The 339,739-nt window shown below is 73.0% G+C and carries 260 protein-coding genes, 9 pseudogenes and 2 riboswitches; of the genes and pseudogenes, 164 read left to right on the top strand and 105 right to left on the bottom strand.

Annotated features, from left to right (window positions below):
• Positions 1-1,430: pseudogene (locus ACFVXG_RS02275) on the top strand (hypothetical protein); the annotation flags it as partial.
• A gap of 73 nt (positions 1,431-1,503) precedes the next feature.
• Here the strand turns inward: ACFVXG_RS02275 and ACFVXG_RS02270 are convergent.
• Positions 1,504-3,918: a ricin-type beta-trefoil lectin domain protein gene (locus tag ACFVXG_RS02270; protein ID WP_387923433.1), complete on the bottom strand. Its 2,415-nt coding sequence runs from the start codon at positions 3,916-3,918 to the stop codon at positions 1,504-1,506.
• Between the two features lie 585 nt (positions 3,919-4,503).
• On the opposite strand from ACFVXG_RS02270, the gene ACFVXG_RS02265 reads away from it, so the two are divergent.
• The 4 genes from ACFVXG_RS02265 to ACFVXG_RS02250 all read left to right on the top strand — a co-directional run bounded on the left by ACFVXG_RS02265 (position 4,504) and on the right by ACFVXG_RS02250 (position 9,508).
• On the top strand, positions 4,504-5,553 hold the full coding sequence (locus ACFVXG_RS02265) for a substrate-binding domain-containing protein (protein WP_387923431.1): 1,050 nt from the start codon (positions 4,504-4,506) through the stop codon (positions 5,551-5,553).
• 153 nt (positions 5,554-5,706) lie between these two features.
• A complete protein-coding gene (locus tag ACFVXG_RS02260) occupies positions 5,707-7,425 on the top strand; it encodes a sugar ABC transporter ATP-binding protein (RefSeq protein ID WP_387923429.1) in 1,719 nt (572 codons plus the stop codon).
• Positions 7,422-8,462, top strand: coding sequence for an ABC transporter permease (locus ACFVXG_RS02255; RefSeq protein WP_387923427.1), 1,041 nt, complete (start codon positions 7,422-7,424; stop codon positions 8,460-8,462). The genes ACFVXG_RS02260 and ACFVXG_RS02255 overlap by 4 nt, the downstream gene beginning before the upstream one ends.
• A 239-nt stretch (positions 8,463-8,701) precedes the next feature.
• A complete protein-coding gene (locus tag ACFVXG_RS02250; RefSeq protein WP_387923426.1) occupies positions 8,702-9,508 on the top strand; it encodes a DeoR/GlpR family DNA-binding transcription regulator in 807 nt (268 codons plus the stop codon).
• Between the two features lie 48 nt (positions 9,509-9,556).
• On the opposite strand, the gene galK is transcribed toward ACFVXG_RS02250, so the two are convergent.
• Entirely contained in the window at positions 9,557-10,699 is a 1,143-nt protein-coding gene (gene galK / locus ACFVXG_RS02245; RefSeq protein ID WP_387923424.1) for a galactokinase, read from the bottom strand.
• Positions 10,700-10,969: 270 nt separating this feature from the next.
• Between galK and galT the strand changes: the two genes are divergently transcribed.
• The gene (gene galT / locus ACFVXG_RS02240) at positions 10,970-12,073 is read left to right on the top strand and encodes a galactose-1-phosphate uridylyltransferase (RefSeq protein WP_387923422.1); all 1,104 of its coding nucleotides are present in this window, start codon (positions 10,970-10,972) and stop codon (positions 12,071-12,073) included.
• 89 nt (positions 12,074-12,162) lie between these two features.
• Here the strand turns inward: galT and ACFVXG_RS02235 are convergent, their stop codons facing one another.
• A complete protein-coding gene (locus tag ACFVXG_RS02235; RefSeq protein WP_387923421.1) occupies positions 12,163-13,689 on the bottom strand; it encodes an FMN-binding glutamate synthase family protein in 1,527 nt (508 codons plus the stop codon).
• A gap of 519 nt (positions 13,690-14,208) precedes the next feature.
• Here ACFVXG_RS02235 and ACFVXG_RS02230 point away from each other — a divergent pair.
• The 13 genes from ACFVXG_RS02230 to ACFVXG_RS02170 all read left to right on the top strand — a co-directional run bounded on the left by ACFVXG_RS02230 (position 14,209) and on the right by ACFVXG_RS02170 (position 50,488).
• Entirely contained in the window at positions 14,209-15,465 is a 1,257-nt protein-coding gene (locus tag ACFVXG_RS02230; protein WP_387923419.1) for an NAD(P)/FAD-dependent oxidoreductase, read from the top strand.
• A 70-nt stretch (positions 15,466-15,535) separates the two neighbouring features.
• Positions 15,536-16,738, top strand: coding sequence for an SRPBCC family protein (locus ACFVXG_RS02225; protein ID WP_387923418.1), 1,203 nt, complete (start codon positions 15,536-15,538; stop codon positions 16,736-16,738).
• Positions 16,735-25,761, top strand: coding sequence for an amino acid adenylation domain-containing protein (locus ACFVXG_RS02220; protein WP_387923417.1), 9,027 nt, complete (start codon positions 16,735-16,737; stop codon positions 25,759-25,761). The genes ACFVXG_RS02225 and ACFVXG_RS02220 overlap by 4 nt, the downstream gene beginning before the upstream one ends.
• Positions 25,758-34,496, top strand: a complete 8,739-nt coding sequence (locus tag ACFVXG_RS02215) for an SDR family NAD(P)-dependent oxidoreductase (RefSeq protein ID WP_387923416.1) — start codon at positions 25,758-25,760, stop codon at positions 34,494-34,496. Before ACFVXG_RS02220 ends, ACFVXG_RS02215 begins: the two co-directional genes overlap by 4 nt.
• Positions 34,497-34,534: 38 nt before the next feature.
• Entirely contained in the window at positions 34,535-40,546 is a 6,012-nt protein-coding gene (locus tag ACFVXG_RS02210) for a beta-ketoacyl synthase N-terminal-like domain-containing protein (RefSeq protein ID WP_387923414.1), read from the top strand.
• Positions 40,539-41,660, top strand: coding sequence for a DNA alkylation repair protein (locus tag ACFVXG_RS02205; RefSeq protein WP_387923412.1), 1,122 nt, complete (start codon positions 40,539-40,541; stop codon positions 41,658-41,660). The genes ACFVXG_RS02210 and ACFVXG_RS02205 overlap by 8 nt, the downstream gene beginning before the upstream one ends.
• Positions 41,657-45,391 (top strand): bifunctional SDR family oxidoreductase/pyridoxal phosphate-dependent aminotransferase family protein, encoded by a 3,735-nt coding sequence (locus ACFVXG_RS02200; protein ID WP_387923411.1) that lies wholly within the window; start codon positions 41,657-41,659, stop codon positions 45,389-45,391. The genes ACFVXG_RS02205 and ACFVXG_RS02200 overlap by 4 nt, the downstream gene beginning before the upstream one ends.
• Positions 45,392-45,436: 45 nt before the next feature.
• Positions 45,437-45,748, top strand: a complete 312-nt coding sequence (locus ACFVXG_RS02195) for a hypothetical protein (RefSeq protein ID WP_387923410.1) — start codon at positions 45,437-45,439, stop codon at positions 45,746-45,748.
• On the top strand, positions 45,745-46,896 hold the full coding sequence (locus ACFVXG_RS02190; protein ID WP_387923408.1) for a class II histone deacetylase: 1,152 nt from the start codon (positions 45,745-45,747) through the stop codon (positions 46,894-46,896). The genes ACFVXG_RS02195 and ACFVXG_RS02190 overlap by 4 nt, the downstream gene beginning before the upstream one ends.
• On the top strand, positions 46,889-47,848 hold the full coding sequence (locus ACFVXG_RS02185; protein ID WP_387923407.1) for a thioesterase II family protein: 960 nt from the start codon (positions 46,889-46,891) through the stop codon (positions 47,846-47,848). The genes ACFVXG_RS02190 and ACFVXG_RS02185 overlap by 8 nt, the downstream gene beginning before the upstream one ends.
• Positions 47,763-49,271: an MFS transporter gene (locus ACFVXG_RS02180; protein WP_387923864.1), complete on the top strand. Its 1,509-nt coding sequence runs from the start codon at positions 47,763-47,765 to the stop codon at positions 49,269-49,271. Before ACFVXG_RS02185 ends, ACFVXG_RS02180 begins: the two co-directional genes overlap by 86 nt.
• A gap of 192 nt (positions 49,272-49,463) precedes the next feature.
• The gene (locus tag ACFVXG_RS02175; protein WP_387923405.1) at positions 49,464-49,835 is read left to right on the top strand and encodes a glyoxalase; all 372 of its coding nucleotides are present in this window, start codon (positions 49,464-49,466) and stop codon (positions 49,833-49,835) included.
• On the top strand, positions 49,796-50,488 hold the full coding sequence (locus ACFVXG_RS02170; protein ID WP_387923403.1) for a hypothetical protein: 693 nt from the start codon (positions 49,796-49,798) through the stop codon (positions 50,486-50,488). The genes ACFVXG_RS02175 and ACFVXG_RS02170 overlap by 40 nt, the downstream gene beginning before the upstream one ends.
• Here ACFVXG_RS02170 and ACFVXG_RS02165 read toward each other — a convergent pair.
• The 7 genes and pseudogenes from ACFVXG_RS02165 to ACFVXG_RS02135 form a co-directional block, all read right to left on the bottom strand.
• Complete coding sequence (locus ACFVXG_RS02165) at positions 50,454-51,044, bottom strand: TetR/AcrR family transcriptional regulator (protein ID WP_387923401.1); 591 nt, start codon at positions 51,042-51,044, stop codon at positions 50,454-50,456. The genes ACFVXG_RS02170 and ACFVXG_RS02165 overlap by 35 nt on opposite strands.
• Positions 51,045-51,139: 95 nt before the next feature.
• Positions 51,140-52,531, bottom strand: a complete 1,392-nt coding sequence (locus ACFVXG_RS02160; protein WP_387923400.1) for an amidase — start codon at positions 52,529-52,531, stop codon at positions 51,140-51,142.
• 52 nt (positions 52,532-52,583) lie between these two features.
• Positions 52,584-52,787: pseudogene (locus ACFVXG_RS02155) on the bottom strand (hypothetical protein); the annotation flags it as partial.
• 84 nt (positions 52,788-52,871) lie between these two features.
• A complete protein-coding gene (locus tag ACFVXG_RS02150; protein ID WP_387923398.1) occupies positions 52,872-53,816 on the bottom strand; it encodes an MBL fold metallo-hydrolase in 945 nt (314 codons plus the stop codon).
• A gap of 118 nt (positions 53,817-53,934) precedes the next feature.
• A complete protein-coding gene (locus ACFVXG_RS02145; protein WP_387923396.1) occupies positions 53,935-54,513 on the bottom strand; it encodes a TetR/AcrR family transcriptional regulator in 579 nt (192 codons plus the stop codon).
• Between the two features lie 53 nt (positions 54,514-54,566).
• Positions 54,567-55,829, bottom strand: coding sequence for a hypothetical protein (locus ACFVXG_RS02140; protein WP_387923394.1), 1,263 nt, complete (start codon positions 55,827-55,829; stop codon positions 54,567-54,569).
• 127 nt (positions 55,830-55,956) lie between these two features.
• A complete protein-coding gene (locus ACFVXG_RS02135) occupies positions 55,957-56,946 on the bottom strand; it encodes a DUF5937 family protein (protein ID WP_387923392.1) in 990 nt (329 codons plus the stop codon).
• Positions 56,947-57,013: 67 nt separating this feature from the next.
• Between ACFVXG_RS02135 and ACFVXG_RS02130 the strand changes: the two genes are divergently transcribed.
• Complete coding sequence (locus tag ACFVXG_RS02130; RefSeq protein ID WP_387923390.1) at positions 57,014-58,240, top strand: MFS transporter; 1,227 nt, start codon at positions 57,014-57,016, stop codon at positions 58,238-58,240.
• Positions 58,241-58,378: 138 nt separating this feature from the next.
• Entirely contained in the window at positions 58,379-58,837 is a 459-nt protein-coding gene (locus ACFVXG_RS02125) for a nitroreductase family deazaflavin-dependent oxidoreductase (protein WP_387923388.1), read from the top strand.
• Positions 58,838-58,902: 65 nt separating this feature from the next.
• On the opposite strand, the gene ACFVXG_RS02120 is transcribed toward ACFVXG_RS02125, so the two are convergent.
• Complete coding sequence (locus tag ACFVXG_RS02120; protein ID WP_387923387.1) at positions 58,903-60,357, bottom strand: universal stress protein; 1,455 nt, start codon at positions 60,355-60,357, stop codon at positions 58,903-58,905.
• Positions 60,358-60,450: 93 nt separating this feature from the next.
• Between ACFVXG_RS02120 and ACFVXG_RS02115 the strand changes: the two genes are divergently transcribed.
• Positions 60,451-61,671: an MFS transporter gene (locus tag ACFVXG_RS02115; protein ID WP_387923385.1), complete on the top strand. Its 1,221-nt coding sequence runs from the start codon at positions 60,451-60,453 to the stop codon at positions 61,669-61,671.
• Positions 61,672-61,799: 128 nt separating this feature from the next.
• The gene (locus ACFVXG_RS02110) at positions 61,800-62,273 is read left to right on the top strand and encodes a carboxymuconolactone decarboxylase family protein (RefSeq protein ID WP_387923862.1); all 474 of its coding nucleotides are present in this window, start codon (positions 61,800-61,802) and stop codon (positions 62,271-62,273) included.
• A gap of 76 nt (positions 62,274-62,349) precedes the next feature.
• Here the strand turns inward: ACFVXG_RS02110 and ACFVXG_RS02105 are convergent, their stop codons facing one another.
• Positions 62,350-63,021 (bottom strand): TetR/AcrR family transcriptional regulator, encoded by a 672-nt coding sequence (locus tag ACFVXG_RS02105; protein WP_387923383.1) that lies wholly within the window; start codon positions 63,019-63,021, stop codon positions 62,350-62,352.
• Positions 63,022-63,122: 101 nt separating this feature from the next.
• Here ACFVXG_RS02105 and ACFVXG_RS02100 point away from each other — a divergent pair, with 101 nt between their 5' ends.
• Positions 63,123-64,595: an MFS transporter gene (locus ACFVXG_RS02100; protein ID WP_387923381.1), complete on the top strand. Its 1,473-nt coding sequence runs from the start codon at positions 63,123-63,125 to the stop codon at positions 64,593-64,595.
• Positions 64,592-64,999: a cupin domain-containing protein gene (locus ACFVXG_RS02095; protein WP_387923379.1), complete on the top strand. Its 408-nt coding sequence runs from the start codon at positions 64,592-64,594 to the stop codon at positions 64,997-64,999. Before ACFVXG_RS02100 ends, ACFVXG_RS02095 begins: the two co-directional genes overlap by 4 nt.
• Positions 65,000-65,098: 99 nt before the next feature.
• Here the strand turns inward: ACFVXG_RS02095 and ACFVXG_RS02090 are convergent, their stop codons facing one another.
• A complete protein-coding gene (locus tag ACFVXG_RS02090; RefSeq protein WP_387923377.1) occupies positions 65,099-66,376 on the bottom strand; it encodes an alpha/beta hydrolase family protein in 1,278 nt (425 codons plus the stop codon).
• A gap of 262 nt (positions 66,377-66,638) precedes the next feature.
• Positions 66,639-66,810: riboswitch (cobalamin riboswitch) on the top strand.
• 177 nt (positions 66,811-66,987) lie between these two features.
• On the opposite strand from ACFVXG_RS02090, the gene metE reads away from it, so the two are divergent.
• Positions 66,988-69,303: a 5-methyltetrahydropteroyltriglutamate--homocysteine S-methyltransferase gene (gene metE / locus ACFVXG_RS02085; protein WP_387923376.1), complete on the top strand. Its 2,316-nt coding sequence runs from the start codon at positions 66,988-66,990 to the stop codon at positions 69,301-69,303.
• 67 nt (positions 69,304-69,370) lie between these two features.
• On the opposite strand, the gene cobF is transcribed toward metE, so the two are convergent.
• On the bottom strand, positions 69,371-70,132 hold the full coding sequence (cobF, locus tag ACFVXG_RS02080) for a precorrin-6A synthase (deacetylating) (protein ID WP_387923374.1): 762 nt from the start codon (positions 70,130-70,132) through the stop codon (positions 69,371-69,373).
• A gap of 113 nt (positions 70,133-70,245) precedes the next feature.
• On the opposite strand from cobF, the gene ACFVXG_RS02075 reads away from it, so the two are divergent.
• From ACFVXG_RS02075 to ACFVXG_RS02040, 8 genes and pseudogenes are all read left to right on the top strand, one after another.
• Positions 70,246-70,386, top strand: coding sequence for a short-chain fatty acyl-CoA regulator family protein (locus ACFVXG_RS02075; RefSeq protein ID WP_387923860.1), 141 nt, complete (start codon positions 70,246-70,248; stop codon positions 70,384-70,386).
• A 187-nt stretch (positions 70,387-70,573) separates the two neighbouring features.
• Positions 70,574-71,017 carry a DUF2690 domain-containing protein gene (locus ACFVXG_RS02070; protein ID WP_387923372.1) on the top strand — a complete coding sequence of 148 codons (444 nt, stop codon included), beginning with the start codon at positions 70,574-70,576 and terminating at the stop codon, positions 71,015-71,017.
• Positions 71,018-71,369: 352 nt separating this feature from the next.
• A pseudogene (mmsB, locus tag ACFVXG_RS02065) lies at positions 71,370-72,164 on the top strand (3-hydroxyisobutyrate dehydrogenase); the annotation flags it as partial.
• Positions 72,150-72,647 (top strand): annotated as a pseudogene (locus tag ACFVXG_RS02060) (enoyl-CoA hydratase-related protein); the annotation flags it as partial. The pseudogenes mmsB and ACFVXG_RS02060, both read left to right, overlap by 15 nt.
• 63 nt (positions 72,648-72,710) lie before the next feature.
• Positions 72,711-73,427: a TetR/AcrR family transcriptional regulator gene (locus tag ACFVXG_RS02055; protein WP_387923370.1), complete on the top strand. Its 717-nt coding sequence runs from the start codon at positions 72,711-72,713 to the stop codon at positions 73,425-73,427.
• Between the two features lie 119 nt (positions 73,428-73,546).
• Entirely contained in the window at positions 73,547-74,686 is a 1,140-nt protein-coding gene (locus ACFVXG_RS02050; RefSeq protein WP_387923368.1) for an FAD-dependent oxidoreductase, read from the top strand.
• 74 nt (positions 74,687-74,760) lie between these two features.
• A complete protein-coding gene (locus tag ACFVXG_RS02045; protein WP_387923366.1) occupies positions 74,761-75,396 on the top strand; it encodes a TMEM175 family protein in 636 nt (211 codons plus the stop codon).
• Positions 75,397-75,458: 62 nt separating this feature from the next.
• Complete coding sequence (locus tag ACFVXG_RS02040; protein WP_387923364.1) at positions 75,459-75,818, top strand: nuclear transport factor 2 family protein; 360 nt, start codon at positions 75,459-75,461, stop codon at positions 75,816-75,818.
• Between the two features lie 17 nt (positions 75,819-75,835).
• Here ACFVXG_RS02040 and ACFVXG_RS02035 read toward each other — a convergent pair whose 3' ends face one another.
• Complete coding sequence (locus ACFVXG_RS02035; protein ID WP_387923363.1) at positions 75,836-76,060, bottom strand: hypothetical protein; 225 nt, start codon at positions 76,058-76,060, stop codon at positions 75,836-75,838.
• 348 nt (positions 76,061-76,408) lie between these two features.
• Here ACFVXG_RS02035 and ACFVXG_RS02030 point away from each other — a divergent pair, with 348 nt between their 5' ends.
• The 3 genes from ACFVXG_RS02030 (at position 76,409) to ACFVXG_RS02020 (ending at position 81,911) form a co-directional block, all read left to right on the top strand.
• Positions 76,409-77,977 (top strand): flavin-containing monooxygenase, encoded by a 1,569-nt coding sequence (locus ACFVXG_RS02030; RefSeq protein ID WP_387923361.1) that lies wholly within the window; start codon positions 76,409-76,411, stop codon positions 77,975-77,977.
• 223 nt (positions 77,978-78,200) lie between these two features.
• On the top strand, positions 78,201-79,856 hold the full coding sequence (locus ACFVXG_RS02025) for a serine hydrolase (protein ID WP_387923359.1): 1,656 nt from the start codon (positions 78,201-78,203) through the stop codon (positions 79,854-79,856).
• A 240-nt stretch (positions 79,857-80,096) separates the two neighbouring features.
• Positions 80,097-81,911, top strand: coding sequence for an alkaline phosphatase family protein (locus tag ACFVXG_RS02020; RefSeq protein WP_387923357.1), 1,815 nt, complete (start codon positions 80,097-80,099; stop codon positions 81,909-81,911).
• A gap of 78 nt (positions 81,912-81,989) precedes the next feature.
• Here the strand turns inward: ACFVXG_RS02020 and ACFVXG_RS02015 are convergent, their stop codons facing one another.
• The 4 genes from ACFVXG_RS02015 to ACFVXG_RS02000 form a co-directional block, all read right to left on the bottom strand.
• Complete coding sequence (locus ACFVXG_RS02015) at positions 81,990-82,790, bottom strand: hypothetical protein (protein WP_387923356.1); 801 nt, start codon at positions 82,788-82,790, stop codon at positions 81,990-81,992.
• The gene (locus ACFVXG_RS02010) at positions 82,774-84,003 is read right to left on the bottom strand and encodes a hypothetical protein (RefSeq protein WP_387923354.1); all 1,230 of its coding nucleotides are present in this window, start codon (positions 84,001-84,003) and stop codon (positions 82,774-82,776) included. Before ACFVXG_RS02010 ends, ACFVXG_RS02015 begins: the two co-directional genes overlap by 17 nt.
• Positions 84,004-84,092: 89 nt before the next feature.
• Positions 84,093-84,947, bottom strand: a complete 855-nt coding sequence (locus tag ACFVXG_RS02005) for an alpha/beta fold hydrolase (RefSeq protein WP_387923352.1) — start codon at positions 84,945-84,947, stop codon at positions 84,093-84,095.
• Between the two features lie 111 nt (positions 84,948-85,058).
• Entirely contained in the window at positions 85,059-85,637 is a 579-nt protein-coding gene (locus tag ACFVXG_RS02000; protein WP_387923350.1) for a TetR family transcriptional regulator, read from the bottom strand.
• A 100-nt stretch (positions 85,638-85,737) separates the two neighbouring features.
• Between ACFVXG_RS02000 and ACFVXG_RS01995 the strand changes: the two genes are divergently transcribed.
• The 3 genes and pseudogenes from ACFVXG_RS01995 to ACFVXG_RS01985 all read left to right on the top strand — a co-directional run bounded on the left by ACFVXG_RS01995 (position 85,738) and on the right by ACFVXG_RS01985 (position 88,445).
• Positions 85,738-86,976, top strand: a complete 1,239-nt coding sequence (locus tag ACFVXG_RS01995; RefSeq protein ID WP_387923349.1) for an MFS transporter — start codon at positions 85,738-85,740, stop codon at positions 86,974-86,976.
• A 99-nt stretch (positions 86,977-87,075) separates the two neighbouring features.
• Positions 87,076-87,450: a nuclear transport factor 2 family protein gene (locus ACFVXG_RS01990; RefSeq protein ID WP_387923347.1), complete on the top strand. Its 375-nt coding sequence runs from the start codon at positions 87,076-87,078 to the stop codon at positions 87,448-87,450.
• Positions 87,451-87,577: 127 nt separating this feature from the next.
• Positions 87,578-88,445: pseudogene (locus tag ACFVXG_RS01985) on the top strand (LLM class flavin-dependent oxidoreductase).
• Between the two features lie 53 nt (positions 88,446-88,498).
• Here the strand turns inward: ACFVXG_RS01985 and ACFVXG_RS01980 are convergent.
• The gene (locus tag ACFVXG_RS01980; protein ID WP_387923858.1) at positions 88,499-89,194 is read right to left on the bottom strand and encodes a 2-phosphosulfolactate phosphatase; all 696 of its coding nucleotides are present in this window, start codon (positions 89,192-89,194) and stop codon (positions 88,499-88,501) included.
• 81 nt (positions 89,195-89,275) lie between these two features.
• Between ACFVXG_RS01980 and ACFVXG_RS01975 the strand changes: the two genes are divergently transcribed.
• Complete coding sequence (locus ACFVXG_RS01975) at positions 89,276-89,938, top strand: class I SAM-dependent methyltransferase (protein WP_387923346.1); 663 nt, start codon at positions 89,276-89,278, stop codon at positions 89,936-89,938.
• Positions 89,939-89,986: 48 nt separating this feature from the next.
• On the opposite strand, the gene ACFVXG_RS01970 is transcribed toward ACFVXG_RS01975, so the two are convergent.
• Entirely contained in the window at positions 89,987-90,640 is a 654-nt protein-coding gene (locus ACFVXG_RS01970) for a DUF1963 domain-containing protein (protein WP_387923344.1), read from the bottom strand.
• A gap of 98 nt (positions 90,641-90,738) precedes the next feature.
• Here ACFVXG_RS01970 and ACFVXG_RS01965 point away from each other — a divergent pair, with 98 nt between their 5' ends.
• From ACFVXG_RS01965 to ACFVXG_RS01950, 4 genes are all read left to right on the top strand, one after another.
• On the top strand, positions 90,739-91,503 hold the full coding sequence (locus ACFVXG_RS01965; protein ID WP_387923342.1) for an SDR family oxidoreductase: 765 nt from the start codon (positions 90,739-90,741) through the stop codon (positions 91,501-91,503).
• A 325-nt stretch (positions 91,504-91,828) separates the two neighbouring features.
• Positions 91,829-96,346 (top strand): caspase family protein, encoded by a 4,518-nt coding sequence (locus tag ACFVXG_RS01960; RefSeq protein WP_387923341.1) that lies wholly within the window; start codon positions 91,829-91,831, stop codon positions 96,344-96,346.
• A gap of 229 nt (positions 96,347-96,575) precedes the next feature.
• Positions 96,576-96,917, top strand: a complete 342-nt coding sequence (locus tag ACFVXG_RS01955) for a hypothetical protein (RefSeq protein ID WP_387923339.1) — start codon at positions 96,576-96,578, stop codon at positions 96,915-96,917.
• A 9-nt stretch (positions 96,918-96,926) separates the two neighbouring features.
• Positions 96,927-101,375 carry a caspase family protein gene (locus ACFVXG_RS01950; RefSeq protein ID WP_387923337.1) on the top strand — a complete coding sequence of 1,483 codons (4,449 nt, stop codon included), beginning with the start codon at positions 96,927-96,929 and terminating at the stop codon, positions 101,373-101,375.
• A 437-nt stretch (positions 101,376-101,812) separates the two neighbouring features.
• On the opposite strand, the gene ACFVXG_RS01945 is transcribed toward ACFVXG_RS01950, so the two are convergent.
• Positions 101,813-102,922 (bottom strand): FAD-dependent oxidoreductase, encoded by a 1,110-nt coding sequence (locus tag ACFVXG_RS01945; protein ID WP_387923335.1) that lies wholly within the window; start codon positions 102,920-102,922, stop codon positions 101,813-101,815.
• Between the two features lie 124 nt (positions 102,923-103,046).
• Between ACFVXG_RS01945 and ACFVXG_RS01940 the strand changes: the two genes are divergently transcribed.
• Positions 103,047-103,640 (top strand): TetR/AcrR family transcriptional regulator, encoded by a 594-nt coding sequence (locus ACFVXG_RS01940; protein ID WP_387923333.1) that lies wholly within the window; start codon positions 103,047-103,049, stop codon positions 103,638-103,640.
• Positions 103,641-103,994: 354 nt separating this feature from the next.
• Here ACFVXG_RS01940 and ACFVXG_RS01935 read toward each other — a convergent pair whose 3' ends face one another.
• Positions 103,995-104,846: an IS5 family transposase gene (locus tag ACFVXG_RS01935; protein WP_387923332.1), complete on the bottom strand. Its 852-nt coding sequence runs from the start codon at positions 104,844-104,846 to the stop codon at positions 103,995-103,997.
• 213 nt (positions 104,847-105,059) lie between these two features.
• Positions 105,060-106,013 carry an NADP-dependent oxidoreductase gene (locus tag ACFVXG_RS01930; protein WP_344440947.1) on the bottom strand — a complete coding sequence of 318 codons (954 nt, stop codon included), beginning with the start codon at positions 106,011-106,013 and terminating at the stop codon, positions 105,060-105,062.
• 124 nt (positions 106,014-106,137) lie between these two features.
• On the opposite strand from ACFVXG_RS01930, the gene ACFVXG_RS01925 reads away from it, so the two are divergent.
• Positions 106,138-106,716 carry a TetR/AcrR family transcriptional regulator gene (locus ACFVXG_RS01925; protein ID WP_387923330.1) on the top strand — a complete coding sequence of 193 codons (579 nt, stop codon included), beginning with the start codon at positions 106,138-106,140 and terminating at the stop codon, positions 106,714-106,716.
• Here ACFVXG_RS01925 and ACFVXG_RS01920 read toward each other — a convergent pair.
• The 3 genes from ACFVXG_RS01920 to ACFVXG_RS01910 all read right to left on the bottom strand — a co-directional run bounded on the left by ACFVXG_RS01920 (position 106,665) and on the right by ACFVXG_RS01910 (position 108,494).
• A complete protein-coding gene (locus ACFVXG_RS01920) occupies positions 106,665-107,513 on the bottom strand; it encodes a hypothetical protein (protein WP_387923328.1) in 849 nt (282 codons plus the stop codon). The genes ACFVXG_RS01925 and ACFVXG_RS01920 overlap by 52 nt on opposite strands.
• Before the next feature lie 113 nt (positions 107,514-107,626).
• Entirely contained in the window at positions 107,627-107,857 is a 231-nt protein-coding gene (locus tag ACFVXG_RS01915) for a hypothetical protein (RefSeq protein ID WP_387923327.1), read from the bottom strand.
• 82 nt (positions 107,858-107,939) lie between these two features.
• Positions 107,940-108,494: a carboxymuconolactone decarboxylase family protein gene (locus ACFVXG_RS01910; RefSeq protein WP_387923325.1), complete on the bottom strand. Its 555-nt coding sequence runs from the start codon at positions 108,492-108,494 to the stop codon at positions 107,940-107,942.
• 88 nt (positions 108,495-108,582) lie between these two features.
• Here ACFVXG_RS01910 and ACFVXG_RS01905 point away from each other — a divergent pair, with 88 nt between their 5' ends.
• The 12 genes from ACFVXG_RS01905 (at position 108,583) to ACFVXG_RS01850 (ending at position 120,478) form a co-directional block, all read left to right on the top strand.
• Positions 108,583-108,939, top strand: a complete 357-nt coding sequence (locus ACFVXG_RS01905) for a winged helix-turn-helix transcriptional regulator (protein ID WP_387923323.1) — start codon at positions 108,583-108,585, stop codon at positions 108,937-108,939.
• Between the two features lie 77 nt (positions 108,940-109,016).
• Positions 109,017-109,910: an SAM-dependent methyltransferase gene (locus ACFVXG_RS01900; RefSeq protein ID WP_387923321.1), complete on the top strand. Its 894-nt coding sequence runs from the start codon at positions 109,017-109,019 to the stop codon at positions 109,908-109,910.
• A gap of 99 nt (positions 109,911-110,009) precedes the next feature.
• Complete coding sequence (locus tag ACFVXG_RS01895) at positions 110,010-110,675, top strand: NAD(P)H-binding protein (RefSeq protein WP_387923319.1); 666 nt, start codon at positions 110,010-110,012, stop codon at positions 110,673-110,675.
• Between the two features lie 243 nt (positions 110,676-110,918).
• Positions 110,919-111,776, top strand: coding sequence for a maleylpyruvate isomerase family mycothiol-dependent enzyme (locus ACFVXG_RS01890; protein ID WP_387923317.1), 858 nt, complete (start codon positions 110,919-110,921; stop codon positions 111,774-111,776).
• A 113-nt stretch (positions 111,777-111,889) separates the two neighbouring features.
• Positions 111,890-112,942: an RNA polymerase subunit sigma-70 gene (locus tag ACFVXG_RS01885; RefSeq protein ID WP_387923315.1), complete on the top strand. Its 1,053-nt coding sequence runs from the start codon at positions 111,890-111,892 to the stop codon at positions 112,940-112,942.
• Between the two features lie 10 nt (positions 112,943-112,952).
• The gene (locus ACFVXG_RS01880) at positions 112,953-113,303 is read left to right on the top strand and encodes a hypothetical protein (protein WP_387923313.1); all 351 of its coding nucleotides are present in this window, start codon (positions 112,953-112,955) and stop codon (positions 113,301-113,303) included.
• Between the two features lie 27 nt (positions 113,304-113,330).
• Entirely contained in the window at positions 113,331-114,803 is a 1,473-nt protein-coding gene (locus ACFVXG_RS01875) for an MFS transporter (protein WP_387923311.1), read from the top strand.
• A gap of 63 nt (positions 114,804-114,866) precedes the next feature.
• The gene (locus tag ACFVXG_RS01870; protein WP_387923309.1) at positions 114,867-115,613 is read left to right on the top strand and encodes an SDR family NAD(P)-dependent oxidoreductase; all 747 of its coding nucleotides are present in this window, start codon (positions 114,867-114,869) and stop codon (positions 115,611-115,613) included.
• A 213-nt stretch (positions 115,614-115,826) separates the two neighbouring features.
• Positions 115,827-116,444, top strand: coding sequence for a sigma-70 family RNA polymerase sigma factor (locus ACFVXG_RS01865; protein WP_387923856.1), 618 nt, complete (start codon positions 115,827-115,829; stop codon positions 116,442-116,444).
• Positions 116,441-117,397 (top strand): MerR family transcriptional regulator, encoded by a 957-nt coding sequence (locus ACFVXG_RS01860; protein WP_387923307.1) that lies wholly within the window; start codon positions 116,441-116,443, stop codon positions 117,395-117,397. The genes ACFVXG_RS01865 and ACFVXG_RS01860 overlap by 4 nt, the downstream gene beginning before the upstream one ends.
• A gap of 71 nt (positions 117,398-117,468) precedes the next feature.
• Complete coding sequence (locus ACFVXG_RS01855; RefSeq protein ID WP_387923305.1) at positions 117,469-118,962, top strand: SDR family oxidoreductase; 1,494 nt, start codon at positions 117,469-117,471, stop codon at positions 118,960-118,962.
• A gap of 196 nt (positions 118,963-119,158) precedes the next feature.
• Positions 119,159-120,478 carry a cryptochrome/photolyase family protein gene (locus tag ACFVXG_RS01850; RefSeq protein WP_387923854.1) on the top strand — a complete coding sequence of 440 codons (1,320 nt, stop codon included), beginning with the start codon at positions 119,159-119,161 and terminating at the stop codon, positions 120,476-120,478.
• 36 nt (positions 120,479-120,514) lie between these two features.
• Here the strand turns inward: ACFVXG_RS01850 and ACFVXG_RS01845 are convergent, their stop codons facing one another.
• The gene (locus ACFVXG_RS01845; protein ID WP_387923303.1) at positions 120,515-121,582 is read right to left on the bottom strand and encodes an Lrp/AsnC family transcriptional regulator; all 1,068 of its coding nucleotides are present in this window, start codon (positions 121,580-121,582) and stop codon (positions 120,515-120,517) included.
• Between the two features lie 122 nt (positions 121,583-121,704).
• Here ACFVXG_RS01845 and ACFVXG_RS01840 point away from each other — a divergent pair, with 122 nt between their 5' ends.
• The gene (locus tag ACFVXG_RS01840) at positions 121,705-122,439 is read left to right on the top strand and encodes an SDR family NAD(P)-dependent oxidoreductase (protein ID WP_387923301.1); all 735 of its coding nucleotides are present in this window, start codon (positions 121,705-121,707) and stop codon (positions 122,437-122,439) included.
• 22 nt (positions 122,440-122,461) lie between these two features.
• Here ACFVXG_RS01840 and ACFVXG_RS01835 read toward each other — a convergent pair whose 3' ends face one another.
• From ACFVXG_RS01835 to ACFVXG_RS01825, 3 genes are all read right to left on the bottom strand, one after another.
• Entirely contained in the window at positions 122,462-123,202 is a 741-nt protein-coding gene (locus tag ACFVXG_RS01835) for a universal stress protein (RefSeq protein WP_387923299.1), read from the bottom strand.
• A gap of 93 nt (positions 123,203-123,295) precedes the next feature.
• Entirely contained in the window at positions 123,296-125,245 is a 1,950-nt protein-coding gene (locus ACFVXG_RS01830) for a putative Ig domain-containing protein (RefSeq protein WP_387923852.1), read from the bottom strand.
• A 602-nt stretch (positions 125,246-125,847) separates the two neighbouring features.
• The gene (locus tag ACFVXG_RS01825; protein WP_387923298.1) at positions 125,848-126,666 is read right to left on the bottom strand and encodes a hypothetical protein; all 819 of its coding nucleotides are present in this window, start codon (positions 126,664-126,666) and stop codon (positions 125,848-125,850) included.
• A gap of 249 nt (positions 126,667-126,915) precedes the next feature.
• Here ACFVXG_RS01825 and ACFVXG_RS01820 point away from each other — a divergent pair, with 249 nt between their 5' ends.
• Both ACFVXG_RS01820 and ACFVXG_RS01815 read left to right on the top strand, forming a co-directional pair.
• Positions 126,916-127,428 carry a SigE family RNA polymerase sigma factor gene (locus ACFVXG_RS01820; RefSeq protein ID WP_387923296.1) on the top strand — a complete coding sequence of 171 codons (513 nt, stop codon included), beginning with the start codon at positions 126,916-126,918 and terminating at the stop codon, positions 127,426-127,428.
• Positions 127,421-128,257: a hypothetical protein gene (locus ACFVXG_RS01815; RefSeq protein ID WP_387923294.1), complete on the top strand. Its 837-nt coding sequence runs from the start codon at positions 127,421-127,423 to the stop codon at positions 128,255-128,257. The genes ACFVXG_RS01820 and ACFVXG_RS01815 overlap by 8 nt, the downstream gene beginning before the upstream one ends.
• A gap of 46 nt (positions 128,258-128,303) precedes the next feature.
• Here ACFVXG_RS01815 and ACFVXG_RS01810 read toward each other — a convergent pair whose 3' ends face one another.
• On the bottom strand, positions 128,304-130,286 hold the full coding sequence (locus tag ACFVXG_RS01810; RefSeq protein WP_387923292.1) for a DUF4157 domain-containing protein: 1,983 nt from the start codon (positions 130,284-130,286) through the stop codon (positions 128,304-128,306).
• Between the two features lie 132 nt (positions 130,287-130,418).
• Here ACFVXG_RS01810 and ACFVXG_RS01805 point away from each other — a divergent pair, with 132 nt between their 5' ends.
• Both ACFVXG_RS01805 and ACFVXG_RS01800 read left to right on the top strand, forming a co-directional pair.
• The gene (locus ACFVXG_RS01805; RefSeq protein WP_387923290.1) at positions 130,419-131,891 is read left to right on the top strand and encodes a PTS transporter subunit EIIC; all 1,473 of its coding nucleotides are present in this window, start codon (positions 130,419-130,421) and stop codon (positions 131,889-131,891) included.
• A gap of 236 nt (positions 131,892-132,127) precedes the next feature.
• Positions 132,128-132,871 (top strand): G1 family glutamic endopeptidase, encoded by a 744-nt coding sequence (locus ACFVXG_RS01800; protein WP_387923289.1) that lies wholly within the window; start codon positions 132,128-132,130, stop codon positions 132,869-132,871.
• 83 nt (positions 132,872-132,954) lie between these two features.
• On the opposite strand, the gene ACFVXG_RS01795 is transcribed toward ACFVXG_RS01800, so the two are convergent.
• Positions 132,955-134,943 (bottom strand): heavy metal translocating P-type ATPase, encoded by a 1,989-nt coding sequence (locus ACFVXG_RS01795; RefSeq protein WP_387923287.1) that lies wholly within the window; start codon positions 134,941-134,943, stop codon positions 132,955-132,957.
• 98 nt (positions 134,944-135,041) lie between these two features.
• Between ACFVXG_RS01795 and ACFVXG_RS01790 the strand changes: the two genes are divergently transcribed.
• Positions 135,042-135,407: an ArsR/SmtB family transcription factor gene (locus ACFVXG_RS01790; RefSeq protein WP_387923285.1), complete on the top strand. Its 366-nt coding sequence runs from the start codon at positions 135,042-135,044 to the stop codon at positions 135,405-135,407.
• Positions 135,408-135,431: 24 nt separating this feature from the next.
• Here ACFVXG_RS01790 and ACFVXG_RS01785 read toward each other — a convergent pair whose 3' ends face one another.
• Together ACFVXG_RS01785 and ACFVXG_RS01780 are read right to left on the bottom strand one after the other, a co-directional pair.
• Positions 135,432-136,400 (bottom strand): NAD-dependent epimerase/dehydratase family protein, encoded by a 969-nt coding sequence (locus ACFVXG_RS01785; RefSeq protein WP_387923283.1) that lies wholly within the window; start codon positions 136,398-136,400, stop codon positions 135,432-135,434.
• Positions 136,401-136,552: 152 nt separating this feature from the next.
• A complete protein-coding gene (locus ACFVXG_RS01780; protein WP_387923281.1) occupies positions 136,553-136,927 on the bottom strand; it encodes a hypothetical protein in 375 nt (124 codons plus the stop codon).
• Between the two features lie 141 nt (positions 136,928-137,068).
• Between ACFVXG_RS01780 and ACFVXG_RS01775 the strand changes: the two genes are divergently transcribed.
• The 3 genes and pseudogenes from ACFVXG_RS01775 to ACFVXG_RS01765 all read left to right on the top strand — a co-directional run bounded on the left by ACFVXG_RS01775 (position 137,069) and on the right by ACFVXG_RS01765 (position 139,066).
• Complete coding sequence (locus tag ACFVXG_RS01775; RefSeq protein ID WP_387923279.1) at positions 137,069-138,187, top strand: NADAR family protein; 1,119 nt, start codon at positions 137,069-137,071, stop codon at positions 138,185-138,187.
• A gap of 88 nt (positions 138,188-138,275) precedes the next feature.
• Positions 138,276-138,752 (top strand): annotated as a pseudogene (locus ACFVXG_RS01770) (cytochrome P450); the annotation flags it as partial.
• Between the two features lie 83 nt (positions 138,753-138,835).
• A complete protein-coding gene (locus tag ACFVXG_RS01765) occupies positions 138,836-139,066 on the top strand; it encodes a cytochrome P450 (RefSeq protein ID WP_387923850.1) in 231 nt (76 codons plus the stop codon).
• On the opposite strand, the gene ACFVXG_RS01760 is transcribed toward ACFVXG_RS01765, so the two are convergent.
• Positions 139,057-140,217, bottom strand: a complete 1,161-nt coding sequence (locus ACFVXG_RS01760) for an iron-containing alcohol dehydrogenase (protein WP_387923277.1) — start codon at positions 140,215-140,217, stop codon at positions 139,057-139,059. The genes ACFVXG_RS01765 and ACFVXG_RS01760 overlap by 10 nt on opposite strands.
• Positions 140,218-140,563: 346 nt before the next feature.
• Here ACFVXG_RS01760 and ACFVXG_RS01755 point away from each other — a divergent pair, with 346 nt between their 5' ends.
• From ACFVXG_RS01755 to ACFVXG_RS01730, 6 genes are all read left to right on the top strand, one after another.
• A complete protein-coding gene (locus tag ACFVXG_RS01755; RefSeq protein ID WP_387923275.1) occupies positions 140,564-141,535 on the top strand; it encodes a metal ABC transporter solute-binding protein, Zn/Mn family in 972 nt (323 codons plus the stop codon).
• Positions 141,532-142,527, top strand: a complete 996-nt coding sequence (locus ACFVXG_RS01750) for an ATP-binding cassette domain-containing protein (RefSeq protein ID WP_387923273.1) — start codon at positions 141,532-141,534, stop codon at positions 142,525-142,527. Before ACFVXG_RS01755 ends, ACFVXG_RS01750 begins: the two co-directional genes overlap by 4 nt.
• Positions 142,511-143,428: a metal ABC transporter permease gene (locus tag ACFVXG_RS01745; RefSeq protein ID WP_387923271.1), complete on the top strand. Its 918-nt coding sequence runs from the start codon at positions 142,511-142,513 to the stop codon at positions 143,426-143,428. Before ACFVXG_RS01750 ends, ACFVXG_RS01745 begins: the two co-directional genes overlap by 17 nt.
• Positions 143,425-144,285: a metal ABC transporter permease gene (locus ACFVXG_RS01740; RefSeq protein ID WP_387923270.1), complete on the top strand. Its 861-nt coding sequence runs from the start codon at positions 143,425-143,427 to the stop codon at positions 144,283-144,285. The genes ACFVXG_RS01745 and ACFVXG_RS01740 overlap by 4 nt, the downstream gene beginning before the upstream one ends.
• Before the next feature lie 12 nt (positions 144,286-144,297).
• Positions 144,298-144,786 (top strand): Fur family transcriptional regulator, encoded by a 489-nt coding sequence (locus ACFVXG_RS01735; protein ID WP_387923848.1) that lies wholly within the window; start codon positions 144,298-144,300, stop codon positions 144,784-144,786.
• A 256-nt stretch (positions 144,787-145,042) separates the two neighbouring features.
• Positions 145,043-146,107, top strand: coding sequence for an NAD(+)/NADH kinase (locus ACFVXG_RS01730; protein ID WP_387923268.1), 1,065 nt, complete (start codon positions 145,043-145,045; stop codon positions 146,105-146,107).
• 39 nt (positions 146,108-146,146) lie between these two features.
• Here ACFVXG_RS01730 and ACFVXG_RS01725 read toward each other — a convergent pair whose 3' ends face one another.
• The gene (locus ACFVXG_RS01725) at positions 146,147-146,734 is read right to left on the bottom strand and encodes a TetR/AcrR family transcriptional regulator (protein ID WP_387923266.1); all 588 of its coding nucleotides are present in this window, start codon (positions 146,732-146,734) and stop codon (positions 146,147-146,149) included.
• 109 nt (positions 146,735-146,843) lie between these two features.
• Between ACFVXG_RS01725 and ACFVXG_RS01720 the strand changes: the two genes are divergently transcribed.
• Positions 146,844-148,091 carry an NADH:flavin oxidoreductase/NADH oxidase family protein gene (locus ACFVXG_RS01720; protein ID WP_387923265.1) on the top strand — a complete coding sequence of 416 codons (1,248 nt, stop codon included), beginning with the start codon at positions 146,844-146,846 and terminating at the stop codon, positions 148,089-148,091.
• Between the two features lie 13 nt (positions 148,092-148,104).
• Here ACFVXG_RS01720 and ACFVXG_RS01715 read toward each other — a convergent pair whose 3' ends face one another.
• Entirely contained in the window at positions 148,105-148,563 is a 459-nt protein-coding gene (locus tag ACFVXG_RS01715; protein ID WP_387923263.1) for an ArsI/CadI family heavy metal resistance metalloenzyme, read from the bottom strand.
• An 89-nt stretch (positions 148,564-148,652) separates the two neighbouring features.
• Between ACFVXG_RS01715 and ACFVXG_RS01710 the strand changes: the two genes are divergently transcribed.
• From ACFVXG_RS01710 to ACFVXG_RS01695, 4 genes are all read left to right on the top strand, one after another.
• Positions 148,653-149,024, top strand: coding sequence for an ArsR/SmtB family transcription factor (locus ACFVXG_RS01710; RefSeq protein ID WP_387923261.1), 372 nt, complete (start codon positions 148,653-148,655; stop codon positions 149,022-149,024).
• Positions 149,021-149,767 carry an aquaporin gene (locus ACFVXG_RS01705; RefSeq protein WP_387923259.1) on the top strand — a complete coding sequence of 249 codons (747 nt, stop codon included), beginning with the start codon at positions 149,021-149,023 and terminating at the stop codon, positions 149,765-149,767. The genes ACFVXG_RS01710 and ACFVXG_RS01705 overlap by 4 nt, the downstream gene beginning before the upstream one ends.
• Before the next feature lie 35 nt (positions 149,768-149,802).
• A complete protein-coding gene (locus tag ACFVXG_RS01700; protein WP_387923258.1) occupies positions 149,803-150,222 on the top strand; it encodes an arsenate reductase ArsC in 420 nt (139 codons plus the stop codon).
• A gap of 150 nt (positions 150,223-150,372) precedes the next feature.
• Positions 150,373-151,146, top strand: a complete 774-nt coding sequence (locus ACFVXG_RS01695) for a hypothetical protein (protein WP_387923256.1) — start codon at positions 150,373-150,375, stop codon at positions 151,144-151,146.
• A gap of 25 nt (positions 151,147-151,171) precedes the next feature.
• On the opposite strand, the gene ACFVXG_RS01690 is transcribed toward ACFVXG_RS01695, so the two are convergent.
• From ACFVXG_RS01690 to ACFVXG_RS01680, 3 genes are all read right to left on the bottom strand, one after another.
• The gene (locus ACFVXG_RS01690; protein WP_387923255.1) at positions 151,172-152,641 is read right to left on the bottom strand and encodes a nucleobase:cation symporter-2 family protein; all 1,470 of its coding nucleotides are present in this window, start codon (positions 152,639-152,641) and stop codon (positions 151,172-151,174) included.
• 489 nt (positions 152,642-153,130) lie between these two features.
• Complete coding sequence (locus ACFVXG_RS01685) at positions 153,131-155,545, bottom strand: non-reducing end alpha-L-arabinofuranosidase family hydrolase (protein ID WP_387923253.1); 2,415 nt, start codon at positions 155,543-155,545, stop codon at positions 153,131-153,133.
• 146 nt (positions 155,546-155,691) lie between these two features.
• Positions 155,692-157,419 carry an IclR family transcriptional regulator C-terminal domain-containing protein gene (locus ACFVXG_RS01680; RefSeq protein WP_387923252.1) on the bottom strand — a complete coding sequence of 576 codons (1,728 nt, stop codon included), beginning with the start codon at positions 157,417-157,419 and terminating at the stop codon, positions 155,692-155,694.
• 165 nt (positions 157,420-157,584) lie between these two features.
• On the opposite strand from ACFVXG_RS01680, the gene ACFVXG_RS01675 reads away from it, so the two are divergent.
• From ACFVXG_RS01675 to ACFVXG_RS01635, 9 genes are all read left to right on the top strand, one after another.
• Entirely contained in the window at positions 157,585-158,337 is a 753-nt protein-coding gene (locus ACFVXG_RS01675) for a CoA transferase subunit A (protein WP_387923251.1), read from the top strand.
• On the top strand, positions 158,334-158,990 hold the full coding sequence (locus ACFVXG_RS01670) for a CoA transferase subunit B (protein WP_387923249.1): 657 nt from the start codon (positions 158,334-158,336) through the stop codon (positions 158,988-158,990). The genes ACFVXG_RS01675 and ACFVXG_RS01670 overlap by 4 nt, the downstream gene beginning before the upstream one ends.
• A 9-nt stretch (positions 158,991-158,999) precedes the next feature.
• Positions 159,000-159,752 (top strand): protocatechuate 3,4-dioxygenase subunit beta, encoded by a 753-nt coding sequence (gene pcaH, locus ACFVXG_RS01665; RefSeq protein WP_387923247.1) that lies wholly within the window; start codon positions 159,000-159,002, stop codon positions 159,750-159,752.
• Positions 159,752-160,336: a protocatechuate 3,4-dioxygenase subunit alpha gene (gene pcaG, locus ACFVXG_RS01660; RefSeq protein ID WP_387923245.1), complete on the top strand. Its 585-nt coding sequence runs from the start codon at positions 159,752-159,754 to the stop codon at positions 160,334-160,336. Before pcaH ends, pcaG begins: the two co-directional genes overlap by 1 nt.
• Positions 160,323-161,711 carry a 3-carboxy-cis,cis-muconate cycloisomerase gene (pcaB, locus tag ACFVXG_RS01655; RefSeq protein WP_387923243.1) on the top strand — a complete coding sequence of 463 codons (1,389 nt, stop codon included), beginning with the start codon at positions 160,323-160,325 and terminating at the stop codon, positions 161,709-161,711. The genes pcaG and pcaB overlap by 14 nt, the downstream gene beginning before the upstream one ends.
• The gene (gene pcaD / locus ACFVXG_RS01650) at positions 161,708-162,892 is read left to right on the top strand and encodes a 3-oxoadipate enol-lactonase (RefSeq protein WP_387923242.1); all 1,185 of its coding nucleotides are present in this window, start codon (positions 161,708-161,710) and stop codon (positions 162,890-162,892) included. Before pcaB ends, pcaD begins: the two co-directional genes overlap by 4 nt.
• Positions 162,892-164,091 carry a 4-hydroxybenzoate 3-monooxygenase gene (locus tag ACFVXG_RS01645; protein ID WP_387923240.1) on the top strand — a complete coding sequence of 400 codons (1,200 nt, stop codon included), beginning with the start codon at positions 162,892-162,894 and terminating at the stop codon, positions 164,089-164,091. Before pcaD ends, ACFVXG_RS01645 begins: the two co-directional genes overlap by 1 nt.
• Before the next feature lie 196 nt (positions 164,092-164,287).
• Positions 164,288-165,049 carry a hypothetical protein gene (locus tag ACFVXG_RS01640; protein ID WP_387923238.1) on the top strand — a complete coding sequence of 254 codons (762 nt, stop codon included), beginning with the start codon at positions 164,288-164,290 and terminating at the stop codon, positions 165,047-165,049.
• A 141-nt stretch (positions 165,050-165,190) separates the two neighbouring features.
• Entirely contained in the window at positions 165,191-165,445 is a 255-nt protein-coding gene (locus ACFVXG_RS01635; protein WP_387923236.1) for a hypothetical protein, read from the top strand.
• Positions 165,446-165,490: 45 nt separating this feature from the next.
• On the opposite strand, the gene ACFVXG_RS01630 is transcribed toward ACFVXG_RS01635, so the two are convergent.
• From ACFVXG_RS01630 to ACFVXG_RS01600, 7 genes are all read right to left on the bottom strand, one after another.
• On the bottom strand, positions 165,491-166,429 hold the full coding sequence (locus tag ACFVXG_RS01630; RefSeq protein WP_387923234.1) for a PDR/VanB family oxidoreductase: 939 nt from the start codon (positions 166,427-166,429) through the stop codon (positions 165,491-165,493).
• Complete coding sequence (locus ACFVXG_RS01625) at positions 166,422-167,453, bottom strand: Rieske 2Fe-2S domain-containing protein (protein ID WP_387923232.1); 1,032 nt, start codon at positions 167,451-167,453, stop codon at positions 166,422-166,424. Before ACFVXG_RS01625 ends, ACFVXG_RS01630 begins: the two co-directional genes overlap by 8 nt.
• An 81-nt stretch (positions 167,454-167,534) precedes the next feature.
• The gene (locus ACFVXG_RS01620) at positions 167,535-168,305 is read right to left on the bottom strand and encodes an IclR family transcriptional regulator (RefSeq protein WP_387923230.1); all 771 of its coding nucleotides are present in this window, start codon (positions 168,303-168,305) and stop codon (positions 167,535-167,537) included.
• 7 nt (positions 168,306-168,312) lie between these two features.
• Positions 168,313-168,768: a MaoC family dehydratase gene (locus ACFVXG_RS01615; RefSeq protein WP_387923229.1), complete on the bottom strand. Its 456-nt coding sequence runs from the start codon at positions 168,766-168,768 to the stop codon at positions 168,313-168,315.
• A gap of 32 nt (positions 168,769-168,800) precedes the next feature.
• Positions 168,801-170,291 (bottom strand): long-chain fatty acid--CoA ligase, encoded by a 1,491-nt coding sequence (locus ACFVXG_RS01610; RefSeq protein ID WP_387923227.1) that lies wholly within the window; start codon positions 170,289-170,291, stop codon positions 168,801-168,803.
• 22 nt (positions 170,292-170,313) lie between these two features.
• The gene (locus tag ACFVXG_RS01605) at positions 170,314-171,186 is read right to left on the bottom strand and encodes an amidohydrolase family protein (RefSeq protein ID WP_387923225.1); all 873 of its coding nucleotides are present in this window, start codon (positions 171,184-171,186) and stop codon (positions 170,314-170,316) included.
• 94 nt (positions 171,187-171,280) lie between these two features.
• The gene (locus tag ACFVXG_RS01600) at positions 171,281-172,183 is read right to left on the bottom strand and encodes an SDR family oxidoreductase (protein WP_387923223.1); all 903 of its coding nucleotides are present in this window, start codon (positions 172,181-172,183) and stop codon (positions 171,281-171,283) included.
• Between the two features lie 121 nt (positions 172,184-172,304).
• Here ACFVXG_RS01600 and ACFVXG_RS01595 point away from each other — a divergent pair, with 121 nt between their 5' ends.
• From ACFVXG_RS01595 to ACFVXG_RS01580, 4 genes are all read left to right on the top strand, one after another.
• Positions 172,305-173,123, top strand: a complete 819-nt coding sequence (locus tag ACFVXG_RS01595; RefSeq protein ID WP_387923221.1) for a PaaX family transcriptional regulator C-terminal domain-containing protein — start codon at positions 172,305-172,307, stop codon at positions 173,121-173,123.
• Between the two features lie 177 nt (positions 173,124-173,300).
• The gene (locus tag ACFVXG_RS01590; protein WP_387923219.1) at positions 173,301-174,650 is read left to right on the top strand and encodes an alpha/beta hydrolase; all 1,350 of its coding nucleotides are present in this window, start codon (positions 173,301-173,303) and stop codon (positions 174,648-174,650) included.
• Positions 174,651-174,809: 159 nt separating this feature from the next.
• Positions 174,810-176,264, top strand: coding sequence for an aldehyde dehydrogenase family protein (locus ACFVXG_RS01585; protein WP_387923217.1), 1,455 nt, complete (start codon positions 174,810-174,812; stop codon positions 176,262-176,264).
• Positions 176,265-176,369: 105 nt separating this feature from the next.
• Complete coding sequence (locus tag ACFVXG_RS01580) at positions 176,370-177,473, top strand: NAD(P)-dependent alcohol dehydrogenase (protein WP_387923215.1); 1,104 nt, start codon at positions 176,370-176,372, stop codon at positions 177,471-177,473.
• A 76-nt stretch (positions 177,474-177,549) separates the two neighbouring features.
• Here the strand turns inward: ACFVXG_RS01580 and ACFVXG_RS01575 are convergent, their stop codons facing one another.
• Positions 177,550-179,238 (bottom strand): glycoside hydrolase family 27 protein, encoded by a 1,689-nt coding sequence (locus ACFVXG_RS01575; RefSeq protein WP_387923213.1) that lies wholly within the window; start codon positions 179,236-179,238, stop codon positions 177,550-177,552.
• A gap of 579 nt (positions 179,239-179,817) precedes the next feature.
• Here ACFVXG_RS01575 and ACFVXG_RS01570 point away from each other — a divergent pair.
• The 8 genes from ACFVXG_RS01570 to ACFVXG_RS01535 all read left to right on the top strand — a co-directional run bounded on the left by ACFVXG_RS01570 (position 179,818) and on the right by ACFVXG_RS01535 (position 189,662).
• The gene (locus tag ACFVXG_RS01570; RefSeq protein WP_387923211.1) at positions 179,818-181,371 is read left to right on the top strand and encodes an HD domain-containing phosphohydrolase; all 1,554 of its coding nucleotides are present in this window, start codon (positions 179,818-179,820) and stop codon (positions 181,369-181,371) included.
• A 154-nt stretch (positions 181,372-181,525) separates the two neighbouring features.
• Positions 181,526-182,179 carry a class I SAM-dependent methyltransferase gene (locus ACFVXG_RS01565; protein ID WP_387923209.1) on the top strand — a complete coding sequence of 218 codons (654 nt, stop codon included), beginning with the start codon at positions 181,526-181,528 and terminating at the stop codon, positions 182,177-182,179.
• 76 nt (positions 182,180-182,255) lie between these two features.
• Positions 182,256-183,932 (top strand): DUF885 domain-containing protein, encoded by a 1,677-nt coding sequence (locus ACFVXG_RS01560; protein ID WP_387923207.1) that lies wholly within the window; start codon positions 182,256-182,258, stop codon positions 183,930-183,932.
• A gap of 123 nt (positions 183,933-184,055) precedes the next feature.
• The gene (locus ACFVXG_RS01555) at positions 184,056-185,606 is read left to right on the top strand and encodes a hypothetical protein (protein ID WP_387923205.1); all 1,551 of its coding nucleotides are present in this window, start codon (positions 184,056-184,058) and stop codon (positions 185,604-185,606) included.
• Between the two features lie 135 nt (positions 185,607-185,741).
• Positions 185,742-185,947: riboswitch (cobalamin riboswitch) on the top strand.
• A gap of 121 nt (positions 185,948-186,068) precedes the next feature.
• The gene (locus ACFVXG_RS01550; RefSeq protein ID WP_387923204.1) at positions 186,069-187,013 is read left to right on the top strand and encodes an ABC transporter substrate-binding protein; all 945 of its coding nucleotides are present in this window, start codon (positions 186,069-186,071) and stop codon (positions 187,011-187,013) included.
• Positions 187,010-188,107: a FecCD family ABC transporter permease gene (locus tag ACFVXG_RS01545; RefSeq protein WP_387923202.1), complete on the top strand. Its 1,098-nt coding sequence runs from the start codon at positions 187,010-187,012 to the stop codon at positions 188,105-188,107. Before ACFVXG_RS01550 ends, ACFVXG_RS01545 begins: the two co-directional genes overlap by 4 nt.
• Positions 188,104-188,922 carry an ABC transporter ATP-binding protein gene (locus ACFVXG_RS01540; protein ID WP_387923200.1) on the top strand — a complete coding sequence of 273 codons (819 nt, stop codon included), beginning with the start codon at positions 188,104-188,106 and terminating at the stop codon, positions 188,920-188,922. Before ACFVXG_RS01545 ends, ACFVXG_RS01540 begins: the two co-directional genes overlap by 4 nt.
• The gene (locus tag ACFVXG_RS01535; protein ID WP_387923198.1) at positions 188,919-189,662 is read left to right on the top strand and encodes a ferredoxin; all 744 of its coding nucleotides are present in this window, start codon (positions 188,919-188,921) and stop codon (positions 189,660-189,662) included. Before ACFVXG_RS01540 ends, ACFVXG_RS01535 begins: the two co-directional genes overlap by 4 nt.
• Positions 189,663-189,898: 236 nt before the next feature.
• Here ACFVXG_RS01535 and ACFVXG_RS01530 read toward each other — a convergent pair whose 3' ends face one another.
• The gene (locus tag ACFVXG_RS01530; RefSeq protein WP_387923196.1) at positions 189,899-193,402 is read right to left on the bottom strand and encodes a DUF4132 domain-containing protein; all 3,504 of its coding nucleotides are present in this window, start codon (positions 193,400-193,402) and stop codon (positions 189,899-189,901) included.
• 2 nt (positions 193,403-193,404) lie between these two features.
• Complete coding sequence (locus ACFVXG_RS01525; protein WP_387923194.1) at positions 193,405-193,785, bottom strand: hypothetical protein; 381 nt, start codon at positions 193,783-193,785, stop codon at positions 193,405-193,407.
• A 351-nt stretch (positions 193,786-194,136) separates the two neighbouring features.
• Between ACFVXG_RS01525 and ACFVXG_RS01520 the strand changes: the two genes are divergently transcribed.
• Entirely contained in the window at positions 194,137-194,382 is a 246-nt protein-coding gene (locus ACFVXG_RS01520) for a hypothetical protein (protein ID WP_387923192.1), read from the top strand.
• Positions 194,383-194,630: 248 nt separating this feature from the next.
• Here ACFVXG_RS01520 and ACFVXG_RS01515 read toward each other — a convergent pair whose 3' ends face one another.
• Positions 194,631-195,143 (bottom strand): GNAT family N-acetyltransferase, encoded by a 513-nt coding sequence (locus tag ACFVXG_RS01515; protein ID WP_387923190.1) that lies wholly within the window; start codon positions 195,141-195,143, stop codon positions 194,631-194,633.
• Entirely contained in the window at positions 195,140-196,390 is a 1,251-nt protein-coding gene (locus ACFVXG_RS01510; RefSeq protein WP_387923189.1) for an XRE family transcriptional regulator, read from the bottom strand. Before ACFVXG_RS01510 ends, ACFVXG_RS01515 begins: the two co-directional genes overlap by 4 nt.
• A gap of 193 nt (positions 196,391-196,583) precedes the next feature.
• Here ACFVXG_RS01510 and ACFVXG_RS01505 point away from each other — a divergent pair, with 193 nt between their 5' ends.
• The 11 genes from ACFVXG_RS01505 (at position 196,584) to ACFVXG_RS01455 (ending at position 209,580) form a co-directional block, all read left to right on the top strand.
• Positions 196,584-197,144, top strand: coding sequence for an ATP-binding protein (locus tag ACFVXG_RS01505; RefSeq protein ID WP_387923187.1), 561 nt, complete (start codon positions 196,584-196,586; stop codon positions 197,142-197,144).
• A 147-nt stretch (positions 197,145-197,291) separates the two neighbouring features.
• Positions 197,292-198,239, top strand: coding sequence for a hypothetical protein (locus tag ACFVXG_RS01500; RefSeq protein ID WP_387923185.1), 948 nt, complete (start codon positions 197,292-197,294; stop codon positions 198,237-198,239).
• 97 nt (positions 198,240-198,336) lie between these two features.
• Entirely contained in the window at positions 198,337-199,563 is a 1,227-nt protein-coding gene (gene fxlM / locus ACFVXG_RS01495; protein WP_387923183.1) for a methyltransferase, FxLD system, read from the top strand.
• A gap of 51 nt (positions 199,564-199,614) precedes the next feature.
• A complete protein-coding gene (locus ACFVXG_RS01490; protein ID WP_387923181.1) occupies positions 199,615-199,809 on the top strand; it encodes an FxLD family lanthipeptide in 195 nt (64 codons plus the stop codon).
• A 116-nt stretch (positions 199,810-199,925) separates the two neighbouring features.
• On the top strand, positions 199,926-202,931 hold the full coding sequence (locus tag ACFVXG_RS01485; RefSeq protein ID WP_387923179.1) for a lantibiotic dehydratase: 3,006 nt from the start codon (positions 199,926-199,928) through the stop codon (positions 202,929-202,931).
• Positions 202,928-204,049 carry a lanthionine synthetase C family protein gene (locus tag ACFVXG_RS01480; RefSeq protein WP_387923177.1) on the top strand — a complete coding sequence of 374 codons (1,122 nt, stop codon included), beginning with the start codon at positions 202,928-202,930 and terminating at the stop codon, positions 204,047-204,049. Before ACFVXG_RS01485 ends, ACFVXG_RS01480 begins: the two co-directional genes overlap by 4 nt.
• Before the next feature lie 17 nt (positions 204,050-204,066).
• Entirely contained in the window at positions 204,067-204,894 is an 828-nt protein-coding gene (locus tag ACFVXG_RS01475; protein WP_387923176.1) for a thiopeptide-type bacteriocin biosynthesis protein, read from the top strand.
• A gap of 2 nt (positions 204,895-204,896) precedes the next feature.
• Entirely contained in the window at positions 204,897-206,003 is a 1,107-nt protein-coding gene (locus tag ACFVXG_RS01470; protein WP_387923174.1) for a hypothetical protein, read from the top strand.
• 269 nt (positions 206,004-206,272) lie between these two features.
• Positions 206,273-207,382, top strand: a complete 1,110-nt coding sequence (locus tag ACFVXG_RS01465) for a hypothetical protein (protein ID WP_387923172.1) — start codon at positions 206,273-206,275, stop codon at positions 207,380-207,382.
• Positions 207,383-207,535: 153 nt separating this feature from the next.
• Positions 207,536-207,925, top strand: a complete 390-nt coding sequence (locus ACFVXG_RS01460; protein ID WP_387923170.1) for a hypothetical protein — start codon at positions 207,536-207,538, stop codon at positions 207,923-207,925.
• A complete protein-coding gene (locus tag ACFVXG_RS01455; protein ID WP_387923168.1) occupies positions 207,925-209,580 on the top strand; it encodes a hypothetical protein in 1,656 nt (551 codons plus the stop codon). The genes ACFVXG_RS01460 and ACFVXG_RS01455 overlap by 1 nt, the downstream gene beginning before the upstream one ends.
• Positions 209,581-209,588: 8 nt before the next feature.
• Here the strand turns inward: ACFVXG_RS01455 and ACFVXG_RS01450 are convergent, their stop codons facing one another.
• The 8 genes from ACFVXG_RS01450 to ACFVXG_RS01415 all read right to left on the bottom strand — a co-directional run bounded on the left by ACFVXG_RS01450 (position 209,589) and on the right by ACFVXG_RS01415 (position 217,885).
• A complete protein-coding gene (locus ACFVXG_RS01450; RefSeq protein WP_387923166.1) occupies positions 209,589-210,155 on the bottom strand; it encodes a DUF4913 domain-containing protein in 567 nt (188 codons plus the stop codon).
• A gap of 16 nt (positions 210,156-210,171) precedes the next feature.
• On the bottom strand, positions 210,172-211,908 hold the full coding sequence (locus ACFVXG_RS01445; protein WP_387923164.1) for a type IV secretory system conjugative DNA transfer family protein: 1,737 nt from the start codon (positions 211,906-211,908) through the stop codon (positions 210,172-210,174).
• On the bottom strand, positions 211,905-213,419 hold the full coding sequence (locus tag ACFVXG_RS01440) for an ATP-binding protein (RefSeq protein ID WP_387923162.1): 1,515 nt from the start codon (positions 213,417-213,419) through the stop codon (positions 211,905-211,907). Before ACFVXG_RS01440 ends, ACFVXG_RS01445 begins: the two co-directional genes overlap by 4 nt.
• Before the next feature lie 10 nt (positions 213,420-213,429).
• Complete coding sequence (locus tag ACFVXG_RS01435) at positions 213,430-214,878, bottom strand: SCO6880 family protein (RefSeq protein WP_387923160.1); 1,449 nt, start codon at positions 214,876-214,878, stop codon at positions 213,430-213,432.
• Positions 214,875-216,341: a hypothetical protein gene (locus ACFVXG_RS01430; protein WP_387923158.1), complete on the bottom strand. Its 1,467-nt coding sequence runs from the start codon at positions 216,339-216,341 to the stop codon at positions 214,875-214,877. The genes ACFVXG_RS01435 and ACFVXG_RS01430 overlap by 4 nt, the downstream gene beginning before the upstream one ends.
• Positions 216,338-216,949, bottom strand: coding sequence for a hypothetical protein (locus ACFVXG_RS01425; protein WP_387923156.1), 612 nt, complete (start codon positions 216,947-216,949; stop codon positions 216,338-216,340). Before ACFVXG_RS01425 ends, ACFVXG_RS01430 begins: the two co-directional genes overlap by 4 nt.
• Positions 216,950-217,132: 183 nt before the next feature.
• Positions 217,133-217,402 (bottom strand): hypothetical protein, encoded by a 270-nt coding sequence (locus ACFVXG_RS01420; protein ID WP_380407681.1) that lies wholly within the window; start codon positions 217,400-217,402, stop codon positions 217,133-217,135.
• A 3-nt stretch (positions 217,403-217,405) separates the two neighbouring features.
• Complete coding sequence (locus tag ACFVXG_RS01415) at positions 217,406-217,885, bottom strand: hypothetical protein (protein ID WP_387923154.1); 480 nt, start codon at positions 217,883-217,885, stop codon at positions 217,406-217,408.
• A gap of 161 nt (positions 217,886-218,046) precedes the next feature.
• Between ACFVXG_RS01415 and ACFVXG_RS01410 the strand changes: the two genes are divergently transcribed.
• Positions 218,047-219,066 (top strand): NlpC/P60 family protein, encoded by a 1,020-nt coding sequence (locus ACFVXG_RS01410; RefSeq protein ID WP_387923153.1) that lies wholly within the window; start codon positions 218,047-218,049, stop codon positions 219,064-219,066.
• A 48-nt stretch (positions 219,067-219,114) separates the two neighbouring features.
• Here ACFVXG_RS01410 and ACFVXG_RS01405 read toward each other — a convergent pair whose 3' ends face one another.
• From ACFVXG_RS01405 to ACFVXG_RS01395, 3 genes are read right to left on the bottom strand one after another with little or no spacing between them, the layout of a single operon-like run.
• Positions 219,115-220,248, bottom strand: coding sequence for a hypothetical protein (locus ACFVXG_RS01405; RefSeq protein ID WP_387923151.1), 1,134 nt, complete (start codon positions 220,246-220,248; stop codon positions 219,115-219,117).
• 16 nt (positions 220,249-220,264) lie between these two features.
• Positions 220,265-222,013 (bottom strand): relaxase/mobilization nuclease domain-containing protein, encoded by a 1,749-nt coding sequence (locus ACFVXG_RS01400; RefSeq protein ID WP_387923149.1) that lies wholly within the window; start codon positions 222,011-222,013, stop codon positions 220,265-220,267.
• Complete coding sequence (locus ACFVXG_RS01395; protein WP_387923147.1) at positions 222,010-222,390, bottom strand: hypothetical protein; 381 nt, start codon at positions 222,388-222,390, stop codon at positions 222,010-222,012. Before ACFVXG_RS01395 ends, ACFVXG_RS01400 begins: the two co-directional genes overlap by 4 nt.
• Before the next feature lie 210 nt (positions 222,391-222,600).
• On the opposite strand from ACFVXG_RS01395, the gene ACFVXG_RS01390 reads away from it, so the two are divergent.
• The gene (locus ACFVXG_RS01390) at positions 222,601-222,930 is read left to right on the top strand and encodes a hypothetical protein (RefSeq protein WP_387923145.1); all 330 of its coding nucleotides are present in this window, start codon (positions 222,601-222,603) and stop codon (positions 222,928-222,930) included.
• A 207-nt stretch (positions 222,931-223,137) separates the two neighbouring features.
• Here the strand turns inward: ACFVXG_RS01390 and ACFVXG_RS01385 are convergent, their stop codons facing one another.
• The gene (locus ACFVXG_RS01385) at positions 223,138-223,836 is read right to left on the bottom strand and encodes an SGNH/GDSL hydrolase family protein (protein ID WP_387923144.1); all 699 of its coding nucleotides are present in this window, start codon (positions 223,834-223,836) and stop codon (positions 223,138-223,140) included.
• Positions 223,837-224,477: 641 nt separating this feature from the next.
• Between ACFVXG_RS01385 and ACFVXG_RS01380 the strand changes: the two genes are divergently transcribed.
• Positions 224,478-225,851, top strand: a complete 1,374-nt coding sequence (locus tag ACFVXG_RS01380) for a hypothetical protein (protein ID WP_387923142.1) — start codon at positions 224,478-224,480, stop codon at positions 225,849-225,851.
• Positions 225,852-225,914: 63 nt separating this feature from the next.
• Here the strand turns inward: ACFVXG_RS01380 and ACFVXG_RS01375 are convergent, their stop codons facing one another.
• Both ACFVXG_RS01375 and ACFVXG_RS01370 read right to left on the bottom strand, forming a co-directional pair.
• Entirely contained in the window at positions 225,915-227,651 is a 1,737-nt protein-coding gene (locus tag ACFVXG_RS01375; RefSeq protein WP_387923140.1) for an amidase, read from the bottom strand.
• Between the two features lie 92 nt (positions 227,652-227,743).
• Positions 227,744-229,267 (bottom strand): APC family permease, encoded by a 1,524-nt coding sequence (locus ACFVXG_RS01370; protein ID WP_387923138.1) that lies wholly within the window; start codon positions 229,265-229,267, stop codon positions 227,744-227,746.
• A gap of 98 nt (positions 229,268-229,365) precedes the next feature.
• On the opposite strand from ACFVXG_RS01370, the gene ACFVXG_RS01365 reads away from it, so the two are divergent.
• Complete coding sequence (locus ACFVXG_RS01365) at positions 229,366-229,995, top strand: TetR/AcrR family transcriptional regulator (protein WP_387923136.1); 630 nt, start codon at positions 229,366-229,368, stop codon at positions 229,993-229,995.
• A 130-nt stretch (positions 229,996-230,125) separates the two neighbouring features.
• On the opposite strand, the gene ACFVXG_RS01360 is transcribed toward ACFVXG_RS01365, so the two are convergent.
• From ACFVXG_RS01360 to hemA, 9 genes are all read right to left on the bottom strand, one after another.
• Positions 230,126-230,908, bottom strand: a complete 783-nt coding sequence (locus ACFVXG_RS01360) for a S1 family peptidase (protein WP_387923134.1) — start codon at positions 230,906-230,908, stop codon at positions 230,126-230,128.
• 258 nt (positions 230,909-231,166) lie between these two features.
• Positions 231,167-232,408, bottom strand: a complete 1,242-nt coding sequence (locus tag ACFVXG_RS01355; RefSeq protein WP_387923132.1) for an MFS transporter — start codon at positions 232,406-232,408, stop codon at positions 231,167-231,169.
• A gap of 3 nt (positions 232,409-232,411) precedes the next feature.
• The gene (locus tag ACFVXG_RS01350; RefSeq protein ID WP_387923131.1) at positions 232,412-233,416 is read right to left on the bottom strand and encodes a zinc-binding dehydrogenase; all 1,005 of its coding nucleotides are present in this window, start codon (positions 233,414-233,416) and stop codon (positions 232,412-232,414) included.
• Positions 233,417-233,474: 58 nt separating this feature from the next.
• On the bottom strand, positions 233,475-234,827 hold the full coding sequence (locus ACFVXG_RS01345; protein ID WP_387923129.1) for a hypothetical protein: 1,353 nt from the start codon (positions 234,825-234,827) through the stop codon (positions 233,475-233,477).
• 26 nt (positions 234,828-234,853) lie between these two features.
• On the bottom strand, positions 234,854-236,776 hold the full coding sequence (locus tag ACFVXG_RS01340; RefSeq protein WP_387923127.1) for a phenylacetate--CoA ligase family protein: 1,923 nt from the start codon (positions 236,774-236,776) through the stop codon (positions 234,854-234,856).
• Positions 236,773-237,981, bottom strand: coding sequence for an acetyl-CoA carboxylase biotin carboxylase subunit family protein (locus tag ACFVXG_RS01335; protein ID WP_387923126.1), 1,209 nt, complete (start codon positions 237,979-237,981; stop codon positions 236,773-236,775). The genes ACFVXG_RS01340 and ACFVXG_RS01335 overlap by 4 nt, the downstream gene beginning before the upstream one ends.
• Before the next feature lie 11 nt (positions 237,982-237,992).
• Positions 237,993-238,952 carry a 3-oxoacyl-ACP synthase III family protein gene (locus ACFVXG_RS01330; RefSeq protein WP_387923124.1) on the bottom strand — a complete coding sequence of 320 codons (960 nt, stop codon included), beginning with the start codon at positions 238,950-238,952 and terminating at the stop codon, positions 237,993-237,995.
• On the bottom strand, positions 238,949-239,827 hold the full coding sequence (locus tag ACFVXG_RS01325; protein ID WP_387923122.1) for a TauD/TfdA dioxygenase family protein: 879 nt from the start codon (positions 239,825-239,827) through the stop codon (positions 238,949-238,951). The genes ACFVXG_RS01330 and ACFVXG_RS01325 overlap by 4 nt, the downstream gene beginning before the upstream one ends.
• Positions 239,824-241,116 carry a 5-aminolevulinate synthase gene (gene hemA, locus ACFVXG_RS01320; protein ID WP_387923121.1) on the bottom strand — a complete coding sequence of 431 codons (1,293 nt, stop codon included), beginning with the start codon at positions 241,114-241,116 and terminating at the stop codon, positions 239,824-239,826. Before hemA ends, ACFVXG_RS01325 begins: the two co-directional genes overlap by 4 nt.
• Positions 241,117-241,587: 471 nt before the next feature.
• Between hemA and ACFVXG_RS01315 the strand changes: the two genes are divergently transcribed.
• The 4 genes from ACFVXG_RS01315 (at position 241,588) to ACFVXG_RS01300 (ending at position 247,995) form a co-directional block, all read left to right on the top strand.
• Positions 241,588-244,587 carry a BTAD domain-containing putative transcriptional regulator gene (locus tag ACFVXG_RS01315; protein ID WP_387923119.1) on the top strand — a complete coding sequence of 1,000 codons (3,000 nt, stop codon included), beginning with the start codon at positions 241,588-241,590 and terminating at the stop codon, positions 244,585-244,587.
• Between the two features lie 150 nt (positions 244,588-244,737).
• A complete protein-coding gene (locus tag ACFVXG_RS01310; RefSeq protein ID WP_387923117.1) occupies positions 244,738-244,872 on the top strand; it encodes a hypothetical protein in 135 nt (44 codons plus the stop codon).
• A gap of 52 nt (positions 244,873-244,924) precedes the next feature.
• A complete protein-coding gene (locus ACFVXG_RS01305) occupies positions 244,925-246,856 on the top strand; it encodes an ABC transporter substrate-binding protein (protein WP_387923116.1) in 1,932 nt (643 codons plus the stop codon).
• A gap of 182 nt (positions 246,857-247,038) precedes the next feature.
• Positions 247,039-247,995, top strand: a complete 957-nt coding sequence (locus ACFVXG_RS01300) for an ACP S-malonyltransferase (protein ID WP_387923114.1) — start codon at positions 247,039-247,041, stop codon at positions 247,993-247,995.
• 328 nt (positions 247,996-248,323) lie between these two features.
• On the opposite strand, the gene ACFVXG_RS01295 is transcribed toward ACFVXG_RS01300, so the two are convergent.
• Complete coding sequence (locus ACFVXG_RS01295; RefSeq protein WP_387923112.1) at positions 248,324-249,019, bottom strand: TetR family transcriptional regulator; 696 nt, start codon at positions 249,017-249,019, stop codon at positions 248,324-248,326.
• A 107-nt stretch (positions 249,020-249,126) separates the two neighbouring features.
• Between ACFVXG_RS01295 and ACFVXG_RS01290 the strand changes: the two genes are divergently transcribed.
• Complete coding sequence (locus ACFVXG_RS01290) at positions 249,127-249,996, top strand: SDR family NAD(P)-dependent oxidoreductase (RefSeq protein ID WP_387923110.1); 870 nt, start codon at positions 249,127-249,129, stop codon at positions 249,994-249,996.
• Position 249,997: 1 nt separating this feature from the next.
• Here ACFVXG_RS01290 and ACFVXG_RS01285 read toward each other — a convergent pair whose 3' ends face one another.
• The gene (locus tag ACFVXG_RS01285; protein WP_387923108.1) at positions 249,998-250,453 is read right to left on the bottom strand and encodes a MarR family winged helix-turn-helix transcriptional regulator; all 456 of its coding nucleotides are present in this window, start codon (positions 250,451-250,453) and stop codon (positions 249,998-250,000) included.
• 174 nt (positions 250,454-250,627) lie between these two features.
• Between ACFVXG_RS01285 and ACFVXG_RS01280 the strand changes: the two genes are divergently transcribed.
• Positions 250,628-252,196, top strand: a complete 1,569-nt coding sequence (locus tag ACFVXG_RS01280) for an MFS transporter (RefSeq protein ID WP_387923106.1) — start codon at positions 250,628-250,630, stop codon at positions 252,194-252,196.
• A 72-nt stretch (positions 252,197-252,268) separates the two neighbouring features.
• On the top strand, positions 252,269-254,281 hold the full coding sequence (locus ACFVXG_RS01275) for an aldehyde dehydrogenase family protein (RefSeq protein WP_387923104.1): 2,013 nt from the start codon (positions 252,269-252,271) through the stop codon (positions 254,279-254,281).
• A 26-nt stretch (positions 254,282-254,307) separates the two neighbouring features.
• On the opposite strand, the gene ACFVXG_RS01270 is transcribed toward ACFVXG_RS01275, so the two are convergent.
• Positions 254,308-255,156 (bottom strand): AraC family transcriptional regulator, encoded by an 849-nt coding sequence (locus tag ACFVXG_RS01270; RefSeq protein WP_387923102.1) that lies wholly within the window; start codon positions 255,154-255,156, stop codon positions 254,308-254,310.
• A 55-nt stretch (positions 255,157-255,211) separates the two neighbouring features.
• On the opposite strand from ACFVXG_RS01270, the gene ACFVXG_RS01265 reads away from it, so the two are divergent.
• Positions 255,212-256,513 (top strand): CynX/NimT family MFS transporter, encoded by a 1,302-nt coding sequence (locus tag ACFVXG_RS01265; RefSeq protein WP_387923100.1) that lies wholly within the window; start codon positions 255,212-255,214, stop codon positions 256,511-256,513.
• A gap of 38 nt (positions 256,514-256,551) precedes the next feature.
• Here the strand turns inward: ACFVXG_RS01265 and ACFVXG_RS01260 are convergent, their stop codons facing one another.
• Positions 256,552-257,652, bottom strand: a complete 1,101-nt coding sequence (locus tag ACFVXG_RS01260) for an acyl-CoA dehydrogenase family protein (protein ID WP_387923098.1) — start codon at positions 257,650-257,652, stop codon at positions 256,552-256,554.
• A gap of 301 nt (positions 257,653-257,953) precedes the next feature.
• Between ACFVXG_RS01260 and ACFVXG_RS01255 the strand changes: the two genes are divergently transcribed.
• Both ACFVXG_RS01255 and ACFVXG_RS01250 read left to right on the top strand, forming a co-directional pair.
• A complete protein-coding gene (locus ACFVXG_RS01255) occupies positions 257,954-259,051 on the top strand; it encodes a pyridoxal-phosphate dependent enzyme (protein WP_387923096.1) in 1,098 nt (365 codons plus the stop codon).
• Positions 259,052-259,506: 455 nt separating this feature from the next.
• Positions 259,507-260,628 (top strand): TIM44-like domain-containing protein, encoded by a 1,122-nt coding sequence (locus ACFVXG_RS01250; RefSeq protein ID WP_387923094.1) that lies wholly within the window; start codon positions 259,507-259,509, stop codon positions 260,626-260,628.
• Positions 260,629-260,715: 87 nt separating this feature from the next.
• On the opposite strand, the gene ACFVXG_RS01245 is transcribed toward ACFVXG_RS01250, so the two are convergent.
• Positions 260,716-261,114, bottom strand: coding sequence for an LLM class flavin-dependent oxidoreductase (locus ACFVXG_RS01245; protein WP_387923092.1), 399 nt, complete (start codon positions 261,112-261,114; stop codon positions 260,716-260,718).
• A gap of 10 nt (positions 261,115-261,124) precedes the next feature.
• Here ACFVXG_RS01245 and ACFVXG_RS01240 point away from each other — a divergent pair, with 10 nt between their 5' ends.
• From ACFVXG_RS01240 to ACFVXG_RS01230, 3 genes are all read left to right on the top strand, one after another.
• Positions 261,125-261,736, top strand: a complete 612-nt coding sequence (locus ACFVXG_RS01240) for a GMC oxidoreductase (RefSeq protein ID WP_387923090.1) — start codon at positions 261,125-261,127, stop codon at positions 261,734-261,736.
• Between the two features lie 397 nt (positions 261,737-262,133).
• Positions 262,134-263,180, top strand: coding sequence for an LLM class flavin-dependent oxidoreductase (locus ACFVXG_RS01235; protein WP_387923088.1), 1,047 nt, complete (start codon positions 262,134-262,136; stop codon positions 263,178-263,180).
• Positions 263,181-263,808: 628 nt separating this feature from the next.
• Positions 263,809-264,279 carry a LuxR C-terminal-related transcriptional regulator gene (locus ACFVXG_RS01230; protein WP_387923086.1) on the top strand — a complete coding sequence of 157 codons (471 nt, stop codon included), beginning with the start codon at positions 263,809-263,811 and terminating at the stop codon, positions 264,277-264,279.
• A gap of 14 nt (positions 264,280-264,293) precedes the next feature.
• Here the strand turns inward: ACFVXG_RS01230 and ACFVXG_RS01225 are convergent, their stop codons facing one another.
• From ACFVXG_RS01225 to ACFVXG_RS01210, 4 genes are all read right to left on the bottom strand, one after another.
• Positions 264,294-265,100, bottom strand: coding sequence for an alpha/beta fold hydrolase (locus ACFVXG_RS01225; protein ID WP_387923084.1), 807 nt, complete (start codon positions 265,098-265,100; stop codon positions 264,294-264,296).
• Between the two features lie 164 nt (positions 265,101-265,264).
• Positions 265,265-266,332, bottom strand: a complete 1,068-nt coding sequence (gene hisC, locus ACFVXG_RS01220) for a histidinol-phosphate transaminase (protein WP_387923082.1) — start codon at positions 266,330-266,332, stop codon at positions 265,265-265,267.
• A 159-nt stretch (positions 266,333-266,491) separates the two neighbouring features.
• Positions 266,492-267,841, bottom strand: a complete 1,350-nt coding sequence (gene aroA, locus ACFVXG_RS01215) for a 3-phosphoshikimate 1-carboxyvinyltransferase (RefSeq protein ID WP_387923080.1) — start codon at positions 267,839-267,841, stop codon at positions 266,492-266,494.
• 146 nt (positions 267,842-267,987) lie between these two features.
• Positions 267,988-268,461, bottom strand: a complete 474-nt coding sequence (locus tag ACFVXG_RS01210; RefSeq protein ID WP_387923078.1) for a flavin reductase family protein — start codon at positions 268,459-268,461, stop codon at positions 267,988-267,990.
• A 597-nt stretch (positions 268,462-269,058) separates the two neighbouring features.
• Between ACFVXG_RS01210 and ACFVXG_RS01205 the strand changes: the two genes are divergently transcribed.
• The 6 genes from ACFVXG_RS01205 (at position 269,059) to ACFVXG_RS01180 (ending at position 275,490) form a co-directional block, all read left to right on the top strand.
• Positions 269,059-270,279: an acetyl-CoA carboxylase biotin carboxylase subunit family protein gene (locus ACFVXG_RS01205; protein WP_387923076.1), complete on the top strand. Its 1,221-nt coding sequence runs from the start codon at positions 269,059-269,061 to the stop codon at positions 270,277-270,279.
• A 74-nt stretch (positions 270,280-270,353) separates the two neighbouring features.
• Positions 270,354-271,451, top strand: a complete 1,098-nt coding sequence (locus tag ACFVXG_RS01200) for a DUF1611 domain-containing protein (RefSeq protein ID WP_387923074.1) — start codon at positions 270,354-270,356, stop codon at positions 271,449-271,451.
• Positions 271,452-271,483: 32 nt separating this feature from the next.
• On the top strand, positions 271,484-272,800 hold the full coding sequence (locus ACFVXG_RS01195) for an acetyl-CoA carboxylase biotin carboxylase subunit family protein (protein WP_387923072.1): 1,317 nt from the start codon (positions 271,484-271,486) through the stop codon (positions 272,798-272,800).
• A 61-nt stretch (positions 272,801-272,861) separates the two neighbouring features.
• A complete protein-coding gene (locus tag ACFVXG_RS01190) occupies positions 272,862-273,611 on the top strand; it encodes an iron-containing redox enzyme family protein (protein ID WP_387923070.1) in 750 nt (249 codons plus the stop codon).
• Positions 273,612-273,734: 123 nt separating this feature from the next.
• Positions 273,735-274,616: a phytanoyl-CoA dioxygenase family protein gene (locus ACFVXG_RS01185; protein ID WP_387923068.1), complete on the top strand. Its 882-nt coding sequence runs from the start codon at positions 273,735-273,737 to the stop codon at positions 274,614-274,616.
• 7 nt (positions 274,617-274,623) lie between these two features.
• Positions 274,624-275,490, top strand: a complete 867-nt coding sequence (locus ACFVXG_RS01180) for a PhzF family phenazine biosynthesis protein (protein WP_387923066.1) — start codon at positions 274,624-274,626, stop codon at positions 275,488-275,490.
• Positions 275,491-275,510: 20 nt separating this feature from the next.
• Here ACFVXG_RS01180 and ACFVXG_RS01175 read toward each other — a convergent pair whose 3' ends face one another.
• Positions 275,511-275,870, bottom strand: coding sequence for a winged helix-turn-helix transcriptional regulator (locus tag ACFVXG_RS01175; RefSeq protein ID WP_387923064.1), 360 nt, complete (start codon positions 275,868-275,870; stop codon positions 275,511-275,513).
• A 79-nt stretch (positions 275,871-275,949) separates the two neighbouring features.
• Here ACFVXG_RS01175 and ACFVXG_RS01170 point away from each other — a divergent pair, with 79 nt between their 5' ends.
• Positions 275,950-276,654 carry an SDR family NAD(P)-dependent oxidoreductase gene (locus ACFVXG_RS01170; protein WP_387923846.1) on the top strand — a complete coding sequence of 235 codons (705 nt, stop codon included), beginning with the start codon at positions 275,950-275,952 and terminating at the stop codon, positions 276,652-276,654.
• 45 nt (positions 276,655-276,699) lie between these two features.
• The gene (locus tag ACFVXG_RS01165) at positions 276,700-277,998 is read left to right on the top strand and encodes an MFS transporter (protein WP_387923062.1); all 1,299 of its coding nucleotides are present in this window, start codon (positions 276,700-276,702) and stop codon (positions 277,996-277,998) included.
• A 72-nt stretch (positions 277,999-278,070) separates the two neighbouring features.
• On the opposite strand, the gene ACFVXG_RS01160 is transcribed toward ACFVXG_RS01165, so the two are convergent.
• Positions 278,071-281,151, bottom strand: coding sequence for an amino acid adenylation domain-containing protein (locus tag ACFVXG_RS01160; protein ID WP_387923060.1), 3,081 nt, complete (start codon positions 281,149-281,151; stop codon positions 278,071-278,073).
• A 162-nt stretch (positions 281,152-281,313) separates the two neighbouring features.
• Between ACFVXG_RS01160 and ACFVXG_RS01155 the strand changes: the two genes are divergently transcribed.
• Positions 281,314-281,451, top strand: coding sequence for a hypothetical protein (locus tag ACFVXG_RS01155; RefSeq protein WP_387923058.1), 138 nt, complete (start codon positions 281,314-281,316; stop codon positions 281,449-281,451).
• 7 nt (positions 281,452-281,458) lie between these two features.
• On the opposite strand, the gene ACFVXG_RS01150 is transcribed toward ACFVXG_RS01155, so the two are convergent.
• The 8 genes from ACFVXG_RS01150 to ACFVXG_RS01115 all read right to left on the bottom strand — a co-directional run bounded on the left by ACFVXG_RS01150 (position 281,459) and on the right by ACFVXG_RS01115 (position 296,855).
• Positions 281,459-282,700 carry a winged helix-turn-helix domain-containing protein gene (locus ACFVXG_RS01150; protein ID WP_387923056.1) on the bottom strand — a complete coding sequence of 414 codons (1,242 nt, stop codon included), beginning with the start codon at positions 282,698-282,700 and terminating at the stop codon, positions 281,459-281,461.
• 55 nt (positions 282,701-282,755) lie between these two features.
• On the bottom strand, positions 282,756-284,105 hold the full coding sequence (locus ACFVXG_RS01145) for an acyltransferase domain-containing protein (RefSeq protein WP_387923054.1): 1,350 nt from the start codon (positions 284,103-284,105) through the stop codon (positions 282,756-282,758).
• Positions 284,102-285,286: a hypothetical protein gene (locus ACFVXG_RS01140; RefSeq protein WP_387923052.1), complete on the bottom strand. Its 1,185-nt coding sequence runs from the start codon at positions 285,284-285,286 to the stop codon at positions 284,102-284,104. Before ACFVXG_RS01140 ends, ACFVXG_RS01145 begins: the two co-directional genes overlap by 4 nt.
• Positions 285,283-286,536, bottom strand: coding sequence for an acyl-CoA dehydrogenase family protein (locus ACFVXG_RS01135; protein WP_387923050.1), 1,254 nt, complete (start codon positions 286,534-286,536; stop codon positions 285,283-285,285). Before ACFVXG_RS01135 ends, ACFVXG_RS01140 begins: the two co-directional genes overlap by 4 nt.
• Positions 286,521-286,790 (bottom strand): phosphopantetheine-binding protein, encoded by a 270-nt coding sequence (locus ACFVXG_RS01130; RefSeq protein ID WP_387923048.1) that lies wholly within the window; start codon positions 286,788-286,790, stop codon positions 286,521-286,523. The genes ACFVXG_RS01135 and ACFVXG_RS01130 overlap by 16 nt, the downstream gene beginning before the upstream one ends.
• Before the next feature lie 11 nt (positions 286,791-286,801).
• The gene (locus ACFVXG_RS01125; RefSeq protein WP_387923046.1) at positions 286,802-287,713 is read right to left on the bottom strand and encodes a 3-hydroxyacyl-CoA dehydrogenase family protein; all 912 of its coding nucleotides are present in this window, start codon (positions 287,711-287,713) and stop codon (positions 286,802-286,804) included.
• 27 nt (positions 287,714-287,740) lie between these two features.
• Complete coding sequence (asnB, locus tag ACFVXG_RS01120) at positions 287,741-289,633, bottom strand: asparagine synthase (glutamine-hydrolyzing) (protein ID WP_387923044.1); 1,893 nt, start codon at positions 289,631-289,633, stop codon at positions 287,741-287,743.
• 79 nt (positions 289,634-289,712) lie between these two features.
• Positions 289,713-296,855, bottom strand: a complete 7,143-nt coding sequence (locus ACFVXG_RS01115; protein ID WP_387923042.1) for an amino acid adenylation domain-containing protein — start codon at positions 296,853-296,855, stop codon at positions 289,713-289,715.
• A gap of 444 nt (positions 296,856-297,299) precedes the next feature.
• On the opposite strand from ACFVXG_RS01115, the gene vioD reads away from it, so the two are divergent.
• The 10 genes from vioD to ACFVXG_RS01065 all read left to right on the top strand — a co-directional run bounded on the left by vioD (position 297,300) and on the right by ACFVXG_RS01065 (position 317,632).
• Complete coding sequence (vioD, locus tag ACFVXG_RS01110; RefSeq protein ID WP_387923040.1) at positions 297,300-298,451, top strand: capreomycidine synthase; 1,152 nt, start codon at positions 297,300-297,302, stop codon at positions 298,449-298,451.
• Positions 298,452-298,571: 120 nt separating this feature from the next.
• The gene (locus ACFVXG_RS01105; protein WP_387923037.1) at positions 298,572-300,116 is read left to right on the top strand and encodes a PhpK family radical SAM P-methyltransferase; all 1,545 of its coding nucleotides are present in this window, start codon (positions 298,572-298,574) and stop codon (positions 300,114-300,116) included.
• Positions 300,113-304,921 (top strand): amino acid adenylation domain-containing protein, encoded by a 4,809-nt coding sequence (locus tag ACFVXG_RS01100; RefSeq protein ID WP_387923035.1) that lies wholly within the window; start codon positions 300,113-300,115, stop codon positions 304,919-304,921. Before ACFVXG_RS01105 ends, ACFVXG_RS01100 begins: the two co-directional genes overlap by 4 nt.
• On the top strand, positions 304,918-308,868 hold the full coding sequence (locus ACFVXG_RS01095) for an amino acid adenylation domain-containing protein (RefSeq protein WP_387923034.1): 3,951 nt from the start codon (positions 304,918-304,920) through the stop codon (positions 308,866-308,868). The genes ACFVXG_RS01100 and ACFVXG_RS01095 overlap by 4 nt, the downstream gene beginning before the upstream one ends.
• 56 nt (positions 308,869-308,924) lie before the next feature.
• Entirely contained in the window at positions 308,925-309,962 is a 1,038-nt protein-coding gene (gene gntD, locus ACFVXG_RS01090; RefSeq protein ID WP_387923033.1) for a guanitoxin biosynthesis L-enduracididine beta-hydroxylase GntD, read from the top strand.
• Between the two features lies 1 nt (position 309,963).
• Positions 309,964-311,313, top strand: coding sequence for an MFS transporter (locus ACFVXG_RS01085; RefSeq protein ID WP_387923032.1), 1,350 nt, complete (start codon positions 309,964-309,966; stop codon positions 311,311-311,313).
• 111 nt (positions 311,314-311,424) lie between these two features.
• Positions 311,425-313,809 carry a lantibiotic dehydratase gene (locus ACFVXG_RS01080; RefSeq protein ID WP_387923030.1) on the top strand — a complete coding sequence of 795 codons (2,385 nt, stop codon included), beginning with the start codon at positions 311,425-311,427 and terminating at the stop codon, positions 313,807-313,809.
• Positions 313,806-316,373: a penicillin acylase family protein gene (locus tag ACFVXG_RS01075; protein WP_387923028.1), complete on the top strand. Its 2,568-nt coding sequence runs from the start codon at positions 313,806-313,808 to the stop codon at positions 316,371-316,373. The genes ACFVXG_RS01080 and ACFVXG_RS01075 overlap by 4 nt, the downstream gene beginning before the upstream one ends.
• A complete protein-coding gene (locus ACFVXG_RS01070) occupies positions 316,370-316,885 on the top strand; it encodes a hypothetical protein (RefSeq protein WP_387923026.1) in 516 nt (171 codons plus the stop codon). The genes ACFVXG_RS01075 and ACFVXG_RS01070 overlap by 4 nt, the downstream gene beginning before the upstream one ends.
• 12 nt (positions 316,886-316,897) lie before the next feature.
• The gene (locus ACFVXG_RS01065; RefSeq protein WP_387923024.1) at positions 316,898-317,632 is read left to right on the top strand and encodes a maleylpyruvate isomerase family mycothiol-dependent enzyme; all 735 of its coding nucleotides are present in this window, start codon (positions 316,898-316,900) and stop codon (positions 317,630-317,632) included.
• 18 nt (positions 317,633-317,650) lie between these two features.
• Here ACFVXG_RS01065 and ACFVXG_RS01060 read toward each other — a convergent pair.
• Positions 317,651-317,824, bottom strand: a pseudogene (locus tag ACFVXG_RS01060) (TetR/AcrR family transcriptional regulator); the annotation flags it as partial.
• Between the two features lie 165 nt (positions 317,825-317,989).
• Here ACFVXG_RS01060 and ACFVXG_RS01055 point away from each other — a divergent pair.
• A complete protein-coding gene (locus ACFVXG_RS01055) occupies positions 317,990-318,544 on the top strand; it encodes a hypothetical protein (RefSeq protein ID WP_387923023.1) in 555 nt (184 codons plus the stop codon).
• A gap of 90 nt (positions 318,545-318,634) precedes the next feature.
• On the opposite strand, the gene ACFVXG_RS01050 is transcribed toward ACFVXG_RS01055, so the two are convergent.
• Positions 318,635-321,355, bottom strand: coding sequence for a beta-L-arabinofuranosidase domain-containing protein (locus ACFVXG_RS01050; protein ID WP_387923022.1), 2,721 nt, complete (start codon positions 321,353-321,355; stop codon positions 318,635-318,637).
• Positions 321,356-321,659: 304 nt separating this feature from the next.
• Here ACFVXG_RS01050 and ACFVXG_RS01045 point away from each other — a divergent pair, with 304 nt between their 5' ends.
• Positions 321,660-322,016, top strand: a complete 357-nt coding sequence (locus ACFVXG_RS01045; RefSeq protein WP_387923020.1) for an AbfB domain-containing protein — start codon at positions 321,660-321,662, stop codon at positions 322,014-322,016.
• A gap of 70 nt (positions 322,017-322,086) precedes the next feature.
• On the opposite strand, the gene ACFVXG_RS01040 is transcribed toward ACFVXG_RS01045, so the two are convergent.
• Entirely contained in the window at positions 322,087-322,428 is a 342-nt protein-coding gene (locus ACFVXG_RS01040; protein WP_387923018.1) for a hypothetical protein, read from the bottom strand.
• A 229-nt stretch (positions 322,429-322,657) separates the two neighbouring features.
• On the opposite strand from ACFVXG_RS01040, the gene ACFVXG_RS01035 reads away from it, so the two are divergent.
• The 4 genes from ACFVXG_RS01035 to ACFVXG_RS01020 all read left to right on the top strand — a co-directional run bounded on the left by ACFVXG_RS01035 (position 322,658) and on the right by ACFVXG_RS01020 (position 326,593).
• Positions 322,658-323,809 carry a tyrosine-type recombinase/integrase gene (locus tag ACFVXG_RS01035; protein WP_387923016.1) on the top strand — a complete coding sequence of 384 codons (1,152 nt, stop codon included), beginning with the start codon at positions 322,658-322,660 and terminating at the stop codon, positions 323,807-323,809.
• Positions 323,806-324,141, top strand: coding sequence for a helix-turn-helix domain-containing protein (locus tag ACFVXG_RS01030; protein ID WP_387923014.1), 336 nt, complete (start codon positions 323,806-323,808; stop codon positions 324,139-324,141). Before ACFVXG_RS01035 ends, ACFVXG_RS01030 begins: the two co-directional genes overlap by 4 nt.
• Positions 324,138-326,294: a hypothetical protein gene (locus tag ACFVXG_RS01025; RefSeq protein ID WP_387923012.1), complete on the top strand. Its 2,157-nt coding sequence runs from the start codon at positions 324,138-324,140 to the stop codon at positions 326,292-326,294. The genes ACFVXG_RS01030 and ACFVXG_RS01025 overlap by 4 nt, the downstream gene beginning before the upstream one ends.
• A 152-nt stretch (positions 326,295-326,446) precedes the next feature.
• Positions 326,447-326,593, top strand: coding sequence for a hypothetical protein (locus ACFVXG_RS01020; protein ID WP_387923010.1), 147 nt, complete (start codon positions 326,447-326,449; stop codon positions 326,591-326,593).
• An 888-nt stretch (positions 326,594-327,481) separates the two neighbouring features.
• On the opposite strand, the gene ACFVXG_RS01015 is transcribed toward ACFVXG_RS01020, so the two are convergent.
• Positions 327,482-328,087: a TetR/AcrR family transcriptional regulator gene (locus ACFVXG_RS01015; RefSeq protein ID WP_387923009.1), complete on the bottom strand. Its 606-nt coding sequence runs from the start codon at positions 328,085-328,087 to the stop codon at positions 327,482-327,484.
• Between the two features lie 168 nt (positions 328,088-328,255).
• Between ACFVXG_RS01015 and ACFVXG_RS01010 the strand changes: the two genes are divergently transcribed.
• Positions 328,256-329,176, top strand: coding sequence for an SDR family NAD(P)-dependent oxidoreductase (locus tag ACFVXG_RS01010; RefSeq protein ID WP_380528122.1), 921 nt, complete (start codon positions 328,256-328,258; stop codon positions 329,174-329,176).
• A 97-nt stretch (positions 329,177-329,273) separates the two neighbouring features.
• A pseudogene (locus ACFVXG_RS01005) lies at positions 329,274-329,588 on the top strand (IS5/IS1182 family transposase); the annotation flags it as partial.
• 611 nt (positions 329,589-330,199) lie between these two features.
• Here ACFVXG_RS01005 and ACFVXG_RS01000 read toward each other — a convergent pair.
• Positions 330,200-330,382: a hypothetical protein gene (locus ACFVXG_RS01000; RefSeq protein WP_380528125.1), complete on the bottom strand. Its 183-nt coding sequence runs from the start codon at positions 330,380-330,382 to the stop codon at positions 330,200-330,202.
• A gap of 198 nt (positions 330,383-330,580) precedes the next feature.
• Here ACFVXG_RS01000 and ACFVXG_RS00995 point away from each other — a divergent pair, with 198 nt between their 5' ends.
• From ACFVXG_RS00995 to ACFVXG_RS00965, 7 genes are all read left to right on the top strand, one after another.
• A complete protein-coding gene (locus ACFVXG_RS00995; protein ID WP_380589726.1) occupies positions 330,581-331,015 on the top strand; it encodes an Hsp20/alpha crystallin family protein in 435 nt (144 codons plus the stop codon).
• 129 nt (positions 331,016-331,144) lie between these two features.
• Entirely contained in the window at positions 331,145-331,438 is a 294-nt protein-coding gene (locus ACFVXG_RS00990; protein WP_380528131.1) for an STAS domain-containing protein, read from the top strand.
• Positions 331,439-331,482: 44 nt separating this feature from the next.
• Positions 331,483-331,887, top strand: a complete 405-nt coding sequence (locus ACFVXG_RS00985) for a DUF2267 domain-containing protein (protein ID WP_380589723.1) — start codon at positions 331,483-331,485, stop codon at positions 331,885-331,887.
• A 51-nt stretch (positions 331,888-331,938) separates the two neighbouring features.
• Positions 331,939-332,337, top strand: a complete 399-nt coding sequence (locus ACFVXG_RS00980; protein WP_380644510.1) for a DUF2267 domain-containing protein — start codon at positions 331,939-331,941, stop codon at positions 332,335-332,337.
• Between the two features lie 119 nt (positions 332,338-332,456).
• On the top strand, positions 332,457-332,660 hold the full coding sequence (locus ACFVXG_RS00975; RefSeq protein ID WP_380528140.1) for a CsbD family protein: 204 nt from the start codon (positions 332,457-332,459) through the stop codon (positions 332,658-332,660).
• Positions 332,661-332,680: 20 nt separating this feature from the next.
• Positions 332,681-332,851: a hypothetical protein gene (locus tag ACFVXG_RS00970; RefSeq protein ID WP_363576683.1), complete on the top strand. Its 171-nt coding sequence runs from the start codon at positions 332,681-332,683 to the stop codon at positions 332,849-332,851.
• Positions 332,852-333,095: 244 nt separating this feature from the next.
• Positions 333,096-333,740 (top strand): L-threonylcarbamoyladenylate synthase, encoded by a 645-nt coding sequence (locus tag ACFVXG_RS00965; RefSeq protein WP_387923006.1) that lies wholly within the window; start codon positions 333,096-333,098, stop codon positions 333,738-333,740.
• Positions 333,741-333,749: 9 nt separating this feature from the next.
• Here the strand turns inward: ACFVXG_RS00965 and ACFVXG_RS00960 are convergent.
• The 3 genes and pseudogenes from ACFVXG_RS00960 to ACFVXG_RS00950 all read right to left on the bottom strand — a co-directional run.
• Positions 333,750-334,071 (bottom strand): annotated as a pseudogene (locus tag ACFVXG_RS00960) (carbonic anhydrase); the annotation flags it as partial.
• Positions 334,072-334,261: 190 nt separating this feature from the next.
• Positions 334,262-335,245, bottom strand: coding sequence for an IS481 family transposase (locus ACFVXG_RS00955; RefSeq protein ID WP_387923004.1), 984 nt, complete (start codon positions 335,243-335,245; stop codon positions 334,262-334,264).
• Between the two features lie 199 nt (positions 335,246-335,444).
• A complete protein-coding gene (locus ACFVXG_RS00950; protein WP_387923002.1) occupies positions 335,445-336,350 on the bottom strand; it encodes an alpha/beta hydrolase family protein in 906 nt (301 codons plus the stop codon).
• A 159-nt stretch (positions 336,351-336,509) separates the two neighbouring features.
• On the opposite strand from ACFVXG_RS00950, the gene ACFVXG_RS00945 reads away from it, so the two are divergent.
• Positions 336,510-337,373, top strand: a complete 864-nt coding sequence (locus ACFVXG_RS00945) for a helix-turn-helix domain-containing protein (protein WP_387923000.1) — start codon at positions 336,510-336,512, stop codon at positions 337,371-337,373.
• Between the two features lie 341 nt (positions 337,374-337,714).
• Here the strand turns inward: ACFVXG_RS00945 and ACFVXG_RS00940 are convergent, their stop codons facing one another.
• Together ACFVXG_RS00940 and ACFVXG_RS00935 are read right to left on the bottom strand one after the other, a co-directional pair.
• Positions 337,715-338,062 (bottom strand): MerR family transcriptional regulator, encoded by a 348-nt coding sequence (locus tag ACFVXG_RS00940; protein ID WP_387716906.1) that lies wholly within the window; start codon positions 338,060-338,062, stop codon positions 337,715-337,717.
• A gap of 1,101 nt (positions 338,063-339,163) precedes the next feature.
• A partial coding sequence (locus tag ACFVXG_RS00935; RefSeq protein ID WP_387922998.1) for a hypothetical protein occupies positions 339,164-339,739 on the bottom strand: 576 nt, incomplete at its 5' end.

Genomic DNA, 339,739 nt, shown 5'->3' with positions numbered 1-339,739 from the left:
CCGTGACTCCGGTCAATACGGCCGTCGTGACGGGTGGGCCGGATCCGGGTACGCCGACGCATACGGCGGTCGCCTCGCCGAGTTCCTCGCCGTCGGCGCGGGCCCGGTTGAGCGTGGCCAAGGTCCTGGTGACCGACCCGGTCGTGGCCGGGGGGCCGATCGAGTGGCGGGTGACCGTGACCAACCACGGTCCCTCCGTGGCGCGTGGCGTCGTGGTGACGGACCAGGTGCCCGCGGGCGTGAGCGGTGCCTCGATGAGCGCGGAGGACGGTGGAGTCTGCCCGATCAGCGATGGCAGGGCGACTTGCCCAGCGGTGGGGATCCAGGTCGGTGAGACCCGGACCTGGACGCTGGTCGGCACGCTCGATGCCGGTGCGACCGTGACTCCGGTCAATACGGCCGTCGTGACGGGTGGGCCGGATCCGGGTACGCCGACGCATACGGCGGTCGCCTCGCCGAGTTCCTCGCCGTCGGCGCAGGCCCGGCTGAGCGTGGCCAAGGTGCTGCTGACCTCCCCGGTGGTCGCCGGGCAGCAGATCCGGTGGCGGGTGACCGTGACCAACGACGGGCCCTCGCTGGCACGCAATGTGGTCGTCACCGACCGGGTGCCCGCAGGGGTGAACGACGCGTCGATGACGGCTGACGCGGACGGGACGTCGTGCCCGGTCGCGGACGGGACGGCGACCTGTCCGGCCGTGGAGATCCCGGTCGGCGCCACGGTGGCCTGGACGCTGAGCGGCACGCTGGACCCGAACGCCACGGCCGTCCCGGTCAACACGGCGGTGGTGACGGGTGGTCCGGATCCGTCGGCGACGGCGCACACCGCGGTGGCGACGCCGACCGAGCCGATCACCGTGTTGCACGACCTGCTGCTCACCAAGCAGGCCAGCCCGGAGAACCCGAAGGTCGGTGACACCGTCACGTACACCGTGACGGCCACCAACCGGGCCAGCGGCACGTACCTCGGCGCCGTCGTCACCGACGACCTCTCCGGGGTGCTGGACGGGGCGGTGTACGGTTCCGACGCCCGTGCCAGCAGCGGGCGGACGGACTACGCCGCGCCGCGGCTGACGTGGACGCTGGACATCCGGCCCGGTGCGACGGAGACGCTCACGTACACCGTCACGGTGAAGGCGGACGCGGGCGGGCGGACGCTGGTCAACCGGCTGACCGCCGACGGCTCCAACTGCTCGGACGGCAAAGGCAACGGCAACGGCACCGGCAACTGCTCGACCAGCACCACCGTCCGGAACACGCCGAGCCCGAGCCCGAGCCCGACCCCGAGTCCGAGCCCGAGCCCGACGACCAAGCCCCCGCTGCCGCCCACGGGCAGTGGGAACCCGGTGCCGGCGCTGCTGGTCACGCTGGTGTTCCTGGTGCTCGGCAGCAGCCTGATCGCGGCCCGGCGCGACCGGCGCTCCCGCCGCTGACCCGCGGGCACCGTCGGGCGGCCGGTTCGGCCGGCCGCCCGACGGTGCGGGGTGTTGACGGTGGTGGTGTGACTTACGGGAGGGTCCAGCGCTGGTTGGCGCCGGCGTTGCAGTCCCAGATCTCCAGGCGGGTGCCGTTGGTGGTGGCGAGGCCCGGGTCGTCGAGGCAGCGGCCGGACTGGGTGCTCTTGAGGGTGCCGTCGGGCTGGGGTGTCCACTGCTGGTTGGGGCCGGCGTTGCAGTCCCACAGTTCGACCGGGGTGCCGTTGGCGGAGGCGCCGCCGGTGACGTCGAGGCACTTGCCGTCGTGGGTGAGGGTGCCGTTGGACCAGGTCCACACCTGGGCTGCGCCGCCGTTGCAGTCCCAGAGCTGGACGGCGGTGCCGTTGGCGGTGGAGTCGCCGTTGTCGTCGACGCACTTGCCGGTCAGGGCGGAGGTGATCGGGCCGGTGTGGGTGGTCGGGGTGCCGGGGGTGAGGGCGAAGTCGTCGAACTGGTCGGTCCGGTAGCCGGTCACGCCGAGGCCGGCCTGGCCGTTGGTGAAGGAGGCGTCGGTCGCGCTGCCCACGGTGGCGCCGTCGATGCCGGCGGTGAGGGTGGTGCCCTGCATCGACAGGGTGACGGTGTGCCAGCTGCCGGTGCCCGGCGCCGTGACGGTGCCGCTCGCCAGGGTGGTGAAGTTCCAGCTGGTGTCGCTCTTGTCGATGGACCAGGCGCCGGTGTCGCTGAAGCGCAGGTGGTAGGCGTTCAGGCCGTTGTTGTTGCGGCCCTGCTGGTTGACCCGGCCCAGGAGTTCGACGCTGCCCGACTGTTCGAAGAGGGTGTCGGCGCTGACGGTGTAGTTGGACCAGCTGCCGTCGCCCATGATCGTGTACGGGGCGTCGTAGGGCTCGTTGGTCCAGCGGATCGGCTCGGTCGGGGCCATCTGGCGCAGGCAGCTGCCGTTTCGGCCGCCGCCGCAGGGGACGGTCCGGAAGGCGCCGTTCATGTCGGTGAAGTACTTCGGCGAGGTGGTGGTGGCGGCCGTCTCGAAGTCGTCCGCGTAGGGCAGGCCCATCGGTGCGGTGGGCGGCGGGGTGGCGGTGCCCTTGCCTTGGCCGGTGGTGGTGGTCACGGTGTAGACGTGGCCGGGCTGGAGGGTGAGGGTGTACGCGCCGCCCTGCGGGGTGACGTCCTGGGCGTGGACGAACCAGTCGGCGGGGTTGCCGGAGCTCAGGTCGGTGGACCAGACGTGGACCTGCCCGGTGGACAGCCCGCCGGTGACGGTGAAGCTCGCGGTCTGGGCGGCGCCGGCGTCCATGGTCTCGATGACGGTGCTGTAGTCGCGGTTGTTCGGCGACTTGAGCGTGACGTAGCTGCCGTTGGTGCGGGCGCCGCCGAGGTAGCCGCTCGCGGAGTCGATGTAGTGCCAGCCGGGCTGGGTGAACTGGGCGGTGTGCGCGGTGACCCAGGTGGTCTTGCCGATCGAGTAGTGGCCGGACCACGGCTGGTTCGCGATCGACATGCCGTCGGTGGAGAAGTACAGGTTGGGGTAGAGCGCGGCGATGACCGGCCAGTTGATGAAGGAGGTCATCCGGCCGTCGAGGTAGTCGCGGTTGATCCCGCGCGCGACCGCGCCCGCTCCGTCGTTGGCGTCCTCGGAGCCGTTCTCGCTGGCCCAGAGCGGCTTGCCGAGCGCCTGGGCGGCGGGGGTGCTGGGGCAGCTGCTGAAGTTGCTCATGTACCCGCAGGGGTAGTGCACGCCGACGACGTCGACGGCGTTCTTGAACGCCGGGTCGGTGGCCATGGCGTCGGCCACGGCCCAGGTGTCGTCGGCGGCGACGACCTTGGTGGCGCCGTAACCGTGGGAGACCAGCGCGCTCTTGAGGTTCTCGTACCAGCCGGCGTTGAAGCTGCGTTCGTTCCAGCCGCCGAGGTAGGAGACGTTGAGGTGGTGCTGGGCCGCGCAGCCCATCCAGTCCATCAGGTAGTCGACGGTGTCCTGGGACCAGAAGCTGCCGCCGCTGCCGGTGTTGCCGATCCAGCCGGGGGCGCCCCAGGTCAGGCCGTAGAACGTGATCTTCGGGTTGCGGGCCATCGCCTGTTCGGCGAGCCACCACTCGTAGCCCTGGTTGCAGTCGACGGTGCCCTTGGTGTGCTCGATGCTGGGCTCGGCGCCGTCGGTGGAGTTGGTGTCGCCGCCGATCTCCAGTTTCAGCACCTGCAGGGAGGCGCCGTAGCCGGGCTTGAACAGGTAGTCCAGCAACTGGCTGCGCTGGGGCTCCGGATAGTCGACCAGCAGGCGGGAGTTGCCGCCGCCGCCGGAGATCGCGCCGACCCCGTCGAAGGTGAGGCCGGGCTTGGCGCCGTCGACGGTGACGGCGGTGTGGACGGCGGCGGTGGCGGCGCCGGCGGTGGACGGGGTGGTCAGGCCGCCGAGCGCGCCGAGCAGCAGGGCTGCGGCGCCGAGGGCGGTGCGGAGTTTCGTGGGCAGGTGTCTGCTGCGCATGGACGTCCTCAGGGGGGTGGGGGTGGGGGACGGGCCGGCTGACCGGGGCGCCGAGTGCCGTGTCGAATGCCGTGCGGAGTGCCGTGTCGGGTGCATGGCGGAACGTCGGAGAGGAGCGTAGACCCGGCTTCCAACACTAATCAACAGCATGGCTGAAGATTCAACGCAGTCGACCGCACGTCGCGACCCGGCGCACACGATCGACCGCGCGCCGGAGGCAAGGTTGCTGCGCCGCCGACCCCTTGACGCCGCCCCGTCATTGGCGGAAGCTGTTCCGGGTGCCTACCTACCGGCTGGTAGGTACGTCCGGGTCGCTTCGAAGGCCGCTGACCAGTGTGATTGTCGGGCTGCGGGCCCCTTTCGCGCGCGCGGGCGCGGAGTCGCCCGTCTGGTCGGGCCTCTTTGCGTCCGCGTGGGGCGGGTGGCATAACGAGACGGTGTCGATCCTGCCCCGGAGGTAAACGCGAGCTTGACTCAGGTGTGAACTGGGCGTTTCCTGTTGCCTCATCGCGTTTGATTGCGATGCTTTCTGATCGACTGTGTTGCTTATGGTCGATCGGTCCCACACCCTCAGGAGCCTCCACCATGCACCTCACCCTCCGTGGCCGCCTGGCCCCGCTCGCCGCGCTGAGCCTGGTCACCACCCTCGGTCTGACGGCCTGTTCCACCGGACAGACCTCCTCCTCCGGGGCCGACGCGCCGGTGGCCCCGGTGTCCGGGAAGGTCTCGATCACGTACCTGCAGAAGCAGGGCGACCAGCAGTACTTCGTGGACGAGGCGGCCGGGGCCAAGGCCAAGGCCGCCGAGCTGGGCGCCGACCTGAAGGTCGTGAACCTCGGCAGCGACGCCAACAAGACGGTCGGCGAGGTGCAGGCCGCGATCGCCCAGAAGAGCAACGGCCTGATCATCGTGGTGCCCGACCCGGCGGTCGGGCCGCAGGTGGTGCAGACGGCCCGGGACGCCAAGGCCGCGCTGCTCACCTCCGACGACCAGGTCTGCGCCAGCGGCCCCTCCCCGGCGCAGTGCGCCGCGGGCGACCTGGTGCCCCGGATCGGCTTCTCCGGCCAGCAGATGGGTCAGCAGGTCGGCCAGCGCGCCGCCGAGGAGTTCAAGAAGGCCGGCTGGAACGCCGCCGACACCCGGGTCATCTCCGCCTGGAAGCAGGACGTCACCGTCTGCGGCGACCGGGTCAAGGCCGCCAAGGAGGCCTTCGAGCAGGCCGTGCCCGGCGTGCAGACCATCGACGTCGCCACCGACAACACCCCGACCGGTGCGCAGGACAAGGTGGCCGCCACCATCACCGCCAACCAGGGCGTCAAGCACTGGGTGACCTGGGGCTGCAACGACGAGAACGTCCAGGGCGCCGTCACCGCCCTGCAGAACGCCGGGATCAGCCCGGACGACATCGACGGCGTCGGCCTGGGTGCCTACCTGGCCTGCAAGGACTGGTCCGCCGGCAAGCCCTCCGGGATGAAGGCCGCCCTGTTCATCAACGGCAAGGACGTCGGCGCCCTGTCGGTGCAGACCATGTACGACAAGCTCAAGAACGGCAAGGACTTCCCCAAGGAGGCCTTCGCCCCGACCAAGATGGTCGACGCCGCCAGCTGGCAGTCCGCGGGCGTGTCCTGCAGCTGACGCCGCGTTCGGCGTGATGTCGAGCAGGCGGTGCGGCGGGCGAGTGATGCACGCCGCCGCGCCGCCGCCGGTTCCGCCGCCGCCGACTCCGCTGCCGCCGGTTCCGCCGCCCGTCCGCACCTCCGCCCGTACCGCACTGCCAACGAGGCCCCGATGACCCCACCCGAACCCTCGCCCCTCCCGCCACCGGGCACCTCCGCCGGCCTGAGCGCCGAAGGGGTGTCCAAGCGCTTCGGCGCCGTCCAGGCGCTGACCGACGTCACGCTCTCCTTCCCGCCCGGCCAGGTCACCGCGCTGATGGGGGAGAACGGCGCCGGCAAGTCCACCCTGCTGCGCATCCTCACCGGCGACCACCGCCCCACCGAGGGGCGCGTCCTGCTGGACGGCCAACCCCTCGACCTGCACTCCCCGCAGGACGCCCGCCGCGCCGGGATCCGGATCATCCCGCAGGAACCCGAGATCATCCCGCACGTGCCGGTCGCCGAGAACGTCTACGCGGGCGCGCTGCCCCGCACCGGACTGCGCCGCCTGGACCGCGCCGAGCTGCGCCGCCGGATCACCGCGGACCTGGCCCGCCTGGGCTTCGACAAGGTCCTCGACCCCGACCTGCTCGGCTCCGAACTCACCGCCGCCCAGCGCCAGTTGGTCGAGATCATGCGGGCCCTGACCGGAGCCGTCACACCGCGCGCGATCGCCTTCGACGAGCCCACCTCCTCGCTCTCCGAGCACGAGGTCGAGGCCCTGTTCGCGCTGATCGGCCGGCTGCGCGACGAGGGCATCGCGGTCGTCTACGTCTCCCACCGGATGAAGGAGATCTTCCAACTCGCCGACCGCATCGCGGTGCTGCGCGACGGCCGGGTCGCCGGGGTGGTCGAGGCCGCCGCCACCGACGAGGGCGAGCTGGTCCGGCTGATGGTCGGCCGCGACCTGTCCTCGCTGTTCGTCCGCCAGCAGGCGGCCACCGACCGCGTCGTGCTGGACGTCGACGGCGTCACCACCGACGACGTGCGCGACGTCAGCCTCAAGGTCCGGGCCGGCGAGGTGGTCGCGCTGGCCGGACTGATCGGCGCCGGACGCTCCGAACTCGCCCTCGCCCTGGCCGGCGACGCCCCGATCCGCTCCGGCACGGTGGCCCTCAACGGCGAGGTGCTGCGGCTGCGCAACCCCCGCGACGCCATCGCCGCGGGCATCGGGCTGGCGCCCGAGGAGCGCAAGGCCCAGGCGCTGTTCCTGCAGCGCACGATCCGCGACAACACCTCGCTGGTCAGCCTGCGCCGACTCAGCCGGTGGCGGTTCGTCAAGCGCCGCCAGGAGAAGGCCCTCGCCCAGGAGTACGCCGACCGGCTGCGGGTCCGCGCCCCCTCCGTCGAGGCGGAGGTGCGCACCCTGTCCGGCGGCAACCAGCAGAAGGTCGTCCTGGCCCGCTGGCTCGCCCGCCGGCCCGAGCTGCTGATCCTCGACGAGCCCACCCGCGGCGTCGACATCGGCGCCAAGGCCGAGATCTACCAGATCATCGCCGACCTCGCCCGCGAGGGCACCGCCGTCCTGGTCATCTCCTCCGAACTGCCCGAGGTGCTCGGCCTCGCCGACCGGATCGTGGTGATGCAGAACGGCCGCACCACCGGCGAGCTCAGCCGTGAGGAGGCGACGGAGGAGGCCGTCCTCGCCCTCGCCATGGCCGACGACCTCGGCGCCGCCGACCGCCGTACCGAGGCCGAGGCCGATGCCCCCGCCGACCGCCGTGCCGAGGCCGAGGCCGATGCCCCCGCCGACCGCCGTGCCGAGGCCGAGGCCGATGCCCCTGCCGACCGCCGTGCCGAGGCCGACGCCCCCGCCGCCACCACCCCCGCCCAGACCGGAGAGACCCGATGACCACCGCCACGCCCCCGACCGCCCCGGTGCCGGACACCGGAGCCCTGCCCGTGCGGTCCGGCGGCCCGCGCGCCCTGCTCGCCGCGATCGGCGGTCAGAACCTCAGCCTGATCGGCGCCCTGGTCGCCGTCGTCGCCCTCTTCGGCACCCTCAACTCCAACTTCGTCGGCTGGGACAACATCCAGGTCATCGCCGAGGCCGCCACCATCTCCGGACTGCTGGCCGTCGTCCAGACCGTCGTGATCATCTGCGGCGGCCTCGACATCTCGGTCGGCTCCCAGGCGGGCCTGGCCTCCGTCACCAGCGCCATGGTCTTCACCTCCAGCGGCGCCAACCCCTACCTCGGCATCGGCGCCTCGCTCGCCATCGGCGCCGGCATCGGCCTGTTCAACGGCGTCGTCATCATCTACGGCCGGGTCAACCCGACCATCGCCACCCTCGCCGGACTGGCCGCCTACAAGGGCGTCGCCCAGCTCGTCTCGGACGGCCGCGCCCAGGGCTACGTGCTCAACGACCCGGTCTTCGTCTTCCTCAGCCGGGGCAAGATCGCCGGACTGCCCACCATGGTCTGGCTGCTGATCCTCACCGCCGTGGCCGTGCACGTCCTGCTGACGTACACCGACATCGGCCGCAACATCTACGCCATCGGCGGCAACGACACCGCGGCCCGGCTGGCCGGCATCAACCTCAACAAGTACCTGATCGCCGCCTACGCCCTCTCCGGCACGGTGGCCGCCCTCGCCGGGGTGCTGCTCACCGCGCGCACCGGCAGCGGCCAGCCCGTCTCCGGCAGCGAGGGCCTGGAGCTCCAGTCGATCACCGCGGCCGCGTTGGGCGGCTGCGCCCTCAAGGGCGGCAAGGGCAGCATCGGGGGCACGCTGCTGGCCGTCGCGCTGCTCGGCGCGCTGCAGAACGGCCTCACCGTGCAGGGCATCAACAGCTTCTGGCAGAACGTCGCCCAGGGCGCGCTGCTGGTCGCCGCGGTCGTGATCCAGCAGCGGCGCAACCGCGAGCGCGCGGTCGGCCTGCCCGCCTGACGGCCGTCCCCACGCCCTGCCCCCGAACTCCCGCGGAACCGGACGGACGATCCCGTCCGGCTCCGCGGGTCGGGTCGGGAGCGCACCCGACCCCCACGCGGGTGCGCTCCCGGCCGCCACCTCCTCACGTCGGCCGCCGGGGTGCGGGGATAATGGATCACGCGGGCTCCGGCCGCCGTCGCCGGTCGCCGACGGGGCCGCCCCCGGCCGTACCCGCTCGTTCGATCGAAAGGTCCTCCGTGGCTGACCAGACGTTGCTCGCCGCCCAGCGCCAGGCGCTGATCCTGGAGGCGATCCGCCGGACCGGCGCGATCCGGGTCGCCGAGCTGGTCGAGCAGTTCGGCGTGTCCGACATGACCATCCGCCGGGACCTCGACGCACTGGTGCGCCAGGGCGCGGTGGAGAAGGTCCACGGCGGTGCGGTGGCGACCGGGGCGGCCAGCACCTTCGAGCCCGGCTTCGACGCCAAGTCCGCGCTGGAGGAGGGCACCAAGGCCGCGCTCGCGGACGCCGCGGTGCAACTGGTGGAGCCGGGCAGCGTGGTGGCCCTCTCGGCCGGGACCACGACCTACGCGGTCGCCGCCCGGCTGCTGGAGGTCCCGGAGCTGACCGTGGTGACCAACTCGCTGCGGATCGCCGACCTGCTGTGGGCGGCGGGCAGCGACGGGAGGGAGAGCGCGCCGACCCTGCTGCTGACCGGCGGGTCGCCGACCCGCTCGGCGGCCCTGGTGGGGGCGCTGGCCGACCAGACCATCCGTTCGCTGCACGTGGACCTGCTGATCCTGGGCGTGCACGGGGTGAGCGAGCAGGCCGGCCTCACCACGCCCAACCTGGCCGAGGCGCAGACCAACCGGGCGCTGATCGCCTCCGCCCGGCGCACCGTCGTGGTCGCCGACCACACCAAGTGGGGCGTCGTCGGCCTGAGCAGCTTCGCGACCCTGGCGGAGGTCGACTGCTTCATCACCGACGACGCCCTGCCCGCGGCGGCCCGCGGGGTGCTGGCCGAGACGGTCGGCGACCTCCTCGTCGTCCCGACCGCCGGCTGACGCCGGTTCCGTCCGTGGGGGCCCACCGGGAGGTGAGCCCCCACGTGGTCAGCCCACCTTGCGGGCGCCCGCCGAGGGGACGGCGGTGAACGGGACCGGCGCGGCGTGGCCCGCGGTGCGGAAGGCCGCCGTCACCGCAGCCGAGACCTCCTCCACCCGGGGGGCCTCGACCAGGGCGATGACGGACCCGCCGAAGCCGCCGCCGGTCATCCGGGCGCCCAAGGCCCCGGCGGCGACGGCGGCTTCGACCGCGAGGTCCGTCTCGGCGCAGGAGACCCGGAAGTCGTCGCGCAGCGAGGCGTGTCCGGCCGTCAGGATCGGTCCCAGCGCCGCGAGGTCACCGCGGACCAGGTGCTCGACGGTCTCCAGCACGCGCCCGTTCTCCGTCACCACGTGCCGTACCAGCGGCCGGAGTTCGGCGGGCAGCCGGTCCAGGGCCGGGTCGAGGTCGGCGGTCGCGAGGTCGCGCAGCGCGGGCAGGCCGAGCAGCTCGGCGGCGCGCTCGCAGCCGGCCCGCAGGGTGGCGTAGGCGCCGTCGCCGAGGTCGTGCTTGACCCGGGTGTCGATCACCAGCAGTCGCAGGCCCGCCGCCGCCAGGTCGAACGGGACGTGCCGCTGCTCCAGCGTCCGGGTGTCCAGGAACAGCGCGGTGCCGTCCGTGCAGCAGGAGGAGGCCATCTGGTCCATCACGCCGCAGGGCACGCCGACGAAGGCGTTCTCGGCCCGCTGGGAGAGCACGGCGAGCTCCGGCGCGCTCAGGCCGAGCTCGTACAGGTCGTTCAGGGCGGCGGCCGTCGCGCACTCCAGGGCGGCGGAGGAGGAGAGGCCGGCCCCGCTGGGCACGTCGCTGTCGAAGAACAGGTCGGCCCCGCCGATCTCGTGCCCGGCCTCGGCGAGGGCCCAGAACACGCCGGCCGGGTAGCCGGCCCAGCTGGCGACCACGCCGGGCGCCAGGCCGTCGAGCGCGAGCTCGGTGATGGTGCCCCCGCCCTGGGCGCTGAACAGGCGCAGCCGGCCGTCCTCGCGGCGGCGGGCGCTCACCCGGGTGGTGTGCGGGAGGGCGATGGGCAGGACGAAGCCGTGGTTGTAGTCGGTGTGCTCACCGATCAGGTTCACCCGGCCGGGGGCGGCCCAGACGCCGCTCGGGCGTCCGCCGTGGACGGCCTCGAAGTCGGTGGCCTCGTCGATCATCTGCTGCTCCATGCCTGGTGCGCGGGTGGGTTCCCGCCGACGGGTGTTCGTCGACGGGTGTTCGTCGACGGGCGGGAGTGAATTCCGACATAATCAAACATGACCGTCCTCACGGTCAACATCTGCGATGTCCATGTTCATCCGGGCCGAGTCACGAGCCCGTGACGGCCGCTACCAGCGAAGATGCTTGTTGACAAGCGATCGTCTCTGTTTGAATCTGTTGAAGCTCGAAACTGCCGGGCCGACGCCCCACGCGTAAGGAGTACAGCGGTGCACAGAACCGCCACCAAGTTGGCCGACGGCCGCGAACTGGTCTACTTCGACCAGGGGCCGGGCGCGCCCCGGGAGGTCCCGGACGAGCGGCCGCTCGAACCGACCGCGAGCCTCTCCGAGGCCCGGCTCGACCCGGTGCTCGGCGAGTGGGTCACGGTGGCCGCCCACCGCCAGCAGCGCACCTACCACCCGCCGGCCGGCGAGTGCCCGCTGTGCCCCTCGCGCGACGGCCGGCTCAGCGAGATCCCGGCGCCGGACTACGAGGTCGCGGTGTTCGAGAACCGCTTCCCCTCGCTCGCCACCGGCTCCGCCGACCACGTCGCGGCCCGGGACGAGCCCCTGCACACCCTGCGGCCCGGCAACGGCCGCTGCGAGGTGGTCTGCTTCACCTCCGACCACGACGCCTCCTTCGCCGACCTCGACGAACCCCGGGCCCGCCTCGTGCTGGACGCCTGGACCGACCGCACGGCGGAGCTGTCCGCCCTGCCCGGCGTCCGGCAGGTGTACTGCTTCGAGAACCGCGGCGAGGAGATCGGGGTCACGCTCGCCCACCCGCACGGGCAGATCTACGCCTTCCCGTTCATCCCCTCCCGCACCTCCCGGATGATCGCCCGGGCCGAGGCGCACCGGGCCAGCACCGGCCGCAACCTCTTCGAGGACCTGCTCGCCGTCGAACGCAGCTCCCCCGAGCGGCTGGTGCTCCGCGGCGAGCACTGGACCGCCTTCGTCCCGTTCGCCGCCCGCTGGCCGTACGAGGTCCACCTCTACCCGAACCGCAGGGTCCCCGACCTGACCGCGCTCGACGAGGCCGAGCGTGCCGAGTTCCCCGGCCTCTACCTCGACCTGCTGCGCCGCTTCGACGCCCTGTTCCCCGCCGGGCCCGGCGAGGCGCCCAACCGCACCCCGTACATCGCGGCCTGGCACCAGGCGCCCGACCAGGGCGGCGCCGAACTCGCCCTCCACCTGGAGCTGTTCACCGTCCGGCGGGCGCCCGGCAAGCTCAAGTACCTGGCGGGCGTGGAGTCCGGTCTGGACGCCTTCGTCACCGACGTCAGCCCGGAGGCCGCCGCCGAGCGGCTGCGCGCCGCCGCGCCCGCCTGAACCGGGCCCCGGGGACGGCGACGGCCTCCCGCCCCGGTGGGGGTGGGAGGCCGTCGTGCGGGGGCGGGTGGTGTCCCGGTCCGGGTCGGTCAGGCGGTCGGCTTCGCGGTGACCAGGGCGGTGATCTCGGCGGCGAGGCGGGGGCCGAGCTCGCCCCAGCCGTCCTTGTAGCCGTAGACGCCGGCGAGGGTGCGGGCCTCGTAGTCGCCGTTCATGATCTCGATGTCGTCCGCGGTGATCAGGCCCGGGTGGGCCACGCCGACGGCCGAGGAGACCTTGAGCAGTTCCTTGCGCAGGGTGCGCAGGTAGACGGCGGCGCGGGTGGACTTGGAGGCCGGGTCCAGGCCGCGGGCCAGCCAGGGGTTCTGGGTGGCGATGCCGGTGGGGCACTTGTCGGTGTGGCACTTCTGCGCCTGGATGCAGCCGATGGACAGCATGGCCTCACGGGCCACGTTGATCATGTCGGCGCCGAGGGCGAAGGCGACCGCGGCGTTCTCGGGCAGGCCGAGCTTGCCGGAGCCGATGAAGGTGAGGTCGTCGGTCAGCCCGAGCTCGGCGAAGGTGCCGTAGACCCGGGAGAAGCCCATCCGGAACGGCAGCGACACCGAGTCGGCGAACATCCGGGGCGCGGCGCCGGTGCCGCCCTCGCCGCCGTCGACGGTCACGAAGTCGACGCCGCGGTCCCCGCGCTCCATCAGCGCGGCGAGCTCCTGCCAGAAGCCCATCTCGCCGACCGCGCTCTTGACCCCGACCGGCAGGCCGGTCTCGGCGGCGATCAGCTCGACGAAGTCCAGCATCGAGTCGACGTCGCTGAACGCGGAGTGCCGGGACGGCGAGGCGCAGTCCTGGCCGACCGGGATGCCGCGGATCGCGGCGATCTCCGGGGTGACCTTCGCGCCCGGCAGCATGCCGCCCAGCCCGGGCTTGGCGCCCTGGGAGAGCTTGATCTCTATCGCCTTGACCGGGGCGCCGGCGACGACGTCCTTGAGCTTGTCGAGGTTGAAGCTGCCGTCCTCGTTGCGGCAGCCGAAGTAGGCGGTGCCGAGCTGGAGGACGAGGTCGCCGCCCTGGCGGTGGTACGGGGAGAGGCCGCCCTCGCCGGTGTTGTGCATGGTGCCGGCCTCCGCCGCGCCCTTGTTGAGGGCGGTGATGGCGGCGCCGGAGAGCGAGCCGAAGCTCATTGCCGAGATGTTCACCACGCTCGCCGGGCGGAACGCCTTGGCGCGGCCGCGCGGGCCGCCGAGCACCTTGGCCGAGGGCAGCGGGGACTGCGGGTCGTGGAGGTCGGGCAGGGCGCCGGCGAAGGTGCGCTGCTTCACGTAGGCGTGGCCCTGGACGTGCTCGACGTCGACCTCGGTGCCGAAGCCGAAGTAGTTGTTCTGCTCCTTGGCCGAGGCGTAGATCCAGGTGCGCTGGTCGCGGCTGAACGGGCGCTCCTCCTCGTTGGAGGTCACGATGTACTGCCGCAGCTCGGGACCGATCGTCTCCAGCAGGTAGCGGGCGTGCCCGAGCACCGGGAAGTTCCGGAGCAGCGCGTGCTTCTTCTGGATGAGGTCGCGGGCAGCCAGAAGCGCCACCGCTGTCGCGGCGGCCGCGCCGATCTTCCGGGCTTGCATGGACGTTCCTCCTCGGTGCACGACTCCATCGCCGTCGGTGGAGTCGTCGTGTCGTGCAGGGCGTTGGGCGGCGGGCGCGCGGCCGGGAGGCAACGGCGTCCGTCGAGGGATCCGATGTGATCGTAGGAGGCCCGTTCGAACGGCCTGCGGCCAGGGGGCGGGTTCGCGGCCCGGTCCGGCGGCCCGGTGGACTTTCGGCCAGGGCGTGGCCGAATTCCTCCGCGAACTTCACGAGTTACTTCACCCCAGTGATTCCGGGCCCTTCCGGTGGTGATTCCCGGGGCAATGCGAGAAACGGTGGGTCTTGGGAATGTGGGCAAGATGTGTGCCCCGACTTGTCCGCATTTGGGCGGACAAGTAGCGGGTGGTGAGGCGCATAGACAGCCTAAGAATTGCCTTGCCTCTACCAAGTCTTGACCTTCCCTAGGGGATTACGTAGCCTCCTGATCAATACGGAGGGCCGGTCGCCTGGGTGTTCGAGCGAGCCTGTTGCCGCCGTGTGGGGACCAATTCGAATCCGTGGGGGATCTCGTGTACGACGTCATTGTTGTCGGTGCCCGCTGCGCCGGATCGCCGGTGGCCATGCTGCTGGCCCGGCAGGGGCACCGGGTGCTGGTGGTGGACCGGGCCTCGTTTCCCAGCGACTCCGTGTCGACCCACTACATCCACCAGGCGGGACTGCTGAAGCTCCGGGAATGGGGGCTGCTCGAGGAGATCGTCGGGGCCGGCACGCCGGCGCTGCGCAGGATGCACTACGCCTACCGCGGGATCGAGCTCAACGGCTTCGCCGAGCCGGTCGACGGGGTCGACGCCGTCCACTGCCCGCGCCGCACTGTGCTCGACGAGATCCTCGTCAACGCGGCCCGCCGGGCGGGCGCGGAGGTGCTGGAGGGCTTCACCCTGACCGACCTGGTCTTCGACGGCGGACGGGTGGTCGGCGTCCGCGGGCGCGAGGGCGACGGCCCGGAGCGGGAGTTCCGCTCGGCCGTGGTGGTCGGCGCCGACGGCTTCCACTCGACGGTGGCCAAGCGGACCGGCGCCGAGCTGTACAACGTCCGCCCGGCCGCCGGGTTCATCTACTACTCGTACTACACCGGGCTCGACGACTGGGGGCTGCACCACAAGACCGGCATGAACGAGCGCTGGTTCGGCACCTGGCCGACCAACGACGGCCTCCAGATGCTGGCGGTCATCTGCACCCGGCGCCAGCTCAAGGAGTTCCGCCAGGACGTCGAGGGCCGGTTCCAGGCCGTGTTCGACGACGTGTCCCCGGAGATGGGCCTCCAGCTGCGGGACCAGGGGCGGCGCGAGGAGGACTTCAAGCCGATGCGCTACCCGGACAACTACTACCGCCGCGCGTACGGCCCGGGCTGGGCCCTGGTCGGCGACGCCGGGTACCACAAGGACCCGTACACCGGGTGGGGCATCACCGACGCCTTCCTCCACGGCCAGCTGCTCGCCGACCGGATCCACCAGGGGCTGGCGGGCGAGCGGCCGATGGAGGAGGCGCTCGCCGAGTACAACAAGCTCCGGGACGAGGAGAGCGGCGACGTCTACGACTTCACCACCACGCTCGGCGAACTCACCGAACTGCCGCCGTTCTTCCGCGCCACGATGGCCGCGATGAGCGCCACCCAGGAGTGGACCGACCGGATGCTCGGACTGATCGGCGGCGTCGTCGAGGGGCACGAGATCTACGCGCCGGACGCCCTGGAGCGCCTCTACGACAGTGCGGGTGTGCCGCAGGAGCAGCGGATCTACGACCCCGCGGGCTGAGTCATCACCTGATGCATCGTCAATTCGGCACCGCCGCCGTCGTCTTCCAGCCCGCCGAGGGAGCCAGCAGATGAAGCACGCCGCCAGCATGTTCGAGCTCATCAGCGAACAGCCCGAGCAGAGACCCTACTTCGAGACCGGCGGGACCGGCCGGTCGCACGAGTTCTACACCGGCGAGGAGCAGCACCGGCGGGAGATGGAGCGGATCTACGGCCGCCGCTGGCTGCCGGTGGACCACGTCTCCCGGCTCAAGGAGAAGGGCGCGTTCAGCACCCTGAACATCGGCACCGGATCCGTCCTGCTGCTGCACGGCGACGACGGCATCCGGGCGTACCACAACTACTGCCGCCACCGCGGCTACAAGCTCGTCGAGGAGGCCGCCGGCAAGCGGCAGAGCCTCGTCTGCCTCTACCACTGCTGGGTGTACGACCGCAACGGCGCGCTCAAGAGCCTCAACGGCACCTACCTCGAGCACTTCTTCGCCAAGGAGGAGAACGGGCTGCTGCCGATCCGCACCGAGATCCGGCACGGCGTGGTCTTCATCGCCTTCTCCGACGACGCCCCGGACCTGGACGAATCCCTGGGCGAGTTCGGCGAGTTCGCCCGTGTCTACCACCTGGCCGAGCTGGAGTGCATGGAGGCCAAGGACTACCCGGTCGCCTCCAACTGGAAGCTCGTCGCGCACAACGTCAACGAGAGCCTGCACTTCCCGACCGCCCACAAGGACCTGCACCGCATCACCGACTTCGACGACGCGGGCACCTACGACCTCCGGGGCGACATCGTCGGCGCCTGGCAGTCGATCCGCGGCGGCTTCAACTCCGTCTCCATGACCGGCCGCAGCCGGCGCGCACCGATGCCGCTGGTGCCCGAGGCGGACCGGCAGCGGATCAACTGGATCACCATCCTGCCCAATCTGCTGTTCGGCTTCACCGCCGACTACGTGATGATGCAGTGGGTCTGGCCGGAGAGCCCCGGCACCTGCCTCGTCCGGCACTTCTGGCTCTTCCACCCCTCGGAGACCGCCAAGGAGGACTTCTCGCACGAGGCCGTCTTCGCTCTGTGGGACAAGGCCAACTACGAGGACTGGACGATGTGCGAGCGCACCCACCGGGGCCTGGCGAACCCGCGCTGGGCGCCCGGGCGGCTCTCCCTCGACGAGGAGGTGGTGTCCCAGATCGACGCCTGGATCGCGACACAGACAGCTGAGATGAACCCGACAAGCCATTCCGTCAGCTCCGATGACTCCCCGGTCGGCGAGGCGCGGGCATGACGAACTGCTACCTCATCGGCGGCACCCGGCTCCTGACCCAGTGCGCCGCCCGACTCCTCGACGCGGGCGTGCGCATCGAGGGCATCCTCAGCGACGACCCCGCCGCGGCCGCCTGGGCCGCCGAGCACCGGGTCCCGCTGCACGACCCGCGCGCCGACCTCACGGCGCTGCTCTCCGGGCAGCCCTTCGACTACCTCCTCAGCACGGTCAACTTCCGGATCCTGCCCGCCGAGGTGCTCGCGCTGCCCAGGATCGCCGCGATCAACTTCCACGACGGCCCGCTGCCCCGCTACGCCGGCAGCCACGCCCCGGCCTGGGCGCTGTACGAGGGCGCCACCCGCCACGCCGCCACCTGGCACCTCATGACGCAGGCCGTCGACGCCGGAAGCGTGCTGCTGGAGCGCTGGTTCCCGGTCCGCGAGCACTCCACCGCCCTGTCGCTGACCTACGAGACGGCCGAGACCGGCATCGAGCTGTTCGGCGACCTCGTCCCGCACCTCGCGGCCGGCACCCTGCCCGAGCCCGTCGACACCGGCGGCCGCGAACGCCGCTTCTACCGCCGCTCCGCCCGGATGGCTGCCGGCGGCGCCATCCACGCCGGCACCACGGCCGCCGAGGCCGTCCGCACCGGCAAGGCCCTCGACTACGGCTCCTTCCCCAACCCGCTCGCGCTGCCCGCGTACGTCACCGAGCAGGGCGCCGTGTTCACCCGGCAGATCCGCTCGATCCCCCGCAGCGAGCCCCGGACCGGCACGACCGCGCTCGCGGTGACCACCTCCGCGCTCACCCTGGCCGCACCCGACGCCGACCTCGTGCTCAGCGACTTCACCGCCGTCGACGGCAGCGCCCTCAGCGGGCAGGCCGCCGCCCAGTGCCTCGGCATCGTCGAGGGCGCCCCGGTGCCGCCCGCCCCGCCGGAGCTGCTCGCCGCCCTCGCCGACGCGCAGCAGCGGCTGCGCCCCCACGAGCCCTGGTGGCGCGCCCGGCTGCGGGACCTGCGCCCGGCCCGGCTGCCCGCCGGGGACTTCACCGCCGCCACGGCCCACTACGGCCGCTACGAACTGGCGTACACCCCCGCCTCGCCCGAGGACACAGTCGAGGTCGTCCGCGCCTTCCTGCGCGCCGTCGCCGAGCGCACGGACGACCCGGAAGCCCGGGCGGGCTTCGACTTCGCCTGGTCGCCGTCCGCCGCGCGGATCCTCGCCGAGCGCACCCACGGACTCGTCGCCGCCCGCCTCCCCGTCCGCTTCGAGCCCGATGACACCGGCGCGGCGCTGCGGCGCCGACTCGACCGGGCCGCCGCGAAGGGCGGCTACGCCGCCGACCTGGAGGCCCGGCTCGGCCTGGCCGGGCGCCCGCTGGGCGAACAGGATCCGACCTTCACCCGGGTGATGGTCCTGGAGCGGAGCGCGGGCGAGGAGGCCTCCGCCGAACCGCACACCGAGGTCGCGCTGCTGTGCGTGCAGGACGGCCCGCCCACGGTGTTCGTCCGGGAGACGGCCATGGACCGGGAGGAGGCGCTGGCGTTCACCGAACGGGTCGAGGACCTGGCGCTGGCCGCGCTGCTCCACGGCGAGGGCCCCGAGGGAACCGGGGAAGTACAGGCAGCTGCGGGCGAGGGCCCGACCGTTCTCGACCTGGTGGCCGCCGCCGTCGCCGAGCGGCCCCGCGCCGTCGCCGTGCGCTGCGGCGACCGCACCCTCGACTACGCCGGCCTCGACGCCTGGGCGGACGCGATCGCCGCCCGCCTGCACGACCACGGCATCGAACCCGGTTCGGTGGTCGGCATCCTGACCGAACGCGGCCCGCACCTGCTGCCCGCGCTGCTCGGCGTCCTGCGCGCCGGTGCCGCCTTCCTGCCACTGGACCCCGGCTACCCCGCCGACCGGCTGCGCCGCTACGCCGAGGTCGCCGGTTGCGACCTGGTCCTCACCGACGACCGCACCCACGCCCTCGGACAGTCGCTCGGCGCCGCGCTGCGGGTGCCGGAGCCGGACGGCGCCGCGCTGGCCGTGCCCGCCCCGGTCGGCGGCCGCGACCTCGCCTACGTACTGTTCACCAGCGGCTCCACCGGCGAGCCCAAGGGGGTGGAGGTCGAGCACGGCGCCCTCGCGAACTTCCTCACCGGCATCGGCGCCCGGCTTGCCGTCCCGGCCGACGCCCGGGTGCTCGCGCACACCACGGTGGCCTTCGACATCTCCCTGCTGGAGCTGCTCCTGCCGCTGACGCTCGGCGCCACCGTCGTCCTCGCCTCCCGCGACACCGCGCGCGACCCGCACCGACTGGCCGAGCTGACCGGCGAGGTGACCGTCGCCCAGGCGACCCCGAGCCTGTGGCGCCTGCTGCTGGAGACCGGCTGGACCCCGCCCGCCTCGCTCACCGTCCTGTCCGGCGGCGAGGCGCTGCCCGCGAGCGTCGCCGAGCCGCTGCACGCCTCCGCCCGAGAACTGTGGAACCTCTACGGCCCGACCGAGGCCACCATCTGGGCCTCCTGCCACCGGGTCACCTCCGCCGACGCGCTGCTGCCGCTCGGCGAACCGCTGCCGAACCTCCGACTGCACGTCCTGGACGGGCAGTTGGAGCCGTGCGCGGCCGGTGAGACCGGCGCCCTGTACATCTCCGGCGCCGGCCTCGCCCGCGGCTACGCCCACCGCCCGGACCTCACGGCGGACGCCTTCGTCGTCCACCCGGCCGGCGGCGTCCGGCTGTACCGCACCGGGGACGAGGTACGGCTGCACCCGGGCGGCGCGATCGAGTGGCTCGGCCGGGCCGACGCCCAGGTGAAGGTGCGGGGCAACCGCATCGAACCGGCCGAGATCGAGCGGGTGCTGGAGCGCTTCGACGGCATCACCGCGGCGGTGGTCGTCGCGGCCCGCTTCGAGGGGCGCGGCGAACCGCGCCTGACGGCCTACCTGGTCGGCGGGCGGACGGCGACCAAGTCCCGCCTGGACGCCTTCGTGCGCGCCGCGCTGCCGGAGTACATGGTGCCCGACGCCTACGTGCGCATCGACGCGCTGCCGCTCACCGACAACGGCAAGGTCGCGCGCGCCCGGCTGCCCGAGCCGAAGCGGGACAACATCGTCCGCGCCGCCGACGGGGTGGAGCCGACCCGCCCGGCGGCCCCGGACCGCACCGCCGAGATCGCCCGGGTCTTCGCCGCCGTACTCGGGCACACCGAGTTCACGGCGGACGGCAACTTCTTCGACCTCGGCGGGGACTCGGCCAGCGTCACGGTGGCCGCGGCGCGGCTGAGCGGGGCGCTGGGTGTACGGATCAGCGCGGCGGACGTCTTCGCGACCGGCACGCCGGCGAAGCTGGCCCGGCTGCTGGGGGCGGGGGAGGGGGCAGTGGCCGTACCCGCGGTTGTCCCTGTCCCTGAGCCTGTTCCCGTTCTCGAGGCCGCGGCTGAGCCTGTACGGCCGCAGCCCGCCGTTCGTCCGGCCGACGGCGCGCTGGCCGTGGTCGGGATGGCCTGCCGGTTCCCCGGCGCCGCCACCCCGGACGAGTTCTGGCGCAACCTGGTCGACGGCGTCTCGGGCGTCGGCCCGGCACCGGCCGGGCGGCGCGGCTGGGCCGAGCTGTGGACGGAGGCCGACGACACGCCGGCGGGCTGGCTCGACGGCGTCGAGTACTTCGACCCCGCGCGCTTCGGCCTCACCGACCGCGAGGCCCGGCGGATGGACCCGCTCCAGCGCCTGCTGCTCAGCGTCACGGCCGAGGCGCTGGAGAGCTGCGGCCACGACCACGCCTCGCTCGGCGCCTCCACCGGGGTCTTCGTCGGCACGATCGCCAGCGACTTCCCCGAACTGGTCGCGCGCAGCACCGGCCACGCCGATCCGCACGCGGCCACCGGCACCGCCATGTCGATGATCGCCAACCGGCTCTCGCACGTCTTCGACTGGTCGGGGCCGAGCGTCGTGGTGGACACCGCCTGCTCCTCCTCGCTGGTCGCCCTGCACCAGGCCGCCATGCACCTGCGCGCGGGGGACGTGGACGCCGCCGTCGTCGGCGCGGCAAACCTGGTGCTCACCCCCGACAAGTCCCGCTCCTACGCGCGCACCGGCATGCTGTCCCCGCAGGGCCGGTGCCGCACCTTCGACGAGGCGGCGGACGGCTACGTGCGGGGCGAGGGCTGCGGCGTCGTCGTCCTCAAGCGGCTCGCCGACGCCGAACGCGACGGGGACCCGGTGCTCGCGGTGATCCGCGGCACCGCCGTCAACCACACCGGCGGCAGCGCCGGGTTCCTCACCGCGCCCAGCAAGCCCGCGCAGGAGGCGGTGCTGCGCAAGGCCCTCGCCGCGGCCGGCCTCACCGCCGACGGCATCGGCTACATCGAGGCGCACGGCACCGGCACCCCGCTGGGCGACCTGATCGAGCTGGAGGCCCTGCACGCCGTCCTCGGCGAGGGCCGGGAGGCGGCGCGACCGCTCCCGGTGGGGTCGGTGAAGACCAACCTCGGCCACCTGGAGCCCGCCGCGGGCATCGCGGGCCTCATCAAGACCGTGCTCGCCCTCCAGGCCGCGACGATCCCGCCCTCGCTCAACTACCGCACCCCGAACCGGGCGTTCGACTTCGCGGGCTCCCCGCTGGCCGTCGCCGACCGGGCGCTGCCGTGGGACGGGCCGAAGGCGGCGGGCGTCAGCAGCTTCGGCTTCGGCGGCGTGAACGCCCACGTCGTGGTGGAGGCCGCGCCGGTCGCCGCCCCGGCGCGGGACGGCGGGCCCCGGCTGGTCGTGCTGTCGGCGGGCTCGGAGACGGCGCTGCGCACGCTCGCCGAGCGGACCGTCCTGATGCTGGAGTCCCCGCACTGCCCGCCGCTGGCCGCGCTGAGCGAGGCCGCCCTGCGCCGCCCGGCGCAGGCGCACCGGCTCGCCTGCGTGGTGGACGGCATCGAGCAGCTCGACGACAAGCTCCGGCTGTTCCTGGCCGGCGCGGGAACCTCGCGCTCGCTGCACACCGGCGTGGTCTCCGGCACGGCCAGAGCCGGTCGGGAGCCGCTCGCCCCCGGCGCGTCAAGAGTTCAACTCGACGACGCAGCACGGCAGTTCGTCGCCGGGGCGGACCTGGCCGGCGGCCCCGGCCGGGCCGGGGTGCGCTTCCCGACCGCGCCGCACGAGGAGCGCCACCTGTGGCCGGTGCCGGCGCCCGTGGCCGCGCCCACCCCCGCACCGGAGCCCGTCGGCCCGTCCGTCCGCACCTGGGACGGCCAGCCCGAGGCCGCCGAACACCTCGTGCTCGGGCGGCCGACCCTGCCCGGCGCCGCCTACCCCGGGCGGGTCGCCGAGTTGCTCGGCCGGGACCGCTTCACCCTGCGCGACCTGACCTTCCGGATGCCCGTCGAAGGCGCCGACACCCTCACGGCCGAGCAGGACGGGCTCGCCGTCCGGTTCCGCACCGGGGCCGGGGCGCTGGTCTGCGACGGCGAGGTGACCGCCGCCGAGGCGCCGTCACCCGCTGCCCCGCCCACCGCCCACGGACTCGCACCCGTGGACCTCGACGCGATGTACCGGGCCCACGAACGGGCCGGGCTGCACTACGGCCCCGGCTTCCGCACCGTCACCGCCCTGTCCACCGCCTCCGGGCAGGCCGTCGGCACGCTCCGCGCCGACGACCGGCCGTACGGCCCGCTGGACGCGAGGCTGCTCGACGGCGCCTTCCAGGTCGCGCTCGCCGCCTGCGGCGCGCAGGGCCTGTACGTGCCCTTCGCCGTCGATCGGCTCACCGTCCACGGCCCGCTGCCCGCCACCGCCCGGGTGCACGCCCGGCGCGACCGGGAGTCCGGCCCCGACGCCGGTCTGCTCACCGCGAGCCTGGTGGTCCTCGACGGTGACCGGCCCGTGCTGGAGGCCCGCGGGATCACCTGGAAGCGGATCTCGCCGACCCCGCCGGAGCGGGCGCCCGGGCCCGACCCGCGGCGCGAGGCCGCCCACGGCGCACCCGCGACCGCGGCCACCGGCGGCACCCGGCCCACGGCGCCGCCGCCGTCGCGCCGGGCCGGCGGTGCGCTCAGGGCCACGCTGGGGGAGTGGGTGGCGTCCGCCCTGGAGTTGGACGCCGACACCCTGGACGGTGACCGGCCGCTCCAGGAGCTGGGGCTCGACTCGGTGCTGGCGGTCTCGCTGGCGCAGGACATCCGCGCGCGGCTGGACGTCGACATCCCGGTCACGCTGCTGCTGGAGGTCGGCACGGTCGACCGGCTGGCCGCCGCGCTGCTGGAGGAGTACGGCGTCACGGACGGCCCGGCGCCCGAGCCGGTTGCCGTCCAGCCGGAGGCCGTCACAGAGGCCCCCGTCGCGGTGCGGGACGACCGTCAGGACGAGCAGCGCCACGACATCGCCGTCATCGGCGTCGACGGCGTCTTCCCGGGCGCCGGGGACACCGGCGAGCTGTGGCGGGTCCTGACCGACGGCCAGGACTGCCTGCGCGAAGTGCCCGCCTCCCGCTGGGACATCGACGCCTACTACGGCACCGAGGGCGCGCCCGGCACCGTGTACCTGCGGCGGGCCGGCTTCGTCGACGGGCTGACCGACTTCGACGCCGGGTTCTTCCGGCTCTCGCCCGCCGAGGCGCAGTGGATCGACCCGCAGCAGCGCCACCTGATCCAGTCGGCCTGGCGCGCCCTGGAGGACGCCGGAGCGGCCGGCCGGGAGCAGACCTCCACGGGCGTGTTCGTGGGGGCCAGCTACCAGCACTACCGGGACATGGTCGTCGGCGAGGTCGTCGAGACGGCCGCCGGGCTGGGCAACCACAACGCCATCCTGGCCAACCGCTTGAGCCACTTCCTCGACCTGCGCGGCCCGAGCATGACGATCGACACCTTGTGCTCCTCCTCGCTGGTCGCCCTGCACACCGCCGTGCGCTCGCTGCGCGAGGGCGAGTGCGAGCAGGCGATCGTCGCCGGGGTGCACCTGGGGATGTCGCCCCAGTACTTCCAACTCGGCTCCCGCCTGCGGTCGTTCTCGCCCTCGGACGCGATCCGGCCGTTCGACGCGGCCGCCGACGGCTTCGTGCCGGGCGAGGGCGTGGTGTCGGTGGTGCTGAAGCCGCTGACGGCGGCGCTGCGCGACGGCGACCGGATCCGGGGCGTCATCCGCGGCACCGCCGTCAACCACGGCGGCCGCACCAGCGGCCTGACCGTCCCGAGCAGCGGGGCGCAGGAGGAGGTGGTGCTGGCGGCGCTGCGGGACGCCGGGGTGTCCCCGGACACGATCGACCTGATGGAGGCCCACGGTACCGGAACCGGACTCGGCGACCCGATCGAGGTCGAGGGCCTGACCCGGGCCTGGCGCCGGTACACCGACCGGTCGCAGTTCTGCGCGCTCGGCTCGGTGAAGTCCAACATCGGCCACCTGGAGCCCGCCGCCGGACTGGCCGGGCTGGTGAAGGTCCTGCTCGCGATGGAGCACGGCACGATCCCGCCCTCGCTGCACCTCCGGCGCCCCAACGACCACGTCCGCTTCGAGGGTTCACCGTTCTACGTCGCCGACCGCGCCCTCGACTGGCCGCGCGACGGCCGGCGGCTGCGCCGGGCGGCGGTGAGCGCCTTCGGGATGGGCGGGGTCAACGCCCACGTCATCGTCGAGGAGCCGCCCGCCCTCCCGGCCCGCCCGCCACTGGCGCCCGGCAGCCAGGTACTTCGGGTGACGGCAGCCGACGAGAACGCCGTACGCGCCCTGGCCGCCGCCTACGCAGACCGCCTGACCCGCGCCACGGCCGAGGAACTCGGCGACATCGCCTACACCGCCAACACCGGCCGCGCCGCTCACCGTTGGCGCGTCGCCGTGCACGGCGCCACCGCCCGTGAACTGGCCGAGCGCCTCACCGCGGTCGCCGACGGCCGTACCCCCGCTGTCCGGCAGAGCGGCCGGCCCAGCACCGCCTTCCTGTTCACCGGCCAGGGCTCGCAGTACCCCGGCATGGCGAGCGGCCTGCTCGCCACCGAACCCGCCTTCCGCGAGGCGCTGCACGAGTGCGCCGAACTGCTGCGCCCGCACCTCGACGTCCCGCTGCTCGAGCTGCTCCACGGCGACGCCCGGCGCCTGCTGGACGAGACCCGCTACGCGCAGCCCGCCATCGTCAGCGTCGAGGTCGCCCTGGTCCGGCTGCTCGCCGGGATCGGCGTGCACCCCGACGCCGTCGCGGGGCACAGCCTCGGCGAACTCACCGCGGGCTGGGCCGCCGGGGTGCTCGACCTGCCCGACCTGCTGCGGCTGACCGCGCTGCGCGGCGCGCTCATGCAGGAGTGCGGCGGCGGGGGAGGGGCGATGGCCGTCGTCCACGCCGAGGCCGTCGAGCTGGCCGAGGAGCTGCGGGCGCACCCCCGGGTCGAGATCGCGGCCTACAACGCGCCGCGCGTGCACACGGTCAGCGGACCGGCCGAGGCCGTCGCGCGGTTCTGCGGGCAGACCCCGCACCGCACCCAGCGGCTCGCCGTCGGCCACGCCTTCCACTCCGCCGCGATGCAGCCGGCCGTCCGGCCGTTCGCCGAGGCCGTGGCCGCGACGCCGCTCAAGGCACCGGCCGTCCCCTTCGCCGCCACCCTCACCGGCGGGTGGCACACCGCCGAGACCGCCACCGACCCCGAGCAGTGGGCGGCGGCGATCCGCGAACCCGTGCGCTTCGCCCGGGCGCTCGCGGTGCTCGGCGAGGCCGCACCGGACGCGGTCTGGGAGCTCGGCCCGCACCCGCAGCTGCTGCCGGCGGCCCGTACCGTCCTCGCCGAACCGCACCCGGCCTGGATCGCCACCCTGCACCGCGACCGCGACGACCAGGCGCAGCTGCACGCCGCCCTGACCGCCCACCACAACCGCACCGGTGCCGACCTGGACTGGAGCGCCCTGCACGCCGGCCGGGATCGGCGCACCACCACCATCCCCGGCTACCCCTTCCACCGGCAGGAGCTGACCGCGCCCCCCGCCCGCCGCCTCGCGGCGAGCGCCGTCGGCCAACCGCCGTTCGACCGCCCGCTGTTCGACCACCCGCTGTTCGACCGCCGTGACGAGAACGGGAGCGAGGGCCAGTGACGACGCATCCAGCCGACACGCGCCAGCCGCAGGACACCCCCGGGACGCGCGCGACCTACGAGAAGACCTTCGCCGGACGCGAACCCCTCATCGCCCAGCACCGCGCCGACGGCCTCGGCCTGCTGCCGGCCGCCGTGCAGCTGGAGATGGCCCTCGCGGGCATCGCCGGACTGCGGCCGTTCGCCCCGACGGAGCTCACCGACGTGGCCTTCCTGCGCCCGCTCAGCCTCGCCGAGGACGCGGCCGCGGCCGTGCGGCTCGAGGTGGCGCACACCGGGGCCGACGGCGCCCGCTCGCGCTTCGAGCTGAGCACCGTCCTGGCGGGCGAGCGCAAGACCCTGTCCACCGGCACCGGGCGCCCGCTCGGCGCCGGCCGCCCCGGCCCGACGGCCTGGCAGGTCAGCGCGCCCCGGACGATCGACCCGGCCGAGCTGTACGAGGGCTGGGCGCGGGAGGGGCTCGCCTACGGGCCCGACTTCCGCACCGTCCGGGAGCTGGCCGTCGGGGACGGCACGGCCCGGGCCGTGCTGGCCACCACCGACGCCGAGCCGCTGCCCTGGCACGCCCACCCGCTGCTGGTGGACGGCGTGTTCCAGACTGCGGCCTGCGCGCTCCAGGACCTCGCCGACGGCCCGCGGCCCCTGCTGCCGATCGGCGTCGCCCGGATCGCCGTCCACACCGAGCTGTCCGGACGGACCGGCGGCGCGACCGTGCTGGTGCGCCGGACGGGCGAGGAGGGCGCCTACGCGACGGCGGACGCCCTGCTGGTGGGCCCCAGCGGGGAGGTCGCCGTCGAGTTCACCGGCCTGCGGATGCGCCGCCCGACCGGGCCCGCGGCGGCGGGCCCCGCCCACCCGCTGTCCCGGATCCGCTGGCGCGAGGCGCCCGGCCCGGGGCGCGAACCGGCGGCCGGCACCTGGGTACTGCTGCGCCACGCCGGGGCCGACGGCCCTGCGGAGCGCACCGCCCGTCGGCTGCGGGCGGAGGGCGCCCGCGTGGTGGAGGCCGTCCTCGGTGCGGAGCCCGTTGACGCCGTCCCCGACCGTGTTGTGTTGCCCGCCGCCGACGAGGAGTCCTTCCGCCGGCTGTGGGAGTCGGTGGGCGAGCCGCCGGCCGGGGTGGTGCACATGGCGGCCACCGGGCCCGCGCGCGAGCGGCGGGTCGAACTCGAGCAGGGCCTGCACGGCTGCCTGGCCGCGCTGAAGACCCTCGGCGAACTCCGCTGGAAGACCCGCTTCTTCGCGGTGACCGCCGCCGCCCAGCCGGTCGCCGACGACGACACCCCGGTGCCCGCCCGGGCCGCGCTGTGGGGTCTGGTGCGTACCGCCGCGATCGAGTACCCGGGGCTGCGCCCGCGCCTGATCGACCTCGACGAGGCCTCGGGCGAAGCGGTGGCCGGTGAGCTCGGCGACGGCCCCATGGAGGTCGCCTACCGGCGGGGCGTGCGCCACGAACCGGTGCGGGTGCGCACCCGCCCGGCCCGTCCGGGCGGGCGGCCGGTCCGGCCCGGCGGCCGCTACCTCGTCCTCGGCGGACACGGCGGCCTGGGCCGGGAGTTGGCCGCGCGTTTCGCGCGGGAGGGTGCGGGCCTGGTCGCCCTGGTCAGCCGCTCCGGCGGCGCCGGCAGCCCTAGCCCCGACCTCCCGGGCTGCACCGTCGTCTCGTACCCCGCCGACATCACCGCGCCGGGCGAACTCGCCGCCGTGGTGGGCCGGATCCGCGCGGAGCACGGCGAGCTGCACGGCGTCGTGCACGCCGCCGGGACGCTCAAGGACGGGCTGATCCGCTCCGCCACGCCCGCCGACCTCGCCGAGGTGCTGCGGCCCAAGGTGGACGGCGTCCACGAACTCGCCGCCGCCGTCGCCGGTACGGAGCTGGACTTCGCCGTGCTCTTCGCCTCGGTCTCCGGGACCTTCGGCAACCTCGGGCAGGCCGGGTACGCCGCCGCCAACGCCTACCTGGACGCCTTCGCCCACGCCCACGGCCGGCCCTGGCTGAGCGTCGACTGGGGCCTGTGGGGCGAGGTCGGCATGGGCACCGCCGTCGCCGACCAGCTGCGACGGCGCGGCGTGCGGCCGCTGGGCACGACCGAAGCCCTGGACGCCCTGATGGCGGTGCTGGGCGAGGACGTCCGGCAGGTCGTCATCGCGCACCCGGACGCTTCGGTGGTCCTGCCCGAGGACGATGCCCCGGGTGCCGAGCCGCTCGACGCGGTGCACGCGGGCGGCGCGGTGCACGCCGGTGGAGCGGGCCCCGAACGGGTCGAGCAGGCGCTGGAGGGCTTCCTGACGGAACGGCTCGGCCTGGACCGGCTCGACCGTGACGCGCCGCTGTCGGACTACGGGATGAGTTCCATCACGAGCGTCGAGCTGTCGGAGGAGCTGTCCCGCCGGTGGGGGATCCAGCTGCCCGCCACCCTGTTCCTGGAGTACGGCGGCTTCGCCGAGCTGGCGCAGGCGCTGAGCGAGCGGTACGGGGCGGCCGAGGCGTTGCCGGTACCGTCAACCAATCTGCCGGGTACGGCTGTTGAGCGGGAGGAGGCGCCCACTGCCCGCTCCGCTGCCCGCCCCGTCGCCCGCGCCGGGGACGTCGCCGTGGTCGCCGTCTCCGGCGACCTGCCCGGCGCCGCCGACCCGGACGGACTGTGGGCCCTGCTGCGGGCCGGCGGGCACGCCTTCACCGAGGTCCCGGCCGACCGCTGGGACATCGACGCCCACTTCGGCCCGCGCGGCCCGCAGCTGACCGGCACGTACTGCCGCAGCGGAGCCTTCCTCGCCGACATCGACCGCTTCGACCCGGCGTTCTTCGGCATCTCCGTCCGCGAGGCCGGGGACCTGGACGTCCAGCAGAAGCTGCTGCTGGAGCACGCCTGGGCGGTGCGCGACGAGAGCGGCCTCGCCGACCGCCGCGACATCGGCGTGTTCGTCGGCGCCACCTACACCCACCACCGCGACGCCCAGGGCCTGGAGAGCGTCGGCCCGTACAGCGCGCTCGGCTCGATGAACGCCCTGCTGGCCAACCGGATCTCCTACGCCCTGGACCTGCGGGGCCCGTCCCAGACCGTCGACACGCTCTGCTCCTCCGCCCTGGTCGCTGTCCAGCAGGCGGTCGCCGCCCTGCGTGCGGGCCACTGCGGCGCCGCGATCGTGGCGGCCTGCCACGTCGGGCTGACCCCGTGGTACTACCGCAGCCTCAGCCAGCTGGGTGCGTTGTCCGAAGGCCTGCCGCGCCCGTTCGACGCCCGGGCCGACGGCTTCGTCCCGGGCGAGGGCGCGGTGGCCGTCATGCTCAAGCCGCTGGCCGACGCGGAGCGGGACGGCGACCGCGTCCTGGGCGTCATCCGCGGTGCGGCCGTCAACCACGGCGGCCGCGGCAGCGCCCTGCCGGTGCCGCGCAGCGAGGCCCAGACGGCCGTGATCCGCGCGGCCCTGGACGACGCCGGACTGGCTCCGGCCGACATCACCCTGATCGAGGCGCACGGCACCGCCACCCAGCTGGGCGATCCGATCGAGACCGCCGCGCTGGCCGCCGTGTTCGGCGCCGACCCGGCCCGCCGCGCCCCCTGCCACCTCGGCTCCGTCAAGGCCAACATCGGCCACCTGGAGCCGGCCGCCGGCCTGGCCGGCCTGCTGAAGGTGCTGCTCTGCCTGCGGCACCGGGAGATCCCGCCGCTGGCCGGCTTCGACACTGCGAGTGCCCAACTCGACCTGGCCGACGGGACGTTCACCATCCCGACCGAGCCGGTGAGCTGGACCGTGGAGGGGCCGCGCCGGGCCGGGATCAGCGCCTTCGGCATGGGCGGCACCAACGCACACATCGTCGTGGAGGAGTACGCGCCGGAGCCCGCCGCGGCGGGCGGGGCGCCCGAGGCCCTCGGCGAGCACCTGCTCGTGCTGTCCGGGCACACCCCCGAAGCCCTGGCCCGGCGCGCGGCGGACGTGCTCCGGCTGCTGCGCCGGGACACCCCGCCCGACCTCGCGGCCCTCTGCCGCTCGGCCGCCGTGGGCCGCGACCACCGGCGCCACCGGATCGCCGTCCTCGGCTCCACCGCAGGGGAGTTGGCCGCCGGGTTGGCCCGCCACCTGCGCGACGGACAGGTTCAGGTGCTGCGCGGTGACATGCCGCCGGACGGCACCGGCACCGGCACGGTCGTCGAGGACGCCTTCTACGACCTGGTCGCACGGTTCACCTCCGTGGGCGCCGACCGCCTCAGGGCCCGGCTGCGCCTGCCCGAGCAGCGACTCGGCACCGCACTGGCCCGGCACCACGTCAGCGGCGGGACCGTCGACTGGCGGGCGGTCCACCAGGGCGTGCCCGCCCGGCGGATCGCCCTGCCGCCCTACCCCTTCCGGGCCCCCGCCGAGACCGCCCGCCGGCTGACCCGCGCCCACCGGGTCCTCGGCGAGCCCACCGTGCCCGGGGCGCTGCTGCTGGCCCTCGCCCTGCAACGGGCCGAACTCCTGCACCGGGCGGCCTTCCTCGGCCGAGGCACCGGGGAGGGCCCGCTCAGCAGCGACCTGGACGACCCGGCGCGCACCGGCGCCGCCACCTTCCGCCACGGCGGGCGCGCCATCGCCCGCATCGAGCTGCCCGGCCCGGACGCCACGCCCGCCCCCGCCCCCCGGGACGCGGACCTCGACGCCCTGCGCGCCCGCCTCGGCCGGACCCTCGAACCGGACGGCCTGTACGCCTGGTTCGCGGCGAAGGGCATGGATCTCTCCGCGCCGCTGCGCTCGCTCGGTGAGGTGCGCTACGGCCCGGACCGCGTGCTCGCCCGCGTCGACCTGCCGGACGGCGGGCCGCTGGAGCGCTCGGTGGTCGCACTGGACGCGGCCCTGCAGAGCATGGCCGTCCTCACCCTGGCCGATCCGTCCGCCGCCGCGGAGACGTACCTGCCGGAGTCCGTCCGGTGGGTCGAGCGGTGGGGGGATCCCGCCCGGACCGCCTATGTGCTGCTGGAGGCCGAGGAGACCGGGACGGAGCTGGTCCGCCGGGGGGACGTGACGCTGCTCGCCGCCGACGGCAGCGCCGTGGCCCGGCTCAGCGGCGTCGAGTACCGGACGGTGCGGGGGGCGGGTGCGGCCGGCGGGTCTGCTGAGCCGGTCCAGGTCGTCGAACCCGTACCGGGAAGGCGCGGCGCGGTCGTTGAGGCCGCCGTCTTGGGGATCGTCCGGGACGCCTTCCGCGACCCGGCGATCACTCCGACCACCCCGCTCTCCACGGTCGGGCTCGACTCCCTGCTGGCGACGGCCGTCGCGGCGGACCTGGAGGCGGCCTACGGGCTGCGGCTGAGCCCCGGCGAGGTGCTGGAGCACCCCGACTGCCGCTCCCTGGCGGCGTACGTGGCCGGGCAGGCCGCCGCGGCGGGCGTGGTCGCCGACGCTGCCGACCGTGCCGACGAACCGGCCGCCGAGCCGGGGCTCGAGTCGCGGGACGTCGCGGTCATCGGCTTCGCCCTCGCACTGCCCGGCGCCCGGGACGAGGCCGCGCTGTGGGCGCTGCTCGCCGAAGCGGGCACCGCCCTCGGTCCGGCGCCCGCCCACCGCTGGAACGGCTCCGCGACCGCGCGGGCGGGCGACATCGGCGGATTCCTCGACAACGTCGAGGAGTTCGACGCGCGGTTCTTCGACTTCTTCCCCAAGCAGGCCGAGGTCCTGGACCCGCAGGCCCGCTGGCTGCTGCGCACCACCTGGGAGGCGCTGGAGTCGGCCGGCCTGCCGCCGCGCGGCCTCGACCGCGACACCGGCGTGTTCGTGGGCGCCAGCTACCAGCACTACCGCGAGTACAACCTCGCGCCGGAGCTGGACGCCCACAGCGGCCTGGGCAACCACAACGCCTTCCTGGCCAACCGGTTGAGCCACTTCCTCGACCTGCGCGGCCCGAGCATGACGATCGACACCTTGTGCTCCTCCTCGCTGGTCGCCCTGCACACCGCCGTGCGCTCGCTGCGCGCGGGCGAGTGCGCCCAGGCGATCGTCGCCGGGGTGCGGGTCGGGCTGTCGCCGCTGCACTACACCGCGATGACCAGCCTGCGCGCGCTGTCGCCGACCGGCCGGGTGCGGGCGTTCGACGCGGACGCGGACGGGCTGGTGCCCGGCGAGGGTGTGGTGACCGTGGTGCTGAAGCCGCTGACGGCGGCGCTGCGCGACGGCGACCGGATCCGGGGCGTCATCCGTGGCACGGCCGTCAACCACGGCGGCCGCACCAGCGGCCTGACCGTGCCGAGCAGTTCCGGACAGGAGGACGTCGTGGCGGCGGCGCTGCGCGAGGCGGGGGTGTCGCCCGAGTCGATCGGCCTGGTCGAGGCCCACGGCACCGGCACCCGGCTCGGCGACCCGATCGAGGTCGACGGGCTCACCCGGGCCTGGCGCCGGCACACCGACCGCGCGCAGTTCTGCGCGCTCGGCTCCGTGAAGCCCAACATCGGGCACCTGGAGCCCGCCGCCGGACTGGCCGGGCTGGTCAAGGTCCTGCTCGCGATGGAGCGCGGCACGATCCCGCCCTCGCTGCCCGTCCGCCGTCCCAACGACCTGGTGCAGTTCGAGAGTTCACCGTTCTACGTCGCCGACCGCGCCTTCGGCTGGCCGCGCGGGGAGCAGGCCCGCCGGGCGGCGGTGAGCTCCTTCGGGATGGGCGGGGTCAACGCCCACGTCATCGTCGAGGAGTCGCCTGCTCTCCCGGCCCGCCCGCCGCTGCCGCCCAGCAGCCATGTGCTCCGGGTGACGGCCGCTGACACGGACACCGTGCGCACCCTGGCGGCCGCCTACGCCGAGCGCTTCGAGGCAGTCCGTGACGCGTGGGAGACCGCCGACCTGTGCCGCACGGCCAACACCGGCCGCTCGCCGCAGGAATGGCAGACGGCCGTCCGCGGCCGCGACGCCGTCGAACTCGCCACCGCCCTGCGCGCCGTGGCCGCCGGGCGGGTGCCCGTCGGTCGCGCCGAGCACGACGACACGGACTGGCCCGTGTACCCCGGGGCCCGCACCGCCGAGCTGCCGACCTACCCGTTCGCCCCGGACACCCACTGGCGGACCCGTCCGGGCGCCACCCGGCCCACCGGCGCCCGCGCCCTGCGCACCGCCTGGCACCCCGAGGGCTTGGCCGCCCCGGCGACGGCCCCCGGGACCGTCCGCCTGGTCGGCGCCGACCGGGCCCTCGGGGAGCAGATCGCGGCCGAACTCCGCACCCGGGGAGCCCACTTCGCCGCGCCCGGCCAGGCCGCCGACACCATCCTGGTGACCGACACCGCCTCCCAGGAAGGCGACGGGGACGACCTGGGCCCGTTCTGGAAGGAACTCGGCGACCTGATCAGGGAGTTGCCGCCGCACGGCCGCCTCCTGTACGCCGTCTGTCACGGCGCCGCCGTGCACCCGGCGGAGCGCGCAGCGCTGCGGCCCACGAGGGCCGCCAAGGCCGTGGCGGTGGCCGCCGCCTGCGCCGAGAGCCGCAGGTCCGGCGCGATCGTCCACCTGGACGCGGCCGATCCGGCCGAGGCCTGGGCCCGACAGCTCGGCACCGAGTACGCGGCCCTGCGGCCTGGGCCGGACGGAAGCGAGGACAGTACGGTTGCCGCCTACCGTGGTGGCGTCCGGTACGTGCCGCAGACCGTCGACGCGCCGGCCGGGCCGAACTGGCGACTCTCCGGGGACGGTTACCTCCTGGTCACCGGCGGGCTCGGCGCCGTCGGCCGGCGCCTGGTCGCCCGGCTGATCGAGCACGGCGCGCGCCGCGTCGGCATCGTCGGCCGCTCCCCGCTCGACCCCGAACTCTCTGCCCTGCTGGACGAGTTGGCGGGCCCGGCGGAGCTGGCGTACCTGCCGTGCGACACGGCCGACGCCTCGGCGCTCGCGGCCGTCGCCGACGAACTGGGCGCCCGCTGGGGCCGGTTGCGCGGCGTGGTGCACGGGGCCGGCGGCGTCAACCCGTTCGGTGCGATGCACCGTCGCCCCTGGGAGGACGCCGCCCGGGTCCTCGCCCCGAAAGTCGCTGGCTCGCTGAACGCCGTCCGGCTGGCCCAGCGGCACGGCGCCGACTTCGTCGTCCTGGTCTCCTCGATCGCCGGCGCCCAGGCCCCGGCCGGGCGCGGCCTGGTCGACTACGCCCTCGCCAACGCCTACCAACTCGCCCTGGCAGAAGGGGAGAACGGGGGCACGGGCACTGCCGTGACCGCCCACGCCTGGCCCGACTGGACGGGGGTCGGGATGGCTGCGGACGCCTCGTTCGCCGCCGCCCACGCCATCGACGCCGAGGAGGCGGAGACTGCGTTCCTCGACCACGTGCTGACCGGTGGCGCCGTGCTCTTCCCCGGGCGGGTTGCCGCCCCTGCCCCCGCCGCCCCCGAGCAGCCCGCGTCGCCCCGGATCCGTGCCGTCATCCCCGCACCGACTACTGACCGGGACCGGACGGCGGCCCGCGAAGCCGTCCGCGCGGCGTTCGTCCAGGTCCTCGGCGAGGACCCCGGCGAACGGGCCCTGCCCGGGCTCGGGCTCGACTCGCTGGCCATCGCCGAGCTGGCCACCGCCCTGGAGCGGCACACCGGTCGCACGGTCGACCCGTCCCTGCTGATGCGCACCCGCACGGCTGATGACCTCGCCACCGCGCTCGCCGTGACCGTCCCCGCCCAGCCGGGGCCCGACCGCCGGGCGCCCGCGCCGGAAGGTGACGGCCGAGCCACCGCGTTGCGGGCCCTGCTGCGCCCGCTGGTCGCCGCTGACCCGGGGCCGGTGGCGCCGTGACCACCTCCGCCGAACGACCCTCTGACGAAAGGACCAGGGTGGACCGTCAGGACCGCCGCATCGCCGTCATCGGCCTCGCGGTACGCCTCCCCGGCGCCGAGGACGCCGTCGATCTGGCGCACTTCCTGCACCAGGACACCGTCGAGGTCGGCGAGGTTCCGCCCGGCCGGTGGCGCCGCGAGCTCTACCTCGGGGACGGCCCCCACCAGGGTTCCCACCACCGTGGGGCGTTCCTGCTCGACCCGTACTCCTTCGACCACGCCGCCTTCGGCCTCACCGCCGAGGACGCGCTGCCGCTGGACCCGCAGCAGCGCACCATGCTGGAGGTCGGTGCCCGGGCCCTGGAGGACGCCGGCCAGCTCGGGGCCGGCCGGAGGCTGAACGCGGGCGTGTTCATCGGCGCGCGCATGAACTCCTACGGCTTCGACCACGGCCGCGGCCTGGCCGGGCCGCTGGACGCGGGTGTCCGCCCGTCGGCCCTGTGGGGGCGGTCGCAGAACTTCCTGGCGGCCTGGCTGTCCGACCGCCTCGACCTCGCGGGCCCGAGTCTGGTCGTCGACACCGCCTGCTCGTCCTCGCTGACGGCGCTCTGGCTCGCCTGCCAGAGCCTGGCCGCCGAGGCCTGCGACCTGGCCGTGGTCGGCGGCGTCGACCTGCTGATCGACCCGCTGACCTTCGTCCTGCTCTCCCGCACCGGGGCGCTGTCCCCGGACGGCCGCTGCCACACCTTCGACGGCCGGGCCAACGGCTACGTCCCGGGGGAGGGCGCCGTCGCGCTGGTCCTCAAGCCGATGGCGGCGGCGCTGGCCGACGGCGACCACGTGCTCGGCGCGATCAGCGCCAGCGCGGTCAACAACGACGGCGCCACCATGGGCGTCACCACGCCCAACCTGGACGCCCAGGTGGAGCTGCTGGACCGGGTCTACCGGACCGTCGACCCGGCCACCGTCCGGTACGTCGAGGCGCACGGCACGGGCACCGCCATCGGGGACCCGATCGAGACGCGAGCCCTGACGGAGGTCTTCGGCCGGCACGGCGTGCCGCGCAACTCGGTGGCCCTCGGCTCGCTCAAGCGCCGGATCGGCCACCTCCACTCGGCGTCGGGCCTCGCGGCGCTCGCCAAGGTCCTCGTGCTGCTGCGCGAGGGAGTCATCCCGGCGGCGGGCGTGCCGGCGCCCAACCCGCGCCTGGGCCTGGACACCGGCCCGTTCCACCTGCCCACCGTCGCTGCTCCCTGGCCCGAGGCGCCGGTGCGCCGGGCCGCGGTGAGCGGCTTCGGCTTCGGCGGCACCAACGCCCACGTGGTCGCCGAGGCCGTCCCCGATTCCGTCCCGGAGCCGTACCCCCCGGCTCCGGGGCGGGCCGTCCACGTCCTGCCGCTGTCGGCCGGCACCCCGTACGCGCTGCGCGAACTCGCCGCCCAGTGGCTGGGTTTCCTGCCCACCGTGGGCGAGGCCCTGGCCGATGTGTGCGCGACGGCGCGACTGGCCCGGCCCCATCGCGCGGTGCGCACCGCCGTGACGGGCGCCGACGCCGGTGAGCTGGCCGCCGCCCTGCGGGCGTGGCTGCTCGGCGGCACGCCGGAGCCCCGGGCGAGCGTCCGGCTGCGCCCGGCGGCGGCGTCGACCCCGCCCGGCTGGCTGGCGGCGCTGGACCGCACGGTGCCCGCCGTGCGGGAGGTGATCGACCTCTTCGAGACCGCGACCGGTACCGAACTGGCGTCCTTCTCCGGGGAGTTGCTCAGGATCAGCGAGGGCGTCGCGCTCGCGGTGGCGCTGCGCGGCCTCGGTGTGCCCGCCGAGGCGGTGGACCTGCCGCCGGGCTGGGAGGCCGTCCGCGCGTTCGCCTGGGGGAGCGTCCCCCTGGAGCAGGCGCTGGCCGAGGTCCTCCGGCAGGAGGCCGAGGCGGCGGCCGACCCCGACCCGGAGGCGGCGGACCTCTGCGCCCGGCTGGACCGGGCCGAGGGCGACCAGGAGGTGGCCGGGGCGCTCGCCGCGACCGTGGCCGAACTCTTCGCGGCGGGAAGGGAGTTCGACTGGACGGCGGTCCAGGGCGGACGCGCCTGGCGCAAGCGCCCGCTGCCCGCGGCCCAGCCCACCGGCCCGGCCCTGGACCTGCGCGAACCGCTGCGCTCGGCCGAACCCGGCACACCCACCGCGCTGGAGGCCGACGAAGGCCCCGCCGGCTACCGCTTCTCCCGGGTCTTCGGCCCCGGCGAGGCCCCGATCGCCCAACACGCCGTCTACCGGCGCACGATGCTGCCGGGCGTGGCCTGGTTCGACTTCCTGCGCGAGGGCGCGGCCCTGCGCGGCGAGGCCTTCCACGGGCTCGGCGACGTCCTCTTCCACCGCCCGCTGATCCCCAGCACCGCTCACCGGGTGGTGTGCCGGGTGGACGGCGAGGGCCGCTTCACCGTCCGGGACGGCGAGACCGACGAGCCCTTCGTCACCGGCCGCTACCTCGCGCGGCGGGCGCCGGAGCCCGTCGCCGTCCCGATCGCCGCACTGCTGGACACCTGCTCGGCCGAACTGCACGCCGGCTCCCAGCTGTACCGGTGGCTCCGGCGGATCGGCTACCACCACGGCCGCTACTACCGGAACATCTCCTGGGTGGCCGGCCTGCCCGACGGCGGCACGCTCGCCCGGGTCGAGGGCGGCCGGCAGCGGGAACTGAACCCTAGCGGGGTCGAGCTGTTCCCCGGGCTGCTCGACAGCGTGACGATCGCCGCGATCGCGCCCGGCAACCCGGTGTTCGGCGCCGCCGACGCCTCGGCCTTCATCCCGCTGTCGGTCGGGCGGTTGGAGGTCCACGGGCCGCTGGAGGAGGCGGCGTACGTCCGCACCGAGACCGCCTTCTGGAACGAGGAGGCCTGCCGCGTCACCCAGACGGTCACGGATGCGGCGGGGCGGCCGCTGCTGGTGCTGGCGGACATCTCCTCCAAGCGCGTCCCGACGGCGGCCTTCGACGAGCAGCCGGCGGCCGGGCCCGTACGAGCGGCCGAGCCCGTACCGGCGGCCGAGCCTGTACCGGAGCAGCCCAGGAAGGCGCCCACCGCCCGTACCGTCCGCAGCGCGGACCCGAGCGCGCGGATCCTCGCCTGGTTCCTGGAGTCGGCGGGGATCGCCGAGGCCGACGCCGACACGGAGTTCCTCTCCTCCGGGTCCGACTCCGTCGGCCTGGTGTCGCTGAGCGAGCGGATCTCCCGGGAGAACGGCCTCACGCTCTACCCGACGGTGTTCTTCGAGTACCCCACCCCGCGCCGCTTCGCCGCCTTCCTCGCCGAGGAGTTCCCGGAGCTGGTCGCGACGCTGCCCGCCGCGACCGGCTCCGCCCCGGCCACTGACACTCCCGACGCCCCGGCCCGTCCGGTCGACGCCGCGACGCCGCCCACCGAACCCCGCCGCTCCCGCCCCGCCCCCGCCCGCGCGGCCGCCCCCCGCCCGCGCGACATCGCCGTCGTCGGCGCGGCCGTCCGGCTGCCCACCGCCGCCGGCCTGGCCGAGTTCGCCGAGCTGCTGCGCGAGGGCCGCGACACCGTTCGCCCGCTGCCCGGGGACCGCCGCCACCCGGACGCCCCCGTCCCGCAGGCCTCGTTCCTCGACCGGGTGGACGAGTTCGACCCCGCCCCGTTCCGGATCTCGCCCCGGGAGGCGCCGCTGATCGACCCCCAGGCCCGGATCGTCTACGAGACGATCTGGGAGGCCCTGGAGGACGGCGGCCGCGCCGGTGCCCGGGCCGAGGGCGCCACCACCGGGCTCTGGATCGCGTACAGCCACGACCACTACCACGAGGAGCGGGTGCGGCACGGCGTCGCCGACGGGCGCGGGCTCGGCCTGGAGGCGATGATCGCCAACCGGCTGTCCTACCTGATGGACTGGCACGGCCCCAGCACCCTCGTCAACACCCTCTGCTCCTCCTCCCTGGTCGCTCTGCACACCGCCGTGCAGCACCTGCGCTCCGGGGACGTCGACACGGCGGTGATCGGCGCCGTGCACGCCGCCATCAGCCCCGAGTACTTCCGCTCCATGGGCGAGCTGATGGCCCTGTCGCCCCGCCATCGCTGCCGTTCCTTCGACGACGGCGCCGACGGCTTCGTGCCCGGTGAGGGCGCGGTCGCCGTGGTGCTGCGCCGGCACGCGGACGCCGAGCGGGACGGCGACCGGGTGCGCGGGCTGGTCCGGGGTACGGCGGTCAACCACGGCGGCCGCACCACCCGCTACTCCGCGCCCAGCCCGGCCGCCCAGCGCGACGTCGTGACGGCTGCTCTGCGGGACGCCGAGGTCTCCCCGGAGACCATCGACCTGGTCGAGGCGCACGGCACCGGCACCCGGCTGGGCGACCCGATCGAGGTGGACGGGCTGACCCGGGCCTGGCGCGAGCACACCGACCGCGCCCAGTACTGCGCGCTCGGTTCGCTGAAGTCCAACGTCGGCCACCTGGAGCCCGCCGCCGGCCTGGCCGGCCTGGTCAAGGTCCTGCTGGGCCTGGAGCACGAGCAGTTGTGGCCGACCCTGCACGTCACCCGGCCCAATGACCACATCCGCTTCGAGACCACCCCGTTCCACCTGGTCGACCGGCCCCTCCCCTGGCCGCGCGGGGAGCGACCGCGCCGGGCCGCCGTGAGCGCCTTCGGGATGGGCGGGGTCAACGCCCATGTGATCGTCGAGGAGGCGCCGGCCGCCCCCGCTTCCGCCCCGCTCGCCCAGGACAGCCACCTGCTGCGGATCGGTGCCGCGAGCGAGCCGGCGCTGCGCGCCCTGGCCGCCGCCTACGCCGGGCAGGTGGCCGCCCTCCCAGCTGCCGGGCTCGGCGACTTCGCCCGGACCGCGAACACCGCGCGGGCCGCGCACCGCCACCGCGCCGTCGTGCACGGCGGTACCCCCGCCGAGCTGGCCGCCCGGCTCGCCGACGTCGCCGACGGGAGCACCCCGGCGGCCCGGCACCCCGGCGGCGCGGCCCGCACCGCGTTCCTGTTCACCGGGCAGGGCTCGCAGTACCCCGGCATGGGCGAGGGCCTGTACGCCACCGAGCCGCGCTTCCGCGAGGCGCTGGACGAATGCGCCGAACTGCTCGCCCCGCACACCGGTGTCGCGCTGCTCGACCTGCTCCACGGCGACGCCCGTCACCTGCTGGACGAGACCCGCTACGCGCAGATCGGCATCGTGAGCGTGCAGGTCGCCCTGGTCCGCTGGCTGGCGGCGGCGGGCGTGCGGCCCGACGCGGTCGCCGGGCACAGCCTGGGCGAGCTGACGGCGGCCTGGGCCGCGGGCGTGCTCGCCCTGCCCGACCTGCTGCGGCTGACCGCGCTGCGCGGCCGGCTGATGCAGGACCAGCCCCGGGGTGGGGCGATGGCGGTCGTCCACACCGACGCCGACACCCTGACCGCCGCCCTCGCCCGGTACCCCGGCCTGGAGATCGCCGCCTACAACGGGCCGCGCCTGCACACCGTCAGCGGCCCGGCCGAGGCCGTCGAGCGGCTGCGGGCCGAGAGCGCCGAGCGGGTTCAGCCGCTGACGGTCAGCCACGCCTTCCACAGCGCGCTGATGGACGGCGCGGTGGCCCCCTTCGCGGCGGCGGTGGCCGGCGTCGAACTCGCCCCGCCCGTCCGGCCGTTCGTCTCCACCCTCACCGGCGCCTGGCACACCGCCGGGAGCGCGACCGACCCGCAGTACTGGGCCCGGGCCATCCGCCTCCCGGTCCGCTTCGCCGAGGCGGTGACCGCCCTGGGCGAGGACGGCCCGGACACGGTGTGGGAGATCGGCCCGCAGCCCCAGCTGCTCCCGCTCGCCCGGGCCGCGTACACCGGCGAGCACCCCGGGTGGATCGCCACCCTCCGGCGCGGCCGGGGCGACCAGGCGCAGCTGCACGCCGCCCTGGCGGCCCACCACGACCGCACCGGCGCCGAACCGCGCTGGAGCGCCCTGCACGAGCACAAGGGCCAGCGGATCACCACCATCCCGACCTACCCCTTCCGCCGGCAGCGGTACTGGATCACCGAGGCCGCAGGCAACCCCGACGAGCACACGAAGAGGCCCGAGCACCATGGCTAGCGAGTACGGACTCAAGCGACACTTCAACGGCGAGGCGGCCCGCCTGATCGGAGGCAGGATCCGCGCCGCCCACCCCGGCTTCGACGTCGACGGCTACGCGGCCGAAGTCGAACGGCGGGTTCCAGGAAAGGAGTTGAAGGACCGCGTGCTGGTGCTGGCCGAGGGCCTGCGCACCCGGCTGCCCGCCGACTACCCCGCCGCCCTGCCCCGGCTGCTGACCGTCCTCGGCGACGAACTCGCCGAGGGCGAGGGGATGTTCAACGCCAGCTGGTACCTGATGCCGGTGGCCAGGTTCGTCGAGGAGTACGGGCTCGGCCACCCCGAGCCCTCCCTCGACGCGATCGAGGAGATCACCCGGCGGCACACCGGCGAGTACGCCATCCGGCCCTACCTCGAACAGCACCACGCGCAGACCATGCGGCGGGTCACCGCGTGGGCGCTCAGCCCCAGCCACAACGTGCGGCGCCTCGCCAGCGAGGGCGTGCGCCCGCGGCTGCCCTGGGCCCGCACCCTGGGGGTCTTCGTCAAGGACCCGCGGCCCGTCCTGGAGGTCCTCGAACCGCTGCGCAGCGACCCCTCCGAGTACGTCCGCAAGTCCGTCGCGAACAACCTGAACGACATCTCCAAGGACAACCCGCAGCAGGCCCTCGACACCGCCCTGCGCTGGCTGGAACAGAGCCCCACCCCCGAGACCGCCTGGATCGTCAAGCACGGACTGCGGACCCTGGTGAAGAACGGCGACCAGCAGGCCCTGGCCGTCCTCGGGGCCACCGGCGGCGAGCACGTCCGGGTGCCCCGGCTGAGCGTCACACCGGGCGAGCTGACCGTCGGGGAGACCGTCCTCGTCGAGTTCGACGTCGAGAACACCGACACCCGTGCCCACAGCGTCACCGTCGACTACGTCGTCCACCACGTCCGCAAGAACGGGCGCAGCATCCCCAAGGTCTTCAAGCTCACCACGCTGGAACTCGCCCCCGGCGAACGGCGCAGCCTGCGCAAGCCCCACCCCGTCAAGGAGGTGCAGACCCGCAGCTACTACCCGGGCGAGCACCGGGTCGACATCCAGGTCAACGGCCTGGTGAAGGCCACCGGGCGATTCGGCCTGCGCACATGAGCGCGCCGACGCTCACCCTCGACGCGGCCGACCCGGTGGTGGCCGACCACCGGATCGGGGAGCACCCCGTGCTCGCCGCCGCCGTCCAGGCGGACGCGCTGCTGCGCGCCCTGGACGCCCGACGGCCGGGGCGCTCCTGGACGCTGGAGCAGCTCGCCTTCCGCGCGCCGCTGCGGGTCGACGGGCCGCGCGTCGACCTGGCGGTGGTGACGGGCGAGGACGGGCGGTGCGCCCTGCGCGGCGCGGGCACCGGCGCCGCGACGGCCCTGACCGTTCCGACCGCCCCGACCGCCCTGACCGTGTACAGCACCGCCCGTGCGCACGGCACGCCGCTGGCGCCGCCGCGCCACCTCGACACCATCGCCCTGCGGGCCGGCTGCCCGGACGCCGTCCCGCTCGCCGAACTGGACGCCTGGCGGCGCGCCAGCGGCATCGGGTACGGGCCCGCCTACCGGGTGGTCCGCTCCGCGCAGCGCGGGCCCGGGCGGATCGCGGCGGTGCTGCGCACGGCCGAGGACGACCCGGGCGCGGCGTCCTTCGTGCCGCCGCCGCTGCTCGACGGGGTGTTCCAGCTGCTCGGGCTGCTCGACGGGGGAGCGGCCGGGGCGTGCCTGCCCTGGTACGTCGGCCGGCTCACCGCCCGACGTCGGATCACCGGGACGGTGCTGGCGCTGGTCGAGCTCGAACCGGCGGCGCCTGGTGGTGTCGGTGGCGTGGTACGCGGGCGGGCGACCGTCTGCAACCAGCAGGGGGAAGTCCTGCTGGAACTGGAGCGGATCACCCTCAAGGCCGCTGGTGCCGCGTCCGGCCGGGAGCCCACGCCCGCCGTCGGATTGATCGAGGTACCCGGGTGGCGGCGGACCGAACCGGTCCCCGTGCCTCCGGCCGCCGACCGGGCGGTCCTGTTCATCGCTCCCCAGGACACCCCGCCGCCGTCCACCCCGCCCGTCGCCCGGCTGGCGCCCGAGGAGCTGACGCGGGAGCGGATCGACGCCGTCCTCGCCGAGCACCCCGTCCACGAGGTGGTGTACCTGGCACCCCGGGGGGTCGCGGGGGCGGACGGGGCGGCGCAGGCCCTCCAGGGCGTTTTCACCCTGGTGCGCCGCCTGGCCGCCCGGCCCCCGATGCCCGACCTGCTGATCGTCACCACGGGAGCCCACGACATCACCGGGGGCGAGCCCGTCGACCCCCTCATGACCGCACTCTGGGGGCTGGCCCGCACCCTGCGCGCCGAGCACCCGCGCACCGCCGTCCGCCTGGTCGACCTGGAACCGGGCGCGCCCGTGCCGCCACCCCGGTACGCCGAGCCGGACCTGGCCCGGCGCGCCGGCACCTGGTACGCGCCGGTGGTCGCCCCCGACCGCTCCGCCGCGGCCCGGCCCCCGCGGCTGCGCGGCGGACGCTTCCTCATCACCGGCGGCCTGGGAGCAATCGGTTTGCGCGTCGCCGAGTTCCTGGCCGAGGAGGGCTGCGCCCACCTCACCCTGGTGGGCCGCGGCGCCCCGGGGGTCGGCGAGGCCCGCCGGCGCCTCGACCGGCTCGCCGCCCGCTGCGAGCTGGAGACCGTGGCCGCCGACGTCCGCGAGCTGCCCGGGCGGCTGGCCGGCGCCGCGCGCTACGACGGCATCCTGCACGCCGCCGGAGTGCTGCGCGACGGCCTGGCCCGCGGTCTGACCCCGACGCAGATCGGGGAGGTGCTCGACCCCAAGATCGGCGGGGTGCACGCCCTCGCCGAGCTGGCGGCCCGGCACGACCCGCCCGGCTTCGTCGCGCTGTTCTCCTCCGTCGCGGCCGTACGCGCCAACCTCGGCCAGAGCGCCTACGCCGCCGCCAACGCCTACCTGGACGGCTACGCGGCCCGCCGCCGCGCGGCCGGCGAGCCCTGGTACAGCCTCGGCTGGGGCCTGTGGAACGTCGGCATGGGCGAGCACATCGCCCCCAGGGCCGCCGCCCACGGCGTCCCCGCCCTCACCCCGGACGACGGCGTCGCGCTGCTGCGCGCGGCCCTCTCCCGTCCTCCGGCGCACTACGTCCTGACCGCCACCGCCCGAGCGAAGGGGGCACCCATGACCACCACGACACCGGCGAGCACGCTGTGGCCGCCGCTCACCGCCGCCGTCCGCACGATCCTCCACGTCGACGACGTCGCCCGTGAGGACGACCTGCTGGAGCTGGGCCTCGACTCGATGATGGCGGTCGAGCTGGCCGCGGCGCTGTCCGGCTCCGGGCTCGACGTCGACCCGATGGTCTTCTTCGAGCACAGCGGCGTCGGCGCCCTGCTGGGGCACCTGGAGTCCTTGCCGCGCACGGGAGTTGCCGCACGGCAGGCTCCGGCGGCCGTTGCCGCTCCTGTTCCCGCGCCCGCTGCTGTTCCGGCCGACGCCTTCGTCCCAGACTGGGACCGCTACCGGGACCAGGCGCCGCGCCCCGAACCGACGCCCGTACCGGTACTCGAAACAGCGCCTGTACCGGCCCCCGCCCCGCAGCGCACCCGCACGCCCCGGCGCACCCTGCCCGGCCGGCTGTCCGGCGCGCCCGGCGGGACCTTCCTGGAGCGCCGGATCGACGCGCTCTCCACCGAGGACCGCCAACTCGTGGCCAGGGACGAGTACTTCTACGAGCCCGTGATCGAACGCGCCGAGGGCGCGCGGATCAGGTTCGACGGCCGCTGGTACCTCAACTTCGCCTCCTACAGCTACCTCGGACTGATCGGCCACGACTACATCGACCAGCAGGTCCTCGACGCGGTGGAGCGCCACGGCACCGGCGCCCACGGCGTGCGCCTGCTCGCCGGTACGCTCCACCTGCACCGCGAACTGGAGCTGGCCATCGCCGACTTCCTCGGTGCCGAGGACGCCGTCGTCTTCTCCAGCGGGTACATGGCCAACGTCGCCACCGTGGGCGCCCTGGTCGGCGCGGGCGACGTGGTGATCGGCGACGTCTACAACCACGCCAGCATCCTCGACGGCTACCGGCTCTCCGGTGCCGAGGTGATCACCTACGCCCACAACGACCTGGCCGACCTGGAACGCGCCTTGAAGAAGGTGGGCGACCGGGGCCGCCTGGTGGTCACCGACGCCGTGTTCAGCATGGACGGCGACGTCGCCGACCTGCCCGGCATCGCCGAGCTGTGCGCGCGCTACGACGCCCCGCTGATGGTCGACGAGGCGCACAGCCTCGGCGTCCTCGGCGACACCGGGCGCGGCATCACCGAGCACTTCGGCCTCGACCCGGCCCGGGTGGACGTCAAGATGGGCACCCTGTCCAAGACCGTGCCCAGTGCGGGCGGTTACGTCTCCGGCTCGCGCGACCTCATCTTCGCGCTGAAGAACAACGCGCGCGGCTGGATGTTCTCCGCCGCCGCGACCCCGGCCCAGGTCGCCGCCGCCAAGGCCGCGATCGAGGTGATGGCCGCCGCTCCCGAACTCACCCGGGAGCTGCGCGCCAGGACCACCCGCTACCGCGAGCAGCTGCGCGCCCTCGGCTTCGACACCCTGCACAGCGAGACCCCGGTGGTGCCGGTGATCTGCCGCAGCGCCGAACAGGCGGGCGCCATGGCCCGGTTGTGCCAGCGCGACGGGCTGTTCGTGCAGCCGATCGTCTACCCGGCGGTGCCGCGGACCCTGCCCCGGCTGCGCACGATCGTCAACCTCGCCCACTCCGAGGCCGACCTGGACACGGCCGTCGCCACGCTCGCGCGCGCCGGCCGGGCCTGCGGCCTCATCCCCTGACCCGCGCATCCGCTGACCCACACACCACATCCCGGAGGGGAGCCCATGACCGCCGCACCCGACACCGAGGCGTTCTTCTCGGCCGTCCTGAAGGCCATCGCCGTCACCCGCAACCACGCCACCGACCCGCAGGAGCACGCCCGGGGCGTGGTCGAGCCGGCCGCCCGCATCCGCGCCGCCGAGGAGCGGATCGGTGCCCGCCCGATCACCCCGGCCGAGGCCGCCGAGGTGCTGGAGCTGCTGGAGACCACCTTCCGCACCAAGCGCACCCCCGACGAGGAGCGCGAGCACTACCTGGCGTACATCGAGGGGGTCTCCGGCGTGGGCCGGGCCCCGCTGGGTGCGTCCGCCGCGTGAGCGTTCCCGAACTCGGCTGGTACAGCCACGAGTTGTGCTTCTGGCACGACCCCGGGCCCGGCGCCGGCTACCTGCCGGTGGGGCCCGGGATCGAGCCGCTGCGCCAGTTCGCCGTCGACCCGGACCTGCGCCGGGCGGAGGGCCTGGTCCGGGCGGCCGGAGTCCTGGAGCGGTACACCGCGGTGACCCCGACGCCCGCCTCCGACGAGGACCTGCTGCTGGTGCACACTCCGGAGCACCTCGAACGGGTCGAGGCCGCCTCGGCGGCCGGCGCGGGCGACGCCGGGGTGTACGCGCCCGTCAACTACCACAGCGCGCGCGCCGCCCGGCTCGCCGCGGGGGCCTGCGCCCAGGCCGTGACGGCCGTCCTGGACGGGCGGTTCGGCCGGGCCTACTGCCTGGTGCGCCCGCCCGGCCACCACGCGGAGCCCGACCGGGCGATGGCGCTGTGCCTCTACAACAACCTGGCGGTCGCGGCCCGTACCGCGCGGCGCCACGGCGCGCGCCGGGTGCTGGTCCTGGACTGGGACGTCCACCACGGCAACGGCCTCCAGCGGGTCTTCTACGAGGACCCGGACGTGCTGTACGTCTCCGTCCACCAGGACGGGCTGTTCCCGGCGGCTTCCGGCCTCGTCCTGGAGACCGGCGCGGGCGCGGGCGCCGGGACCACGCTCAACGTGCCGCTACCGGCGGGCTCCGGGCACGAGGCCTACCTCGCCGTCCTGGAGCAGCTGGTGGCTCCCGCCGCCCGGGCCTTCCGTCCCGATCTGATCCTGGTCGCGGCCGGCGTCGACGCGGGCGGGCACGACCCGATGGGCCGGATGCTGTGCACCAGCCGCACCTTCCACGCCATGACCTCGGCCGTCTGCCGACTGGCGGACGAACTGGCCGACGGGCGGCTCGTGTTGGCCCACGAGGGCGGCTACTCGGCCTGGTACCAGCCGACGTTGGTGCTGGCCACCGCCTGCGCGCTCGCCGGGCTGCCGGCCCCCGACGACCCGTTCCTGCACTCGCTGGAACACCTGCCGGGCCAGCGGCTGCAACCCCACCAGCGGCGGGTGGTGGACCACTTGCGCGCCCACCACCCGCTGCTCGCGGGCCGTTCGGACCCGGCCGGCCCGCAGACGGAGGGGGCAGGCGATGGGTGACTGGTGGACACGCCCGGGAGCACCGGCCAAGGGCCCCGGGCCGCGCCCGCGCCGACGGGTGGTGGCGCTGCCGCACGCCGGCGGCTGGCCGTCCGCCTTCCGCAGCTGGCGGGACGTGCTGCCCGCCGACGTCGAGCTCCTGGTCGCCCAACTCCCGGGCCGCGGACCGCGGATCGGCGAGGAGCCGTCGACCAGGATCGAGCCGCTGGTCGGGGCGCTGAGCCGGGAGCTCGCCGACCTGACCGGAGCGGATCCGCTGCCGTACGCGGTGGTCGGGCACAGCTTCGGCAGCGTCCTCGGGTACGAGCTCACCCGGGCCATGGAGCACAAGGGCCTGCCGCCCGAGCTGCTCGCCGTCTCGGCCCGCCAGCCCCCGTGCTTCACCGGCGGACCGCCGTCCGCGCACGAGCGCACCGATGCCCAACTCCTCGCCCACCTCCGGGAGATCGGCGGCATCGCACCCGGGCTGCTGGCCCGCCCCGACCTGCTCGGGCCGGCCCTGCGCGCCATCCGTGCGGACCTGGAGGCGATGGAGACCCATGAACGGCCGCCGGCCGGGACGGGCGTGCCGATCCTCGCCCTCGGCGCGGAGGACGACCCGGTCGTCCGCGCCGATCGCCTGCACCTGTGGTCGCTGGAGACCACGGCGGGCTTCCGCCGGCTGATGTTCACCGGCGGCCACTTCTACCTCTACGAGCCGGCCAACGCGGCGGCCGTCGCCCGGCACCTGGTCGCACCGCCGCCCCCGCTCGCCGCCTCGCAACCCTTCGACACCACGCAGTACCCGTACACCCCCGGACTCCCGGAAAGGAACCCCGTTGAGCACCACCGCCGACTCCCCCCAGCAGGCCGGTCCACGCCAGTGGCTGGGGCTGGCCGTCCTGGCGCTGCCCACGCTCCTGCTCTCCATCGACGTGAGCGTGCTGCACCTGGCCGTACCGCACATCAGTGAGGCCCTGGCCCCCTCGGCCTCCCAGATGCTGTGGATCATCGACATCTACGGCTTCCTGATCGCGGGCTTCCTGGTCACCATGGGCACCCTCGGCGACCGCATCGGCCGGCGCCGGCTGCTGCTGATCGGCGCCGCCGCCTTCGGGGTGGCCTCGGTGGCCGCCGCGTACACCAGTGACCCGGTCGCGCTGATCGCGGCCCGGGCGGCGCTCGGGGTGGCGGGCGCGACGCTGATGCCCTCCACGCTCGCGCTGATCACCACGATGTTCCCGGACCCCCGCCAGCGCGGGATGGCCATCGCGGTGTGGGTCACCATGTTCTCGGTCGGCATCGCGCTCGGCCCGGTGGTCGGCGGCGCCATGCTGGAGTACTTCTGGTGGGGCTCGGTCTTCCTGCTGGCCATCCCGATCATGGCGCTGCTGCTGGTCGCCGGCCCGGTGCTGCTGCCGGAGTACCGGGACGGGAACGCCGGCCGCCTCGACCTGGCGAGCGTGCTGCTGTCGCTCGGGGCGATCCTGCCGGTGGTCTACGGGCTCAAGGAGATCGCCAAGGGCGGCCCGGCCGTGGTGCCGGCGCTCGCCCTGGTCGTGGGCCTGGCCGTGGCCGGCGTCTTCGTCCGGCGCCAGCGCGCGCTGGCCGACCCGCTGCTGGACTTCCGGCTGTTCGCCGGCCCGACCTTCCGCACCGCGCTGGCCACCCTGCTGGTCAGCATGCTGGTGGCGGGCGGCACCTACCTGTACGTCACCCAGTACCTCCAGTTGGTCGGCGAGCTGTCGCCGATGACGGCGGGCCTCTACCTGCTGCCGGCGGCCTTCGCGCTGATCGTCACCTCGGTGGTGTCCCCGATCGCGGCGGCCGCGGTGCGGCCCGCGTACGTCGTCGCGGCCGGCCTGGCGGTGTCGGCCCTGGGCCACGTCATGCTGGCGACGGCCGACAGCACCTCCGGCATCTCCCAGGTGGTCACCGGCTTCGCCTTCGTCTACGCGGGCGGCGGCCCGCTGGTGGCCCTCGGCACGGACATCGTGGTCGGCTCGGCCCCGCCGGAGCAGGCCGGCTCGGCCTCGGCGATCTCGGAGACCAGCACCGAGCTGGGCATGGCGCTCGGTGTGGCGCTGCTCGGCAGTCTCGGTGCGGCCGTGTACCGGGCCGGGGTGGACGTGCCCGGCGCGGTGTCGGAGCAGGCGGCGGGCACGCTCGCCGGGGCGGTGGAGGCGGCGAAGGGCCTGCCCGCCGACGCGGCGGGGGCGTTCCTGGACTCCGCCCGGGCCGCGTTCACCGACGGCATGAACGTGATCGGCGGGATCGGGGCCGTGCTGGCGCTGGCCAGCGCGGTGCTGGTGGTGCTGGTGATCAAGGCGCCGCCGGCGGGCGCCGGGGCGGAGGAGGAGGCCGCCGCCGAGCCGGTGGCGGCCGCGGTGGAGTAGCGCCGGTCGGAGTCGGAGCCGCAGCGCCCGACGGCCGGTCCGGGACGGGACCGGCCGTCGGCGCGTGTCCGGGCGTGTCCGGGCGCGTCCGAGCGGGGCCGGGGTGGGCCGCCACCGAACGTGTTGACATACCGACGGTACGCAAATAGGTTCAGTTGACATACCGTTGGTACGTGAATGGGGATGCCGTCCATGCTGGCCAGCTTCCGTCCGGTGATCTGTACGTCCCGCCTCGGCGAGACCCGCGCGTTCTACGCCGGGCACTTCGGGCTCGAGGTGGTGCGCGAGGCGCCCTGGTATCTCGTCCTCGGCCGCCCCGCGCCCCGGCCCGTCGAACTCACCCTCGTGGACCCGTCCCACCCGGAGGCACCCGAGGAGTGGAAGCGGCCGGTGCGCGCGGTGCGGATCGTCCTGGAGGCGGACACCGGGGGCGGACGGACGGTCGTGGACCCCAACGGCGTCCGCGTCGACGTCGTACCGATAGTCGTACCGATAGCTGCGAGGGACCCAAGGGGAGAGGTGCCATGGCAGGAAGAATCGATCCCGACACGGCGGTCGCGGTGATGCGCGCGGCCGGACTGGAACCGCTGGAGCCCTACCCCGGGGCGAACGTGGCCTGGAACTCCCGCTGCACCGACGGCGCCCACCGCGTCGCGCCCACCTTCACCCTGGTGCGGACCGGCCGCGGCGCCGGCTGCCGCCAGTGCGGGCGCACCGCCGCCGGCCGGCGGCGCCGCGCGGCAGGCCGGGAGCGGGCCGAGGCGGACATGCGGGCCGCCGGGTACGAGCCGCTCGACCCCTACCCGGGGGCCAGGGTGCGGTGGCGCTGCCGGCACCTGCCCTGCGGCCGGACCGTCCACCCCCGGCTGTTCAAGATCCGTGCGGGCGGCGGCGGTTGCCTCGGCTGCGCGGGCCGGGCCCCGGTGGACCCGGCCGCCGCCGAGGCGGAGATGCGCGCGATCGGCATGGAGCCGCTGGAGCCCTTCCCCGGCCGGGTGCGCGACCAGTGGCGGTGCCGCTGCACCCGTTGCGGCCACATCGGCACCCCGATGCTCAATAACATCCGTCGCGGCCAAGGCGGTTGCTATCCCTGCGCGCACCGGGACCGGCATCCGGAGCGGCACCCCGATCGGCACTCGGAGCAGCTCACCGCGCGGCACCCGGAGCGGAACCACGAGCGGCTCACCGCGCGCGCAGCGCCTCCAGCAGCCGGGTGAGCGCCCGGACGGTCTCCGCCAGGTCGTCGGGCCCGCCCGAGTCCGCCAGCCACAGCGCCGCCTCGTTCATCGCGCCCGACAGCAGGTGGGTGAGCGGCGCGGCCGGCTGGGCGGGGATCGTCCCCTCATCGATCAGTACGGTGAGCACACTGGCCAGGTGCCGGCCGGAGGTGGCCTCGTTCATGGCCCGCCACTCGCTCCAGCCCAGCACGGCCGGCCCGTCGACCAGCAGGATGCGCTGGACCGAGGGGTCGGTGGAGGTGCTGAGGAAGGCCTCGCACCCGGCGACGAGCTGCTCCCACGGCTCCTCCCGGGCGTCCGCGGTCACGGCGATCCGCTCCGCCACCTCCTGCTGCACCTGCTCCAGCACCGAGCGGAACAACTCGGCCTTGCTGTCGAAGTGGTGGTACAGCGCGCCCTTGGTCACCCCGGCCGCCGCCACGATCTCCGCCAGCCCCACGGCGCCGTACCCCAGGGTCGAGAACAGCCGCCGGCTCTCGCGCAGCAGCGCCTCCCGGGTCTGCTCCCGCTGCCGGGCCCGCACTCCCTGCGCCACTGTGGCTCCTTGTCGTTGACGTACTGAAGGTATGCCAACACGGTACTGGCCCGACACCCCTGTCCGGGAGTGCACCGTGTGCGAGTGCACCGTGGTCAGGCCACCGCGGCGAGCTGCCGGGCCGGCCGGGTCCGCTCGTAGGCGTGGCCGACCCGCAGCAGCGTCGGCTCGCCGAGGGGACGGCCGAGCAGCTGCATCCCGATCGGCAGGCCGGCCGGGTCGTGACCGACCGGAACGGTCAGGGCGGGCACCCCGGTGATGTTGGCGGGGGCGGAGAGGCGCACGTAGGCGTCGGAGACGCCCTCGACCGTGCCGTCCGGCCAGCCGACCGTCGTCTCGTCCGCGCCGACCGCGGTCATCGGCACGCTCGGGGCGGCGATCACGTCGACCTGCTCCAGCAGCCGCTCCCACTCGGCCCGCATGAGCGTGCGGGCGCGCTGCGCCCGGAGGTGGTCCCCGGCGCTCATCAACTCGCCGGCCTCCAGCAGGATGCGGACGTCCTCCTGGTACAGCTCGGGGACGGTGCGCAGGCTGCGCTCGTGGTAAGCCGCGGCCTCCGGCACCATCAGGCCCCACTGGACGGCCTTGATGTAGCGGGTCATCGGGATGTCGACCTCGACGACCTGCGCGCCCAGGGCCTCCACCTGCCCGACGGCGTCCCGGACGGCGGTTTCCACGTGCGGGTCGACGTCGTCGAAGTAGTAGTTGCGCGGCAGGCCGACGCGCAGTCCCGTCAGGTCCGGGTCGGCGCCGGGCCGGTAGTCCGCGGCGGGGACGGACAGCGAGGCGGGGTCGCGCGGATCGTGTCCGGCCAGCGCGGTCAGGACCAGGGCCGCGTCCTCGACGGTGCGGGTGATCGGCCCGACGTGGTCCAGCGACCAGGACAGCGAGGTGACGCCGTGCCGGGGGACGAGACCGTAGGTCGGCTTGAGGCCGACCACCCCGTTGAGCGCGGCGGGCACCCGGATCGATCCGCCGGTGTCGGTGCCCAGGGCGAAGGTCGCCGCGCCCGCCGCGACGGCGACCGCCGAGCCGCCGCTGGAACCGCCGGCGACCCGGCCGCGGTCCCAGGCGTTGCGGGTCTGCGGAGTGGTCAGCCCGAAGGCGAACTCGTGGGTGTGGGTCTTGCCGACCAGGACCGCGCCCGCCGCCGTCAGACGCGCGGCGACGGTGCTGTCGGCCGTCGCGCGGTGGTCGGCGCGGACCCGGGAGCTGGCGGTGGTGGCCAGGCCGCCGACGTCGATCAGGTCCTTGAGCCCCATCGGGATGCCGTGCAGCGGTCCCCGGTAACGTCCGTGCGCCGCCTCGTGCGCGGCCTCCGCCGCCGCCCGTCGGGCCTGCTCCACGGTGACCGTGACGTAGGCGCCCAGGTGCGGTTCCACCTCCTCGATGCGGGCGAGGACGGAGTCGACCAGTTCGACGGGGGAGAGGCGCCGGGCCCGGATCGCGTCTGCGGCGGCGGTGAGGGACAGCTCATACGGCTGCATCGTGCGGCTCCTGTCCGGCGGGGTGGGCGGCGTGGTCGGTGGTGCGGTAGGCCGCGTGGTCGGTGGCCTGGTACGTGGGTCGGTAGGCGGCGGCGGGCGGGACGTCCGCGAAGTCCAGCTCGCGCAGGACCGCGACGACCCCGTGGATGTGGTCGGCGACGGCGGCGACCGCGGCGTGGCGTTCGGCGGGCAGCACGAGCCCGGCGCGGGCCGCCCAGCGGGCGGCTTCCGGCGGGGTGAGTTCGACGGTGGTCATGGACCTTCTCCTTCTGGGCGGAGGGCGGGGGGCAGCGGAGCGCCCGAGGCACTAAGGCCAAGGATTCGCGTCCGGCACCAGACGTCAGGCCCGGGCGCCCGTGATCCCGACGCCGGGCTCGGCGAGCAGCCGGTAGCGGCCGTGCTCCCGGCGGACGGTGCCGGCCGTGGGCCGCGGGAAGTGGGTGCCCAGCAGCAGGGTGTCGGTGTCCGCCAGGCCGTCCAGCAGCCGGGCGCGGGTGCGGATCGCCGCGGCGGAGTCGATGTCGACGCAGCTGTGCACATGGGGGTGGGACAGCTGCACGGGGTGGTGGATGCTGTCGCCGGTGATCAGCGCCCGCCGGTCGCGGCCGCGCAGTTCGACGGCGACCTGGCCCGGGGTGTGGCCCGGGGCGGGGACCAGGTGGACGCCCGGTGCCACCTCACGGCCCTGCTCGGGCACCGCCACGGCGTCGTACTGTCCGGCGTCGCGGACCGGGTCGACGGAGTCGCGGAACATCTGGGTGCGGGCCTCGTCGAGCTCGGTGGCGGCCCAGTGGTCCCATTCGGTGCGGCTGGTGAGGTAGCGGGCGTTGGGGAAGGTGGGGATCCAGTCCCCGCCCGCGCGGCGGGTGTTCCAGCCGACGTGGTCGGTGTGCAGGTGGGTGGTGATCACCAGGTCCACGGACTCGGGCGCGAAGCCCGCCGCCGTCAGCCGCTGCAGGAAGTCGGTGTCGAGGCCGTCCCAGGCCGGGTTGGCCCGGGTCTTGCCGTTGCCGATGCCGGTGTCCACGACGATGCGCAGCCCGCCGGCCTCCACCGCGAAGCTGTGGCTCGCCAGCCGCGGGACCTCGGCGTCGGCGAAGTGCGGGCGCAGCCACGCGGCCTCGTCCAGCACCTCCTTGGTGGCGGCCGGCAGCAGCCACGGCCCGGTCTGGCGGGGGAGTTCGATCTCGTCGATCCGGTGCACGAGGATGTCGCCGAGGCTCCAGCCGGTACTGGTGGCGGTACCGGTGATGGGGGCGGTCGGGCGGGTGGCTGCGCTGCTCATCGGTGGACCCCTTCGGTGGCGCCGGCGTCCGCGGAGGCGGTGCGCGAGCGCGTTAAGGCGAATGCTTTGCATTAAGTACTCTAGGTCGATGATCCACCGAAACGCAATCCCTTAGCTTTTAGCTCCCCGAAGCGGACCCGGCACGGCCGAGCGCCGCCGCCACCAAGCGGTCGGTGTACGCCTGGGACAGGTCCGAGGGGCGGAACAGGATCCGGTACATCAGCGGGGCGACCAGCACGTCCAGCAGCGTCTCCAGGTCCGGCACGGCCTCCCCGCGCCCGGCCGCGCGCACGCAGACGGCCCTCAACTGCTCGGCGGCGTAGTCGGAGCAGCGCGCCGCGTTGCCCTGATCGGGGTCGCCCAGCAGGGCGTCGCGGATGTACGTGCGACCCGCCGTCGAGTCCATCTCCTCCGCGAACTGCACGGTCCACGCCTCCAGGTCCGCCCGCAGGCCGCCGTGGTCGGCCGGCGGGGCGTCGGGGCGCAGCCGCTCGACGGCCACGTCGGACAGCAGCTCCCGCAGGTCCCCCCAGCGGCGGTAGACGGTGGACGGCGTGACCCCCGCACGGGCCGCGATCAGCGGCACGGTCAGCGCCTCCCGCCCCACCTCCGCCTCCAGGTCGCGGACCGCCTGGTGCACGGACTGCTGGACGCGGGCGCTGCGCCCGCCGGGGCGTGTGGTCGCTCGGGCATTCATGGGGGACAGCCTAATGCGAAGGATTCGCGTCTGCTGCGCGCGGCGCAGCGGGGTCAGGCCGTGTAGCGGGCCGTGCGGTACCCGCCCTCGGCGGTCCGGTCGACCTCGGCGGCGTCCCAGGTGTGCGGCGTCGCCAGCTTCCAGCGGGCGCGCAGCACGGCGTGCTCCGCGCGCGTCCTGGTCACGTACCACTCGCCCATCCGGCACCAGGCCAGCGGCTCGTCGGCCTCGGTGGCCACGGCCCGGACGAGCTGTTGCGCGTGCCGGGCGACCTCCGACTCCAGGTACTGGTTCATCCGGTAGGTGGCCTGGTCGCCGTGCTGGAACATGGCGTAGTCGGAGCCGGGCTGGGTGTGCAGCCGCCCGTGCTCCAGCGCCACCGTGCCGCTGCGCACCACCTGCTCCTGGGAGTTGGCGGCGATGCCCTGGTTGAGCCGGTTGAGCAGCTTGACCTTCTCCGGGGTGGCCTCCGGGATCTGGCCGCCGCCGCCCCCCTGGGCGGAGTACACCTCGTGCAGGTCGTAGTCCCCGGTGTAGAGGTACTGCCGCCAGTTCTGGTCGGCCTTCAGGGCCGTCATCGCGGGCCCGCCGCCCGGCTGTCCCATGTCGAGCGGCACGTACGGCTCGCCGTCGGCGCCCTGCTGCACGATCCCGGGGGCGAGCGTGGCGGGCGGGTTGTCGATCCGTACGCCGGCCAGGCCCTGGGCGTTCCAGTGGCCGACGAAGCCGCTCAGGTCGTTGGCGTCCAGCCAGGCCAGGATGGTCGCCGGGTCGCCCTGGACCTGCCCGGGCCCGGTGCCGTACTTCTTGCCGACCGAGGCGGGCTTGATCGACTTCTCCAGGATGGTGTGCGGCTTGGCCTTGGCGCCGTCGGCGATGCGCCGGATCGAGTACTCCCCGGTCTCCCGGACGGCGATGGTGTACTTGTGCTTCTTGCACACCGCCGAGATGGCGGCCCAGTGGTTCTCCCACACGACGGTCCGCAGGTCGGCCGCCCGTCGGCCCGGAGTGACGGCCTGCCCGTCGAACGCCCCGGCCGCGCAGACCTGCAGCACGTTGCTCTCGTCCAGCTGCCGCTGCACCACCGGCCGGGAGCCGTCCTGACCGCCCGCCACCCGCTGGATGGCCGCCCCCGCCTGACGCCGGTCCGCGATCATGCGCGTCGTCGCCGCGTTGCCGACCGTGCGCTGCAGGGCCGTGACGGCCTCCGGGGACATCGCCCCGGCATCCGGCCGCACCCCGCCGCCGGACCGGCGGGCCGGCCCCGCATCACGCTGGGAGTCCCCGGGCTTCTCCTGCTGTTTCCTCGCCTGCATGCTGAAACCTCCTCGGCCCCGTAGCCCCCCTTTATACAAGGGAGTTGGCCGAAGGCGAAGGGTGCTTCCGGACGCACCCCGACGCCTGCCTGCCGGGCCGGCCCCGACCCCGCGCGCACGACACGGATCAGTCACCGGCCGGGACGGACCGGAGGAGGAGCTCGGCCGCGTCGGTGCGCAGGTACAGGACCGTGCGGCCGGTGCGGTGGCGCGCGAGCAGGCCGGCGTCGCGCAGGGCGGCCAGGTGGTGGGAGACGTTCGGGGCGGACAGGCCGGTGCGCTCGACGAGTTCGGTGGTCGACGCGGGGGTGTCCAGCTCGGCCAGCAGCCGGGCGCGGGTGCGGCCGATCACCCGGGCCAGCCCTTCCGGGACCGCGCTGCCCGCCGTCTCCCAGAGCGTCGCCACCCCGCGCGGCGGGTACACCAGGCCCGGTTGCCACGGCGGGTTCTGCTGGGAGAACACGCCCGGCCAGGCGAACACCGTCGGCACCAGGACCAGACCCCGTTCGCCGTCCAGCCGGTGGTGGGCGTCGATCAGCCGGTGACCGATCCGCAGGGTGTCCCGCTCCCAGGTCACCAGCGGGTGCAGGTCGGCGAACAGCGCCGCCGGGCCGCCGGTGGACATCTGCCGGGCCCGGCGCAGGATCTCGCCCTCGGCGAGCCGCTCGATCCCGGCCCAGTGGGGGGCGATCGCGGCATCCCAGTACGCCCGGACCTCCGCCGCCAGCCGGACCAGACCGCTCTCCGGATCCCGCGTCAACTCCGCCACCAGTGGGGGCAGTTCGCCCTTGATCCGGGCGAGGTCGCGGCGCACCACCGCCGGATCGGTGGCGGCCAGCTCGGCCAGCGCCTGCTCGATCGTCGGGCTGGACGCCGTCGGCACCGGGGTCAGGAAATCCGGTACGTACACCGTCGGCAGCCGCACCAGCTGGGACAGCAACTCCCAGTCCACGCCCGCCAGTCGCCGGGCGGCCTGCCGCACCCAGGGCAGGTGGACCGCGTGCCGGCCCGGGTCCTTGAGCACCTCGACGCTCGTCACCACCTCCCCCAGGGGCGAGCGGGCGAACCGCGTCCGGGCGAGGTCCTGCGCGGAGAACTCCCAGGTGAGCACGGGCATCCTCCGTGAGGATTCGATCAGGATGGAATGTCTGGGCGGTGGTGATCATTCCAGGGAACCTCGGTGCATGACCACCACCGCGCTCCCACCGCTCCGCGACCGCCTCGGCCTGCCCGGCACCGCGGGCCGCTCCCGCCTGATCGGCGCCCACCTCGTCGACAGCCTCGGCACCGGACTGATCCTCGCCTTCGTCCTCGTCTACTTCACCCGCACCACCGACCTCCCGCTCGCCACCGTCGGCGCCGCCGTCTCCACCGCCCGGCTGCTCGCCCTGCCCACCGCCCTCGCCGTCGGCCCGCTGATCGACCGCCACGGCGCCCGCGTCGTGGCCTCCGGCGCCAACGCGCTCTCCGCGCTCGCCTACTGCGGCTTCCTGCTCACCCACCAGGCGTGGCAGATCGTCCTGGTCTGCCTGCTCGCCCAGATCGGCCACGTCGGCTACTGGACCGCCAGCACCGGCCTGGTGGTCCTCGCCTCCCACGAGGGCGAGCGCACGCGCTGGTTCGCCCTGGTGCAGACGCTCCGCAACGCCGGGATGGGCCTCGGCGGGGCGCTGGGAGCCGTCCTGATGGCCGGCGGCGGAACGGGGGCGTTGCGGCTGCTGGTGGTGCTCAACGCGGCCAGCTACCTGCTCGCCTCCGTCCTGCTGGCCGGCTGGCGGCCGCCCACCACAACAGCCGTCCAGGAAGCCGGAGTTGCCGAAACGGGCGGCTACCGCGCGGTCCTGGGGGACCGACGGTACCTGCTGCTGGTGGCGGTCAACCTCAGCTTCGTCTTCGCCTCGATGATCCTCAGCATGCTGCTGGCCGTCTACCTCACCACTGGCCTGCACCGCAGTGCCTCGGTGGCCGGCGCCCTCCTCGTCCTCAACGGCGTCCAGGTCGTCCTCACCCAGGGCGTCGTCGCCCGTCGACTGGAGGGCCGGCGCCCCACCCGGGTGGTCGCCGCCGGGGCGCTGCTCAACGCGTTCGCCTTCGGCCTGTTCGCGCTGCTCGCGGCCGCCCCCGGCTGGGCCGTCCTGCCGGGCCTGTTCCTCGCGATGCTCGTGTACAACCTCGCCGAGACCGTGGCGACCCCCTCCCGCGAGGTCCTCAGCGTCTCGCTCGCCGACCCGGCCCGGCGCGGCCGCTACCTGGCCGTCTACCAACTCTCCTGGAACGTCGGCCAGGCCGTCGCCCCGGGCCTGCTCACCCTGCTGCTCGAGCGCGGCGCCGCCTGGCCCTGGCTCCTCCTGCTCCTCCTCAGCCTCGCCGCGGTGCCCGGCCTGCTGCGGCTCGGCCGCCGGGGCTGCTGACAGCGCCCCGCTCCGGTCCGGAAAACCACCGGAACGGCCACCGCGCCGACACGGACGCGCGGGCGGCACCCGATAGGCTTCCTCGCCCGACCATCGGTCGGAGACCACACTTCATGACGTGACGATGGGGTGAAAGCCATGCCTCTTGAGGGCGAGTACGAGCCGAGTCCGGCACAGTGGGTGCGCGATCAGGTCGAGCTGTACGAGAGTTCGGGCGGCACGCAGGGGACGACGCTCTGGGACACCGGCCTGCCCGTCATCATCCTCACCACGCGCGGGGCGAAGAGCGGCAAGATCCGCAAGACCCCGTTGATGCGCGTGGAGCACGAGGGGCGGTACGCGGCCGTGGCCTCGAAGGGCGGCTTCCCGCAGCACCCGGTCTGGTACCACAACGTCACGTCCGACCCGCACGTGGAACTCCAGGACGGGCCCGTACGCCAGGACATGACGGCCCGTGAGGTCACCGGGGACGAGAAGGCCGAGTGGTGGGAGCGCGCGGTCGCCGCGTATCCGGCGTACGCCGAGTACCAGGAGAAGACCGACCGGGTGATCCCCGTCTTCGTCCTGGAGCCCGCGCGCGGGCCGGGCGCCTCCTGACGCACAAGGGGGCGGCGAGGGCGGCGCGTTCAGCCGTGCGTTGAGCGGCGCGTTCAGCCGTGCGTTCAGCCGTAGGGGACGACGGCGACCGGGCAGTGGACGTGGTGGATGGCGGCGTGGGCGACCGGGCCGAGGTGGTGGTGGCGCAGCGGCACATGGTGCAGGCGGCGGCCGATGACCAGCAGACGGGCGGTGGCGGCCGCGTCGACGAGTTCGACGGCGGCCTTGCCGCGGACCAGGTCGGCGGTCACCTCCACCTCGGGGTGGCGGGCGCGCAGCGGGGCCAGGGCCTCGGCGAGGCCGGTCCGCTCGACGCCGGCGACTTCGCCCTCCAGCCCGCCGATGGCGTCGAAGGCCATGTACTCGCTGCCGGCCGGCCGGGCCCAGACGTGGACGACCCGCAGCGGCGCCGAGCGCAGGGCGGCGGCGTGGAAGGCGTAGGCCAGGACCTGCTCGGTCGGGTGGGCCAGGTCGACGCCGACGGTGACGGCGCCCTCCGGCTCGTCGTGGTCGGCGCGGACCAGCACCACCGGGCAGGCGGCGCGGCGCAGCACCTCCTGGCTGACCGAGCCGACCAGGAAGCCGCGCAGGGTGCCCAGCCCGCGGGAGCCGAGCACCAGCACGGCGGCGCGGTGCGAGGCGGCCTCCAGGGCCTCGACCGGGTCGGCGGACACGGCGGCGGAGGAGACCGGGAGGCCGGGCGTCAGGGCGGTGAGTGCGGACTCGCGCTCGGCGAGGTGGGCCAGGGCGCGGTGGTAGGTCTGGTCGCTGCCGACCACGTCCCGCTTGGGCAGGGGCCAGGCCTCCAGGACTTCGAGCGGGAGGCCGCGGCGCTGCGCCTCGTGGGCGGCCCACCCGGTGGCGGTGAGGCTCTCGGGGGAGCCGTCGAAGCCGACGACGACGGGGCCGGTGGAGGGGCTGGTGGGCGCGGGTCCGGTCACGGGGTGCTCCTCGGGTTCCGCGGCGCGGGGAGGGCCGTACCCGGCCGTCGGGGCCGCCTCGGGTCTGCGACCCCCAGTATCGGCGGTGGCCGGGGGCAGCACCTCTCGGGGCTCTCGGGATTCCTCGGGGCCGGGGTCCGACGGCGGCGGCAGGAAGCCGTCGGCGAGGGGTTCGCCGGTGAGGGCGGCGTCGACCCGGGCGCGGATGTGGGCGAGGGTGGTCGGGCAGGCGAGCGGCTGGTCGCGGTGGCAGTTGAGCATGTGGGTCAGGACGGCCGCGGCGTGCTCCAGGCGGCGGGCGCGGGCCAGCATCCCGGCGCGCTGGGCCTCCAGCAGGGCCCTGCGCTCGGCGGCCTGCCCGCTGGCCAGGACGGCGGCGGTCCCGCTGACCGGGATCATTCCGTCCACGTGCCAGAGCTGGACCAGGGCGAGGCGCTCCAGCGCCCGGCGGTCGTAGTACCGGACCCGGCCGCGCCGGGTGGTGGGGGCGACCAGGCCGCACTCCTCGTAGTAGCGCAGGGCCGGTACGGAGAGGCCGAAGGCCGCCGAGACCTCGGTGATCGAGTGGAGTTCCGACATCGGTGGCCCCTCCCCGGGCTTGCGCTCAAGCGCACTTGAGCGAGAACGCTTAGGCAAGCCTAACTTCCCGCTATTCGAAGGGTGCGCCCGCCCATGACACCGACGACCGCCACCACGGTCCGCACGAACCCACCGACGCCGACGCCGACCCGCACCGCGCCCGCCTCCGGCGCGCTGCTGGTGCTCGGCTTCGTCCTGCTCAGCCTCAACAGCCGGGTCGCCTTCGGCCAGGTCGGCCCGCTCGCCCCGGTCGCGGGCTGGGGCGCGGGCACCGTCACCGTGCTCGCCCTGATACCCCCGCTCTGCATGGGCCTGTTCGCGCCGCTGGGCGCGCTCGCCCGGCGGCGGCTCGGCGAGGAGCGCGGGCTGTTCTGGGCGAGCGTGCTGCTGGTCGGCGGCGCGGTGGTGCGGACGGCGGGGATGCCCGGGCTGTACCTGGGCACGGCGTTGGTGGCCGCGGCGGTGGCGGTGGTCAACGTGCTGATCCCGGTGTTCGTCCGGGCCCGCTTCGCGCCCCGGCGGATCGGCACCATGATGGGCGTCTACGCGCTGTCGATGGGCGCCGGTTCGGCGGTGGTCGCCGCGCTGGTCGCGCCCGTCGCGGGCGCCTGGTCCTGGGAGGCGGCGATCGCGCTCGCCGTCGTCCCGGCGGTGCTCGCCGCGGTGGGCATGGCCCCGCAGCTGCGGGCCGACCGGCCCGCTCCGGCCGTCGGCGCCCCCGGGGTGCGGCGCCCGGTCGGCCGGACGGCGCTGGCCTGGAGCCTGACCGCCTACTTCGGCATCCAGACCCTGGTCTTCTACGCCACCCTGGCCTGGCTGCCCACCATCCTGGTCGGCGCGGGCGTGAGCCGGACCACCGCCGGCACCGACCAGGCGGTGATGATCCTCGGCCTCGCCGTCGGCGGCTTCCTCGCGCCCACCCTGGCCGCCGCCCGCCGCGACCAGCGCCCGCACATCCTCGGCGTGGTCGCGGTCTGTGGGCTCGGCTTGCTCGGCCTGCTGCTCGCCCCCGCCGCCGGGGCGCCGGCCTGGGCCGGGATCCTCGGCATCGGGATGGGCGGCGGGCAGGCCCTGGCCGGGGTGCTCTTCACCCGTCGGGGCACCGACCAGGACCACGTCGCGGCGCTGTCCACCATGGCCCAGACCGGCGGCTACCTGATCTCCGCCGTGGGCCCCGCGCTGGTCGCCGTCCTGCACGGCGGCACCGGCTCCTGGACCGTCCCGCTGCTCGCGCTGATCGGTCTGCTGCTGGTCGGCGCGGTGCTGAGCATGCGGGCCGGTCATGACGGCACGCGCGGCGCGGAACAGGGCTGAGGAATTCTCCGGGGCGCTGTCACACTCGGGCGCCGGGATCCGTCGGGTCAGTGAAAGCACGATCACTCGAGAGGAACACCACCGTGAGCACCGACCTCACCACCCGTACGATCACCGCCGAGATCCCGATGCGCCCCCGACTGGCCACCGACCCGACCGAACTCGTCCCCGAACTCGCCGACGTCTCGGCCGCGTTGTTCCGAGCCGTCGGGAACCGGTCGATCCCGCGCACCGTCATCAGCCTGGTCCAGCTGCGGGCCGGACAGATCGCCGGCAGCACCTATCTGACCGTCCTGCACACCGGGTTCCTGCGCAAGGCCGGTGAGTCGGAGGAGCGGATCACCTCGGTGGCCACCTGGCAGGACTCCCCGTACCTGACCGCCCCCGAGCGGGCGGCCCTCGCCCTGGCCGAGGCCGTCCTGCAGCCCAGCCCGCACGGCGAGCGGGTGTCGGACGAGCTGTACGCCGAGGTCGCCGCGCACTACGACGACAAGGCGCTGACCACCCTGATGCTCGCGATCGGCCAGGTCAACTTCTTCACGGCGATCGCCCTGATCGCCAAGCCCGTCCCCGGGAAGGCCTTCACCGACCCCTGGGCCTGAACGAGCCCTGGGGCCTGAGCGGCTCACCGAACCGACCGGCCCGCCGAGCGCTTCGCTCGGCGGGCCGGTTCCGCGTTCAGCCCGCTGCGAGGAGGCCGGAGACCAGGGCGCGCAGCCCGTCGCGGTAGGTGTCCTGGGCGGTGAGGGGCTCCCAGTGGGCGGCGACCTGGGCGAGCCGGGGGTGCACGGCCGGGTCGAGGCCGGCGAAGACCTGTTCGCGGTAGGTCGGGCGGTCGTCGTCGGTGCGGCGCCTGGCGGCGGTCGTGCGGACCACGATCTCCCCGGCGGTGTAGTACCAGATCGCGCGATAGCCCTGGGCGGCGCGTTCCGGGGTCAGGCCGCAGCCGACCAGTCCGTCGACGATCTGCTCGACGAACCACAGGGCGTGGGTGGAGAACAGGTCGTCGGCGGCCAGCACTTCGACGATCCAGGGGCAGGCGGCGAGCGCGTCGTGGATCGCCGCGGCCGCGGCGAGGACCCGTTCGCGCGGGTCGGCCGGCAGCTCGACGGGGTGGAGCGTGCGGGCGGCGTAGTCGTCCAGCAGCAGGACGAGCAACTCCTCCTTGTTGCGGACGTGGTGGTAGAGCGCCATCGGGGTGCTCCCGATGTCGGTGGCCAGGCGGCGCATGGTCAGTCGCTCGACGCCCTCCTCGGCCACGATCCGGCGGGCCGTCTCGACGACCTCCTCCCGGGAGATGCGGGGAGGCCGGCCGGTGGCCTTGCGGGGGGCGGGGGAGGGCTGCTGCATGCCTCCATCATGCCCCGCCGCGATGCCCCGCTGATCACCGGTGAGCTGCGCCGCTCTCCGGCGGCTCGACAGCGGTGAGCCTCCGGGGGTACTTTCCTTACATGTATAAAAACTCGCGAGGCCGACCCGGCCTGGTGCTCGCGGCGGTCACCGTCGCCCAATTCGTCTTCGCCCTCGACATGTCCGTGGTCAACGTCGCGCTGCCCGCGATCCGCGACGCCCTGGGCTTCGCCCCGCTCGACCTCTCCTGGGTCGTGCACGTCTACGCGCTCACCTTCGGCGGACTCCTGTTGCTCGGCGGCCGCGCCTGCGACCTGTACGGGCGGCGGCAGTTGCTCGTGCTCGGCCTCGCCGTCTTCGGACTCTGCTCGCTCGCGGGCGGGCTGGCGCAGCAGCCCTGGCAGCTGGTCGCCGCCCGAGCCGGGCAGGGCCTGGGCGCCGCGGCGGCCGCCCCGGCCGCGCTGGCCATGCTCACCACCGCCTTCCCCGAGGGCCCCCGGCGGGTCCGCGCCCTCGGGGTGTGGAGCGCCGCCAACGCAGCCGGGGGAGCGCTGGGGGTGCTGGCCGGCGGACTGCTGACCGAGTACGCCAGTTGGCGCTGGGTCATGCTGGTCAACCTGCCGATCGTGGCAACTGCCCTCGCACTGCTGCCCGGTGACGCGGCCGTAGGCGGGGTGGCGCAGCCCGTCCGGCAGGAACGGCGGGAACAGCGGGAGCGGCTCGACGTGCTCGGCGCCGTGCTGGCCACCGGGGGAGTCGGGCTGCTGGTGTTCGGCGTCGTCCGCACCGACGTCCAGGGCTGGGGCTCCCCTGCGACCCTGGGGACGCTCGCCGCCGCCGGTGCGCTCCTGGTCGCCTTCGTGCTCGCCGAACTCCGTTCGCCCGCACCGCTGTTGCGGCTCGGACTGGTGCGCAGCCGGTGGGTCGCCGGGGCCAACCTGCTGGTGTTCCTGGCCGCCGCCGGGCAGTTCGCGGCCTTCTACTTCGTCTCGCTCTACCTGCAGCAGGTCCTCGGTCTGGGCGCCGCCGCCACCGGTGCCGCGTTCCTGCCGTTCTCCGCCGGGCTGGTCGCGGGTTCCCTCCTCGCGACCCGGATCACGGCGAACCGCACCCCGCGGGTGGCCCTGGTGCCCGGGGCCGTGCTGGCCGCCGTCGGGCTGGGGTGGTTCGCGCTGATCAGCCCGGGCGGCGGCTTCCTCACCGACGTCCTCGGCCCGTCCCTGGTCACCAGCGTCGGCACCGGACTGGTCCTCGCCCCGGTCGCCGCCGCCGCGACCACCGGCGTCGCACCCCGCGAGGCCGGCGCCGCCTCCGGCCTGCTCAACAGCTCGCGCCAACTCGGCGGCTGTGTAGGCCTGGCGGCCCTGGCCACCCTCGCCGCCCACCGCACCGGCACGGCCACCGACCCGGCGGCCCTCAACGACGGGTACGCCCTCGGGCTGGCCGCCGGCGCCGTGCTGTTCGGGCTGGCGGCGGTGGTCGCCGTCACCGTCCTGCCACGCCGCCGGGCCGCCGGGGCGGAGGTCCGCCCGCTCGACTCCGTAGCACCCCGACTGGAAGGAACGTCCTCATGACCACCCACCCGATCGCTGCCGTCGACCTGTTCGCCTCGGCGCTGCACTTCCGCCCCGACGGTGAACTCCGGGCCACCGAACGGCGGATGAGCGGAGGCGGAGACCCGGAAGCCTGGCAGATCGCGACCTTCCACGTGGAGACCGACGCCGACGTCCACGCCGACCACTGGGAGATGCACCCCGAGGCGGAGGAAGCGGTGTGCTGCCTGGCCGGGGGCGTCCGGGTCTACCTCCGGCCGGTGGAGCCCGGCGCCGCCGAGGAGTTGGTGCGGCTGCCGGCCGGCAGCGCCGTCATCGTCCCGCGCGGCCGCTGGCACCGGCTCGAACTCGATTGCCCCAGCGACCTGATGTCGATCACCCTGCGCACCGGGACCCGCCTGGAACTGCGAGCCGCCGAGCGCTGAGTTCTTTCGCCCCGAAGGTGGAGGTCGCGGGGTCGGTGAGGGCGGGGGCGCAGTCCTTCACCCGCCGGGCCCGGCGGGTGAAGGACTGCGGGGCGCGCGCTACCGCTCGTAGACCATCTCGGGGAAGCGCGGCGACGGGCCGTCCAGGAGGTGGTCGTCGTGGCCGCGCAGCCAGCGGTCGAAGAACGAGGCGACGTACGAGCGGGTGGCCAGCACCGCGCGGTCCGGACGGATGTCGCCGACGTCCTCGGTGAGCTGGTCCCCGCTGATCGCGCCCTGGCGGGCGAGCTGGGGCAGCAGTGACTGCGCGTCGGTGTAGGAGCCGTGGCGGGAGCCGGTGAGGGTCACGTCGGCGTGCCAGCCGGTGCTGTGCTGCCACAGGGCGTCCCAGCCGGGCTGCTGGTGGTAGCTGCCGGAGTCGGGGTTCTGGGTGCCCATCAGCAGGAAGGGCCGGTTCAGGCCGTCCGCGGCGACGGTGGGCAGGGGCAGCTGGATTCCGGAGCCGTCGGCGCGGGGGAAGTGCAGCTGGCCGTCGAGGTTGATGCCGACCTTGAGGCGCGGATCGTCGTGCATGGTCTGCAGGGCCGCGGAGCCGCCCCCGGAGTGGCCGACCATGCCGATCCGGTCGAGGTCGAGGGAGGCGCCGAGGCCGGCCGGCAGCTGCGCGTCCTGGCGCAGGCCCGTGAGCTGGTCCAGGACGAAGCGGGTGTCGTCGACCCGGGCCTGCAGCATCTTGCGCAGCAGCGCGCCGTAGTCGAGGCCGGGCTGGCTCATCAGCGTGGGGAAGACGGAGGTGGCGAGGTCCCCGTCGGGGAAGGCGACCTCGGAGGCCTCGTAGGTGTGGTCGACGGTGACGACGACGTAGCCGCGCGAGGCGAGGTCCTCCACCAGGCCGGTGCCCCAGGTGCGCGGGTCGCCGAAGCCCGCCTCGTACAGCACGACAGGCCGCTTGCCGCCGGGCAGGACGGGTGCGTCCGTGCGGGCGTGGGTGCGGATGCCCGCCCAGTCGGTGCGGCCGGGCTCGAACTTGGCGTTGAGCTGGCCGATGCTCCCGGCGCTGCCGAAGTGCTCGGCGGCGGCGGGGAGCATGTACGGCGCGCGGTCGTCGCCGGTGGCGGGCCGGGTGGTCGGGTACCAGAAGCTGACCATCAGCTTGCGGTGCTGCCCGGGCTTCCAGGGGTCGTCCCGGCCGTCGTCCGTGAGCTGCAGGGCTGTCGTGCCGATCGGGTACGGCCCGGTGGGCTGCGGCAGCCAGGCCCTGGCCTGCCGCTCGGTGCCCCGCCCCTGCGCCGCCACCGCACCCGGCGCGCCGACCACACCCACCACCGCGGTCGCCGCCAGCAGCACCGCCGCCACGGCCCGTCCTCGCCCGCTCATCGCCGTTCCTCCTCGTTCGCTTCCGTCTTCGCTTTCAACACGGGCGACGCTACGGCCGAGTACGGGCGGAAACCGTCATACCGGGGTGCCAAGTCCCGCTGTAGTACCCCGGTATGACGGCATCCGGCGCTACGGCTGCGTCCGTCGGGCTGACGTTGTCTCAGTATGCGGACGATCGGGTGAATCCCCGGCCGGAAACCGGCGGACTGCCCGTAGGGTGGCCGGTGCAGTTGGTTCGCCCCGTCCGCCAGGCGGGGTGTCGTAAGAGGGAACCCGGTGACGCCTTTCGACTGGCCAGTCCGGGACTGCCCCGCAGCGGTGAGTGGGAACGACCGCCGTCATACGCACTGGACCCGGATCGGGTCTGGGAAGCGACGGCCAGTAGGTGTCCGTCCTGGAGATCGGGACGGGCGGGCCCGCGAGTCCGAAGACCTGCCACTGCCCGTGCGCGACCGTTCGCGCGCGGCCATCCGGTGACCTCGAGGGCGGGTCGGCGACCACACCTGGCGGAGCCGTACCCGTGTGCGGGCGCCCGTCCGGTCCGTCGTCCCTTCGCGTCCTCGTCCCCGTCGCCGGGCACTTGAGGAAACAGGCTCGCGAAGGAGAGTCCCTTGACCACGAAGTCCGCAGCCGCGGCAACCCTCGCCACCGCGTACGGCTACCCCCGCCAGGGCCGGGGCCGTGAACTGAAGAAGGCGATCGAGGGCTACTGGAAGGGCGCCGTCAGCGCGGAGGCCCTGCTCGCCACCGCCGCCGACCTGCGCCGGGAGAACTGGGCGCAGCTCGCCGGGGCGGGTGTCCAGGAGGTGCCGACCGGCGACTTCTCGTACTACGACCATGTGCTGGACACCAGCGTCGCCGTCGGCGCGATCCCGGCCCGGCACCGGGCCGCCGTCGAAGTCGACGCGCTGGACGGCTACTTCGCCATGGCGCGCGGCACCCAGGACGTGGCGCCGCTCGAGATGACCAAGTGGTTCGACACCAACTACCACTACCTGGTACCCGAGTTGGGGCCGGACACGGTGTTCGCCGCCAACCCGGCCAAGGCGGTCGGCGAGTTGCGCGAGGCGCTGCTGCTGGGCCACGCCGCGCGCCCGGTGCTGGTCGGGCCGGTGACGTACCTGCTGCTGGCCAAGCCCGCGCCGGGCGTCGCCGAGGACTTCCAACCGATCACCCTGCTGGACCGGCTGCTGCCCGTCTACGCCCGGCTGCTCGCCGAGCTGCGGGCGGCCGGCGCGGAGTGGGTGCAGCTGGACGAGCCCGCGCTGGTCCAGGACCGCACCCCGGCCGAACTGAACGCGGCCGCCCGGGCCTACCGTGAGCTGGGCGCGCTGACCGAGCGGCCCAAGCTGCTGGTGGCCAGCTACTTCGACCGCCTCGGCGACGCCCTGCCCGTCCTGGCCAAGGCCCCGGTCGAGGGCCTGGCGCTGGACTTCACCGGCCCGGCCGCCGCCAACCTGGACGACCTCGCCGCCGTCGGCGGGCTGCCCGGCAAGCGGCTGGTCGCCGGGGTGATCGACGGCCGCAACATCTGGATCAACGACCTGGGCGCCTCGCTGGCCACCCTGGCCACCCTGCTCGGGCTCGCCGACCGGGTCGACGTCGCGCCGTCCTGCTCGCTGCTGCACGTGCCCCTCGACGCCGCCGCCGAACGCGACGTCGACCCGCAGATCCTGCGCTGGCTCGCCTTCGCCAAGCAGAAGGCTCGGGAGGCCGCCCTGCTGGCCCGCGGCCTGCGCGAGGGCACCGGGGCGATCACCGCCGAACTCGCCGCCAACCGCGCCGACTTGGCCTCCCGCGCCAACTCGCCGATCACCCGCGATCCGGCCGTCCGGGCCCGCGCCGCGGCCGTCACCCCGGACGACACCCGGCGCGCCCAGCCCTACCCCGTACGCGCCGAGGCCCAGCGCGCCCGGCTCGGGCTGCCGCTGCTGCCGACCACCACCATCGGCTCCTTCCCGCAGACCACCGAACTGCGGCTCGCCCGCGCCGACTTGAGTGCCGGACGGATCGACGCGGCCGCGTACCGGGAGCGGATGGAGGCCGAGGTGCGCGAGGTCATCGGGTACCAGGAGAAGGCCGGTCTGGACGTCCTGGTGCACGGCGAGCCCGAGCGCAACGACATGGTCCAGTACTTCGCCGAGCAGCTCACCGGCTACCTCGCCACCCGGCACGGCTGGGTGCAGTCCTACGGCACCCGCTACGTCCGGCCGCCGGTCCTGGCCGGGGACATCTCCCGCCCGCACCCGATGACGGTCGACTGGTTCCGCTACGCCCAGGGCCTGACCGGCCGTCCGGTCAAGGGCATGCTGACCGGCCCGGTCACCATGCTCGCCTGGTCCTTCGTCCGCGACGACCAGCCGCTCGCCGAGACCGCCCGGCAGGTGGCGCTGGCCCTGCGCGAGGAGGTGACCGACCTGGAGGCCGCGGGCGCCGCCGTCGTCCAGGTCGACGAACCGGCCCTGCGCGAGACCCTGCCGCTGCGCGCCGCCGACCGCCCGGCCTACCTGGACTGGGCAACCCAGGCCTTCCGCCTGGCCACCTCCGGCGTCCGCGCGGACACCCAGATCCACACCCACATGTGCTACGCCGAGTTCGGCGCGATCATGACCGCGATCGACGAACTCGACGCCGACGTCATCTCCTTGGAGGCGACCCGCTCCCACATGGAGGTCGCCGGGGAGCTCGCCGGGGCCGGCTACCCGCGCGAAGTCGGGCCGGGCGTCTGGGACATCCACTCCCCGCGCGTCCCCAGCACCGAGGAGGCCGTCGAACTGCTGCGGGCCGGCCTCGCGGCGATCCCCGCCGAGCGGCTCTGGGTCAACCCCGACTGCGGGCTCAAGACCCGCGGCTGGACCGAGACCCGCGCCTCGCTGGACAGCCTGGTCGCGGCCGCCCGCCGACTGCGGGCGGAACTCGCGGGCTGACCCGCGTCCAAGGGGCGGGCACGCGGCTTGGCCGCATGCCCGCCCCGAGGCCGGGAGAACGGCTGGGTCACTCCTCGGTGCGCCGCAACAGGTAGGTGTCCATGATCCAGCCCTTGCGCTCGCGGGCCTCGGCGCGCAGCCGGGCGATCTCGGGCGCGGCCTCGTCGAGCGGGCCGGAGACCAGGATCTCGTCCGGGCCGCCGAGGTAGGCGCCGTAGTGGACGTGCACGCCCTCCGGGTCCAGCCCGGTAAGGGCGGCCTGTCCGTCGAGCATCACCACGGTGTCCTCGCTGCCGGGGCCGAAGCCGTCGGCGGCCAGCCGGCGGGCGGTGGTGATCCGCAGCGGGCGGCCCACCCCGGTGAGGGTGGTGCGGTGCCGGGCGGCGAGCACCGAGACGCTGCTGATCCCGGGGACCACCCGGTAGTCGAAGGCGCCCGGGGCGGCGGCCAGCACCTCGTCGAGGACGGCGGTCACGCTGTCGTACAGGCTCGGGTCGCCCCAGACCAGGAACGCGCCGGTCTCGTCCGGCCCCAGGTGCTCGGCGACCAGCCGCCCGACCAGCTCGGCCCGGCGGCGGCGCCAGTCCTGGACCGCCTCGGCGTAGGCCGGGGTGGTGCGGTCGCGCTCGGCGTCCGGGACCTCGACCACCCGGTGGCCGGGTCGGCCGTGCTCCTCGATCATCCGGCGGCGCAGGCGCATCAGGTCCTGGCGCTGTTCGTTCTTGTCGAGGAGGAGGAAGACGTCGGTGTCGGCGAAGGCCTTGACGGCCTGGAGGGTGAGGTGGTCCGGATCGCCCGAACCGATACCGATGACGATGATCTGCCGCATATCGCGATTCTCCCCGACCCGCCCGGACGGATCGTCCCCGGACCACCGGACCACCGGACCACCGGACCACCGCGGCGCCGGGCCGCGTCCACGTCCAGGCCGCCGCCACCCCGATCGGCCTCGGCTGCAAGGTCGGTGAACGCCCCACCTGCGCGCAGAGCTCCGCCCCGGCCATCGGCCGACCGCTGGCCGTCGACGAGCACACCAGCACCTTCGTCCCGTACGCGTTGCGGACGGAGACCGGTACGGGATGAGTAGGCCCTGTCGGCCAGGACGACGTCCGGCCCGGTACGGGGCTGCCCCCGCGTCCCGGCGGCGTCCCGGGACGCAGGCGGGCGTCCCGGGACGGGCGGGGACGCGCAGCCGGTGACACGGGCGGGCCCCGGGCGCGAAACTCTGCGTCGCGGATCCCGCACGACGATTCCCCGAAGGAGCCCCTCCATGCGCCTGACGACCCGCCGTATCGCGAGCACCGGTGCCGCCCTGGCCATAGCCGTGACCGGCCTGCTGCTGGGCGCCGGCGCCTCGCCCGCGTTCGCCGCGACGAGCTGCTACGCCAGCAGCTGCAGCGGACTCAACCCCGCCGACACGACCTGCGCCAACGACGCCCGGACGATCCAGACCTCGTCGTTCGGCGTCGAACTGCGCTACAGCCCCTCCTGCCGGGCCGCCTGGGCCCGCCGTGCGTCCGGCATGAACGGGGTGGGCGACACCATCTCGGTCTGGAACAACTCCTCCTCCACCCCCGACTTCAATGCCCTGCACGTTCCGGCCAACGGCTCCGGGCCGTACTACACGCGCATGGTGAACGACGCCGACATCAAGTCCCGGGCGTGCGACGTCGTGGACAACTACGGTGGCGTCTCCTGCACGGACTGGTTCTGACCCGGACCCGCCCGCGACGACGCCCCCGGAAGACCGGCGGCGGCTTCCAGGGGGTATGGCAACGCGTGGTCGGTTCGACCAGGCCGCGATGAGTCTTCGCAGGCGCTCGGCCGGGGTTTCCCCGCCGAGCGTTCTGCGTGGGCGGCCGCCGTGTTCGTCGAGCCTCTCGCGGAGCGTGACCCCCGGCGCCCGGTGCGCGTGGGCTCTGGACTTGCTAGGACGTCCAACTACATGGTCGAAGGCACGTCCGCGGTGTCAGGGAAGCCGGTGTGAGTCCGCCCCATGGCCGCCAACCTGGTCAGGGCCGGGCGCCGGGTGACCGGCTACGACCCGTCCGGCCCGGCCCTGGAACGGGCGGCGGGTGACCGGCTACGACCCGTCCGGCCCGGCCCTGGAACGGGCGGCGGCGAGCGGGGTGAGGGTGGCCGGCTCGGCCGCGGCGGCCGTTGACGGAGCCGAGCTGGTGCTCACCATGCTGCCCACCGGGCGCCATGTCCTGGAGGCCTACCGGGAGTTGGTGGACGCGGCGAGCGGGGCACTGTTCGTGGACTGCTCCACCATCGCCGTCGGCGACGCCCGGATCGCCGCCGACCTCGCCCGGACGGCCGGACACCGGGCCGCGGACGCGCCGGTCTCCGGCGGCGTACCCGGGGCCGAGACCGCCGGACTGACCTTCATGGTCGGCGGCGGGTCGGACGAATTCGCCGAGGCGGAACCGGTGTTGGCCGCGATGGGCTGCAAGGTGGTGCACTGCGGCGGCTCCGGTGCCGGGCGGGCCGCGAAGATCTGCAACAACATGATCCTCGGTGTCTCGATGATCGCGGTGAGCGAGGCCTTCGTCCTGGGCGAGCGCCTCGGGCTCAGCCACCAGGCGCTCTACGAGGTCGCCTCCACCGCCTCCGGCCAGTGCTGGGCGCTCACCGCCAACTGCCCCGTCCCCGGGCCGGTCCCGACCAGCCCGGCCAACCGCGACTACGCGGCGGGGTTCGCGGCCGCGCTGATGGCCAAGGACCTGGGACTGGCCGCCGACGCCGCCACCTCGACCGCCGCACCGGCCGAACTCGGGCGTCGAGCAGCGGACTTGGTCGCTGCCTTCGCCGCCGGCGAGGGCAGTGGACTGGACTTCTCCGCCGTGCGCAAGCCGGTCGTGGCCGCCGTGGCGGGCTACGCCCTGGGCGGCGGCTGCGAGTTGGCGATGATGTGCGACGTCCTGCTGGCGGCGGACACCGCGAAGTTCGGCCAGCCGGAGATCAAGCTCGGCGTGCTCCCCGGCATCGGCGGCTCGCAGCGCCTCACCCGCGCCATCGGCAAGGCGAAGGCGATGGACCTGTGCCTGACCGGCCGGATGATGGGCGCCGAGGAGGCCGAGCGGGCCGGCCTGGTCGCCCGGATCGTCCCGGCCGACCAGCTGCTCACCGAGGCGCTGGCCACCGCCGAGACCATCGCGGCGATGTCCACCCCGGCCGCGGTGATGCTCAAGGAGAGCGTCAACCGGGCCTTCGAGACGACGCTCGCCGAGGGCGTGCGCTTCGAGCGCCGGCTGTTCCACTCGGTGTTCGCCACGGCGGACCAGAAGGAGGGCATGGCCGCCTTCGCCGAGAAGCGGGCGCCGAAGTTCGAGAACCGCTGAGGCGAGGGCCGGTGCCCGTCCGGGTACCGGCCCTGGCCCGAACGCGTTCGTTACGATCGTGGGATGACCGCCAGAAGAGAGCCGATCAGCCGCCGGGAGCGCCCGGCGAAGCCCGCCCTGTCCCGTCGGTGGATCGTCGACACCGCCGTGCGGGTGATGCGGGCGGAGGGGCTGGAGAAGGTCACCATGCGCCGGCTGGCCGCGGAGCTGGACACCGGCCCGGCCTCGCTGTACGTCTACGTGGCCAACACCGCCGAGCTGCACGCCGCCGTGCTGGACGCCCTGCTGGGGGAGGTCGACCTGACCGGCGGGCGCCCCAACGCCGCCGACGCCACCACCGAGGACGACTGGCGCGAGCGGCTCCGTGCCGTCCTGGCCTCCTACGCCGCCGTGCTCTTCGCGCACCCCCAGCTCGCCCGCTCGGCCGTCGTGGCGCGCCCCAGCGGCGAGAACTACCTGCGGCTGGTGGAGTGCGTCCTCGGCCTGCTGTCCCGCAGCGGCGCGCCCCGGGAGCAGGTCGCCTGGGGCGTGGACAAGCTGCTCCAGGACGCCACGGCCACGGCCGCCGAGCACTCGACGCAGGCGCAGGACCCGGCGTCCGAGGAGGCCTGGAACGCCACCACCCGGGCCCTGCGGACGGTGGCCGAGGACACCCACCCGGCGATCCGGGCGCACATGCCCGTCCTGGTCGGCGGCTCGGCCGAGCAGCGCCTGCGCTGGGGCTTCGACGTGCTGGTCAACGGCATCACCGCGACGCCGGTCCCGGGCCCGCAGGGCTGAATCCAGCCGCCCGGCGCCCCGGCCGTCCGGGGCGCCGGGCGTCGACACGCCCATCGACGAACTTGTTCGGAACGAACATGTTCGTTACCGTGGAGGAGTCCGGTCAACAGGAGGCACTCATGAGCACCCACCACCCCATCGCGATCATCGGCGGCGGTCTCGGCGGTCTCACCGCCGCCCGCGTGCTGCACGTCCACGGCGTCCCGGCCACCGTCTTCGAACTGGAGGCCTCCGCCGCCGCCCGGGCCCAGGGCGGCATGCTCGACATCCACGAGGAGACCGGCCAGCGGGCGCTGCGGGCCGCCGGCCTCTACGAGGACTTCCGGGGGCTCGTCCACGAGGGCGGCCAGGAGATGCGCCTGGTCGGCCCCGACGCCGTGGTCCGCGTAGCGGAGCAGGACGACGGCACCGGCGGCCGCCCCGAGGTCGACCGGGGCGACCTGCGCGACCTGCTGCTGGCCTCGCTGCCCGAGGGCACCGTCCGCTGGGGGAGCAAGGTCACCGGCGTCCGACCGCTCGGCGGCGGCCGCCACGAGGTGACCTTCGCCGACGGGTCCGCCGTCACCACCGACCTCCTGATCGGCGCGGACGGCGCCTGGTCCCGGGTGCGGCCGCTGCTCTCCGACGCCGTACCCGCCTACACCGGCATCTCCTTCGCCGAGGCCGACCTGCACGACGCCGACGTCCGGCACCCGCGCGGCGCCGCCCTCGTCGGCGGGGGCTTCTTCATCGCCCTGGGCGGCGGCTGCGGCTTCCTCGCGCACCGGGAGACCGACGGCAGCCTCCACGTCTACGCCGCCGCGAGGGCCGACGAGGGGTGGCTCGACACCGTCGACTTCACCGACCTCGACGCCGCCCGGACCGGCGTCCTCGCCCGCTTCGACGGCTGGCACGACGACCTGCGCGCCCTGGTCGCCGACGCGGACGCCCTCACCCCGCGCCGCATCCACGCCCTGCCGGTCGGCCACCGCTGGGAGCCGACCCCGGGCGTGACGCTCCTTGGCGACGCCGCCCACCTGATGTCCCCGTTCGCCGGGGAGGGCGCCAACCTGGCCATGTTCGACGGCGCCGAACTCGCCGCAGCCCTGGTCGCCCACCCCGGCGACACCGGGGCCGCGCTGACGGCCTACGAGACGGCCCTGTTCCCGCGCGCCGAGGCGTCCGCCGCGGAGTCCGCCGCCAACCTGGAGTCGATGTTCGGCGAGGACGGACTCGACCGGCTGGTCGAGTTCTTCACCTCCGGCCCGGCGGCCGGGTGACCGCCCGACCGGGCGGTGGCGGCCCCGGCGCGTTGCGCGGCGGGCCGGCGCCGCCCGGCTGAGATGCTCTGCCGGTGGAGACGAGGGACACCGGGCGGATCGAGGCGTTCAGCGACGGGGTGTTCGCGATCGCGATCACCCTGCTGGTCCTGGAGATCAAGATCCCCCAGGCGCACGGGGCGGCGGAGCTGTGGCGGGCGCTCGGCGCGCAGTGGCCGTCGTACTTCGCCTACGTGGTGAGCTTCCTGGTGATCGGCGTGGTCTGGGTGAACCACCACACCCTGTTCGGCCACCTGGCGCGGGTCGACCGCACCCTGATGTTCCTCAACCTGCTGCTGCTGATGCTGATCTCCGTCCTGCCGTTCCCGACCGCCGTGGTCGCGCAGAACCTGCGCAACGGCTCGGCGGCGAACGTCGCGGCGGCCGTGTACGGCGGGGTGATGGTGGGCCAGGCGGTGCTGTTCTCCGCCTTCTGGAACCACGTCACGCGCACCGGCCGCTGCTTCGACGAGCGGGTGGACGTGTCGGCGGCCCGGGCCGCGCGGTGGCGCTTCGAGCTGGGCCTGGTGGTCTACCCGCTCACCGTCGGCCTGGCGTTCCTCTCCGCCCCGGCCGCCCTCGCCGTCCACGGCCTGCTGGCCGTCTACTACGGGTTCAACCAGGTCCGGGTGCCGCTGCTGGACCAAGGACGAGGGACGCTGACCGAATGACCGCATGACCGAATAGCGGAATCGCGGGCGGGGGAGGGCCGGTTGTCGTACCGTCCTGGGCCATGGACCACGACTTCGCCACCCGCTTCGCCCAGGACTGGGCCGCCGCCTGGAACTCGCACGACCTGGAGCGCATCCTCGCCCACTTCACCGAGGACGTCGTCTTCGCCTCGCCCCGGATCGTCGAGCTGATCAGCGACCCGTCCGGCGAGGTGCAGGGCAAGGAGGCCCTGCGCGTCTACTGGTCCAAGGGCCTGCAGCACCTGCCCGACCTGCACTTCACCGTCGAGGACGTCCGGGCCTCCGTCGACACCCTCGTCATCAACTACCGCAACGAGCGCGGCCGGGCCGTCGCCGAGGTGCTCACCTTCCGCGACGGCCTGGTCTCCCGCGGCCTCGGCGCGTACGGGCCCGAGGCATAGCGCGCGCCCGGCTGGGGCTACAGCCAGACGACGTAACGGTCGTTGAACTCCCCGCCGAGGCAGAACTCCCGGCGCTCACGGATGTCGGTGGCCACGTACCCGCCGCCCTCCTCGCACTCGATGACGCTGACGGGCGGCTCGACGTGCCGGGTGTGCGCGGCGGCGAGGGCCGGGGCGGCACCCAGGGAGAGCGCGGCGGCGGCCAGGACGGAGAGCGCGGTGACGCGCTTGGCGGTGGTCATGCCCGGTCAACGACCCTGCCGGTGCCCGGTCACCCCGTTCCCCACACGATCGTCAAACCGCTGCCCGGCGTGTGACCGTTCAGCGTCGGGCGAGGCGCGGGCAGCGGCTGCCCGGGCGTGACGACGACGGACGCGTCCCGAGTTGCCCGAAAGGGTCAACTTCTCCTTCGGGTAAGAACGTTCTGCCGGCGGGAGTCGGCTGGTGGGAAGGGTGTGAGGCCTTCCCGGTCGCACGAACGTACGGCTCCCGCTCGGCTCGACTCCTGCTACGTTGCGGCATCGTCTGCTGGCGCCAACGGCTCGGGAGCGTATCTGATGGGTAGCGCGGCAGCGGGGAGTGCGCGCCAGGTGGGGGTCCTCGTGGTCGGCGCGGGCCTGTCCGGGCTGGCCGCGGTGATCGCCCTGCGCCGGGCCGGATTCGATGACCTCGTCGTCCTGGAGAAAGCAGAGCGACTCGGGGGCACATGGCGGGACAACACCTATCCCGGGTGCGGTTGCGACGTGCCGTCGTTCCTCTACGAGTACTCCTTCGCGCCGCACTCATGGACGCGCACCTTCGCCACTCAGCCGGAGATCCTCCGCTATCTCCAGGACACGGCCGCCGGGCACGGCGCCGACGACGCCATCCGCTACGGGGCCGAGGTACGGGCCTGCACGTGGGACCAGCCCAGCCGGCGCTGGCTCGTGACCACGACGGCGGGCCCGTACGCGGCGCGATCCCTGGTCCTGGCGACAGGTCCCTGGAGCCGGCCCCGGTATCCCGACATCCCCGGACTGACGGACTTCCCCGGAGCCGTCTTCCACTCGGCGCGGTGGGAGCACGATGCCGAGCTGACCGGCCGCCGCATCGCCGTCGTCGGCAACGCGGCTTCCACCGTGCAGTTCCTCCCCGAACTCCAGCGCCGCGGTGCCCACGTCGACGTCTTTCAGAGCACGGCCCCTTGGGTTCTGCCCAAGCCGGACTACCCGGTCCCTTCGACCGTGCGCAGCCTTCTGGAGCGCTGGCCCACCGGGCGGCGACTGGTACGGGGAATGCACCACTGGACGCAGGAAGCCATCGGCCTGGCCCTGCGTCACCCCTGGCTGCTGCCTCCGCTGGAGGCCGGAGCACGCCTGCACCTGCGCCTGTGCGTCCGCGATCGCGCCCTGCGTCGGGCGCTGACGCCGAGCCACAGACTGGGCGCCCGTCGGCTGCTCACCTCGGACACGTACTTCCCGGCGCTGTCGGCTCCCAACGTCAGCCTGCACCCCACACGTGTGGAACGTGTCGAGGGCAGCACCGTGGTGGGGGCCGACGGGCGACGGGTCGATGCGGACGTCATCGTCCTGGCCACCGGTTTCCGGATCGGCGACACGCCTGTCTCCCGCCACGTGTACGGACGTCAGGGCCGGACGCTGCACCAGACCTGGCAGGAGGGCCGACGCGCCTATCTCGGAACCAGCGTCAGCGGATACCCCAATCTCTTCCTCCTCCTCGGACCCAACATCCTCAACGGCAACGTCGCCGTCCCCGTCGTCCTGGAGGCACAGCTGCGCTACATCACCGATGCGCTGACCCACCTGCACCGCGGCGAGCACGCCGCCATGGAGGTGCGCCCCGAGGTGGAAGAGGCCTACAACACCGCTCTGCAGGCGGCTTTGAGCACCACCGTCTACAACACGGCAGGACCGTCCGGCTATTACTTCAGCCCCGCCGGTGTGAACACCTTCTGCTGGCCCTGGTCCACTCGGCGACTCCAGCGGCAGCTCCACGCGTTCGACCCCCAGCGCTACACGTGGTGCCCACCCCAGGGCGTCAACGTGCCGCCGCAGGACCGCGCAGGGGGCGGTCCGCAGCAGCGGCGACGACTCCCGGGGCCGAGGGGAGGCACTGTCACCGGCCGTAGCTCCGCACGTCGGGACGAAGAGGTGACCTGAACCGACGAGGGAATCGCCGGGTGTCGGGGATCACCGAAAGACCTGACGTCAGCACCGAGCGCGGCCCCGGCCCCGGGCCGTGCTCTGCCGGACGGGTGGTTTGCGCGGGGGACGGCGCGCGGCGGCGGTCCGGGGCGCGCGCAGGCGTCCACACTCCCGCCGTACGGCGGACGGCGGCACCGACGGGACCGGGGCCGCGCCGCCCGGACGAGGGAGGACCTCGATGCATCCTCACGGCGCGCCCAGGCGCACCGCCCAGGGCCCCGGTAGGGCCGTCGCCGCACCGGCGCTGGCGGCCCTGCTGCTGAGCGGCCCGCTGCTCGCCGGGTGCACCTCGGCGGGGGCCGGCGACCCGGAGGCCGCCCCCAGCCCGGGCCCCTCCTCGGCTCCGGCCACCGCGCCGCCCGCCCAGCCGGCCCCGCAGCTGACGGAGCAGCAGGTGAACGACGCCGTGGGCCGGATCGACGGCTACGTGCGGGACGCGATGACGAAGACCGGCGTGCCGGGGGTGGCGATCGCCGTGGTGTACCAGGACAAGGTGATCCACGCGCAGGGCTTCGGGCTCCGCGAGCTCGGCAAGCCCGACCAGGTCACCCCGGACACCGTGTTCCAGCTCGCCTCGGTCTCCAAGCCGATCTCCTCGACGGTGGTCGCCGGGGCGGTCGGCCAGAAGGTCGCGAAGTGGGACGACCCGGTCACCGCCCATGACCCGGGCTTCGCCCTGGCCGACCCGTACGTGACCTCCCACGTCACCGTCGCCGATCTGTTCTCGCACCGCAGCGGCCTGCCGGACCACGCCGGTGACCTGCTGCAGGACCTCGGCTACCCGCGCGACTACATCGTCCAGCACCTGCGCGACCAGCCGCTCACCCCGTTCCGGGACAGCTACGCGTACACCAACTACGGCCTGACCGAGGCGGCGGCGGCCGTCGCCAAGGCCAAGGGGGTGGCCTGGGAGGACCTCTCGGCGGACGTCCTCTACAAGCCGCTGGGGATGAACTCCACCAGTTCCCGGCGCTCCGACTACGACGCCGCGGCGAACAAGGCCGCGCCGCACGTCAAGACCGACTCCGGCTGGCAGGTCAGCACCACCGAGAACGCCGACTCGCAGTCGCCGGCCGGCGGGGCCAGCTCCACCGTGCAGGACCTCGCCCGGTGGATGCGGCTGCAGCTCGCCGACGGGAAGTTCGAGGGCCGAACGGTCATCGACCCGGACGCCCTGAACGAGACCCGCACCCCGCACTACGTCAACAGCCCGGCCAGGGCGCCGGCCGGCACCGCCGGCTTCTACGGCCTCGGCTGGAACGTCGGCACCGACTCCCGCGGCCGGCTCCGGCTGAACCACTCCGGCGGCTTCGAGCTGGGCGCGGCGACCACCGTGACCCTGCTGCCCTCCGAGCAGCTGGGGATCGTGGTGCTGACCAACGGCCAGCCGATCGGCCTCCCGGAGGCGGTGGCCGAGGAGTTCTTCGACCTCGCCCAGGAGGGCCGGGAGACGGTCGACTGGCTGTCCTTCCTCGGCAAGCTCGTGCCCGCCGCCGCGGCGAGCCCCGTCTCCAAGACGGACTACACCAAGCCCCCGGCCGGCGCCGCCCCGGCCAAGCCGGACACCGCCTACACCGGGACGTACGCCAGCGGCTACTACGGGCCGCTGACCGTCACCGAGCAGGACGGCGGGCTGGTGATGACGGTGGGGCCGGCCAAGCTCCAGTACCCGCTGCAGCACTTCGACGGCGACGTGTTCAGCTTCCGCAGCAAGGGCGAGAACGCGGTCGGCCTCTCCGGGGTGACCTTCACCGTCGGCGGCGACGGGACGGCGGGCAAGGTGGTGGTCGAACAGCTCGACATCGAAGGCCTCGGGACCTTCACCCGTTCCTGACGCCCGGTACGCCCCGTACGGCCTCCACCGCCCCGCCCGGACCTGCGGCGGAGTCCCCGTCGGCCGGCCCCGGGCGGGAGGTGGGGGCCGCTCCGCGCGAAGTTGTCTGACCAAGTTCGGCCTGTGTTCGCCCGCGCGCCCTTCCCCGGGCGGCACGGAACCGGTACCTCTATGTCCCGCCCGTGGTGCACCGCCACCGGCACCCACCCTCATGCACAACCAACGGGACGAGGTACCCCCATGCGACTGCGCTGGAGCCCCTTCGGCGGACTGCTCGCCACCCTCCCGCTCGTCGGCGCGCTGGTCGTCGGCGCCCCCGCCGCCGCCCACGCGGCGGGCGGCAGCGGCAACCTGATCGTCAACGGCGACGCGGAGGCCGGCGGCTACTGCACCAACGACTGGAGCGCCGCCACCACCGTCCCCGGTTGGACGGTCCAGGCCGGCGGCGTCAACGTCATGTGCTCCTCGGTCGGCTCCTTCGGCCTGCCCGGCGACGGCCTCACGCCCGGCAAGGCCTTCTTCGCCCCGGGCAACTTCGGCGACGGCTCGATGGCCCAGACCGTCGACGTCTCCTCGGCGGCCGGCGCGATCGACGGCGGCGGCGTGCACTACAACCTGGCTGGCTGGCTGGGCGGTTGGACCACGTACGGCGGCTACGCGGCGGTGAGCCTGCACTTCCAGGACGCCGGCGGCAACCCGCTCGGCGCGACCGCCAAGCTGCCGACCGTCTCCGCGACCGACCGCGGCCTGAGCACCAAGTTCCTCTCCCGCAGCACCACCGGAGCCGTCCCGGCCGGGACCCGCTCGATCCAGGTCGAGGTGCAGTTCCTGTCCACCACGAACGAGACCGGCTACCTGGACAACCTCTCGCTCACCCTCGACACCCCGGTCGCCGCGCCCGCGCCGATCGCCCCGCCGGTCTCCCAAGTGCCGGGCTACGACCACGTGTTCACCGTGATGATGGAGAACACCGACTACGCCCAGATCATGAACGACCCGACGGACACCCCGTTCATCCACAGCCTGATGTCCCAGGGCGCCACCCTCACCGACGCCCACGGCGTCTACCACCCCAGCGACGAGAACTACCTGGCCGTCGCCGGCGGCGACACCTACACCAAGGGCGCCACCTACTGGCCCAACATCAACTCCCCCCAGCGCAACCTCGGCGACACCATCGAGGACTCCGGCCAGACCTGGAAGGCCTACGAGCAGGGCATGGGCACCCCCTGCAACACCACCAAGACCTACGACAGCTCCTACATGCCCGACGACGCGCCGTTCATCAACTACACCGACATCAGCGGCAACCCGGCCCGCTGCGCGGCCCACCTCTTCGACACCTCGCAGCTCACCACCGACCTCAAGTCGGCGGCCACCACGCCGAACTTCTCCTGGATCGCCGCCGACGACTACTACGACGGCGAGGCCTCCGGCAACGGCAGCGCCGCCAGCCTCAAGACCCAGGACGGCTGGCTGCAGCAGACCCTCGGCCCGGTGCTGTCCTCCCCGGCCTGGACCCAGCAGCGCTCGCTGCTCATCCTGACCTGGGACGAGAGCGAGAACGAGGGCTACAACCACCTCGCCACCGTCGTGGTCGGCTCGCAGGGCACCGTCCCGGCCGGGACCAGCAGCCCGCTGCACTACGACCACTACGGCATCGGCCGCACCATCGAGTCCGCCCTCGGCCTGCCCGGCCTGACCGCCAACGACACCTACGCGACGCCGCTCAACGCCGCCTTCGCCCCGTCCACCGCGACCGGCCCGACGCTGACCGGCGACCTCAACGCGGTCACGGGCGGCGGCAACCTCACCCTGCGCTACGGCCTGCCGACCGCGGCCCAGGCCGGCGCCAAGAACTGGATCGGCTTCTACCCGGCCGGCGTCACCCCGGGCTCCCGCTCCTCGCTCACCTGGTCCTACGCCCCGAACCAGAGCGGCGCCCTGACCTTCGCCACCGGCAAGCTCGGCGGCCCGGGCCGCTACGACGCGTACCTCCTGGCCAACGACGGCTACTCCGTCCTGGCCGGGCCGTACACCGTCACCGTCGGCTGACGCCCCGACCGCCGGCTGAGGCCGAGGGGCCCGCCCGCCGGGGCGGGCCCCTTCGCCCCTTCGCCTCGCGTCCCGGGCTCACACGGGCGGCAGCAGATCGCTCCCGCTGACGGTGTACGCCACCGGCGGGTAGCGGAAGTCCGTCTCGTCGTTCTCGCGGCGCCGCAGTCGGTAGAACTCGCGCTGCTGCTCCTCGTCGGCCGCCACGAGGCGCTCACCCTGGGGAAGGTGGGCCTGTCCGTCGCGGAACCGGAGGAGGGTCTTCGACGTCCGGAAGGTCACGCCCAACCACCGGTTGTCCGCCGCCCGGCCCGGTGCGTCCAACACGATCCTGTGCTTGAGCCGCCGGTTCGCCTCGACGGAGAACGCGACGACGCCGTGGTGGTCGAGGGGGACCTCGAACTTCTCGAACGTCTCGGACGCCTCGCCGTCGGATCCCTTCGGCTCCACGATCAGCTTCCTCGGCGGGCCCGCCTCGGGGTGCTCGTAGCAGGAGAAGACGGCGATGAACGACCCGTCGGCCAGGTCGAGGGCCTGGTCGGAATGGGCGCCCATGGTCGTGTAGGCGTTCGTGTAGCACTCGATGAGGGCGTTGTTGAAGCCGACCGGAAGCCCCAGGTGCTCCTGGGCGTGCTCCTGGACCCGCTGCGCCAGCCGCTCGTGCACCGCCCGGAAGCGCTGCGCCGGGCTGCCGTACCGGGTGGTGGTGCGGACGAGCGGCACGCCGCCCGCCCCGTCGACCCTGGTCAGCACGGCGCCCTGGCGGCCCTTGCCCACGTCCTCCCAACGGGTCGACGCGGACAGCTCGGTGAAGAGGTCCTCCTCGGACGGCAGTCCGAAGGAGAGGATCTCCGCCGGGAACCTAGAGCTGGGGGGCACGGTAGTCTCCCGCGTTCATGCTGAAGAGGATTCCGTCGCCGTAGTCGACGAAGGACGAGCTCCGGTTCTCCTCGGCGTACAGCCCGCGCAGCTCGTCGACGCCCTCCTCGGTGGGCGGCTCCAGCTTCACCAGGTCCTCGGAGACCTTGAGGAAGGTGTGGCCGTCCTTGTGGACGGCTTCGGCGTTCGAGCAGCGCACCACGTACCCCAGGCGGGTCGGGAGCAGCCCGGCGTCCAGTGCTGAGGGCCGGATCTCGTGGGTGTACAGGCGGTTGGTGGACAGCGGCATGAAGAACACGGACCCGGGATGGAGGGTCACGGTGAACTGCGCGGGGAGAGCGACCCCGTCGAGTTCTGCGGTCGCGTCCTTGAGGCGGAACTGGAGCCTGGTCAGCCCGCTGACGCCCTTCACGCCGTAGTCGAAGGCGTCACCGGCCAGCGGCTGCAGCCCGTCGAGCCGGTCGTAGAAGGTGCAGAAGGCCATGATCCCGTTGACCGGCATGTCCTTGGTCTTGTCGGCGTGGGACGAGATCCGGGCCTTGGACTGCTTGCGCTCCGCCGTGGCCCGGGTGTTGTGGTAGATCTGGGCGAGGACGTGGTTCAGCGGCGCGTGGTCGCGGAAGATGCCGACGGCCTCGCGGTTCAGGGCCTCGACGATGCCGGTGTCGGTCGGGCGGAAGCCTTCGGTCGGCCCCGAGAGGTTGGTGGAGCAGCGGAGCAGGCGGAAGTGCAGCTCGTCCCCGTCGCGCGTGACGGGCGTCAGGTAGATGCCGCTGCGATGGGCCTTCCCGGGCTTGTTCGACTCCGTCAGGGACTGGAACTCGTGCTCGGCGCTGATCCGTTCGAAGTGACCGTCGTCGAGCCCGAAGAAGCGGCGGTAGTACACGCCGACGCCGTGCACGCGGACCGGGACCCGGCCGAGGTCGACGACGGTCCAGGGCGCGCCGGCGCCGTCCTGGTAGCCGTGCGACAGCTCCCGGACGACGAACACCCGGTCGGCCGTGCGCAGTCGGTGCTGGTCGAGCCCGGATATGTCGCCGCACAGGTAGACGGTCCTGAGGGTGAGGTCGGGCGAGCCGGAGGCGAGGTCCGCGGGCGTGATCACGGACCCGAAGAAGTCCCTGACCACGTCGTGGTCCTGGAGCGTCGAAGGCGCGATCAGGACGTTGCCCGCATCCTCGATGCGGGCCTCGGTCGGCTCCGGTGTGGACATCGAACGGCACCTGCCCTTCGCAGATCTTGGTGGAATGTTCGTGCGGATGGCTCGCGTGGCTGGCTCGCGTGGACTGCTCGAACCGATGATCAGAGCGCGAGCATGGCCGCCGCAACCTCATTTGCCGCCGCGTCGGGGATCGCGGTCGCGGCCCGCTCCAGCACCAGCAGCCGCGCACCGAGGATCTCGCGCGCGAGCGCCTCGCCGTTGCCGACCGGGAAGAACCGGTTGTGACGCCCGTGCACCACGAGCGCCGGCACCGCGAGTTCGGGCAGGCGCTCGCGCCACCGCGGCGCGCAGTCGAGCTTGGCGAACGCCAGACCCAGCTGGTTGGCGAGTTGGACCGCGGGCTCCCGGCCCGGCGTGCGGTCGAAGACGCGCTCGGCGGTGGCGCGCGCCGCTGCCGGATCGTCGCCGAGCAGCTCCGCCCTGGCGGCGGCGAACTCCGCCACGGCCGCGCGGTCGGACCAGTCGGGCATCGGGAGCGCGAACCGCGCCTTCAGGACGGCCTCGTCATGGTCGGGCAGATCGTCGTCGACCGGGCCGGGGGCGACGGGCCGCGTCCCGGCCAGGGTCAGCGCCGAGAATGCGTCCGGATGGTCCAGCGCGGCGACCTGGGCGACCATCCCGCCGACGCCGACGCCCGCCAGGTGCGCCGGCCGGTCCGAGAGCCCACGGGCGAGCGCGGCCGCGTCGGCGGCGAGGTCCCGGAGCGTGTACGCGGGCGCCTCCGGGTCGACGGTCGTCGACGCGCCGGAGTCGCGCAGGTCGTAGCGCACGACGTGCCGACCGCCGCGCGCCAGCGCCTCGCAGAGCGCGTCGGGCCACGACAGCATGGTCGTGCCGCCCGCGAGCAGGACGAGGGGCGCCGCCGCATCGCCGAAGTGCTCGACCCCGAGCGTGACGCCTTCGGGTGTGCGGAACGAACGGACCGTCGAATGCATCGTCGACCTCCCGGGTGGGTGTGTGACCGTGGCCACGCTACCCCGCACCACTGACACCGCCCCACAACTGTGCCTCCGCCCACGTCTCCTGGGGGTGCACGGGCTCCCCGTTCAGGCGTTCTCGGGCGGTCCGTCCCCGGCGGGCAGGGCCCGGACGGCCCGGGAGATGTCCGAGCGGAGCCGGTCGAGGCCCTGGTCGGAGCTCTGGTCGGGGCCGAGGATCATGCGGCGGAGCTGGGGCATGGCCAGGCTCCAGCCGACCAGGCCGAGGGCGAGGAACAGGCGCGTCCGGGGGTCGCCGCCGCCTTCGGCGGCCTGGAGCTTGTCCTGGTAGTGGCGGGTCCGGGCCTCCTCGCCGGGGACGGGCTGGTCGCCGAGTTCGAGGGCCTCCCACATCAGCAGCCGCAACGCCTCGGGGTGGGCGCGGTGGTAGTCGAAGAGGCGCTCGGCGTAGGCGGGCAGGTCGTCGTCGCCGGGCGGCACGGCCTGGGCGAGGTCGGACATCAGGCGTTCGAGGACGGCGGCGAAGAGCTTGTCCTTGTCGCCGAAGTAGTCGTAGATCGCCCGCTTGTTGGCCCTGGCCTGGGCGGCGATGCGGTCCACGCGGGCGCCGGCGACGCCGTGGGCGGCGAACTCGGCCGCTGCCGCCGTAAGGATCCGCTCTTTGGTTGCCGTCGAGTCGTACGCCATGGAGCGATGGTAACGAACCGGTTCGTTTGACGATCCCGCGGCGGTCTGCCAACCTCTCATCGAGCTTCCGAACCAACTAGTTCGTTCGATTGGAGTGGCGATGCCCAGGAACGACCTGCCCGCGCCCGTGCCGCCCGTGCTCGTCCAGCCTCCGCCCGCAGCGCTGGGTCGACGTGTGCCGCTGGTGATGGCGCTGGCCTGCGGCGTCAGCGTGGCGAACGTCTACTTCCCCCAGGCCCTCACCCCGCTCATCGCCGACGGGTTCGGCATCGCGCCCGGAACGGCCGCGGGCGTCGCCACGGTGACCCAACTCGGCTACGCCGCGGGGATCTTCCTACTGGTCCCACTCGGCGACCGGCTGCCCCGCCGCCCCTTGATCAGCGTGCTGCTGGCCGTGACGGGCTGCGCGCTGCTCGCCGCCGGGCTCGCGCCGGCCACCGGCCTCCTGGTCGCCGCCGGCGCCGTCGTCGGCCTCGCCACGGTGGTGCCCCAACTGCTGCTGCCCCTGGCCGCGGGCCTGGTCGCACCCGACCGGCGCGGCGCCGTGATCGGCACCCTCCAGGGCGGCCTGATCGGCGGGATCCTGCTGGCCCGCACCTTCGGCGGCGTACTGGGCGAACACCTCGGCTGGCGCGCCCCCTACCTGGCCGCCGCCGCCCTCACCGGGCTGCTCGCCGTCGTCCTCGGCCTGGCCCTGCCCAGCACCGCGCCGGCCACCCGCGAGCGGTATCCGGCTCTGCTCGCCGACACCGTACGGATGCTGCGAACGGAGCCGGGCCTGCGCCGCTCCGCGCTCTACCAGGCCACCCTCTTCGCCGGCTTCAGCGCCGCCTGGACCGCCCTCGCCCTCCTCCTCACCGGCCCCCGCTACCGGATGGACGCCCAGGCCGTCGGCGTGCTGGCCCTGATCGGCGCGGCGAGCATGTTCTGCGCCCCGGCCGCCGGGCGCTGGGTCGACCGGCACGGCCCGGACCGGGTGAACGGCTGGTGCATCGCCGCCACCCTCGCCGCGGCCGCGGTGCTCACCGGGGGCGCGGCGGGCGGCGCGATCGGCCTGGCCGCCCTCACCCTCGGCCTCCTGCTCCTCGACGTGGCGGTGCAGTGCAGCCAAGTCGCCAACCAGGCCCGCATCTTCGCCCTGCGCCCGGAGGCCCGCAGCCGGCTGAACACCGCCTACATGACCTGCTCGTTCCTCGGCGGCAGCGCCGGCTCCTGGCTCGGCATCCGCGTCCACGCCCACCTCGGCTGGCCCGGGGTGTGCGCCCTCATCGCGGCCGCCGCAGCCGTCGCCCTCACCGCCCGCCTCGCGGGCCGCCAGTCGGCGCACTCACCGCGGTGAACGGCGGCCGCGCTGTCGCGAGGGCGCCGCCGCCCTTCCCGCGCCGATCTCCCGTCCCGAACATCCGTCTCCGAAAGGCCTTCCGTGACATTCCCCGCCATGCCCCCCGCCGTCCTGCAGTTCTTCCGCGCCTCCCAGGAAGGCGACGCCGACACCTGGGCGCGGGCCTTCGCCGAGGACGGCGTCTTCCACGACCCCATCGGCACACCGCCGATCACCGGCCGGGCCGCGATCCGCGACTTCATCGCCTCCGTCCTGCCCAACTTCCAGCCCTTCCTCGGGCTGACCCCCCTGGAGGCACACACCATCGGCCACCACGTCGCCGTCTCCTGGCGCGGCGCCGCCGTCGCGCTGGACGGCAAGCCGGTCAACTGGTCCGGCATCAACATCTACGAACTCGACGACAACGGCCTGATCCGGGACGCCAAGGCCTACTTCAACAGCGCCGTCTTCCAGGCCCAACTGGCCGGCTGACCCCACGAGCGCCCGCCGCAGGCCGAGGGAGCACCAGCGCCCTCGGCCCGCACGGTGCGTCCGCAGACGGCCGTCCCGAGCGGTTAAGCCGTTGCCCGGACAGGTGTGGGCGGCCCACGATGCCAGGATGCGCTTCTCGATCAACATCCCGTAACTTCGGCGACTTCGCCGACCCCCGAAACGTGGCGACCGCAGCGGCGGCGGCCGAGGAATGCGGGTGGGACGGGCTCTTCGTCTGGGACCACATCCACTACCGGGGGTACGCGGGGCGGCCCTTCGGGGACGCCTGGATGCTGCTGACCGCGGCCGCACTCGCGACGTCACGGATCCGGCTGGGGACGCTGCTCACCCCGGTGGCCCGCTATCGGCCGCAGCAACTCGCGCTGCAGGTGGCGACTTTGGACAACCTCAGCGGAGGCAGGGTCGTCTTCGCCGCTGGTCTGGGCGGGCCGGTCGAGGACGAGTACGGCAGCTTCGGCGACTCCACCGATCGACGCGTGCACGCCGAACGACTGGACGAAGGCCTGGAGTTGCTGCGGAAGTTCTGGACGGGCGAGGCCGTCGACCACCATGGTCGGCACTACCAGGCGCGGAACGTGAGCCTGCAGCCCGCCACCGTGCAGCGGCCCGGTCCGCCGGTGTGGATCGGCGGGTTCTGGCCGAACCGGCCGCCCATGCGTCGGGCGGCGCGGTGGGACGGCGCGGTTCCCCTGTTCAAGAATGCCCTGCACGGATACCCGCCGGCCCGCGCGGACGTACGGGAGTTGATCACCTATGTGCGCGACCATCGGGAAGGCGACCCCCAGCGCCCCTTCGACCTCGTCGTCGGCGGCGCCACTCCGGCCGACGCCGCCAAGGCCAAGGACGTGATCGGCCCCCTGCGCGACACGGGCGCCACCTGGTGGGACGAGCGGCAACTCGACCCCGGCCCCGACGTGGACCGCCTGGCCCCGGTACTGCGCCGCATCGAAGCGGGGCCACCGGCTCTCGACTAGGCCCCCACACCGAGGCGCGGAGAGGGCACCGTCACCGGATGTCGGCCTGTTGATCAGATCGCAGCGTCGTCGGCCTGCGAAGGGAGGGGACGCAGGACCAGGAGCGAGTCTTCGATGGCCGCCACCATGGCAAAGGGAAAGCGGTCGAGTTCAAGGCAGAGTGCGACGTCATCGGGGTGCACTCCCTGACGCACGCCCTCCGCGAGCTCCGCAGCAGCGCGTGAATCGGCAGCGCGGCGAAGGAACTCGGCAGCGTCCGTTTCCTCTTCGGTGACTCTGCGAGCGATGTATTGGGCGCACGCCAGGTCCTCGTCGGCCTGTCCGTCTTCGCCCGTGACGACGAACGTGACGCTGTCGCTCTTGCGCGTCCGCAAGAGCCGAGCGGTTGCCTCCGCCACCACGAAGCCGGCACACAGCACCATCGAGGCATCCTTGACGGCGAGGGCGCCGACCGTTCCTGCGGTGGTCTTCTGCACGACGGTGCGTCCGCGAAGGTCGGCAGACCGCAGCATGCCCGGCGAGTTGACCATGTCGAACCCGGGCGCGGGCGGACCGTCCTTGAGTGCCACCCAATCCGGGTGGCGGGCCTTGAGCGCCAGAGCGTCATCCAGCGACTCGGAAAGAACGATCCTCTCCGCCCCCCGGGAGAAGGCCCAGGCGGCCACCGTGAAGGCACGCATGACGTCGACCACGACCGCCACCGACGGGGTCCCGACCAGCTCGGGGATGCCAACGAAACGAGCGTCTATACCGATCATTCCGGCGCAGTCTACTCAGGCGGCCCGCGTCTCGGCAGGCACGCCTCGGTCAGTGGACTACGGTGGCTGGCCATGAACACTGCAGGCTGGTTGGCGGACACCCGGACGTCCTACGACACTGTCGCCACCAGCTATGCGGACCAGGTGCGCGACCTCCTGGACCGAACGCCCTACGAACGCACGGCCCTGAAGCTGTTCGCCGACTTCGTGGAGACCACCGGCAGGGGGCCGGTCGCGGACGTGGGATGCGGGTCGGGGAGGATCACGGCCCACCTGCATGAACGGGGCGTGGACGCGTTCGGGATCGACCTGTCGCCCGCGATGATCGAGGTGGCTCGGCGGGATCACCCCGGCCTGCGGTTCGAAGTCGGTTCCATGACGGACCTCGATCTCGCGGATGCCTCGCTGGCGGGCCTGGTCGCCTGGTACTCGCTGATCCACGTCCCCGACGACGAGATCGGCTTAGTCCTCGCGCAGTTCCGGCGAGTGTTGCGGCCCGGTGGTCCACTGCTGCTCAGCTTCCACGTCGGCGACGAGTCGCGGCTGAAGACGCAGGGCTACGGCGGCCACCCGATGAAGATCCACATCCATCGCCGTCAGCCCGGCCGAGTGGCCGCCTGGCTCGACGATGCCGGCTTCACGGTCGAGGCGCAGATGACTCTCAGCTCAGCCGAGAGCACGCTCGGAGCGATCCTCTTCGCACGCCGCCGACCCGATACCCAGGAGGGGCCGTAGCTCGACTCGTTCTCGCAGAAAGCATCGCGCCGAGAACGAACCGGTGGTTCAGCACTGCCAGAGGAGGACCGCCCGGGTGCAGGGTTCGCAGGTGAAGGCGTAGGCGCAGCCGCCTCCGCCGAAGTTCATGGCGGTGTAGTGGTCGGGGCCCTCTTCGAGTTGGACGGCCAGGGGCATGGGGTGGTGGCAGCCGGGGCAGAGGGGTGTCTCGTCGTCCTGGATCCATGCCGGTGTTCCGCCGAGCTGGCCGAGGACGGCGGGGTCCGGGCGCCCGGTCCTGGTTGCCCACGCTTCGCGGGCGTCGTCGTAGTCGGGGGCGTCCTCGTGCTCCGTGGTCACCGCCCGGACGGCGCCGAGTACGAGCACCGCCTCGTCGACGGAGAGACTGGGCAGGGGGAGCGGCCGCAGGTCCGTGGTGGGGAGGAGCAGGGCGCGGTTGCCGCCGGCGGTGGGGGCCCAGTCGTCGCACATGCCCGGGTCGTTCTGGCAGGCGAACAGGGCGAGGATCCCGCGGTCCTGCTCCGCGCTGCCGGTGCTGTTGTCGACGTCGCTTAGGAGGACCTGCGCGAGGAACTGCAGCGGACCGTCGCACGAGGCGCAGGTGGGCCACTCGGTACCCGGCGGGGCCAGGGGTACCCCGCCGGTGCGGGTCACCAGGGCGTCTGGGGCGGTCGGTCCTGCGTCGATCATCAGCTGTGGCACGTCCGGGACCCTATGCCATGCCGACGGTGAGGTCTTCGGGGTGGTCGGGTGCCAGGTGATGTGATGCTGTGTGGCGGGAAACGACGAGAGGGGCGGCCGTGGGCGGGAACAGCGAGGAGCAGGGACGGCTGAGCGGGCGGCTCTGCGTCATCGCGGGTGCTGGCGGGGCCATCGCCGGGGCGGTCGCGGCGCGGCTCACCGCCGAGGGCGGGCGGGTGGTCGGCATCGACCGGCAGCCGCTGGACGTCCCCTTCCCGGTGGTCGAGGCGGACCTGCGGGTGGAGGAGGAGACACGCCTGGCGTTCGAGCGCATCCACGCGGAGTTCGGCGGGGTCGACGTGCTCCACGTCAACGCCGGCCCGATGGACCGCGAGGACCACGGGCTGCTGGAGACGAGCCAGGAAGTTTGGGAGCGGGTCTTCCGGGCCGTGCTTACCCCCGCGGTGCTCAGCTGCCGCTACGGGGTGCCGGTGATGAACCCCGGCGGCTCGGTCGTGCTGACCGGCTCCTTCCTCGCGGGCATGGGCGCCGCCACCGCCCAGATGGCCTTCTCCGCGGCCAAGGCCGCCGTGACCCAGCTCGGGCGCGACCTGGGCACGCACCTCGCCCGGCGCGGCATCCGCGTGAACACCCTGGCCCTGGGCCCGGTCGAGGCCCCGGAGACCCGGGCCATGTTCGAACGGATGGGGGAGGAGGAGACCCGCCGACGCTTCGCCCACATCCCGATGGGCCGCTTCGCCACCCTCGACGAAATCGCTGCCGCGGCCGCCTACCTCGCCGGCCCGGACTCCGGCTACCTGACCGCCTCCGAACTCCCCGTCCACGGCGGCATCCGCACCGCATACACCGTCCCGGACCACTGAGCCCCCTGCGCCCAGTCGGCATGGAGCACCTTCACCGTGAGCGGCTGCCCGGTCCCGGGGCGAAGGCAGTAGTAGACGGTGCCCATGCCGCCCGCGCCGATGAGTCGAAGCGGGCGGTAGGGGCCTATGAGGTCGGGGAGTGCCACAGCGCGCATTCTTGCGCACGCCCGGGGGGCCGCGTCCGGTGAACCGTGATCCCGGTCTCGTGCTCGAGCTCGAGCCCGAGCACTGAGGTTCGGACCGGGCGGGGCTATTCTCTTGGGGTGGTCGATGGCTGAAGTCGGCTTGTCGGGCCGGTGGTTGGGGTGGGTGGGGGACGGGCGGGGTGGGGAGATTCTCGGCGCTGTTGATCGGGGCCGCCGATTACGGTGAGGGTGAGTCGCTGCACTTCGTGCACCGGGACCTGGAGAAGTTGGGTGAGGCGCTGCGGGAGCGCGGGGTGGAGGTGGTGCGCCCGCGGCCGCGGGAGGGGCGCCAGGTCACCGCGAACTTCGTGAACGGTGAGGTGAACGGGTTCCTGAAGCGGGCCCGGCCGGGGGACCGGTTGATGATCTGCCTGAGTGGGCACGGCACGCACATCGACGGGCAGGACTTCCTGGTCCCCGAGGACATTCATCCCGAGGTGCAGTACAAGTCGGCCTGTGTGGCGATCGATTGGAAGGAGCAGCTGCAGCGCACCCGGGCCGCGCAGGTGTTGATCATGATCGATGCGTGCCGGCAGGGCGTCCGGGACTACATGGCCGGCCCGGTCGGCTGGGCGACGGCCGAGGTGCGGGCGGTGGCCGGGCGCAAGGTGGCGCGGCTGTATGCGTGTTCCCCAGGGGAGTTGGCGCGGTTCGCGCCTGCGGCGAGGCCTTCGTGGACGGAGGACGACGGTTCGTTCAGCCTGTTCTCCCGGGCGGTGCGGGACGTGCTGCTCACGCACGACGGGTCGCTGGACCTGGAGGAGCTGCGTGAGCAGGTGCAGGAGAAGGTCGAGTCCCTTCACCGGGAGACCGGGCGGCGCGGTGCGGCTCAGGCGGTCCGGCTGCTGACCGATGTGGTGCGGTCGGAGTTCGTGGTGGTGGAGGCCCGGCGGACGGCGGAGGTGCCGGAGGTCGAGGCTCCGGCGGCGAGCGCGCCAGAGCCGGAGCCGGTGCGGAAGGCGCCCGCCGTCACGGACTACGTGAAGCTGGCGGCGGACGTGGTGTACCAGGTGTTCGCCTCCGGGCGGACGGAGTACCTGGAGGAGTTCGCGATCGGCGGGCCGCCGTCCGGGCTGGTCGAGTTGAGCCACCGGCTGCCCGGTTGGGCGGGCGAGGCGATGTGGGCGGCGGCGGCACGGCGGCGGCCGGTCGGGCCATTGGTCGAGCTGGCGGCGGTCGTGCATCGGGAGGGGCAGGTCGAACTGGCTTGGGAGATCGTGGAGTCGGCGGTCGGTACCCGTCCGGTGGAGGAGCTGTCGGCGCTGCTGCTCGCGGACGGCGGACTGCCGTTCGAGCTGATGGCGCCGCTGCGGGCCGCGGTGGTCCGGGTGGTGGGCGGCCTGCCCGCGCCGGAGTTGGTCGGGTTCGCGGTCGGCCTGTACGGCGTCGACCGAGCCGCCACGGCGGAGCAACTGCTCCGGGCGGCAAGGCCGTTGGAGGAGCTGCCGGAGCTGCTGACGGCGCTGGAGGCGGCGGGTCTGCGGGACCAGGTCGACCGGTTGGTGCTGGAGGCGGCCGACGCCGACGAACTGCGCTCGGTGGAGCAGCTGTTGGCCGTTCTGGCCGGGGCCGGACGGGACCGGGATCGTGAAGCCGTGCTGGCGGCGATCTCCGCCGGGTCACTGGACCGGCTGGTCGAGTGGTCGGCGGTCGCCGCGTCACGGGCCGGGGGCGAGGAGGACGCCGTACGGGTGCTGCGGATCGCCGTCGAAGGGCGCGGTGACGGGCATCTGCTGCCGGTCGCGCTGCGGGCGCGGGGACTGGACGGCCCGCTGCGCAGGGTCCACGCGGAGGCGGCGCGGCTCGCGCCCGCGCGCCTGCACGGGCTGCTGCGGCGCCTGCACGCGATGGGGGCGGAGGAGGACGTCCGGGCCGTCCTGGGGTGCGCGATCGCGCCGTTCCGCCCGGTGGAGGCGGCGGAGTTGGCGGACCTGCTGCGGGCGGACGGGCCGGACGAACTGCTCCGGCCCGTCCTCGCGGCGCTGTGCCGAGTGCCGGTGGAGCAGATGGCGGTCTTCCTCCGGGCGGCGCAGGAGACCGGTGACCGGTTGGTCGGCGAGGCTCTGGTGGAGCTGGCCGAGTCCTGTTCCCTGCGGGAACTCGACACCTTGACCGAGGCGTTGGACCGCGACGGCTCCGGTGCCGTACCCATCGACCTCCGGCGAGCCGTCCTGGTCGTCCGTCCGGTGGCCGACCTGCTGACCATGCTGGAGCGCGCCCGGGACGAGGACCGGCCCGTGTTGGTGGAGCGGGTGGCCGCGGTCGTCCGACTGCCCGAGGAGTACGCCGAACTCGTGGAGATGCCGGGCCGGCCGGCCCTGCGGGGGCGGATCGGCGCGCAGATGGCGTCCTGTCTGCTCGCGCGCAGCGACGACGAGGTGCGGGGCGCGCTCGCCGCACTCGTCGCGCGGGACTGGAATGCGGGGGCCCGCCTGCTGATCGGGGGGATCGCCGAGGGAGGGGGCGAGGGACGGCAGGCCGGGTTCGCGCTCTGGCTGGAGGACGAGGGGCAGGCATGGCAGGCCCGGTCCCTCCTCGCCCGGGTCTGCGAGGCGCGGAGCACGGTGTCCGTGAGCGTGCTCGCCACGCTGTTGCTGACGAGTCCGAGCCCGGCTCTGGGCAGGTACGCACTGGAGGAGGCCGCCGAGAAGTGGTCCGCCGCCGAGGTGGTCGCGCTCGCGAGCTGTCTGGCCCGTGCGGGTGGACCGGTCGTCGGCCAGGAGTGCCTCCAAGGCGTGGCTCACCTGCTCACCGAGGCGGTGGCCCGGCGCACGCCGGCCCTGGCGGCGGAGGTCCTCCTCGGGCTGGACGCCGAGCCGCAGGAAGAGGCACTGGCGCAAACGGTGCGCGACGTGGTCAGGAGGTATCTGGAGCCGGCGGGGTCGCTCGGGGAGACGCTGACCCGGATCGGGTCCCTCGGGGTCGCGCAGCCCGGGGGCCGGGTGGCCCGGTGCGTCGCCGAGGTGGTGTGGGTGTGGGCTCCCTTCCTGTTCGAGGCGGCGGGGAAAGCCGGGTCGGGTGAGGCCATCGAGACCCTGGTGGCCGCGCTCGGGAGCGGTCGGGCGGGGGACGCCGTACGACTCCTGGACCTGCTGTCGAAACTGCGGCGCTCCGGCAGCGAGCCCGAGGCTGAGCGGGTGCGCGACGCAGTGCTGCGCGCGATGGCGCCGGAGGAGCTGGGCCTGGCTGTCGGGTTGTTCCAAAGCCATAGCACAGAGGACTTCGGGGCGGCCTGCCGGGCGGTGAGCGAGCGGCCGGCGGGGCAGGTCGGCGACGTGCTGGTCCGTCTCTCCGGACGGCTGGGCGGCGCTCGGAGGTTCGTCGACTGGTACACGTTCATGATCGACCAGGACCGGTGCCGCGCAGTGCTGGTCGAGTTGTGCGACCGGGAGGAGTACCCGTTGGTCGAACAGGTCCTGAACGCCGCCGAGTGGTCCCGGTCGCGAGAGCCGAGCGCCGGTCTGCTGCTCGCGGTGGACCGGCGGGGCCGGGCCGTACCGGCGGTCCTGCTCGATCGGGTCGGCCGGTTGGGCTCGGCGGACGCCATCGCCCTTCTCGAACAGGTCGTTCGGGGCGGTGCGTCGCCCGATCTGGTCTCCTCGCTCTTCGGCGCCCTCGGGGCCGCGGAGGACGCATTCGCCGTCTGGACCGGTCTGCACGGCCTCGGCCGGTTCGGACACGCGGTCGCCCTGCTCGAACGGGTGCCGGCGGCCACCGAGTTCGGGGCCTGGTTCCGCGCGCTGTCCGCGAGCTCCCCGGAGATCGACGGGTCGGCGATCCTGCGGGCGGCGGGCGCCGAGCGGCCGATCCGCGAGCTGGTCGTGCCGGTCCGCGAGGCGGGCGTGGCGTCGGGACGGGCGAGGGTGACGCTGGCGGTGGCCGCCCTCTACCGACCGTCGGCGGACGCCGTCGAGCTGCTGGAAGAGCTCGCCGCGCTGGGCGGCGACGAGGCCCCGCTGCGTGCGGCCGAGGTGTGCCGCGTCCTCGCCGCCGCGCGGGAGGCGGCCGAACTCGTCGAGATCATCGAGTCGTTGCTGGACGGTGCGCGGCGCGACGACGGCCTCCGGATCGTCGGCGCCCTCCTCCACGACGAGCCGCCGGCCCGTGTCGCCGCGGTCCTGGAGGCCAGGCCGTGGACGACCGGTAGGACGACGGGAGCCGTGGCGGCGCTGGTCGACATGACGATCCGGGCCGGGGAGACCCCGGCCTGGCTGGTCGTCAGGTTGTTCTCCGTCGGGCACCTGACGGCCGCCGAGCGGCTGATCGCCGAGTTCTCGGTCCTGGTGTCGGACGGTGCGTTCGCGGCGTACCTGATCGCCGAGCTGGCGGCCGGCGGCGTGGGGCCGGACGTTCGCGCGAAACTGGTTCGGGACTTCTGCGGCCAGAGTCGTCCGGGCCGCGAGGTTGGACGGTTCCTGTACCACCTGCACCGTGCCGCAGGACTCGACGAGGACCTCACGACAGCGGTCACTGCGACGGCATGGAGGATCAACCTGAACGAGATGCTGCGCAGAGGCAGCGCTCAGGGATGGCTCGCGGAGATCGGCCAGGTCATCGACGGGCCGGGCAGCCAGGACCTGTGGCGGCGGCTCAACGCCGCAGTCGGCAGGCCCGTCCAGCAGGCGCCGAAGAAGTCACGGTTCTGGCGGAAGTCCTGACGTCGAGCACGGCCGGTCACCCGGGCGGGCCGCCCGGCGGCCCTTGTTGCCGAGCAACGTCGCCGAGAAACTGCGCGCCTGCTTCGGGAGCGGTGCCGAGGTGCCACGTCCCGACGCCGTCGTGCCCCGGCGCGAGTGGCCACGCCGGGGGCGTCCAGGGGCTATTCTGTGGCAGCGTTCGATCGTCGAAGTCGACGTGCAGCCATGATCGTTGGGGCGGTGTGGGGGAATGGTGGACGAGCCGGAGAACGGTGCGGAGTCCGAGTCGCTGGTGTTCTGGGTGACCGAGGGCGAGGAGGACGCGGCCGGGGACAGCGACAGCATGGGGATGTTCCGGCGTGACCGGGAGGCGGTGCTGCGCCGGATTCCGATCGGGACGCTGCGGACGAACCTGGAGCAGACCGTCGACTCGTTGCAGGCGATGTTCGGGAAGATCGCCGAGCGGGGCGGCCCGCTGCCGCTGAAGGAAGTGCAGCTGAGCTTCGAGGTGTCCGCCAAGGGCGGCGTCCAGCTGGTCGGTACGTCGGAGGTTCAGGGCACCCGGGGGATCACCTTCGTCTTCGGTAAGTGACGGACTGGGGTGGGGAGGTTCTCGGCGCTGCTGATCGGCGCCGCCGACTACGGCAGGGACTCGCTGCCCTTCGTGCACCAGGACTTGGCGAGCCTGGGCAAGGCCCTGGAGGCGCGCGGCGCGGACGTCTGGCTGCCCCGGCCCCGGGCGGGCGGGCAGGTCACGGCCAACTTCGTCAACGGTGAGGTGGGCGACTTCCTCGCCCGTGCCGTGCCGGGGGAGCGGCTGGTGATCTGCCTGAGCGGGCACGGCACCCACGTGGACGGGCAGGACTACCTGGTGCCCGAGGACATCCACCCGCAGCAGCGACCGTACTGGTCGGGGTGCATCGCGATCGACTGGAAGCAGGGGCTGCAGGAGACCGCCGCCGCCCAGGTGCTGTTCCTGATCGACGCCTGCCGGCAGGGCATCCGGGACAGCATGGGCCCGCCGCCCGGCTGGTCCCCGAGCAAAATGCGCGCCGTCGCGAGCCGTCGCGTCGCGCGCCTGTACGCCTGCGCACCGGGCGAGTTGGCGCGCTTCGTGCCCGCCGAGGACTCCACGGCCGGCTCGGCGGACGGCTCGTTCAGCCTGTTCTCCCGGGCGGTGCGGGAGGTGCTCGTCTCGCACGAGGGACCGTTGCACCTGGACGAGCTGCGGGCCGGGGTGCAGCAGCGGGTCAACGCGCTGCACCGCGAGCACCGGAAGGGCGGCAGGCCACAGGAAGTCCGGGTGCTCACCGAGGCCGTGCACACGGAGTTCGTGGTCGTCGGGGAGCTCAAGGCGCTCACCACACCTGCTGCCGCCCGCGTCGAGGGCGAACCGGAACCGCAACTGGGCCCGGAGCTCCGGCCGGTGGCCAAGGCCCCGGCCAAGGACCCGGCCAAGCTGATGGCGGACGCCCTGCACCAGGTGCTCACCACCGGGCGGACGGAGTACCTGGAGGAGTTCGCCGTCGTCGGGCCGACGTCCGGCCTGCTGACGCTGAGCGGCGTGGCGGAGCTCGGCACGGCGGTCGACGCGATGTGGACGGCGGCGGCGCGGCGACGGCCCGTCGGGCCGCTGGTCGAGCTGACGGGCGCTCTCCACGGTTCCGCTCGACCGGAACTCGCCCTCCTGCTAGTCGAGTTGGCGTCCGTCGCCCGCCCGGTGGGGGAACTGCCGGCGCTGCTGGCCGCGACGGGTCTGCCGCCGGAGTCGGCGGGGCTGCTGCGTGCGGCCGTGGCCGGGATGGCGGGCGGCCTGCCGGCGTCCGAACTGGTCGCCCTGGTGCGCGGCCTGCACGATGTCGGACTCGCCGCCGAGGCAGATCAGGTACTTGAAGCACGACGGTCGCCGGCGGGCCTGCCCGAACTCCTGGACGCGCTGGAGGCGGCCGACCTCCGCTCGGAGGCGGACCGCCTGGTGCAGCAGGCCGCTGCCACCGACGAGTTGTCGGCGATGGAACAGCTGCTCGCCCTGCTGGCCGAGGCCGGACGGGACGCGCACCGGGTCGCCGTGCTGACGGCGATCGCCTCCGGGCCGATGGATCGCCTGGTCGCGTGGCTGGCGATCGGACCGTCAGCGATCGGACCGTCAGCCTCACGCGTCGGCCTGGACGAGGACGTCGCTCTCGTGCTCCGCTTCGCCGTGACCCGGCGCCCGGACGGGCACCTGATCCTGCCCGCGCTGCGCCGCACCGGCCGGGACGGGCAGCTGCGCACGGTCCTGGAGGAAGCGGCCCACCTCGAACCGCGCGCGCTGCACGGGCTGGTGAAGCGGCTGCACGAGGAGGGAGCGGAGGAGGACGCCACGGCCGTCACGCAGTGCGCGGTCGAGCCGTTCCGCCCGGTCGATGCGGCCGGCCTGGCGGTCCTGCTCCGGAGGGACGGGCTGAGCGACCTGCTTCCGCTGGTGCTCACCGCGCTGTGCCGGGCAGGCGTCGACGAGGTGGAGGCCTTCCTCCGGGCCGCTCAGGAGGGCGGCGACGGCGACCTGCTGGGCCAGGCCGTGCCGATGCTCGCGGAACGCCACCCCGTGGCCGGGCTCAACCTGCTGGGGGTGATGCTGGAGGGCCACCGCCTCCCGGGCACGGTCTGGCATCTCTGGTGGGACGGGCTCGCGCACCGCCCCCTGGCCGACCTGCTGACCACGCTGGAGGGCGCGGGATTCAACGAGCAGCACGCGATCCTGGAGCGGGTGGCGCGCAGCCGCCGGCCCGCCGCCGAACTCGCCGAACTCGTCGAGCTGCCGGGCCGCCCGGCGCTGCGCGAACGGATCGGTGCCCAGCTGGTGGCCTGCCTCGCGGACGGTGACGACAAGGTCCTGAAAGAGGTGCTGGCCGTCCTCCTCGACCGAGGCTGGGACTCGGGGATCAGCCTGCTGATCGGGCGGATCGCGTACCGCTGGAGCGAGCGCCAGCTGGTGTGGCTCACCGTCTGGCTGGAGGGCGGGGGACACGGGCAACAGGCCCGGGCCTTGCTCGATCGCAAGTGTGGGGAGAACTATTCGCTGCTCCTGGCGCCCCTCGCCGAGGAACTGCTCGTCGGCCGGTATCCGCAGTTCGGCCGGCACCTGCTCGACGGCGCGGCCCGGCGGTGGAGCATCCCCGATGTGGCGCGACTGGCTGAGCAGCTGGCCTCACCTCAGGGCGCTGCCCACCTGCTCACCCGCACCGTCGAGCTGCGGACGTCGGTGGAGGTGGCGGACCTGCTGTTCGCCCTCGATGCCGACGCCGAACCGTCCAGCGGGCCGCTGCCCGTGCACCAGCTGCTCGACCGCTACCTGACGGCGGGCTCGCCCGAGGAGGCGGTCCGCCGGATCGTCCACCTGCGGGAGGCCCGGCCGGGGGGCCGGGTGGCCCAGGGCGTCTCCAAGGCGGTGTGGGCGAACGCCGCCGAGCTGTTCCAGGCGGCCGGGCGGCTCGGGGCGACCGAGTGCCTGCTGGCGGCGTGCGGGAACGGCGCGCCGGTGCGGCCGTTGGCGCTCCACGGCCTGCTTGCCGAGCTGCGCCGGGACGGCAGCAGGCCGGTGGCGGACCTCGTCCGGGACACGGCGGTGCGCACCCAGCCGCCGGACGCGGTGGCCGCGTTCCTGATGATGTTCCAGGTCGGCACCTGGGACGACTTCGACGCGGCCTGCCGGGCCCTGGGCGACCGGCCGGTGCGGGAGGTCGTCAAGGTGCTGGCGAGCCCCTACGGGACGAGGAGCGCGGCCGAGGCCTGCGTCGTGCGGTACGCGCAGGCGGTCGACGCGGACCGGTGCCGGGCGGTGCTGTACGGGCTGTTCCGCCGGGGCGATGACCAGCTCGGCACGGCGCTGCTGGGCGCCGCGCCGTGGACGGGTTCGGGGAGTGCGGTCGGCGGCCTGTTCCTCGACCTGGACCGGCGGAGTCCTCCGCAAGGGCAGGCACTGAGATCCCTGGCGCGCAGCCTGGAGGCGGCGCAGGCCGTCGAGCTGATCGAGCACGTCGTCCAGGGCGGGGCGTCGCCCCAGCTGGTCACCGACATCATGGAGATGCTCGCGGGGTCGACGAACGCTTCCGCCACCTGGACCCGGCTGCAGGCCCTGGGGCGGTACATGCTCGCGGCCGCACTGCTCCACCATGCCTGGCGGACCGAGGTCGTCGTGACCTGGTACCGGGACCTGCTCGCCTCCCCGGTGGAGATCGACTGGGCGGCGGTCCTCGCGGCGCTGGGGGCCGACCGACCGATCCCCGAGATCGTCGCCTCGCCGGTCCGGTTCAGGGCCCGCCTGGCGACGGCCGTCCTGTTCCGCCTTCCGCCGGACGCCGCCGACCTGCTGACCAGGACGGCGGACCTGGGCGATGTGAACCTCCCGGAGCAACTGCGGCGCCTCCTGGCCGCCGCCCGGCCGGCGCCCGAACTGGCCGCGACGCTGCGGATCCTGACCAACCGGGGCCAGCGCGAGGAAGCCGTCTGGATCGTCGACGCACTCCTCGCGCACGAGCCGACCGCCCGGCTCGGCGCACTGCTGGAGGCCGCCCCATGGCCGCACGGGCCGGCGTACGTGCCGGAACCGGCCAGGCTGGTCGCCCGCACAACGATGGGTACGGGGGCCACGGCCGCGCTCATCCGCAAGCTGCTGGAGGCCGAGCACCCGCGCGCCGCCGAACTGCTCCTCGACGAACTCGCGAGCTCCGAGACCGGCGCCTCGGACGCGGTCCGCCTGCTCGTCCAGCTGGCCGGGGAACGCGTCGGTCCCGAGCTGCGCGACCGGCTGACCGAGGGCTTCTGCGTGATTCGTTCGAGCGAGCACGTCGGCCGCTTCCTGCACCTGCTGGGCCGCACCCGGCTCCCCGAGGACCAGGCGATGGCGATCGCCGTGGTCGCCGACACCCGCCGCGCGGACCTGGACGCGATCCGGTCGGTCCTGACGGCCGAGGGCAACGACACGATCCTGCACCGCCTCGCCGTCGCCACGGGCGATGCCGACACCGACTCCCTCCCGCGCTCCCGCTGGTTCCGCCGCAAGCACTGACCTTGCCGTTCACCGTCCGGCTTCGAACGGGCGGGCCCGGTGATCACTCGTCCGGTGCTCCTGGGACGGCGGCAGGGTTACCGGGGGTGTGCTCGAGATGCGAGCCAGAGGGGCAACGGAATGACACCGGGCCACCCAGGAATCCCTGTTCCCTGCTCCGAGCTGACAGGACCGTCCCTGGACAGCCATGAATGCACCACTCAGGCCCAAATCGGTGTCTCCAACCGGCCTTGGACGGGCACGACCGACTCATGATGGATCCACAGGAGCTGCTGCCCCACTCGACCTGGCCGACACCGTGGCCACTTCGACGCCCTGCACTCGCAGACCACCCACGGACAGACTCTCCGACGCCGCCGCCCTGCGGCGGATGCGACCGCCGGGACTGCACATGATCGACGCAGGAACGGCCGCGCGGCCCGGGTGGTGGAGCCGACTCACGAGGTCGCTGCGGGAACCAGGTGGTCGAGTCCCTGCGCGCTGCCCGTCGCGGCCTCGGTCGAGCGCGGCAGCATGATGCCTTCGTAGGCGCGGACGGCATCGTCGACGTTGGATTCGGTGACGAGGGCGTGGGCGAGGTCGGAGCCGTCGAGCATGGCGAGATTGGCGCCCAGTCCGACGGGGGGCATCAGGTGCGCGGCATCGCCGAGCAGTGTGACGCCGGGAACGTGCTCCCAGGTGTGCGGGGCGGGCAGGACGAACAGGGACCGGTTGATGAACCCGCTGTCGTTGTTGCGCAGGAGGTAGCGCAGGCTCTCGTCCCAGTCGTCGAACATCCTCAGCAAGTGCGTCCGCACGGTCCGCTGGTCGCCGAGGTCGATACCGGCAGTCACGTGCCAGTCCTCGGGCGCGCGGAGCGCGATGTAGGCGCGGATGTGGCCGTTGCTGTTGCGCTGGGCGACCAACGACCTGCCGACGCCCTTCGCCAGCATCGATCCGTTGCCGACCAGCCGCGCGAGGTCGGGATGGCGGGTGTCGCAGTGGTCGAATCCGGTCTCGACGAAGGTGACACCGGTGTAGCCGGGAACGGCGTGCGACAGGGCTGGGCGGACGCGTGACCAGGCGCCGTCGGCACCGACCACCAGGTCGAAGTCCTCGGCGGTGCCGTCACCGAAGAGCAGCCGGCAGGTGCCGTCCGGCAGCGGGGTGACCCCGGTGACGGCGCGGTCCCACCGCACCGTGCCCTCGGTGAGCGAGTCCAGGAACAGATCGCGCAGTTGGCCTCGATCGATCTCCGGTCGGCCGCCGACGGCGGAAGGCCCCTGATGCGCGAGGAGGGCGGCGGTGGCGAAGTCGAGCACGCGCCACTCCTCTCCCTCGGGGCGGGCGAGGGCGTGGAACCGGTCGAGGAGCCCTGCCGCGCGCAGGGCGGCCTGACCGGTGTCGGGATGCAGGTCGAGGGTGCCGCCCTGCGGGCGGGCGTCGGCGGCGGCCTCGCGTTCGAAGACGGTGGCGGAGCGGCCGTGTTGCTGCAGGACTCGGGCGCAGGTCAGGCCGCCGAGGCCGGCGCCGACGATCGCGATGCGGGGACCACGGGCAGGGTTCATGGGAGTGTCCCTCGAGAGGTGGGTGAGCCGCCGGGAAGTCCGGCCCCACCAAGAAAGCACACTCACCAAATAAGTGCAACGACTCAACTTTTGCAATCGCTCCACCCTGGGGTACGGTATGCACGTGACCGAACCGACCGGGCGCCGCGAGCGCAAGAAGGCCCAGACCCGCCAGTCCCTGGCCGACGCCGCACTCGAGCTCTTCCTCGACCGCGGCTACGACCAGGTCGGCGTCAAGGACATCGCCGACGCCGCCGACGTCTCGGTGACCACCCTGTTCAAGCACTTCTCCGGCAAGGAAGCCCTGGTCTTCGACCAGGACGACGACTTGGAGGCGGCGCTCGTCGCCGCCGTGAGCGACCGCACCCCCGGCACGTCGATCCCGCAGGCTCTGCGCGAGCACATCCTGCTCAATCAGACCCAGCTCGCCGTACATGCCACGGACCCGCGGTTCGCCGATTTCACGCGCCTGGTACAGGAGACCCCCGCGCTACGCGACTACGCCCACCGCATGTGGACGCGCTACGAAGCGGCCCTGGCGCGGGCCATCGCCAAGGACGTCGGCGCCCCCGAGGGCGACGTCAGCTGCGCCGCCCTGGCCCATTTCGCCCTTGAGGCCCGCGGCTTCATCCTGCGGCACGCCGAACCGCACCGCGCGGCCGAGGAGGCCTTCGCATTGCTCGAAAACGGCTGGGCGGCCGCCCATCCGGGCAGCTGACCCGCTCTGCGGGGAGCCCTGGTGTGCGTGGACGCGTTGCGCGCCCTCACCAGGTTCAACCTGAGCAACCGAGCCTCCGTGCAGGCCACCTGAACCGGCATCCAGCCGGACAAAAGCTCTGAACGACACCGCCCTGCGCCCCGTAGAGCCTCGATGATCCGTGGTTGTCCTGCCCGCCCTACGAAGAGCGGCTGTCCCAGCCCTGAGTCCCGAGCCCTGACGAGTGGTGCGGGAGAGCCCGATTCGGGCTCCACGTGTCAGGTCGCGGTGGGGGTGTAGCGGGCTGCTGCGAGCTTGGCCATGGTCCGAAGTCTCGCGAAGTAGGAGGTGCAGTAAGATCGACCGGCAAATGGCTCACTTGAGGCGCCGTGTGGTGGGGCGGCCGCCCCACCGGTAACGGGTGGTTGCGCGGCGGATCAGCGTGCGGAGCGTGACAAGTGCGGCGGCCGGGTGGAGATAGAACTCGACGACCGCGCCGTTCCTCTCGGTACAGCGCCGCAGCTTGCCGTAGCCGTTCATCCACGAGTGCGTTCGTTCCACGATCCACCGCTTGCCGGCCTGGATTGGGGAGGGTACGCCCTTGCGGGCGATCTCACCGGTGAAGCCCAACTCCTGAAGCAGAGTGCGGGACTTGTTGTTGTCGTAGCCCCGGTCGAGGTTGACATTCACGTCCTGAGGCAGGGGCCCGACCTGCCCGATGGCGGCCTCGAGGGTCGGCCCGAGAAGAGGCGAGTCGTGGCGGTTGGCCCCTGCGGCGACCAGGCCGAGCGGGACGCCATGGGCCTCGGTGGCGATCGAGCGTTTCAGGCCCTGCTTCCCGCGGTCGACCGGGGACCGGCCCGCACGCTCGCCGCCGCACGGGGCCTTGGTGATGCAGCCGTCGACGGATATCTCAGACAGTTCCAGGCCGATCATGCGGTCGTACGCCTGGAGCGCGAGAGCGTGGACGGCCTCGGAAATGCCCTGCTCCGCCCACTCTTTGAGTCTTCGACGGATGGTGCGGCCCGAGCATCCGTGGCTGGCGAGGCGCTCGTAGCCCGAACCGTGGACCAGTGCGAGCACCACGTGTTCGAACACGGTTCGGTCGGGGACTCTGCGGCGGTGGCAGCCGAGTGGGTGGCCCGCAGCGAACTCCGGTCGTGTGGGCAGCAGTGCGGCGAATTGGTCCCAGAGGGGTTCGAGCAGGCAGGATGGCAGCGCGGGCACGGCTGTCCTTCGGGGTCACAGAACGTAGAGAGCTCCATGGTCGCGTAGGGCCGCGTGCCCGTTGCTGCCCGCCCCAGCCCTTCAGTGCCCATCGCCGGTCGGTCTTATTCCGGGGGCGTCGTATTCTCGGGTGGCGCCCCGCCCATTGGGTCGGCCTGCGGTCGGGCTTGCTCTGAGTTCGGTGAATGTCTCGAGCCCGGGTGGTCTCTCCGGTTAGTCGGCGTCGACGGCGGGCAGGAGCAGGAGCTTCCCGCGGGCGTGCCCGGTCAGGCTGATCTCAAGGGCCTTGCGCCAGTCCGCGAGGGGGAAGGTTGCGGCGATCGGCACGGTGAACCTGCCTTCGGCGGCCAGCTGGGCGAACTCGGGGAAGACGCCGAAGAGTTCGTCATCGGTCCGCTTCGCGGGGTCTTCGTGAAAGGTGTCGCGCACCCCGATCTCCGGCGCTGCGGCCACGTCGGAGCAGGTCAGCACACGCTTGGGATCACCGCCGACGATCTCGACGAGTTCGGGCAGGGCGCCGCCCGGCGGCGCGGTGTCGAAGACGAGGTCGACCTGGCCGATGCCGAGGGCCTTGACCCGCTCGGCCAGGCCTTCGCCGTAGCCGACCACCGTGGCTCCGAGGTCGCGCAACTGCTCGGCGTAGGTCTCCCCGGCGGTCGCGATCACCCGCGCCCCGCGGACGAGGGCGATCTGCACGGCCGCGTAGCCGATGGTGGTTCCGGCACCGTTGACCAGGATCGTGCGGTCCGCGGCCAAGCCGAGTCGCGCGAGGTGCCAGGACGCGGTACTCAGCGCCATCGGGAGCGCGGCGGCCCGGGTGAGGTCCAGGCCCTCGGGTACGGCGAACCAATGGTCCAGCACGGCGCGGTCCGCCGCGCCGGCGCTCGGCTGGCCGGCGAAGTCGGCGGTGCCGAACACGCGGTCGCCGACGGCCACGTCCGTGACGCCCGCGCCGACGGCCTCGACGGTGCCCGAGACGTCGCAGCCGATGCCGCGCGGCAGGCTCCCGGGGAAGAGCCCGCGGCACAGCGCCCAGTCGGCCGGGGCCAGTCCGCACGCGTGCACGGCGACGCGGATGCGGCCGGGCCCCGGTTCGGGCACGGGGACGGTCTCCAGGCGCAGGACGTCGACGGGCTCGCCGTTCTCGTGGAAGCGCACCGTGCGCATGATGCCCGGCGCGGAAGCGGGTTCGGTCATGAGTCTCCTCCAGGATTAATCGGAACGTGTTCCGTTTGCCTCCGACATAGACTACCGCCAGGACCGACTCAAATGGAACGTGATCCGCTTAGACATGGCCACCGAACCGTCCCCGGCAGCCCACCAGCCGCGCGCCGATGCCGCGCGCAACCGCGAGACTGTGCTCGCGGCGGCCACCCACGCCTTCGCCACCTCCGACACCGAGCCATCGATGCGCGCGATCGCTCGACAGGCGGGCGTCGGCGTCGCCACCCTCTTCCGCCACTTCCCGACCCGGGAGGCGCTCGTCGACGCCGTCTATCAGGACCAGGTCGTCCGACTGACGGCCGGGGCACGCGAGTTGCTCGCCGGCCACGCGCCCGCGCAGGCGCTGCGCCTGTGGATGGACCTGTTCGCGGAATGGCAGGCCACCAAGCACGGCATGACCGACACCCTGCTCGCCATGATCGATTCCGGCGAAATCTCCCTCGCCCACACTCGACAGGAACTCCTGTCGGCCATTGCCACGATCCTCGACGCCGGCTCCACCGCTGGGGACATCCGCGCCGATGCTCGCGCCGACGACGTCTCCGCCGGCATCCTCGGTATGCTCGCCGTCGCCGCCAAGTCCGGAGAACCCGCTCAGGCCCGACGCCTGCTCGACCTGCTCATGGACGGCCTCAGACCGCGCTGAGGTGGCGCCAGGCGCCCCACCGCCCGCCGCCTCAAGCGATCCATTTGCCGGTCGGTCCAAGCCGAGTTGATCAGGGGCACGACCTTCTCGAGGTCGGCGATGCAAGCCCAGAGGATGGCGATGCCACTGTCGTCGAGCCCACCGGTCAGCTCTCGCTGGATGAGGCCGGCGACGTCGGCGTCCAGGAGGATCAGTTCCACGTCCTCGACGTCGATCCCGCGGAAGCTGTCCGGGTACGGGGCGCGCCGGTGTTCCTCCCACAGCCGGGCGAGTCGGTCTTCAGGCCGCGCTCCGTTCATGTCGACGGCTGCCGCCTCTGCCGCAGACGGTGGGGGAAGGAGCAGCGAAACAGCATCGAAGACGGCACGCACCATGGTGATAGCCCTGACCGGGCCCAGGGCGGCACTTGTCACAGCGCCCTGGGTGAGCTTGTCGCGCAGCAGCCGGCTGCGGTCGAGTTCGGCAGCGAGTTCGGCCGGGAGGAGCCCTGCACCGGCGGCCCGCTCGATGAGGTCCTGGACCGGCTCGCTGACGCCCAGACGCTCGGCAAGGACGTGCTCCAGGGCGAACAGGGAATGGGTGACGGCGACGGTGGCGAACTCGTACCGGTAGTAGGAGTGCCGGATGAGCTCGCGGGACGTTTCCAACGTGCTCAGGACGTACATCGACGCGCCGCCGGGCAGAACCAAGTCGGCCACCAAGGCGTCCATGCCCGCATGGTCGAGGACGACGTCGCGGACACGCGGGTCCGGTACCGGCAGAGGGAGCGGGCCGGGCAGCGGCGACGGCGTGTTCACCCGCGCAGTCTTGTCGGCTGAAGGCTCTCGGTGCCAACGGATTTGCCCGGGGCGGTCGGTGACCCCGGTGCCGCACGTCGCCACTGGCCCGGTCCGACCTTGAAGAACGGGGCTCAGAAGCGTGCGTGGCCGTGGGTGCAGCGAACTCCCCACTTCCCGGCCGGCGAGAAGGTCTCACCGCTCCGTCGGGTCACGATGAGCTTCGACTTGAAGCCGTCGAAGAGGATCCGGTCACCCGGTGCCAGGAACAGCGGGTCGGTGAGTTCGCAGAAGTAGCCGCTGTCCGGTCCGAGGTCATCGACCATCACGAACTGCTGGACCGGGGTGACACCGTCGGTAGCCAAGTGCGTGCCCGGGATCGTTCCACAGCCGGGATGGCCGTCGCGACCGACTTTTGAGCGTGGGCCCAGGTGTTGAGCGGCGCGCTCAGCTGCCGGGGAGCGGGGTTGCCCAGGGTTCGTCGGGGAGGCGGAGGGCGTTGGCGAGGACGGCGATGGTGCGGTACCAGCCGGTCAGGACGAGGAGTTCCAGGAGTTGGGCGTCGTCGTAGTGGGTGGTGAGGGCGGTCCAGGTGGGGTCGGAGAGGTCGGCGGTGTCGTGGAGTTCGTCGACGGCGCGCAGCAGTGCGGCCTGGTGGTCCGTCCACTCCGGGCCGATGGTGGGGGCCGCGGTGGCGGTGAGCTGGTCGTCGGTGAGACCGGCGGACCGGGCGAGGGTGGCGGCGTGGACGCCCCACTCGTAGCCGCAGCCGGCTCGGGCGGTCGTGCGGGCGATGACGAGTTCGCGGTCGGCGGCAGGCAGCAGGCCGTGGCCGAGCAGTCCGGCGCCGAGGGCGAACATCCGGGAGGCGAGTTCGGGGTTGCGGTGCAGGACGCGGAAGAGGGCGAGCGGTTCGTGCGGCGCGCCGGGCGGCATCCAGCGGAGCAGGGCCCGCTGGACGTCGGCGGGGTGGGGCGGTTCGAGCGGCTGGATGCGCGGCATGGGCACTCCCTGGCGTCGGTTCCCGGGTGCTTCTGTTTCCGAAGCGCCACTATGATGCTTCGAAAACCGAAGCGCAAGGAGGGTGCCCATGGGCGGCTCCGAAGCCCGCCCGGCGGCGGGTCCGCCGCGCCCCGGCCGGCCCGTGCGGGGCTCGGCCTCGGGGCGGCCGGTGATGGCCGCGCTCGACCTGCTGGGCCGCCGCTGGGCGCTGCGCGTGCTCTGGGAGCTCAGCCGATCGCCGGGCGGGTTCCGGGAGTTGCAGCGACGGTGCGAGCAGATGTCCTCCAGTGTGCTGACCGTCCGCCTCGCCGAACTGGCCGAGGCCCGGGTGCTCACCCGGGACGGCGAGCTCTACCGGCTGACCCCGCTCGGCGAGGAGCTGGTCGCGGCGCTCGGCCCGCTGGACGTCTGGAGCCGCCGCTGGGCGGAGGAGCTGGACGGGTAGGCCGAGCGGCGGCCCGTTGTCAGAGGGATGACGTAGAGTCAGCGATCGACAGCGGAGCGAAGCGAAGGGATGGAGCCATGGCCGAGCAGAGTGCCGCGGGCGCGGTGGAGACGGCGCGTCGTTACTACGGAAGCGCCGAGGTCGACGGCTTCTACGCCACGGTGTGGGGCGGGGAGGACATCCACACCGGCAGCTACCTCGATGCGCGCGAGTCGATCGCGGCGGCGTCCCGGCGCACCGTGGAACGGGTGGCGGCGAAGGTCGCCGACCGGCTCGCCCGCCCCGGGGTCACGGTGCTGGACCTCGGGTCCGGGTACGGCGGCGCGACGCGCTTCCTGGCCGGGCGCTTCGGATGCCGGGTGGTCGCTCTCAACATCAGCGACCGGCAGAACGAGCACCACCGCAGGGCCAACGCGGACCAGGGGCTCGACGGGCTGATCGAGGTGGTCACCGGCTCGTTCCAGGACATCCCGTTCCCGGACGGCCACTTCGACGTCGTCTGGTCGCAGGAGGCCTTCTGTCACAGCCCCGACCGGGACCGGCTGCTCGCGGAGGTCGCCCGGGTGCTCCGGCCCGGGGGCGAGGTGGTCTTCACCGATGTGATGGCCGCCGAGGGGGTCGCGCCCGAGGCGCTGCGGGCGGTGGTCGCGCGGCTTGAGGTGGCCGAACTCGCCACCCCCGGCTACTACTTGAAGCGGTCCGCCGAAGTCGGCCCGCTCCGGGTCGACTTCGACGACGACAGCGGGCAACTCCTCACCCACTACCTCCGCTTGGTGGAGGAGACCGAACGCAGGGCCCCGGAGCTCCGCCGGCTCATCGGACCGGACTACGTTTCGGGGCTGCTGGAGAACCTGCCGCTCTGGGTGGACGCCTGCCGGCAGGGCCGGTTGAGCTGGGGGATCTTCCACGGACGTGACGGACGTGACGGACGTGACGGCCACGACGGACGTGACGGCCATGGCGGCCGCTGACCGGGCTTCCGGCGCCCGAACCGAACGAGACCGTTCCGGACGCCGGATCGCCCGGCCCGGCATCGGGCGGCGGAGCCGCAGCACAGAAGGAGTGTCGATGTGAAGGTCATCCTTTTCGGCGCATCGGGCATGGTCGGGCAGGGCGTGCTCCGCGCCTGCCTGGAGGACCCCGAGGTGACGGAGGTCATCGCCGTGGTCCGCCGGTCCCTCGGCCGAGACGAGCGGAAGCTCCGCGAGGTGATCCACGCGGACTTCGCCGACCTGTCCCCGCTTGCGAAGGACCTGGCGGGGGCGGACGCCTGCTTCTACACGCTCGGCGTGTCCGCGGCCGGAAGGAGCCGGTCGGAGTACGAGCTGATCACCTACACCTACACGGTCGAGGCCGCCCGGGTGGTGGCCGCCGACAACCCGCAGCTGACGTTCGTCTACGTGTCGGGCGAAGGAACCGACAGCTCGGAACAGGGCCGCACGTACTGGGCCCGGGTGAAGGGGAGGACGGAGAACGCCCTGCTGGCCATGGACATGCGCGCCTACATGTTCCGGCCCGGAATGATCCAGCCCGTACACGGCGAGACGTCCGGCACCACCTGGTACCGGGTCTTCTACACGCTCACCTCCCCGCTCTACCCGCTCCTGCGCCGCGTGGCACCCCGCTACGTGACGAGCACCGAGCTGCTCGGACGCGCGATGATCGCCGCCACCCGCCTGGACGGCGCCGCACCGCACATCCTCCCCACCGCGCAGATCAACCGCCTCGGGGCCTGACGGCGCCATCCACCCGGGGCCGGTTCTCCGCGGGAGGGTAGGGCGCCCTGTGGCGCCGCCGCGGTGTGGCTCTCTCCGGCGGCCCCTTCGCGGGTGGTGGTGCCCTGGCCCGTGAAGTGGCTCGGACGGATGGCCGGCAGGCGTCCGGATTCGGCGCTCCCGGGTTGGGCAGGGCAGGTGACAGCTCCACCCCTAACGGGATATTCGCTGGCGAATCAGTCACCCGGTGGGCAGGGTGGGGGCATGAATGCCCAGCTCACCGACCTGCCGAGCCACCACTGGCTCGGTGATCCGATCGACGCCCGCCCCCTGTTCGCGCCCGAGCAGGCCGCGCTGATGGCCACCCTGCGCGGCCTGGCACCCGCCGACTGGGCCGAGCGGGCGCTGCCGGGCTGGACGGTGCGCGATCTCGCCGCCCACATCCTGGGCGACTTCTACGGGCGGCTCGCCCGGGACCGCGACGGCCACCGGGACGGACCCGCCTTCGCGCCGGGCGAGACCCTGGAGGCGTTCATCCACCGCATCAACCAGGAGTGGGTCGACGCCTACAGCCGGGTCAGCCCGGCGGCGCTCACCGACACCCTCGACCTGATCGGCGGGCAGTGCGCCCGGTTCTTCGAGGCCACCGACCCCGACACCCCGTCCATGGGCGTGTCCTGGGCCGGCATCGACCCGTCGCCGATGTGGCTGGACACCGCCCGCGACTTCACCGAGTTCTGGACCCACCGCCAGCAGATCCGCCACGCCACCGGCCAGGACACCGACCCCGACCCGCGCCCCCTGGCCGTCGTCCTGGACACCTTCCTGCGGGCCCTGCCGCACACCCTGCGCGAGGTCACCGCGCCGGTCGGCACCCAGGTCCAGGTACGGATCGACGGCCGGGCCGGCGGCACGTGGACAGCGACTGCCACCGCGGAGCGCTGGTCGCTCGCCGAACCGGCGACCGGCGATCCCGCCGCGCTCGTCGCCCTGGACACCGAGACCGCCTGGCGGCTGTGCACCCGTGGCGTCCAGCCGGACGCGGCCCTGGCCCGCGCCCGGATCGACGGCGACCGCGACCTGGCCGAAGCCGCCTGCCGGATCGTCTCGATCATCTACTGAGCCCGAGCCGTCGGACCGGCGCAAATCACCGGCGCAAGCACGGGCGCGATCACGGGCGCACCTACGGATGGACGCCACCGATGAATTCCGACCCTCCCGCGCGTCATACCTCCATGGACGAGTCGTTGGTGGATGCCGTGCGCGCCAGTGATCAGGGTGCTTTCTCCCGGCTCGCCGAGCCGTACCGTCATGAGCTGCAGGTGCACTGCTACCGGATGCTCGGCTCGGTCGAGGACGCCGAGGACGCCGTGCAGGAGACGTACCTGCGGGCCTGGGCCCGGCTGGACAGCTTCGCCGGGCGTGCCCCGTTCCGGGCCTGGCTGTACGGGATCGCTACACACGCGTGCCTGGACGCGTTGCGGCGGCGCCGGGCGCGGGTCTGGTCGACGGACGTGTCGGGGCCGGCCGACCCGCGCGGTGCGCCGGCGCCGCCGCTGGACGTGCCCTGGCTGCAGCCCTACCCCGACCGGCTGCTGGCGGCCCCGGCTCCGCCGGACGCGGAGCCGGAGGCGGTCGTCACGGCCAAGGAGACGATCGAGCTGGCCTTCCTCGCCGCCATCCAGCGGCTGCCGGCCCGGCAGCGCGCCGTCCTCATCCTGCGCGACGTGCTCGACTGGTCGGCCAAGTCCACCGCGGCCAGCATGGGCATGACCCAGGCGGCGGTGAACAGCGCGCTGCAGCGCGCGCACGCGACGCTCGCCGAGCACCTGCCGCCGGACCGCGCCGACTGGACGTCCGCCCCCAGCGCCGACGAGAAGGCACTGCTGGGCAAGCTGATCGCCGCCTGGGAGCAGGCCGACACCACGGCACTGGTCGGCCTGCTGCGCGCGGACGCACGGTTCGTGATGCCGCCGCGGCCCACCTGGTACGCCGGGCGGGACGACATCGAGGTGTTCTTCCGCGACCACGTGTTCGGCGAGCTGGGCACGGACTGGCTCCTGCTGCCCACCGCGGCCAACCACCAGCCCGCGTTCGCGATGTACCGGCGCGCGCCCGGCAGGCCGGCCCACGAGCGGTTCGGGATCGGAGTGCTCCGGGTCGAGGATGGCGCGGTCACCGAGATCGCGACCTTCCGCCAGCCGGAGGTGTTCGCCTCCTTCGCGCTGCCCGCGACGCTGCGCCGCCGGGCCGACGGCAGCGTGCGGGACAGGCGAGGGGACGGGTGAGGGCCGGCTGATGGACGGCGAGGAGCAGTTCTCCTTCCTCGGCGCGCGCTGCCCGGGGGGCTTCCGGCTGCGCACGACGGTCCTGGAACCCGGGAAGGAGCTGCCGTTCCGGGCCGCCGAGTGGGCCGACGCGTTGGTCGTCGTCGAGATCGGCGAGCTGGAGATCGAGTGCTGGAGCGGCGCATCGGCGGGATTCCGGCAAGGGGCGGTGCTGGAGTTCGCCGGACTGACACCGCGATGCCTGCGCAATCCCGGCGACGGCCCGCTCGTCCTCAGCGCCCTGTCACGGGCCTGGCCCCGGCCGGGCCGGGGCCAGGCCGGGAGCGATGAAGGACGGCCCGGCGCCGCGTCACACAAGTGACCGTGTCTCCGGGACCGAGGACCCCCCATGAACACCACGACGCTGAACACCACGACGCCGATCCACCGCTGGCGGGCCTTCGCCGTGCTCGCCGTCGCCTTCTTCATGACGATCGTCGACCTGACCATCGTCAACGTCGCGCTCCCGACCATAGGCCGCGACCTGCACTTCTCCGCGACGAGCCTGCAGTGGGTGGTGACCGCCTACGGCCTGGCCTTCGGCGGCCTTCTGCTGCTCGGCGGCCGCTCCGCCGACCTGCTCGGCCGCCGCCGCGTCTTCCTGCTCGGCCTGGCCGTCTTCACCGGCGCCTCACTGGGCTGCGGCCTCGCCCGCAGCGACACCTTGCTGATCGTCATGCGCGGCCTGCAAGGCACCGGAGCGGCGATCGTCCTCCCGGCCGCGCTGTCGATCGTGATGACGATGTTCCCGGAAGGTGCCGAACGCAACAAGGCGCTCGGCATCTGGGGCGGCCTCGGGGCCGGCGGCGCCACCGTCGGGCTGCTCACCGGCGGCCTGCTCACCCGCTACGCCGGGTGGGAGTACATCTTCTTCCTCAACGTCCCGGTCGGCCTCGCGGCCCTGGTACTGGCCCCGCGGCTGGTGCCGGAAAGCCGTCTGCGCACCGACCGGCGCCGCCACGACCCGCTCGGCGCGCTGACCGTGACCGGCGGCCTGCTGCTGCTCGTCTACGCGATCTCGACCGCGCCGCAGGACGGCTGGGCGACCCCGAAGACCATCGGCTCGCTCGTCGCCTCCGGGGTGCTGCTGGCCTCCTTCGTTCTCGTCGAGGCGCGGGCCCAGGCGCCGCTGCTGCCGCTGCGGCTGCTGCGGTCGCGGCCGGTCGCTGCCGCGAACACCGTCGGGCTGCTGCTCGGCGGCGGCTTCTTCGCGTTCATCTTCATCGGGACGCTCTACATGCAGCAGGTCCTGCACTACTCGGCGCTCACCGCCGGGGAGGCGTGGCTGGCGGCCTCGCTGACCTCGGTGGCGCTCGCCGGGCCGTCCCAGCTCCTGGTCACGCGCATCGGGGCCGGCCGGGTGATGACCGCGGGCATGGCCATGATCGCCGGCGGGACGGCCTGGGCGACCGCAGCGGGGGTGCACGGGAGCTTCTGGGCCGACCTCGCCGGGCCGTTCTTCGTGGCCGGCGCCGGTACCGCGTTCACCTTCATCCCGATCTCGATCGCCGGGCTGACCGGGGTCGCCGAGCGGGACGCCGGACTGGCGTCCGGCCTGCTCAACACCACCCAGCAGCTCGGCGGGGCGATCGGCGTCGCCATCGCGTCGACCGTCGCCGCGAGCCACACCGCGGCGCTGGCCGCGACGGGCCGATCGACCGCTGCGGCGCTCACCGGCGGATTCCAGACGGCGTTCTGGGCCTGCACCGCCATCGCCGCGCTGGCCGTCCCGGTCGGCCTCCTCATCCCACGCCGGACGCGGACCCAGCTCGAGCCGGTCAGCCCGGCGGACACCGAGACCGTCAAGGCGACGACGCGCTGACCGCCGACATTCGAACAAACCGACCACGTTCAGGCCATCAGATCATCCGACCAGGAGGACACCATGAACGAGCTGCCGAACACGACCGCCATCGTCGTCGGGGCGAGCCGCGGCCTGGGCCGCGGCATCGCGACCGCGCTCGCCGAGGCCGGCGCCACGGTGGTCGCCGTCGCCCGCGGCGGGGAAGCCCTCGCCGAACTGGCCGAGAGCACCGAACGGATCCGACCGGAGGCCGCCGACGCCACCGACCCCACGGCGGCGAGCACCCTCATCGACCGCTACCGGCCGGACACGCTCGTCCTGGTGGCCGGTGCGACCCCGCACCTGGCTCCGCTCCAGCACCACACCTGGGAGACGTTCTCCGTCAACTGGGAGACCGACGTGCGGATCGCCTTCCACTGGCTGCGCGAAGCGCTGCTGAAGCCCCTGCGCCCCGGCAGCCGGGTGGTCGTGATCAGCAGCGGCGCGGCGCTGGCCGGGTCACCGGTCAGCGGCGGTTACGCCGGGGCGAAGGCCACCCAGCGGTTCATCACGGGGTACGCGCAGGAGGAGGCGCAGCGGGCTGGCCTCGACCTCACGTTCACGGCGGTGCTGCCCCGGATCACCCCGGCCACCGAGCTCGGCCGCCCGGCGGTGCGGGCGTACGCGGAGCGCTACGGCATGACCGAGGAGCAGTACATCGAGCAGCTGGGCCCGCTCGTCACCCCGGAGGTCGCGGGCGCCGCCGTGGTCGAGCTGGTCGAGTCGGACGCCGCCGACATCGCCCCTGCGTACCTCCTGACCGGCGCGGGCCTGCAGAAGCTCCCCTGACGAATCGGCGTACCCCGGCCGGGCTGCCCGTCACCTGGGCCCCGGCCGGTCGACCGCCCGAGCAGAACGCTGCGAAAACGCTGCGACTACCGATGCGACCCGCGACTGCGCGACGGTCGGAACGTGCAGGCAATCACCGACCGGGCGCCCACAGCTCCCACCGGACCCGCCGTCCCCGACCGCACCGACCGCGCCGAGGACGGGCGGGCCCGGCTGCGCGCGCTGACGGCCCGGACCGCCCGCGGCGACGAGCGGGCCTTCGAGCAGCTCCACGCGGCCACCGCCGGCACCGTCCTGGGCCTGGTCCTGCGGGTGCTGCGCGACCGGGCCCAGGCCGAGGAGGTCGTCCAGGAGGTGTTCTGGCAGGTGTGGCGGGAGGCCCCGCGCTACCGCCCGGAGCGGGGCGAGGTGCTGCCCTGGATGCTCACCGTGGCCCACCACCGCGCCGTCGACCGGGTCCGCTCCGCCCGGGCGGCCGCCGAGCGCGACCGCGCCGCCGCCCTGCGCGGCTACACCCCGGAGTACGACCAGGTCGCCGACCAGGTCGAGGGCGAGCTGGAGCGCGAGTCGGAGCGCGAGCTGGTCCGGTACGCGCTGTCCGCGCTGACCGAGCTCCAACGCGAGTGCCTGCTGCTGGTCTACTTCGGCGGCCGCACCCACACCCAGGCGGCCGCCGCGCTCGGCGCGCCGCTGGGCACCGTCAAGACCCGGATCCGCGACGCCCTCGGCCGGCTGCGCATCGAGCTCGGCGGCGCCCCCGGGCCCCCGCCCCGGCCACGCGCGCGTCGGCCGACCGGCCTCCGGCGCCCCGTCGTAGGCTCGCGGCTGTGACCGCCCCGACCGCACCGGCCCCGGCCGGACTGACCACCGGAGCCCTCGCCCGCCGGCTCGGCGTCTCGCCCACCACCATCCGGTCCTGGGAACGCCGCTACGGCATCGGTCCGGCTCACCGGGCCCCCGGGCGGCACCGCCGCTGGGAGCCGGAGGACGTGGCCGTCCTGGAGGAGATGTGCCGCCTCACCGCCCGGGGCGTCAACCCCGCCGAGGCCGCCCGGATCGCCCTGGCGGGGGCCGGGCCCGAGCCCGAGCCGCCGAAGGCCCGGACCGCCCGGACCGGTACGGCCTCCGGCGGCAACACCCTGCCGGTCGGCACCGTGCGCCCCGAGTGCCGGGGCCTGGCCCGGGCCGCCCTACGGCTGGACGCCCCCGAGATGGCCCGGATCCTGCGCCGCAGCGTCGACGAGCTCGGCGCGGTCGTCGCCTGGACGGAGGTGATGACCCCGGCACTCCGGGCGGCCGGGCGCAAGTGGGTCGCCGAGGGCGAGCGCTACGTCGAGGTGGAACACCTGCTGTCCTGGCACATCGCGGCCGCGCTGCGCCGGGTCGCCGACCGGCCCGAGCCGCTGCCCGGCCCGGCCGCGCTGCTCGCGGGCATGCCGTCCGAACTGCACGCCCTCCCGCTGGAGGCGCTCGCCGCCGCGCTGGCCGAGCGCGGCCTGCCGTTCCGGATGTTCGGACCCGCGCTGCCGCCCGAGGCGCTGCTCGAAGCGGTGCGCCGGACCGGGCCGCCCGCCGTGCTGCTCTGGTCACAGGTCACCCGCACCGCCGACCGGGCCCTGGTCGAGCGGGTCGTCCGGACGGCCTGGGGCCCGCAGGGCGCTCGCACCCAGCCGGTGGTGCTGGTCGCCGGACCGGGCTGGGCCGGACCCCGCCGACCACCGGGCACGCTGCGGCCGCGCGACCTCGCCGGCGCCCTCGACCTCCTGGAGGGACTGCTCCGCTGACCGGAGTCCGGACGACACCCCCCCAGGCACCACCCCCGAGGCACCCACCCGCCGTACGGAAGGAGCGGGACATGGACGAGCGACCCCCGGCTGGCCGGACCTGCCTGGTCACCGGCGCCACCGGGTACATCGGCGGACGCCTGGTCCCCGAACTGCTCGCCGCCGGGCACCGGGTCCGCTGCCTGGCCCGCGACCCGGGGCGGCTGCGCGACCAGCCGTGGCGCGCCGAGGTCGAGACGGCCACCGGCGACGTCACCCGGCCGGCGACCCTGGACGGCGCCTTCGACGGCATCGACGTCGCCTACTACCTGGTCCACTCCCTCGGCACCGGGCCGGACTTCGAAGCCACCGACCGGCGCGCCGCCCGCGCCTTCGCCCGCGCGGCCGCCCGGGCCGGGGTGGGCCGGATCGTCTACCTCAGCGGGCTGGTGCCCGCCGGGGTGCCCGAGGACGGGCTGTCGCCGCACCTGCGCTCGCGCGCCGAGGTCGGCCGGGTGCTGCGGGAGGCCGGGGTGCCCACCGTCGAACTGCGGGCCGCCGTGATCATCGGCTCCGGCTCCGCCTCCTTCGAGATGCTCCGCTACCTGACCGAACGCCTGCCCGCCATGGTCACCCCGCGCTGGGTCAACACCCGGATCCAGCCCATCGCCGTCCGCGACGTGCTGCACTACCTGGTCGGCGCCGCCGCGCTGCCACCGGAGGTCGACCAGGCCTTCGACATCGGCGGACCGGACGTACTGACGTACCGGCTGATGATGCAGCGCTACGCCCGCACGGCCGGCCTGCCGCCCCGTCTGATCGTGCCGGTGCCCGTACTGACCCCTGCGCTGTCCAGCCACTGGGTCGGCCTGGTCACCCCCGTCCCCGGCCCGCTGGCCCGCCCGCTGGTGGAGTCGCTGCGGCACGAGGTGGTCTGCCACGAGCACGACATCGCCCGCTGGATCCCCGACCCTCCCCAGGGGCTGACCGGCTTCGACCGAGCCCTCGAACTGGCCCTGCGCCGCATCCGCGAGGCCCGGGTCACCACCCGGTGGTCCTCCGCCTCGCTGCCCGGCGCGCCCAGCGACCCGCTGCCCACCGACCCCGACTGGGCCGGCGGCAGCCTCTACCAGGACCTGCGGGAACGACGGGTGGCCGCCGACCCGGCCGCCGTCTGGCGGGTCGTCGAGGGCGTCGGCGGCGAGAACGGCTGGTACTCCCTCCCGTTCGCCTGGGCGCTGCGCGGAACCCTCGACCGCCTGGCCGGCGGGGTCGGCCTGCGCCGCGGCCGACGCGACCCCGACCACCTGCGGGTCGGCGACGCCCTCGACTTCTGGCGGGTCGAGGAGATCGAGCCCGGACGCCTGCTGCGCCTGCGGGCCGAGATGCGCCTGCCCGGGCTGGCCTGGCTCGAACTGCGGGTCGCCCCCGACGGCGACGGCGGTGCGCTCTACCGTCAGCGCGCCCTGTTCCACCCGCACGGGCTGGCCGGCCACGCCTACTGGTGGTCGGTGGCGCCGTTCCACTCGGTGGTGTTCGACGCCATGGCGCGCAACATCACGGAACGCGCCCGGCATGCGGCGTGACCAGTGGCGGCACCGGACCGATCCGCGGGGCGATCGGCTCCGAAGGATCCGGTGCGGTCCGGCACCCGCCGCGCCGCCCCGTCGTCCCGCCGTCCCGCCGTACACCGAGAGCTCCGACAGCTCCGAGAACCCCGAGAACCCCGAGAACCCCGAGAACCCCGACAACCCCGACCGCATCCGCTCCGAGGGCCCGCCGATGACCGTCTCGATCGCCCTGTTCACCCAGGACCTGCGCCTGCACGACAACCCCGTCCTGCACGCCGCCCGCACCGCCGCCGACCAGGTGGTGCCGCTGTTCGTCCTCGACCCCGCCGTCGAGGCGGCCGGCTTCGCCGCCCCCAACCGGCTGGCCTTCCTGGCCGACTGCCTCACCGACCTGGACGCCTCGCTGCGCCGCGCCGGCTCCCGCCTGATCGTCCGCCGGGGCGCGACCGCCGAGCAGACGGCCCAGGTGGCCGCCGAGGCCGGTGCCGGGACGGTGCACGTGGCCGCCGGGGTCAGCGCCTTCGCCCGTCGGCGCGAGGCCCGGCTGCTCGCCCTGTTCGGTGACCGGCTGCACGTCCACGACGCCTCGGTGACCGTGGTGCCGCCCGGGCGGATCGCCCCGGCCGGCCGCGACCACTACGCCGTCTTCACCCCGTACCACCGCGCCTGGCAGCAGGCCCCGCACCGCACCGTGCTGGGCGCGCCCCGGGCGCTGCGCACCCCGACCGGCATCGGCAGCGAGAACCTCGTGGTCGGCGGCCCGTTCTCGCCGTCCCTGCCGCGCGGCGGCGAGACCGCGGCCCGGGAACGGTGGCGGCGCTGGGACGTCGACGCCTACGCCGACGTGCACGACGACCTGGCGGCCGACGAGACCTCCCGGCTCTCCCCGTACCTGCACTTCGGCTGCCTGTCGGCCACCGAGCTGACCGCCCGGGCCCTCCAGCGCGGCGGCAGCGGAGCGGAGTCCTTCGTCCGGCAGCTGGCCTGGCGGGACTTCCACCACCAGGTGCTCGCCGCCCGCCCCGACGCCGCGCACCGCGACTACCGCACCCGGGACGACCGTTGGCACCACGACGAGCGGGAGGCCGAGGCCTGGCGGCAGGGCCGCACCGGCTACCCGATCGTCGACGCCGGGATGCGCCAGCTCGCCGAGGAGGGCTGGATGCACAACCGGGCCCGGCTGCTGACGGCGAGCTTCCTCGCCAAGTCCCTCCACCTGGACTGGCGGATCGGCGCCGCCCACTTCCTGTCCCTGCTGGTCGACGGGGACGTGGCGAACAACCAGCTCAACTGGCAGTGGGTGGCCGGCACCGGCACCGACACCAGGCCCAACCGGGTCCTCAACCCGCTGCGCCAGGCCGACCGCTTCGACCCCGACGGCGCGTACGTACGGCGCTGGGTACCGGAGTTGGCCCACCTGCCCGGACCGGCCGTGCACCGCCCGTGGCTGCTCGCCCCCGAGTACCCGGACCCGATCATCGCCCCCGACACCCTCACGGCCCGCCTGCGCCGGGCCCGGGGCCTGGACTAGGCGTGTCAGACACGCCTGACGACGCCCGCGCCGCCGTCAGCGCCGCGCGCGGGCACCGGACGGCCCGACGCGCCGGTCGTCGACGAGGCGGTCGTCGACGAGCCGGGTGCCGGCCTGCTTGACCTGCCTCAGCACGGGGGAGACCTCCATGCTCTGCAGCCCGGCGAGGGACCCGATGCGCTCCGAGGTGAACTCGAAGAGCTCGTCGAGGTCCCGGCAGTGCGCGACGGCGTGGATGTTCCAGGGCCCGGAGACGGCCGCGGCGAAGGCGATCCCGGGCTCCTGGGCGAGCGCGCGGCCCGCGTTCTTCACCTCCGACGGGTGCACGCGGAGCAGGAGGTGCGCGCGGGCGTGGTAGCCCAGGGCCGCCGGGGCGATCTCGACGTCGATGTGGAGGACGCGGTGCCGGAGCAGCGCGTCGAGGCGCCGTGAGACGCGCCCCGGGGTGAGCCCGGCGGCCGCGGCGAGATCGACGAGACCGGCGCGGCCGTCCACCGCGAGCGCGTCGAACAGTTTCTCGTCCTCGGGAGTGAGGTGCAGCGGCTCGCGCGCGACGACCGGGGACTCGGTGAAAGGGGGCCCGCCGCTGCCCAGCGCGGCTTCCTCCTGCGGGGACAGCGTGCCCTGCAAGGCGGACCAGTAGTGGCCCCGGCCGCCGAGGAACTGCCGGAGCATGGCGGCGGCGTTGATGTCGAGCACTGCGGCCGTGCGGGGCAGCCGCTGCCCGAGGAGGTCCTCGCGCTGCTCCCGGGTCCGGGACTGCGTCGCGCAGGTGACCTCGCTGCCGGCCGCGCCCAGGGAGACCCAGTTGACGTCGTCACGCCTGGCCAGCGCGTCGGCGATCGCCGGGCCGCTGCCAGGGCGGCAGCGCAGTCGCACCAGCCACCTGCTCTGCCCCAGGGCGCCCGGGTTGACCACGCCGGCCACCCGGATGACACCGTCGGCGCGCAGGCGGCGGTACCGACGGTTGACGGAGCCCTCGGTCAGGCCGAGGGCGGCCGCGATCGCGGCGAACGAGGCCCGCGGGGCGATCTGCAACGCCCGGATGATTCGCACGTCGTCGGGCTGGATCGGAGCGGATTCCGTCATGAGGGCCCTTGTCATGTCGGCAATCCTACGAACGGGCGCGTGCGGCTCGCCCGAGGGGCGGGGCGGGCGGAACACTCGACGACGCCCGAACGGAAGCCGAGGCTCGACCGCGACTCGAAGAACGGAGATGACGCCTGATGTCATCGACTGGCAGCGAACAACACCCGCCGACCGCGCCCACCGCACCCACCGCGCTGATCGTCGGGGCCTCGCGCGGCCTCGGCCACGCCATGGCGGCGGAGTTCCTCGACCGGGGGTGGGCGGTCGTCGGCACGGTCCGCGACACCACGGCCCGGACGCCGTTGCACGACCTGGCGGACCGCGCCGACGGGCGGGTCACCATCGAGCAGCTCGACATCAACGACCCGGGCCGCCTGCCCGTGCTGCACGAACGTCTGGCGCACCGCCCACTCGACGTGCTCTTCGTCAACGCGGGCATCACCACCGGTGAGGACACGCCGATCGGGGCAGTGACGACGGACGACTTCATCGAGGTGATGGTCACCAATGCGCTCAGCCCCATGCGGGTCATCGAAGCCCTCGAGGACCTGGTGTCCCCGGCGGGCCTGATCGGGGTGATGTCCTCCGGACAGGGCAGCCTCACCAACAACACGACCGGGGGCCGCGAGGCCTACCGGGGCAGCAAGGCGGCCCTGAACATGTTCCTGCGCAGCTTCGCGGCCCGGCGGAGCGGGACGCAGCGCGCCTTCGTGCTGCTGGCGCCGGGCTGGATCCGCACCGCCCTGGGCGGCCCGGACGCGCCGTTCACGCTCGAGGAGACCGTTCCGCTGCTGGTGGACGTCCTGCTGTCGCGACTGGGCACACCCGGGCCGGCGTACCTGGACCGCTTCGGCCGGACCGTCCCCTGGTAGACCCCTCAGCGCCCCGCCGGGTTCACTGCGCCCGGACGATGACCACCGGGCAGGTCGCGTGCTGCGCGCAGCGGGTGCTCACCGAGCCGAGCAGCGCCCGGGTGAAGCCGCCGCGGCCGTGGCTGCCCACCACCAGCAGTTCCGCGCCCTGTGAGGCGTCGAGCAGGACGTCGGAGGGGTCGCCCATGACCATCGTCCGGCGGACCGGCACCGGGCAGTCCGGGCCGAGCACCGCGTCGAGTTCCTCCGCGAACTTGCGCTCGGCCAGGTCCTGGTCGAAGGCGGTGTCGACCACCGGCGCCGACCAGCCGAAGTGGCTCGGCGGCTCCCAGGCCCCCACGGCGTCCACCACCGCGCCGGTCAGTCCGGAGTGGTGGACCGCCCACCGCAGTGCGGCGTGCGACGGCGCGGAGCCGTCGACGCCGACCACGACGCGGGAGGGGGAGTCGTTCGCGTCCATCGGTACCGTCCTGGGGGTCGTCGCCGTCGGGATCCACCCACCACGGTGCGGACCGCCGGGCGTCACCGCCAGTACGGCCCGGCACCCGGGTGACGCCGCCGGCCCCGGACGGCGGCCCCGGGCCGCGGGCGCGACGGCCGGGTCAGGCACCGGCGGCGCGTCCAGGGTGAGCCCCAGCCCGGTCAGCCGGTACTCCACCCGGGGCGGGACCACCGGGTGCGCCCGGCGGCTGACCCGGCCGTCCCGGTCCAGGCTGTGCAGGGTCCGGGTGAGCATCTTGTCGCCGATGCCGACGATCAGCACCGTCCACTGCTGACCAGGGGGCCGGAAACAGGCCGTGTGGGCCGCAACGGGGTTGCGGCCCACACGGGTTGGAGCTGTCAGCCGGTCAGGCGCTCAGGAGGCGTTGATGGCGGCGTCGTCGATGACGAAGCTGGTCTGCAGGGAGGAGTCCTCGGTGCCGGTGAACTTGAGGGTCACGCTCTGGCCCGCGAAGCTCGACAGGTCGAAGGTCCGCTGCACGTAGCCGGTGCCGGCGTCGGCGTTGGAGTAGGTGTGCAGGGTGGTGGAGTTGGCCTGGACGGTGAGCTTGTCGTAGGCCGTGGTGCCGGTCTCGGCGGTGTCGATGTGCAGCCAGAAGCTCAGCGTCGCCTTGCAGCCGGCCGGGATGGTGACGGTCTGGCTCAGGGTGTCGGTGTGGGTGGTGCCGTAGCCGTCGAGCCAGGCCTTCCAGGAGCCGGAGTGGCTCGGCTCACTGCTGGAGTTGTCGATCACGCCGCTCGACGCCGTCCACGGCGAGGCGGTGCCGGTCTCGAAGCCGGGGTTGCCGAGCAGCTGGCCGCCGCCGGTGCAGGTGCCGCCGCCGGAGCCGGCGATGGTCCAGCTGAAGGAGGCGGAGCCGGTGGCGCCGGTGGTGTCCTTGGCGGTGACCGTGACGTTGTTGCCGCCCGCGGTGGTCGGGGTGCCGGAGATCAGGCCGGAGGAGGAGTTGATCGACAGTCCGGCCGGCAGGCCGGTGGCCGAGTAGCTCAGGCTCTGGCCGGAGGCCGAGTCGCTGGCGTGGATCTGCAGGCTGGCGGCGGTGCCGACGGTGCCGCTCTGGCTGCCGGGGCCGGTGACCGTGACGGTGTTGCCGCCGGTGCTGCCGCCGGCCGTGAAGGCCGCCAGGCCGTTGGGGGTGCCGAGGCCGGTCGGGCCGTCGTAGCCGGCGCCGGCCGTGCACAGGTAGGTCGGCGAGCAGGTGCCGTTGGCGCCGCTGGTCACGTCGTTCAGCGAACCGGTGTGCTGGTAGGCGTACTTGGCCGGGACGTCGGACGCGCCCGGGGTGCCCGCGTCGGCGTAGACGGCGGCGATGATCGGCGCGGAGGCGCTGGTGCCGCCGTACACGGCCCAGCCGCTGCCGCCGTAGGTCTGGTAGACCGCGACGCCGGTGGCCGGGTCGGCGACCGCCGACACGTCGGCGATGGTGCGGTTGGCGCAGCCGCTGTCGGTCTGCCAGCTCGGCTTGGGGTCGTAGGCCGAGCAGCCGGAGCCGGTGCCGTTGCCGCCGGAGCTGGAGCCCCAGACGGACTCGCTCCAGCCGCGGGCGCTGGAGTCGCGGGTCAGTGAGGTGCCGCCGACGGAGGTGACGTACTGGGAGCCGGCCGGGTACTGGGCGCCGTAGCCGGAGTCGCCGGAGGACGCGGTGATGGCGACGCCCGGGTGGTTGAAGTACTGGCTGTCCGAGGCGGTGTCGGTGGAGTCCTCGGCGCCGCCGTAGCTGTTGGAGACGAACTTGGCGCCCTGGGCGACGGCCTGGTTGACCGAGGCGCCGAGGTCGCCCATGGTCGCCGAGTTGGCCTCGACCAGCAGGATGTGGGCGTTCGGGGCGACCGCGGAGACCATGTCGAGGTCGAGGGAGATCTCGCCCGACCAGCCGGTGTCGGAGGTCGGGTAGCTGGTGCCGCCGTTCTGGTCGATCTTCTTGAAGCAGCCGTTGGCGGTGGTGCACGCAGGCAGCCCGTACTGCGTGCGGTAGGTCGCCAGGTCGGACTCGGCGTTGGGGTCGTCCATCGCGTCGATGATCGCGACGGTCTGCCCGGCGCCGCCGTTGGCCGGCAGGGCGTAGGCGCTCTGCAGGTCGCCGGGGCCGAAGCCGGACGGCGTCGCGTCCGGGGAGAACGCGCCGAGGGAGAAGGCGTGCGGCTGGACGACGTCGGTGCGCACCAGGGCGTCGCAGGCCATCTGGTGACGGTTGGTCGGCTTGGCGCAGACGTGCTTGACGCCGGCGCCGGCCGTTCCGTTCGTGCCGGACGCGGCGGCCGAGGCACCGGCCGGGGCGGCGAGCGCGAGGCCGGCGGCGACCACGGCGCCGACCGCGAAGGTCGCGGTGCCGGCCCGGAGCCGGCCGTGCCGCAGGGGGGAAAGGAAGTTGCGCAACGGAGCCCTCCCAGGTGGGGGGTGGGGCCCCGGGCGTGCGGGCAGGCCGAGGTGAGCGGCTCGCCGGGGTGCAGGCCCGGGGTGTGAGGGGGATACGCGCACGAGCAGACGGCTGCCCTGGAGGCCCGGCGGGGCATGGAGCGTCGGCCCTGTGGGGGACGGGGGCGCCGCCGGAGGATCGATGATCGGGGCATGCCAAGGGGGTGGTGCCGAGCCTACGAGGCGTCAGCGGTAGGAAGGTAGCCAAGCCGGGCGCCGCCGAACAAGGCCGGAACCCGCGCCATGACCGAGGCTTGACCGGGCGGGAACCCGCCACTGGCGCCCTTGCGCCGCCACCCCCGCTGAGCGCCCGTTCACCTCGCACACGGAACGGCCGAGGCCGGCCCGCCCCCGGCCCCACCCACCGGGCCCGACACCGGCGCCGGAGGCGGGGCGGGCGGTCGTGGACGAACGCAGCCCGCCCCGCGCCGGGCCCACGGCGGGGCGGCCGCCTGGACGGCCGCCCCACCGCCGGGCGCCTGGGAGAACGCCTACGGGTGGGTGTTCTTGGGCGTGGGCTGGGTCTTCTGGTTGTAGATCTCCTTGCCGTCCGCGTTGTAGGCGTGGATGTAGGGGAACGGGGGGAAGGTGTGCGGGGTGATGTCGGCGGCGATGGCCGCCGAGTAGGCGAACGCGCCGCCCGCCATCTCGGTCGGGTACTGGGTCGGGTCGTCGCCGTAGCTGATGGTGACCTTGGCGACGTCGGGGGTGTAGTGCCCGGCGCCCAGCGCGAGGATCTGCCCGGCACCGGCCGGCGAGATGAAGCTGTCGAAGAACTCGATCTTGTGGCCGGCACCCCACAGGCGGTCGTTGATGAACGTCGCGGGGACGGACCGGCTGGTGCCCTTGGCGCCCTTCGACTCGCACTGCACGTACTGCTTGGCGGAGTTGACGGCGATCACCACGCCGTCGGTGTCCTGCGAGGCGACGGGGGTGCGGACCGCGATCACCGGGTGGTACTGCGACGCCTCGGAGCCCAGGCAGGAGGCCAGGATCCCGGCGACGGTCCCGGCGTCGATCGGGGTCGTCTTCGTGCTGGTGACGGTGAAGGCGGCCGCGGTGGGGGTCACACGGGTGGCGGACGGGCCGCCGCCGGGGGTCGCCGAGCCGCCGGCCGCGGCGGTGGGCGTGCTGGTGGGCACACCGGTGGGCGTGCTGGTGGGCTCGCCGTGGGCCGAAGGGGTGGCCGTCGGGGCGGCCGTGGGGGTGGCCGTGGGCGTGGAGCTGCCGGTCGCGGCGGTGGCCGCTCCCCCCGCGGCCGCGATGACCGCGGCGGTGGCGGCGATGAGGGTGATCGGGCGGATACGCATGAATCCGTGTCCTTTCCTGCGGGCGTCCGGTTGATGCCCGCACCCCTGTACGCCACCCGACGCCCGGCGCGTCGCGCCCCGCAGACGTGATCCAGCTCATAGGCAGCGGATGCGACCCTGGGGCGGTGCTCGTGCGTACAGGGCGGGAGGCTCCGCCCAGGACGCACGGCTCCGCCGCCGCCGGGGAGTGCTTCCTCGCGAGCCGCCCGTGCCGCGAGTTGACGGACAGTCCCGGAAGAGAGGCCCTTGATGACGCCCCAGGAGTTCGACGCGTTCTACGCGGCGTCCTTCTCCCGCCTGACCGGGCAGCTCTACGCGTTGACCGGCAACTGGTCCGAAGCGCAGGACGTGGTCCAGGAGGCCTTCATCCGCGCGTGGGACCGAAGGCGCACCTTCGGCCCGGACGGCGCCCCGGAGGCATGGATCCGGACCACGGCCCGGCGGCTGGCCATCTCCCGCTGGCGGCGGCTGACCCGGGGTCTGCACCTGGCCGGACGCCACCACCGGCAGGAACCACCCACCGTCGAGCCGCCCACCGAGGAGCACCTGGTCCTGGTCACCGCGCTCCGCGACCTGCCCGAGGCACAGCGGAGCGCCCTGGTCCTGCACCACATGTGCGACCTCTCCGTCGAGCAGGTCGCGGCCGAGACCGGAGCCAGCGTCAGCGCCGTCAAGAGCCGCCTCGCCCGCGGCCGGACGGCGCTCGCGGCCAGACTCACCGACCGAAGCCTGACCAGTGAGGAAGGAAAGCTCCGTGTCTGACCCCGTCCACGACCCCGTCCACGACATCGTCGGCGACCGGCTGCGGCTGCTCGGCACGCAGCTGCCCGCACCGGCCCTGCCCGCTGCGGAGATCCGCCGACGCGCCGACCGGCGCCGTCACCGCCGGTACCTCCGGCACGCCCTGGGCGCGACCGCCGCCTGCACCGCAGCGGCCCTGTTCCTGGTTCTCCCGTCCGCGCCGCACTCATCGGGACCACCGCAAGGAGCAGCCACCACGGCCTCTTCCTCCGCGCCGGCTTCCCCGTCCCCCCGCCCCCCGGCCGCTTTCACCGTCACCAGCACGAAGACGACCCCGATCGACGCCGGGGCCGTGGCCGGGATCCTGGCCTCCTGCCTCGGCTCCGAGGCGTCGCAGTACCACCCGGTGATCGCGGTCCGCACTCCGGTCGCCTCGCCGGAGACCGACGGCGTGGTGATCGCCGTCAACTCCGCCAAGCAGTACGTGCAGTGCGAGTCGAAGGGCGCCAAGGGCACCAGCCGGTCCGTCCCCGCGACGTTCATCAACGACCGCCTCTGGGGTACCGGCCACAAGATCGAGTTCTTCGACAGCTTCGGCACGCGGGCCGGTGCCGGGCAGGTCCTCTTGCTGGGCGCCGGGCACTCCACGCCCGATGTCGCCAAGGTCACCATCAGCTACGGCGACGACCCGACCCAGTACCCGGCCGAGATGGCGGGCGGCGCGTTCGTCTACACGGCGGCCATCTCCATCGACCTCGACGCGCACTCCTTCCCCCCGAACCCCTACGTCCACGCCTACGACGCGGACGGCAAGGAGATCTACAACCAGAAGACCCAGCCCACCAGCTGACCCTGCAGCCGAACCCGGTCGTCCGGCTGACTCGGGCCGGCAGGCGTCAGGAACGCGCGCCGCGTGACGTGTCCAGCTTCTCGATCTCCTCCTTGAGGACCTGGTAGGCCTCCCGTTCGTCGCTCGTACGGGGCCGTCCCGCCTCGAACGACTCGAGTTCCTGTTCCAGAAGCTTGTAGGAGCCGAACTGGGAGTACTCGTCGAACAGCTCCCGCCGGAACGCTTCCGCGAGCGGGGTGTTGTCCCCGACGTTCCTGGAGGCGAACCGCTCTCCCCAGGTCGCGCGTTCGTCGGCGAGGTCTTCGATGACGTCGAGATCGGTGGGGCTGTACGGCATCGGCACCTCCTCGTCGACGGTGACGGCCTCGTACACGGCCCGTACCTGCGCCTCGTGACGGTCCTCGTGCAGGGCGAGGCCGTACACGGGTGTCTTCTCGCCGAGGTAGCGCTGCAGATAGTGCTGGGCCGAGACCAGCGACTGCGCCGACTGCGTGTAGTCGATGAGGAGGACCTTGCCCGGCAGGTCCGTCGGCAGGAACTCGGCGAAGTGGGCGTCGAGCATGGCCTGCTGCTGTTCGGACGGCGGGGCGCTCGTCCGCTTCACCGCGGACTCACGGCCGAACCAGTTCTTCTCCCGCGACTCGGTGGTGAGCACCTTCCCGAGGATCGACCCCGGGTCCTCCGGTCCGGGGCGGAAGCTCGACAACGGAATCGAGTAGGTGATGCGGGGGTTCCTGCTCTGGAGGTGCGCCATGACGGCGGCCGGGCTGCGCCCCAGCCCGACGTAGACGAACTCGCCGGGTGGGTACGTCTTCTCGATCCAGTCGCCCAACTCCACCACCGACGTGAGGAGTTCGTCCTGCTTCTGGGCGTCCTTGCCCGCGCTGAAGGCGGCCAGTTCGGTCATGAAGGCCGCCTGGTCATTCGGCCCGTACCGGCGTTCCGGACCTGACTTCAGGAAGGTGTCGAGGGAGAGATACGCGGTGCTCTTGTAGTACGCCGACTGATTGTCGTTCTCACCCAGGCCGGCCGCCTCGAGCCACTTCCTGGCGAGCTCCGGCCTCAGCTTCTTCGAGTCGCCCGTCGCCTCGCGCAGCGAAGCCTGGAACACGGAGTCGTCGTCCTCGACGAACTGCATCCTTCCGTCCAGCATCTCCCAGGCGCCCTGAACGGTCGTCGCGGAGGACAGCTGCGCTTCCTCCCGCACCGCATGACCGGGCCGCGCTGCGTCCGTCGTGTCCGTCGTGTCCGTGGTGCCCGCCGCGTGCCGCACGCCCGTGGACATCAGGCGGGTCGCATTCGCCTCGGCCTCCCGCTCGAAGCGGTCCGATGGATCGGAGACCCGCAGGCCCGTGCCGTTGTCTGTTCCCGCCACCGGGCCCCGTCGCTGCTGGATGACATGGGTCAGTTCGTGCGCGAGGGTGTGGCGATCGGCCCCGCCTTCGCCGATCACCACATGGCTTCCCGAGGTGTACGCGCGGGCACCGACCTCGGCGGCGGAGATCCTGGCGTTGTGGTCGTCGTGGATGCGGACGTCGGAGAAGTCGGCGCCGAACCGGGACTCCATGTCGTCGCGGGTCGCCGTCTCCAGCGGGCGGCCGGGAGAGCGCAGGACGTCGTGCACGGTGGAGCGCCGCACCTGCGGCAGCTCGCCCTGACGACCGCCGTCGACGAGGAGCTGGAGCCGGCTTCCCGCCGGGAGGCGCCCGGCCCGCTGGAGCATCTGCACCACCGCGGCGTTCCCGACAGTGCCTTGCAGGACTTGCAGGGGCTGCGGCACTTGCAGGGGCTGCGGCGTGGGCCCGGTGCGGCGCGGCCGACTCGGTCCGGTCGCCTTCTCGCTGACACCGGCCGTCTGCTTGCCGCTCTGGAACACGCCCGCCCCCGGATCCGTCCTCAACCCACCGATCTCCACCCACCAGGGTCCCGTCGTGCACGGTGCACCGGCCAGAGCCGCGCATGCAGCCCGAGGGCAGAGTTCGGTGCCCCTCCGAACAGAACGGGCGCCCGAAGGGGCCGAGCGGATCACCTCTGCCGGCGCGGCCGACCCGTGGTCCCGGCCGCCGTTCGGGGGACAGGGTGCGGGCGGGCGCGGGGTTCGTCCGGGGCGTGGCCGACCGGTCCGGTTGAGCGCCCGGTCCGTCCGGGTACGCCCCTTGGCATGTCGGACGAGAAGAACCGCGCCGTGGCCGAGGCGATCCTCCCGCTGGTCGGCGGCGCCGCCAACATCCGCTCGGTCGCCCACTGCATGACCCGGCTGCGGCTGGGCCTGGTGGACCGCTCCCTGGTCGACCGCGAGGCGCTCGCGGCGCTGCCGGCCGTCCTGGGCACGGTCGACGACGACACCTACCAGATCGTCCTCGGCCCGGCGGCCGTCGCCGGGGTCACCGCGCAGCTGCAGCGGCTGCTCGATTCCGCTGCGGCCCCCGCCGCCGCGGCCTCCACCGCTGAGGACCCCACCGCCGAGGACCTCGCCGGTCGCGGGGCGCGGATCCGGGCGGAGGCGAAGGTGCGCAACGCGACTCCGGTGAAGCGGGCGCTGCGCCGGATCGCCGACATCTTCGTCCCGCTGATCCCCGCCCTGATCGGCTGCGGCATCGTCGCCGCCCTCTCCGGGGCGCTGGCGAACCTCGGCTGGGCCCCGGCGCTGGTCGCCGCGCTGGGGGCGGTCTCCTCGGGGTTCATGTCCCTGCTCGCCGTCTTCGTCGGCTACAACACGGCGAAGGAATTCGGCGGTACGCCCGTGCTGGGCGGGGCCGTGGCCAGTGTGATCGTCTACGCGGGGGTCGCCAAGGTGGAGGCCTTCGGTCACCACCTCACCCCCGGCCAGGGCGGCGTGGTCGGTGCGCTGCTCGCCGCGCTGCTGGCCGTCCAGGTGGAGCGCTGGACCAGGCGGATGGTGCCCGCCGCGCTGGACGTCCTGGTCACCCCCACGGTCACCGTGCTGGTCGGCGGCCTGGCCGCCCTGTACGGCCTGATGTTCGTCGCCGGGGAGGTCTCCACCGGCATCGGCCACGCCGCCACCTGGCTGCTCGCCCACGGCGGACTGCTCGCCGGGCTGGTGCTCGGCGGCCTCTTCCTGCCGCTGGTGATGCTCGGCCTGCACCAGGCGCTGATCCCGATCCACACCACCCTGATCCAGCAGCAGGGCTCCACCGTGCTGCTGCCGATCCTCGCCATGGCCGGCGCCGGGCAGGTCGGCTGCGCCGCGGCGGTCTACCTGAGGCTGCGCCACAACGCCCCGCTCCGGGCGACCATCCGCTCCGCTCTCCCGGCCGGCCTGCTCGGCGTCGGCGAGCCCCTGGTCTACGGGGTCACCCTGCCGCTGGGCCGCCCCTTCATCACGGCCTGCGTGGGCGGCGCCGCCGGGGGCGCCTTCGTCGGCGTGGCCGGCCAGCTCGGCAGCGCCGTCGGCTCCACCGCCATCGGCCCGTCCGGCTGGGCCCTGTTCCCGCTGCTGGCCGGCCCGCACGGCTTGTTCGCGAGCGCGGCCGTCTACGGCGGCGGCCTGCTGACCGGCTACGTGGTGGGCTTCCTGGCCACCTACTTCTTCGGCTTCACCCGCGAGATGCTCGCCGAGCACGACACCCCGGCGCCCGCCCCCACCGCCGAGCTGGCCTACGACGGCGGCTGACCCGACACCACTGCGCCGCCCCCGGCCCTCCGGCCGGGGGCGACGCTTTGAGGACCCGTCATCGGTGGCGCGCGGTGCAGGGCTTCCCGGCCGTGGCCGTTCCGCCCGAGGGCCCGGATCGCTTCCTCTGCGGGTGGGGTGACGGTTCGTTATGTTCCCGTGACATCCCGGGCTGACCCGGCGGGTCTACCTTTGTCGACGCTCGGCCAACTCCACGCCCTCACAAGGGAGTAGCCATGCCCGAAGCCCGTCGGCGCACCCTCGCCGTGACCACCGCCCTGCTGACCGTCCTGGGCGGGGCCGCACCGGCAGTCGCCGCCACCGCCCCCACTCTCGTCCAGGCACCGCTCGCCCACCACGGTGGCGGGCTGCTGCACAGCACCAGCGGCAACTGGTCCGGCTACGCCGCCACCGGCAGCCGGTTCACCAGCGTCAAGGCCAGCTGGGTCCAGCCCGCCGTCTCCTGCACCGGCAACGACACCTGGTCCAGCTTCTGGGTCGGCCTGGACGGCGACGGCAGCAGCAGTGTCGAGCAGACCGGCACCGAGGCCGACTGCTCCGGCGGCTCCCCGGTGTACTCCTCCTGGTACGAGATGTACCCGGCCTACCCGGTCAACTTCAGCAACACCGTGCGCCCGGGCGACCACTTCACCGCGAGCGTCACCACCAACGGGAGCGGCTCCTTCACGCTCACCCTCGCCGACACCACGGCCGGCTGGAGCCGTACCGTCACCAAGTCCCTCAAGAGCGCCCGGCTCGCCTCCGCCGAGGTGATCGCCGAGGCCCCGTCCAGCTCCACCGGGGTGCTCCCGCTGTCGGACTTCGGCTCGGTCTCGTTCAGCGGCGCCACCGTCAACGGCCAGAGCCTGGGCGGCTTCAAGCCGGACGCCATCACCATGGCCTCCGGAGGCGTCACCAAGGCGGCCACCTCCGGGCTGAGCGGCGGCAGCGCGTTCTCGGTGAGCTGGAAGCACAGCTGACCCCGAGTACGCGGAAGGCCGCCGCCCCCCTTGTGGTGGAGGGGGGCGGCGGCCTTCCGGCTGCGGGTGGTTGAGCGTCCGGTTCAGCGGTCGGCCTCGGCGCGGGCCCTGGTCCAGGCGGCCTCGCGCAGCAGGCGCAGGCCGTTGAGGCCGACGATGACCGTCGAGCCCTCGTGGCCGAGGACGCCCAGCGGCAGCGGGAGGGTGGCGACCAGGTCCCAGACCACCAGGACCGAGATGAACACCGAGGCGATCACCAGGTTCTGCACCACGAACGAGCGGGCCCGCCGGGAGAGCGCCACCACGGCCGGGACGGTGGCGAGTTCGTCGCGCACGATGACGGCGTCGGCGGTCTCCAGGGCGAGGTCGGAGCCCGCCCGGCCCATCGCGAGGCCGGTGTGGGCGGCGGCCAGGGCGGGGGCGTCGTTGACGCCGTCGCCGACCACCAGGACCTTGCGCCCGGCGGCCTGCTGCTCCTTGACGGCGGTGACCTTGTCCTGGGGCAGCAGCGCGGCGCGCACGTCGCTGATGCCGACCTCGGCGGCCAACCGGGCGGCGGCGCGCGGGTTGTCGCCGGTGAGCAGCACGGGCGCGGAGCCGGTCAGGGCGGTGAGCGCGCGGACGGTGGCGGCGGCGTCGGGGCGCAGCCGGTCGGCGATGCCGAGCAGGCCGACCGGCGTGCCGTCCAGCTCGACCAGGACGGCGGTGCGGCCGCCGTCCTCCAACTCGGCGGCGACGGCGGCCGCTTCGGCGCGGACGGCGTCCTCGGCGCCGTTGAGCAGCCGGGCGGGGGCACCGACCGCGACGGCGCGGCCGTCGACGGTGGCGGTGACGCCGATGCCCGGGGCGGAGGTGAAGTCCTCGGCCGCGGCGAGGGCCAGGCCGCGGCTGCGGGCGGCGTCGACGACGGCGCGGGCGAGCGGGTGCTCGCTGGGGTGCTCGGCGGCCGCGGCCAGGGCGAGCAGGCCGTCCTCGGTGAGGTCGGAGCCGGTGAGCGGGCGGATGTCGGTGACCCGGGGGGTGCCCTCGGTCAGGGTGCCGGTCTTGTCCAGGGCGACGGCGTCGGTCTGCCCGAGCCGTTCCATCACCACCGCGGACTTGACGAGCACGCCGTGTCGTCCGGCGTTGGCGATCGCGGAGAGCAGCGGCGGCATGGTGGCGAGCACCACGGCGCACGGGGAGGCGACGATCATGAAGGTCATCGCCCGCAGCAGTGAGCCGGTGAAGGCGGCGCCGAAGGCGAGCGGCACGGCGAAGACGGCCAGGGTGGCGATGACCATGCCGATCGAGTAGCGCTGCTCGACCTTCTCGATGAACAGCTGGGTCGGCGCCTTGGTCTCCGAGGCCTCCTCGACCAGCTTCACGATCCGGGCGATCACCGAGTCGGCGGCGTCCCGTTCGACCCTGACCCGCAGCGCGCCGGTGCCGTTGAGGGTGCCGGCGAACACCTCGTCACCAGGCTCCTTCGGCACGGGCAGCGGTTCGCCGGTGATGGTGGCCTGGTCGACCTCGCTCGCGCCGTCCAGGACCCGTCCGTCGGCGCCGATCCGCTCGCCGGGGCGCACCAGGACGGTGTCGCCGACGGCCAGGCGTTCGGTCGGCACGCTCTCCTCGCCGCCGCCGGGCAGCAGCCGGGTGGCGGTGGTCGGGGCGAGGTCGAGCAGTCCGCGGACGGAGTCGGCGGTGCGGGCGGTGGCCAGGGCCTCCAGCGCGCCGGAGGTGGCGAAGATGACGATCAGCAGCGCGCCGTCCATGACCTGGCCGACGGCGGCGGCGCCGAGCGCGGCGACGATCATCAGCAGGTCGACGTCGAGGGTCTTCTCGCGCAGCGCCTGGAGGCCGGCCCAGGCGGGTTCCCAGCCGCCGGTGGCGTAGGCGAGGGCGTACAGCGGGCCCCAGGCCCAGGCGGGGGCGCCGGTGAGCTGGAGGGGGAGGGCGATCAGGAAGAGCACGGTCGCGGCGGTGGCCCAGCGGGCCTCGGGCAGGGCGAACACCCGGGTGCGGCGGCGGGGTGCGGTGTCGGGGCGCGGCGCGGCGGAGGGCGCGGGGCGCTCGATCAGGGTGGTGGGCATGCGGACGGGACCCTTCGGGGCAGGGTGGGGCCGGTGACTCATCCACCATACATGAACATATGAACGCGTCTTCATGTATGAGTTGTAGTATTGCCCGCATGGGTCATGGAGCCGCCCCCGCAACCGCCGTCCCGCACACCCGCCTGGACGAAGCCAGCGCCGCCCGGGTGGCCACCACCCTGCAGGCCCTGGCCACCCCCTCGCGCCTGCTGATCCTCTCCCGCCTGCGCGAGGGGCCCTGCGCCGCCACCGAACTCGCCGCCGAGGTCGGCCTGGAGCAGTCCGCCTGCTCCCACCAGCTCCGGCTGCTGCGCAATCTCGGCCTGGTGGTCGGGCGGCGCGAGGGCCGCTCGGTGGTCTACGCGCTCTACGACAACCACGTCGCGGCCCTGCTCGACCAGGCCGTCTACCACATCGAGCACCTGCGGCTCGGGCTCAGCGACGCAGAGGTCGACGTCGACTGAGCCGCGGGCGGGTGGGCGTCCGGCTCAGCGCCGGTGCCAGGCTTCGAGCAGCTCGGCCTCCCCGGCCGGGGTCAGGGCGTGCGGCGCGGGCTCGAACGGCTCGATGTCGCGGGCACTGTCCGCCACCGGCCTGAGGCTGAGCCCGGTGGCGAGGGCGGCGGCGGAGTCGGCGGTGTTGGTGGCCCGGCGCAGCGGATCGGCGCTCCACAGTGGCAGGGCGCGGTCCTGGACGCCGGAGGCCTGGAGGAACTCGTCGTCGACCCAGGTCAGCGTGGTCCCGGTCGGGGCGACGGCGGAGGCGATGGCGTCCAGCAGACCGCCCATGGTGGAGGACGGGGGCGTCGCGGCGTGGTACGCGCCGGTGGCGCCCGTCGTCAGCAGGGCGAGCATCCAGTCGGCGAGGTCGCGGCCGTCGACGACCTGCAGCGGGGCGTCGGGCCGACCCGGGGCCAGCACCTCGCCACCCCGGGCGAGCCGCTGCACCCAGTGGTCGAAGCGGTGGGTGTAGTCCTGGGGGCCGATCACGTACGTCGGCCGCACCAGCAGCGCGTCCGGACCGAAGTGCTCGAGGGCGGCGCGCTCGCACTGGACCTTGAGCATGCCGTAGGTCGCGACGGTGATCTCCTCGGGCTCCGGGCCGTCGGCGGGGAGCAGCGGGGAGTCCTCGGTGAACCCGGGGGCGGCGGGGGTGTCGTAGACGGCCATGGAGGACACCAGGAGGTAGCGTCCGGCCGCGCCGGGGTCGAGGGCAGCCGCCAACTGCCGTACCTGGCGCGGGAAGTAGGCGCTGACGTCGACGGTGGCGTCCCAGCTCAGGCCGCGCAGCGCGGTGAGGTCGGCGTCGCGGTCGGCGATCAGGTGGGTGGCCTCGGGGAGCAGGTGGGCGCCGGAGCGGCCCCGGTGCAGGACGGTGACGTCGTGTCCGGCGGCGAGCGCCGCCTGGGCGAAGTGCAGGCCGACGAAGCGGGTGCCGCCCATGATCAGTATGCGCATCGGGCCATGGTTCCAGCTCGGCCCGGTTCCGGCCAGGGGATCGGCCGGAACGGGCCGCCGCGGTGCGGGCGTCAGCGGCGCCTCAGCCGTTCGGCGCTCTCGCCTTCCGCCGCGGCTCAACGCCCAGGCCGGCGGACGTACGGCGCCCGCGCTCAGAGGGCGGCGAGGACGTCCTGGTGCAGCCCGTCGAGGACGAAGCCGTTGTCCAGGCGGACCCGGACGGTCACCAGGCTGCCCCGCTCCCGGTGCGCGGCCCAGGCCGGCTCCAGCGCGGCGAGCTGCTCCGTCAACCGCTCCCGGCTGGCCGCCGGCATGGTGTGCCCGTAGTCGTCGAACAGCGCCTTGAGCCGCTGGTACTCGCGGACCTCCTCGCCCTCCGGGAGTTCGCCGTCCACCCGCTCGACGGTGCCCTCGGCCCCAGCACCCAGCGACAGGAACCCGACGGCGACCCCAGGGTCACCGGCGACGGCCTCACCCAGCCCGAGGTCCTCCGTCAACCTGACGCGCCGTCCTGCCTCCAGGGTCATCCGTCCGCTACCTCTCGATCGATCACTGCCGCGCGGGCACGCTCGCCCGGCGGTCCGGCCATTATCCGCGCCCGCGACCGGCGGACCGGCCTGGAGGAAAAGCCGGGGCCGACCGGGTGTTCGCTGCGACACAATCTCAGGATGATCGGCAACCGGATCACCCATCGCACCGCGGACGGCGTCCGCATACCAGGAACCTGGCGGCACGTCTTCATTCGCAACGGCCACTACTTCCTCACCGACCTCTTCATCTACGCCGACGGGCTCATCGACTGCTGGGGCCTGGTCACCATCGAGGAGTTCGAGGAGAAACTGCGCACCGGCTGGGTGGCCACCAGCCTCCCGGAGGGCGCGGAGGCCTCCGCGCACGACCTGGCGGAGTGGAGGTTCAGCGAGCCGCAGAGCTGGCAGACCCCTGAGCTGCTGCTCGCCGAGGTCCGCGACACCATCGACCAGTTGAACGGGCGGCCCGACTCGACCGAGCGCTGCCTGGCCGCAGTCGACGTCTTCCTTGCCGACCGGACCGAGGAGAACCGGGCCGCCGCCCACGCCGCGTTCCTCGCGATCCCGGAATCGCAGCGCTGCTACGCGCTGGGCGACATGGACCGCAAGGACCGGCCACTGCGGGTGTTGGTGGCAGGGCCCGGAGGCCGGACCTACATGTCGTTCGACGGAACGGTCACGCAGCAGGACTACGACGCCGCCCTCGCGTACTTCGAGGAGCGGGCCCGCTGGAGGGCCGAGCGGGCCAAGCGCGTCCCCGCGGACGGACCGGTGGCGTCGCATGCTCCGGCGGTCCATGTCTGCCAGACGTTTCCGAGAGAGCCGGTGGACGATCCCGGCAAGGTCGGCCTGCGCAACGACTACCCCGCCCCGATCACCGTGGGGGAGGCCGGCTACCCCTCCGTCGCCCATGCCTACTGGGCCCTGTCAGTCGCTCAGTCCGAGGCCCGGGCCGCGATCGCGACGGCGGAGACGGCCGCCGCGGCGCGCAAGCTCGCGGCCGAGGCGCTTCGCCGCGAGGGCTGGGAGCACAGCCGGACCGCCGTCATGACGTACCTGCTGCGCGCCAAGTACGACCAGCACCCCGAGCTGGCCGAGATCCTGCTGTCGACAGAGGACGCCAACGTGATCTACGACGACATGGACTCGGCCTTCTGGGGCGACAACGCCGGCCGGGGGCGCAACTGGACGGGGCGTCTCCTCGAACTGGTCCGCTCCGAGCTGCACGCGCGGCGGACCGGGATCCCGGGGCTGTGACCGGACCGGGCGAGTGACTCCCGAGAACCCCGACACCGCGGTGCGGGCCTGGCAGGACGGTCCGGGGCTCCACTTCGCGTGGTGAGGCGTGGCGGGGGCGTCGGGTTCGACGGCAGCGGTCACACTTCCACTGGGTTCCGTTCGGTGTACGGAGGAACCGGAGCGGGTGGTCGAGGCCTTCGAGGTGGTGCTCACCGAGCAGTTGGAGCACCTCTACCGTCCGACCGAGGAGCGTGCCGAACGGACGGCCGCGGCGCTCGCCCACCTGCGGGCGACGGTCGACGGGGTGATCGCGGCCCACCGCCCCGGTGCCCCCGGTGCCGACCGCAGCGATCTGATCGGCGCCCTGGTCGAGGCCGGCGAGCACCCCGCGCGGATCCGCGACACTGTGCTCGCGGTCATGCTGGCCGCCCACCACACCACGGGCGTGGCCGTCTCCTGGACCCTGCACCTGCTCGGCGGGCACCCGGCGGAGGCCCGGCGCGTCGCGGAGGAAGAGGAACTGGACCGCGTGCTCGGCGGGCGCGCCGCGCCGGAGTACGCCGACCTGCACCGGCTGCCGTACCTGGAGATGGTCCTCAAGGAGTCGCTGCGCCGCTATCCGCCCGGCCCGTACGGTGCCCGGCGGAGTCGGCCGGGCGCCCGCGGCTGGCCTGGATCCCCTTCGGCCTGGGACCGCGCAGTTGCGAGGGGGCTCAACTGGCCACCATGGAGGCCCAGTTGCTGCTGGCCGTGCTGCTCAAGCGCTTCCGCTTCCGGCCCGAGGCGGGGCACCGGGTGGTGCCGGTCGAGCGGTTCGTGCTCTGGGCCGAGAACGACATCCGGATGCTGCTGAGCCCGCGGGCCGCGTCCGGAGGTGCCGGGCGCGGTCAGGCGTAGATGCGGGCGTAGAGCTCCCGGATCTGTCCGTCGGTGGGGACGACCGGGTTGTTGGCGGGGGAGCCGGAGGCCAGGGCCTGCTCGGCCATGAGGGGGATCAGGCCGGTCCAGGCGTCCCGGTCGATGCCGTAGCTGTGGGGCGTGGGTACCTGGAGGTCGCGGCAGAGTTCGCGGAGTGCGTCGACGAGCTTGTCGGCGGCCAGGTCGTCGGGGTCAGAGGCGGTCGCGACGTCCAGGGCGCGGGCGCAGTCGGCGTAGCGGTCGCGGGCCGCGTGCACCGAGAAGGCCGTCACGGTGGGGAACAGCATCGCGTTCGACAGGCCGTGGGCGACGTGGAAGTGGGCGCCGATGGGCCGGCTCATGCCGTGCACCAGGGCGACGCTGGAGTTGGAGAAGGCGAGGCCGGCCTGGGTCGCGGCGACCATCATGGCCTCGCGGGCCACGGCGTCGGAGCCGTCCGCGTAGGCCCGGCGCAGGTGACGGCCGATGGCGCCGATCGCGGTGAGGGCCAGGCCGTCGGTGAAGGGGTTGGCCTTGCGGCTCACGTACGCCTCGACGGCGTGGGTGAGGGCGTCGATGCCGGTGTCGGCGGTCAGCCGGGGCGGCATCGACAGGGTGAGTTCCACGTCGATCACGGCGGCCAGCGGCTGGAACGACGGGCCCAGGCAGAGCATCTTCTCGTCCGTGTCGCTGTCGGTGATGACGGTGACCTGGGTCGCCTCCGAGCCGCTGCCCGCGGTGGTGGGGACGGCTATCACCGGCAGCGCCGGGCCGTGGTTGACCCGTGGCGCCTTGAAGTCGCGCATGTGGCCGCCCTGGACGGCGAGCAGGGCGAGGGCCTTGGCGCTGTCCATCGGGCTGCCGCCGCCGAAGCCGATGACCGAGTCCGCCCGGTGCTCGTGCAGGGCCTTCAGGCCCGCGGTGAGGGAGTCGGTGGTCGGGTCGGGCACGGTGTCGGAGAACAGCCGCGGGTCCAGCCCGGCGCCGGTCAGCGAGGCCGTGAGGCGTTCCGCCGCGCCCGTCCCGACCAGGAACGCGTCGGTGACCAGCAGCGGGCGGCTCAGCCCCAGCCCCGCCATCACCTCGCCCAACTCGGCGGCGGCACCCCGGCCGACGCGCATGATGCGGGGCAGGGACAGGCTGGCGACCATGGGGTACCTCTCGACGTCGGGGGAGGGGTCGGTACGGCTTCGGTACGGCTCCCGAGGGTACTCGAGTGTCGATCAGTTCGCTTGGCTGCCAAGGCTGTTGGGGCTGACCTGCGCCTGGAGCGGTCCGAGCGGCCCGACGCGTGTGCGGGCCGAGCGGCCCGACGCGTGCGCGGGCGGGCTCCGCAGGCCGCCGCGGGCCATCGCAGTCAAGGTTTGGCAATGATTTCCATGTTCTGTAAAAGCGGGGTAGTTATGACAATCGTTTCCATCTAGTGTTCGAGACGTCCACCGGAGCCGGACCCCCGCCGGACCGCGGGGCCGGCAGGTTTCGAGGAGCAACCCCGCCATGCGTGCCACCCCGTCCAGATCGGCCAGCCGTACCCTCCGCAGCGTGCTCGCCGCGGCCGCCGTCGCCGCGCTCGCCGCGACCAGCGCCTGCTCGACCTCCTCCCCGGCGAAGCCGGCCGCGTCCGGTTCGGGTAGCGCCGCCGGCGGCTCGAAGGTGATCCAGGTGGTGGCCGCGGAGAACTTCTGGGGCTCCATCGCCACCCAGCTCGGTGGTGACCACGTGAAGGTGAGCAGCATCATCACCAACCCGGACACCGACCCGCACTCCTACGAGCCGACCGCCGCCGACGGCCGTACGGTCGCGGGCGCCGACTACGTGATATCCAACGGGATCGGGTACGACGCCTGGTCGGACAAGCTGCTGGCGGCCAACCCCGCCTCCGCCCGCACCGCGCTGAAGGTCGGCGACCTGCTGGGCAAGAAGGAGGGCGACAACCCGCACCAGTGGTACTCCGCGGACAGCGTCACCAAGGTCATCGACCGGATCACCGACGACTACAAGAAGCTGGACCCGGCCGACGCCGCCTACTTCGACAGCCAGGAGAAGACCTTCACCACCCAGACCCTGGCCACGTACAACAAGCTCGAAGCCGACATCAAGGCCACGTACGCAGGCACCCCGATCGGCGCCTCCGAGTCGATCGTGACCCCGCTCGCGGAGAGCGTCGGCCTGAAGATGCTCACCCCGGAGACCTTCCTGGACGCGGAGAGCGAGGGCACCGACCCGACCGCCGCCGACAAGGCCGCCATCGACCAGCAGATCGCCGGCAAGCAGATCAAGGTCTACGTCTACAACTCGCAGAACTCCAACCCCGACGTGGTCGCCCAGGTCAACGCCGCCAAGGCGCAGGGCATACCGGTCGCCCAGGTCACCGAGACCCTCGCCCCGGCGAACGCCACCTTCCAGGATTGGCAGTCCCAGCAGCTCCAGGGGATCGCCGACGCGCTGAAGCAGGCGACGGGCAAGTGAGTATCCACCCGACCGAAGAGGTCCGACCGAAGGCCGAGCGTGCCGGACCCGGCGCCGATGCCGATGCCGTGCTGTCCTTGCGCGGGGCCGCCGTGCGGGTCGGCGGGCGGACCCTCTGGTCGGGGGTCGATCTGACCGTGGGGGCCGGGGAGTTCACCGCCGTCCTCGGCCCCAACGGGGTCGGCAAGTCGACCCTGGTCAAGGTCCTGCTGGGGGTCCTCCCGGCGGCCGCCGGCGAGGTGCGGGTGCTCGGCGCGGCGCCCGGCGGGCGGAACGCGGCGATCGGGTACCTGCCGCAGCGGCGCAACTTCGACGCCGGCGTCCGGATTCGTGGGATCGACGTGGTGCGGCTGGGGCTGGACGGGGACCAGTGGGGGATCCCCGTCCCGTTCCTGAACCGCGCCCGGCGGCGCGCGGAGCGCGAACTGATCGAGGAGGTCGTCGAGTTGGTCGGCGCCACCGCCTACGCCCACCGGCCGATCGGCCAGTGCTCGGGCGGCGAGCAGCAGCGGCTGCTGATCGCCCAGGCGCTGGTACGGCGCCCGCGGGTGCTGCTGCTGGACGAGCCGCTGGACAGCCTGGACCTGCCCAACCAGGGTGCGATCGCCGCCCTGTTGGGGCGGATCTGCCACCAGGAGGGCGTGGCGGTGGTGATGGTCGCCCACGACGTGAACCCGATCCTCCACCACCTGGACCGGGTGGTCTACATTGCCGAGGGCGGCGCCGTCTCCGGCACCCCGGCCGAGGTGATCACCATCGAGACGCTGAGCCGCCTCTACCGCACGCCCGTCGAGGTGCTGCGCACCGGCGACGGGCGGCTGGTCGTGGTCGGCCAGCCGGAGTCGCCGGCGGTCCACACCGACCGGCATGGCCACGCCGATCGACACGGCCACACCGACCGGCACGTCCACTCCGACCGGCACGTCCACTCCGACCGGCACGTCCACACCGACCGGCACGGGAACGGAGGCGGCCGTGCAGCTGGCAACTGACGCGACCGCCCCGGTCTTCAGCTGGGACCTGGTCGCCGACTTCCAGGACATCTGGTCCTACGCGTTCATGGTGAACGCCTTCCGGGCCGGCCTGGTGGTGGCCGTGGTGTGCGCCGTGGTGGGCTGGTTCATGGTGCTGCGCCGGCAGACCTTCGTCGGGCACACCCTGTCGGTGTCCGCGTTCCCCGGCGCCTCGCTGGCCGTGCTGCTCGGCTTCTCCACCACGCTCGGCTACTTCGGGTTCTGCGTCGCCACCGCGCTGGTGACGGCGGCGCTCGGCCGCCGGGGCCGGGGGAGCGGCGCCGAGGAGTCCGCGTTCACCGGTACCGTACAGGCCTTCGTACTGGCCTGCGGATACCTCTTCATCAGCCTGTACAAGGGCCTGCTGGAGGGGCCGACGGCGCTGCTGTTCGGCAGCTTCCTGGGCATCACCACCGGCCAGGTGGTGACCCTGGCGGTGGTGGGCGCCGTGGTGCTGGCCGCCCTGGCGGTGATCGGACGGCCGCTGCTGTTCGCCTCCGTGGACCCGGAGGTGGCGGCCGGGCGCGGGGTGCCGGTGCGGCTGCTGGGCACCCTGTTCCTGGTGCTGCTGGGTGCGGCGACCGCCGAGGCCAGCCAGATCACCGGCACCCTGCTGGTGTTCGCGCTGATGGTGATCCCGCCCGCGACGGCCCAACAGCTCACCGCCCGGCCGGGGTTGAGCCTGCTGCTGTCCGTCGTCCTCGGGCTGGCGGCCTGCTGGGCGGGCCTGGTCGCGGCCTACTACCAGCCGTACCCGCTCGGCTTCTTCGTCACCGGCTTCGCCTTCGCCGGATACGTCCTGGCGCACCTGGTGCGCTTCGCCCGGGACCGCCTGGCCGGCGGCGCCCGTCCGGCCGTCGCGATCGGAGCTGCGGCATGATCGCCGTCCTGACCCAGCCGTTCTTCCAACACGCCCTGCTCGCAGGGACGTTCATCGCGCTCGCGTGCGGGCTGGTGGGCTGCTTCCTGGTGCTGCGGGCGCAGATCTTCACCGGCGACGCGCTCAGCCACGTCGCCTTCACCGGGGCGATGGCCGCGCTGGCGGGCGGCTACGACCTGCGGCTCGGGCTGTTCGCGGCGACCGTCGGGGTGGGCCTGCTGATCGGCGGCCTCGGCCGGCGGGGGCGGGCGGACGACGTGGTGATCGGCAGCGTCTTCGCCTGGATCCTCGGCCTTGGCGCCTTCTTCCTGACCGTCTACACCACCTCCCGCAGCGGGGCCCAGGGCGGTGCCGGGACGAGCGTGCTGTTCGGCTCGATCTTCGGCCTGCACGGCAGCCAGACCACGGTGGCCGTCGCGATCGCGGGCGCGATCTGCGTCGCGCTGCTGCTGATCGCCCGCCCGCTGCTGTTCGCCACCCTCGACGAGGCCGTGGCCGCCGCCCGGGGCGTGCCGGTACGGGCGTTGGGGCTCGGCTTCCTCGCCCTGGTCGGCGCCTGCGCCGGGGAGGCCACCCAGGCGGTCGGCTCGCTGCTGCTGCTGGGCCTGCTCGCCGCCCCGGCGGGCGCGGCGCTGCGGCTCACCGACCGGCCGTACCGGGCGCTGGCGCTGTCCGCCGGGCTCGCGGTCGCGGAGATGTGGGGCGGGCTGCTGCTGAGTGCGGCGGCGCCGAAGCTGCCGCCGAGCTTCGCGATCATGGCGACGGCCACGGCCGTGTACGCGGCCACCTTCCTGGGTCGGCCGCGCCGGGCCTCCGGCCCGCAGCCGGCCGGGGTGGCAGCCCCCGGGACGGGTTGACCCGTGGCCGAGATGAGCAGCCGGGCGCTGACCACGGCCTTCCGGCGGGCCGCCGGGCGGCGGAAGGCCGTGAACGCGCAGCCGGATAACCCGGACAAGGAGCACGACGGGCTGGGCCGGCTCACCCCGCAACGCGCCGAGGTGCTGCGGTCGCTGCGGGCCTGCGAGGACTTCGTCAGCGCCCAGCTGCTGCACGCCGGGCTGCTGACCACCGGCTCCCGGGTGGGCCTGAGCACCGTCTACCGGACCCTGACCGCGCTGGCCGCCGTCGGCCGTGCCGACGTCGTCCGCGACACCAACGGCGAACGGCTGTTTCGCTACCGGCCGGGCGCCGACCACCGGCATTACCTGATCTGCCGTGTGTGCGGCCTGAGTTCGCCGGTGGACTCGGCCGCGGTGGAGGCCTGGGCCGAGCGGATCGCGGAGCTGTCCGGCTTCGTGGACGTCCAGCACACGGTCGAGCTGGCGGGCGTCTGCCCGGACTGCCACCGGGGCTGCTGACCGCCGCGGCGGCAGTCCGGCTGCCCAGCCGCTGCCCGCCCGCTGCTCACCGGCTGCTCTCGTGCCGAGGTGCCGGCCGACTGGCAGGACCGCCTCGGCGCCGCCTGACCCGGTGGGCGCCCGCGCGCCCGGCTCGCCGCCGTCCGACGAGCCGATCGGGCGTCGAGGCGCCACGATGGGCCGGGTAGGAAGACGCGGCCACCGCCTCCGGGCGGGCCGGGCCGCCGTACCCAGGCGACGAGACGAGGCCTCCGCCATGCCCGTGCACCGTGTCGGACTGGTCGTCCATCAGGGCCGGGCCGAGGCCCGGGATGCGGCGGGCGCCGTGCACGCCTGGTGCGCGGCGCACGGCGTCCGCTGCACCGAGATCGACGTCTGGACGCCGGACCACCGGCGCCGCTCCGGGCGCGAGGAGGCCCGCGCGGCCGGGGACCCGGACCTGGTGGTCACTCTGGGCGGGGACGGCACCTTCCTGCGCGGTGCCCGGATCGCGGTGAAGACCGGGGCCGGCGTCCTCGGCGTCGACCTGGGCCGGGTCGGCTTCCTCACCGAGGTGCCGGTCTGCGACCTCGCCACCGCCCTGGACGCCGTCCACGCCGGGCACGCCCCGGTCGAGGAGCGCATGACGCTGACCATGCGGGCCTCCAGGCTGCCCGGGGTGCCCGCGGAGATGGAGGCCTTCCTCTGCTACGGGCGCGGGCCCGCCCTGCCGCCCCCGCCGGTGCGGGCGGAGAACGGCGAGGGGGAGGGGTGGGGGCTGGCGCTGGACGTCAACGCCCTCAACGACGTGGTGGTGGAGAAGCTCGCCCGGGACCACCAGGTCAGCGCGGGGGTCTACATCTCCGGCCGGCTGCTGGCCGCCTACTCGGCCGACGCCTTCGTGGTCGCCACGCCCACCGGCTCGACCGCCTACAGCTTCGCGGCGGGCGGCCCGGTGCTCTCCCCGCACATGGACGCGGTGGTGTTCACCCCGATCGCCGCCCACATGACCTTCAACCGCACCGTGGTCGCGGCCCCCGACGAGCCGGTGGCGCTGCGCATCCTGCCGCACTCCGGCCGCGCCGCGGTCAGCGTCGACGGCCAGCTGCGGGGCGTCCTCGACCCGGGGGACTGGATCGGCGTCTACCGCGCCCCGCAGCGCGTGCGGCTGATCCGTCTGCGGCCCACCGACTTCTACGGCCGGCTGCGGGACCGCTTCCGGCTCACCGACGCGCCCGCCACCGCGAGCGACGGGGAGGCCGCCCCGTTCTTCCGCCCCGACGCCGCCGTGCCCCCTGACCTGGCGGGGCTGCGGCTGGTGCCGCCCTCGGCGGCGCGCTGAATATTCGGGCGCCGGCCGCCGCCCGCCGGCCGCCGCCCGCTACGCCTTCGCCGGGGTGACGGCGAGCGCCGCCAGGACGGCCGCCCGGACCTGGCCGGAGACCGCCTCGGGGGAGGAGGCGTCGAGCTTGCCGTCCAGGTGCAGGAAGGCCAGGCCGTGCACCAGGGCCCACACCGCGGTGGACAGCGCCTCCGGGTCGGCGTCGGGGAACACGCCGTGGACGATGCCGTGGACGTACTGCCGGATGGCGGCGGTCGCGGCGGTCCGTTCCTCGTTCGTCGGGTCGCAGGGCTCGGCGAACATCGCCCGGAACAGCGCCGGGCGGTCGAGGGCGAAGCGGACGTAGGCGACGGCGACGGTGGCGAGCTCGTCGGGTGTAGCGGGTTCCGGGTGGGCCGCGGTGAGGGATCCGGCGAGTTCGAGGTAGCCCTCGGCGGCGACGGCGGAGACCAGGGCGTCGCGGTCCGCGAAGTGGCGGTAGGGGGCGGTCGCCGAGACGCCGGCCCGCCGGGCCACGGCCCGCAGGGACAGGCCCGGGCTGCCGTCCTCCTCCAGCAGCTCCCGCGCGGCGCGCAGGCAGGCGGAGCGCAGGTCGCCGTGGTGGTACGAGCCGGTCGCTTGTGGCATGGGTCACCCTCCCTGATGTATGCACTGTTCACATTTCTCGCCTAATGTGAGCGATGTACACATCCTAGTCGACCCGGTCGACGGAGAAATCGACGGAGAGGAGACCCGAATGGCCAGCGAGCTGTTCTCGCCCCTGCACCTGCGCTCGGGGGCTGTTCTGCGCAACCGCATCGCCAAGGCGGCCATGGAGGAGAACATGGCCGGCGACGGCCAGCTGCCCGACCGGCGGATGCTGGAGCTGTACCGGCGCTGGGCGGCCGGCGGCACCGGCCTGCTGATCACCGGCAACGTCATGGTCCACGCCGAGGCGCTGACCGGGCCGGGCGGCGTCGTGCTCGACGAGGCCGCGCCACTGGAGCCGTTCACCGCCTGGGCCGAGGCCGCCAAGTCCGGCGGCGGGGCGGTCTGGATGCAGATCAACCACCCCGGCCGCCAGGTCGCCTCCGACATGCCCGGCGTCGTGTGGGGCCCGTCCGCGGTGGGTGTCGACCTGGGCCGGCACAGCGGCCGCTTCGGCCGCCCCAGCGCCATGACCCCCGAGCAGATCGAAGCCACCGTCGCCCGGTTCGCGACCACGGCCGCGCGTGCCGCCGAGGCCGGGTTCGACGGTGTGGAGATCCACGCCGCCCACGGCTACCTGCTGTCGCAGTTCCTGTCCCCCCTGGTCAACCGGCGCACGGACGCCTGGGGCGGGTCGCTCGAGAACCGGGCCCGGATGCTGCTGGACGTCGTCCGCGCTGTCCGCGCCGCCGTACCGCCGGCCTTCGCGGTCGCCGTCAAGCTCAACTCCGCCGACTTCCAGCGCGGCGGCTTCGACGCCGACGACGCCCGGCAGGTGATCGCGATGCTCGCACCGCTCGGCGTCGACCTGGTCGAACTGTCCGGCGGCAGCTACGAGAGCCCCGCCATGACCGGCCGCCCGGCCGACGCCCGCACCCGCTCCCGGGAGGCCTACTTCCTGGACCTCGCCGAGGAGTTGGCCGCCACCAGCCCCCTCCCGCTGATGCTCACCGGCGGCATCACCCGGCGCGACACCGCCGACCAGGTCCTCGCCGGCGGCGTGGACGTGGTCGGGCTCGGCACCGCCCTCGCCGTCACCCCCGACCTGCCCGACCGCTGGGCCGCCGGCCGCGAGGCCGACGGCGCGCTGCGCCCGGTCACCTGGTCCGACAAGGCCCTCGCCTCCGCCGCCACCATGGCCCAGGTCCGCCACCAACTCCGCCGCCTCGCCCGCGGCAACGCCCCGCGGCCCGGCACCCACCCCGCCGTGGCTCTCCTCGCCGAACAGCTCCAGCAGCGCCAGGCCCTGCGCCGCTACCGCGCCTGGCTCCCGACGGTGCGCAGCCTGCGGCCCTGACTCCGACTGGGGGTCAGCCGCAGGCGCAGCCCGTGGCGGCGGGTGCTTGTTCGGGGAGGCAGCAGGCCGGGCCGGGGGCGCCCTCGGCGCTCTTGCCGAGGGTGTCGGCGTCGGCCTTGACGACGTAGACCTCCCAGGGTTCGCCGCCGGGGCCGTGGACCCAGACCTTGTCCTGGAGGGCGTAACAGCAGGAGGTGTCGTTCTCCTCGAAGGCGGCCAGGCCGGCCTCCTGGAGGCGGGCGGTGGCCGCGGTCACCTGGTCGGTGCTCCCGACCTCGACGCCGAGGTGGTCGAGGCGGGTGGACTCGCCGGGCTCGCCCTCGATGAGGACGAGCTTGAGCGGCGGCTCGGTGACGGCGAAGTTCGCGTAGCCGGGGCGGCGCTTGGCGGGTTCGGTGCCGAACAGCTTGGTGTAGAAGGCGACCGAGCCTTCGAGGTTGGCGACGCGCAGGGCGAGTTGAACGCGGGACATGGTGGTCCTCCCCGATCCGAGGTCTTGATTCGACGGATGTCGATATAGTCGACGTTGCCACTCGCATCGATGGCTGTCAATATAGACATATGTCGAATCTGGAACTGGAGCTGATCGGGCAGGACGACGCGGCCGCGTGCTGCTCGCCGCTGGTCCGCGAGCCCCTCGGTGAAGAGGCCGCCGTCGACCTGGCGAAGGCGTTCAAGGCCCTGTCGGACCCGGTGCGGCTGCGGCTGCTGTCGCTGATCGCCTCCCACGAGGGCGGCGAGGCTTGCGTCTGCGACCTGACCGGCCCGTTCGACGTCTCCCAGCCGACGATCTCCCACCACCTCAAGGTGCTCCGCGAGGCCGGGCTGGTCGGCTCCGAGCGCCGGGGGACCTGGGTCTACTACTGGGTCCTGCCCGCCGCGCTGGCCAAGCTGTCCGCCCTGCTCCAGGCCCCCGTCGGGGGGTCCAGATGACCGGGATGGCACCGCTGGGCCGCCGGGCGGCGGTGGAGTTCGTCGGGACCGGCGCGCTGGTCGCCGTCGTGGTCGGCTCCGGCATCCAGGCCGCCAAGCTGTCGGCGGACGTCGGCGTGCAGCTGCTGGCCAACTCGCTCGCGACTGTGTTCGGCCTCGGCGTGCTGATCCTGCTCCTCGGCCCGGTCTCCGGCGCCCACTTCAACCCGGTCGTCACCCTGGCCGCCTGGTGGACCGGCCGCCGCGAGGGGGACGGGCCCGGCCCGCGGGAGGTCGCGGCCTACGTCCCGGCGCAGATCGCCGGGGCGATCGGCGGGGCGGTCCTGGCGGACGCGATGTTCGCCGCGCCGCTGGTGCGCTGGTCGACGCACGACCGCTGGGCACCGCACCTGTGGCTGGGCGAGGTCGTCGCGACCGCCGGGCTGATCCTGCTGGTCTTCGGCCTGGCCCGGGTCGGGCGCGAGCGGTTCGCCCCGGTGGCGGTCGCCTCGTACATCGGCGCCGCCTACTGGTTCACGTCCTCGACCAGCTTCGCCAACCCGGCGGTGACGATCGGCCGGGCCTTCACCGACACCTTCGCCGGCATCGCCCCCGGCTCGCTCCTGCCATTCATCGCCGCCCAGCTCGCCGGTCTGGTCGTCGGCGTCGCGCTGGTCGCGGTGCTGTTCGGCGGCCCGATGCCCGTCGCGGACGGCCTCGTCGTCCCGCACGGCGACCACCACCCGGCCCCGGCCGCCCGCTGACCCTCACCCGTACACCCCCCCGAAGGACCCCTCTCGTGAGCACTTCCGCCACCCCGTCCGTCCTGTTCGTCTGCGTGCACAACGCCGGCCGGTCCCAGATGGCCGCCGCCTTCCTCACCCGCCTCGGCGGCGACCGGGTCGAGGTCCGCTCGGCCGGGTCCGCCCCGGCCGCGAGCGTGAACCCGGCGGTGGTCGAGGCCCTGGCCGAGGTCGGGATCGACATCTCCGCCGAGGTCCCGAAGGTCCTGACCACCGAGGCCGTCCAGTCCTCCGACGTGGTGATCACCATGGGCTGCGGCGACGCCTGCCCCTTCTTCCCCGGAAAGCAGTACCTGGACTGGCAGTTGGACGACCCGGCCGGCCAGGGCGTCGAGGCCGTCCGCCCGATCCGCGACCGGATCGAGCACCTGGTCCGCGGCCTGCTCGCCGACCTCGGCATCCCGGCCCAGGTCTGACCTGGCCCTGCCCCGCCGAGTCGGGAGCGAGGAGCGGAATCGGGCGCCCGCTGTGTCCTCGGCTTGCGCTACTCTCCGGCAATGCCAAGGAATGATCGATATTGCGCTCGATACCGGCGGGGCAGCTCAACCCTCCGTGCCCGGACGGTCGTGGGCATCGTCCTCGGTGTCGCCGCGCTGGCCGGCTGCGACCCGAGCGGTACCTCCGCGACCCCCAGGCAAGGGCCGTCCATATCCGGCAGTCCCACCACCGATGCGGCGCCGACGGCCTCGACATCGGCCGCACCTGCCCCCGCGACAAGCCCGGCGGCCACATCACTGTCCTTCAGCTACTACGCGCTGGGCAAGCAGGAGTTCATCGACCAGACCCTGTCCATCGGCAACGACGGGCGGACCAGTGTGGTGCCCACGCTGACGATCACGGCAGTGGACGGCAGCGGCAAGGATCTGCCCGACGTGCAGGTCAGCACGGCTTACGGGAGTGACCGGGGCGGTCTGGTCATCCAGCCCGGTGGGGGATACGACGTCCTGGCCTTCCACGGTGCTGACGCCGGACGGGTCGCGAACGTCAAGGTGGCCGTCAAAGAGCTTGCTGCGGCAGACCTTCCGGCGAGCGCAGCTGCAGTCGAGGCCGATCCGGCGGACGCCTCAGGTCAGCCGCTGACCAAATTCGACGCCTTCGACCAGGTCATCCTGAAAAACCCGAACAGCACGGCCGTATCGGTCCGTATTGTCTACTTGGTCTACGACCAGCCAGCGGCCGGAACGCCCCAGCAGGTGGTCGAAGCGGTCCCGATCGGTGGGCTGATCACAGTTCCTGCTGCGGGCACCACTTCTGTGGCCGTGTCCGGAGACGCAAGGACGGCTGTCCAGAAGTACTCAGGGGGACCAGCCGTGAGCCTCAAGACCTACTTCTCACGCTAGCCCCGACCGTTCTGGCCCCGACCGTTCAACGGCGGCGTCGTCGGCGAGGGCCACGGCGCGCAGGGCGTCGGCGAGGCGCTGAACGGGCTCGGCCGGGGGTGTGGGGAGCCGGGCCAGCAGCAGGCGCCGCACCTCCTGGGGGCCGCCGCGCACCGCCAGGACGCGGACGCCGGGCGGCGCGAAGGAGGCCATCGCGGCGGAGACGGTGGTCAGCCCGAGGCCCGGCGCCCTGGCCGTGGGCGCCGCCAACATCGGCGCCGGTGTCATCTCTCCCGCCATGACCGCCGCCCTCGTGGACGCGGCCGGCCCGGAGAACGCCAACACCGCGGGCTCCGTCCTCAACGCCAACCGCCAACTCGGTTCCCTCGTCGGCATCGCCGTCACGGGCGTCGTGCTCCACACCGTCGCCGGCTGGGACCACGGCGCCGCCGTCTGCTTCCTCCTCGCCGAGTTTGGGGATGAGGGCGAGGACGAGGAGGATGCCGCCGGCGACCGCGGCGACGAAGCGGCTGCGGACCTTGGTCATGCCGACCAGGCCGACGTTCTGGGCGAACACCGTGTCCAGGAAGCCGTTCATGATGCCGCCGAAGACGCCGGAGACACCGTCAGCGGCAAGGCCTCGTGCAAGGTCCTTGCGGGAGAGCGGGCGGCCGGTCATCTCGCCGACGGCGAGCATGTCGGCGGTGGACTCGGTGAACGTCACCAGCATGACCACGCACATGGAGATCACGGCCGCGATCGGGAAGTGCGGGGCGCCGAAGTGGAAGGGAGCGGAGAGGCCGAACCAGTCGGCGCCGTCGACGGAGGAGAAGTCCGTCAGGCCCATGGGGAAGGCGACCAGGGTGCCGACGATCAGGCCGAGCAGGACGCCGAGCTGGGAGAGGAAACCGCTGGTGAAGCGGTTGACCAGGACGATGAGCAGCACGATGCCGCCGGCCAGCGCGAGGTGGCTGGGGGCGGCGTAGTCCTTGGCGGCGGAGTCGTGGCCCGCGATCAGCCCCGCGGCCACCCCGATCAGCGACAGCCCGATCACGGTGATGACGGACCCGCTGACCAACGGCGGGAAGAACCTCACGGCGCGGGCGAACGGCACCGCGACGAGCAGCCCGAAGAAGCCTGCGGCGATCATCGAGCCGTAGACCGCCTGCATGCCGTACTCGCCCGCGATCAGCATCATCGGGGTGACGGCGGTGAACGTGGCGCCCGCGACGACCGGCAGCCGCACGCCCAGCACCTTGCCGATGCCGAGCGCCTGAATCAGCGTCACCAGGCCGGCCACCAGCAGGTCGGCGTTGATGAGCAGGCCGATGGTGGTGGTGTCGAGCTTGGCTGCCGCGCCGAAGACGAGCGGGACGGTGACACAGCCCGTGTACATCACCAGTACGTGCTGGAGGCCGAGCAGGCCGAGCCGGGCGGGCGGCAGGACTTCGTCGACCGGATGCCGGGCGGGTGCGGCGGTGGAACCGGACGCGGGTACGTCAGGGGCCTGGGACACAGGGGCCTCCGGAGGTGAAGCAGAGTACGGGGGAGAGGGGAAGAGCGGCGGCGCGCGACAGGGGGTGGGTGCGGCGGAGAAGGGAGGTTGGGGGTGTGGGCCCATCGACCAGAACAGCGGGTCAACTTTTTGTTGACGTCGTTTCGCCCGCGTTTCCGGGGACGAACAGGCGTGTTGCTTTCGCTGTGACCGAGCGTTCGCGATCACCCGCCCAGCCCGGACACCGATTGTTAACGGCCGCGGAACGGCTGCGACACGGCGGGGCATCACCGTCACTGCCAGGACCGCGGGGTCGGCGAGCGGATGTTGGCGATGGTTCGAACCAACCGGCCGGGCGACGTGGGTCCTCTACCTGCCCGAGCTCAGGGCCCCCCTTCCGCGGCCGGGCCCTGCGCAAGGGCGAGCACCTGGCCTGACCGGGGCGATTGGTCCGCAACAGATGGGTGGCCCAGCCGACTGGTCGGCTGGGCCACCGGTTCGAGGGGTGGGTCAGTGCTGGAGGGTGAGGACGCCCGGCTGCCAGGGGAGCTTGTCGTAGGGGCCGGTCGCGGTGGGGCTCTTGCCCTGGTAGAGGAACTGGAGGTTGCAGGGGTCGATGGTCATGGTCTGGTCGGGGTTGTTGCGGACCAGGTCGCCGTGGCTGATGTCGTTGGTCCAGTTGGCGCCGCTGTTGGCCTTGCCAGCGAAGGGGTTGCCCTCGCTGGCGGCCTGCGGGGTCCACGTGCCGTTGAGGCTGGTGGCGGTGAAGGAGCGGAAGTAGCGGCCGGCGGCGCCCTGGGCTTCGACGATCATGAGGTACTGGTTCTGGTCCTTGACCTTGTAGACCTGTGGCGCCTCGAAGAGGTTGTTCACCGAGTCGCTCATGACCGTGGTGTAGGAGGAGCCGAAGTTGCCGGGGAAGTTGCCGATGGGCATGCTGGCCCGGTAGATGCTGCCGTTGTCGCCGGCGAAGAACAGGTACATGTTCTGGCCGTCGGCGATCAGGGTCTGGTCGATCGGCCCGGTGCCGGAGTTGGGGATGCTGCCGGTGAACAGCGGTTGCGGCGCGGACCAGCCGTTGGGGTTGGTCGGGTCGTTGGAGGTGCGGTAGAGGAAGGGCCACTGGCCCCACTGGTAGGCGAGGACCCAGATGTTCTTGGGCGCGAAGTAGAACAGCGTGGGGGCCACTGCGGCCTGGTTCATGCCGGTCTGGCCGGTCGAGGCCATGTCCGACCAGTTGGTGAACGGGCTGAACATCATCGAGCCGTAGGACGACCCGGACACGTTCGACCCGTAGACCAGGTGCTTGCCGTTGTAGACGACATCGGTGAAGTCCTTCACCGAGGCCCACCCGTTGCCGGGCTTCGCCAGCGAACCCGTCGAGGACCAGTGGTAACTCGACGGCAGGGCACAGGAGTTGCTGCCCGACGGCGCGGGTGTGGTCGGGGCGGAGCCGGCCGGGGTGAGGTTCCAGTGCTGGTTGGCGGCGCCCCAGGAGTCCCAGATCTGGACGGGGGTGCCGTTGGCGGTCTGGTTGCCGGGCGTCTCCAGGGCCTTGCGGGTGGCGACGTTGGTGAGGGTGTAGGAGCCGTCGCTGTTGCGGGCGGCCTTCCAGTGCTGGTTGGCGCCGCCGTTGTCGTCCCAGACCAGCAGCTTGGTGCCGTTGGCGGCCTGGCCGGCCGGATCGTCCAGGACCCGGCCGCTGGCGAGGTCGGTGAAGGTGTAGGAGCCGTCGCTGTTCCGGCCGGCCCGCCACTGCTGGTTGGCGGCGCCGCTGGCGTCCCACACCTGGAGTGGGGTGCCGTTGCCGTTCTGTCCGGCGGGCTCGTCGAGGACGCGTCCGGAGGCCGCGCCGGAGAGGGTGTACACGGTGCCGGGGACGATGCCCCCGCCCGGCGTGCCGCCGTCTCCGCCGCCAGTGCCGCCGCTGCTCGCGCTCAGGGTGCTGAGGACCGCGCCGTAGGCAGGCTTCTTGTTGCCGTTGCCGTCGAACAGCAGCGCGTTCTCGCCGGTGCGCCAGGAGTCGCTGTCGCGGATGCCCCACACGGTGAGGCCCGTGCAGCGGGGAACGTCGAGGCAGGCCTGGACGGCGGCGGTGTACGCGTTCGCCGATGCCTGGGCGATGTCGAGCTCGGTGATCTGGACGTCCACGCCGAGTGCGGCGAAGTTGGCCAGGGTGGTCCGGTAGCTCGCCGGGGGGCCGCCGGCGCCGAAGTGGCTCTGGAAGCCGACGCAGTCGATCGGCACACCGCGGGACTTGAAGTCCTTGACCATGCTGTAGACGCCCTGGGTCTTGGCGTCGGACCAGTTCTCGATGTTGTAGTCGTTGTAGCAGAGCTTGGCGGAGGGGTCGACGTTCCGGGCGGTGCGGAAGGCCTCCTCGATGAAGCCGTCGCCCAGCTCGTCCTGGAACACCGAGCTGCGGTGCCGGCCGCTGCCGTCGTCGCTGAACGCCTCGTTGACCACGTCCCAGGCGTAGATCTTGCCCTTGTAGTGGGACATCTCCTGGGTGATGTGGTTGTCCATCACGCCGCGCAGGGTGTTGGCGTCGTTGATGGACTTGACCCAGGCCGGCAGCTGGGAGTGCCAGACCAGGGTGTGGCCGCGCATCCGCTGGCCGTGCGCGGAGGCGTGGCTGACGATCGAGTCCGCCGGGGCGAAGTTGAACGACCCCCGGGAGGGCTCGGTGGTGTCCCACTTCATCTCGTTCTCCGGGGTGATCGCGTTGAACTCCCGGTCGAGGATGGTGGAGTACGTCGAGTCGCCGAGCCTGCCCGAGGACACCGCCGTGCCGAAGTAGCGGCCGCTGCCGGCCGCCGCCTCGGCGGTCGTGGTCGGTGCGGCGGCCTTCGACGTGCGTGCGGCCTGGGCGATCAGCGGCACGGCGGCGCCCGTGGCGGCGAGGGCCACGGCGACGGCGATCACGCGACGGGTCGCCGGGCGGCGGCGATGAGAACGGTTCTGATCGGGCAACGGCTTCTTCCTCTGGCACAGTGGGCCTTGGTCCTGGCCTCGTTCACCTGCCAGTTGCCGCCGCCCGCGGGAAGGTTGCCGTGATCCGGGAGGTTTTTTCAGCGGATCCGGGAGCCGGTGAAGCGGGCGACTTCGGCCAGGTCCGCCCCGATCCGGCGCGCGGCCTCCCGCAGCGGTGGGAGGACGGTGTCGTGGATCCGGTCGGCGGTGCCGCGGCTGGCGGGGAGGGCGACGTTGGCGGCGGCGATCACCCGTCCGTGGTCGTCGGTGACGGGGACGGCGACGGAGCACAGCCCCTCCTCCAGCTCCTGGTCGACCAGCGCCCAGCCGTCCCCCGCCGCGGCGGCCAGGGCGCGGGCGAGGGCCGGGACGGTCGCCTTGGTGTGCGGGGTGATCCGGTGAAGCGCCACCCGGCGCAGGTGGTCCAGCCGCTCCGGCTCGGGCAGGGCGGCCAGGAGCACCCGGCCCATCGAGGTGGCGTACGCGGGGAAGCGGGTGCCCACGGTGATGTCGACCCGCATGATGCGGGAGGCGGTGACGCGGGCGACGTAGCGGATGTCGTCGCCGTCGAGGACGGCGACGGACGCCGATTCGTGGACCTGTGCCACCAGGGCGGCCAGATGGGGCCTGGCGATCTGGGCGGTGGTCAGTTGGGAGAGCCGGGCGAAGCCGAGGTCCATGACCCGGGGGAGCAGTCGGTAGCCGTCCGGTTCGGCCGCGGCGTAGCCGAGGTGCTGCAGGGTGATCAGGGCCCGGCGGGCGGTGGCGCGGGGCAGGCCGGTGGCGCGCGCCGTGTCGGCCAGGCTCATGGCGCCGCGGCGCGACCCGAGGGCTCGCAGGACGTCGAGGCCGCGGGCCAGCGACTGCAGGAAGCCGGAGCCCAGTTCCTCCTTCAGTGAACTGTCGAAGGCCGCGACGGTGTCCGGCGGCGGAGGGGGCGGGGTCTGGCGGCTCAGCGCGTGCTCCATGGCGTCGACGGTGGCGCGCATCCGGGGGAGGGCGTGCTGCGCCAGTGACGTGGCGGTGTGGCGGCTCGTGTGGCTGACGACGCTGAGGGCGCAGACCGTGGCGCCCGAGGGGTCGCGGACGGGCAGGGCCACGGCGACCAGTCCCGGTTCGATCAGCTGGTCGTCCACCGACAGGCCGGTCTCGCGGGCCGTCCGTACCCGCTCCTCGAAGTCCGCCTCGATGGAGCCCGCTTTGATGGAGCCCGCCTCGATGGAGCCTGTTTCGATGGAGTCCGCCTCGATGACGGCTGCCTCGGCCCGCCGGTCGTCGCCGGTCCCGGTCCGCCTCGGGACGGCGGGGAAGCCGCTGTCGAGCGGATCCGTCCGGCGCCGGGTCAGCCAGCGGTCGCGCTCGGCCTCGGTCCACCGGGTGGCGAACAGGGCTCCGGGCGCGCAGCGTTCGGCCGGCAGCAGGTCGCCGATCCGGAACGAGACGGCCATGCTCCGCCGGCGTGGGGCCTGGGTGATGAACCGCACGCCGTCCTGGTCGGGTACGGCGATCGAGACGGACTCGTCCAGCCGGTCGGCGAGGGCGAGCGCGTGCGGAGTGAGTGCCTCGGGCAGTCCGCAGGAGGCCAGGTAGGCGTTGCCGAACCCCATCACCCGGGGGGTGAGCAGCAGGTCGCGCCCGTCGGAGCGCAGCAGGCCGAGGCGGACCAGGGTGGTCGCGACGCGGTCGACGGTCGAGCGGGCCAGGCCGGTCTCGCGGGCGAGGTCGCTGGGGCGCTGCCGTGGACTCGGGTCGGCCGCCATGGCGCGCAGCACCGCCAGGCCGCGCTCCAGCGGGCGGACCGACTCGTCCGGGGAAGGGGCGGTCATCTCGGACCTCCTGATCGGTGGCACGGAAGCCGCGGCACGGATGCCCTGACACGGGGCCACGGCGGGGCATTGACACGGCCGGTGGGGCGGCGCACACTCTGGCCCGGCAAATTATGCACCATCGTTCACCAGGCGAACGCCGCGGCCCGACGGGACGGTCATCGGATGGACAAAGTGGTTGCGACCGCCGAGGAGGCGGTCGCCGACATCGGGGACAGAGCCTCGTTGGCGGTCGGAGGGTTCGGCCTCAGCGGCGTACCGAACGTCCTGATCCAGGCGCTGTTCGGGCGGGGGAGCACCCGCCTCGGCGTGGTCTCCAACAACTGCGGAGTGGACGGCGGCGGCCTCGGCCTGCTGCTGGCGGCCGGTCGGATCAGCCGGGTCACCGGCAGCTACGTCGGCGACAACAAGGAGTTCGCCCGCCAGTACCTCGGCGGCGAACTAGAAGTGGAACTGGTCCCGCAGGGGACGCTGGCCGAGCGGCTGCGGGCCGGCGGCTGCGGCATCCCGGCGTTCTTCAGCCCGGCCGGCGTCGGCACCCAGGTCGCCGACGGCGGGCTGCCCTGGCGCTACGACCCGGACGGCGGCGTGGCCGTGGCCTCGCCGCCCAAGGAGGTCCGCGCGTACGACGGGCGCGAGTACGTCCTCGAACGCGGCATCACCACCGACTTCGCCCTGGTCCGCGCGGCCAGGGGCGACCGCCACGGGAACCTGGTCTTCAACAAGGCCGCGCGCAACTTCAACCCGCTCGCGGCGATGGCGGGCCGGATCACCGTCGCCGAGGTCGAGGAGCTCGTCGAGCCGGGCGGGTTGGACCCGGACGAGGTGCACCTGCCCGGGGTGTTCGTGCAGCGCGTGGTCGCGCTGACCCCGGAACAGGCCGCGGACAAGGGCATCGAGCGGAGGATGATCCGATGAGTTGGACGAGGGACGAGATGGCGGCCCGGGCTGCCCGGGAGCTGGCCGACGGCAGCTACGTCAACCTCGGCATCGGGCTGCCCACGCTGCTGCCCAGCCACCTCCCCGAGGGCGTCGACGTCGTCCTCCAGTCGGAGAACGGCCTGCTCGGCGTGGGCCCGTACCCGACCGAGGCCGAGGTCGACCCCGACCTGATCAATGCGGGCAAGGAGACCGTGACCGTGCTCCCGGGCGCGGCCTTCTTCGACTCCGCCCTCTCCTTCGGGATGATCCGCGGCGGTCACCTCGACGCCGCGATCCTCGGTGCCATGCAGGTCTCCGCCCGCGGTGACCTGGCCAACTGGATGGTGCCCGGGAGGATGGTCAAGGGCATGGGCGGCGCGATGGACCTCGTCCACGGCGCCCGCAGGGTCATCGTGGTGATGGAGCACACCGCCAAGGACGGCACCCCGAAGGTGGTCGCCGAGTGTTCGCTGCCGCTGACCGGCCGGCGCTGCGTCCACCGCGTCATCACCGACCTCGGAGTCCTCGACGTCACCGACGACGGGCTGGTGCTGGTCGAGACCGCCCCCGGCGTGACCCCCGAGGAGATCGTCCGGCGCACCGCGGCGCCGGTACGGATCGCCGTCCCCGCCCTCGCCCCGGAAAGGTGACCGACCGCCATGCCGCCGACCCAGCAGGACATCTCCGAGGAGATCGCCCGGGAACACGAGGCGTACGCCCGGGCCGGCTCCGTCCGGCACCACCCCGACCGGGGCTACGCCCCTTACCGCAGCAGCCTGCTCCGCCACCCGCGGCAGCCGCTGGTCGCCGTCCGGGACCCGGAGGCCGTCGAGCTCTCCGGCCCCGCCTTCGGCGTCACCGACGTCACCGAACTCGACGGCGACCTGACCCGCCGGCACACCGGCGAGCCGCTCGGCGAACGGATCACCGTCACCGGCCGGGTGCTCGACCGGACCGGGCGCCCGGTGTGCGGGCAACTGGTGGAGATCTGGCAGGCCAACGCCGCGGGCCGGTACGCCCACCAGCGCGACCAGCACCCCGCGCCGCTGGACCCCAACTTCACCGGCGCGGGCCGCTGCCTGACGGACGACCAGGGCCGGTACCGCTTCACCACCGTCAAGCCCGGCGCCTACCCCTGGCGCAACCACACCAACGCCTGGCGGCCCGCCCACATCCACTTCTCGCTGTTCGGCACTGCCTTCACCCAGCGCCTCGTCACCCAGATGTACTTCCCCGGCGACCCGCTCTTCGCCTACGACCCGATCCTCCAGTCCGTCACCGACGACGCCGCCCGCGCCCGCCTGGTCGCCACCTACGACCACGACCTGTCCACTCCCGAGTGGTCGCTCGGCTACCGCTGGGACATCGTCCTCGACGGCCCGGCCGCCACCTGGATCGAGGAAGGCCGCTGATGCTCCCCACCCCTTCGCAGACCGTCGGACCGTTCTACGGCTACGCCCTGCCCTTCCCCGGCGGGGGCGAGATCGCGCCCGCCGGCCACCGCGACACCATCGTCGTCCACGGCCGCGTCCTGGACGGGGGCGGCGAACCGGTCCCCGACGCCCTGCTGGAGATCTGGCAGCCCGGCCCGGACGGCTCGCGCACCGGCGCGCCCGGCTCGCTGCGCCGGGACCAGGTCACCGGCGGACACGCGGGCCGCGACGGCGTCACCTTCACCGGCTTCGGCCGGGTCGCCACCGACGCCGACGGCCGGTACGTCCTGCGCACCCTCGCCCCGGGCGGCGTGCCGTACCTGTCGGTCTGCGTCTTCGCCCGAGGCCTGCTCCACCACCTGTTCACCCGGATCTACCTGCCCGCCGAGGACCGCACGGCCGACCGGGCCGACCCGGTCAAGCCGCTGCTCGACCCGCTGCTCGGCTCGCTGGAGCCGCGCCGCCGGGCCACCCTGCTCGCGGTCGAGGAGACCCGGGGCAGCTACCGCTTCGACCTGCGGCTGCAGGGGCCCGAGGAGACGGTCTTCCTTGACTTCCACTGATCAGACGGCGGCCGCCGATGTCGGCCTGCTCTCCCCGCTCCGCGCGGGATCGGCCGTCGAAGCGGCCACCGGCGATGTCGCCTTCCTCCAGGCGATGCTCGATGCCGAGGCCGCCCTCACCCGGGCGCAGGCCCGCCTCGGGCACGCCCCGGCCTCGGCGGCCACCGCCGTGGACGCGGCCGCCCGCGCCGAGCACTTCGACGTACGCGACCTCGCGCTGCGCGCCCGGGCGGGCGGCAACCCGGTCATCCCGCTGGTCGCCGACCTGACCGCCGCCGTGCCCGGCGACGCCGCACCGTTCGTGCACCGCGGCGCCACCAGCCAGGACATCCTGGACACCGCCGCCATGCTGGTCGCCACTCGCAGCCTGGTGCCGACCCTCGCCGACCTGCACCGCACCGCCGAGGCCTGCGCACGCCTCGCGGCCGAGCACCGCGGCACCCCGATGCCCGGCCGTACGCTGACCCAGCACGCCGTCCCGACCACCTTCGGCCTCAAGGCGGCCGGCTGGCGCAGCCTCGCCCTCGACGCCGCCGACCGGCTGTCCGCCCTCCGCCTGCCCGCCCAACTCGGCGGCGCCGCAGGCACCTTGGCCGCCTTCGAGGCACTGGCGCAGGCACCCGGCAGCGGCCCCGAGCTGATCGAGGCCTACGCCCGGGAAGTGGGCCTGGCCGCACCCGTCCTGCCCTGGCACACCCTGCGCACCCCGATCGCCGATCTGGCCGCCGCGCTCGCCTTCACCACCGCGGCCCTCGGCAAGGCGGCCGCCGACGTCCTCGTGCTCTCCCGCACCGAGACCGGCGAGGTCGCGGAGGGCGGCGGAGGCGGCTCCTCGGCGATGCCCCACAAGGCGAATCCGGTCCGCGCCACCCTGATCGCCGCCGCCGCCCGCCAGGCACCCGCCCTCGCCGCCGTCCTGCTCGGCTCGCTCGCCGCCGAGGACGAGCGGCCCGCCGGCGCCTGGCACGCCGAATGGCAGAGCCTGCGCGAACTGCTCCGCCTGGCCGGCGGAGCCGCCCGCGCCGCGGCCGAACTCGCCGAGGGCCTCCAGGTGTTCGCCTACCGGATGCGCGACAACCTGGACCTCACCCGGGGCCTGGTGGTCAGCGAGCGCCTCGCCGCCGAGCTCGGCGAACTGCTCGGCCGCCGAGCGGCCGGGGAACTGCTCACCGCAGCCGCCCGCCGGGCCGTCGCCGAGGACCTCGACCTCCAGGACGTCCTGGCGGACGAGCCCGCTCTGAAGGACCGGATCGACACCCGGCGACTGCGCGAACTCACCGATCCGGCCCGGTACTCGGGATCGGCTGCCGCACTGGTCGACCGTGCCCTACGGCGCACTCCGGCATCGGTCCCACCACGGAGGACCCTCCCATGACGCTCCACTTCACCACCGAGGGACCGGCCGAAGGGCCAAGGGACGCCCCGGCGTTGATCCTCGGCCCCTCGCTCGGCACCTCGCTCGCCGTCTGGGACGAGCCGGCGGCCGCCCTCGCCCGGCACCATCGGGTGGTCCGCTGGGACCTGCCCGGCCACGGTCGCTCACCGGCGGGCCTGCTCTCCGAGGGCGCCACCGTCGCCGACCTCGCCGACCTCGTGCTGGCCGTCGCCGACCGGCTCGAGCTGACCCGCTTCGCCTATGCGGGCATCTCCCTCGGCGGCGCCGTCGGCGCCCACCTCGCCGTCCACCACCCCGAGCGGATCTCCTCGCTCGCCCTGGTCTGCTCCTCCGCCCGCTTCGGCGAACCCGAAGCCTGGCGCGAGCGTGCCGCGCTCGTCCGGAGGGCGGGCACGGAACCGCTGGCGGAGACCGCACCGGCCCGCTGGTTCACCCCCGGCTTCGCCCGGACCCCGGCGGCCGCCGCCCTGGCCGACGCCCTGGTCGCCGACCAGCGCGCCGCCGACCCGGCCTGCTACGCGGCCTGCTGCGACGCACTGGCCGCCTTCGACCTGGGCGCCGAGCTGCACCGGATCACGGCGCCGACCCTCGTCATCGCCGGCCGCGACGACACCGCGACCCCGCCCCCGCACGCCCGCCGACTCGCCGACGGCATCCCCGGATCCGGGCTGGTCGAGCTCCCGGGGGCCGCCCACCTCGCGCCGGTCGAACGGCCGCAGGCCGTACTCGACGCCCTGCGGAGCCACCTCGCCCCCGGGCTCGACGACGACCACCGGCGCGCCGCGGGCATGACCGTACGCCGGGCCGTTCTGGGCGACGCCCACGTCGACCGGGCCGTCGCCGGCACCACCGAATTCACTGCGCCGTTCCAGGACTTCATCACCCGCTACGCCTGGGGCGAGATCTGGACCCGCCCCGGCCTGGACCGCCGCACCCGCAGCTGCGTCACCCTCACCGCCCTGGTCGCGGGCGGCCACCAGGAGGAACTCGCGATGCACGTCAAGGCCGCGGTGCGCAACGGCCTCAGCCCCGAGGAGATCGGCGAAGTCCTGCTCCAGACCGCCGTCTACTGCGGCGTCCCGGCCGCCAACGCGGCCTTCGCCATCGCGAACCGCGTGCTGCGGCAGGACAGTTCGAACGAACAGGAGGACGACCACTGATGCACACCACCATCGGCATCATCGGCGCCGGGCCCGCGGGCCTGCTGCTCGCCCGGCTGCTCCACCGGGCCGGCATCGACAGCGTCGTCCTGGAGGCCCGGGACCGCTCCTACGTCGAACACCGCCAGCGCGCCGGGATCCTGGAGCAGACCACCGTCGACGCGCTGCGCGCCGTCGGCGCGGGGGAGCGGATGGACCGCGAGGGCCTGGTCCACGACGGCATCGAACTGCGCTTCGGCGGCCGCGCCCACCGCATCGGCTTCCCCGGCCCGACCGGCGGGCGGAGCGTCATGCTGTACGCCCAGACCGAGGTGGTCAAGGACCTGATCGCCCTTCAGCTCACCGAGGGCGGCCCGCTGCTCTTCGGCGCGCAGGTCCACTCCGTGGCGCAGGCCGACGGCGCCCGCCCGACCGTCCGGTACACCCGCGAGAGCCGCGAGTCGACCCTCACCTGCGACTACGTCGTCGGCTGCGACGGCTTCCACGGTGTGACCAGGAACGCCATCCCGGCAGCCGTCCTGCGGACCTACGAGCGCACCTATCCGTACTCCTGGCTGGGCGTCCTCGCCGAGGCGCCCCCGGTCTACGAGGAGTTGATCTACGCCCACTCCGAGCGCGGCTTCGCCCTCGCCTCCATGCGCTCGCCCTCGGTCAGCCGCCTCTACCTCCAGGTGCCCAACGGCACCGACCCGGTCGACTGGTCCGACGCGCGGATCTGGGACGAGCTCGACGCCCGGCTGGCCATCGGCCGGGCACCGGGCTGGAAGCTGGCCCGCGGCCCGATCACCACCAAGGCGGTGCTGCCCATGCGCAGCCACGTCACCGAACCGATGCGCCACGAACGGGTGTTCCTGGCCGGTGACGCGGCCCACATCGTCCCCCCGACCGGCGCCAAGGGCCTCAACCTCGCCGTCGCCGACGTCCTCGTCCTCGGCGAGGCGTTCACGGAGCTGCACCGGACCGGCTCCACCGCCCTGCTCGACGCCTACTCCGACACCGGCCTCGAACGCGTCTGGCGCGCCGAGCACTTCTCGTACTTCATGACCACCACCCTGCACGTCGACCCGGACCAGTCCACCTTCGACACCCGCCTGCAACTCTCCCAACTGGCCCGCCTCGCCGCCTCCCCGCACGCGGCCGCGGAGCTGGCGCACAACTACGTCGGCGCCCCGATCGGCCGAGGACTGCCCCGGGACTGACCCGGCGGTGCCGCTTGGTCTGCGTTCGTCGCCTCCCTCAAGGCCGGCGAACTCCCCACCGTCTGAACACCCCTGCGCGAGAAGTCGGCCCGGCCGACTTCTCGCGCAGTTCCGTTAGCGGCGTGCGTCCAGCCGTTCGCAAAGCGCCATCGAAATCCGTTGGCGCCAACGGCCGTCGAGCAACAAGACTGCCCCGGTGACCCCCCTCCCGCAGCCGGCGCCGGACCCGCGTAACCACTACCTCGTCCCCGACTACGCGGGCATGGAAGCCCTGGTGGCAGACCTGGTGGTGCCCGCCAACGCCTCGATGTACGTCATGAGCGCCCTGGAGACCTCCCGCGAGCTCATCCGGCACTCCTACTACCGGTACGAGTTCGCCACCGTCGCCGTCTCGCACTCCCTCTTCGCCCTGGAGCACCTCCTCACTGAGCGTCTCGCCACCCATGCGTCGCTCCAGGACCTCATCACGCGTGCCACCACCGCAGGCCTCATCGCACCCGAACTCGCCGCTGAGCTCGACCGCAGCCGACAAGTCCGCGACGGCCTCGCCCGGGGCACCCGATCCAGTGCCGTCATCCTCCCGCTCCGTGCCATCGACCTGGTGCGCACCGTCTTCGACGCCGTCTCCCTACTCCTCCCGACAAGCACACCGCAGCCCGAGGACCGACTTGCCCAACTCTGGGACGACCACGAGCGTGCCCCGTACCCCGACGGCTTCCGCGGCATCGACATCGCGGGTGTGGAGCTGATCCTCCTGGACGCCGACACCGCCGGCCTCGTCCGCACAGAACTGAACGGCGGGCTTGACGAGAACGGCATCGCCGGTCTCTGGTGGTGCATCGCCGGCCTCGACAAAGTCGTACCCTTGATCGACTCGGAGTACTGCGCCTCCTACTTCGCCAACCTCCGTACGCTGGCCAGGCTCACAGTGGCACGCCACCTCCCCAGCGCCACCTGACCTCGTTGCGACCAGCTGGCCCGCCGTTCACCAGCGCGGTCGCCTCCCTCTTCAACGGGATCCAGGCCAACGTCTCCCCCTGAGCAGCGCCAGGCCCGGCCGGATCCACGGATCCACGACCCACGGATCGAGGACAGCACTGTGTCAGCCGAACCCCTGCGGAAGGCGGCCGCCCTGACAGCCGTCGCGGGCGCGCTCCTGCTCGCCGCGGCCTGCGGGCAGAAGACCACCCCCGCCGCGACGGACCACTGCCCGAACACCCCTGAGGCGGTGGTGAGCCACCAGGTGACGGAGGATCCGTCCGCGGCCGCCTCCTACTGGACGGGTGACCGCGAACGCAGTGCGAAGCCGGCCCCGATGCCGGGCAAGGACCGTACCCAGGCGCCCTGCCCCTGAGTTGCCCCACGGGGCCTGTCCGCCGCCCGGGACCAGCTCGTCGGGCTAGAGGTCCAGGACCAGGCGGTCGCCGCGGCAACGGGAGACGCAGATCAGCATGGTGTCCCCGGCGGTGCGCTCCTCCGCCGTGAGAAGTGAGTCGCGGTGCTCGGGGACGCCCTCCAGGACGTCCGTCTCGCAGGTCCCGCAGGTCCCCTCGGAGCAGGAGTACAGGGCCTCGACGCCGGCTGCGCGGACCGTTTCCAGGACGGAGGTGTGCTCCGGGACGGTCAGGGTCAGGCCGGAGCGGGCCAGGACGAGTTCGAACGGGGTGTCGGGGGAGGCAGCGGCCGGGGTACGCGGGCGGAAGCGTTCCAGGTGGGGCTCCGGCCAGCCGGTCGCCGCGCAGTACTGCTCGACGGCGTCGAGGAGCGGGCCGGGGCCGCAGCAGTAGACGGCGGTGTCCGGTTCCGGGGCACCGAGGTAGGAGGCCAGGTCCAGCAGGCCGGTCTCGTCCTGCGGCCGGACGGCCACCCGCCCGCCGTAGCGGGCCAGTTCATCGCGGAAGGCCATGGAGCCGCGGGTGCGTCCGCCGTAGAGCAGGGACCAGTCGGCGCCGGCCGCGTCCGCCGCCCGCAGCATCGGCAGGACGGGGGTGATGCCGATCCCCCCGGCGATGAAGAGGTACCGGCGGGCGGGCCGCAGCGGGAAGTGGTTGCGCGGCCCCCGCACCCGTAGGGTGTCGCCGACCCGCAGCCGCTCGTGCACGAAGGCCGATCCTCCGCGCCCCTCGGGCTCCCGCAGCACGGCGATCCGCCAGACGTCCGGCTCGGCCGGGTCCCCGCAGAGCGAGTACTGCCGCTCCAGCCCGTCGGTGAGGAGGAGGTCGAGGTGGGCGCCCGGCTCCCAGGGGGGAAGGCCGCTGCCGCGGAAGGCCAGCGAGATCACGCCGTCGGCCTCCTGGCGGCGGTCGGTGACGACGACGGTGTGGAGGTTCTCAGCCAATCGGTGCCTCGCTCGGGTGTCCGGCCAGCGCGGCGAGGATGCGGCGGGCGGCGAGGCCGCCGGTGTCGATGCCGATGCTGAGTTCCTGGTAGCCGGCCGGCTCGCGGTCGAGCGCGCGCTGCAACAGGTTCAGGGCGTCGACGTCCTGCATCACCACCTGGTGGTTGAAGTCCCGTAGGAACGCGGTGACTTCGTCGTCGTCCGTCGCGAAGTCGCGGGAGACGGCCCAGAAGTCGTAGACCTTGCCGGGGGCGGAAGGGGTGATGGCGTAGGTGATCTCGGTGCGGAACGCCGGTTCGTCCTGCCCGACCGGCATGATCCGGCTGTGCAGCAGGTAGAGGCAGGGAGCGAAGTACTCGATGTCCTGCCGGCGGGTGATCCGGCCCTCGATGCCCGTCGAGCGGGCGTAGAAGGGCGGGCACTCGGCGTCCGTCATGTGGCGGGAGACCCGGACGACGCCGGCGCCCTCGTCGACCTCGGTGGTGATGGGGGTCTCGGCGACCTCCGGGGTGCCGATGTAGCCGCTGTGCAGGTAGGTCTCGTGGGAGAGGTCCATCAGGTTGTCGACCAGCAGCCCGTAGTCGCCGTCGATCGGTTCCATGCCGCGGACGGTGACCATGTCCGGGTCCGCCAGGTGCGGGGCGCGGGGGATCGTCTTCTCGTCGGCCAGGGCCGGATCGCCGATCCAGACCCAGACGAACGAGTCGAGCTCGACCGCCGGGTAGGCGGCGACCCGGGCGGTGCGGGGGATGCGTCGCTGGCCGGGGACGGACACGCAGGCTCCGGCGGTGTCGTAGGTGAAGCCGTGGTAGCCGCAGACGATTCGGTCGCCGTCCAGGCGGCTCGCCGAGAGCGGGAAGCGGCGGTGCACGCACCGGTCGGCGAGGGCGACGACCCGCCCGTCCTCCTCGGTGCGGTAGAGGACGATCGGTTCGCCGAGGATCGTCCGGCCGAGCAGCTCGCGGCCGATCTCGCTGCCGTAGGCGGCGACGTACCACTGGTTGCGGGCGAATGCGGTGGCCATGGGGCGCTCCCGTCGCGGAGGGAAGGGGGTGGGTGCGACGAGGTTCGCAGGGGCGCGGTGCCGCTCACAACGGGACTTCCATCAGGTGGAAGTCCGGCCGAGGGCCCGGGAGATGCCCAGCCCGGCGACCCGGACGGCGGGCGCGAGGGCGCTGGGAGTCAGGGGGCTGGGCGCGGCCCCCTCGGCCGGCACCACGACGGACACGGAGGCCACCACCTTCCCCCGCCCACCGCGCACCGGTGCGGCCACCGACACGGCGTCGGCGGTGATCTGACGGTCACTCACAATGACGCCCGCCCGCCGCACTTCGGCGAGCAGCCGCCGAAGCCGTACCGGATCGGTCACCGTGTACGGCGTGAACGCGGCCAACTCCCGGGCCAGGTACTGGTCCTGGACCTCCGGGGTGCTGTGGGCGAGCAGCACCAGGCCGACGCCGGTCGCGTGCAGCGGCCACCGCGCGCCGACCGCGGTCCGCACGCCCACGGCCGAGCGGCCCGAGATCCGTTCGATGTAGACGACCTCCAGGCCGTCCCGCACCGCGAGTTGCACGTTCTCGTGGGTGGCCTCGTAGAGGTCCTCCAGGAACGGCATCGCGGCCTCGCGCAGGGCGAGGCCGCGCGGGGCGAGGGAGCCGAGCTCCCACAGCCGCAGGCCGATGTGGTACAGCCCGTCCGGGTCGCGTTCGAGCGCACCCCAGTCGGACAGGAGCCCGACGAGACGGTGGGTGGTCGGGAGGGTGAGGCCGGCCCGCCGCCCGATCTCGGTCAGCGACAGTGCCGGGCCGGCATGCCCGAAGGCCGCCAGCACGGCGAGCAGCCGGTCGGCGGCCGAGCGGGGGGCCTGGTCGGTCATGCCGCGGTCACGCGTAGAAGCGGTAGACGGCCTGGGCGACGACGGCGGGCTTGGGCAGTCCGTCGATCTCGACGGTCAGGTCGACGGTCACCTCCGCGCCGCCCTTGACCTCGGTCACCGAGACGATCGCGCCGTGGGCGCGGATCTTGGCGCCGACCCGGACGGGGGAGGGGAAGCGGACCTTGTTGAGGCCGTAGTTGACGGCCATGCCGATGCCCTGGACCTCCAGCAGTTCGCTCCACAGCGGGATGAGCAGCGAGAGGCTCAGGTAGCCGTGGGCGATGGTGCCGCCGAAGGGGCCGTCCTTCGCCCGCTCGGCGTCGACGTGGATCCACTGGTGGTCGTCGGTGGCGTTGGCGAAGGTGTTCACCCGCTCCTGGGCGATCTCCAGCCACTCGCTGTGGCCGAGGTCGGTGCCGCCGAGTTCGAGCAGTTCGGCGATGCCGTTGACGGTACGGGACATGGGGGAGCCTCTCGGTACGGGTCCAGGGGGTGTCAGTGCTCCGTGTGGGCGGCCCGGATCGGGCCCTTGAGCAACTTGCCCGCGCCGCTGCGCGGGAGGGCGTCGGCGAAGCGCACCGACTTGGGGATCTTGTAGCGGGCGAGCCGCCCGTCCAGGTGGGCGGTGAGCTCCTCGGCGCTCGCCGAGGAGCTGGGCCGCAGGACGACGACGGCGCGGCCGACCTCGCCCCACTTCTCGTCGGGCACGCCGAAGACGGCACAGTCGGCGACGTCCGGGTGTTCCAGCAGGGCGTTCTCGACCTCGGCCGGGTAGACGTTCTCGCCGCCGGAGATGAACATGTCCTTCAGCCGGTCGACCAGCCGGACGTAGTTCTCGGCGTCCACCGCGGCGATGTCGCCGGTGCGGAACCAGCGGCCGTCGAAGGCGGTGGCGTTCTCCTCGGGGCGGCCCCAGTAGCCGGGTGTGACGTGCGGCCCGGCGACCAGCACCTCGCCCGGCTCGTCCACCCCGACCGGATCGCCGGCCGGGTCCACCAGCCGTACGTCCGTGAAGAAGTGCGGTACGCCCGCCGTCCCGGCGTGGGCCAGCGCGTCCTGCCGGTCGAGCAGCAGGACGCCGGGGGAGGCCTCGGTCATGCCGTAGCCCTGGACGAAGGCCAGGCCCCGCTGGAGGTAGTGCCGGATGGTCCGGGCCGGGACGGGTGCGCCCCCGCAGAGCAGGTTGCGCAGGCTGCTGAGGTCCGCCGTGGCCCAGCCGGGCTGGGCGGCCACCGCGTCGTACATCGCGGGGACGCCGAACAGGCAGGTGATCCGGTGGCGTTCGATCAGCTCCAGGGTGCGGGCCGGGTCGAACGCGGACTCCAGCACGGCCGTGCCGCCCTTGAGCAGGGTGGGCAGGCAGGTCATGTTGAGGGCGGCGGTGTGGAACAGCGGCGCGCTGACCAGGGTGACCTCGTCGGTGGAGAGGTCCACGTCGACCAGGACGTTGAGGCTGTTCCAGAGGATGTTGCCGTGGGTGAGCATCGCGCCCTTGGGGCGGCCGGTGGTCCCCGAGGTGTACATGATCATGCACAGGTCGTCCGGACCGACCGGCACGTCCAGCGGCTCGGACGGGGCGCCGGCCAGGAGCGCTTCGTAGGACTCGCCCTCGGCCTCCAACAGCGCGACGTCCCCGGCGAGTTCGGCGGCATCGACCTGACTGATCGTCAGCAGCAGCCTGCTGCCCGAGTCCTGCAGCTGGTGGCGCAGCTCGGGGGCGGCGAGGCGGGTGTTGAGCGGGACGAAGACCGCGCCGAGCTGGCCGGTGGCGAACAGGGCCTCCAGGAACGCGGGGTGGTTCGGCCCGAGGAAGGCCACCCGGTCGCCGGGCCGCACGCCGCGTGCGCGCAGCAGGTGGGCGAGGCGGGTGCTCCGGTCGTACAGCCCGGCGTAGTCGGTGGCGTGCTCCTCGTGGAGCAGGGCGGTGCGGTGCGGGGTCTTGCGGGCCCGGCGGGCGGGCCAGGACCCGATGCCTTGGTTCTGCAACGCGGGACTCCCTTGCCTGGCGTCACTGCTGCTTGTCGAGGCCGAGCAGCCTGGCGGCGTTCTCCTTGAGGATCTTCGGCCGGACCTCGTCCTTGATCGGGAGCTCGGCGAAGTCGGCGAGCCAGCGGTCCGGGCTGATCAGCGGGTAGTCGGAGCCGAACAGCACCTTGTCCTTGAGCAGGCTGTTGGCGTACCGGACCAGCTGCGGCGGGAAGTACTTCGGGGACCAGCCGGACAGGTCGATGTACACCTGCGGCTTGTGGGTGGCCACCGCCAGCGCCTCGTCCTGCCAGGGGAAGGAGGGGTGGGCGAGGATGATCGGCATCCCGGGGAAGTCGGCGGCGACGTCGTCGACCAGCATCGGGTTGGAGTACTTGAGCCGGATGCCGCCACCGCCGGGTGCGCCGGCGCCGATCCCGGTCTGGCCGGTGTGGAAGACGGCGATCGCGCCGGCCTCCTCGATGGCCTCGTACAGCGGGTAGGCCATCCGGTCGTCGGGGCGGAAGGCCTGGACGTTGGGGTGGAACTTGAAGCCCCTGACCCCGAACTCCTCGACCAGTGTGCGGATCCGCCGTACGGCCATCTTCCCCTTGTACGGGTCGACACTCGCGAAGGGGATGATCACATCGGGGTTCTCCCGGGCCGCCTCCGCGACCTCCTCGTTGGGGACGGCCGGGGTGCCGGTGGCCGCCTCGGCGTCCACGGTGAAGACCACGCAGGCCATCCTCCGCTCGCGGTAGTACGCGGCGATCTCCGGGAGGGTCGGGCGGCGGTGCTCCGCCTTGAAGTACGCCCCGGCGGCGCTGTCCAGCTCCTCGGAGAGCGAACCCCGGCCGCGCGAGGACACCTCGGCGTGGGTGTGCATGTCGATGGCGACGAGGTCGTCGATGTTCATCGGGCGGACCCCGCTTCATCGTTCATGGGGCGGATCCCCGGTTCGTCGTTCATCGGGCGGATCCCTGGTACATCGTTCATCGGGCGCACTCCCGTCAGATCCGGGGTGCCGGGATGCCGTAGGTCTCCGGCACGCGCCCGACGGAGACCGGCCAGGCGGCGGCGATGGCCTCCGCGCTCCAGCCGCCGTCGGCGTAGGCGACGGAGACCTCCTGCGGGTGCGACCAGAGCGCCAGCTTGTCGCCGCCGATGCCGATGCACTGCCCGGTGATCCCGTCAGAGGCGTCGGAGGCGAGGAAGGTGATCAGCGGGGCGACGTCCTCGGCGGTGCCGAAGCCCTCGCCCTTGCGCAGGCCGTCCGGCAGTGGGGTGCCGTGCTGCTCCAGGGCGTCGACGTGCGGGGCGAAGGCGGGGATGGTCCTGGTCATCGCCGTGGCCGCGACGGGGATGACGGCGTTGGCGGTGATGCCGGCCCTGGCCAGCTCCATCGCCCAGGTGCGGACCATCGCGGCGATGCCCGCCTTGGCGGCGGCGTAGTTGGTCTGGCCGAAGTTGCCGCGCTGACCGGCGGGGGAGCCGGCGACGATGATCCGCCCGCCCTCGCCCTGCTCGCGCATCCGCTCGACTGCTGCCCGGACGCAGGTGAAGGTGCCGCGCAGGTGGACCTGGACGACGGTGTCGAAGTCCTCATCGGTCATCTTCCACAGCACCCGGTCGCGCAGCACGCCCGCGTTGGTGACCATGACGTCCAGCCGCCCGAAGGCCTCGACGGCGCGGGCGACCAGGGCCTGCGCGGCCTCGGCGGTGCCGACGGCGGCGACCTCGGCGACGGCACGGCCACCGGCCGTCTCGATCTCCTTGACCGCACCGGCCGCCGCGTCCGCGTCGACGTCGTTGACCACGACGGCCGCGCCCGCGGCGGCGAGGGCCTTGGCATAGGCGAGCCCGAGGCCGCGGCCACTGCCGGTGACGACGGCGACCTTGCCGCTCAGATCCATGGGACTGCTCCTTGGCTGGGGTTGTCGGTGCGCTCAACCTAGGCAGCTTTCTGTCGGCCGTCAATGGAACTGCCGAATATTCGAACCCATCCGCACGCCGGCGGCACGGGCGCCCTACGCTGTGCCCGTGACCAGTCCCGATCTCGCCCCGCGTCCCCAGTCACTGATGCTCAGCTTCTTCGGCATCCATGTGCTCGGCCGGGGCATCGCCCTGTCCTCCGGCTGCGTGATCGAGGTGTTCGCGAGGATCGGCGTCACCGAGGAGGCCGTCCGTTCGACCCTCACCCGCATGGTCAACCGCGGCCTGCTGGAGCGGCACCGCCAGGGCCGGAAGATGTACTTCGCGCTGACCCCCCGCGCCGTCGCCGTGCTGCAGGACGGGCACGACCGGATCTGGCGCACCGGCGCGGTCAACCGCGACTGGGACGGCCAGTGGACGCTGGTCGGCTTCTCCCTGCCCGAGGCCTGGCGGCGCGAGCGTCACGACCTGCGCTCCCGGCTGACCTGGGGCGGGTTCGGTCCGCTGCAGAGCGGCCTGTGGATCGCGCCGGGCGTCGTGGACGTCACCGCGCTGCTGGACGACCTCTCCCTCACCGCCCACCTCCGGGTCTTCCGCGGCACGGTCCTCGAGCCGACGGAGGTGGCGCAGGTGGTGGAGTCGGCCTTCGACACCACGGCGATCGCCGCCGAGTACCGCGCCTTCCTGGACCGCTGGAGCGAGCCCGACGCCGGAGGCCCCGACCCGCTGGGCGGGCAACTGCTGTTGCACACCGACTGGCTCGAGCTGGTCCGCCGCGACCCGCACCTGCCCGCGGAGCACCTGCCCGCCGACTGGCCGGCGATCCGCGCCGAGGAGCTGTTCCACACCCTGGCCCAGCGCTGCGCCGCCGCCGCGCGGGGGGAAGCCCAGCGGGTCCTGGACGCGATCCCGGCGCGCTGACGGCCCTCCCGGGGGGTGGCCCATGGTGCCGGCAGCGGCGAATCTCGGGCATCGTCTTGACCGTCGCCAAAAAATCGCCCTACATTCATCGAGTCCTCAGCCCCGCGCCGCGCTTCCGCTGAGTCGATTCCCCCCCGCTCCTTCCGAACCCACCTCCCCGGGAAGGACCACCTCACCATGGGCACCCGCCTCACGCGCCGACTCGCCGCCGGCTGCACCGCCCTCGCCTGCACCGCCCTCGCCCTCGCCGCCGCCCCCGTGGCCGTGGCCCACGCCGACACCACGACCGCCCACCGCACCGGCACGCTCGCCGACGGCGCCACCTGGGTCGCCGACATCCCGGCCGACTGGAACGGCACCCTGCTGCTGTTCAGCCACGGCTTCGGACCCACCCAGGCCGGCGACGCCCCCAGCTCGGCCGCCGCCACCGCACTGCTCGCCGAGGGCTACGCGCTGGTCGGCTCCTCCTACGACCCGTACGGCTCCTGGTGGGCCCTCGACAGCGCGGAACGCGACCAGTTCCAGACCATCGACGCCTTCACCGCCGCCGTCGGCCGCCCCGCCCGTACGATCTCCGTCGGCCTCTCCATGGGCGGCCTGGTCAACGCCCAGATCGCCCGCGACGCAGACGGACGGGTGGCCGGCGCGCTCGGACTGTGCGGACTGGTCGCCGGCGGTGTCGATCTGAACAATTATCAGCTCGCCGCCGAGACCGTGCTCGCCACCCTGCTCGCGCCTGGTGACCGGCTCAGCCTCACGGACTACCCCAGCCAGGCCGCGGCCGCTGCCACCGCCACCACCCTGACGGAGGCCGTCAAGGCAGCCCAGACCACCCCGCAAGGCCGCGCCCGCATCGCCCTCGCGGCCGCCTACCTCAACCTGCCGGCCTGGGCCCCGGGGAAGAACCCGCCCGCCGCCGACGACCCGGCCGGCCAGGAGGCGCAGCAGTACGACTGGCTGGCGGCCGGGCAGCTCGACTTCATCATCACCGGCCGCTACTCGATCGAGCAGGCCGCCGGCGGCGACAGCGGCTCCACCGTCGGACTGAACTGGAAGTACCTGCTGGCGAGTTCACCCCACCACGCCGAGGTTCGCGCGCTCTACCGGGCCGCCGGTCTCGACCTCGACGAAGACCTCGCCACCCTCCGTGCCGTCCCCGCCCACCAGGCCGACCCGGCCGCGACCCGCCGGATGGAGCGGAGCTCCACCGCGGGCCAGGGCCTGGACGTGCCGCTGCTCGACCTGCACACCACCGCCGACCAACTGATCCCGGTCGAGCAGGAGAACGCCTTCGCGGCGCGGGTCCGCGCCGCCGGTGACGGCGCGCTGCTGCGCCAGGCCTACGTGGCCCGTCAGGGTCACTGCAGCTTCACCTCCGACGAGATCCTCGCCGGTCTGCACGCCCTGGTGCGCCGGATCGACACCGGGCACTGGGGCGACACGGGCGCCGCGGCGCTGAACGCCGACCGGCCCGCGGGAACCACGGCCTTCGTCAGCTACCGGCCCGGGCGGCTCGTCACCCGCTGAGGCTCCCGCACCTCCCCGTACCTGCCCGCACTTCCCCGCCCGACACCCCGCCCCACCCGGCACCCGCCCCGCCCGGCGGCGGCTCCTGACGATCACGGGGCCGCCGACCGTCTTTGCCGATCAGCCGATCAGCCGATCACCGAGAGGATCCAACTCGCCATGAGCACCCCCGAGATCGAGCCCGGCCGCCTGTTCATCGGCGGGCAGTGGCGAGAGTCGTCCAGCGGCGCGCGGACCGAGGTGATCGACCCGTCCACCGGACGGGTTGCCACCACTGTCGCCGAGGCCGACGCGACCGACGTCGACGCGGCGGTGCGTGCCGCCAGGGAGGCCTTCGAGCGGGGCCGGTGGGCCGCGATGAGTGGGCGCGAGCGTGGCCGGGTGCTGCACCGGATCGCCCAGCTGATCCGGGAGAACGCCGACGAGCTCACGGCCCTGGAGAGCCTGGACGTCGGCAAGCCCGTCTCGCTCTGCCGGCCCGTGGACGTGGAGACCGCCGCCGACCAGTACGAGTACTGCGCGGCCCTCGCCCAGACCCTGGACGGAGCCGTCCGTGACACCCCGCTCAACGCCTTCGCCTACACCCGGCGCGGCCCGCTCGGCGTCGTGGCGGCCATCACCCCGTTCAACTTCCCGCTGATCCTGTCCAGTTCGAAGATCGGCCCGGCGCTCGCGGCCGGCAACACGGTCGTCCACAAGCCGGCCGACGAGACGCCGCTGAGCGCCCTGTTCATGGCGGGCCTGTTCCAGCGGGCCGGCCTGCCCGACGGCGTCGTCAACGTGGTCACCGGCGCCGGCCCGGTGGCTGGTGAGGCGCTGCTCAGGCACCCCGGCATCGACAAGGTCGCGTTCACCGGCTCGACCGCGATCGGCCGGCACGCCGCGAGCGTGGCCGGCGCGGCACTCAAGCCGGTCACCCTCGAACTCGGCGGCAACGCGGCCCATCTCCTCTTCGAGGACGCCGACCTGGACAAGGCGATCGGCGCCGTCATCAAGGCGTTCGTCTTCAACACCGGCCAGTTCTGCATGGGCGGGCCCCGGCTGCTGGTCGCCCGGCCGCGGTACGAGACGGTGCTCGGAATCCTCGCCGAGGCCGTCCCCGGCGTCCCGGTCGGCGACCCCCGGGACCCGGACACCGTGGTCGGGCCGATGGCCGGCGAGCGGCACCTGAGGAAGGTCGAGGAGTACGTGGACCTCGCCTGCCGGGAGGGCGGTCGGATCCTGTGCGGCGGCAAGCGCCTGGAGCTGAACGGCGGTTACTACTACGCGCCCACCGTCATCGCCGACCTGTCCAACGACTCCCGGGTGGTGCAGGAGGAGATCTTCGGCCCGGTCCTGACCGTCCAGCCCTTCGAGACCGAGGACGAGGCGGTGGAACTCGCCAACAGCACCCGCTACGGTCTGGCCTCCGGGGTCCAGACCGCCGATCTCACCCGCGCACACCGCGTCGCCGACCGCCTCCAGGCGGGCATCGTGTGGATCAACGACTGGGCGATGCTCGACCCCGCCGTCCCCTTCGGCGGCGTCAAGGACTCCGGCTTCGGCCGGGAGTACGGGCCCGAGGCGCTGGCCTCCTACACCAAGACCAAGTCGGTTGTCATCGCCATGAACTGACGCTCCATCGGTTTCGCGTTCCGCTCTCTCATTCCTCCTCTCATTCCTCCTCTCGTCCCGCATCTCATCCCGCTTCGCATTCCGCGCACCGAGGAGTACCCGCCCATGCCCACCACCCGCGCAGCCGTCGTCGAGTCCGGCGGAGCACCGTTCGTCCTCACCGACGTCGAACTCGACGAGCCCCGACCCCATGAGGCCCTGGTGCGGATCCGGGCCGCCGGACTCTGCCACACCGACCTCGGGGCCGCCGCCGGCGCCCTGCCGTTCCCGCTGCCCGGGGTCCTCGGCCACGAGGGGGCGGGCGTCGTGGAGGCGGTCGGCTCAGCGGTCACCGGCATCGTGCCGGGCGACCACGTCGTGCTGTCCTTCACCTCCTGCGGCGGCTGCCGCAACTGCCGCGACGGCCACCCCGCCTACTGCGCCGACTGGTTGCCGCTGAACCTCATCGGCGGGCGGCGCGGCGACGGCAGCGGCACCATCACCCGCGACGGCGCCGTTCTCGGCGGGCACTTCTTCGGGCAGTCGTCCTTCGCCGACCTCGCCCTGGTCGAGGAACGCAGCCTGGTGAAGGTCGACCCCGACGTCCCGCTAGAGCTGATCGCGCCCCTGGGCTGCGGAGTGCAGACCGGTGTGGGCGCCGTGTGGAAGGTGCTCCGACCCGAGGTGGGCAGCACCCTGGTCGTGCTCGGCGCCGGTGCGGTCGGGCTCTCCTCGGTGATGGCGGCGGCCCTCACCCCCGCGACCACGATCATCGCCGTCGACCGGGTGCCCGAGCGACTGGCGCTCGCCGGTGAACTCGGCGCCACCCACACCGTGAACGCGGCCGAGGCTGATCTCACCGAAGCCGTGCTGGAACTGTCTGGTGGTCAGGGCGCCGACGGCGTCGTGGAGACCACCGGCAACACCGCCGTCATTCGCCAGGGTGTCGACGCCCTCGCGCCCCGCGGCACCCTGGCCGTCGTGGGCGCCCCGCCCTTCGGTACCGAGGTGTCCCTCGACGCCAACGCCATGATCCCCGGCCGTACGGTGGTCGGCCTGACCCTCGGCGATGCCGAGACCCGGACCGTCATCCCCGCCCTGGTCCGGCTGGTCCGCGACGGCCGCCTTCCCCTCGACCGCCTGATCAGCCACTACCCGTTCGCCGACATCGACCGGGCCGTCCGCGACATGACCGCCGGGAAGGCCGTCAAGCCGGTCCTCACCTTCTGAGGTCGGACGCAACTGCCGTACTGCCTCCCGAGGTCGGGACCTCGGGGACAGTACGGCAGTTGCGTCCGGTGACCGCTCAGACGGCCCACTTCTGGTTGCTCTGGCCGTTGCAGGTCCACAGGTCGATCAGGGCGCCGTTGGCGGTGGACCGGGCGGTGACGTCGAGGCAGAGCCCGGACTGGGCGCTGGTGATGGTGCCGTCGGCGTTCACCGTCCACTGCTGGTTCGGCTGGTCGTTGCAGGTCCAGATCTCGACCTTGGTGCCGGGCGCGGTCTGGCCGTCGTACGCGTCCAGGCACATCCGGGTGCCGCCCGAGGAGACGGTCAGTCGGCCGGAGGAGGTGCGGGTCCAGGTCTGGTTCGGTTGGCCGTTGCAGTCCCAGATCTGCAGCTGGGTGCCCGGGGTGGTGGTCGAGTTCGGCACGTCCAGGCACTTGTCCGCGCCGACCGCGCGCACCGGGCCGCTCTGGTCCGTTCCGCCGCCGGTGCCGCCCGCGACGCGGAACATGGTGGTGCCGTGCGCCGGAACCGAGGCGCTGATGGGGCCGGTGGTGGTCGACGTCGCGCCGGACCACAGGTCGGTGAGGCTGTAGCCGGAGGCGCCGGTCTTCCCGATCGCGGCGGCGGAGGTGCTGATGATCGCGGTCGATCCGGTCTCGTTGAACAGGGCCACCGAGACGTCGCCGTTGGCCAGCGGCTTGGCCAGCACGTCGAGACCGCCGGCGGAGGACACCAGGGTGCCCTGCTTGCCGAGCGGGTCCTGGTCGACCGCGATCACCCGGGCATTGGTGAGCGTGGCCAGGGTGGCCGGGCCGGCCGAGGCGATGTTGGTGCCGGCGATCAGCGGAGCCGCCATCTCCGCCCACAGGCTGAACTCCGAACGGCTCTCGGTGTCGGTGAGCGGGCCGTTGCCGACCTCGAGCATGTCCGGGTCGTTCCAGTGGCCGGGCCCGGCGTAGGCGGCCAGGTTCACGTTGCTGTGGAAGATCGACAGCATGCTGGCATAGCCGGCGTTGATGTCGCCGGTGGTGCGCCAACTGTTGCCGACCCCGGCGCCCCAGGTCCACACGGCGTCCTCGCCCCAGCTGCACAGGCTGAACAGGATGGGCCGACCGGTCGCGGCCAGGGCGTCGCGCATCGTGGCGTACCGGGTCTGGGCGGGCGCCTTGTTGCCCTGGGGGCAGGAGTTCAGCCAACAGCCGGGCCCCGCATAGCAGTTGTCGTACTTCAGGTAGTCCACGCCCCAGGCAGCGAAGGTCTGTGCGTCCGTGGTCTCGTGGCCGAGGCTGCCCGGGAAACCGGCGCAGGTCTGCAGTCCGGCGTCCTCGTAGATGCCCAGCTTCAACCCCAGCGAGTGGACGTAGTCGGCGGTGCCCTTGATCCCGTCCGGGAACTTGTTGGGATCGGGGACCAGACGTCCGTCGGAGCCCCGGGAGTGGGTCATCCAGCAGTCGTCGATGTTGACGTACGCGTACCCGGCGCTCTGCATGCCGTTGTTGTGCATGGCCAGCGCCGTGCTCTTGATCAGCGGCTCGGAGACGTCGCAGCCGTAGGCGTTCCAGTCGTTGAAGCCCATCGGCGGCGTGATCGCCAAACCGTTGCCCGCGGCCGGTGCGGCTGGCGTGGCCGCAGCCGGCTGGGCCGCGCCCAGGGAGAGCAGCGGAATCGCCAGGGACAGGAGTAACGCCGAGAGTACGCAGGCAAGCGTCCTCCGCAGCCGTGCGCGCGCCGATGGCCGGGTGACGCGCGGGTTCGCGTGGAGCATGTGGTCGCCTCCTGGTGGGGGTGGTGGGGGTGGTGGGGGAGGTGTCTGTTTCTCGCGGTTCGGTAGTACTCCGAGATAGGTGTGAACATGACAAGCGCGTTTCGAGGGATGGCCCCATGACTGCGGGGTGGGGACTCCGAGAGGACTCGATCGGGCAGTGAGGCCGCCGTATGAAGAAATAGCTGGCTGAACACCGGTATTTCCGGTGCGGTTTCCCGGCATATCAGGGTGGCGAATCCAGCTCGGATCTCCGGTTCGGCATCGTGGGCGCCCGAAGAGGGGGAAGTAGCGGAAGAACCGGGCGGGTCGGCACTCAGGTCCGCAAGCTGTCCTCCCGATCGGCAGTGGCTTCGACGGCTGGCTGTTAGCGCTAACAATAAGTCGCAAAAAGATCGCCGAGGTGAAATGCCCCGGCGTCGGCCAATGGGAGCCTCCAATACCCTGCGCGCAGTGTCAACCCTTCTCGCAAATCTGTCGACGGTCAGTGAGCTCCCCCCGCCAGCAGCGGGCAGCGTCCGACGAACGGGAAGACCTTTACAGATCGAGATGAGCGGTGTGTGGGGGCGTAGCGTGGTGAGGGTGACGAGCCACGCGGAGAGCGGAGCAGGGGTGCGTCTGGCGGAGCTGGTGGCCGCGCTCTCGCTGGGCGTGGACCTGGGCTTCGGCCAGCCGATGGAGCACGTGCTGCGCCAGTGCCTGATCGCGTTGCGACTGGCCGAGCGGCTCGGCCTGGACGACGACACCCGGATGGTCGTCTACTACACCGCGTTGCTGGTCAACGTCGGCTGCCACTCCGACGCGCATGAGCAGGCGAAGTGGTTCGGCGACGACATCACGCTGAAGTCCGGCAAGTACGCCTACGAGCAGCGCAGCCTGGCGGGCGCGGCGGCGACGCTGCGGTTGATCGGAGCGGGCAATCCGCCGCTGCACCGGTTCCGGGTCGGCCTGGAGTTCACGCTCGGCGGGTTCCGCGACCTGAACGGGATGATCAGCTCGCACTCGGCGCTGGCCCGCGAGCTCGCCCGGCGGCTCGGTCTGCCGGACGCCGTGCAGGAGGCGCTGGCTGGCTCCTACGAGCAGTGGGACGGACGCGGCTGGCCGGGGGAGCTCAAGGGCGAGGCCGTGCCGCTGCCCTCCCGGCTCGCGCAGCTGTCCGAGTACGTCGAGGTGGCGCACCGGATCGGCGGGACCGGGGCGGCCACGGAGCTGGCCAGGCGCCGGGCGGGGACGCAGTTCGATCCTGGACTCGTGGTCGAGTTCTGCCGGGAGCCCGAGGAGATCGTGGGCGGACTGGACACGGCCCGTACCTGGGAGGCGGTGATCGGGGCCGAGCCCGCGCTCGGCGTGCGGCTCGGCGAGGAGGAGTTCGACGCGGCGCTGCTCGCGGTCGCCGACTTCGTGGATCTGAAGTCCCCGTACACGCTGGGTCACGGCCGAGCCGTGGCCGCGCTGACCGAGGCGGCCGCGCTCGGGCTGCGGATGGATCCGGCCGAAGTGACGACGCTGCGCCGAGCGGGCCTGGCGCACGGCCTGGGCCGCCTCGGCGTCTCCAATGCGATCTGGGACAAACCGGGACCGCTGGGCGCGGGGGAGTGGGAACGGGTACGGCTGCAGCCCTATCTGACGGAGCGGATGCTCCGGCAGTCCCGGTCGCTCGCCCCCCTGGGCGCGGTCGCCGTGCAGTACCGCGAACGGCTGGACGGCTCCGGCTACCCGCGCGGGCTCGTGGGCGGCGCGATCTCCTGGCCGAGCCGGATCCTGGGCGTCGCGGACGCGTACCAGTCGATGATCGAGCCGCGCCCGCACCGGGCGGCACTCCGGGCGACGGAGGCCACCGCGCAGCTGCACGCCGAGGTCGCCGCCGGACGCCTGGACGGCGAGGCGGTCGCCGCGGTGCTCGCGGCCGCTGGGCACCGCACGCCGCGGCGCGGTGCCGGGCCCGCGGGCCTGACCACCCGCGAGATCGACGTGCTGCGGCTGCTGGCCCGTGGCTGCGCCAGCAAGGAGATCGCCGCACGGCTGGTGATCTCGCCCAAGACCGCGCGCAACCACATCGAGCACATCTACGCCAAGATCGGGACCTCGACCCGGGCCTCGGCCTGTCTCTTCGCGGTGCAGAACGGTCTGCTCTGAGACCGGGGCCGGCTCCGGGAACGACGACGCGGACGACGGGGCCGAAGATGAGGCATCCGCCCCATGTGCCGGGCACGGCACGGGCCTAGCGTCGAGGCAGAACGTCGGACCGTGAATCGAGGCAGTCATGGGCGTCAGAAGCACACTGTTCGCGGTGACCTACGACCGGATGATGGCCAAGGCCGAGCGGCAAGGCCTGAGCGACCTGCGTCGCCGGTTGATCGCCGAGGCCGGCGGTCGGGTGCTCGAAATCGGCGGCGGCACCGGGGCCAACCTCGCCTTTTACGGCGAGGGCGTCGAGTTGCTGACGGTCACCGAGCCCGAGCCGGCGATGGTCCGCCGGCTGGAGCGGCACGTCGCGGAGCGGGCTCCGCGTACCACTGTCCTGCGGGCGCCGGCCGAGGACCTTCCGTTCGAGGACGACAGCTTCGACGTCGTCGTGTCGACGCTGGTGCTCTGCGGGGTGAGCGACCAGCAGCGGGCGCTGCGACAGCTCGGCCGGGTACTGCGCCCCGGCGGGCGACTGCTCTTCCTGGAGCACATGCGCTCGGAGGACCCGAAGGTGGCCCGTCACCAGGACCGGATGAACTGGCTGAACCGGCTGGTGGTCTGCTGCGAGTGCAACCGTCCGACGCTCGACTCGATCCGGGCGGCCGGATTCGTCGTCGACCACGTCGAGCGCCAGGTCTTCCCCGCGAGTCCGTCCTTCATCGGCCCGGCCGTGCTGGGCAGCGCCAGGCTCCCGGCGGCGACCCCGTCCGGACGCGACGCGGCCACGGCCGTGCCCGGGAAGGCCCCGGGCGGCTGACGGGCCGTGCGGCTCAGGACGGTCGTGTTCGCGCCGGCCGTGGTAGGCCCAGCAGACGGTACGCCAGGATGGTGGCATGGCAGATGAAACGATCACCCCACGCACCATCGCCGACCGCCACCTCGACCAGGTGGCCGCCCACGACCCGCTGGAGGCCGCCTGGCTGGGCCTGCACCCCGGGGACGACCGGCAGCCGGACCTCTCCCCGGAGGGGTTCGAGGCCCTGGCCGATATCGCCCGCGGCACCCTCCGCACGCTCGACACCGCCCCGACCACCGAGGACCCTGCCGACCGGGCCTGCGCCCGGCTGCTGCGGGAGCGCCTCACCGCCGAACTCGCCCTGCACGACGCCGGCGAGAACTTCCGCCAACTGCGCAACATCGGCGCGCACGTCCACCACGTGCGGGAGATCTTCACCTTCATGCCGACCGCCACCGACGACGACTGGGCGGCGGTGGCCGGACGGCTGCGCAACCTGCCCGGCGCGCTCGACGGATACCGGGCGACGCTCACCGAGGGGATCGCCCGGGGCCTGCTCGCCGCGCCCCGCCAGGCGGCCGTGGTCATCGACCAGCTCACCGCCTGGACCGGCGAGGGCACCCAGGGCGCGGGCTGGTTCGCCGACTTCGTCACCCCCGGCCCGGAGCGGCTGCGCGGCGAACTGGACGCGGGCGCCCTCGAGGCCACCGCCGCCGTCGCCGAGTTCCGCGACTGGCTGCGCGACAGCTACGCCCCCGCCACCGCCGACACCCCGGACGCCGTCGGACGGGACCGGTACCGGCTCGCCGTGCGCCACCACACCGGCGCCGAGGTCGACCTGGACGAGGCCTACACCTGGGCGTGGGGGGAGTTCCACCGCACGGCCGCCGAGATGCGGGCCGAGGCCGGCCGCGTGCTGCCCGGGGCCGGCGTCCTCGACGCCATGCACCACCTGGAGCGGCACGGCCATACGGTCAAGGGCGAGGAGGGGATCCGCGCCTGGTTGCAGGGGATCATGGACGAGGCGATCGAGGCCCTCGACGGCACCCACTTCGACATCTCCGGACCGGTGCGGAAGGTGGAGTCCAGGATCGCCCCGGCCGGAAGCGCCGCGGCCCCGTACTACTCCGGCCCCAGCCTGGACTTCAGCCGGCCCGGGCGCACGTACCTGCCGACCCTCGGCCGGGACGCGTTCCCGACCTGGCAGCTCGTCACCACCTGGTACCACGAGGGCGTCCCCGGCCACCACCTGCAACTCGCCCAGTGGGTAGCCCTCGCCGACCAACTGAGCCGCTACCAGACCACGCTGGGCATGGTCAGCGCCAACATCGAAGGCTGGGCCCTGTACGCCGAACGCCTCATGGACGACCTGGGCTTCCTCACCGACCCCGCCCACCGCCTCGGCTTCCTCGACGAGCAGATGCTGCGCACCATGCGGGTGATCATCGACATCGGCATGCACCTGGGCCTGGCCATCCCCGCCGACTCGGGCTTCCACCCCGGCGAGCGCTGGACCCCGGAGCTGGCCACCGAGTTCATGGCCACGTACAACGGCAGCCCCGCCGACCTGCGCACCAGCGAGATCGTCCGCTACCTCGGCTGGCCCGGCCAGGCCATCGGCTACAAGCTCGGCGAGCGCGACTGGCTCAAGGGCCGCGAAGCCGCCCGCCGCCGACAGGGCGCGGCGTTCGACCTCAAGACCTGGCACATGAAGGCGCTCTCCCTGGGCTCGCTCGGCCTCGACGACCTGGTCGACCAGCTCTCCATCCTGTAGGCCCGCAGCAATGGTCCACAGGGGTTCCCGGCCCTGCGTGGCTGATTGACTGCCCCTGGGGCGGACCGGAGGCTGAGCAGATCTGACACCACGTCAGATTTGCTTCTCCGATGGAGGATTGATGTGAGAAAGAGACTGATTCCCCGCCGCACCAGACCCCTGATGGCGCTGCTCGGAACGCTGGCGCTCGCGGCGGGCGGGCTCGCCCCCGCGGCGGCCGCGTACGAGCGGGGAGGTCCGCAGGTGCTGCTGGTGTGCAACGGCAGCACCGTCGCCTGCCCGAGCAGTTCGGCGCAGCAGTACGGGACCATCCAGGCCGCCGTCGACGCCGCGCGGAGCGGTGACTGGGTGCTGGTCTGGCCCGGCGTCTACCACGAGAAGGCCACCGGCGAGGCCGGCGTGCTGATCACCACGCCCGGCGTCCACCTGCGCGGGCTCGACCGCAACCGGGTGGTCGTCGACGGCAGCAACGGCAGCGCGGCCCAGCCCTGCCCGGCCGACCCCGCGCTGCAGGACACCACCGGCCGCAGCGGCGTCGTCGTCTCCAAAGCCGACGACGTCTCCATCGAGAACCTCACCGTCTGCAACTACCTGTCCGGCGGCAGCGGCAGCGGCGGCAACGAGATCTGGTGGAACGGCGGCGACGGCAGCGGGCAGATCGGCCTGCACGGATACCACGGCGCCTACTTGACCGCGACCTCCGGCTACGGCGCGGCCGACCCGAACGCGTCGATGGCGCAGTACGGGATCTTCGCGTCCAACGCGACGGGCCCGGCGGAGCTCGCCCACACCTACGCGTCCAACATGGGCGACTCCGACTACTACGTGGGCGCGTGCCGCGACATCTGCGGCGTGACCCTCACCGACGCGCACGGACAGAACTCGGCGATCGGCTTCTCCGGGACCAACTCGGGCGGCTACACCATCAAGGACTCCGAGTTCGACCACAACCGCACCGGGATCGTGGCCAACTCGCTCAACAACGACGACGCGCCCCCGCCCCAGAACGGCAGCTGCCCCGGCGACCCGCAGCGCTCGTGCACGTTCATCGAGCGCAACTTCATCCACGACAACAACAACGCGAACGCCCCGCTCTCCGGGCTGGCGGGCGCCGTCGGTGCGGGCATCGAGATCTCGGGCGGCCACGGCGACACCGTCCGCGGCAACCGCATCCAGCAGCAGGGCAGTTGGGGCGTCGTCCTGCACGACTTCCCGGACAGCGAGACGCCGCCGCCGCTCAGCAGCTGCCAGGGCGGGACGCAGCTGCCCGGCGTCTGCGTGTTCACCTCCTACGGGAACGTCGTGGCGGCCAACGAGTTCAGCCGGAACGGCTTCTTCGGCAACCCGACCAACGCGGACGTCGCCAACGAGTCGACGACGGCGCCGCACAACTGCTTCTACGGGAACCACGGGACCGGCGGCGCCGCCCTCACCAGCGACCCGGACTCGATCCAGAGCGGCACCGTGGACGGCCCGCCGTGCGGCAAGGGCGCGGGCGTCGGCGACGACCAGCTGCTCTTCGCCGAGCTGGTGTGCGCGGCGGGCTTCGGCCCGTGTCCGATCCCGGACGCCGCCTACCCGCAGCGCACCGGCCTCGACCTGGCGCCGCTCAGGACGCAGGCGAGCATGGAGCGCCCGTGCACGGGGCTGCCGAGGAACGCGTTCTGCGAGTAGCCGTCTCGTGATCGGCACGTCGAAGGGGCGGACACGCAGCGCGTGTCCGCCCTTCGGCATACGTGGTGGCGGGGACGGGATCCGGGCTCCGGATGATCATTCGTGGGCTGCCCTTCACCGGTCTGACCACGCCTGATACGTTGCCATCGCCGTGGTGTACGGGAAACCGGTCTGAGTCCGGTGCGGCCCTCGCCACTGTTGCCGCGGAGTTCCGCGGCCCTCGCTGACCGGCTCACCCAGCGGTCAGGACCACTGCGCGGGTTGGAAGACCCGCTCGGGAAGGTCGGCCGCGGTGCGTCGATGCGGAAGCCAGGAGACCGGCCACGGCGCGACATGTTCCACGAGGGTTTTGGAGAACACGTGCCCAGCGGTCTGCTGCGTCCTTTTCGCGCTATATGCCCCATAAGTCCCACACATTCGCTACGCGCCGGCCGGGCGGTCGCGGCCGCCCTGTTCGTCGGCGTGCTCGGAGGCTGTGCGGGCGCCCCCGCACCCGTCGCGTCCGGCGGGGCCACCGGAAGCGCCGGGCTGGTCAGCGTCGACAACTGCGGGACCACCGTGACGGTCGGCGCTCCGCCCGCCCGGCTGGTGACGCTCAACCAGGGTGCCACCGAGGTGGCCCTGGCCCTGGGCCTGCAGTCCCGGATGGCCGGTAGCGCCTACCTCGACGACTCCGTCCCGGAGAAGTGGAAGGCGGCCTACGACTCCGTCCCGGTGCTCTCCGCGAAGTACCCGACGAAGGAGAAGCTCCTCGCGGCCCGTCCCGACTTCCTGTACGCCTCCTACGCCAGCGCGTTCACCGGCAAGGTCGCGGGCACCCGGGAGGAACTGCTCGGCCAGGGCATCCCGTCGTACCTGTCCCCGTTCGGCTGCTCGGACAAGAACCAGGTGCCGCCGCCGACCTGGCAGGCGGTGTGGGGCGAACTGAACGACGTCGCCAAGGTCTTCGGTGTCACGGAGCGGGCCGCCGCGATCCAGCAGCAGCAGGAGCAGCAGCTGGCCCAGTTCAAGGCGACGGCCGAGGGTAAGGACCTGAAGGTCCTGTGGTTCGACTCGGACACCAAGACGCCGTTCGTCGGAGCCGGCCACGGTGGACCCCAGCTCGTGCTCGACGCCGTGGGTGCCCGCAACGTCTTCGCGGACCTGCCCGGTGGCTGGCAGAACGTCAGCTGGGAGAAGGTCGTCGCGGCGGACCCGGACGCCATCGTGGTCGCGGACGCCGGTTGGGACACGGCCCAGTCCAAGATCGACTACTTGGAGAACGACCCGGTGCTGAGCAAGCTCACCGCCGTGCAGCGCAAGGCCTTCGTGGTGGTGCCGTTCTCGGAGTCGACCCCCGGCGTGCTGCTCGCCGACGGTGCCGCCCGGGTGTCCGCGGGGCTGAGCCGACTGCACCCGGGGTCATGACCGCACCCGGGGTCAAGACCACCGGAACCCGCCCCGTCGTACGGCCCGCCGGTGCGGGCCGCACGACGGCGGCGCTGGCCGTCGGTGCGGCCCTGCTGCTGGCCACCGTCCTGCTCGGCCTGGCCGTGGGTTCGCAACCCGAGCCGGTCCGGACGGTGATCGACGTCGTGGCGCGCCGTCTCGGGCTGGGCGACCCGCGCGTGACGCTGCTGGACGACCAGATCGTCTGGCAGTTGCGGCTGCCCCGCGTGCTGGGAGCGGCTGCCACCGGCGCCGGCCTGGCGGTCTGCGGTGCGGTGCTGCAGACGCTGACCGGGAACGACCTGGCCGATCCCTTCCTGCTCGGGATCTCGGAGGGAGCGGCCGCCGGCGCGGTCACCGTGATCGTCCTCGGCGTCGGCGTGACCGGCGCCGTGGGCACCGGCGCGGTGGCGACGGCGGCCTTCGCCGGGGCCCTGCTCGCCGCTGTCGTCGTCCTGGCACTGGCGGGTGCGCGAACCCGGTCGCTCCCGACCGCCCGGACCGTGCTCGCCGGCATCGCGGTGGGCCAGCTGTGCGGGGCGTACACCTCGTTCGTCGTGCTGGTCCTCGGGGACCGCAACGCTGCGCGCGGTGTCATGGAGTGGACGCTCGGCTCGGTCGCCGGCGTGCGGTGGCCCACCGCCGTCTTCCTGACCGCAGTCGCGCTGGTCGGCGTCACGGTCCTGGCCTCCTCGGCCCGCGACCTGGACGCCTTCGCCTTCGGCGAGACCGCCGCCCGCTCCCTCGGCGTCCACGTCGAGCGCACCCGCTGGGTCCTCGTCGCGACCGCGGCGCTGGTGACCGCGTGCCTGGTGGCCAACACCGGCGTCATCGGGTTCCTCGGCCTGGTCGTACCGCACCTGGTCCGGCTCGTCTGCGGCCCGCGCCACGCCCTCCTGCTGCCCGTGTCGGCGCTGGTGGGCGCGTCCCTCCTGGTGGGCAGCGACATCGTGGCGCGCTCGGTCCTCCCCGACCGGGAGATCCCCGTCGGCGTCATCACGGCCGGGCTGGGCGCGCCCTTCTTCGCCTGGCTGCTGTGGCGCCAGGGGCGGGCCGACGGGGGACTCCGGTGACCGTGACGCCCCCCGCCGAGCTGCGGGTGGAGGAACTCCACGTGCGCATCGGCGGAGCCACCCTGCTGGACGCGGTCTCGCTCGCGTTCGCCCCCGGCCGGATCACGGGCCTGCTCGGGCCCAACGGCGCCGGGAAGACCACCCTGCTGCGCGCGGCCGCCGGACTGACCCGGCCGAGCGCAGGGCGGGTCCTCCTGGACGGGGAGGACCTCCACGCGCTCACGGCCCGCCGCCGGGCACGACGGGTGGCCTTCATGGAACAGCAGGCGGACACCCGGCTGTCGCTGCCGGTCCGTCAGGTCATCGACCTCGGCCGCACGCCGCACCGGGGCCGCTGGCCCGTGCCGGGGAACTCCGCCGCCGACGCCCACGAGCGGTCCGTGGTCGCCGAGGCCGTCGCCGCGGCCGACGTCGGCCACCTGCTCGACCGGTCCTGGCCGACGCTGTCGGGCGGCGAGCGGCAGCGGGTCCAGCTCGCGCGGGCGCTGGTGCAGGAGCCCGGCGTGCTCCTGCTCGACGAGCCCACCAACCACCTCGACCTGCGCCACCAGCTCGGCTTCCTCGGCGCCGTCCGCGGGCTGGGCATCACCACGGTGGCCGCGCTGCACGACCTCGAACTCGCCGCCGCCTACTGCGACGAGGTCGCCGTCCTGCTCGACGGCCGGCTGGTCGCCCACGGGCCCGGCTCCGAGGTGCTCACCCCGCCGACCATCGCGCACGTCTACGGCGTCGACGTCACCGTGGAACGGCACCCCCTGTACGACCGACCGCACATCCGGTGGAACGGACTGCTCCACGAAAGGACTTCGCCATGACCTCCCCCGTTCCGGCTGCCCCCGCCCGCCGCGGCGCCGTGCTCCTGGTCGGCATGTCGATCGAGGAGGCCGTCCGTCGTGACGAACTCCTCCAGGCAGCGGCGTCGCACCAGGCCTCGATCGCGTTCCTCCAGCAGGCGGACCCCTCCCTGTCGGCCGAGCTGACCAGGCTGGCCGACGCGGGCACCGGGACCGTGGTCGTGGTCGGTGTCCGCCTCACGGCCTCCGGCCCGGCCCAGTCCTGGCTACGGCGGATCGCCGCGCACTGGTGGCGCGAGCGCGCGGGCCACCGTCCCGAACTCCTGGTCGCGACCCGCCTCGCCGACTCACCCGACGCCGTCGCCGCGGTGGCCGCGGTGACGAAGCCCGTCACCGGTACGGAACCCGGCCTCACCTCCGCGGCCTGGGAGGACGTCACCGGCCACCGGCACCAGGTCCTGGTGTGCCGCGGCCCGCGGTGCGCGGCCATGGGCGCGGAGGAGGGACTGCGCGCCCTGGTACGGGGACTGACCGAGCACGGCCTCGGCGACGACGACGTGCTCGTCACCCAGACGGGGTGCCAGTTCCCCTGCAACCAGGCCCCCGTCGTCAGCGTCCAGCCGGACGACGTCTGGTACGGCGGGATCGACCCCGCCGCCGCCGCCCGCATCGTCACCGAGCACCTCGTCGACGGCCGCCCGGTCGAGTCCCACCGGCTCCCCCGCCACCGGAAGGAGCGGGCGGACCTTCAGGACGACTGACCGCCACGCACCGGCCGGGAGCGGGGTGCACCCCGCTCCCGGCCGCACGGCCCCTTCCCCCGTGCACCGACTCCAGCGCGATCCGGCCCGCCGACCCGGCGGCCACCCGTCAGCTTCGCCTTCCCGGACGGCTCGACCGACCCCCGAGGCCGGATCTGCCGCGAAGTGACCCCGGGAAGGCGACAGCGTCGACGAGGGCGGCTACGACGACATGGCCGGGTAGCGGCGGCGGGCTGCTACAGCTGGCGCAGGATCGTCGGGTCCGTGATGCTCGTGTCCGCGGCCAGCATGAGCGCCTTGCTGAGGATCACCGCGAGCATCCGGTCGCCCTCGAAGGGGAGGTAACCGGTCTGCGGGGCGGCCTGGGCGGTTGAGGTGGCCTTCGGGACGATGCACAGGTACTGGTCGTTCGGGGTCCGCAGGATGTTGCTCGAGCCGAGGTGGATCCTGTACGTGTGGCGTTCGCCCCTGACGTGCAGGAAGCGGCCTTCGAGGGTGCAGCGGTCGGCGATCGCCAGCCTGGGTACGAGCCGTTCCAGCAGCGCGCGGCGCGTCTCGGCGGTCTGGTTGAGCTCGCCGAAGCTGTGGGACGTCCAGTACTCCCGGTAGCGGCCCTCGGGTCCGCCGTCCTGCCAGGTCGGGTCGTTCCCGACACTGGCCACGCCGACGAACAGGTCGACGTCGCGCAGGACTTCGGACAGCACCAGGGGCGGGACGCCGGCGATCGGAAGGGGCTCCACCGGCTCGGTGCCGTCGGGCAGCACCATGGTGTAGTCGACGCTGTAGGCGAGCGCTTCGTTCTTCGGGGCGTCGAGCGGGTAGAAGCGGACCTGGTCGGTGGTCAGGCGCAGGTAGCTGCCGGAGTCGTTGATGTCGCCGTCGCCCGCGTTGCCGTCACCGCGGATCCAGTACTCGGCGCGCAGCCCCCACTCCGGCAGCTCACGGATGGCCGGCGGCACCTCGTACTGCTGGATCAGGCGCAGGTGGTTGCGCCAGCCCCTGGTCGCGGCCAGTGAGTGGAACTGGTGCTGGCGCAGGACGTGCGCGGCGAACCGGTTGGAGTAGGTGCCCGTCGTCCGCTCGGCGTCGGTCAGCAGGTAGACCTCGCGGTGGGCCTGCTTGAACGGCTGGGTGATCGCGTGCCGCTCCAGCCAGTCGCGCCAGGCCACGATCTCGGCGGGCTCGTGGCCCACCGGATGCCACAGCCGCACCTCGGCCCCGTCGCGCAGCGGGTCGTCGGTGAGGGTGCGCAGCTCGCCGTCGGCGAATCCGACGGTGGTGCCGTCGACCGTCCACAGCAGGCGGCGGGCCAGGGTGCCGACGAGGGGGTGGTCGAGATACCGTTCGCGCCAGGCGGGGTAGGCCCAGGTGCGGCGGGCCAGGAACTGCCGCTCCAGGCGCTCACTGTGTGCGGAGAGCATCCTGTCGATGTCCTTGACCGCCGCCTTCAGCTCCTTGACCTCCTCGGCGTGGTCGCGCCTGACCGCGGCCGGCACGCTCTTGACCGCCTTGCCCGCGGCGTTGCGCCAGCCCAGGACGGCCTTGGTGCACTGGACCTCCAGGACGGCGGTAGCCTCGCCGACCTTCCGCTCGGCACGACCGACCTCGGTCAATCCGTAGGCAGGGACGGCGAGTTCATCGATCTCCTCGCGGGACAGGCCCAGCGCCTCGGCCCGGGTCCGCAGCGCGGTGTCGAGCAGCTTGAGCGTGCCCTTGAAGGTCACCCGGGTGGCCAGCCGGGCGAGTTCGGCGAGCGCGGGCTCACCGTCGATGCCGGAGAGCACGGTGACTGCGGCGTTGGCGACCTTCGGGCTGCGCGGGCCGAGCCCGTAGACCTTCCTGAGCGAGGTCTCGACCAGTGCGCCCAGGGCGCGAACGGCATCCGGGTGGGCGGGCAGCAGGCCGAGCACCCGTACCAGTCCGCGCAGGGCATTGGCGTTGTAGGGGTCGTAGGCGTTGTTGGCGTCGGGCCCGTACCCCCGGGGCTCCAGCTCGAAGGTGCGACGCCCCACGAGGGCGAGCCAGGGCACCACGCTCTCCCGCACCCGGTCCGTGCCGAGCGAGTCGATCAGCATCCGGGCCCGCTGCTCCCATCGGGGGGTGGGCTTGGCGGACGTGGCGGTCGTCACGTGCAGGAGGAGGGCATGCCAGTCAGGGCTGTCCCGAGTGTCCCGCAGGGCTTGCTCGGCCCATACCTCGCCGACGTTGAGGGCGGGCTCGGTGAGCTCGCGAGCGGTCGCGGGGGATTCCGAGAGGGCCCAGCGCCGGAACACGGCCACCAACTCGGGCGCCAGCGGGCGGCCGGCCTTGCGTTCGGCCTCGACGAGGTGCCTGTCACGCTCGGGCCACCACAAGGTGTACCGTCCACTGACTTCGGCCAGCGTCTTCTGGCGCTCCGCCAAGAGCCAGTCGCCGGGCAGGTCGCACGTGATCAGACCGACCAGGTTCAAGGCGCTCTGAGGGGCCTTCCCGTCCGCCTCGCCGTCGCGGTACAGGATCACGCAGGCGTCGGCGAGCGCGGTGCGGTCTTCCGGCGTCAGCCGGCGCAACTCGGCCCGCATCTCGTGCCACTCCTCGGGGTGACGCGGGCTTCGGGACATCAACTCCCATAGCAGAGCGCCGAGTTCATCCGCCCTCGCCGCGTCGTCGTGCTGTCGGAACAGCTCCTTCATCCGCTGGACCTCGCGGGCTCGTGCGGCGTCCCGGGCCTCGCGCAGCCGGACGGCCTCGGCCGCGTTCCTCTCCTGCTCGACGTAGCGGGCGTGGTTCTTGCGGGAGATGAGGGTCTCACGGTCGTCGGCGCCCAGCACCCGCGTGAGGTCGGCGATCAGCGCGGGGTACAGCCGGACGGCCTCGGCCAGGTCCCCTGCCTTCCCCACGTAGTAGGCGTGGTTGGCGCGGGCGACGAGGGTCCCGCGGTGGTCGGCGCCCATGACCCGCGTACGGTCGGCGATCAGCGCGGGGTACAGCCGGGCGGCCTCGGCCGCGTCCCCCGCCTCCCCGGTGTAGCGGACGTGGTGAGCGCGGGCGATGAGGGTCTCACTGTCGTCGGGGCCCAGCACCCGCGTGAGATCGGCGATGAGCGCGGGGTACAGCCGGACGGCCTCGGCCGCGTCCCCTGCTTCCCCGGTGTAGCGGGCGTGGTTGGCGCGGGTGAAGAGGGTGTCGCAGTGGTCGGGGCCCAGTGCCCGCGTGAGGTCGGTGATCAGCGCGGGGTACAGCCGGACGGCCTCGGGCACGTCCCCCGCCTCCGCGACATTGAAGGCGTGGTTGGCGCGGGTGATGAGGGTGTCACGGTCGTCGGGGCCCAGCACTCGCGTGAAGTCGGCGATGAGCGCGGGATACAGCCGGACGGCCTCGGCCGCGTCCCCCGCCTCCCCGAGGTAGCGGGCGTGGACGGCGCGGGCGATGAGGGTGACGCGGGCGTCAGGGCCCAGCACCAAGGCCTGGTCGTGGGCGAGGGCGGCGTACAGCCTGACCGCCTCCGGCAAGTCGCCGGCGTCAGCGGCGTCGCGGGCCTGCTCCCACATCCGGACCAGGTCGGCTTCTGTGACGTTGCCGGCGGGGAGGTTGTCCTGGTTGTCGGGGACAACCGGAAGCCCTCCGGAGGTGCCGGCTTTCCCGCCGTCGGGCCTGGCATCACCGTGCTGATCCTCTTGGCGTTCGTCGGTCAGCTCCCGCGCCTCCCCTGCGGCGGCGTCCTGCTGGAGCGGCTTCTCCATCCCGTTGACGTCCTCCATCGTCAGCCTCCCACCAGCGGCACGAGCTTCAAGAAGGTGACCTCGGTTCCGAGCGCGAGATCGACCTCCTCATCCGGGTCAGTGACCTGACGGCCCCCCACCAGCACCAGGAACCCGTTACCCGAAAAGGCCCGCAGCGCCAGCTCGGCCTGCGCCTCGGGGTCGATCCGGCGGGGCGTGCGCAGCGCGAACCCGTTCAGCACGCGCTCGGCGTCCGTCGGCTGCACCAGCCCCTGGAACACCTGCGGTGTGCGCGCGTTGTACTCGGCGACCTCCTGGAACACCCGGCGCCGGATCAGTTCACGCACGGTGAGCCTCTCCTCGGCGATCTCCAGGCCCCACCCGTCGCTCCGGTTCCCCGAAGTCGTCTCATCGACGAACATCACTATTGCCATACCGCCGGACCCTACGGGTGGTCAGTGACAAGGAAGCACGCGGGCCCTGCCGATCAAGGGTTGCCGAGGGGGTGCGGCCAGCCGGCGGGGCGTTGTCACGCCGAGCGGGGTCCGAGCAGGCACGATCGTCTGACTGGTGGGTATCGAGAGAGGGGCCGGTCGTCGAGACGGTGTCGTACCGGAGCTTCCGTTCCCGCTGGAGATCAGCCCCTACTGCGTGTGGCCGTACCACCGGTTCAGCCTGAGCCTGCATGAGATCGTGGCGGACGCGCGAGCCGTCGAGCACCGGGACGGCGTGGTCCTGTGGAGAGCGACATTACGGGCCGTAGGCGGGCGGCCATGAGCCGGATCACGGCGGCCTTGATCACCGCCTCGGCGTGCGCGCTCCTGCGTCCGACGATCGCCAGACTCCAGTGCTCTGCCGCCCAGCCGCCCAGCCAAGCTGGTTCGGATTCGCTGACGAGCCAACGGATCGAAATGCCGCTCACCGCAGCTGCCGGCGCGCCGTCCGTACTGTACGTATTCGCCATCATGCGGGCTGGCATTTCGTGCCGGTCGGTGCGCATTGCTGAATCGCTAATGTGACAACGACTACTAACTCGCTGTCTCCAGTCATTCCCGATCAGACCCGTCTGCCGACAGGGATCGTCGTCGACGCATAGGTCGGCGGACGGGCGTCCGAGCCCGTGTGGGCGGCGATCCGCCGGAGTGGTCGGATTACCGCTGTGGGAAGCGGACAGTGCGCCGTGGAAGCCGACCCGGTGGTGCCGTGGCGGTTCGGGTCGGCCCGCGGCTGCTGCCGTGCCGGGCGTCGCCCGGGGGTGGCCGACGGGCTATCGGAGGGTGCGGACCATGACGGCGTAGAGCGGGGCGTCCTCGAACGGTCGGTGCTCGCCGACCTTTCGGTACGACCATCGCTCGTACATGGTCTGGACCCGGGGGTGGGTGATGTCGACGTACAGGACGGCCAGGGCTTCGCTGCGTTCCGACAGCAGTGCCTCGTGGGTCTGCTCGGCGATGCCGAGTTTCCGCCAGTCGGGGCGGACCATGACTTCGGATACGGCGAAGGTCGAGGTGTCGGCCGGCGGCGGCATGTGCTGGCGCCACCATTCGCGTCCGTCCTCCAACGGGGCGCCGTAGGAGTAGCCGACCGGCTCCTCGCCGTCGAAGGCCACGACGCAGCTGTAGCCGGGCCGGGCTGCCCAGTGGCTGGCGAACCAGGGGAAACGCTGGACGAAGGGATCGTCGGCCTGGTCCCGGTAGGCATCCGCGTGCACGTCGATGAGCAGCTGGGTGTGGTCGGCGGGAAGGCGGGCGGCCTCGAAGCGGCGGAGCACTATCGTCACTGGTGATCTCCCTGGGCGTGGACTCGGTCGGTCCACTCTCGCGTAACCGCCGAGGTCGGCGCCAGAGTGATCAGGCCGCGGTGGAAGTCGCCGAGAAGAGTGCGCAGCCGAAGCGGAAGCGGGTCCGCGCCCATCAGCGTGTACACGCCGATGGCGGTCGTGGTGGCCTGCTCGATCTCTCCCTGCCCGAGCTGAGCGAGCGCGAGGCGGGCGGTGGCGGATGCGCGGTTGCGTCGGAACTGTGGAGGAATACCTGCCAGAGCGCGGTGGGATTCGCTCTCGGATTCGGCGCTGTTGTTCAGGTGCTGATAGACGACGGCGCTCAGCGCAGCCAGTTCGGCCGGCCCGTAGAACTTGGTCCACGTCGGGCGTTCACGGGTGTCGGCGCGCGCCAGGGCGTCGCGGGCGTTCCCGAGGCAGCGTAGGGCGGCTTGCCGGTCGCCCGCAGTGGAGTAGGCGATGGCGGTTCGGGCGTGGGCGAGGGAGGCGAGAAGAGGGTCGCGACGGGTTGCCCGGTTGTCCTGGGCGGCTCGGGCGGCGGACAAGGCGGCTGAGGTTTTGTTGCGCTGGTAGCCCACCATGGAGAGGCAGTTGAAGGTCCGCAGGGCGGTCACGTGGTCATTGGCGAGACCGGCGAGGCGCAGGGCGGTGCCGAAGTGCTGCTCGGCGTCGTCCAGGCGGCGGTCGTCGATGCACGAGAACCCGGCGGTAGCGGTGTAGTCGGCCGCGAGGCTGTAGAGACGCCGTTGCACGCCTTCGCTGATGGTCTTCTCCACCTTGCCGAGCGCATGGCTCGCGCCGGCCAGCGCGGCCGCCTCGAGCGATCCGTGCCCACCGCGGTGGTCGTCGAGCTCGGTGAGGGTCCTGAGGCTCTCCTTGAGCAGATCAACATCGGTATGGCCGACAGTGCGGCCTCGGGAGACGGCGGTCGGCAGAGCAGCGGCGGCGGATACCGCGAGGAAGTTGCGGCGGAGCACGGGTTCCTCCGGTGGTGCTTGAGGGCTGGCGGCGTAGGGCGGGATGAAGCCGAGCTGCTCGGGCGTGCGCTTCAGCACGCGTCCGAGAGCTATCCGGATTCTGCCCTGAGGCCAGCGGGACTTTCCGGAGAGCCAGGTGCCCACAGTCCTCACCGTCACGGTTCCCGGGCAGCCGAGGGCGACGAGTTCGTGGTTGATCAGACGTGCCAATTCGGGCCGAGTGAGCCCCAGATCCGCCATCGCAGTGCGCAGTTCGGGATTGTCCCCCATGTGCTCACCGTAGCCCGGCGGTCACCGGCTGCACATGGTTGATTGCAAAGGAAGAGTCAAGTTTTCCCTCTGGGAGACATCAGGCCACCCCGGATTTTCACTCCCCATCAGTGCCTGAAGAGAGTTGATTGGACGTCAGCGAAGGCTGTCCGACGACAGCTCCCCCCGTTCCCCCAGTGAGTGAGGCACGTCCATGGAGCCGACATCACGCACCACCACGATGGCGTTTCCCGCCGAACTGGCGCAGATCGGTGCTGTTCGCCGTTGGGCGAAGGCGCAGCTGCCGGAGCTCGGCCTGCAGCTGAGCGATCCGCTGGTGGAGGACGTCCAGCTGGTGATGTCCGAGTTCGGCGCCAACGCCGTCGTGCACGCCTGTGGCGGCGGCCGGCCGGACGTGGAGCTGACTGCTGCTCTGCTGCTCACCCCGAGCGGCGTCCTGCGGATGTCCGTGGCCGATCCCGGGCTCGGCAGGCCCGAACCCCGGAATGCCGGGGAGGAGGCCACCAGCGGCCGGGGCCTGCTGCTCGTGGCCGGGGTGGCTGACCGGTTCGGCGTCGATGAGGGGCCGGACGGCAAGGTGGTGTGGGCTGAGCTCGACCTGCCCCAGGCGGTCCGGCCTGGCCCGGCAACGGTCGTCGACAGGCGGCAGGTCGTGGTGCTGTGCACCGGTGCTGTCGTACGGGCCGAGCGGCACAGGTCCGCCGTCGGCATGCGGCTCGGTCAGCCGGGGCTCGACCGGATACCGGCGGCGTGAGCACCACTTCGTAGGCCCGGTGGCGGCTGCAGCCCATCGCGAGCGCAGAGGTCGCCGGAGCGCGGGTCCGGCCGATCGGGAACCCGGCTGAGCGCGTGACCTCGTAACCCCCACCTGCCCGTCGACTTCGTACCAGAGGACTGTGCCGTGAGCGTCGGACCGCGCACCAGAACGCTGACCAGGATCACCAGCGAAACCCGCAGGCGCGCGGTCGCGGCCGCCTACGCGGCCCTGGCCGAGGTCTGCAAGGACACCGGCGACAACCCCTCCCAGGCCGAGCTGGTCAGTGAACACCCGCACCACGCCTGGTGGTTGCCGGCCTCGAACGCGCTCGCCCTCGTGCACGCGGACGCGGACGAGGCGGGGATGCTGCTGCGCGGCGCCCGACTGCTCGACGAGCACCAGGTGGCCGTCGTCCTCCCGGACTACGACTACGTCCGGATCGCCCGCGGACGCGCGGTCACCTTCTGGCGCAGCCCTGGACGGCCGCTCCGGGATGCGGCCGTGAGCGCGTGGGCGACCGCGGCCGTGCACCGGATCCGGCCCGGCTCGGCGTTGTGGCTGGAGGACCACGACCCGTTCAACGGGCTGCTGGACGGCTTGGACGACGCCCCGGTGAACGATGTCGGCCAGTCGTTTCTGCGCGACCGTGCCGCCGAGCTGCGCAAGGAGTGGGACCGCGCCGAATGGCCGACACCGCCCACAGTCATCCTCGGCGCACCCGCGATCGCCTCCTGCTACGACGAAGGCTCCCACCCGCGGCTCTTCCCGCAGCGCCCGCTGTGGCGGGGGCACCGGGAGTGGGACCTCGTCGCCGCCCGCTGGCGTACCGAACTGCTGCGCGGCCACCGCGACGACCTCTATGCGTACACCACGGCCTACGCCTCCGACAGTCGGGCTGGCCTCGCCCCGCCCTATGAGCAGATCGGAGCCTGGCCGGACTACCAGACCGTACGGGACGTCGTCGTGCTCACTGCGGTGATGGACATCGTTCGGCGCGCCCACCTCGACGCCCACCTCCGCAGGCAGGCTGCGCACCAGGTCGCGTGCCTGCGCGGCGCCCACCAACCTCCGTGGAACTGGGGGAGACGATGACCGGCCGGGGCGTGCGTCTCCGAACTCATAGGCTTCCAGTCCCAACTAGCCAGTTCAGCATCACAGTTAACTGATCATCGCCAAGGAAGAGTCCCGCATGTCTGACACAGTGAAGGCCGAAGCCACCACCACGGAGACCCCGGAGCAGCTGCGAACGACCATGGTCGAGCAGCTGATCGCCACGGGTGATATCCGGACCGACGCGGTCGAGCGCGCCTTCCGCACGGTGCCGCGCGAGGTCTTCGTGCCGGAGGCGCCCGTCCGGCAGGCCTACGGCGTCGAGGACGTCGTGATCACCAAGCGGAACGAACACGGGACCGCGATCAGCTCGGTCTCCGCTCCCCGGATCCAGGCGTTCATGCTGGAGCAGGCCGACCTCGAGCCCGGCCACCACGTGCTGGAGATCGGCTCCAGCGGCACGAACGCCGCGATGATCGCCGAGATCGTCGGCAAGGAGGGCGAGGTCACGACCCTGGACATCGACCAGGACGTGACCGACCGTGCCCGCCGCGGCCTGGCCGCCACCGGCTACGAGCGGGTGAACGTCGTCCTCGGCGACGGCGAGGAAGGCTGCGCCGACCGCGCGCCCTTCGACCGGATCCTGGTCACCGTCGGGGCCTGGGACATCCCGCCCGCCTGGGTGGAGCAGCTCGCCGAGCACGGCACCATCACCGTGCCGCTGCGGATGCGCGGCATCTCCCGCTCGATCACCCTGCGCCGCGAGGGAGACCGGTTGGTGAGCCTGTCCGCCGAGGTGTGCGGCTTCGTACGGATGCAGGGTGTGGGCGCACACGAGGAACAGCTGGTGCTTCTGCGCGGTAAGGAGGTCGCGCTCCGCTTCGATGAGGAGCAGCCGGTCGACGCCGGACGGCTCACCCGCGCGCTGGAGACCGAACGCGCCGAGGAGTGGACCGGGGTGCTGGTCGGCCAGACGGAGCCGTTCGACTCGCTGCACCTGTGGCTCGCCACCGTGCTGAGCGGGTTCTGCATGATGTCCGTCGATCCGCAGCAGGACTCCAAGCTCGTAGCCCCGCAGAACCGGATCGCCTGCCCGGCGATGACCGACGGGTCGAGCCTGGCCTACCTGGCGCTGCGCAAGGTCGGCGACGAGCCGGCGTTCGAGTTCGGCGCACACGGCTACGGGCCGGACGCCGCGAAGCTGGCCGCCGAGTTGGCCGAGCAGATCCGCACCTGGGACGGCGCCCACCGCTCGGGCCCGGGCCCGCAGTTCACGGTCTACCCGGCGCACACGGCGGACGAGCAGCTGGGTGAGGGCCGCGTCATCGACAAGCGGCACACCCGCATCACGATCTCCTGGCCCTGACCTCCAGAGCCAGGCAACCGAGAAGACCGACCATCCAAGAAGGGGATCAGCATGGCACCTCAGACGCTCATCGTGCCGGAGACCGAGAACACCGACGTCACCGAACTCGACGCCTCGGAGTTCGACCTCGACCCGGCCATCGTGGAGAGCGGCGACGTGTTCGCCAACCTGCTGCGCGACACCAACGACAACTGCGGCAGCACCTGCTCCGGCACCGCGTGCGTCAGCGGCGGCGGCAACGTCTGACCTGACACACCGTGAGCGTTCGGCCTGCGGCCGGGACCGAAGCGTCCCGGCCGCAGGCCGGCCCATTCCGTTCCTTCTAGGGGTGATGAGCGTTGTACCGCGCCGTGGATGCCGTGATGGTCAGGGCAGGGGCCCTGACCATCGAAACGACCTGGCCGGACCTGGCCGACGGGGACGTGGAGCAGTGGCGGTCCTGGCTGGACAAGGTTTGGTCGCACGCCCGGTTCGCCGAGGCGGTGGAGGTGGCAAGTCCCGTGTTGGCCGCCCAGGTCCGTACGGTGATCGAGCGACCGGGCCGGACGCGGAGGCAGGTGCGGCGCACCACCGTGTCAGTCCTCAAGTACGTGCTTCGGGTGCAGCACCGGGCCACACCGTTCGGCCTCTTCGCGGGCATCGCGCCAGTCCGCCTCGGCGACCGCCTCGACCTGGGCTTCGGCACCGCACACCGGATGGTGGCCCGGCCGGACGCGGCGTGGCTGGCCGACATCCTCGGCCGTCTGGAGAGCGACGGGCCCCTGCTGGAGCGCCTACCCGTGGTTGCCAACCCGCTGTGCTTCGCCCGAGGGGATCGTCTCGTCGTGCCGTGGCAGGCCAACCCGGCCCATGGCGGCGACCCGTTGGAGGTGGCGGTTCGGCGCACCCGGCCGGTGGAGGTCGCGGTGCGCGCGGCCGCCGCTCCGCTGAGCCTCGAAGAGCTGGCCCGCCGGCTCGCTGCGGACTTCCCCCGCAACGAGCCCGCCGCGATCCGGCAGCTGCTTGGCGGCTTGGTCGGCCGGCGGGTGCTGCTGACCGCGCTGCGGCCGCCGATGACGGCCACCGACCCGCTCGCCCACGTTCTCGCGGTCCTCGGCCGGGCCGAAGCCGCCGGCATCCCCTCGGTCGCGCCGCTGCTCGCCCTGCTGCACGACGTCCGGCAGGATCTGCACCGGCACAACACCGGCCGCGCGGACGGACGGCGGCTGCGGGCCCGTGCCGCCGCCGCTATGAGGCCGGCCGCTGCTGCCGAGAAGCCGCTGATGGTCGATCTGTGCCTCGAGGCCACGCTCACCGTTCCGACGTCGGTGGCGCGCGAGGCCGAAGCCGCGATCACCGTGCTGACCCGTCTCACCCCCCAACCGGGCGGGAACCCGGCCTGGCGCGACTACCGGCACCGCTACCTCGAGCGGTACGGCACTGGAGCCGTGGTCCCGGTCCTGGAGATCACCAACCCGAACACTGGCCTCGGCTTTCCCGCCCGCTACCGCGACGCGGTGCACGAGCTGCCCCGGCCGAGCCTCACCGGCCGCGACGCCCAGCTCCTGGCGCTGGCCCAGGCCGCCGCCGTCGAAGGCCGCACGGAGACCGTCCTCGACGAGAAGGCCGTGGATGCCCTGGCCCGGCCGGTCGTCAGCGGCCACATCCAGCCCCACGCCGAGCTGACGTTCACCCTCACCGCCCCGACCCGCGAACACCTGGACCAGGGTGACTTCACCCTCACCGTGACCGGCACCCCTCGCGCGGCGGGAACCACCACCGGCCGGTTCCTGCCACTGATCGACCCCGCCGACCGCGACCGCATGACGGCCGCATACGCGGCCCTGCCGACCCTGGCCGACCACGCCATCCCGGTGCAGGTGTCGGCCCCGCCCCTGCACAACCGTGTGCAGAACGTCGGCCGCGCCCCCGCCGTCCTTCCCCTGCTGCTTCCGCTCGCCGAGCACCCCGACCCCGAACACACCGTGCTCCGGCTGGGGGACCTGGCGGTGTGCGGCGACGCAGAGCGGCTGTGGCTGGTCTCCCTGCCCACCGGCCGGCCGGTGGAGCCGAGGGTGATGACCGCGGTGGAGTTCCGCAACAACACCCAGCCCCTTGCCCGGTTCCTGTGCGAGATCACGACCGCCCACACCCCCATGTACACAGCGTTCGACTGGGGAGCCGCCGCACGGATGCCGTTCCTGCCCCGGATCCGCTATCGGCGTACGATCCTGTCCCCGGCCCGCTGGAACCTCCCTGCCGCCGACCTGCCGCCGAGCACCGCCCCATGGTCCCGCTGGCACAGCGGTGTCACCGCGTGGCTGACCCGATACCGCGTCCCGGACCTGGTGTTCCTCACCCAGCACGACCTGTGGCTCCGCCTGGACCTGAGCGAGAGCGCCCACCTGGCCCTGCTGCGCGACCACCTGGGCAGCCACCCCTCGGCCGAACTCGCCGAAGCCCCCGACCCCGACGCCCTCGGCTGGATCGACGGACGACCCCACGAGATCACCATGCCGCTGGCCAGCACCCGCCCGCCGGTCCGGGCGAGCCACCGCCGAGTCCTACAGCACCGCACCAACGGTCACCTCCCCGGATCCTCCCCCTACCTGTCGGCGAAGCTGTACGCCCACCCACACCGGCATTCCGAGATCCTGACCGCTCACCTGCCTGCGCTGCTCGCCGCGTTCGACACCTCGCCCACTTGGTGGTTCCTGCGCTACAAGGACCCCGACCCGCACCTGCGGATGCGCCTGCCGTTGCCAGACGCTGCTGCCTACGGACCGGCCGCCGCGGCTGTGGGCGAGTGGGCCGAGCGGCTGCGCGACCTCGGCCTGATCACGCACCTGCAGCTGGACACCTACCAGCCGGAGTCCGGCCGCTACGGGCACGGGCCGGTGATGGCCGCCGCCGAGGCGGTTTTCGCGGCCGACTCGCGCGCCGCCGTTGCCCAGTTCCTCCACACCGCCCACGACCCGCGCGCGGTCACCGCGGCCAGCATGGTGGCCATCGCCACCGGCTTCGGCGGAATCCACGAGGGGATGCGCAGCCTTTCCAGCGCCATCCCGGCGGGTACGCCCACGCCAGCCCCCCGCGCCGTCCATCAGCAGGCCGTCGCCCTGGGCAACCCCGATGACAACTGGGCCGCGTTGCGTGAGACCCCCACCGGCCGGGCGGTGGCTGTCTCCTGGGTTGAGCGGCAGCAGGCGCTGACCGCCTACCGCGACCAACTCCTCGGCGAGACGGGCCCCGACGACGAGCCGGTGCTGCTGTCCCTGCTCCACCTGCACCATGTGCGGGCGCAGGGGATCGACCGGGACGCCGAACGGCTCTGCCACCGCCTGGCCCGCGCCGCAGCGCTGGCCTACACCGCGAAGGCGCGCCGGTGAACCGGGCCGCCCAGTCCCTCGCCAAGGGCGCTGCCGGCATCGCCCTGCTGCACATCGAGCACGCCGCCGCCGGCAAGGGGAGCTGGCGCAGCGTCCACGACCAGCTGACGGCGGCACTGCATGGCGGGATCGGGTCCGGGCGCGGCATGGGCCTGTTCTACGGGGCGCCGGCGGCCGCCTACGCCGTCCACACCGCGACCATCGGCCCCGGCGGTTACGCCCGTGCGATCCAGGCCCTGGACAGCGCGGTGGACTCGATGACCCGCGCCCGGCTCGACGCGGCCCACGCCCGCATCGACCGAGGCGACCTGCCGGAGTTCGCGGAGTACGACCTGCTCTACGGCCTGACCGGGATCAGCGCGCACCTGCTGCGCCACCGCCCCGACGGCGACCTCCTACCGGCCGTCCTTGGCTACCTGGTCCGACTCGCCGAGCCACTGCCCAGCGGCCTGCCCGGTTGGTGGACTTACCTCGCCCCCTCCGGGCAGCGCTCACCCGACTACCCGGACGGACACGGGAACCTCGGCCTCGCCCACGGCATCACCGGTCCCCTCGCACTGCTCGCCCTCGCCACCCGACACCGCGTCACCGTGCCCGGCCAGCAGGAGGCGATCCGCAGGATCTGCGGGTGGCTCGACACCTGGCGCCAGGACAGACCAGCCGGACCGTGGTGGCCCGAAGCCGTCACCCGCCCCGAGGAAGCCGCAGGCCGCACCCGCCAGAGCGGGCCGCTGCGCCCGTCCTGGTGCTACGGAACCCCCGGACTGGCCCGGGCCCAGCAACTCGCCGGCCTCGCCCTCGGCGACACCGCCCGCCAGCAGCTGGCCGAGGCCGCGCTCCTCAGCTGCCTCGCCGATCCCGCCCAGCTGAGCCGCATCACCGACGACGGGCTGTGCCACGGAGCTGCCGGCCTGTTCCAGACCGCATGGCGCGTCGCCCAGGACAGCACCGACCCGGCGTTCATCGAACAGCTGGCCGCCCTGGCCGATCGGCTCCCGCGGCCCGGTGTGGATCCGGCGGGCCTGCTCGACGGGACCACCGGTACCGCCCTGGCCCTGCGCACCGCCGCCACCGGCGTGGTGCTGTCCGGCTGGGACTCCTGTCTTCTCCTCAACTGACCGAAGGGGGAACCGTGTTGACGATCCAGTCCGAGCCCTGGACGGAGGACGACGCGACCATGCTCCAGCTGCACGTCCACTTCACCGACCAGGCCGCCGCCGAACCCGCCGTACTCGTCCACCTCCTGCCCGCCCTCGCTGGCGCGCAAGACGCCGGGCACCTCGCGCACTGGCACTTCGTCCGGAAGGGCGACCGCTGGCGCCTGCGCTACCAGCCCGTACCCGACACCGACCCGAACACCGCCGAAGCCGCCCTCACCGGTGCCCTCGTGGCCGCGCGCGCCGCCGGCTCGGTCACCGGCTGGTCGCCGGTGATCTACGAACCCGAAATCCTGGCCTTCGGCGGCGAGTCGGGCATGGACGCGGCCCACGAGCTGTTCCACCACGACAGCAGCCACATCCTCCACCACCTGGCCGCGCACGGCGGGCGGGACCAGCGGCACGAGCTGGCCGTCTTACTGGCCACCGCACTCATGCGCGGCGCCAGCCAGGAGTGGTACGAGCAAGGCGACATCTGGGCCCGCGTCGCTGCCCACCGGCCCACCGCTGAGCCCGGCCAGACCGACCGGCTCGCCCCAGCGGTCCAGCGACTGATGTCCGTCGACACCAGCCCCGGCAGCGCCCTCGCCAACGGCGTGCTCGCATTCGCCAGCCCTTGGATCGACACCCACACCCACGCTGGCCAGGCGCTGCGCCGCCTCGCCCACGACGGCCGGCTGACCCGGGGCCTGCGTGCCGTCCTCGCCCAGCACCTGCTCTTCCACTTCAACCGGCTCGGCCTGCCCCCGGCCGCTCAGGGCGCCATCGCCACCACCGCCAGCCGCGTCGTCCTCGGACAGGAGTGACCGTGGCCCAGCTGACCGAAACCGCCGGCCGCTTCCCACTCGCTCCCCGCTACCGACCGCCGTGCCCGCCGCTGGCCGCCCGGGTCAGCCACCTGGGTCGGCTCGCCCAGAAGGCCGCCGACACCGCCGACACCACGTCCGCATCCGCCGTGTACAACGCCGCCGCGCTTCTGGCCAGCGACCTCGGCCTGCCCGGCCTGGCCCGCAAGCTATGTGCCGACCACACCGCGATCTTCTTCGCCGCCCGGCCGCTGCCGCCGAAGGAGGCGTGTCACTCCCTCGCACCGCTGGTCAACCTGGCAAACCTGCGGATCCGCGAGGGCGACGCCGACGGGGCGTTCCGCCTGCTGCACAAGCTACACCGCGCCGTCGCCACTTGCACCGACGCCACCGTGGACGGCATCACGGTGCCCGTCACCACACTCACCGCCAACGAGACGGACTTCCGGGAGGTCGCACAGTGGGTGCGCGGCACGTTCCTCGTCGACGGATCCCGAGCGTTGGTCCGAGCAGGCCGATGGGCGCAGGCCCGCGACCACCTCGAGCGGCCCGGCACAATCGGACGGCGCATGTTCGAAGGCCGGCAGATCGCTGTGCTCGCCCTCGCCACCGGCGGCGACACCAGCGGAGCGCTCGACCTGGTCGCCGACACCCTCCCCGGTGACCCCTGGGAAGCCACCGTCACCGCCTGCCTGGCAGCCCTGTGCCGCCGGCACGCCGGCCAGCCGTCCGCCGACCCCGCCCCGATGCTCGACGGCTACGAGCAGCACCAGCGGGAACCGCAGTTCGCCGTCTTCGACACCCGTCTCGGCCTCGCCCTCATCGATGTCGCGGGTGGCACTTCCCGGGCCGCCGCCCGCACCACCGCCCGGTCCCTGATCGTCCGGACACTGGAGCACGACGACGGATACACCGCTCGCGAAGTCCTCGCCCACCCCGGCTGCTTCGCCCTCCTGACGGACACCCAGCACCGGCAGCTGGCTGCCACCGTTGCCGCCTGCGGACTCGGCCAGCGAGTGATTCCCCCACGGCTGCGGACGGATCTCGCGCGCGCACTGGAGCGCAGTCGCTCGATCCTTGTCCGCAGTTTCGCGGGGAAGGAGGCGTGATCGTCTACGACGTCGTCCCCGCCGCGGATGGCTGCCAGTCAAGGGAGTTCAGGGTTGCGAGCCTCTGTCCTGATGCAGTGTCGGAACTGGCGAGCACCATCGGTTACCGACTTTGAGTGAGGGGCCCGCGTCGATCGGTGAACGTCGGAGGAGACCGTGCTAGACCATGAGCGCACCATGCGCTGCGTGAGCAGGTGCACTTGCCTGGAGCGTCTCGCCTTTCCTCAATGGCTTGGCGGATGCCTGGATCGTCATGAGGGAGACGGCGGATGCGCTCACCATGGTCGGCAGAGCAGGACGACATCATCCTCGGTGTTCCTCCGGCGAGGGATGAGGGGACGTGGGACCGGCTTGCCGAGGAGGACGCCGTAGCGGCCGGTCTCGTGGGCAGCGGCGCTGGTGACGTGTCCGGAACGCAGGAGATCGTGGCAGCTGGCCTCCGGGCGACGCAGCCGGACGAGCTGCCTTTGTGGGAGGAGCAGGGGATCGGCCCGTCGGAACCGGGCGAGGCGGCGGACCGAGCCGGACTGCCTGACCTCAAGGCACAGCTCCGAGAGGTCGTCGAAGCCTGGCGGGAGATCGTGCCCGACGGAAGCAGTTCGGCCGACGACCTGAGGGTGGCCCTGGAAGCCGATGTCCAGGCACTTCAAGTCCGGTGGCAGAACATTGCCGCGACTCCGGCTGCACCCGCCGTGGCGACGGTGAAGGGCGTAACGGCTTCTGCCACTGCCGGGCGTAGCGCGGAGGCGGTCAACGCGGCCCTTCGCGATGCCGACCGAAGCCATCCGGCGCTTCGAGATCTGGCAGAGTGGCGAGAGATCCGAGCCGTGCGCGAAGCGGTCGGCCGCCTCTGGGGGAGCCTCACGACGAAGGCGGGCGAGTCGGTCCATCGGCTCCTCGCCGACCGCCGTGTCTCCGAGTTCCTGCGCAGCGCATCGATCCACGCGTGCGAGCGAATCGCCCAACTCGCCCAGCAGGGAGCGGACTTCCTGCGAGCGAGGCAGGGGTCGCTGCCCACCGCCGAGGCGCTGCTCGCCCTCGGCGAGACGGCGAGTGCCTACGGCGCGTCTGCTCGGCGGCAGGCCAGCCTTCCGACGGCTGAGGCGCTGCTCTCCTCGGGCGCCACGCTGCAGCCCGTCCCTCGGAGCAGCCCGCCCTCCAGCGCCGTCGACGTTCCCGGCCTTCGCAGGATGGGCCAGGCGTTGGAGCGCCCGGGCCCGGCGGCTGCGCAGACCCGGAGAGTCTCGGCGAACGCGGCCAAAGCCAGGTCGGTCGGCCAACCTCCGCGTCGGTCGGCCGCCGGCGTCGGGGAGCAACCCGCGCACCTGCGACGCGGTGGAGCGCCCGTCCAGCCGGGGCGAACGCCAAAGCAGCCGTGAGGCAAGTCAGCGGCGCGCCCGCTGAGTTCACCCGATCCGGTGGCGCCCGGCCCGAGGCCCGCGTCGATGCGGAGAAGTCCGGCCTGCCGCCCCGCCCGGCCGTGTGAGCCGTGATTGCCTGGCGTCGTACAGCCACTGCGGGAGGACCGAAACGTGAACCCGAACTCCACTACGACGGACGACGTCGAGCAGGCAGCAGCCGTCGTCCTGAGGAGGACCGCCGCCGCCGCACACGCGCTCGCTGACCTGGCCGCGCGCGACGACCGCTACGACCAACTGGCCGCCCTGGCCACGGCCTCCTACGCCACCGAGGCCACCGCCTACCTACCGTTGCCCGACAGCGCTCCCCAGATCACCGACCGGGAAGCCGACCAGGATCTGGTGCGCCAGCTGACCGCCCTCGCCGACGCTCTCGACGCGCTTGCCCGAACCTCGCCCGACGTCCCGCAGGCGCGCGACCGCCACATGGCCGCTCTCCATACCCGCGACGCGGCCACCGCGCTGCGCAACGCCCTGCCCGTCGAGCAAGGGGCCGCCGGGTGATGGACGTTACCTGGGGCGACTTCATCACCCTCGCGGCGTCCAGGCTGGAGTACGCACTGGCGGCCCTGACCCTCGCCGACGCCGAGAGCCGCAGTACCCCGGGCCAGCACGCCGCGCGAAGTGGGGCGTTGGCGGATGTCTTCCAACTGCTCCACCGCAACACCGATCGCTTCGGCCCGCACGCCCCCGATCCGCTGGGCATCGCGGAGGGCGATGTCTCCCGGTTGCACAGCAACGTCGACATCCTCGGGCGGTTGCTGCGGGACGAGTCCTTCTACGCCTGGTCCGAGCCCGACCCCGCGGCCGCCCACTTGACCGAAGCCGTACGCTTCCTCCGCCTCGCCGGTGATCTGCTGGCCAGCCATCACGGGCCGGACGGCGAAGCCCGCAGCCCGTACGCGGCCTATCTGGACAGCGGTGGGGTCGCGCGGCACGTCGTCGCGGAGACGGCCGAACTCGCCAGTGTCGCCGGGCGGGTGGCGGTACGGATCGGCCAGCTGTGCCCGCCCGATCGCCGGGTGGTCCGCAGCCACACCGTGGCCTACCGGCTCAGGGAACGCGCGGTGCTGATCGAGCAGGCGGCGATCGGCATCCACCGCCAGCTCAGCTCGCCCCGACCGTCCACGCCGGCTCCCGGCCTTCTCCACCTCCCGGCCGCGGCCACCGCTCCGCCGCCTCCGGTCAGGCCGGGGGAGAAACAGGGCGAAGCGCTCCAGGCAGCCGCGGCAGGGCTGGAATGGCTTGCCGCCCACGCGGCGCAGCAGGCGTCCCGGAGCCTGCCGGACGCGACCGTCGCCGAGCTGTCGATCGCCGCTGACCACTCCGCGGTCGCGCATCTGCTCACCGCCCGCCTGATCGAGCACACCCGCGATCCGCTGACCGCCGATCCGGTGACCCGCAGCGTCCTCGACACGGCCGGCGGCGCCCTGCGCACAGCGGCTCAGGCCTGGCAGCAGGCCGCGGCCAGCTGGAAGTCCGGTCTCGGGAGCGCACCGGCGACCTCGAACCCCCGCTTCGTACGCGAGGCCGAGTTCGCCGTGGTCCGGCTCGGCCGCACCCTCTTCTCCTCCGGTTGGACCCGGCGCGACGGTGGCCGGCGCACCCCCAGGGCCGCGGACGAGATCATCTCGGCACCGGCCGATGCGAGGCACCTGCTGGTTGTCGCCCATGCCGTTCCCGCCTCCGGCCAGGTCCTCGCCGAACACATCCCCCGGATCGCCTCGGTCCTGGTCCAGCGCGGAGTGCTGCTCAGCTCCGACCCCGCCCACAACCCGAGGGGCAGCGCGCCCTCGGACCAGATCAAGGACGGCTGGACCAGGTGGTACCCGGCGACGTCCGAGCAGATCCACCAGGTCACCGACGCCTACAACCGGGCCCGCCAAGCGTCCGCGGCGGCGCAGACCGCGACCGCGCACGCGGCCGAGGCGGTCGGTCACCCACTCGGGCGGGCTGTACTCGACGCCGACCGGCGGAACACGCTCGGCTTCACCGGCGACCCCTCGTACGACACCCGGCGGGTGAAGGCGGCCGCCGCCCGGGCCCGGAGCACGACGGTGCCGACGCGACCGCTGGAGCCGGCCCGGATGCCCGCGAACCGGGCGGCCGAGCTGTCCCGGGAGGTGGCCGCGCTCCAAGCACGGGGGAAGACCCGGTAATTGGCCGGTCAGTTGTCGTCCTGGGTCGTGCACCAGGCACTCGGCACCGTGCCGGGAAGGCGGTGCTCGACTCGGTGTTCCCCCTTGGTGCAACCGGCGAACGGGCCGCCCGGTCCGCGGAGCGCCGCCATGCAGGGGCGGTAGTGATCGCGGTACCAGGTGCTCGGGCCGGTGTAGCCGCATACGGCGGGATCGGTGAGCTCCTGCCAGGCCAGCCACAGCGCGTGCAGGGCACCCACCGCGTCCCAGTGCTCGGTCCAGAGGTGGCACCAGCGTGCCTCGGCGGAGGGTTCGCCGAGGCAGCCGGGGACGAGGACCCCCTCCACCCACTCGGCGAGCAAGCGCAGTTCCGCGTACAGCTCTTCGCCTTCGAGGAGGAAGATGAACGGTGGGTAGCGCCAGCCGTCACCATCTTCCTCCTCCGGTGGTTGCCCCGGTTCTGTGCCGCCGGTGCGTCGGCCGGTCGCCTCCGCCGCGCTGCGAGCGAGGGCTTCCACCTTGCCGCGCATCGCGGCCAGTTCCGCCTTGAGGTCCTCGATGTCCTCGGCCATCGAGATCATGTTGGGGGTCGGCATGCCCGAACTCGCCGGTTCAGCCACGGCGTTGTGCCTTCCGCTCCTCCCAGGCGATGCTGGCGCGCTTGGTGATCGAGGCTTCCTCCGTCTTCATGGCCGGGCCGAGGTGTGCCATGGCCTTCTCCTCGTACCAGGGCCGCAGGGCGATCTGGGCGACGGGCATGCCGGTCGCCAGCAGCAGAGCGGTGCCGCGCTTCATCGCACGGATCTCAGCGGGTTCCAGGATCTGCTCACGGTGTTCGCTGATGGAGGTGGAGCCGCCGTCCCGGCTCTTGGTGTAGGCGCCGCGGGTGACTTCGTGGTTGCCGACCAGAGCCGCGATGTCGTTGACGAAGCGCGGGTCGTCCAGGCCCACACCGATGATCTTCTTCGTGCTGGCGCCCCAGAGGGCGTTCATGCCTGCTTCGCCCCAGGCCCGTACACCCTGGGCGAAGCTCTGGAAGATGCTGAGCGCGGTGATGCCGCGAGAGCCGAGGTGGCTGTAGAGATCCGGCAGGTCGGCGATGGGACAGATGTTGGCGACCTCGTCGAGGACCGCGCGCATCGGCTCGGGCAGGCGTCCGCCGTGGCGCTCTCCTGCCTCGGAGGCAGCGGTGAACACGGAGTCGGTGAGGGCGGCGACGATGGCGGAGGCGGCCCCGGCCTTCTTGCTGAGCAGGTACAGGGAGTCCCGGCTGAGCGCGAACTCCTCCGGCCTGAACTGCGGACGATGCCGGTCCGGGAGCATCCAGGCGAGTACCTTCTCGTCGCGCAGCGCCGAGACCGCGGTCCGGGCGTTCTGGTAGATGCCGGACTGGGTCTCCTCGGCGATGTTGATGGAGCTGTCGACCTGTTCGGCGAGGACTTCCTCGTGCTGGTAGAGGATCCGCAGCGGCGCCCGCTCCTTCGGGTCGGCCAGCCACCGGAGCACGTCCCGGACGGTGGCGCCGTCCCACCAGGCGGCGCGGAACATGCCGACCAGCAGGTCGCTGGCGCCCTGGGCCCAGAACGGGTCGGCGGTATCGCTCTTGACCTGGGCGATGAAGTGCGAGGCGAGGCGCTCGGCGCGGTCGAGGGTCTCGGCCTCGGCGATGATGTCCCACCACCAGGACCGCTCGACCTGGGCGATGCCCTGGGTGTCGAAGGCCCAGGTGGTGCCCGCCCTGCAGCGGGAGGCGAGCGTGGCGGCGTAGACGTCGGGCTTGTTGCTGGTCACCAACAAGGAGGCCGGCGCCTCTTCGGCGACCGGGATCGCCAGCGTGCTCGACTTGCCCGTGCGAGGGGCCATCAGGGCGAGGTAGGTGTCCTCGTCGGAGCCCCGGAGTTCGACACCGGTGGGGAGGTGGTCGCCGAGGAGCACACCGCGGTCGCGCGGGGCGACCTTGCGCGGTTTGACGTCCCGGAGGGAGGCGCGCAGTCGGGTGGCGGTACGGGCAGCCCGCTCGGGGGTGAGGTCGCGCACCTGGTGCAGCGTGGCGAGGTGGGAGGCGTTGTGGAACCAGCGCAGGCCGGCCCACAGACCCCAGACGACCCCAGCGAGGACGGCCAGGTCGAAGAACGCGGCGCCGAGCCCGCTGGCGGTCGGGGAGTGTGCCCAGACGGAGTGCCAGTCTCGCGTCATCTCGAAGACGGTGTACGGGCTGAGCGGCGGGGCGTCGGCTTCCACGAGGACGGCGCCGACGGCGGCTCCGGTCCAGGTGGAGGCGGACAGCAGGACCGATCCACCCACGAGGATGCCGCCGGCGAGCCACATCCGGTCGCTCTCGGTCATCATCTGCGGGCGCTCCCGGGCTCGTTGTCGGCCGAGTCGGTGTGGTAGAGGCGACGCTCGGTCGCGGTGAGTTCCATGGCGGCGGCGATGCCCGGACGGGTGCCCAGCTTGATCAGGTACTTTCCACGGCCCGGGTGGATCTGGTCGGAGGTGTCGAGGCCGGTGCTGGTGGCCGAGGCCCAGGATTCGATCATCATGCGTTCCTGCTCGGTGAGGGCCCGTCTGCCCGAGACCCGGCTGAGCTCCTCGCCGGTCGAGCCGCCGATCACCCAGGTGTCGCACCGGTCCATCAGCCCCCTTGCCTTCGCCCGGTCCTCCTCGGTGGGGAGGGACTCGGAGTCGAGGGTGGAGTGGGTGGCGTAGATGCTGACGTCCTCCGTGGTCCGGTTCAGACGGCTGATGGCGTCCATCGCGTCGACCAGGCCGGGGCCGGCGCGCAGGGCCCGCCACATCTCGTCCATGGGGAGTACGAGCTTGCGGCGCATCAGACCGAGACTGCGGGCGCTGTCGATGGAGGAGTAGGCGTAGGCCCAGCTGGCGATCATCCCGGCGGAGACGACGTCGTTGCCCCGGGCCCTGAGCGCGCTGATGTCGACGGAGACGGCCGGTGCGTTCAGATCGATCGGCGAGGTGGTGGGTCCGTCGAACATCCCCTTGAGCGGGCCACCGACCAGGTTGTCCAGGCCGGCCACGATCGAGCGGGTCAGATCGAGGTACGTGTCGCCCTCGGCGGCGAGCTTGGCCCGTAGCACCTCCGGGGCCTGCCGGAGTACGGCGGTGACGTCCGGAACCACGGGATCGGCGCCCGGGACGGCGTCCGCAGCGAGTTGGACGGCGGTGGTCAGCGCCGAACGCTCGATCTCGTTCGCCTGGCGGCCGAGCCCCACCCGGGTTGCCAGCAGGGCCCCGAGGGTTTCCAGACGGCGGCCGGTGAGGACGTCGAGCAGGGCTTCGCGCTCGACAGCGGGCAGACCGGGCAAGCGGTGCTTGAGCGGCCCGGAGTCCAAGGGGTTGATCCGTTCGGTGCCGGTGCCGATCCGCAGGACACTGCCGCCGAGTTCGCGGACCATCATGGCGTACTCGCCCTTGACGTCGGCCGGAACACACGCCATGTGGCCGTAGGCGACGTACACGAGGCAGATCCGTTTGATCAGGGCGGATTTGCCGACTCCGGGCTGCGCCATGACCCAGACGCCCGGGTTGGTGGTGAGCTTGCCGGTCCAGCCGGAGGGGTCGATGCACACCAGCTCTCCGGTCAGGACGTCACGGCCGACCGGAACGCCGCGCGCGGGCAGGCCCGCGCCCAGCAGGAACGGGTCGATCAAAGCGATCTGGCTGGTGGGGCCGGTGTAGACGGTGCCGGTGTCCTCCACCGGTACGCGGCCTCCGAAGGGCCCGCCCCAGCCCAGCCGCGGGGCGTGGATCCTACGGCGGTACCCCAACTGCCGTGCCCCGCCCGTGGGAGCCGTGTCCGGGGTCCACCGGGGAGTGCGGAACTGCGCCTTGTCCGACATCGCAACTCCTCTACTTCACGAGGGGGTTGTAGCCGATGGGCAGGCCGGCGGCGAAGACGGCCGCCTGGGCGCCGAACGCCGGCCGCATCCGGATCCCCCGGGTTCCCGCGACCGCGAGCTTGAGTTCCTGGAGGGCGGCGGGCAGTGCCGAGGGCGTGTCGGCGGTGGTGGTGACCCACAAGGTCCAGTCGACGACCTGGGCTCCACCGGCGACCTGCCGGGCGGCGTTCTCCGCACGCTGGTAGTCCGCCTTCTGGCTCCACTTGGCGCGGCCCTTCACTTCGGCGGTGGCCTGTGCGCGGTGCTCGGCGGCGGAGATCTCCCGTTCCAGCAGCGCCTCGCCTTCGTGTGGATCCAGGACCCGGTAGCCCAGGGTGATCCGCCGTCGGAAGCGGCCAGGGGCCAGCAAGGGCAGCAGCGTGCTGTAGGGGATCGGGCGGCGCGGCATCTCCTGGAGTACCCAGCTGGCGGACACGGCGCCGTCGTGGGCGTAGGACTCCACCCAGTCGTCGGCGGCGGTCGGGCCGCACTCGCCCCACTGCAGCTCGTCGAACTGCTCGTCCCGGGCGAGGGCCACGCCGGGGTCGTAGGCGGAGCGAACGATCCGGCGCAGGTCGGTCGGGGTGGTGCGGCGCACGATATCCGTGCCGGTGCCGCTCAGGTCCAAGGTGTCGACCACTCGAAGGGTCTCACCGACCTGCTCGGCCAGGTCCGTCGGAGGGTTGGCGGTGGCACTCGGATCGACGGTGACGCTGAGCCAGGAGGCGACCTGGGCGGTGGCCCGCGGTGTGGTGCGCACCAGTTCGTCGATGACGTCCAGCGCCAGGCGGGGGGCGTCCGACCGCCGCCGGTGCTGGACGTCATCGGCCAGGGCCTCGCCCGCGCCCGGGGTGATCTGGATGGTGACCGAGGCGCCCTTGATCTGCTCGGCCGTCGACATGGTGTTGAGGACCTCGCCCCAGGTCCGCAGCCCGGAGCGGACCGCACTGGTGGGCGCCATGAGGCTCCCCCTGGGCGCGAGCAGGGTGGAGACCGTTATCCGGCCGGTGGCACGGTCGTGGACCACGCCCACCCTGCGGCCGCTGGTCGGGTCGTGGGCGGCGATCAGCGAGGAGCTCGCCCCCACCCCCGGCAGGTCGAGCGCGTAGGGCTGGGGGAGGAGGACGCGCCGGTAGGAGGTCGCCCCCGTGCGGTAGCCGCGCTGCCACGCCAACTTGGCCCGGTAGTAGGCCAGCGCCGACATGCCGTGCCTGCGGACGGCCGCCAACCCCACGACCGCTCCGGTCAGCGGAAGGGTGACGAGCAGGCTGGCCGGGTGGCGGACGCCGATGAGACCGTCCGCGGTCAGGACCGCTGCCGCACCGATCGTCGCCTCCTTCGACAGGTTCCCCATCCCGAAGGAGCGACGGGTGCGCAGGCCGCTCACCATCAGCCCGTCCGGTACCTCGTGGGCACTCACAGCTGTCCCTCCGATCCGTTCCCGATCTCGCCCGCGCCGCGCTGTACAGCGCTGTTCAGCCCGTCCAGGACCTGGATGGCAAGGCCCGCCCCACCCGCTGCGGCGCCTGCTGCTCCTGCACCCGCTGCGCCCGAGGCGAACCCCGAACCGCCGGAGCCCGGTGTGCCGTCAGCGCCGGTCGCACCGTCAAGGGGCGCAGCTGGTCCGGGAACCCGGGCCGCCTGGTTACGAGCTGCCTGGGAGAGCGCATCGCCGCCCGTCGACGACTGCTCGTCGACGCCTGGGCTCGTCGACATCGACTGCTCGACACGGCGGGCGTGTTCGACCGCGCTGGTCGCCCCGCTCCCACCCTCGGCGCCCGCGCCTTCGGAGTCAGCGGCCCCACCGTGCCCTCTGCGGGAGGCGTAGGCCCCGGCGGCCGACATGGCGGCGACCGCTCCGCCCGAGCCCATGGCGGTGCCCACCTCATCGGCGACCGGTCCGAAGATCCGCACCAACGCGGCCGGGGCGAGCGCCCCGAGCAACAGGGTGGTCAGCCCGCGCAACCACTCGACCACCGAGTCGGCATGGCCGAACTCGGCGAAGCCGGTGCAGATGATGACCGCGTCCATGGGTCTGTAGAAAATGCCGATGAGGATCGACCTGATCAGCAGTGGAGCCCACTTGCGGGTGGTCTCGCCGCCGACCCGGCCGGCTCCGGCGATCGGCAGGAGCAGGCACTGGATCGGGATCGCGGAGTTCCGCAGGAAGATCAGTACGAGCTGGACGAAGCCGACCGGCACCAGGACCAGCAGGCCGCAGATCACGATGAACGGGTTGACCACGTGGGGGACCAGGATGTCGACGATGTGGCCGGTGGCGGTCCCGGTGTCGCCGAAGGTGCTGTCGACCAGCCCGTCGGTCAGCGCGTCGCCCGCCCTGAGCAGTAGCGCGACGCCCGCGATACCGCCCACGCACAGCAGGCAGTTCTGCAGCCACCCGCTCAGGGCCTGGCCCAGGTGACGCATCTGGCCGGTGACGGCCATCCGCCCGATCTGCCACATCAGGCCGACCGCCGAGATGATCAGCCCGAGCCACACCATCACGCCGGCCAAGGTCGCGTGCTCACCGAACAGCCCGGTGTCCTCCAGCCGCAGCGACGGCCCCTGGAGGGCGACCGTCAGCGTGAACTTCACCAGCGCCTTGACGAAGGCGATCCCGGCCTTGAGCAGCTCCCCGATGGTGGAGTCCCAGACGCCGTTCCACTCGGCCTCGATGGTCCGGTCGACGGTCTCGCCGATGTGCTCGCAGTGGTGGCCGTCGGTGAGGTAGTCGTAGGCGCCGACCACGCCGTAGTCACAGCCCGCCTGGGCGAGCGAGCCGATGATCCCGGGTTTGTCGTCGGCCGCAGCGGGCGGGGCGAGCGCGATGACGCCGCACAGGGTGGAGAGGGCCAGCAGCAGGGCGGCGAGGCGGTTCCTCACGAGGCCTGCCTGATCGCGGTCCAACCCTGTGCGTTGAAGGCGGGATCGCCGGGCGCGGCGATCTCCGGCGCCGAGCCGGGCGCCGGGGACGCGCCGCCGGTGGGGTCGAGCTTCCAGTCCCCGTCCCGCCACACCACCCCGATCGTGCCCACCGCGTACGAGACGGCCTCGGGCTTGGTCTCACCGGCCTTCTGAGCGGTGCGCAGCAGCAAGTGGGCGGTGACCGCGTCGGGTTGGGCCTGGACGAGCTTGAACCCGACCAGGTGGGTGCGCACCCAGGCGCCGGCCGGCAGCGGGCCCGATTCCGGAAGGCCCATCGTGGAGCGGGCGCGTGCGTCGGCCTTCGCCGCGCCCTGGCGGATCCGCTGCTCCCTGGCCGGGGTCTGATCGGAGGCCGCCGTGTAGGTCGTGTAGAAGGTGAGCTGTTCGTCCACCAGGGTCGTGGCGCCCTCGACGTCGAACCCGGAGGAGGCGACCAGCATGCCGATCGCGCCGTCGGTGCTGTGCGGGAAGCCGACTTCGCGGCCCCGGACGGTACGGGAGCCCCGGGGCGCGGCGAGCCACCGTTGGGGTTCGGTCCACGTCGGCGGCAGGCTGTACGTCGACACCGGTACGGGGGTCGGTGCGGCTGTGGTCGCCGGGGGTGGGCTGGGCTGAGCCCTCGACGGCTGAGCATCGCCGCTGGACAGGGCTGCGTAGCCGGTCAGGCCGACGACGGTGGCGAGCAATGCCCCAGCGCCCCACAGGGCAGAACGGGAGAGGAATCCGTCCCTGCTCCGGGTCCGCACCGCTCAGCCCACGATGCCGTTGAGAATGCTGATCAGCGAGCCCGACAGCAGGATCGCCGCGACTCCGGCCCCCATCCACTTGAACGGTTCGCTTCCACCGCCGTGGCGGCTCTTCTCGGCCGTGGCGAGCTTGAACACGCCGAACCCGGTGGCGAAGACGCCGGCGAGCACGAGCAGCCACAAGCCGTAGCCGAACAGGGTCGAGACCATGCCGTCCATCCCGGGGATCTTGGTCGGCTTGGCGGCAGGGATCAGGTCTTCCGCAATGAACATCTGTCACTTCCCTTCAAGCTGGGCGCGCAACCGGGTAGCCGCGCGCGCCACGACGGCATCGGCCAGGGCGTCCTCCGCTCGCTCGACCGAGCGGAGCACCGGCAGATAGGGCAGGAAGGCGGTTCCGGCGAGGCGTCCGCCGAGCGCGCGGAGGCGGTAGCGGGCAGCCGGCGCGGGACGGGCGGGCACGTCGGCGACCACGACGAGCCAGGGCCTCGGCACGACGCCCGTCGGCCAGCCCTGGACGATCGCCTCGACTGCGGCAACGCCGTAGACGGTGCTCGGGGTGACGAGCACTGGTTGGACGCCGTAGGGCACCGGTTCACCCGGCCCGAGCCCGCAGGCTCGTGTGCCCCGACTGTCTTCTCCGTTGAGCATCCGGAGCACGACCGCGGAGGCGATGTCGTATCCGTGGACCGGCATCACTCCGTACAGCGGGACGATGCGCGTGCGCTGAACGGGTGCCACCGGATTGGCCGTCACGTCGCAACCTCCCCAGGCTTCTTGCGTTGGCAGATCGAGCTCCTTCGACCACAGAGGGTAGCGTAATCATTCGACTGCATGGCGTAACGGCTTCGGCTGTTAGGAAGGCACGCGCAACCGCCCGTTCGGACTCATCCGTGTACAGCGCAAGGGGGATCCCGGTGAAGAAGGTCCTGATCGGTTTCGGCGGACTCCTCGTCCTGGTCACGGTCTGTGCGGTGCTCGCTCTGGCAGCGCTGTCAGGGGTCGCCGAAGCGGACCGAGCGTCGGTGAACGGTGTGCCAGAGGCGTACCAGCCCTGGGTGTACCGGGCTGCCCGACAGTGCCACGATCCGGGGCTGACCTCGGCCCTGCTCGCCGCCCAGCTGTTCGAGGAGAGCGGCTTCCGTGCCGATGCCCGCAGTCCGGCCGGCGCCGAGGGCCCGGCGCAGTTCATGCCGGCCACCTGGGCGACGTGGGGGCGCGATGACGACCACAGCGGCTCCGCGTCGCCGTACGAGATCGGGGACGCGGTGATGGCACAGGGTCGCCTGATGTGCAGCCTGCTCGCGCAAGCGAGGGCATCGGGCATCGCCGACGACCCCCGGCGCCTGGCGCTCGCCGGCTACAACGCGGGCTGGGCCGCAGTCCAGAGCTGCCGTGGTGTGCCGCCCTACGGCGAGACGCAACGCTATGTAGCCGACATCATGGGGAACTTGGGCCGCTTCGGCGAAGCCGGCCGGATGCCGGAGATCGCCGGTGGCGTCGTCGGCCCCGCCGCCGCGAGGAAGGCCGCCACCCAACTCGGCGTGCCCTACAGCTACGGCGGCGGCAGCCCGGCCGGTCCCAGCCGCGGCCACTGCGACGGGGACGACGGTTTCCGCGGCGGCGAGTGCCTGGCCGACACCACCCTCGGCTGGGACTGTTCAGCGCTGGTCCAGTACGCCTACTGGCCTGCCCGCCAGCTCCCCCGTACCGCTGCCGAGCAGTACGCCGCCACAGCCGACCACCCCGTCGCCCAGGCCGAACTCCGAACCGGCGACCTGCTCTTCTGGCGCCACGGGAACGGTCACGTCTACCACGTGGCCCTCTACCTCGGCGACGGGGCGATGATCTCCGCGCCGAAGACCGGGGACGTCGTCAAGAAGGCCCCCATCGCCGACATGCCCGTCTCCGACTTCGCGGGCGCCACCAGGCCGTGAGCGGCGGGGCAGGGGGCGCATTCCCTGGAGGGATCGACCGCCATGTCGCTACCTCGAACGCCCAGCGCTGGGGCGTGGGACGCGGGTTGGGTGGTGAGGGGTGTTGGGGTTGAGGGGTGCTGTGTTCCGCGTTCGTGGGGGAGGTCCGGCTGCTGCTGATGAGGCCCTTGCCGCGCTGGTGACGACTGGGCCTGATGCGAGGTCGTCGTGTGTCGGGCGGTGGAGGGCCTCGACGGTGGCTTGGAGGAGGCGGGTGGTGAGTTGGGAGACGGGGCCGGCTTCCCAGCTGCGGTCGCGCATCACCCGGACGAGGTGGTTCGGGACGGAGCGGCCGTCGTCCTGCATCCGTGCCATGCGGGCGGCCAGCAGGGGCCATTGGCGGGAGGTGACCAGCAGCCCCGCCTCGCGTTCCCGGCCGGGCATCGCCTCGTGGACCCAACGGACGAAGCGGGCGTTCTCCGACTGGCTCACCCCCAGCTGCGCCAACGCCCTGCGGCGGTTTCCGAGGTCGAGGTCCTTCGGCAGGTCCAGCCCCACCGTCAGCGGGCCGTAGGAGCGTACGGCGTCCCGGCTCGGCGCGGCGGCTGACCGTTGCGGAGTGTTGAGCGTCCGGCTGACCGCTCGATCGATTCCGAGGCCCTCGGCGTAGGCGGCGGCCAGGACCTGCCGGACGTCGATGCCGTGATCATGGAGGTCCTGCATGGTCGCGGCGATCTCCGGCCAGGTGGGGGAGGCCAGGATCGCCTCGCGCACCGGACCGGGGGGAACGGTCGCGCGCAGCACGCGCGCCCACTCCTGCGTGCGCTCGGCCGCGACCCGCGCCGAGTTGGCCACGACCGCGTCCCGGACCGAGCCCGCGAGGTCTCCCACCTGCGGCAGGAACTGGTCCAGGTCGACACCGGCCTGGCGCAGCGCGACCAGCTGCTGCGCCATGGCCGGCCAGTCCGGGCTGGACATCAGGGCCCAGGCCACGTCCGGGGCGAGCCGGGCCTTCAAGTCCCCGGCCGCCTCCGGGAGGGCCTGGTCCAGCGGCGGCAGTTGGCGCTCCCCGCCCGCCCTTCGCTGCGCCGCACGGCGTACTGCGTCCGCGACGGCCAGTACCAGCCGCACGGCCATCGTGGAGGTCTGCACCGCTTCGCCGACGGCTTCGGCGAAGGGTTCGCCCGGGTAGGGCATGGTCATTGCGCTCTCCTGTCTTTCAGCGGCCCCGGGTGGGGCCGTCGGTTCCATGGCCGGGGGCAGGTTGTGCCTCGGGTGAAGAACGTGGGATCGCCCTCGGGGGTCGCGGTGGTGTGGTGCCGGCGCGTGGAGCTGCTGGAGCTGGTCCCGCGTCCAAGGGGACGCCGTGGGCGGCGGCCCAGCCGTCCAGCCTCCAGGTGAGGACCTGGGCGACGGACTCGGCCGAGTGGAGCTCGCGTCGGGTGGCCACCTCGGTGAGGACTGTTGCGGGGTTGAGGCCGTGCTGTTCGAGGGCGGCCAGTCGTCCGCGCAGGGCGGGCCAGGCGGGGTCCAGGAGCACTGCTGATGCGTGAGCGGGGACGGCTTTTGCCAGCACGTCGGCCAGCGGCGAGGGTTGGCGGGATGCTGGCGTCGGTGGCGATCCCGTCCGCCTCGTGCGCGGCCGGGTTCCAGTGCCGGCCGACGCCCCAGCGGTCCGTTCCACGGCTTCCTGTAGTGGTCGGCTGGTCCGGGCCGCGGCTTCGGCCTGGAGGCGGTAGCCCTGTTCCTCGTGCCAGAGCTGCGCCGCTCTGACGGCTGTGACCAGGGCCAGGAGGAAACCCAGGAAAGCGACGGCGTCGTTGCGGCCCGAGGATTCGGCGGCGGACAGGAGGATCCGGACCGAGGAACGGAGCAGCAGCCGCGCTTCCCCATCGAGGTCGCGGCGCCCCGGTGCTCGCGCGGCCCGCTCGAACTCGGTCGCGGAGGCGCGCAAAGCCGGTCCGACGAGGGGTGGTGCGCTCGCGGCCAGCACGACGAGGAGGTCGCCGAGGGCGGCGACGTCACCGGCACCCTGTCGGCGCCCACCGGCGCCGAGGCGTTCGGAGACCATGTCGAGATTGAGTTCGAGCGTCTGCCAGAGCGCCTCCGGCGAAACCTCCGGCGCTGGGACCGGGATCTGCCAGCGTTCCCGGACGCGGGGGAGCGAGAGATCGTAGGCCAGGCTCGAGCCCGCGAACCACACGGCGCGGTGGCCCCGGTCCCGATCGCCCGGCAGCGCGACCGCATAGCCGGCCGGGGCGCTGTTCTGTGTGTCAGCGCGCTGGGCGACGCGCACTCCAGAAGAGCGGAGGCGGGCGAAGAAATCGTCCTCGCCGGCCGCGGAGGCCGCTGCCATACGGACGGTTCGTTCGAGTTGGTCGCGTGCACTTTCCGCCAGGTGGCGCCGGGAGGCCTTTCGCGTCTCGCCCGTCGTCGGCCAGCGCTTCGCGGTGCGGTCCCCTGACGCCAACTGGCGCAGATTCCACCGGGTCTCGAACTGCCGGGCGAGCTGTTGCATCCGGACGATGTCCTGCCGCAGGTTCGGCTGGATCCCGTCCTGCCGGGCCTTCGTCGCGACGATGTGGATGTGGTCGTCAGCATGCCGGACCGCGACCCAACGGCAGCCCCACAGATCACCGTGCGGCGCGATGCCGGCAGCGTCCATCATCGCCTTCGCGACCTCGGCCCACTGCCCGTCCGTCAGGAGCGGATCCTCGGGAGCCGTGCGTACGGCGACGTGATAGACGTGTTCGGCGGGGGCGTTGCTGGGGAGGGCGTGCAGCGGCGCGTCCAACAGCAACGCCAGGTCCCCGACCGTCATGTTCGCCGACCGCGCGGGATCGGGCACCGACGGCGCCCACGCGGCGACCAGCCGAGGGTTCTCGTGCTCGTCCCGCTTCCCGGGACCGTAGAGGTAGAACAGAAGTCCCGCGGTGTCGTTTCCGCCCTTCGCCCTCTTCGGGATCACCAGCGTGACGCTCGCTCGCGCATCACCTGAAGCGTTGCACGATCCACCCGCTGCACGGCCTCCTCGACGAGGTGAGCGATCGGTCGGACACCGCTGTCATCGCTCAGCCCGATCGACTCGCAGACCCGCACCAACTCGCCGCGCGACCGGATCAGCTCGGCCAGGACATCCCGGGCGTCCGCCGACACCGGCACGAGCTGGTCCTTGGCCACCGCCAGGGCCTTGCGCGCCGCCCACGCGGACACGGCCATGCCGTCGCGCTTCGCGGCCTCCTGCACGATCGTCAGCTCAGCATCGTTGTAGGCCAGGTTCACCCGATTCGACCGCGGCGACCGCATCTGCCGCTCCCGACGCCGTGCTCCCTGCATCGCACTCACCCCTCGCTGCTCCTCGGCTCTGTGAGGACGTTTTTTCACGGGTGCCGGAGTGCCCTCGGCCCTCGCCGGACTTGCCGTCTCGCCACTCTGGTTCGCCATCGAATTACCTGCTCGTAGATACGCCGGGGCGATGGCCGGGAATCACCGATACGAGTGATCCCTGAGAGCGTGTCCGAGAGGGTCGGGAGTGCCGCCTCTACGATTCCCGGCATGACGAGAGAAGACGAATTCCTGCGGCGGATGCGTGAGATCCAGGAGGACCGGGAGAAGGCGATCGTGCCGCTCGCCGGCCTCATGGCGGAGCGCAAGCGGTTGAAGGATCAGCTGGCCGAGACAGAGGCGCCGTACGGCAAGGCGTATGCGGCTGCGGAGGCTGCGGGTTGGAGCCCGGAGGAGCTCTCGCGATTGGGCGCGGAGGCGCCCGCGCGTCGCCCGAAGGGGAGGCCTCGGAAGCACGGTGCAGGTATCAAGACCGCTATTCCCGGTCCGTTGTCCGGTGCTGCGGACGGAACCGCGACGTCAGGCCTACATGTCGGCTGACGGGGAGTTCGTCGAACGGTTGGGCACAGCGAGTTAGTGTTCGTTGTTACATCGGTGGCGAGGAAGTATGTAATGCTTCCCGCGTTCGCATGGAGGGTGTGCTCCATCCTGTCGCGGTCCTCAGCTGGGTCCGGAGTGGGCCGGGGCTGCAGGGCCCCGGCCCACTGGTGTGTCCGGTTCGGGTGCGGGGCCGTGCGGGTGGGTGGCCTACTGGTTGAGGACCTGCTCGATCTTGGCGGCGACGAGGCGGGCCTGGGTGTCGCGGCCCTTGTCGTTGGGGTGGGCGTACCACGGGAGGGTGGTGTCGCCGAACTTGAGCTGGGAGGGTTCCAGCAGGCCGCCGATGCCCCGGTTGGCGCCGTCGCAGGCGGTGTTGCTGCCCGTGTGCGGGTAGAGGTCCGCGAAGCCGGCGTCGGCGTCGACGGCGGACTTCCTCATGACGTCGTCCAGCCGCTTCTGGACCTGGTCGAGGAAGGGCAGGGCGTCCTGGGGGATGTCGGCGAACGGCAGTTCCGTCTGGCCCGGTGCCGGGGTCTGGCACTTGGTGGTGTCCGCCGGTACGAGCCTGGGGTAGCCGACCAGGGCGGGCTTGGCATCGGGGGCGAAGTACGCGATGCGGTCGAACATTTCCTCCAGGTCCCATCCGACCTGCTCGAACCGCTGGTCGAGCCACTGCTTCCCGTCACCGGATTCGAAGTACTCGCGGCACGTGGCTGCGGGCTGGTCCCCGTCCACCGGTTCTCCGGGCATCAGGCTGCCCTTCGTGCGGAGCTTGTCGGAGCACTGCTTCAGGATGCTGGTGAAGCCCAGGGTGTTGCCGCCCATGCTGCCGACGACCAGTTTGGTGCCGCCGTTCAGCGCGTCCTGCTGCGGCGGGACCTTCAGGTCGGCGTTGGGCAGCGTCACCTGCTCCTCCCAGAAGTTCCGGACCTGTGCGCCTTCGCAGGAGACATCTGACTGGACGTCGAGGGTGATGCCCTTGTCGGCGAGGCGCCGGGTGGCGACGGCCGGGTAGTTCTCCTTCGCCTGGAAACAGAAGAGCCTCTGGCGTCGTTCTCGTTGTTCACGGGCGCGATGCCGTAGTTGGAGGTGTAGGAGTCGCCGAAGAAGACGGTCGGTACCGGGATGGCGGGCACCGCGCCGGCGCTGCCCGCCGGGCGGCGAGCGCCAAGCAGCTGCCCAGTGCGACGGTCGCGGCCGCCAGCCGCCGTACCGCCGGAGTTCCCGCCGTCCTGCGCTTGGCCGAAGTCATGGCTGTGCCCTTTCATCGAGACGTGAGTGAATGAGGCATAGCGATCCGTGTTCATTCATAAATAGAGTGCGATGAATCGGTGGGCGCCGACCGCAACTGGACATGTTTCCGGGCAGCCCCCTTGGTGCGTGTCCATCGAGCCTGGTCAGCGAGGGCTCCGGGGAGGCGCGGACGACGGCTGCGGATGCGATCTTCACCCGAAAGGCGGAAGCGCCAGCGCCGTACAGGGTCGTGGCAACCGGGTCGGGTGGTGGGGGCGTCTTGGAGGGGGCGGGGCGTGAGGTGGGAGGGGACGATGGGGCGTCGGGAGTTGGAGCCGGGGTTGGCCGCGTTGGTGCGGGCGGCGTTCGCGGAGTTGGGGAGTGAGGTCACCCTCCACGGGGATGTCGCCCGGGATGTTCAGGGGCGTGACTACGGGCTCGGTGGGCTGCTCGAACTGGTGGAGCGGCGGCCGGGCGTTCCGTTGGGGGAGCTGGTTCGTGGGCATGTGCGGGAGCTGGTCGCTGCTGTGCAGGGGCCGGGGGCGGGTGATGCCGGTTCGCCGGAGGAGACGGCCGCGCGGCTCTACCCGCTGCTGCTGGATGCCACGACGTTGGCCGACCCGGCGCGGCACTCGCATGCGCGCGAAGTCGCGCCCGGGGTACTGGAGTTCCTCGCGCTGGAGTCGCCGGTCGGTTGGCAGGTGCTGACCTCGGAGGCCGTCGCCGAGTTGGGGGACGTGTCGAGGTTGCGCGGGGCTGCGCGGGAGCGGCTCGCCCGGCTACCCGTCGAGCGGCACGAGGTGCGGCCGACCGGGCAGGGTGGCGGCCTGCATGTCGTCACCGGGGGTTCGGCGCTGACGGGGAGCCGGGTCCTCGCTCTGGACACGCTCTACCGTGAGGTCGCCGGGCGGGAACTGCCGCCGGACGGTGCGGTGGTGGCGTTCCCCACGCCGTTCAGCCTGCTGTTCGCGCCGTTCGACCTCCAGGTGCCGGGCGTGCTGGAGGTGCTGATCGAGGCAGCCGCGCGGGAGTTCGACGCGTCCGGTGCGCCGCTGTCCGTGCACACCTACTGGTGGCGCGGCGGGGAGCTGACACCGCTCACCGGGGTGGCCGAGGGCGGGCTGCTGGAGCTGGTGAACGCGGACGAGGTGATCGCTGCCGTCACCCGGTTGGCCGGTGGGGAAGGGGACCTGCCCGCGCCGCGCCCGCACCACTACCGCTTCGCGCACCGGGTGCTGCCCTCGCTGACCCACCTGGGTTCGGTGCCGGGGGAGCGGCTCGGCGGCGAGCTGCTGCGGCTGTGGGAGGAGTACGGCGCGAGCCTGCCGGTGGAGCAGCGGTTGGCGCCGGAGGGTCTCCAGGGCGGTTTCGTCCAGGTCGGGCAGCACCGCATGCTCCTCGTCGGGCTTCCGAGGCCGCGGGCGGCTACCGAGGCCTTCGCGGTGGTGCTGGCCTGGCCGGGCGACGGCTCGGGGCAGCGGGCGTTCACGCTGGAGTACGGGATCGACCCGATCACGGGCGAGCGCGGGGCAGTGTTGGGGGAGTGGGAGGGGGAGGCCCGGCACCGGCTGCACCGGACGGGCATGACCGCTGAGACCCGCCCGTTCCTGCACGCCGTCACGATGCTCCTCGACCCGCCCCCGCCCCCGCCGCCGGTGAAGCGGCGCGGGTTGTTCCGTCGGGGCTGAATGCGGCGGGGCCGGCGGCAGCCCGTTCGGGACCGGTGGTCCCGAACGGGCTGCCGTGGTCCGTCAGTTGGCCGGGAGTCGCGGGGTGCGGGTCGGCTCGGTGCGGCGGTGGCCGGTGGCCTCGAAGGCGGCGGCGAGGCGCAGGAGGGCGGTGTCGTCGTAGGCGCGGCCGGCGAAGGTCAGGCCGACCGGCATGCCGGTGTCGGTCATGGTGCCCATCGGCACGGTCACGGTCGGGATGCCGAGGTGGCGCGGCACGAGGTTGCCGTTGGCGACCCACACGCCGTTGCGCCAGCCGAGGTCGGCGGAGGCCTCGTCGACGTCCATGTCGGCCGGGCCGACGTCGGCGACCGCGGGGAAGACCACGGCGTCCAGGGCGAGTTCGTCCATCCAGCCCTCCAGGTCGAGGCGGCGGGTCTCCTCCAGTCCGCGCAGTCCCTGCTCGAGGTGGGGGATCTCGGTGAGCGACGCGTACGGGCGGTCGCGCACCAGCTGCGGGTAGTCGGCGATCGTGTCGTCGAACCCGGCGTAGCGGTCCGGGAGTTCGCCGGGGTGCTTGGGCCAGATGCGCGCGGGGTCGACGTCGGCGAGGGTCGGCAGGGCCGGGTCCCCGTTGGCGCGCAGGAAGTCGTCCCAGGACCAGGCGGACAGGTCCTCGATCTCGACGGTGAGGAAGTCACGGCCGACGAGGCCGCGGGTGAACAGCGACGGCGCGCCGGGGCGGTCGGACTCGTAGTTGGTCACCACCGGGAAGTCGACCTCGACGACCTCGGCCCCGGCGGCCTCCAGGTCGCGGCGGGCGGCCTGCCACAGGGCGAGGACCGAGGCGCGGGTGTCGATCCGCTGCCCGGTCTGGCCGCCGATGCCGCCGTCGGGGTTGGTCCCGGCCTCGGGGTCGGCGTTGATGTACATCCGGGGCACGCCGACGCGCCGGCCGGCGAGGGTCGAGCCCGCGGCTGCGGGGTCGGCGGGGGCCAGTTCGGGGTAGGACGTCGGGCGGACCTGGGACGGAGTGGGCAGCGGGATCCAGGGCTGGGAGCGCCACAGGTCGCCGCGGGTCTCCGCGTCGTCGGCGACGATGACGTCGAGCAGTTCGAGGAGGTCGGCCATGGTGCGGGTGTGCGGGACCACGACGTCCATGGTCGGGACCAGCGGCCAGTTGCCGCGCACCGAGATCACGCCGCGACTGGGGGTGTAGGCGCACAGCGCGTTGTAGGAGGCGGGCGCCCGGCCCGAGGACCAGGTCTCCTCGCCGAGGCCGAACGCGCCGAAGGAGGCCGCCGTGGCGGTGCCCGAGCCGTTCGAGGAGCCGGAGCCGTACGCGCTGGTCAGCCAGTCGGCGCTGTACGGGCTCTCGGCCCGGCCGTAGACGCCGCGCTGCATGCCGCCGTTGGCCATCGGCGGCATGTTGGTCAGGCCGATGAGGACGGCGCCGGCGGCGCGCAGCCGCTCGATGGCGAAGGCGTCGCGCTGGGCGACGAGGTGCTCGAAGGCCGGCGAACCGGCGGCGGCGGTCAGCCCCTTGGCGAGGTAGCTGTCCTTGGCGGTGTAGGGGATGCCGTCGAGCGGGCCGAGGGTGCGGCCCTGCGCGCGGCGGGCGTCGGAGGCCTCGGCGTCGGCGCGGGCGTCCGGGTTCATCACGACGAGCGAGTTGAGCGCCGTGCCGGTGCCGGGCCGGTCGTAGGCCTCGATCCGGGCGAGGTAGGCGTCGAGCAGGCCGACCGAGGTGGTCTCGCCCTTCTCCAGCGCTGCGCGCAGGTCGGCGATGCCGGTCTCGACGACGTCGAAGGCGTGTGTCATGCGGGTTGCTCCAGGGTGTTCGGTCGAAGGGAGAAGGGGAAAGGTCGGAAGCGGAAGGTCTATGGTGCCCCCGTGTCGAGGCAGGGGTTCAACTACACGACAGCTGGCGCGAGTTCGTCGCTGTGCGGCCGGTCGTGGCCCGGCTCCGGCATCCGGCGGTCGGGGCGGCGGGCGAGCAGGTAGGCGAGGCCGGCGAGGGTGACGGTGCCGACGCCGAGCGGTGCCGCCCAGATCTGGTACCAGGGCGCTCCGGCCGGGGCGAGGATGGCGCGCGGCCAGCAGATGTTGACCACCTCGAAGCCGGTCCACAGCACCGCGAGGACGTTGAGCGGGGTGCCGAGGCGTCCGTAGCCGATCGCTCCGGCGGGCTTCCAGGTGCCGCGCAGGCGGGCGGTCAGGGCGACCACGGTGAGCAGGAAGAACGGCACGAAGGTGGCGGCGCTGCCGAAGGTGATCAGGCTGCCGATGGCGGAGTTGTTCAGGCCCAGGGGCAGCGCGGCGCAGCTGACCACCGTGGCGGCGAGCAGGCCGCCGATCGGCGCCTTGTGCCGGTTGACCTTGCGGATGTGGCGGGAGAAGGGGAAGACGTCGTCGCGGGCGAGGGAGTAGAGGCCGCGGGCGGCGCCGCCCTGGGAGGCCATCAGGCAGGCGGTGAAGCTGATCAGGACGACCAGGACGAAGGGTTTGTCCGCCCAGCCGCCGAAGGCGTGGGTGACGGCGGTGGTGACCGGGTCGAGGTCCTTGACGGCGACGACGTCGGCGGGGGCGGGGTGGGCGAGCTCGACCGAGACCGCGTTGAGGATGACGACGAGCCCGACGCTGAGCAGCGACCACCACATGGCCCGGGGGACCTGCCGGGCGGCGTCCTTGGTCTCCTCGGCGGTGGACACGCAGGCGTCGAAGCCGATGAACGCCCAGCCGGCGACGGCCACGGCGGCGAGCAGGGCGCCGGTGTCGCTGATGCCCAGCCCCTTCGGGGCGTCGAGGAAGTCGGTGAGCAGGGAGAGGCCGTGCTGCCGGAAGACCAGCAGCAGGGTGAGGCCGACCAGGACGGAGGCGACGGCCTCGGCGGCGATGCCCAGGCTGACGAACCAGCGCAGGAGGTTGATGCCGTAGGCGTTGACCAGGGTGCAGAAGAGCATGAAGCCGACCGCGACGAGGACCTGCTCGGGGGGTGTCGGGACGGTGCCGAAGAGGGCGAAGAGCCAGGGCGAGGCGAGGTAGGCGACGGTGGTGTTGCCGAACATCACGGCGAACTGCCACAGCCAGCCGCTGAGCCAGGCGACCGCCGGTCTCGCCAGGCGTCTGCTCCATTGGTAGGCGCCGCCGGCCAGCGGCCATTGGGAGGCGAGCTCGGAGTAGACGGCGACGACCAGGCACTGTCCGAGCAGGCACAGCGGCAGCGCCCAGACCCAGGCGCCGCCCGCGACGCTCATGCCGACCTGGACGGCGGCGTACAGCCCGACGACCGGGGAGACGACGGCGAAGCCCATGGAGATGTTGCCGAGCACGTTCAGGCTGCGCCGTAGCTCCTGCTGGTAGCCGAGGGCGGCCAGCCGGTCGGCGTCGGTGGCGTCAGTGGCATGGGTGGCATCGGTGGGGGTGTTCTCGGCCACGGGCGGCGCCCTCCTGATAAAACTAACTTTGTTAGCAACTGCTGTCGGTCTGGCACGATAGCCCCCGGACACGGAGAGCGGAAGAGGGGAATTTTCGGGTGGGCCGACCGAGCAGAGCGCTGCTGACCCGCGAGCGGATCGCGCTCGCCGCACTCCAGGTGGTGGACGAGGAGGGCCCCGACGGGCTGACCATGCGGGCGCTCGCCGAGCGGCTCGGAGTGAAGGCGGCGTCGCTCTACAACCACGTACCGAGCAAGGACGCCCTGGTCGACACGGTTTCCGGGCTGGTCAACGACGAGATCGACCATGCGCCGCTGAGCGACCCGGACTGGCGGGCCGGCCTCGCGGGGTACGCGCGCGGCTACCGCGCGGTGTTCCTGCGGCACCCGAACGCCGTCTCCCTGCTCGCCCGCCGTCGGGTCGAGGCCGACAGCGCGCTGCGCGGCTACGACGCGCTGCTCGCCCTCCTCGGCCGGGCCGGCCTCGACCCCGCGGACGCGGCGGAGGTCGCCGCGGCGATCGACTACCTGGTGCTCGGCTCCGCGGTGGAGACCTTCGCCGCGGGCTTCACCCGGGAACCGGGCGCGTACCGGCCGCAGTACCCGGCGCTCGCGGACGCCCTGGAGGGCTCCGCGGCCCGGGGCGGCGGCCCGGCGGGGCTGGACGACCGGGGGTTCGAGCTGGGGCTCGGTCTGCTGCTGGACGGCGTCGAGCGGCGGACGGCGTAGGCGCGGGGCGCAGCTCGGGGGCGAGGCCTGTACGGCGCTGCACGCGCCCAAGCGGCGGCCCTCCGTCCCGGTGGTCGGGACGGAGGGCCGCCGTCGGGGGTGATCCGGCCCGAGTGGGGGTTCGGGGGGATCAGCCGGCCATGGTGGTCTGGATGAAGTCCTTGAACGCGGTCACGTTGGTGTAGATCGAGGGGTCGACCGCGCAGGTTGAGGAGCTGCCGCCGGCCCGGCTGGTGGCGCCGAGCAGTCGCCACTCACCGTTGATCTGCGCGATCGCCGGGCCGCCCGAATCGCCGTAGCAGGCACCCTGGTTGCTGCCGTCCGGGCCCTGCGGGTTGTTGACGCAGAGCTCGGAGGAGGGGTCGTAGCCCTCGGCGCAGCCGCTCGGGAGCAGGCTGGTGTCGAGCTCCTTGAGCTGGTCCGGGCCGTTGTCGCCGCCGGGCTGCGGCGTCTCCTGGCCCCAGCCGAGCAGCTTGGTGGCGGTGCCGGCCGGTGCGCTGTCGGCGATGGCGATCGGGGTGGCCTGGACCGGGGAGGCGAGCTGGAGCAGGGCGATGTCGTTGTTGGTGCTGTAGTTCGGGTGGGGGACGACCTTGGCCAGCGAGGCGACCTCGCCGCCCGAGGTGCGGTCGTTGGAACCGACCCGGACGGTGAACTGGTCGGCCGTGCCGCCGGCCACGCAGTGGGCCGCGGTGACCGCCCAGGTGGGCGAGATCAGCGAAGCGCCGCAGATGTGCTGGCCGTTCTGCTGCAGCGAGACGATGAACGAGTAGCCCTGCGCGGCGGTGCCGCCGCCGATGATGGTCGGGCCCGGCGCGCTCGTGGCCGAGGCGCCGGCCGCCGGTACGGCGAGGGCGAGCGCGGTGGCCGCTGCGGCGGTGGCCAGGATCCTGGGCAGGGGGAAGCGACGCATGACGTGTCCTTGTCCGGCGGTGTGGGGCCGCCTCGTGGGGGTGACGTGAACCTGTCGAACTGCCCGCAAGGCTGGCCCCTGACAGATCGTCGGGGAAATCCGCCACTCGGCGGGAAGAGGTCCACCCCCAGGAGGCTTGCGTAAACACGCAAGTATGCGCGAGGATCGCGCACCCGAGGCCGGGCGGCCGGAGTCCTGGCGGGAATGCCCAGAGGCCGCACCCGCGGGGGCGGGTGCGGCCTCGGCCTGTGGGGGTGGTCAGACCGTCGCCGGGGTGTCGGCCTCCTCGGTGGAGGGGGCGGTCGGCTTCGGCCGGGCGAAGTACTGGTAGGCGATGGTGAGGGCAGCCAGGGATGCGCCGACCAGGCCGGTGACGGCGAAGCCCCAGGCCGGTGCGGAGTGGTCGATGACGGCGCCGGCCAGCGGTGCGCCGATCGCTCCGCCGATGGTCATCGCCGAGCCCTGGAGGCCGGCGGCCTGGCCGACCACCGAGGGCGGCACCGAGCGGGTGATCTCCTCGGAGGCCGAGGCGAGGGTCGGCGCGCACATGAAGCCGGAGGGGAGCATGGCGATGGCGAGCCAGATCCAGCCCGCGTGGCCGGCGAGGCCGACCGGCGCGATGGTGAGCCCCATCAGCAGCATCAGCCGCGGCAGCCGCCAGGGCCGGCTGGTGGCGCCGTGCCAGAAGCCGCCGACCAGGGAGGCCGCGCACCAGATCGCGACGCAGACCCCGGCCCACTCGGTGTCGCCGACCCCGCGCAGGACGGCGGTGATCGAGATCTCGCTGCCGGCCAGCACGAGGTTCGCCGCCAGGCTGACGCCCAGCACCAGCAGGAAGCCCGGACGGAGCCAGAGACTGCGCCCGCTCGGCTCCGGGACCGCCGGGTCCTTCGGCGCGGCCGCCGCCCCGTCGGAGGCCCCGGCCGGGGCGAGCCGGGTGAGCAGCAGCCCGGCTCCCAGGTAGAGCACGCCGATCCCGGTCATCGTCGCGGTGGCGTCGTTCACGGCGGTGATGGCACCGACCGCGACGGCCGGTCCGACCATGAACACCACCTCGACCAGGATCGCGTCCAGGGCGAACGCCTGCCGCTGCTGGTCCGAGGGGATGTTGGTGGCGATCGCCCGGCGGATGGCCGTGAACACCGGGAGCCCCATGAACCCGGCCACCAGGGAGGCCGCGAGCAGCCACGGGTAGGGCAGGTAGGGCGCGCCGATCCAGAACACGGCGTCGACCGTGCCGGTGACGAGCACCACGGGGCGCACGCCGAAGCGGTCCAGCGAGCGGCCCAGCAGGGGCGCGCCCACGGCCCCGCCGAGCGTCAGCATCAGGTCGGCGAGCCCGGCCGCGCCGTAGCCGCGGTCCAGGTCGATGACGACGTGCAGGGCGAGCGCCATCGAGGCCGCGGTGAACGGGAGGCGGGCGAGCAGTCCGACGACGAACACGGTGCGCGCTCCGGGGAGCGCCAGGAGTCCCCGATAGGACGCGAAGGCCTTGAGCACGGGTCACTCCTCCCCGACGCGGACGAGCATCTTGCCGGTGTTGTCGCCCCGCAGCACCCCGAGGAACGCCTCGACGACGTGCTCGAAGCCCTCGACGACCTGCTCGTCGGCGACGATCCGGCCGGTCTGGAGGTGGGGGGTCAGCCAGCTCACGGCCTCCTGCTGGAGGTGCATGAAGTGCCGTACCTGGTAGCCGCGCAGGTGGATGCTGCGGTCGGACACGGCGTAGAGGTTCCGGGGCGCCGCGGGCGGCCGGTCGGGGCGGTTGTACTGGGAGATCGCGCCGACCCAGGCGATCCGGCCGAACTCCCGGGTGGCGCCGATCGCGGCCTCCAGGTGGTCGCCGCCGACGCCCTCCAGCACCGCGTCGACGCCCTTCGGGGCCGCCTGCGCCAGCAGGTCGGCCACCGGGCCGTCGTGGTAGTCGAAGGCGGCGTCGAAGCCGAGGCGTTCGACGACGTGCCGCACCTTCGCGGCCGAGCCGGCGCTGCCGACCACGTGCCCGGCGCCGGCCAGCTTCGCGATCTGTCCGGCCACGCCGCCGACCGCGCCGGCGGCCGCCGAGACGTACAGCGCCTCCCCGGACTGGACCCGGAGGATCTCGCGGACGCCCACGTAGGCCGTCAGGCCGGTCGCGCCGAGCACGGACAGGTAGGTGGCCGTCGCCACGCCGGCGGCCGGCCGGATCACGCGGCCGCGGCCGTGCTGGATCAGCGCGTGGGTGCTCCAGCCCCCGCCGTGCTCCACCAGGTCGCCCACCCGCAGGTCGGGGTCCGCGGAGCGGACGACGCGGCCGATGGCCCGGCCGAAGCCGAGCGGTTCGTGGAGCGGCCACTCCTCGTCCATGAGCTCCCGCATGTACGGGTCGACGGACAGGTAGATGTTCTCCGCCAGGGCGGTGCCGGGTTCGACCGCGGGGAGCGGGTGCTCCACGACGGCGAAGTGCTCGGCGCCGGGTACACCGTCGGGGCGTGCCACCTGGTGTACGGCGCGGAATGTGGAAGACATCGTCTCCGTCCTGAGTTGTGGGCCGGGGGGCGTCGGAAGCGGGCGTTGGGACAGTAGCTCAGGGCAAGTCGGCGCCCTGGTCGGGGTACAGGAACATCGGGGCCAGCCGCCGGTCGGTGGAGTCGGCCGGCTCGCCGGAGTGCACCAGCCGTCCGCCGCCGCCGCCCAGGCCGCCCGGCACCCAGTACAGGCCCAGGCACGCGTCCCAGGACTCCGTCCGGCCGGTCTCGGTGTCGATGGCCAACTCCTCGCGGGGGACGACCCGTTGCTGGGCCACCGCGCCCTCGGCGGCGCCGCGCCGCAGCGCGTCGGCCCACTGCTCGTCGGAGACCAGCCAGCCGCAGGTGATGCCCTGGCCGCCGAAGCCGCCGTCGGGCTTGAGGATCAGCTGCTCGCGGCGCTCGCGGCAGTCCGCGACCACCGTCTCGAGCCCGGCCGCACCGGGCACCAGGGCGCGGGTCCACGGCAGCACCCGGTCCACCAAGTCCCGTTCGTGCTGCGACATGTGACCGCGCAGCGCCGGGTCCGACAGGTACGCCAGGAAGCGCTTGTTGTCGGTCAGGTCGCTCTCCAGCGGGGCCCACAGTGCCACCTGCCCGGCTCGGTGGGCGTCCCGCAGCCGGACCGTGGTGCGCCAGGCGGCCGGGTCGTCGACGACCTGGTCCAGGTCGTACAGCCGGTACACCAGGTCCACCGGCCGGCCCTGGAAGCGCGCCCCGGAGGCGGTCACCTCCAGCTCCTGGACCTCCCCGATCAGGCAGTCGAACCCCTCGGCCTCCAGCAGGCGCCGCAGCAGGTACCACGAGCCCTCGGCGTAGAGGTCCAGGCCGCCGGTGCCCTCGACCATGGCGATGACCGGGTCGCGGCCCGAGCCCACCTTGGCCGCCGCCTCGCGCAGCGCGCCGGCCAGCAGCGTGGTCTGGGGCAGGTGGTAGAGGCCGTGCGCCGTCCCGAACGCGCGGAAGGCGTCGTCGGCCCAGAACATCTCCGCCAGCGGCTGCACCCACTCCTGGCCGCCGACGGATCCGCCGACGTTGAACTCCAGGACCCGCAGCGCCTCGCCGTCGTGGTAGGCGTCGATCCGGCCGAAACGCGGCGGGCGCTCCTGCTCGAAGTCCCCGACCAGCTCGGCCTTGCGCGGGTCCAGGCCCAGCGCCCGGCAGGTCCGCTCGACGTCACCGTCGAACAGCCGCGTCGGCAGGGTGGTCAGCAGCTCGACCGCGCCGAGCAGGTCGGCCTCGAAGGCGCGCACCTCGGACTCGGGGTAGACCAGCGGCCGGCTCAGGTACCGGGCCCGCTTCAGGTCGGCGAGCACCGGGTGGCGCCGGGGGTCGATCGACCGCAACGGGCTGTCCGGCCGGGCGAGTTCGGCATTGAGCAGCGCGCTCACCGGTTCCTCCGGCAGCCTCACCGGTTCCTTCGGCAGTACGGCCGCCATCACGCCCCCACCCGCCGGTCGATCACGCCGCGGACCTTGCCGCTGACCGGGTGGCGCGGCAGCTCGCCCTCGCCGAGGCACTCCACGGCGAAGTGGAACAGCAGCTCGTCGGTCTCGAACTCCTGCCGCGAGCCGAGCAGCGAGAACTTCGACTCCAGGTGCGCCTTCACCGCCGCCGGATCCAGCGGGCGGGCGGACTCGGTCCGGATCACGATGGACTCGTGCCGGTCCCGGGAGGCGATCTCGACCTGCACCTGGGAGACCTCGAACGGGGCCAGCTCGGCCACCACGTCCGCGTAGAGCATGGTCTGGGCGTGGGCCTTGATCTGTCCGTCGGACCGGCCCAAGTACTCCAGCACCCGGCCGCTGAGGCCGCAGCCGCAGCTGTGCCGGAAGATCCGGCCGATGTCGCCGATCCGGTAGCGGATCAGCGGCCCTTCGAGCTTCTGCAGGCTGGTCACCAGCAGTTCGCCGACCTCGCCGTCGGGCAGCGGACGGCCCTGCTCGTCGACCACCTCCAGCAGGTTGTAGTCGTCGCAGACGTGGTGCAGCGTGCCGCTCATCTCGGAGCACTGGTAGCCCAGTTGGGCGCCGTCGTTGGCGGCGAGGATGCTGGCCACCACCTTGGCGCCCAGCTCGTCGCGGAGCCACTGCTTGTCGGTCTCCATCATCGGGCTGCCGCCGTACAGCACCTTCTCGATCCGCAGCTCGGGGAAGGCGGCCTTGGCGGCCCGCAGCACCGGCAGCAGCAGCGCGGGCATGCCCAGCACGGCGTTGGCGTCGAAGCTGCGCACCAGCATCAGGATGTGGTCAGCGCTCGCGCTGCCGCCGACGGTGTAGGTCTCCACCGGCATCCGGGAGAGCTCGTTCTGGCTGGTCACCAGCCCGCCGTAGAGCTCCCCGCCGAACAGGGTGTTGATCACCCGGTCGCCCGGGCGCAGTCCCAGCGCGTAGAGCACGGGGATCGCCTCGCGGATCATGTTGGTCCAGTCGGCCCGCGAGTAGACGATGTACCGGGGGGTGCCGGCGGTGGCGCCGCTGCGCAGGACCTCGCCGCTGGGCCGGTCCCCGCCGGACAGGTCGTGCGAGGTCGGCAGGGAGTGCCGCTCCAGGTCCGACTTGTTCAGGATCGGCAGCCGCTGGAGGTCGGCGCGCTCCGTCACCCGCGGCAGGTCGAGCCCGCCGTAGTACGGGGTGCGCCGGGCCCGCTCGACGAGGTAGCGCAGGCGCGCCGCCACCCGGCCGTCCAGCCCGTCGGCGGCCGCGGCCCGGGCCCGGGCCAGGGTGGTGCCCGGGAGGTACTCGCGCCGGGACAGCCCCTGGGCCCAGCCGGAGGTGCAGTCCAGCCGGAAGCGCCGGGCTTCGACGGCGGCATCCGAAGAACTGTTGTCGCCGCCGACCGCGGGCAGCGGCGGGACGTCGACGACGACGGCGCCCGGGAAGGACTCGCCCCGCCGGGCGGTCCGCAGCGCGGGCAGCGGGAAGCCCGGGGCCCGCAGCAGCTCCTCGACCGTCCGCCACCACCGCGGCCGCGCGGTGCGGACGATGACGTCGTCGCCGGAGGCCCAGGCCAGCAGCAGGCCGCGGACGGCCGGCTCGGCGGCGTCCGGCGCGGGGTCGTCGAGGACGACCGTGCCGACCGGCGAGAAGGCGATCACGTCGTCGCTGTCCGTCAGTGGGCGCCACGGGTACTGGCTCACGCCGCCGAAGAGCTCGTCGAGCCCTTCGGCCAGTTCCTCGGTCCGGAACAGGAAGTCGACGCCGGCGTCGAGGAGCGCCCGGACCGCGGGCGAACCGGGCTCGCGGGTCAGCGCCCGCTCGACGTGTTCGACGGCCAGCAGCAGATCGGTCGGGTGGTACGGCCCGGCGGCCGCGGTCTGCGGCTCGGCCGCCGAGCGGCTCGGGGTGGTCGTGGCGGTCACGGCCTGGGACCTCCTGGGGTGTTGGCCGGTTCGGGCTGGCTCACCTGGATGGACCGGGTGCAGTCGGCGAGGAACCGGGCGAGGACGACGGGGTCGGGGTGCGAGGCCTCGATGAAGGCGGGGACCTGCCACTCCTGGTAGGTGATCCGGGCGGAGCCGCCCGAGGGCTCGGCACCGGGGTCTTCGAGCAGGTGCAGCCGGTCCAGCGCCGGGTGCTCGCGCAGGTGCTCGGGCACTTCGGTCCGCCAGGGCCGGGCGGGGTCCAGCTGGTGCCCGGGGAAGATGGCGAAGCCGTGGTAGCGCCCGCTCGGCGCCAGCTTCTCCGGGCGCGGCAGGCCGAGCCGGATCGCGATCTCGTGCCGGGCCAGGTGCACCCCGGTGTGCCGCAGGTGGGCGGTGACGATGCCGCCGCCGCCGAGCCGGTTCGCCACCTCCAGGAACACCAGCTCCCCGGCGGCCGTCTCGAAGAACTCCAGGTGGATGCACCCGGCCTCGATCCGGAGCGCCTCGACCACCCGCTCGGTGAAGGCCGTGTGGCGCGGGTCGGGCGGCAGCTGCCCGGTGGCGATCGGGGCGCCGGCGGCGAAGTCGACGGGCTTGCCGACGTACCGGCTGACCACCAGGTCGGACACCCGGCCCGCGGTCACCAGCCCGTCCGCGTGCAGGAGTTCGCCCTCGACGTACTCCTCCAGCTGGTAGCCCTCCCGGTCCGGCAGGCCGCGGTGGTGGGCGACGGCCTCCTCGGGCGTCGGGTGGATGGTGACCCCGTCGCTGGAGGCGCCCAGCCGCGGCTTGACGACCGTACGGCCGGTCCACGGCAGCCGGCCCGAGGCCGGGGGAGCCGCCACGAACCGGGGGTGGCGCACGTCGGCGTCGACGAGTGCCCGCTTCATCGCGACCTTGTCGCGGATCAGCTCCAGGCCGGCCCGGTCGGGGCCCGGGATCCCGAGGTGCGCGCGGATCGCCGCGGCCTCGAGGATCCCGAACTCCGAGAGGGCCAGCACCTGTTCCCACCCGTCCTCGCGGCGGGTGCGGGCGATGATCTGCTCGGCCGGTCCGCCCGGACCGTCCAGGACCACCCGCCCGCAGCGCAGCGGCTCCGGGATCTCCGCGATCGACTCGGCCGTCCCGAAGTACGTGACGTCGTGGGCCTCGTGGTCGAGCCCCAGGTGGTAGTCGATCTTGCGGTACGGGACCTGATGCATCACCAGGATCTTCACGGGCGGCACTCCAGGGCCGTGATCCCCCAGCTGAACCCCATCGCGCTGGTGGCCAGCAGGATCAGGTCGCCGTCGTGCACCCGGCCCTCGTCGACCAGCTCGCGCAGCGCGATGAAGGTGTCCGCGCCGCCCATGTGGCCCTGCCGGTGGTAGGCGAACACCGACTTCTCCTCGGGCAGGCCGAGGGTGGTCAGCAGCCGCCGGTGCATCCGCTGGTCGCCGTGGTTGATCAGCAGGTGGGCGACGTCGTCGACCTTGGCGCCGAGCGCCCGCAGGGTCTCGTCGACCAGCGCCCCGAAGTTCTTGACGTAGGCGTCCGCCAGGCCGCGCCGGTGGGGCTCCTGGCGGATCACCACGCCGTCGGGGCGGTGCTCCCCGCGGTAGTAGTCGGCCCAGCTGCCGTCGGTGCGCATGGCGGAGTGCGCCAGGGTGAACGGCCCGGGCCCGGCGGTGAGCAGGACCGCGGCCGCCGCGTCACCGAAGTTGAACAGGTCCAGGCTGTCGGGGTCGGAGCGGTCGACCAGCCGGGTCAGCCGGTCGGCGACCAGGACCAGGGCGTAGCCCGAGCCCTGGGCGTCGAGCCGGTCGCCGGCGACCCGCAGGGCGGTGGCGCCGGCGTTGCAGAAGTTGCCGACCTCGAAGCAGTGCGCCCGCTCGATGCCCAGCGCGTGCGCGGCCTTGGCGGCCGGGGACCAGAACGGGAAGTCCCACTCGCCCGAGCCCGCGAAGATGACGGTGCCGATCCGCTCCGGTGCGACCCCGGTGCGCTCCAGGACGGCGCGGGCCGCGTCCCGTGCCAGCTCCCAGGAGGCCTCCCCCTCGCCCAGCCCGGGGAACCCCTGGGCGTGGGTGACGTCGAGGATGTCGGCCACCGGCACCCCGGAGGCGGCGTGCAGGTCCTGCACGTCGACCCGCCCCTCGGGGTACCGGACGGCGAAGTCCGCTATGGCGCTCACTGCACCCGCTCTTCGACCGGCTTCGCGTCGCTGCCCGCGGCCTCGATGCTGACGCGGTGCACGGTGCGCCCGACGCCCGGCTCGACCTCGGTGGCGATGTGGTAGGTGGTGCGGGTCTTCCAGATCACCAGGTCGTGCGGCGTCCACTGGTGGGTGTAGACGTGGCTCTCGTCGGTGATCAGGCCGTCCAGCAGCGCGAAGAAGGCCTCGTTCTCGTTGGGGTCGAAGCCCTCGACGCCGTCCATGTACTCCCGGCTGCCGTAGACGTAGGTGCGGCCGCTGCGCTCGTCCTTGGTGACCACGGGGTGCTGGACCGGCGGGTGCTCGTACTCGGCCTGGGCCTTGAACTCGGCCGCGGACAGGCCGACGTGCTCCGGACGGATCCGCAGCCGCTTGCTCACGGTGTGGTTGCCGGTCCGGTCGGCCAGCCGGGCCTTCCACTCCTCGGGGAGGCGGTCGTACACGTCCGCGGCGCTGGCGAACTTGGTGTGGCCGCTGGTGGAGGGCACGTTGACGCCATGCAGCATGGTGAACGGCGCCGGGTCGGCGACGAAGGTGGAGTCCTGGTGCCAGAAGTTGCCGACCCGGGCGACGCCGACCGGCTTGCCGTCCTTCTGCTCGTTGGAGGAGATCATGATCTCCTCGAACTCCGGGTGCCGGTACTTGCCGATCACGAACGGCACCGGGCGGCCCAGCCGGCGGGCGAGCTCGATCTGCTGCTCGGGCGTCAGGTCGATGGAGCGGACCACGACCACGTCGTGGGCGTGCAGCGAGTCGATCAGGTCCGCCCACAGGGTCGGGTCCTGGAGGTCCTGGTAGGTGACGTCGGTGAACTCCACGCCGACGAACGGGTTGCTCTGCTTCTTGGTGGTCATCGTGCTTCCTCCGGGGCGGTCTCGTTGATAGAGGTGGTCGAGGCGGTCAGGGCGCTGGGGGTGGTCGGGGTCGCGGGGTCGAAGGCCCGCAGGCAGTCGTGCAGCGACTCGGCGAAGCGGGCGATCTGCTCCGGGGTCCGGAACGGGGCGACCGTCACGCGGTAGCGCTCGCTGCCCTTGGCGACCGAGGGGTAGTTGATCGGCTGGACGTAGATGTCGTGCTGCTCCAGCAGCATCGAGGCCACCTGGCGGACCCGCTCGGCCCCGCGCACCATCACCGGCACGAGGTGGCTGTCGGCGTCCAGGAACTCGATGCCGCGGATCCGCAGCTCGGCCTTCAACAGGGCGACCTTGGCGTCCAGTTCGGCCCGGAGCGCACTCCCCTTCTGGACGATGTCCAGGGTGCGGAGGGTGGCGTCCATGGAGGCCTGGGGCAGGGCAGTGGTGAAGATGAACCCGGGGGCCTGCGACCGTACGTAGTCCAGGGCGACGTCCGGGCCGGCCACGTAACCGCCCACCGTGCCGAGGGACTTGCCGAAGACCCCCTGCACGAAGGTGGCGCGGTGGTCGCCGAGCTCCTCGCTGAGGCCGGCGCCGGTGGCACCGCGCACCCCGATGGAGTGGGTCTCGTCGAGCCAGGTCAGCGCGTCGAACTCCTCGGCGAGGTCGAGGATCTCCGACAGCGGCGAGGTGTCGCCGTCCATGGAGTACACGGACTCGAAGACGATGAGCTTCGGCAGGTGGGCGGGGGTCGCCGCCAGCCGGGCCCGCAGGTCGTCCACGTCGTTGTGCGCGAACACCTGCTTGGGCGCGCCGGAGCGGATGATGCCCTCGATCAGCGACCGGTGGTTGAGCGCGTCCGAGAACACCACCATGCCGGGCGTGGCGGCGATCAGGGTGCTGAGCGACTCGAAGTTGGCCACGTAGCCGCTCGAGAAGACGAGGGCGCGCTCCTTCCCGTGCCACAGGGCCACCCGCTGCTCCAGCTCGACGTGCGCCACGCTGGTGCCGGCGATGTTGCGCGACCCGCCGGTGCCGGTGCCGTGCCGGGCGACCGAGGCCTGCTGGGCGGCGATCGCCTCCGGGTGCTGGCTCAGGCCCAGGTAGTCGTTGCTGCACCAGACCTGCACCAGGCGGTCGTCGTGCCAGGTGTGGCCGGGTTGGGCCGCCTGATGGGCGACCGGGAGGAAGTCCCGGTAGAGCCGGTTGGCCCTGAGTTCGTCGAGCCTGAGGCGCAGTGGGTCCAGGATCGACGCGCTTGTCGGTGTTTCCAGGATCTCGGCAGTCATTCGTATCTCCGCTGGCAAGTGCGATGCGTCCGTGGCGGCGTGCGGCCGCGGCACCGCTGGGGAAAAGACTGCCGAGGGCGCTTCCCGTTCCGTTCCCGCGCCGCTCCCGGTCACGTTCCCGGTCGCGTTCCCGGGAAAGCTCGAATTGTTGCGCCAGGTAACACGGGTCGGCGGGTGTACGAATGGCTCAAAAGCCTTGCAAGCGGGGAGGTTTGACTTTGTGGCGGGTTGTGGCACAGACGTCGCGAAATCAGACCTATTGACCCGTTCCTCCTTGGCATTCCGACCGATATGCCGGAATTGCCATGAGTCCTTTCGAAGGCGGAGCACGGAATTCCGGCCGGTCGTCCGGGTGTTGCCGCACGTCAAATCCCGGGAAACGTGCGGTGGATCCCGTTCCGGAGATCGATTACGGCCCTAGAATGCGGACAGTTGTGCCAAACGGTGCGCGTACGGGGAGGAGGGAGCATTGTGGGCGATCCTCGGTTCCTGCTGTTGGGGCCCTTGGAGGTGTGGGCGGGGGACCGGCGGGTACCGCTCGGCGGCAGGGTGAACGAGAAGGTCCTGACCATGCTGCTCCTGGCACCGGGTCAGGTCCTGTCCGTGCCGCGGATCGTCGAGGGGATCTGGGGCGAGGCCCCGCCCGAGACCGCCACCCACCAGGTCCGCAAGGCGGTCTCCAGCCTGCGCACCCGGCTCCCCGGCGGCAAGTCGCTGATCGAGACCGTCGGCACCGGGTACCGCATCGCGGTGCACGACGACGACCTGGACTCGACGCGGTTCGCCGCGGCCGTCCAGCGGGCGCAGGCCCTGCTCGGCGACGGCCGGGGCGACCTGGCGGCGGAGGAGCTCCGCACCGCCCTGGACCTGTGGCGCGGGGCCTCCCTCGACGACCACGGGAGCGCGGTGATCTCGGCGGCCTCGGCCGCCCTGGAGGAGCGCCGGATGGCCGCCCTCGAACAGCTGCTGGCGCTCCGGCTGGACGCCGGGGAGGGCCCGGAACTCGTCGGCGAACTGCGTGACCTGGTCGCCGCCAACCCCCTGCGGGAGCGGCTGTACGGCCACCTGATGCTCGCCCTGTACCGCTCCGGCCGCCGGGCCGACGCGCTCGACGTGTTCCGCTCCGTACGGCGGCTGCTGCGCGAGGACCTCGGCGTCGACCCCGGCCCGGAGCTGATCGGCCTGCACGAGGCCGTCCTGAAGGACAGCCCGGACCTCCTGGCCGCCGCCCCCGCGCCGCGGACGGCGCCCGCACCGCGGACGGCCCCCGAGCCGGCCGAGCCCCCGCAGCAGACCGCGACCGTTTCCCACCCGCTGACCGTTCCCCGCATGCTGCCGGGCGACCTGCCGGACTTCGTCGGGCGGACGACGGAGCTGGCGGCGGTCGTGGCGGCCGCCGCCGAAGCCGGGACGGCCGGCGGGCGGATCGTCGCCGTCGACGGCATCGGCGGCTGCGGCAAGACCTCCTTCGCGATCCGGGCGGCCCACACCGTCGCCGAGGCCTTCCCGGACGGCCAGATCTTCCTGGACCTGCAGAGCCACACCCCGGGCGAGGAGCCGATCAGCGCGAACACCGCGCTCGACATCCTGCTGCGCTCCCTCGGCAAGCGCCCGGACGAGATACCCGACGACCTCGCCGGCCGCACCGGCATGTGGCGCAACTGCCTGACCGACCGCCGCTACCTGCTCGTCCTCGACAACGTGCGGGAGGTCGGCCAGATCCGGCCGCTGCTGCCGGCCACCGCGGGCAGCATCGCGATCGTCACCAGCCGCGCCCGGCTGGTGGACCTCGACGGCGCCCGGTGGGTCTCGCTGCGGGAGCTCTCCCCGCACGAGAGCTCCGCGTTCCTGGCCGAGACCCTCGGCGCCGATCTCGTCGCCGCCGACCTGCGCGGCGCCCAGGACCTCGCCGAGTTCTGCGGCCACCTCCCACTGGCGCTGCGGATCGCCTCCGCCCGGCTGCTGAACCGCCCGGGCTGGACGCTGGACCGGATGGTCCGCAGGCTCGCCGACCAGACCAGGCGCCTGGACGAACTCAGCAGCACCGACCGCAGCGTCGAGGCGACCCTGCGGTCCTCGTACGACGCCATGGAGCCGCCGGTCCGCACCGCGTTCCGGCTCACCGCCCAGCACCCGGGCGGCGCGCTCGACGTCCACTCGGCGGCGGCCCTGCTCGGCCGCGACCTGCCCGCCGCCGACTCGGCGCTGGAATCACTGATGGACGTGCGGTTCCTCCAGCTGCGCAACGACGGCCGGTACGGGTTCCACGACCTGGTCCGGGCGTTCGCGCTCCGGCTGCCCGACGCGGACGGCGAGGCCGGCGTCGCGCTGCGGCGGCTGCTCGACCACTACTGCCAGGCCAGCGACGACGCCTGCGCCCGGGTGTTCCCGTACTGGCGCCGGGTGGACACCACCTTCCGGCCCGAGTCGCCGTACCTGCCGCGCTTCCCGGACCACGGCGCCGCCCTGGAGTGGCTCGACCGCGAGCACTCCAGCCTGATCGCCGTGGTCCGGCGGGCCGAGCAGGAGCGGCTCGACCTGCACGCCGCGTACCTCGCCCGCAACCTGGCCTACCACCTGAACCTCCGGGGCTACTTCGAGGACTACTACGAGGTCGCCAAGATCGCCGTCGCCTGCGCCCGACGCCTCGGCGACTCCTCGCTGCTGCTGCTCAGCCTGTCGAACCTGGCCGCGGTGTGCTGGAAGGTCGGCCGGCTCCCGGAAGGGGTCGCGGCCGCCGAGGAGGGGCTCGCCGCGGCCATCGCCATCAACGACGCCCACGCCGAGGCGCGTTGCCGCGGCACCCTCGGGATGCTGCTGACGACGGTGGGCGCGTACGACGCCGCCCTGCCGCACCTGGAGCGGAGCATCGCGCTGGGCACCGAGATCGGCCTGCACCGGGAGACCGCCGAGTCGCTCACCGTGCTGAGCATGCTGCACGAGAACCGCGGCGACTTCCGGCAGTCCGTCGAATCGGCCCAGGCGGCCGTGGACATCAGCCGCCGGCTGCACGCGGTCGAGATCGAGATCGCGGCCCTGACCGACAAGGCCGTCGCCCACCTGCGCGGCGGCGAACTGCCCCAGGCCCGGGCCTGCGTGGACCTGGCCCGGCTGCTGTCGGACGAGTCGAGGCTCCCCGGCAACGTCGCCCTGCTGCTGGCGGTCTGTGCCGAGGTCGCGGCTCTGAGCGGGGACCGGGAGGCGGCCGTCGAGCCGATCGAGAGCGCCCTGCGGCTGGCCGAGGCGAGCCGGACCCCGGTGCGCCAGGCGGCCGTCGCGAACATCGTGGGCCGGGTGCGGTTCGCGGTCCGGGACTTCGAGGGCGCGCTGGAGGCGCACCGCTACGCCTACCGGCACGCGAGCGCGATCGGCTACCGGATCGAGGCGGCCCGCGCCCTGGAGGGCATGGAGGCGGCGGCCGCCGTGCTCGACGGGGTGGGTCGGCCGAGCCCGGGGCGCATCCCGGTCTGAACCGGCCTCCACAGGGCGGTAGCGGGCGGTATCGGAGCGGGAACCGCCCGGGATTGTCATGGCCGAGGCTAAGTCGGGAACGGGACACGGATCCGTTCTCACCCAACGGATTCCTTCAACGGATTCCTTCACGAGAGGACATGAAGGGGCATGGTCAAGAAGATCGCCGTCCTGGTCGGGGACATCGGCGCCGCGGTGGCACCCGCGCCCTCCCCGGCGGCACCGCACGAGTCCTCCGTCCACGGCGGAGGCTCCGGCGGCGGCGCCGACATCGGGCCCAGCTGATCCGGTGGGGCTCATGACCACCCCGGTGTCCCGCTTCTCACGGAAGGTCCTCATGCACATCGGCAGAGTCCGCAGAGTCCGCAGATTCCTGGCGAAGGCGGGTGTCGTGGCCGTCGCCGTCGCGACCGTCGGAGCGGCCACCACGGTCGCCGCCGCCGAACCCGCCGACGGCGCCCCCGGCTTGGCCGGCAAGCCGCACGCCAAGTACGGCGGGACGGTCCGCATCGCGCAGCGGCCCAACGACAGTCCCAATGTGATCTGGCCGTTCATGGACGTCAACCAGGTCACCTCGATCAACATCGGGGAGTTCCAGCAGTTCTTCTTCCGGCCGCTGTACTTCGCCGGACGGGACGACCGGATCGCCATCGACGACGACCTGTCGCCGGCCCGGGCCCCGGAGTGGAGCGCCGACGGACGGACCGTCACCATCGGCCTCAAGAACTGGAAGTGGAGCAACGGCGAACGGCTCACCGGCCGCGACGTCCAGTTCTGGATCAACATGTCCAAGGCCGAGAAGGACCACGACGGTTACTACACCCCGCCGATGACCATCGCCGGGAAGACGACCAACTACTTCCCGGACAACGTGGTCTCCACGGCGGTCGCCGAGCACGGCATCTCGATCACCTTCGACCAGGCCTACAACCGGACCTGGGTGCTGCAGAACGTCCTCACCACGATCACCCCGATGCCCCGGGCCTGGGACGTGACCGGCCCCGACGGCGCGCGCGGCCGGTGCGCGGCGGACGCGGTGGACAGCCCGACGCTGAAGGCCGACTGCGACCCGGTCTTCCGCTACCTGAGCGCGGCCTCCGTCGACAAGAAGACCTTCGCGACCAACCCGCTCTGGCAGATCACGGACGGGCCCTGGAAGCTCAAGTCCTATGACGCGGGGACCGGTTACTACTCCATCGTCCGCAACAAGGCCTACTCCGGCGTCCACCGGCCGTACCTGGACGAGGTCGACTTCGTCCCGTACAAGAACGCCGAGGCCCAGTACGCGGACCTCCAGGCCGGCGCGTCCAGCCCGAACGCCCTGCAGATCGGCATCCTGCCCAAGGCCCACGCGGCGCGCTACAACCCGAACGACCTCCAGGCCGGCAACCCGCTGGCCGGACAGGGCTACCACATCGCGCCGCTGACCTACCTGGACTCGATCAGCTACTACCAGCTCAACTTCCGCAGCACCCGGCACGGCAAGCTGTTCCGGCAGCCCTACTTCACCAAGGCGCTCCAGGACTCCTACGACCAGCAGGGCGTCATCGACGGCGCCCGCAAGGGCTGGGGCCACCCCACCATCGGCGCCGTGCCGGCGATCCCCGCGGGCAACCCCCTGTCGCCCAACGCCCAGCAGCACCGGATCAAGTTCGACCTCGCCGAGGCCCGCAGCCTGATGGCCGCCAACGGCTGGGACCTGAGCACCACCCCGGCCGTCTGCCGCAACCCGGGAACGGGCCCCGGCCAGTGCGGTGCCGACATCGCCGCCGGCGACAAGGCCGAGTTCGACCTGGACTACCAGGCCGGCAACGCCGACCTGCCCGGGATCATGGCCTCCTACCGCGCCAACCTCGCCCAGTCGGGGATCTCCGTCAACCTGGCCGAGGTACCCGTCGACCGCCTCCAGACCGAGGCCTCCCTGTGCACCCCGGCCAACCCCGCCGGCTGCGCCTGGGACGCCGCCCTGTACGGCGGTTGGGTCTACTCGCCCCAGCTCTACCCGACCGGCGACTCCCTCTTCGCCACCGGCGCCGCGGCGAACGTCTGGGGCTACTCGGACCCGCACCTGGACGAGCTGATCGCCAAGTCGATCACCAGCAACGACGTCCAGGACATGTACGCCTACGAGGACTACGTCAACGACCACCAGCCGGTGATCTACACCGACGAGATCGTGGCCGTCTACGAGGTGTCCAACAGCGTCTACATGCCGGTCCAGGACCCCTTCGAGGGCTACCAGCCGGAGTTCTGGTACTACACCAGGTGAGGCCGGGGCCGGGACGCCGGCCTCCTGTCCGCTCCGGCGGGGAAACCGTCGGTGGCATCGCCCAGATACGCGGGCGTGAAGCGGCGTCCGCGTCTAGCGTTGGCGGCGACTCGCAGTTCCCCGACGCTCCGGTCCGCGCCCTCTGGGGGCGGACCGGAGCGTCCCCGAGAAGGAGTGTGGCGATGCTCGTACTCGTTGCCCCCGGCCAAGGTGCCCAGACGCCCGGCTTCCTGACCCCCTGGCTCGAACTCCCCGGTGTGGAGGACCGGCTTCGGGAGTGGTCCGCCACCAGCGACCTGGACCTGGTCCACTACGGCACCGAGGCCGACGCGGACGACATCCGTGACACCGCCGTCGCGCAGCCGCTGCTCGTGGCCTCGGCGTTGATCTCGGCGCGGCAGCTCTTCCCGACCGCAGCAGACCTGTCGCGCCTGGCGGGGGCGGTCGCCGGCCACAGCGTGGGCGAACTGGCGGCCTGCGCGCTCAGCGGCGTGGCGCCGGAGGAGCAGGCCGTGATCCTCGCGCGGAAGCGCGGACTGGCGATGGCCGAGGCCGCCGGCCTCGCCGAGACCGGTATGGCCGCGCTGCTCGGCGGCGAGCCCGAGGACGTGCTGCCGCACCTGGAGAAGCTGGGCCTGACCCCGGCGAACATCAACGGCGCGGGCCAGATCGTGGCCGCGGGCACCGCCGCGCAACTGGCCGCACTGGCCGAGGACATGCCGGAGGGCACCCGCAAGGTGGTCCGCCTGAAGGTCGCCGGCGCCTTCCACACGGCCCACATGGCCCCGGCCGCGACGGCCCTGGAAGCCGCGGCCGCCGAGCTGACCGTCACCGACCCGCACACCCGGTACGTGTCCAACAAGGACGGGCAGGTCGTCAGCTCGGGCACCGAGGTCGTGGCGCGGCTGGTGAGCCAACTGGTCAGCCCCGTGCGCTGGGACCTGTGCATGGAGACCTTCAAGGAACTCGGCGTCACCGCGCTCCTCGAACTGGCCCCGGGCGGAACCCTGACCGGCCTCGCCAAGAGGGCCCTGCCCGGGGTGAAGACCCTCGCACTGAAGCGCCCGGAGGATCTGGACGCGGCCCGGGAACTGATCGCCGAGCACGCCACCGAATCCGCCACGAGCCCGACGGCGTAGCCGGGGTGGGGCCGCTGCCGACGGTCTCGCATCCGAGGATCGTGGGCAGCGGCTACCAGGGCAGTGCTTCCCCTCCGGACGAGTACCAGCGGACGTTGGTAACGCCCGCCTTGCCGGAGTCGGCCAGGCGGATTCTCCGGACACCGCGACGGGAACGCCCTCGCCCATCCGACCCATGCGCGGCCCACCCCGTGTCCGGCCTCGCGGTGAGGCAGCCCGATCTCCGTCCGTGTCCGGGCCAACGACTCACCCGGCGCCCCGTCACCGAAGCGGTCGGCTGTCACCTGGCCGGAGGAGTGCGACGCCCCGGGAACGGCCGGGCGAAGGGTCACGGCGCCGTCGAGCGGGCGGCGTAGCCGGTGAGGAGGGCGGTGAGGATGTCGGTCAGCTGGGGTTCGACGTCCACGATCGCGTGGGCGAGTTCGGGTTCGGAGGCGTAGAAGTCGCGCAGGCCCGTGCCGGGGGCTGCCATCTGCCACATGGCTCCGGCCATCGAGGTCGCGGTGGCGACGACGCTGTGGGCCTGGTTGAAGCGCAGCGGTGTGACCGTGCAGAGCGTGGAGCTGATCTCCGCCACGGCGGCGAGGGCGCGCTTCTTGAAGGCCCGGACCCGGTCGAAGGAGACGTTCCGTTCGAGGTTCAGCGGCGTGTGCGCGAGGAGGTCGCAGAACAGCGGGCGTGCGGCCAGCGAGTGGGCGATCACGGCGGCGGTCTGCTGCGCGGTGCGATCCCCTTCCGGGCCGTCGGCGCCGGGGCCGTTCCTGAGGTCCTCGAGGTCGGCGCACACGGCGGTGGACCATTCGTCCCAGGCGCCGGTGGCCAGCTGCAGGAAGATGTCCTCGCGCGTCTCGAAGTAGCGCAGCATGGCCGACTTGTGCATGCCGACCTCGTCGGCGATGGCGCTCGCGGTCACCTCCCGCACGCCGTTGGCCGTGGCGAGCCGGGCGGCCGCCGCCAGGATGGCGTCCTCCCGGGCGCGCTTCGCCTCGGGGCTGCGGGCGCGTTCGAAGTCGAAACCAGTCACCGTCGAAGTGTACTCGCTTAGTGCAACCGCGTTGTAGTTCACGCCGTTGGCCCAGATCTGAACGCAACTTGGTTGCGGTATTAGTGCAACCGTGTTGCACTAGCTCTATGAGTACACAGCCCAGCACCTGGTTCATCACCGGCTCCTCCCGCGGCTTCGGCCGCTCCCTGGCCACCGCCGCCCTCGCCGCCGGCGACAACGTCGTGGCCACCGCCCGCAGGCCCGAACAGCTCGCCGAGCTGGCCGTCCAGTACGGCGACCGCGTGCTCCCGGTGGCCCTGGACGTCACCGACGCCGCCGCGGCCGAAGCGGCGCTCGCCGCCGGGCTCGAGAAGTACGGGCGGATCGACGTGGTCGTCAACAACGCCGGCTACGCCAACCTCTCGCCCGTCGAGACCACGAGCGAGACCGACTTCCGCCGGCAGTTCGAGACCAACTTCTGGGGCGTCTACAACGTCTCCCGCGCCGCGCTGCCGCTGCTGAAGAAGCAGGGCGCGGGCATCGTGGTCCAGTTCTCCTCGATCGGCGGGCGCGTCGGCCACACCCCCGGGCTCGGCTCCTACCAGGCGGCCAAGTTCGCCGTCGACGGCTTCACCCGCGTCCTGGCCGCCGAGACCGCGCCGTTCGGGATCCGCTACCTCGTGGTCGAACCGGGCGGATTCGCCACCGACTGGGCCGGGGCCTCCATGCGGATCGACGACCTGCCCGCCGAGTACGGCGAGACCGTCGGCGCCCTGGCCGAGCTGCTGCGTGGCGGCGCCGCGCCGGGCGACCCCGACCGGGCGGCGGACATCCTCGTGCGGATCGTCCACGCCGAGAACCTTCCCGGCCACCTGCTGCTGGGCGCCGGGGCGGTGCAGATGGCCTTGGACTACTCCCGAGGCCAGCTCGCCGAGGCCACCGCCTGGCAGGCCGTCTCCGCCTCCGCCGACACCGGCGCCGCCTACCCGGTCGACCTGCCCGGGGAGGGGTCCTAGATCACCCGGGGAAGACCCGGCCCAGGAGCCGCTGGAAGGCGTGCCGGTCCGCCTCGTCCAGCTGCGCCAGCCCGGTGAGGCTGGACATCAGCTCCACCCGGATCTGCCGTACGGTCCGCTCGCCCTCCTCGGTCAGCAGCACGTTCTTGATCCGCCGATCGGCCGGGTCCACCTCGCGGCGGACCAGTTCGCGGGCCTCCAGGCGGTCGACGATGCCGGTGACGTTGGAGGCGTCGCAGGCCAGCAGGTCGGCCAGGGTGCGCATGGGGCGGGGCTCGCGCAGGAGGCTGAGCGTCTTGCCCTGCATGAGGGTGAGGCCGCGTTCGGCCGCCAGTGCGGCGAAGTGCCGGTAGTAGGCGGCCGCGGCGGCGGCGACCTGGTCCATCAGCTCGACCGGCGTGGGGGCGGCGGCGCCGGTGGCCGACGAGGCGGCGGGCGGGGTGGCGGTCGGGGTCATGGGTCGAGTGTAGGCGGGATTGCTTGACTTCTTCAATCTTTCAGGTCTACCTTCAAGGCATTGCTTGAAGACATCAACCTTGCAGGCTTCAACCGTCCAGGTTCCGCCCGCTGTCTTCAGGCGCCGGCCCGGCCCGTTCCCCGTGCGGCCGGCCCCTCCCGGAAGGACCCCCTGATGAGCCACGCCGCCGGACGCGCCGTGCCCCGATCCGCCACCGGCACCGCCGCCGCCGGACAGCGCGGCCGTACGCCCCTGATCCTGACGCTGGGCCTGGCCGCGATGGTCGTGGCCATGGCCCAGACCCAGGTCGTCCCGATCCTCGCCCTGCTGCAGAAGGAGCTGCACACCGGCGCCGCCGGCGTCAGCTGGGTGACCACCGCGGCCCTCCTCTCGGCCGCCGTCTTCACCCCGCTGCTCGGCCGGGTCGGCGACCAGTTCGGCAAGAAGCGCACGCTGCTCGCCGTCCTCGGGGTCATGGTGGTCGGCTCGGTCATCGCCGCGACCACCACCTCGCTGGCCCTGCTGATCGTCGGCCGGGTGCTGCAGGGCTCCGCCACCGCGATCTTCCCGCTCGCCCTCTCCGTGATCCGCGACGAGGTGCCGCACGAGAAGCTGCACGGGGCGATGGCGCTGGTCAGCGGAACGCTGGCGTTCGGCAGCGGTCTCTCGCTGGTGGCCACCGGGCTGCTCACCCAGGGCTCGCACCCCGACTACCACCTGGTCTTCTGGTTCTCCACCGCGCTGACCGTGCTCGCCCTGGTGGCCGTCGCCGTCGTGGTGCCGCACGGCGGCTCGCCCTCCGGGGGCCGGGTCGACGTCCTGGGCGCGCTCACCCTGGCCGTCTTCCTGGTCCTGCTGCTGCTCGGCATCTCGCAGGGCCACGAGTGGGGCTGGTCCTCCGCCCGCACGCTGGGCTCGCTGGCAGGTGCCGCCGTCTTCGCCGCCCTCTGGGTGCTGGTCGAGCGACGGGTGCGCAACCCGCTCGTGGACATGCGGATGTTCGTCCACCGCCAGGTGCTCTTCACCAACCTGACCGGGCTCTTCGTGGGCTTCGCCTCGTTCGCCCAGTTCATCGGCATCTCCTACCTCGTCCAGATGCCCGGTCGGCTGACCGGCTACGGCTTCACCGCCTCGGTCCTGCGCGCCTCCGTCGAGTACCTGCTGCCCAGCGCCCTGATCGCGCTGGCCGCCGCCCCGGTCGGCGGCCAGCTGGTGCGACGGATCGGCGCCCGCTCCACCCTCGCGGTCGGCGCGCTGATCGGCGTGGCGGGCTTCGCCTGGCTGGCCTTCGGGCACGGCGCCGAGGGCGCGGTGATCACGGCGGGCATGCTCACCGGCATCGCGATCTCCTTCGGCTACGCCGCGATGCCCGCGCTGATCGCGGCCAGCGTGCCCCTGGAGCAGACCGGCATCGCCAACGGGATCAACTCCATCTCGCGCTCGGTCGGCAGCTCGATCGCCAGCGCGGTGGTGACCTCGCTGCTCGCCTCCAAGACGGTCAGCTACGCCGCGCTCGGTGGCGCCGCACTGCCCGCGGAGAGCCAGTTCACCCTCAGCTTCGTGATCGCCGCAGTCGCCCTGCTGCTGGCCGCCGTGGTCGCGATGGTCGGGCTCAGCAAGCACCACCGGCCGCTCACCGCGCAGGCCGACGAGCAGCCGGTCGCTGCACAGGCCGACGGGCAGCCGCGCGCCGTGGCTGCCACCGTGGGGACCGAGGCCGGGGCCGTCCCCAGCAAGTCCTGATCAACCCGCCGACTCCTGAGACTCCTGATCAACCCGTCACCCCGCAACTCCCTGCCGACCTGGAGCACCACCATGACTTCCGCCCTCTTCGTCGTCACCGGCGCCACGCACTGGACCCTCGCCGACGGCACCTCGCACCCCACCGGTTTCTGGGCCGAGGAGCTCGCCGAGCCGCACCGGATCTTCACCGAGGCGGGCTTCCAGATCACCATCGCCACCCCCGGTGGCGTCGCCGCCCCCGTCGACCGGGGCAGTCTGAGTGTCGAGGCCAACGGCGGTGCCGCGGGCGGGGGTCAGGAGAAGGCCGAGTGGCTGGCCGGCTACCTGGAGGCCATCCGCGCGGACCTGGAGCACCCCGCGAAGCTGGCGGAGGTCGACCCGCAGGCGTACGACCTGGTCTTCTACCCGGGCGGCCACGGCCCGATGGAGGACCTCGCCGTGGACGAGGCCTCCGGTCGGCTGCTCACCCGGGCGCTGGCGTCGGGCAAGCCGTTGGGCGTGGTCTGCCACGCCCCCGCCGCGCTGCTCGCCGCCCGGAACGAGGACGGCGGTTGGCCCTTCGCCGGCTACCGGATGACGTCCTTCAGCAACGCCGAGGAGCAGGCGGTGGGCCTGGCCGCGGGCGCCAAGTGGCTGGTCCAGGACCGCCTGGTCGAGCTCGGCGCCGAATTCGTCGAGGCCGCGCCCTTCACGCCGCACACCGTCATCGACCGCAACCTCTACACCGGCCAGAACCCGGGCTCCTCGGCCGAGTTGGCCCGCACCCTGGTCGCGGCCGTGGCCACCGACCCGGCCACCGTGGTGGCACGCGTGCGCGCCACCTTCGCCACCGGCCGCACCAGGACGCTCGATTGGCGCCTGACCCAGCTGCGTGCGCTGCGCGCGCTGCTCACCGAGCAGTCCGAGGCCTTCCTTGCCGCGCTCCACGCCGACCTGGGCAAGAGCGCGACCGAGGCCTACCGCGGCGAGGTCGGCTTCACGCTGAACGAGATCGACCACACCGTGGAGCACCTGGAGCAGTGGCTGCAGCCGCGGCCGGCCGCCGTCCCCGGCGCCTTCCTGCCCGCCGAGGCCCGGGTGGTCCGTGACCCGCTCGGCGTGGTGCTGGTCATCGCGCCGTGGAACTACCCGCTGCAGCTGGCTCTCGCCCCGCTGGTGGGCGCCCTCGCGGCGGGCAACACCGCCGTGGTCAAGCCCAGCGAGCTCACCCCGGCGACCTCGGCGGCGATCGCCCGGCTGCTGCCGCGCTACCTCGACCGGGAGGCCGTGGCCGTACTGGAGGGCGGTGTGCCGGAGACCACCGCGCTCCTGGAGCAGCGCTTCGACCACATCTTCTACACCGGCAACGGCCAGGTCGGCCGGATCGTCATGACGGCCGCCGCCAAGTACCTGACCCCGGTCACCCTGGAGCTCGGCGGCAAGAGCCCCGTGGTGGTCGAGCCCGGCGCCGATCTCGCCGTCACCGCCCAGCGGGTGGCGCGCGGCAAGTTCCAGAACGCCGGGCAGACCTGCGTGGCCCCCGACTACGTTCTCGCCATCGGCGACACCGCCACCGCGCTGGAGGCGCACCTGACCGAGGCCGTGCAGGCGCTGTACGGGGCGGACCCGGCGAGCAGCCCGGAGTACGGGCGGATCGTCAACGAGCGCCACCACGACCGGCTCACCGCCCTGCTCGGCGACGGCCGGACCGTCATCGGCGGCGGCCACGACCGCGCGCAGCGCTACCTCGCGCCGACCGTGCTGGCCGAGGTCTCCCCGGAGGCGCCGGTGATGCAGTCGGAGATCTTCGGCCCGATCCTGCCGATCATCGCCGTGCCCGACCTGGACGCCGCGATCGCCTTCATCAACGAGCGCGACAAGCCGCTCGCGCTGTACGCCTTCACCGAGTCGGAGCAGACCAAGCAGCGGCTGGCGGCCGAGACCTCCTCGGGCGGCCTCGTCTTCGGCCTCACCGTCTCCCACCTGGCCGTGCCCGAGCTGCCGTTCGGCGGCGTGGGCGAGAGCGGGATGGGCCGCTACCACGGCGAGTACTCGATCGACACGTTCAGCCACGCCAAGGCCGTCCTGGACAAGCCCCTCGGCTGACCGGGCGGGGCCGCCGCGCCCGCTGATCACGCCGGGGAGGGCAGTCGGTTTCGACTGCCCTCCCCGGCTTTCCCGTTCGGTCGGGACACCGGGGTGATCGAGCCGCTCCCGGTGGGGAGTTGACGATTGCGGTAGCGGCCGGGGGTCTCGCCGACGAGAGCGGCGAAGGCCTCGATGAAGGTCGTCGGGTTGGCCCAGCCGCAGGCGAGAGCGGTGTCCGTGACGGACTTGCCCGCGGCGAGCCGGGTGAGCGCGTGATGGACGCGGAGCTGAGTGCGCCACTGATGGAAGCTCATCCGGAGCTCCTGCCCGAAGAGCCGGCTGAGCGTCCGCTCGCTCGCCCCGACGCGCGCGCCGAGCTCGGCGAGAGTCTGCTGATTGGCGGGGTCGGCGTAGAGGATGCCGGTCAGCGCCCGGAGCCGGTCGTCGGCCGGCTCGGGCAGGTGCAGCGGCTGCTCGGGCGCGGCGGTGAGCTCGTCGACGACGACCGCGTGCAGCCGGTCGACCGCCTCCGGCGCCCGCCCGCCGGTGTCCGCCTCCCCGGCCGTGAGGGCGAGCAGGGCCTCGCGGGCGAGCCCGGAGACGGTGAGCACGGCGGGGTGCGTGGGTAGCCGGGCGGCGAGCGCGTCGGACAGGAACAGGATCCGCATGTCCGCGTTGCCGTGCGCGGTGTGGTGGTGCGCGAAGATCGCGGGAGTCCACGCCACCCGGGTCGGCGGAGCGATCCACGTACCGCGGGCGGTGGTCACGGACAGCACGCCGGTGGCCGGATAGACCAGGTGACCGCGGTCGTGAGCATGGGTGGGAAGCCGCTGCCCGTGCGCCAGGACGATGCGGCCGCGTTCCGCGGGATCAAGATGGCGGGTTTCCCTCATGGATTGGCATCCTATCGGTAGCCCGCCACCCCGGCTCCGCCCGAGAGTGGACGTCATGAACAGCCCAATAGCCCAACAGGCCCCAGCGGCCCGCCAGTCGGCGTCCCAGCAGCCGTCCCGTCAGCCGTCCCGCCCCGGACCGGCCGGGGCCCGCACCGTACGAGCCGCTCTCGCGTTCAGCCTGGCCGCGCTGAACCTGCGCATCGCCGTCGCGTCCCTGTCCCCCCTCCTCACCGAGGTCGAGCACGACGAACACCTCTCCTCGTTCGGCGGCGGAGCCCTCTCGACGGTGCCGGTCGTCTGCTTCGGGGCGTTCGCGTTCCTCGCCCCCCGGCTCACCCGCCGCTTCGGACCCCACCACCTGCTCTGGTACGCGCTGCTCGCGCTGACCGGCGGCATCCTGCTGCGCTCCGTCCCGGGCGTGCTCGCCCTGTTCGGCGGCACCCTGATCGCCGGTGCGGCGATCGCGGTCGGCAACGTCCTCATGCCGCAGCTCATCAAGCACGACTTCGCCGGCCGCGCCGGGCTGATGCTCGGCTGCTACTCCCTGGCCCTGTCCGGCGGAGCCGCGCTCGCCGCGGGCGTGGTCGTCCCGCTGGAGTCGGCCACCGGCTGGGGCTGGCGGCAGGTGCTCGCGCTGTGGGCTATCCCGTCCCTCCTCGCGGCCCTCGCCTGGCTCCCCGAACTGCTCACGTCGGACCGGCGTTCCCCGAACCGGCGTTCCCCGAGCCGCCCGCGGCAGGAGCCGGTGAAGCAGGGAGGCGCCGATACCGCTGGGGCGCTGTGGCGCGACCGAACCGCCTGGGCGGTCACCCTGTACATGGGCCTGCAGTCCCTCGGCTACTACGCGATCCTCGCCTGGCTGCCCACGCTCCTGCGGGACCACGGTATGAGCGGCAGCCAAGCCGGATGGATGCTCTCCTTCTCCAGCTTCCCCGGCATGGCCGCATCCTTCGCGGCACCCTGGTTGCAGCAGCGGCTGCGGCCGGCCTACCTCGCGCCCTTGGTGGCCGCCCTGCTGTGCGCCACCGGTTTCGTCGGCCTGCTCACGTCCCCCGTGTCGGGTGCCTACCTCTGGATGACCGCCCTCGGACTGGGCCAGGGCCTCGCCATCGGTCTCGCCCTCGGCTACATCGTCGCCCGCTCGCCCGACGCGCACCACACCGGCCGGCTCTCGACGATGGCCCAGGGGATCGGCTACCTCATCGCCTGCCTCGGCCCGCTCGGCCTCGGCCTGCTGCACTCCGCGAGCGGGGGATGGTCGCTGCCGGTCGCCGTGCTGCTCGCCGTACTCGTCGCGCAGACCGTCGCGGCCTTCGGCGCGAGCCGCAATCGCCATGTCCTGGCGCCCTCCTGAACGACCAGGGCCCGCCCGGCGAATGAAGTCCTCGGCCGTCACCCACGCCCCAGCTCCTGTTCGCCGATCCGGGACAGCAGGACGTCGTTGGGTGCTCCGATGATCGGCAGCGCCAGGGCGTCGCGGTAGTGGCGGTCCAGGGTGCGGTCGGTGGCGGCGTACCCGGCCCCGCCGCACAGTGCGGCCGCCTCCCGCACCACGTCCTGGAGGGTTCCGGTGCAGAACACCTTGGCCACGGCGGAGGTCATCGGCGCGCCCTGCGTCTCCGGCGGCTGCGGATCGAGCAGGGCGTGCCAGACCGTCCGCATCACCGCGACCTTGGCGGCCAGTTCGCCGGTCCGCAGGCGGACGGCGCCCTGGACGTCGGCCGGCCGGTGGGCCAGGCCGTCGCGCACGAAGCGCACCGTGTGTTCGAGGACGGCGTCGGCCGAGCCGACGGCCCGGGCCGCGTAGCTGGTCACGTCGTGGGTCAGGAGGGCGGCGGTCAGGTCGTGGCCCCAGCCGCCGAGCACCTCCTCCTCGGGGTCGAACTCGTAGTCGTCGAAGGTGATTTCGGCGAGCGAGATGCCGAGCATGCCGGGCCTCGGCAGCTCTGGTCCGACGGTCACCCCGGGGCGGGCGGGGTCCACCAGGACGCCCACGACGGCGCCGTCGCTGCGGGCGATCGCCAGCACCCGGTCGGCGTTGCGGGCGTTGGTCACCCAGCTCTTGCGTCCGTTGAGCCGGGCGACCGGGCCGCGCCGGGTGGCGCGGGTGCGCAACCCGGAGGGGTGGCCGACGCCCTGCTCGTGGTAGGCACGGGCGAAGACGCTCTCGCCCCGGGCCATCGCACCGAGCCAGCGCTCGCGTTGGCGCGGGGTGCCGTGCTCCGACATCTGTCGGCACAGCTTGAGGTGGGTACCGACCAGACCGGCCAACGACTGCCAGCCGCGGCCCAGTTCGTACCCGAGGAGGGCGATGTCGCGACGGCTCCAGTCGCCTCCGCCGTACTGCCTCGGCGCGGCTGCCCCGAAGGCGCCCAGCCGGGCCAACCGCCGTACCAGGGGCAGGGGGTAGCGGTCCTCGGGGTGGGCGGCCAGGTAGGGGCCGATCTCCTGCCGGGCGAACTGCGCGATCCCGTCCAGGCCCGTGTCGTCCATGCGTCGTGTGCTCGCTTCCGCTCCGCTGCCGCCCGACGCGGTGCCGACGCGGCCGGGGCCACCCGGACACCGGCCCCGAACCCCGCCCCCATGGTGAAGGCGGGACCGGCCGGCGAGGTGTCCGCCGGGCCGACGGTCACTCGTGCAGGTGAGTTTCGGCGGTCCGATGCCGAGATGCGACGGGACAGCCGGTTAGATGGGCCTCGGTGATTCGGGTCCGAGAACACGTCGTTCACCGCCGCCCGTTGAGCGGTCGCGGAGAGGGGAGCCGGTCATCGAGATCTACGCACAGGACGACGTCGTGCGGCGGTACGCGGCGTCGGCGCACCTGTCGGCCGACCCCGAGCGGATCCGCCGGGCGAGCCTCCAGGAGAGCGGACGCATCGTCCAACTGCCGCCCCAGCAAGGCGTCTTCGCCGACGTGCTGGACCTGTCGACGGGCAACACCACTGGCACCTTCAAGTCCTGGCTGGCCTGCCTGGCCGTCGCCCGCCACCTCGGGCGGGAACAGCCGATCGTCCTCGCCCAGAGTTCGGGGAACACCGCCAACGCCCTCGCCGCCTACGCCGCCCACGTCGGCCTGCGCGCGGTGATCCTCCACCCGCCGGCCTCCCGCCGCCGCATCGTCCCCCGGCTCGCCGAGTCCGACACCGTGCAGTTCGTCGAGGTGGACGCGCCGGAGCACCGCATCAAGGCCGTCCTGGCGGCCTGCGCCGAGACCCTGGGCATCCCGACCGCACCTTCCCCGGCCGACCAGGACGAGGCGAACAAGCTGCGCGCCTTCCTCCTGCGCGACGCCGGACGCGCACTGGACCGGCAGTGGGACTGGCACGTCCAGGCCCTGTCCAGCGGGTACGGGCCGCTCGGCTACTACGCCGGGCTGCGCGAGTTCGAGCACACGGAGCCCGTCCAGGTGCCCCGCTTCCTCGGCGTCCAGCAGGAGGCGGTCGCCCCGTTCGTCCGCGCCCTCGGCGGACAATCGGGCGGGACCGGCGCCGTCCCGATGCTCGAACCCACGCTGTTCCGGCAGACCCTCACCGAGGACCTGGTGCGGCGCATGCGGGAGCTGTGCGCGTACAGCCGCGGCACCGTCCGCGCCCTCACCAACACCCGCTACCTCCAATGGGAACCGCGTGCCGTTGCCCTGCTCCGGGCGGCCGGCGTCACCGTCGCCCTCGACCCCGACGGCACACCCCGCGAGCGCGCCGGCCTCTACGCGCTGGCCGGCACGCTCGACGCCATCGAGCAGGGCCTGATCCGCCCCGGCGAACGCGCCCTGATCGTCTACACCGGCGGCGCCGCCCCCACCCCCGCCGGCACCTACCGACCCCACTGGCACGCCCGCCAGGACGAGGCCCACGACATCGTCGCCCGCGCGGTCGCCAAGCTCCGCCCCTGAAGGCCCCGGAGCGACGGGGCTTGAGGGGGGTGCCGGGCTGCGAGGGGACGGGGAGGCGGTCACCCGGGTGGCCGTGGACCTCGCCGAAGCCGACCTGGTCACCATCGCCACCGAGGAACCGCCCGGCCTGCGCGACTGCTGCCCCGGGTCCCGGGGTCCCCCGGGCGACCCGCGCTTGTAGGCTCGTATGGAACAGCTCTGATTCTTGAAGGGGGAGCCCCGTGCGCGCCCGTCGGTGGATAACTGTGGTTGCCGGAGTCGTCGCACTGAGCAGCCCGACGGTCGCGTATGCCCGTGGCGGGGGCGGTAGCCACGGGTTCGGGGGCAGCGGGGGCAGCGGGGGCAGCCATGGTGGTGGTGGGGGCGGCCATGGTGCCGGGTTCCACGGGTCGACCGGCGGCGGTGGCTTCGGTTTCGGCTCCGGTGCCGGCAGCGGCGGTGGGCTCTTCCTCCTGTTGCTGATCCTGGCTGTCGTCCTCCTGATCCTGTGGCTCAAGTACCGGAGTCGGAAGGCGGGGCTGGCAGGCGGCCTGAACACGGTGTCCGACCGTACGGCGCACCGCGCGGACACGCAGGCGCGCGAGCGCGCCGCCCAGGTCGGGGCCCGGGTCGACGCCATCGCCGACACGGATGCGACCTTCGACCGCGCCGCGCTCGAGCGCCGTGCCGTCTGGCTGTACGTGACCGCCCAGCAGGCCTGGACCCGGCACGATCACGCCACGTTGCAGCAGATCCTGTCCCCGGTGCTCTACGGCAAGTGGGCCGACGAGCTGCGCGACTACGAGTCGCGCGGCGAGGTCAACGTCGTGGAGATCGTTTCCGGCCCGGAGGTCGAGCTGGTCGACGTCGCGAACCGTGCAGGCGAGCTGAACGACACCGTCACCTTCCGGGTCACCGCGACGCTCAAGGACTACGTACGCCGTGGCCCCGGCGGCCCGGACGCCGTGCGCAAGGACGGATCGTCGCGCCCGGTCGAGTACTGGACGTTGCGCAAGAGCCGGGCCGGAGAGTGGATCGTGTCGTCGGTGGAGCAGGCGGCCGAGGGTGCGCACCACCTGACCAGCGCCATCGAGACGGACGGTTGGGACCAGAAGGAGGTCGCTCGCGAGGCGGTGCTCGAGGTGGCCGGGAAGACCGCGGTCAGGGGGGTGGGCGACATCCTGTCGCTCACCAACATCTCGTGGAGCACGGATGCCGACACCGCCGTCGGCGATCTGAGCGTGCTCGACGGCCGGTTCGACAAGGCGGTTCTCGAGGTCGCCGTCGAGCGGTTCCTCGAGGAGTGGGTCATGAACGACGGCAGCCTGGACTTCACGGCTGTCCGCACGGTCGATCGCACCGTCATGCGTCATGCCGTCGTCCGGTCGGTCACGGTGCGCTCGCTGGTCTCACGCGACCCGATCGTCTTCCGTGTCGCGGTCGACGCCGAGGGTGTCTACTACGAGGTCGACCGGCGCAGCGAGCAGGTGCTCCGCGGTGACGCACGCGAGCGCAGGCCGATCACCTTCGCGTTCGATCTCAGGCTGGACGACACGACGACCGATGCGTGGACCGTGATCGCCGCCGACGTGGAGTAGCTGCGGCCCGTGCCGGGACCGACGTCCTGAGGACGGAACCGGGCACGCCGCCGGACGGAGCGGTCCCGCCGGGACCGGCTCCCGGGGCTACGGGAGCGGGGGGCCGGATTCGATCCGGGCGCGGACGAGTTCGACCGGGCCCCGGAACCAGCCCAGCTTCTCCACCCACCAGGTGAGGCCGGCCGCCCGGTACGGGGCGACGACCTGGGTGTCGTCGTCCCGCCGGAGTCCGGCTGTCCGGCCTTCCATGACGACGTCGAACGGCCGGCCCGCCCACAGTCCGTCGAGGACCTGGAGGGCTTCGTCCAGTTTCTCCGCACGCACCCGTGGGTCCGGATCATGGCCCAGTGCCTGGAACTCGGCCGCGGAGGACCCCAGACCGGCTCCGAAGACCAGGCGTCCGCCACTGATGAGGTCCAGCGCGACGGTGGCGCGGGCGACCTCGGCAGGGCGCTTGAGGGCGAGCACGCTCGCGTTCCACGTCAACTTCCGTACGGTGGCGCGGTTCAGTGAATCCGTCCGCGCCACCGAGGGCACCATCTTCACCGCGCAACTGCAGGAGTTCGCCGACCGCGGTGTGCGGGTGATGCCCGCGAACCTCACCCCGGGGTCGCTCGCCGCGGCGCTGGCCGCCCACCCGGCCGGGACCGTCGACCGGATGCCGGCCCAGCTGGACCGGATCGCGGTCTACACCACGCAGGTGAGCGTCCAGGGCACCGCGCGACTGCTGGCGGTACCCGGCCTCGGCGCGGTCCTGCGGCACGGCCTGACCGGGAGCGACCGGGACCTCCTCCGCTCCGCCTTCCGGTACACCGCCGAACTCCTGCTGGAGGCCGGCGCGGTCGAACTGCTGCCGCCCGCGCCCGTCGGCCTGACCACCGCCGCACAGGCGGCCGACTTCGGGCAGCACGGCCGGCCCGAGAACTGGGACCTCATCTCCGTCCACGCCATGGCGTCCTGCCGGATGGGCCCACCCGCCCTGGGCGGAGTGTGCGACGCCCAGGGACGCCCGTCGGCCTCACCAACCTGCGGCTGTGCGACGCGAGCGTCCTGCCCGGCGCCACCGGTGTCAGCCCGCAGGAGACCATCATGGGCTTCGCCCACCTGATCACGGCCCGGTACCTGGACCGGCCCACCGGCCGTCGGCCCCAGGACACTTGAGCGGCCGCGGTCGGACCGGGCAGGTGGCCCGGGAGCCCGGGCGGGCCCGGCCCGGCGGCGATCACACAACAGCTGATCGATCAACCCCCGGGGCAGTCCTGCCCACGTCGGGGGCGCTGGGACATAGGTCCTATGTTGACCGGACCGGAACCGTGCGAGGCTGAAGGAACGCGATCAACACGTTGGGGAACCACCCGGGGATTCGCCAGGACCGATTCCGTTCACTGGCCGACTGATTCTCGCCTAGCGCGGCCCGGGCATCAGATTTCGAGCCGATCGAAAGGTGGGTCTTGGTCGTGAGCGGCCTGTCAAGCCAACCGCAGTCAAACTCGAACGATCTGAGAGTGCACTGGAACTCGCCGCTCAGCGGGCAGCGCAAGGCCGCGGGGAAATACACGCTGGGCCGGCTCGACTTCGACGAGATCGTCGAATTCGCGCAGGAAGCGGACAGCCTGGGGGTGGACTCGCTCCTCATGGGGATCGGCTTCCACATGCCCGACCCGCTCCCGATGCTCGGCGCCCTGGTCCGCGAGACGAAACGCGTCAAGTTCATGCTGGCGTACCGTCCCGGGCTGCTTTCGCCGACCCTCTTCGCCCAGGTGATCAACACGGTCTCGTGGATGTCGGACGGGCGGATATCCCTCAATCTGGTCGCCGGCACCTCCCCGGCCGAGCAGGCCTATTACGGGGACTACCTCGCCCACGACGAGCGCTACGCGCGTTCCAACGAGTTCCTGGAAATCCTCCACCGGTTCTGGCGCAATGAGACCCCGATGAATTTCGAGGGCGAGCACTACCGCCTCAAGGACGCGCAGATCGGCCTGGGGTACAAGGGCGGAGGCCGTCCCGAGATCTACATCAGCGGGGCCTCGGAGGTGGCCCAGCAGACCGCGGTGGACCACGGCGACTGCTGGCTGCGGTACGGCGACACTCCCGAGGGGATGCGCGAGGCGGCGAAGAACGTCCTGGCGCAGGGCGGCCGGGTGGGGACCCGCATGCACGTGCTGGCGCGGGAGACCCGGGAGGAGGCGCTGGCGGATCTCGCCGCGATGATGGGCGATCCCGACGCGGAGCACCGGAAGCGGATCGCGGACGCGGTGGCCGCCACCGACTCCGTGGCGGTGAAGACCACCTTCCAGCTGGCCGAAACCGCGGAGTCCGACTGGATCTCCCCGATGCTGTACTCCGGCGCCGTGGCGTACCGCGGCGGGCCGGCCCTGTGTGTGGTGGGCAGCTACGGGGAGGTCGCGGCGTACCTCCACGAGTACAAGGCGGCCGGGATCAGCGAGTTCATCCTCTCCGGCTGGCCGACGCAGGAGGAGATGCGGATCTTCTACACCCGGGTGCTGCCGCTGGTGCGCGAGCTGGAGCGCGCCGGGCAGCCGGTGTGAGGGTCGGCGTACCCCCGCCGCGTTCCGCCGATTGACCGTGCCGGGCGCGGGCGGAGCCTTTGCTTCCCCGCGCCCTGCCCCGCCGTGCCGACCCGCGTTTCCGGCAGGATCGACCACGAATGACGACTCTTCCACGACGGATCTCCTGCAGCGCGAGGGATTGACGATCCCGGCATCCCCGACCATCGTGAAGCGGACCGGTGGAATCCGCTGTCCCGCCGGCCCCGGCCCCATGGCAGGGCGCCGGCGGATTTGTGCGCACATCGAGTCTTAACAAAAAGCTCTGGCCTGCCGGTGGCATCGATGAGTAGACTGAGTTGCTTTTGATCATTTTCAATCTGCACCCTGAGCGGGCTGTGCGGGGCGCTCTTGACCGATCATGAGCGTGCCGCCCGGTGATCACTGCACCGTTTCTTCACGGTGCCGCCATATTCCTCTGCGAACGTCTTGCTGCCGGTACGGGGGATCGCATTGACGTCATGCCTCGATGTCCTTTCCAGGGGTCCATTGGGCTCCTGTGTCCACTGCCCCGGTCGATGCCCCCTGTGACGTCCTGTGCTCCCCGGCCGGATGGAGCCCTCGGGCGTTTTCGTCACGCTCCTTGAGAGAAGGAAAGAAGAGGCAAGACGTGGAAGAGGCATCGGCTTCCAACCTCACCCTCCGCGAGTTAGACGTGCTCCGCCTGCTGGCCCGAGGGCTGAGCAACCGGCTCATCGCCCGGAGGCTGGACATCTCCGAGAAGACCGTCAAGAACCACCTCAGCAGCATCTATCCGAAGATCGGCGCCACCGACCGCACCCAGGCCGCGCTCTACGCCCAGCACGTCGGCCTGACCGACCCCGGGGCAGCTGCGTCCCCCTCGGCGTCCGCGCCCGTCCCCGAGCCGGGGGAGCCGCCGACCGACCCCGCCCTCACCGCCCGCGAATGGGGCGTACTCCGGCTGCTGGCAAGGGGGTTGAGCAATCGGGTGATCGCCCGGAGGCTGGAGATCTCGGAGAAGACCGTCAAGAACCACCTCAGCAGCATCTATCTGAAGATCGGCGCTGATCACCGCACCCAGGCCGCGCTCTACGCCCAACACGTCGGTGGCGCCTCCTGACGGATCGTCAATCGTCAACCCTCTTCGATGAGGAACTCCCGTACCAGCTTTCCCGCTTCGTCCCGACACTCCTCGAAGTAGGCGTGCCGGGCGCCCGGGAAGAGGTGTGCTCGGGCACCGGGGATGCGGGAGGCGAGCAGCCGCAGGTTGTCCGCCGGGGTGAGCCGGTCCTGGTCGCCGTGCAGGACCAGGGTGGGCGCCGTGATGCCCGGCAGTTCGTTCCATGCGTCGTGCTCGTTGCTGGCGACGAGGTGGCCGTGGCGCGCGTGCGGGGGCATCAGCGGGTCGCCGAGCGTGCGGTAGGGGCCGGGGTGCGCGGCCCGCCAGGCGGGGGAGTACATCAGGTCGGCCAGCACCCGGCGGACGGCCTCCGGGTCCGGCTGCGCGAGGGAGCGTCGCACCGACGCGTCGCGCTCCACGGCGTACGGGCCACCCGGGGAGGTGCACCCCAGGACCAGCCGGCGGACCCGCTCCGGGTGGCGGATCGCGAGCCACTGGGCGACCCGGCCGCCCATCGAGGTGCCGTACACATCGGCGCGCGCGATCCCCAGCGTGTCCAGGACCGCGACGACGTCGTCCGCGAACTGCCGTACGGAGTACGGTCCTTCGGGCTTGTCGCTGTCGCCGGTGCCGCGCAGGTCCAGGGTGAGGGTGGAGCGCACGGGGTGGAAGTCCTCGCGCACGCCGTCCCACCAGTGGTGGTCGTTCGCCTGCCCGGCGAGCAGCACCAGCGGCGGCCCCTCGCCGTGGTGCTGGTACGCCAGGGCGGTGCCGTCCTGGGCGTGGGCGAAGGCCGGGGCCGGCCGGCCGTGTTCGGTCATCGACGTCCTTCGAAGGGGCCTGCGGGGCGCGTGCGCGGCGCGCGCTGTCCTGGGTCCTCCACACGGTAGCGTGAAGCGGGACGCGCCATGAGCGCTATCGGTGTTCTGCCGGGTGGACTCCAGTGGGGCTCGACCGCTCGTCGGCGCCGTCCACGGGCGGGGCCTCAGGCCCGCCAGTCGCCGGCGATCTTCAGCAGGTGGTCGTTCTGCTCAGGGGTGCCGATGGTGATCCGCACCCCCTCGTCGCCGAAGGGGCGCACCATGACCCCCGCCGCCTCGCACGCGTCGGTGAACGCGGCCGAGTGCGAACCCAGGCGCAGCCAGACGAAGTTGGCCTGGCTGTCCGGAACGCTCCAGCCGGTGGCCCGCAGCGCCCGGCTGACCCGCGTCCGCTCGGCCACCAACGTCCGTACCCGGTCCAGCAGTTCGGGTTCCGCTCGGATCGAGGCCCGGGCGGCGGCCTGGGCGAGCCCGCTGACGCCGAACGGCAGGGCGCAGGCCCGCAGCGCGGCGGCGACCGGCGGATGCGCGACCGCGTAGCCGACGCGCAGCCGGGCCAGCCCGTACGCCTTGGAGAAGGTGCGCAGCACGGTGACGTTGGGGCGGTCGCGGTAGAGCTCGAGGCCGTCGGGCACGTCGGTGTCGTCGACGAACTCGCGGTACGCCTCGTCGAGCACCACCAGTACGTCGCCCGGCACCCGGTCGAGGAAGCGCTCGAGTTCGCCGCGGTGCACGGCCGTGCCGGTCGGGTTGTTCGGATTGCACACGATGACCATGCGGGTGCGGTCCGTCACCGCGGCGGCCATGGCCTCCAGGTCGTGCCGCTCGTCCCGCAGCGGAATCTGCACGGGAGTCGCCCCGACGGCCCAGACGAGCATCGGGTACGCCTCGAACGAGCGCCAGGCGAACAGGACCTGGTCCCCTGGGCCGGCCGCGGCGGCGAGCAGGTCCCTGGTGACCCCGAGGGATCCGGTGCCGGGCACCAGGTGCTCCGGGGGCACCGCGAGGGCCGCGGCGAGGTCGGCGACCAGTTCGCCGCTCTTCGCGTCGGGATAGCGGTTGACGCGCTCCAGTTCCTCGCGCAGCGAGGCGACGACCGAGGGCAGCGGGGGGTAGGGGTTCTCGTTCGACGACAGCTTGTCCACCTGGTCGCCGGGCGCGGGCCGGCCGGGGACGTAGCGGGGCAGCCCGGAGACGTCGGCGCGCAGCCGGGGGGCGGGTGCAGGGGGCATGGCGGGAACTTCCTGGACGGGGGAGGGCGGACGGTCGTGCGGGGCGTCGTAGCGCCGGGACTCCAGTACTCCAGGACTCCGGGACCCCGGGACTCCCGGGGGGCGTCCGCCGGGACGGGGGCGCGCGGGCACGGGGTCCGGCCCGCGCGCCGGGACCGGTCAGGCGACGGCTGCGGTGGGCGCGTCCTCCTCCTCGACGGCCGTGGTCCGCACGCCCGCCTTGGCGAACTCCTCCATGAAGCTGGGGAAGGACAGCCGGACGTCCTCGAAGCCCGAGAACCGGTTGGCGGACTGCATCCGCAGGCCGGCCACGAACAGCGACATGAAGATGCGGTGGTCGCCCCAGCTGGACAGCGTCACTCCACCGGGATAGGTCTGCGCGCCGCGGACCTCGAAGCCGTCGCAGATCCCGTCCTCGTACAGGACCTCGATGTCCACGCCCGCGCGGGTCAGTTCGGTGGCCATGGCCTCGATGCGCGACGCCTTGTGGAAGCGGGTGAGACGGCCGCCGGTCACCCGCAGGCGGCCCTGGACGTACGCCCCGAGGGCGGCGAGGGTGGGCACGATGTTGGGGCAGTCCCGCACGTCCACCTCGAAGTCGCCGGTCAGACTGCCGGGCGGGGTGTCGACGGTCAGGGTCAGGGCGTCCCGGTCGAGGGTGACGCTCACTCCGAGCTGCCGCAGGATCGGGACGATCGCGAACTCGCCCTGCATGCTGTCGCCGTGCACGCCGGTCAGGACGGTCCGGCCCGGGAAGAGCGCGGCGGCGGCCAGCAGGTACGAGGCCGAGGTGTAGTCCTCGTGGGTGGTGACGTCGTGGGCCTGGTAGGTGGAGGGCACCACCTGGTAGTGCCGCATGTCGTCCGAGGCGGACACCTTGATCCCCGCGTCCGTCAGGCTCGCGAGCGTCTGCCGGATGTACGACTGGGAGAAGACCTCGCCGGTCACCTCGATCTCCACCGGGCCGTCGGCCAGCGGGGCGGCGAACAGGATGGCGGTGATGAACTGCGAGCTGATGTCGCCCGGCAGCCGGCAGGTGCCGCCCTTCAGGCCTCCGCCCCAGTTGACGACCGGGGCTTTGTTCTCGTCGACGATCGACTCGATGTCCGAGCCGAGTTCGCGCAGCGCGTGGAAGAGGGGTTCCATCACGCGCTTGCGCAGGGTCGCGTCGGCCGCCACCACGACGGGCGTGGGCAGTGCCGAGGCCAGTGCCGTCATGACGCGGAACACCAGGCCCGAGCCGTGGGACTGGATGACGCGCCGGACGCTCGGGAGCGTCCCGCCGATGCCCTGGATCTCCAGGAATCCGTCGTGCTCGGTGATCTCGGCGCCGAGGGCGCGGCAGGCGTTCTTCATCGTCTCCGTCTCGGCGCACCGGAGGTCGTTGTAGACGCGTGACGTGCCCTCGGCCAGCGTGCCGGTCAGAATTGCCCGCTGCGTCTCCGGTTTCGAAGAGGGGACGCAGAAAGTTCCGGAAAAGGAATCGATCGGATCGACCTTCAGCAGCATCCTGGTATCTCCCGTTTCCCATCGGTCGCCGTCTCGTGTCGTGCAGGAGATGTCGCTTTGTTGTCCGGGGCCGGCGATGTCCTCGGAGCGTGTCATCCCGCCGCTTGGCGCTCGACGTCAAGGGCGGACCGCGGCCGGGTCCTCGCTCAGGCCAGTGCCCGGAAGGACTTCTCGTAGTAGATGGCGGGGGTCGCCGGGCCTTCCCCCAGGCGCGCGCCCGACACCTGGCCGATCAGGACCGTGTGGTCCCCGGCCGGGTGCCTGGCGTACACCTCGCAGTCGAGTTCGACGAGTGCGCCCGCCACGGCGGGCAGTCCGCCGGGCGTGCGGGACAGGCCGCCGGAGGCGAACTTGTCGGCTCCCTTGGTCGCGAACGTCTCGGCCAGCGGCTGGTGTTCGGGGCCGAGCACGCTCACCGCGAAGTGCCCGCACGCGTCGAACGCCGCGAAGGAGTCGGCCGAGTTCGCCAGACAGACCAGGATCAGCGGCGGGTCCAGCGACACCGAACAGAACGAACTCGCCGTGAAGCCGCGGGGCAGCCCGCCGTCGTCCAGGGTCGTCACCACCACGACCCCGGCCGCGAACCGCGCCATCGCCGCCCGGAATTCCTTGGAGCTCATCCGCGGAACGGTCTTCATTCCCTCCGGCACGGCAGCATCACCACCTCTCCCGCGAATTTCGGTCCGGATGGGCAGCCCAGCGGCGGGGCCGCTTTCCCGTTGCGCGCGCCGTCGGCGATATCAGCGGAGCGGGAACACGGCCTCCGTCGGCGGTGCAGGGCGCCATGGGAATCCTGTAGCCCGTCGGGTGCGGGCGGCAATAGGCCTATCTACCCATGGCGCTTCGGGCACGAGGCGTTCCGGGGCCTTCAACGCCGGTGCCCGGCGCGGGCCGTGGTGCTCGGCGGCGTCTTCCGGCGGGGAGTGCCCGGGTGTTCCGGTGGGGAGTGCCCGGGTGTTCGGGCGGTGCGTGCCGGCGCACCTGCGAGGCCGGGTCGGGCGTACACCGGGGTGGGACCTACGTCCTATTCTGACCGGGCCGGTCCCGTGCAAGGCTGTGGCGGCGCGACAAAGCACGGTGAGGGCCGCTCCCGGGATTCGGATTCGGGTCGATCCTTCGGTTCCGAAAGGCCCGCCGTCGACCGGCCCCGGCCGGGCGCATCCCTAGCTCTCCCCGTGAACCGTGAGGCGACATCCATGCCCAACGCAATTCTGTACATGACTCGCTGGCCCTTGTACGAGGACCAGCGGCGTTGGGAGAACCGCCTCGCCGGCCCCGAGCTGATCTTCGACCCGGCGGTCGACCACGTCACCTACGTCTGTGACGAGGGCGGCCGCAGCGGAGTGCCCGCCGACGCCGAACGGGTCCACGTGGTACCGGACCTCGACGACCTGGACGGCGTGCTGAAGGTCGTCGACGCCGTCGTCCGTGACGAGGGCCCGTTCGACTACGTCATCGGGCTGTCGGAAGCCCTCCTCGAGCACGCGGCGACCATGCGCGAGCGGTACGGCATCCAGGGCTCCCGCCGCGAGGAGACCGCCCGGTTCCGCGACAAGACCGTCATGAAGGAGCTGGTGGCGCAGGCGGGCCTGCGGGTGCCGCGCTGGGCTTCGTGCCGGACCGAGGAGCAAGTCCTCGCGGCCGGTGAGGAGTTCGGCTATCCCGTGATCGTCAAGCCGGTGCGGGGGGCGGGCAGTGTGGGGGTCAGCCGGATCGCCTCGGCGGAGGAGTTGCGGGCGCTGTGCGCCGAACGGAGCCTGAAGGACCTGGAGATCGAGGAGTTCGTGCAGGGCGACATCCTGCACGTCGACGGTGTCCTGGACGCCACGGGCCGACCGCTGTTCGTGTGCACCTCGCGCTACATCTCCACCTGTTTGGACTTCGAGCTCCAGGGCGAACCCCTCGGCTCCGTCCTCCAGACGGACCCGGCGGTGCGCGAGCGCTGCGAGGACTTCGCCCTCCGCTGCCTCGCCGCGCTCGGTCTGCGCAGCTCCGCCTTCCACCTCGAACTCTTCGACACCGGCGATGAGTTGGTGTTCCTGGAGGTCGGTGCCCGGGCTCCGGGCGCCGATGTGCCGTACGTCGTCCACGACGTCCACGGGGTGAACCTGTTCCGGCTGTGGGTCGACGTGCTGCTCGGCCGCCCGGTGGACCTGCCCGCTCCCCGCCCGGAGCGGAGCGGCGGCTGGCTGATGGTCCCCGGCCCCAGGCCGCTGCCCCAGAAGGTCATCGACGCCACCCCACTCATCGGTGAAGTCCCCTATGTGTACCAGGAGTTGGTTCCCCGGCCGGGCGAGGTCCTGGAATACCGGCCCGGCTCGTACGCCAGGATCCAGGGCGGCCGCTTCCTCTTCCGGGGCGGCACCCAGGAACAGATCGAGCGGGCCGTGCTCCAGGCGCGTGAGCAGTACCGCCTGACGGCGGAGCACGTCCAGTAGGGCCCCCGTCCAGTAGCGCGCCCGCACCGTCCCGTGCCATCGGCCGTAGAACCGTCGAGTCCGTGGAGGAAGACATGGCTCAGTTGAACCAGGCGGAGCTGATCGACAAGAAGTACGTGCTGTTCGCCGAGGGGTGCTTCGGACTCTTCACGAGCAAGATCGGCGCCTCGGTGCTCCGCTACCGCGGGGACCGCTGTGTGGCGGTGATCGACAGCGGTACGGCCGGCCGGACCGTCCAGGACGTCCTCGGCTACGGCGGCCCGATCCCGATCGTCAGCCGCGTCGAGGACGCCCTGCACCTGCGGCCCGAGGTCATGATCGTCGGCAAGGGGCTGCACTCCGGCGACCTGCCCCCGGACTGGAAGCCGCACTTCCTCGCGGCCGTCCGGAACGGCCTCCACGTGATCAACTCGATCCACTTCCGCCTCACGGACGACCCGGACATCGCCCGGGCCATCCGGGACAAGGGCGTCACCGTCTGGGAGACCAAGGACGCCCCGAAGGTGCCGCTCAACATGGCCCGCGTCCTGGACCTGGACGCGTGGATCATCCACACCTGCGGCAGCGACTGCAACATCGGCAAGAAGACGGCCGGCCTGGAGATCTGGAACGAGGCCAACCGCCGCGGCATCCGCACCGGCTTCGCCGCCAGCGGCCAGAGCGGCCTGCTGATCTCCGGCCACGGCGTCGCGGTCGACGGCGTGGCCGGCGACTTCATGGGCGGAGCCATCGAGAAGTCCGTCATGGACGCCGCCGCCGGCAACGAATGGGTCGTCGTCGAGGGCCAGGCCGCCCTCAACCACGTCCAGGGCAGCGGTGTCGCCCTCACCATCCTGCACAGCTCCATGCCCCACGTCCTGGTCTTCTGCCACCGCCTCGGCGCCGAGCGCACCAAGGTCTGGGAGACGCCCATCCCGCCCATCCCCGAGATCATCCGCATGAACGAGGAGCTCAGCGCCTTCAGCGGGCGGCCCGCCAAGGTCGCCGCGGTCAGCGTCAACAGCGTCGGCTTCTCGGAGGAGGACTACCGCCGCGAGGCCGAGAAGCTGGAGGCCGAGACCGGACTGCCCGTCGTCGACCCGCTCCGTGCGGGTGGCGCCGGCCGGCTGGTGGACATCCTGCGCGCCCACCAGCGCGAGACGGAGGGCCAGTTGCCGGGCCGACGGCACTGAGGGCGGACCCGCAATCCGGAGGAGATGCACCGATGAAGCGAGCAGTCCTGCTCCTCATGCACCAGGGCAAGTCGTACATGGAGCAGATCGCCGAGGCCGTCGCCGGGGTCGGCGTGGACCTGGTGGCCGTCAGCTCCCGGCCGAAGTCGCCGGAGGTCCTGGAGGCGAGCCGCCGCTACCTGGCGGACTGCGTGGTCACCGAGGAATCCGAACTGCAGTCCGGCGACGTCGAGAAGGCCGTCCGCGAGTTCGCCGACCGGGGTTACCGCATCGAGGCCGCCTTCGCCAGCTTCGAGGGCTACCGGCTCCTGATGTCCGAGCTCAACGAGCGGCTCGGCGCCCGCGACTCCGCCGTGCCCGCGCTGCGGCTGTGCCTCGACAAGTTCGAACTGCGCCGGCATCTCTTCGCCGAGGGGCTGAGCGAGGTCCGGGGCCACCGGATCACCCCCGGGGTGACCCCCGAACTCGACCCCGCCGCACGCTGGTTCGTCAAGCCGGTGCGCGGTGCCGCGTCCTTCGCGGCCTTCCTCCTGGAGGACGTCGAGGACCTGGCCGAGCTGCCCGCGATCCAGGAGCAGATGCGCGCCGACCAGGCCATGCGGGCGATCTTCATGGACCGGTACGACTTCCTCGTGGAGGAGTACGTCGAGGGCCCGGAGTTCAGCTTCGAGACCTTCGTCCTCGACGGACGGGTGCACCACCTGTGCGTCCACGAGAAGGCCCGGGTGGAGCGCCTGGAGCGGACCACCCTGGAGGGGATGTCGGTCAGCCCGCCGGTCAGCCTCGACCGTGAACTCCTCCTGGAGGGCGCCGACTTCGTCACCGAATGCCTCGCCGCGCTGAAGGGGTACGGGCTGACCACCGGCCCGCTCCACATCGAGGTCAAGTACTGGGAGGCGAAGAGGCGCTGGGAGATCATCGAGATCAACACCCGGATGGGCGGCAGCCTCATCGACCCCAGCGTGCGGACCGTCACCGGGCTCTCCTCCTTCGACCTGTGGATCGAAGCCCTGCTGCTGCCCGACGGCGAACGGGACGCCTTCCACGAACGGCTCACCCGCGCCTCCCAGTTGGAGGCCCTGCGGACCGGCTCGCCCACCCGGGCGACCGTGTTCCTCAGCAAGTACGGGGAGAAGGGGCGGACCATCGACGAGATCCGCTTCGAACCGCCCACCCGTCCGCCCCGGATCCTGCGCGTCCACGTGGCGGAGGGAACCGAACTCGAGGCCTCCGACCGGGCGATCTGCCTGATGGACGCCCTGTGGGACGTGGCGGCCGACGACCTCGACGCCGAGATCGCCTTCCTCGACCGACACGCGACCGAGCACTTCCACATCCGCTACCGCTGACCCTTTCGGCTGACCCTTTCGGCAACGTTCCCCCGCGAACCCCCTGATGAAGGAGAACGCGATGAACCGCGTGCAGAACACCGGGATCACCTACCCGAAGCCCCTCTACAACGAGGAGCAGAGCAGGCTGAAGAAGGCCGAGCTCGACCGCTACATGGACAAGAAGATGGCCGAGTGGAAGGCCACCATCCCCTTCGCCTCCCACCTGTCCGAGCCCGACCTGCACCAGGCGTACTACCGCCGCACCCTGATCGAGCACGTGTGGCGGATCCGCCTCTCCCGGGTGAGCCAGACCAAGGCCATCTACAAGATCGCCCAGATCGCGCCCAGGGCCGCCCGCGACTACGCGCAGTACCAGGCCGACGAGATGCTGCACGACCGGCTGTACGTCAGCGACGCCGCGGCCGCCGGCATCACCGAGGAGGAGATCCTGGCGACCGAGCCCTACCTGTCGACCCGTCTCCTGGAGGGCTTCTTCTACTACGCCCTGGAGCACGAGGGGGTGCTCGCCCCGGTCGTCTCCAACTACCTGGTGGAGTACACCCAGGTGAAGCTCCAGCCGGCCATCGTGGAGAACCTCACGGAGCGGCTCGGCAAGGAGAGCGTCAAGGGGCAGGCCGCCCACCTCCACGTCGACACCACCGAGGACCACTCCCAGGAGATGTGGGACATCCTCCACCAGCTGATCTTCAGCGAGGAGGACTTCCAGAAGGTCTTCAAGTACATCGACGACGTCCAGGAGATCCTCGCGCTGTTCTTCCGGGAGATCTACGCGGACACCGTCGCCAAGCACCAGAAGGCCGCGGTGTGACCTCGCCGGAGACCGATGGCTCTTCCTGAACCATGGCGGGTCCGCCGGGCGGTCGTCGCCGGGCGGACCCGCACGAGCTCCACCCCACCGCGCCCCGCCACGCAGCAGAGAGGAACCCCGCGCATGTCCGCACCCGACACGGCCGCACTCGTCAAGGAGTACCGCGCGAACGGCTTCGCGGTCGTCGAGCGCCTCTTCGACCCGAGCGAGGTCGCCGAGCTCAACACCGCCATCACCGAGATCCTCGCCGTCTCCGACATCAGCTCCGTCGCCGAGGTGGAGCCGGGCGACAACGGCATGGCCCGCCGGATCTGGTCGCCCACCAAGCAGCACGCCGCGTTCGAGCGGGCCGCCGCCCACCCCGCACTGCTCGACCACATCGAGGCGCTGATCGGCCCCGACATCCTGTTCCACTACAGCAAGCTCCACCTCAAGGCCCCGCAGGTGGGCAGCGTCGTGGACTGGCACCAGGACTTCTCCTACTACCCCCACACCAACACCGACCTGGTGACGGCCCTGCTCTACCTCGACGACACCACCACCGAGAACTCCGCCCTCCAGGCCGTCCCCGGCTCGCACCTGCGCGGTCTCGCCGACCACTACGTCGACGGCTTCTTCCGCGGCAAGGTCGTGGGGACCGACGCCCCCGACCCTGCGCTCGCCGTGCCGATCGAGGCGCCCGCGGGCAGCGTGGTCTTCATCCACCCCCTGCTCCTGCACTACTCCTCCCCGAACCGCTCCGACCGGTTCCGCCGCGCCTTCCTGCCGGCCTACCGGGCGGCCGACGCCTTCCCGATCCACTTCGGCCCGCACGCCGGGCACAACGAGGCCGGGGTGAAACTGCTGCGCGGTAAGGTGTCCGACACGGCACGGGTGGAGGCGGGGGCGTGGCGCCTGCCGTTCGCGGAGCGCCCCTTCGGCTCGCTCTTCCAGCTCCAGGAGGGCGCCCACCAGGCCGCGGACGCGGCGACCACCGGGTACGCCACGCTGGAGGAGGCGAAGTGACGGCCCGATGAGCACACCGAACGTGACGGTCGTCCGCGCCTGCCTGCGGGCCGGCGCGGGCGGCAGCCCGACCGCCGTCGTCCTGGAGGACGGCGCGGACGGCGCGCCGCTGGGCGACGAGGAGCGGCGCCGGATCGCGGTCGCCCAGAGCACCTCGCACACCGTGTACGTCCGTCAGCTCGGTGACGCGACCGAGCTGCGCTTCTTCACCGCGGAAGGGGAGTTGCCCGCCTGCGGGCACGGCACGATCGCCGCCCTCGCCCTGCTCGCGGCGCGGCACGGCGGCGACGGGCCCTACCGCGCCACCCTCCGGGCCGGCGGGCGCGAGTTCGCCGGGCGGGCCGAGCGGGCCGGCGGGCTGATCACCGCCGCCTTCGACCCCGGCCCCGTCGACCTGCGCGAGCCCACCGAGGAGGAACGCGCCCTCGTCCTGCCGACCCTCGGTCTCGCGCCGCACGAGGTCGGACCGGACGTCCGGATCGCCGGCGTGGGCCGGGAACGCGTGCTGGTGCCCGTCCGCACCCGGGCCGCGCTCGCTGCGCTGCGCCCGGACCTCGACCAACTCAAGGCGGCCTGCGACCGGTTCGGCCTGCTCGGTGCGTACGTCCACTCGGAACCCTCGCCCGAGGGTGCGCTCGCGGCCCGGATGTTCGCGCCGTCGATCGGTGTTCCGGAGGACCTCGCCAACGCCAACAGCACGGCCTGTCTCGCCGCCCACCTGGGCGGCCGGGGCACCCGGCGGATCGCCGTCGACATGGGCGACGCGCTCGGCAGTCCGGCCACCATCACCGCCGCGGCGGGGCCGGACCTGCGGGTCGAACTCGGCGGCGCCGCAGTGATCGTGACGGAGGGTCCGGCCGACCGGTCCGCCTGAGGGAAAGTCAGAAGGGCGGGTCAGAGCAGTGCCCGGCGGGCCCGGGCCGCCTCGATGTCCGGGACGTGCTCCTCGGCCCAGCGCCGTACGGCACGGAGCGGGACGAGCAGGGAACGGCCCAGCGGGGTGAGGGCGTACTCGACGCGGGGCGGATTCTCCTCGTACTCATGACGGCTGATCAGGCCGTCGGCCTCCAGGGAGCGCAGTGTCTCGGTCAGGGCCTTCGGGGTGATGTCCTGGATGTGTGCCTTCAGTTCGCTGAAGCGGCGGGGCCCGCCCTCGAGGGCGTTGACGACGAACACGGTCCACCGGGCACCGATGCGGTGCAGCACCGTGCGGCTCGGGCAGGTCGCTGCCATCACGTTGTAGGCCTTGCCCATGGCTGCCCCCAGTTTCGTTGAAGATACCGGTATCAAATCCATACCCTTTCACCCGATCCTAGGAGAGGGAGTGAGCTCGATGGAGCGGATCCTGGTCATCGGCGGTGCACGGGCGCTCGGCGCGGCCGTCGCACGGCGGGCGAAGAAGGACGGGTACGACGTGGTCGTCGGTGCCCGCGACATGGCCGCGGCCGAAGCGCTGGCGAGCGAGATCGGTGCCACGGCGGTGCGGGTCGACCTGCAGGACGAGTCGACGATCGCGGCCGCGGCGGAACGGCTGAACGACGGGGTCGACCACATCGTGACCACCGGCTCGGCGCCGCACGACGTCCGTGCGACCGAGCTGGACCGCGACAAGCTGCTGGCCGCGTTCACGGCGAAGGTGGTCGGCCCGATGCTGGTCGCCAAGCACTTCGCGCCGGTGCTCCGGCCGACCGGGTCGCTGGTGCTGTTCTCCGGTGTCGTCGGCTGGCGCCCCGGGCCGGGCTCGCTGGTCAAGGGGATCACGAACGGCGCGCTCGAGTACGCCGCGCGCCACCTGGCGGCGGACCTGGCGCCGGTCCGGGTCAACGCGGTCTCGCCGGGTGTCGTGGACTCGGGTGCCTGGGACCGCCTCGGCGACAAGAAGGCCGCCTTGTTGAGCAAGAGCGCCGCTGGGACCCTGGTCGGACGGCACGGCGAGACCGACGACGTCGTCGACCTGGTGATGTGGCTCCTCCGCGCGGGCTTCATCTCCGGCGAGACGATCCACGTCGAGGGCGGTGCCCGCCACAAGATCGCCTGACGGGTACCCGAGCACAGCCAACGAGCAGTCGGAGGAGACAGCCAGGTGGACACCACCAGCCAGCGCCCGCCGGGCGAGCGGACCGAGCGGGCGGCCGGGAAGGGTGCCGAACGAGGGTTATCGGCCTGGCTGGTGGCCCGCGGCCTCCTCCCCGAAACGGGCGCCAAACGCGCCTTCGCCGCCGCGACCTTCGTCAACCAGATCGGCAAGGGCCTCTTCATCGCCGGGGCCGCGCTGTTCTTCACCCGCTCGGTGGGCCTCCCGGTGGCCCAGGTCGGCTTCGCCCTGGGCGCCGCGGCCCTGATCGGACTCGCCGCCGGCATCCCGGTGGGCTACCTGGCCGACCGGTACGGCCCGCGCGACGTCTTCCGGGTCACGCTCTTCGTACAGGCCCTCGCCGTGGCGGGGCTGGTGTTCGTACGGTCCTTCCCCGCGCTGATCGCCTGCCTGTGCGTGGCCGAGCTGGCCGTCTCGGCCGGCACCGCCGCGCGCGGCCCGCTGACCCGCGCCCTGGGCGCCCCGAACCCCACCCGCTACCGCTCGTACCTGCGGGCCCTCAACAACATCGCCGTCGGCGCGGGAGCCCTCGCGGCCGGCGTCGTCGTCCAGTTGGACACCCGGACCGCGTACGTGTGCCTGATCCTCGGCACCGCCGCCGCGTTCCTGCTCTCCGCGGCGGCATCCTCCCTCGTTCCGTCCGTGCCGCCGGTGGCCGCCCCGGCGGGAGGCAGCCGCTGGCCGGCCCTGAAGGACAGGCCGTACGTGGCGCTCACCGTCCTGGACGGGATCATGTCCATCCAGAACCAGGTGCTGATCTTCGCCCTGCCGCTGTGGATCATCGGGCACACCGAGGCGCCGCGGTGGTTCGTCGGCGCGAGCGTGGCGGTCAACACCGCCCTGGTGGTCTGCCTCCAGGTGCGGGTCAGCCGCGGCGTCCGCGACAACGCGTCGGCTGGCCGCACCGCGCGCCGCGCGGGGGCCGCGCTGCTCCTCTCCACCGGCCTCATCGCCGCGGCGGGGGGCGTGCCCGGATGGGTTGCCCTGGTCGTCGTCGTGCTCGGTGTGGTGGCCCTCACGGTGGCCGAACTGTGGTACACCGCAGCCTCGTTCGAGCTGTCCTTCGGTCTGGCCCCCGAGCACGCGCAGGGCCAGTACTCGGGCCTGTTCGCGATCGGCCAGGGCCTGTCCAACGCGATCGGCCCGCCGGTGCTCGGCCTGGTGTGCCTCGGCTGGGGCGAGCCGGGCTGGCTCGCCATGGGAGCCCTCTTCCTGGCCGCCGGCCAGGCCGTACCGCTGGTCGTGAAGTGGTCCGACGGCACGCGCACCCACGACCCGGTCGCCTGACCACCCCCCGCTGCGGCCCGCCGTCAGCCACCCGAAGCGGGCGGCGGGCGGCGGGCGGCGGGCGGCGTTCGGCTACACCTGCTGCAACTGTCCGACCGGTACCCGGGACACCTCCCGGGCGATCGCCGAGACGGTGTCGAGCGTCGGGTCGGCGATGAACCGGCCGAGGTGGGACATGAACTCGGTCTCCGTCCGCGGCGGCAGGACCTCCCGGCAGACGCCGGCCAGCATGGTCAGCACGGAGAGCGAGTCGCCGCCGAGCTGGAGGAAGTCGCTGCGGGCGTCGATCCGGGCCTCGTCGACCCCGAGGACGTCCGACCAGATCAGCGCGACCCGGGACTCGATCGCGTCCCGGTCGGGATCGGGCGCCTCCGCCGGGTCGGCCGAGCCGGTGGGCGTCCGGTCCGCGAAGGGGTCGGGAAGGGCGCGCACATCCACCTTGCCGGCCACGCTGTACGGGAGCTCCGCCACCACGAGGATCGCGGCCGGGACCATGTAGGCGGGCAGCCGCCGGGCGGCATGGGCCTGCAACTCCTCGGCGCTCACCTCGGCGTTCACCAGGACGTAGCCGTAGAGCGCCTTGCCGGAGCCGTCCGGACGGCTCCGGGCCACGACGACGGCGCGATCCACCCGGGGGTGCTCCTCCAGGGCGCCGGCCACCTCCGCGGGCTCGACGCGGTGGCCGCGGACCTTGACCTGGTCGTCGATGCGGCCCAGGAACTCCAGCGTGCCGTCGGGAAGCCGCCGGGCCAGGTCCCCGGTCCGGTACACCCGGGCGCCGTCGGCCAGGGTGGGGAACCGCTCGGCGTCCAGGTCGGGCCGACCCAGGTAGCCGCGGGCCAGTTGGACCCCGGCCAGGTACATCTCGCCCACCTCGCCGTTCGGCACGAACCGGCGGTGGGGATCGAGCAGGTGGACCCGGGTGTTGTGGGCCGGGACACCGATCGGGACCGCGGCGCGGTCGGCGTCCCCCACCGGGTCGAAGGTGTGGGCCGTGCAGCCGATGGTGGCCTCGGTCGGGCCGTACTCGTTGATGATCCGGCAGTCCGGGCCGAACATCTCCTGGGCGCGCGCGGCGACCTCGACCCGCAACTGCTCGCCGACCACGACGATGCTGCGGAACCCCCGCGGCGCGATGTCCAGGCGGCCGATCAGCTCCAGGTGCGAGGGGGTGAGGTTGAGCATGGTGGCGCCGGAGTCCTCCAGCATCCGGCGCAGCGTCAGGTGGGTGGGCTGGTCCTGGACCAGGACCACGGTCCCGCCGGTGATCAGCGGAAGGAAGATCGACGTGCCGGACACGTCGAACGACAGCGAGGTCAGCAGCGGGAGCCGGGTGCTCGCGTCGACCCCGAACTCCTCGGCGCCCCAGTGCAGGTAGTTGAGCAGCGCGGCGTGTTCGACCTGGACGCCCTTGGGGCGTCCGGTGGAACCCGAGGTGTACAGCACGTAGGCCAGGTCGTCGGGGTGCGGGTCGGCGTCCGGCTCACCGGCGGGCGCGGCCGTGGCCGCCGCCAGGTCGTCCAGGTCGAGCGGCTCGCACCCGTCCGGCGTGTGCTCCCGGGTCTGCTGCGACGCCTCCACCAGGCAGTAGCGGGCACCCGAGTCGCCCAGCAGGTCGGCCAGCCGCGCGTCCGGGTGCTGTACGTCGAGCGGCAGGTAGGCCGCCCCGGCGCGCAGGATCCCCCAGATCCCGGCGATCGCGCCCGGCGTCCGCTCCGCCAGCAGACCGACCACGTCACCGCGGCCCACGCCCCGGGCCCGCAGCGCGCTCGCCACCGCGTCCGCGCGCAGGCTCAACTGACGGTAGCTGACGTCGCCTTGAGGGCCCGTCAGGGCAATAGCGTCGGGGGTGAGCTCGACCTGGTCGCGGAACATCCGCAGCAGCGAACGCGACGACGCGGGCTCCCGATCGGTGCGGTTGGCGGCCTGCTCCCGGTCGGCCCGCGGCGACAACGCCTCCGCGATCGCGTCCAGCACGGCGTCCATCCGCTCGGCCGCGCCCGGCACATCGCGCCAGGCGATCACGATCTCGGTGCGGCCGCCGCTCTCGACGACGTCGATGCCGGGGGGAGCCGAGGGGCCCACACTGCCCAGGATGTACACCGTCGAAGCCCGGAACGACGGCGCGCTGTACTCCGCCAGGTCGACCGAGCCCATGCTGGCGACGAACGCGGCGCCCATGTAGCGCTGCTTGTGGCGCGCGTTGTCCTCCATGCTGTCGCCGAAGAAGCGGATCACCGGGAGCGGCATCCTCAGCAGCCACCGGGCGGGGCGCAGCGTGAACTCCCGGCGCTCGGCCAGCGCGGTCAGCAGCTCCCGGTGCACCTGCTCCCAGCCGGTGCCCGGCTCGACGTCGAGGTAGACGGAGAGCGACAACCAGCCCGTGGAGCGCAGATCCGGCTGGTGGCGGCGCAGATCGACGGGGACGAAGTGGCGCGACACGGGCTCGTCCGGAGTCATCGCGGCGACGGCGGCGATCACCTTGGCGGTCACCGCGGCGTGGACGCCGTCGACCGTCCGCCGGCGCCAGATGTGACCGTACCGCGGCCCCCGGGGGGCCGGCGCCATCGGCGTGGTCCACTCCGGCTTGCCCACGCCCTGCTGGATGGGCGGCAGGCCCTGCGGCATCAGGTGCTGCAGCAACTCGCCGGTGTTGAGGGTGGAGGTCGCGGCCTGCGGCTCCTCGCCGCGCAGCGCCTGGAAGACGGTGGCCGCCCACACCAGCATGCCGCGCGCGTCGGTGATCCCGTGGAAGCCCCGGAAGACCAACCGCAGCGGCCGGCCTGTTCTCACAGGACCGCCGGCGCCCTCCCCGGCGGCTTCACCGGAAACGAACAGGACCTCACAGGTCGCTCCGCCGTCGTTGAGCGTGGTCTGCAGGGCGGGGTGGGCCAGCAGGTCCTGTCCCGGTTCGAGGTTCACCACGCGCACCTCCGGGGCGACGCCGCTGTCGACCCAGGCCCGCTTCCTCCGTCGCAGGCGCGTCCCGGGGCAGGCGTCACCGACCTTCGCCACGGCCGCGGCCAGAGCCTCGACGGTCAGGTCCCCGTCACCCTCGTACACGTGCTGGCAGACATTCGGGATGCCCATGCCGACGTACGTCCAATCATCCGGCCCGATGCGCCGGGTGTACGGCGGGGTGGATGCATTCACGGGGTCCTCCAGGGCTGCGGTGCGATGCCAGGTACAGGTAAGTGGCGTTGCCCTGCGGCATTCAACTGCTCAGAACGCGCAGTTGAATGCCACGGCCCGCCGGGTCGCCCATCCTGAGCCGGCCGCACCGCGCCGCAACCGACGGACTCCGGCCTGCCGATCGTGGGCGACTGGAACGGCACCAACCGCACCACATTCGGTGTCTACCGTCCCTCCACTGCGACCTTCGCCCGCTCCGGCGCCTCGGCGGGCAAGCCCGACGCCGTCTTCACCTTCGGCGACGGCGGCACCTGGAGCTGACCTCCCGTCAGCCCTCGGGGAAGAGATCGGCCCACTCGGGCGGGCAGGGGCCGGTGCGGACGGTCGCGCGGGCGCCGACGAACTCGGCGAGGGCGGCGACGGTGCCGGCCAGCCCCGCGCGCAGGGTGTCGTCGGTCGGGGTGTCCGGTTCGACGAAGAGGCCTTCGAGGTGGAGGGTCCGGGAGCGCCGGTCCAGCCGGGGGGCGATCCGGCCGACCAGCCGGTCGCCGTGCAGCAGCGGCATCACGTAGTAGCCGTACGTGCGCTTGGCACGCGGCACGTACATCTCGTTGCGGAACTCGAAGCCCCAGAGCCGTTCGGTGCGGGCCCGGTCGCAGACCAGGTTGTCGAAGGGGGAGAGCAGGGTGGTGCGGGGCTCCCACGCGCCGGACTCCAGCCGTTCCAGGAGCGGCAGCAGGCCGGCGGTGACGTACCAGTCCTCGCCGGACGGGGCGCACTCCGGCCGGACCGGCAGGATGCGGCCCTCGTCGAGCAGGCGGGTCAGGGCGGCGTCCAGACCGGGGTAGCGGTCCCGGGTGAAGTGCTGGCGGATGTCGGCCGGGCGGGCGATCCCGAGGGCGCGCACGGCGTGCTCGGCGGCCAGCGGGACCACCTCGGCGTCGGGGAGCGGAGTCGTGGCGGCGGTGTCGGGCAGGCAGCGCGGGGCGAGGTCCCACAGCCGGGTCCGGCCGCGGCGCCCGCTGACCATGATGCGGCCCTGGAGCCAGAGGTGGTCCAGCATGCGTTCGACGTTGCGCCCGGCCGTCCAGCCGCTGGACTCCCACGGGGTCTCGGCGACGTCGTCGAAACCGCCGGCCGGCAGCGGGCCGGTCTCGGTCAGGCGGTGCACCACGTGGGTCTGCAGCGCACCGTTGGCCTTGAGCCAGCCGGCCACCTTGCGGCCGTAGTTGGACGTCCCCGCCGGGTAGCGGCGCATGGTCGCGGCGTGCAGCGGATAGTCGTCCGTCAGCACGATGGAGGCGGCGTGGGCCCAGTACTCGAACAGCCACCGGGCCTCCCAGAGGAGGTGGTCGAGGTCCTCGCGGCGGTACTGGCCGAGCCGGCTCCACAGCACCAGCAGGTGGCTCTGGGCGACCGCGGTAATCGGGTCGAGCTGGAGGCAGCGAAGGGCCCGCAGCACCTGCTGGATGCCGTCGACGGTCGGCGGGGCGGGCGGGCCGGCCAGGTACTGGGCGCTGACCGCCAGCCTCCTGGCGGTGGTGGTGCTGACGGACGGTGTCGGGGGCATCGGTTCCAGCCAGGTGTCTGCGGACGGGGATGGAAGGGCAGGGGGCGGGAGCGGGTCAGGGCACTCCCGCCAGGTCCACGCCGGTGCCGGCGGCCCAGAGCCGGGCCACCGCATTGAGGAAGACCACCGCGTCCGGGCGCCGCTCCAGCGGCCCCGGCAGCGTGGGCACGGCCACACTACCGTGCTCGACCGGGCGTTCCGGGCTGCGCATCGCGAGCCGGATCAGCCCCTGGCCGGGCCCGAGTTCGACCAGGACGGGCTCCTTGAGGCGCCACAGTTCGGCCAGGTCGTCGGTGAACCGGACCGTGCCGCAGAGCTGGTCGGCCCAGTAGTCGGGGCCGGTCGCCTCCGGTCCCATCCAGGTGCCGGAGCCGTTGGAGAGGACCGGCACGCGGGGCGGGCGGAGCCGGAACCCGGCCACCAGTTCCCGCAGCCGGGAGGTGACCGGGGCCATCAGCGGGGAGTGGAAGGCGTGCCGGGCGGCCATCGGCTGGCAGGCGATCCCCCGCGCGACGAGCCGCTCGGCCACCCGGTCCAGGTCCGTCGAGTACCCGGACAGCACGGTGAGTTCGGGCCCGTTCAGGGCGGCCAGCGCGGTCCGGCCGGGGGTGAGGTGCGGGGTGACCGCCTCTGCGCCGGCCATCACCGCCAGCATCCCCCCGCCGGCCGGGAGTTCGGACACCAGTCGGGCCCGGCGGGCCACCAGGGTCGCGGCCTGGTCCAGCGGCAGGATCCCGGCGACGCAGGCCGCCACGTACTCGCCCAGGCTGTAGCCGAGCAGGGCGGTGGGCCGCACGCCGAGGGACTGGAGGGTGGCGGCCATCGCGTACTGGACGGCGAACACCGCCGGCTGCGCCACCTCGGTGTCGTCGACGGACGGCCCCGCGGCGCCGTCGGCCGGCCCGGCGGGCGCCCCCACCCGGCGGGCGGCAGCGGAGTCCGCCGCCGCCCGGGACAGGAAGGCGCCGAGGTCCCCGCCCAGTTCCCGGTCGAGTTCGCGCAGGCATGTCCGCAGGTGCGCGGCGTAGACCGGCAGTCGGCGTTGCAGGCCGGCGGTCATGCCGAGGTGGTGGTCGCCGACCCCGGCGGCCAGGTACACCACCGGGCGGTCCGGGTCGGCCCGCGCCGTGACGAGCTGCCGGGGGTCGCGCTCGCGCAGGTGGTGGGCGGCCCTGGCCGGGTCGGTGGTCACCAGGGCGCGGCGGTGTTCCAGGGCGGGCCGCCGCCGCAGTCGCCGGGACAGCGCGGTCAGGCCGTCCGCACCAGTTCCGTCCGCACCCGTTCCGTGCCCGGGCGCCAGCGCGTCGAGCTCCTCGGCGATCCGGTCGGTCTCCCGTTCGAGCTCCTCCGGCGTCGCCGCCGAGATCGTCAGCAGCCGCGGGCCGCCGCCCCGGGCGGGGGTCACGAGCCGACCGCCCGGCGGACCTGCTCGGGCCAGCCCGTCGGGTCGACGCCGTGCCGGCAGAGGAAGGCGTACGCCAGGCGTTCGAGCCCGAACCCGGCGCAGGCGGTGTGCACCGGGCCGGCGCCGTCGCCCGCGCCGATGCCGAACGCCTTGCCGAAGAAACGGTCGTGGAAGTTGAACGAGCAGACCGCCACGTCCCGTTCGCCCTCCAGCGGCAGGCGCAGCTCGTACTTCAACTCCAGGAACCGCTGGTTCCACACCTGGTCGGCGGTGTCGGTGTTGATGAAGAACGGGTCGCTCGCGACCTCGCACCGCCCGCCCAGGCCGAGTTCCGCCATCAGCCCGAAGGTCAGCTCCATCAGCCGGGCGCGCTGCGCCAGCACCGTGCGGCGCGGGCCGAGGAAGACGATCTCGCGGATGGTGAAGTCCCACAGGCGCTCCAGCGACCGCTCGTAGCGGGACTCGAAGCGGAAGGACTTGCCGCGCGAGGTCAGCACCGACGATTCGGCGGGCAGCGGTGCGTCGGCGAGCTGGGCGAAGGAGTGGTAGCACATCGTGGGCGGGAGGCAGTGGTCCACGGTGGCGGCGCCCGCGCGCAGCAGGTCCGTCAGTTCGGTGCCGGCCGAGAGGCCGTTCAGGAAGTCCTGGTAGACGTCGACGTCGGAGTGCAGCCGGGACACGAACATCATCAGCTGGGGGAAGGACGAGAAGTAGCCGCTGCGCCGCATCACGTCGGTGGCGATCAGCGTCGGGTAGCGGTACTCGGTGGCGTCGAACTCGGCGGCCACCAGGGCCCGGACGCGCTGGTCCAGGTAGTCGGTGAGGGAGAGCAGGGGTTCGCCGAAGGCGACCTGCCCGGCGCCCGCGGGGATGGCCGCGCCCGCCGCGGTGAGCTCGTCGAAGACGTCGGAGGGGGTGCCGTCGGTGTCCAGCCGCCAGACCACCTTGGGCGTGAAGGCCTCCTGCCGGGCCAGGTCGTTGGCGACCACCACGGCGAGCTTGCGGGTGAGTTCGGCCGGGTCGGCGCCGGCCGTGGCGGTCACCTCGATCCCGGTGATCCGGTCCTCGCCGACCAGCCGGAAGTCGAGGATGGACTCGGCGACGAAGAAGACGCGGCGGGCCAGTTCGCCCGCCTGGGAGCCGTCGAGGGGCGGGTCCAGCGGTAGCAGGAAGGTGGTCACGGTCGCCCTCCGTCGGTCGGGCCGGCCGTCGCGGCGGCCGCCGCGTCCGTCGGCCGGGTGGGGCGCGGGCGTCGGGCGGGGACGGTGCCGGAGAGGCTGCCGGTCAGGCCCATGAGCTCGGCGAGGACGCCGCGGTGGATGCCGTTGGCGCCGGCGTAGATCGGTCCGCCGAGGGCGTCCCGCAGTTCGCGTTCGAGCTGCCAGTCGGCCAGGTAGCCGCGGGCGCCGTGCACTTCCAGGGCGGCCATCGCCGTCCGGGCCAGGCCCTCGCTGGCGACGATCTTCGTGATGGTGGCCTCCAGCAGTGCCATCCGTCCCCGGCTCTTGAGCCAGCCCACCTTGTAGAGCATCAGCCGTGCCAGCTCCAGCCGGATCCGCATGTCCGCGATCTCGTGCGCGACGCCCTGGAAGGAGCCGATCTGCCGGCCGAACTGGCGGCGGCTGGTGACGTGGTCGACGGAGGTCTCCAGCAGCCGCTGCATCGCGCCGACGTGCCCGGCGAACATGAAGGAGCGCTCCCACTCGATGCTGGAGAGGAAGATCTGGTAGCCGGCCCCCTCGGTGCCGAGCAGGTTGGCGGCCGGGACGGAGACGCCCTCGAAGGCGACGACGCCCATCGGGGTGGAGCGCAGGCCCAGCTTGCTGAGCTGCCGGACGGTCCGCACCCCCGGCAGGTCCGCGGGCACCAGGAAGGCGGACAGCCGGTCCTCCGGCGCGCCCTCGTCGCCGGTCCGGGCGAACACCACGAACAGGTCCGCCACCGGGCCGTTGCTGATGAACCACTTCTCGCCGTCGAGGACGTACCGGTCGCCCTCGCGGCGCGCCCGGGTGGTCAGCGCCAGGACGTCCGAGCCGGCCTCGGGCTCGGACAGCGCCTGGGCGCCGATCAGGTCCCCGGAGCACATCGCCGGCAGGAAGCGCTTCTTCTGCTCCTCGCTGCCGTGTTCCAGCAGGTAGACCGCGCAGCCCCAGAGGTGGTTGTTGATGGCGAACACCAGGCCGTTGTCCCGGCAGCCGTAGCCGAGCGCCTCCAGGGCGATCATCGTGCTGAGCGGGTCCAGCCCGCTGCCGCCGTACTCGGCGGGCACCGGCCAGCCGAGCACTCCGTGGCGTGCGCAGCGCTGCCAGTCCGCGCGCGGGAAGCGTTCCTCGCGGTCGTCGCCCGCGGTGTCGCGGCCCAGCCGCTCGCGGGCGAAGGCGGTGGTGGCCGACTGGAGGGCGCGCTGCCCGTCGGTCAGTTCGAAGTCCATGCCGCATCCCTGGTGCTGGTGGTCCGGGCCCGGACGAAGGCGGTGATGCCGTCCACGGTGCGCAGCTCGTCCAGCAGCAGTTCCTCGCGGCGGACGGTCAGCGCGAAGGTGCGCTCGATCCACATCACCAGCTGGACGGCGAACAGCGAGTTGACGAACCCGGCGTCGAAGAGGTCCTCGTCGTCCTCGACCGGGACCCCGTCGGTGTGCCGTAGGACGAACTGCCGGACGGTGTCCTTGGCGGTGTCGCTCATCTGCGTTCTCCTCACGCGTCGGTCGGTCGGGTGGCGGCGGTCGCCGCGGAGTCGGTGGGCGCGGGCCCGCCGGGCACCTCGTAGCTGTGGAAGCCCTGGCCGGTCTTGCGGCCGTGCAGGCCCGCGTCGACCATCCGGCGCAGCAGCGGGCAGGGCCGGTACTTGGGGTCGTTGAAGTTCTCGTACAGCACGTCGAGGGAGAGCAGGACGGTGTCCAGCCCGATCAGGTCCGCGGTCGCCAGCGGACCCATGGGGTGGCCGAAGCACTCCTTGAACAGGCGGTCGATCTCGGTCACCGAGGCGACGTTCTCGTGCAGCAGGAAGATCGCCTCGTTGAGGGTGAGCATCGCCACCCGGTTGGTGACGAAGCCGGGGGAGTCGGCGACCACGATGTGCTTGCGGCGCACGCCGCGGAGCAGTTCCGCGGTGCGCTCCAGGGTGGCGTCGGTGGTGTGGTGGGCCCGGATCACCTCGACGGTCGGCTTGAGGTGGGCCGGGTTCATGAAGTGGGTGCCGACCACCTGGCCGGCCCGGCCGGTCACCGAGGCGACCCGGGTGATCGGGATCGCCGAGGTGTTGACGCCGAACAGCGCCTCCGGGCGGCAGATCCGGTCCAGCTCCCGGTAGAGCTCGCGCTTGGCGTCCCAGCGCTCGACGATGTTCTCGACCACGAAGTCCGCCTCGGCGAGGTCCTTCGGCTCGGTGCTGAACGTGATGCGTTCCAGCACCGCCTCCGGGTCCGCCGGGACGTCGTGCGGGCGCACCAGCGGCGCCAGCCGGAGATCCTCGACGATGGCCGTGCGCGAGCGGTCGAGCGCGTGCCGGTCGATGTCCACCAGGACGACCTGGTGGCCGCCCTCGGCGAACAGTTGGGAGACACCGGTGCCCATCGTGCCGGCGCCGACCACTCCGATCCGATCCATCTGCGTGCTCCCTCGGGACGTAGGACTCTAGGACAGTGCGGGCAGGTCGAAGGTTTCGAGGAAGATGCCGTGCGTGACGACCACCATCAGCAGGTCGTCCTCGAAGAGCGTGTTCAGGCCGACCTCGCGGCCGGCGTAGCGGGCGCGCAGTTCCCGGACGGCCGCGGGGTCGAAGTAGCCCTCGCGCCGGATCCGCGCGGGTGCCAGGTAGTCGTCGATCCAGGACCGGTCGGCGCGGAGCAGGTCGGCACTGGGGTTGGCGTGGAAGGCGAACTTCTCCCGGTTGACGATCTCCGAGGGCACGTACCGCTCGGCGATCCGTTTGAGCGGGTACTTCTCCTGGAAGCCGTGCAGCACGAGGTCCGGGTGCAGGGCGCGGGCGCAGTCGATGACGTCGCGGTCCAGGAACGGGTAGCGCGCCTCGACCGAGTTCGCCATGGCGACCCGGTCGCCGTGGTCGCCCAGCAGGTGGTCGGCGAGCCGGAGCTTGAAGTCCAGGTAGGACCGCTGGTGCAGGACGTGCCGCCCCCGGAGCTGGTCGAGGTCGACCAGCGGCCGGGCCAGGCAGTCGAAGTCGGGCAGCCGGGAGCGCAGCTCCGGCGAGTACAACTCCGCCCGTGCCGCCGCGAGTTCGCCGAGCCGTTGGCCGTAGGAGAGCAGTGGGTTGCCCCACAGCCGCTGGTTCAGCCGCTGTTCGGCGGTGAGCGGTTGCCGTCCGGCGGCGGTCCGGCGCCGGGAGCGGGTCGCCCGGGCGGCGGTCTGCTTGTCGAACTTGTACCCGACGTATCCGGCGAACAGTTCGTCCGCGCCCTCGCCGCTGAGCACCACCTTGGCGCCGCGGGCCCGGACGGCCGCGGAGAGCCGGACCGAGGCGACGTTGTAGCTCTCCTTGAGCGGGCACTCGCTGTGCCGGACCACCTCGCGCAACTGGTCGAGCAGGTGGTCGGGGGTGACCGGCACCTCGTGGTGCTCGGAGTCGAGGCTGCGGGCCACCATCCGCTGGTACGGCTGCTCGGACATCCGGGCGTCGGGGAAGGTGACGGAGAAGGTGCGCAGCCGCTCGGCGGCGGACTTCGCGGCGATCCCCGCCACCAGCGAGGAATCGAGTCCGCCGCTGAGGTAGTAGGCGTGCGGGACGTCCGCCCGCATCCGCAGCTCCACCGACCGCCGGAGGGCCTGCTCCAGCCGGCCGAACCGTTCCTCGTCCCCGGCCGCGGCGGCCGGGGAGAGCTCGGCGGCCTGCGGGTAGTCGAGGTCCCAGTAGCGGCGGACGTCGATCCGGCCGTCCTCGACCACCAGCAGGTGCCCCGGGGGCAGGGTGGCGATCCCGGCGAACATGGTGCGCGGGCTGACCAGGCCGGGCAGCAGCATGACCTGGTCGAGGCCGCCCGGGTCGACCTCCCGGCGGACCAGCGGGTGGGCCAGCAGGGCCTTGACCTCCGAGCCGAAGACCAGGGTGCCGCCGGTCACCGCGTAGTGCAGCGGGGTGATGCCGACGTGGTCGCGGGCCAGCACCAGGCGCCGCCGGGCCCGGTCGTAGAGCGCGAAGCTGAACTGGCCGTTGAGGTGCTGCACCAGGCCGGTGCCGTGCTCCTCGTACAGGTGGACCAGCACCTCCACGTCGCCGCCGGTCCGGAAGGCGTGTCCGGCGGCCTTCAACCGGGCGCGCAGCTCGGCGTGGTTGAACACCTCGCCGTTGCAGCAGACCGTGACGTCGCCGTCCGGGGTGGCGATCGGCTGGTCACCGGTGGCCGGGTCGACGATGCTCAGCCGGCGGGTCGCCATGCCGACGTGGTCGGCCAGGAAGTAGCCGTCGGAGTCGGGGCCGCGGTGGACCAGGGTGCCGGCCATCCGTTCCAGGACGGCCCGGTCGGCGGGTCGGCCGCCGTTCAGGTGCGCGTATCCGACGATGCCGCACATGTGTCACGCTCCACGGGTTCGGGGGCCCGGGCGCGCCGGTGGCAACACCGGCGCGCCCCTGGCGGGACGGCGGGCGGGGTCAGTCCTCCAGCTCCGCGAGGATGGCCGCGAGTTCGGGTCCGTCGACGCCGGCCGCCTGCTCCTCCAGGACGAGCACCGCCAGCGTCGCGACGGTCGGCGCCTCGAACAGCCGGCGCAGCGGGAGCTGGACGCCGAACTCGCGCCGCAGCCTGGCCAGCACCTGGTTGGCGAGCAGGGAGTGGCCGCCGAGGTCGAAGAAGTCGTCGTTCACCCCGACCCGTTCGACCGGGAGGTACTCGGCCCAGACGTCGGTGAGCCGCTGCTCCAGCGGGGTGCGCGGGGCGACGTACTCGGTCTCCCAGTCGCCGTCCTCGTCGTCCTCGTCGTCCTCGAAGCCGAGGTCCAGGTCCAGGTCCAGGTCGAGACCGGGACCGGTGAGGGCCTCGGGGGCCGGAAGGCCCGGGACGGCGCTGACGGCGTCGCCGGTGTCGTCGGTGTCGTCGGTGTCGGCGCGGTCGGCGGGGTCGACCAGCAGGGCGCCGGCCAGTGCGGCGGACAGCGGGCGGTCCGGGTCGGTGACCGCCAGTTCCAGGACGGCGCGCAGGTGCCGGTGCAGCCGCTGGACGGTCCGCAGGTCGAAGACGTCGGAGTTGTACTCCGTCATCACCGTGATCCGGCTGTCCTCCTCGGCGGAGACCTCGCCCGGACGCTGCTCGGCGTGCGGGCGCACCACGATGTTGAAGTCGAACTTGGCGGTGCGGTTGTGGGCGTCCACGACCTCGAAGGTCAGGCCGGGGACCTCCAGGGCGGGCATCGGGGTGTCCAGGAAGCTGAACATCACCTGGCAGAGCGGCATCCGGGAGAGGCTGCGCTCGGGCTTGAGGTGCTCGACCAGCTTCTCGAACGGCATGTCCTGGTGGGCGTACATCCGCAGGCTCCGCTCGCGGACCCGCTCCAGCAGTTCGGCGAACGTGGGGTCGTCGGTGGTGTCGACCCGCAGCAGCAGGGTGTTGATCATCATGCCGAGGAGGTTCTCGGTCTCCGGCCGCGTCCGGTTGGCCATGCCGACCCCGACCAGGAGGTCGGGCTGGCCGCTGTAGTGGCTCATCAGCGCGGAGAACGCGGTGGCCATCATCATGAACAGCGTCGCCCGCCGTTCCTGTCCCACCCGGCGCAGGGCGAGCGCGAGTTCGCCGTCGATGACGAGGTTCTCCAGCCGCCCCGAGAAGGTGAGGGCGGCTTCGTGCGGCCGGTCGGTGGGCAGTTCGAGGACCTGGGGCGCGCCGTCGAGCTCCGTCGTCCAGAAGTCCAGCAGCCGGTCCAGTTCCGCGCCGCTCACCACCTCGCGCTGCCAGGCCGCGAAGTCGGCGAACTGCACCGGGAGTTCCGGCAGCCGGGCGGCGCGGCCACTGGTGCGGACCTCGTACAGCTCCAGGAAGTCGCGCAGGAAGACGCCCTGGGCCCAGCCGTCGTGGATGAGGTGGTGCTCGATGACGACCAGGACGTGGTCGGCGGGGCCGAGCCGGACCAGGGTGACCCGGATGGTCGGGCCGTGTTCGATGTCGAAGGGTTCCCGTCCGGCGGCCAGGATCAGTTCCCGGACCCGCTCCTCCTGCTCGGCCTCGGGCAGGCCTTCGAGGTCCACGCCGCCGAGCGGGATGCCGCGCGGCTCGTGCACCACCTGCATCGGGGTGCCGTCGATGTCGGGGTAGGCGGTGTGCAGGATCTCGTGCCGCTGCTCCAGGTCGGCCAGCACCTGCTCGACCACGTCCCGGTCGAACTCCCCGCGGATGCGCAGCGCCCGGGGCACGTTGTAGACGGTGGACTCCGGTGCCAGCCGCTGCAGCAGCCAGATCCGCTCCTGGACGAAGGACAGCGGCAGCGGGCGGTCGCGCGACACCCGGGGGATGGGCAGTTGTGCGGGCCGGCGGGTGTCGAGCGGACCGGTGGGGATCTGCTCCGCGAGTTCCGCCACCGTGGGGTGCTCGAAGAAGGCCCGGAGCGGGAGGTCCGTGCCGAAGTGGTCCCGGACCCGGGCGATCACCTTGGTGGCCAGCAGGGAGTGGCCGCCGTGGGTGAAGAAGTCGTCGTGGACGCCGATCGCGGTGAGCCCGAGGACCTCGGCGACGATCCCGGCCAGGGCCTGCTCGGTGGGCGTGCGTGGTGCGGTCCCCTCGCCGGTGCGGGTCTGCGGCGGGGGCAGCTGGCCCCGGTCGACCTTGCCGCTCGCGGACCGCGGGAAGGAGGGCAGCACCGTGACCGCGGCCGGTACCAGGTAGCCGGGGAGCCGGTCGCGCAGCGCCGCGCGCAGCCGGTCGGGGTCGGGGGCGGCGCCGGCGACGCCGGTCAGGTAGGCGATCAGCCGGTTGCCGTCGGGGTGGGGCAGGACCAGGGCCTCGGCGACGGCCGGGTCCGCAGCGAGCAGCAGGGCCTCGATCTCGGCGGGCTCCACCCGGTAGCCGTTGAGCTTGAGCTGCCGGTCGGCGCGGCCGACGAAGGTCAGGGTGCCGTCCGGCGCCCAGGAGGCGAGGTCCCCGGTGCGGTACATCCGCGCGCCCCGGTCGTCCTCGGTGAAGGGGTCGGGCCGGAAGCGCTCCTCGGTGAGCTCGGGGTGGCCGAGGTAGCCGCGGGCGACGCCCGGGCCCGCGACGTACAGCTCGCCGACGGCGCCGGCGGGCACCGGGCGCCCGGCCGGGTCGAGCACGTAGGCGCGGACGTTGGCCACCGGGCGGCCGATCGGGACGTCGCCCTCGCCGGCCGGCCGGATGAGGTCCTGGACGGTCGCCACGATGGTGGTCTCGGTCGGGCCGTAGCTGTTGACCGTGCGGACGCCGGCCGGTACGTGCCGCAGCCAGGCGTCCACCCGTTCGGGGCGGGCCCGCTCGCCGCCGATGATCACCAGCCGCAGGTCCCCGCCCGGGGCGGCGGCACCGCCCGCGACGCCGTCGGCGAGCTCGTGCCAGTAGGCGGTGGGCAGGTCCAGCACGCTCACCCGCCAGCGGTCGCACTGGCGCAGGAAGGCGTCGGGGGAGCTGAGCATCCAGTCGTTGCGCAGCACCAGGGTGGCGCCCGCGGCCAGGGTCGGGAAGATCTCCTCGGCGCTGGTGTCGAAGGCCAGCGAGGCGAACTGCAGGACCCGGTCGCCCGGTCGCAGGCCGAAGTGCTCGACGGCGAAGCGGGTGTAGTTGGTGAGGCCGCGGTGTTCGATCTGGACGGCCTTCGGGGCGCCGGTGGAACCGGAGGTGTGGATCAGGTAGGCGAGGTCGTCCGGTCCGGCGGCCGGGTGGGGGCCGGCGGGGTCGGCCGGGTCGAGCGGCGGCTGTTCGCCGTCGACCAGTACGGCGTCCACTCCCTGGGGCAGCCGGGGCGCCAGCCGGTGCTGGCTCAGGACGACGCGCACGCCCGCCCCGGTGAGCACCTCGGCGACCCGCTCGCGCGGGTTGGCGGCGTCGACCGGCACGTAGGCGGCGCCGGCCTTGAGGACCCCGAGGACGGCGGCGATCTGGGCGGGGGAGCGGTCGAGGAGGATCCCGACCAGGCTCCGCCCGTCGACGCCGCGGGCGCGCAGCTGCCGGGCGACGGTGTCGGCCCGGGCGTTCAGCTGGGCGTAGCTGACCTCGCCCTCGTCGCCCAGGACCGCGAGCGCGTCCGGCCGCAGCTCGACCTGCCGTTCGAACAGCTGGACGGCGTTGGTGCCCAGGTCGTAGTCGCGGCGGGTGCCGTGGCCGGCCAGCAGCGCCCGCTCGCCCGGCTCGTCCAGCAACCGCAGCCCGCCGACGGACAGCGCGGGGTCCGCCGCGATCTGGCCGAGCAGCCGCTCCAGCTGCTCCAGCAGGGCGGTGGCGGTGCCGGCGCCGAGGACCTCGGTGCGGTGGCGGAGCTGGGTCAGCAGCTCGTCGCCGGCCTCGACCACGGTCAGTTCCAGGTCGACCGGGGTCCGGGTGCGGTCCAGCGGGACGGCCTCCGCGGTGAGCGGCCCGAAGGCGCGCCGGATCCCGGTGTGGCCGGCCATCAGGACGGCGAGTTCGCCGCGGCCGCGCAGCGGGGGCCGGTTGAAGACGAACATGGCCCGGAACGGGTCGCGCTGCCGCTGGTCCTCCGCCAGCAGGTGCAGCGGGTGCTCCTGGTGCTCCAGGGCGTTGAGGACCCGGGTGCGGGTGGCGGCGACGAACTCCCGTACCGAGGTGTCCGCCGCGAGGCGGCTGCGGATCACCACGGGGTTGGTGCAGTAGCCGACCACGTGCTCGAAGTCCTGGTGGGCGCGGCCCGCGGTCGGCATGCCGACGAGTAGGTCGTCCTGGCCGGTGTAGCGGTGCAGCAGGGCCTGGTAGGCGGAGAGCAGCAGCATCGAGACGGTGACGCCCTCGGCCCCCGCCCGGGCGCGCAGCCGGGCCGTCAGCTCCGGGGCCAGCCGGGCCCGGACGGTGCCCGGTCCGGGCCGCTCGGCGTCGGCGGGCCGGTGGTGGCGGGGCAGCCGCAGCCGCGGGGAGGCATCGGCGAGTTCCTCGGCCCAGTAGCGGCGGGAGCGTTCGCCGGCGGCGCCCTCGACGGTGCGGTGCTGGCGGGCGACGAAGTCCCGGTAGGTGGCGGGCAGCGGTTCGAGGGCCGCGGCCGGGCCGCCGGTGTGCTCGGTGTAGAGCGCCTCCAGGTCGGCGACGAGCTTGGACATCGACCAGAAGTCGGTGGTGATGTGGTGGGTCGCCAGGAGCAGCACGGTCTCCTGCGGGGCGAGCCGGAAGAGGTCGATGCGCAGCAGCGGACCGTGGGCGAGGTCGAAGGGCTCGTCGGCGGCGCGGTCCAGGAGCGCGGTGAGGTCGGCTTCGGAGCGGCCGGCGGCGTCGTGGACCCGCAGCTCGGTGCGGTCGGCCGGGCCGGTGCGCTGGACCGGCTGGCCGTCGGGGGCGGGAAAGGTGGTCCGCAGCGCGTCGTGTCGGGCCACCAGGGCGTCCAGGGCGCGGCGGAAGGCGTCGGGGTCGAAGGGGCCGTGCAGGCGCAGGGCCGCCGTGATGTGGTGGGCGGTGCTGTCGGGTTCCAGCTGCTGGAGGAACCAGAGGGCGCGCTGCCCGTACGAGAGCGGTCCGTCGACGGGTTCGGCGCCGGCGTCCCCGGCCTCGCCGGCGAGCAGGGAGCCGAGCAGGGCGGCGAGTTGGGTCAGGCTGCCCGCGTCGGCGAGCTGCGGCACGGTGACCGGAACGCCCAGCCGCTGCCCGATCGCCTGCTGGATGTCGACCACGGCCAGCGAGTCGACGCCCAGGCTCAGCAGTGGGGCGGAGGTGTCCACGGCGGCGGGCGCGAGCCCGCAGGCGGTGGCGACCTCCTGCCGCAGGAAGTCCTCCAGGGCGCGCCGGCGCACCTGCGGCGCGGCGGCGCGCAGCGCGTCGGGGTCGACCCGGTCGGCGACCGCCGGGCCGGCGGCGTCGAGCTCGCTCCGGCCCACCTCGGGGAGGGTGCCGGCGGCGAACTGGGCGGCGCAGGCGGCGCGCTGAATCTTGCCGCTGGACGTCTTGGGCAGTCCGCCCGGCGGCACCAGCACCACGGTGTGCACGGTGACCGAGTGGTCCCGGGCGACCGCGGCGCGGACGGCGGCGCCGATCCGCGCGGCGTCCGCCGCCCCCGGGTCGCGGACCTCGTGGGCGAGCACCAGCCGGGGGTCCGCCCCGTCGGGGTGCCGGACGGTGAAGGCCGCTCCGCAGCCGGGGCGCAGGTGCGGGCAGCCGTCCTCCGCGGTGAGTTCGAGGTCGTGCGGGTAGTGGTTCTGCCCTCGTACGATGATGACGTCCTTGATCCGTCCGGTGACGTACAACTCGCCCTCGTGCAGGAAGCCGAGGTCGCCGGTGCGCAGGTAGTCGGTGTCCTCGCCGGGCAGGCGCCGGCCGAAGACCTCGCCGGCGCGGTCCGGGTCGCCCCAGTAGCCGCCCGCCAGGCTGGGTCCGCTGAGCCAGAGTTCGCCGATGCCGCCGGGGCCGACCGGGAGGGCGGTGTCCGGGTCGACCACGGCGACCCGGTGGCCGGGGGCGACCCGCCCGCAGGACACCAGCTCCACCGGATCGTCGTTCGGTCCGGCGGTCGGTCCACCGCTCGCCGGCCCGTCCGGACGGGCGAGGGCGGTGCCCGCGCGCAGCGCCGTCCGGTCGAAGAACCGGCCGGTCGTACCGGACCAGGGGACGCCGCCGGTGACCATCAGGGTCGCCTCGGCCAGCCCGTAACAGGGGTGGAAGGCCTCCGGCCGGAAGCCCGCGACCGCGAAGGCGTCGGCGAACCGGCGCAGGGTCTCGGCCCGGATGGGTTCGGCGCCGTTGAAGGCGACCCGCCACCGGCTCAGGTCGAGTGCGGCGCGCTGCTCCGGGGTGGTCTTGCGCACGCACAGCTCGTAGGCGAAGTTGGGCCCGCCGCTGACCGTGCCGCCGGTGCGCGACAGCGCCTCCAGCCAGGTCAACGGGCGCTTGAGGAAGGCGACCGGGGACATCAGGGTGACCGGGAAGCCGGTGTACAGCGGCTGGAGGATGCCGCCGATGAGCCCCATGTCGTGGTACGGCGGCAGCCAGATGACGCCGCGGCTGTCGGCGTCCACGCCGAAGTCCGCGCGGATCACGGCCGAGTTCCGCAGCAGGTTCCCGTGGGTGAGCACCACTCCGCGCGGGTCGGCGGTGGAGCCGGAGGTGTACTGCAGCATGGCGGTGGTGTCCGCCGTGACCTCCGGGTCGCGCCAGGCGTCGGCCCCCTCGGGGGCCAGCGCGTCGGTGGCGACGACCGTCAGCCCGGACAGCCGCGGTACCGAGGACAGCAGCGCCGGCACGGCGTCGGCGAGGGCGGCGACGGTGAGCACGGCGACGGGCCGGGCGTCCTCCAACACCGCGAGCAGCCGGGGCAGGCTGCGCTCCAGCCGGGTCGGGTCCGGCGGGTAGGCGGGGACGGCGACGGTGCCGGCGTACAGGCAACCGAAGTAGGCGGCGAGGTAGTCCAGACCCGGCGGGTACAGCAGGATCGCCCGCTGCCCCTCGGCGTCCAGTCGCTGCAGCGCGTGCCCGATCGTCCGCGCCGCACGGTCGAGCGCGGCGTGGTCGAGGCTCCGCTGCTCGACGCCGTCGTCCGTGAGGAAGGTGTAGGCCACCCGGTCGGGGTGTTCCCGGGCGCGGCCGCGGAGCACCGAGACGAGGGACGGGTGGTCGGCGTCGGGTGCCGGAAGGCGGACGGGTTTCACTGACAGTTCCTCCCTGCCGAGGGGGGCCGGTGGCGCAGCGATGAACCGAGACGCCCGGGGGGACCGTTACGAGAGATGTCGCACCGGTTCGCCGGGAGCGCTGCTCGATGGGTGACGGTTTTTGCCGGCGAATGTCCGGCAGGGCGTGAGGACGGAGGGGTGAACAATGGCCGGAACATCGCCGACGAAGGTTATCCACCGTCAAATCCGTGGACTGGCACGAGCGTTCCTCGACCGTTCCGAGGGGGGCCGCCGGTGCCATTGAAGCAGAGGTGCCGCCGAGGCGGAAGATCCTCGGACTATTGCATGACCTCGAACAACATGGTTAGCCTGGCCGCTCAATCACCCACCTGACTCACGGGGACGAATCTGTCCTCGCTTCAGGGGGGGGCTATTTCCGTGCGTGTTACCAACAATCCTGTTGTTCGACAGGGGGGAGTGGACATGCAAGTGGATGAAGCACTGCTCGAAGAATGGATGCGCCGCTACTACTTCGCGACCGAGTTCGACCTCGGCAGCAGCGGCGTCCATCCCTACACCTTCGCCGAGGTCCGGGCACTGACCGGCCTGACCCACGACGACATGGACGGGGTCGGCTTCGAGGACAGCTGGACCTTCGGCGGCCCCGACGTGCGCCGCGCCGTGGCCGACCGGTTCGCCGGCGGCGCGGTCGACCGGGTGATGGTCACCCACGGCTCCAGCGAGGCGATCTTCCTGTCGATGTGCGCGCTGCTGCGCGCCGGCGACGAGGTGGTCGTGCTCGACCCCGCCTACCAGCAGCTGCACGGCGTCGCCACCGCCCTCGGCTGCACCCTGAGGCGCTGGCACCTGCGCTTCGACCGGGGTTTCCGGCCCGACCTGGACGAACTGCGCGCACTGGTCACCGGGCGCACCCGGATGATCGTGGTCAACTTCCCGTGCAATCCCACCGGTTCCACCCTCGCCCCGCAGGAACAGCGCGAACTGGTCGACATCGCGGCCCGCTCCGGCTGCTACCTGGTCTGGGACGGAGCCTTCACCGAACTCACCTACGACGCGGGCCCGTTGCCCGACCCGGGTGGCTGGTACGAGCGGACCGTCAGCTTCGGGACGCTGTCCAAGGCCTACGGCCTGCCCGGCCTGCGGGTCGGCTGGTGCCTGGCCGCGCCGGAGGTCCTCGACCGCTGCGCCCGGGTGCGCGACTACGTCTCGCTGCACCTGTCGCCGATGGTCGAGCTGGTCGCCGAACGGGTCGTCCGCAACGGCGACGCCCTGGTCGGACGGCGTCGCGAGCTCGCCGCGGCGAACCGCGCGGTACTCGCCGACTGGATCGCCGAGCGCCCCGGGCAGGTCGCCTGGGTGCCGCCCGCCGGCGGGGTCAGCTCCTTCGTGCACCTGCGCGAGGTGGCGGACGTCGAGGACTTCTGCCGCTGGCTGGCCCACGAGCACCGCATCCTGCTGGTCCCCGGCACGTGCTTCGGCCACCAGGGCCACGCCCGGCTGGGCTTCGGAGCACCCGCCGACGAACTGCGCCGGGGTCTGGACCTGCTCGGACGGGCCCTGGACGACTACCGCCCCGGGGACGGCAAGCGCGCCGCCGCCCTGGCCGCCGGCTGAACCCGTCGCCACCGCCGTCACCTCTCCGCGCGCCCGCACCACTTCTCCGCGCGCCACGCCGCACCGCCCTGCCCTGTCCCACCTCCACGCCTGCCCGGACACGCGAAAGGGGCTGCCGTCATGAACGCTGCCGGCGACCTGGACTGCATCCTGATCGGCCCGCACGAACTCGACTTCGACGACTACGAGGCAAGCCTGCGCGCGATGGGCGAGGAATCGATCGCCTACCGTGTCCTCAAGGCCAACTCCACCGTCCTGGACGGGCGGCGGATGACCTACTACGACATGCTCAACCGGCTGCTGCCGGACAGCCGGGGGGAACCCGGCGACCTGCACGTGTGCAAGCTGCCGAGCCTGGCCATCGGCCACCTCAAGACCGCCCTGACCAGGGCCGGACTGGTCACCGAGGAGGTCAACTTCTTCACCTGGGAGCGCGACCGCCTGGTCGAGCTGCTCGCCCGCCGCCCCCGCGCGGTGGCGATCACCAGCACCTTCTACGTCGACAACGCCGCGCTGACCGAGATCGTCGGGTTCGTCCGCGAGCACGACCCCGACATCCCGGTGATCATCGGTGGACCGCACATCCTCAACATCCACAACGGCTACGACGCCGAGGCCCAGGACTTCGTCTACCGCGAGATCGGCGCCGACATCTACGTCTGCGACTCCCAGGGCGAGTCCACCCTCGCCCAGGCGCTGCGCGCGCTGCGCACCGGCCGGGCCGGCCTCGCCCTGGTGCCGAACCTGGCCTACACCACGAACGGGCACGACTTCACCCGCACCGGCCGGGTGGTCGAGGACAATCCCATCGAGGACAGCGTCGTCGACTGGTCGCTGTTCGACCCGGGGTTCTACGCGCCCACCGTCCAGCTGCGCACCGCGCGCAGCTGCGCCTATGCCTGCGCCTTCTGCCAGTACCCCCAGCTGGGGGGGCCGTTGAGCCTCAATTCGATCGAGCACGTGGAAGCGCAGCTGCGGCACTTCGCCGAAGTCGGCGTGAAGAACGTGGTGTTCATCGACGACACCTTCAACGTGCCGTTCCCGCGCTTCAAGAAGCTGCTCCGCATGATGATCAAGAACCGCTTCGACTTCAACTGGTTCTCGTTCTTCCGGTGCGCGAACTCCGACGCGGAAGCCTTCGACCTGATGGCCGAGAGCGGCTGCAAAGGCGTCTTCCTGGGCCTGGAGTCAGGCGACGACCGGATCCTCAAGAACATGAACAAATCGGCGAGTTCGGAGAAGTACCGGCGCGGAATCGGCGCCCTCACCGAACGCGGGATCCTCACCTTCGCGTCCCTGATCGTCGGATTCCCGGGCGAGACCGCGGACTCCGTCGCCCGCACCATGGACTTCATCGCGGACACCGCCCCGACCTTCTACCGGGCCGAGATGTACTACCACTACCCGGCCGTGCCCATCGCCCAGCAGGCGGACAAGTACGGCCTGAGGGGCACCGGCTACCACTGGCGGCACGACACCATGGACGCCGAACAGGCCTGCGCCGCGGTCGAGCACATGTACCGGACCATCGACAGCTCCCTGATCATGCCCGGGTACATGTTCGACTTCTGGTCGATCCCCTACCTGATGGGCCAGGGCATGGAGGTCGAGCACCTCACCGCCTTCGTCCGCCGGGCCGGCGAGGGCCTGGTGGGGGCACTGTGAGCGACCTCCAGGCGCGGATCGCCGCGCTCCCCGCCGACAAGCGAGCCAGGCTGGAGGAACAGCTCAAGCTACGGAGCACCCCCGGCCGCGCGCCCGACCCGATCACCCCCCGGGCGGACCGGGACGCGCCCGTCCCGCTCTCCTGGACCCAGCAACGGGCCTGGATCCTCAGCCAGCTGGGCAGCCCGTACAACCCGCCCTGCGTGATCGAGGTGGACGGCGTGCTCGACCTCGCGGCCCTGCGGGACACCTTCACCGACGTCCTGGCCCGGCACGAGGCGCTGCGCACCGTGATCGAGGCCCACGAGGGCACCGCGCGCCAGCGCGTCCTGCCGCCGGCACCGGTGCCCATGCCGGTGCGCGACCTCGGCGGCCTCCCGCCGGAGGAGCAGGAGCGGATCGTCGCCGAGCTGGCCCGCGCTGAGAGCCGGCGCGGCTTCGACCTCGGGCGCGACCAGATGCTCCGGGTCGTCCTGGTGCGCCTGGGTGAGCAGCGGCACCTGCTGCTGCTCACCATCCACCACATCGCGATGGACGCCTGGGCGATCGGCGTGCTGGTCCGCGAGGTCGGCGCGCTGTACGCGGCGCGCAGCGCCGGACAGCCCTCACCGCTGCACGAACTACCCATCCAGTACGCGGACTTCGCCCTCTGGCAGCGCGAGCACCTGCAGGGTGAACGGCTCGCCGAACAGCTCGACCACTGGCGCGCGCACCTCGGCGACCCCCCGCCCCCGCTCGTCCTGCCGACCGACTTCACCCCGCCCGACGGCCCGGGCGCGGACGGCGCCACCCACGAGGTCGCGCTGCCCGAGGAGCTCGCCACCCGGATCAAGGAGCTCGCCGACCGGGAGGGCGCGACCGTCTTCATGACGATGCTCGCCGCCTTCGCGGCGCTGCTGCACCGCTGGACCGGGCAGCAGGAGCTGGTCCTCGGCTCGACCATCGCCAACCGCACTCCGCCGGAGACCGAGGCGCTGATCGCCTGCTTCGTCAACACCGTCGCGCTGCGCGCGGACGTCTCCGGGGACCTGCCCTTCGACCGGCTGCTGGCGCGGGTGAAGGAGGCCGTCCTCGGCGGTTTCGAGCACCAGGAGCTGCCGTTCGAGAAACTGGTCCAGGAACTCGCGGGCGAGCGGGACCCGGCGCAGCTGCCGATCGTCCGCGCCGTGCTCAACTACGACAACACCACCCGGCGTCCGCTGGAGTACGCCGGACTGCGCCTGGCCGTCCGCCCGGTGCCCCAGGACGTCGTGCACTTCGACCTGGTGGTGACCATCACCCCCGCCGACGGCGGGCTGCTCGCCACCTGGGAGTACAACACCGACCTGTTCACGGGGGAGACGGTCGCCCGGCTGGCCGCCGGCTGGCGCAGCGTGCTGGAACAGGTCACCGAGCGGCCCCGGGCCGCCGTCGACGAGCTGCGGATCCTCGCCGCGGCGGACCGCCACCGGCTGGAGGCGTGGAACGACACCGCCGTGCCGGTGCCCGACACCACCGTCCACCGGCTCTTCGAGGAACGCGCGGCGGCCACCCCGGACGCCGAGGCCGTGGTGCTCGGAACCGAGGCGCTGAGCTACGCCGAGCTGAACGCCCGGGCCGACCTCCTGGCGGCGGAGCTGCGCGCCCTCGGCGTCCGCCCGGGCGTCCTGGTCGGCATCCTTGTGGACCGCTCCTTCGCCCTGCCGGAGGCCGTCCTCGCGGTGCTCAAGGCGGGCGGGGCGTACGTCCCGCTCGACCCGGACTACCCGGCGGACCGGGTGGCGTTCATGCTCCAGGACGCGGCGGTGGGCGTCCTGGTGACGACCTCGGCGCTGCGCGAGCAGCTTGCCGGACAGGTCCTGCCCGCCCTGGCGGCGGACGGGCGCGGAGCCCCGCGGCTGCTCGTCCTGGACGTCGAGCGGCCCCGGCCGGAAGCCGACCCGGCCGGCCCGCGGCCCGACGAGGCCGACCCGACGGACCTCGCCTACGTCATCTACACCTCCGGCTCCACCGGCCGCCCCAAGGGCGCGCTCACCGAGCACCGGGCCCTGGTCAACTACGCGCTGGGCGCGGTCGAGGCCTTCGGGCTGACCGCCACCGACCGGGTCCTCCAGTTCGCCTCGCCCGGGTTCGATGTGCTGGTCGAGGAGCTGTTCCCGACCTGGCTGGCCGGGGCGACGCTGGTGATGGTGCCCGAACGCGTCCTCGGCGGCGGGGAACTGGTCCGGCTGATCGAGACCCAGCGGCTGACCGCCTTCGAACTGCCCACCTCGCTCTGGCACGAGTGGGTGCACACCCTCGCCGAGGAGCGGACGGTCCTGCCGCCCAGCCTGCGGCTGGTGATCGTCGGCGGCGAACGGATCCTGCCCGACCGGCTGCGGGCCTGGCGCCGCACGGGTGTCGAGCTGGTGCACGTCTTCGGGCTGACCGAGACCACCGTCACCACGACCGCCTACCGGGTGCCGCCACTGGCGGCGGGCCCTGACGGTGCTCCGGCCGACACCCCCGACGACGGCCTGGACGAGCGGCTGGCGCAGAACCTGCCGATCGGCCGCCCGTGGCCCAACATGACCGTCCACGTGCTGGACGCGCGGCAGCGCCCCGTCCCGCCCGGAGTGCCCGGCGAGCTGTACATCGGCGGGGCGAGCGTGGCCCGTGGTTACCTCAACCGCCCGGAGCTGACCGAACAGCGCTTCCTGCCCGACCCGTTCGGCCCCGCCACCGCCCGCCTCTACCGCACCGGGGACCTGGTGCGCCGACTGGACACCGGCGATCTGCAGTTCCTCGGCCGCCTGGACACCCAGGTCAAGGTCCGCGGCCACCGGATCGAGCCCGCCGAGATCGAGGCCGCGCTGGCCCGCCACCCGGACGTGCGGGACGTCGCCGTGGTGGCCCGCGAGGACACCCCCGGCGACCGCCGGCTGGTCGCCTACCTGGTGCCGCCGGCCGGCCGCGAGCCCGGCACCGGGGAGCTGCGCCGCTTCCTGGAGGACGCGCTTCCCGCCCCGCTCGTCCCGTCCGCCTTCGTCCTGCTCGACGCCCTGCCGACCACCGCGCACGGCAAGCTGGACCGTGCTGCCCTGCCCGCCCCCGACGGGGCCCGGCCGCAGCTGACCGAGGAGTTCACCGCCCCCGCCGAGGGCATCGAGCAGACCCTCGCCCGGATCTGGGCCGAGGTGATCGGCGTCGACCGGGTCGGCGTGCACGACAACTTCTTCGAGATCGGCGGCGACTCCATCCTCAGCATCCAGATCGCCGCCCGGGCCCAGGCCGCCGGGCTGCGGATCGGCGCGATGGACGTCTTCCGGCACCCGACGATCCACCAGCTGGCCCCGACCGTGGGCACCGGCGACCCGGACACCGGCGACCTGACCCCGGTCAGCGGACCGACCCCGCTGCTGCCGCTCCAGCAGTGGTTCTTCGACCGGCGGCTGCCCGCCCCGCAGCACTGGAACATGGCGGTGCTGCTCGAACTGCGCCGCCCGTACGGCGAGGACCTGCTGCGGCAGGCCCTCGACCGCCTGCTGGAGCACCACGACGGGCTGCGCCAGCGCTTCGCCGCCGACGACGGGCCGCACGGCCCGGGCCCGGGGCGCTCGTGGATCGCCGACCCCGACCGGGGCGAACCGGGCCGGGGCGTGCCCTTGGAGGTGCACGACCTCTCCGCGGTCCCGGCCGGACGCCGCGCCGAGGAGCTGGCCGACCTGGCCGGCGCCGTCCAGCGCGGCCTCGACCTCGCCGTCGGTCCGCTGGTGCGCGCCGCGCTGTTCCGGCTCGGCGGCGCGGAGCCGCCGCGCCTGCTGGTCGCCGCCCACCACCTGGTGGTCGACGCGGTGTCCTGGCGGATCCTGCTGGAGGACTTCGCGGCGATCTGCGAGGCGCTGCGCACCGGTGCACCGGTCCGGCTCCCGCCGAAGACCACCTCGGTGCCGGACTGGGCACGCCGGCTGGAGGAGTACGCCGGATCCGCCGCCCTGACCGCGCAGGCCGGGCACTGGCGGGAGCTGCTGGACACCGCCCCCGACCCCCTCCCGGTCGACTTCGACCGGGCCCGGGGCGAGGACACCGTCGCCCTGGCGGCCACCCACGCCACCGAACTGGACGCCGAGCGGACCGAGGCGCTGCTGCGCGAGGCCCCCGCGGCCTACCGCACCCGGATCGACGAACTGCTGCTGACGGCGCTGGCCCGGGCCCTGCACCGCTGGACCGGTGCCGCCGCGCACCTGGTGGAACTGGAGGGCCACGGGCGCCAGTCCACGCTCCCCGGCGTCGACCTCGCCCGCACCGTCGGCTGGTTCACCGCGGTGCACCCCGTCGCGCTGGAGGTCCGCGCCGGGGAGGGACCGGAGGAGCTGATCAAGCGGGTCAAGGAACGGCTGCGCTCCGTCCCCGACGCGGGCCTGGGCCACACCGTCCTGCGGCAGCGCGGCGCACTGGCCGACCGGCCCGCCGCGGAGATCGCGTTCAGCTACTTCGGCCAGTTCGACCAGCTCGTCCAGCCCGACGCGCCGCTCGCCCCGGCGGCCGAGGGCACCGGCGCCGCCGCCGACCCGCGCGGGCGCCGGCCGCACCTGCTGGAGGTCGCCGCGCAGATCCGCGACGGCCGGCTGCAGGTCTCCTGGACGTACGGGCAGCGGGTGCACCGCGCCACCACGGTCGAGCGGCTCGCCCGGGACTACCTGGACGAACTCACCGCCCTGATCGAGCACTGCCGCGGCGCCCGGGGCGGGTTCACCCCCTCAGACTTCCCGCAGTCCCGGCTGAGCCAGTCCGCCCTGGACGCCTTCATGAGCCGGCTCGCCAGCCGCCCCGAGGAGGACCGGTGAACACCAACGAGGCCATCGAGGACATCTACGAGCTCTCGCCGCTCCAGCAGGGCCTGCTGTTCCACAGCCTGGCCGGCACCGACCCGGAGATGTACCTGGCGCAGCGCAGTTACCGGCTGCACGGCGCGCTGGAGCCGCAGCGGCTCGCCCAGGCCTGGCGGGACGTCATCGCCCGGCACGCCGCCCTGCGCTCCTCCTTCCACTGGGACGAACTGGAGAAGCCGCTCCAGGTGGTGCACCGCACCGCCACCACCGACCTGGAGGTGCTCGACTGGCGTGGGCTGGCGCCCGCCGAGCAGCGCGAACGGCTCGACCGCTGCCTGCGCGACGACCGGGCCGCCGGGTTCGACCTGACCGCCGCGCCGCTGCTGCGGCTGACCCTGGTGCGGCTCGCCGACGAGGAGTTCCAGTTCGTCTGGACCCACCACATGATCCTGCTCGACGGCTGGTCGGTGCCGCTGGTGCTGCGGGAGATCTTCGTCCGCTACGCCGAACTGGAGCGGCCCGGCGCCCGCACCGCGCTGCCCCCGGTGCCCGCCTACGCGCGGTACATCGACTGGCTCCAGCGCCGGCCCGAGGCCGACGCCGAACGGTTCTGGCGCGGCGCGTTGGCCGGGGCGCCGGCGCCCGCCGCGCCGGAGCGCTCCGGGCCGGGCGCACCGGTACGGGTCGAGGTCGAGCAGCTGCGGTTGTCCGCGGAACTGACCGGAGCCCTGCAGCAGCTCGCGGCCCGGCAGCGGGTCACGCTGAACAGCGTCGTCCAGGCCGCCTGGGCGCTGCTGCTCGCCCGGCACTCGGGCGCCGCGGAAGCGGTCTTCGGGATGACCACCTCCGGCCGCCCGGCCGCGCTGCCCGGGGTCGAGTCGATGGTGGGACTGTTCATCAACACCGTCCCGCTGCGGATCCCGGTCCCGGACGGCGCGGAACCGGTCGGCGCCTGGCTGCGCGAGGTGCAGGAGCGCCAGGCCGCCGCGCGGGAGTACGAGTTCAGCTCACTGGCGCAGATCCGGCGGTGGGCCGGTGTTCCGGGCGGGCGGCCGCTCTACGACAGCATCGTGGTGTTCGAGAGCTACCCGGTGCCCGCCGACGTCCGGCTCGGGGTGAGCACCCTGCGGATCACCACCGACAGCTCGGTGGAGAAGACCAGCGAGCCGCTCACCCTGCTCGCCTCCCTCGAACCGGAGCTGACCCTGCGGCTGCAGTACCACCCGGAGCGCCACGAAGCCGCCACGATCACCCAGCTGGCCGCCCAACTGGCGACCGTACTTGAGCAGTTGACGATGCACGAGGACGGCACCACGGCCGACCTCCGGCTGATCACCGAGGCCGAGTACCGCCGGCAGCAGACCGGCTGGAACGACACCGCGCGCAGCTACCCCGGCCCGGACACCCTGCACGGGCTGGTCGAGGAACAGGCCCGGCGCACCCCGGAGGCCGTCGCCGTGCGCTCCGGCGAGGAACGGCTGCACTACGCCGAGCTCGACGCCCGCGCCGAGGAACGGGCTCGGGCGCTGCGAGCGGCCGGCGCGCGCCCGGGCACCGTGGTCGCGGTGTGCGGCGAACGCTCGCCCGAGCTGGTGGTCAGCCTGCTCGCCGTCCTCAAGTCCGGCGCCGCCTACCTCCCGCTGGACCCGCAGGCCCCGCCGGAGCGGCTGCGCCGGATCCTCGCGGACGCCCGGCCCGTCCTGGCGATCGCCGACGGCGCGCTCGACGCCTCCTGCCCCGTCCTCCCGATGGCCGGCGACCTGCCCGCCGCCACCCCCGGAGCGGCACCGGACCCCGCCCCGCCCACCGGGGCGGACCCCGCGTACGTGATCTACACCTCCGGCTCCACCGGCACCCCCAAGGGCGTGCCGATCCCGCACCGCGCCATCCGCAACCGGCTGCTCTGGATGCAGGAGGCCTTCCCGGTGGGCCCGCGGGACCGGGTGCTGCAGAAGACCCCGTACGACTTCGACGTGTCGGTGTGGGAGTTCTTCTGGCCCCTGCTCACCGGCGCCCAACTGGTGCTCGCCCGCCCGGGCGGCCACCGCGACCCCGGGTACCTGGTGCGCACCATCGCGCAGGAGGGCGTCACCGTCGCCCACTTCGTCCCGTCCATGCTCCGGCACTTCCTCGCCGAACCGGGCGCCGACGAACTGCCCGGCCTGCGGCAGGTGTTCTGCAGCGGCGAGGCGCTGGCGCCACAGCTGCGCGAGCGCTTCCTCGACCTGCTGCCCAAGACCGCCCTGCGGAACCTGTACGGACCGACCGAGGCGGCCGTCGACGTCACCTGGTGGGACTGCTGCACGCCCGGCCCGGGCGGCGCCGTCCCGATCGGGCGCCCCGTCGCCAACACCCGGATCCACCTGCTGGACCGGCACGGCCGGCCGGTGCCGGTCGGCGTGCCGGGCGAACTGTGCATCGCGGGCGTGCAGTTGGCCCCCGGCTACCTGAACCTCCCGGAGCTCACCGCCGACCGCTTCCACACCGTCGAGGGCCTCACCGCCGACCCGGGCACCGGCCGACCGCCGGAGCGGATCTACCGCAGCGGCGACCTGGCCCGACGGCTGCCCGACGGCACCCTGCAGTACCTGGGGCGGCTCGACCACCAGGTCAAGGTCCGCGGGGTGCGGATCGAACCCGGCGAGGTGGAGCACGCCCTCACCCGGCACCCCGGGGTCACCGCGGCCGCGGTCATCGCGCGCACCGACCCCGGCGCCGACGGCGAGGGGGGCGAGCCGCGCCTGATCGGGTACGCCGTGCCGGGTGAGCCGCGCCCGACCCCCGCCGAGCTGCGCGACCACCTCGCCCGGCTGCTGCCCGCCGCCCTCGTCCCGTCCGCGGTCGTGCTGCTCGACGCGCTGCCGGTGACCGCCAACGGCAAGCTCGACCGGGCCGCCCTGCCCGCGCCCGACCGGACCGCCCCGATCCGCCGGCCCCGGGCACTGCCGGGCGAGGCGGGGGAGGCGGGCGAGGCGGGGGAGGCGACCGCGCTCCAGCGTCGCATCGGTGAAGTCCTCGCCCGCGTCCTGGACGTACCCGGCGTCCACCCCGACGACGACTTCTTCGAGCTGGGCGGCGACTCCTTCCACGCCATCCGCGCGGTGCGCGAACTCCCCGGCGCCAGCGTGGAGCTGCTGTTCCGGCACCCCACCGCGCGCACCCTCGCCGCCGCGCTGGAGCACGCCGAGGAGGAGTCCGCCCGCCGCGACCGGCTGCTGCGGCTCACCCCGCGCCGCGACCGGCCCCGGCGGACCCTCGTCGGCGTGCCGTACGGCGGCGGCAACGCCATCGCCTTCCACCCGCTGGCCCGGCAGCTGCCGGACGGCACCGACGTCCGGGCGGTGCGGCTGCCCGGCCACGACCTGGGAGCCCCCGAACCGCTCCAGCCGCTGGAGTCCATCGCCGAGGAGGCCGCCGAGGAGATCCTGCGCACCGTCAGCGGACCGCTGGCGCTGTACGGGCACTGCATCGGCGTCGCGCTCACCGTCGAGCTGGCCGCCCGGCTGGAACGGGCCGGCCGCCCGGTCGACCGGGTGTTCCTCGGCGGGTCGTTCCCCTTCCCGTCCCGGCAGTTGCTCGGCGTCGACCTGGTGCGCCTGGTGCCGTTCCGGCGCCGGGAGAGCGACGAACAGGTGATGCGCTACCTGCAGTCGCTCGGCGGGTTCGAGGAGCTCATCGACGGCGAGGAGCTCGCCCACGTGATGACCGCCTTCCGGCACGACGGCCGCACCGCTCGCGAGTGGTTCACCCGGCGCCAGGCCGAGCCCGACACGGCCCGGCTGCGCGCCCCGATCACATTCGTGGCCGGCGAGTCCGACCCCGAGACCCGCAACCACCGGCGGCGCCACCGGGAATGGGAGCGGTTCAGCCCCGCGGTGGACCTGGCCGTCGTGCCCGGCGGCCACTACTTCGTCAAACACCAGGCCGCCGAGCTCGCCCGGGTCATCGAGGACCGCTGGTGACCCCCGGCCCGCACCCGACGCGGCCACGCGACACACAGAAAGGCACACGGACGGCCATGCACACCATGACCCTGTCGGCCGGCGACATCGCGGCGATCAACCCGCTCATCGACCGGGTACTGACCGACCACGACTCCGTCGAGGCCCCGGAGCTCGCCCGGGTCGCCCCCCTCCTCGCCCACGAACTGCCCCGCTCCGTCCGGGAGTTCCTGGCCGAGTTCCGGCTGGACGAGCCCTCCGGGGCCTGCGTCCTGTCCGGCTTCCCGGTCGACGACGACCGGATCGGCGACACTCCCGCGCACTGGCGCCGCTCGGCGACCGCGGTGCCGTCGCCCACGCTGCGCCAGGAGGTCTTCTTCCTCCTGTGCGCCAGCCTGCTCGGCGACCTGTTCGCCTGGTCGACCCAGCAGGACGGCCTGCTGATGCACGACGTCATGCCGATCAAGGGTCACGAGCAGGAGCAGCTCGGCTCGGGCAGCGAGCAGGTCCTCTGGTGGCACACCGAGGACGCCTTCCACCCCTTCAAGGGCGACTACGTCGCCCTGATGTGCCTGCGCAACCCCGACGCGGTCGCCACCACCCTGGCCGACGCCGCCCGGATCCGCTGGGCCGACCTCGACCTCGACACCCTGTTCGCCCCGCACTACACGATCCGCCCGGACGAGTCGCACCTGCCCAAGAACCGCGGCGACGACCAGGACGAGGACCCGGCCCGCGCGGCCCTCGTCGACGCCGGCTACCGGCGCATCACCGCCCTCAACGAGAACCCGCCGAGGGTGCCGCTGCTGACCGGCGACCGCAACGCGCCGTACATGTGCCTCGACCCGTACTTCATGGCCGCGGACGACCTCGAACCGACCGCCCGGAAGGCCTTCGAGGCCATGGTCGGGGCGATCGACGCCGCCCTGGAGGACGTCGTGCTGCGCCCCGGCGACTGCCTCTTCGTCGACAACCTGCGCGCCGTGCACGGCCGCAACCCCTTCCGCGCCCGGTTCGACGGCAAGGACCGCTGGCTCAAGCGGCTCAACGTCTCGCGCGACCTGCGGCGCTCCCGCGAAGCCCGGCTGGCCAGCTCGCACCGGGTGATCTTCTGAGATGACGACGTTCCTGCGGCTGTGGGCCGGCCAGTCGGTCTCGCTGGTCGGTTCCGCACTCACCAGCTTCGCGCTGGGCGTGTGGGTGTACCAGCGGACCGGCTCGGTCACCGGACTCGGCCTGGTCTACCTGCTCGTCTTCCTGCCCGCCATCCTGGTCTCGCCGTTCACCGGGGCCCTGGCCGACCGGCTCGACCGGCGGGTGCCGCTGATCGCCGCCGCCACCGGCGGGATCCTCTGCACCCTGGCCCTGGCCGCGCTCGCGGCGACCGACCAACTCCGCCCGTGGCACGTGTACCTCACCACCGCGGTCAGCTCGGTCCTGGGCGCACTCCAACTGCCCGCCTTCGGTGCCACCGTCGGGCTGCTCGTCCCGCAGCGGCACCTGGGCCGGGCCAACGGGCTGGTGATGCTCGCCCAGTCCGTCGCCCAGATCATCGGCCCGCTGGCCGGCGGGCTGCTGATCGGGGCGCTCGGACTGCGGACGCTGATCCTCGCGGACTGCGCGAGCTTCGTGCTCGCGCTGCTCTCCGTGCTCACCGTCCGCATCCCCCGGCCGCCGCGTCGCCCGGCCGCCGACCGGGGCGGGGAGGCACCGGCCGACCCGCGGTCCGCGGGCGCCCAGGCCCGGCGCTGGATCGCCGCCCGTCCCGGCCTGGTCGCGCTGCTGGCCTTCTACGCCGTGCTGAACTTCGCCGTCGGCTTCGTCGACGTCCTGATCACCCCCCTGGTGCTCGGCTTCGCGGGCACCGACGGGCTGGGCACGGTGCTCGCGGTCGGCGGGATCGGCATGGTGGTCGGCAGCGTGGTGATGACCCTGTGGGGCGGGCCGCGCCACCGCGTGCACGGGGTGCTCGGCTTCTCCGCCGTCCTCGGCGCGGCGCTGACAGTCGGCGCGCTGCGCGCCTCGGTGGTGTGGGTGGCCGCCGCGGCGTTCGGCTTCCTGTGCTGCTCGGCGCTGATCAACGCCAGCAACCGCAGCCTCTGGCAGGCCAAGGTCGACCCGGAGCTCCAGGGACGGGTAATCGCCCTGGAGAACATGGTCGCGACCGTCCCGCTGCCGCTCGCCTACCTGCTGGCCGGGCCGGTCACCGACCACGTGATGACCCCGCTGGTCTCCGGCGGGGGCGGGGCCGCCCACCTGGCGGCCGCGCTGGTCGGCGATCGGCCGGGTGCACCGATGGCCGCGCTGCTGCTGCTCTGCGGGCTGGTCGTGGTGGCCGCCGCGGGCGCCGGCTACCTGCACCCCCGGCTGCGCCGCGTCGACACCGAACTGCCGGACGCCCTGCCGGCGCCCTCCGACCCCGCCCCGCCGCACCCGCGGGCCGGGCGGGCCTCCGGGCGGGCCTGACCGGCGGGGCCCTCCCCGCCCTCCCCGCCCTCCCCGCCGGTCCCGACCGGTCCCACCTGGTCCCTCCCGCCCCCGAGCCGCCAGCCCCGAACCACGAACGGACGTGCCGCGATGACCGACCAGAGCGCACCGAGCGACCGGAGCGCGCCGACCGACCGCCACCTGGTGCCGCTGGACGGCACCGCCTGGGCCCTCTGGCAGGACGTCGCCCTGCGCAGCGCCGGCTTCCCCGCCGACGAGCTGGACCGGCTCCGCGACGGCGAACTCGCCGCGGCTGCCGACCGCGCGGGCGACTCGCCCGAGGCCGCCGGGCACTACCGGCAGGTCCACCGGGAGGCCACCGAGCGGCTGGGCGCGGCGATCCGGCACACCGCCGCCCAGCCCGCCTTCCGGGAGGCGGTCACCTGGCAGAACCCGAACCTCGTCGCGGTCTGTCTGGACAAGGCGGCCCGCGGTGAACCGCGCAACTTCCGCGGCCGCAGCCACGAACTGACCATCGCCCGCTACCTCCAGCGCTACACCCGCAAGAACGAGACGGTCGGTTTCTTCGGCCCGGTCGGCTGGGCGCACCTGGACCGGTCCGTCCCCGGGCTCACCGCGGACCCCGGACCGCGGCTGCTGCGCCGACGGACCACCTACTTCGAGGTCTGGGCCGTCGACGCGCTCGCCACCGCCCTCGGCGACCGCGCCGACGTCCAGCCCTGGCTGCGGCCGAGGCTTGCCCCCTCCTGCGGCCTCGCCGGCCGGGTGCTGCGGCTGCCGCTGCGCAAGCCGATCCGGCTGCCCGTCCCGGAGGCCCGGCTGCTCCGGCTCTGCGACGGCGTCCGGACCCTGCGGGAGGTGCTCGCGCTGGCGGGCCGCCCCGAGGTCCTCGGCGACCGGGCCACCGCCCACGCCGCGCTGCTGCGCCTGCGGCAGCTGGGCGCGGTGGAGCTGGACCTGCTCGGCCCGGTGCACGCGTGGCCCGAACGGCTGCTGCGGGAACGGCTGGAGGCGATCGGCGACCCGGTGACCCGCGCCGCGGCCCTGGCGCCGTTGGACGAGCTGATCGCGGCGCGGGACGCCGTCGACGCGGCCGCCGGGGACCCGGAGAAGCTGATGTCGGCGACCGACGCGCTGCGCGAGACGTTCGTCCGGCACACCGGCGTCGCCGCCGAACGCCGCCCCGGCCAGACCTACGCCGGACGCACCCTGGTCTACCAGGACACCGTGCGCGACGTCCGGGTCCGGCTCGGCCGACAGGTGCTGGACGCGGCCGCCGCCCCGCTGGGAGTGGTGCTGGACAGCGCGCGCTGGCTGACCGCCCGGGTCGCCGACCGCTACCACGAGCTGTTCCACCGGCTGTTCACCACCGCCCGGGCCCGTGCCGGCGCGGCGGACGACGGCACGGTGCCGCTGCCCCGGCTGCTCGCCGAGGCCACCCCCGAGCTGCTGACCGCCACCGCGCGCGAACTGCCGCCGCTGGTCGCCGGGGTCGTCGCGGAGTTCCAGCGGCGCTGGCTGGAGCTGCTGCGGGTGCCGGACGGCGTCCGCCACCACGGCGTGGCGGTCGAGGCGGTCGCCCGGGAGGCGGCCGCGCTCTTCCCGCCCGAGCCGGCCCGCTGGGCCAACGCCGTCCAGCACTCCCCGGACCTGATGATCGCCGCCGCGGACGCCGGGGCGGTCGACCGCGGCGACTTCCTGCTCGTCCTCGGGGAGCTCCACCTCGCGGTCAACACCCTGGAGAGCCGGATGTTCGTCGCGCAGCACGACGAGCCCGAACGGCTGCTGGCCGCGGCCGCGGCGGACGCCCGGGGCCGGCGCGTCTACGCCGTGCCGCGCCGCGGCTCCGCCTTCGTCACCTCCCGGCTGTCGCCCCCGACGGCCCTGCTCTCACCGGAGTTCACCTACTGGTGCGCCGGTGAGGCCGCCCTCGACCCGCCGGTCGCCCCGCTGGCCGGCGGCGACCTGGACGTCCTCCTCGACGGTGCACGCCTGGTGGTGCGGGTGCGCGGCCGGGAACACCCCCTCGACCTGCTGGAGGTGATCGGCGAACTGCTCACCGCGAGCGTCGCCAACGCCTTCCGCCCGCTGCCCGCCGCGCCGCACCGCCCGCGCGTCACCCTGGACCGGCTGGTGCTCTGCCGCGAGTCCTGGACGGTCGACCCGGCGGCGGCCGACTGGGCCCTCCGCAAGGACGAGGGCGAGCGCTTCGCGGCCGCCCGCGCCTGGGCCGCCCGGCACGGCGTCCCGGAGCGCGCCTTCGTCAAGCTGCCGGTCGAACTCAAGCCCGTGCTGGTCGACTTCGGCTCGCTGCCGCTGGTGAACTTGCTCGCCAAGGGCATCCGGCGCAGCGTCGAGGAGGCCCCCGGCGCCGCCGTCACGCTCACCGAGGCCCTGCCCGACGACGAGGGGCACTGGCTGCCCGACGCCCAGGACCGGCGCTACACCAGCGAACTGCGCATGGTCGCCGTCGACCGGCTGCCCGTCACCCCCAGCCACCGGAGCGCCGGATGAAGCCCGTACCCAAGGCCCTGAACGTCCTCTCCGCGGCCGTCGCCGGCGCCCTGCTGCTGTCCTTCCTGGCCCTCGGCGCCGGGCCGCTGCCCGCCCTCGGCACCGCCCTGGACCCGGGCGCGGGCGTCTGGAACGCCGCCGCCGACGCCCGGCCGGTACGCACCGAGACCCTGCACCTGCCGGGGCTGCACGGGCCGGTGACGGTCTCCTTCGACGCCGACGGGGTGCCCGCCGTCCACGCGGGCTCCGACGAGGACGGGTTCGCCGCCCAGGGCTACCTGCACGCGCGGTTCCGGGTCACCCAGCTGGACCTCGAACGCCGGATGGCCCAGGGGCGGCTCGCCGAACTGACCGGCCCCGCAGCGGTGGAGAGCGACACCTTCCAGCTGCAGAGCGGCCTGCTCCGCACGGCACAGGCCGAGTGGGCCGCCACCGCGCCCGACAGCCCCGCCGGACGCGCGCTGACCGCCTACAGCCGGGGGGTCAACGCCCAGCTGGAGGAGCGCCGGCGGAACGGCGACTGGCCCGCCGTGTTCGCCCTGGCCGGCGTCCACCCCGCCGACTGGACGCCGGTGGACAGCCTCTCCGTGCAGGCCCTGCTGACCCAGAACATGAGCTACGGCACCGGCCCGCTGGCGTACGCGCTGCTGCGCGACTCGCTCGGCGAGCAGCGGACCATGGACTGGTTCCCGGTGCTGCCGACCAACGACCAACGGCCGTACGACACCGGACCGTACCGCTCGCTCGGGCTGGACCCGCTGCCCGCCGCGGGGAACGCCAACGCGGCGGTCCCGGACGACGCGGCGGTCCCGGACAACGCCGGGGTCCCGGCCGCCCCCGTCCCGTCGGCCGCCGCCGGGACGGTCACCGCGGCGGCGGACATCCTCGACCGGTTCCGCAGACTGCCCGCCACCGGCATCGACGTCTACTCCCACAGCAACGCCTGGGCCGCCAACGGCCCCGCCGTGGCAGGCGCCAGGTCGATCCTGGCCGGTGACCCGCACCTCCAGCTGACGCTGCCCTCCTTCTGGTACCAGATGGCGCTGTCCTCGCCCGGCAACACCGTGACCGGTGCGAGCCTGGTCGCCCTGCCCGGGATCCTGATCGGCCGCAACGCCCACCTCTCCTGGACGATGACGGACGTGCAGAACCAGTCGACGCTCTTCTACGTCGAACGGACCGACCCGCAGCGCCCCGGCGAGTACTACTGGCAGGGCGCCTGGCGCCGGATGGAACAGGTGCACTACACCATCCCGGTCCGCGGCGGCAGCCCGGTGCCGCTCACCGTCGACCTGACGGTGCACGGGCCGGTGATGAACCAGGCCGGGCAGACCACCTCGGTGTCCTGGATGGGCAACTACCCCTCCGCCTCGCTCGCGGCGGTCCTCGCCATCAACAAGGCGGCCGGGCAGGACGGCTTCCGCGCCGCCCTGGCCGGCTGGCGGGCCCCCACGCTCAACTTCACCTACGCCGACGACCAGGGCAACATCGGCGTCCAGGCCGCCGGGTACTTCCCGCAGGTCAAGGCCGGGCAGCCGTGGTTCCCGCTGCCCGGCACGGGGGAGTACGACATCTCCGGCACCATCCCGGTGGCCGCCCTGCCCCAGGTGCACAACCCCGCCGGGCACGTCGTCGCCACGGCGAACCAGCGCCCCGTCACCGGCGACTACCCGTACTACGTCGGCACCACGATGGCCGCCTACGACGCCGGGTACCGCGCCCAGCGGATCTACCAGGCGCTGGAGACCCGCGGCGCCCCGCTGACCGCCGACGACTTCGCCGCGCTCCAGGGCGACGTCACCGACCCGCTCGCCGCCCAGCTGGTCCCAGCGCTGCGCACCGCCCTCCAGGGCACCGCGCTCGACCGGGTCCAGCAGGCGGCGCTCGACCAACTCGCCGGCTGGGACCACCGGATGGACACCTCCGCGGCCGGTGCCACCATCTGGTGGACCTTCTGGAGCGACTACCTGTCGGTGGTCTTCCAGCCCTGGTGGAACGAGGCCAAGGTGCCCGTCGACAAGGACAGCCCGAAGCTGGACATCACCCCGAGCCGTGGGAGCCTCGACCAGGACCTCCAGACCTGGACCCTGCAAGACCCCGGCAACCCGGCCTTCACCCCGCCCGGCGGCCCCCCGGGCGACGCACCCGCCGCCATGCGCACCGCCTTCACCCGGGCGGTCACCGAACTGACCGCCAAGCTCGGCGACGACCCTGCCGCGTGGCGGTGGGGGCGGGTGCACACCCGGGAGATCCCCTCGATGCTCGACGTCTCCGCCCTGGGGGACGGACCGACCCCGGCCGGCGGCGACCGGTTCACCGTCAACGCCGCCGAGGGCGGCCTGAACTCCTCGTTCGGGCCCAGTTGGCGGATGGTCGTCGCCTGGACCGGGGACGGCCGGGCGGACGCCCGCGCGATCTACCCCGGCGGGCAGAGCGAGAACCCGGAGTCCCCCTGGTACCGCACCTTCGGTGCGGACTGGTGGAACGGGCGGCTGCGCCCGCTCCGGACGGCCGAGGACGACGCCCCGTCCGTCGCGGTGTGGACCCTGGAGGAGGAACTGTGAGGGACGTGGACCGGGTCTCCCGGACGGCGGCGGAGTCGGGAGTGGCGGCGGAGTCGGGAGCGGCGAGGGAGCGGAGGGCCGGTGCCGCAGGACCGGCCGCGGAGTCCGGGCGGGACCGGCCCGGCGGGCGGTGGCGCCGGTACGCCGCGCTCACCGTCGGCGGCTCCCTGGCGGTGACCCTCGCGACCGTGGTCCAGTGGTGGTTCGCCCCCTTCGCCGTCGGCCTCGGACTCGGGCTGCTCACCGCCTGGAGGGGGAGCCCGGGGCGGGCCGGTCTGCGGGCCGCGTCGGCGATCACCGTCCTCGCCGGCACGGCGGGTTGGGCCGTGCCGCTGCTCCGGCGGGCGGCCGACGGCGAGCCGGTGGTCGGCACCGCGCGCACCACGGCGGCGCTGGCCGGGCTGCCGGCGCTGGGCTGGCTGCTGATCGGCGTCACGCTGCTGCTCGCCGCGGTGCAGGGCCTGGCGGGCCTGTGGCTGGGTCGGGCCGCGGCCGGGCTGCGCCGGGTCTGATAGAACGGGTCGGTGACTCAGACACCCTCCTTCGAAGACCTGTTGGCCCTGATCGAGGAGCGCTCGACGGCGCTGGGCGCGGCGGTCGCCGGGGCGCCGGATCCCGAGGTCCGAGTGCCCGGCTGCCCGGACTGGTCGCTGCGGCAGCTGGCCGAACACCTCACCGAGGTCCAGCACTTCTGGTCGGTCGCGGTGTCCGCCGGACCGGGCACGGAGCCGCCGGCGGACACCGCACCGCCGGTGCGGCTGGCCGAGGCCACCGGCGACCTGGTCGCCGCCCTGCGCAAGTCCGGCCCGGACGCGGGCTGTTGGGCCTGGTGGGAGTCGACCGCGGCGCCCCGGACGGCGGCCGCGGTGGCCCGCCACCAGGTCCAGGAGGCCGCCGTGCACGCCTACGACGCCCAGGCGGCCGTCGGCGCTCCGCAGCCGGTCCCCACGGCAGTGGCCCTGGACGGCATCGCCGAGTTCGTCGCGGTGACCCTCGGCTCCAGCGGCGCCTGGCCGCACCCCGCCGCCCGGATCGGGCTGCACACCGCCGAGGGGCCGTCCTGGCTGCTGGAGCTCGGCCACCGGGGTGTCCGCCCGCTCGGCGCCGACGCCGATGGCGCCGCCACCGACGCCGCCCTGCACGGTACGGCGAGCGAGCTGCTGCTCGCCCTGTACGTCCGCCTCCCGTGGGAGGGCCTGCGGGTGGAGGGCGACCGGGCGCTACTGGGCCACTTCCTGGAGTGGCCCTCGCTGGACTGACGTCGGTTGCCCGGGGCCTCACCGCCGGACGGTGAGGCCGTCCAGGGCGAGGCCGAGCAGGCGCTCGGCCTGCGGCCGGTTCTCGGTGCCCGCCGCGGTGAGGGCGATGCCTTCGAGGGCGGCGGCGAGGTCGCCGGCGCGGAAGTCGGCGCGGACCAGGCCGGCGGCCGTGCAGCCGTCGAGGAGGGTGGCGACGGCGGCCCGGGCTCACCGAGCTGCCTGAGCACCCTCGATCCGGCGTGCGACGGCTGGAGCGCCTCCTTGAGCTGCGAATCGCACCGGTTGTCGCGAAGCCTTGACACTGCGTCACAGGCTGAGAATTCTGGTGCTGTACTCCAGGGACGTGAGGGACACGGCATGCCATGGTTTGACGAGAGCGGGCGCCACCAGGGTTTCCCGGCGGCGGTGTTGGCGGACGGCAGCGAGCCGGCGCCGGTGCCGGACGGGCGCACCACCTGGTGGCTCTACAACGGTGCGGACGGCCCTCGGGCCGTTGCGGTGCGGGGCGGTTGCAGCTGCGGTTGGCGGGGGGAGCGGCTGCACCTGCTGGACTTCGGTGACGACGAGGCGACCGAGGCGGTGGGTGAGGCCACCGGGCCGTTCGCGGACTGGGAGTGGCACGTCGACCAGGCCGAGGGCGTGGTGCCGCGCGAGGTCGAGGAACTGGTCGCGGCGTTGGTGGATCAGATCTGCGACCTGGCGGAGAGCAGGCCGTACGCCGCCGCCCGTGCGGCCGCCCGGTTCGAGCGCGCCGCCGGTTCGACTGCGCTGCTGGCCGGCCGCAAGGCCCGCAGCAACATGATGACCTGGGAGTACATCGGCCGCGCCTTCGGCTGCGGGCCGGAGGAGGCGCTGGAGCGGTTCGGCGAGACCTTGGACGACGTCGACCGGGGTGATGAGGGCCATCTCTGAGGTGCCAGTACCTTCCGGTGGGGTGGGGCCCGCAGGTAGCCCGGTGGGTGGCAGGGCGGAACAGCTGCCCGGTCCATGGCGATCACCCGGTCAGCGGAAGCGCCACAGGTGGTCGGACGTACCGTTGTCGTCCCACAGGACGACCTGGGCTCCCTGGGAGGTCGACGCCCCGGAGACGCCGAGGACACGGCCGCTGACGGCGGACTGGATGCGGAAGGTGTCGCCGCCGCCGTGTCGCAGGCGCCACCGGTGGTCCGCCGCCCCGTTGTCGGTCCACTGGACGATCCTGGAGCCGTTGGCCGTGCCGCCGCCCTCCACGGCGAGCACCTTGCCGCTGTTGGAGTTCGTGAGCCGCAGGTAGCCTCCGGAGTCGACCACCGCGGTCCACAGGTGGTCCGCGGTGCCGGTGTCGCCCCACTGGATCACCTGAGCGCCGTCGGCGGTCGACATGGTGAGCACGCCGAGCAGGAGTCCGCTGCCCACGTTCTGGATGCGCCGGGTTCCGGTCGGGACGAACCACCAACGGCTGGTGGCCGAGCTGGTGTCCGGGACCTGCACGGCGAAGGCGCCCTGGGAGGTGGAGGCGCCGGCGATGCCGAGCAGCTTGGCGCTGTTGGCGTTCTGCAGGCCGTGCGAGCCGTCGGCCGTCTCGACGACGGTCCAGCGGTGGTCGGCGGTGCCGTTGTCCGACCACTGGAGCACCGGGGCGTCGTCGGCGGTGGACATGTTCTGCACGCCCAGGACCTTGCCGCTGTTGGCGTTGCGCAGCCGCAGCGCGGAGCCGTCGACCACGAGCCCCCAGTCGTGGTCGGCGGTGCCGTTGTCGCCCCACTGCAGGGCGGGCCCGCCGTCCGCGGTGGACATGTTCTGCACGCCGAGCACGAGCCCGCTGCCCGCGTTGAGCAGGCGGAATCCGGTGGTGCCCCTGGTGTTCCAGTAGACGGAGTAGTTGAAGCCCTGCGCGTCGTGGAACGGGCCGAGGTCGACGGGCGACCCGTTGGCGGTCGCCGTGAAGGAGAGGCCCGTGGTGCCCGTCCTGGCGATCGACGCCGGGTCGAGGACCGGGAGCGAGGCGAGGGCGGTGCTGCCGTAGTTGCCGCACAGCACGACCGGGCCGTAGGTGACCGCGGTGACGTCCGGGTTGTCGTTGGCGGCTCGGAGCGTGACCTGCATGGGCAGCTTGACGGTCACCGTGTCGCCGGAGGCCCAGGAGCGGGTGACGGTGGCGTAACTGCCCGGCGTGGTGGCGATGTTCTGCACTGTGCCGTTGACGCTCACGGTGGCACCGGATGTCCAGGCCGGAATGCGGATGCGCATCGACCAGGTGTCGCCGGCGCTGCCGGTGACCGTGAGCGTGGTGGTGTCGTCCGCGGGGTACGAGGTGCTCTGGCTGACCGTGAGGCCGCGCTCGGCCCAGGTGAGGACCGTGGGCACGAACAGGTTGACGATCAGGGTGGTGCCGTCGCGGAAGTAGACGGAGTCCGCCAGTTTGGTGTTGGACTCCATGCCGGTGCCCTGGCAGCACCAGAAGGAGTCGTAGTCGGTGCTCCAGGTGCCGCCGCCCCAGGCCGGGCCGACACCGCGGCGGCTGCCGGCCTGCAGCGGGGTGAAGTAGGTGACGTGCCCGTGCGGGTCGGCCGGGTTCTGCGCGCCGACCACGTGGTTGAGCAGGGCGCGCTCGTAGAAGTCGAAGTACCCGGCCTGGGTCGGGTCCAACTGCCAGAGCTCACGGGTGAGTTTGAGCATGTTGTACGAGTTGCAGAGCTCGCAGTTGTCGTTGGTCAGCTGGGAGGCGATCGCGTCGGGAGCGCGGAAGTGCTCGGCCTGGCTGTTGCCGCCGATGGCGTAGGTGTGCCTGCTGGTGCAGATGGACCAGGCCTGGGAGGCGATGGTGTGGTAGCGCGCCGTCCCGCCGGCCCGGTACTCGCGGACGGCTCCGATCCACTTCGGCACCTGGGTGTTGGCGTGCAGGCCGTTCAGCTGGTCCTGGCCGGCGGCCAGCGGGTCGAACACGGCGGCGTGGTCGAAGCGCTGGGCGACCGTCAGCCAGCGTGCGTCCCCGGTCTGCAGGTTGAGGTCGGCCAGGATCTCGTTCATGCCGCCGAACTCGGTGCCCATGAGCGCCTGCATCTGGCCCTGGGTGAGGCTGCCGGTGCGCCGGTCGACCCAGCCGGCCATGGCCAGCAGCACGTCCCGGGCCTGGGTGCTGCCCATCAGGCGCCACACGTCGAGCAGGCCGGCCATGGTCTTGTGGACGCAGTAGTAGGGCACGTTGCCGTTTCTGAGCGAGCCTGACTCCAGCTGGGCGAAGTCGTTCTCGGGGAAGCCCGAGAGGTAGCCGGGGGAGAACCCCGGGACGGCGTTGTTCGCCTGGCACTTGGCCAACTCGGCCACCATGTAGGTGGCCTTGTCGCGGCAGATGGTGTCACCCGTTCCCGCGTAGGCCTGGGCCCAGGCGCTGAGGAAGTGCCCCTGCACGTGGGTGCGGAACGGGAACGACGGGGCGTCCCAACCGCCGTTCGCGGTAGCGGCGTTGGTGGACAGCCGGTGGTTCGCGCGGAAGTTGTACAACAGACGGTCGACGTCGACGAAGCGCAGGTACGCCAGGGTGCGGTCCTGGTTGTCGCGCAACCGGCCGGCGGTGAGCCGGACCTGGCCGAGGTCGAACGGCTGCGTCGAGGAGCCGGCGGCCTCGGCGGCCTCGGCGGCTTTGGCGGCGGCCGGGGCGAGGCCGAGACCGACGGTCGGCGCGAGCGCCAGGACGCCGGTCGCCTTGAGCAGGCTGCGGCGGTTCAGGGGAGGGGAAGACATCGCTGGATCTGGTCCTTCCGGGTGGGGGAGGAGATCGACGCTGATCTGTTAGCGCTAACAACGTGCTTCGAAGGGTGTCGGGCCGGCAGGGCGGGTGGCGGGCGGTGGAGGTGGCGTCGAAGGGTCGCCGGGGCGCGAAGACCGCGAAATCCGACCTTTCGACAGGTGTCACGTTTATAGCCCCGGCGCCCGGACCCCGTCCAGAGGTGCGACAGGCCACCGATGTTGCCCGTGCCGGATGCCTCGGCGCCATATCGGCGGGTGGCGAGAGCGGGGAGCCGCTTGACGTGCGCCGCTCACCCCCTTGGGGTCCCGGTCCGCCCTCGCTCGCAATCGCCAACTGTTAGCGCTAACAGACCCCACTCTCCTCCCCACCCGTGCAGCGGACGCCATCTGGATCGTCCGCACCGGGCCGGCCAACAGCTCCTGCCTCACACTCGAGTCGTTCGCCAAGCCCGGCCGGTTCCTCCTGCACTACCTTGGTGCTGCACAGCGACGCCCAACAGGACGAGCACGGGCACGTGCAGGGCGGCCCAGGAGGCCGACAGGAAGACACCGAACCGGTCGCGGTTCGAGGGCGCGGCGTGCCGGGGGCCGGTGGAGAACGAGGAGGTGCTGGGCGTCGGCATGGCGGGAACCTCCGCAGCCTGGGACGGGTTGACTGTCCCAGTGAACTGCCGGTTCGTCGCCGCGATCCGTAGTCGGACTACGGCCCGTAGTCCGGCTACGGGTCAGATCAGCTGCACACCTGCCCGAGCGGCGAAGTCGCGCACTCCCGGAAGCCGGCGGTCGTACCGCAGCAGACCGATGGCGAGGTTACGGACGGCACCCCGCCGCACCTCTTGCGGGGCCGTCTCCTCGGCGGCGAGCAGGGCCCGATAGCACTGCTCGTACTTGCCCCACTGGTCGAAGGCGCGGGCCACGTCCGTGAAGAACCTGGCCTGCCGTTCGGCGGTCGGCAGCGCGGCCGGGTCGATCGCCCGGCCGGCGTCGTCGAGCTCGTAGTGCACCGACAGCTCGTGCAGTGCGACGCCCTGGACACCGTCCGCCCGGCCGGACCCACCCGCAGCCACGTCCGCGCCGAGAACGCCGACATCCGTGCCGCCATGACACCACCGATGCCGCGCGGGTGGCCCCCGGCTTCGACGGCACTTTCGAGGGCATTTACCTGGATTAATGCGCGGTATTGCATCGGATGCAACATCCGGCATGTGCTGCGCATGGTCGTGAGCTGCGACTTTACCGGGGGATCGACTGAGGCCGGTCCCCCGGTTGGCGTTCCTGGTGGGGCGGGCGTAACCGATGCAACGATGTTGCGTTAGATGCAACGTGAACAGAGTGCTGGACCTGCCGGGCTCGGCCCATCTGGTGCTGGCCTCCGGGGTTGCCTATCTCGACCCGGAGCCGGCCGCCTTCGAGGCGATGCTGGAGGGCTGGGCGCTGCAGCAGCGGGCCCGGTTTCTGGATGTCGAGCAGACGATCGCGCCGCGGCTGCGGCTGGTTCGGCGGTTCGCGGAGTTCACCAACGAGTACCCGTGGCAGTGGACGCCGTTGGAGGCGGAGGCGTTCATCGACAGCCTTCGATCGCGCCGTCAGGGTCTGGCTGTGTCGACGGGGCAGAGCTACCAGGACGCGCTGCGACTGTTCTGCGGCTATGCCACCGATGGCCGGTACGGGTGGCCAGCTCGGTGTCTGGATCTCTTCGGGACTGTGCCGGCACAGATCCTGCACGAGTGGAACACCGTCAGCCACACCAGCGACTACGAGGGCAGCCCCCGACGCCGCCCGCTGACCTACGACGAGGTGCAGGCGCTGTTCGACGCGGCGGACGGACGGGTGGAGGAGATCCGGGCCCGCCGGCGCAAGGGTGCTCTGGCCGCGCTGCGGGACGCGGTCGCGTTGAAGACGGTGTACGCCTTCGGGCTTCGGCGCCGGGAGACATGCTGCCTGGATCTCCCGGACCTTCGGCGCAACCCCAAGGCCCCGCAGTACGGGCGCCTGGGCGCGCTTTTCGTGCGCTACGGGAAAGCGTCCCGAGGCGGACCGCCGAAGCGCCGCACGGTGCTTACCGTCCCGGAGTTCGACTGGATCGTGGAGGCCCTGGAGTACTACCTGCAGGAGGTGCGGCCTGCATTCGCGCCAGGCAGGCATCCGGCGCTGTGGATGACCGAGCGGGTGGGCAGGCTCTCGCTGCGGCGTCTGGACGAGGCGTTCGAGACAGCCCGATGCCTGGCCGGGCTCCCGGAGGAACTGGACCTGCACTGCCTGCGGCACTCCTACGTCACGCACCTGGTGGAGTTCGACTATCCGGAGCGATTCGTGCAGGAGCAGGTGGGCCACGAGTACGCTTCCACGACCGCGATCTACACGGGCGTGTCCGACGACTACCGCACTCGTTTGGTGCAGCGTGCCCTCAAGGAGCGGCACGCCGGGTTGTGGGAGGTGGGTACGTGATCAGGAAGATGGGCTTCCGTTGGCACCTGCGGCAGTTGATGGCTCAGCGAGAGATGTTCCAGACTGCGGACCTGGTGCCGAAGCTGGCCGAGCGCGGTGTGCACCTCTCCCGTGAGCAGGTATTCCGTCTTGTTACCCAGCCGCCGCAACGGCTGTCGATGGACACCCTGGCCGCGCTGTGCGACATTCTGGGCTGCGGGGTCCAGGACCTGATCGAAGTGGTTGTCGTCGACGAGCAGGTGCGCAAGAGCGGCACCGGCGGCGGGGTGGAACCTGCCGCGCCGGGGCCAATGGCACGCAGGACCACGATCCGCCGCCCTGGCCAGACGTGAACGGCACCGAGGCTCGCGACGAGGTGCTGCAAATCGTCGGCACCGAGCTTCCGTTGCTCGACGAGCGGGTTGTGGCGCAGGTGGTGGTCAGTGCGGTGGTGCCGCGCACCGGCCGCTCCACCCTCGCCTACCTGAAAGACCACCACGACTGGCTCACCGCAGGTGACCCGCGGCTTCCGAAAACGGCGTTACGACTGCTGGTCGAGCTCCGCGCCGCCGGCGCTATTGAGGCCGTGGTCCCGGGATGTGCGGACTGCTCCCTGCCCCGAGCGCTGACCGGCCGTCGTGAGGACGGCTCCTGGATCTGCCGGCCCTGTGCGTCCGCCCGCTCGAGCGAGACCTGCGACCAGTGCGGACGCCTACGCCCGGTCGTCGCCCGCCAGGCCGATGCAACCGCCCTGTGCGACACCTGCTACCAGCGCCCCACCACACCCTGCTCGGGCTGCGGCCGGGACCGTCCCGTCAAGGCCCACACGGCCGACGGCCCGCTCTGCCAAGGCTGTTACAGCCGCAGCCCACGCACCTGCGGCGGCTGCCACCAAGAGCGCCAGATCGTCATCAAGGCCAGCGGCTCCCACCCGGACCTGTGCGCCAGCTGCTACAACGGCCCCCGAAAGCCCTGCTCGCGCTGCGGCAAGATCCGAACCTGCCGAGGAGTACGCACCGGCACCTACCTGTGCCTGTCGTGCGCCCCACGCCCCCAGGCCGCCTGCGCCCGGTGCACCAAGATCCGCGACGTGAAGACCCGCTGGCCCATCGGCCCAGTCTGCAGCTCCTGCTACGGCTTCATCCGCAAACACCCCCAACCATGCCCAGCCTGCGGCGACCACCAGCCCATGATCGGCGCCACCCCGGACGGATCACCACGGTGCGGACCCTGCAGCGGAGTTGACCGCCGCTACGCCTGCCCGCGATGCGGCGGACCCGACAGCCCCGGACGACCCGGCGCATGCTCCCGCTGCCAGAGCGCCGACGAACTGCGGCGCCACTTCGGTACCAGTCCCCTCCTCGCCTCGCTGATCGCCGGCCTTGAAGCCAGCGAGCGCCCCGACCACGTCCTCCAATGGCTCCAACGCTCCGACAGCTCCGCCGCCCTCCTGCGCCAACTGCTCGGCAGCGGACACCAGCCCACCCACGAACTCCTCGACGCCTTCCCCCGCCGCACCGCCGCCGTCCACCTGCGCCAGCTCCTCGTCACCCACCAGATCCTGCCCGAACGCAACGAGCGCCTCGCCCGCGCCGAAACCTGGATGCACCGCCTCCTCGCCGACGCCTCCCTTGAGCACCGCCACCTGCTACAGCCCTACACCACCTGGCTGATCCTGCGCCGCCTCCGCCATCGCGCCGACACCCACGGCCTCACCGACTCCAGCGTCAACTACGCCCGCGACCAAGCCCGCTCCGCACTCGCCTTCCTGCGCTGGCTCGACGAGCAATCCCTCACCCTCGACCGAGCCGGCCAGCACGACGTCGACCGCTGGCTCACCGAAGGGGCGACCACCCGCCTACGGCTGCGTGACTTCCTGCGCTGGACCGCACGCCACAAGCTCAGTGGCGAACTCAGCGTTCCCGCGATGCCCAACAGCCAGGCGGTCGTCTTCCTCGACGAGGACCTCCAAGTGGAGCTGCTGCACCGGTGTGTCCACGATCAGGGCCTGCCCGATGACGTGCGGGCCGCCGGTGCGCTGCTGCTGCTCTTCGGCGCCAAGCTGACCCGCATCGCCCGACTGCCTGTGCAGGACTTCACCCAGGACGGTGACCAGGCGTTCATCACCTTCGGCGGCCAGCCGGCCCCTTTGCCGCCGGCCATCGCCCGACTGCTGACTACCCAGGCGGCCACCCGTCCCCGTTACCTCGCCCGGCACCACATCGAGGCTTTGCCCCAGCAGTGGCTGTTCCCAGGAGCACTGCCCGGCCGCCCAGTCAGCGCCCACCGGCTCGGTGAACGGCTTGTCGCCCACGGCATCGAGGTCCGGGCAGCCCGCAACACCGCCGTCCTCTCCCTTGTCCAGGACCTCCCAGCGCCGGTAGTCAGTGAACTGCTGGACCTGCACATCAGCACGGCGGTCTACTGGGGCAAGCGCGGTGGCCGTGACTGGACCGGCTATCTCGAGGCCCGCCGTACAGGAGCGACGCCCGGCGGCCTTCGCTGAGGTTTGACCAGGCTAGCCCTTGTGGCAGGCGGATCAGGCTGGGTGGGGCCACTACTCGATCCGCTCAGAGACGTTGCAGGTCTCGGTCGTACAAGGCGAGCTCTACCGCCGGACCGCGTGTAGGAGCTCGCTTGATCTCGTAGAGTCGCGGCATGGGCACATACGATGATGACCTGAACGAGTTGATCGATGCCTGGGTCGAGGAGCAACTCGCTTTGTCGCCCGAATGGTGCGCGGAGAAACGGGACGCGATCTTCGCTCTGCTGGGGCTCCTGCCCGTGGAACAGGCAGCCACCTAGCACAAGTTGATGCCATCTCGCGCAGCTTGTCGAGTGCTGTATCGGTCGCGCCCTGATACCCAAGACGTTCGCCGAGGCTGGGCATGGTCGGCATGCCGCGGCCGGTCGGCTACGCAGCGTGCCACTGGTGGCAGTGACTGGCACCTTAAGCATGAGTCCGCGGACATCTCCAATTGATGGCCGATTGATGGAAGTTACTTCCAGGAATTCGGCCGTAGCGCCTCCGGCTGCCTTCCGTCGGGTGTGTGAGCCGGGGTAGTGTCCCTGCGGCCAGCCGACCGGCGCCCTTGCCGGATGCCTCGCTTGCCTTTCTTCTGGACCTCCTCCAGTCTCTGCATCCGCCGGAGACCGAGTCCGCAGCGAGCATCTGGGAAGCCGCGTACTGGTCGGCAATCCGGGCGGTCGCTGACGATCCCCGGCCCGTGTTCGGGGGGCGAGTCGCCGACGTCAGAGGTGCCGTCCGGTGTCAGTTCGGTTTCGGCGGGCTGGAGCATGTGGCCCTTGACAGGTTCGGGGCTGCTTGGCGAGGCGTATAGGTGGGGGGCAAGATAACGCCGCAGGCATAAGAGCGTCCGCCAGTAGGCGTTGACCTGGGCTATCGGATTCGGGGGGCTGCGCGGGCGGGTGTCTTACCGGTGGGTATGCCAGGGTCGTCGGACCAGGCTACGGACGGTGATGACGTCCGTGCCTCAGGTAGAGGACCGCATCGCCGCCGCTCGGCGGGGGCCGTGCCGCTCCGCCTCAACGCGACGATGAGCCTGAGGAACTGCACAGGAAGCGGGACTCGGTCAGAGTCGTCGGATGGCGCGCGGAGGCGGCCCTGGCGGCCTTGCGACGCATCGTTCAGTGGCCCATGGCGGAGTACAGCCGGCTACCGGTCTTCGGGTCTCAGGTCCGGATGGCAAGGGCGAGGACGGTGTCGAGCGCAACTTCCAAGGGTCGCGTGCTCCGTTGTACCTGGGCGAGTAGCAGTCCGCCTTGCAGGGTGGCGAGCATGGTGGTGGCGAGGTCGTCCGGGTCGATGCCGGGTGCGAGCTTCCCGTCGGTGTGAAGCGACCGGAGTCCTTCGCTGATGGCAGCTGACCATCGCTCGAATCCGGCGGCGATGAGGGCTCGGGCCTCGGGATCGCTCTCGGCGAGTTGACCGCCGAGCGAACCGAGTGGGCAGCCGCCCTTTGCCTGGCTGTGCTTCACGCCGGCGATCAGCATGTCCCGCCAGGCTGCGACTCCGTCTTCACCGCTGAGCGCCTCCCGATTGTGGTGGACGAGGGTGTCGGCCTGGTGGTCGATGACCGCCTGGAGGAGCTCGTTCTTGTCGGGGAAGTAGTGGTAGAGCTGCGAGCCGCTGACCTCCGCTGCCCCCTTGACGTCTTCCAGGGTGGTACCCGCGACCCCGCGCTCGTGGATCAAGGCCGCAGCCCCCTCCACGATTCGGCCCCGGACGCGCTCGCCCTTCGCGGTGAGCCGCGGCCGGTCGTTCGTCTTGTTCGCCATGGACCCATGGTAGCGATTCTGAGTTTGACAGCCCAGTCTGGCCGGGATCAGACTGAGTTGCGCAACCCACTTTGCGGGCCGCGTGACTCGCCACCGCAGCACCGGCCCCGCGAAGCAGCATGAGCCGTCCCACCTGAACAGCCCCACAGAAGACGAGAGGTAATCCCGATGAGCACACTCCCGGGAAAGACCGTGATGATCACGGGCGCCAACGTCGGGATCGGCAAGGACGTGGCCCGGCAACTGGCCCTGCGACCGGAGACGGCCCGCATCTACCTGGCATGCCGCAACCGAGACCGGGCGACAACGGCAAAGGCCGACCTCGAAGCCGCAACCGGCCGGCGCATCTTCGACATCGTCGTCATGGATGTCGCCGATCTCGGCTCGGTCCGAGCCGGCCTTGCGGCCATCGACGGAACCGTCGACGCATTGGTCATGAACGCCGGCGTCATCGGCCCGCGGTCGATGGAGTTGACCGCCGACGGGGTCACCAAGGTCTTCGCGACGAACGTTCTGGGCCACGTCGCGCTCCTCGAAGGACTCCTGGCCGAGGGGCGGCTCGGCGAGGTCGCGGTCCTCGCCGGAAGCGAAGCAGCCAGGGGACTGCCGATGCTGCGGATGAAGCGGCCGTCCTTCGCCTCGACCTCTGCCGACGAACTCGCCACCGTCATCGACGGCAGCTACTTCGCCGACGGAAAGACCGACTTCAACCTCGCCTTCGGGCAGGCCAAGTACATCGGGGCCCTCTGGATGGCCTACCTGGCCCGCCAGCACCCCGACCGCCGCTTCATCACCGTGAGCCCCGGCGCCACCACCGGCACCCAAGCCTCCAACGACATCGCCCTACCGCTGCGCATGGCGTCCAAGTACGTCCTGCCCGCCCTGGGGATCTCCCACAAGCTTGAGGTCGGCGCGAAGCGACTGGTCGACGGTGTCACCGACCCGACCCTGTCCAGCGGCGTGTTCTACGCCAGCGCGGCCAACAAGCTGAAGGGCCCCCTGGTCGACCAGGCGGACATCTTCCCCGACTTGGCCAACCCGTCGTTCCAGGACCACGCCAACGACGCCATCCACCGCTTCATCGTGTAGAGCGTCGGCCAGTACGCCAAAACGGAGAGGGTGGCACGACGGAGGCAGGTTTGATGATCATGGAGTTGCCTACGCTATGTGATCATCTGGGGGGTTGGTGTCCGTCGTGCCCGCGTCCATCATCGACCCGATCCGTGAGGAGTTCCTGAGGCTGATCCCTGCCCGGCCCGATTCGCACCCGCTGGGGTGCCACAACCCGCGGATCGCGGACGCGGTCGTGTTCGGCCGGCTTGTCCTGGCGCTGGTCTCGGGGATGGGCTACGAGAGGGTCGCTGACCGGGCCTGTTCGGCGACCACGATCCGCCGGCGGTGGGACGAGTGGATCGAGTCCGGTGTCATCGGCCACCTGCTCCTCGCGGTACTGCGAGCGTACGACCAGATGGTGGGCCTGGAACTCGAGCACCTCGCCGCCCGGTGTGAGGCCCTCGCGATCGAGCGGCTGCGGGCAGGCAGCCCTTGATTGGCCTGACCAGGATGCCGTCGATGACGAACGGCGGCATGCAGCGCGGCATCTACGGCCGTGCGGAGAGCCCGTACAGCGCCTATCGGCTGGGGGAGTGCCTACGGCTCCGGGGCCTCCACGGGCTGGAGCGCCGCGACGACCACCACGTTCGGTGCGTTCGGCCTGGGCGAGCACTCAGGACCGAGGGCCGGGTGCCCTGACCGACGGTCTGCTGGCCGCCGTGCTGATCGGCCTGGCTGCTCAACTCGCTCGACGGCCTCTGGCGGGCAGACCCGCTGGCTGGCTACGTCCTCGTCTACTACGCGGGCGCGAGGTCAGGGAGATCTTCTTCGGCGACCACTGACGGCTCCGGCGCGGTTGGAGCCCAGGGGGCTGGTCCTGTGCGAGGGCGAACCTGCCGTGCGTCTGTCGTGGGCGCTTGGCGATGACAGCATCACCGCCGTGCCGACCGGAAGGGGCGAACTCGGTACCGCCGCACCTCACGGACTCGTGCGTGCTGCCGCCGGCAACCATCAGGCGGGTTCCGAACGGTGGAGGGTGTGCGGCTCCTACTTCGGGTGTCACGGGCGGTCGGTGAGGTGCTGGCGGAGGGCCGCGAGTCGGGCGAGGCAGGCGTCGATCGAGGCGATGGCGGTGTCGATCTCGGCGCGGGTGCGGTCGGCGACCTGGTCGAGCTGATCCTGGAGCCGCTGCCAGCGTTGCTCAGCGGTGGCGTGATCAGGTACGTCGCTGGTCGTTGTCATGCCGGAGTTCTTCGGTGTGGGCGGTCGGGGGTGTCGAGTCGGATCGCGCGGTCCGGGTGGGGGTCGGCGGGGCGGGTGCCTCGCGCACCGGGCGTCATCCTCTGGATGGCTCAGGAAGTTGTCATCGGATGGATGACATGCTAGAACGGATTCAGGTGAAGCGCACTGGCAACCCATATCCAATGGAGGTGTTTCGCGATGCTGATGCGCACTGACCCGTTCCGCGAGCTGGACCGTCTGACCCAGCAGTTCCTGGGCACGAACGGCACCTGGTCGCGTCCGGCCCCGATGCCGCTGGACGCCTGCCGCGTGGGCGACGAGTACGTGATCTCCTTCGACCTGCCCGGGGTGGACCCGCAGGCGATCGACATCGATGTCGAGCGGAACATGCTGACCGTCAAGGCCGAGCGCCGTCCGCGCCACGAGGGTGAGGACGTGAAGTGGGAGCTGTCCGAGCGTCCGCTCGGCGTGTTCTCCCGCCAGGTCATGCTGTCCGACACGCTCGACCCCGAGGGGATCAGCGCCGACTACGACGCCGGGGTGCTGACGCTGAAGATCCCGGTCGCCGAGAAGGCCAAGCCCCGCAAGATCGCGATCAGCCACCGCAGCGAGCGCAAGCAGATCCAGGCCTGACCCCACGCAAGCGGCGCTGTCCCGCGCGGCTCCCCCCACCGTGCGGGACAGCCCACCCCCGGGCCCCACCCGGACCCGCCCCCCGAGCACGCCGAGTGCTGTGCAGGCCGAACCGACAGCGAGAACGTCATGCACACCCTCCACACGGCGGCCGCCCTGGTGACCGCCCGCGGTGACCTCGACCTCGCCACCGCCCCCGAACTGCGACGCAGCCTGAGCGCCGCACTCCGGACGGACCGCGAGGTGGTGCTCGACCTGGCCGGTGTGGAGTTCATGGACTGTGCGGGCCTGGGTGCGCTGGTGCACGCCCAGAATCAGGCCGACCGCCTCGGCGCCCGCCTGATCCTGCGCGGGGCCGGCTCCCGGGTGCTGCGCCTGCTCAGGCTCACCGGCCTGAACCGGCGGCTGATCGTCGAACCCTGACCGCGGGCGCGTGCCGCGCCCGCCCGGATGGAGGGAGATACGAGGTGACCCTGCGATGGGAGGCGTTCTTGGAGCGCGTCCGGGAACGCGGCGAGTACACCACCGCCCAAGAGGCCGAGCGCGCGGCCCGTGTCGTGCTCGCCCTGCTCGGCGCACACCTGGTCGGACAGGTCCGTGCCGAACTCGCGGCCAGGCTGCCCGAGACCCTCGCCCTGGTCCTGCTCAACCCGCTGCAGGCCGCCGAACCGCTCACCGCGGAACGGTTCGTGCGCGCAACCGCCGCCTGGATCGAGGGCGCCACCGAAACCACCGCCGTGTGGGACATCGGCGCCGTGCTGTCCACGGCCGCCGACGCCGCGGGCGACGACCTCATGGAGCGCATCCTGTTCCAGCTGCCGCCCGGCTACGACGTCCTCTTCGGCCGGCCCCAGCCCGGCCGGCGGCCCTGACCCACGCCTGCCGCCCCAAAAGCGGCCTGCCACGTACGGAAGGCACTCGACATGACCTGGCACCACCTCGTCCAGCGGGTCCGCGACCTCGGCCGCTACGACAGCGACCGGGAAGCCGAACACATCCTCGACGCCGTTCTCGGCATACTCGGCTCCCAGCTCACCGGCGACGAACGCTGCGACCTGGCCGCGGCCCTGCCCGAACGCGCCCGTGCCGCCCTCGTCGCCCCGATCCCCCTGACCGAACCGGTCACCGCCCCCGCCTTCGTCGAAGCCCTCGCCCGCAACCTGAACACCACCCTCGCCGGCGCCCGCTGGGACGCCTCCTGCGTCCTTGCCGCACTCACCGACCTCGCCGGCGAGGAGCTCACCGACCGCCTCCTCGCCTACCTCCCCCGCGGCTACGCGCTCCTGTTCGGCCGCGCCGACCTCACCCCCGCCGCCGCCTGACCCCTGTGCCAGCCAGGACGGCCGAAGATCCGTACCACGCGCATGACAGAGCGAATATCGGTAAAAGGTGACGAACGAGTGGTGCTGATGCGCCGCCCGGTGGACGACTGGAGGAACCGATGAGTGACCTGTCGAACAAGGCGCAAGAACTGGCCGGCAAGGTGAAGGAGAAGGCCGGCGAGCTCACCGGTGACGAGGAGCTCAAGGGCGAGGGCCAGGCCGACCAGGTGGAGTCGAAGGTCAGGCAGGCCGCCGACGACGTCAAGGACGCAGCGCAAGCCGCGGCCGACCGGGCAAAGGGCGCCCTGAAGCGCACCGACTGACGACGGAAAGGAGCACCGTCATGGCCGTGTTCCTGGTCATTCTGCTCATCGCCGTGGTGTTCGGCTTCGTCGGCGCCTTGGTGAAGGGCCTGCTGTGGCTGCTCGTGATCGGCGCCGTGCTGTTCGTCGCCGCCCTGGTGCTCGGGGGCGTGCGCCTGGGGCGCGGGCGGAGCTCACGCAGATTGCGCTGAGCCGGGGATGACCCGTGACGGCACCACAGTGCAGGCCCCGCTGTGATGCCGCAGGCGCGTCCGGACGCTGCCCCCGCACCGGTTCGGCGGGAAGCACGAAGCAGGGTGAGCCGCCGGACAGTCGGCGGCTCACCCGTTCTGAGAGGGCATCCGGGTGCCAAGTAGCGTGGCCGGCGTGGGCCGTGCCGGGTTCTGCGGCGCGGGAGGAAAAGGGGCGGGCATCCTGCCGGGTTGGAGAGCTGCGGTGTCGCGTCGTTTCGACTGCGCGGATTCCTTCGAGCGCGCCAGGGGTTTGCACGAGGCCGTTTCGGCGGTGCGTCGGGGTGAGCTTGTCGTGCTGCCCACCGACACCGTCTACGGCGTGGGTGCCGACGCCTTCGGCCCTGGGGCCGTCGCGCGGCTGCTCGGGGTCAAGGGCCGGGGGCGGCAGATGCGTTCCCCGGTGCTGGTCGGCTCCCCACACGGTCTGGACCTTCTGGTCGACGGCCTGCCGCGGCGCGCGCGGGACCTCGTGGAGGCGTTCTGGCCGGGCGGGCTGACCCTGGTCGCCCGCCACAAGCCTTCCCTGGAGTGGGACCTCGGCGAGACGAACGGCACCGTGGCGGTGAGGATGCCCGCCCACCCGGTCGCCCTCGATCTGCTCGCGGAGACCGGGCTGCTGGTCGTTTCCAGTGCCAACCTGACCGGGCACCCGTCCCCGCAGGACTGCGGTGCCGCACAGGGCATGCTCACCGACTCGGTGGCCGTCTACCTGGACGCAGGCCCAACGCCCGCAGCCGTGCCGTCCTCGATCGTGGACATCACCGGCACGGCGCCCGTGCTCCTGCGCGCCGGCGCGATCAGCGCCGGCCAACTGCGCAAGGTCGTCCCGGACCTTGAGGAACGCTGAACAGCCGGGTCATGCCACCTCGTCGGCAGGCGGGTCAAGGCTGCGGGCGGTGACCACGTGGGCGGTGCCGTCGGTGAGCCGGTAGGACAGCCCGACCACGGCGGACCCGGCCCGCCAGGACCGCTTCGGCGAGCGCGCGGGAGCGGTCCAGCAGCAGGTCCACGGTGTGCCGTATGTGCTCGGCGATGAAGTCCGCGTCCTCGGTGTGCCCGGCCGCGCGGGCGGCCGGCACGCTGGGGGTCACCTTCTCGACCACGTCCCGCACGTACCCGCTGGCGGTGGTGCCGTCGGCCACGGCGGCACGGGTGGCCGCGACCGCGCCGGACTCGTCTGATGTCCTCCATGGCGATGCGGTACCTGCCGCCGGTGTGGGGCAGTCCGAAGTCGCCCTGCAGGATCTTCGCCCGGGGGAGATCCAGACGGGTGGGCCGTGCGGGTGCGGCGTGCGGCTGGGGCGTCGGTGGGCGGGGCGAAGAGAGCGGAGAGCTTCAGGCGCTCCAAGGCATGGAGGATCTGGCTGCCTAGGTGTATTGACCCGCAGGGTTGTTGACTCGGCTGATGGGCGGCTGGCCGCCGAGAGCGGTGTGGCCGCGGTGGTGGTTGTAGGTGTGGATGAAGTCCGCCAGGGCGTCGGTGCGTTCGGCATTGCTGGAGTACGGGCGTACGTAGGCCCATTCGTCGAGCAGGGTGCGGTTGAGGCGTTCGACCTTGCCGTTTGTTTGCGGGCGGTAGGGGCGGGTGCGTTTGTGGATGACGCCGGCGTCACTCAAGGTCTGCGCGAACAGCCTGGACCTGTAGCAGGAGCCGTTGTCGGTGAGGACCCGCTCGACGTTGATGCCGTACGCGGAGAAGAAGGCGTTGGCACGCCCCCAGAAAGCGGCGGCGGTCTCCTGGCGCTCGTCGGTCAGGACCTCGCTGTAGGCGAGTCGGGAGTGGTCGTCGACGGCCGTATGGACGAAGCTGTAACCGATTACGGGGCTGCCGCCCCTGCGGGCGTCCGTTGTGGCTTGCCGGTTGCTGGCGGCCTGCTGGCGGGGCATGATCCGATGCCCGCCGCCATCGGGGATGTTGCCGAGCTTCTTGATGTCGACGTGGACCAGTTCACCCGGGCGTGATCGCTCATAGCGGCGGATGACCTGGCCGGTCGGTCGGTCCAGCCAGCTCAGACGGTTCAGGTTGTTGCGGGTCAGGACTCGGTGGACGGTCGAGGCGGGCAGTCCCAGAATTGGGCCGATCCTTGCTGGGCCGAGCTTTCGCTCACGCCGCAGCTCGCAGATGCGGGTCTCGGTATCGGCGGGGGTGCGGTGGGGAATGGTCCGCGGCCGACTGGAGCGGTCGTGCAGGCCGGCGTCGCCTTCGGCTTTCCAGCGGCGGACCCACTTGTGGGCTGTTGCTCGGGAGATGCCCATCTCGTCGGCCACGTGGGCGACGGGCCTGCCGGCTCGGACTCGGTCGACGAGGAGCCGTCTGCCGTGGACGGTCAGCCGGGCGTTGGGGTGGGGCAAGAAGACCTCTGCGGTGATGTGTGGGCTGGGCAATGCCGCCGCCCTCGGCCGCCCCCTGGCCGCGCCTCGGGGGTCTCGTGAGGGCCGCGGACGAGACGTGCGAAATCGGGAGCTGGCGTCGCTGCTGTAGCGGTGGTGGAGGCGTGCGCCGTTGCGCGTCACCCTCGGGCCGTTTGGGCGGCCCGAGGGTGACGTGGGTTCAGTTCATGTGCTTGTCGAACCACTCGACCAGCTGCTCGGGGTGCTCGGAGAAGTAGTTGTAGCCGTCCCAGCGCCGGGTGCTGCCCTCGATCCAGAACAGCTTCTTGTCGCCGACGGGGACGGCGTCGAAGATCGCCTGCACGTCGGAGGGCTTGGTCAGTGCGTCGTCCCGCACCTGGGTGATGAAGGTGGGCACCTGGCAGCTCTTGGCGTACTCGATCGGCGACACCTCGTCGATGGTGAAGCTGAGGTTTAGCTCCACCTCCCGGTCGACGGCCTCGAACTGGTCCGCGATCCCCATCGCCTCCAGGTTGCGCTCGACCATCGCGCGCATCGAGATCGGCTGGATGGCGACCAGGGCGTGCACGTCCGCGAAGAGCTCCGGGTGCCGGGCCATCGCCATGAACGTGGCGTTGGCGCCCATGCAGCGGCTGAGCAGGCCCACCTTCATGGTGGCCGCGTCGGGGCGGGACCTGGCGTACCGCAGCGAGCCGGCCACGTCGCGGGACTCGAACTGGCCCCAGGTGAAGATGAAGCCGTTGGCGTCGCCGCTCTGGCCGTGGTTGCGGGCGTCGTAGGTCAGCACGTTGTAGCCGGCCTCGTGCAGGTGCTGGTACTCCCGCATGTAGTTGACCTCGACGGTGTTGCCGGGGACGAACTGCCACGGGGGCAGGTGCGAGGGGAAGCCGTAGCGGTTCATGGGCATCGGGTGGTTGGCGATGACCAGCTTGTCCGAGCCCGGGCAGGGGATCCACCACGCCTCCAGCGGGGTGCCGTCCAGGGACGGGAACGTGACGTCCTCGTACGCCATCCCGTACTCGTCCGGCGTGTGCAGGACCGGCGCACGCACCGGGCTGCTGAGGCCCTTCGCCAGACCCTTGACCATCTCCGAAATATCCGCCATGACAGTATCTCTTTCTCTTTCGTGGTGAGATCGTCTGGTATTTCCTTCGGCTATGAGAACGTAACTTTCGGGTCGATAAGAAGCCACTGCTGAAGGGTGTACTGGCAGGGCACCCCTCCATCCGGCATGGCTCCGGGATGTCGCCCTAATCTGGAAACCGTGGACAATGCAGCCGAGACCCGGGAGTTCCTGACCTCCCGCCGCGCCAGGATCAGCCCGCAGCAGGTGGGGCTGCCCGCCCACGGCCCCCGTCGCGTGCCGGGACTGCGGCGCTCCGAGGTCGCGCAGCTTGCCGGGGTCAGCGTCGAGTACTACGCGCGGCTGGAGCGCGGTGACCTGTCCGGAGTATCGGACCAGGTCCTTGACGCCCTCGCCCGGGCGCTGCGGCTGAGCGAGGACGACCGCACCCATCTGGAGGACCTCGCCCGCGCCGCCGGTCCAGGACGTCGGCGCCGACGCCGGCCCGCTGCCGCGGTGCGGCCGAACCTGCAGCACTTCCTGGACTCCATGGCCTGCCCGGCGTTCATCCTGAACGGCCGCGGTGACGTCCTGGCCGCCAACAGCCTGGGCCGCGCGCTGTACGCCCCCATGATCGAAGCCGCCGGGGGCGCCACCCCCAACCACGGCCGGTTCATATTCCTGGACGCTCGCTCCCGCCAGTTCTGGGTCGACTGGGAGAGTGCCGCGGACAACCTGGTCGCTCTCCTGCACGCCCAGGCCGGCCGCGACCCCTACGACAAGGACCTCACCGACCTCATCGGTGAGCTGTCCACCCGCAGCGAGGATTTCCGTACCCGTTGGGCCGGCCACGACGTCCGCCAGTACCACCAGGGCGCCAAAGTCATCCACCACCCCGTGGTCGGCACGCTTCAGCTCGCCTACGAATCCCTCGACCTGCCCGCCGACGGCCTCATCCTGTTCGCCTACGGCGCCGAGCCGGGTAGCGACTCCGAAGACGCGCTGCGCATCCTGGCCAGCTGGGCTACCGACCGTATCCCCGAGCCCGACCGAAGGCTCCCCTGACAGGACGAGCAACGTCCAGTGGCCGGTGCCCGGCGAGACACCCCTCGCACCGCCCACCAGCCGTCATCCGTAACGCTGGAGCAGCGACCACCGGGAGAGGGCGGGAACGATCCACCCCCATGGTATTCACAGCCCCGCCGGCCACTCGTGGCCGACGCTTCCCCGGCGACCACCATCCCGCCGCTCACTGTCAACAACGCTCGTGGTCAATACACCTAGGGCAGGGTGACGTGCTCCTGCCGCGACCCGACCTGGAAGGGGTCGGGGTCTCGCTCCCAGGGCGGCCCGCGGTGAGCACCTGCCGCTCACCGCAGGCCGGTCTCGTCGGCCTGGAGGGCGGGTCAGGTGTCGGCGGTGGGCTCTTGGCGCTGTTGGGAGAGGCGGAGTTGTTCGTTGAGGCGCAGGGCTTCTTCGAGTTGGTCTTCAAGGATGACGATGCGGCAGGCGGCTTCGATGGGGGTGCCCTGGTCGACGAGGTCGCGGGCTCGCATGGCGATGCGTAGCTGGTAGCGGGAGTAGCGGCGGTGGCCGCCGTCGGAGCGTAGGGGGGTGATGAGGCGGTGTTCGCCGAGGGCTCGTAGGAAGCCGGGGGTGGTGCCGGTCATCTCGGCGGCGCGTCCCATGGTGTAGGCGGGGTAGTCGTCGTCGTCGAGCTTGCCGGGTGTGTCGGGGCTGGCCGTTGTAGTCACTGCACCTCTCTGGTTCTCGGGGAGAACGCGTCGAGGGGCCCCGGGGCCGTGTCGGCTCCGGGGCCCCGAAGGGGAACAACACCATCTACCGGGCTGGGCCGGTCCTTCTACTTCCGCACTGGCCCGGAGTAGGGGCGTGCGGGGATCGCGTATGCGTGACCGGAAACCACCGTCCTTGCCTTGGGGTCTGCGGTGTCCGCCCGGGCGAGTGTTCACGGGCCGGGCGATCCTGATGGCGTTTGCGCCCTCCGTTCATCCTCTGTACTGGACTGTCACTTTCGTACTGCTGGTACTGCACCTGCTGAACTGCGTACTGCTGGTCGGTGGCCGTGTAGGCCCACCTGGTCCGGCAGCAGGGGCCCGCCGGCCGCCCCGCGTCTGCGGTGGCCTGGAACCCCACTGCCCGGACCCCTCGGCACGCGCGCCCGCAGTCTGGGCGCCTTTGCCGAGACCGTGCCTGTCTTGCGACTGCCGGTCCTGCACTCACCGAACTGTGTACTGCTCGATACCGCTGGTGGCGGCCCCTGATGCCTGCGGGCCGCCCGGTCCGGCAGCCAGTCCCGTGGCCGTCCTGCACCTGCCTGGCTTCGGAACTTCACTGCCGGACCGAACTGCGAACTTCGGTCCAACAATCCGGCCAGTTCGTGGCTGGCCGGTATCGCCGACTGCTGTCTACGAGAGAAACGTTAGACTCGCCCGCGAGCAATGTCTACTTCGGCGCAGATAGATTTTGCGGCGCCGGTGAGTGAGGTAGTCGCGCGCTGCGCGGCGGCAACCCCCCGAGCCGCCGCCGCGCGCCCGAAGTGCCCGGCGGGACTGTGCAGGGAGGCGGGATTGGAAGAGCTGGTGCCGAAGTCATCGGAGACGGCCCGGGGCGGACAGACGGATCACGGGCTCGGAGGAAGCCGCAGCCACCGGTCGACCTGCGGACTCCCGGGTGCCTTATGCGAGTGAAATCCGCTGGGATCCGAGCTGGTCACATGGAGTGAAGGGGTCAAGCGGTTCGGTTCGTGAGCTGCGCGGGGCGGCCGGGGCGCCGCCGACCGCGCGGGGCGTCTACCGGGCGGCGAGAACGGTAGGAGTGATCCGGCTTGTCGTGGGTCAGCCGGCTGTGGCCCACTGGGTGGCCTGTGCGCGCAGAGGGGAGACGACGGCGGCGTAGCAGCTCCCGGGCAGGTCGGTGACCCAGTCGAAAGCGTCGAGGGTGATGCCGTGCTGAGCTGCGGCCTGGAGCATGTCGGCGAGCAGCGCGGTCGCGGCGGCTTTCTGCTCCGCGGTGCCTGGGCCGGGACGGCGTTGTGCGGCCTCATCAACGCGGTCGGCAAGATCGCGGTGCCGGAGGACGGCGCGGTAGCACGTGCCGGGCAGGTCGGTGACCCAGTCGAAAGTGTCGAGGGTGATGCCGTGCTGAGCTGCGGCCTGGAGCATGTCGGCCAGTAGCGCGGTCGCGGCGGCCCTGTCCTGCTCGGTGCCGTGGTCCGGGCGACGCTCGGCGGCGGCAGCGACACGGTCGGCAAGGTCGCGGTGCCTGGCCACGGCGCGGTAGCACGTGCCGGGCAGGTCGGTGACCCAGTCGAAGGCGTCGAGGGTGATGCCGTGCTGAGCTGCGGCCTGGAGCATGTCGGCCAGTAGCGCGGTCGCGGCGGCCCTGTCCTGCTCGGTGCCGTGGTCCGGGCG

This window comes from Kitasatospora sp. NPDC058162, from assembly GCF_042884005.1.
Classification (GTDB): domain Bacteria; phylum Actinomycetota; class Actinomycetes; order Streptomycetales; family Streptomycetaceae; genus Kitasatospora.
Note: the sequence above shows the minus strand (reverse complement) of the source record. Positions and strands in the feature narration are given on the sequence as shown.

What these genes read in the sequence shown, in the direction of transcription:
- ACFVXG_RS01780 (WP_387923281.1), bottom strand. Translation starts at nt 136,927, where the DNA reads ATGACCCTGGAGGCAGGACGGCGCGTCAGGTTGACGGAGGACCTCGGG.
- ACFVXG_RS01280 (WP_387923106.1), top strand. Translation starts at nt 250,628, where the DNA reads ATGAGCCACGCCGCCGGACGCGCCGTGCCCCGATCCGCCACCGGCACC.
- ACFVXG_RS01680 (WP_387923252.1), bottom strand. Translation starts at nt 157,419, where the DNA reads ATGACCGCCCCTTCCCCGGACGAGTCGGTCCGCCCGCTGGAGCGCGGC.
- ACFVXG_RS02225 (WP_387923418.1), top strand. Translation starts at nt 15,536, where the DNA reads ATGAAGCACGCCGCCAGCATGTTCGAGCTCATCAGCGAACAGCCCGAG.
- ACFVXG_RS01535 (WP_387923198.1), top strand. Translation starts at nt 188,919, where the DNA reads ATGACCTCCCCCGTTCCGGCTGCCCCCGCCCGCCGCGGCGCCGTGCTC.
- ACFVXG_RS01510 (WP_387923189.1), bottom strand. Translation starts at nt 196,390, where the DNA reads ATGGGGGACAATCCCGAACTGCGCACTGCGATGGCGGATCTGGGGCTC.
- ACFVXG_RS01575 (WP_387923213.1), bottom strand. Translation starts at nt 179,238, where the DNA reads ATGCTCCACGCGAACCCGCGCGTCACCCGGCCATCGGCGCGCGCACGG.
- ACFVXG_RS01350 (WP_387923131.1), bottom strand. Translation starts at nt 233,416, where the DNA reads ATGTCTTCCACATTCCGCGCCGTACACCAGGTGGCACGCCCCGACGGT.
- ACFVXG_RS01945 (WP_387923335.1), bottom strand. Translation starts at nt 102,922, where the DNA reads ATGAACCCTGCCCGTGGTCCCCGCATCGCGATCGTCGGCGCCGGCCTC.
- ACFVXG_RS01845 (WP_387923303.1), bottom strand. Translation starts at nt 121,582, where the DNA reads ATGACAAGGGCCCTCATGACGGAATCCGCTCCGATCCAGCCCGACGAC.
- ACFVXG_RS01715 (WP_387923263.1), bottom strand. Translation starts at nt 148,563, where the DNA reads ATGTCCCGCGTTCAACTCGCCCTGCGCGTCGCCAACCTCGAAGGCTCG.
- ACFVXG_RS01445 (WP_387923164.1), bottom strand. Translation starts at nt 211,908, where the DNA reads ATGATGACCGAGAGCGACCGGATGTGGCTCGCCGGCGGCATCCTCGTG.
- ACFVXG_RS01010 (WP_380528122.1), top strand. Translation starts at nt 328,256, where the DNA reads ATGAGCACACTCCCGGGAAAGACCGTGATGATCACGGGCGCCAACGTC.
- ACFVXG_RS02145 (WP_387923396.1), bottom strand. Translation starts at nt 54,513, where the DNA reads ATGAATGCCCGAGCGACCACACGCCCCGGCGGGCGCAGCGCCCGCGTC.
- aroA (WP_387923080.1), bottom strand. Translation starts at nt 267,841, where the DNA reads ATGCTGCTGAAGGTCGATCCGATCGATTCCTTTTCCGGAACTTTCTGC.
- ACFVXG_RS01975 (WP_387923346.1), top strand. Translation starts at nt 89,276, where the DNA reads ATGAACACTGCAGGCTGGTTGGCGGACACCCGGACGTCCTACGACACT.
- ACFVXG_RS01670 (WP_387923249.1), top strand. Translation starts at nt 158,334, where the DNA reads ATGAGTTGGACGAGGGACGAGATGGCGGCCCGGGCTGCCCGGGAGCTG.
- ACFVXG_RS01840 (WP_387923301.1), top strand. Translation starts at nt 121,705, where the DNA reads ATGTCATCGACTGGCAGCGAACAACACCCGCCGACCGCGCCCACCGCA.
- galK (WP_387923424.1), bottom strand. Translation starts at nt 10,699, where the DNA reads ATGATCGACGAGGCCACCGACTTCGAGGCCGTCCACGGCGGACGCCCG.
- ACFVXG_RS02035 (WP_387923363.1), bottom strand. Translation starts at nt 76,060, where the DNA reads ATGACCACCGCCAAGCGCGTCACCGCGCTCTCCGTCCTGGCCGCCGCC.
- ACFVXG_RS02100 (WP_387923381.1), top strand. Translation starts at nt 63,123, where the DNA reads ATGTATAAAAACTCGCGAGGCCGACCCGGCCTGGTGCTCGCGGCGGTC.
- ACFVXG_RS01285 (WP_387923108.1), bottom strand. Translation starts at nt 250,453, where the DNA reads ATGACCCCGACCGCCACCCCGCCCGCCGCCTCGTCGGCCACCGGCGCC.
- hemA (WP_387923121.1), bottom strand. Translation starts at nt 241,116, where the DNA reads ATGACTGCCGAGATCCTGGAAACACCGACAAGCGCGTCGATCCTGGAC.
- ACFVXG_RS02115 (WP_387923385.1), top strand. Translation starts at nt 60,451, where the DNA reads ATGACACCGACGACCGCCACCACGGTCCGCACGAACCCACCGACGCCG.
- ACFVXG_RS01925 (WP_387923330.1), top strand. Translation starts at nt 106,138, where the DNA reads ATGGCCACCGAACCGTCCCCGGCAGCCCACCAGCCGCGCGCCGATGCC.
- ACFVXG_RS01000 (WP_380528125.1), bottom strand. Translation starts at nt 330,382, where the DNA reads ATGACAACGACCAGCGACGTACCTGATCACGCCACCGCTGAGCAACGC.
- ACFVXG_RS02090 (WP_387923377.1), bottom strand. Translation starts at nt 66,376, where the DNA reads ATGAGCGGGCGAGGACGGGCCGTGGCGGCGGTGCTGCTGGCGGCGACC.
- ACFVXG_RS02175 (WP_387923405.1), top strand. Translation starts at nt 49,464, where the DNA reads ATGCTGGCCAGCTTCCGTCCGGTGATCTGTACGTCCCGCCTCGGCGAG.
- ACFVXG_RS02105 (WP_387923383.1), bottom strand. Translation starts at nt 63,021, where the DNA reads ATGCAGCAGCCCTCCCCCGCCCCCCGCAAGGCCACCGGCCGGCCTCCC.
- pcaH (WP_387923247.1), top strand. Translation starts at nt 159,000, where the DNA reads ATGCCGCCGACCCAGCAGGACATCTCCGAGGAGATCGCCCGGGAACAC.
- ACFVXG_RS02195 (WP_387923410.1), top strand. Translation starts at nt 45,437, where the DNA reads ATGACCGCCGCACCCGACACCGAGGCGTTCTTCTCGGCCGTCCTGAAG.
- ACFVXG_RS01875 (WP_387923311.1), top strand. Translation starts at nt 113,331, where the DNA reads ATGAACACCACGACGCTGAACACCACGACGCCGATCCACCGCTGGCGG.
- ACFVXG_RS01755 (WP_387923275.1), top strand. Translation starts at nt 140,564, where the DNA reads ATGCGTGCCACCCCGTCCAGATCGGCCAGCCGTACCCTCCGCAGCGTG.
- ACFVXG_RS01205 (WP_387923076.1), top strand. Translation starts at nt 269,059, where the DNA reads ATGACTCGCTGGCCCTTGTACGAGGACCAGCGGCGTTGGGAGAACCGC.
- ACFVXG_RS01300 (WP_387923114.1), top strand. Translation starts at nt 247,039, where the DNA reads ATGCTCGTACTCGTTGCCCCCGGCCAAGGTGCCCAGACGCCCGGCTTC.
- ACFVXG_RS02220 (WP_387923417.1), top strand. Translation starts at nt 16,735, where the DNA reads ATGACGAACTGCTACCTCATCGGCGGCACCCGGCTCCTGACCCAGTGC.
- ACFVXG_RS02055 (WP_387923370.1), top strand. Translation starts at nt 72,711, where the DNA reads ATGACCGCCAGAAGAGAGCCGATCAGCCGCCGGGAGCGCCCGGCGAAG.
- ACFVXG_RS01900 (WP_387923321.1), top strand. Translation starts at nt 109,017, where the DNA reads ATGGCCGAGCAGAGTGCCGCGGGCGCGGTGGAGACGGCGCGTCGTTAC.
- ACFVXG_RS01600 (WP_387923223.1), bottom strand. Translation starts at nt 172,183, where the DNA reads ATGGATCTGAGCGGCAAGGTCGCCGTCGTCACCGGCAGTGGCCGCGGC.
- ACFVXG_RS01200 (WP_387923074.1), top strand. Translation starts at nt 270,354, where the DNA reads ATGGCTCAGTTGAACCAGGCGGAGCTGATCGACAAGAAGTACGTGCTG.
- ACFVXG_RS02050 (WP_387923368.1), top strand. Translation starts at nt 73,547, where the DNA reads ATGAGCACCCACCACCCCATCGCGATCATCGGCGGCGGTCTCGGCGGT.
- ACFVXG_RS01440 (WP_387923162.1), bottom strand. Translation starts at nt 213,419, where the DNA reads ATGTCGGACAAGGCGCAGTTCCGCACTCCCCGGTGGACCCCGGACACG.
- ACFVXG_RS01995 (WP_387923349.1), top strand. Translation starts at nt 85,738, where the DNA reads ATGCCCAGGAACGACCTGCCCGCGCCCGTGCCGCCCGTGCTCGTCCAG.
- ACFVXG_RS01730 (WP_387923268.1), top strand. Translation starts at nt 145,043, where the DNA reads ATGCCCGTGCACCGTGTCGGACTGGTCGTCCATCAGGGCCGGGCCGAG.
- ACFVXG_RS01405 (WP_387923151.1), bottom strand. Translation starts at nt 220,248, where the DNA reads ATGACCATGCCCTACCCGGGCGAACCCTTCGCCGAAGCCGTCGGCGAA.
- ACFVXG_RS02110 (WP_387923862.1), top strand. Translation starts at nt 61,800, where the DNA reads ATGCGCCCCCGACTGGCCACCGACCCGACCGAACTCGTCCCCGAACTC.
- ACFVXG_RS01360 (WP_387923134.1), bottom strand. Translation starts at nt 230,908, where the DNA reads ATGCGTCGCTTCCCCCTGCCCAGGATCCTGGCCACCGCCGCAGCGGCC.
- cobF (WP_387923374.1), bottom strand. Translation starts at nt 70,132, where the DNA reads ATGCGGCAGATCATCGTCATCGGTATCGGTTCGGGCGATCCGGACCAC.
- asnB (WP_387923044.1), bottom strand. Translation starts at nt 289,633, where the DNA reads ATGTGCGGCATCGTCGGATACGCGCACCTGAACGGCGGCCGACCCGCC.
- ACFVXG_RS01580 (WP_387923215.1), top strand. Translation starts at nt 176,370, where the DNA reads ATGCCCACCACCCGCGCAGCCGTCGTCGAGTCCGGCGGAGCACCGTTC.
- ACFVXG_RS01725 (WP_387923266.1), bottom strand. Translation starts at nt 146,734, where the DNA reads ATGCCACAAGCGACCGGCTCGTACCACCACGGCGACCTGCGCTCCGCC.
- ACFVXG_RS01490 (WP_387923181.1), top strand. Translation starts at nt 199,615, where the DNA reads ATGGCACCTCAGACGCTCATCGTGCCGGAGACCGAGAACACCGACGTC.
- ACFVXG_RS01615 (WP_387923229.1), bottom strand. Translation starts at nt 168,768, where the DNA reads ATGTCCCGTACCGTCAACGGCATCGCCGAACTGCTCGAACTCGGCGGC.
- ACFVXG_RS01735 (WP_387923848.1), top strand. Translation starts at nt 144,298, where the DNA reads ATGAGCAGCCGGGCGCTGACCACGGCCTTCCGGCGGGCCGCCGGGCGG.
- ACFVXG_RS01375 (WP_387923140.1), bottom strand. Translation starts at nt 227,651, where the DNA reads ATGACACACGCCTTCGACGTCGTCGAGACCGGCATCGCCGACCTGCGC.
- ACFVXG_RS01055 (WP_387923023.1), top strand. Translation starts at nt 317,990, where the DNA reads ATGCCATGGTTTGACGAGAGCGGGCGCCACCAGGGTTTCCCGGCGGCG.
- hisC (WP_387923082.1), bottom strand. Translation starts at nt 266,332, where the DNA reads ATGCCCCCTGCACCCGCCCCCCGGCTGCGCGCCGACGTCTCCGGGCTG.
- ACFVXG_RS02095 (WP_387923379.1), top strand. Translation starts at nt 64,592, where the DNA reads ATGACCACCCACCCGATCGCTGCCGTCGACCTGTTCGCCTCGGCGCTG.
- ACFVXG_RS01520 (WP_387923192.1), top strand. Translation starts at nt 194,137, where the DNA reads ATGAGCCGGATCACGGCGGCCTTGATCACCGCCTCGGCGTGCGCGCTC.
- pcaD (WP_387923242.1), top strand. Translation starts at nt 161,708, where the DNA reads ATGACGCTCCACTTCACCACCGAGGGACCGGCCGAAGGGCCAAGGGAC.
- ACFVXG_RS01870 (WP_387923309.1), top strand. Translation starts at nt 114,867, where the DNA reads ATGAACGAGCTGCCGAACACGACCGCCATCGTCGTCGGGGCGAGCCGC.
- ACFVXG_RS01170 (WP_387923846.1), top strand. Translation starts at nt 275,950, where the DNA reads ATGGAGCGGATCCTGGTCATCGGCGGTGCACGGGCGCTCGGCGCGGCC.
- ACFVXG_RS02020 (WP_387923357.1), top strand. Translation starts at nt 80,097, where the DNA reads ATGCGACTGCGCTGGAGCCCCTTCGGCGGACTGCTCGCCACCCTCCCG.
- ACFVXG_RS01380 (WP_387923142.1), top strand. Translation starts at nt 224,478, where the DNA reads ATGGGGCGTCGGGAGTTGGAGCCGGGGTTGGCCGCGTTGGTGCGGGCG.
- fxlM (WP_387923183.1), top strand. Translation starts at nt 198,337, where the DNA reads ATGTCTGACACAGTGAAGGCCGAAGCCACCACCACGGAGACCCCGGAG.
- ACFVXG_RS01185 (WP_387923068.1), top strand. Translation starts at nt 273,735, where the DNA reads ATGTCCGCACCCGACACGGCCGCACTCGTCAAGGAGTACCGCGCGAAC.
- ACFVXG_RS01195 (WP_387923072.1), top strand. Translation starts at nt 271,484, where the DNA reads ATGAAGCGAGCAGTCCTGCTCCTCATGCACCAGGGCAAGTCGTACATG.
- ACFVXG_RS01290 (WP_387923110.1), top strand. Translation starts at nt 249,127, where the DNA reads ATGAGTACACAGCCCAGCACCTGGTTCATCACCGGCTCCTCCCGCGGC.
- ACFVXG_RS00950 (WP_387923002.1), bottom strand. Translation starts at nt 336,350, where the DNA reads ATGGCGGATATTTCGGAGATGGTCAAGGGTCTGGCGAAGGGCCTCAGC.
- ACFVXG_RS01625 (WP_387923232.1), bottom strand. Translation starts at nt 167,453, where the DNA reads ATGGCCACCGCATTCGCCCGCAACCAGTGGTACGTCGCCGCCTACGGC.
- ACFVXG_RS00970 (WP_363576683.1), top strand. Translation starts at nt 332,681, where the DNA reads ATGGCCGTGTTCCTGGTCATTCTGCTCATCGCCGTGGTGTTCGGCTTC.
- ACFVXG_RS00995 (WP_380589726.1), top strand. Translation starts at nt 330,581, where the DNA reads ATGCTGATGCGCACTGACCCGTTCCGCGAGCTGGACCGTCTGACCCAG.
- ACFVXG_RS01990 (WP_387923347.1), top strand. Translation starts at nt 87,076, where the DNA reads ATGCCCCCCGCCGTCCTGCAGTTCTTCCGCGCCTCCCAGGAAGGCGAC.
- ACFVXG_RS02040 (WP_387923364.1), top strand. Translation starts at nt 75,459, where the DNA reads ATGGACCACGACTTCGCCACCCGCTTCGCCCAGGACTGGGCCGCCGCC.
- ACFVXG_RS02160 (WP_387923400.1), bottom strand. Translation starts at nt 52,531, where the DNA reads ATGCAGCCGTATGAGCTGTCCCTCACCGCCGCCGCAGACGCGATCCGG.
- ACFVXG_RS01890 (WP_387923317.1), top strand. Translation starts at nt 110,919, where the DNA reads ATGAATGCCCAGCTCACCGACCTGCCGAGCCACCACTGGCTCGGTGAT.
- ACFVXG_RS01125 (WP_387923046.1), bottom strand. Translation starts at nt 287,713, where the DNA reads ATGGATCGGATCGGAGTGGTCGGCGCCGGCACGATGGGCACCGGTGTC.
- ACFVXG_RS01795 (WP_387923287.1), bottom strand. Translation starts at nt 134,943, where the DNA reads ATGCCCACCACCCTGATCGAGCGCCCCGCGCCCTCCGCCGCGCCGCGC.
- ACFVXG_RS00975 (WP_380528140.1), top strand. Translation starts at nt 332,457, where the DNA reads ATGAGTGACCTGTCGAACAAGGCGCAAGAACTGGCCGGCAAGGTGAAG.
- ACFVXG_RS01585 (WP_387923217.1), top strand. Translation starts at nt 174,810, where the DNA reads ATGAGCACCCCCGAGATCGAGCCCGGCCGCCTGTTCATCGGCGGGCAG.
- ACFVXG_RS01905 (WP_387923323.1), top strand. Translation starts at nt 108,583, where the DNA reads ATGGGCGGCTCCGAAGCCCGCCCGGCGGCGGGTCCGCCGCGCCCCGGC.
- ACFVXG_RS01645 (WP_387923240.1), top strand. Translation starts at nt 162,892, where the DNA reads ATGCACACCACCATCGGCATCATCGGCGCCGGGCCCGCGGGCCTGCTG.
- ACFVXG_RS01760 (WP_387923277.1), bottom strand. Translation starts at nt 140,217, where the DNA reads ATGGTCGCCAGCCTGTCCCTGCCCCGCATCATGCGCGTCGGCCGGGGT.
- ACFVXG_RS01885 (WP_387923315.1), top strand. Translation starts at nt 111,890, where the DNA reads ATGGACGAGTCGTTGGTGGATGCCGTGCGCGCCAGTGATCAGGGTGCT.
- ACFVXG_RS01850 (WP_387923854.1), top strand. Translation starts at nt 119,159, where the DNA reads ATGACCGTCTCGATCGCCCTGTTCACCCAGGACCTGCGCCTGCACGAC.
- ACFVXG_RS01075 (WP_387923028.1), top strand. Translation starts at nt 313,806, where the DNA reads ATGAAGCCCGTACCCAAGGCCCTGAACGTCCTCTCCGCGGCCGTCGCC.
- ACFVXG_RS01325 (WP_387923122.1), bottom strand. Translation starts at nt 239,827, where the DNA reads ATGACCACCAAGAAGCAGAGCAACCCGTTCGTCGGCGTGGAGTTCACC.
- ACFVXG_RS01420 (WP_380407681.1), bottom strand. Translation starts at nt 217,402, where the DNA reads ATGTTCATTGCGGAAGACCTGATCCCTGCCGCCAAGCCGACCAAGATC.
- ACFVXG_RS01530 (WP_387923196.1), bottom strand. Translation starts at nt 193,402, where the DNA reads ATGGAGGACGTCAACGGGATGGAGAAGCCGCTCCAGCAGGACGCCGCC.
- ACFVXG_RS01260 (WP_387923098.1), bottom strand. Translation starts at nt 257,652, where the DNA reads ATGGACGACACGGGCCTGGACGGGATCGCGCAGTTCGCCCGGCAGGAG.
- ACFVXG_RS01825 (WP_387923298.1), bottom strand. Translation starts at nt 126,666, where the DNA reads ATGCGTATCCGCCCGATCACCCTCATCGCCGCCACCGCCGCGGTCATC.
- ACFVXG_RS00980 (WP_380644510.1), top strand. Translation starts at nt 331,939, where the DNA reads ATGACCTGGCACCACCTCGTCCAGCGGGTCCGCGACCTCGGCCGCTAC.
- ACFVXG_RS01805 (WP_387923290.1), top strand. Translation starts at nt 130,419, where the DNA reads ATGTCGGACGAGAAGAACCGCGCCGTGGCCGAGGCGATCCTCCCGCTG.
- ACFVXG_RS02010 (WP_387923354.1), bottom strand. Translation starts at nt 84,003, where the DNA reads ATGTCCACACCGGAGCCGACCGAGGCCCGCATCGAGGATGCGGGCAAC.
- ACFVXG_RS01020 (WP_387923010.1), top strand. Translation starts at nt 326,447, where the DNA reads ATGGGCACATACGATGATGACCTGAACGAGTTGATCGATGCCTGGGTC.
- ACFVXG_RS01720 (WP_387923265.1), top strand. Translation starts at nt 146,844, where the DNA reads ATGGCCAGCGAGCTGTTCTCGCCCCTGCACCTGCGCTCGGGGGCTGTT.
- ACFVXG_RS01525 (WP_387923194.1), bottom strand. Translation starts at nt 193,785, where the DNA reads ATGTTCGTCGATGAGACGACTTCGGGGAACCGGAGCGACGGGTGGGGC.
- ACFVXG_RS02200 (WP_387923411.1), top strand. Translation starts at nt 41,657, where the DNA reads ATGAGCGCGCCGACGCTCACCCTCGACGCGGCCGACCCGGTGGTGGCC.
- ACFVXG_RS01275 (WP_387923104.1), top strand. Translation starts at nt 252,269, where the DNA reads ATGACTTCCGCCCTCTTCGTCGTCACCGGCGCCACGCACTGGACCCTC.
- ACFVXG_RS01265 (WP_387923100.1), top strand. Translation starts at nt 255,212, where the DNA reads ATGAACAGCCCAATAGCCCAACAGGCCCCAGCGGCCCGCCAGTCGGCG.
- ACFVXG_RS01150 (WP_387923056.1), bottom strand. Translation starts at nt 282,700, where the DNA reads ATGCCCCCGACACCGTCCGTCAGCACCACCACCGCCAGGAGGCTGGCG.
- ACFVXG_RS02025 (WP_387923359.1), top strand. Translation starts at nt 78,201, where the DNA reads ATGCATCCTCACGGCGCGCCCAGGCGCACCGCCCAGGGCCCCGGTAGG.
- ACFVXG_RS01790 (WP_387923285.1), top strand. Translation starts at nt 135,042, where the DNA reads ATGGGTCATGGAGCCGCCCCCGCAACCGCCGTCCCGCACACCCGCCTG.
- ACFVXG_RS02130 (WP_387923390.1), top strand. Translation starts at nt 57,014, where the DNA reads ATGACCACCACCGCGCTCCCACCGCTCCGCGACCGCCTCGGCCTGCCC.
- ACFVXG_RS01505 (WP_387923187.1), top strand. Translation starts at nt 196,584, where the DNA reads ATGGAGCCGACATCACGCACCACCACGATGGCGTTTCCCGCCGAACTG.
- ACFVXG_RS01800 (WP_387923289.1), top strand. Translation starts at nt 132,128, where the DNA reads ATGCCCGAAGCCCGTCGGCGCACCCTCGCCGTGACCACCGCCCTGCTG.
- gntD (WP_387923033.1), top strand. Translation starts at nt 308,925, where the DNA reads ATGCACACCATGACCCTGTCGGCCGGCGACATCGCGGCGATCAACCCG.
- ACFVXG_RS02120 (WP_387923387.1), bottom strand. Translation starts at nt 60,357, where the DNA reads ATGTCGGAACTCCACTCGATCACCGAGGTCTCGGCGGCCTTCGGCCTC.
- ACFVXG_RS01085 (WP_387923032.1), top strand. Translation starts at nt 309,964, where the DNA reads ATGACGACGTTCCTGCGGCTGTGGGCCGGCCAGTCGGTCTCGCTGGTC.
- ACFVXG_RS01775 (WP_387923279.1), top strand. Translation starts at nt 137,069, where the DNA reads ATGATCGGCAACCGGATCACCCATCGCACCGCGGACGGCGTCCGCATA.
- ACFVXG_RS01335 (WP_387923126.1), bottom strand. Translation starts at nt 237,981, where the DNA reads ATGCATCAGGTCCCGTACCGCAAGATCGACTACCACCTGGGGCTCGAC.
- ACFVXG_RS02135 (WP_387923392.1), bottom strand. Translation starts at nt 56,946, where the DNA reads ATGCCCGTGCTCACCTGGGAGTTCTCCGCGCAGGACCTCGCCCGGACG.
- ACFVXG_RS01050 (WP_387923022.1), bottom strand. Translation starts at nt 321,355, where the DNA reads ATGTCTTCCCCTCCCCTGAACCGCCGCAGCCTGCTCAAGGCGACCGGC.
- ACFVXG_RS02255 (WP_387923427.1), top strand. Translation starts at nt 7,422, where the DNA reads ATGACCACCGCCACGCCCCCGACCGCCCCGGTGCCGGACACCGGAGCC.
- ACFVXG_RS01465 (WP_387923172.1), top strand. Translation starts at nt 206,273, where the DNA reads ATGCGCTCACCATGGTCGGCAGAGCAGGACGACATCATCCTCGGTGTT.
- ACFVXG_RS02125 (WP_387923388.1), top strand. Translation starts at nt 58,379, where the DNA reads ATGCCTCTTGAGGGCGAGTACGAGCCGAGTCCGGCACAGTGGGTGCGC.
- ACFVXG_RS00990 (WP_380528131.1), top strand. Translation starts at nt 331,145, where the DNA reads ATGCACACCCTCCACACGGCGGCCGCCCTGGTGACCGCCCGCGGTGAC.
- ACFVXG_RS01015 (WP_387923009.1), bottom strand. Translation starts at nt 328,087, where the DNA reads ATGGCGAACAAGACGAACGACCGGCCGCGGCTCACCGCGAAGGGCGAG.
- ACFVXG_RS01855 (WP_387923305.1), top strand. Translation starts at nt 117,469, where the DNA reads ATGGACGAGCGACCCCCGGCTGGCCGGACCTGCCTGGTCACCGGCGCC.
- ACFVXG_RS02000 (WP_387923350.1), bottom strand. Translation starts at nt 85,637, where the DNA reads ATGGCGTACGACTCGACGGCAACCAAAGAGCGGATCCTTACGGCGGCA.
- ACFVXG_RS01035 (WP_387923016.1), top strand. Translation starts at nt 322,658, where the DNA reads ATGCAACGATGTTGCGTTAGATGCAACGTGAACAGAGTGCTGGACCTG.
- ACFVXG_RS01105 (WP_387923037.1), top strand. Translation starts at nt 298,572, where the DNA reads ATGAACGCTGCCGGCGACCTGGACTGCATCCTGATCGGCCCGCACGAA.
- ACFVXG_RS01310 (WP_387923117.1), top strand. Translation starts at nt 244,738, where the DNA reads ATGGTCAAGAAGATCGCCGTCCTGGTCGGGGACATCGGCGCCGCGGTG.
- ACFVXG_RS01590 (WP_387923219.1), top strand. Translation starts at nt 173,301, where the DNA reads ATGGGCACCCGCCTCACGCGCCGACTCGCCGCCGGCTGCACCGCCCTC.
- ACFVXG_RS02170 (WP_387923403.1), top strand. Translation starts at nt 49,796, where the DNA reads ATGGCAGGAAGAATCGATCCCGACACGGCGGTCGCGGTGATGCGCGCG.
- ACFVXG_RS02265 (WP_387923431.1), top strand. Translation starts at nt 4,504, where the DNA reads ATGCACCTCACCCTCCGTGGCCGCCTGGCCCCGCTCGCCGCGCTGAGC.
- ACFVXG_RS01910 (WP_387923325.1), bottom strand. Translation starts at nt 108,494, where the DNA reads ATGCCGCGCATCCAGCCGCTCGAACCGCCCCACCCCGCCGACGTCCAG.
- ACFVXG_RS01270 (WP_387923102.1), bottom strand. Translation starts at nt 255,156, where the DNA reads ATGAGGGAAACCCGCCATCTTGATCCCGCGGAACGCGGCCGCATCGTC.
- ACFVXG_RS01485 (WP_387923179.1), top strand. Translation starts at nt 199,926, where the DNA reads ATGGTCAGGGCAGGGGCCCTGACCATCGAAACGACCTGGCCGGACCTG.
- ACFVXG_RS01955 (WP_387923339.1), top strand. Translation starts at nt 96,576, where the DNA reads ATGGTGGACGAGCCGGAGAACGGTGCGGAGTCCGAGTCGCTGGTGTTC.
- ACFVXG_RS01305 (WP_387923116.1), top strand. Translation starts at nt 244,925, where the DNA reads ATGCACATCGGCAGAGTCCGCAGAGTCCGCAGATTCCTGGCGAAGGCG.
- ACFVXG_RS01180 (WP_387923066.1), top strand. Translation starts at nt 274,624, where the DNA reads ATGAGCACACCGAACGTGACGGTCGTCCGCGCCTGCCTGCGGGCCGGC.
- ACFVXG_RS01560 (WP_387923207.1), top strand. Translation starts at nt 182,256, where the DNA reads ATGGCAGATGAAACGATCACCCCACGCACCATCGCCGACCGCCACCTC.
- ACFVXG_RS02270 (WP_387923433.1), bottom strand. Translation starts at nt 3,918, where the DNA reads ATGCGCAGCAGACACCTGCCCACGAAACTCCGCACCGCCCTCGGCGCC.
- ACFVXG_RS01455 (WP_387923168.1), top strand. Translation starts at nt 207,925, where the DNA reads ATGGACGTTACCTGGGGCGACTTCATCACCCTCGCGGCGTCCAGGCTG.
- ACFVXG_RS02235 (WP_387923421.1), bottom strand. Translation starts at nt 13,689, where the DNA reads ATGCAAGCCCGGAAGATCGGCGCGGCCGCCGCGACAGCGGTGGCGCTT.
- ACFVXG_RS01175 (WP_387923064.1), bottom strand. Translation starts at nt 275,870, where the DNA reads ATGGGCAAGGCCTACAACGTGATGGCAGCGACCTGCCCGAGCCGCACG.
- ACFVXG_RS01785 (WP_387923283.1), bottom strand. Translation starts at nt 136,400, where the DNA reads ATGCGCATACTGATCATGGGCGGCACCCGCTTCGTCGGCCTGCACTTC.
- ACFVXG_RS01675 (WP_387923251.1), top strand. Translation starts at nt 157,585, where the DNA reads ATGGACAAAGTGGTTGCGACCGCCGAGGAGGCGGTCGCCGACATCGGG.
- ACFVXG_RS02205 (WP_387923412.1), top strand. Translation starts at nt 40,539, where the DNA reads ATGGCTAGCGAGTACGGACTCAAGCGACACTTCAACGGCGAGGCGGCC.
- ACFVXG_RS01880 (WP_387923313.1), top strand. Translation starts at nt 112,953, where the DNA reads ATGGACGGCGAGGAGCAGTTCTCCTTCCTCGGCGCGCGCTGCCCGGGG.
- vioD (WP_387923040.1), top strand. Translation starts at nt 297,300, where the DNA reads ATGCAAGTGGATGAAGCACTGCTCGAAGAATGGATGCGCCGCTACTAC.
- ACFVXG_RS01135 (WP_387923050.1), bottom strand. Translation starts at nt 286,536, where the DNA reads ATGGACTTCGAACTGACCGACGGGCAGCGCGCCCTCCAGTCGGCCACC.
- ACFVXG_RS02260 (WP_387923429.1), top strand. Translation starts at nt 5,707, where the DNA reads ATGACCCCACCCGAACCCTCGCCCCTCCCGCCACCGGGCACCTCCGCC.
- ACFVXG_RS02150 (WP_387923398.1), bottom strand. Translation starts at nt 53,816, where the DNA reads ATGAGCAGCGCAGCCACCCGCCCGACCGCCCCCATCACCGGTACCGCC.
- pcaG (WP_387923245.1), top strand. Translation starts at nt 159,752, where the DNA reads ATGCTCCCCACCCCTTCGCAGACCGTCGGACCGTTCTACGGCTACGCC.
- ACFVXG_RS01705 (WP_387923259.1), top strand. Translation starts at nt 149,021, where the DNA reads ATGACCGGGATGGCACCGCTGGGCCGCCGGGCGGCGGTGGAGTTCGTC.
- ACFVXG_RS02185 (WP_387923407.1), top strand. Translation starts at nt 46,889, where the DNA reads ATGGGTGACTGGTGGACACGCCCGGGAGCACCGGCCAAGGGCCCCGGG.
- ACFVXG_RS01740 (WP_387923270.1), top strand. Translation starts at nt 143,425, where the DNA reads ATGATCGCCGTCCTGACCCAGCCGTTCTTCCAACACGCCCTGCTCGCA.
- ACFVXG_RS02070 (WP_387923372.1), top strand. Translation starts at nt 70,574, where the DNA reads ATGCGCCTGACGACCCGCCGTATCGCGAGCACCGGTGCCGCCCTGGCC.
- ACFVXG_RS01210 (WP_387923078.1), bottom strand. Translation starts at nt 268,461, where the DNA reads ATGAGCTCCAAGGAATTCCGGGCGGCGATGGCGCGGTTCGCGGCCGGG.
- ACFVXG_RS01225 (WP_387923084.1), bottom strand. Translation starts at nt 265,100, where the DNA reads ATGACCGAACACGGCCGGCCGGCCCCGGCCTTCGCCCACGCCCAGGAC.
- ACFVXG_RS01080 (WP_387923030.1), top strand. Translation starts at nt 311,425, where the DNA reads ATGACCGACCAGAGCGCACCGAGCGACCGGAGCGCGCCGACCGACCGC.
- ACFVXG_RS01605 (WP_387923225.1), bottom strand. Translation starts at nt 171,186, where the DNA reads ATGAACATCGACGACCTCGTCGCCATCGACATGCACACCCACGCCGAG.
- ACFVXG_RS02005 (WP_387923352.1), bottom strand. Translation starts at nt 84,947, where the DNA reads ATGCATTCGACGGTCCGTTCGTTCCGCACACCCGAAGGCGTCACGCTC.
- ACFVXG_RS01930 (WP_344440947.1), bottom strand. Translation starts at nt 106,013, where the DNA reads ATGCGCACGGTGCGCTTCCACGAGAACGGCGAGCCCGTCGACGTCCTG.
- ACFVXG_RS01450 (WP_387923166.1), bottom strand. Translation starts at nt 210,155, where the DNA reads ATGCCGACCCCCAACATGATCTCGATGGCCGAGGACATCGAGGACCTC.
- ACFVXG_RS01620 (WP_387923230.1), bottom strand. Translation starts at nt 168,305, where the DNA reads ATGACCGACCAGGCCCCCCGCTCGGCCGCCGACCGGCTGCTCGCCGTG.
- ACFVXG_RS01710 (WP_387923261.1), top strand. Translation starts at nt 148,653, where the DNA reads ATGTCGAATCTGGAACTGGAGCTGATCGGGCAGGACGACGCGGCCGCG.
- ACFVXG_RS02140 (WP_387923394.1), bottom strand. Translation starts at nt 55,829, where the DNA reads ATGCAGGCGAGGAAACAGCAGGAGAAGCCCGGGGACTCCCAGCGTGAT.
- ACFVXG_RS01545 (WP_387923202.1), top strand. Translation starts at nt 187,010, where the DNA reads ATGACCGCACCCGGGGTCAAGACCACCGGAACCCGCCCCGTCGTACGG.
- ACFVXG_RS01130 (WP_387923048.1), bottom strand. Translation starts at nt 286,790, where the DNA reads ATGAGCGACACCGCCAAGGACACCGTCCGGCAGTTCGTCCTACGGCAC.
- ACFVXG_RS01390 (WP_387923145.1), top strand. Translation starts at nt 222,601, where the DNA reads ATGACGAGAGAAGACGAATTCCTGCGGCGGATGCGTGAGATCCAGGAG.
- ACFVXG_RS01190 (WP_387923070.1), top strand. Translation starts at nt 272,862, where the DNA reads ATGAACCGCGTGCAGAACACCGGGATCACCTACCCGAAGCCCCTCTAC.
- ACFVXG_RS01820 (WP_387923296.1), top strand. Translation starts at nt 126,916, where the DNA reads ATGACGCCCCAGGAGTTCGACGCGTTCTACGCGGCGTCCTTCTCCCGC.